The organism is Duganella sp. GW822-FHT06D06 (assembly GCF_058799615.1).
Window position 1 is genome coordinate 198222 of sequence record NZ_JBXALQ010000002.1, and the last position, 461373, is coordinate 659594.

At 63.9% G+C, this 461373-nt stretch carries 402 protein-coding genes, 6 tRNA genes, 1 pseudogene and 1 riboswitch (2 of these 410 running past the window's edge); of the genes and pseudogenes, 135 read left to right on the forward strand and 274 right to left on the reverse strand.

Going from position 1 to position 461373, the window contains the following annotated elements; translation table 11 throughout:
- The 3 genes from AC1RMD_RS04110 to AC1RMD_RS04120 all read right to left on the reverse strand — a co-directional run.
- On the reverse strand, positions 1–272 hold the start of the coding sequence (locus tag AC1RMD_RS04110; protein WP_492923902.1) for a TonB-dependent receptor plug domain-containing protein. 1687 nt of this gene lie to the left of the window's left edge; 272 of the gene's 1959 nt are visible here — the first part of the coding sequence; the start codon lies at positions 270–272; its stop codon lies off the left edge, out of view.
- Positions 265–1563, reverse strand: a complete 1299-nt coding sequence (locus tag AC1RMD_RS04115; protein ID WP_492923904.1) for a diguanylate cyclase domain-containing protein — start codon at positions 1561–1563, stop codon at positions 265–267. Before AC1RMD_RS04115 ends, AC1RMD_RS04110 begins: the two co-directional genes overlap by 8 nt.
- Positions 1564–1782: 219 nt before the next feature.
- Complete coding sequence (locus AC1RMD_RS04120) at positions 1783–2433, reverse strand: PEP-CTERM sorting domain-containing protein (protein ID WP_492923906.1); 651 nt, start codon at positions 2431–2433, stop codon at positions 1783–1785.
- A 195-nt stretch (positions 2434–2628) separates the two neighbouring features.
- On the opposite strand from AC1RMD_RS04120, the gene AC1RMD_RS04125 reads away from it, so the two are divergent.
- From AC1RMD_RS04125 to AC1RMD_RS04140, 4 genes are read left to right on the forward strand one after another with little or no spacing between them, the layout of a single operon-like run.
- Positions 2629–2982: an ArsC family reductase gene (locus AC1RMD_RS04125; RefSeq protein WP_492923908.1), complete on the forward strand. Its 354-nt coding sequence runs from the start codon at positions 2629–2631 to the stop codon at positions 2980–2982.
- 1 nt (position 2983) lies between these two features.
- On the forward strand, positions 2984–4117 hold the full coding sequence (dapE, locus tag AC1RMD_RS04130) for a succinyl-diaminopimelate desuccinylase (RefSeq protein ID WP_492923910.1): 1134 nt from the start codon (positions 2984–2986) through the stop codon (positions 4115–4117).
- A gap of 51 nt (positions 4118–4168) precedes the next feature.
- Positions 4169–5056, forward strand: a complete 888-nt coding sequence (gene prmB / locus AC1RMD_RS04135; protein ID WP_492923912.1) for a 50S ribosomal protein L3 N(5)-glutamine methyltransferase — start codon at positions 4169–4171, stop codon at positions 5054–5056.
- 53 nt (positions 5057–5109) lie between these two features.
- The gene (locus AC1RMD_RS04140; protein ID WP_492923914.1) at positions 5110–7083 is read left to right on the forward strand and encodes an ATP-binding cassette domain-containing protein; all 1974 of its coding nucleotides are present in this window, start codon (positions 5110–5112) and stop codon (positions 7081–7083) included.
- Here the strand turns inward: AC1RMD_RS04140 and AC1RMD_RS04145 are convergent.
- On the reverse strand, positions 7080–7568 hold the full coding sequence (locus AC1RMD_RS04145; RefSeq protein ID WP_492923916.1) for a chemotaxis protein CheW: 489 nt from the start codon (positions 7566–7568) through the stop codon (positions 7080–7082). The two genes, AC1RMD_RS04140 and AC1RMD_RS04145, sit on opposite strands and share 4 nt — an antisense overlap.
- A gap of 126 nt (positions 7569–7694) precedes the next feature.
- Between AC1RMD_RS04145 and AC1RMD_RS04150 the strand changes: the two genes are divergently transcribed.
- Together AC1RMD_RS04150 and arfB are read left to right on the forward strand one after the other, a co-directional pair.
- Positions 7695–8768 carry a CaiB/BaiF CoA transferase family protein gene (locus AC1RMD_RS04150; RefSeq protein WP_492923918.1) on the forward strand — a complete coding sequence of 358 codons (1074 nt, stop codon included), beginning with the start codon at positions 7695–7697 and terminating at the stop codon, positions 8766–8768.
- Positions 8765–9154 carry an alternative ribosome rescue aminoacyl-tRNA hydrolase ArfB gene (gene arfB / locus AC1RMD_RS04155; RefSeq protein ID WP_492923920.1) on the forward strand — a complete coding sequence of 130 codons (390 nt, stop codon included), beginning with the start codon at positions 8765–8767 and terminating at the stop codon, positions 9152–9154. Before AC1RMD_RS04150 ends, arfB begins: the two co-directional genes overlap by 4 nt.
- Here the strand turns inward: arfB and AC1RMD_RS04160 are convergent.
- Positions 9144–9887, reverse strand: a complete 744-nt coding sequence (locus AC1RMD_RS04160; RefSeq protein ID WP_492923922.1) for a sulfite exporter TauE/SafE family protein — start codon at positions 9885–9887, stop codon at positions 9144–9146. The two genes, arfB and AC1RMD_RS04160, sit on opposite strands and share 11 nt — an antisense overlap.
- Positions 9888–9970: 83 nt before the next feature.
- Between AC1RMD_RS04160 and AC1RMD_RS04165 the strand changes: the two genes are divergently transcribed.
- Positions 9971–10912, forward strand: coding sequence for a LysR family transcriptional regulator (locus AC1RMD_RS04165; RefSeq protein WP_492923924.1), 942 nt, complete (start codon positions 9971–9973; stop codon positions 10910–10912).
- Here the strand turns inward: AC1RMD_RS04165 and AC1RMD_RS04170 are convergent.
- From AC1RMD_RS04170 to AC1RMD_RS04180, 3 genes are all read right to left on the reverse strand, one after another.
- Positions 10864–12729 (reverse strand): flagellar assembly protein A, encoded by a 1866-nt coding sequence (locus AC1RMD_RS04170; RefSeq protein WP_492923926.1) that lies wholly within the window; start codon positions 12727–12729, stop codon positions 10864–10866. The genes AC1RMD_RS04165 and AC1RMD_RS04170 overlap by 49 nt on opposite strands.
- Positions 12730–12843: 114 nt before the next feature.
- The gene (locus AC1RMD_RS04175; RefSeq protein WP_492923928.1) at positions 12844–14688 is read right to left on the reverse strand and encodes a flagellar assembly protein A; all 1845 of its coding nucleotides are present in this window, start codon (positions 14686–14688) and stop codon (positions 12844–12846) included.
- Between the two features lie 280 nt (positions 14689–14968).
- On the reverse strand, positions 14969–15250 hold the full coding sequence (locus AC1RMD_RS04180; RefSeq protein ID WP_492923930.1) for a hypothetical protein: 282 nt from the start codon (positions 15248–15250) through the stop codon (positions 14969–14971).
- A 263-nt stretch (positions 15251–15513) separates the two neighbouring features.
- Here AC1RMD_RS04180 and ompR point away from each other — a divergent pair, with 263 nt between their 5' ends.
- From ompR to AC1RMD_RS04195, 3 genes are read left to right on the forward strand one after another with little or no spacing between them, the layout of a single operon-like run.
- Positions 15514–16281: an osmolarity response regulator transcription factor OmpR gene (ompR, locus tag AC1RMD_RS04185; RefSeq protein ID WP_020702208.1), complete on the forward strand. Its 768-nt coding sequence runs from the start codon at positions 15514–15516 to the stop codon at positions 16279–16281.
- A 15-nt stretch (positions 16282–16296) separates the two neighbouring features.
- Complete coding sequence (locus tag AC1RMD_RS04190; RefSeq protein WP_492923932.1) at positions 16297–17664, forward strand: sensor histidine kinase; 1368 nt, start codon at positions 16297–16299, stop codon at positions 17662–17664.
- Entirely contained in the window at positions 17664–18371 is a 708-nt protein-coding gene (locus tag AC1RMD_RS04195) for a hypothetical protein (protein ID WP_492923934.1), read from the forward strand. Before AC1RMD_RS04190 ends, AC1RMD_RS04195 begins: the two co-directional genes overlap by 1 nt.
- Here AC1RMD_RS04195 and AC1RMD_RS04200 read toward each other — a convergent pair.
- Positions 18358–18870 (reverse strand): Imm26 family immunity protein, encoded by a 513-nt coding sequence (locus tag AC1RMD_RS04200; RefSeq protein ID WP_492923936.1) that lies wholly within the window; start codon positions 18868–18870, stop codon positions 18358–18360. The genes AC1RMD_RS04195 and AC1RMD_RS04200 overlap by 14 nt on opposite strands.
- Before the next feature lie 166 nt (positions 18871–19036).
- Positions 19037–19136: riboswitch (TPP riboswitch) on the forward strand.
- Positions 19137–19191: 55 nt separating this feature from the next.
- Between AC1RMD_RS04200 and AC1RMD_RS04205 the strand changes: the two genes are divergently transcribed.
- Complete coding sequence (locus tag AC1RMD_RS04205) at positions 19192–21345, forward strand: TonB-dependent siderophore receptor (protein WP_492923938.1); 2154 nt, start codon at positions 19192–19194, stop codon at positions 21343–21345.
- On the opposite strand, the gene AC1RMD_RS04210 is transcribed toward AC1RMD_RS04205, so the two are convergent.
- The 3 genes from AC1RMD_RS04210 to pnuC are packed head-to-tail and all read right to left on the reverse strand — an operon-like array spanning position 21342 to position 23235.
- Positions 21342–22067, reverse strand: coding sequence for a hypothetical protein (locus AC1RMD_RS04210; RefSeq protein WP_492923940.1), 726 nt, complete (start codon positions 22065–22067; stop codon positions 21342–21344). The genes AC1RMD_RS04205 and AC1RMD_RS04210 overlap by 4 nt on opposite strands.
- Complete coding sequence (locus AC1RMD_RS04215; RefSeq protein ID WP_492923942.1) at positions 22064–22588, reverse strand: AAA family ATPase; 525 nt, start codon at positions 22586–22588, stop codon at positions 22064–22066. The genes AC1RMD_RS04210 and AC1RMD_RS04215 overlap by 4 nt, the downstream gene beginning before the upstream one ends.
- Complete coding sequence (gene pnuC, locus AC1RMD_RS04220; protein ID WP_492923944.1) at positions 22585–23235, reverse strand: nicotinamide riboside transporter PnuC; 651 nt, start codon at positions 23233–23235, stop codon at positions 22585–22587. Before pnuC ends, AC1RMD_RS04215 begins: the two co-directional genes overlap by 4 nt.
- 221 nt (positions 23236–23456) lie before the next feature.
- Between pnuC and AC1RMD_RS04225 the strand changes: the two genes are divergently transcribed.
- Positions 23457–24449, forward strand: a complete 993-nt coding sequence (locus tag AC1RMD_RS04225; RefSeq protein ID WP_492923946.1) for a hypothetical protein — start codon at positions 23457–23459, stop codon at positions 24447–24449.
- Between the two features lie 61 nt (positions 24450–24510).
- On the opposite strand, the gene AC1RMD_RS04230 is transcribed toward AC1RMD_RS04225, so the two are convergent.
- The 7 genes from AC1RMD_RS04230 to AC1RMD_RS04260 form a co-directional block, all read right to left on the reverse strand.
- The gene (locus tag AC1RMD_RS04230; RefSeq protein ID WP_492923948.1) at positions 24511–26646 is read right to left on the reverse strand and encodes a S46 family peptidase; all 2136 of its coding nucleotides are present in this window, start codon (positions 26644–26646) and stop codon (positions 24511–24513) included.
- A gap of 463 nt (positions 26647–27109) precedes the next feature.
- Entirely contained in the window at positions 27110–28855 is a 1746-nt protein-coding gene (locus tag AC1RMD_RS04235; RefSeq protein WP_492923950.1) for a PAS domain S-box protein, read from the reverse strand.
- Positions 28856–28862: 7 nt separating this feature from the next.
- Positions 28863–31445, reverse strand: coding sequence for a chemotaxis protein CheB (locus tag AC1RMD_RS04240; protein ID WP_492923952.1), 2583 nt, complete (start codon positions 31443–31445; stop codon positions 28863–28865).
- Positions 31446–31581: 136 nt separating this feature from the next.
- The gene (locus AC1RMD_RS04245; RefSeq protein WP_492923954.1) at positions 31582–33009 is read right to left on the reverse strand and encodes an efflux transporter outer membrane subunit; all 1428 of its coding nucleotides are present in this window, start codon (positions 33007–33009) and stop codon (positions 31582–31584) included.
- Entirely contained in the window at positions 33006–36275 is a 3270-nt protein-coding gene (locus AC1RMD_RS04250) for an efflux RND transporter permease subunit (protein WP_492923956.1), read from the reverse strand. Before AC1RMD_RS04250 ends, AC1RMD_RS04245 begins: the two co-directional genes overlap by 4 nt.
- Entirely contained in the window at positions 36272–39379 is a 3108-nt protein-coding gene (locus AC1RMD_RS04255) for an efflux RND transporter permease subunit (protein WP_492923958.1), read from the reverse strand. Before AC1RMD_RS04255 ends, AC1RMD_RS04250 begins: the two co-directional genes overlap by 4 nt.
- Positions 39376–40710 carry an efflux RND transporter periplasmic adaptor subunit gene (locus tag AC1RMD_RS04260; RefSeq protein ID WP_492923960.1) on the reverse strand — a complete coding sequence of 445 codons (1335 nt, stop codon included), beginning with the start codon at positions 40708–40710 and terminating at the stop codon, positions 39376–39378. Before AC1RMD_RS04260 ends, AC1RMD_RS04255 begins: the two co-directional genes overlap by 4 nt.
- A 261-nt stretch (positions 40711–40971) precedes the next feature.
- Here AC1RMD_RS04260 and AC1RMD_RS04265 point away from each other — a divergent pair, with 261 nt between their 5' ends.
- From AC1RMD_RS04265 to AC1RMD_RS04275, 3 genes are read left to right on the forward strand one after another with little or no spacing between them, the layout of a single operon-like run.
- The gene (locus AC1RMD_RS04265; protein WP_492923962.1) at positions 40972–41448 is read left to right on the forward strand and encodes a Spy/CpxP family protein refolding chaperone; all 477 of its coding nucleotides are present in this window, start codon (positions 40972–40974) and stop codon (positions 41446–41448) included.
- A 55-nt stretch (positions 41449–41503) separates the two neighbouring features.
- Positions 41504–42226 carry a response regulator gene (locus AC1RMD_RS04270; RefSeq protein WP_492923964.1) on the forward strand — a complete coding sequence of 241 codons (723 nt, stop codon included), beginning with the start codon at positions 41504–41506 and terminating at the stop codon, positions 42224–42226.
- Positions 42226–43497, forward strand: a complete 1272-nt coding sequence (locus tag AC1RMD_RS04275) for a sensor histidine kinase (RefSeq protein ID WP_492923966.1) — start codon at positions 42226–42228, stop codon at positions 43495–43497. The genes AC1RMD_RS04270 and AC1RMD_RS04275 overlap by 1 nt, the downstream gene beginning before the upstream one ends.
- Here AC1RMD_RS04275 and AC1RMD_RS04280 read toward each other — a convergent pair.
- From AC1RMD_RS04280 to AC1RMD_RS04300, 5 genes are all read right to left on the reverse strand, one after another.
- Positions 43466–44002, reverse strand: coding sequence for a GNAT family N-acetyltransferase (locus AC1RMD_RS04280; protein WP_492923968.1), 537 nt, complete (start codon positions 44000–44002; stop codon positions 43466–43468). The genes AC1RMD_RS04275 and AC1RMD_RS04280 overlap by 32 nt on opposite strands.
- 1 nt (position 44003) lies before the next feature.
- Entirely contained in the window at positions 44004–45875 is a 1872-nt protein-coding gene (sppA, locus tag AC1RMD_RS04285; RefSeq protein ID WP_492923970.1) for a signal peptide peptidase SppA, read from the reverse strand.
- A 51-nt stretch (positions 45876–45926) separates the two neighbouring features.
- Positions 45927–47372, reverse strand: a complete 1446-nt coding sequence (locus tag AC1RMD_RS04290; protein ID WP_492923972.1) for a sodium:solute symporter — start codon at positions 47370–47372, stop codon at positions 45927–45929.
- A 73-nt stretch (positions 47373–47445) separates the two neighbouring features.
- A complete protein-coding gene (locus AC1RMD_RS04295) occupies positions 47446–48657 on the reverse strand; it encodes an MFS transporter (protein WP_492923974.1) in 1212 nt (403 codons plus the stop codon).
- Between the two features lie 103 nt (positions 48658–48760).
- On the reverse strand, positions 48761–49102 hold the full coding sequence (locus AC1RMD_RS04300) for a hypothetical protein (protein WP_492923976.1): 342 nt from the start codon (positions 49100–49102) through the stop codon (positions 48761–48763).
- 65 nt (positions 49103–49167) lie between these two features.
- Here AC1RMD_RS04300 and AC1RMD_RS04305 point away from each other — a divergent pair, with 65 nt between their 5' ends.
- Entirely contained in the window at positions 49168–49389 is a 222-nt protein-coding gene (locus AC1RMD_RS04305) for a DUF3820 family protein (protein WP_217944385.1), read from the forward strand.
- Between the two features lie 17 nt (positions 49390–49406).
- Here the strand turns inward: AC1RMD_RS04305 and AC1RMD_RS04310 are convergent, their stop codons facing one another.
- The gene (locus tag AC1RMD_RS04310; RefSeq protein WP_492923978.1) at positions 49407–49793 is read right to left on the reverse strand and encodes a MerR family transcriptional regulator; all 387 of its coding nucleotides are present in this window, start codon (positions 49791–49793) and stop codon (positions 49407–49409) included.
- 105 nt (positions 49794–49898) lie between these two features.
- Here AC1RMD_RS04310 and AC1RMD_RS04315 point away from each other — a divergent pair, with 105 nt between their 5' ends.
- Positions 49899–50708: an SDR family NAD(P)-dependent oxidoreductase gene (locus AC1RMD_RS04315; protein WP_492923980.1), complete on the forward strand. Its 810-nt coding sequence runs from the start codon at positions 49899–49901 to the stop codon at positions 50706–50708.
- Here the strand turns inward: AC1RMD_RS04315 and AC1RMD_RS04320 are convergent.
- The 3 genes from AC1RMD_RS04320 to AC1RMD_RS04330 form a co-directional block, all read right to left on the reverse strand.
- A complete protein-coding gene (locus tag AC1RMD_RS04320; RefSeq protein ID WP_492923982.1) occupies positions 50686–51609 on the reverse strand; it encodes an alpha/beta hydrolase in 924 nt (307 codons plus the stop codon). The two genes, AC1RMD_RS04315 and AC1RMD_RS04320, sit on opposite strands and share 23 nt — an antisense overlap.
- A 33-nt stretch (positions 51610–51642) precedes the next feature.
- A complete protein-coding gene (locus tag AC1RMD_RS04325) occupies positions 51643–52083 on the reverse strand; it encodes a hypothetical protein (protein WP_492923984.1) in 441 nt (146 codons plus the stop codon).
- A gap of 77 nt (positions 52084–52160) precedes the next feature.
- A complete protein-coding gene (locus tag AC1RMD_RS04330; RefSeq protein ID WP_492923986.1) occupies positions 52161–52445 on the reverse strand; it encodes a type II toxin-antitoxin system HicB family antitoxin in 285 nt (94 codons plus the stop codon).
- Between the two features lie 132 nt (positions 52446–52577).
- Between AC1RMD_RS04330 and AC1RMD_RS04335 the strand changes: the two genes are divergently transcribed.
- Positions 52578–53603: a M4 family metallopeptidase gene (locus AC1RMD_RS04335; protein ID WP_492923988.1), complete on the forward strand. Its 1026-nt coding sequence runs from the start codon at positions 52578–52580 to the stop codon at positions 53601–53603.
- Positions 53604–53613: 10 nt separating this feature from the next.
- Positions 53614–53919: a protealysin inhibitor emfourin gene (locus tag AC1RMD_RS04340; protein ID WP_492923990.1), complete on the forward strand. Its 306-nt coding sequence runs from the start codon at positions 53614–53616 to the stop codon at positions 53917–53919.
- Between the two features lie 82 nt (positions 53920–54001).
- Here AC1RMD_RS04340 and AC1RMD_RS04345 read toward each other — a convergent pair whose 3' ends face one another.
- The 6 genes from AC1RMD_RS04345 to AC1RMD_RS04370 all read right to left on the reverse strand — a co-directional run bounded on the left by AC1RMD_RS04345 (position 54002) and on the right by AC1RMD_RS04370 (position 60073).
- The gene (locus tag AC1RMD_RS04345; RefSeq protein WP_492923992.1) at positions 54002–54367 is read right to left on the reverse strand and encodes a glutaredoxin; all 366 of its coding nucleotides are present in this window, start codon (positions 54365–54367) and stop codon (positions 54002–54004) included.
- Between the two features lie 87 nt (positions 54368–54454).
- Positions 54455–55036 carry a BPSL1445 family SYLF domain-containing lipoprotein gene (locus AC1RMD_RS04350; protein ID WP_492923994.1) on the reverse strand — a complete coding sequence of 194 codons (582 nt, stop codon included), beginning with the start codon at positions 55034–55036 and terminating at the stop codon, positions 54455–54457.
- Between the two features lie 101 nt (positions 55037–55137).
- A complete protein-coding gene (locus AC1RMD_RS04355; protein ID WP_492923996.1) occupies positions 55138–55833 on the reverse strand; it encodes a glutathione S-transferase N-terminal domain-containing protein in 696 nt (231 codons plus the stop codon).
- Positions 55834–55911: 78 nt separating this feature from the next.
- Entirely contained in the window at positions 55912–58074 is a 2163-nt protein-coding gene (locus AC1RMD_RS04360; RefSeq protein WP_492923998.1) for a putative bifunctional diguanylate cyclase/phosphodiesterase, read from the reverse strand.
- Positions 58067–59059, reverse strand: a complete 993-nt coding sequence (locus AC1RMD_RS04365) for an EAL and HDOD domain-containing protein (RefSeq protein ID WP_492924000.1) — start codon at positions 59057–59059, stop codon at positions 58067–58069. Before AC1RMD_RS04365 ends, AC1RMD_RS04360 begins: the two co-directional genes overlap by 8 nt.
- A 69-nt stretch (positions 59060–59128) precedes the next feature.
- A complete protein-coding gene (locus tag AC1RMD_RS04370; RefSeq protein WP_492924002.1) occupies positions 59129–60073 on the reverse strand; it encodes a LysR substrate-binding domain-containing protein in 945 nt (314 codons plus the stop codon).
- Between the two features lie 142 nt (positions 60074–60215).
- Between AC1RMD_RS04370 and AC1RMD_RS04375 the strand changes: the two genes are divergently transcribed.
- The 4 genes from AC1RMD_RS04375 to AC1RMD_RS04390 all read left to right on the forward strand — a co-directional run bounded on the left by AC1RMD_RS04375 (position 60216) and on the right by AC1RMD_RS04390 (position 64154).
- Positions 60216–60917 carry a pirin family protein gene (locus AC1RMD_RS04375; protein WP_492924004.1) on the forward strand — a complete coding sequence of 234 codons (702 nt, stop codon included), beginning with the start codon at positions 60216–60218 and terminating at the stop codon, positions 60915–60917.
- Between the two features lie 126 nt (positions 60918–61043).
- Complete coding sequence (gene ribA, locus AC1RMD_RS04380; protein WP_492924006.1) at positions 61044–61697, forward strand: GTP cyclohydrolase II; 654 nt, start codon at positions 61044–61046, stop codon at positions 61695–61697.
- 34 nt (positions 61698–61731) lie between these two features.
- A complete protein-coding gene (locus AC1RMD_RS04385; protein WP_492924008.1) occupies positions 61732–63165 on the forward strand; it encodes a S1 family peptidase in 1434 nt (477 codons plus the stop codon).
- Positions 63162–64154 (forward strand): FHA domain-containing protein, encoded by a 993-nt coding sequence (locus AC1RMD_RS04390; protein WP_492924010.1) that lies wholly within the window; start codon positions 63162–63164, stop codon positions 64152–64154. Before AC1RMD_RS04385 ends, AC1RMD_RS04390 begins: the two co-directional genes overlap by 4 nt.
- A gap of 91 nt (positions 64155–64245) precedes the next feature.
- Here the strand turns inward: AC1RMD_RS04390 and AC1RMD_RS04395 are convergent, their stop codons facing one another.
- Both AC1RMD_RS04395 and AC1RMD_RS04400 read right to left on the reverse strand, forming a co-directional pair.
- Positions 64246–64854, reverse strand: coding sequence for a choice-of-anchor C family protein (locus tag AC1RMD_RS04395; RefSeq protein WP_492924012.1), 609 nt, complete (start codon positions 64852–64854; stop codon positions 64246–64248).
- 124 nt (positions 64855–64978) lie between these two features.
- Positions 64979–65590 (reverse strand): TetR/AcrR family transcriptional regulator, encoded by a 612-nt coding sequence (locus AC1RMD_RS04400; RefSeq protein ID WP_492924014.1) that lies wholly within the window; start codon positions 65588–65590, stop codon positions 64979–64981.
- A gap of 103 nt (positions 65591–65693) precedes the next feature.
- Here AC1RMD_RS04400 and AC1RMD_RS04405 point away from each other — a divergent pair, with 103 nt between their 5' ends.
- Positions 65694–66935: an MFS transporter gene (locus tag AC1RMD_RS04405; RefSeq protein ID WP_492924016.1), complete on the forward strand. Its 1242-nt coding sequence runs from the start codon at positions 65694–65696 to the stop codon at positions 66933–66935.
- Here AC1RMD_RS04405 and AC1RMD_RS04410 read toward each other — a convergent pair whose 3' ends face one another.
- On the reverse strand, positions 66936–67232 hold the full coding sequence (locus tag AC1RMD_RS04410; RefSeq protein ID WP_492924018.1) for a hypothetical protein: 297 nt from the start codon (positions 67230–67232) through the stop codon (positions 66936–66938).
- A gap of 177 nt (positions 67233–67409) precedes the next feature.
- The gene (locus tag AC1RMD_RS04415) at positions 67410–67547 is read right to left on the reverse strand and encodes a hypothetical protein (protein ID WP_492924020.1); all 138 of its coding nucleotides are present in this window, start codon (positions 67545–67547) and stop codon (positions 67410–67412) included.
- A gap of 47 nt (positions 67548–67594) precedes the next feature.
- On the opposite strand from AC1RMD_RS04415, the gene AC1RMD_RS04420 reads away from it, so the two are divergent.
- From AC1RMD_RS04420 to AC1RMD_RS04430, 3 genes are all read left to right on the forward strand, one after another.
- A complete protein-coding gene (locus AC1RMD_RS04420; RefSeq protein ID WP_492924022.1) occupies positions 67595–67861 on the forward strand; it encodes an SDR family oxidoreductase in 267 nt (88 codons plus the stop codon).
- Positions 67862–67969: 108 nt separating this feature from the next.
- Positions 67970–68239 carry a BrnT family toxin gene (locus AC1RMD_RS04425; protein ID WP_492924024.1) on the forward strand — a complete coding sequence of 90 codons (270 nt, stop codon included), beginning with the start codon at positions 67970–67972 and terminating at the stop codon, positions 68237–68239.
- Positions 68169–68672: a DUF433 domain-containing protein gene (locus AC1RMD_RS04430; protein ID WP_492924026.1), complete on the forward strand. Its 504-nt coding sequence runs from the start codon at positions 68169–68171 to the stop codon at positions 68670–68672. The genes AC1RMD_RS04425 and AC1RMD_RS04430 overlap by 71 nt, the downstream gene beginning before the upstream one ends.
- On the opposite strand, the gene ispF is transcribed toward AC1RMD_RS04430, so the two are convergent.
- From ispF to AC1RMD_RS04625, 39 genes are all read right to left on the reverse strand, one after another.
- Positions 68612–69100 (reverse strand): 2-C-methyl-D-erythritol 2,4-cyclodiphosphate synthase, encoded by a 489-nt coding sequence (gene ispF, locus AC1RMD_RS04435; protein ID WP_492924028.1) that lies wholly within the window; start codon positions 69098–69100, stop codon positions 68612–68614. The two genes, AC1RMD_RS04430 and ispF, sit on opposite strands and share 61 nt — an antisense overlap.
- Before the next feature lie 13 nt (positions 69101–69113).
- Positions 69114–69827, reverse strand: a complete 714-nt coding sequence (gene ispD, locus AC1RMD_RS04440; protein WP_492924030.1) for a 2-C-methyl-D-erythritol 4-phosphate cytidylyltransferase — start codon at positions 69825–69827, stop codon at positions 69114–69116.
- 9 nt (positions 69828–69836) lie between these two features.
- Positions 69837–70538, reverse strand: coding sequence for a hypothetical protein (locus AC1RMD_RS04445; protein ID WP_492924032.1), 702 nt, complete (start codon positions 70536–70538; stop codon positions 69837–69839).
- Entirely contained in the window at positions 70535–71089 is a 555-nt protein-coding gene (locus tag AC1RMD_RS04450) for an NUDIX domain-containing protein (RefSeq protein WP_492924034.1), read from the reverse strand. Before AC1RMD_RS04450 ends, AC1RMD_RS04445 begins: the two co-directional genes overlap by 4 nt.
- Before the next feature lie 33 nt (positions 71090–71122).
- Positions 71123–71428, reverse strand: coding sequence for a DUF2818 family protein (locus tag AC1RMD_RS04455; RefSeq protein WP_492924036.1), 306 nt, complete (start codon positions 71426–71428; stop codon positions 71123–71125).
- The gene (gene nuoN / locus AC1RMD_RS04460; RefSeq protein ID WP_492924038.1) at positions 71428–72933 is read right to left on the reverse strand and encodes an NADH-quinone oxidoreductase subunit NuoN; all 1506 of its coding nucleotides are present in this window, start codon (positions 72931–72933) and stop codon (positions 71428–71430) included. Before nuoN ends, AC1RMD_RS04455 begins: the two co-directional genes overlap by 1 nt.
- Before the next feature lie 16 nt (positions 72934–72949).
- The gene (locus AC1RMD_RS04465; RefSeq protein ID WP_492924040.1) at positions 72950–74452 is read right to left on the reverse strand and encodes an NADH-quinone oxidoreductase subunit M; all 1503 of its coding nucleotides are present in this window, start codon (positions 74450–74452) and stop codon (positions 72950–72952) included.
- Positions 74453–74483: 31 nt separating this feature from the next.
- On the reverse strand, positions 74484–76556 hold the full coding sequence (gene nuoL, locus AC1RMD_RS04470; RefSeq protein WP_492924042.1) for an NADH-quinone oxidoreductase subunit L: 2073 nt from the start codon (positions 76554–76556) through the stop codon (positions 74484–74486).
- 48 nt (positions 76557–76604) lie between these two features.
- Entirely contained in the window at positions 76605–76913 is a 309-nt protein-coding gene (gene nuoK / locus AC1RMD_RS04475; RefSeq protein WP_008450334.1) for an NADH-quinone oxidoreductase subunit NuoK, read from the reverse strand.
- Positions 76910–77548 carry an NADH-quinone oxidoreductase subunit J gene (locus tag AC1RMD_RS04480; RefSeq protein WP_492924044.1) on the reverse strand — a complete coding sequence of 213 codons (639 nt, stop codon included), beginning with the start codon at positions 77546–77548 and terminating at the stop codon, positions 76910–76912. Before AC1RMD_RS04480 ends, nuoK begins: the two co-directional genes overlap by 4 nt.
- Before the next feature lie 73 nt (positions 77549–77621).
- Entirely contained in the window at positions 77622–78110 is a 489-nt protein-coding gene (gene nuoI, locus AC1RMD_RS04485) for an NADH-quinone oxidoreductase subunit NuoI (RefSeq protein ID WP_020702142.1), read from the reverse strand.
- Positions 78111–78122: 12 nt separating this feature from the next.
- Positions 78123–79205, reverse strand: coding sequence for an NADH-quinone oxidoreductase subunit NuoH (nuoH, locus tag AC1RMD_RS04490; RefSeq protein WP_492924046.1), 1083 nt, complete (start codon positions 79203–79205; stop codon positions 78123–78125).
- Positions 79205–81526, reverse strand: coding sequence for an NADH-quinone oxidoreductase subunit NuoG (gene nuoG, locus AC1RMD_RS04495; RefSeq protein ID WP_492924048.1), 2322 nt, complete (start codon positions 81524–81526; stop codon positions 79205–79207). Before nuoG ends, nuoH begins: the two co-directional genes overlap by 1 nt.
- A gap of 22 nt (positions 81527–81548) precedes the next feature.
- Entirely contained in the window at positions 81549–82844 is a 1296-nt protein-coding gene (nuoF, locus tag AC1RMD_RS04500; protein ID WP_008450345.1) for an NADH-quinone oxidoreductase subunit NuoF, read from the reverse strand.
- The gene (nuoE, locus tag AC1RMD_RS04505) at positions 82841–83320 is read right to left on the reverse strand and encodes an NADH-quinone oxidoreductase subunit NuoE (protein WP_332852564.1); all 480 of its coding nucleotides are present in this window, start codon (positions 83318–83320) and stop codon (positions 82841–82843) included. Before nuoE ends, nuoF begins: the two co-directional genes overlap by 4 nt.
- Positions 83321–83329: 9 nt before the next feature.
- Complete coding sequence (locus AC1RMD_RS04510; protein ID WP_217944327.1) at positions 83330–84583, reverse strand: NADH-quinone oxidoreductase subunit D; 1254 nt, start codon at positions 84581–84583, stop codon at positions 83330–83332.
- 4 nt (positions 84584–84587) lie between these two features.
- Positions 84588–85178, reverse strand: a complete 591-nt coding sequence (locus tag AC1RMD_RS04515; RefSeq protein WP_492924051.1) for an NADH-quinone oxidoreductase subunit C — start codon at positions 85176–85178, stop codon at positions 84588–84590.
- Between the two features lie 18 nt (positions 85179–85196).
- Positions 85197–85673 (reverse strand): NuoB/complex I 20 kDa subunit family protein, encoded by a 477-nt coding sequence (locus AC1RMD_RS04520; RefSeq protein ID WP_008450353.1) that lies wholly within the window; start codon positions 85671–85673, stop codon positions 85197–85199.
- Positions 85674–85676: 3 nt separating this feature from the next.
- Complete coding sequence (locus tag AC1RMD_RS04525; protein WP_116988038.1) at positions 85677–86036, reverse strand: NADH-quinone oxidoreductase subunit A; 360 nt, start codon at positions 86034–86036, stop codon at positions 85677–85679.
- Positions 86037–86208: 172 nt separating this feature from the next.
- A tRNA-Leu gene (locus AC1RMD_RS04530) sits at positions 86209–86293 on the reverse strand.
- Between the two features lie 204 nt (positions 86294–86497).
- Entirely contained in the window at positions 86498–86905 is a 408-nt protein-coding gene (gene secG / locus AC1RMD_RS04535) for a preprotein translocase subunit SecG (protein WP_492924054.1), read from the reverse strand.
- A gap of 49 nt (positions 86906–86954) precedes the next feature.
- On the reverse strand, positions 86955–87701 hold the full coding sequence (tpiA, locus tag AC1RMD_RS04540; RefSeq protein WP_492924056.1) for a triose-phosphate isomerase: 747 nt from the start codon (positions 87699–87701) through the stop codon (positions 86955–86957).
- Between the two features lie 131 nt (positions 87702–87832).
- Positions 87833–88813 (reverse strand): NAD(P)H-quinone oxidoreductase, encoded by a 981-nt coding sequence (locus AC1RMD_RS04545; protein WP_492924058.1) that lies wholly within the window; start codon positions 88811–88813, stop codon positions 87833–87835.
- Positions 88814–88859: 46 nt separating this feature from the next.
- Entirely contained in the window at positions 88860–89468 is a 609-nt protein-coding gene (locus AC1RMD_RS04550; RefSeq protein WP_492924060.1) for a tetratricopeptide repeat protein, read from the reverse strand.
- 20 nt (positions 89469–89488) lie between these two features.
- Positions 89489–90256, reverse strand: a complete 768-nt coding sequence (locus tag AC1RMD_RS04555; RefSeq protein WP_492924062.1) for a GIN domain-containing protein — start codon at positions 90254–90256, stop codon at positions 89489–89491.
- Positions 90257–90355: 99 nt separating this feature from the next.
- Positions 90356–90556: a hypothetical protein gene (locus tag AC1RMD_RS04560; protein ID WP_492924064.1), complete on the reverse strand. Its 201-nt coding sequence runs from the start codon at positions 90554–90556 to the stop codon at positions 90356–90358.
- Between the two features lie 163 nt (positions 90557–90719).
- A complete protein-coding gene (locus AC1RMD_RS04565; protein ID WP_492924066.1) occupies positions 90720–91832 on the reverse strand; it encodes an acyltransferase family protein in 1113 nt (370 codons plus the stop codon).
- Positions 91833–92051: 219 nt separating this feature from the next.
- The gene (locus AC1RMD_RS04570; protein ID WP_492924068.1) at positions 92052–93527 is read right to left on the reverse strand and encodes an ATP-binding protein; all 1476 of its coding nucleotides are present in this window, start codon (positions 93525–93527) and stop codon (positions 92052–92054) included.
- Positions 93520–94227 carry a response regulator gene (locus AC1RMD_RS04575; protein WP_492924070.1) on the reverse strand — a complete coding sequence of 236 codons (708 nt, stop codon included), beginning with the start codon at positions 94225–94227 and terminating at the stop codon, positions 93520–93522. Before AC1RMD_RS04575 ends, AC1RMD_RS04570 begins: the two co-directional genes overlap by 8 nt.
- A complete protein-coding gene (locus AC1RMD_RS04580) occupies positions 94199–95566 on the reverse strand; it encodes an ABC transporter substrate-binding protein (protein ID WP_492924072.1) in 1368 nt (455 codons plus the stop codon). The genes AC1RMD_RS04575 and AC1RMD_RS04580 overlap by 29 nt, the downstream gene beginning before the upstream one ends.
- Positions 95567–95700: 134 nt before the next feature.
- Positions 95701–98274 carry a family 20 glycosylhydrolase gene (locus AC1RMD_RS04585; RefSeq protein WP_492924074.1) on the reverse strand — a complete coding sequence of 858 codons (2574 nt, stop codon included), beginning with the start codon at positions 98272–98274 and terminating at the stop codon, positions 95701–95703.
- 15 nt (positions 98275–98289) lie between these two features.
- Positions 98290–100935, reverse strand: coding sequence for a TonB-dependent receptor (locus tag AC1RMD_RS04590; protein ID WP_492924076.1), 2646 nt, complete (start codon positions 100933–100935; stop codon positions 98290–98292).
- A 91-nt stretch (positions 100936–101026) separates the two neighbouring features.
- Positions 101027–103657, reverse strand: coding sequence for a TonB-dependent receptor (locus tag AC1RMD_RS04595; protein ID WP_492924078.1), 2631 nt, complete (start codon positions 103655–103657; stop codon positions 101027–101029).
- Positions 103658–104836: an ABC transporter ATP-binding protein gene (locus tag AC1RMD_RS04600; RefSeq protein ID WP_492924080.1), complete on the reverse strand. Its 1179-nt coding sequence runs from the start codon at positions 104834–104836 to the stop codon at positions 103658–103660.
- Between the two features lie 24 nt (positions 104837–104860).
- A complete protein-coding gene (locus AC1RMD_RS04605; protein WP_492924082.1) occupies positions 104861–105727 on the reverse strand; it encodes a carbohydrate ABC transporter permease in 867 nt (288 codons plus the stop codon).
- Between the two features lie 10 nt (positions 105728–105737).
- Entirely contained in the window at positions 105738–106622 is an 885-nt protein-coding gene (locus AC1RMD_RS04610) for a carbohydrate ABC transporter permease (protein WP_492924689.1), read from the reverse strand.
- Between the two features lie 135 nt (positions 106623–106757).
- Positions 106758–108008 (reverse strand): ABC transporter substrate-binding protein, encoded by a 1251-nt coding sequence (locus tag AC1RMD_RS04615; RefSeq protein WP_492924084.1) that lies wholly within the window; start codon positions 108006–108008, stop codon positions 106758–106760.
- 232 nt (positions 108009–108240) lie between these two features.
- Positions 108241–109599, reverse strand: a complete 1359-nt coding sequence (locus AC1RMD_RS04620; RefSeq protein WP_492924086.1) for a glycoside hydrolase 5 family protein — start codon at positions 109597–109599, stop codon at positions 108241–108243.
- 3 nt (positions 109600–109602) lie between these two features.
- A complete protein-coding gene (locus AC1RMD_RS04625) occupies positions 109603–110877 on the reverse strand; it encodes a sugar MFS transporter (RefSeq protein ID WP_492924088.1) in 1275 nt (424 codons plus the stop codon).
- A 314-nt stretch (positions 110878–111191) separates the two neighbouring features.
- On the opposite strand from AC1RMD_RS04625, the gene AC1RMD_RS04630 reads away from it, so the two are divergent.
- The 5 genes from AC1RMD_RS04630 to AC1RMD_RS04650 all read left to right on the forward strand — a co-directional run bounded on the left by AC1RMD_RS04630 (position 111192) and on the right by AC1RMD_RS04650 (position 118237).
- The gene (locus AC1RMD_RS04630) at positions 111192–112214 is read left to right on the forward strand and encodes a LacI family DNA-binding transcriptional regulator (protein WP_492924090.1); all 1023 of its coding nucleotides are present in this window, start codon (positions 111192–111194) and stop codon (positions 112212–112214) included.
- Between the two features lie 145 nt (positions 112215–112359).
- Positions 112360–113568, forward strand: a complete 1209-nt coding sequence (locus tag AC1RMD_RS04635) for an AGE family epimerase/isomerase (protein WP_492924092.1) — start codon at positions 112360–112362, stop codon at positions 113566–113568.
- Between the two features lie 2 nt (positions 113569–113570).
- Positions 113571–114479 carry a carbohydrate kinase family protein gene (locus AC1RMD_RS04640; protein WP_492924094.1) on the forward strand — a complete coding sequence of 303 codons (909 nt, stop codon included), beginning with the start codon at positions 113571–113573 and terminating at the stop codon, positions 114477–114479.
- Positions 114480–114574: 95 nt separating this feature from the next.
- Positions 114575–116686 carry a TonB-dependent siderophore receptor gene (locus AC1RMD_RS04645; RefSeq protein ID WP_492924096.1) on the forward strand — a complete coding sequence of 704 codons (2112 nt, stop codon included), beginning with the start codon at positions 114575–114577 and terminating at the stop codon, positions 116684–116686.
- Between the two features lie 3 nt (positions 116687–116689).
- The gene (locus AC1RMD_RS04650; protein WP_492924098.1) at positions 116690–118237 is read left to right on the forward strand and encodes a histidine-type phosphatase; all 1548 of its coding nucleotides are present in this window, start codon (positions 116690–116692) and stop codon (positions 118235–118237) included.
- Here the strand turns inward: AC1RMD_RS04650 and AC1RMD_RS04655 are convergent, their stop codons facing one another.
- The 5 genes from AC1RMD_RS04655 to bla form a co-directional block, all read right to left on the reverse strand.
- Positions 118238–119005: a LytR/AlgR family response regulator transcription factor gene (locus tag AC1RMD_RS04655; RefSeq protein ID WP_492924100.1), complete on the reverse strand. Its 768-nt coding sequence runs from the start codon at positions 119003–119005 to the stop codon at positions 118238–118240.
- Positions 119002–120036 (reverse strand): sensor histidine kinase, encoded by a 1035-nt coding sequence (locus AC1RMD_RS04660; RefSeq protein ID WP_492924102.1) that lies wholly within the window; start codon positions 120034–120036, stop codon positions 119002–119004. Before AC1RMD_RS04660 ends, AC1RMD_RS04655 begins: the two co-directional genes overlap by 4 nt.
- 41 nt (positions 120037–120077) lie before the next feature.
- On the reverse strand, positions 120078–120572 hold the full coding sequence (locus AC1RMD_RS04665; RefSeq protein ID WP_492924104.1) for a nuclear transport factor 2 family protein: 495 nt from the start codon (positions 120570–120572) through the stop codon (positions 120078–120080).
- 106 nt (positions 120573–120678) lie between these two features.
- On the reverse strand, positions 120679–121374 hold the full coding sequence (locus AC1RMD_RS04670; protein WP_492924106.1) for an alpha/beta hydrolase: 696 nt from the start codon (positions 121372–121374) through the stop codon (positions 120679–120681).
- The gene (gene bla, locus AC1RMD_RS04675; RefSeq protein ID WP_492924108.1) at positions 121371–122219 is read right to left on the reverse strand and encodes a subclass B3 metallo-beta-lactamase; all 849 of its coding nucleotides are present in this window, start codon (positions 122217–122219) and stop codon (positions 121371–121373) included. The genes AC1RMD_RS04670 and bla overlap by 4 nt, the downstream gene beginning before the upstream one ends.
- Positions 122220–122360: 141 nt before the next feature.
- On the opposite strand from bla, the gene AC1RMD_RS04680 reads away from it, so the two are divergent.
- Positions 122361–123764 (forward strand): PQQ-dependent sugar dehydrogenase, encoded by a 1404-nt coding sequence (locus AC1RMD_RS04680; RefSeq protein WP_492924110.1) that lies wholly within the window; start codon positions 122361–122363, stop codon positions 123762–123764.
- On the opposite strand, the gene AC1RMD_RS04685 is transcribed toward AC1RMD_RS04680, so the two are convergent.
- The 3 genes and pseudogenes from AC1RMD_RS04685 to AC1RMD_RS04695 form a co-directional block, all read right to left on the reverse strand.
- On the reverse strand, positions 123749–124192 hold the full coding sequence (locus AC1RMD_RS04685) for a DUF29 domain-containing protein (RefSeq protein ID WP_492924112.1): 444 nt from the start codon (positions 124190–124192) through the stop codon (positions 123749–123751). The genes AC1RMD_RS04680 and AC1RMD_RS04685 overlap by 16 nt on opposite strands.
- Positions 124193–124328: 136 nt before the next feature.
- Positions 124329–124493: pseudogene (locus tag AC1RMD_RS04690) on the reverse strand (DUF29 domain-containing protein); the annotation flags it as partial.
- 6 nt (positions 124494–124499) lie between these two features.
- Positions 124500–124931, reverse strand: a complete 432-nt coding sequence (locus AC1RMD_RS04695; protein ID WP_492924114.1) for a DUF29 domain-containing protein — start codon at positions 124929–124931, stop codon at positions 124500–124502.
- Positions 124932–125089: 158 nt separating this feature from the next.
- On the opposite strand from AC1RMD_RS04695, the gene AC1RMD_RS04700 reads away from it, so the two are divergent.
- Positions 125090–125911 (forward strand): hypothetical protein, encoded by an 822-nt coding sequence (locus tag AC1RMD_RS04700; protein WP_492924116.1) that lies wholly within the window; start codon positions 125090–125092, stop codon positions 125909–125911.
- Positions 125912–125990: 79 nt separating this feature from the next.
- Here the strand turns inward: AC1RMD_RS04700 and pnp are convergent, their stop codons facing one another.
- Positions 125991–128114, reverse strand: coding sequence for a polyribonucleotide nucleotidyltransferase (gene pnp / locus AC1RMD_RS04705; protein ID WP_492924118.1), 2124 nt, complete (start codon positions 128112–128114; stop codon positions 125991–125993).
- Between the two features lie 221 nt (positions 128115–128335).
- Positions 128336–128605: a 30S ribosomal protein S15 gene (gene rpsO / locus AC1RMD_RS04710; protein ID WP_008450438.1), complete on the reverse strand. Its 270-nt coding sequence runs from the start codon at positions 128603–128605 to the stop codon at positions 128336–128338.
- A 168-nt stretch (positions 128606–128773) separates the two neighbouring features.
- Here rpsO and AC1RMD_RS04715 point away from each other — a divergent pair, with 168 nt between their 5' ends.
- Positions 128774–129259, forward strand: coding sequence for a hypothetical protein (locus AC1RMD_RS04715; RefSeq protein WP_492924120.1), 486 nt, complete (start codon positions 128774–128776; stop codon positions 129257–129259).
- 109 nt (positions 129260–129368) lie between these two features.
- Positions 129369–130712, forward strand: coding sequence for an MFS transporter (locus tag AC1RMD_RS04720; RefSeq protein ID WP_492924121.1), 1344 nt, complete (start codon positions 129369–129371; stop codon positions 130710–130712).
- A 2-nt stretch (positions 130713–130714) separates the two neighbouring features.
- Here AC1RMD_RS04720 and AC1RMD_RS04725 read toward each other — a convergent pair whose 3' ends face one another.
- From AC1RMD_RS04725 to AC1RMD_RS04740, 4 genes are all read right to left on the reverse strand, one after another.
- The gene (locus tag AC1RMD_RS04725; protein WP_492924122.1) at positions 130715–131416 is read right to left on the reverse strand and encodes an ArsR/SmtB family transcription factor; all 702 of its coding nucleotides are present in this window, start codon (positions 131414–131416) and stop codon (positions 130715–130717) included.
- Positions 131413–131766 (reverse strand): antibiotic biosynthesis monooxygenase family protein, encoded by a 354-nt coding sequence (locus tag AC1RMD_RS04730; protein ID WP_492924123.1) that lies wholly within the window; start codon positions 131764–131766, stop codon positions 131413–131415. Before AC1RMD_RS04730 ends, AC1RMD_RS04725 begins: the two co-directional genes overlap by 4 nt.
- Positions 131763–132671: an alpha/beta hydrolase gene (locus AC1RMD_RS04735; protein ID WP_492924125.1), complete on the reverse strand. Its 909-nt coding sequence runs from the start codon at positions 132669–132671 to the stop codon at positions 131763–131765. The genes AC1RMD_RS04730 and AC1RMD_RS04735 overlap by 4 nt, the downstream gene beginning before the upstream one ends.
- A gap of 83 nt (positions 132672–132754) precedes the next feature.
- Positions 132755–133180 (reverse strand): nuclear transport factor 2 family protein, encoded by a 426-nt coding sequence (locus tag AC1RMD_RS04740; RefSeq protein WP_492924127.1) that lies wholly within the window; start codon positions 133178–133180, stop codon positions 132755–132757.
- Between the two features lie 283 nt (positions 133181–133463).
- Between AC1RMD_RS04740 and AC1RMD_RS04745 the strand changes: the two genes are divergently transcribed.
- The gene (locus tag AC1RMD_RS04745) at positions 133464–133862 is read left to right on the forward strand and encodes a VOC family protein (RefSeq protein ID WP_492924129.1); all 399 of its coding nucleotides are present in this window, start codon (positions 133464–133466) and stop codon (positions 133860–133862) included.
- Positions 133863–133880: 18 nt separating this feature from the next.
- Here the strand turns inward: AC1RMD_RS04745 and AC1RMD_RS04750 are convergent, their stop codons facing one another.
- The 6 genes from AC1RMD_RS04750 to AC1RMD_RS04775 form a co-directional block, all read right to left on the reverse strand.
- Positions 133881–134528: a GNAT family N-acetyltransferase gene (locus tag AC1RMD_RS04750; RefSeq protein WP_492924131.1), complete on the reverse strand. Its 648-nt coding sequence runs from the start codon at positions 134526–134528 to the stop codon at positions 133881–133883.
- A gap of 22 nt (positions 134529–134550) precedes the next feature.
- Positions 134551–136098, reverse strand: a complete 1548-nt coding sequence (locus AC1RMD_RS04755) for a 2-isopropylmalate synthase (protein ID WP_492924133.1) — start codon at positions 136096–136098, stop codon at positions 134551–134553.
- A gap of 58 nt (positions 136099–136156) precedes the next feature.
- Complete coding sequence (gene pssA, locus AC1RMD_RS04760) at positions 136157–137029, reverse strand: CDP-diacylglycerol--serine O-phosphatidyltransferase (protein WP_492924135.1); 873 nt, start codon at positions 137027–137029, stop codon at positions 136157–136159.
- Positions 137030–137133: 104 nt separating this feature from the next.
- Positions 137134–137901, reverse strand: coding sequence for an SIMPL domain-containing protein (locus AC1RMD_RS04765; protein ID WP_492924137.1), 768 nt, complete (start codon positions 137899–137901; stop codon positions 137134–137136).
- A gap of 69 nt (positions 137902–137970) precedes the next feature.
- Positions 137971–138738, reverse strand: coding sequence for an SIMPL domain-containing protein (locus tag AC1RMD_RS04770; RefSeq protein WP_492924139.1), 768 nt, complete (start codon positions 138736–138738; stop codon positions 137971–137973).
- Between the two features lie 92 nt (positions 138739–138830).
- Positions 138831–139469, reverse strand: a complete 639-nt coding sequence (locus tag AC1RMD_RS04775) for an SGNH/GDSL hydrolase family protein (protein ID WP_492924141.1) — start codon at positions 139467–139469, stop codon at positions 138831–138833.
- Between the two features lie 114 nt (positions 139470–139583).
- Between AC1RMD_RS04775 and AC1RMD_RS04780 the strand changes: the two genes are divergently transcribed.
- On the forward strand, positions 139584–140471 hold the full coding sequence (locus tag AC1RMD_RS04780) for a prolipoprotein diacylglyceryl transferase (RefSeq protein ID WP_492924143.1): 888 nt from the start codon (positions 139584–139586) through the stop codon (positions 140469–140471).
- 37 nt (positions 140472–140508) lie between these two features.
- Here AC1RMD_RS04780 and AC1RMD_RS04785 read toward each other — a convergent pair whose 3' ends face one another.
- The 5 genes from AC1RMD_RS04785 to AC1RMD_RS04805 all read right to left on the reverse strand — a co-directional run bounded on the left by AC1RMD_RS04785 (position 140509) and on the right by AC1RMD_RS04805 (position 146556).
- Entirely contained in the window at positions 140509–140802 is a 294-nt protein-coding gene (locus tag AC1RMD_RS04785) for a type II toxin-antitoxin system RelE/ParE family toxin (RefSeq protein WP_492924145.1), read from the reverse strand.
- 2 nt (positions 140803–140804) lie between these two features.
- On the reverse strand, positions 140805–141089 hold the full coding sequence (locus AC1RMD_RS04790; protein WP_492924147.1) for a ribbon-helix-helix protein, CopG family: 285 nt from the start codon (positions 141087–141089) through the stop codon (positions 140805–140807).
- A 145-nt stretch (positions 141090–141234) separates the two neighbouring features.
- Positions 141235–143322 carry a putative bifunctional diguanylate cyclase/phosphodiesterase gene (locus AC1RMD_RS04795; RefSeq protein ID WP_492924149.1) on the reverse strand — a complete coding sequence of 696 codons (2088 nt, stop codon included), beginning with the start codon at positions 143320–143322 and terminating at the stop codon, positions 141235–141237.
- On the reverse strand, positions 143322–145985 hold the full coding sequence (locus AC1RMD_RS04800) for a response regulator (protein ID WP_492924151.1): 2664 nt from the start codon (positions 145983–145985) through the stop codon (positions 143322–143324). The genes AC1RMD_RS04795 and AC1RMD_RS04800 overlap by 1 nt, the downstream gene beginning before the upstream one ends.
- A 52-nt stretch (positions 145986–146037) precedes the next feature.
- The gene (locus AC1RMD_RS04805; protein WP_492924153.1) at positions 146038–146556 is read right to left on the reverse strand and encodes a YfiR family protein; all 519 of its coding nucleotides are present in this window, start codon (positions 146554–146556) and stop codon (positions 146038–146040) included.
- 249 nt (positions 146557–146805) lie between these two features.
- Between AC1RMD_RS04805 and AC1RMD_RS04810 the strand changes: the two genes are divergently transcribed.
- Complete coding sequence (locus AC1RMD_RS04810) at positions 146806–148884, forward strand: TonB-dependent receptor plug domain-containing protein (RefSeq protein WP_492924155.1); 2079 nt, start codon at positions 146806–146808, stop codon at positions 148882–148884.
- On the forward strand, positions 148881–150164 hold the full coding sequence (locus AC1RMD_RS04815; RefSeq protein ID WP_492924157.1) for an ABC transporter substrate-binding protein: 1284 nt from the start codon (positions 148881–148883) through the stop codon (positions 150162–150164). Before AC1RMD_RS04810 ends, AC1RMD_RS04815 begins: the two co-directional genes overlap by 4 nt.
- A gap of 94 nt (positions 150165–150258) precedes the next feature.
- On the opposite strand, the gene ilvC is transcribed toward AC1RMD_RS04815, so the two are convergent.
- From ilvC to AC1RMD_RS04830, 3 genes are read right to left on the reverse strand one after another with little or no spacing between them, the layout of a single operon-like run.
- Positions 150259–151275, reverse strand: a complete 1017-nt coding sequence (ilvC, locus tag AC1RMD_RS04820; RefSeq protein WP_492924159.1) for a ketol-acid reductoisomerase — start codon at positions 151273–151275, stop codon at positions 150259–150261.
- A gap of 31 nt (positions 151276–151306) precedes the next feature.
- Entirely contained in the window at positions 151307–151798 is a 492-nt protein-coding gene (ilvN, locus tag AC1RMD_RS04825; RefSeq protein ID WP_295994704.1) for an acetolactate synthase small subunit, read from the reverse strand.
- Between the two features lies 1 nt (position 151799).
- A complete protein-coding gene (locus tag AC1RMD_RS04830) occupies positions 151800–153542 on the reverse strand; it encodes an acetolactate synthase 3 catalytic subunit (protein WP_492924161.1) in 1743 nt (580 codons plus the stop codon).
- Between the two features lie 510 nt (positions 153543–154052).
- Between AC1RMD_RS04830 and AC1RMD_RS04835 the strand changes: the two genes are divergently transcribed.
- From AC1RMD_RS04835 to AC1RMD_RS04855, 5 genes are read left to right on the forward strand one after another with little or no spacing between them, the layout of a single operon-like run.
- Complete coding sequence (locus tag AC1RMD_RS04835; protein ID WP_492924163.1) at positions 154053–154622, forward strand: RNA polymerase sigma factor; 570 nt, start codon at positions 154053–154055, stop codon at positions 154620–154622.
- A complete protein-coding gene (locus AC1RMD_RS04840) occupies positions 154619–155020 on the forward strand; it encodes a DUF3619 family protein (RefSeq protein WP_492924165.1) in 402 nt (133 codons plus the stop codon). Before AC1RMD_RS04835 ends, AC1RMD_RS04840 begins: the two co-directional genes overlap by 4 nt.
- A gap of 5 nt (positions 155021–155025) precedes the next feature.
- Positions 155026–155805, forward strand: a complete 780-nt coding sequence (locus AC1RMD_RS04845) for a DUF3106 domain-containing protein (RefSeq protein WP_492924167.1) — start codon at positions 155026–155028, stop codon at positions 155803–155805.
- Positions 155795–156322 (forward strand): RDD family protein, encoded by a 528-nt coding sequence (locus AC1RMD_RS04850; RefSeq protein ID WP_492924169.1) that lies wholly within the window; start codon positions 155795–155797, stop codon positions 156320–156322. The genes AC1RMD_RS04845 and AC1RMD_RS04850 overlap by 11 nt, the downstream gene beginning before the upstream one ends.
- A gap of 50 nt (positions 156323–156372) precedes the next feature.
- Positions 156373–158517, forward strand: a complete 2145-nt coding sequence (locus AC1RMD_RS04855) for a prolyl oligopeptidase family serine peptidase (RefSeq protein WP_492924171.1) — start codon at positions 156373–156375, stop codon at positions 158515–158517.
- On the opposite strand, the gene AC1RMD_RS04860 is transcribed toward AC1RMD_RS04855, so the two are convergent.
- The 14 genes from AC1RMD_RS04860 to AC1RMD_RS04925 form a co-directional block, all read right to left on the reverse strand.
- Positions 158518–159261, reverse strand: a complete 744-nt coding sequence (locus tag AC1RMD_RS04860; protein WP_492924173.1) for an rRNA pseudouridine synthase — start codon at positions 159259–159261, stop codon at positions 158518–158520.
- Positions 159258–160280, reverse strand: a complete 1023-nt coding sequence (gene ltaE / locus AC1RMD_RS04865; RefSeq protein WP_492924175.1) for a low-specificity L-threonine aldolase — start codon at positions 160278–160280, stop codon at positions 159258–159260. Before ltaE ends, AC1RMD_RS04860 begins: the two co-directional genes overlap by 4 nt.
- A gap of 21 nt (positions 160281–160301) precedes the next feature.
- A complete protein-coding gene (locus AC1RMD_RS04870) occupies positions 160302–161207 on the reverse strand; it encodes a class I SAM-dependent methyltransferase (protein ID WP_492924177.1) in 906 nt (301 codons plus the stop codon).
- Positions 161194–161388: a Fe-S cluster assembly protein IscX gene (iscX, locus tag AC1RMD_RS04875; RefSeq protein ID WP_008450499.1), complete on the reverse strand. Its 195-nt coding sequence runs from the start codon at positions 161386–161388 to the stop codon at positions 161194–161196. Before iscX ends, AC1RMD_RS04870 begins: the two co-directional genes overlap by 14 nt.
- 1 nt (position 161389) lies before the next feature.
- Positions 161390–161731 (reverse strand): ISC system 2Fe-2S type ferredoxin, encoded by a 342-nt coding sequence (gene fdx / locus AC1RMD_RS04880; RefSeq protein ID WP_492924180.1) that lies wholly within the window; start codon positions 161729–161731, stop codon positions 161390–161392.
- A gap of 19 nt (positions 161732–161750) precedes the next feature.
- The gene (hscA, locus tag AC1RMD_RS04885; RefSeq protein ID WP_492924182.1) at positions 161751–163631 is read right to left on the reverse strand and encodes a Fe-S protein assembly chaperone HscA; all 1881 of its coding nucleotides are present in this window, start codon (positions 163629–163631) and stop codon (positions 161751–161753) included.
- 111 nt (positions 163632–163742) lie between these two features.
- Positions 163743–164261 carry a Fe-S protein assembly co-chaperone HscB gene (hscB, locus tag AC1RMD_RS04890; RefSeq protein ID WP_492924184.1) on the reverse strand — a complete coding sequence of 173 codons (519 nt, stop codon included), beginning with the start codon at positions 164259–164261 and terminating at the stop codon, positions 163743–163745.
- Between the two features lie 6 nt (positions 164262–164267).
- Positions 164268–164591 carry an iron-sulfur cluster assembly protein IscA gene (gene iscA, locus AC1RMD_RS04895; protein ID WP_017874702.1) on the reverse strand — a complete coding sequence of 108 codons (324 nt, stop codon included), beginning with the start codon at positions 164589–164591 and terminating at the stop codon, positions 164268–164270.
- A gap of 48 nt (positions 164592–164639) precedes the next feature.
- The gene (gene iscU, locus AC1RMD_RS04900) at positions 164640–165029 is read right to left on the reverse strand and encodes a Fe-S cluster assembly scaffold IscU (protein WP_020702063.1); all 390 of its coding nucleotides are present in this window, start codon (positions 165027–165029) and stop codon (positions 164640–164642) included.
- A 33-nt stretch (positions 165030–165062) separates the two neighbouring features.
- On the reverse strand, positions 165063–166319 hold the full coding sequence (locus AC1RMD_RS04905) for an IscS subfamily cysteine desulfurase (RefSeq protein ID WP_492924187.1): 1257 nt from the start codon (positions 166317–166319) through the stop codon (positions 165063–165065).
- 27 nt (positions 166320–166346) lie between these two features.
- Positions 166347–166823, reverse strand: coding sequence for a Fe-S cluster assembly transcriptional regulator IscR (gene iscR / locus AC1RMD_RS04910; RefSeq protein WP_008450513.1), 477 nt, complete (start codon positions 166821–166823; stop codon positions 166347–166349).
- 133 nt (positions 166824–166956) lie between these two features.
- Complete coding sequence (locus AC1RMD_RS04915; protein ID WP_492924189.1) at positions 166957–167733, reverse strand: uracil-DNA glycosylase family protein; 777 nt, start codon at positions 167731–167733, stop codon at positions 166957–166959.
- 94 nt (positions 167734–167827) lie between these two features.
- On the reverse strand, positions 167828–168313 hold the full coding sequence (locus AC1RMD_RS04920) for an alpha/beta hydrolase (RefSeq protein ID WP_492924191.1): 486 nt from the start codon (positions 168311–168313) through the stop codon (positions 167828–167830).
- 324 nt (positions 168314–168637) lie between these two features.
- The gene (locus AC1RMD_RS04925; RefSeq protein WP_492924193.1) at positions 168638–170467 is read right to left on the reverse strand and encodes a sensor domain-containing diguanylate cyclase; all 1830 of its coding nucleotides are present in this window, start codon (positions 170465–170467) and stop codon (positions 168638–168640) included.
- 121 nt (positions 170468–170588) lie between these two features.
- Between AC1RMD_RS04925 and AC1RMD_RS04930 the strand changes: the two genes are divergently transcribed.
- The 9 genes from AC1RMD_RS04930 (at position 170589) to AC1RMD_RS04970 (ending at position 183651) form a co-directional block, all read left to right on the forward strand.
- Positions 170589–171809, forward strand: coding sequence for an efflux RND transporter periplasmic adaptor subunit (locus tag AC1RMD_RS04930; RefSeq protein ID WP_492924195.1), 1221 nt, complete (start codon positions 170589–170591; stop codon positions 171807–171809).
- On the forward strand, positions 171809–172507 hold the full coding sequence (locus AC1RMD_RS04935; RefSeq protein WP_492924197.1) for an ABC transporter ATP-binding protein: 699 nt from the start codon (positions 171809–171811) through the stop codon (positions 172505–172507). The genes AC1RMD_RS04930 and AC1RMD_RS04935 overlap by 1 nt, the downstream gene beginning before the upstream one ends.
- 4 nt (positions 172508–172511) lie before the next feature.
- Positions 172512–173669, forward strand: a complete 1158-nt coding sequence (locus AC1RMD_RS04940; protein WP_492924199.1) for an ABC transporter permease — start codon at positions 172512–172514, stop codon at positions 173667–173669.
- Entirely contained in the window at positions 173666–174832 is a 1167-nt protein-coding gene (locus tag AC1RMD_RS04945) for an ABC transporter permease (RefSeq protein WP_492924201.1), read from the forward strand. The genes AC1RMD_RS04940 and AC1RMD_RS04945 overlap by 4 nt, the downstream gene beginning before the upstream one ends.
- A gap of 118 nt (positions 174833–174950) precedes the next feature.
- Positions 174951–176663: a diguanylate cyclase gene (locus AC1RMD_RS04950; RefSeq protein ID WP_492924203.1), complete on the forward strand. Its 1713-nt coding sequence runs from the start codon at positions 174951–174953 to the stop codon at positions 176661–176663.
- A 135-nt stretch (positions 176664–176798) separates the two neighbouring features.
- Positions 176799–178562 carry an IucA/IucC family protein gene (locus tag AC1RMD_RS04955; RefSeq protein ID WP_492924205.1) on the forward strand — a complete coding sequence of 588 codons (1764 nt, stop codon included), beginning with the start codon at positions 176799–176801 and terminating at the stop codon, positions 178560–178562.
- Positions 178559–179770, forward strand: a complete 1212-nt coding sequence (locus AC1RMD_RS04960) for an MFS transporter (protein WP_492924207.1) — start codon at positions 178559–178561, stop codon at positions 179768–179770. Before AC1RMD_RS04955 ends, AC1RMD_RS04960 begins: the two co-directional genes overlap by 4 nt.
- A complete protein-coding gene (locus AC1RMD_RS04965) occupies positions 179767–181590 on the forward strand; it encodes an IucA/IucC family protein (protein ID WP_492924209.1) in 1824 nt (607 codons plus the stop codon). Before AC1RMD_RS04960 ends, AC1RMD_RS04965 begins: the two co-directional genes overlap by 4 nt.
- 18 nt (positions 181591–181608) lie before the next feature.
- Positions 181609–183651 carry a TonB-dependent receptor gene (locus AC1RMD_RS04970; protein ID WP_492924211.1) on the forward strand — a complete coding sequence of 681 codons (2043 nt, stop codon included), beginning with the start codon at positions 181609–181611 and terminating at the stop codon, positions 183649–183651.
- 12 nt (positions 183652–183663) lie between these two features.
- On the opposite strand, the gene maiA is transcribed toward AC1RMD_RS04970, so the two are convergent.
- The 3 genes from maiA to AC1RMD_RS04985 are packed head-to-tail and all read right to left on the reverse strand — an operon-like array spanning position 183664 to position 185867.
- Positions 183664–184308: a maleylacetoacetate isomerase gene (gene maiA / locus AC1RMD_RS04975; protein WP_492924213.1), complete on the reverse strand. Its 645-nt coding sequence runs from the start codon at positions 184306–184308 to the stop codon at positions 183664–183666.
- Between the two features lie 3 nt (positions 184309–184311).
- Positions 184312–185334: a fumarylacetoacetate hydrolase family protein gene (locus AC1RMD_RS04980; RefSeq protein ID WP_492924215.1), complete on the reverse strand. Its 1023-nt coding sequence runs from the start codon at positions 185332–185334 to the stop codon at positions 184312–184314.
- A complete protein-coding gene (locus AC1RMD_RS04985; protein WP_492924217.1) occupies positions 185331–185867 on the reverse strand; it encodes a VOC family protein in 537 nt (178 codons plus the stop codon). The genes AC1RMD_RS04980 and AC1RMD_RS04985 overlap by 4 nt, the downstream gene beginning before the upstream one ends.
- A gap of 89 nt (positions 185868–185956) precedes the next feature.
- Between AC1RMD_RS04985 and AC1RMD_RS04990 the strand changes: the two genes are divergently transcribed.
- Both AC1RMD_RS04990 and AC1RMD_RS04995 read left to right on the forward strand, forming a co-directional pair.
- A complete protein-coding gene (locus AC1RMD_RS04990) occupies positions 185957–186871 on the forward strand; it encodes a LysR family transcriptional regulator (RefSeq protein ID WP_492924219.1) in 915 nt (304 codons plus the stop codon).
- Positions 186872–186889: 18 nt separating this feature from the next.
- Complete coding sequence (locus AC1RMD_RS04995) at positions 186890–187456, forward strand: gamma-glutamylcyclotransferase (protein ID WP_492924221.1); 567 nt, start codon at positions 186890–186892, stop codon at positions 187454–187456.
- On the opposite strand, the gene AC1RMD_RS05000 is transcribed toward AC1RMD_RS04995, so the two are convergent.
- Positions 187453–188079, reverse strand: a complete 627-nt coding sequence (locus tag AC1RMD_RS05000) for a TetR/AcrR family transcriptional regulator (RefSeq protein ID WP_492924223.1) — start codon at positions 188077–188079, stop codon at positions 187453–187455. The genes AC1RMD_RS04995 and AC1RMD_RS05000 overlap by 4 nt on opposite strands.
- 78 nt (positions 188080–188157) lie before the next feature.
- Here AC1RMD_RS05000 and AC1RMD_RS05005 point away from each other — a divergent pair, with 78 nt between their 5' ends.
- Positions 188158–188841 (forward strand): O-methyltransferase, encoded by a 684-nt coding sequence (locus tag AC1RMD_RS05005; protein WP_492924225.1) that lies wholly within the window; start codon positions 188158–188160, stop codon positions 188839–188841.
- On the opposite strand, the gene AC1RMD_RS05010 is transcribed toward AC1RMD_RS05005, so the two are convergent.
- Positions 188833–189957 carry a PA0069 family radical SAM protein gene (locus tag AC1RMD_RS05010; protein ID WP_492924691.1) on the reverse strand — a complete coding sequence of 375 codons (1125 nt, stop codon included), beginning with the start codon at positions 189955–189957 and terminating at the stop codon, positions 188833–188835. The two genes, AC1RMD_RS05005 and AC1RMD_RS05010, sit on opposite strands and share 9 nt — an antisense overlap.
- A gap of 275 nt (positions 189958–190232) precedes the next feature.
- Between AC1RMD_RS05010 and AC1RMD_RS05015 the strand changes: the two genes are divergently transcribed.
- The 3 genes from AC1RMD_RS05015 to AC1RMD_RS05025 are packed head-to-tail and all read left to right on the forward strand — an operon-like array spanning position 190233 to position 195537.
- Positions 190233–190811: a DUF2760 domain-containing protein gene (locus AC1RMD_RS05015; RefSeq protein ID WP_492924227.1), complete on the forward strand. Its 579-nt coding sequence runs from the start codon at positions 190233–190235 to the stop codon at positions 190809–190811.
- A complete protein-coding gene (locus AC1RMD_RS05020) occupies positions 190808–192652 on the forward strand; it encodes an Hsp70 family protein (protein ID WP_492924229.1) in 1845 nt (614 codons plus the stop codon). The genes AC1RMD_RS05015 and AC1RMD_RS05020 overlap by 4 nt, the downstream gene beginning before the upstream one ends.
- A gap of 2 nt (positions 192653–192654) precedes the next feature.
- A complete protein-coding gene (locus AC1RMD_RS05025) occupies positions 192655–195537 on the forward strand; it encodes an Hsp70 family protein (RefSeq protein ID WP_492924231.1) in 2883 nt (960 codons plus the stop codon).
- On the opposite strand, the gene AC1RMD_RS05030 is transcribed toward AC1RMD_RS05025, so the two are convergent.
- The 9 genes from AC1RMD_RS05030 to AC1RMD_RS05070 form a co-directional block, all read right to left on the reverse strand.
- Positions 195520–196188 carry a tRNA-uridine aminocarboxypropyltransferase gene (locus tag AC1RMD_RS05030; protein WP_492924233.1) on the reverse strand — a complete coding sequence of 223 codons (669 nt, stop codon included), beginning with the start codon at positions 196186–196188 and terminating at the stop codon, positions 195520–195522. The genes AC1RMD_RS05025 and AC1RMD_RS05030 overlap by 18 nt on opposite strands.
- A gap of 33 nt (positions 196189–196221) precedes the next feature.
- On the reverse strand, positions 196222–197937 hold the full coding sequence (locus tag AC1RMD_RS05035) for a methyl-accepting chemotaxis protein (protein WP_492924235.1): 1716 nt from the start codon (positions 197935–197937) through the stop codon (positions 196222–196224).
- 101 nt (positions 197938–198038) lie between these two features.
- On the reverse strand, positions 198039–198905 hold the full coding sequence (gene tssA, locus AC1RMD_RS05040; RefSeq protein ID WP_492924237.1) for a type VI secretion system protein TssA: 867 nt from the start codon (positions 198903–198905) through the stop codon (positions 198039–198041).
- Positions 198906–198919: 14 nt separating this feature from the next.
- Positions 198920–201520: a type VI secretion system ATPase TssH gene (gene tssH, locus AC1RMD_RS05045; protein ID WP_492924239.1), complete on the reverse strand. Its 2601-nt coding sequence runs from the start codon at positions 201518–201520 to the stop codon at positions 198920–198922.
- Between the two features lie 2 nt (positions 201521–201522).
- On the reverse strand, positions 201523–201996 hold the full coding sequence (tssE, locus tag AC1RMD_RS05050) for a type VI secretion system baseplate subunit TssE (RefSeq protein ID WP_492924241.1): 474 nt from the start codon (positions 201994–201996) through the stop codon (positions 201523–201525).
- A gap of 101 nt (positions 201997–202097) precedes the next feature.
- A complete protein-coding gene (locus AC1RMD_RS05055; RefSeq protein WP_492924243.1) occupies positions 202098–202589 on the reverse strand; it encodes an Hcp family type VI secretion system effector in 492 nt (163 codons plus the stop codon).
- A gap of 31 nt (positions 202590–202620) precedes the next feature.
- Complete coding sequence (gene tssC / locus AC1RMD_RS05060; protein WP_492924245.1) at positions 202621–204108, reverse strand: type VI secretion system contractile sheath large subunit; 1488 nt, start codon at positions 204106–204108, stop codon at positions 202621–202623.
- A gap of 1 nt (position 204109) precedes the next feature.
- Positions 204110–204610 (reverse strand): type VI secretion system contractile sheath small subunit, encoded by a 501-nt coding sequence (gene tssB, locus AC1RMD_RS05065; protein WP_492924247.1) that lies wholly within the window; start codon positions 204608–204610, stop codon positions 204110–204112.
- 37 nt (positions 204611–204647) lie between these two features.
- Positions 204648–205256 carry a hypothetical protein gene (locus AC1RMD_RS05070; protein WP_492924249.1) on the reverse strand — a complete coding sequence of 203 codons (609 nt, stop codon included), beginning with the start codon at positions 205254–205256 and terminating at the stop codon, positions 204648–204650.
- 166 nt (positions 205257–205422) lie between these two features.
- Between AC1RMD_RS05070 and tssJ the strand changes: the two genes are divergently transcribed.
- The 3 genes from tssJ to icmH are packed head-to-tail and all read left to right on the forward strand — an operon-like array spanning position 205423 to position 208134.
- On the forward strand, positions 205423–205998 hold the full coding sequence (gene tssJ / locus AC1RMD_RS05075) for a type VI secretion system lipoprotein TssJ (RefSeq protein ID WP_492924251.1): 576 nt from the start codon (positions 205423–205425) through the stop codon (positions 205996–205998).
- 13 nt (positions 205999–206011) lie between these two features.
- Complete coding sequence (gene tssK, locus AC1RMD_RS05080) at positions 206012–207355, forward strand: type VI secretion system baseplate subunit TssK (RefSeq protein WP_492924253.1); 1344 nt, start codon at positions 206012–206014, stop codon at positions 207353–207355.
- Positions 207352–208134 (forward strand): type IVB secretion system protein IcmH/DotU, encoded by a 783-nt coding sequence (gene icmH, locus AC1RMD_RS05085; protein WP_492924255.1) that lies wholly within the window; start codon positions 207352–207354, stop codon positions 208132–208134. The genes tssK and icmH overlap by 4 nt, the downstream gene beginning before the upstream one ends.
- Before the next feature lie 3 nt (positions 208135–208137).
- Here icmH and AC1RMD_RS05090 read toward each other — a convergent pair whose 3' ends face one another.
- The 4 genes from AC1RMD_RS05090 to AC1RMD_RS05105 all read right to left on the reverse strand — a co-directional run bounded on the left by AC1RMD_RS05090 (position 208138) and on the right by AC1RMD_RS05105 (position 214567).
- The gene (locus AC1RMD_RS05090; RefSeq protein WP_492924257.1) at positions 208138–208926 is read right to left on the reverse strand and encodes an OmpA family protein; all 789 of its coding nucleotides are present in this window, start codon (positions 208924–208926) and stop codon (positions 208138–208140) included.
- A 14-nt stretch (positions 208927–208940) separates the two neighbouring features.
- Positions 208941–209909 carry a type VI secretion system-associated protein TagF gene (tagF, locus tag AC1RMD_RS05095; RefSeq protein ID WP_492924259.1) on the reverse strand — a complete coding sequence of 323 codons (969 nt, stop codon included), beginning with the start codon at positions 209907–209909 and terminating at the stop codon, positions 208941–208943.
- On the reverse strand, positions 209906–213613 hold the full coding sequence (gene tssM, locus AC1RMD_RS05100; protein WP_492924693.1) for a type VI secretion system membrane subunit TssM: 3708 nt from the start codon (positions 213611–213613) through the stop codon (positions 209906–209908). The genes tagF and tssM overlap by 4 nt, the downstream gene beginning before the upstream one ends.
- Before the next feature lie 114 nt (positions 213614–213727).
- Positions 213728–214567 (reverse strand): M15 family metallopeptidase, encoded by an 840-nt coding sequence (locus tag AC1RMD_RS05105; protein ID WP_492924261.1) that lies wholly within the window; start codon positions 214565–214567, stop codon positions 213728–213730.
- A gap of 117 nt (positions 214568–214684) precedes the next feature.
- Between AC1RMD_RS05105 and AC1RMD_RS05110 the strand changes: the two genes are divergently transcribed.
- Positions 214685–215476, forward strand: coding sequence for a hypothetical protein (locus AC1RMD_RS05110; protein WP_492924263.1), 792 nt, complete (start codon positions 214685–214687; stop codon positions 215474–215476).
- Here AC1RMD_RS05110 and AC1RMD_RS05115 read toward each other — a convergent pair whose 3' ends face one another.
- Positions 215477–215926 carry an Hsp20/alpha crystallin family protein gene (locus AC1RMD_RS05115; protein ID WP_492924265.1) on the reverse strand — a complete coding sequence of 150 codons (450 nt, stop codon included), beginning with the start codon at positions 215924–215926 and terminating at the stop codon, positions 215477–215479.
- Between the two features lie 66 nt (positions 215927–215992).
- Entirely contained in the window at positions 215993–217183 is a 1191-nt protein-coding gene (locus AC1RMD_RS05120) for a basic secretory protein-like protein (protein WP_492924267.1), read from the reverse strand.
- A gap of 102 nt (positions 217184–217285) precedes the next feature.
- On the opposite strand from AC1RMD_RS05120, the gene AC1RMD_RS05125 reads away from it, so the two are divergent.
- Positions 217286–217477 carry a hypothetical protein gene (locus tag AC1RMD_RS05125; RefSeq protein ID WP_492924269.1) on the forward strand — a complete coding sequence of 64 codons (192 nt, stop codon included), beginning with the start codon at positions 217286–217288 and terminating at the stop codon, positions 217475–217477.
- Between the two features lie 15 nt (positions 217478–217492).
- On the opposite strand, the gene AC1RMD_RS05130 is transcribed toward AC1RMD_RS05125, so the two are convergent.
- Positions 217493–220717, reverse strand: a complete 3225-nt coding sequence (locus AC1RMD_RS05130; RefSeq protein WP_492924271.1) for a M35 family metalloendopeptidase — start codon at positions 220715–220717, stop codon at positions 217493–217495.
- A gap of 200 nt (positions 220718–220917) precedes the next feature.
- Here AC1RMD_RS05130 and AC1RMD_RS05135 point away from each other — a divergent pair, with 200 nt between their 5' ends.
- Positions 220918–221742, forward strand: coding sequence for a delta-class carbonic anhydrase (locus AC1RMD_RS05135; protein ID WP_492924273.1), 825 nt, complete (start codon positions 220918–220920; stop codon positions 221740–221742).
- 303 nt (positions 221743–222045) lie between these two features.
- On the opposite strand, the gene AC1RMD_RS05140 is transcribed toward AC1RMD_RS05135, so the two are convergent.
- Together AC1RMD_RS05140 and AC1RMD_RS05145 are read right to left on the reverse strand one after the other, a co-directional pair.
- Positions 222046–222663: a hypothetical protein gene (locus AC1RMD_RS05140; protein WP_492924275.1), complete on the reverse strand. Its 618-nt coding sequence runs from the start codon at positions 222661–222663 to the stop codon at positions 222046–222048.
- Between the two features lie 242 nt (positions 222664–222905).
- A complete protein-coding gene (locus tag AC1RMD_RS05145; protein ID WP_492924277.1) occupies positions 222906–223706 on the reverse strand; it encodes a hypothetical protein in 801 nt (266 codons plus the stop codon).
- 868 nt (positions 223707–224574) lie between these two features.
- Between AC1RMD_RS05145 and avs1a the strand changes: the two genes are divergently transcribed.
- Genes avs1a through avs1c form a run of 3 tightly spaced genes read left to right on the forward strand, consistent with a single transcriptional unit; the run spans position 224575 to position 231857 of the window.
- A complete protein-coding gene (gene avs1a, locus AC1RMD_RS05150) occupies positions 224575–225780 on the forward strand; it encodes an AVAST type 1 anti-phage system MBL fold metallo-hydrolase Avs1a (RefSeq protein WP_492924279.1) in 1206 nt (401 codons plus the stop codon).
- Between the two features lie 4 nt (positions 225781–225784).
- A complete protein-coding gene (gene avs1b, locus AC1RMD_RS05155; RefSeq protein ID WP_492924281.1) occupies positions 225785–231577 on the forward strand; it encodes an AVAST type 1 anti-phage system protease Avs1b in 5793 nt (1930 codons plus the stop codon).
- A gap of 16 nt (positions 231578–231593) precedes the next feature.
- Positions 231594–231857 (forward strand): AVAST type 1 anti-phage system protein Avs1c, encoded by a 264-nt coding sequence (gene avs1c / locus AC1RMD_RS05160; protein ID WP_492924284.1) that lies wholly within the window; start codon positions 231594–231596, stop codon positions 231855–231857.
- Positions 231858–232494: 637 nt separating this feature from the next.
- Here avs1c and istB read toward each other — a convergent pair.
- The 7 genes from istB to AC1RMD_RS05195 form a co-directional block, all read right to left on the reverse strand.
- A complete protein-coding gene (gene istB, locus AC1RMD_RS05165; protein ID WP_492924286.1) occupies positions 232495–233247 on the reverse strand; it encodes an IS21-like element helper ATPase IstB in 753 nt (250 codons plus the stop codon).
- An 84-nt stretch (positions 233248–233331) separates the two neighbouring features.
- Complete coding sequence (gene istA / locus AC1RMD_RS05170; RefSeq protein ID WP_492924288.1) at positions 233332–234861, reverse strand: IS21 family transposase; 1530 nt, start codon at positions 234859–234861, stop codon at positions 233332–233334.
- A gap of 332 nt (positions 234862–235193) precedes the next feature.
- Positions 235194–235269: transfer RNA gene (locus tag AC1RMD_RS05175), tRNA-Asn, on the reverse strand.
- Positions 235270–235334: 65 nt separating this feature from the next.
- The gene (locus AC1RMD_RS05180; protein ID WP_492924290.1) at positions 235335–237521 is read right to left on the reverse strand and encodes a TonB-dependent receptor; all 2187 of its coding nucleotides are present in this window, start codon (positions 237519–237521) and stop codon (positions 235335–235337) included.
- A 316-nt stretch (positions 237522–237837) separates the two neighbouring features.
- Positions 237838–239853, reverse strand: coding sequence for a methyl-accepting chemotaxis protein (locus AC1RMD_RS05185; protein ID WP_492924292.1), 2016 nt, complete (start codon positions 239851–239853; stop codon positions 237838–237840).
- 128 nt (positions 239854–239981) lie between these two features.
- The gene (locus AC1RMD_RS05190) at positions 239982–240677 is read right to left on the reverse strand and encodes a DUF3334 family protein (protein ID WP_492924294.1); all 696 of its coding nucleotides are present in this window, start codon (positions 240675–240677) and stop codon (positions 239982–239984) included.
- A gap of 3 nt (positions 240678–240680) precedes the next feature.
- Entirely contained in the window at positions 240681–240899 is a 219-nt protein-coding gene (locus AC1RMD_RS05195) for a hypothetical protein (RefSeq protein WP_492924296.1), read from the reverse strand.
- 247 nt (positions 240900–241146) lie between these two features.
- Between AC1RMD_RS05195 and AC1RMD_RS05200 the strand changes: the two genes are divergently transcribed.
- A complete protein-coding gene (locus tag AC1RMD_RS05200; protein WP_492924298.1) occupies positions 241147–241974 on the forward strand; it encodes a substrate-binding periplasmic protein in 828 nt (275 codons plus the stop codon).
- A gap of 10 nt (positions 241975–241984) precedes the next feature.
- On the opposite strand, the gene AC1RMD_RS05205 is transcribed toward AC1RMD_RS05200, so the two are convergent.
- From AC1RMD_RS05205 to AC1RMD_RS05220, 4 genes are all read right to left on the reverse strand, one after another.
- Complete coding sequence (locus AC1RMD_RS05205; RefSeq protein WP_492924300.1) at positions 241985–242278, reverse strand: BrnA antitoxin family protein; 294 nt, start codon at positions 242276–242278, stop codon at positions 241985–241987.
- A 391-nt stretch (positions 242279–242669) separates the two neighbouring features.
- A tRNA-Asn gene (locus tag AC1RMD_RS05210) sits at positions 242670–242745 on the reverse strand.
- Positions 242746–242804: 59 nt separating this feature from the next.
- On the reverse strand, positions 242805–243425 hold the full coding sequence (locus AC1RMD_RS05215) for a choice-of-anchor C family protein (protein WP_492924302.1): 621 nt from the start codon (positions 243423–243425) through the stop codon (positions 242805–242807).
- Positions 243426–243568: 143 nt separating this feature from the next.
- Positions 243569–244903 (reverse strand): ATP-binding protein, encoded by a 1335-nt coding sequence (locus AC1RMD_RS05220; protein WP_492924304.1) that lies wholly within the window; start codon positions 244901–244903, stop codon positions 243569–243571.
- Positions 244904–245106: 203 nt separating this feature from the next.
- On the opposite strand from AC1RMD_RS05220, the gene AC1RMD_RS05225 reads away from it, so the two are divergent.
- The gene (locus AC1RMD_RS05225) at positions 245107–245946 is read left to right on the forward strand and encodes a substrate-binding periplasmic protein (protein WP_492924306.1); all 840 of its coding nucleotides are present in this window, start codon (positions 245107–245109) and stop codon (positions 245944–245946) included.
- A gap of 51 nt (positions 245947–245997) precedes the next feature.
- Here AC1RMD_RS05225 and AC1RMD_RS05230 read toward each other — a convergent pair.
- The 4 genes from AC1RMD_RS05230 to AC1RMD_RS05245 all read right to left on the reverse strand — a co-directional run bounded on the left by AC1RMD_RS05230 (position 245998) and on the right by AC1RMD_RS05245 (position 249006).
- Positions 245998–246073: transfer RNA gene (locus AC1RMD_RS05230), tRNA-Asn, on the reverse strand.
- A 60-nt stretch (positions 246074–246133) separates the two neighbouring features.
- Positions 246134–247504, reverse strand: coding sequence for an HD-GYP domain-containing protein (locus tag AC1RMD_RS05235; RefSeq protein ID WP_492924308.1), 1371 nt, complete (start codon positions 247502–247504; stop codon positions 246134–246136).
- Positions 247505–247675: 171 nt separating this feature from the next.
- Positions 247676–247751: transfer RNA gene (locus tag AC1RMD_RS05240), tRNA-Asn, on the reverse strand.
- Between the two features lie 52 nt (positions 247752–247803).
- Positions 247804–249006, reverse strand: a complete 1203-nt coding sequence (locus tag AC1RMD_RS05245) for an amino acid aminotransferase (RefSeq protein WP_492924310.1) — start codon at positions 249004–249006, stop codon at positions 247804–247806.
- Between the two features lie 113 nt (positions 249007–249119).
- Between AC1RMD_RS05245 and uvrB the strand changes: the two genes are divergently transcribed.
- A complete protein-coding gene (gene uvrB, locus AC1RMD_RS05250) occupies positions 249120–251192 on the forward strand; it encodes an excinuclease ABC subunit UvrB (RefSeq protein ID WP_492924312.1) in 2073 nt (690 codons plus the stop codon).
- Between the two features lie 17 nt (positions 251193–251209).
- Here the strand turns inward: uvrB and AC1RMD_RS05255 are convergent, their stop codons facing one another.
- The 13 genes from AC1RMD_RS05255 to AC1RMD_RS05315 all read right to left on the reverse strand — a co-directional run bounded on the left by AC1RMD_RS05255 (position 251210) and on the right by AC1RMD_RS05315 (position 270995).
- The gene (locus AC1RMD_RS05255) at positions 251210–252160 is read right to left on the reverse strand and encodes an alpha/beta hydrolase (RefSeq protein WP_492924314.1); all 951 of its coding nucleotides are present in this window, start codon (positions 252158–252160) and stop codon (positions 251210–251212) included.
- A 13-nt stretch (positions 252161–252173) separates the two neighbouring features.
- Positions 252174–252809: an SdpI family protein gene (locus AC1RMD_RS05260; protein ID WP_492924316.1), complete on the reverse strand. Its 636-nt coding sequence runs from the start codon at positions 252807–252809 to the stop codon at positions 252174–252176.
- On the reverse strand, positions 252806–253093 hold the full coding sequence (locus tag AC1RMD_RS05265; protein WP_492924318.1) for an autorepressor SdpR family transcription factor: 288 nt from the start codon (positions 253091–253093) through the stop codon (positions 252806–252808). The genes AC1RMD_RS05260 and AC1RMD_RS05265 overlap by 4 nt, the downstream gene beginning before the upstream one ends.
- Positions 253094–253181: 88 nt before the next feature.
- Positions 253182–254261: an ABC transporter ATP-binding protein gene (locus tag AC1RMD_RS05270; RefSeq protein WP_492924320.1), complete on the reverse strand. Its 1080-nt coding sequence runs from the start codon at positions 254259–254261 to the stop codon at positions 253182–253184.
- Between the two features lie 12 nt (positions 254262–254273).
- Positions 254274–258071 (reverse strand): GH36-type glycosyl hydrolase domain-containing protein, encoded by a 3798-nt coding sequence (locus AC1RMD_RS05275; RefSeq protein ID WP_492924322.1) that lies wholly within the window; start codon positions 258069–258071, stop codon positions 254274–254276.
- Between the two features lie 4 nt (positions 258072–258075).
- Positions 258076–259434: a GH1 family beta-glucosidase gene (locus AC1RMD_RS05280; protein WP_492924324.1), complete on the reverse strand. Its 1359-nt coding sequence runs from the start codon at positions 259432–259434 to the stop codon at positions 258076–258078.
- A gap of 24 nt (positions 259435–259458) precedes the next feature.
- A complete protein-coding gene (locus tag AC1RMD_RS05285; RefSeq protein WP_492924326.1) occupies positions 259459–262575 on the reverse strand; it encodes a discoidin domain-containing protein in 3117 nt (1038 codons plus the stop codon).
- Entirely contained in the window at positions 262572–263402 is an 831-nt protein-coding gene (locus AC1RMD_RS05290) for a carbohydrate ABC transporter permease (protein WP_492924328.1), read from the reverse strand. Before AC1RMD_RS05290 ends, AC1RMD_RS05285 begins: the two co-directional genes overlap by 4 nt.
- Positions 263399–264274, reverse strand: coding sequence for a carbohydrate ABC transporter permease (locus AC1RMD_RS05295; RefSeq protein ID WP_492924330.1), 876 nt, complete (start codon positions 264272–264274; stop codon positions 263399–263401). Before AC1RMD_RS05295 ends, AC1RMD_RS05290 begins: the two co-directional genes overlap by 4 nt.
- Positions 264271–265533: a sugar ABC transporter substrate-binding protein gene (locus AC1RMD_RS05300; RefSeq protein ID WP_492924332.1), complete on the reverse strand. Its 1263-nt coding sequence runs from the start codon at positions 265531–265533 to the stop codon at positions 264271–264273. The genes AC1RMD_RS05295 and AC1RMD_RS05300 overlap by 4 nt, the downstream gene beginning before the upstream one ends.
- Positions 265534–265535: 2 nt before the next feature.
- Positions 265536–266972: a glucoamylase family protein gene (locus AC1RMD_RS05305; RefSeq protein ID WP_492924334.1), complete on the reverse strand. Its 1437-nt coding sequence runs from the start codon at positions 266970–266972 to the stop codon at positions 265536–265538.
- A gap of 99 nt (positions 266973–267071) precedes the next feature.
- On the reverse strand, positions 267072–269927 hold the full coding sequence (locus tag AC1RMD_RS05310) for a TonB-dependent receptor (protein ID WP_492924336.1): 2856 nt from the start codon (positions 269925–269927) through the stop codon (positions 267072–267074).
- A gap of 54 nt (positions 269928–269981) precedes the next feature.
- Entirely contained in the window at positions 269982–270995 is a 1014-nt protein-coding gene (locus AC1RMD_RS05315; RefSeq protein WP_492924338.1) for a LacI family DNA-binding transcriptional regulator, read from the reverse strand.
- Positions 270996–271184: 189 nt separating this feature from the next.
- Between AC1RMD_RS05315 and AC1RMD_RS05320 the strand changes: the two genes are divergently transcribed.
- Positions 271185–272669 carry a S41 family peptidase gene (locus tag AC1RMD_RS05320; protein WP_492924340.1) on the forward strand — a complete coding sequence of 495 codons (1485 nt, stop codon included), beginning with the start codon at positions 271185–271187 and terminating at the stop codon, positions 272667–272669.
- Here AC1RMD_RS05320 and AC1RMD_RS05325 read toward each other — a convergent pair.
- The 19 genes from AC1RMD_RS05325 to ndk form a co-directional block, all read right to left on the reverse strand.
- Positions 272666–273262, reverse strand: coding sequence for a MarC family protein (locus AC1RMD_RS05325; RefSeq protein ID WP_492924342.1), 597 nt, complete (start codon positions 273260–273262; stop codon positions 272666–272668). The two genes, AC1RMD_RS05320 and AC1RMD_RS05325, sit on opposite strands and share 4 nt — an antisense overlap.
- A 67-nt stretch (positions 273263–273329) precedes the next feature.
- Entirely contained in the window at positions 273330–273989 is a 660-nt protein-coding gene (locus AC1RMD_RS05330) for a choice-of-anchor E domain-containing protein (RefSeq protein WP_492924344.1), read from the reverse strand.
- A 42-nt stretch (positions 273990–274031) separates the two neighbouring features.
- Positions 274032–274697: a choice-of-anchor E domain-containing protein gene (locus tag AC1RMD_RS05335; RefSeq protein ID WP_492924346.1), complete on the reverse strand. Its 666-nt coding sequence runs from the start codon at positions 274695–274697 to the stop codon at positions 274032–274034.
- Positions 274698–274947: 250 nt separating this feature from the next.
- Complete coding sequence (locus AC1RMD_RS05340) at positions 274948–275493, reverse strand: phosphoribosyltransferase (RefSeq protein WP_217945404.1); 546 nt, start codon at positions 275491–275493, stop codon at positions 274948–274950.
- Between the two features lie 18 nt (positions 275494–275511).
- Positions 275512–276822 carry an adenylosuccinate synthase gene (locus tag AC1RMD_RS05345; protein WP_020701999.1) on the reverse strand — a complete coding sequence of 437 codons (1311 nt, stop codon included), beginning with the start codon at positions 276820–276822 and terminating at the stop codon, positions 275512–275514.
- A 4-nt stretch (positions 276823–276826) separates the two neighbouring features.
- Complete coding sequence (locus AC1RMD_RS05350; protein WP_492924349.1) at positions 276827–277987, reverse strand: ATP phosphoribosyltransferase regulatory subunit; 1161 nt, start codon at positions 277985–277987, stop codon at positions 276827–276829.
- A 162-nt stretch (positions 277988–278149) separates the two neighbouring features.
- Positions 278150–279064 (reverse strand): protease modulator HflC, encoded by a 915-nt coding sequence (gene hflC, locus AC1RMD_RS05355; protein WP_492924351.1) that lies wholly within the window; start codon positions 279062–279064, stop codon positions 278150–278152.
- Entirely contained in the window at positions 279064–280383 is a 1320-nt protein-coding gene (gene hflK / locus AC1RMD_RS05360; protein ID WP_492924353.1) for an FtsH protease activity modulator HflK, read from the reverse strand. The genes hflC and hflK overlap by 1 nt, the downstream gene beginning before the upstream one ends.
- Positions 280383–281567, reverse strand: a complete 1185-nt coding sequence (gene hflX, locus AC1RMD_RS05365; RefSeq protein ID WP_492924355.1) for a GTPase HflX — start codon at positions 281565–281567, stop codon at positions 280383–280385. Before hflX ends, hflK begins: the two co-directional genes overlap by 1 nt.
- A 48-nt stretch (positions 281568–281615) precedes the next feature.
- The gene (hfq, locus tag AC1RMD_RS05370) at positions 281616–281852 is read right to left on the reverse strand and encodes an RNA chaperone Hfq (RefSeq protein ID WP_008450615.1); all 237 of its coding nucleotides are present in this window, start codon (positions 281850–281852) and stop codon (positions 281616–281618) included.
- A gap of 183 nt (positions 281853–282035) precedes the next feature.
- Positions 282036–283382: a ribosome biogenesis GTPase Der gene (gene der / locus AC1RMD_RS05375; RefSeq protein WP_492924358.1), complete on the reverse strand. Its 1347-nt coding sequence runs from the start codon at positions 283380–283382 to the stop codon at positions 282036–282038.
- A gap of 4 nt (positions 283383–283386) precedes the next feature.
- Entirely contained in the window at positions 283387–284523 is a 1137-nt protein-coding gene (gene bamB, locus AC1RMD_RS05380; protein WP_492924360.1) for an outer membrane protein assembly factor BamB, read from the reverse strand.
- Positions 284524–284570: 47 nt separating this feature from the next.
- A complete protein-coding gene (locus AC1RMD_RS05385) occupies positions 284571–285224 on the reverse strand; it encodes a YfgM family protein (protein ID WP_492924362.1) in 654 nt (217 codons plus the stop codon).
- 52 nt (positions 285225–285276) lie between these two features.
- Positions 285277–286620: a histidine--tRNA ligase gene (gene hisS / locus AC1RMD_RS05390; RefSeq protein WP_492924364.1), complete on the reverse strand. Its 1344-nt coding sequence runs from the start codon at positions 286618–286620 to the stop codon at positions 285277–285279.
- Positions 286607–287866, reverse strand: a complete 1260-nt coding sequence (gene ispG, locus AC1RMD_RS05395; protein WP_492924366.1) for a flavodoxin-dependent (E)-4-hydroxy-3-methylbut-2-enyl-diphosphate synthase — start codon at positions 287864–287866, stop codon at positions 286607–286609. The genes hisS and ispG overlap by 14 nt, the downstream gene beginning before the upstream one ends.
- 33 nt (positions 287867–287899) lie before the next feature.
- Positions 287900–288874 (reverse strand): helix-turn-helix domain-containing protein, encoded by a 975-nt coding sequence (locus AC1RMD_RS05400; protein WP_492924368.1) that lies wholly within the window; start codon positions 288872–288874, stop codon positions 287900–287902.
- Between the two features lie 13 nt (positions 288875–288887).
- A complete protein-coding gene (pilW, locus tag AC1RMD_RS05405; protein WP_492924370.1) occupies positions 288888–289709 on the reverse strand; it encodes a type IV pilus biogenesis/stability protein PilW in 822 nt (273 codons plus the stop codon).
- Positions 289709–290881 (reverse strand): dual-specificity RNA methyltransferase RlmN, encoded by a 1173-nt coding sequence (gene rlmN, locus AC1RMD_RS05410; protein ID WP_492924372.1) that lies wholly within the window; start codon positions 290879–290881, stop codon positions 289709–289711. Before rlmN ends, pilW begins: the two co-directional genes overlap by 1 nt.
- A 76-nt stretch (positions 290882–290957) precedes the next feature.
- A complete protein-coding gene (gene ndk, locus AC1RMD_RS05415; protein ID WP_492924374.1) occupies positions 290958–291365 on the reverse strand; it encodes a nucleoside-diphosphate kinase in 408 nt (135 codons plus the stop codon).
- A 270-nt stretch (positions 291366–291635) separates the two neighbouring features.
- On the opposite strand from ndk, the gene AC1RMD_RS05420 reads away from it, so the two are divergent.
- The gene (locus tag AC1RMD_RS05420; protein WP_492924376.1) at positions 291636–292316 is read left to right on the forward strand and encodes a Bax inhibitor-1/YccA family protein; all 681 of its coding nucleotides are present in this window, start codon (positions 291636–291638) and stop codon (positions 292314–292316) included.
- A 45-nt stretch (positions 292317–292361) separates the two neighbouring features.
- Here the strand turns inward: AC1RMD_RS05420 and AC1RMD_RS05425 are convergent, their stop codons facing one another.
- From AC1RMD_RS05425 to AC1RMD_RS05475, 11 genes are all read right to left on the reverse strand, one after another.
- Positions 292362–292688 carry a HigA family addiction module antitoxin gene (locus tag AC1RMD_RS05425; RefSeq protein WP_492924378.1) on the reverse strand — a complete coding sequence of 109 codons (327 nt, stop codon included), beginning with the start codon at positions 292686–292688 and terminating at the stop codon, positions 292362–292364.
- 15 nt (positions 292689–292703) lie between these two features.
- Positions 292704–292982: a type II toxin-antitoxin system RelE/ParE family toxin gene (locus AC1RMD_RS05430; RefSeq protein ID WP_492924380.1), complete on the reverse strand. Its 279-nt coding sequence runs from the start codon at positions 292980–292982 to the stop codon at positions 292704–292706.
- A gap of 50 nt (positions 292983–293032) precedes the next feature.
- The gene (gene pbpC, locus AC1RMD_RS05435) at positions 293033–295147 is read right to left on the reverse strand and encodes a penicillin-binding protein 1C (protein ID WP_492924382.1); all 2115 of its coding nucleotides are present in this window, start codon (positions 295145–295147) and stop codon (positions 293033–293035) included.
- A complete protein-coding gene (locus AC1RMD_RS05440; RefSeq protein ID WP_492924384.1) occupies positions 295144–300873 on the reverse strand; it encodes an alpha-2-macroglobulin family protein in 5730 nt (1909 codons plus the stop codon). Before AC1RMD_RS05440 ends, pbpC begins: the two co-directional genes overlap by 4 nt.
- A gap of 107 nt (positions 300874–300980) precedes the next feature.
- Positions 300981–302318, reverse strand: coding sequence for a 23S rRNA (uracil(1939)-C(5))-methyltransferase RlmD (gene rlmD, locus AC1RMD_RS05445; RefSeq protein WP_492924386.1), 1338 nt, complete (start codon positions 302316–302318; stop codon positions 300981–300983).
- A gap of 74 nt (positions 302319–302392) precedes the next feature.
- The gene (gene rpoS / locus AC1RMD_RS05450; RefSeq protein ID WP_492924388.1) at positions 302393–303400 is read right to left on the reverse strand and encodes an RNA polymerase sigma factor RpoS; all 1008 of its coding nucleotides are present in this window, start codon (positions 303398–303400) and stop codon (positions 302393–302395) included.
- Positions 303401–303407: 7 nt separating this feature from the next.
- Positions 303408–304346 carry a peptidoglycan DD-metalloendopeptidase family protein gene (locus AC1RMD_RS05455; RefSeq protein WP_492924390.1) on the reverse strand — a complete coding sequence of 313 codons (939 nt, stop codon included), beginning with the start codon at positions 304344–304346 and terminating at the stop codon, positions 303408–303410.
- Positions 304347–304375: 29 nt separating this feature from the next.
- A complete protein-coding gene (locus AC1RMD_RS05460; protein ID WP_492924392.1) occupies positions 304376–305251 on the reverse strand; it encodes a protein-L-isoaspartate(D-aspartate) O-methyltransferase in 876 nt (291 codons plus the stop codon).
- Positions 305248–305985 (reverse strand): 5'/3'-nucleotidase SurE, encoded by a 738-nt coding sequence (gene surE / locus AC1RMD_RS05465; protein WP_492924394.1) that lies wholly within the window; start codon positions 305983–305985, stop codon positions 305248–305250. Before surE ends, AC1RMD_RS05460 begins: the two co-directional genes overlap by 4 nt.
- Positions 305986–306054: 69 nt before the next feature.
- On the reverse strand, positions 306055–308019 hold the full coding sequence (locus AC1RMD_RS05470; RefSeq protein ID WP_492924396.1) for a tetratricopeptide repeat protein: 1965 nt from the start codon (positions 308017–308019) through the stop codon (positions 306055–306057).
- A gap of 9 nt (positions 308020–308028) precedes the next feature.
- Positions 308029–308634 (reverse strand): toll/interleukin-1 receptor domain-containing protein, encoded by a 606-nt coding sequence (locus AC1RMD_RS05475; RefSeq protein ID WP_492924398.1) that lies wholly within the window; start codon positions 308632–308634, stop codon positions 308029–308031.
- 178 nt (positions 308635–308812) lie between these two features.
- Here AC1RMD_RS05475 and AC1RMD_RS05480 point away from each other — a divergent pair, with 178 nt between their 5' ends.
- A complete protein-coding gene (locus tag AC1RMD_RS05480) occupies positions 308813–309790 on the forward strand; it encodes an NADPH:quinone oxidoreductase family protein (protein ID WP_492924400.1) in 978 nt (325 codons plus the stop codon).
- 76 nt (positions 309791–309866) lie between these two features.
- Here the strand turns inward: AC1RMD_RS05480 and yoaA are convergent, their stop codons facing one another.
- Positions 309867–311903 (reverse strand): DNA repair helicase YoaA, encoded by a 2037-nt coding sequence (gene yoaA, locus AC1RMD_RS05485; protein ID WP_492924402.1) that lies wholly within the window; start codon positions 311901–311903, stop codon positions 309867–309869.
- Positions 311904–311933: 30 nt separating this feature from the next.
- Positions 311934–312134 carry a YdcH family protein gene (locus AC1RMD_RS05490; RefSeq protein WP_492924404.1) on the reverse strand — a complete coding sequence of 67 codons (201 nt, stop codon included), beginning with the start codon at positions 312132–312134 and terminating at the stop codon, positions 311934–311936.
- Positions 312135–312281: 147 nt separating this feature from the next.
- Here AC1RMD_RS05490 and AC1RMD_RS05495 point away from each other — a divergent pair, with 147 nt between their 5' ends.
- Positions 312282–313085, forward strand: coding sequence for a PP2C family protein-serine/threonine phosphatase (locus AC1RMD_RS05495; RefSeq protein WP_492924406.1), 804 nt, complete (start codon positions 312282–312284; stop codon positions 313083–313085).
- Between the two features lie 25 nt (positions 313086–313110).
- Here the strand turns inward: AC1RMD_RS05495 and AC1RMD_RS05500 are convergent, their stop codons facing one another.
- The 6 genes from AC1RMD_RS05500 to AC1RMD_RS05525 form a co-directional block, all read right to left on the reverse strand.
- Positions 313111–313824 carry a hypothetical protein gene (locus AC1RMD_RS05500; RefSeq protein ID WP_492924408.1) on the reverse strand — a complete coding sequence of 238 codons (714 nt, stop codon included), beginning with the start codon at positions 313822–313824 and terminating at the stop codon, positions 313111–313113.
- 17 nt (positions 313825–313841) lie between these two features.
- A complete protein-coding gene (zapE, locus tag AC1RMD_RS05505) occupies positions 313842–314939 on the reverse strand; it encodes a cell division protein ZapE (RefSeq protein WP_217945379.1) in 1098 nt (365 codons plus the stop codon).
- 78 nt (positions 314940–315017) lie between these two features.
- Positions 315018–316448, reverse strand: a complete 1431-nt coding sequence (lpdA, locus tag AC1RMD_RS05510) for a dihydrolipoyl dehydrogenase (protein ID WP_492924411.1) — start codon at positions 316446–316448, stop codon at positions 315018–315020.
- Positions 316449–316462: 14 nt separating this feature from the next.
- Positions 316463–316774 (reverse strand): PspC domain-containing protein, encoded by a 312-nt coding sequence (locus tag AC1RMD_RS05515; RefSeq protein WP_492924413.1) that lies wholly within the window; start codon positions 316772–316774, stop codon positions 316463–316465.
- Positions 316775–316829: 55 nt separating this feature from the next.
- The gene (odhB, locus tag AC1RMD_RS05520; protein ID WP_492924415.1) at positions 316830–318077 is read right to left on the reverse strand and encodes a 2-oxoglutarate dehydrogenase complex dihydrolipoyllysine-residue succinyltransferase; all 1248 of its coding nucleotides are present in this window, start codon (positions 318075–318077) and stop codon (positions 316830–316832) included.
- 73 nt (positions 318078–318150) lie between these two features.
- Positions 318151–321006: a 2-oxoglutarate dehydrogenase E1 component gene (locus tag AC1RMD_RS05525; RefSeq protein ID WP_492924417.1), complete on the reverse strand. Its 2856-nt coding sequence runs from the start codon at positions 321004–321006 to the stop codon at positions 318151–318153.
- Between the two features lie 329 nt (positions 321007–321335).
- Here AC1RMD_RS05525 and AC1RMD_RS05530 point away from each other — a divergent pair, with 329 nt between their 5' ends.
- Positions 321336–322649 carry a leucine-rich repeat-containing protein kinase family protein gene (locus AC1RMD_RS05530; protein ID WP_492924419.1) on the forward strand — a complete coding sequence of 438 codons (1314 nt, stop codon included), beginning with the start codon at positions 321336–321338 and terminating at the stop codon, positions 322647–322649.
- Here the strand turns inward: AC1RMD_RS05530 and AC1RMD_RS05535 are convergent.
- Positions 322646–323563: a LysR family transcriptional regulator gene (locus AC1RMD_RS05535; RefSeq protein ID WP_492924421.1), complete on the reverse strand. Its 918-nt coding sequence runs from the start codon at positions 323561–323563 to the stop codon at positions 322646–322648. The two genes, AC1RMD_RS05530 and AC1RMD_RS05535, sit on opposite strands and share 4 nt — an antisense overlap.
- A 104-nt stretch (positions 323564–323667) precedes the next feature.
- Between AC1RMD_RS05535 and AC1RMD_RS05540 the strand changes: the two genes are divergently transcribed.
- Positions 323668–324531, forward strand: a complete 864-nt coding sequence (locus AC1RMD_RS05540) for an MBL fold metallo-hydrolase (RefSeq protein ID WP_492924423.1) — start codon at positions 323668–323670, stop codon at positions 324529–324531.
- Positions 324532–324610: 79 nt separating this feature from the next.
- A complete protein-coding gene (locus AC1RMD_RS05545; protein ID WP_492924425.1) occupies positions 324611–324988 on the forward strand; it encodes a BlaI/MecI/CopY family transcriptional regulator in 378 nt (125 codons plus the stop codon).
- A 6-nt stretch (positions 324989–324994) separates the two neighbouring features.
- Here AC1RMD_RS05545 and AC1RMD_RS05550 read toward each other — a convergent pair whose 3' ends face one another.
- Together AC1RMD_RS05550 and AC1RMD_RS05555 are read right to left on the reverse strand one after the other, a co-directional pair.
- On the reverse strand, positions 324995–325411 hold the full coding sequence (locus AC1RMD_RS05550) for a hypothetical protein (RefSeq protein WP_492924427.1): 417 nt from the start codon (positions 325409–325411) through the stop codon (positions 324995–324997).
- Between the two features lie 2 nt (positions 325412–325413).
- The gene (locus AC1RMD_RS05555; RefSeq protein WP_492924429.1) at positions 325414–325731 is read right to left on the reverse strand and encodes a hypothetical protein; all 318 of its coding nucleotides are present in this window, start codon (positions 325729–325731) and stop codon (positions 325414–325416) included.
- Between the two features lie 95 nt (positions 325732–325826).
- Between AC1RMD_RS05555 and AC1RMD_RS05560 the strand changes: the two genes are divergently transcribed.
- Positions 325827–326246 (forward strand): hypothetical protein, encoded by a 420-nt coding sequence (locus AC1RMD_RS05560; RefSeq protein ID WP_492924431.1) that lies wholly within the window; start codon positions 325827–325829, stop codon positions 326244–326246.
- 28 nt (positions 326247–326274) lie between these two features.
- Here the strand turns inward: AC1RMD_RS05560 and AC1RMD_RS05565 are convergent, their stop codons facing one another.
- The 8 genes from AC1RMD_RS05565 to AC1RMD_RS05600 form a co-directional block, all read right to left on the reverse strand.
- Positions 326275–329031 (reverse strand): M16 family metallopeptidase, encoded by a 2757-nt coding sequence (locus AC1RMD_RS05565; RefSeq protein WP_492924433.1) that lies wholly within the window; start codon positions 329029–329031, stop codon positions 326275–326277.
- 153 nt (positions 329032–329184) lie between these two features.
- Positions 329185–330486, reverse strand: a complete 1302-nt coding sequence (gene gltA / locus AC1RMD_RS05570) for a citrate synthase (protein WP_492924435.1) — start codon at positions 330484–330486, stop codon at positions 329185–329187.
- A 62-nt stretch (positions 330487–330548) separates the two neighbouring features.
- A complete protein-coding gene (locus AC1RMD_RS05575) occupies positions 330549–330830 on the reverse strand; it encodes an FAD assembly factor SdhE (RefSeq protein ID WP_217945365.1) in 282 nt (93 codons plus the stop codon).
- A gap of 58 nt (positions 330831–330888) precedes the next feature.
- Positions 330889–331599 (reverse strand): succinate dehydrogenase iron-sulfur subunit, encoded by a 711-nt coding sequence (locus AC1RMD_RS05580; protein ID WP_492924437.1) that lies wholly within the window; start codon positions 331597–331599, stop codon positions 330889–330891.
- A gap of 10 nt (positions 331600–331609) precedes the next feature.
- Entirely contained in the window at positions 331610–333388 is a 1779-nt protein-coding gene (gene sdhA, locus AC1RMD_RS05585; protein WP_492924439.1) for a succinate dehydrogenase flavoprotein subunit, read from the reverse strand.
- A gap of 2 nt (positions 333389–333390) precedes the next feature.
- Positions 333391–333756 (reverse strand): succinate dehydrogenase, hydrophobic membrane anchor protein, encoded by a 366-nt coding sequence (sdhD, locus tag AC1RMD_RS05590; RefSeq protein ID WP_026334262.1) that lies wholly within the window; start codon positions 333754–333756, stop codon positions 333391–333393.
- A gap of 1 nt (position 333757) precedes the next feature.
- Entirely contained in the window at positions 333758–334180 is a 423-nt protein-coding gene (gene sdhC / locus AC1RMD_RS05595) for a succinate dehydrogenase, cytochrome b556 subunit (RefSeq protein ID WP_492924442.1), read from the reverse strand.
- 240 nt (positions 334181–334420) lie between these two features.
- Positions 334421–335230: a GntR family transcriptional regulator gene (locus AC1RMD_RS05600; protein ID WP_492924444.1), complete on the reverse strand. Its 810-nt coding sequence runs from the start codon at positions 335228–335230 to the stop codon at positions 334421–334423.
- A gap of 246 nt (positions 335231–335476) precedes the next feature.
- On the opposite strand from AC1RMD_RS05600, the gene AC1RMD_RS05605 reads away from it, so the two are divergent.
- From AC1RMD_RS05605 to AC1RMD_RS05625, 5 genes are all read left to right on the forward strand, one after another.
- Positions 335477–336469: a malate dehydrogenase gene (locus AC1RMD_RS05605; protein WP_492924446.1), complete on the forward strand. Its 993-nt coding sequence runs from the start codon at positions 335477–335479 to the stop codon at positions 336467–336469.
- Positions 336470–336572: 103 nt separating this feature from the next.
- Positions 336573–337577, forward strand: coding sequence for an HpcH/HpaI aldolase/citrate lyase family protein (locus AC1RMD_RS05610; RefSeq protein ID WP_492924448.1), 1005 nt, complete (start codon positions 336573–336575; stop codon positions 337575–337577).
- The gene (locus AC1RMD_RS05615) at positions 337574–338098 is read left to right on the forward strand and encodes a hypothetical protein (RefSeq protein ID WP_492924450.1); all 525 of its coding nucleotides are present in this window, start codon (positions 337574–337576) and stop codon (positions 338096–338098) included. The genes AC1RMD_RS05610 and AC1RMD_RS05615 overlap by 4 nt, the downstream gene beginning before the upstream one ends.
- A gap of 105 nt (positions 338099–338203) precedes the next feature.
- Positions 338204–340912 (forward strand): aconitate hydratase AcnA, encoded by a 2709-nt coding sequence (gene acnA, locus AC1RMD_RS05620; protein ID WP_492924452.1) that lies wholly within the window; start codon positions 338204–338206, stop codon positions 340910–340912.
- A gap of 153 nt (positions 340913–341065) precedes the next feature.
- Positions 341066–342334: a DUF2863 family protein gene (locus AC1RMD_RS05625; protein WP_492924454.1), complete on the forward strand. Its 1269-nt coding sequence runs from the start codon at positions 341066–341068 to the stop codon at positions 342332–342334.
- A 22-nt stretch (positions 342335–342356) separates the two neighbouring features.
- Here AC1RMD_RS05625 and AC1RMD_RS05630 read toward each other — a convergent pair whose 3' ends face one another.
- The 6 genes from AC1RMD_RS05630 to AC1RMD_RS05655 all read right to left on the reverse strand — a co-directional run bounded on the left by AC1RMD_RS05630 (position 342357) and on the right by AC1RMD_RS05655 (position 347645).
- Complete coding sequence (locus tag AC1RMD_RS05630; protein WP_492924457.1) at positions 342357–342653, reverse strand: hypothetical protein; 297 nt, start codon at positions 342651–342653, stop codon at positions 342357–342359.
- Between the two features lie 28 nt (positions 342654–342681).
- A complete protein-coding gene (locus tag AC1RMD_RS05635) occupies positions 342682–343146 on the reverse strand; it encodes a CYTH domain-containing protein (protein ID WP_492924459.1) in 465 nt (154 codons plus the stop codon).
- Between the two features lies 1 nt (position 343147).
- On the reverse strand, positions 343148–344272 hold the full coding sequence (locus AC1RMD_RS05640) for a M14 family metallopeptidase (protein WP_492924462.1): 1125 nt from the start codon (positions 344270–344272) through the stop codon (positions 343148–343150).
- A gap of 129 nt (positions 344273–344401) precedes the next feature.
- Positions 344402–344836 carry a hypothetical protein gene (locus AC1RMD_RS05645; RefSeq protein WP_492924464.1) on the reverse strand — a complete coding sequence of 145 codons (435 nt, stop codon included), beginning with the start codon at positions 344834–344836 and terminating at the stop codon, positions 344402–344404.
- Positions 344837–344992: 156 nt separating this feature from the next.
- Positions 344993–346060: a patatin-like phospholipase family protein gene (locus tag AC1RMD_RS05650; RefSeq protein WP_492924695.1), complete on the reverse strand. Its 1068-nt coding sequence runs from the start codon at positions 346058–346060 to the stop codon at positions 344993–344995.
- A gap of 118 nt (positions 346061–346178) precedes the next feature.
- Positions 346179–347645, reverse strand: coding sequence for a catalase (locus tag AC1RMD_RS05655; RefSeq protein ID WP_492924467.1), 1467 nt, complete (start codon positions 347643–347645; stop codon positions 346179–346181).
- A gap of 264 nt (positions 347646–347909) precedes the next feature.
- On the opposite strand from AC1RMD_RS05655, the gene AC1RMD_RS05660 reads away from it, so the two are divergent.
- Positions 347910–348515 carry a PEP-CTERM sorting domain-containing protein gene (locus tag AC1RMD_RS05660; RefSeq protein WP_492924469.1) on the forward strand — a complete coding sequence of 202 codons (606 nt, stop codon included), beginning with the start codon at positions 347910–347912 and terminating at the stop codon, positions 348513–348515.
- Between the two features lie 91 nt (positions 348516–348606).
- On the opposite strand, the gene AC1RMD_RS05665 is transcribed toward AC1RMD_RS05660, so the two are convergent.
- From AC1RMD_RS05665 to AC1RMD_RS05675, 3 genes are all read right to left on the reverse strand, one after another.
- A complete protein-coding gene (locus tag AC1RMD_RS05665) occupies positions 348607–349734 on the reverse strand; it encodes a PEP-CTERM sorting domain-containing protein (protein ID WP_492924471.1) in 1128 nt (375 codons plus the stop codon).
- Between the two features lie 192 nt (positions 349735–349926).
- Positions 349927–352497 carry a cyanophycin synthetase gene (gene cphA, locus AC1RMD_RS05670; RefSeq protein ID WP_492924473.1) on the reverse strand — a complete coding sequence of 857 codons (2571 nt, stop codon included), beginning with the start codon at positions 352495–352497 and terminating at the stop codon, positions 349927–349929.
- A 27-nt stretch (positions 352498–352524) separates the two neighbouring features.
- Positions 352525–354690: a cyanophycin synthetase gene (locus AC1RMD_RS05675; protein WP_492924475.1), complete on the reverse strand. Its 2166-nt coding sequence runs from the start codon at positions 354688–354690 to the stop codon at positions 352525–352527.
- A 261-nt stretch (positions 354691–354951) separates the two neighbouring features.
- Here AC1RMD_RS05675 and AC1RMD_RS05680 point away from each other — a divergent pair, with 261 nt between their 5' ends.
- Complete coding sequence (locus AC1RMD_RS05680; RefSeq protein ID WP_492924477.1) at positions 354952–357225, forward strand: cyanophycin metabolism-associated ABC transporter; 2274 nt, start codon at positions 354952–354954, stop codon at positions 357223–357225.
- 12 nt (positions 357226–357237) lie between these two features.
- On the forward strand, positions 357238–357705 hold the full coding sequence (locus tag AC1RMD_RS05685; RefSeq protein ID WP_492924479.1) for a cyanophycin metabolism-associated DUF1854 family protein: 468 nt from the start codon (positions 357238–357240) through the stop codon (positions 357703–357705).
- Positions 357706–357715: 10 nt separating this feature from the next.
- On the opposite strand, the gene AC1RMD_RS05690 is transcribed toward AC1RMD_RS05685, so the two are convergent.
- Entirely contained in the window at positions 357716–358339 is a 624-nt protein-coding gene (locus AC1RMD_RS05690; RefSeq protein ID WP_492924481.1) for a 2OG-Fe(II) oxygenase, read from the reverse strand.
- 250 nt (positions 358340–358589) lie between these two features.
- Between AC1RMD_RS05690 and AC1RMD_RS05695 the strand changes: the two genes are divergently transcribed.
- Positions 358590–359054 (forward strand): hypothetical protein, encoded by a 465-nt coding sequence (locus AC1RMD_RS05695; protein WP_492924483.1) that lies wholly within the window; start codon positions 358590–358592, stop codon positions 359052–359054.
- Here the strand turns inward: AC1RMD_RS05695 and AC1RMD_RS05700 are convergent.
- From AC1RMD_RS05700 to AC1RMD_RS05735, 8 genes are all read right to left on the reverse strand, one after another.
- Entirely contained in the window at positions 359046–360080 is a 1035-nt protein-coding gene (locus AC1RMD_RS05700) for a hypothetical protein (RefSeq protein WP_492924485.1), read from the reverse strand. The two genes, AC1RMD_RS05695 and AC1RMD_RS05700, sit on opposite strands and share 9 nt — an antisense overlap.
- A gap of 39 nt (positions 360081–360119) precedes the next feature.
- Positions 360120–361691, reverse strand: a complete 1572-nt coding sequence (locus tag AC1RMD_RS05705; protein WP_492924487.1) for an oleate hydratase — start codon at positions 361689–361691, stop codon at positions 360120–360122.
- 346 nt (positions 361692–362037) lie between these two features.
- Positions 362038–363327 carry a sugar MFS transporter gene (locus tag AC1RMD_RS05710; protein WP_492924489.1) on the reverse strand — a complete coding sequence of 430 codons (1290 nt, stop codon included), beginning with the start codon at positions 363325–363327 and terminating at the stop codon, positions 362038–362040.
- Positions 363328–363348: 21 nt separating this feature from the next.
- Positions 363349–365877: a glycoside hydrolase family 3 protein gene (locus tag AC1RMD_RS05715; RefSeq protein ID WP_492924491.1), complete on the reverse strand. Its 2529-nt coding sequence runs from the start codon at positions 365875–365877 to the stop codon at positions 363349–363351.
- Positions 365878–365907: 30 nt separating this feature from the next.
- On the reverse strand, positions 365908–367272 hold the full coding sequence (locus AC1RMD_RS05720) for a GH1 family beta-glucosidase (RefSeq protein WP_492924493.1): 1365 nt from the start codon (positions 367270–367272) through the stop codon (positions 365908–365910).
- A gap of 135 nt (positions 367273–367407) precedes the next feature.
- A complete protein-coding gene (locus AC1RMD_RS05725; RefSeq protein WP_492924495.1) occupies positions 367408–368424 on the reverse strand; it encodes a LacI family DNA-binding transcriptional regulator in 1017 nt (338 codons plus the stop codon).
- A 73-nt stretch (positions 368425–368497) separates the two neighbouring features.
- Positions 368498–369769, reverse strand: coding sequence for an ABC transporter substrate-binding protein (locus AC1RMD_RS05730; RefSeq protein WP_492924497.1), 1272 nt, complete (start codon positions 369767–369769; stop codon positions 368498–368500).
- A gap of 239 nt (positions 369770–370008) precedes the next feature.
- Complete coding sequence (locus tag AC1RMD_RS05735) at positions 370009–370380, reverse strand: VOC family protein (RefSeq protein WP_492924499.1); 372 nt, start codon at positions 370378–370380, stop codon at positions 370009–370011.
- Positions 370381–370559: 179 nt separating this feature from the next.
- Between AC1RMD_RS05735 and AC1RMD_RS05740 the strand changes: the two genes are divergently transcribed.
- The 3 genes from AC1RMD_RS05740 to AC1RMD_RS05750 are packed head-to-tail and all read left to right on the forward strand — an operon-like array spanning position 370560 to position 373052.
- Positions 370560–372023 (forward strand): pilus assembly protein TadG-related protein, encoded by a 1464-nt coding sequence (locus tag AC1RMD_RS05740; protein WP_492924501.1) that lies wholly within the window; start codon positions 370560–370562, stop codon positions 372021–372023.
- The gene (locus AC1RMD_RS05745) at positions 372020–372484 is read left to right on the forward strand and encodes a TadE/TadG family type IV pilus assembly protein (RefSeq protein ID WP_492924503.1); all 465 of its coding nucleotides are present in this window, start codon (positions 372020–372022) and stop codon (positions 372482–372484) included. Before AC1RMD_RS05740 ends, AC1RMD_RS05745 begins: the two co-directional genes overlap by 4 nt.
- Entirely contained in the window at positions 372471–373052 is a 582-nt protein-coding gene (locus tag AC1RMD_RS05750; RefSeq protein ID WP_492924505.1) for a TadE/TadG family type IV pilus assembly protein, read from the forward strand. The genes AC1RMD_RS05745 and AC1RMD_RS05750 overlap by 14 nt, the downstream gene beginning before the upstream one ends.
- Before the next feature lie 4 nt (positions 373053–373056).
- Here AC1RMD_RS05750 and AC1RMD_RS05755 read toward each other — a convergent pair whose 3' ends face one another.
- Positions 373057–373380, reverse strand: a complete 324-nt coding sequence (locus AC1RMD_RS05755; RefSeq protein WP_492924507.1) for an energy transducer TonB — start codon at positions 373378–373380, stop codon at positions 373057–373059.
- A 232-nt stretch (positions 373381–373612) separates the two neighbouring features.
- Here AC1RMD_RS05755 and AC1RMD_RS05760 point away from each other — a divergent pair, with 232 nt between their 5' ends.
- A complete protein-coding gene (locus AC1RMD_RS05760; protein WP_492924509.1) occupies positions 373613–374320 on the forward strand; it encodes a substrate-binding periplasmic protein in 708 nt (235 codons plus the stop codon).
- A 211-nt stretch (positions 374321–374531) separates the two neighbouring features.
- Here AC1RMD_RS05760 and AC1RMD_RS05765 read toward each other — a convergent pair whose 3' ends face one another.
- Together AC1RMD_RS05765 and AC1RMD_RS05770 are read right to left on the reverse strand one after the other, a co-directional pair.
- Complete coding sequence (locus AC1RMD_RS05765) at positions 374532–376949, reverse strand: ABC transporter permease (protein WP_492924511.1); 2418 nt, start codon at positions 376947–376949, stop codon at positions 374532–374534.
- Positions 376942–377697, reverse strand: a complete 756-nt coding sequence (locus tag AC1RMD_RS05770) for an ABC transporter ATP-binding protein (protein WP_492924513.1) — start codon at positions 377695–377697, stop codon at positions 376942–376944. The genes AC1RMD_RS05765 and AC1RMD_RS05770 overlap by 8 nt, the downstream gene beginning before the upstream one ends.
- A 168-nt stretch (positions 377698–377865) precedes the next feature.
- Between AC1RMD_RS05770 and AC1RMD_RS05775 the strand changes: the two genes are divergently transcribed.
- From AC1RMD_RS05775 to AC1RMD_RS05790, 4 genes are all read left to right on the forward strand, one after another.
- On the forward strand, positions 377866–378045 hold the full coding sequence (locus tag AC1RMD_RS05775; RefSeq protein ID WP_492924515.1) for a type II toxin-antitoxin system HicA family toxin: 180 nt from the start codon (positions 377866–377868) through the stop codon (positions 378043–378045).
- 37 nt (positions 378046–378082) lie between these two features.
- A complete protein-coding gene (locus AC1RMD_RS05780; protein ID WP_492924517.1) occupies positions 378083–378502 on the forward strand; it encodes a type II toxin-antitoxin system HicB family antitoxin in 420 nt (139 codons plus the stop codon).
- A 215-nt stretch (positions 378503–378717) separates the two neighbouring features.
- On the forward strand, positions 378718–380721 hold the full coding sequence (locus AC1RMD_RS05785) for a glycoside hydrolase family 97 protein (protein ID WP_492924519.1): 2004 nt from the start codon (positions 378718–378720) through the stop codon (positions 380719–380721).
- 114 nt (positions 380722–380835) lie between these two features.
- Positions 380836–383280 carry a GH92 family glycosyl hydrolase gene (locus AC1RMD_RS05790; protein ID WP_492924521.1) on the forward strand — a complete coding sequence of 815 codons (2445 nt, stop codon included), beginning with the start codon at positions 380836–380838 and terminating at the stop codon, positions 383278–383280.
- Positions 383281–383337: 57 nt separating this feature from the next.
- Here AC1RMD_RS05790 and AC1RMD_RS05795 read toward each other — a convergent pair whose 3' ends face one another.
- Both AC1RMD_RS05795 and AC1RMD_RS05800 read right to left on the reverse strand, forming a co-directional pair.
- Complete coding sequence (locus AC1RMD_RS05795) at positions 383338–384855, reverse strand: tryptophan halogenase family protein (protein ID WP_492924523.1); 1518 nt, start codon at positions 384853–384855, stop codon at positions 383338–383340.
- A gap of 109 nt (positions 384856–384964) precedes the next feature.
- The gene (locus AC1RMD_RS05800; protein WP_492924525.1) at positions 384965–388075 is read right to left on the reverse strand and encodes a TonB-dependent receptor; all 3111 of its coding nucleotides are present in this window, start codon (positions 388073–388075) and stop codon (positions 384965–384967) included.
- A gap of 459 nt (positions 388076–388534) precedes the next feature.
- Here AC1RMD_RS05800 and AC1RMD_RS05805 point away from each other — a divergent pair, with 459 nt between their 5' ends.
- From AC1RMD_RS05805 to AC1RMD_RS05820, 4 genes are read left to right on the forward strand one after another with little or no spacing between them, the layout of a single operon-like run.
- Positions 388535–389152, forward strand: a complete 618-nt coding sequence (locus AC1RMD_RS05805; RefSeq protein ID WP_492924697.1) for a LemA family protein — start codon at positions 388535–388537, stop codon at positions 389150–389152.
- Positions 389149–390009, forward strand: a complete 861-nt coding sequence (locus AC1RMD_RS05810; RefSeq protein WP_492924527.1) for a TPM domain-containing protein — start codon at positions 389149–389151, stop codon at positions 390007–390009. The genes AC1RMD_RS05805 and AC1RMD_RS05810 overlap by 4 nt, the downstream gene beginning before the upstream one ends.
- A gap of 2 nt (positions 390010–390011) precedes the next feature.
- Positions 390012–390509, forward strand: a complete 498-nt coding sequence (locus tag AC1RMD_RS05815) for a TPM domain-containing protein (protein WP_492924529.1) — start codon at positions 390012–390014, stop codon at positions 390507–390509.
- 46 nt (positions 390510–390555) lie between these two features.
- Positions 390556–390981 (forward strand): hypothetical protein, encoded by a 426-nt coding sequence (locus tag AC1RMD_RS05820; protein WP_492924531.1) that lies wholly within the window; start codon positions 390556–390558, stop codon positions 390979–390981.
- Positions 390982–391038: 57 nt separating this feature from the next.
- Here AC1RMD_RS05820 and AC1RMD_RS05825 read toward each other — a convergent pair whose 3' ends face one another.
- From AC1RMD_RS05825 to AC1RMD_RS05840, 4 genes are read right to left on the reverse strand one after another with little or no spacing between them, the layout of a single operon-like run.
- Positions 391039–392022, reverse strand: a complete 984-nt coding sequence (locus AC1RMD_RS05825) for an FAD:protein FMN transferase (protein WP_492924533.1) — start codon at positions 392020–392022, stop codon at positions 391039–391041.
- Positions 391994–394210, reverse strand: a complete 2217-nt coding sequence (locus AC1RMD_RS05830; protein WP_492924535.1) for a PepSY domain-containing protein — start codon at positions 394208–394210, stop codon at positions 391994–391996. Before AC1RMD_RS05830 ends, AC1RMD_RS05825 begins: the two co-directional genes overlap by 29 nt.
- 8 nt (positions 394211–394218) lie before the next feature.
- The gene (locus AC1RMD_RS05835; protein ID WP_492924537.1) at positions 394219–394689 is read right to left on the reverse strand and encodes a DUF2271 domain-containing protein; all 471 of its coding nucleotides are present in this window, start codon (positions 394687–394689) and stop codon (positions 394219–394221) included.
- Entirely contained in the window at positions 394686–395051 is a 366-nt protein-coding gene (locus AC1RMD_RS05840) for a PepSY domain-containing protein (RefSeq protein ID WP_492924539.1), read from the reverse strand. Before AC1RMD_RS05840 ends, AC1RMD_RS05835 begins: the two co-directional genes overlap by 4 nt.
- 359 nt (positions 395052–395410) lie before the next feature.
- Between AC1RMD_RS05840 and AC1RMD_RS05845 the strand changes: the two genes are divergently transcribed.
- The 5 genes from AC1RMD_RS05845 (at position 395411) to AC1RMD_RS05865 (ending at position 398393) form a co-directional block, all read left to right on the forward strand.
- The gene (locus AC1RMD_RS05845; protein ID WP_492924541.1) at positions 395411–395749 is read left to right on the forward strand and encodes a metalloregulator ArsR/SmtB family transcription factor; all 339 of its coding nucleotides are present in this window, start codon (positions 395411–395413) and stop codon (positions 395747–395749) included.
- A complete protein-coding gene (locus AC1RMD_RS05850) occupies positions 395743–396177 on the forward strand; it encodes a YeeE/YedE family protein (protein ID WP_492924543.1) in 435 nt (144 codons plus the stop codon). The genes AC1RMD_RS05845 and AC1RMD_RS05850 overlap by 7 nt, the downstream gene beginning before the upstream one ends.
- Before the next feature lies 1 nt (position 396178).
- Positions 396179–396616, forward strand: coding sequence for a DUF6691 family protein (locus tag AC1RMD_RS05855; protein ID WP_492924545.1), 438 nt, complete (start codon positions 396179–396181; stop codon positions 396614–396616).
- Positions 396617–396644: 28 nt separating this feature from the next.
- Positions 396645–397457: a c-type cytochrome gene (locus tag AC1RMD_RS05860; RefSeq protein WP_492924547.1), complete on the forward strand. Its 813-nt coding sequence runs from the start codon at positions 396645–396647 to the stop codon at positions 397455–397457.
- 273 nt (positions 397458–397730) lie between these two features.
- Entirely contained in the window at positions 397731–398393 is a 663-nt protein-coding gene (locus tag AC1RMD_RS05865) for a hypothetical protein (protein WP_492924549.1), read from the forward strand.
- Positions 398394–398467: 74 nt separating this feature from the next.
- Here AC1RMD_RS05865 and AC1RMD_RS05870 read toward each other — a convergent pair.
- Positions 398468–398544, reverse strand: a tRNA-Pro gene (locus tag AC1RMD_RS05870).
- 123 nt (positions 398545–398667) lie between these two features.
- Here AC1RMD_RS05870 and AC1RMD_RS05875 point away from each other — a divergent pair.
- Positions 398668–399504: an SIR2 family NAD-dependent protein deacylase gene (locus AC1RMD_RS05875; RefSeq protein WP_492924551.1), complete on the forward strand. Its 837-nt coding sequence runs from the start codon at positions 398668–398670 to the stop codon at positions 399502–399504.
- Between the two features lie 5 nt (positions 399505–399509).
- Here the strand turns inward: AC1RMD_RS05875 and AC1RMD_RS05880 are convergent, their stop codons facing one another.
- The 5 genes from AC1RMD_RS05880 to AC1RMD_RS05900 all read right to left on the reverse strand — a co-directional run bounded on the left by AC1RMD_RS05880 (position 399510) and on the right by AC1RMD_RS05900 (position 406817).
- On the reverse strand, positions 399510–400217 hold the full coding sequence (locus AC1RMD_RS05880) for a fumarylacetoacetate hydrolase family protein (protein WP_492924553.1): 708 nt from the start codon (positions 400215–400217) through the stop codon (positions 399510–399512).
- A gap of 86 nt (positions 400218–400303) precedes the next feature.
- Positions 400304–400918, reverse strand: a complete 615-nt coding sequence (locus AC1RMD_RS05885) for a TetR/AcrR family transcriptional regulator (RefSeq protein ID WP_492924555.1) — start codon at positions 400916–400918, stop codon at positions 400304–400306.
- A gap of 125 nt (positions 400919–401043) precedes the next feature.
- Positions 401044–402480, reverse strand: a complete 1437-nt coding sequence (gene adeC / locus AC1RMD_RS05890) for an AdeC/AdeK/OprM family multidrug efflux complex outer membrane factor (RefSeq protein ID WP_492924557.1) — start codon at positions 402478–402480, stop codon at positions 401044–401046.
- 2 nt (positions 402481–402482) lie between these two features.
- Entirely contained in the window at positions 402483–405617 is a 3135-nt protein-coding gene (locus tag AC1RMD_RS05895) for an efflux RND transporter permease subunit (RefSeq protein WP_492924559.1), read from the reverse strand.
- Between the two features lie 12 nt (positions 405618–405629).
- Complete coding sequence (locus AC1RMD_RS05900; RefSeq protein WP_492924561.1) at positions 405630–406817, reverse strand: efflux RND transporter periplasmic adaptor subunit; 1188 nt, start codon at positions 406815–406817, stop codon at positions 405630–405632.
- 197 nt (positions 406818–407014) lie between these two features.
- Here AC1RMD_RS05900 and AC1RMD_RS05905 point away from each other — a divergent pair, with 197 nt between their 5' ends.
- From AC1RMD_RS05905 to AC1RMD_RS05915, 3 genes are all read left to right on the forward strand, one after another.
- Positions 407015–409168, forward strand: a complete 2154-nt coding sequence (locus AC1RMD_RS05905) for a diguanylate cyclase domain-containing protein (protein ID WP_492924563.1) — start codon at positions 407015–407017, stop codon at positions 409166–409168.
- 116 nt (positions 409169–409284) lie between these two features.
- Positions 409285–410784, forward strand: coding sequence for an ATPase domain-containing protein (locus AC1RMD_RS05910; RefSeq protein ID WP_492924565.1), 1500 nt, complete (start codon positions 409285–409287; stop codon positions 410782–410784).
- A gap of 5 nt (positions 410785–410789) precedes the next feature.
- Positions 410790–412316 (forward strand): hybrid sensor histidine kinase/response regulator, encoded by a 1527-nt coding sequence (locus tag AC1RMD_RS05915; protein ID WP_492924567.1) that lies wholly within the window; start codon positions 410790–410792, stop codon positions 412314–412316.
- A gap of 13 nt (positions 412317–412329) precedes the next feature.
- Here AC1RMD_RS05915 and AC1RMD_RS05920 read toward each other — a convergent pair whose 3' ends face one another.
- The 10 genes from AC1RMD_RS05920 to AC1RMD_RS05965 form a co-directional block, all read right to left on the reverse strand.
- Positions 412330–413073, reverse strand: coding sequence for a hypothetical protein (locus tag AC1RMD_RS05920; protein WP_492924569.1), 744 nt, complete (start codon positions 413071–413073; stop codon positions 412330–412332).
- A gap of 101 nt (positions 413074–413174) precedes the next feature.
- Positions 413175–415082 (reverse strand): MFS transporter, encoded by a 1908-nt coding sequence (locus AC1RMD_RS05925; RefSeq protein WP_492924571.1) that lies wholly within the window; start codon positions 415080–415082, stop codon positions 413175–413177.
- 92 nt (positions 415083–415174) lie between these two features.
- The gene (locus AC1RMD_RS05930) at positions 415175–415654 is read right to left on the reverse strand and encodes a PIN domain-containing protein (RefSeq protein ID WP_492924573.1); all 480 of its coding nucleotides are present in this window, start codon (positions 415652–415654) and stop codon (positions 415175–415177) included.
- Positions 415651–415878 carry a hypothetical protein gene (locus tag AC1RMD_RS05935; protein ID WP_492924575.1) on the reverse strand — a complete coding sequence of 76 codons (228 nt, stop codon included), beginning with the start codon at positions 415876–415878 and terminating at the stop codon, positions 415651–415653. Before AC1RMD_RS05935 ends, AC1RMD_RS05930 begins: the two co-directional genes overlap by 4 nt.
- A 42-nt stretch (positions 415879–415920) precedes the next feature.
- Positions 415921–417483: a PepSY-associated TM helix domain-containing protein gene (locus AC1RMD_RS05940; RefSeq protein ID WP_492924577.1), complete on the reverse strand. Its 1563-nt coding sequence runs from the start codon at positions 417481–417483 to the stop codon at positions 415921–415923.
- A complete protein-coding gene (locus AC1RMD_RS05945) occupies positions 417480–417749 on the reverse strand; it encodes a hypothetical protein (protein WP_492924579.1) in 270 nt (89 codons plus the stop codon). Before AC1RMD_RS05945 ends, AC1RMD_RS05940 begins: the two co-directional genes overlap by 4 nt.
- The gene (locus tag AC1RMD_RS05950) at positions 417739–418005 is read right to left on the reverse strand and encodes a hypothetical protein (RefSeq protein WP_492924581.1); all 267 of its coding nucleotides are present in this window, start codon (positions 418003–418005) and stop codon (positions 417739–417741) included. Before AC1RMD_RS05950 ends, AC1RMD_RS05945 begins: the two co-directional genes overlap by 11 nt.
- 13 nt (positions 418006–418018) lie before the next feature.
- Positions 418019–420163 carry a TonB-dependent receptor gene (locus AC1RMD_RS05955; protein WP_492924583.1) on the reverse strand — a complete coding sequence of 715 codons (2145 nt, stop codon included), beginning with the start codon at positions 420161–420163 and terminating at the stop codon, positions 418019–418021.
- An 87-nt stretch (positions 420164–420250) separates the two neighbouring features.
- A complete protein-coding gene (locus AC1RMD_RS05960; RefSeq protein WP_492924585.1) occupies positions 420251–421540 on the reverse strand; it encodes a sensor histidine kinase in 1290 nt (429 codons plus the stop codon).
- Between the two features lie 4 nt (positions 421541–421544).
- A complete protein-coding gene (locus AC1RMD_RS05965) occupies positions 421545–422183 on the reverse strand; it encodes a response regulator (protein WP_492924587.1) in 639 nt (212 codons plus the stop codon).
- Between the two features lie 151 nt (positions 422184–422334).
- On the opposite strand from AC1RMD_RS05965, the gene AC1RMD_RS05970 reads away from it, so the two are divergent.
- Positions 422335–422967: an energy transducer TonB gene (locus AC1RMD_RS05970; RefSeq protein ID WP_492924589.1), complete on the forward strand. Its 633-nt coding sequence runs from the start codon at positions 422335–422337 to the stop codon at positions 422965–422967.
- A 124-nt stretch (positions 422968–423091) separates the two neighbouring features.
- The gene (locus tag AC1RMD_RS05975) at positions 423092–423649 is read left to right on the forward strand and encodes an outer membrane beta-barrel protein (protein ID WP_492924591.1); all 558 of its coding nucleotides are present in this window, start codon (positions 423092–423094) and stop codon (positions 423647–423649) included.
- Between the two features lie 7 nt (positions 423650–423656).
- Here AC1RMD_RS05975 and AC1RMD_RS05980 read toward each other — a convergent pair whose 3' ends face one another.
- The 5 genes from AC1RMD_RS05980 to AC1RMD_RS06000 form a co-directional block, all read right to left on the reverse strand.
- Positions 423657–424727, reverse strand: coding sequence for an ABC transporter ATP-binding protein (locus AC1RMD_RS05980; RefSeq protein ID WP_492924593.1), 1071 nt, complete (start codon positions 424725–424727; stop codon positions 423657–423659).
- A 29-nt stretch (positions 424728–424756) separates the two neighbouring features.
- Positions 424757–426532 carry an ABC transporter permease gene (locus AC1RMD_RS05985; RefSeq protein WP_492924595.1) on the reverse strand — a complete coding sequence of 592 codons (1776 nt, stop codon included), beginning with the start codon at positions 426530–426532 and terminating at the stop codon, positions 424757–424759.
- 85 nt (positions 426533–426617) lie between these two features.
- Positions 426618–427706 carry an ABC transporter substrate-binding protein gene (locus AC1RMD_RS05990; RefSeq protein WP_492924597.1) on the reverse strand — a complete coding sequence of 363 codons (1089 nt, stop codon included), beginning with the start codon at positions 427704–427706 and terminating at the stop codon, positions 426618–426620.
- A gap of 32 nt (positions 427707–427738) precedes the next feature.
- The gene (locus tag AC1RMD_RS05995; RefSeq protein WP_492924599.1) at positions 427739–428710 is read right to left on the reverse strand and encodes a tripartite tricarboxylate transporter substrate binding protein; all 972 of its coding nucleotides are present in this window, start codon (positions 428708–428710) and stop codon (positions 427739–427741) included.
- An 87-nt stretch (positions 428711–428797) separates the two neighbouring features.
- Positions 428798–429865, reverse strand: coding sequence for a porin (locus tag AC1RMD_RS06000; protein WP_492924601.1), 1068 nt, complete (start codon positions 429863–429865; stop codon positions 428798–428800).
- Positions 429866–430083: 218 nt separating this feature from the next.
- Here AC1RMD_RS06000 and AC1RMD_RS06005 point away from each other — a divergent pair, with 218 nt between their 5' ends.
- From AC1RMD_RS06005 to AC1RMD_RS06025, 5 genes are all read left to right on the forward strand, one after another.
- A complete protein-coding gene (locus AC1RMD_RS06005) occupies positions 430084–430809 on the forward strand; it encodes a response regulator (protein WP_492924603.1) in 726 nt (241 codons plus the stop codon).
- A 20-nt stretch (positions 430810–430829) separates the two neighbouring features.
- A complete protein-coding gene (locus AC1RMD_RS06010) occupies positions 430830–432314 on the forward strand; it encodes a sensor histidine kinase (protein ID WP_492924605.1) in 1485 nt (494 codons plus the stop codon).
- A 68-nt stretch (positions 432315–432382) separates the two neighbouring features.
- Entirely contained in the window at positions 432383–432793 is a 411-nt protein-coding gene (locus AC1RMD_RS06015) for a nucleotidyltransferase substrate binding protein (protein ID WP_492924607.1), read from the forward strand.
- Positions 432783–433115 carry a nucleotidyltransferase domain-containing protein gene (locus tag AC1RMD_RS06020; RefSeq protein ID WP_492924609.1) on the forward strand — a complete coding sequence of 111 codons (333 nt, stop codon included), beginning with the start codon at positions 432783–432785 and terminating at the stop codon, positions 433113–433115. Before AC1RMD_RS06015 ends, AC1RMD_RS06020 begins: the two co-directional genes overlap by 11 nt.
- Before the next feature lie 4 nt (positions 433116–433119).
- Complete coding sequence (locus AC1RMD_RS06025; protein ID WP_492924611.1) at positions 433120–433461, forward strand: ribonuclease E inhibitor RraB; 342 nt, start codon at positions 433120–433122, stop codon at positions 433459–433461.
- Between the two features lie 24 nt (positions 433462–433485).
- Here the strand turns inward: AC1RMD_RS06025 and AC1RMD_RS06030 are convergent, their stop codons facing one another.
- Both AC1RMD_RS06030 and AC1RMD_RS06035 read right to left on the reverse strand, forming a co-directional pair.
- Positions 433486–433959 (reverse strand): CPBP family glutamic-type intramembrane protease, encoded by a 474-nt coding sequence (locus AC1RMD_RS06030; protein WP_492924613.1) that lies wholly within the window; start codon positions 433957–433959, stop codon positions 433486–433488.
- On the reverse strand, positions 433956–435209 hold the full coding sequence (locus tag AC1RMD_RS06035) for an alpha/beta fold hydrolase (RefSeq protein WP_492924615.1): 1254 nt from the start codon (positions 435207–435209) through the stop codon (positions 433956–433958). The genes AC1RMD_RS06030 and AC1RMD_RS06035 overlap by 4 nt, the downstream gene beginning before the upstream one ends.
- Positions 435210–435301: 92 nt before the next feature.
- On the opposite strand from AC1RMD_RS06035, the gene AC1RMD_RS06040 reads away from it, so the two are divergent.
- Positions 435302–435685, forward strand: coding sequence for a DUF6713 family protein (locus tag AC1RMD_RS06040; protein ID WP_492924617.1), 384 nt, complete (start codon positions 435302–435304; stop codon positions 435683–435685).
- On the opposite strand, the gene AC1RMD_RS06045 is transcribed toward AC1RMD_RS06040, so the two are convergent.
- Entirely contained in the window at positions 435682–437592 is a 1911-nt protein-coding gene (locus AC1RMD_RS06045) for a methyl-accepting chemotaxis protein (RefSeq protein WP_492924619.1), read from the reverse strand. The two genes, AC1RMD_RS06040 and AC1RMD_RS06045, sit on opposite strands and share 4 nt — an antisense overlap.
- Positions 437593–437770: 178 nt before the next feature.
- On the opposite strand from AC1RMD_RS06045, the gene AC1RMD_RS06050 reads away from it, so the two are divergent.
- From AC1RMD_RS06050 to AC1RMD_RS06065, 4 genes are all read left to right on the forward strand, one after another.
- Positions 437771–439195: an ATP-binding protein gene (locus AC1RMD_RS06050; RefSeq protein WP_492924621.1), complete on the forward strand. Its 1425-nt coding sequence runs from the start codon at positions 437771–437773 to the stop codon at positions 439193–439195.
- The gene (locus AC1RMD_RS06055) at positions 439185–439766 is read left to right on the forward strand and encodes a hypothetical protein (protein ID WP_492924623.1); all 582 of its coding nucleotides are present in this window, start codon (positions 439185–439187) and stop codon (positions 439764–439766) included. Before AC1RMD_RS06050 ends, AC1RMD_RS06055 begins: the two co-directional genes overlap by 11 nt.
- Positions 439763–441232: a sigma 54-interacting transcriptional regulator gene (locus AC1RMD_RS06060; RefSeq protein WP_492924625.1), complete on the forward strand. Its 1470-nt coding sequence runs from the start codon at positions 439763–439765 to the stop codon at positions 441230–441232. The genes AC1RMD_RS06055 and AC1RMD_RS06060 overlap by 4 nt, the downstream gene beginning before the upstream one ends.
- Positions 441233–441457: 225 nt before the next feature.
- On the forward strand, positions 441458–441784 hold the full coding sequence (locus tag AC1RMD_RS06065; RefSeq protein ID WP_492924627.1) for a BON domain-containing protein: 327 nt from the start codon (positions 441458–441460) through the stop codon (positions 441782–441784).
- 99 nt (positions 441785–441883) lie between these two features.
- Here the strand turns inward: AC1RMD_RS06065 and AC1RMD_RS06070 are convergent, their stop codons facing one another.
- Together AC1RMD_RS06070 and AC1RMD_RS06075 are read right to left on the reverse strand one after the other, a co-directional pair.
- Entirely contained in the window at positions 441884–443206 is a 1323-nt protein-coding gene (locus tag AC1RMD_RS06070; RefSeq protein ID WP_492924629.1) for a homoserine dehydrogenase, read from the reverse strand.
- A gap of 21 nt (positions 443207–443227) precedes the next feature.
- Positions 443228–444460, reverse strand: coding sequence for a pyridoxal phosphate-dependent aminotransferase (locus AC1RMD_RS06075; protein WP_492924631.1), 1233 nt, complete (start codon positions 444458–444460; stop codon positions 443228–443230).
- Positions 444461–444656: 196 nt separating this feature from the next.
- Here AC1RMD_RS06075 and AC1RMD_RS06080 point away from each other — a divergent pair, with 196 nt between their 5' ends.
- From AC1RMD_RS06080 to AC1RMD_RS06140, 13 genes are all read left to right on the forward strand, one after another.
- Positions 444657–445070 carry an Mth938-like domain-containing protein gene (locus AC1RMD_RS06080; RefSeq protein WP_492924633.1) on the forward strand — a complete coding sequence of 138 codons (414 nt, stop codon included), beginning with the start codon at positions 444657–444659 and terminating at the stop codon, positions 445068–445070.
- Positions 445070–446731 (forward strand): glycosyltransferase family 39 protein, encoded by a 1662-nt coding sequence (locus AC1RMD_RS06085; RefSeq protein ID WP_492924635.1) that lies wholly within the window; start codon positions 445070–445072, stop codon positions 446729–446731. The genes AC1RMD_RS06080 and AC1RMD_RS06085 overlap by 1 nt, the downstream gene beginning before the upstream one ends.
- Positions 446732–446747: 16 nt before the next feature.
- Positions 446748–447119: a DMT family transporter gene (locus tag AC1RMD_RS06090; protein ID WP_492924637.1), complete on the forward strand. Its 372-nt coding sequence runs from the start codon at positions 446748–446750 to the stop codon at positions 447117–447119.
- Between the two features lie 64 nt (positions 447120–447183).
- Positions 447184–448323: a DegT/DnrJ/EryC1/StrS family aminotransferase gene (locus AC1RMD_RS06095; protein WP_492924639.1), complete on the forward strand. Its 1140-nt coding sequence runs from the start codon at positions 447184–447186 to the stop codon at positions 448321–448323.
- Between the two features lie 11 nt (positions 448324–448334).
- Positions 448335–449330: a glycosyltransferase gene (locus AC1RMD_RS06100; RefSeq protein WP_492924641.1), complete on the forward strand. Its 996-nt coding sequence runs from the start codon at positions 448335–448337 to the stop codon at positions 449328–449330.
- Positions 449323–450267 (forward strand): formyltransferase, encoded by a 945-nt coding sequence (locus tag AC1RMD_RS06105; protein ID WP_492924643.1) that lies wholly within the window; start codon positions 449323–449325, stop codon positions 450265–450267. Before AC1RMD_RS06100 ends, AC1RMD_RS06105 begins: the two co-directional genes overlap by 8 nt.
- A 22-nt stretch (positions 450268–450289) precedes the next feature.
- Positions 450290–451342 (forward strand): bifunctional UDP-4-keto-pentose/UDP-xylose synthase, encoded by a 1053-nt coding sequence (locus AC1RMD_RS06110; RefSeq protein WP_492924645.1) that lies wholly within the window; start codon positions 450290–450292, stop codon positions 451340–451342.
- Positions 451343–451378: 36 nt separating this feature from the next.
- Positions 451379–452323 (forward strand): polysaccharide deacetylase family protein, encoded by a 945-nt coding sequence (locus AC1RMD_RS06115; RefSeq protein WP_492924699.1) that lies wholly within the window; start codon positions 451379–451381, stop codon positions 452321–452323.
- A 24-nt stretch (positions 452324–452347) separates the two neighbouring features.
- Positions 452348–452812, forward strand: a complete 465-nt coding sequence (locus AC1RMD_RS06120) for a peroxiredoxin (RefSeq protein WP_492924647.1) — start codon at positions 452348–452350, stop codon at positions 452810–452812.
- A gap of 294 nt (positions 452813–453106) precedes the next feature.
- Positions 453107–454936 (forward strand): PhoH family protein, encoded by a 1830-nt coding sequence (locus tag AC1RMD_RS06125; protein ID WP_492924649.1) that lies wholly within the window; start codon positions 453107–453109, stop codon positions 454934–454936.
- Between the two features lie 231 nt (positions 454937–455167).
- Positions 455168–455452 (forward strand): type II toxin-antitoxin system HicB family antitoxin, encoded by a 285-nt coding sequence (locus AC1RMD_RS06130; RefSeq protein ID WP_492924651.1) that lies wholly within the window; start codon positions 455168–455170, stop codon positions 455450–455452.
- A 126-nt stretch (positions 455453–455578) separates the two neighbouring features.
- Positions 455579–455887, forward strand: coding sequence for a toxin-antitoxin system TumE family protein (locus AC1RMD_RS06135; protein ID WP_492924653.1), 309 nt, complete (start codon positions 455579–455581; stop codon positions 455885–455887).
- Positions 455868–456218: an HVO_A0114 family putative DNA-binding protein gene (locus tag AC1RMD_RS06140; RefSeq protein WP_492924655.1), complete on the forward strand. Its 351-nt coding sequence runs from the start codon at positions 455868–455870 to the stop codon at positions 456216–456218. The genes AC1RMD_RS06135 and AC1RMD_RS06140 overlap by 20 nt, the downstream gene beginning before the upstream one ends.
- A gap of 28 nt (positions 456219–456246) precedes the next feature.
- Here AC1RMD_RS06140 and AC1RMD_RS06145 read toward each other — a convergent pair whose 3' ends face one another.
- Together AC1RMD_RS06145 and AC1RMD_RS06150 are read right to left on the reverse strand one after the other, a co-directional pair.
- Positions 456247–457047, reverse strand: coding sequence for a DUF4349 domain-containing protein (locus tag AC1RMD_RS06145; RefSeq protein ID WP_492924657.1), 801 nt, complete (start codon positions 457045–457047; stop codon positions 456247–456249).
- A protein-coding gene (locus AC1RMD_RS06150) for a DUF3320 domain-containing protein (RefSeq protein ID WP_492924659.1) crosses the window boundary here: on the reverse strand, positions 457040–461373 show its 3' portion. The gene runs 1288 nt beyond the window's last position; 4334 of the gene's 5622 nt are visible here — the last part of the coding sequence; its start codon lies off the right edge, out of view; its stop codon occupies positions 457040–457042. Before AC1RMD_RS06150 ends, AC1RMD_RS06145 begins: the two co-directional genes overlap by 8 nt.

Genomic DNA, 461373 nt, shown 5'->3' on the forward strand with positions numbered 1-461373 from the left:
GTCACATACAGCCCCGGCATGCTGCGCAGGATGTCCGCCATATTGCGCATGCCGTGGCGGGCGATGTCGGTGTCCGTGACCACGTAGGTGACCGACGGCGCCTGCGCGGCGCTCTGCGCAAAACGCGATGAGGTGGATTCCTCGATGTCGCGGGTGACGTCGGTCGGGGTTTGCCGCAGCAGCTCTTCCAGGCTGGCCGGCGCCTGCTGCTGCTGCGCCAGCGCTGCCGGCGCGCCGCAAACGGCAGCCAGCAGCAAACAGGTCTTACGCATCCGCACGTCGCGCTCTCCTGTAGGTGTTTTTGCCGGCCCGCTTGGCTTCATACATGGCCAGGTCGGAGGCGTTGAGCAAGGCGGAGGCGTCGCTGGCGTCCACCGGCGCGAACGCCAGGCCCACGGTGGCGCCGACCGGCATGACTTCGCCGCGTATCGTCATCGTCACATGTACCGCGTCGATCAGGCGCTGCGCCAGCTGCTCGGCCGCCGCCTGGTCCGGCAGCGTCGGCAGGATCAGCGCGAATTCGTCGCCGCCCAGGCGGCACAGCACATCGCGCGAACGCACCACGCTGGCCATGCGGCGCGACACCTCGCACAACACTTCATCGCCGGCATCGTGGCCGTGCCTGTCGTTGACGGTCTTGAAGTTGTCCAGGTCGATGAACATCAGCGCCATCAACTCGCCATGCTCCACGCTCAGCGCCAGGTAGCGCTGCAACTCGCCCTGGAAGAACAGGCGGTTGGGCAGGCCGGTCAGGCTGTCCCTGTGGGCCAGTTGCTGGAACTGCTGGCCGGCCTCCTGCTCCTGCTCCAGTTGGTGATGCAGGTCCGCCTGCCATACCTCGATCCGTTTCAGCATGTCGTTGAAACGCTCGGTCAGGCGGCCCACCTCGTCGGGCCGGTAGACCGTGGCCCGCTTGCCGTAATCGCGTTCGCGGGCGATGTGTTCGGCCAGCCGGGATAATTCCACCAGCGGCGCCAACGCGCGGCGCTGCACCAGCAGCAGCCCGCGCCAGGCGATCAGGATCGCCAGCGCGATCAACGCCGCCGACGCCGCGCTGAGCGTCAACACCGCCATCCGCAGGCCGGCCAGGCTTTCGCGCAGCACCAGCACGCCGACCACCTCGTTCTTCAGGCGAATCGGCGCCCATACTTCCAGTTCCTGCATCGTCACCGAGGCCGCGTCGGCCAGCAGTTCCGGGGCGAGCGGCGGCACAATGCGGGGCGTGGGCGCAGCGGCGCCGGCCTGCCACTGCGCGAACACCGCGCCGGCCGGCGTCTGCACCTGCACCAGCAGCAGATCGCTGCGGCGGGAAAACGCTTCGAGTTCGATCTGCGCGGCGGGACGGTCGGCAAACACCATCATCGGCGAGACGCTGTTGGCCAGCTGCCGCGCGCTCAGCTGCGCCGCATGCACCTGGCGGCCGCGCGCGACGTACCAGGTGGCCGTCGCCAGCAGCGCGAAGGTCAGCAGCATGGTCACGCTGAGCAGCTGCAAATTCATGCGGGTCAGGCGCTGTACCAGCGAATCGGCGGGAGGAGATAAAAAGGCTTCGGACTCGGTCATGGGTGCAGTCGGCAGCATGGGCGGCAAGGGGCGCGGCGGCGCCGCAGGACCCTAATATTGGTATTTCCACACAGAATGTTCTTCAGTGGGATTGTAAGCGCAAAGCGGGAGGATGTGGGGCGAAAGCTGGGGCGTCGTGGCGGCGTTGCCACCATGCGGCGCGGATGGGGCGGGACGGCGCGGGCGCCGCCGCGCCCACGCCGGTGAAATCCGGTCGTATCAAGAGCGGCGGCGTACCGCGATGCCGACGCCGAGCAGGCCAAGCGACAACATCAGCCAGGCCGACGGTTCCGGCACCGGGTTGATCGCATAGGTGATATTGTCGATGCCGACATTGTAGGCGCTGTCGTGCCACTCGATACGGATACCGCTCAGCGAAGTCCAGCTGCCATTGAAACTGCTGGCGGTATTGCCCGGCAGGCCGCCGACATTGCCGTCGTAGCTGTAGAGCAGAGGGCCGCCGATCGCCGAAATCGTCAGGTGGGTGCCGAGCGTGGTGTCGGAATAGGCGCCAAGGTCGAAGTGGCTGAGCGTGACGGCCTGGCCGTTCAGCGGCACCAGGTCGATCCGCGCCGCCGAGTTGCCGTCGCCGCCGACCGCCCAGGCCACGCCGCGCAGGGTGTTGTAGTTGGCGTCCCACCAGCTCAAACTGGTGGCGCTCACGCGCGGGGCCGAGTACAGCACATCGAGCACGCCGGCCACGTCGCCGTAGGACTGGGCGATGTAGCCATAATTGGTGCAGCCGACGATGCCGCCGTTGCCGTCCACCGCATTGTTACAAACGCTGGCCGGTGGATTGAAGTCGATCACGCCTGCCTGCGCCAGTACGGCGGCGCCGCTCAGCGCCAATGCCAACAGAGTTCTTTTCATATTTTTTCTCCCGGGGTGGTTGCGGACAGCTCCGACATTGTTCCAGACGGCCCGGACGATGTCTATTCGATATTTCTTTCCCCCGGCGCCAGGTGGATAGCTTGCAACTAAGGAGCCTAGGTCGCAGATCAACCCGGGCCAGCCATGGTATTCTGTCGCCCTTCGCCTTTAACACTAGCTTTCGCACACTCGCTCATGAAAACGACCCTCTACGGCATCCCGAACTGCGATACCGTCAAAAAAGCCCGCGTCTGGCTGGCCGACCAGCAGCAGGATTTTGTCTTCCACGATTTTAAAAAGCAGGGTTTGAGCCGCGAAATCGTCGCCGGCTGGCTCCAGCACCTGTCACGCGATGTGCTGGTGAATAAAAAAGGCACGACCTGGCGCGCGCTGTCCGACGAGCGCAAAGCCTCCATCATCGATGACGAAAGCGCGATCGCGCTGATGCTGGAAAATCCGTCCGTGATCAAGCGCCCGGTGCTGGACAAGGACGGCGCCTTCGCAGTTTCCTTCTCCGACGCCCAGTACAAACAAATCTTCGACAAATAATATGACTCCATCCAAGACCCTGGCGCTGACCGAAAAGCTGATCGCCCTCTCCTCTGTTACCCCGGACGATAAAGGCTGCCAGCAGCACCTGATCGATTTGCTGTCGCCGCTGGGCTTCGCCTGCGAAGTGATCGAATCGAACGGCGTGACCAATCTGTGGGCCCGCCGCGGCACCACCGCGCCGCTGCTGGTGTTCGCCGGCCATACCGACGTGGTGCCCACCGGCCCGGTCGAGCAATGGCGCTCGGAGCCCTTCAACCCGACCCACCGCGACGGCAAGCTGTATGGCCGCGGCGCGGCCGACATGAAAACCTCGATCGCCGCCTTCGTGGTGGCCTGCGAGGAGTTCGTCGCCGCCCACGCCGACCATAAAGGCTCGATCGCCTTCCTGATCACCAGCGACGAGGAAGGCCCGGCCATCGACGGCACCGTCATCGTCTGCAATATGCTGAAGGAACGCGGCGAGACGCTGGACTACTGCATCGTCGGCGAGCCGACCTCCGACGAAACCCTGGGCGACATCATCAAGAACGGCCGCCGCGGCTCGCTGTCCGGCAAACTGACGATCAAGGGCGTGCAGGGCCATATCGCCTACCCGCAGCTGGCCAAGAACCCGATCCACCTGGCCGCGCCGGCGCTGGCCGAGCTGGTGGCGGAACGTTGGGACGAAGGCAACGAATACTATCTGCCGACCTCCTGGCAGATGTCCAATATTAACGGCGGCACCGGCGCCAACAACGTCATCCCCGGCGAGATGGTCATCGACTTCAACTTCCGCTTCTCGACCGCCAGCACCCACGAAGAGCTGAAGCGCCGCGTGCACGCCATCCTGGACAAGCACAACCTGCACTACGACCTGAAATGGGCGCTGAGCGGCCTGCCCTTCCTGACCCCGCGCGGCACGCTGAGCGATGCGCTGTCGGCCGCGATCAAGTCGGAAACCGGCGTCACCACCGAATTGTCGACCACCGGCGGCACCTCGGATGGACGCTTTATCGCTCAGATCTGCCCTCAGGTGATAGAATTCGGGCCTCCCAACGCAAGTATCCACAAGATCGACGAGCATATCGAGCTGCGTTTTGTCGATCCGCTGAAGAATATCTATCGCCGTACGCTGGAAAACCTGCTGGCCTGATAGCCCGCGGCGCGGCGTGCGCAAACCGATTACTGTTTTACCGAGATAGCCATGAACACGACTCCTTTCACCACGCCGCGCGACCTGTTGCGCTACGCCGTCACCCGCTTCAACACCGCCAAGCTGTTCTTCGGCCACGGCAGCGTCGAGGCCTTCGACGAAGCGGCCTACCTGATCCTGCACACGCTCAAGCTGCCGCTGGACCACCTGGACCCGTTCCTGGACGCCAAGCTGCTGCCGGAGGAAATCGCCGCGGTCATGGCCGTCATCGACCGCCGCACCAACGAGCGCGTGCCGGCCGCCTACATCACCAACGAAGCGTGGCTGGGCACCTACAGCTTCTACGTGGACGAGCGCACCATCGTACCGCGCTCCTTCATCGCGGAACTGATCCCGCAGTACTTCTCGCCGTGGGTCAACGAGCCTGAAAACGTCGCCAACGTGCTGGAACTGTGCACGGGCTCCGGCTGCCTGGCCATCATGCTGGCCGACGCCTTCCCTGACGCGCACGTGGACGCGGTCGACATCTCGGCCGACGCGCTGGAAGTGGCGAAGAAAAACGTCGCCACCTACAAGCTGGAAGACCGCCTGACGCTGATCCAGTCCGACCTGTACGCCAATGTGCCGGACAAGAAGTATGACCTGATCATCACCAACCCGCCGTACGTGAACTCGTCGTCGATGAGCAAGCTGCCGATGGAGTACCGCGCCGAGCCCGAACTGGCGCTCGACGGCGGCAAGGACGGCATGGACCTGGTGCGCAAGATCGTCGCCGGCGCCGCCGAGCGCCTGACCGACGACGGCATCCTGATCGTCGAAATTGGCAACGAACGCGAGTTCGCCGAAGCGGCCTTCGGTGAACTGGGCCTGACCTGGCTCACCACCAGCAACGGTGACGATATGGTATTCCTGCTGACCGCAGACCAGTTGAAGTTGTAATCCCTCTTTAAGAAGAACAAGAACCAATGATTCGCTTTATTCAAGTAAGCCTGATGCGCGGTATAAAACCGCTGCTGGAACAGGTCGATGTCACCCTCAACCCAGGCGACAAGATCGGCCTGATCGGCGCCAATGGCGCCGGCAAATCCAGCCTGTTCGCGATGATGCGCGGCGAGCTGCACCCGGACCAGGGCGAGATCGATTTCCCGGCCAAATGGCGCGTCGCCTACGTGGCGCAGGAAACCCCGCCGCTGGACCGCGCGGCGCTCGACTACGCCATCGACGGCGACGTCACCCTGCGCAAGCTGGAAGCCGAACTGGCGCGCCTGGAAGCGGAGCCTGAATCGTCCGACAACGGCATCGCCATCGGCGAGATCTACAGCGCCCTGGCCGACGCCGACGCCTACACCGTGCAGTCGCGCGGCGAACAGCTGCTGCTGGGCCTTGGCTTCTCGATCGACCAGATGCAGCAACCTGTGGCCAGCTTCTCCGGCGGCTGGCGCATGCGCCTGAACCTGGCGCAGGCGCTGATGTGCCCTTCCGACCTGCTGCTGCTCGATGAACCGACCAACCACTTGGACTTGGACGCGATCATCTGGCTGGAAGACTGGCTCAAACGCTACGCCGGCACGCTGCTGATCATCTCCCACGATCGCGACTTCCTCGACGAAGTGGTGAACGTGGTGGTGCACATCGACGAGCGCAAGCTGAAACGCTACTCGGGCAATTACTCGTCCTTCGAACGTCAGCGCGCGGCGCAGATGATCCTGGCCGCCGGCGCGCTGGAAAAGCAGCAGCGCAAGCGCGCCCACCTGGAATCGTTCGTCAACCGCTTCAAGGCGCAGGCCTCCAAGGCCCGCCAGGCGCAGAGCCGCATGAAGGCGCTGGCCAAGATGGAGGAACTGGCGCCGCTGCGCGCCGCCGCCGAATTCTCGTTCGAATTCCGCGAGCCGCTGAGCGCCCCGAATCCGCTGCTGGTGATGGAAGACGTCGATGCCGGCTACAAGATCGAGAACGACGAAACCGGCGAGATCACCCACAAGACCATCGTCAACAAGATCAAGTTCTCGCTGCAGATCGGCCAGCGTATCGGCCTGCTGGGTGTGAACGGCGCCGGTAAATCAACGCTGATCAAGACCATCGCCGGCGAGCTGTCGCCGCTGACCGGCGACGCCACCATGGGCAAGGGCCTCAACATCGGCTACTTCGCCCAGCACCAGGTGGAGATGCTGCGCCACGACGAATCGCCGCTGTGGCACCTCGCCAAGATCGCGCCGACCGTGCGCGAACAGGAGCTGCGCAACTTCCTGGGCGGCTTCAACTTCCCCGGCACCATGGTCACCAGCTCGATCGCGCCGTTCTCCGGCGGCGAGAAGGCCCGCCTGGCATTGGCCTTGATCGTCTGGCAGCGCCCCAACCTGCTGCTGCTCGATGAACCAACCAATCACCTGGATCTGGAAACCCGCGAAGCGCTGACCGAAGCGCTGGCGCAGTTCGAAGGCACCTTGGTCGTCGTTTCCCACGATCGTCACCTGCTGCGCGCCACCACCGACGAATTCATCATCGTCGCCGACGGCAAGCTGCAGCCGTTCGACGGCGATCTGGACGACTACAAGGATTGGCTGTTCAAGACCAAGCTGGGCAAAGGCACCGACGTGCTGCCGGCCGCGGGCAAGGCCAACAAGACCGACTATCCAGTGACCTCGCCGGTCGCACCGGCGGTCGCCGCCGCGCCGGCCGCGCTCAGCAAGGACCAGAAGCGCCAGCAGGCCGAAGACCGCCAGCGCCTGGCCACGCTGCGCAAGCCGCTGGAGCAGAAGATCAAGCGCCTGGACGACCAGATCGCCAAGCGCTCCGCGCAGAAAGCCGATGTGGATGCAGCCCTGGGCGAATCGTCGATCTACGACGCCGCCAACAAGGCCAAGCTGAAACAGCTGCTGGCCGATCAATCCTTCTTCACCAAGGACCTCGGCCAGCTCGAAGCCGAGTGGCTGGAGTTGCAGGAACAGCTGGAAGCGCTGGCCTAAGCTGCCTGGCGGGCGCCCATTGGGATTTTTTGGATCGACATCAGCTTATCGATGTCGACCACGATCAGCCGGCGCCCGTCCGCTTCACCGATACCGACCAGGTACTCCACCGCACTGGCGCCGGGAATCGGCTGGATCTGCCCCAGCGTCAGCTGGACGATATCCGTCACCCCGTCCACCACCATCCCCATCACGCAGGTCGACAGCTTGAGGATGATCACGTCCGTCAGCGGATCGTGCTCCGGCGGCCGTGGCCCGAAGGCGATGCGCATGTCGACGATCGGCATGATCACGCCGCGCGACACCGCCACCCCGGCCACGATCTCCCCCTCCGAGGAAAAGCGCTCCAGCGCCTTCAAGGGCCGCAGCTCTTGCACCTTGCTGAAGTCCAGCGCGTAGTCCAGGCCACCGAGCCGGAACACCAGATATTGGCCCGGCGCGGCGGTGTTGTCTGCGCTGGTGGCTTGCATTGTCAATGAAGGCATGATGATCCTTTCGTCCGGGACGTGCGGTAACAGGCATGTGCCATCCTACCTTTGCCCCCCGCCGCAGTCGTTGAGCGGCGTCAATATTCACCCGGCTCGCGGTTGCTGGTTTGCTACAATGATTTGATGAATACAGAACTCCCCCTCAGCGGCATCCGCGTACTGGACCTGACCCGCTTGCTGCCCGGCCCCGTCGCCACCATGCACCTGGCGGACATGGGCGCGGAAGTGATCAAGATCGAAGACCCCGGTCCCGGCGACTACGCGCGCGCCATGGGGCCGGTGCGCAATCAAGTGTCGCAGTTCTTCGTCGCCGTCAACCGCGGCAAGCGGATGATGCGGCTGGACCTGAAGGACGCCGCGCACCGCGAGCAGCTGCTGGCGATGGTGGAGACGGCCGACGTGCTGGTCGAAAGCTTCCGTCCCGGCGTGATGGACAAGCTGGGCCTGGGCTGGCACACGCTGCGCCAGCGCAATCCCAAGCTGGTGATGTGCGCGATCTCCGGATACGGCCAGCACGGCCCCTTTGCGCAGCTGGCCGGGCACGACATCAACTACATCGGCTACGCCGGCATGCTGGACCAGAACGCCGGCGCCGACGGCGTGCCCGCGCTGCCCAACCTGCAAGTGGGCGACCTGCTGGGCGGCGCGCAATCGGCGCTGCAAGGCATCCTGGCGGCGCTGGTGGCGGTCAAGATGGGCGGCGCCGGCCGCTTCGTCGACGTCTCGATGACGGCCGCCGTGATGGCGCACAACATCATGCCGCTGGTGGCGGTCAACAACGACTCTCCCGCCGCACCGGGGCGCGACCTGCTGACCGGCGGCGTCCCCTGCTACAACGTCTACCGCACGGCGGACGGCCGCTACATGGCGGTCGGCGCGCTGGAGCTCAAGTTCTGGCAGGGCTGCTGCGACGTGCTGCAACGGCCGGACCTGAAGCCGCGCCACTGGCAGCTGGGCCAGCAGGTCGGCGGCGAGGACGCGATGGCGCTCAAGGCCGAACTGGATGCGCTGTTCGCCACCCGCACGCTGGCGCAGTGGACCGAGGCCTTCGCCGCCGCAGACTGCTGCGTCTCGCCGGTGCTGCGCACCGAGGAAGCCTTGCAGCACCCGCTGTTCCGCGACATCGTCAGCCGCCGCCCGCACGACACGGAGGGCGAGTCGTGGTCGGTGGCGCAGCCTGTGAGGTTCGCGCCGTGATCGATGTGAACGAAGTGGAGTTCAACGCCATCCGCGCCCAGGGGCCGGGCGGACAAAACGTCAACAAGGTTTCCAGCGCGGTGCACCTGCGCTTCGACATCGTCAGCTCGTCGCTGCCGGAGCATATCAAGGAACGCCTGTTGACCATGCGCGACCAGCGCATCACCAAGGACGGCGTGGTGGTGCTGAAGGCGCAGCAGTCGCGCAGCCAGGAAGCCAACAAGGAAGAGGCCTTGCGCCGCTTGCAGGAACTGGTCGACAGCGTGGCCGTGCTGCCCACCGTGCGCCGCCCGACCAGACCCACCCGCAGCTCGCAGCGCAAGCGCCTGGACGGCAAGACCAAGGACGGCGAACGCAAACAACTGCGCGGCAAGGTCAGTTTATAAGCGTTCGCAGGCACTGGTGCGCGCCCAGCGCCAGCAGGCTGGCAAAGAAGCAGCGCCGGAACAGCGCCGGCCGCATGCGCTCACGCAGCCACTGCCCCAGCAGCATGCCGGCGCCGGCCGGCAGCAACGCCAGCAACGAAGTCCCCGCCGCCGACGCCTGCCACTCTCCCCGCGCGGCCAGCATGACCGCCAGCGCCAGCGTGGAGACGGTGAAGGCCAGTCCCATCGCCTGCACCAGGTCATCCTTCTCCAGCGACAGCGCTTGCAGATACGGCGCCGCCGGCATGACGAAGACCCCGGTGACGCCCGCCATTACGCCGGTGACGGCGCCCGCCAGCGGCCCGGCCCAGCGCTCGGCACGCGGCGCCACTTGCCAGCGCCAGCCCGTCAATCCCAGCAGACCGTAAGCCAGCAGCGCGATGCCCAGCACCGCCCCGCTCCACACGGCGGCATCCGGCGCACCGGACAGCAGCGCCGCCAACGCCGTGCCGAGGCACACCGCCAGCAGCATGGCCCGCAATCGCAGCCACAAGGGGTACAGCCCCGGGCCCGCCGCCAGTTGCCAGACATTCGTGATCGACGAAGGCACAATCAACAGTCCCGCAGCCTCCAGCGGCGGCATCTTCAATGTCAACAAGGCCACCGCGACCGTCGGCAGGCCCATGCCGGTGACGCCTTTGACCATGCCGGCAAGCACAAACACCAGCGCGATAAAAATATGAGAAGTATCCATGGTCGCCATTGTGGCGCAGTGGGCGGCGTCTGGAAATCTGGAATATACTCAGCCAGACTTCGTCAAATCCATAGGCAAAGACCGTGCGCTTCGACCTGACCGACCTGAAACTGTTTGTCCACATCGCCGAAAGCGGCAGCATCACCGCCGGCGCGCGGCTGACGCACCTGGCGCTGCCGTCGGCCAGCGCCCGCATCCGCGGCATGGAACAGGCGCTGGATGTGGTCTTGCTGCGGCGCGGACGGCGCGGCGCCGAGCCGACGGAAGCCGGCCGCGCCCTGCTGCACCACGCCCGCGCCATCGCCCGCCAGGTGGACGACATGCAGGCCGACCTGGCCGAATTCGCGTCCGGCCTGAAGGGGCGCATCCGGCTGCTGTGCAACACCTCGGCCATGACCGAGTTCCTGCCGGACGCGCTGTCGGCCTTCCTCGCCGCGCATCCGCAGCTGAGCATCGACCTGGAGGAGCGCCTCAGCCACGGCATCGTGCGCGCCGTCGCCGAGGGCGCGGCGGACATCGGCATCGTCAGCGACGCCGCCGATGTCTCGGCGCTGCAAACGTTCGCCTTCCGCGACGACCGCTTCGTGCTGGCGATGGGACGCGGCCATCCGCTGGCGCGCCAGTACCGCAAGCGGCGCACCATCCGCTACGCCGACGCGCTGGCGCACGACTTCATCGGCCTGGCCGGCGACAGCGCCTTCCAGCAGTACGCCGCCGAGCAGGCGACACGGCTGGGACTACGCATGCAATGCAAGATCAGGCTGCGCAGCTTTGAAGCGGTATGCCGGATGGCGGCCAGCGGCGCCGGGCTGGCGCTGCTGCCGGAAACGGCGGCGCGCCGCCACGCCGCCGCCGACCATCTGCTGGTGTTGAAGCTGTCCGACGCCTGGGCCGAACGCAAGCTGTTGATTTGTGTGCGCGACCTCGCCGCGCTGCCCAGGTACGCGCGCGAGCTGGTCGCGGCGCTGCGGCAGGATCAATCCGTCTCCGGCGCCCAGGCGATCGGCCCGACGGCGCCGGAATAGATGGTGCTCATGCCGGCCGCCGTGGTGCGCACCTTGGCCTTGACCTCCCTGGCCGGCCGGTCATGCGCCGGCGGCCCGTCCGGCACGAAGGTCATGGTCCGCAGCAGCACGTCGCCGGTCAAGGTCTCGACCATGCAGCGCGAGCCGCGCATCACCGCGATCTTCTGGCGCTGCACCTGGTTGACCTCCTCCTGCGCCTGCTCCTGCTGCACCTGCGCCGCCTTCATCGCCAGCGAAATCTTCGCCACCGCCTTCAACGACGGCCCCACCGCCGCCGCCATTTTGTGGAACAGCGGCTCCTGCTCCGGCGTCAGCATCACCTCGCGCTTGCGCACGCGGGTGGCCAGCGTCAGGTAGTTGCGCACCTCGGTCTGGCCGGTGATGGCGTCGATCTCCACCTTGCGCATATTGGCCTCGTGCGCCGCGTGCTGCACCCTGGGCTGCAACTCGGCGATCTTCTTGTCGAACTTGGAGGTGTCCGGCACCAGCGTGTAGAGCAGCATCTCGTTCTGCTTGCGCGGCCCGGCGTTGGCGATCTCGATCTTGCGGGCGGCGATGGCGCAGCCCTCCGCGACCTTGATCACCACTTCCTCGGCCATGATCTCGCAGTTGCTCGCCTCGCCGATCACCACCCGCGTGCCGGAGATGATGCAGCTCTCGGCGCGCGCCAGCGTCACCTCGCCGCGCTTCGTCTGCAGCACCGAGCCGGAGGCCACGCCCTGCACCCGTATGCCGCCGTCGGCGTTGGTGACGGTGCCGCCCATCAGGTTGCGGCTCAGGACGATGTCGCCGCCGCGCGAGGTGATGATGCCGAACACGTCGCCGTGGATGGTGATGCTGCCGCCTTCGACCGAGCGCTGTTCCTGCACGTCGCCGAATTCCTCGTACTCGCCGGTCAGCTGCAAATTGCCGGTGGTGCGCGCGCTGACGCCTTCGCGGCTGATGATCTTGGGCCCGATCGACAAGCGCTTGCTGGACGGGTCGACGCTGAGGAAGCCCTCCACCGCCGACACCAGGAACTCGCCGTCGCGCAGATGCTCGATCACCGTGCCCTCGCCGGCCACGCTGCTCAACTCAATGTCGCGCGGGACCGGCGGCTCCAGCACGATGCCCGACAGTTCAAAGCCCCGTATGCCCGCCGTGCGCGGCACCTTGCGCAGCAGCTTGACGTTGGGTTTGACCTGCGGGAAGCGGTTCTGGAAGGCCTGCAGATCGAGTTTGCCGTCCGATTTTTCACGCGGGGCATTGCTGCGATGGATCTCCTGCGACACCTCCACGATGGTAGCGTCGCGTCCCGCCGTGGCGTTGAGCCGGCGGGCGACGATGATGCGCGCCAGCCGCCCGCTGCCGATGACGTCGCGCACCGCCGGCGCATCGATACCGAAGCGTATGCCCTTGACCCACATGTCGGAAACGAATTCGTCGAAGTTCAGGCGCGCCGGTTGCGGCGGCATGTCCGGCACCTCGAAGTACACCGGCTCGAAATAATATTCGGCCTCGCCGTTGATGATCTTGACGGACTTGTACAACTCCCGGCGCGGCGGATGGAACGGCTCGATGCTGTCGGCAAAGCGTATCAGCGGCTTGCTGGTCACATTGGCCGGCAGCTCCGGGCCGCAGTTGTAGAGCAGCTTGATGAAGACGGCGTAATCGAGCCTGGCGAAATAGGCGCTGCCGAGGAACACCTGGCTGACCGCCGACAGACAGGAAACGGCCGAAGCGTCGGCGGCGAAAAAGACGCCGTCCGCACGCTTGACGATCGCTGCGGGCAGCTCGCTCTCCGCGTTTAAATCCAGCGCCGTCGCGTCATCTGACACAGTAATCCCCAGGAAAATGTACGTCGAAACGCCGCCCGGCCAGACGGCGCTTCTTCACTTTGTAATGTTGAATCTAGATTAGCATGAACCGCAGGCATTGTGCGCGCACCTGGGCTAGCCAGCCTCAGGGCGCTGCCGCGCACTAAGGTGCCAATCCAGCGAGCCGGCGCTGTCGCTGAACAGCACCTCGCCGCCGCTGGGCGTGCCGCGCAGGCGCTGCTTGATCTCCTTGGCGGGCAGCTGCGTCAGCGCCGCGACGTCGGCCTGGAACGGCATGGTGCGCACCAAGGTGTCGCCGCTGACCTTGTGCAGGCCGCAGCGCGCGATGCCCGCCGCTTCGGCCTTCTGCTCGAACACGCGGACCAGCTTATCCTGCAACAGCTTTTGCTGGGTCTGGCCTGCTTGCAGGTCGGTGCGCAGCTTGGCGATCGCCTGCAATTCGGTCGCCACCGCGCCGGCGATCTTGCGCAGGTGCTGGCCCTGGTCGGCCGTCAGCTGCAGTTCCTGCACCCGCAGTTTTTCGGCCAACGCCAGGTAGCGCCGCACGTCCGGCACCGCCGCGATGCACTCGGCCTCCTCCCGCGCAGCCAGGTTGGCCGCCTCGAAGCCCGCCACCCGCAGTTCCAGGTCGGCGATCTCCTGGTCGAACTGGCTGACATCCTTCACCAGCACATAGATGATCATCTCGGTGCGGCGGCGCGGCCCGGCGTTCTCGATTTCGACGTTGCGGCCGGCCACCGCGCAGCCCTCGGCCACTTCGATGCGGATTTCCTCGGCGATGATCTCGCAGTTGGAGGCCTCGCCCAGGGTCACGATGGTGCCGGAGATGACGCAATTCTCGGCCCGGCCGATGTGGATCGCGCCGCTGCGGGTGGAGATCACCGAACCGGAAGCGACCCCGGTGACGGTGATGTTGCCGGCCACGTTGGCGATGCTGCCGCTGACCAGGTTCTGGTCCAGCACCACGGTGCCGCCGCGCGAATGGATGTTGCCGTAGACGTTGCCGTGCACCGTGATGTCGCCGCCGGTGACGTCGCGCTGCTCCTGCACGTCGCCGAATTCCTCGTAGGCGCCGGCCAATTCCAGATTGCCGGTGGTGCGACCGCTGACGCCGTCCTTGCTGACGATCTTATCGGTGATCGAAATGCGGTTGGACTTGGAATCGACATTCAGGAACCCTTCGCGGGTCGACACCAGGTACTCGTCGTCGCCCATCATCACGGCGTCGGTGCCGTCGCCTGCGAAGAAGCGCAGCGTCAGGTCCTTGGGCGTCGCGGCCGGCGTCATGCGGCCGGCCAGGTCGAAGCCCGGCTGCCCCGGCACGGCGGGCAGCTTTTTCAGCAGCCGCACGTTGGCCTTGATCTGCGGGAAGCGGTTCTGGAAACTGCCGAGGTCGATGCGGCCGTCGGCCTTGGTCTTGGGGGCGTCGCTGCGATGCAGGTCGGACGATACTTCGATCACCGTCGCATCCTGGCCCGGCTCCGGCTCCAGCTCGGTGGCGACGGTGATGCGGTCGGACTTGGTGGAGGCGATGGCCGCCGCCACGGCCGCCACGTCGATGCCGAACAGGATGCCCTTGTTCCACATCTCGGCCACGAACTCGTCGACATCCAGCCGCGTCGGCCGCTCGGGGATCACGGTGCCGTCGGGCAGCGTCATCTCGTCGAGGTACAGCGTCTCGAAATAGTATTCGGCGTAGCCGCGCCCCATCTTCGGATTCTTGTACAGCGCCATGCGCTCCGGCTCCATCACGCGCAACTCGGTCGCCAGCCGCACCGGGCCCGGCACGCCGGTTTCGGGGCCGACGCCGTACAGCGCCTTGGTCAGCAAGGGATAATTCAAGCCGACGAGATAACAATGGGAATGGAAGACTTCGTTGATGGCGGCGGTCAGCGTCAGCGGCGACAGCGCCAGGTCGATATAGATGCCGTCCGGGCGCTTCAGCAAGCCGACAGGCAAGCCGGCCCCCGGAGCGTGAGACTCCTGGCCTGGCACGGCAGGGGCAAGCTCTTGAACCACCATTTTCCTCCGAACGGCACGCGGCCGAAGGGCATTGCGTGTAATTAACTAATCTTACACTTGGAATAAGGAAAAGAAAGCGATTTTCGTGGCGCGGACGATACAACTGTGAACTTATTGCTACAGATCAATGTTGGATCAATAACAAAGCCAGGTCCGAAGCAGTGCGAATGCACGGCGAGGGACCGCAACGACGCTGCGGTCTTTTTGAAACGACTTCTTAGTGGCGCGGGGGATTCGCGTAGATATCCTGGCCGGCTTCGTTGATCTGGCGGCGCAGGTCGCGGCGCTCGTCCGGCGTCAAGCGGCCGGCGCGGCGATTCATTTCGGCATTGCGACCGGCTTCCTGCATGGCGCGACGCTGCTCTTCGGCGCGGGCCTCGTAGCTGCGCGGATCGAGCTGGCGCGGCTCGGCCTGGCGTACCGGCTGCGCTTCACGCGCAGGCAGGGTGCGGGGTTCTTCACGGCGCGGAGCGTCGCGCTCCGAACTGTCGTGCGCCATCGCGGCGCCACTCAGCAACAGAACACCCAGGAGGGATCGAACGCAAAAATTTGCGCTTGCTGCCGCGTAGTTTTTTTTGTGATCGATGCCCATGACGTTCCTAAAAAGCTGAATCTATGCCCAGAGTGTATGATGCTTTACCTGAGGGGGTAAGACGAATTGGGTAAAGTTTGTAACACTTTGTAATGGGTTGTCACAGACGTTTTCGCAATGCGAATATGACGTTACCATAGCAACATGAATATGACAAATCTGGCAGGCAAATGACTAGCACAACGACTGAATCCGGCAACACCTCCGCCAACCAGCATGGCCACCAGGCCAAGATCATGGTAGTGGACGACGACGTGCGACTGCGCGACCTGCTGCGCCGCTACCTGACCGAGCAAGGCTTCAACGTCTTCACCGCCGAAAGCGCGACCGCCATGAACAAGCTGTGGCTGCGCGAGCGCTACGACCTGCTGGTGCTGGACCTGATGCTGCCGGGCGAAGACGGCCTGTCGATCTGCCGCCGCCTGCGCGGCGCCGGCGACCAGACGCCGATCATCATGCTGACCGCCAAGGGCGAGGACGTGGACCGCATCGTCGGCCTGGAAATGGGCGCCGACGACTACCTGCCCAAACCGTTCAACCCGCGCGAGCTGGTGGCCCGCATCGGCGCCGTGCTGCGCCGCCGCGGCCCGGACGAAATCCCCGGCGCGCCGTCGGAAACCCCGCAGTCGTTCGAGTTCGGCCAGTTCGTGCTGGACCTGGGCACCCGCACGCTGAAGAAGGCCGGCGAAACCGTGCCGCTGACCACCGGCGAATTCTCGGTACTGAAAGTATTCGCCCGCCACGCGCGCCAGCCGCTGTCGCGCGAAAAGCTGATGGAACTGGCGCGCGGCCGCGAATACGAAGTGTTCGACCGCAGCCTGGACGTGCAGATCTCGCGCCTGCGCAAACTGATCGAGCCCGATCCATCGAGCCCGCTGTACATCCAGACCGTCTGGGGCCTGGGCTATGTGTTTATTCCGGAGGGGCAGCCGCGCTAAGGCGCGGGCGTGCGCATGAAGTTTCCGTCGAAGTTTCCGTTTACGTTTAGGGCCGCCAGCCTGAAAAGCGGCCTGTTCTGGCGCACCTTCTTCCTGCTGGGCGCGCTGACCACCACCAGCATGACCGCCTGGGTCGGCATGATCAGCGCGGTGCAGCACGAGCCGCAGGTGCAGCAGATCTCCTCGCAGGTGATCTCGGTGGTCACCATCACCCATGCCGCCCTCACCCACTCGGCGCCCGAACTGCGGCGCGAGCTGCTGTTCGACCTGGTGTCCAACGAAGGCATCCGCGTGTTCACGCTGGAGGACGACGACAAGGTCGATCCGCCGCCCGACAATGCGCTGATGCCCGACATCCAGAAGCTGGTCAAGGCCAAGCTGGGCGAGGACACCCGCTTCTCGGCGCGCGTCAACGGCGTGGCCGGCTTCTGGGTCAGCTTCAAGATCGACGACGACGCCTACTGGCTGATGCTGGAACGCGAGCGCATCCGCGGCCTGACCGGCATCCAGTGGCTGGGCTGGGCCAGCGTGGTGTCGGTAGTGTCGCTGCTGGGCGCGGCCTTCATCTCCAGCCTGATCAACCTGCCGCTGCGCCGCCTGACGCAGGCCACGCGCGCCTTCGCGCAGGGCAAGCGGCCCGACCCGCTGCCGGAAAAAGGCGCGATGGAGATCATGGAGGCCAACCGCAGCTTCAACCAGATGGTGATCCAGTTGCAGCAGGTGGAATCGGACCGCGCCGTGATCCTGGCCGGCATCTCGCACGACCTGCGCACGCCGCTGGCGCGCATGCAGCTGGAAGTGGAGATGGCCAACCTGTCGAACGAGGCACGCGAGGGCATCCAGTCCGACATCGGCCAGATGGACGACATCATCGGCCAGTTCCTCGACTACGCCAAGCCGACCGAGGTATCGAGCTTCATCAACGTCGACCTCAGCGAACTGCTGCAGGACACCGCGCATGAAGCCGGCCGCCTGCCGGACGTGCGCATCACCACCGACATCGTCGCCAACGCCCACGTGATGGGCAACGCCACCGACATCAAGCGCGTCATCAACAACCTGATCGAGAACGCCCGCCGCTACGGCAAGACGCCCGGCAGCGAACTGTCCGAGATCGACATCAAGTGCAGCACGAAAGGCATGCACACCTCGCGCCGCGTCATCGTCGAAGTGCAGGACCACGGCAGCGGCGTGCCGGACGACCAGATCGAGCAACTGCTCAAGCCCTTCACCCGGCTCGACACCGCGCGCGGCCAGGCCAACGGCGCCGGCCTGGGCCTGGCCATCGTCGACCGCGTGATGCTGCGCCACGGCGCCGAGCTGCACGTGCGCAACCGCGACGGCGGCGGCCTGCTGATCCAGATCGTGATGAAGGCGGCTTGATGCGGGCCATGTATTTTGCCGTGCTGCTGGCGGCGGCGGGACCGGCCGCCGCCATCAAACCGGCCAAGCCGGCCGCGCCGCCGCGCATCGAGCAGCGCGCCGCCAGCGACGAGGAACGCAGCTCCTTCGACGACTACTTCCGCCAGAAGATGCTGGCCGAATCCAGGGGCGCGCGCCCGGTGCCGCCGCTGTTCGCGCCGGAGTTCGAGATCCAGCGCCAGCGCGGCAAGCCGTGGCAGGTGGTGGCGCGCGTCGATTCGGCGCCGCGCCATTCGGCGGTCGACCTGTGCCGGCAAATCAAATCGAGTTTTATCTACGACGCCAAGGCGCCCAAGGATGAGCGCTGGAGCGAGTCGGCCCAGCTGCCGAGCTGGCATGTGTGGCTGGCCCAGCCCAAGACCATCTGCAGCGCCGCCCGGCACACGGTGTTGATGGACCAGGCGCTGCCGCCGGAAGACGTGGTGGCGCTGCTGCGCCAGTATCCTGAACTGCTGGGCCGCGCGCGCCTGCTGTTCGCCGGCAACTCGCAATGCATCCGCCAGCGCGCCCTGCCCTTCACGCTGCGCGCGATCGAGCCGGCGGCGCCGGTGACAGGCGCGCCCGTGATGTTCAGCCTGGTATTTGAAAGCGACCGCGACACCATCGCCCGCGTCGCGGTGCGCAAGCACCGCGGCGAGTTTGCGGCCTGGAACGTCAGCTGCGACTGACGCTGCTGTCGTTGCTGCTGCGGTTGATCGGGTGATCCTGCGGCTCCAGCAGCCTGGTCAGCAACAGTTCGGTCGAGCCATAGCCGTACAGCGAATCCGTCTCCAGGCCCTGCGTATCGTAGGGCACGGACTCTTCGCGCTCCGAACGGCTCGGGTCCGCGTCCGAATATGTCACGCGCCAGGCGCGCTTGAGCGAGTCGGCGCGGCGCAGGAACTGCGGCATCGGCCACAGCGCCGGATTCCAGTCGACGATATCGCCCAGCACGCGCCAGTGGCCGCTGGCCAGCGCCATGTCGCCCACCCGCAGCACCTTGACCGCGTCCTGCGGTTGCAGCGTGTTGAGCTCCTCCAGCGACGGCAAGCGCGGCAGCTTGGGCCCGAACAGATACGCCAGCATGATCTTGCTGCCCGGCGACAAACGCGCCACCAGGCCCCAGCCATAGCCGCCATCCAGCAACGGTATGGCGAACCAGCTTCCTTCTTGATACGACTGCCTCATTCCTGCCCTTTCACTTGCACGATGCAGCAGAGTGTCGCCAAAATGTACTGACATGATGGCGCCTCCGTTAAAAGCTGTGTCTGCTTCGTTGGCGCCTTGTGGCGCAAACCGCAAGTGTAGCGGTGCCGCGCGGATCGCGGCGCACGGCACCGCATGTGCTACACTAGCGCCTCGCTAGGGGTCCTGGAGCTTTTGCTGCCGGGTGAGAGATACCCTTCGTACCTGATCTGGATAATGCCAGCGAAGGAAAGCGCAAAGTAGTTCTCCCCTCCTTTGATGGCTCTCTTCGCGGCTCCCAGCCAAGAACAAAAGAGAGAGCACATGAACACACCAAGATTCGCAGTTTCCGCCATCGCCCTGGCGGTACTCCAGGCATTTCCCGGCGCCGCCGTCGCCGAAACCTCCGCCGCCGAGCAAGCCATGCCCGAAGTGGTGATCACCGGCGCCCGCGCACAGGCCAGCCGCGCCAGTGTGGCCGGTTTCTCCAACGCGACGCTGCTGGAAACCCCGGCCTCGGTCAGCGTGCTGACCTCGCAGCAGATGCTGGACCTGCAAATTCGCTCCACCACCGACGCCGCGCGCTACGACGCCAGCATCGGCGACGCCTACAACGCGGTCGGCTATTCGGAGCAGTTCTCGATCCGCGGCTTCAAGCTGGACAACGCCTCCAGCTACCGCAAGGACGGCATGGCCATCTCGGCCGACACCCAGATTCCGCTGGAAAACAAGGAGCGCCTGGAAGTGTTGAAAGGCCTGTCCGGCCTGCAAGCCGGCGTCTCGGCGCCGGGCGGCATCGTCAACTACGTCACCAAGCGCCCGACCGATACGCCGCTGCGCACCGTGGTGTTGGAAGAACGCGAACGCGGCACGCTGTACGGCGCCGTCGACCTGGGCGGCCGCTTTGAAGACCAGCGCTTCGGCTACCGCTTCAACGCCGCCGCCGAGCGCCTGCGTTCATACATCAAGGGCGCCGACGGCAACCGCAAGTTCATCTCGGCCGCCTTCGACTGGAAGATCTCGCCGCAGGCGCTGCTGCAAGTGGACGCCGACTACCAGAAGAAATCGCAAGTGACCGCGCCCGGCTTCCAGCTGCTGAACAATGAGACGCTGCCGAACATCCCGGCCGACACCATGCTCAACAACCAGCCGTGGAGCCGTCCGGTCGAGACCAGCAGCAGCAATATCGGCGTACGCTTCGAGTACAAGTTCACGCCGGACTGGAGCACCACCGTCAGCGCCAACCAGCACCAGTTCAAGCGCGACGACTACACCGCCTTCCCTTACGGCTGCGGCGCGCAAGGCCTGTACCCCGGCTACTGCGACAACGGCGACTATGACGTCTACGACTACGTCAGCCTGGGCGAAAAGAAATCGCCGCTGACGGTGCAGGCGCTGGTGCAGGGCAAGTTCAGCACCGGCACGATCAAGCACCAATTCACCGGCGGCGCATCGCTGTTCAAGAACAGCGAGAAATGGGGCGACTACCTGTACACCCAGGCCGGCCCGAAAGGCGACGCGTTCAGCAACATCTACCACCCGATCATGGTGGCGCCGAACGGCGGCACCAGCAAACCGGTTTCCGAGCGCCGCAGCGACAACGAACGCGCCTTGTTCGCGCAGGACATCCTGAACATCAACGAGCAGCTCAAGCTGCACGCCGGCGCGCGCTACGTACAGGTCAAGCGCGTTGAATATGTCGGCCCGGACGAAAATGACAAAATGCTGCCGGACGCCCACACCGACGTCGGCTTCTGGCTGCCGAATGTGGCGCTGGTGTACAGCCTGCGTCCGAACGTTTCGGTCTACACCTCGTATGCGCAGGGTCTGGAGCATGGCGGCGTCGCGCCGATCGGCACCAAGAACCCTGGCCGCGCGCTGGCGCCGGGTAAGTCGAAGCAGGTCGAAGTGGGCGTCAAGACTGATATCCGTCCTGACCTGAGCGCCAGCGTCGCGCTGTTCGAGATCCGCAAAGGCCTCGAATATACCGATGTCCAGAACTACTTTGTGCACAACGGCCAGGCGCAGCACCGTGGCCTGGAAATGGCCCTGAACGGCCGCGCCTCGCGTGAATTGACGGTGGGCGTATCGGCCACCACGCTCAACTCGCAGCAGCGCGACACCGGCTCGGTGAAACTCGACGGCAAGCGCGTCACCAACGTCCCGGCATTCAAGTCGACCGTCTACGCCGACTACGCGGTGCCGCAAGTGACCGGCCTGTCGGTCAACGCCAACTGGATCTACTCGGGCAAGAAGGCGTTCGACCAGACGAACCAGGTGTTCGTGCCGAGCTACCATGTGCTGAACCTGGGCGGAGCCTACGCCACCCGCATCGGCGGCGTCCAGACCACGCTGCGCGCCAGCGTCAACAACGCGCTCGACAAGTTCTACTGGCGCGACGTCACGCCGGACCTGGGTGGCTATCTGATGCCAGGCGCCTCGCGCACCTTCCGCGTGTCGGCCCAGTTCGACCTTTAAAAGATCAACTGCACGCGCATCGAAAAACTCTTCGCTGCGCGTGCCGAATTCCTGCCGACCAGGTAAGCGAATTCGTACTTGATCTCCTGCCGGCCGATATCGCGGTGTCCAAACACCGCCGGCCCGGCGCGGTGCGACTGCTGCCGGTATGGCAGCCAGTCGTTCCACTTCCCCACTTCGCCGAAAGCCTGCACGCCAGGCTGTAGCCACGGCTTCCAGTTATGTTTGACCTGCAGCTGGTAGGTCAGCTCCATCGGATGTTCGCCGCCGCCCGGCGCCACGCGATAGTCGCGCTGGAAGAACAGGTTGGCGTTGAACTGCGTGCGGCCGATTTCCGTTTGCAGCACCGGGCCCCATTCAAACGCGTAGCCGCCGGCGTTGTCGCGCGCCTTTTCCACTTTGGTGTGCAGCGCCAGGTCGAAGTCGTATTGGCCCTGCGTCAGCAGGTAGTCGTTCTGCCAGGCCGTCTCCACCCAATGAGCGGCGCCGCCGTTCATCTTGAACCACTTGGCGTAGACCTCGGTGTACCAGCGCGACGTGACGCCGTAGCCGATACCGATTTCCGGCGCCGCCGCGGTGCGGCCCTTGTAGTGGGCGTTCCAGTATTTGTAGTCGAGGGATGCCTGGCCTTCCACATCGTAGGTGGAGACCAGGTAGTAACCGGTATCGGCCAACGCCAGCGGGGACACACACATCAATATCGCCGCCAACCGTTGCTTCATGGTAGATGCCGCTCCACTTGGGATAGTCGTTCGCCGGGATCGCCCGACACCAGCAGATAGGGTATCCCACGCGCCGCCAGCTCGTCCAGCAGCATGCGATTGATGATGACGCTCACTTCCTCGGATTCACGCTGCAAGCCGTCGGCCACCCAGGGAATGTCCGGCGCCATCACCAGCGTGTAAGCGTAGTCCTGCTGATGGCGGGCCGCCAGCGCGGCCAGTTGCTGGTCGAAGCCACCGAAGTAATGGCGGCCATAGACCACCGTCATCAGTGGCGCCGTGTCGCAAAAAAGATACTTGCCGGCGCGCGGCGCGGCGGCGTCCTCGCGGTCGCGCTGCGTCTCGGCGATGTGGAACTGGTCGGCCGCCACCGGTATCCGGGCCTCGGTGTCGACGAACTCGCGCAGGTACTCGGGCACCCACAGCGTTTGATAGTGCTCGGCCAGCGCCGCCGCCAGCGTCGACTTGCCGGACGACGTGGTGCCCAGGACGGCCACCCGCAGCGGCGCCTGCGCGCTCATTCCAGCGCCATGCGGCCGTTGCGGCCATCCGTATGGTCGTTGCTCCAGGCGCGCAGGCCGATCACCGCCATGCCGACGAACACCGCGTACAACACGGCCGTCAGCACCAGGTGCTTGTGCAGGTACAGTGCCACGTACAGCACGTCGACGATGATCCAGACATGCCAGTTCTCGACCTTTTTACGCGACAGCAGCAGCTGCCCCAGCAGGCTGCCGGCCGTGAGGAAGGCATCGGCCTTCGGCACATCGGTATCGGTGTAGCAGGACAGGTAGCCCCACAGGAGCACGAAGCCGGCCAGCCAGCCGGCGCCGGAAATCCAGACGCCGCGCGCATCCAGCCGTGTCACCGGCAGCTCAGCGGCCATGCTGGGCACGCCGCCCAGCCATTGCTTCCAGCCCCAGACCGACACCGCGATGAACACCAGTTGCAGCGCCATGTCGCCGTACAGCCGGGCTTCGTAAAAGACCAAACCATAAATCGCCGACGACAGGATGGCAAACAGCCAGGCCCAGTGCAGCTGGCGGATGTTGAACCAGACCGTCACCACCGACAGCACGAAGCCCAGCAGTTCAAGAGGGGTGGTGCCCAGGCCAAACAGGACTAGAGGCGCGTTGGCCAGGCCAAGCAGGACTACGGGATCGTTCATCGTCTGTGGGTGCGGCGTGGCGGCCGCCAAGGGTGGGTGATATCGCCGCGGCAGTATGCGAGTTTTCTGCTGAATAAGCAAGATTTAGCGGCGGCCTGCGGTTGCGCTCGCCCACTCATTTCAATAGAAAAAATATTACTAATTTTTTATTATTATTGATTTGTCATTGCCTATATGGCACCATAAAATAGCAACATCCCTCAATTTCTCTGGAGTCCAGAATGCGCAAAATCCTGTTTCTCGCCGCAGCATTGGCTGCCGGCGCAGCCCACGCCGACTTTATTCCCGTCGTCAAAACCGGCCAGAACATCGCCTCGGTCAGCCTCAACAACGGCAGCCTGTCCTATTCGGAAAACCGCAACGCCAACGGCCCGCTGGGCGCACTGATCGTCGATGCCCAGTACACCCCGCACCGCATCGAATCCGGCCTGAACGCAGCAGCGGCCAACGCCATCAACGGCGGCGGCGCGCACTTTGCTGGCGGAGCCGTCACCGGCTATCCCACCATCACTCTGCGTCCCGACGCCAGCGGCGTAGTGTTTGTGACGATGAGCGGCCTAAGCTACAGCGTCAAGGCCACCTACAGCGGCACCAAATGGGGCGTGATCAACTACAGCTGCATCAACACCACCACATACAGTGACATCAAGGTCACGGCGCAGTTCGGCACTGCAGATGGCGTGATCCCGACCGACAAGGTCGGCATCACCGGCAACCTGTCGACCTCCACCGACTGCGACTCCAACCTCAGCTGGATACTGCCGGTACTGGGCAACATCCTGATCAACAAGGTCGAAGGCATGGTCGATGCCGGCATCGCCAGCGCCATCCAGGACGGCTTGTCCAGCGTGACGCGGAAATTCTTCTTCCTGCCCGACCAGAACTGGCTGGTCGGCCTGAACCGCCTGATCCCGGCCGACAAAGTAGTCAACTATCCAGGCGGCAGCTTCCCGATCGGCCAGTACCTGCGGAACAACATGCCCTATGTGATCGCCAACAGCCAGATCACGCTGACACTGGGCGGCGGCGCCAATCTGCAGCCGGTGTTCGGCACCAACGAGCCGCCGCTGCAGTTGACCGGGAATGCGATCACGCTGAGCGTCACCTCGCCCGGCGTCACCTTCACCGCCAATCTGGCCGAACAGGTAAACGTCCGCTGGCAATGGAAGTGCAGCGTGGCCAATCCATCGCGCAACTGCGCCGATCCGCGCTAAGCAACAAAAAAAAACGGCGGTCCCGAAAGTCCGCCGTTCTTTTTCATGTCCGTGGCGCCGCTTACCTGGCGCGATACTTGATGGTCATTTCCTTGAGCACGTTGTCGGCGTGATCCACTTCCGACATCACCCACAGCATATAGCGGATATCCATGTGGATGGCGCGGGTGATGGCGGTATCGAAGTACCAGTCCTTGGTGATGGACTCGTAGGTCGAATCGAAATTCAGGCCGATCAACTCGCCGTTCTTGTTCATCACCGCCGAGCCGGAATTGCCGCCGGTGGTGTCGGCGCTGGTCAGGAAGTCGACCGGCACCGTGCCCAGGACAGGATCCTTGAACTGGCCGTAGCGCTTGGCCTTGATCGCATCAAGCAGCTTTTTCGGCGCGTTGAACGGATCCTTGCCGGTGTTCTTCTCGACGATGCCTTCGACCGTGGTGAACGGACCTTTGGTGATGCCGTCCTTAGGCGAGTAAGGCGACACCGTGCCGTAGGTCACGCGCAGCGTCGAATTCGCATCCGGATAGACCGGCTTGCCCTGCGACTTCTTCCACGCGATCACGGCCTGCATGTATTGCGGGATCACGCGTTCCAGGTTGCCGTCCAGTTCCTTGCGGCGCTCCGTCAGCGACTGCGTCACACCATCCAGCTTGACCGCCAGTTGCAGGAAGGCGTCGTCCGACGCGGCCAGCGCGGCGGCGTCCTTGCCCACCCACGCCAGGCGCTTGGCGGTATCGCCCAGCGACGACTTGGCGTACAGGGCAGGCACCGCATCGACGGCCGGCAGCAGCGCATCCATGCCGAGGACGTGCATGGACTTCGGCAGCTTGGCGTAGCGCTGCAAGGCGGCTACCAGGCGCGCCTGGTCAACGCTGCCCACATACGATTGCTCCAGCCGGTTCAGACGGGCCTTGATGAAGGTCAGGTCGCGCTCCTGGAAGCCGGTCTCGCGTTCCGCATCCGGCTTGGCGCCTTCGCGCGCCAGGCGGTACAGGGTGGCGGCGCTCTTCAGCAGGTCGCCGGTGGTGACGACGCTGTAACCGAATTCCTCGTCGCTCAGCGCCAGTTCGGCGGCGATCACCGTATCCAGTTCGGTCAGCAGGGTTTTCGATACGCCCGGCTGCTTGGCGTACCAGGCGCGGAACTCCGCGTCCTGCACGTCTTTGATGGCGGCGATGTCCTTGCGCGCAAAGCCGTCCATCAGGCCCTGGGTTTTCTTCATCACGTTGTTCATGCCCTTGTCGACGCTGGCGTAACGCACGGCGGCGGCGGGATTGCCCTTGGTGGCGGCGGCGATCACGTCCAGGTCCGCCTGGATCTCGGCCACCTTGGCCGGATAGGCGAAGTCGCGCGCGGCGCGGACTTCCGACGGCAGCTTGTAGCGGCTGGTGCGGCCAGGGTAACCGGCCAGCAGCACCGGATCGCCGTTTTTCAGGCCGGCGGCGGAGACCACCAGGAAGTCCTTGGAGTGGTAAGGCACGTTGTCCGGCGATGGATCGGCCGGACGGCCGTCCTTGCCCACGTAGGCGCGCAGGAAGGAGTAGTCGCCGCCCTGGCGTGGCCATTCGTAGTTGTCGATGTCGCCGCCGAAGTTACCGATCATGTCGGCCGGCGCGTACACCAGGCGCACGTCGCGTATCATCATCTGGCGGATGCGGTAGTACTCAAGGCCGCGGTGGAAGGCCGGCACCGAGCAGCGGTAGAACTTGTCGCTCTCGCATTCGGCGATCAGGGCCTTGATCGATTTTTCCACCGCCTCGTGGCGCTGCTTGCCGCTCATGGTGTCGCTGACGCCTTTGAGTACGCGGGCGGTGACGTTTTCGACCTTGTCGGTGACGTAGACCAGCGTGTTCGGGCCACCCGGCAGCTCTTCGGCGCGGGTCTTGGCCAGGTAGCCGTCGACGATGTAGTTGTGTTCAGGGGTGGCGTTGCGCTGGATCGCGTTGTACGCGCAGTGGTGGTTGGTCACAACCAGGCCGGCGTCCGACACGAACGACGCCGAGCAGCCGCCCAGCGAAACGATGGCGCTCATCGGATGCTTGGACAGATCGGACAATTTCTCGGCCGGGATGGTGATGCCGATGCGCTTCAATTCGGATTTCAGCTGCGGCAGCTGGTATGGCTGCCATTGGCCTTCGTCGGCCTGGGCCGCAGCAGCGCCCATCAGGGCCACCGGAAGTACTAGATATTTTAACAAGATATACACCCCAGTTTGAGTTCTGGCGGCAGTATATTCCTTCTGCGGAGCTCGGGCTAGACCTGAGGACGCCAGTCAGTAAAACTCGCCTATTTCGACCAGCTGTCCGCGTAGCGCGGCACTGATCGCGGCGACAAATTCGCGGGAAGGAAGTGCTTGTACCTTTTCGCTAAACGCGGGGAGGTCCTTGCCAAAGGTCAGCAGGAGTCCGCCTCGCCAGAAGCCAAGGCAGGAGATAGACGAACGCGACTCCCGGTCCGGGATAAGCCGCGCTGTTCGACGTGTCACTGCGATTTTCTTGAGGCGCCGAGAGGTCTATCGTATGCCCAGCCCCGTCTATGTGCGACCACTCGCGCAGCACCGCTTCGACTCTGGCCGCCGTGTCGCCCTGGGGACGCCAGTGTGCATCGTCCACCACCACAAAATGTCTATATTCGACGCCCATACGCATAAGCTCCAATCGTCAAGCCGGCAGTTCGAAGTCCATCGTCAGCGTGCAGCCGCTCCCCGGCGCATACTGGCCGATATCGAGCCGCCCGCCCAGCGATTCCACGCGCTGCGCCATGCCCATCAAGCCGAACGACTCGTTCTTGTCGCGGTGCTGCGGCGCGATGCCGACGCCGTTGTCGCTGACGCTGAACACCAGCCGGCCGTCGCGCCGCGCCAGCAGCACCTCGACCCGGCTGGCGCCCGCATGGCGCCGCACATTGCTCAACGCCTCCTGCAAACTGCGGAACAGTACAATTTCCATCTCCGGCGCGATGACGGCGAACACTCCGTCGTCCGGCAGCGTCAGCGAGCAGGCCAGGCCGCTGCGCTTGCGGAACTCGCCCACCTGCCATTCCAGCGCCGCCTGCAAGCCCAGGTCCAGCACCGCCGGCCGCAGCTCGTTCATGATCCCGCGCACGCTGCTGATGGTGGTGTCGACGTTCTCCAGCACCGCATCCACCCGCTGATGCAGGCGCGCATGGCGTTCGCTGGTGCGGACGCTGAGCATGGAGATGTCGATGCGCAGCGCCATCAGGTTTTGTCCCAGCTCGTCGTGGATGTCGCGCGCGATGCGGGTACGTTCGCTTTCCTTGACCGTCTCCATGTGCTCGGCCAGCTTGCGCAACTGCTCGCGCGATTCGTGCAGCGCCGCCTCGGTGCGTTTGCGCTCCACCACCTCCAGCATCAGCTGGCGATTGGCCTCGGTCAGTTCGGCGGTGCGCGAAGCGACCCGCGCATCGAGCTCGCGCGACAGTTTCAACAGCGCCGCTTCGGCCTGCTGGCGCGCAGTGACGTCGGAGAACACGCCGATGAAATGGCTGATCGAGCCGTCGTCTTCGCGCACCACCGTCAGCGACATCGAGGCCACATACGGCGTGCCATCGCGCCGCCGGTTGTACACCTCGCCCTGCCATCTGCCGTAGCTGCGCAGGCAGCGCAGCGCCTCGGCGTGATAGCCGACCGGATGGGCGCCCGGGCGGCCCAGGAAGCGCGGGTTGCGGCCCAGCGCCTCCTCCACCGCATAGCCGGTCAGCGTGCTGAAGGCGGGATTGACGAAGACGATATTCTGCTCGGCGTCGCACACCAGCACCGCCTCGTTGATGCTGTCGAGTACCTGGAAGGCGCGCCGCCGCGCATCCTCGCGCACATCCTCGGTGCCGATGTCGGTCAGGATCATGCGGCAGGAACGGCCCGCCGCATCCATATTGGCTTCGATGCGGACCTGGCGCAGTCCGCGCATGGCGCTGCGGGTGTAGGAATCGAACAGCGGCGCTTCCAGCACACCGCGCCCGCCGCTGTCGAGCAGGTCGAGCAGGAAGCCACGCAACAGCGCCTGCGACTGCGGCGCCACGAACTGTTCGAAGCGCCGGCCCGCCAACTCGGACATCGGGCGCGCCAACAGCACGGCGGCGGCGTGGTTGGCGCGCGTGATGCGGCCGTCGGCATCGAGCGACAGGTAGCCGGCCGGCGCCTGGTCGTACAGCGCGGCGTAGCTTTCGCGCCCCTCCTCGGCCAGGTCGCGCTCGATCTGCAGCTCGGCCAGCGCCAGGTTCTGCATATCCAGCTCGATCTGGCTGACCTGGAGTTCATGCCAGCGCTTGAGTTCATCGCTGCCGGCGCCGTCGGCCGGCGGCTTTACTTTCGGCAGCGCCGCCACCGTCAGTTCGGCGATCTGGCGCAGCTGCACGGGATCGAGTTCAGGACGCTGGCGCTTTTTCATGCTGGGCCTATCCTTTCTGTATCGAGCGTAGCTGAGCCTCCAGCAGTTTCGACTCGGTGATGTTGATGAAGGTGACGACCACGCCATCGATCACATTGTCCACGGTCCGGTAAGGCATGATGCGCACCGTATACCAACCGCCGCTATTGGTCGGCACCTGGCGCTCGCGGAACACCAGTGTGCGCAGCACCTCGCGCGCGTCGGCCTCCAGCTCGGGATACTGCAAATCGTTGACGATGTCGCTCAGCGGCCGGTGCACGTCGCCCGGTATCAGCTTGTAGATCTGCGTGCTCTGGTCCGTGAAGCGGCGGATGCGCAGCTCGCCGTCGAGGAAGATGGTGGCGACGTCGGTGCTGTTGAGCAGATTCTTCATGTCGCCGTTCACCACCGACAGGTCGTCGACCTTCGATTGCAGCTCGGCGTTGACGGTGTACAGCTCCTCGTTCAGCGACTGCATCTCTTCCTTGGAGGTGGTCAGTTCTTCGTTGGTCGATTGCAGCTCCTCGTTGGTGGACTGGAGTTCTTCGTTGGCCGACTTGAGCTCCTCGCGCGAGGCCTGCATCTCGTCGCGCACCGCCTGGATCTCCAGCCGCGCCTGCGCCAGTTGCTGTTCCAGCTCCAGCACATACGGATTGGTGGAGCGCGCGCGGCGCTTTTCCGCCGGCAGCGGCACCGTGGCCAGCGTCAGCATCACGGCGCCGGACAAGGGACCGTTGTCCGGCATGGCCTCGGCGGTCAGGTCCAGCGCCTGCGACGGCTTGCCGGCGTCGTCGCGCTGGATCAGGCCGCGCACGGCGATCACGCCCTCGCCCTGCGCCGCGCGCTTGATCAGGTCCGCCAGCTCGTGCCGCAGCCCCTCGCGCGCCATCGCATGGATGTTCCAGTTGGCCTTGCCGGCGGCCGGTTCCAGGTAGGCGCCGGTGCGGCCGTGGATGTACAGGATATCGCCATGAATATTGAGCAGCACGGCGGCCGGCGTATGCTTCTTGAGCAGTTGCTGCTCGACCTGTGTTTGGAGATTACCGTTCATGGATGGTGGATGAGACTCGCTGGCTGTAGGGACGGACACACTGTTGACGCGCGTCGGAAAATAGTTGGCGACGCGATGGATGGACGCATCCAGGCGGCGGTATATGCGGCCCGCGCTGGACATCGGCGCGAACAGCTCGTTGAAATGGCCGGGCGTATCGGCGCTGCCCAGCATCAGCAGCCCATCGGGCTTGAGCGCATAGTGGAACAACGGAATCAACTGCTCTTGCAGCTTGGCCGTGAAATAGATCAGCAGGTTGCGACAGCACAGTATATCGAGCTTGGTGAACGGCGGGTCGGAAATGACGTTCTGGCGCGCGAAGATGATGGTATTGCGCACATCCTTGCGGATGCGGTAGCCGCCCTTCTCGGCCGGCATGAAGTAGCGTTGCAGCAGGTGAGGCTGGATCTCGGCCTCGATATTGGGCCCGAACACGCCCAGGCGCGCGCGGTCGATGGCGTCGTCATCGAGATCGGTGGCGAAGATCTGCAGCGTGTAGCGCGCCGCCGGCCGCACGCGCTCCAGCACCTCGTTGAAGGCGATCGCCAGCGAGTACGCCTCCTCGCCGGTCGAGCAGGCCGGCACCCAGGCCTTGAAAGCGGCGCCGCCCGGATGGGCCTGCAGCAGCTGCGGCAACGCGGTCGCCATCAGGTAGTCCCACACCTTGGGGTCGCGGAAGAAATTGGTCACGCCGATCAGCAGTTCCTTGAACAGCAGGTCGATTTCGGCCGGATTGTCGCGCAAGAAGCCGACATAGGCGGTCAGCGTCGCGCACTGGCGCAGCTTCATGCGGCGGTCGATGCGGCGCAAGACGGTACTGAGCTTGTAGTCGGAAAAATTGGCGCCGGTCTGCTTGAACAGCAGCTGAAACAGCTGTTGCAGCGCGTCGCGCTGGGCTACCGCCTGCGCCGGCAGGGTGGGCTCCTGGCTGTTCCACCAGCCCACCACGTGGGCCGCCATGTCGCCGGGCAGCGCCACGATGTCGACCACGTCGGCGGCGATGGCGCTGAGCGGCATCGGATCGAAGCGCGCCGACGCCGGCTGCTGCGCCAGCGTCAGGCCGCCGGCCTCGCGCACCGCGGCCAAGCCGCGCGTGCCGTCGGCGCCCATGCCCGATAAAACCATGGCCACCGCGTGCTCGCCGCTGCGCGCGGCCAGCGCGTGGAAGAAGCCATCAATGGGGAAGTGGTGGCCGCGCGGACCGGAAGCGGGCAGCACGGCGAAGTTGGCGCCATCGAATCCGAGGTCGCGGCCGGGCGGGATCACATACACATGGTCGGCTTCGACCGGCATGCCGTCCTCGATCTCATGCACCGGCATGCGCGTAACGCGTTGCAGCAGTTCCGGCAGCATGGCCTTGTGGGTCGGATCGAGGTGCTGCACGACGACATAGGCGAAGCCGCTGGCCGGTGGCACGCTGACCAGGAATTCGCAGATCGGATCGAGGCCGCCGGCAGACGCACCGATACCCACCACCGGCACCAGGCCGTGGGCGGGCTTCGCCTTCGGGACGTCGATGGCGGCGACAGCGGATGCGTGAGCGGTTTGTTTCGTCATCATAGCTAGCCGACCGCCGGAACAACCCTGCCCCGGCGGTCAGGCGTCTCGGAAAAAGTGGTATTTGTTTACATCTTGCCAGATGATTATACAAACACCGCACCCAAACACCAAACTGTGTCGCCCGCGCTACACCGCCCTACTCGCTTGCCGCATGCCAGCCGCCGCCCAGCGACTGGATCAGCGCCACCGCCGTGGTCTGGCGGTCGGCCTGCGACTGCACCAGCGCGCGGCGCGCCGCCAATGCCGTGTTCTGCGCGGTGACCACGTCGGTGTAACCAACCTGGCCGGCGCGGTAGCGGTTGAGCATCTGCGCCTCGACCTGGTCGGCCGCCTCGGAGGCGATCTTGCGCAGGTCCTGCTGCTGGGCCAGCGCGCGGGTCGCGGCCAGCTGGTTCTCGACGTCGGCAAAGGCGCTCAGCACCGTCTGGCGGTACCGGGCGATGGCGGCGTCACGCTGCGCCTCGGCACCGCTGACGCGGGCCTTGGTGGCGCCGGCGTCGAACAAGGTCTGCGCCGCCGACAGGCCCAGCGACCACAAGCTGTTTGAAGCGTTGAACAAGCCGCCGGTGGAGCTGGAGCCGTAGCCGACGGAGCCGGTCAGGTTCAGGCTCGGAAAGTAGGCGCTGCGGGCCACGCCGATCTGCTCATTGGCGGCGGCCACGCGGCGCTCGGCGGCGGCGATGTCCGGGCGGCGCTGCAACAGGGTCGACGGCACGCCGGTCGGCACGTCCGGCACCACCACTTTCCACGGCGCCGGCGGCAGCGCGAAATCGCTGGCGGCCTTGCCCAGCAGGACCGCGATCGCATGCTCCAGCGTGGCGCGCTGGCGGCCCAAGGTGACCTGGTCGATGCGGGCGTTGGCCAGTTGGGTTTGCGCTTGCAGCAGGTCGGACTTGGCGGCAATGCCGGCGTCGAAGCGGTTCTGCGTGATTTGCAGCACGCGCGCGTAGCCTTCGGTGGTGGCGTCCAGCAGCGCCTTCTGGGCGTCGGTCTGGCGCAACGAGAAGTAGTTGGTGGCCAGCTCGCCCTGCGCCGACAGGCGCGCGGCGGCCAGTTCGGCGGCGCTGGCCTGCATGCCGGCCTTGGCGTTGTTGGCGCCGGCGCGCAGCTTGCCCCAGACGTCCGGCTCCCAGCTGCCGCCGATGTTGGCGCGGTACTGGTTGCCGGTTGGTGTGTCGCCACCGCCGCCGGAGCGGTTGGCGCTACCGTTCAGTGTCGCCGACGGGAACAGCGAGGCGCGCTGCTGCTCGACCAGCGCCCGTGCCTGCGCGTAGCTGGCGACGGCGGCGGCGACGTTCTGGTTCGAGACTTCGATGCTGTCGGCCATCTGGTTCAGCAGCGGATCGCCGAACAGCTGCCACCACGGGCCGCGTTCCAGCGTGTCGGCCGGCGCGGCGACGGTCCAGCCGGCGGCGACCTTCTCGGCCTGGCTGGCGGTTTCCTTGTAGGCCGACGGCTGCGGCGTGGACGGCAGTTGATAGGCCGGGCCGACCGCGCAGCCGCTGGCCAACAGCGCCGCCAGCGCGATCAGAGAGTAGCGGAAGGATGGTGCGTATGTGTTCATGGTGTGCTTGGCGCTTCGCTGTGGATGCGGCTTAAATGTTGTTCGGACTTGCCGCGGCGACGCAGTTTGTCCATCAGGATGTAGACCACCGGTGTGGTCAGCAGCGTCAGTACCTGGCTGGCGATCAGGCCGCCGATGATGGCCACGCCCAGCGGCTGGCGCAGCTCGGAGCCTTCGCCGAAGCCGATCGCCAGCGGCAGCGCGCCCAGTGCGGCGGCCAGTGTGGTCATCAGGATCGGACGGAAGCGCAGCAGGCACGCTTCGCGCACCGCCTGCAACGGCGTCAGGCCGCGCGAGCGTTCCGCCTCCAGTGCGAAGTCGATGATCAGGATGGCGTTCTTCTTGACGATACCGATCAGTAGGAAGATGCCGATCAGCGAAATGGTCGAGAACTCCATCTTGAAGATCAGCAGCGCCAGCACCGCGCCCACGCCCGCCGACGGCAGCGTGGTCAGCACGGTGATCGGATGCACCAGGCTTTCATACAGGATGCCCAGCACGATGTAGATCACCACGATGGCGGCCAGGATCAGCAGCGGCAGCGACTTGTTGCTGTCCTGCGCGGCCTTGGCCGAGCCCTGGAAGCTGCCGCGCACATTGTTCGGCATGCCGATTTCCGCTTCGGCCGCCTTGATCTGCTCTGCCGCCTCGGACAGGCTGGTACCCGGTTGCAGGTTGAAGGCGATGGTGGTCGCCAGTTCGCCGTCCTGGTGGTTGATCGAGGTCGGCGCCGAGCTTTCGGCAAAGCTGGCCAGCGCCGACAGCGGCACCATCGTGGTGGCCTTGGTGCTCAGCGCGGAACCTGACGACGCATCCTTGACCGCCGGTGCGGCCACGTTGGCCGGGGTGGCGCTGGTTGTGCTGGTGCTGCCGGCAGCAGTCAGCGCCACCGGTGCGCCGTTGGGATTGCTGGCGCTCGGCGCCGGCAGGCCCTTCGACGGCACATACACATCCTTCAGCGCCTCCGGGCTCTTGGCAAACTCGCGCGGCACTTCCATGATGACGTGATACTGGTTCAGCTCAGAATAGATGGTCGCCACCTGGCGCTGGCCGAAGCTGTTGTACAAGGCGTTGTCCACGTCGCGTGCCGACAGGCCCAGACGCGAGGCGCTGTTCTTGTCGATGGTGACGAAGGTCTCGACGCCGTTGTCCGCCTGGTCGGTGTCGACATCGGTCAGCGCCTTCTGGCCCTTCATCGCATCGGCGAGACGGCTGGCCCACTTCTTCAAATCGGCCTGGTTGTCGCTCTTGAGCGTGTACTGGTAGTTCGAATTGGCCTGGCGCCCACCGGCCCGCAGATCCTGCACCGGGCTCAGGAACAGGCTCACGCCGGTCACCTTGGCCAGTTTGGGACGCAGGCGGGCGATCACCGCCTGGCCGGCCACGCTGCGCTGGTTGGCCGGCTTCAGGTTGATGAACATGAAACCGCCGCCGGCGCGACGGCCGCCGGTGAAGCCGACCACCGTGGCGACATCGGGATCGTCCTTGATGATGTCGACCAGCTGTTTCAGCTTGCCCTGCATGGCCTGGAACGAGATGCTCTGGTCGGCGCGGATGCCGCCGTTGATCTGGCCCGTGTCCTGCTGCGGGAAGCCGCCCTTGGGTATCGCCGCGAACAGGTAGAAGTTCAGGCCGATCACGAACACAAGGCTCAGCATCACCAGCCAGACGCTCGACAGCGCCCAGTCCAGGCTATGCTCGTAGCCCTTGAGGATAAAGTCGAAACCGCGCTCGAAGAAGCGGGCGACGGGGCCCGGCGGCTTGGCGTGGACATGGCCGGGCTTGAGCAGCCAGGCGCACATCATCGGCGTGGTGGTCAGCGAGATCACCAGCGATATCATCACCGCCGCCGACAGCGTGATGGCGAATTCCTTGAACAGCGCGCCGAACTGGCCGCCCATGAACAGCAGCGGAATGAACACGGCGATCAGCGAAAGGCTGATCGACAGCACGGTGAAGCCCACCTCGCGCGCGCCCAGCAGCGCCGCCTCGAAGCGGTCCATGCCGGCCTCGATATGGCGGGTGGTATTTTCCAGCACCACGATGGCGTCGTCGACGACGAAGCCGGTAGCCACCGTCAGCGCCATCAACGACAGGTTGTTCAGGCTGAAGCCCAGCAGATACATGGCGCCGAAGGTGCCCAGCAGCGAGACGATGGTCGCCACCGCCGGCACGATGGTGGCGCGCACGCTGCGCAGGAAGGCGCTGACCACCAGCACCACCAGCAGGATGGAGATGATCAGCGTGATCTCGATCTCCTTCAGCGACGAGCGGATCGAATTCGTGCTGTCGCTGGCGACGTCGATCTTGACGTCCGACGGCAACTGCGCCTGCAACAGCGGCAGCTGCGCGCGCACGCTGTTGACGGTTTCGATGACGTTGGCGCCGGCCTGCGGGCGCAGGATGACGATGATCGCCGGCTTGCCGTTGAACAGGCCGAGGTTGTTGTTGTCCTCCACGCCGTCGATCACCTGCGCCACATCCTGCAGGCGGATCGCCGTGTCGTTGCGCCAGCCGACCACCAGGTTGCGGTAGTCGGCGGCGGAGCGTCCGCCCGTGGCGTTGGCCGATACGGAATAGATCTGCAAGCGGCGGCCGTTGCCCTGCAAGGCGCCGCGTGGGCGGTTGGCGTTGGTGGCCTGGATGGCCGCGCGCACGTCTTCCGCCGACAGGCCGTAGCGGTTCAAGGCATACGGATTCAGTTCGACCCGCACCGCCGGCAGCGAGCTGCCGCCCAGTTCCACGTCGCCCACGCCGGTCACTTGCGACAGGCGTTGCAGCACGGTGTTGGAGACGGCGTCGAAGATCTGGCCCGGCGTGCGGGTGTCCGACGTCAGCGCCAGGATCATCACCGGAATGCCGGAGGTATTGGCCTTGCGGTAGGTCGGATTGCTGCGCAGCGTGGCCGGCAGGTCGACGCGGCTGGCGTTGATCGCCGCCTGCACTTCACGCGCGACCGAGTCGACGTTGCGGTTCAAGTCGAACTGCAAGGTCACGCTGGACGAACCGGTATTCGATTGCGACGTCATCTCGTTGACGCCGGCGATCACGCCCAAATGGCGTTCCAGCGGCGTGGAGACGCTGGTGGCCATGGTCGCAGGGCTGGCGCCCGGCAGGTTGGCGTTGACCGAGATGACCGGGAAATCCACCTGCGGCAGCGGCGCCACCGGCAGCACGAAGAACGCGCCGATGCCGGCCAGCGCCAGGCCACACGTCAACAGGACGGTGGCGATCGGACGCCTGACGAAGGGTGACGACAGATTCACAGCGCACCACCTTCAACCGGCGCCGGCGGGTTGCCCAGCTTGCGGCGGACGCGGCGCGCCAGGCTGTCGAAGCCCAGGTAGATCACCGGCGTGGTGTACAAGGTCAGCATCTGGCTGACGATCAAGCCACCGAAGATGGCCAGGCCCAGCGGACGACGCAGCTCGGAGCCCTCGCCCCAGCCCAGCATCAGCGGCACGGCGGCGAACAGCGCGGCCAGCGTCGTCATCAAGATCGGGCGGAAGCGCAGCAGCGCGGCCTGGTGGATCGCCTCGCGCGGCGGCTTGCCCTGCTCCCGCTCAGCCTCGATGGCGAAGTCGATCATCATGATGGCGTTCTTCTTGACGATACCGATCAGCAGGATGATGCCGATGATGCCGATCACGCCCAGGTCCTGGCCGCTGACCAGCAGCGCCAGCAAGGCGCCGACGCCGGCCGACGGCAGCGTCGACAGAATCGTCAGCGGATGGATATAGCTCTCATACAGCACGCCCAGCACGATGTAGACGCAGATCACGGCGGCCAGGATCAGCCACAGTTGGTTCGACAGCGAGGCCTGGTAGGCGCCGGACGCGCCGAGGAAGGTCAGCGTGACCGAGGCCGGGAACTTGATCTCGGCGGCGGCCTGCTTGATGGAGTCCACCGCCGTGCCCAGCGACACGCCGGGCGCCGTGTCGAAGCCCAGCGTGGTGGCCGGATACTGCGCCACGTGCGTCACCTGCAACGGCGCGGCGCGCTCGCTGATGGTGGCCACCGCCGACAGTGGCGTGGCCTTGCCGGAACCGGTGCGGATCTGCAGGTTGCCCAGGTCGGCCGGAGTGGTGATGTCGTCGCGGCGCGCTTCCAGGATCACGCGGTACTGGTTGGTCTCGGTGAAGATGGTCGAGACGATGCGCTGGCCGAAGGCGCTGTACAAGGCGTCGTCGATGGAGGCGGCGGTGATCGACATGCGCGAGGCGCTGTCCCGGTCCACGCTGACGTAGGCCGCGTTGGCGCTGGCGCCGACGTCCGACACCACGTTGCGCAACTCATGCCTGGTGCGCATCTGCTCCGCCAGCTTGGTGGCCCACTGGTTGACGGTGGCGTTGTCCGCGCCTTCGATCGACACGCGGAACTGGGTCGGGCCGGATTCGGCGTCGATGGTCAAGTCCTGGGTCGGTTGCAGGTACAGCGTCAGGCCGGGGATCTGGGACACGCGCTGGCGCAGGCGGTCCATGGTCTCCTGCTGGCTGCCGACGCGTTCATGCTTCAGGTTGATCAGCATGCTGCCGGTGTGGAGCATCGTATTGTTGGCGGCATCCACGCCAACCACGGAGCTGAGCGTGCCGACATCCGGATCTTCCAGGATCAGGCGCACGGCCTGCTGCTGCAAGTCCGCCATCTTGGCGTAGGAGACGGCCTTGCCGGTCTCCAAGCGCGCTTGCAGCTGGCCGGTGTCCTGGGTCGGGAACAGGCCTTTCGGGATCACCACGTACAGCAGCACCGTCAGCGCCATCGTGCCCAATGCGACCAGCAGCGTCAGGCCGGCGTGCGCCAGCACCCAGGTCAGCGAGCGGTCGTAGTGGTTGATCACCCAGTCGAAGAACTGCTGGAAGCGGCGGGCGAAGCGGCTTGGCTTTTCCTCGGCGTGGCTCTTGAGCCAGCGCGCCGACATCATCGGCACCAGCGTCAGCGACACCACGGCGGAGATCAGGATGGTGATCGCCAGCGAAATCGCGAATTCGCGGAACAGGCGGCCCACCACGTCGCCCATGAACAGCAGCGGAATCAGCACGGCGATCAGCGACACCGTCAGCGAGATGATGGTGAAGCCGATCTGCTTGGCGCCCTTGAGCGCGGCGGCCATCGGCGTTTCGCCCTCTTCGATGTAGCGGGCGATGTTCTCGATCATGACGATCGCATCGTCGACCACGAAGCCGGTGGCGATGGTCAGCGCCATCAGCGACAGGTTGTTCAGGCTATAGCCGAGCAAATACATCACGCCGCAGGTGCCGATCAGCGAAATCGGCACCGACAGGCTGGCGATCACGGTGGCGCGCACGCTGTGCAGGAAGGCGAAGATCACCAGCACCACCAGCACCACGGCCAGCAGCAGTTCCATCTCCACGTGTTCGACCGAGGCGCGGATGCCGGTGGTGCGGTCGCTCAGCACCTCGACCTTCATCGCGCCCGGCAGGCCGGCTTGCAGTTCCGGCAAGCGGGACTTGATCGCATCGACGGTGGCGATGACGTTGGCGCCAGGCTGGCGCTGGACGTTGAGGATGATGGCCTTCTTGTTGCCGGACCATGCGCCCAGTTCGACGTTCTCGGCGCTGTCCTTGACGGTGGCAACATCGGCCAGGCGCACCGGGGCGCCGTTCTTGTAGGCCAGGATCAGGTCCTTGTAATCCTTGGCGGTCACCAGTTGGTCGTTGGCGTTGATGCTGTAGGCGCGGGTCGGGCCGTCGAAGCTGCCCTTGGCGCCGTTGGCGTTGGCGGCGGTGATCGCGGTGCGCAGCGTGTCCAGCCCCAGGCCGTAGGAGGCCAAGGCGTTGGTGTCCGCCTGGATGCGCACGGCGGGACGCTGGCCGCCGCTGAGCGTGACCAGGCCGACGCCGGACACCTGGCTGATCTTCAGCGCCAGGCGGGTGTTGACCACGTTCTGCACTTCGGTCAGCGGCATCGTGTCCGAGGTGATGGCCAGCGTCAGCACCGGCGCGTCGGCCGGGTTGACCTTGGCGTACACCGGCGGCGCCGGCAGGTCGGTCGGCAGCAGCGAGGCGCCGGCGTTGATCGCGGCCTGCACTTCCTGCTCGGCCACGTCCAGCGTCTGGCCCAGGCCGAACTGCAAGGTGATGATGGAGACGCCGGCGGCGCTGGTGGAGCTCATGCGCTGCAGGCCGGCCATCTGGCCGAACTGGCGCTCCAGCGGCGCGGTCACGGTCTGCCCCATCACTTCGGGGCTGCCGCCGGGGTACAGCGTCTGCACCTGGATGGTGGGGAAGTCAACCTGCGGCAGCGCGGACAGCGGCAGGAACTTGAAGCCGACGATGCCGGCCAGGACGATCGCCAGCATCAGCAGCGATGTCGCTACCGGCCGCTGGATGAAGGGTGCTGATGGACTCATTGTTGTGCCGCGCCCTGTTCTTTGCGATGACGGCGCTCGCCCGTATGCGGAGCGGACGCCCCATCGGCCGCCGCGGCGCCATCGCGTTTGCCCTTGCCGGCGCCCGGCAGCGTGACCTTGGCGCCTTCCTTCAGGCGGTCGCCGCCCTCGGTGATGACCTGCTCGCCCACTTGCAGGCCGCTGGCGATCTGCACTTTGTCGACCGTGGCCTGGCCGCGCGTGACCGGACGGACGGTGACGGTCTTGTCTTCCTTGAGCACGTAGACGAAGTCGCCGCTGGCGCCGTGGCGCACCGCCGTCACCGGCACCATCACCGCATCCTTGATGGTGCGCAGTTCCAGCCGCACGTTCACGAACTGGCTCGGGAACAGCGTCGACTTGGCGTTGGCGAAGCGCGCCTTGGCCTTCACGGTGCCGGTCTGCACGTCGACCTGGTTGTCCATGGCCGCGAATTTGCCGTTGTCCAGCGCATTGGTGCGGGTGCGGTCCAGCGCGATGGCCGTCAGCTGTGCGCCGTCGTTCACCTGCTGCATCACGCCGGGCACGCTGTCCTGCGGGATCGAGAACTCCACATCGATAGGCGAGAGCTGGGTAATCACGGCCAGGCCGTTGGCGTCGCCGGAGCTCACCAGGTTGCCGATATCGACCACGCGCAAGCCCACGCGGCCGGTGATCGGCGCGATCACTTTGGTGTAGCCGAGATTGAGCTTGGCCGTGCCTTCCTGCGCGCGGTCGGTCATGACGGTGCCTTCCAGCTGCTTGACCAGCGAAGCCTGCGTGTCCACGTCCTGGCGGGCGATCGAATCCTGGCCCAGCAGCGTGCGATAGCGGTTCAGCGTCAGCTTGGCGTTTTCCAGTTGCGCTTCGTCGCGCTGGCGTTGGCCGGAAGCCTGCAACAGCGCCATTTCGAACTGACGCGGATCGATCTGCGCCAGCACCTGCCCGGCCTTGACCATCTGGCCTTCCTTGAACAGCACCTGCTGCAGGATGCCCGATACCTGCGGACGCACGGTGGTGGTGGCCGCGGCGGTCACCGTACCCAGCGCCTCCAACGTGACCGGAATGTCAGCTTTGTCGGCAGTCGCCACGCCTACCGTGGTGGCCGCTCCACCGCGCCGACCGCCGCCTCCGCCGGGACCACCAGGACCGGGAGGACCGCCGGCGCCTTGCGCACCGGGCGCACCGGTGCTCGGCGCCTGGTGCGTCAGGTACCACGCCAGGCCGCCCAGCCCCGCCATGGCGGCGACGGCGACGACGCTGCCGACGACCTTGGAACGGCGGCTGCGCTGCGGTCGGGCGGCGTTCAAACTCGGCTTGGCTTGCGATTCCATCTTAGTCCTTTTTTATGCGTGCGTGTCCATGGCAAATACACCATGGCGATCAATGCGTGGACTCTAGCACAGGCCCCTGCCGCTGTCTGTCGCAGCTCCCCGGAGGTTACAAACTCGATACAAATCAAGGACTTTGGGCACTTGGCGCGTACATGGCGTTAAGCTAGCTTTACATATCTTTACCGGCGCGACATCGCTGCTTCACGCTGGCGGCGCACACTGGCCTCGTTGTCTCCCACATTCACCAAACGAGGATAAAACATGAGTATCTTTAACCGCCAAACCGTCGCCGCATTCCTGCTGGGTTCCACGCTGGTCGTGGGCGTCGGCGCCTTCGCTGTCGAACGCCACATGAGCATGGGCGGGCCACACGCCGCCATCGACGCCAGCGCCCATATGGAGCGCATGCTCAAGCACCTGTATGTCGAAGTCGACGCCACCGATGCGCAGAAGGCCAAGATCGAGCCGCTGGTGAAAGCCGCCATGGCCGACATCAAGCCACTGCACGAGCAGCTGCCCCAGATCCACAAGCAGCTGATCGAACAGATGTCCGCCACCGCCATCGACCGCTCCGCGCTGGAAACCACCCGCGCGCAGGGCGTGACGCTGGCCGACCAGGCATCGAAGCGCATCGTGCAGCTGCTGGCCGATGTAGGTGATACCCTTACGCCGGCACAGCGCCAGAAGCTGGCCGACCACCTGAGCCGGATGCATGAGCGCCACGGGCGTCACGGCTAAGCCGCCTTGTGAAGCGGGTCGCCTGTCCGTAGAATGGTCTGCGTGAACCTCAACCATGAACCCCATGCCTGACCATATTCTGCTGGTCGAAGACGACCCCCGCCTGGCCGAGATGCTCACCGAGTATCTGAGCCAGGCGGCTTTTCGCGTCACGCACGCGCCCAACGGCCGCGCTGCGCTGGAGCACATCGCGGCCGGCGACGTCGACGCCGTGATCCTGGACCTGATGCTGCCCGATATGGACGGCCTCGATGTCTGCCGCCAGTTGCGCGCCGTGTCCGACATTCCGGTGCTGATGCTGACCGCGCGCGGCGACGCCATCGACCGCATCGTCGGCCTGGAGATCGGCGCCGACGACTACCTGCCCAAACCGTTCGAACCGCGCGAGCTGCTGGCCCGCCTGCGCGCCATCCTGCGCCGCCGCGTCGAGCACCGCCACCAGCCCGACGGCGCGGCCCAGCGCGACGCCGAATTCCTGCGCTTCGGCCGGCTGGAGATCGACCCGGCGGCCCACGCCGCGCGGCTGGACGGCGCATCGTGCGAGCTGACCTCCTACCAGTTCGACCTGCTGCTGGTGCTGGCCCGCCACGCCGGCCGCGTGCTGTCGCGCGACAGCCTGATGGAGCTGCTCAAGGGCGAACCGCTGGAAGCCTTCGACCGTTCGATCGACGTCCACATGTCGCGCATCCGCGCCGCCGTCGAAGACGATCCCAAGAAACCGCGCCGCATCATCACCGTGCGCGGCGCCGGCTACCTGTTCGCCAAGGTGCAGGACTGATGGCCGCCTCACGCTTCAGTTGGGGCCTGCCACGCCTCTACTTCCGTTTTTACGTGGCCCTGCTTTTCAGCCTGCTGCTGTTCGCGCTGGCCGTGGTGCTGGTGTGGCACCGCAGCGGCGGGCCGCTGGAACGCTCCAACGCCACGCTGGCGATGGTGATCCAGAACTCGCTGGCGCCGGCCAATGCGCCGCCGGCCGAACAACAGGCCGCACTGGCGCGCATGGCCGCCGGCCTGAATGCGAACATGACGCTGTACACCCGCAACTGGGAACCGCTGGCGGTGGTCGGCATACTCATTCCCTCGCGACATTGGAGGCAGCACGACATGGGCGGTCCGCCGCCCGAATCCTATGTGCGCCTGCCGGATGGCCGCCGTTTGCTGTCCAGCGAGCCGCTGGGCTTCACGCGGCCCAAGGCCATCCTGCACAACGCCCTGCTGCTACTGGCGCTGGGCATAGGCATCGCCGCCTTCCCGCTGGTACGGCGGCTGACCAAGCGGCTGGAGCGCTTGCAGCAAGGCGTCGAATCACTGGGCGCAGGCGACCTGACGGCGCGCGTGCCTGTCGAAGGCAAGGACGAAATCGCGCGGCTTGCGCAAAGCTTCAACCGCGCCGCCGACCAGATCGAGCAACTGGTGGGCGCGCACAAGACGCTGCTGGCCAACGCCTCGCACGAGCTGCGCACGCCGCTGGCGCGCATCCGCCTGGCGCTGGAACTGATCAAGGACAGCGTCGATCCCAAACGCCGCGCCGGATTGGAACAGGACATCGCCGAGTTGAACGACCTGCTGGACGAGATTCTGCTGGCCAGCCGTCTCGGCGCCGTCTGCGACAACGCGGAACTGGAAGAGCTGGATCTGTTGGCGCTGGCCGCCGAGGAATGCGCGCGCTACGACGACGCGGTGCTCAACGGCGCCTCCGCCATGATGCAGGGCGACCCGCGCCTGCTGCGCCGGCTGCTGCGCAACCTGCTGGAGAACGCGCACCGCCACGGCGTGCCACCGGCGCACGTCAGCATCGCCTGCGACGAGAAGCTGGCCACGCTGGCGGTTTGGGATAGTGGTCCGGGGATACCGGAAGCGGAATTCGAACGGGTGTTTGAACCGTTCTACCGCCGGCGCGGCACGCGCGACAACAGCGGCGCGGGCCTCGGCCTGGCGCTGGTGCGCCAGATCGCTCGCCGTCACGGTGGCGAGGCCCGTTGCGTGCTGATGCCCGATGGCCGCAGCAGTTTCGAGATTATATTGCCGCTAGCGACAGCGCCAACATGATGTCATCGTAATCGGTATCGCCAACGCGGAAGGTGCGCTGGCCGATCCGTTCAAAGCCGCAGCGCTGGTAGAACGCCAGCGCGTCGTGATTCTCCGCATACACGCCCAGCAGCACGCGGCCCGCGCCGCGTGCGTGCGCCTCCGCCACCGCCGCATCCATCAAACGCTTGCCGACGCGCTGGCCGTGAAAGCGGTGCAGCAGGTAGATGCGTTTGATTTCCAGGTCGTCCGCGCGCGGATCGGCCACCGGCAGCTTGGCCGGCGCCAGCACCAGGTAGCCTATCGGCGCCCTGCCCGGTGTGGCTTCCGCCAGCCAGATGCGCATGGCGTCGTCGGCCAGCCAGTCGCGGTAGACAGACGCCGCGTGCTGGCGCTCGCAATGCGCGATGATGTCGCCGCCGTCGAGGATGCCGGCGAACGCTTCGAGGAAGCTGGCCTTGCCCACTGCGGACAAGGCCTCCTCGTCACCGCGCATTGCGGCGCGGATGGCGATCCCGCCGCTCATGTCAAGGCGATTCGCACAGGCAGTGGGTGATCGCGGTGAAAGGCTTGTGCGCCGCCGTGATCTCCGACAGCCACCCCAGGTCGTTGACGATGCCAGCCGCCGCGTGAGGCGGCAAACCGGTGCTGGCGGTCACGCCCAGCTTGACCTGTGCGCCGATGGCCTGCGCCACCGCCTGCGCCGCCGAACCGCCCACCATGTCGATGATGCGGTCAAACTTGCTGGCTTCGCGTTCGATATACACCACGCGGTAGTCGGTCAACTTGGCGCGCTTGGCGGCCGATTTGAGCGCGTCGTTGTAGCTGCCCAGCGTGTCGACCAGGCCGCGCTCCTTGGCTTGCGTACCGGTCCATACACGGCCCTGCGCCACGGCGTCGATCTTCTCCGGCGTGGTCTTGCGGGCCTTGGCGGCGCGGCCGGTGAACTCGGCGTAGATGTGGTTGATGCTGCCCTGGATCACCTGGCCGAAGCGCGGATCCAGCGGACGCAGTGGATTGCCGGCGTCGCCCAGCCAGGTGGTCGGCTGGCCGGCGGTGTGGATGCCCAGCTTGTCGATCACCTTGTCGGCGGTCGGCAGGATGGCGAACACGCCGATCGAACCGGTGATGGTGTTCGGGTCGGCGATCACTTCGTCGGAGGACATCGAGATCCAGTAGCCGCCGGATGCGGCGACGTTACCCATCGAGACCACCACCGGCTTGCCGGCGGCGCGGGTCAGTTCCAGCTCGCGGCGGATCAGCTCCGATGCGAAGGCGCTGCCGCCAGGCGAGTCGACGCGCAGCACCACAGCCTTGATATGGTCGTCCTCGCGCGCGGCGCGTATCAGCTTGGAGGTGGAGTCGCCGCCGATGGCGCCTGGGCCGGTGCTGCCGTCGCTGATTTCGCCCTGCGCCACGATCACGCCGATGGCGTCGCCGGTGAACTTGGTGTGCACGCGGGCCAGGTAGTCTTCGAAGTTAATCTGGCGGAAGGTCTTGCCCTCGGTGTCGAGCGCGCCGCGCTTGATCATCATGTCGCGCACTTCATCCTTGGTCTTCAGGCCGTCGACCCATTTGGCCGACAGGGTCACCTTGGCCAGGTCGCCGTTGACGGCGGCCACTTGCGCCGGCAGGTCGTTGATGGTTTTCATGACCTGGCCTTGCGGCAGCTTGCGCGCCTTCTCGACGTCGCCGGTGTAGGAAGCCCACAGCGCGTTGTTCAGGTACGATTCCGCCTCGACCGCGGCCGGCGACGGGCCGTTGGCGATATAGGGTTCGCCGAAGCTCTTGTAGGTGCCGACGCGCAGCAGGTTGACCGTCACGCCCAGCTTGTCGAGCGCATCGCGGTAGTAGTTGCGATAGCGGCCAAAGCCTTCCAGCAGCACCATGCCCATCGGGTGCAGATACACCTCGCTGGCGTGCGCGGCCAGCAGGTACTGGCGTTGATCGAAGCTGGCGCCCCAGGCCACCACCGGCTTGCCGGAAGCCTTGAAGCGGTCGATGCCGGCCGCCACTTCACGCAGCATGGCCTGGCCGCCGCCTTCCATCTCGTCGGTCAACAGCACGGCGCCGGTGATCTCGGGATCCTTGGCGGCCGCCTCCAGCACGGACAGCACGTCGCGCAGCTGCATCATCTTGTGGGTCTCGCCGCCGCGCACGCTGGTCAGCAGCGCGTCGCGCGCGTTGTTGTTGGACTGTTCGACCAGTTGGCCCTTCAGGTTCAGCACCAGCGTGGTCTTGGGCGACAGCGGCTTGGCGCCGCCGCCGAAGATGGCATACAGCAGCACAATCAGCACCAGCAGGAACAGCAGGTTCAGCAACGCGCGGCGGCCGCTGTCCAGCGCGCGCCAGCAAAAGGCGAAGCCGCTACGAATGTAGGAAAACGGGGATCTGCTCATTTGTACTCCAAGTGATTGCGTAATTTGCAAGAATGATACTGCATGCCATCGTTACTGTCTCGGTTTGGAGATCAGCAGCAGCCCGGCGAACACCAGCAAGCCGTTCATGATAAGCAACTCCAGGCCCAGCCGATAGCTGCCGAACAGAAATTTTTGATTGCAATCAATAACATAGCACAGGGTCGGTCCGGCCAGCGCAACCAAGGGCACCCAGCGGTCGCGCACGCTGCGGCGGGTCAGGATGCCGAAGGCGAACAGGCCTAGCAATGGGCCATAGGTATAGCCGGTCAGCTTCAACACAAGGCCGATCATGCTGGCGTTGTCCACCCATTTGAACAGCAGCACCAGCAGCAGGAACAGCGCGCAGAAGCCCAGGTGGACGCGATGGCGCAGGCGCACCTTGGCCGCGTCCGCCAGGTCGGTGCGGCGCTGCATGCCGAGGATGTCGATGCAGAAGGTCGAGGTCAGCGCGGTCATGGCGCCGTCCGCGCTGGGAAACAGTGCGGACACCAGGCCGATGAAGAAGATCAGCTGCACGGCGGCCGGCATGTGCTGCATCACCACCGCCGGGAACAGCCTGTCGCCGGTCGCCGCCAGGCCCACCGTGGGCGCGTACAGGGTCAGCAGGCCACCGAGGAACATGAACAGCAGCAGTACGCCGGTCAGGATCACGGTCAGCAGCAGCATGTTCTTTTGCGAATCGCGCAGCGTCCGCACCGAGATATTTTTCTGCATGATCTCCTGGTCCATGCCGGTCATCGCCAGCACGATGAAGAAGCCGGCCAGCACCTGCTTCCAGAAATACGCGGGGCTGTCGACCGCGGTGGTGACGACCTTGGTCAAGCCGCGCGCCTCCATCGCCGCCAGGCTGGCGGGCAGGCTCAGGTCCAGCTGGGCCAGCAGCCAGCCGGCGCAGATCACCAGGCCCAGCAGCATGCCGGCGGTTTGCAGCGTGTCGGTCCAGACGATGGTCTTGACGCCGCCTTCGTAGGTGTACAGCAGGATCATGGCCAGGATCGCCAGCGTGGTCAGCCAGAACGGCACGCCCAAACTGTCGAGGATGGTCGCTTGCAGGATGTTGACCACCAGGTAGAGCCGCGCCGACGCGCTCAAGGTGCGCGACAGGATGAAGAAGGCGGCGCCGCTCTGGTAGGAGCGGTGGCCCAGCCGCTGGTCGAGGTAGGTGTAGATCGAGGTCAGCTTGAGGCGGTAGTACAGCGGCAGCAGGATGCAGGCGACGGCGACGTAGCCCAGCACGTAGCCGAAAATCACTTGCAGGTAGCCGAAGCCGTCGCGGCCGACGGCGCCGGGCACGCTGATGAAGGTGACCCCGCTCAGCGTGGTGCCGACCATGCCGAACGCGACCAGCATCCAGTTGCTCTGCTTGTTACCGATGAAGAAGCTGTCGTTGGTGGCGTTGCGGGAGGTGCGCCAGGCCACGGCCAGCAGCAAGGCGAAATAGGCGAACACGAGGCAAAACAGGGAAACAGCAGACATGAGGAGGCGATCCAATGATTCAATTCGCCGCCAATATACACCGGCCGCGCTGGCTGCGCGGCCGGTCCTCTTTTTAGTGGGCTAGCGCAGGCAGCGATTTCTCGCCGCCGACACTGGCTGGCCGTGGATTCAGCCGGTCCAGGCGGCCGCTGAGCACGGTCAGGCCCAACGCGCCCAGTACCACCAAACCACCAACCCAGCCGGTATGCACCAGGCCGAAGTGATCGACGATCAGCCCGCCGCCCCAGGCGCCGCCGGCGATGCCGACGTTGAAGGCGGCGATGTTCAGGCCCGAGGCCACGTCGACGGCGCGCGGCGTGTAGTGTTCGGCCTGCTGCACCACATACACCTGCAAGCCGGCGACATTGCCGAAGGCCACGGCGCCCCACGCCAGCACGGTCGCCAACACCAGCCATTTGTACGGCGCGGCAAAGCTCAGCACGAACAGCACGGCGGCCAGGCCGAGGAAGATGATCTTCAGCGCGCCGATCGGACCACGCTTATCGGCCAGCTTGCCGCCCCAGATATTGCCCACCGCGACAGAGACGCCGTACACCAGCATCACCAGGCCCACGGTGTTGGCGCTGAAACCGGTGACGTCCTGCAGGATGGGCGCCAGGTAGGTAAAGGCGGTGAACGAGCCGCCGTAGCCCAGCGCGGTGATCGCATACACCAGCAGCAGGCGCGGCTCGCCCAGCACCTTGACCTGTTGCAGCAGCGAGGCCGGCTTGCTGTGCTTGATGGTCGAGGGCACGAACAGCAGGCTGCCGACGAAGGCCAGCACGCCCAAGGCGGACACGGCCAGGAACGTCTCGCGCCAGCCGAAGTGCTGGCCGATGAAGGTGCCCAGCGGCACGCCGGTCACCAGCGCCACGGTCAGGCCGGTGAACATGATGGCGATCGCGCTGGCGGCCTTTTCCTTGGGCACCAGCGAGGTGGCGATGGTCGAGCCGATCGAGAAGAACACGCCGTGCGCCAGGCCGGTGAGGATGCGGGCGATCACCAGCGATTCGTAGCCGGGCGCTTTCCACGCCAGCAGATTGCCGAGGGTGAACAGCACCATCAGCGACACCAGCAGCGCCTTGCGCGGCACTTTGCCGGTGAGCGCGGTCAGCACCGGCGCGCCGACGGCGACGCCCAGCGCGTACAGGCTGACCAGCAGGCCGGCCGACGGCAGGTTCACGCCCAGATCGGCGGCGATGGTCGGCAACAGGCCGACGATGACAAATTCGGTGGTCCCGATGGCAAACGCGCTGATGGTCAGCGCCAGCAAGGCAATAGGCATGACATTCACTCCTGAAAAGTTAATGTCATGCAGTATCGGGATTTTCTTTAATGAGAAAAAGACTCAAAAACAGCAAAGATATTTGAGTCCAGGGCAATAATCATTACTCCAGTTTGGTCAACTCGACGCCATCGACAGTCATTTTCATCTTTTTATCGTGCAGATGCGGCGGCTGGGTGACGACGAAGGTGCTGCGGATGATGCCGACGCCGGCGTCAAAACTGTCGCCATTGAAGGCGATGATATCGATGTTGAGATCGATATTCTTGCCCGGCTGGTTGCGCTTGTAGTGCAGCTTGCCGCCCGCTTCGATGTTAAGCTCCATGTCCTTGCCCTTCCAGTCGCCGATGTAGGCGCGCTTGGCGGCCGGGATAGGTTGTGGATCGGCTTGCGCCACCATCGGTGCGGCCAGCGCGCACAGCAGCAAAACGGCTTTGAATGACATCACAGTCCTCTTCGGTCAGAGTTAAGATAGTTAAAATAGCAACCCGATTGTACTGTAGCCCGACCATGAATTCCGAAAAACTTGCCCTGCTGCTGACGCGTGAAATGCCGTACGGTAAATACAAAGGCCGCGTCATCGCCGACCTGCCCGGCCACTACCTGGGCTGGTTCGCGCGCGAAGGCTTCCCCTCCGGCGAACTGGGCGGCCTGATCGCGCTGATGTATGAGCTCGACCACAACGACCTGCGCAGCCTGCTCGATCCGCTGCGCCGGGGCCGGTCGCGCTGAGCGCCCAATCCGTCACGTCACCCCGCCTGCCGCGCTGGTTCCTCGTCGCTGCAGCCGCTTTCCACTTTGTCCAACGCCGCTGACAGCGCAACGCGTAGCACGGATAGCGAGTGCGCCTTGTTCTCCACTTCACGAATTTTTTCCTGGATCAGCAGGCGTTTTGTGCTTGGCGCCAGCGCTTCCTGCTCCCAGGCGCCGATCACATCGGCGATCTCCTTCAGCGTAAAGCCGAGTGCCTTGGCGTGGGTAATGAGCTCGATGCGCCGCAACGCCTGCGCCGAATACTCCTTGTAGTTGTTGCTCAAATGCGGCTGGGCTGCCTCGCTGAGCAAGCCCATGCGTTCATAGAATCGGACCGTGTCGCGCGACACGCCGGCCCGGGATGCAATCTCCCCAATGCGCATTACCAGTTTCCTTCTCGTCGAAACGCCGACAGTTGAAAAGAGTGATTGACCGTGGACCCAAGTCCACGCTTTACAGTCAGCACTCTCTCAACAAATCATTACATCATGCGACCACTCAACTATCGCAACACCACCATCATGGTAACAGGCGCGTCATCCGGAATCGGCTTGGCTTTCGCCAATACGCTGGCGGCACGCGGCGCGAACCTGGTACTTGTCGCGCGGTCGGAGGACAAGCTCCACGCCCTGGCACAAGAGCTGGCGCAGCGCCACGGCATCCGGGCTCACGCTCTGGCGGCCGACCTGACCGAGACCGGCGCCGCCAGCGACGTCCATGCGAAGGCGAGCGGACAGGGGCTTACGCCTGACATCCTGATCAACAATGCCGGCTTTGCGACGCACGGCCTTTTCGACGCGCTGTCGCTGGAACGGCAGCTCGACGAGATTGCGCTCAATTGCCGAGCAGTAGTTGAGCTCAGCCACGCGGCGTTGCCAGCCATGTTGCAACGGGGAGAAGGTGCAATTATCAACGTGGCGTCGACCGCCGCCTTGCAGCCCCTGCCCTACATGGCGATCTATGGCGCCACCAAGGCTTTCGTGCTCTCTTTTTCCGAAGCCTTGTGGCAGGAATATCGCAGCCGCGGCGTGCGCGTGCTGGCCGTGTGCCCGGGAGCCACCGATACTGCTTTCTTTGATGTGGTCGGCGCTGCGGAGGCTGGGGTCGGCACACGCATGGCTGCCGATACGGTCGTCAATGCCAGCTTGCTGGCACTGGATCGCGGCCGCAGCCATGTCGTTCCCGGCGGAGCGAATCGCCTGCTCGGATGCTTGCCCCGGCTGCTGCCGAGGCAAACAATCCTGCAGATCGTCGCGAACATGCTTCGGCCTCGCCCTACAGAATCCCGATATCCTTGAGCCAGTTTTCAACCAGCGACGGCCACGACGCCACCGGATGGTCTTTGTCCCTGAGGCCGAAGGCGTGCCCGCCCTTGGCGAACAGATGGACCTCCGCCGATGCGCCCGCCTTGTCCAGCGCCTGCGCGTAGAGGGTGCTGTTGCAGATCGGGTCGACCGGGTCATCCCATGATTGCAACAGGAACGTGGGTGGCGCCTGCCCGGTGACGCGGATGCTGGGATCGAACTTGCCGCCGGCGCGGCACAGGTGGCCCGGATACAGCGCCACCGCAAAGTCGGGGCGGCTGCTGAGCTTGTCAACCGCATCGACCGGCTTGTACGTCAGCGCGAAAATATTGCTGGTCTGCGCCACCAGATAGCCGCCCGCCGAGAAGCCGATCACCCCGATTTTATTGGGATTGATGTGCAGTTCCCCTGCCTTGGATCGGATCAGCCTGATCGTCCTTTGCGCATCCTGCAGCGCGCGCGGAATCTTGGGCGTCACGTGGCATTGGCACTTTTCATCCCAATGATGGTTACCGTTGGGAACGCGGTATTTGAGCAGCACGCAGGTGATGCCGCGCGAGGTCAGCCAGTCGCAGATTTCAGTGCCCTCCAAATCCATGGCCAGCACCTTGAATCCGCCACCGGGAAATACCACGACCGCCGCCTCGGTGTTCTGGCCCTTGGGCGCGTACACCGTCATGGTCGGCTGGCTGACATCGCGAGTCTGGATCCACCCTCCATGTCCCGTACCGGGGCCAACAGACTCGCCCTTCGGAGCGGCTATCGCATCAGGAACCGCGCCGGGCCAGATCGGCACCTGCACCTGCCCCGACGACGGTTGCCAGGTCTCAGCTTGTGCCGGCACATAGGCTATCAATAGGACCAACACAAACGAGATAATGCTGAATTTTGGCATGCAAGAACTCCGATTTGAACCACTCCGCGACATCTAATGCGCCAGCTGTGCCACCTGGACCGCGCTTTCATCGGCGACCAGCATCTGGGGTGCAAGACCTGTCCGCATGCGCTCCTGGAAGAAATTGGAGCCGATGCCGTCGCTCCATTGGCCGATGGTGTAGGCCTTCAGCACTGTAATCTGGTCCGGGTTCAGGGCGCGCTCAAGCCGGTACTCGGTGCGGCCGATCAGCCGGCCAGTGGCGCTGTCGAGTGTGAAGTCCAGGCTGCCGCCGCTGATGCCGGCGTCTTCCAGCTCGCCAGCATCTTCGCCGTCGAACAGAAAGTCCGAAAAGACTTCCTCGTCGTAACAGAGGCCGTCCAGCGTTTTCAGAATGGCAGGGTCTTCAACGAAGAGCCCTTCCTCGCCGGTCTCCGGATCCATCTGTTTAAAATCGAATACGGCTGCATAGGTTGAAAAGGTAATGGATGGCAAAATATTCTCCTGATGGCTGCCTGGCACATCATGCAAGAATATCATTTTTATAAAACAATGTCCCTCATGGGACTCGCTCACATTGCGGTGCTGATTTTGGAAGCCAACATTTTGTTGTGCGCGAGGATTTTCTGCATAAGACCTGGCGACAACGACACTAGCCGTTCACCCGGAGCGGATGCCGAGGGCAGCGGCACCGGGCGCTGATCTTCAAAGTAGAAGTCCATCGAAGAGATCAACACGTCTTCGGCCATCTCCATAGCATCGGCTTCGTTGTCACCTTGAGTGATCGCCTCCGGAATGTCTCGGAATCGCACAACAATTTTTCCTTCTTCAGACGTAAAAGTAGCGGGAAATTTCATATGACCTCCATTCTTCGACCACTACTTTAAACCCGCTGCGCCTCATGCTGCCGCACCAACGCAATCGTGACATCCCGCCCCAGCAAACAAGTGTATAAAGAAGACACAATTGCAATTCCGAAGGAGATCATCATGGCGACCGAGCCGCACAGCTGCACTTGCTTCATCATCTCGTCCAATATGCTGCGCAAGCTGGCCGATGCCGCCGCCTCGCCGGTGGACCGCTGCCTGCTGCTGGACCAGTGCGAAACCTCGGCCTACCTGCGCGGCCAGCGTGCGGTCGCTCCGGCCCCGTCCGGTGGCGTCACCTCGGTCGGCGAAAAGCGCCGCACCGTCTTCGACGCCAGGCACAAATCCACCCTGCCCGGCAAGCTGGCGCGCAGCGAAGGCGGCGTGGTGGTGGCCGATGCCTCCGTCAACCAGGCTTACGACGGCGCCGGCACCACCTATGATTTCTTTCGCGAAGTCCTCAAGCGCAACTCCATCGATAACAAGGGCTTGCGCATCGATTCCACCGTCCACTATCTGAACAAGTTCAACAACGCCTTCTGGAACGGCCAGCAAATGGTCTACGGCGACGGCGACGGCAAACTGTTCCTCGGCTTCACCGGCGCGCTCGACGTCATCGCCCACGAACTGACCCACGGCGTGACCCAACATGCGGTGCCCGGCGGCCTGGTCTACGAAAACCAGAGCGGCGCACTGAACGAATCGATCTCGGACGTGTTCGGCAGCATCGTCAAGCAATGGAAGCTCAAGCAAACCGTCGAGCAGGCCGACTGGCTGATCGGCGCCGGCATCCTGGCGCCCAGCGTCGGCAAGGCGCTGCGTTCGATGGCCGATCCCGGCAACAAAGAATTAACCTGGCCGGGCGACGAGCAACCGAAAACCATGGCAGGATATGTGGACGGCGGCGATGTGCACAACAATTCGGGCATTCCCAACCATGCGTTTTACGCGGCGGCCATCGCGCTCAAGGGCAACGCGTGGGACAAGGCCGGTCCGGTCTGGTACAAGGCGCTCGGCCTGCTGACGTCGAACGCCACCTTTGCCGACATGGCCAAGGCCACCACGCAGGCGGCCACGCTGCTGTACGGCGCCGATTCGGCCGAGCAGCATGCGGTGCAGGCGGCTTGGAAAGTGGTCGGCGTCGTTTAGGAGAAATCGTATGACACGTTTATCGTTGCGATGCACCGGAGGATTTACCGGCCCGGCCGGCGCGCAGACGCGCACCGTCGATCTGTCGCTGCTGCCGCCGCATCAGGCGCATGAGCTGGAGCACCTGCTGAGCGCCTGCGACTTTTTCGCGCTGCCGGACACGCTGCTCAAGCCCGCGCCAAACTCGGCGGATTTTCTGTACGACCTGCAGGTGGACCAGGGCCCGCAGGCGCACGCCATCCACTACCACCTGGACGCCGTGCCGGCACCGCTCAAGGAACTCACCGACAAGCTCTACGAAGTCGATCCCGACTAGCCGATTTTCAATTCCGGATAGCCGGTGCGCGTATCCAGTTCGCGCGTGAAGCGCTGGCCGGGCAGCAACGCCAGCGTTTGCATCAGGCCACCATGCGCGCGAATTCGCCCTGCTCGACCAGCTTTTGCAGATCGTCGGCGCCGCCGATCAGCATGCCTTTCACAAAAATCATCGGGAAGCTCGGCCAGCCGGTCCACATCTTCAGCGCCGTGCGCGGACGCCATTCGGACAGGTAGTTGCCATAGCTCAGGTATTGGTAGGGAGTGCCGAGGCCGTCGAGGATTTTGCGGGCCTTGCGCGGGAAAGGATTCAAGCCCATGCCGACCACCACCACGGTGTTGACCGCCACGGCGGCCTGCACTTCGGCCACCAGGTCGCGGTGATAGCCGCCGACGCGCTCGCGCACGGCTGGGTGGATATGGGCTTCGTCCAGGATGTTACGGCTCATCGGTATTCCTCATGAATGATTGACGAGCGTAAGAGTAGCCGCAACCGGCGCGGCGGCATAGCCTTTTCCGCGCCGGCGGCTGAAGGATCAGAGCTCCAGCTTGGAGATCTTGGTGCCTTCGAGGTTGAGGTTGGCCATCAGGCCGGCGTTGGTCAGCACCAGCGCCTGTACCGGATTGTTGGCGGTGGTGGTGTCGAGCTCGCCGTTGGCGCCCACTTTCAGCAGCGCCACCGAGCCGTCGACGCCGGCCGTCCAGCCTTTGCTGTTGCGGAATTTCTCCAGCGCTTCCCTGGTCATGAACAGCAGCACCACGGCCTTCGATTGCGCGCCGGCCTGGAAGCCGACCGACACCGACGCCACGCTGTAGTAGTCGACCGACTGGCCGCCGGTGCGCAACACCCCCTTGCCGTATTCGCCGCCCACCACCAGGCCGGCCGCCAGCACGCGCGGGAACACCAGCACGCCGGCCGATTTGCGCACCAGCTCGCGCGAACCCTTCACTTCCGAATACAGGCGCTCCAGCGTCGAGTAGGAACCCTGCTCGATCTCGGTGCGCACGGCAGCCGAATCGGCCTTGCCGGCCGAGGTGGTGGTGGTGCAGCCGCCCAGCGCCAGACCGGCGAACATCAGCGCTGCGGTGCTACGGACCAGGAAAGTACGTTTTTGCATGGAAGTCTCCGAAAAAAATGAATGAGCTGTGGGTTGCCATAATTGCCATGGCCGTCCCTATTCTGTCATCTTCCGGGATTCCGTGCTTTGTCCCATCCGTATCAAACGGGCCGGGCCGGTCCGAACAGGATGGCGCGCTCTTCGGCCGACATAGTGCGCTCCTTGCGGGCATAGACGTTCTCCACGCCGACGTAAGCCTTGACGGTGGCCGGCCGCTCGCGCATCGCTTCGAACCAGCGTTGCAGGTCGGGGAAATCGGCCAGCGTCTGGCCATGCCCCTGGTGCGGCACGATCCACGGATAGCAGGCGATGTCGGCGATCGAGAATTCGCCGGCGATGAAGTCGCGGCCGTGTAGCTGCTTGTCCAGCACGCCGTACAGGCGGCCGGTCTCGCGCGTGTAGCGGTCGATGGCGTACGGCACGGTCTCCGGCGCGTAGATGTTGAAGTGGCCGATCTGCCCCGCCATCGGCCCCAGCCCGGCCACCTGCCAGGTCAGCCATTGCAGCGCCTCCAGCCGCGCGCGCGGATCGCGCGGCAGGCCGAAGCCGCTCTTGTCGGCCAGGTATTGCAGCATGGCGCCGGACTCGAACATGCTCAGCGGCGCGCCGCCGTCGGCCGGCGCGTGGTCCACCAGCGCCGGGATCTTGTTGTTCGGCGAGATGCGCAGGTACTCCGGCGCAAACTGTTCACCCTTGCCGATGTTCACGCGGATCAGCCGGTAGTCAAGACCGGCCTCTTCCAGGTACATGGTCATTTTCAAGCCGTTGGGGGTGGCGGCGTAGTAGAGATCTATCATGGCTCGATTGTGCTCCGGGACGGCGCGCCGGCGGGAGGCCAATCGCGGGATTTTTCAGCAGGCCAATCAGGCCGCGTTTCAGCGCCCGCCGAAGGCCAGGCGTTTGCCTTCGCGCAGCATGCCGGCGAACTCGGCCGCCGGGATCGGCTGGCTGAACAGATAGCCCTGCAGCTGGTCGCAGCCCAGCTCGCGCAGGAAGCTCATCTGCTCGGCCGTCTCCACCCCTTCGGCCACGATCTCCTGGCGCAGCTGCTGCCCCATGGTGACGATGGCGCGCGCGATGGCGCAATCGTTTTCTTCGTACGGCAGGCCGATGACGAAGGAGCGGTCGATCTTCAGGGTGCTGATCGGGAATTTCTTCAGGTAGGCCAGGCTGGAATAGCCGGTGCCGAAGTCGTCCAGCGCCAGCGCCATGCCCATCGCCACCAGCTCGTTCATGATGGCGATCACATTGTCGGTGCCGCGCACCAGCAGGCTCTCGGTGATTTCCAGGTTGATCTGGTCGGGCTGCACGCCGTGCCGCTCCAGCACCGCCGCGATGCGCTTGGGCAGCTGGTTGTCGAACTGGCGCGCCGACAGGTTGACCGCGACCGGCGGCATGATCAGGTTGGCGTCCTTCCACTCGCGCACCTGGCGGCAGGCTTCCTCCAGCACCCAGGTGCCGAGGTCGAGGATCAGTCCGGTCTCTTCGGCCACCGGGATGAACACGCCCGGCGACACCAGCCCGCGCACCGGATGGCGCCAGCGCAGCAGCGCCTCGGCGCCGACGATGCGGCCGCTGCGCAAGCTCACCTTGGGCTGGTAGTACAGCATCAGCTCGTTGTTGCTGAGCGCCTGGCGCAGCTCGCTCTCGATGCGCAGGTGTTCCTTGGCGCGCTGGTTCATCTCTTCGCTGTAGAACAGGAAGGCCGATTCGATATTCTGCGCCGCCTTGTTCATCGCCACGTCGGCGTAGCGGATCAGGGTCTGGACGTCGGTGCCGTCCTCGGTGTAGACGGTGATGCCGATGTGGGCCCCGACCTGCAGGCGGTGGTTCTCGATGATGATGGGCGCGGCCAGCGCGGCCAGCAGCTTTTGCGCGACGATGGCCGCGTGTTCGCGCTTTTCGACGTGCAGCAGCGCCACCGCGAACTTGTGGCCGTCCAGCCGCGCCAGCACGTCGGCCTCGCGCAGCGACAGCCGGAACAGGCGGCCGATCTCGCACAGCAGGCCGTTGCCGATGTCGTGGCCCAAGGTGTCGCTGATGGCGCCGATGCGGGTGATCTCGATCACCAGCAGGGCGCCGTGTTCCTGCGAGCGCTTGGTCTCGGTCAGCGCCTGGCCGACCAGCTGGTTCAGCAGGCACAGGTTGGGCAAGCCGGTCAGCGTGTCGTAGTTGGCCATGCGCTGCATGCGCGCCTCGGCGTCCTTGTGCACGCTGATGTCGGAGAACAGCGAGAAGGTGTGGCTGACCTTGCCCTGCTCGTCGCGCACCACGCTGATGGTCACCGACTGCGGGAACAGCTCGCCGTTCTTGCGCTTGCCGATGATCTCGCCGCGCCACGGGCCCTGGCCCTGCATGGCCGAGCGCACCTTGGCGCGGAACTCGGCGTCGTGCACGCCGGAGCGCAGCAGGTCGGGCGTCTTGCCGATCGATTCTTCCGGCGTGTAGCCGGTGATGCGGGTGAACGAGGAATTGATCGAGACGATGCGTTCGTGGGCGTCGGTGATCAACACGCCCTGGTCGCTGTCCTCGATGATGCGGGCGTGCAGGTTGAGCTTGTCCTCTTCCGACAAGGCTTCGTTGACCTTGCTGAGCTTGATCAGCATGCCGACCGGATCGCCACCCTCGTCGTTGCGCAGCAGGATGTGCAGGTTTACCCAGATCAGCTCGCCGTTCTTCTTGCGCCGGCGCACCTCGGTGTGCGCGCCGCCGGCGGGGTTGCCGTCGGTCTCGAAGAACAGCTCGGCGATATTGCCGTCGTCATCGCCCTCGGCGTACAGGAACAGCACATGCTGGCCCATCGCTTCCGTGGCGGTGTAGCCGAACATCTGCTGGGCGCCGGCGCTCCAGCCGGTCAGGTAGCCGGCCAGGTCCAGTTCCAGTTCCGCGTCCGCCGCGAGCGCCGCCTTGCCGGGCGCGCCCAGGCCGGCTTCGGCCAGCGCGGCATCGAGCCTGGCCAACGTCGCCGCCAGCGCCTCGCCCGATTCGCTGCGCGCCTGCCGGCTCAGCGCAAGGCAACGCTCGATCGCGTCATGCATGGGGAGCACCTGCCTTGCCCGCCGATACACCCTGCATCCACAAGTAGGCGTCGGCCAGGATCTGGTTGAAGCCGGCGTTGTCGATCTGTAGCGCCTGCAAGCCTTGCGTCAGCGCCGCGACATCGTCGTGTTCGGCGGCCTCGACCACGCTGAGCAGCTGGCCCAGCTCGCCTTCGCGCGACAGCAGCGCCAGTTGCACGGCTTCGCTGATGGTCAACGGTTTCAGCACCTCGGCCAGCGGCATGCCGAACAACACGCCCAGCAGCGAGAACATGCCGGCCATGAAGGCCTGTTCCTGGTGCGGCTTGTCGTGGCCGGCGGCCTTGGACAGCAGCTCCATCGCCCGCGCCCGCACCGACACCCGCGCCAGCAGCATGGCCGAGCGCTGGTCGGCCTCGCGCGACGAGAACAGCATCAGGTTGAGCCAGCGCCGCAGCTGCGAGCGGCCGAGGATCAGGATGGCTTGCGAAAAACTGGTGACGCGGCGGCCGGTGCCCATGCCCAGCGAGTTCACCAGCCTCAGCAAATGGTAGGACAGCGTCGGATCCTGGCGCAGCAGCGCTTCGATTTCGTGGGTGTCGGCGTCGGCCGAGACCAGTTGCACCAGCTTCAGCGCCAGCGCGCGCGAGGCGGCCTGGCTGCCGACCGGCTTGGGTGGCGGCGCCAGGAACCAGTCGCCCTCGATCCACGCTACGCCGCTGGGCAACTCGGCGGCCAGCGCGCTATCGCTGTGGTGGACTTTGTCGGCGGGCAGCGCTTTCCAGCCGGCCTCGTCCAGCATTTGATGAACGGCGGCCGCCCCGCCGGCGCCAAGGCGGCAGCGGTAATAGCAGCTCATGCTGCCGGAGGCCAGCTCCTGCAGGACGCTGGCCGGCATCGTATCGACTTGCAAGCCACTGGCATCGAGCAGCAACGCCGACGGCACGCCGTTGCGGTCGGCCAAAGGATGCAAGAATACAGGCGGCATGGCGGTCGTAGCGGTCATTGAAGTTGTCCAGCGAAAGCGGTCGGTGATCCCGCTATGGTACTCCGAAATTATTGGCGTCGGCCAACATTATGCTGGCGAGCCAGGCAATATCAAACGGTGCGGCAAATGCCCGAGCAGCCGCTCGAACAGTCCCGGCTGTTTCATGCGGGCCAGCCACCACTGCAGCGCGGCGCCGTGCTCGCCGCTGCGCCAGGCCAGGTAGAAGGTTTCGGCTGGCTTGGGCTCCTCCACCTCCTTCTCCACCAGCAGGCCGGCGGCGATGGCGGCGCGCGCGCACGGCTCCGGCAGGAAGCCGAAACCCATGCCGGCCAGCTGGTACTGGAACTTGGTCGCCATGTCGGGCACGGTCAGCGTATCCTGGCCCAGCAGCAGGCCGACGGTGCGCGGCGCCATCCGGCGTGCCGAGTCGGCCACGCTGATGGCGCGGTGTTGCTGCAGTTGCACGCGGTCCAGCCTGCCCCGCACCGCCGCCAGCGGATGCGACGGCGCCACCGCGAACACGAAACCGACCTTGCCGATCGGCAGGGAGACGTAGCCGCCGCCGGCCGGGCCGTCGCCCGCCACGCCCACCAGCAGGTCGGCACGGCGGTCCAGCAGCGCTTCCCAGGCGCCGGACAGGGCTTCCTGCACGATGCGCAGCCGGGTCTGCTGGGCGACCTCGTAGAAGGCCTTGATATCGTCGTGGAACATGCAGGCCGAGAACATCGAATCCATGCCGACCGCCAGCTCGGTCTCCCAGCCGGAGGCCACCCGGCGCACGCGGTGCTCCAGGTCTTGCGCGGCTTTCAGCAGGTAGCGTCCTTCCTTCAGCAGCTCGACGCCGGCCGCCGTCAGCACCACGCGCGGGCCGTTGCGCTCGAATACCTGCACGCCGAGGTCGTCCTCCAGCTTGCCGACGGTGTAGGAAATGGTCGAGGGCACGCGGTGCAGCTCCTTGCCGGCGGCGGAGAACGAGCCGCGCCGGTCGATGGCGTCGACGATTTGCAGGGCTTCCAGGCTGAGTCTGAGCATTCGATTTTTTCGATAGTAAAGCGGTAAATTTTCCGTTTTTTTATTCCATAGCACCCGTTTATACTGTGATTCATGGATGCGGCGATAAGAAAACAGCTTTCAAAATTATCGCACATTAACTTATAAGAAACGGAGCCCTACCATGTTGCAAATTCGTAAAAGTGAAGAACGCGGCGTCGCCAACCACGGCTGGCTGCAATCGCGCCACACCTTCTCGTTCGGCAGCTATCACGATCCGAAACACACCGGTTTCGGCCCGCTGCTGGTCATCAACGAAGACCAGGTCCAGGGCGGCCAGGGGTTCGGCACCCACGGCCACCGCGACATGGAAATCATTTCCTACGTGCTCAGCGGTGCGCTGGAGCACAAGGACAGCATGGGCACCGGTTCGGTGCTGCATTACGGCGACGTCCAGCGCATGAGCGCCGGCAACGGCGTGCGTCACAGCGAGTTTAACCACTCGCCGGACGAACCGGCGCATTTCCTGCAAATCTGGATCCAGCCCAACCAGACCGGCATTGCGCCGAGCTACGAGGAAAAGCACTACACGCCGGAGAGCAAGCTGGGCCAGCTGCGCCTGATCGCCTCCAGCGACGGCCGCGACGGCTCGCTGCTGATCCACCAGGATGCGGCGATCTACGCCACCATCATGACGGCCGGCGACCGCCTGAAGCATGAGCTGGCCACAGGGCGCCAGTCCTATGTCCACGTGATCCGTGGCGAGGTGACGGTCAACGGCACGGCGCTCCAAGGCGGCGACGCGCTGAAAATCACCGGGGAAACGCTGGTGACGCTGCAAGACGCCAAAGCGGCGGAAGTGATGGTCTTCGACCTGCCCGCATAATGGGGTAGAGGGCGGCCTTAAAAAACTTTCCGCCAGTTTTGGTATCATGAAGGGCGCGCCGGGTCTGTTCGAACAGCCCGGCGCGTCTTTTTTACCTTGAATATCAATCAATTGAAGAGCATAGCTATGTCGCAGAGCGCAGCAACCCCGGCAACAGACGAACTGGATTACATGACTTCCTGCGCCCTGCCGACCCCTTGGGCCCAGTTCACGCTGCACGCCTTTGTCGAAAAAGCCACCGGCAAGGAACACCTGGCGATGGTGCTGGGCGACATCGGCAACGGCCAGCCGGTGCTGGCGCGCGTGCATTCCGAATGCCTGACCGGCGACGTGCTGTTCTCGCAGCGCTGCGACTGCGGCGCCCAGCTGGAGGGCGCGCTGAAGAAGATCGCCGCCGAAGGCCGCGGCGTGCTGCTGTACCTGCGCCAGGAAGGCCGCGGCATCGGCCTGATCAACAAGATCCGCGCCTACCGCCTGCAGGAAGCCGGCGCCGACACGGTGCAGGCCAACGAACAATTGGGCTTCAAGCCGGACCAGCGCACCTATGGCCTGGTGCAGCCGATGCTGGCCCAGTTCGGCGTCAAAAGCTTACGCCTGATGACCAATAATCCGCGTAAGATCGATGCCATGACCAAACTGGGCATCGAGGTGGCCGAGCGCGTTCCGCTGCTGGTCAACCGCAACGCCTTTAACCAGCACTACCTGAACACCAAGGCAGCCAAGCTGGGCCACATGATGACGCCACTGACCCCGGCGCCGGTGGAGGATGGCGCGCTGTAAGGTTGATTTTTAAAGGTTGAACTTTAAGGACTGCATGAAATTTAACGAGCTTGCCATTGCCATCGCCCTGAGCTGGGCCAGCGCCGCCGCGCTGGCGGCGCCGGGCGCGAACGCGACGGCCTCGCCGCCGCAACTGGCCGCCGCGCAGTCCTCCGCCAAGGCCTCGGCACCCGACGCCGACAACAGCGACGCCGCCCCGCTGCCGCCGCCTTCCAGCGCAGCCCAGCATCTCTACGGTTCCGCCAAAAACGACATCCTGCAAGTGCGCTCGCTGCTCAGGAGCGGCCGCACGCAATCGTCGGTCGGCTCCGGCTTTTTGATCGGCACCAGCAACCTGGTGGTCACCAACTACCACGTGGTCTCGCAGTTCGCGCTCGATCCCGACACCTACGTCGGCGAATGGGTGGACACCAGCGGCCAGCGCGGCAACGTCGAACTGCTGGCGGTGGACGTGCTGCACGACCTGGCCGTGCTGCGCGTGAGCCGCAACGGCACCGGCTTCTTCAGGATCCCCGATCAGCTGGCCAAGCTGACGCAGGGCCAGTACCTGTACTCGCTGGGCAATCCGCTCGACCTGGGCTTCGCCATTTCCGAAGGCGCCTACAACGGCGTGATCGCGCGCAGCTTCTACGACCAACTGATGTTCACCGGCCCGATCAACTCCGGCATGAGCGGCGGCCCCAGCGTGACGGTGGACGGCGCGGTGGCCGGCGTCAACGTCTCCAAGCGCCTCGATGGCGAGCTGGTCAGCTTCCTGGTGCCGGCCCGCTTCGCGCAGGACTTGCTCAAGCGCGTGGAGCAGCAAAAGAAAGCGCCGACCGACTTCACCGCCATCGTCGCCGCCCAGTTGCTGAACCATCAGCGCGCCATGGTCGACCAGTTGCTGGCCAGTCCGCTGAGCCTGAAACCGATGGGGCCGTATCAGGTGCCGGTGCGCGAGTCCGAGCAGATGCGCTGCTGGGGCCGCTCCAACGTCAAGGCCGACAAGCCGTTCACGGTGGACGACGCCAGTTGCGCGATGGAGTCGGCGATCTTCGTCAGCGGCTCGCTGCAAACCGGCCAGCTGAGCATACGCCACCAGTACCTGCGCAGCACCGGCCTGGACAAGCTGCGCTTCGCGCAACTGGCCAGCTCCTCGTTCAAGAACGAGCACTTCGGCACCAACAAAGACACCCGCCTGACCGGCCCGCAATGCACTGAGGACTTCGTCAAGAGCAAGGACCTGCCGCTGCGCGCCGTGCTGTGCGTGCGCGCCTACCGCAAGTTCGCCGGCCTGTACGACTTCGCGCTGCTGACCGCCAGCACCGACCAGGGATTGATGAGCCTGCAAAGCCGGCTCGACGCGCGCGGCGTCTCGTATGAAAACGGCCTGCGCCTGTCGCGCGTGTTCATCGAATCGCTGGGTTTGGCGCCGGTGGCCAAGAAGCCCGCCGTGGCGGCCGTTCCGGCCAACGGGGGCAAGCAATGAAAGCCCCCTACTTCATCGAAATCCTGGCCCGCAACGGCGACGTGCTGCACCGTCATAAAGTAGCCGCGCTGCCGATCCGTCTCGGCCGCAGCTACGACAACGACGTCATCCTCGACGACGCCCACAGCGCCGCCGCCCACGCGGTGGTCGACGCCAACGAAGAAGGCGAGCTGGTGCTGCGCGACCTGGGCAGCCAGAACGGTACCTACCTGAACGGCAAACGCCAGACCAGCGTGGTGCTGCATGGCGACACCATGGTGCGCCTGGGCCACACCCGGCTGCGGGTACGCGCGGCCGATTTCCCGGTCGCCGACGAACTGGCCGACACCACCATGCACGGCTGGGAAGGCACGGCGCCGGCCACCATCGGTCTGGCGCTGATCGCCATTTTCACCTGCGCCGAAACCTGGTTGTCCGACGTCGAACCGTTCGCGTTGATACGCTACCTCCTGGTACTGGCAAGCAGCCTGGCCGCGGGCCTGCTGTGGAGCGGCCTGTGGGCGCTGGCCAACCGCCTGTTCGGCAGCCACGCGCGGCTGGGCCGGCACCTGTTCATCCTCGGCAGCGGTCTGGCCGTGCTGGGTGTCTGGCGGGTTGGCGGCGCCGCGCTGGCGTATGCATGGTCGGCCGAAGCGTTCACCCGCTACGGCAACCTGGTCACGCTGGCGATCGCCTGCGGCATGCTGTTCTTCCACCTGATCACCATCAAGCCCCACCATCCGCGCCGCTTCGCCATCAGTTGCTGGGTGATGCTGGTGGGCGGCGCCGGCCTGATGCTGATGACCAATCTGCAAAGCACGGGTCGCGCCTCGGACGAGCTGTACATGTCGGTGCTGCTGCCGCCGGAAGTCCGCCACAGTCCCGACCGTAGCATCGACCAGTTCATGGCCGACGCCGCCAAGCTGAAAACCGGCGCCGACGCCGCCCGCGCCCGCGCGGTCAAGGACGGCACGCCGGAGACCGACGACGACGACGACGGCGCCGAATAACCCCGGGCTCAGGTCCCCGAATGAAAAAGCCCGCCGGCCTGAACGCGCTTGATTGCGCTCAGTGCCGGCGGGCTTTTTTATGTGCTGTCTGTTACTTGGCTGCTTTGCGGCGGCGGGCGATGGCGCCTACCAGGCCCAGGCCGGCCAGCAGCATGGCGTAGGTTTCCGGCTCAGGTACGGCGGCGGTGACGGACACATTGTCCAGCACCGCGCCCGAGTAGCCGTCACCACCAACGCTGCTGAACACCAGCGCTTGCGAACCGCCGGCGGTGGTGAAGTTGAAGGTGCGGTTGGTGACAGGGCTGCTGCCATCGAACGAGTAGTGGTTGCCACCAACGAACACGTCCAGGCCAGCGCCGTGCGAGTATGGATTGTGGGTCAGGTCGAACGACAGCGTGTAGGTGGTGCCGGCAACGGCGGCAAACGATTGCGACAGTACACCCGGACCTGGCGTGCCCAGCATGTCGATGCTGTTGCCCGAGATCGCGTTGTAGCTGTTGTTGATGATGTCGACCGAGTTACCGCCGACGGTCCAGTTGGCGATCGCGCTCTCGCCTGCACCGACGCGAACGAAGTTGTTCAGATTGACGCCGGTGGCAATCTCAAAGTCGCCGTTCTGGATCAGGTTGGCGGCCGATGCGGCGCCCGAAACGCTTGCTGCGGCGATGGCTGCTGCCAGGATCAGTTTGGACATTTTCATGTTGTGACTTTCAAAAAAAGGGGAACGGCGACTCAATGGCGCTATTCTACCGATAAATTTCAAAGACGCAACTAAAATTTCATTTTGCTATTGAATATGTGTTTTAGGCAATATTTCAGCGGCATCAAGAAGGCCATCCGCGCAGCACCTGGTCCACCACTTCCTGCAACTGCTCGCGGGTGGCGCCGGCCGCCGCCTGCACTGCCATCCCATTGGAAATCGTCATCACGTAGCGCGCCATCTGACCCGAACAGCTGTCGGCCGGCAGGTCGCCGTCGGCCTTGGCACGTTGCAGGCGTTCACGCAATTTAGCCTCCCTGGCGGCGCGGCGCTCGATCAAAGTGTCACGAATCGGCAACGCGTCGTCGCTGCAGGCGAGCGCGCCGTTGATCACCAGGCATCCATGCGGGTTCTCGGATTCGGTCTGGGCGTCGGCGTTACCGCGCAAAAAATACTCGACCACGGCGCGCGCGGTCGGTTGCTCCAGCGCCGCGTTGAACAGCGGGTCGTGGGAAGCGCCGTAGCGCTCCAGCGCCAGGCGGAACAAATTCTCCTTGTTGCCGAACACGGCGTACAGGCTGGGACGGTTCATGCCCATCGCCTCGGTCAGCTCCGGCAGCGAACTGCCTTCGTAACCCTTCTCCCAGAACACCTTCATGGCCTTGTCCAGCGCCGTCTCCGCATCAAAGGTGCGCGGGCGGCCGGACTTGCGAGCTGTAGCGGAAATATCTTTCATACCGACCGGTTAAAAATTGATTGACAAAGTGCTTTGCGGACTTCATTATGAACCGATCAGTAAAAAACTCAAGTATTTTTACAGCTCATAGGGAATTACTCATATGCAAAACCACACCAACGCCCAGGCCGTCCTGCCCGACGCCGCGCCCTCGCCCATTGCCACAGCCACCCGCGCCGCCTGGCTGGCCGTGCTGTCGGTCGCCGTCGGCTCGTTCGCGCTGGTGACCACCGAGTTCCTGCCGGTCGGCCTGCTGCCGTCCATCGCCGCCGAACTGGGCGTGACCGAAGGCATCGCCGGCATGATGGTCACCGTCCCCGGCCTGGTGGCCGCGTTTGCCGCCATCCTGGTCACCATCGGCGTCGGCAAGACCGACCGCCGCTACGTCATCTGGGGTTTGACCGGCACGCTGATCGCCTCCAACCTGATCGTCGCGCTGTCGCATAGCTACCCGCTGGTGCTGGCCGGACGCGCGCTGCTGGGCATAGGCGTCGGCGGCTTCTGGGCCATCGGCGGCGCGCTGGGCAACCGGCTGGTGCCGGAAGCGTCGGCCGCGCGCGCCACCTCGATCATCTTTGCCGGCATCTCGCTGGGCACCGTGGCCGGCGTGCCGGCCGGCGCCATGATCGGCGAGATGATGGGCTGGCGCATGGCCTTCTTCACCGCCGGCGCGGTGTCCCTGCTGGTGCTGGCGGCGCAAATGTGGCTGCTGCCACGGCTGCCGACCACCACCGCCCTGACCTTCGCCCAGTTGCCGGCGCTGCTGCGCGTGCAAAAGGCGCGGCTCGGCATGCTGGCGACGCTGCTGATCTTCATCGGCCAGTTCGCCGCCTACACTTATGTGACGCCGTTCCTGAGCCAGGTCGCCGGCTTGAGCGCCAAGACCATCAGCGTGCTGCTGCTGATTTATGGCGCGGCCGGTTTCGCCGGTAATCTGATTGGCGGCTGGGCGGTGGCCAGGAGCGTGAAGCATTCGCTGATCGCCACCGGCGTGATCATGGGCCTGTCGGCCGCGGCGATGCCGCTGTTCGGCGCCACGGCCGCCGGCGCCACGGTGTTGATCGTGATCTGGGGCCTGGCCTTCGGCATGATGCCGATCTCGGTGCAGACCTGGATGTTCAAGGCGGCGCCGGATGCGATGGAAAGCGGCGGTGCGGTATTCGTCGCCACCGCGCAGATCTCGCTGGCCAGCGGCGCGCTGGTGGGCGGCGTGTCGGTCGACTATCTGGGCGTGTCGAGCGCGATGGTGGTCGGTGGCGTGTTTGCGCTGGCGATGGCCGCCGTCATTGCGGCGTGGGCGCGGGACGACGGCAAGCCGCTAGCCAAGCTGCACGCCGTCCACTGATCAAATCCGGCCGCGTTTGAATTCAGCCAGGAAGGCCTTGGTCTCCCTGGCTGTCAGCACTTTGATCTCATCGCCATGCCAGGCGTACAAATATGGCGTGCCGCCCAGGCGGTCGGTCAGCTTGGCGTCGAGCAGGAAGCAGGTGCCAAGCGGGTAGTCGTCGCTCATGCGGCGCGAACACTGCACATACAGTTCCGGCGAAAACGCCTGTCCCGGCACCGGATGGATCTCCACCCTGCCCGCGCGCTCCACCGAATGCACCGCCACCTGCCGATAAGCGTAGATATCACGCGCCATCGTCCATCCTTCACCGTCAAAAGCGCCATGGTAGCAGATCATTTATCGATACCGGCTAGCTCACCAGCGAAGTAACGAACTCCAGGAAGGCCAGCATTTTCGCCGGTGGATGGTAACGCGACGGGTAGTAGGCATACATCGGGAAGCGCTCGTCCGGCCATGCCGTCAACACCGGCGTCAGCGCACAGGAGCGCAGCAGCGCAGCAGCGGCTCGACCGCCAGGTCGATCACCTGCGCCAGGCCGTGGCCGGCCAGCAGCCCGCTTTCCATGGTGCCGGCGTCGTTCAGCGTCAGCTGGCCGCGCGGGTTGACCACCGCGGTTTTGCCGCCGCGATGGAACGGCCGCGCGCTCGGTGTTTAACTTGCGCTATTGGGGTGCGCTGGCGGCGGCCAAACACGGCGCGCGCCATATCAGGGCGGATGGCTCGATCACCTTCACCACTGGCATCGCGTCGGCGCGTCCGCAGACCGGACGGTCGCTGATGTCCAGCGTGTGCGGCGCGGTGGAGGCGCTGTTGGTGGGGCGCGTGGGGGCGGCGGAAGATGTCGCCGCCTACCTGTTCCTGATGAGCAGCGGCTACGCCACCGGCCAGATCCACGTCGTCGACGGCGGAGCACTATTGATCTAATCGAAGGACGGTTGAGAATGCCAGGTCCAGGATATCGAAACGATGTCCTGGCGACCTGGCATTTTTTTCAGTGCTGCTTGAAGGATGTCCTCAAGCCACTACACTGAAATGACTACGTACACTTGGGACGAAGCCAAGCGCCTAAGCAACCTGCGCAAACACGGCCTTGATTTCGCCGATGCGTATGTCGTGTTTAGCGCGGAATGCTATACGGCGGAAGACACGCGTTTTCACTACGGTGAACAGCGTTATATTACGATTGGACATTTCGCCGGTCGCGAAGTTGCAGTTATCTATACGGAGCACGATGATGAAATCAGACTTATCTCATTTCGGAAAGCAAATCGCCACGAAAGACGCACCCTGTTCGGAAAATGATGGTGACTGGATGAGCGTCATGCCTATTCCCGAGGACGAGATCGAATACGATGAAGATTGCCTTCCTTTGGAATCCGGCGTCTACTCAGAGCCGGTCCATCGGTTTAACGGGAGAGTTATTCCGCCGCGAAAGTCGCCCACCGATCCGTATGACCCTGAGGTACTCGCCTTCATGAGATCGCTAACGCCTTTGGTTCAAATGGAACCGGCAATTCTGGGTGGCATGCCTGTATTCAAGAACACTCTGGTACCCATCAAGCGAATGTTCGACTATTTGTTGGCGGGCAAGCCAATCGAGGATTTTTTAGAGGACTATCGTTCCGTCTCCCGCGCCTCCGCGTTCGGTGTACTGAAGAACGAAGCGACCTTGTTTTACGAAGCAATCAGCAAGGCGATGGACTCCGCCGCGATGCCCTCTTCCCTGCCCAGGTAGCCCAGCTTCTCGTTGGTCTTGGCCTTGATGTTGACCTGGCCGACGGCCACGCCCAGATCCTCCGCGATGTTGGCGCACATGCTGGCGATGTGCGGCGCCATCTTCGGCCGCTGCGCGATGATGGTCGCGTCGATGTTGCCGATGCTGTAGCCGGTGGCCACCACGCGCCGCGCGGCTTCCTTCAGCAAGGTGCGCGAATCGGCGCCCTTGAACTGCGGATCGGTATCCGGAAAATGCTTGCCGATGTCGCCCAGCGCCGCAGCGCCCAGTATCGAATCGGTGATCGCGTGCAGCAGCACGTCGGCGTCCGAGTGCCCCAGCAGGCCCACATGATGCGGGATGTCGACGCCGCCGACAATCAGCTTGCGGCCTTCTACCAGTGCGTGGCAATCGTAGCCCTGGCCGATGCGGAATGGGAGTTTGGTCATTTTCTATCCTGTGTTATTCGCCGGCGGCCAGGTACATTTCCGCGATGCGGATGTCGGCCGGCAGCGTGACTTTCAAATTTCGTGGATGGCCTTCGATCAGCCGCGGCGACAGGCCCAGCATCTCGACGGCGCTGGCGTCGTCGGTGATGGCGTTGGCGTCCGGCGCGCTGCCCAGGGCGCGCAGCAGCAGCGCGTAGCTGAACATCTGCGGTGTCTGCGCCAGCCACAAGCCGTTGCGCGATACCGTGGTCGCGGCCACCGGCGCCACGCCGGTCGCGCGCTTGACCGTGTCCACCACCGGCAGCGCCAGCAGGCCGCCGGCGGCATCGTCGCCCACGCCGTCTATCAGCCTGGCGATCAGGGCCGGCGTCAGGCCGGGACGCGCGGCGTCGTGCACCATGATCATGTCGCCGTCGGCGACCACGCCTTGCAGTTCGCGCAGCGCATTGAGCACCGTGTCCATGCGGGTGGCGCCGCCGCAGCGCAGCACCGTCACGCCGTCCAGGTCCGCCGGCAGCACGCCGTCGATCTGGCCGTCGGCCGCGCTGACCACCACGTAGGTATGCGCCACCAGGTCGCTGGCGCGGAAGGCGTCCACCGCGTGGCGCAGCATCGGCTTGCCGCCCACCGTCAGGTACTGTTTGGGGCCGTCGGCCGCCATGCGCGCGCCAACGCCGGCGGCGGGCAGCAGCGCAAAGTAGCGCGGTGTGTGTTTGGATGCAGTCATAGTGTTCAATTATTTATGGCGACGCAGCAGGATGGCGCCGATCTCGCCGTCGCAGGCCTTGCCCAGGCGGGCGTATTCCTCCGGCGAGTCGATTTCCGCCTGCTTCGCCCTGCCCTTGTCAAATTCATCCCGGATGAAGGGGAACCAGCTGCCGTTGATCTCGTGCTCCAGCGCCGACATCGCGGTGCCGGACGGCGCGTACAGCGGCTTGGCTTCGAAGCGCTTGTTCAAGGCGTCGCGCACCACCTGCTCCACGCGCGCCAGGTTTTCCATATACGCCTGCATATGGCGCTGTTCGTGTTCAAGGATCGCCGTGTAGCCGCAACTGCCCGGTACGAACTCGTTGCCGACATAGATCAGCACCGGCGAATAATTCAGCTTCAATTCCACGCGCGGCGCGATGCACTCGTAGCCGCTGACCGGGTCCTGCAAAACCTGGCCGCCCAGGTCGACCGTGTACTGGCCCTTGGTCACGGTCAGGCCAAGCGTCACCATCTTGTTATCGATGTTGCCGTACTTCGCGGTCAATGCGCGGTATGGCAGCTGGTTGTTGATGGTGTAGCCGTTCTGCCTGGCCGACAGCACCGACACCGTCTTCGCGATCGTATCCTCGCAGCGGATCTGGAACGGCGTGCGCTGCGCGGCGGCGGCGCTTGCCGTGCCGCCGGCCAGCAGGCCGAAACCAATACCGACGAGGATGACGAGCTTCATAGCGTCCAGTCGCCCGCGCGCAGCTTGTCCAGCCAGAAGATGCCGATGACGGTTTTGACGTCGGTGATTTTCCCTTCGCGCACCCATTGCAGCAGCTCGTCGATGGTGGCGGTGAAGGTTTCGAGGAACTCGCCGTCGTCCAGCTTCTGCGGGCCGGCTTTGAGGCCGCGCGCCAGGTACAGGTCGAGGTGCTCGTCCGAATAGGCGATGGCGTTGTGGATCTTGGTGACGAACTGCCACTCGCTGGCGGTGTAGCCAGTTTCTTCTTCCAGTTCGCGGCGGGCAGCGATCAGCGGGTCTTCGTTATGGTCGATTTTCCCGGCCGGGAATTCGATGAACACCTGATGCAGCGGATAGCGGTACTGGCGCTCCATCAGCACCGTGCGGTCGTCCAGCAGCGGCAGGATCACCACGGCGCCAGGGTGCAGCACGTATTCGCGCGCGGTGTGTTTGCCGTCAGGGAGAGCGATGGTGTCGCGTTGGACTTTGAGGAAGTGGCCGTCGTAGACCAGTTCACCGTCGATACGGGTTTCTTTCAGATGCCTGTCCATACCTGCTCCACGTCGTTGAAGAACGATAGTGTATCAGCCGTGACGCTTGCGCAGGTAGCGGACAATGAATCCCGGGAAGCCCAGGACGACGAAGATGCAGGCGGCGATCGCATAGAATTCCCACGTCTGCGGGAAGCGGTTGCCGATCTGCGCTTCAAGGGCGAAGCCTATGGCGCCAACCACAAAGTACAGCACCGCCATTTCCGCCAGCCGCACCAACAGCGGCTTGCGGGGCCACTTGATGGCCACCAGTGCGAATACTTTGTCATTGAAAAATGGCAGGTTGGCGGCCACCAGTGCAGCGGCGATCACCAACCAGCTTGCGACGGAAACATCCATCAGGTGTTCAGCGTCAGAGTGATGGCTTTCAGGCAGGCCGCCAGCAGCGGGCCTGGCAGCAGGCCCAGAGCGATGATGGCGACGCCGTTCAGGCTCAGTGCGAAGCTCATGTCGCCCTTGGCCACGATCGGCGCAGTGTCGGTCGGCTCATCGAACCACATCATCTTGACCACGCGCAGGTAGTAGAACGCGCCGATCAGCGAGAACATCACCGCCAGCACGGTCAGCCAGATCTGGCCGGTGCCCAGCACGGCGGTCAGCACCGAGAACTTGGCGGCAAAGCCCATCATCGGCGGCACGCCGGCCAGCGAGAACAGCAGGATCGACATGACCACCGCGAACCAGCCGTTACGCTTGCTCAGGCCCTTGAAGTCGGCCAGGTTTTCCGCTTCGAAGCCGGCGCGCGACAATAGCATCAACACGCCGAAGCTGCCGATGGTGGTCAGCACGTAGGTGATGGTGTAGTACATCGCGGCGCTGTAGGCAGCGGCGGCGCCGGTGCGGTCGGTGGTGCCGGCCACGCCAGCGAGCAGGCCAAGCAGCACGAAGCCCATTTGCGCGATGGTGGAGTAAGCCAGCATGCGCTTCAAGTTGGTCTGCGCGATCGCGGTCAGGTTACCGATGGCCAGCGACATTACCGCCAGCACCATCAGCATCTGCTGCCAATCGACTGCCATCGGCAGCAGGCCTTCCACCAGCAGGCGGATGCAGATGGCGAAGGTGGCGATCTTCGGTGCGCCGCCCAGCAGCAGGGTCACCGCGGTTGGCGAACCTTCATACACGTCCGGCACCCACATGTGGAACGGTACCGCGCCCAGCTTGAACGCCAGGCCGGCGACCAGGAACACCAGGCCGAACACCAGGATGGTCGGCTTGATGGTGCCGGCGGCGACAGCGGTCGCCACCTTGGCGATGTCCAGCGTGCCGGTCGCGCCGTACAGCATCGAGATACCGTACAACAGGAAACCGGATGCCAGCGCGCCCAGGATGAAGTACTTCATCGCGGCTTCGGTGGCCTTGTGGTTGTCGCGGCGGATCGCCACCAGCGCGTACAGCGACAGCGACATCAGTTCCACGCCCAGGTACACGGACAGGAAGTTGGAGCCGGAGATCATGACCATCTGGCCCAGCGTGGCGAACAGCGCCAGCACGTAGAACTCGCCGCCCAGGTTACCGCTCAACATGCCGCGGTCGTCGGCGTACTGACGCGAGTAGACCAGCGTCAGGCCGACGGCCAGGTAGGTGAACAGCTTGAGCAGGTTCGACATCGGGTCGGACACGAACATGCCGTTGAAGGTGTAGACCGTGGTGCCGGCCGCGAAGTCGTGGTAACTGAACGCGGCGCAGACCAGCAGGGTCAGCAGCGACAGCGCGTAGGTCACCGAGCGCTTACCCTGCGACAGGAACATATCGATCAACAGGATCGCGCAGGTGCCGACCAGCAGTGCGATTTCCGCGGACAACGGCACCATGTCGATAACTGTTTGTGGAAGTGGAGTAGTCATTTATGTGTTTCCGTTTTCAGTAAGGCAGCTTGCTGTGGGCAACGTGCGCCAGCAGGTCTGCAACCGAGGTTTGCATCGTGTCGGTGAATGGCGCTGGGTACAGGCCCATGAACAGCACGGCGACCGCCAGAATGCCCAGCATCAGGAATTCGCGGTTGTTGAGGTCGACCAGTTCAGCCACATGGTGGTTGGCGACCTTGCCGAAGATGACGCGCTTGGCCATCCACAGCGAGTAGGCGGCGCCCAGGATCAGCGCGGTCGCGGCCAGCAGGCCGATCCAGAAGTTGTACTGGGTGGCGCCCAGGATCACCATGAACTCGCCGACGAAACCGGAAGTCGCTGGCAGACCGCAGTTGGCCATCGAGAAGAAGATGAACAGCGCGGCGAACTTCGGCATCTTGTTGACGACACCACCGTAGTCGGCGATCTGGCGCGAGTGCGCCTGGTCGTACAGTACGCCGATGCACAGGAACATCGCGCCGGAGATGAAGCCGTGCGAGATCATTTGCGCGATGGCGCCCTGGATGCCCATGTTATTGAAGATGAAGAAGCCCAGGGTGACGAAGCCCATGTGCGCGATCGACGAGTAGGCGACCAGCTTTTTCATGTCCTTCTGTACCAGCGCGACCAGGCCGATGTAGATCACGGCGATCAGCGACAGGGTGATGACGAACGGCGCCATGTAGTGCGATGCATCGGGAACGATAGGCAGCGAAAAACGCAGGAAACCATATGCGCCCAGCTTCAGCATGATCGCGGCCAGCACGGCGGAACCGCCGGTAGGCGCTTCCACGTGGACGTCCGGCAGCCAGGTGTGGACCGGGAACATCGGCACCTTGACGGCGAAGGCCATGAAGAAGGCGATGAAGATGAAGATCTGCTCTTTCATCGTCAGGGCGATCTTGTGCCACATCAGGATGTCGAAGCTACCGCCGGATACCTTGTACAGGTAGATGATGGCGACCAGCGTCAGCAGCGAGCCGAAGAAGGTGTACAGGAAGAACTTGAACGACGCATACACACGGTTGTCGCCGCCCCAGATACCGATGATGATGTACATCGGGATCAGCGTGGCTTCGAAGAAGAAGTAGAACAGCAGGCCGTCCATGGCGCAGAACACGCCGATCATCAGACCGGACAGGATCAGGAAGGCGCCCATGTATTGCGCGACGCGCTTCTGGATCACCTGCCAGGCCGAGATCACGACGATCACGGTGATGAAGGCGGTCAGCGGCACGAACCACAGCGACAGGCCGTCGATGCCCAGCGAGTAGTAGATGTTGAAGCGCTCGATCCACGGCGACTTCTCGACGAACTGCATGCCGTGGGCCGCGTTGTTGAAGTGGACGATCAGCGGCAGCGTGGCCACGAAGCTGATGATGGAAGCGATCAGCGTACCAACGCGGACCAGGCCGGCATTGGAGTCGCGGCCCAGGGCCAGCACGATCAGGCCGAACAGGATCGGGAGCCAGATCGCCAGGCTCAGGAACGGAGGATAGGATGTAATTGACTGCATCATGGTTATCGTTATCTCTTTGCGTATCAGCTAATTAAGCGTGCCAAAACGGCAGGAAGTAGACCAGGAACCCCAGAATGCCGAGGATCATGACGAACGCATAGTGGTAGATGTAACCAGTCTGCGCCAGGCGGGTCAGCGACGAGAACCAAGCCACTACCTTGGCGCTGCCGTTGACCAGCAAGCCGTCGATCAGGGTCTTGTCGCCGATGTTCCACAGGCCATTGCCCAGCATGCGCGCGCCGCCGGCGAACACCACCTCGTTGAACTTGTCCATGTAGTACTTGTTCTCCAGCAGCGTGTGCAGGAACTTGAACTTGGCGTAGAACCAGGCCGGCACGCGTGGATTGATCATGTAGCAGTAGTACGCCGATGCGACACCGGAGACGGCCAGCCACAGCGGCAACGACGTCAGCGAGTGCATCGCCATCGCCATCGGGCCGTGGAACTCGTGCGCCAGTTCTTCCATCGCAGGATGGTTTTCGCCGAAGGCGATCACGCCTTTGAAGAAGTCGCCGAACAGCATAGGACCGATGGTCAGGTAGCCGATGATGACCGAAGGGATGGCCAGCATCGCCAGCGGGAACCAGACCACGAATGGCGATTCATGCGGCTTCTGACCCGGGGCCAGACCGTGGTGAGCATGGTCGTCTTCCTCGTCGTGACCGTGACCGTCGTCATGGGCAGCTGCCGGAGCATGGTGATGGTCGTCATGCGCATGGGCCTTGCCGAAACGCTCTTCGCCATGGAACACCAGGAAATACATACGGAACGAGTAGAACGCGGTCACGAACACGCCAGCCAGCACGGCGAAGTTGGCGAAGCCTGCGCCCCAGATGTGGCTCTCGGCGACGGCTTCGATGATCGAATCCTTCGAGTAGAAGCCCGAGAAGAACGGGGTGCCGATCAGCGCCAGGGAACCCAGCAAGGAGGTGATCCAGGTGATAGGCATGTACTTGCGCAGGCCGCCCATGTTGCGGATGTCCTGGTCGTGGTGCATGCCGATGATGACCGAACCGGCGCCCAGGAACAGCAGCGCTTTGAAGAATGCGTGGGTCATCAGGTGGAACACGGCCACCGAGTAAGCGGACGAACCCAGCGCCACGGTCATGTAGCCCAGCTGCGACAGGGTCGAGTAAGCGACCACGCGCTTGATGTCGTTCTGGATGATGCCCAGGAAGCCCATGAACAGCGCGGTGATCGAGCCGATGACCAGGATGAACGACAGCGCGGTGTCCGACAGTTCGAACAGCGGCGACATGCGGGTCACCATGAAGATACCGGCGGTAACCATGGTCGCGGCGTGGATCAGTGCCGAGATCGGGGTCGGGCCTTCCATCGAGTCAGGCAGCCAGACGTGCAGCGGGAATTGCGCCGACTTGCCCATCGCGCCGATGAACAGGCAGATACAGGCGACGGTCAGCAGCGCCCAGTCGGTGCCCGGCAGGGTCATCGACATCAGCTGTTCCTTCTTGGCGAAGACTTCCTGGTAGTCCATCGAACCGGCGTAGGCCAGCAGCAGGCCGATACCCAGGATGAAGCCGAAGTCGCCGACGCGGTTGACCAGGAAGGCCTTCATGTTGGCCACGATCGCCGTTGGGCGGGTGTACCAGAAACCGATCAGCAGGTAGGAAACCAGGCCCACCGCTTCCCAACCGAAGAACAGTTGCAGGAAGTTGTTCGCCATGACCAGCATCAGCATCGAGAACGTGAACAGCGAGATGTAGGCGAAGAAGCGGTTGTAGCCTTCGTCTTCCGCCATGTAGCCGATGGTGTAGATGTGCACCATCAACGACACGAAGGTCACCACGCACATCATCATCGCCGACAGCGCGTCGATCTGGAAGCCGACTTCCAGCTTCAGGCCGGCCACGGTCATCCAGTTGTAGACGGTGCCGTTGTAATAGGCGCCGTTGACCACGTCGTTCAGCGTCAGCGCCGACAGGATGAAGGCAACCAGCACGCCCAAAATGGTCGCGGTGTGCGAGGTCTTGCGACCTACGACGTTGCCGAAGAATTTAGTTCCTAACAAGCCCGCAATCGCGGCGCCGGCCAGCGGCGCCAAGGGTACGGCTAGCAGGAGATTAGGGTTAAGTGTAACCGCCATGATGAACCTTAATCGTTATTTTTCGAGGTTTGAACTTTAGCCACGGGATCAACCCTTCAGGCTATCGAGGTCTTCAACGTTGATGGTGTCCAGGTTACGGAACATCACCACCAGGATCGCGAGGCCGATTGCCGATTCGGCAGCCGCCACGGTCAAGATGAAGAACACAAAGATCTGCCCGGCCGCATCGCCCAGGTAGTGCGAGAACGCGATGAAGTTCATGTTCACTGCCAGCAGCATCAATTCGATGGCCATCAGCAGAACGATGATGTTCTTGCGGTTCAGGAAAATACCAACGATCGAGATCGCGAACAGTATCGCGCCAAGAACGAGGTAGTGAGCGAGCGATAACGTCATGGTGCCTCCTTAACTTCTGCCGACCCGGCAGCGTCCTGGCCACGCGTGGTCACCGGCGCGATCTTGACGATCTTCAGGCGATCATTGCGCTTGACGCGTACAGCGTCGGCAGGGTCGAAATGTTTGGTGTCCTTGCGCTTGCGCAGGGTCAGCGCCACGGCGGCGATGATCGCGACCAGCAGGATGACGCCGGCGACTTCAAAGGCGTAGATGTATTTGGTGTAGATCTGGATGCCCAGTTCCTTGGTGCCGCCGATGTTGCCGGCGTTGACCGCCTGCTGGTCGAACGACAGGAAGGAGCGCCACAGCACGGCGGCCATTTCCAGCACGATGATGACGCCGACGAAGGACGCCAGCGGCAGGTAGCCCCAGAAACCTTCGCGCATCTTGTCGGTGTCGATGTCGAGCATCATGACCACGAACAGGAACAGCACCATGACGGCGCCGACATAAACCAGTACCAGCACGATGGCGAGGAACTCAGCCTCCAGCAGCATCCAGATGCCGGCAGCCGAGAAGAACGCCAGCACCAGGAACAGTGCGGCGTGGACCGGATTGCGGGCCGTGATAACGCGCGTCGCAGCCAATATCATGATGGCTGAGAAGGCGTAGAACAAAGCAGTTTTAAATTCCATAACTAACCCAAGAGACGTACATTATTGATCGACACGCTGATGACGCCGACCGAAGCCGGCGAATGTTCAACTATCAGCGGTAAGGAGCGTCCGCTGCGCGGGCTGCGGCGATCTCGTTTTCGTAACGATCGCCAACGGCCAGCAGCATCTCTTTCGTGTAGTACAGATCGCCGCGTTTCTCGCCGTGGTATTCCAGCACGTGCGTTTCAACGATCGAATCAACCGGGCACGACTCTTCGCAGAAACCGCAGAAGATGCACTTGGTCAGATCGATGTCGTAACGCGTGGTGCGGCGCGAACCATCGTCGCGCTGCTCCGATTCGATGGTGATCGCCATCGCCGGGCACACTGCTTCGCACAGTTTGCAGGCGATGCAGCGTTCTTCGCCATTCGGATAGCGGCGCAGGGCATGCAGGCCGCGGAAGCGTGGCGACATCGGCGTCTTCTCTTCCGGGTACTGCACGGTGATCTTGCGCGAGAACATATACTTGCCCGTCAGCGCCATCCCTTTGATCAATTCGGTCAGCATGAAGCTGCCGATAAAGTCTTTTAAACGTTCCATTTTTTCCAGTCCTTACTTCCAGATATTCCAGGATGTCTGCATCCAGCCGGCCACGAACACCAGGTACACCAGCGTCAGAGGGATAAACACTTTCCAGCCCAGACGCATGATCTGGTCATAACGGTAGCGTGGGAAAGTACCGCGCACCCAGATGAAGACGGACACCAGGAAGAACGCCTTGGCGAACAACCAGAAGAAGCCGCCGAAACCGCCCCAGAATTCGAGGAAGGCAAACGGTGCGGACCAGCCGCCCAGGAACATGATCGAACCCAGGGTCGCGATCAAAATCATGTTGGCGTATTCGGCCAGCATGAACATGGCGTAGGCCATGCCCGAGTACTCGACCATGTGGCCGGCAACGATCTCGGACTCGCCCTCGACCACGTCGAACGGGTGACGGTTGCACTCCGCCAGGCCCGAGGTCAGGTAGACCACGAACAGCGGCAGCAGCGGCAGCCAGTTCCACGACAGCAGGTTCAGGCCGTGTTCCGCGAACATGCCCTTCTGCTGGCCGGCGACGATGTCGCCGAAGTTCAGCGAACCGGACACCATCAGCACGACCACCAGCACGAAGCCCATCGGGATTTCATAGGAGATCATCTGGGCCGAGGCGCGCATCGCGCCCATGAACGAGTACTTCGAGTTGGACGCCCAGCCGGCGATGATGATGCCGTAGACTTCCATCGAGGTGATCGCCATCAGCAACAGCAGGCCGGCGTTGACATTGGCCAGCACGGCTTCGGCGCCGAACGGCACCACCGCCCAGGCGGCCAGCGCCGGCATGATGGTCATGATAGGACCGATCACGAACAGGCCGCGGTTGGCCTTGGCCGGGGTGATGATCTCTTTGAACAGCAGCTTGAGCGCATCGGCGATCGGCTGCAGCAGGCCCATCGGACCGACGCGGTTGGGACCGACGCGGATCTGGATCCAGCCGATGAACTTACGTTCCCACAGCGTCAGATAGGCAACCAGGCCCATCAGTGGCAGCAGCACCACGATGACGCGGATCAGCGCCCAGGCCAGCGGCCAGAACTGCCCCAGCGCTTCGGCGCCGGTGGCATTGATGGTATTGACGAATTCAGGCAGAGCCATTATTTACCCTCCCCTGCTTTTTCAACGGTGATGGAGCCGAACATGCCGCCCAGTGCAGCGGTCGACGCGTGAGCGGCGGCGACGCGGACTGCGTAGTCTGGCAGTTTGGCATCAACAGCGGCGACCAGGATCGCGCTGCCGGAACCTTGCGTGACCTTGACCTTGTCGCCGGCGGCGACACCCAGCTGCTGCGCCAGGGCGGTCGACAGGTGCGCTTTAGGCGCAGCCGCGTCGGCCATCTTTTGCAGCGACTCGGCGCGACGCACCACGGCGTCGGCGAAGTAGATAGGCACGTCTGCGATACGTTCCGTACCGGTGGAAACAGCGGAGGCTGCAACGACAGCTTGCTTGCTGACGTTGTTCAGCTTGGCCGACAGGTCGGTCACGCCGGCGCCCAGCACTTCGTCGCGGATCGCTTCGGAAGTGTCGTAGTCGAAACCGGCCAGGCCGAGGATGTTACCCAGCACGCGCAGGACTTTCCACGCAGGGCGGGTTTCCTGCAACGGCTTGACGGTGCCGTTGAAGCTTTGCGCGCGGCCTTCGCAGTTGACGAAGGTGCCCGAGGTTTCGCTGAATGGCGAGACCGGCAGCAGCACGTCGGCGTATTCCATGCCGTGCTTGTAGGCCGACAGGACCACGACCATCTCCGCGTGTTTCAGTGCGGCGGCGGCGGCTTGCGGATTGTGTGCGTCCAGCTCAGGCTCGGCGTTCAGCAGCACGTAGGCTTGCTTCTGCTCGGAGAACGCCGGAGCCTTGGCGCCGTTGGCGTTGACCAGGTAAGCGCCGACGGTGTTGGCGGCTTCGGTCAGGTAGCCCAGCTTGGCGCCGGTCTGTTCGGCGATCCATTGTGCGGCGGCGTGCAGCGCGGCGGCCTGCGGGTGCTGCGTTGCCGCGTTACCCAGGAAGACGGCTTTGTTTTCACCGGAGATCAGCGAGGCGGCGATGGCGTTGGCGACGTCGGAAGCTGGTACGCCTTCGAAGCCGGCAGGAGCCGAAACTTCCTTGGCTTTAGCCACGGCCACGACCACTTGCGACAGTGCCGACAGCCACTCCGACGGAGCCACGATCATCTTGTTCGCGATGTTCATCAGCTGGTCGTCGTCGCTTGCGTGCAGGATGGACAGCTTGGCGCCGCCCTTGACTGCCGTGCGCAGGCGGGTAGCCAGCAGCGGGTGATCCTTGCGCAGGAACGAGCCGATGACGAAGGCGCGGTTCAGCTGGCCGAACTCGGTGATCGACATGCCCAGCCAAGGGGTCACATCGCTCAGCGAGAAGTCGCTGTGACGCAGGCGCGTGTCGACGCTGTCCGAGCCCATGGCGCGGGTCAGCTTTTGCAGCAGGTGCAGCTCTTCCAGCGTCGAATGCGGCGTGGCCAGCGAGGCCAGCGCGTTGACGCCGTGTTCGTGCTTGATGTTCTTCAGGCCGTGCGCGACGTATTCCAGCGCGGTCTGCCAATCGACTTCCTTCCACTCGCCGCCCTGCTTCAGCATCGGCTGGGTCAGACGGTCGGCGGCTTCCAGGCCTTCGTACGAGAAGCGGTCCTTGTCGGAAATCCAGCACTCGTTGACGGCGTCGTTTTCCAGCGGCAGCACGCGCTTGACCTTGCCGCCCTTGACCTGAACGATCAGGTTGGCGCCCAGGCCGTCGTGCGGCGAGACCGATTTGCGACGCGACAGTTCCCACGAACGGGCGCTGTAGCGGAACGGCTTCGACGTCAGCGCGCCGACCGGGCACAGGTCGATCATGTTGCCGGACATTTCGGAGTTGACGGTCTGGCCGACGAAGGCGGTAATTTCCGAGTGTTCGCCGCGGCCGATCATGCCCAGTTCCATCACGCCGGCCACTTCCTGGCCGAAACGTACGCAACGGGTGCACTGGATGCAGCGCGCCATCTCCTGCATGGAGACCAGCGGGCCGGCATCTTTCGGCACGACGACGCGCTTGTCTTCTTCGTAGCGCGATTCGCCTTTGCCGTAGCCGACTGCCAAGTCTTGCAACTGGCACTCGCCGCCCTGATCGCAGATCGGGCAGTCCAGCGGGTGGTTAATCAGCAGGAATTCCATCACGGACTTCTGTGCCTGTACGGCCTTGTCCGAAGCGGAGCGCACAATCATGCCTGCCGAGACCGGCGTTGCGCATGCTGGCAAAGGCTTGGGCGCCTTTTCCACTTCGACGAGGCACATGCGGCAATTCGCAGCGATCGACAATTTCTTGTGATAGCAGAAGTGCGGAATGTAGGTTCCCAATTTGTTGGCGGCGTCCATCACCATGCTACCAGCAGGGACTTCGACTTTTTTGCCGTCTATTTCGATTTCAACCATGGTGATCGTTACCTGACGCAGCTTAGATGTAAGCGGGCACTAAGCAATGCTTGTGCTCGACGTGATATTCAAATTCTTCGCGGAATTGCTTGATGAACGCGCGCATCGGCATCGCCGCGGCATCGCCCAGCGCGCAAATGGTGCGGCCCTGGATGTTGTCGCAGATCGAGTTCAGCACGTCCAGGTCCGAAGGACGTCCCTGGCCGTTTTCGATGCGGTGAATCATGCGGTACATCCAACCCGTGCCTTCACGGCATGGGGTGCACTGGCCGCACGACTCTTCAAAGTAGAAGTAAGCCAGACGCTCCATTGCCTTGACCATGCAACGCGTTTCATCCATGACGATGACGGCGCCCGAACCGAGCATCGAGCCAGCTTTGGCGATCGAGTCGTAGTCCAGGTCGGTGTTCATCATCAGTTCGCCGCGGATCACCGGAGCGGACGAGCCGCCAGGGATCACAGCCTTGATCTTTTTGCCGCCGCGCATGCCGCCTGCCAGTTCCAGCAGTTTGGCGAACGGGGTGCCCAGCGGGACCTCGTAGTTGCCCGGCAGTTCAACGTCACCGGAGATCGAGAAGATCTTTGAGCCGCCGTTGTTCGGACGTCCCATGCCCAGGTACTTTTCAGGACCCATGTTCAGGATGAACGGAACCGCCGCGAACGTCTCGGTGTTGTTGATGGTGGTCGGTTTGCCGTACAGGCCGAACGACGCAGGGAAAGGCGGCTTGAAGCGCGGCTGGCCTTTTTTGCCCTCCAGCGATTCGAGCAGCGCGGTTTCTTCGCCGCAGATGTAGGCGCCATAGCCGTGGTGCGCGTGCAGCTGGAAGCTGAACTCGCTGCCCATGATCTTGTCGCCCAGGAAGCCGGCGGCGCGCGCCTCTTCCAGTGCATCTTCAAACTGGGTGTAGACCTCGAAGATCTCGCCGTGGATGTAGTTGTAGCCCACGGTGATGCCCATGGCGTAGGCGCCAATGGCCATGCCTTCGATCAGCGCATGCGGGTTGTAGCGCATGATGTCGCGGTCCTTGAAAGTGCCCGGCTCGCCCTCATCTGAGTTGCATACCAGGTACTTCTGGCCGGGGAACTGGCGTGGCATGAAGCTCCACTTCAGGCCGGTAGGGAAACCGGCGCCGCCACGGCCGCGCAACGACGACGCTTTCAGGTCGGCGATGATTTGTTCCGGGGTGATCTTCTCTTCGAGGATCTTGCGCAGGGCGCTGTAGCCACCGCGTTTGACGTAATCTTCCAGGTGCCAGTTCTTGCCGTCGAGGCCGGCGAGAATGACTGGGTCGATGTGACGATTGTGGAGTGACGTCATTTCTTCAACTCCTCCACCAGGGTGTCGATCTTGTCGTTGGACATGAAGCTGCACATGCGCTGGTCGTTCACCAGCATCACCGGCGCGTCGCCGCAGGCGCCCATGCACTCGCCTTCCACCAGCGTGAAGGCGCCGTCGTCCGTGGTGCCACGGAAGTCGATGCCCAGCTTTTCCTTCAGGTGGTTGGCCGCGCGCACGCCGCCCGACAGGGCGCATGGCAGGTTGGTGCACACCGAAATCTTGTGCTTGCCGACCGGCTTCAGGTTGTACATATTGTAGAAAGTCGCGACTTCCTGCACGGCGATGGCCGGCATGCGGATGTAGTCGGCCAATTCAGCCATCACGTCCGACGAGATCCAACCCAGTTCGACCTGGGCGTGGGCCAGCGAGGCCATCACGGCCGACTGGCGCTGGTCGGCCGGATACTTGGCCAGCTCGCGGTCGATTTTTTTGTAGCACTGCTCTGATAACAACATACTTTTTCCTTAGCGGTCGATACTGCCGAACACGATATCTTGCGTACCGATGATGGTCACGGCGTCGGCAATCATGTGGCCGCGCGCCATTTCATCGAGCGATTGCAAGTGCGCGTAATCGGGAGCGCGCAGCTTCATGCGGTACGGCTTGTTGGCGCCATCGGAAATCAGATAGATGCCGAACTCGCCCTTCGGATGCTCCACCGCGCTGTACGCTTCGCCCGGCGGCACGTGGAAGCCCTCGGTGAACAGCTTGAAGTGGTGAATCAGCGATTCCATATTGGTCTTCATGTCGACGCGGCCCGGAGGCGCCACCTTGCGGTTGTCGGACATGACCGGACCCGGATTGTTGCGCAACCATTCTACGCACTGCTTGATGATCTTGTTCGACTGGCGCAGTTCTTCCACGCGCACCAGGTAGCGGTCGTAGCAGTCGCCGTTGGTGCCGATCGGCACGTCGAAGTCCATCAGGTCGTACACTTCGTACGGCTGGTGCTTGCGCAGATCCCATTCGATGCCCGAACCGCGCAGCATGGCGCCGGTGAAGCCCATCGCCAGCGCATCTTCCGGCGCCACCACGCCGATGCCGACGGTACGCTGCTTCCAGATACGGTTGTCGGTCAGCAGGGTTTCGTATTCGTCGACATAGGTCGGAAAACGGCCGGTGAACGCCTCGATGAAGTCCAGCAGCGAACCCTGGCGGTGTTCGTTCAGGCCGGCGACGGCCTTGGCCGAACGGATGATCGACGGCTTGTGCTGCGGCATCGCGTCCGGCAGGTCGCGGTACACGCCGCCCGGACGGTAGTAGGCCGCGTGCATGCGCGCGCCCGACACCGCTTCGTAGCAGTCGAACAGGTCTTCGCGGTCGCGGAAGCAGTACAGGAACGGGCCCATGGCGCCGACGTCGAGCGCGTGCGCGCCCAGCCACATCAGGTGGTTCAGGATGCGGGTGATCTCGTCGAACATCACGCGGATGTATTGCGCGCGCAGCGGCACTTCCAGGCCCAGCAGCTTCTCGATCGCCATCACGTAGGCGTGCTCGTTGCACATCATCGAGACGTAGTCGAGGCGGTCCATGTACGGCACGGATTGCAGGTAGGTCTTCTGTTCGGCCAGCTTCTCGGTGCCGCGGTGCAGCAGGCCGATGTGCGGGTCGGCACGCTGGATGACTTCGCCGTCCAGCTCCAGCACCAGGCGCAGCACGCCGTGCGCGGCCGGGTGTTGCGGACCGAAGTTCAGGGTGTAGTTCTTAATTTCAGCCATTGTTTTACTTCCCGTAGTTTTCTTCGCGGATCACGCGAGGCACGTTTTCACGCGGCTCGATGGTGACCGGCTGGTAGATCACGCGCTTCTGCTCGGGGTCGTAACGCATTTCGACATAGCCCGATACCGGGAAGTCCTTGCGGAACGGATGGCCGATGAAACCGTAGTCGGTCAGGATGCGGCGCAGGTCGTTGTGACCCTCGAACAGGATGCCGAACATGTCGAACGCTTCGCGCTCGTACCAGTTGACGGCGCGCCACAGCGGGATCAGCGACGGCAGCAGCGGCATGTCGTCGTCGGCGCAGAATGCGCGCACGCGCACGCGCCAGTTGTGCTTGACGGACAGCAGATGGACGACCACTGCGAATCGCAGGCCGTCCCAGGCGCCTTCACCGTAGTTCAGGTAGTCGACGCCGGCCAGGTCGATCATCTGATCGAAGCCCAGCGACTTGTCGTCGCGCAGCGTTTGCATCACGCCGTAGTAGTCGGCGGCTTTCACGACCAGCGTGATTTCGCCCAACGCCACGGTCGTGGAAACGCGATCGCCCAGGGCAGTGCCGAGGGCGGTTTGCAGTTGTTCTAAATGTGTAGTCATATTCTGAAAGCGACCCCGTTAGCGTGCGATCGTATTGGTGCGCTTGATCTTGTTTTGCAGCTGCATGATACCGTACAGCAGAGCCTCAGCCGTCGGCGGGCAGCCCGGCACATAGACGTCCACCGGTACGATGCGGTCGCAACCGCGCACCACGGAGTAGGAGTAGTGATAGTAGCCGCCGCCGTTGGCGCAGGAACCCATCGAGATGACCCAGCGCGGTTCCGGCATCTGGTCGTAGACCTTGCGCAGCGCGGGCGCCATCTTGTTGCACAGCGTGCCGGCCACGATCATCACGTCGGACTGACGTGGCGATGGACGGAACACCACGCCGAAGCGGTCCATGTCGTAACGGGCTGCGCCCACGTGCATCATTTCGACCGCACAGCATGCCAGACCGAACGTCATCGGGAACATCGAACCCGTACGCGCCCAGTTGATCAGCTTGTCGGCCGAGGTGGTGATGAAACCTTCGTTTAATACGCCTTCAATAGCCATGGCTTATTCCCAATCAAGGGCACCTTTCTTCCAGATATACCAAAAACCGACGACGAATTCAGCGATGAAGCTCATCATCACCAGGAATCCGTTCCAGCCCAGTTCGCGCATGGATACGCCCCACGGGAAGAAGAATGCCGTTTCCAGATCGAACAAAATAAAGAGAATCGCGACGAGGTAGTAACGCACGTCGAATTTCATGCGCGCGTCTTCGAACGCTTCGAAGCCGCATTCATACGGGGAGAGCTTGGCCGCATCTGGCTTGTTAGGCCCAAGGATGTGGCCCAGAACTTGGGGAGCGATGCCTACGCCGAGACCGACGAGGATGAACAACAGGACGGGGAGATAATTTTCGAGGTTCACGATTGATGAGCTTATATTGAACGGTCGGTTAAAAGGACACACTGCAGTGTTCTGCGGTGCTCTTAACGTTCGTCCCAATCGTAAGACTGCTTAGACCAGGATCGAACGACACATCCTCGTAAAAAAGCCAGCTCAGGTACACTTCGGTGCTCCCTTGCTGGCCTTAGATTTCTGGTGCCGACGACGAGACTCGAACTCGTACAGCTTGCGCCACTACCCCCTCAAGATAGCGTGTCTACCAATTTCACCACGTCGGCGTAAGGCCGCTATTCTACTGTGTTTTCACGGGATTGTTAATCCGTATTGCGCCAAAACAAGAAGAAAAACGATAAATCTTTGCTTCTTTTTACTCTGAATTGTTTTTCTAGCTTGCAACGCTAATGTACTGCCAAAACAATGAGCAAACAACTTAAAGAGTTGCTAAGGGAACTGCTGAACTTCACAACTAGTTCATTATTATATTACTTTGGGATCGATGCTGCAGGACCCGTCGCGGCCGGCGCTGCCGCCGGAGCCGCCGCAGGCGCCGCCGCCGGTGCGGTAGGAATGGCTGCCGCGCCGGTCGCCGGTGCCGGAGCAGGCGCCGCCGGCACCGCCTTGTCCATCACGCCGCCGCTGACAGCATTGCCGCGCTGGGTCGAGATGTAGGACAGGGCCAGCGTGGCGCTGAAGAAGATCGCGGCGGCGATGCCGGTCGCCTTGGACATGAAGTTCGACGAACCGGTCGCGCCGAACAGGCTGCCCGAAGCGCCCGAACCGAAGGCCGCGCCCATATCTGCGCCCTTACCATGCTGCAGCAATACCAGGCCAATAATGCTAATTGCGGAAATGACCTGCACTACGATAACCAGATTGAACAAGGAGTTCATGTTATTCCATTCAAAAATAAGAGATTTGTATCGTTTTGTTTCTACAGCTTTAAACGGCTTGGATAATCCCGAGGAAATCCGCCGCCTTTAATGCGGCGCCGCCTATCAGGCCGCCGTCGATGTCCGGCTGGGCCATCAATTCTTTTGCATTGTCCGGCTTCATGCTGCCGCCGTACAGGATCTGCACGCCGGCCGCGACCGGCGCATTCTTCTGCGCCATGCGGGCGCGCAGCAAGGCGTGCGCGTCCTGGGCGATTTCCGGCGTGGCGGTCTTGCCGGTGCCGATAGCCCAGACCGGCTCGTAAGCCAGCACGATCCTGGCCAGGTCGTCGGCGCCGATCGCATCCAGCACCGCCTGCAACTGTCCGCAGATGACCGCTTCGGTCTCCCCTGCCTCACGCTGCTCCAGCGTTTCGCCCACGCAGACTACCGGCGTCAGGCCGGCAGCCAGCGCCGCAACGGCTTTCTGCGCCACCAGTTCGCTGCTTTCCTTGTGGTAGGCGCGGCGTTCGGAGTGGCCGCACAGCACATAGCGGGAGCCGAAATCGACCAGCATGCCGGCCGAGACTTCCCCCGTGTAGGCGCCGCTGGCGTGGACCGACAGATCCTGTCCGCCCCACGCCAGCGGGCTGTTTTGCAGTTCAGCCTGGCACTGGGCCAGGTATGGGGCCGGCACGCACACGGCGCAATCGGCGCCAAAGTCGTTCAGGCCGGCCAGTATTCCGGACAACAGTGCCGTATTGCCGGCACGGTTGCCGTTCATTTTCCAGTTGCCGATGACGAGTTTGCGACGCATAGTAGCCTAAAATTCAATAACCCGCTATTTTAACGCGAGGCTGGAAGCCCGGTCAAACCAGCACTTGGCCATGTCGCCTCAAAAATGGCGAAAATGCTACGCTCCCGCATCCGTCTCATCACGAACTTGATCTAGATTACTTGCAACATGATCTTGCCGACATGATTGCTGGTCTCCATCAGCGCATGCGCGGCGGCGGCCTGCTCCAACGGAAACACTTCGTAGATCACCGGCTTGAGTTTTCTGGCCGCCATCAGCGGCCACACCTGGTCCAGCAGCTGCTTGGCGATCGCGCCCTTGAAGGCGGCCGAACGGGGCCGCAGCGTCGAACCGGTGATGGTCAGCCGGCGCCGCAGCACCTGCCCCAGGTCCACCGTGGCCTTGCCGCCGCCCAGCGTGGCGATCAGCGCGATGCGGCCGTCGTCGGCCAGGCAGGAGATTTCGCGCGGCAGGTAGTCGCCGCCCACCATGTCGAGGATGACGTCGGCGCCACGGTCGTTGGTCAGCGATTTGACGATGACGGCAAAATCCTCGGTCTTGTAGTTGATGCCGCGCTCGGCGCCCAGTTGCATGCAGGCGGCCACCTTGTCGTCGCTGCCGGCGGTGGCGAACACGCGGTGGCCCAGCGCGCTGGCCAGCTGGATCGCCGTCACGCCGATGCCGGAGCTGCCGCCCTGCACCAGCAAGGTCTCGCCAGCGGCCAGGTGGGCACGGTCGAACACATTGCTCCACACGGTGAAGTAGTTCTCGGGAATGGTGGCCGCTTCCAGCATGCTCCAGCCCTTGGGGATGGGCAGCACCTGCTCGAACGGCGCGACCACGTATTCGGCGTAGCCGCCGCCCTGCACCAGCGCACAGACCTGGTCGCCGATATCGAAGGTGGTGTAGTCGAGATCGCCGTCGACGATCTCGCCGGCCACTTCCAGGCCCGGCAGGTCGGAAGCGCCGGCCGGCGGCGCATAGTTGCCCATGCGCTGGAACACGTCGGGGCGGTTGACGCCGGCCGCGTGGACCTTGATCAGCACCTCGCCGCCTTTGACGACCGGCATCGGCCGCTCGCACAGTTTCAGGACATCGGCGGGGCCGGGATGGGTGATTTCAATCGCGCGCATGGCTCGCCCTCTCGTGAAGAAAGGGCGATTGTACGACAGCCGCCGATTAGCCGCCGCCGGTGCGCGATTGCCTGGGCAGCGGCGTGTTCGGCTTCCAGGAGGCCGACAGCGCCTGCCCTTCCTCGATCTGCTCCGGCGTCATGCTCTTGACCACGGCCGAACGCTGCTCGGCCGCGTTCATCGAGCCATTGGCCGCGGCCAGGTTCCACAGCATGTAGGCGATCACGTTATCCTGCGGCATGCCGGCCATGTGATAGCGGTACATCAGCCCCAGCGCCTGCTGCGCGTCCGGATGGCCCTGCTCGGCCGCCTTGCGGAACCAGGTGACCGCCTGCTTGTGGTCCTGGATCACCGCGTTGCCGGTGTAGTACATGGCGCCGACCACGTACTGCGCGTCGGCCTTGCCTTGCTGCGCGGCCTTGCGGTGCCAGTCCAGCGCCTGCTTGTAGTCCTGGGCGACGCCGCGCCCCATGTAATACATCAAGCCCAGCAGGTGCTGGGCGTCCGGGTTGCCGGCCTTGGCCAGCGGCGAGATCTCTTTCAGGGCCGTCGCATAGTTCTTATTGTTGTAGGCGGTAGCGCCTTCGGCGAAGCCGGCCATCGCAGCCTGTTGCAGGCCCAGTGCGAGACCGATCGCTAGTATGAATTTTTTCATGTCGCGTAGGTGTGTGTGTTTTACTTCCAACTTACCTTGCCCAGACCGTCAACGCTCACGTTGCGGTTCAGGGGCTTGCCATAGACAGTGACCGATCCAAGGCCGCTCAAGTTCAATGTCGCATTGGTCTTGGCGTTGACGGTGGCGTTGCCCAGGCCGCTGAGCTCGATGTTGACCGAGTCGGCCTGGAATTTCTGCGCATTCAGGCCGCCCAGTCCACCCAAGGTCGCCTTCAGCTGCTTGCTGTTGCCGCCGAGGGTAATGTAGCCGGCGCCGCGCAGATCCAGTTCCACGCTGTCGTTCTCGCTGACCCACAGATGCATGCTGCCGACGCCGCCCAGGTTGGCCTTCAGGACCTTGTAGTCGCAGACCACTTTCATCGTGCCGGCGCCATCCATTGTCAATTCCAGTTCGTCGCCGCTGAAGCCGTTGATCTCGGTCGAGCCCACGCCCTCGGCCACCACTTCCCGCAACATCGGCAACACCAGCTCGGCACGGGTGGAGGAGCGTCCGATCTTCAGGCCGCGGCCTTCCGTCTCCAGGTGCAGTGTGTCGCCGGCGGCCGAAGCCGTCACCTTTTCCATGGTGCGCTTGTCGGCATAAAGCGTCAACGAAGGCGTGGCGCCCTGGCGCAGCTTGAGGTCGAGTACGCCATCGAGCTTGACGCGCACCACGCGGGCGTCGAGCTGGATCACGCGCTTCTCGGTAGGCTCGTCGGCGGCTTGGGCGCGGCCAAACAGCGCACAGAAAGCGGCAAACAGCAGGCCAAATTGGAAAAGCTTGTTCATCATCGGGTTCCTCTGGTGTTGTTCTTAGGTGCTGCGAACGGCTAATGTAGCAGTGCACCAAGCTTTCTAGCAATCTTTGCAGTACGACCAATTGTCAAATTACGACAGGCTGGCTTTCTCCACCGCGGTCAGGCGCTTGGCCTTGATGACTACAACTTGCATCGGAGCCTGGGCGGCGGCCACCTCGATCGCCGGCTTCAGCGCCACGCTCGCTTGGGCGGCGGCGCCGGCGTAGGCGGAAGCGCCCAGCAGTACGGCGGCGACGACGAAGATGGCTTCCATGTTTTTGGCGATGTTCATTTTTGCTCTCCTTGGTATGGGTTTCGGTATGTGATCACTATAGCCATCACTTGCCTGACGATCATGCGGATTGCGACGAACTGCACAAATGGGGGACTGGGCGACAGAAAACCGGGGACAGGGCTGGAAAGCGCAGCGGCGAGCGCCGCTGCGCGAGGGGCTGCTAGAGCTTGATGTAGATTTTCTTCCGATCCAGGGCGTAGCCGACCAGCCAGCAGCCCAGCATGTATGCCACGGCCCACAGCAGGGTCCCGCTACGGACGCCGGCCCACGGCTGGAACAGGTTCAGGTAGATCCAGTCGAAGACGTTCCGGTCGCCGATCCTGAGCAGGAAAAAGGTGGACGCCACCACTTCGCTGAACAGGTAGATGAACAGCGTATTGCGGCCGAAGACTTCGAAGAAGTAGGTCCAGCCGCGCTTGCCCAGCATGTCGATCACGTACAGCAGCAGCGACAGCGTGAACAGGTCGATGGCGATGGTCATCAGCGTGTAGGAACTGGTCCACAGCTTTTTATTGAGCGGGAATACACTGCTCCAGCACAGCGCCAGTACAGCCAGTACAGCGGCGGACATGGTCAGCTTGGCGATGGTTTCGTAGCTGGCGCCCAGGCGGCGCACCAGGCGTCCGGCGAAGTAGCCGGCCAGCACATTGACGATGGATGGCAGCGTGCTCAATATCCCTTCCGGATCGAAGGCGACACCCTCGCCGTGGTACATATGCGCTTCGCCCAGCACCAGCAGGTCCAGCTTGCGCTGCGCGTTGCCGGCCAGCGTGTAGTCGCCGAACCAGTACATGACGGCCCAGTAGCCCAGCAGCGCCAGCACCGCGAACACGATGGCGCCCTTCTCCTTCCAGTAATGCAGGATCAGCGAGCCGGCGCAGTAGCCCAGCGCGATCCGTTGCAGTACACCGAAGATACGGGTGCCGGACAGCGGCAGTACAGTCAGCGATCCACCCTCGGTACTGAAGAAGGGATACCAGTACATCAGGAAGCCGCACAGGAAGATCAGCGCGGTGCGGGTGAAGATCTTCCTCAGCACCGCCGCCTCGCCCATGCCCTGGTACTTCTCCAGCGTGAAGCTGAGCGCCGTGCCGACCACGAACATAAAGGTCGGGAACACCAGGTCGGTCAGCGTCAGGCCATGCCATTCGGCGTGCAGGAAAGGCGCGTAGGTGGTGGCCGGCGTGCCCGGCATGTTCACCATGATCATCAGCGCGACCGTCAGGCCGCGCAGCACGTCGATGGCTTGCGAGCGTTGATGCTGTGTCTTCATTGATGGTCGACTTTCAGAGTGTATTGGGCTATTGCAAACGTTATCATCATCGCCAGCGTCTGGCGAATGCCGTTAAGAGCTTGATTCCATTGGCTTATTGTCGGCGTTGCTTACAGTTCCTTACGCGTGCGGAAGGGCCCCGTGCGGCGGCGCGTCCGCCGCTGCAACAAAACTTCACAGAGCCTTACAAAATGTATTGCGAAGCTGTTGCTTTGGCGCTCAGGCAGGCAGGCGGATGGTGGCGTTCAAGCCGCCCTCGGGATGGTTTTCCAGCAGCAGCTGGCCGCCATGGGCCTCGATCACGCTGCGCGCGATGCCCAGCCCCAGCCCCATGCCGGTATCGTTCTGCTCGCGGCCGTGGGCCAGCCGCACGTAGGGATCGAACAGGCTGGCGAAGGCATCCTCCGGCACGCCGGGGCCGTGATCGCGCACGGCGATCGCCACCGCGCCCGGCTCGGCGCTGACGCTGATCTCGGCACGGTCGCCGTAGTACAAGGCGTTGTCCAGCAGGTTGCCGATGGCGCGTTTCAAGGCCAGCGGCTTGGCGCGCACGGTGATGCCGCTGTCGCGATAGCCCACCTCGTGCCCCGCCAGCCGCGCGCTGCGCACCAGGCGCCCCAGCAGCGCGTCGAGCTTGACCTCGGCCGGGTTCTCGTGGATGTCGCTGTCCTTCACGCATTGCAGCGCGCCTTTGACCATCATGTCCAGTTCATCGAGGTCTTCCTCGAACTCGTTGCGCAGCGCTTCGTCGTCCAGCAGTTCGGAGCGCAGCTTCAGACGCGTGATCGGCGTGCGCAGGTCGTGCGAGATCGAGATGAACAAGCGCTCGCGGTCCTCGATGTAGCGCTGGATGCGCTCGCGCATGGCGCTGAAGGCGCGCGCGGTGTTGATGAATTCACGGCTGCCCGTTTCCGGCAGCGGTGGCGCGCGGTCGTCCTGCCCTTGGCCGAAGGCGGCGGCGGCGTCGGACAAGGCGGCCAGCGGCCGCGTGATCCAGCGCACCACCAGCAGGCAAAGCAGCAGCACCACCGCCAGCGACAGTCCTTGCAGCGCCAGGCGGTCCCACGCCAGCGGATCGTTACTGCTCAAGAAGTACGGGTTGGGCATCAGCGCCGCCATGTACAGCCAGTTTCCAGGCTCGATCTCGGTCTGGATCACCAGTATCGGCGCGGGGTCCGGCTGGATCAGCAGGATGTGCTGGACCCAGGCGTCCGGCAGGTCGCTCAAACGGACGCCGTCCTCCGACACCACCAGCTGGTCCGGCCAGGCAAAGGCCAGGCGGAACCCAGGCGAATGCGGCAGGTCGCTTTTCAAGGTGGCGCCCACCGTCGCCAACACGCTGCTGGCCAGCGGATGCTCGGCGATCGGCTGGACCGGCACGTAGGCGTGATTGAGGTTGACGAAGAAGCGCGTGCCGCCCATCTCGCGCAGCTGCTGGATCAGCAGCAAACGGTAGTTCGCCGGCAGGCTGCGGAAGAAACGGATCGCACCGGAAGCGCCGTGCGCCATGTATTGCGACGCCGACTGCGCCTCCACCTGCGCCTTGGCGCGCAGCTGGCTGGCCCAGATCACGCTGGCGGCCAGCTGCGTCACCAACAGGCCGGCCGCCATCACCAACATCAAGCGTCCCAGCAGCGACTGCGGCCAGATCCTGCCCAGCCGTTCCAACATCCGATTCGATGCCCGCTTAAGCATGCGAGACGCTGACGTCGGCCGAGAACACGTAGCCGGCGCCGCGCACGGTCTTGATCAGGGCCGGCTGCTTGCCGTCGTCGTTGAGGCGCAGGCGCAGGCGGCTGATCTGTACGTCCAGCGAACGATCCAATGGGCCGGCGTCGCGGCCGCGGGTTTCCTCGCACAGCACGCTGCGGTCCAGGATCACGCCCGGATGCTCGACGAAGTACTTCAGCAGCTGGAAGTCCAATCCTGTCAGCGCGACGACCGCGCCGGCGCTATCGAGCACCTTGCGCTCCATCAGGTCCAGCGTGAAACCGACGAAGCGGTAGTAACGCGCCGACGGCGTCTCCAGCGCGGTGCGGCGCAGGATGGCCTTGATGCGGGCCAGCAGCTCGCGCGGACTGTAAGGCTTGGCGATATAGTCGTCCGCGCCCAGCTCCAGGCCGACGATGCGGTCGGTCTCGTCGGAGCTGGCGGTCAGCATGATGATGGGGACATTCGACCGTTGACGCACCTGCTTGCACAGCGCGAAGCCGTCGGTATCGGGCAGCATCACGTCCAGGATCACCAGCGATAGCTGCTCGGAGTGGGTATGCAGCTCGGCCATGAAGCTCTCGCCGTTGTGCGACAGGATTACCTCGTACTGGTTTTTCTCCAGGTAGGTCTTGAGCAGGACGCGGGTCTTTTGGTCATCGTCTACGATCAGTATCTTGCGCACCGGGTGCTCCTTGGCTTCTGAGGTTAAACAGTCGGAACAACGCGCCCAGGCGGCGTTGCGCCTCGGCAGGCGTGGCCCTGTCGTCTAGAAAATATCGGTGGATTTCGGCGATGATGGCGTCGCGACTGGCTTCGTCGGTGGCCATGCGGTGCACCAGGCTTGGCGCCTGCACTGCGGCGCCCTGCGCGAAGGTGGTCCAGGAGGCGCGCGCACAGCTGTCCATTTTCGACGGGTCGGCGTCGCGCCGCACCGGCACGGCGCCCTTCAAGGCATTGTATTCCGCCTGCACCGTCGGCGACACCAGCAAGCGCGCCATCTTTTCCTGCGACGCCATGTGGCGGTAGTCGCCGGCGAACATGGTCAGCGTATCGACGCTGTACAGGTGGTATTTGGCGGTGCCCGGCGCGGCGCCGCAGGCGTAGTCCTCGTCCAGCGTCATGCCGCGTTCGGCCAGCTCCGGCTTGGCCCAGTCGCCCATGATCATCATCGCGGCTTCGCGGCGGGCGAACTGGCGCACCACTTCCGGCCACGGACGCTCGTCCAGCTGGCCGCTGATCCAACCCTTGACGACGCGCAACCGCTCCAGCGCTTCGGCGGTGCGGCGGTCGGCGGCGGCGGCCGGATTGCGGCGCACGAACAGCTCGCGGTAGAACTCAGGACCGCTTTCGGCCAGCACCAGGTTTTCGAACAGCGCGGCCACCTGCCAGGATTCGCTGCTCTGCGCCAGCGGCACGATGCCGGCGGCCTTGAACTTGAGCGCGACGCTCTGGAATTCTTCCCACGTCTGCGGCGGCGACACCTTCAGTTGAGCGAACAGCGCGCGGTTGTAGTACAGCGTGTTGACGCGGTGGATGCCGAGCGGCGCCGCCACCACGTGCTTGCGATGCTGGATCAGGGTCTGGATGGTGGGGAACAGGAAGCCGTTCCAGTTACCGGCGCTGGCGACGTTGTCGATTTCCAGCAGCAGGCCCAGTTCCGCCCATTCGGCGACGGAGACGCCGATGATCTGCGTGACCTCCGGCGCATCGCCGGCCAGCACGCGGCTCTTCAGCACCTTGCCGGCGCCCAGGCCGGCGCCGCCCGGTATCGCGGCATCCTTCCATTCGAGGCCTTCGTCGGCCATGCGCGTGGCCAGCGCATTGGCGGCCTTGCGCTCGCTGCTGGAAGTCCACCAATGCAGTACCTGTAGCGTATTGAGCGAGGCGACCGGTGCGCCGGCCTGTTGCGCGGCATAAGCCATCGACAGCCCACCCCAATTGAAGGCGCAGGCTGCGGCCAGCAGGCCGAAAGTCCACGCCCGCGCAGGCGGCGCGCCGCGGCCGATCGAACGAAAGCGCAACCAGGCTAACCTCGGCAAGGCTACTTTTTCTATCGACGCAATCACTCGTTATCCCGAACAAAACAGTGCCACGATTATAACGGAGAAGATCGCCGCCGGGATCAATTGGTATGCTTCGCGTGCATGCCCTCCGCTCAATGGTTGTCGATGCGCGACACCGCGCCCATCCTGCCGTTGCGGTCGAACGCTGACACTTTAATCTGGCCCTTGTCGGATATCGGCCCGTTCACTGGTTTGCTATTGGTATTTGGCTCGCTGCCGTCGCTGGTGTAGCGCATGACGATGCCCGGCAGGACATGGTTGACCAGCACCCAGCCGCCGTCCAGCATCAGGCCCGGCGGCGCGATGCGGTAATCGACCTTGGCGTGCTCCAGGTCGAGGCGCGGCAGCACGCGCTGGCTCAGCGTGTTGACGAAACCGGACCACGCAGTACGATGCAATGCGGCGGCTTTGGCGGCATCGGGCTCGGTCGCCCAATCGGGATCCGGTGCCCACGAGCGCTCGGCCATCGCCAGCAGGCGTGGCATCACGAGGTAGTCGAGACGTTCCGGCGTGCGCACGGTTTCGGTGAACAGCGTCGCTTCCAGGCCGCGTATGCGGCGCTTGCCGTAGTCGGTCAGCGAGTCCTTGCCGACCAGCGGCGGGTGGGCGTTCTTCATGTAGTCCAGCGGGATGAAGTCATAGACCGTATCCAGTTCGACGTAATCGCCCCAGTTCACGCCCGGCTCTTCGGGATTGGCGCTGTAGGCCATGTCCATGTACATCTTGGTCACCGGCGCCAGCACGATGTCGTAGCCGGCGTTGGCGAGACGGTAGGCGAAGTCCTCGGCGCCTTCGGTGTTGTTCCAGACGTAGGCGCTGAAACCGCGTTGCGTGAAATGCGGATTCGGTATCAGTTTGTGCTCGCCGCGCAGCTTGGTGCCACGGGCCGCCAACTCCTCCCAACCGGAGGCGTACAGGCCGTGCTTGCGCAGGATAGCGTCGACCCGGTCGTAGAAGTAGTCCCACAGCTCGGCGGTGCTTTCCAGTTTTTTCTTCTGCATGACCGCGCGGCTGGCGGGCGACTGCTCCCATGCGCCGCCCGGCAGTTCGTCGCCGCCGACGTGGATGGTATGCAGCGGCACGCCCGCTTCCTTGTACATCGCGGCGACCTGCGTTATCACGTGGTCGATGAAGGTGAAGCTGGACTCCAGGCCGGGATTGATCACGTGGTCGTTGTACAGCTGCGCCGATTTGTAGACGGATTTGTCGGCAAGATCGTTGAGCAGGTATTTGGCGGCGTCGCGCTTCCCTTCGGCCTTCAGGCGGTGGTAACGGGCCTCCATCGAATGGACGGCGGCGCGGGCGTGGCCCGGCATTTCGATTTCCGGTATCACTTCGATGTGGCGCGCGGCGGCGTAGCGCAGGATCTCGATGTACTCGGCGCGGGTGTAGTAACCGCTGCCGCTGGCGTCCAGCGGATCGGGGCCGGAGCCGTAGGCCGGCTGCATCCGCACGCCGGGCTTGGCGCTGTGGCCGCGCACCGCGCCGATGCTGGTGAGCTCCGGCAGGCCGGCGATCTCCAGCCGCCAGCCTTCGTCTTCGGTCAGGTGGAAGTGGAATTTATTGAGCTTATAGCGGGCCATCAAATCCAGCAGCTTGAAAACGGTCTGCTTGGTGTGGAAGTTGCGGCCCACGTCCAGCTGGAAGCCGCGATACTCGAAACGCGGCGCGTCGGTGATCGTCAGTTCCGGCAGTTCGACGCTGGCGGCGCCCGGCAGCGGCAGCAGGTCGCGCAGCGACTGCAAGCCATAAGCGACGCCGGCGGCACTGTTGCCGACGATGTCGATGCCGTTCTTGATCGTCAGCGTATAGGCTTCCGGCGAGGTGGAGCCGGCCACGGCGCCCACGCTCAGCCGCAGCGTCGGCGCGCCGGCGCCGGCCGCTGGCAAATTGGCGGGGAATAGCGAACGCGCAAACGCGGCCTCCGTCTTCAGCGCGACGGGAGCGACGATCTTCGGCAGCGCGGCCAGTTGCAGCTTGCCGCCGCCCGTTTGCAGATGCTGCGGCGTCGGGAACACCGGCGGCAACGCGGCGGCCGGCATCCAGTCCGCATTGGCGTTGCGGCGATAGATGTCCTGCGCGGTGACCACCGGCTTGGCACCGCTGCTGCCCTTGTCCAGCTGTTCGGGACGCGTGACCGGCAGCAGCTGGTAGTCGGCGATGGCCTGGCCGACGTCCGGCGCGGCGTCGTAGACCAGGTAGGGCCCGGCCGGCGCCTTGGCCAGCTTGATGACCAGGTCGGGATGGTAGTAGGGGATGTTCAGCGTCTGCCCCGCCGGCACGCCGGCAAAGCCGGGCGCGGGACGAATGCGGAACAGATTACCCGCCACCTGTTCAAGCAGCAGATTGCCGTCCAGCGGTCCGGTCGCCACGCCGTCCATGACGTTGAAGTACAGCGTCCAGCCCTGCGCGGGAAGGGGCTGCAGGCTCAGATTGGTCAGAATCAGGCGCGCCTGCGTGCCGCCGCCCGGCGCCGCGGGCGTGAACACATTGCGCACCAGCTCCCAGCGCAAGCGGATCTGCGCGCCGTTGACGTATCCCGCCACCGCGCCCTGCCCGGCCGCCGTCTTTGCCTCCGGCGCGGCCTGCACGACCGTCCCACCCGCCATCGCCACCATCAGCCATGAGGCCAGCGCGATACCACTGTACTTGATCTGCTTACGCATTCGATTCCTTTTCTTTTACCAGGTGGCGCCAAGGCGGATGCCATAGATGCGCGGATCGTTGAAGGACGCCGTCACATAGCCGGGATCGACCACGCTTGCGTAGTTCTTCGCCAGTGTCTGGCCCCAGTTTTTCACATAAGCCTCCGCATACCATTTGCCGCCCGGCGAAACCAGCTTGATCGCCGCGTCGACCGTGGTATAGGCCTTCTGCGCATCGGAGATGTGGGGATTATCCAGATTCCGCAGCGAGAAGTACATCTTGTCCTGCCAGCGCGCCGAAATCCACGGCGTCAGCGTGTAGTCGCCCAGTTCGAAGTCCTGCGAAACGTTCAGGTTCAGCGTATTGGCCGGCGCGTACGGCAGGCGGTTGCCGGCGATATTCAGCGGGAACTTGCCGGCGAACAGAGGATCGGTGCCTTCATACGGCACGCAGGCCGGCGCGCCGTACTTGTCGCGGATGTTGCAGCTGATCGAGCTATCCTCGCTGTAGGTCGGATAGGACTTGATGACCGCCTTCAGGTGCGAGTACGAATAGCCGATGTGCGAACCGGGCCACGGCTTGTACTCGCCCTCGATCTCCAGGCCGGAGATATTCGCCTGCGCCGCGTTCTGCGTGCCGTAAATGACCACGCTGTCGCAGTACGGATTGGTGGCGGTGCACGGCACCTTCGGAATGATCTTGCCGACGGTGACGCCGCCGGTCAGCTGCATGTCCTTGTAGCGGCTGTAGAACGCGGTGACCGAGAAACTCAGCTTGTTGTTCAGCAGGCGGCCCTTGTAGCCCAACTCGAAGTTGGTCAGCGTCTCGGGATTCCACGGCATGTTGGTGTAGTGCGGTCCCGGCGTCAGGCCGGCGCAATTGCCGTTCAAGCCGGTGCGGCAGATATCTTCCTTGTCGCTGAAGCCCCCGGCCTTGTAGCCGGTCGACAGCGAGGTGTAGACCATGTCGCGCGGCGTCAGCTGGCGGCTCAGGCCCAGGCGCCAGGTGAACTTCTTCCATGAAGCCGAATCGTCGCTGATCACCGGATGGATCGAAGAATCGAAACCACCGGCGCCGTAGTAGCCGCCCATGCCCGGCTTCAGGTCGGAGCTGTTGAACGGCACGAAGCCCGGCGTGCCCGGCGTGCCGGGGTTGTGCAGCCCTTTGAAGTAGATCGCCGGATCGTCCGAGAACGCCGTGTCCCAGTACATTCCGCCGACGTCCTTGCGGGTGTCGCGGGTCATGCGGCCGCCCACGGTCAGGTTCCAGGTCGGCGCGAATTCCCAGTCGGCCTGCGCGAAGATGGCCTTGGAATCGGACTGGCGGTCGGCCTGATGGTAGAAGAAGGACTCGGCCGGGAAACCGTAGGTGCCCCACGACGCGCCCAGGTAATCCTGCGCGTAGTCGATGCTGTTCTTCTCGTGCATCCAGAACAGGCCCGCCACATAGCGCAGGCGGTCGTACTTGCCGCGCAGCTGTAGCTCGTGGACGGTGGACACGTACTTGGATGCCGTGGTGTAGGTGGCGTAGTCGTTGAACGGCGACGTGCCCGGACGCTCCGCCAGCTCGCTCTCGATGGGCTGGTAGCCGCTGTCGCTGTCCTGGATCTCGCGCCGTTTCTGGCTCGACCACGAGGCGTTGTACTCGATGGTGGTGGATGGATTCAGATCCCATACCAGGCCGCTGCGCGCGGTGTCGATGGTCATGTCCATCACGCCCGGTACGTTGACCTTCACGTCCCACTGGCCGCCGGTACAGGCGTATGGCGTGCCGGCCGCCTGCCCGCAGTCCTTGATCGGCAGGTCGCCGGCGCCATTGTTCTGGTACTTCTCGTAGGTCAGGCGCCAGTCGAGGTCAGGACGGATCTTCCAGCGCGCCTGCAAGCGCGCCGCGTATTCGTCCTTGTTGGTGTAGAACTTGTCGGCGCCGACCTTCTGGTTGAAGCGCTGGTCGATATCGGGAATGACGTTGCCGGCCGAATCGCGGGCCGGCACGATGCCCAGCGCCGGGAAGTTCGCCGCGTAGAAGTCCTGTTGCTGGTTGATGTAGCCGTCACGCTTGATCTTCATCGCCGTGACGCGCATCGCGAAGTTGTCGTTGACCGGGATGTTCTGCACCGCCGACACCTGGCGTCCACGGTAATTGCTCAAATCCGCTACGGCGGTGCCGTAGCTGCTGCCGAATTCCGGCTTGGCCGGAATGATGTTGATGCTGCCGCCGGTCGAGTTACGGCCGAACAGCGTACCCTGCGGACCGCGCAACACCTCGACCTGGTCGAGGTCGAACATCAGCGCCAGCGCGGCCTGGGGGCGCGGCTGGTACAAGCCCGCCACGTGCAGGCCCACGGCCGGGTTGCCGATCTCGGTGAAGTCGGAGCTGCTCACGCCCCGGATCGCGATCTGCACGCCGCCGCTGCCGTCGTTGGAACTGCCCAGTTGCAGATTGGGGATCTGGCCGCTCAATCCGCGCACATCGGTGATGCCGTCGCGGCTCAACGCTTCCTGCGTCACCGCCGTTACCGCCACCGGCGTCTTGAGCAGCGAGGTGGAATGGCGGGTCGCCGTTACCTTGACCTCCGCCACCTGATCCCTGGTGGCGATGGCCGAAGCGTCGGCCTCCTGTTGCTGCGCGCAGGCCGCGCCGCCCACGCCGGCGCAAATGCTGCCGATGGCGAGACTCATTAGCTTTCTCTTGGTACTATGATGCGACATCATTGCTCTCCCGATCAAACATTATTTTTCTCGCCACCAGCAAGGTGTTACGTCCAGCTTTCTAGAACTTGGCCTTCAAGCCAATGCTGTAACGCGCGCCGTTCTCGTACACGCCCACCGGCAAGCCGTCGGTCGTATTGGTACGAATGACTTCGTTGGTGATGTTCACCGCCGTCAGGTACAGGCTGAACTTCGGCGTGATATCCCAGCTGGCCGACGCATCCCACTGGCCGTAGGCGCTGGTCACATCCTGGCCACCTTCATCCAGCGCACCGTAGGCCTTCGAGCGGTAGTTGTACGACAGCCGCGCGCTGTAGCCGTCCTTCTCGAAGAAGCCGGTGATGTTGGCCTGGTTGCGCGAGTTGCCGACCACGTTCAGCTTCACGCCACCCGCATTGGCGCCGGTCTTGGCGTCGGTGTAGGTGTAGTTGACGATGGCGCCGAAGCCGCTGCTGAACGCTTGCTGCCATTGCAGTTCCAGGCCGTTGACCGTTTCGCCGTTGTTGGCGTTGTATGGACGGGTCACCGGACGCATCACGCCACCCACATTCTCCGTGGCCGTCTGCGTGTAGATGAAGGTGTCGAGCTTCTTCGCAAACACGGTGGCCGACAGCAGCGACGCATCGGCGTAGTACCACTCCGCACCGAGTTCCGCCTGGTTGGCGTGGTAAGGCTTGAGCAGCGGATTGCCGGAGGTGGCGGCGTTGGTGGTGCCGCTGACTTCCGTACTGGCGCTCAAATCGCTGTAGGTGTTACGCGCCATCACGCGCGCCACGGCGCCGCGCACCAGCAGCTCCTTGTTGACGGTGTAGACCGCGTTGAGGTTGGGCAGCACATCGGTGTAGCTGCGGGACACGTTGGCCAGCGTGTAGTTGCCGGAACCCTTCAGGTCCTGGTAAGCCTCGGAGTTCTGGTCGGTCTTGACGATACGGGCGCCGAAGTCGCCGCGCCATTGGCCGACTGCGAAGTCCGCGCGCGCATAGGTCGCATAGATCTTTTCCTTGATCTTGTAGTACTCGCCCTTCGCTTCCGCGTAGACCATGCCCTTGTCGTACATAGGGAAGCCCTTGGAGTAGGCCAGGCCGTCATCCACCCAAGCGTACTGCGTCAGCGAGCCTGGATTGGCGGCCTTCTGGCTCAGCAGAGGCGAGGCGCCGGTCGACAGGTCGGCCAGCGAGAACGACTGCCAGCCAGGATTGCCAGGACCGTTGGTGCCGATGGTGCGGTGGTTCTGCACCGTGGTGTCGCGGAACTTGGCGCCGACCTTGAACGACTTGAAGAAGCCATTGTTCACGTCCAGCGTCAGGTCGCCCTGCGCATAGTTTTCCTTGGTCTCCATGCGGCGGATCCAGTCGCGCGAGCTTTGCAGCGTCAGCTTGCTCGGATCGAGCGGATTCATGTCGTGGTACTTGACCTCATAGGTGTCCGGCGCAAGGTTGAAGGTGGTGCGGGTATTCCCGACGAACCAGAAGTTGCGGTCATGGTCGCTGCCGCCCGAGCCCTTGGTGGTGCCGGCCTGGCCGTGGAATTTCCAGTTGTCGGCGTCGTAGGTACCTTCCAGGTCCAGCACTTCCGACTTGATGTAGGACTGGCGGAAGATAGGCTCGAACGACACGCCGCCCGTCGGGCCGACAGTGCCGCCGACCAGCGCCTTGGTGCCATCGGAGGTGGTGATGAACTTCGGATTGGTGACGGCGATATTACCCTTCGCATCCGCCAGGCCGCCCGCTTCCCACAGGTAGTTCTGGTTGCTGTTGTCCATGCTCATATCCGAGTTCATGTAGTTCAGCGAGATGTCGGTGTTGACGTTCGGGCGGGCCTGCAGGGTGATGTCGCCGGTGGTGCGTTTGCGGTCCTGGCGGAAGATCGCCGAGCCGCCGCCCCAGGACGCATAGGCGCCCGGGGTGACGGCGCCGTTCTGGTCGACGATGTTGTACTTGGTCGAGTCGGTGAAGTTTTCCAGGCCGTCGCGGCGCATGGTGCGCTGCTGGCGGCTGACCGCGACCAGGGCGCCGAAGGTTTTCTGCTCGTTGGTCCAGCTCAGCAAGCCGGAGATCTGCGGATCGGTTTTCTTCGGCAGCTTGCTGTAGGTCTCCTCCACCGACACCTGCGCCACCAGCGGCTTCAGTTGCAGGGGTTTGCGGGTCTTGACGATCACCAGGCCGCCGATGCTGCCCTCGTCCAGGTCGGCCGACGGGCTTTTATATACGTCGATGCTGGCCACCAGCTCGGAAGCCAGGATGTCGTAGTTGAAGCCGCGGCTTTGCGAATCGTTCTTCCACCAGTAGCCGGAAGCGACGGCCTGGCCGTTCAACTGGGTCAGGTTCAGGTTCTTGTCGGTGCCGCGCACGAAGATGTCGCGCCCCTCGCCCCAGGTACGGTCGACGGAGATGCCCGGCACGCGTTGCAGCGAATCGGCCACGTTCTTGTCCGGGAATTTGCCGACTTCCTCGGCGGTGACGGTATCGATGACGTTGCCGGAATCGCGCTTCTCGGCCAGGTTGCGCTTCAGGCGTTCGCGGATGCCGCGCACTTCGACGGTTGCGGCGTCGCCAACTGGCGCAGCGTCGCTGGTTTGAGCCGCTTCGACCGCAACTGGATCCGCCGCATACACCTGGTGCGCAAAGCCGCCGCTCAGCGCCAATGCGATCAAGTGAGGTAGTAGTTTTTTCTTAAGTACCGGCTTGGTCATTCAATTCTCCTTGTTTGAAAAATGTGCACCGCATTGATCTAAGACGCTGCGCATCATGCTGCGCGCGGCCGACACCATATTCCCCGGACGCAGGCGTCGAAGCGCCAGTCCCCCTTCGTCAAACACGTGGAAGGCGGTGCTGTCGGCCGAGAAGACGATGGGCTGTCCGATCTCGACGTGACGTTCGCCGTCTCCGCGTATCACCACGTCTTCTGCACCTTCACGACTGACGTAGATGTAATTGGCTTCGCCCAGGTGTTCGACCACACTGACCTCGCCTTTGAAAACTTCCGAACCGGCGCGCGATTCGTTGATATGTTCGGCGCGCAGGCCGAGCGTGACCTTCATGCCGGTGCGCAGGCCGCTGCCATCGACAGCGGCGCGCACCGCTTCGCCGCTGGGCAGCAGCGCCAGCACGCCGCCGGCGCCCGCTTCGGCGACGGTGCCGACCATCAGGTTCATCTTCGGCGAGCCGATAAAGCCGGCGACGAACAGATTGCACGGCTGCTGGTACAGGTCGAGCGGCGTGCCGGCCTGCTGGATCTGCCCTTCATGCATGACGACGATCTTGTCGCCCAAGGTCATCGCCTCGACCTGGTCGTGGGTGACGTAGACGATCGTGGCGTCCAGCTGGCGGTGCAGCTTGGCGATCTCCAGGCGGGTCTGTACGCGCAACGCGGCGTCCAGGTTGGACAGCGGCTCGTCGAACAGGAACAAACGCGGTTCGCGCACGATGGCGCGGCCGATAGCCACCCGCTGCCGCTGGCCGCCCGACAGTTCGCGCGGCAGGCGCTCCAGCAGGTGTTCGATCTTCAGCGTGGCGGCGGCGCGGGTGATGCGTTCCTTGATCGCCGCCTTGCCCTGCCCCGCCACCTTCAGGCCGAAGGCCATGTTCTGGTACACCGTCATGTGCGGATACAGCGCATAGCTCTGGAACACCATGGCGATGCCGCGTTCGGCCGGCGGCAGGTGGTTGACCACCTCGTCGCCGATCGACATGCTGCCGCCGGTGATGCTCTCCAGGCCGCACAACATCCGCAGCAGCGTCGATTTGCCGCAGCCGGAGGGGCCGACCAGCACCACGAACTCGCCGTGCGCGATATCCAGGTCGATGCCGGCCAGGACATCGGTCTTGCCATCGTAGGATTTACGCAGCTGCTTCAGGCTGACACTTGCCATTACATTCCTCTTTCTGTTGTTGGGTTACTTGACCGCGCCGGCCGTCAGGCCGCGGATCAATTGACGCGAAAAGACCGCGTACAAGATCAGCATCGGGATCACCGCCAGCGACAGCGCGGCCAGCACGGAATTCCAGTCGGTGACGTACTGGCCGATGAACTGCTGCACGCCCAGGGTGACGGTCTTGGTGCGGTCGGACGGCGCCAGGATCAGCGGAAACCACAGGTCGTTCCAGGCCGGGATCATGGTGAACACCGCCACCGTCGCAATCGCCGGCCGTATCAGCGGCAGCACCACCTGGAAGAAGATGCGCACTTCGCCGACGCCGTCGCAGCGGGCCGCGTCCTTCAGCTCCGACGGCACCTGGCGCATGAATTCGGACAGGATCATGATCGCCAGCGGCAGGCCCTGCGCCGTGTACACCAGGATCAGCGCGGCCAGCGTGTTGACCAGGTCCAGCTTGACCATCAACTCCAGTATCGACACCGTGCCGAGGCGGATCGGGATCATGATGCCGAGGGCGAGGAACAGCGTCAGCACACGGTTGCCCATGAAGCTGTACTCCGACAGGGCCCACGCCGCCATGGCGCCGAACAACACGATGCACAACAGCGCCACCAGCGTCACGTACAGGCTGTTGCCGAAGTAGAGCAGGAAATTGGTGCTGGCCAGGACCTTCTGGAAGCCGATGAAGGTCAGCGACTCCATCGTCGGCAGCGCCAGCGGATCGTCGAAGATGGCGGCGCGGCTCTTGACCGAGTTAATCAGGATCAGCGCGATCGGGAACAGCGCCAGCACGGTGTAGGCGATCAGGGTCGCATGCACCATCAGGCGCCCCAGGTCGAAGCGGCTGGCCAGCGGTATGGATGGATTCATGGCGATAGCGGTCATGGCGCGGCCCTCACAGTGCAAAGCGGGTCAGCCTGCGCTGGACACCGACAAAATAAACACCCACGCCGGCCAGGATCACCAGGAACATCAGCGTGGCGACGGCGGAACCCAGGTAGGCGTTGCCGACCTGCGCCTGGTAGCCGAAGAAGGTGCGGTAAAACAGCGTGCCGAGGATATCGGTCGAATAATTCGGCCCGGCCAGCGCGCCCTTGATCGAGTAGATCAGATCGAAGGCGTTGAAGTTGGCGACGAAGGTCAGGATCGTCACCAGTCCCAGTGTCGGATAGATCAGCGGCAGCTTGATCTGCCAGAAGATGCGCAGCGCGCTGGCGCCTTCCACGTGGGCCGCTTCGACGATCTCCTCCGGCACCGCCAGCAGCGCGGCGTAGATCAGCATCATCGGCATGCCGATGTACTGCCACACCGAGATCATCGACAGCGTCGCCAGTGCGGTTTCTTCCTGCCCCATCCACGGCGCGAACCACTCGGCCAGGCCGGCAAAGCCCATCAGCTTCTCGCCCACGCCCCATAGCGGCGACAGGATCAGCTGCCAGATAAAGCCGATGATCACCACCGACAGCAACGTCGGCAAGAAGATCAGCGTGCGGTAGGTACGGGCGCCGCGCAGCCCTTTCAGGCTAAACAACGTCGCCAGCAACAGGCCGACCGGGTTCTGCAGCAGCATGTGGATGCAGAAGAACTTGGCGTTGTTGGCCATCGCATTCCAGAAGCCTGCAGACCAATCCGGATCGAGCAGGATGGTGCGGAAGTTTTCCAGGCCGACGAAAACCGTCGTGCCGTTGTCGTCGGCGCTGAAGAAGCCCTGCGCCAGCGTCTGCACCAGCGGCAGCGCGCTAAACAGGGAGTAGACGATCACCGCCGGCGCCAGGAACATCAACAACTGCCAGGGCCGCACCGTATTAACCACGTGTTTCAAGTAAGCCTCCAGAATTCGGGCAAAAAGGAGCCGGCGCCGCGCCCGGCGCCGGCCAAAGGAATCACACAATCAGGGGGAGGGATTGGTGTGATACTACTTTTGCTGTGGCTTGTACCACTTCGCAAAACCGTTTTGCAGCTTGGCCGCGGCATCCTTGGGGGCCAGCTTGCCGTTCAATACCTGCGCATTCACGTTCCACAATTCGCTTTCCATGCTGGGCTGCCCGCGATTGAGCACCTGCGCGTTGAAGCGTATCGTCGAGGCGCAGGTCCCGCGCCATTCCGCCATCTGCTTGGCCACCGGATCGCGCACCGCGATCAGGTGATTGGACAGCGAGAAGAAGCCGGTCACGCGATTGGTGTAGATGTCGGCGAATTCCTGCGAGCCCACCCAGGCCAGGAACTTGTAGGCGTCCTCTTTGTTCTTGGACTTTTTGTTGACGCCCAGGCCGATGTCCATGTGGTCGGAGATGAAGCACGGGTCGCCCGCCTTGCGCACCGGTGGCGCAAACGCGCCCAGCTCCAGGCCCGGCGTCTGGCCGAAGTACGAGATATCCCAGGAGCCGGTCGGATAGATCGCCGCGCGGCCCAGCGCGAACTGGTTCTGGCTGTCGCCGTAGGTTTGGGCGCTGGCGCCCTTGCTGAGGTAAGTGCCCATCTTCTGCTCGAACTGCAGGGCCTCGACGAACGGTGCGTCGGTCAGCCTGGCTTTGCCGGAGATGAGGGCCTTGCGGCCTTCCTCGCCACGCCAGAAGTTCGGGCCGATATTGGTATAAACCATTTGGCTCGATTCCCACTGGTCGGCGGTGCCCAGCGCCAGCGGCGCGACGCCGCCCTTCTTCAGCGCCTCCAGCACGGCGAAGAATTCGTCGACGGTCTTCGGCGGTTGCAGGTTCAGCTTCTTGAAGATCTTCTTGTTGTATAAGAAGCCGTGGATCACCGAGGCCACCGGCATGCAGAAGGTGTCCTTGCCGTCGTCGGTCTGCCAGGCCACGGTCGACGTGGGCGCGAAGTTCTGCATGCCTGGCTTGCCGTCCAGCTTCTCCAGATGGCCTTTCTTGTAGAGCGACAGCGAGACATCGAACGGACGGCAGGCTATCACGTCGCCGGCGGTGCCGCCGGCCAGGCGCGCGGCCAGGCTGGAGTCGTACTCGGTGGGCGCGGTCGGCGCGAATTTGACTTCGATGCCGGGATTGCTCTTTTCGAAGGCCGGCAGCAGTACTTTTTCCCACAGCGTCTTGTCGTCGACGCGCCAGCTTTCGATCACCAGGGTGCCGGCCTGGGAGGCCTGGGCGGAGAACATGGCGATCAGCAGAGCGTGGCGAACAATACGGCGTACTTGCATGGTTGGATCCTTTTGCATGGCTTTATTTACAACGATGAATTTATTCTAGCATTGGCTTTTCTGTGACAGACAAGTGAGTTGCCTTACAGAACCAATCAGCTAAGCCGTTGAATTCATTGGTATAAATTTTCAGCGAGGGATCACTGCATTACATTTCCTTACTGCCGATGGGGACGCGAAGGGGATATGGCGGGGACAGCGCCCCCGCCCTGCAAGGCTTCGTAAGAAATGCTTACATAACTTTACAAAAAGCCTGGGAGCTTGTTGTTGGAATGCGGCAGATGCCGTGCAAACGGTCGGCATACTCCTTGATGAGCAGCAGGGAACCGACGTCGGAATCGAAGACCGAGTACAGGCCCTGCTCTTCCTGCGGCGGGTCGCCGACGAAGTCGTTCCCCGGCTTCCACCAGTAGTCCGCGTTGGCGGCGCGGCCGGCGCCGCCCCATGCCCAGAAATTGAAGCCGGCGATCGGATCGCCTTTGCTGGCGCGCTGATAGATCACGTCGAAGACTTCGCGGTAGTAGCGGTCGCGGATCTTGGTGGTGGCCTTGATGCTGAACGACGGACCGTCGCGGTCCAGCCCAAACTCTTCCAGCACGATAGGCTTGTTCAGCTTCTTCGCCAGTTCGATGTGGGTGTTCAGGTAGTCGCGGCTCTTGGCGATGGCGCCGTCCCAGCTGCCGGTGGGGTTCTTCGAATCGAACCAGCCCCAGTTCTTGGGCCACAGGTGATAGGTCAGGTAGTCGATATTGCTGGTGCGGTGGGCGTCCAGGTAGAGCTGCGCGTCCTGCGCCGAGCCGACCACGCCTTCGCTGCCGCTGCTGACCATGTGGTTCTTGTCCAGGCTATGGATGTAGCCCGCCGTCTCGTCTATCCATTTGACGTAGACCGCTCTTTCCTTCTGCGTTACCTGGCTGGTGCCCGGACGCGGCTCGTTGGCCAGCTGCCACGCCATGATGCTGGCATCCTCGGAGTATGGCTTGCCGGTGACGGTGTTGACGCGCTTGACGATCCTGGCGATCACGTTGCGGTACTCGGCTTGCGAGGCGGCGCTGCGATAGAAGGCGGCGGTACTGGTCAGGAAGCCGTCGAAGTCCTTGGTGACGTTGGGGTCCAGCGCCGGCGTGCCCTCGAACCAGTTCAGGTACTGCGTCATGCCGCCGGACCATTGCCAGAAGTTGTTCAGGTAGAGCACCACCGTCATATCGCGCTTGGCGACTTCCGCCATCAGGAAGTCCAGGCCGACCAGCAGTTCCTCGTCGTACTGGCCCGGCGCCGCCGTCGTCGCGGGGCTGACCGCGCTCTTGATGTCCGTCTTTTCCGACACGGCCAGCACGCGCAGGTTGTTGATGCCCAGCGCGCGCATATGGTCCAACTCCTTCAGCAGGCGAGCGCGCTCGCCCACGCCGCCGGCCGAGCCGAGATAGCCGCCGTACCAGAAATTGGCGCCGACGATGTAGTAGGCCTGGCCCTTGCGGGCAAAGTGCGTCTTCTTGGCGCTGACGAAATCGCTGCGGGCATCGGCCGCGCCAACCATGCCGCAAGCGCCCAACATCAGAGCGGCGGCGCAGAACTTGAATAGTAGTTTCATGATCTATTTTGTGGAGTACATGCCGGCATACTTCACGCCGAAGTAGAGAATAAAGGTGTAGCAGGCGGCCGGCACGAAGAACGACCATTGCAGGCCGATGGAGTCGGCCAGCAAGCCTTGCGCGAACGGCACGACCGCGCCGCCGACGATGGCCATGCACAGGATGCCGGAGCCCTGGCCGGTCTGCTTGCCCAGCTTGTGCAGCGCCATGCTGAAGATGGTCGGGAACATGATGGAGTTGAACAGGCCAACCGCGATGATGCTCCACATGGCGACCGCGCCGCTGCCGAAGATGGCAGCCAGGATCAGCGCGATGGAGGCCGCCGAGTTGAAGGCCAGCGCCTTGCCCGGGCTGACATAACGCATCACCCCGAAGCCGATGAAGCGGCCGATCATGGCGCCGCCCCAGTAATAGCTGACATAGTGCGCCGCGGCGCCGGCCGGCAGGCTGGCGATATTCGACTCGCCGAGGAAGTTGATCAGGAAGCTACCGATGCTGACTTCTCCGCCCACATACAGAAAGATGCCGATCGCGCCCAGCACCAGGTGGCGATGCGCCAGCACGGATTTCTCAACGGTGGAGATGACGCCGGCCTCCTCTTCCGCGTGGGTCATCTTCGGCAGGCGCACCAGCGCGAACAGGATGGCCAGCGCCAGCAGCGCCGCAGCCAGCGCCAGGTAAGGGCCCTGCACGGCGGCCGCTTCCTCGGCCTTGGTCTTGACCAGGTTGGCCACCACGGGCGCGCCTTCGGACAGGATCAGGATGCCGCCCAGCGTAGGCGCGATGGTGGTGCCCAGCGAATTGAAGGCCTGGGTCAGCGTCAGGCGGCTCGACGCGGTGGCCGGCGCGCCCAGCACCGTCACATATGGATTGGCCGCGACCTGCAGGATCGTGATGCCGCTGGCGAGCACGAAGAACGCCAGCAGGAACAGCGCATAGCCGTTCATCGACGCCGGATAGAACAGCGCGCAACCGCCGGCCGCCAGTACCAGGCCGCTGACCGCGCCGCGCTGGTAGCCGATGCGCTTGATCAGCATCCCGGCCGGCAGCGAGACGATGAAGTAGGCGCCGAAAAAGCAGAACTGCACCAGCATCGCCTGCACATAATTAAGGGTATAAATCGATTTCAGATGCGGAATCAGCACGTCGTTTAGCGACGTTAGCAGTCCCCACATGAAGAACAGCAGCGTGATGATCACCAGCGGGACGGTGTTGCTGGTGCCCTCCTGGTCCGTTTGGCCTTGACGACGCAAAGCTGCCGATGCAACGTGTTCCATAAAACTGTCTCCCGTATGGATGGTTTTTATATTAATGAAAAAGATTCTGCATGGGCGCCCTCCGGTGGTCAAACGACTAGCGCATTTCGGCCGCAGTTTAGCCACCTTCACTAAACACGCTGATATAGGCGCGACGCCGCCGTTGCGGCGCGGCGAAAGGCTAAAACTGGCATGTTTAGTAAATTGCGCTAAACTTTTCGGGAAAATCATCTAGTTGTTTGACCGGGCGTGGACGCTTATGCAAGACTGCGTTCACACAGAATCCTGCCGACGGCCACGCCGCGAGCAGTTTCATAAAGATACTTGGAGGGTAGATGGGCAATGCCACGAATGTCGCCGGAGTGACGATACGGGATATCGCCCGTGTCGCCGGGGTGTCCGCAGGGACCATCTCACGGGCGCTGAAGAATGAACCGGGTTTGACCGAAGCCACCCGCCAGATGGTGCTGGAAGCGGCGCGGGAACTGGGCTACGATTTCTGCAAGCTGCGGCCGAAACGCCTGCGGCGGCTGACCTTTTTGCTGCACCGCCAGCACAACACCGCGTCGAGTAGCCCGTTCTACTCGCCGGTGCTGCATGGCGCCGAAGAAGCTTGCCGCAAGCAGGGCATCGTGCTGTCGTTCATGGCGGTCGGCCCGGCGGACGGTTTGATCGACCAGATCCGCATGCATGCGCCGGACGGCATCGTCTGCGCCGGCTTCTTCGAACCGGAGACCTTGAGCGCCCTGCGCTCGACCGGCAAGCAGCTGGTGCTGATCGATATGCAGCTGCGCGGCTACAGCTCCGTCAACCCGGACAATATGATGGGTGGCTACCTGGCCACCAAGCACCTGATCGACACCGGCCGCACCCGCGTGGGCTTCATCTCCGGCCCGCTGTCGCACTACAGCATCCGCGAGCGCGCCCGCGGCTACCGTCAGGCGCTGTTTGAAGAAGGCATCCTGGCCGATCCGCGCCTGGAAGCGGGATTGCCGGACGGCGTGGACCTGGAAACCGGCGCCTGGGAAGCGATGGAGAAGCTGCTGTCGCTGCCCCATCCGCCGGACGCGGTGTTCTGCTACAACGACAGCGCCGCGCTGGTGGCAATGCGCTGCTGCCTGGCCAAGGGCTTGAAGGTCCCGCACGATATCGCCATCGTCGGCTTCGACGACATCGCGACCGCCGTGCTGGGGCATCGTCCGCTGACGACGCTGCGCATCGACAAGAAGGCATTGGGCGCGCTGGGCGTGGAACTGCTGCTCAGCGGGCAGCAGGATGAGGCGGTAGAAAAGATCGCACCGGTGGAATTGATCGTCCGTGCCAGCACCGTGTTCGACGGGTGGCGCATACAGAAATAATCTTGAAATAATCTTTACAGACCAGGCTTTGCCGCAGGGCGTACGGTTCGCAGGAACCGTATGCGGGGGCTGCTGCGCGCCTGAAAAACATACAGCGCTTGCCGTACAAGGCGGCCTGCTTTTTAACCTACAAACGGACCTGACGATGGTACCAGATTTTCAATCCCGCGCAACGCTGCTGAACCACATACGCCACACCAAGCACTTCTACGACGACCGCTGCATGGACCCAAGCGGCGGCTTCTATCACTTCTACAAGGATGATGGAACGGTCTACGACGCGCACACCCGTCACCTGGTCAGCAGCACGCGTTTCATCTTCACGCATGCGATGGCGTGGCGCCAGTTCGGCGAAGCGGCCGACCAGCAGCGCCTGCGCCATGGCCTGGACTTCCTGCGCAAGGCGCACCGCAACGCCGACACCGGCGGCTATGCGTGGCAGCTGGACTGGAACAACGGCGCCGGCCTCGTCACCGACGGCACCAACCACTGCTACGGACTGGCCTTCGTGCTGCTGGCCTACAGCCACGCGCTGATGGCCGGCGAGACCCAGGCCCGCGAGTGGATCGCCGAGACCTATGCGCTGATGGAACGCCGCTTCTGGCAAGCCCCCCATGGCCTGTACGCCGACGAAGCCAGCTCCGATTGGACTTTCCTGGCGCCCTATCGCGGCCAGAACGCCAATATGCACGCCTGCGAAGCGCTGATCGCCGCCTTCGAGGCGACCGGCGAACGCGCCTACCTGCTGCGCGCCGAAACGCTGGCCCGCAACATCACGCAACGCCAGGCCGCGCTGGCCGACAACCTGATCTGGGAGCACTACCACGCCGACTGGTCGGTGGACACCGAATACAACCGCCACGACAAGAGCAATATCTTCCGTCCGTGGGGTTACCAGCCGGGCCACCTGACCGAGTGGGCCAAGCTGCTGCTGCTGCTGGAGCGCCACGGCGAGCAGCTGGAAGGCGGCAGCAACTGGCTGCTGCCGCGCGCCGTCGAGCTGTTCGACGCGGCGCTGGCCAAGGCCTGGGACCATGAGCACGGCGGCATCTACTACGGCTTTGCGCCGGACGGCAGCATTTGCGACGATCTCAAATACTTCTGGGTGCAGGCCGAAAGCCTGGCCACCGCCGCGCTGCTGGCAGCGCGCACCGGCGAATCGCGCTACTGGACCTGGTACGACAAGATCTGGGCCTACAGCTGGGAGCATTTCGTCGACCACCGGCACGGCGCGTGGTATCGCATCCTGGGCGCGGACAACAGCAAGCTGACCGACGAGAAAAGCCCCGCCGGCAAGGTGGACTATCACACCATGGGCGCCTGCTACGAAGTGCTCAACGTATTGAAGGATTAAGCATGACGGCCTTTCCGGTATTCGTGGCGGCGGGCGAAGCGCTGACCGACATGATCGTGCAGGACCCGCAACAGCAGCAGTGGTTTAGCCAGGTGGGCGGCTCGACCTGGAACGTGGCGCGCACCATGGCCAGGCTGGACGTGCCAACCGCCTTCGCCGGCGCCATCAGCCGCGACGTCTTCGGCGACGCACTGTGGCAGGCCAGCGAGGCCGCGCGGCTGGATCTGCGCTTCCTCCAGCGCAGCGACAAATCGCCGCTGCTGGCGATCGTGCACCGCACCGATCCACCGGCGTACTTCTTCGTCGGCGACGACAGCGCCGATTTGCAGTTCGACGCGGCGGCGCTGCCGGAGGGCTGGCGCGCGCACTGCAAATGGGCGCACTTCGGCGGCATCAGCCTGGCGCGCCAGCCGCTGGCGGACAAGCTGGTGGCGCTGGCCGGACAGCTCAAGCGCGACGGCGTGCGCATCAGCTACGATCCGAACTACCGCTTGTTGATGGACGAGCGTTACGACGCCACGCTGCGCCGCATGACGGAGCTGGCGGACGTCATCAAGGTATCCGAAGAAGATCTGGAAGGCCTGTTCCGCACCAGCGATATCGATGGCGCCTTCACCACGCTGCGCAGCTGGAACCCCGGCGCCACCTGGCTGTACACCAAGGGTGGCGCAGGTGCGTCGCTGCACGCAGGCGACCAGGCGTGGCATCTGCCTGCGCCGCCGATCACGGTGGTCGACACCGTCGGCGCGGGCGACGCCAGCATCGCCGCGCTGGCATGGAGCATGATGCATCGACCGCAAAACCAGCCCTTGCAGCATCTGCAGTTTGCCGTGGCGGCCGGCGCCGCCGCCTGCCTGGCCGCAGGCGCCTCGCCGCCGTCGCTGGCGCAGATCGAGGCGCTGCTGCCGTAAGTAGCCGCAGTAAAAAGCATGAGGGCCGTCATACGGTTGTCATACAACACCGATAAGATTGCGGGCTTTATATCGTCCCTCTTCTTTAGGTTCTCATGCACCCGAATACTACCTTCGCCAAATCCCGTTTGCACCTGGCCCTCGCGGCCGCCGGCCTGTGCGCACTGCACGGCGCGGCCTTCGCCACCGAAGACGGCGGCGAAGGCGCGCTGTCCAAGGTCGTCATCAAGGCGACCGTGGAAAAGAAAAAACTGGCCGACAGCGTCAGCGCCGGTGCACTGGGACGCAAGTCGGAACTGGATACGCCCTTCTCCACCAAGGCCGTCAGCAGCGACGAAATCGAAGACCGCCTGGCTACCAGCATTGCCGAAGTGCTGAAGTACGACGCCTCGGTCACCGCCATCAGCCCACCGATCAGCACCCACCCGGCCACCATCCAGATGCGCGGCCTGCGCCTCGATGACCTGAACGGCTACAAGATCAACGGCCTGGCCAACGTCAACCGCGGCACCGAAATGCCGCTGGAGATGTTCGAGAGCGTGGAAGTGCTGAAAGGCCTGACCGGCTTTATGTACGGCTTCGGTTCGCCGGGCGGCATCGTCAACTACGTCAGCAAGCGCCCCACCACCGACAAGAGCTTCAGCGCCGCGCTGGGCTATCAGGAAGGCGGCGCGATCAAGGAACATATCGACACCGGCGGCCGCCTCGGCGACGAAGGCGGCTTCGGCTACCGTCTGAACCTGCTGCACGAAGACGGCGGCGTAAAAGAAGAAAGCGGCTCCATCAAGCGCAACGCCGCGGGCATCAACCTGGAATGGCGCGTCAACAACGACGTCGCGCTCACCTACGATGCGATCTACCAGCGCCGCAAAAGCGTGGGCGGCACCGACGTGGTGATCTCGCCGTTGTACGTGGTGCCGAAGCCGATCGCCGGCGACAGCAAATTGAACAGCATCGGCGCCGGCAGCGACGTCGAATTCGCGCTGTCCACCGTCGGCATGGAATACCGCCTGAGCCCTGAATGGATGGCCAACCTGTCGTACCGCACCTCGAATTCGACCCGCGTCTACAAAAAGGACCAGTACTACATCACCAGCAACAAGGCCGACTACAAGGACCGCGTCACCTCCGAGCTGCATGGCTACCACTTCGACCAGGCGCAGGCCAGCTTCGAAGGCAAGGTCAACGCCTTCGGCCTGGCGCATGAAATCGTCGCCGGCGTGACCTCGCAAAACCTGTCGTCGACCTCCTCCGTGGTGACGCCGAAGACCTATATGGGCACCGGCAACCTGTACGCACCCAACATCATCAACGTCGGCAGCATCAACTGGAGCGGCGGCACCTACCGCGACGAAGCGACCCGCCAGGAAGCGGCCTTCGCCAGCGACACCGTCAAGCTGACCGACAACTGGTCGGTGCTGGCCGGCGCCCGCTACACCCGCTACAACGACAACGCCTACTCCACCAAGGGCGCTGTCATCGCCAACTATCCTGCTCAGCGCACCACGCCGACCGTGGCGCTGATGTACAAGCCGGCCGCCAACACCACCATCTACGGCAGCTATGTCGAGGCGATGGAGCAGGCTTCCAGCGCGCCTACGTCCACCGTCAACGCCAACCAGACCTTTGCTCCGTTGAAGAGCAAGCAGGCCGAAGTTGGCGTCAAGACGGAGCGCAGCTTCTGGAACGCCAGCGCGGCGCTGTTCCACATCAAGCGCGGCGCGCAATACACCAATGCCGGCAACGTCTTCGTGGCCGACGGCGAATCCAAATACCAGGGTGTGGAATTCAACACCGTGGTGCAGGCGGCCAAGAACCTGTCGATCGAAGGTGGCCTGATGCTGCTCGATGCGACGCTGGAAAACGCCGCCGCAGGCTACAGCGGCAAGCGCGCCGTCGGCGCCCCGCGCCGCCAGGTTTCGGTGCAGGCGACCTGGCGCGAAGTGCTGCCAGGCCTGGCGCTGCACGCCGGTACCCAGTACCTGGGCGAGCTGCCGATGGATGCGGCCAACGTCAACACGCTGCCGGCCTACACGCTGTTCGATGCGGGATTCAACTACCGTCACCGCTACTTCGGCAAGATGGTCAGCGTGCGCGCGAACATCTCGAACATCGCCAACCGCAAATACTGGACCTACTACCAGGAGAACTACCTGAACGTCGGCTCGCCGCGTACCGCCAGCGTGAATGTTCGCGTAGACTTCTAAAGTATGAAACCACCACGCCTTGCGGCAGGCGCCGCGCTGTCCCTGTTGATGTTGAACGCCGTCGGCGAGCAGTACTATCAAACCAAGACGCCGTATCAACCGCAGCAGGCCAGCGCCAGCTATGAAGCCCCGCCGCAAGGCTACCGCGCGGTCTACACCCAGCTGCTGGCGCGGCATGGGTCGCGCGGTTTGAGCAGCATGAAGACCGACCTGGCGCTCTACAAGCTGTGGCAGCTGGCCGGCCAGGAGAAGGCCTTGACGCCGCTGGGCGCCCACCTCGGCGACGACCTGCTGCAAATGATGAAGGCCAACGCATTGCTGGGCTACGGCGTGGCCGGCATCACCAAACCAGGCTACGGCAACGAGACCATGCAGGGTGTGACGGAGCACAAGCAGCTCGCCGAGCGCATGTACCACCGCTTGCCGCAGCTGTTCCGCAACGCCCCCGCAGGTGCAGGGGCGCAGCCTCGCCAGATCCTGCTGCTCACCTCCGGCAAGGATCGCGCCGTGGACAGCGGCGATTACTTCGCCGGATCGCTGGTGGCACAGCAAGCCAATCTGCAAGCGCTGATCGTGCGTCCGCCATCGCTGGCGCCGCGCGCCGAAACGAATCATGCCAGCCGCCCGGCGGGCACCGACCGCTTCCTGCTCTACTTCCACAAACTGAGCGCGAAGCAGGACCTGGTGGCCGACGACAGCGATCCGCTGCACGCCACCTACCAGGCCAGCCAGGAGTATCAGGCCTGGGCCAGAAGCGATGAACTACGCGCGCGCGAAGCCGCCGTACTGGCGCAGCCGCAGGTGGCGGCGGCCGCCAAAGCGGTGCTGGAACGCCTGTTCACACCGGCCTTTATCGAAGGCCTTGACCAGGGCCGCTACAGCGCCGCCAACACCGGCGTCTACAGCTACACCAGCGCCGACAAGCGGTTCACCAACAAGCTGACCGGCGATGGCGACACCAACATCAACTCCGCCGTCGATGCCGCGCAGGCGCTCTACGAAATGTACGCGGCCGCCGCCGATATGAAGGCCGAGCTGAAAGCCGATTTCGCCCGCTACATGCCGGCGCCACAGGCGGCGGTGTTCGCGGCCACCGAGGACGCCATCGCCTTCTACAGCAAGGGTCCCGGCATCAGCGAAAACGGCGGCGTCAATTACCGCATGGCGCAAACGCTGTTGGACGATTTCTTCGGCGAGGTGGATGCCGTCGCCAAGGGAGATCTGTCGCGCGCCGCCAAGCTGCGCTTCGCCCACGCCGAGATCATCATTCCGATGGCAACCATCCTCGGCCTGACCGGCATGTCGGAGCAACTGCCGCGCGCGGCGAGCTACAGCTACAGCAACAGCAGCTGGCGCGGCGATGCGGTCGCGCCGATGGCGGCCAATATCCAGTGGGACGTCTACACCAATGACCAGGGCCGCACGCTGGTCCGCATGCTGTACAACGAGAAGGAAACGGACTTCAAGCGCGGCTGCGACCATGCAAAGATCGCCCCGGCCAGCCACTACTACGACTACGCAAGCCTGCGCGCTTGCTACCTGCCGAATTAATCACGAATTAACCACATGCGTGCCATGGCGCTCAAGTGCCTCCAACAGCGCCGGCATGTAGGTACGGCTTGCGCGTAACAGGCTGCCGTCGCGCAGGCGCAGCAAGGCGTCGCGATTCGTCAATGCTCGCAATTCGACGACCATATCGATGCGCACGATCGCCGAGCGGTGCACACGTTGGAACTGCAAGGGATCGAGCTGCATGGCCAATTGATGCAACGGTTCGCGCACCAGGTGCGTCTTGCCGCCCGCATGCAGCGTCGCATAGTCGCCATCCGCTTCGATGCGCTCGACGTCGCTGGCCCGCACCAGTACCGTGCGCATCCCCACTCGCACCGTGAACGTGCGTGTCCAGGTAGCGGGCGCCAATGCAGGAGTATCGTTCTGCCGACGCCACGGGAAGGCCCGGCGGGCGCGGTCCAAGGCCTCGTCGAAGCGCTCGTCGTCGACTGGCTTGAGCAAATAGTCGAGCGCCGCCAGATCAAAGGCTTGCAGGGCGAAGCTGTCGTGGGCCGTGACCAGGATCGCCATCGGCCTGCTGTCGATGGGCAGTGCGCGCAGTACTTCAAGGCCGCTACGGCCGGGCATCTGGACGTCGACGAACACCAGATCCGGGCGCAGCGCTGCCAGGCCCTGAACGGCGGTGCCGCCATCGCCATATTCGGCGACCAGCTCAAAGCCAGATCTGCGCGCCAGCCGAGTTTTGAGCGCGAGCCGCGCCAGCGGCTCGTCATCAACAATCGCAACGGTGATTGGGCTGGGCTTCATGCTGCGTCCCGCTGCCGCAGCGGAAGCATCAGACGCACGTGGAAGCTGCGCTCATCGCGCCAGCCCGCGTCGAACCGGTGCTCCCCGCCATACAGGTGGCGCAGCCGCTCGGCCACGTTGGCAAGACCGATACCGGTGGCCCCATCCGACACAGGCCGGCGTCCATCGTTGAGCAGATCGACCGCCAGATGGGTACCGGTGTGTTCTACGCGGATGTCGAGCCGGCCCGCCGTAGCCAGCGGTGCGATGCCGTGACGGATCGCATTCTCGACCAGCGGTTGCAGCAACAGGTACGGGACCGCCGCGTCAAGCACGTCGGGGCCGGCCGTCATCGTCACCCGCAGGCGCTCGCCGAGCCGCGCCTGTTCGATGTCGAGGTAGGCCTCGATCAGCGCCAGCTCCTCGGCCAGCGCGTGCTCATGGCGACCGTCGTGCGCGAGGGTGGCGCGCAGAAAGTCGGCCACGCGGCTGATCATGCGAGTGGCCTCGCGATCGGCGCCGGCGGAGACCAGGGCCGATATCGCGTTCAGCGTATTAAAGAGGAAGTGCGGGTTCACTTGCAGGCGCAGGGCGCGCAACTCGGCGTCCCGCGCGTGCGCGAGGGCCTGTGCGAGATGAAGCTTGGTACGCTGCAGCGACAGGTAGTAAACCGCAACAGCATGCACGGCACAGAAAGCGATCAGCGCCAGCCAGCAGCCGTCCAGGCCCCGCACCAGGTCGGTCCAGCGATAGCCGGTCTCCAGCCCTAGCGCGATCGCCAGGCGCTGCCCCGCCAGCGCGTTCGCGATCGACATCGCATAACTTGCCGCCAGCAAGACCACCGCCGTAAGCATCAATGAACTCTCGCGGCGCCACAAGACCCGCTGCAACTGGGCCAATGGCGCGACCCACGCCATGCATGCAACGAAGTACAGGCCGCGAAAGGCGGCGGCGTAACCATGGCCGAGCGCCGGCAGCCCGAGGATCGCCATGCAGGCGGCGACCGGCAGCGCGGCAAGTACAGCGATGAGTTGTGGGGTGGGTTCTTTCACGCAGGGCGTCCGAAAAAGAGGAAACCAGCGATTCTAGCGCGTCAGTCGCCGATCGAGTACAGCATTGAGCTGATCTTCCACCCATCTTCGGTCTGCACCATCTGCCAGCTCTCGCTGCCACGGTTGGTGACCTTTCCGTCGGAGATGAAATCAAAGTTGAAGTACACCGAACCCACGGCGCCATTCGTGTCGATGCGCACATCGTAGAAGCGCTCCTCGACCGGCCCCTTGGACGTCTGGACGAATTCCGCGAATTTTTGCCAGCTCGATCGCATCACCTTGCGCGCGGCCGGGTTCTTCGCCTTGACCACCTTCCAGGTCGGGGTGTCGAATACCGACAGCCAGCTGTCGTGGTCCGGCAGGAACAGGCTGCCCAGGGTTTTGCCGTCGTGGGCGACGATGGCGGACTGGAATTGCTGCACGACCTGGCGAATCGCCGCCACGTCGGCGTCATGCCCGGTGTCGGCGGCGCGTACTGGCGCCAGGCTCAAGGCGGTCATGATGACGGCAAAAGCGAGGGGAGGAAGAAGGCGCATGTGAGCTCCAAAGTGACAAAATAATCACGATAAGCATGCCGTGCGCGCCGGTCGAGCGGAATGCGCCCGACCGTGCATGGATTGCGGTGTAACGGTTCAGCTGAACCTACTTGAGTGTGTCGGCCACCATATCGACGGCGACATCGAAGCTCGCCGGGTCTTCCGCCAGCAATGACCACAAGCGATTATGTTCGGCGCCCTGCACCACGTGCAGCCGGCTCGATTGCGCGCGCGTGGCGGCGGCCACCAGGCGCTCGGGGATCTCGCGCGGGATGGTGGCGTCGTTCTCGGCGGCGATCACCAGCAGCCGGCCTTCGAAGCGCGACAGGATGTCCCAGGCGTCGCTGTCGGCCCAGCTGCGCTCGCGCCGTATCACGGCCGAGAACTCTGGCCCGAACGGCACCTCGTACGCCGACGGCGTGAAGACGCCGGGGACGACCAGCACCAGCGCATCGACACGATGGCTTTGCGTGAAGCGGATGGCGTTGTAGGCGCCCATGCTGGCGCCGAACACCGCCATCGGCTCCGGCAGGCCGCGCGCAGCGGCCACCGCCTGCGCCTGGCGCGTGCGGCTGGCCACCGACGATTGCGCCAGCGTGCCACCGGTGTCGCCATGGCCGATACAATCGAAGCTGGTGCTGCCGACGCCGCGCTGCTGCAAGGCGTTGCGCAGCAGATGATGGCCGCGGCGGGTGCTGGAGCCGGCGCCGTGCAGATACAGCACGCGGTTGACACCGTCGCCGACGTACTGGTCGCCCTTCAGCACATGGTCCTCAAACGCCACATCGAAATCCACGATCATTTGCCTGCCTCCTTGGCCAAACGCAGGCTGAGATTCTCGCGCGATTGTTTGGCGTAGGCTTTGCAGCCATCGCCGCCATCCAGCAAGGGGTGCGGTTTGCCGCTTTTCAGCTTGTCCCAGGTGCCGGAGAATTCCGGGTGCACGGCGATGATGATGTCGCACGATGCCTGCTCCAACGCCGCAAAGCTCTGCTCATATTGCTTCAGTACTTGCGGATGGGCGTTGAACTTGTAACCGTCGTTGGAAACAGGGTTGATGCTGTCGGCGAAAACTATGCTGGCGCAGCGGTCTTGTTCACAGGAGCTCCACGTCCAGCTGGTGCCACCCGACGTGTGGCCCGGCGTATACATCGCGGTCACCGTCAGCGGCCCGACTTTGACGGCTTCGCCATTTCGCACCGCGCGCACCTTGGCCACCTTGGCAAACGGCGTGCTGCCGACGATCTGGGGGTCATCCTTGCCCATGCCGCCGCGCTTCAGGTCCGCTGCCGCCAGGGGGCTGGCCACCACCGTTGCGCCGCTCATGCGCTGAAGTTCGGCGATGCCGCCAGCGTGGTCCATGTGGCCGTGCGAGCTCAGTATCAGCTTGACGTCCTGTATGCGGAAACCCAGCTTGCGGATGCTGGCGGCGATGCGTTGCGGCGAATCGGGATAGGCGCCGTCCAGCAGGATGTGGCCCTGCGGCGACGTCACCAGCACCGAACTGAGGCTGCTCACGCCGACGTAATAGCTGTTGCCGTATATCTGGAATGGTTCGACCGGCTTGTTCCAGTTGTCGTCAGGCGTGTTTGCGGAGGCGAAGGCGGCAAGGCCGCAGAGCACAGCGGCCAGCAAAGGTTTGATCATGAATGGTATGCGACAGAGTTGGTAAAGAAAGAACATTGTACATCCGTACACCCTGTACGTATCGGGCTTGCGGTATCGTCAACATGGTAATAGCTGGTAGACACTGGCACAATACCGTGTCGCCATTCGAAGGAACCGTCCATGAAACATCCCGCACTCCGCGCCGCCCTCATGTCCTGCCTGGCCGCAGCCTCCTTTGCCAGTCAAGCGGCTGAATCCAAGCTTGGCGCCGCCGAAAAGCTTTACCAGGCCAACTGCTCCGCCTGCCACGGCGTCAAGATGGAAGGCGCTGTCGGCCCGTCGCTGGGCGATCACGCGTGGCTGCACGGCGCGCCCACCAAGGCCAACCTCATCAAGATTATCAGCAAGGGCGTGCCGGAGAAGGACATGCCGGCCTGGTCCCCCGCCCTGAGCGCGACACAGATCGCCTTGCTGGCCGACCTGATCGCCGCCAACGCCGCCAAGCCCGCCGTGGCGCAGACGCCCGAGGCCAAGGCGCAGCAGAACGTTCCCGACCTGAGCGGCTTCAAGCTGCCCAAGGGCTTCCGCATCAGCGTCTACGCCAACCAGGTCAGCGCCGCGCGCAGCATGGTGGTGTCGGACAGCGGCATCGTCTACGTCGGCTCGCGCAAGGCCGGCAAGGTGTACGCGCTGGTGCCGCGCGCCGACAAGCAGGCGGCCGACGTGGTGACCATCGCCGAAGGCCTGGAAAACCCGATCGGCGTGACGCTGCTCAACGGCGCGCTGTACGTGGGCGAAATCAGCCGCGTGATCCGCTTCGACAATATCGACAAGCGCTACGCGCAGAAGCCGTCCTACGAAGTGGTCAAGGTCAGCCTGCCGAACGACAAGTGGCATGGCGAGAAGGTCATCAAGGCCGGGCCGGACGGCAAGCTGTACATCCCGGTCGGCGCGCCGTGCAATGTATGCGACGTCGAGGACACCAAGAGCGCGAAAATCTATCGCATGAACGCGGACGGCAGCCAGCTGGAAGAATATGCGCGCGGCGTGCGCAACACGGTGGGCTTCGCCTTCCATCCGACGACCAAACAGCTGTGGTTCACCGACAACGGCCGCGACGAGATGGGCGACAACACGCCATCGTGCGAGCTGAACGTGGCGCCCAAGGCCGGCATCCATTTCGGCTTCCCTTACTGCCACGGCGGTGTGGTGCCGGACCCGGCCTTTGCCAAGGGCCGTAGTTGCGATGAGTTCGATCCGCCGGTCGCCAAGCTGGGGCCGCACGTGGCGCCGCTGGGTTTGAGCTTCTACACCGGCAAGCAGTTCCCTGAGGCGTATCGCAACAACGTCTACGTCGCCGAGCATGGTTCGTGGAACCGCACCACCAAGAGCGGCTACAGCGTGCGTTTGATTACGCTGTACAACAGCAAGGTCGTCACCGACACCGCCTTCATCGACGGCTTCCTGCGCGGCGAGGAAGTGGTGGGCCGGCCGGTGGACGTGGCCACGCTGCCGGACGGCTCGATGATCGTCTCCGACGACTACGGCGGCCGCGTGTACCGCGTCACTTACGACGGCAAGTAGTCTGGAAAGAAGTCCTGAGCCAGCGCCTGCTCCAACGACCAGGGGCTGGTTTCGGGCAGGTCGTAGCAGCAGTTCTCGCCCACTACTTTGATCAAAGCGTCCAGCCATACATCCTGGAGAAATTCAGGGTCCACGATGGCTGTACGCAAGCTGGGCAGACGCGCCAGCATTCGCGCAATTCGGCGGCGCTGCAACACGATCAGCTGGCGCCATAGCTCGCAGCGATTGCCGTCCTGCCTTTGCCAACGCGCTAAATGCGCCAACAACGTCGAACATCGATCGTCCAGCTGGAATTTAAAATATGCGGCCACGCCTTCGATTTCCTCCGCCAAGTGCAGCGCATCTGCCAACGAGAGCTGCCCCGACCGCAGCCAGAAGGCCTGCTCCTTCGCCCATTCCGCCACATCGTCTTCATATGCAGTTGCCATGACTATTTACTCCGGAAAAAACTCCTCGGTCAGAATCTCAGTGATCGTCCACGGCGACTCGCTTGGCAACGCGGGCAAAGAAGTCTCGGCATAGGTGTCGACCAACGCGCGACGATAGACGCCGGCCAGCCAAGGTGAGTACCGACAGCCGGCTTTGCAGCTCTCTCTTTTCGCTCTTGCCCACATCCTCGATCTCCTCGGCGATGTTGTCGATGTCCAGCTGCGACCATTGGCCGCGACGCAGCAAGGCTGCTTGCTGTTCGGCCCAAGCGATAACGTCGTCTTCGTATAGGGAACTCATGATCGATTAGTCAGGCCAAAAAGCATGCGATAAGAATTGCTCAACGCGCCACGGTAGTTCGATGGGAAAGACCTTCAGGTGCGTCTGCGCCTGGGCATTCCGGACAGCGCGGCGATAGGTCGTTTCCAGCCACTGCGGATCATCCAGCAGCGCCTGCAAACTGGGACAATCTTCCAGCGCGTCGTCGATCGCCACGCGCTGGGTGCGTATGGTATGCACCCAGCTGGGGCCACGGTGCGACGTTTGAAATTGCCACTTCAATAGATGCGAGAGCAATACAACCAACCGGCTGCGCAGCTCTTTCTTTTCCCGATGGCCCACATCTTCGATCTCCTCGGCAATGTTTTCGTGATCCAGCAATTCCCAGCGGCCGGCGCGCAGCAAGGCCGCCTGCTGTTCGGACCAGGCAATGATGTCGTCTTCGTATAAGGTGCCCATGATGAAGTTAGACCAGGCCCGGCGCCAAGAGTTCAGACGAGACTATGGCCCCGCCGTCTTCTGTCGAAAGTCTTTACAGCACCGGCGCTCGGCCACGCCATGCCGCCATTGGCGGGCGCTGGGTACGGTTCATGCGTACGCATCAGCAGCCGGCAATCATGCTGGCTCACACCATCGAGGAGAACTTCATGCGTCCAATACTCAAATTATTGTTGCTACTGGCGATAGCCTTGCCGGGAGCAAGTCAAGCCGGGATCATTCCCGTCCTCTCGACCGCACTGGAATTGATACGGGCGATACCTGCGGCGGCGGCGCCGGTCGGCAATGCCGTCGCGTCTATCGGCCTGGTGGGCAATCCCGCTATCGGCGCTCTCTCCAGCGGTTTTAACGGTTCCGGGAGCGCGAGCGCCAATGTCGATATTGATCGTTTCAGAGAAACCAGCGCAAACGCCGACGTCTCGTGGCTATATGAATTTCGAATTGCCCAACCGGGCTTGACGAATATCCGGCTCAACTACAGCTACGGCGGCAGCACTTCGGTATTTACCAACTTCAACGCCAACTCACGCGCCAATGTACGCATCAGCAACCTGACGGCGACGCTGACTGTCGGTGCGCTGGTCCAGTCGCTGAACTGGGGCGATTTGAATATTGGCGGCAACTGCTCATCCAGCGGCCTGTTCGACGATTGCGGCCCGTCGCCGTCCGCGCAGGCGCGCTCTATCGATCAGATGTTCCAATATGCCAGCGGATATCCGGTCGGCACCCTGATCGATATCACGGGCACGCTGCACACCGATAGTTTCGGCCACACCGGCATCGGCTCGGCAGAGAGCGCGGCAGCGGCCTATGCCAACTTCGCGGTGACTGCCGTGCCATTGCCCTCGACCTTGCTGCTAATGTTGTTGGGCCTGTCGCTGGCGCTATGCCGACGCCTGCCTGACTCGCCAACAGCACACCGTTCGAAACACGGCGCCTGAGATAAAAAAACACCCCGCAAGCGCAAAGCCGACGGGGTGTGCAGACCGAAACGCCGGGGATCAGCCCGGCAACGGCAATTTACTGTGCAACGGCGGCAGCGGCTTCTTCAGCAGCGGCTTTCATCGACAGTTTCAGGCGGCCGCGGTCGTCGGTTTCCAGAACCTTGACGCGCACTGCCTGGCCTTCTTTCAGGTAATCGGCAACGGCGTTGACGCGCTCGTTGGCGATTTGCGAGATGTGCAGCAGACCATCTTTGCCTGGCATGACCTGAACGATCGCGCCGAAGTCCAACAGCTTCAATACCACGCCGTCGTAGGTCTTGCCCACTTCGACCGAAGCGGTCAGTTCTTCGATGCGGCGCTTGGCCTCCTGGCCGGCGGCGGCGTCGACCGAAGCGATGGTGACCACGCCTTCGTCGCTGATGTCGATCTGGGTGCCGGTCTCTTCGGTCAGCGCGCGGATGACTGCGCCGCCCTTGCCGATGACGTCACGGATCTTCTCTGGGTTGATCTTGATGGTGATCAGGCGCGGTGCGAAGTCCGACAGCTCGGTCTTCACGGTCGGCATGGCTTTTTGCATTTCGCCCAGGATGTGCTCGCGGCCTTCTTTGGCTTGCGCCAGCGCCACTTGCATGATTTCCTTGGTGATGCCCATGATCTTGATGTCCATCTGCAGCGCGGTGATACCGTTGCGGGTACCGGCTACTTTGAAGTCCATGTCGCCCAGGTGATCTTCATCGCCCAGGATGTCCGACAGCACGGCGAACTTGCCGCCTTCCTTGATCAGGCCCATCGCGATACCGGCGACGTGCTCTTTCATCGGAACGCCGGCATCCATCAGCGCCAGGCAGCCGCCGCAGACCGAAGCCATCGACGACGAACCGTTCGATTCGGTGATTTCCGACACCAGGCGCACGGAGTAGCTGAACTCTTCCGGTGCCGGCAGTGCGGCGATCAGCGCGCGCTTGGCCAGACGGCCGTGGCCGATTTCGCGGCGCTTAGGCGTACCTACGCGGCCGGTTTCGCCGGTGGCGAACGGTGGCATGTTGTAATGCAGCATGAAGGAGTCGGTGAACTCGCCCATCAGCGCGTCGATCTTCTGGCTGTCGCGTGCGGTGCCCAGGGTGGCAACCACCAACGCCTGCGTTTCACCGCGGGTGAACAGCGCCGAACCGTGGGTGCGTGGCAGCACCGAGGTACGGATCGAAATCGGACGAACGGTGCGGGTGTCGCGGCCGTCGATACGTGGCTCGCCGTCCAGGATCTGGGTACGGACGATCTTGGCTTCGATGTCGAACAGGATGTTGTTCACTTCGGCTGCGTCGACTGGCGCGGCGCCGGCGGCGGCGGCTTCAGCGGACAGGTCGGCCAGCACTTCGCTGGTGGCGGCCTTCAGCTTGGCGGTACGCTCTTGCTTGTCTTTGGTCTGGTAGGCTTCGTTGATTTTGCCTGCGGCGAAATGCGCAACGCGGCCGATCAGCGCTTCGTTCTTCGCTGGCGGGACCCATTCGACTTCCGGCTTGCCGCCGTCGCGTACCAGCTCGTGGATCGCGTCGATGACTGCTTTCATTTCGGTATGGCCGAAGACGACCGCGCCGAGCATGATTTCTTCGGACAGTTGCTTGGCTTCCGATTCCACCATCAGCACGGCGGTTTCGGTACCGGCGACAACCAGATCCATCTGCGAAGTCTTCAGCTGTTCAACGGTAGGGTTCAGGATGTACTGGCCGTTGGCGTAGCCGACGCGCGCTGCGCCGACCGGGCCGTTGAACGGTACGCCCGACACGCACAGGGCGGCCGATGCGCCGATCATGGCGGCGATGTCTGGATCGATTTCCGGGTTGACCGACAGCACGTGAATGATCACCTGCACTTCGTTCAGGTAGCCTTCTGGGAACAGAGGACGGATAGGACGGTCGATCAGGCGGGATGTCAGTGTTTCTTTTTCCGAAGGACGACCTTCACGCTTGAAGAAACCGCCCGGGATTTTACCGGCAGCATAGGTTTTCTCAACGTAGTCGACGGTCAGCGGGAAGAAGTCCTGGCCTGGCTTGGCGTCTTTGCGTGCGACGACAGTAGCCAGCACCACGGTATCTTCGATCGATACCAGGACTGCACCGGAGGCCTGGCGAGCGATTTCGCCGGTTTCCAGGGTCACGGTGTGTTGACCGTACTGGAAGGTTTTCGTAACTTTATTAAACATGGGTAATCCCTTTCTATTTGCCGACAGATTTTCAGGGGCTGTCGTTCACCTCACCACAGACGATATAGTTATCGTCTTTACTGCAACTGCTAAAACCCAGGAATTCCATGTCGCACTGCCAAGACGCTATTCCGCTTGGCAATTTTCCCGGCAAAAATGACAAAATGCCCGCGTCAGAAAACTGGCGCAGGCATTTCGATTAAGCCGGATGACGCAAAAAATTACTTACGCAGACCCAGTTTAGCGATCAGATCGCGATAACGGGTAGCATCTTTGCCCTTCAGGTAGGACAGCAGGCTCTTACGACGGTTAACCATCATAATCAGACCACGACGCGAGTGGTGATCCTTGCTGTGTGCCTTGAAGTGGCCGTTCAATTCGTTGATGCGTGCGGTCAGCAGCGCAACTTGAACTTCTGGGGAGCCGGTGTCTTTTTGACCACGGGCGTTGTCCGCGATAATGGCGGCTTTGTTGATGTTTTCTACGGTCATGATATTTACCTTTAACATGCGGTGCGCGGAGTCGTAACCCTGCACATCGTGAACTTCAAAAAAAACTGATCCGAAGACCAGACCCGGAAGTATAGCGGAAAAACTCCCACATGTATCCTGTGTTGGCTACAATTGTTCTAACTTTCCGGTCCTATACAGGGGTGTGCGATGAAAAAACTGATCTTTGTGGCAATCTTGCCTGCCATGCTGAGCGCGTGCGCCAGCCTCAACTCCCCTCCGCTGGCGGCCGGCGAGCCCGCCGACGCCGTCAAGGCCAAGCTGGGCCAGCCCACCGGCACCTATGCCAACGGCCCGGACACCATGCTCGAATACGCCGGCGGCCCGTTCGGCCAGTACACCCACATGGCGCGCATCGGCCCGGACGGCAAGCTGATCTCCTTCGAGCAGGTGCTCAGCAGCGAGAAGTTCGCCACAGTCAAACCGCGCAAGGATAGCAAGCAAACCATCCTCAGCACCTTCGGCAAACCGGCCCAGCAGGTGCACTACGCCAGCGTCGACGGCGATGTGTGGGTTTATCGCTACAAGGAACAGAATGTGTGGGATTCCGTGATGCACGTGGAATTCGACCGCAACGGCATCGTCCAGGCCATGGTCAACGGGCCGGATCCGGAGCGGGAATCGCGTCGCCGCTAAAATGTAGCAAAGATACAAAAGAACCACTGCACTTTACTCGAGATCTCCGCATTTTGTAGCCAAACTACTTTTTCAAGTAGATAATACGCCAACAAAAACGGAGATCCTCATGCATGCAAAAGTGAAACTGGCCGAACCCGGCGCCGCCGCGCCGGCGCCCAAGCCGAAGCTGTCGTTCTGGGCCATCTGGAACATGAGTTTCGGCTTTCTCGGCATCCAGGCCGGCTTCGCCCTCCAGCAAAGCAACGTCCCCCGCATCTTCCAGACCATGGGCGCCGAGCTCGACAAGATCGGCTTCCTGATGACCGCCGCGCCGCTGGCCGGCCTGCTGGTGCAACCCATCATCGGCTACATGAGCGACCGCACCTGGGGCCGCTGGGGCCGTCGCCGCCCCTACTTCTTCATCGGCGCCGTGCTGGCCACGCTGGCGATGCTGGGCTTGCCGAACGCCACCGTGCTGTGGACCGCCGCCGCCATGCTGCTGGTGCTCGACGTCGCGATCAATATTTCGATGGAGCCGTTCCGCGCCTTCGTCGGCGACCTGCTGCCGAAAGAACAGCTGACCACCGGCTATGCGGTGCAGACCTTCTTCATCGGCGTGGGCGCGGTGGGCGCGTCGGCGCTGCCGTGGGTGCTGACGCACTGGTTCGACGTGGCCAACACCGCCGCCGCCGGCAAGACGCCCGATTCGGTGGTCTACGCCTTCTACATCGGCGGCGCGATCTACCTGGCGGCGGTGCTGTGGACCGTGCTGCGCACCCGCGAATATTCGCCGGAGCAGCTGAGCCAATTCCATCCCGAGGCGGAACCGGCGGCAGCGGCGCCGACCGGCCTGCGCGGCTTCGTCAACGACTACCTCAACATGCCGAAAATCATGGTGCAGTTGTCGCTGGTGCAGTTCTTCACCTGGTTCACCTGGTTCTCGATGTGGACCTACGGCACCGCCACGCTGACGCAGCACATCTACCACGCCACCGACACCAGCTCCGCGCTGTACAACGAAGGCGCCAACTGGTGGGGCGTGTGCGGCGCGGTCTACAACGCCGCCTCGATCGCCTTCGCCTTCGTGCTGCCGCTGATCGCCGCGCGCACCAGCCGCAAGACCGCGCACGCGCTGGCACTGGTGGTCGGTGGACTCAGCTTCATCTCGATCTACTTCATCACCTCGCCGATGATGTTGCTGCTGTCGTTTGCCGGCGTCGGGCTGGCGTGGGCCAGCACCTTGTCGATGCCGTATGCCATCCTCGCCGGCAAAATTCCGGCGAAGAAGATGGGCATGTACATGGGCATGTTCAACATGTCGATCGTGATCCCGCAGGTGGTGTCCGGCGTCTGCCTGGGCTATTTCCTGACCCATGTGTTCAACGGCAGCGCCGTGATGATGCTGGTGCTCGGCGGCATCTCGATGTTCATCGCGGCCGCGCTGTCGATGCGTATTGAAGAGGACGAATAGATTTAATCTGTTGCGTTTCTGAGCCAGGCCGCCAGTTCGGCCTTGCCATGGGCCGGGACTGCCAGCGCACGCGTGTCGTCGCTGCGGCGCAGCCAGCCGCGCACGACGAAGTTGTCGAGCAGCGCGACGGCCAGCGGCCCGGCGAAGTGATCGCGCCGCTCGGACCAGTCGACGCAGCCATACAACTGGCGCTGGGCCGACGCGCCTTCCGGCAGCTGGATGCCCAGCTGCCGCAGCCGCGCCTGGCCCGATGGCGTGAGCGGATAGTCGTGGCCATCCCCCTCCCCCGGCTTCACCCAGCCGTTGTCGACGAAGCAGCGGCACAGATCCACACCCAGCACGCCCGCCAGGTGGCCGTAGCAGCTGCGCGCATGACGCAAGCCACGCATGGCCGGCGCCTGCCAGCGCGTGCTCTCGGGCAGCGCGCCATCGGCCACGCGCAGCAGCGCTTCCAGCGCATGAGCGACGTTGCCGTCGGCGAGCATGTAGTAGCGGTGGCGGCCTTGTGCGCGCACGCTCGCCAGCCGCTCTTCCACCAGCAGTTTCAAATGCTGCGACGCGGTCGGTGCGGACACGCCGGCGTGCTGCGCAAGGTCGGTGGCGGTGTAGAAGCGGCCATCGAGCAGTCGCGACAGCATCAGCGCGCGGGTCGGGTCGCCGATTGCGGCGGCGACGCGGGCGAAGCGTGGTTGCGGTGTGTTCATGGCTGGCCTGCCGCAATTGGTGGATGGTGGGGCGGCGCTTCGTCGCGCTCCATCAAGCCGTAGTCGCGGATGACGCTGGCGACGCGCAAGCGATAATTATCGAACACACCGGCACGGCCGGCGCTTTGCGCTTCACGGTGCTGCTCCTGCTCGCGCCAGGCGCGCACCGCATCCTCGTCGCGCCAGAAGGACAGCGACAGCAGCTTGCCGGGAGACTTCAGGCTTTCGAAGCGTTCGATGGAAATGAAGCCGTCCATTTTTTCCAGCAACGGCGCCAGCTGGGCCGCGCGGTCGAGGTATTCCGCGTAGCCTTCAGTGCTGGGGATGACTTCGAATATCACGGCGATCATTTGGCGCTCCTACGCAAAAAGGCGTTGACGGCATTGTAAAGCAGCCCGCGCGACGACTCCAGATGCATCAGGTGCGTAGCGCTTGGGAAGGTCTCGCAGCGCTTGATGCTGCCACCCAGGTCGGCAAGCAAATTGGCGGCGTCGGCGCCGGAACATACGCTGTCCCATTCGCCGCGCACCAGCAGCGTCGGCGCGGTGACGCGCGAGGCATCATACAGCGCCTCGCCGGACCACAGCGCCCGCACGTCGGCCTGAGGTCCCGTTGGCGTCAACACGGCTGGCGGTGTGCGGGTAGCTGCGCCGGGATCGGTCGCCAGGAAGGCGGCGCTCCAGTGCTGGAAGTGGGCTTCATCCAACAGCTGTGGATGGCCGCGCGGGACGTCGTCAACAAAGCGGCGGTACTGCGCCCATGCCGTCAGCGGATAATGGGATGCCGTACCGTCGGCGGCCGGCAAGTAGCCGCTCGCCGACGTGGTGGCGTCGCGCGTCACGATGGGCGCGAACAGCACCAGCGCGGCCAGTGCCTGCGGCTGTCCGCCTGCATAGCGCAACGCCACCGAGCCGCCCCACGAATGCGCCAGCAGCATCACGGGCCGGCCGCCATTGCGCTCGCGAACAGCGCAGACCACACGGTGCAATTGCTCCTGCACGCTGCGCAAGTCGCCAACGGGCATGCTGTCGTGCTGCGCATATCGTTCGGACGCGCCATAGCCGGCAAAGTCGAAGCCCCACACATTGAAACCGGCGGCGTTCAGCGCATCGGCCCAACTGCGGTCGTCCAAGGAATAGAACACCGAGAGATCGGCGCCGAAGGTCGAGCCGTGCACGTAGATTACATCGCCCAGGTCCTCGGCGGCGCGGCGCACTTGCAGCGCCAGCATGGGCGTTTCCATCAGTTTGATCATTGCAGCCTCCTGTCATCGAATCGACAAGATAGCTGTTTGAATCGGCGCATGCTTCGGTGTGGACCGAAGCATGCGCCGCCAGGTCAGGACTTGGGCTTGGCTGCGCCGTTGAAGGTCTTGTTGATGATCTTCCATTCGCCATCCACCTTCAGCAGCGAGATGTAGTCGGTATAGGTCACGGTCGGATAGTCGAGGTAGACCTTGGCCGTTCCCGCCACCCCGGTAACATCGACACTCTCGATGCGGCGCACGCGCTGGGCTTCGTTGGCCGCCGGCTTGCCGGGGAAGAGTTTAGCGAATTCTTCAACCGTCAGCGTTTGCAGCTTGCCGTCGCGGTAGGAGTAGATCTTCGCGTCCGGGTGGAAGGCCTTGCGCATGTAGGCCGCGTCGCCGGTGACGTGGGCCTGGATGTAATTCTCGACCGGCACGCGGGCGCCTGCGGTGTCGGCGTTCTGCGCAAACGCCGCGCCGGCGATAAAGAACAGTGCTGCAAATGACTTCAACTTCATGATGTCTCCTACATATAGGTTGGCGAGAATAAACGGACAATGCGCCATTTGCGACAACTATGTGGAGTTGAACCGTAACGGTCACGAATGGCGTGACGGCAAGAGTATCACGAGCGTCAGCTTTGTCATAAAATTGGCAAGATGGCTGTTTTTGAAACGGTCACTTTCATCCATTGCCAACCTGAAGGAAAATATATTTCGCCAGCATGTCGATCTGGTGTGCCGTCAGCCGTCGTACGGATGAAGCACCGATTGCCCATTCCACCTTAACCAAGGAAGCGCCATGAACAAACAGATCATCCTCAACCTGCCTGTGAAGGACCTGGACAAATCCAAGGCCTTCTTTTCCGCGCTCGGCTTTGACTTCAATCCCCGATTCAGCGGAGAGAACGCGGCATTCATGAACATCGTCGGCGACACCATCCAGGCCATGCTGACGACCGAGCCCTTCTTCAAGTCCCTGATCGACAAGCCCCTCACGAATGCCAGGGAAGCCAATGAACTCGTCATCTGCCTGAGTTGCGAAAGTCGGGAAGAGGTGGACCGTCTGATCGCCAAGGCCCTTGCCGCTGGTGGCCGGATACCGCATCCGCCCGAGGACCATGGCTTTATGTATGACCAGGGATTCGAGGATATCGATGGCCACCTGTGGAACCTGGTCTGGTCGGCGCCAGAAGCCTGATCCTTGCGGCACGCGTCCCTAAACGATAACCGCCGCAGTGACCGGCGAAACCAATGTCCAGCCTATCGCCTGGTAGAGGGCCCGGCCCTGCTCCGTCGCGACCAACACGCCGACGCTGGCCTCCCGAGCGATGGCCGTGTTGACCAGCGTCGCCATGATGACCCGGCCCAGCCCCTTGCGTTGATGCCTGGGCTCGGTCACGATCTGGTCGAAGGTGGCGACGCCATCGCTATCGGCTACCCGCCCCTTCGCTGCCAATTCGCCATCCATATCCCTGAGCTCAGCCTCGGTGACCGCGCCAGATGTGGACAGAGACAAGCGGTAGCCATCGTGCGCGCCCACTGCCGCGTCTTGCAAGGCCACCGCCATCAAATACTCCGGCGCCTGGACTTGCCAATTTTCGTGCAAAAGCGGCATGACCTTTTCCGGATGCGCGCACACTTTGAGCCACGTTCCGGGCGTCTGCAAGCTGCCGATCAAGTCACGCAGCATGCCTTCGTCATCATCGATTACGACATGGCGCTCCAAATGTCCAGGAAGTCCCAGGTCTATCTTGCAGCCGTAGGACTGACTGACGGGCGATGCTTTATTCCTCGTCAGAGTCCAGCCCTTGGCCCACGCAGTCGCGGTTGGAACCACATGAAATTTCTTGAAAGTCTCGCTCAAGTTCGGCCTCCTCCCACGATGTTCAAGGCTGCGGATTGACGCGCTCGATCTTCGAGTGCAGCTTGTTCAGCGCCGACAGATAGGCCTTGGCCGAAGCGACGATGATGTCCGGATCGGCGCCGACGCCGTTGACGATGCGTCCCTCCTTCGACAGGCGCATCGTCACCTCGCCCTGCGACTGGGTGCCGGTGCTGATGGCGTTGACCGAAAACAGCACCAGCTCGGCGCCGCTGCCCACTTCGGATTCGATGGCGTTGACGGTGGCGTCGACCGGTCCATCGCCCTTGCCTTCGGACGCATGCTCCTCGCCGTCGATCGAGAACACCACCTTCGCGCTCGGCGTCTGGCCTGTACCGGACTGCTGCGACAGCGACAGGAAGCGGTAGTACTCGCTCTCATGCGATTGCGCTTCGTCCGACACCAGCGCCAGGATGTCTTCGTCGAAGATCTCGGACTTGCGGTCGGCCAGTTCCTTGAAGCGGACGAAGGCGGCGTTGACCTCCGCTTCCGAATCCAGGTCGATGCCCAGCTCCTGCAGGCGCTGCTTGAAGGCGTTGCGGCCCGACAGCTTGCCCAGCACGATCTTGGTGGCGGCCCAGCCCACGTCTTCGGCGCGCATGATCTCGTAGGTCTCGCGCGATTTCAGCATGCCGTCCTGGTGGATGCCGGAGGCGTGCGCGAAGGCGTTGGCGCCCACCACCGCCTTGTTGGGCTGCACGGCGAAGCCGGTGATCTGCGACACCATCTTGGAGGCGGCGACGATCTGCGTGGTGTCGATGCCGACTTCCAGGTTGTAGTAGGCCTTGCGCGTGCGCAGCGCCATCACCACTTCTTCCAGCGCGGTGTTGCCGGCGCGCTCGCCCAGGCCGTTGATGGTGCATTCGATCTGGCGCGCGCCGCCTATCATCACGCCGGCCAGCGAATTGGCCACGGCCAGTCCCAGGTCGTTATGGCAGTGCACCGACCAGATGGCCTTGTCGGAATTGGGGATGCGCTCGCGCAGGCGGCGGATTGTTTCGCCGAAGATCTCCGGCACCGCGTAACCCACCGTGTCCGGGAAGTTGATGGTGGTCGCGCCCTCCTCGATCACGCCTTCCAGCACGCGGCACAGGAAGTCCTCGTCCGAGCGGCTGCCGTCTTCCGGGCTGAATTCGATATCGTCGGTGAACTGGCGGGCGTAGCGCACCGCGTTGCGCGCTTGCAGCAGCACCTGGTCGGGCAGCATGCGCAGCTTCATTTCCATATGCAGCTTGGAGGTGGCGATGAAGGTGTGGATGCGTTTGCGTTCTGCCGGCGCCAGCGCTTCGGCGGCGCGCGCGATGTCGCGGTCGTTGGCGCGCGACAGCGAACAGATGGTCGATTCGCGCACCACCGAGGCGATCGCCTTGATGGACTCGAAATCGCCTTGCGAGGCGGCCGCGAAGCCGGCTTCGATGACGTCGACGCGCAAGCGCTCGAGCTGCTTGGCGATGCGGACTTTTTCGTCCCTGGTCATCGACGCGCCGGGCGATTGCTCGCCGTCGCGCAAGGTGGTGTCGAAGATGATGAGGCGGTTGGATGAGTTGCTCATGATAGCTCCGTGGCTGATGCTTCGTTGCTTGAATTCTCAGGGCCTACCGCCCTCTGGTTCAGCGGCGTTCGCTGGGGTCGTCGGTGTCTTCGTCGGTCTGGATCAGGCTGACCTTCTTGCCCTTGGCCAGACGCCATGCCGACACCGCATAACCGGACAGGCCGTAGGCGATGAAGATCGGAAACAGCACTTTCGGCGGGTCGATCGACACCAGCGCGAACACCAGCGCGATCAGGAACACCGCGATGAACGGCACCGACTTGCGGAAGTTCACGTCCTTGAAACTGTAGAACGGCACATTGGTCACCATGGTCAGGCCTGCGAACACGGCGATGCCCCACGAGACCCAGCTCAGTTGGAGGCCGGGCACTTCCTGGTCCACCATCAGCAGGATGAAGCCGGCCACCAGCGCGGCGGCCGACGGCGACGGCAGGCCCTGGAAGAAGCGCTTGTCGACCACTTCGATATTGGTGTTGAAGCGGGCCAGGCGCAATGCGGCGCCGGCGCAGTAGACGAAGGCGGCGATCCAGCCCAGCTTGCCCAGGCCGCGCAGCGACCATTCGTAGATCACCAGCGCCGGCGCGGCGCCGAAGGACACCATGTCCGACAGCGAGTCGTACTGGGCGCCGAATTCGCTCTGGGTATTGGTCAGGCGGGCGACGCGGCCGTCCAGGCCGTCGAGCACCATGGCGATGAAGATGGCCCAGGCGGAGTGTTCGAATTTCTGGTTCATCGCCATGACGATGGCGTAGAAACCGCAGAACAGCGCGGCGGTGGTGAAGGCGTTCGGCAGCAGATAGATTCCGCGATGGCGCGGCCGGTCGAGGTCCTCGCCCCTGGCGCGGCGCGCAAAGCGGCTAAAGCGCGACATCTGCGGCGTTTTGCCTTGGGCTGCGCCATTCTTGGCTCGGCGACGGGGAAATTTGGCCATTGGGTTCCGTTTCTGATTAACTGGTCATGTTGCCTCGTCATTATAGAGGAGCCGACCATAAAAAAGGGAGATGGCGGACCGCCCCCCATTCTGCCCAAGTTTGCCTACTTGAAGCGCACTTTGCCCACCAGGCGCATCTGCAGCGTGGTTTCGCCCGCTTCGAAGCTCGGTTCGACCACGGCTTCGGAGGCGGCGTAGGCCGCCGCCGGCGCCGCCATCACGCGCGAACCGGTGACGTTGACGCGGTCGACGAAATTGCCCGAGCCTTCGAAATCCACCGTATCGAGCACCGCGTCGCCGAGCTTGCGGCCCATCGCATGCGCGATCGAGTTGATGCGATCATTCAGGTTGGCGTAGGTGGCGGCGATGCGCTGGTCGTCGAGCTTGCGGGTGGTTTCCGGCGTCAGGCCGAAGTGCAAATTGCTCAGAGCCAGGATGCGCTGCGCGGCGGCGACGGTCTTCGGCAGGCCCGCCAGGTTGATGGTGGTCACCTGCAAGGACTGGCCCACGCGCCAGGCGGTCGGCACGCGCGGCTTGCGCGGCTGGCCGCTGACCGGGGCCGGCTCGTCCGGATAGACCGGGTAGCTGTAGTAGCCCTGGGTTTTCAGGCTGGCCTGCGGATCCTCCTGCTTGACGATCTGCAGGCCCTGCTTCATCTTCTGGTTGACGCGGGAGGCGGCGGCTGCCTTGTCCTTGTCGACTTCCTCGACGGTCAGCGTGATGATGGCCTGGTCGTTGACGTGACGGACTTCGCCGAAGGCTGGCACGACGACCAGAGCGCCGTCGGTCGGCAACGATTCCTGCGGGGCCGCCTGCGCGGACAGCGCGCAGGCGGCGGCAACGGCGGCGGCCAGGTGTTTGATGACAGTCATAACGATCTCCAGAATTGATATAAAGGCAATCGTAACTGTACCTCAACACGCGCCGCCGCGCAGCGGGGATTACTTGAAGCGAACCTTGCCCACCACGTTCATTTGCAGCGTGGTTTCGCCCGGCTCGAAGCTCGGTTCGGCCACATCGGCGGCATCCGACATCTTGGCCGAGCGCATCATCATCGGCGCCGGTGCGCCGCCCATGCGTTCCTGGGCGTAGTTGCCCGAGCCTTCGAAGTCGACCGTGTCGAGCACGGCGTCGCCGACCTTGCGGCCCATCGCGCTGGCGATCGAGTTGATGCGCTCGTTCAGGTTTTTATACGTCGCGGCGATGCGCTGGTCGTCCAGCCGGCGCGTGGTTTCCGGCGTCAGGCCGAACTGCAGGCCGTTCAGGGTCAGGATCTTCTGGGCGGCGGCCACGGTTTTCGGCAGCTTCTCCAGGTTGGTGGTGGTCACCTGCAGATACTGGCCCACGCGCCAGGCGGTCGGCACGCGCGGCTTGGACGACTGGCCGTTCACCGATGGCCGTTCCTCGGGATAGACCGGATAGGTGTAGTAGCCCTGGGTTTTCAGGCTGGCGCCCGGGTCTTCTTTCTTGACGATGTCCAGGCCCTGCTTCATTTTCAGGTTGACGCGCGTAGCGGCGGCGGCCTTGTCCTTGTCCTGCTCTTCGATCGCCAAGGTGGCGACCGCTTGATCGTTGGCGTGCTTGACTTCGCCGAAGGCCGGCACCACGACCAGCGTGCCGGAGGTCGGCAGCGATTCAAGCGGGGCGGCGTGCGCGGCGAGCGCGAAGGAGGCGGCAGCGGCTGCGGCGAGTGTTTTCATGACGGTCATTGCGGGCTCCAAAGTTAAAATTACAACAAGGCGAACTTTACCTGAAATTACCTACAAGATATGTAAGACATAGTGAGTGTTTGTAACATTCGTCAGCGGCCCAGCATCTCCAGCACGCGATGATGCAGCGCCACCGCCAGTTGCCGGTGCTGTGGCTCGTCGAGATGGACGCCATCGACTTCGCTGGGCTGAATGAACTGCGCCGCATCCAGCAAGGAGCAGCCGCGTTCTTCGGCGATGCGCGCGTAGCAGCGCGCGAAGTGGGCCGATTTTTCCTCGGCGCCGTGGAATTTCTCCAGCATGGTTGCGCCCAGCTTGCCGATTCGCGGCGGCGCCAGCAGCAGCACTTGCGGCGCCACCAGCATCGGCTCCGCGCGGCATCCCTGGACGATGTCGACCAGCACCCCGGCGCCCAGCGAAGATTCATAGGCGCCCACGCCGTAGATGGCTTGCAGATCGTTGGTTCCCAGGAACATGATGACCAGGTCGATCGGCGCATGCGAGTGCAGGATGGGCAGCAGCAGGTCCTTGCCGTTGCGGCCGGGGCGGAATGGGTCGTTCCAGACGGTGGTCCGTCCGTTCAGGCACTCTTCGATCACGCGGATGTCGTCGCCCAGCAGTTGCTGAAGGATGCCGGTCCAACGCTTGTCGTGAGCGTGGCGCTGCCTGCTCCCCGGAACTATCCCCCAGGACATCGAGTCCCCGTAACACAACACATGTTTTGCGGCCATCACGTATCAACCTTTCCAGAGCAAGCGAACGTCAGCCAGCATAGCACCCCGCCCGGCCGTTCGCAGCTGTCCCTTGTGCTAAAGTTTGGCCGGAATCCTTTTTTGAAAGCTGACATGTCGTATCCGTATCTGAGTGATGTGATCAAGGCCTGGACCGGCTATGAACTGCCGCTGCCATTGGCGACCTTCGGGCTGTTTGTCGCCCTGGGCGCGCTGGCGGCGGGAGCGCTGCTGCGGGCCGAGCTCAAGCGTCTGTACGAAGCTGGCCGGATCGGGCCGGCGCATATGCGGGGCCGCGAGGCGCCGCCGCAGGACGTGGTCAGCGATCTGACGATGATAGTGCTGGTGGCCGGCATCTTCGGCGCTCGCTTGTTTCACATCCTGGAGCACACCGCCCAGTTCGCGGCCGATCCGATGAGCATGATCTTCACGCGCTCGGGCCTGAGCATATTCGGCGGGCTGATCGTGGGTACGCTGGCCGGCATGGTGTGCGTGCGACGCTGGCGTTTGCCGGTGCGTCCGCTGCTGGACGCGGCGGCGCCGGCGATGATGATCGGCTATGCCATCGGCCGCGTCGGTTGCCAGGTGTCGGGCGACGGCGACTGGGGTATCGTGGCCAATCTGGCGCTCAAGCCGGACTGGCTGCCGACCTGGCTGTGGGCGCAAACCTACGACAACAACATCTACGGCGAGTTGATCGCCCTTCCCGGCGTGTATCCGACGCCGATCTATGAAACCGCGATGGCGTTGTTGTGCTTCGCGCTGCTGTGGACGCTGCGCAAGCATGCGTTCCGCATCGGCTGGTTGTTCTCGGTGTATTTGATGCTGGCCGGCGTGGAGCGCCTGCTGATCGAGCAGATCCGCGTCAATCCCGTGTTCAATGTCGCGGGCCTGCATGCCACGCAGGCGGAGATCATTGCGGTAACGCTGATCGCGCTGGGAGCCATCGGCACATTGATCCTGAGCCTACGTCCATCGGCGCGCGCAATTTCCAGAGGCTGAGAACGGACTGAGAATTATTTATATCGTATAAACCGAATTATCGCGCATAGCCCGCTTCGCGCTGACTGCGGATGCCGAGCACATAGACGGTATCGATCTTGTCTACAAAGCGGTATAGCGCGACATATCCCCGGCCTTTGCGGCCAATAACGAGTTCGCGCTTGCCGCCGGCCGTCGGCCTGCCGATCAGCGGATTGTGAGCCAGGACTCCGATTGCCTGGATAATTTCATTGACACGTGCGGAAGCGTCGGCGGAAGCAGACTGCATCAGATGCTCGATGATACGATCGAAGTCCTCGGCAATTTCAGGCGCCAATTCGATGCGCGTCATTTTCAGCCCCGCCGCTTCTTTGCGACAGGACGTGGCACAGACAACCCAGCACCTCGTTCTTCCAGATAGCGACGCATGTCAGCCCAGGGAAGAGTTTTCCCTGTTTCGAGTATGCTGGCAAAGCGCGCATCCGCCTCCGCATCAAAGGCGGCGCGATGCTCTTCCAGCTCAGCCTTTTCAGCGATGGCTTCCAGGATAAAACTATGGGTCGTCTTGCCGGCACGTTCGGCGGCGCTGGCAATGCGCGCTTTCAACTCTTCCGGCAAGCGTATCGTCGTGGTTGACATGGTGGCTCCTGGCTTCCTTGGGCAAGCATCAATGTAGCACATAAGTGCTACAACATGATGAACCAGACAGATTTGACATCCGCCCCGCCCTAAAGGACGGAAATTAGCCTACAAGCCGGCAAGCGCGCACATCCCTGGCGCCGGGTCACCGGCCCGTCCCGCCAGGATAAGCGCCGATCCACGCCGCCAGATCGCCCGCCGGCATCGGCCGCGCCACCAGGTAGCCCTGCATCGCATCGCAGCCCCGTTCCACCAGCAGGGTGCGCTGCGCGTCCGTCTCCACGCCTTCGGCCACCGTCATCATGCCCAGCGCGCCCGCCAGCGCGATGATGGCTTCAATGATGGCCAGCGCGGCGCGGTCGTCCAGCAGTTCGCGCACAAACGACTGGTCGATCTTCAGCACATCGACGGGGAAGTGGCGCAGGTAATTCAGCGACGAAAAGCCGGTGCCGAAGTCGTCGATGGCCACCGCAAAGCCCTGCGCCTTCAGTTCGGCCAGGGTCAGCGTGGCGCGCGGCACGTCCGTCATCAGCATGGATTCCGTCAATTCCAGCTCCAGCGCATCCGGCGTACAGCCATGCGCGCGCACCAGCTCACCGATGGCGGTGGCAAAGCCCGGCTGCGAGAACTGGCGGGCCGAGACGTTGACGGCGATCCGCAGCGCGGGCAGGCCGGCCTGTTCCCACGCCAGGTGCTGGCGGCACGCTTCGCCCACCACCCAGTCGCCGATGGCGCCGATCAGGCCGGACTCTTCCGCCACCGGGATGAACTGGCCGGGCGGCACCATGGCGCCATCCTTGCGCCAGCGGATCAGCGCTTCCACGCCGTGCAGCGCACCGCCGGCGAGCTTGATTTTCGGCTGATAGTGCAATTCGAACTCACCCGCCTCGAGCGCCGCCCGCAGATCCATTTCCAGCTTCAGGCGCGCCAGGATGCCGGCATTGAGTTCCGGCGCATAGAACTGGAAATTATTGCGGCCCCGCTCCTTGGCCAGGTACATCGCCGCGTCCGCGTTGCGGACCAGCACATCGGCCGTGTCGCCATCTTCCGGGTAGCAGGCGATGCCCATGCTGGACGACACGTGCAAGGCCATGCCCATCACGTGGTAAGTCCGTTCCAGCTGGTCCAGCATCAATTGCGCGCGTGATGCGATGGCCTTGGAATCGCCGCCCGGACACAGCATGACGAATTCGTCGCCCCCCATGCGCGCCACAGTGTCGCCCGCGCGCACCGTGTCCTGCAGCCGCTGCGCCACCTGCTTGAGCAATTCGTCGCCGCTGGCATGGCCCAGCGAGTCATTGATATTCTTGAAGCGGTCGACGTCGACAAACAGCACGGCCAGCGGATAGCCGTCGCGCCGGGCCTGCAGCAGCGCCACCGCCAGCCGGTCGGAAAACAGGCGGCGGTTGGGCAAGCCGGTCAGCTCGTCGTGGAAGGCCAGGTGCGCGATGCGCTGTTCCTGCACCTTGCGTTCCGTGATATCGGCAAAGGCGACGATGTAATGTTCGGGATGGCCATCGGCGTCGCGCGCCAGGCTGACGGAAAACCACGCGGGGAAGGCGCTGCGATCCTTGCGGCTGCAGGATAATTCGCCATGCCATGAACCGCCCGCGCCGAGTTCATCCCACATGGTCTGGTAGCGGATGCGGGTGCCGACGTCGGCAAACAGCAGCGTCGGGTCCTGGCCCAGCACCTCGGCCCTGCGATAGGCCGTGATGGATTCAAAGGCGCGGTTGACGGAGACGATGCGGTTGTGCGCATCGCACACGACAATCGCATCGTTGGACGCTTCGAATACCTTGGCCGACAGGCGCGCGCGCATGGCCGCCACCGCCAGTTCCCGCATCGCCATGTGGGCGCGCAGCAGGAAGCGGGTGCGGTGGGCCATCGTGCCCCAACTGATCGGCTTGGTGATGAAATCGGTCGCGCCGCACTGGTAGGCGCGCTGGATCGACGTGTCGTCATTGATGCCGGTCACCATCGCGATCGGCACGTCGCGCCCGGCCGGCAGGGTGCGCAGGCGGCCGCACAGGTCGACGCCATCGCCGTCCGGCAGCATGACGTCCAGCATGACCAGGTCCGGCACGGTGGACTCGAACAGCGACAGCGCCTGCTGCACGGTGCCCGCTTCCACCACGTCGAACCCGCCTTCTTCCAGCGTGGCGCGCATCAGCAGCCGGGCCGACAATTCATCGTCGACCACCAGGATCAGTTGCCGTTCGCGCGCTTCCATCATTGCTCCCGGTCGCGGATCGCGCTCAGTTCGGCCAGCGTGCGGTCAAAATATTGCGCCAGTTCCGCAATGGCGTCGCCCACTTCCTCCAGCTGGCTGTGGCGGCCCCGCTGCTCCAGCTCCGCGCACAGTTGAGAGAGCTGGCGCGCGCCGACATTGGCGGAACTGTTTTTCAGCGTGTGCGCGGCGCGGTACAGGGCGCCGCCATCGCCTTGCGCCGCCGCCTGCACCAAGTCCTGGTACAGGCCGGGCGATTCTGACAGCCAGGCGTTGAGCACGCGGGGCAGCAGGCCGGGACGCAACTGGCGGATGGTTTCCAGCGCCTGCGGATCGATGCCGGAGCCGCTGTCCGGCGCCGCCAGGCCCGCCACTGGCGGCGCGGCATCGTCGCGCGGGCCGACCTGCACCGCTTGCAGCCAGCGCCGCAGCATGTCGCCCAGCTGGTCTTGCGTAAATGGCTTCGACAGGTATTCATCCATGCCGCTGTCGATGCAGCGCTGGCGGTCGCCCGCCACCGCGTTGGCCGTCAGCGCCACGATGGGGATGTGCCGTTCCGGCCCCTCGGCCGCGCGGATCGCGGCGGTGGCCTGGAAACCGTCCATCACCGGCATCTGGCAATCCATCAGGATCAGGTCGAACTGCTGGCGCTCCAGCAGCGTCACCACGTCCACGCCATTGGCGGCCACTTCGGCCTCGATGCCCAGGTTGCGCAGCATGGCCAGCGCCACTTCCTGGTTGGCCAGGTTGTCTTCGGCCAGCAGTACGCGGCCATGCAATTTCAGCACGCGCTTGCGCGCGGCGCTGGCGGCGCGCTGGCCGGGGCCGCCCTGGGTGGCGCGCAGCGCCTGGCACAGCGCGTTATACAGTTCCGACTGGCGCACCGGCTTGGTCAGCACTTGCGGCGCGGCGCCGCCGCCGACGCCATGCCACCGCATGCCGGCCGAACTGAGCATGATGACGGGAATGGCCGCCAGGTGCGGCTGCTGCTGCATGAATTCGACCAGTCCCGCGCCATCCTCGTCCGGCATCATCATGTCCGTGACCACCAGTTCGAACGGCGCGCCGGCCTTGCCCAGTTCCGCGCGGGCGCCGCGCACGTCGTGCGCCTGCACCACCTGCCCCCCCCACGAGTGCAATTGCTCGGCCAGGATTTCCAGGTTGACGTGATTGTCGTCGACGATCAGCACGCGCATGGGCGCCAGCATCGCGTCGTCGTTGCCGGCGCCGCAGCCCGGCTCGCAGCAGCGCAGGCGGACATCGAAGCAAAATTCGCTGCCCCGGCCCTCTTCGCTGCGCATGGTGATGGTGCTGCCCATCAGGCCCACCAGCCGCTGCGAAATCGCCAGCCCCAGGCCGGTGCCGCCAAAGCGGCGGGTGGTCGAGCTGTCCGCCTGCGTAAACGCTTCGAACAGGCCGGCCTGCTTGGCGGCAGGGATGCCGATCCCGGTATCGGTCACGCTGAAATGGATGGCGGCCGTGTCGCCGCCGGCGTCGCCGACGTCCGCGCGCAGCACCACCTGGCCCCGTTCCGTGAACTTGATGGCATTGCTGATCAGGTTCGTCAATACCTGGCCCAGGCGCTTGGCGTCGCCGCGCAGCATCAGCGTGCGGGTTGGCGCCGCGCAGCTCAATTCCAGGCCCTTGCCGTGCGCCACCGGCGCATAGCGTTCCGCCACGTTTTCCAGCAACAAGGTCAGGTTGAACGCGCATTCATCCAGCTCGAAGCGGCCCGCTTCGATCTTGGAAAAGTCCAGGATATCGTTGAGGATGGCCAGCAAGTCTTCGCCGGAGCGGCGCACGATGCGGACAAAGCGGCGCTGGCCGTCGTCCAGTTCCGTATTGGCCAGCAAATCCGTCATGCCCAGCACGCCGTTCAGCGGCGTGCGGATTTCATGGCTCATCATGGCGAGGAATTCGCTTTTTGCGCGGCTGGCCGCTTCGGCCGCATCGCGCGCCCGCACCAGGTCGCCGGTGCGGCGCGCCACTTCCTGCTCCAGGTGGTCGCGGTGGCTGGCCAGTTCCAGGTCGCGCGCCTGCACCTGTTCCAGCATCTGGTTGAAACGGCGTCCCAGCTGGCCCGCTTCGTCGGCGCCGCCGCTGTCCGGCGCGCGCAGGCGGTAATCGCCATCCTGGCCCACGGCGTTGGCCAGCGCCGCCAGTTTCAGCAGCGGCGCGGACAGCTTGTGGGCCGACAGCCGCGCCACATAGGCCACCAGCAGCAACAGCACCAGCCCGGCGATCCCCGCCACCAGCATGGCTTGATACAGCGCCTGGTCGACATAGCGCAGCGTGGCCTGCAATTCCACGGTGCCCAGATCGGCGCCCTTCTGGCGCACCACGGCGCTGGCGCGCATGGCCGTCGCCGCGCCGCGGTCTTTACCCTGATAAGCGGCGAACATGCGGCCATCCGCATGGCGCACCGTGGCCTGCACCACTTCCGGGACGGACGCCAGCGCCTTCAGCGTCTGTTGGCCGCCGTCGACATCGTCGAAGACGAGGGGCGCGACGCTGCCATAGGCGATCATTTCCGCCAGGCCGTCCAGCGACCGCTGCGCCTGGCCTTGCAGGGTGGCTTGCTGGGTCTTTAAGAACACGCCTTCAAATAGCAGCAGCATCAGTGCGCACACCGCCACCACCATCCAGGTGATTTTCTGCCTCAGCAAAAGCTTGCGCCACATACGTTCAGTCCCCGTGAATCAGACAAATTGCGGCATGTCATTGCCGTACATTGACGGCCAGCTTCAGCAACTGCGAGCTGACCTTGTAATTGCCGCGCCGCAGCATCTCCAGGTTGACCTTGAACTGCACCCGCCCCTGGTACTCGACCAGCCCGATCACGCCGCCCGCATCCGTGAAGTCATCCTGGTCGCCCACCGTCAGCAGATTCGGATGGCTGGCCGCCAATTGCGTCACCAGGTCGCGGCTGTTGTCGTGGATGTACAGCAGATGACAGGCGCCGACATCGCTGCCGCGCACGGTGTGCACCTGGATCGGCCGGTTGGCTATCATACGTCCTTGCACCTGTGCAAATGCCGCTTCGGTCTTCCGGTCCGGCCCCGCCACGCACAGTACCAGCGGCGCATTGGCGGCGTTGGCGGCATTGGCCGCATCGGCGGGCCATTCGGTGAACCTGAGGAAGTTGAACACCAGCGCGGCCTTGATTTGCTCCTTCGGCACCGCCCCCTGCGCGGCGCCCATCAAGGGCCACCACGCCATTGCCACTGCCCATGCCATGAGCGCAGCGCGCCTGGCCTGCCAGCGTCCAATGGGCGAAGCACGGATGGCCAAGCGTATCCTTTGATGGAAAAGTTGTGACAAATTGTGACCTCAGGCAAGTATAAGCGCATATCGTCACTGTAAGCGCGTCGGGTCCGGGCAGGTGTGGCTTGCCATCCAAAATGTTGTTGTGGAAAGGCCCAAGTTGGCGCAGCGAACGGACTTTAGGGCTACCATTAGCCGTTGCCCGGATACGGAGAGCTGACCATGCAATGGAGTCAACGACGGCTTGCACGATGGTGGCCCCTGGCCGTGGGGGCCGCGCTGGCGGCGCCGGCACAGGGACAAGCACAGGTCGCCGGCAAGGACCTGTTCGATGTCAGCGTGGAAGCGCTGCTCGATATGCCGTTCAGCACCGCCAGCCGCCAGGCGCTGGCCGCGCGCGACGCGCCCGCCGTGGTATCGGTGATCACGGCCGAGGATATCCGCCAGTTCGGCTACCGTTCCGTGGCCGATGCGCTGGTGCAGGTGCCCGGCATGTATGCGATTTCCGATGGCGTCGCGCCCAGCGTCGGCGTGCGCGGCATCCATGCCGGCGTGCGGTCCTGGTCGCGGATACTGAAAGTCATGATCGATGGACAGACTATCGCTCACCGCGCCGACGCCAGCAATTTTCTTGGCGCCAGCCTGATCAACATGGCGGCCATCGAGCGCATCGAAGTGGTGCGCGGGCCCGCCTCGGCGCTGTATGGCGCCGATGCCTTCCTGGGGGTGGTCAACATCATCACGCGGCCCGGCGACCAGCGCGCATTTGCCGCCACGGCCACCGTGCTGCGTGGCGCGCAGGATGGCGGCGGCGCGGCGCTGCATGCGTCCGGCCAGGCGGGCGCATGGCAATGGCTGGTGTCGGCCGCGGGCGACTACGCGGACCGCGGCGGCATGGACTTGCCCGGTTCATCGCCGCTGTATGCGCGCGCGACGGCGGCGGCGCGCGGCAACGTCTCGCAGGGCGACATCGAGCGTCCGCGCAACGCGCTGTTGCGCGCGGCCTACGTGACCGACACCAGCGAGACCACGCTGATGGTGCATGGCTACCGTCTCGACGCCTATGGCGAATTCCTGGATTTCGGCATTCTCAGCCACAATAACCGGCTGGCGCTGCACCAGTCCACGGCGCGCCTGCAACATGAGTACCGGGGGTTCGATAACTGGACCTTGCGCGCCAGCGCCGCCCGTGCGCAGGGCGGGCCGGACCAGCGCGAGCGCCTGAGCCTGGGCGCGGCGGCGACCTATCCCGAACGCGGCCTGGGTTTCGACACGCGGGAACTGGGCGCGGAAGCGCAATACCGGTTCGGCGACCAGCACAGCCTGCTGGCCGGGGCGGACCGCGTGCGCGACGATGAACAGCGCATGCAAATCTTTACCGTGGATGCGGCCAGCGGCAAGCGCACGCAGGTGGCGGGCAGCGCTGCGCGCGAGCGCATCACGAACCAGGGCTACTACCTGCAATACACGCTGCGCCCGTGGAGCTGGGCCGGTCTGACGGCCAATGCGCGGCGCGACAGCCACAGCATTTTTGGCGACAGCAATAACTGGCGGCTGGCGCTGGTCGGCAATATCACGCCGTCGCTGGCGTGGAAACTGTTGCATGGCACCTCCTACAAGGCGCCCACGGCGGCGCAACTGTATGCGCAGCCGCTGTATGCGGGCGAAGTGCTGGGCAACCTGGCGCTGCGGCCGGAAACCTCGCGCAGCACCGAAGCGGCGCTGCAATGGCAGGCCGGCCCGGACCTGGCGCTGTCCGTGAATGCCTACCGCCTGACGGTGCGGGCGAAAACCGAATTGCTGCCGGTGGGCGCCAACCTGCAGCCGCAGAACAGCGGCCGCCAACAGGGCAAAGGCGCGGAAGCGGAAGCCACCTGGCAAGTCGGGGCGCAGCGCTGGCGCGCGCAGTGGTCGTGGGCCGATACCGACGACTACTTCCAGCCACGCCTGCAAGCGCTGCAAGTGACGCCGACCGCCAGCTATCCGCGCCTGGTGGCGCGCATCAGCTGGCAATACCTGCATCCGGCGTGGGGCCAGTTCGCGCTGGCGGCGCGCCAAGTGTCGGCGCGCCGTGCCAGCAAGGCCAACAGCCAGGAAAACTTCCTGCGCCCGTATCAACTGCCGTCGTACGCCACGCTGGACGCCAGCTGGAACCATGCGATCGGCCCGCACCTGCTGGCGCTGCGCCTTGCCAACCTGTTCGACCGGCGCTATGCGGAACCGGGCTATGGCGGCGTGGATTTGCCGGCGCCGGGCCGTAGCGTCGCGCTCAGCTATACCTACCGTTGGGGTGCGCTATGAACAGACTTGCGGTGGCAACGATGTCCACATTGGCGGCGCTGGCGCTGGCCGCCTGCGGCGGCGGCAATGTCGACGCCAACCCGGCCGCGCAGACCACGCCGGGCACGCTGAAACTGGGCTTGCTGGTTTCCCGCACGGGGGCATCGGCCAGCCTGGGGCAATCTGTCGAATATGCGGCGCGCCTGGCCGTCAAGGAAATCAATGAGGCGGGCGGCGTCAATGGGCAGCAACTGGAATTGATCTTGCGGGACGATAAGCTCGATGCCGATGCGGGCGTGCTGAGCGCCCGCGAACTGGCGGCGCTGGACCCGCTGGCCATCTTCGGCCCGTTTTCCAGCCGCGTGGCGATCCCGGTCGCGCAGCAGGTGACGATCGCGGCCGGTATCCCGTTTGTCGCCAGCGGCTCGTCGCCGCTGATCACGTCGCTGGACGACAAGGGGACGGTCTACCGCATGGTGGCGTCGGACGCGCTGCAAGGCGCGGCGCTGGCCGATCACATCCTCGAGCAGGGCCTGACCCGGGTTGCGCTGATCCATGTGGATGACGCCTTCGGGCTGGGCGCCAGCGAAGCGGTGCGGCAGCGCCTGGTGGCGCGGGGCTATCCGCCGCTGGCCAATATCACGTATTCCGCCACCAAGACAGTCGGCTTCGACAGCGAACTGGCGGCGCTGACGGCCAATGGCGTGCCGCAAGCCGTGCTGATGGTGGGGTTTGCGCTGGATGGCGCGTCGATTGCGCGGGGCTTGAAAGAAAGGCTGGGCAGCCAGATGCCGCGCCTGTTCGGCAGCGGCAACTTCGGCGCCACCTTCATCAGCAACGCCGGCGACGCGGCGCTGGGGATGCGGTGGGTGTCGCCCACCGCGCCCCGCAGCACGCCCAGCTATGCGGCCTACCGCGACGCGTTCGTGCGCAACGTCGGGCTGGAGCCGGAAGGCACGTCGTTTACCGGCTATGACGCGGTGTACCTGCTGGCGCTGGCCATGGCGCAGGGGGGCGCCAATACGCGGGCGGCCATCCTGGCCAATTTGCAGTCGGTGTCGCGGCCCGACGGCGGCGCGCCGGTCGCGATCGGGCCCGGGCAGTTTGCGCAGGCGCTGGCGGCCGCCAAGGCCGGACGCGATATCGATTACCAGGGCGTGGCGGGGGCGATCGATTTTGACGCCAACGGCGACCCGACCAGCGGCACCTACCTGATTTCCGAAGTGGCGCGCGGGGCGGACGGCGCCATGGCGTTTGTCGAACGCAAGGTGTTTACGTTCGCGCAGGGCGCCGGCCAGTAGGCAAGCAAGGGCGTTACGGCAGCTGCTCCAGCCAGTATCTCAGGAGAAAAAAAGCCGGCAATCAATGCCGGCTTTTTCGTGACGAAGACGAAGCTTAGTTCTTCGACTGGTCGACCATCTTGTTCTTGGCGATCCAAGGCATCATCGCGCGCAGCTTGGCGCCGACTTCTTCGATCGGATGCTCGGCCGTCAGGCGACGACGCGAGATCAGGGTCGGAGCGCCCGCCTTGTTTTCCAGGATGAAGGACTTGGCGTACTCGCCGGTCTGGATGTCTTTCAGGCACTGACGCATCGCATCTTTGGTGGCCGAGGTCACAACCTTGGGACCGGTCACGTACTCGCCGTATTCGGCGTTGTTCGAGATCGAGTAGTTCATGTTGGCGATGCCGCCTTCGTAGATCAGGTCGACGATCAGCTTGAGCTCGTGCAGGCATTCGAAGTACGCCATTTCCGGAGCGTAGCCCGCTTCGGTCAGGGTTTCGAAGCCGGCCTTGATCAGCTCGACCGCGCCGCCGCACAGGACAGCCTGTTCGCCGAACAGGTCGGTTTCGGTCTCTTCGCGGAAGTTGGTTTCGATGATGCCGGCACGGCCGCCGCCGTTGGCCGATGCGTACGACAGGGCGATGTCGCGGGCGATGCCGGACTTGTCCTGGTAGACGGCGATCAGGTGCGGCACGCCGCCACCCTGGGTGTAGGTGGCGCGCACGGTGTGGCCCGGGGCCTTAGGTGCGACCATGATCACGTCCAGGTCGGCGCGTGGCACGACCTGGCCGTAGTGCACGTTGAAGCCGTGGGCGAAGGCCAGCACCGCGCCTTGCTTGGCGTGCGGAGCGATGTTTTCGTTGTAGACCTGGGCGATGTTCTCGTCCGGCAGCAGGATCATGATGACGTCGGCGGCCTTGACCGCGTCGTTCACTTCGGCCACTTTCAGGCCGGCTTTCTCAACCTTGCTCCACGAAGCGCCGCCCTTGCGCAGGCCGACGGTCACGTTGACGCCGGAATCGCTCAGGTTTTGCGCGTGGGCGTGGCCCTGCGAACCGTAGCCGATGATGGCAACGTTTTTGCCCTTGATCAGGGAGATGTCAGCGTCTTTGTCGTAGAAAACTTTCATGGTATTTCCTTAGTAGAATTTTTGAATTTGATTAAACTTTGAGGATGCGTTCGCCGCGTCCAATGCCGGAACCGCCGGTACGTACCGTTTCCAGAATGGAGGCGCGGTCGATCGAATCGATGAACGCGTCGAGCTTGGTCTTGGCGCCGGTCAGTTCAATCGTGTAAGTCTTCTCGGTGACGTCGATGATGCGGCCGCGGAAGATATCCGCCGTGCGCTTCATCTCTTCACGCTCCTTGCCCACCGCGCGCACCTTGATCAACATCAGTTCGCGTTCGATGTGCTGGCCTTCGGTCAGATCGACCACCTTCACCACCTCGATCAGGCGGTTCAGGTGCTTGGTGATCTGTTCGATGATGTCGTCCGAACCACTGGTGACGATGGTCATCCGCGACAAGGTCGCGTCTTCGGTCGGCGCCACGGTCAGCGTTTCAATGTTATAGCCGCGGGCCGAGAACAGGCCCACCACGCGCGACAGCGCGCCGGCTTCGTTTTCCAGCAAGACAGAGATAATGTGTCGCATGTTATAAGTCCTCCGAACCCAACAGCATTTCAGAGAGCCCTTTGCCCGCTTTCACCATCGGCCAGACGTTTTCCGATTGATCGGTAATGAAGTTCATGAAGACCAGCTTGTCTTTCATGGCGAAGGCGTCGCGCATGGCGCCGTCGACGTCGCCCGGCTTCTCGATGCGCATGCCGACGTGGCCGTAGGCTTCCGCCAGCTTCTCGAAGTTCGGCAGCGAATCCATGTAGGACTCGGAATAGCGCGAACCGTAGTCGATCTGCTGCCACTGGCGTACCATGCCCAGGAAGCGGTTGTTCAACATGATGATCTTCGGCGTCAGATGGTATTGCTTGCAGGTCGCGAGCTCCTGGATGCACATCTGGATCGAGCCTTCGCCGGTGACGCAGGCGACGGTGGCGTCCGGGTTGGCCATCTGCACGCCCATGGCGTACGGCAGGCCCACGCCCATCGTGCCCAGGCCGCCCGAGTTGATCCAGCGCTTAGGCTTGTCGAACGGGTAGTACTGCGCGGCCCACATCTGGTGCTGGCCGACGTCGGAGGTGATGAAGGCGTCGCCCTTGGTCACTTCCCACAGCTTCTGCACCACCGATTGCGGCTTGATCACCAGGTCCGAGCTCGGATAGTTCAGGCATTCCTTGCCGCGCCATTCGGCGATCTGCTTCCACCAGTCCTTGAGCGCGGGCGCGTTCGGCTTGGCTTCCGCGGCGTCGAGCTGGGCCAGGAATTCGATCAGCACGTCCTTGACGTTGCCGACGATGGGGATGTCCACTTTCACGCGCTTGGAGATCGACGACGGATCGATGTCCACGTGGATGATCTTGCGCGGATTGGAGGCGAAGTGTTTCGGGTTGCCGATCACGCGGTCGTCGAAGCGGGCGCCGATGGCGATCAGGACGTCGCAGTGCTGCATCGCCATGTTCGCTTCATAGGTGCCGTGCATGCCGGGCATGCCGACGAAGTTCTCGCTCGACGCTTTGTAGGCGCCCAGGCCCATCAGCGTGTTGGTGACCGGGAAGCCCAGCTTGTCGACCAGCTTGTTCAGCTCGGGCGAGGCATTGGCCAGGATCACGCCGCCGCCGGTGTAGATCATCGGACGTTCGGCTTGCAGCAGCAGTTGGACTGCCTTGCGGATCTGGCCGGAGTGGCCCTTGTCGACCGGTTTGTACGAACGCATCTCGACCTCTTTCGGGTACGAATACGTCGTCTTGTGCATCGAGATATCCTTCGGGATGTCGACCAGCACGGGGCCGGGACGGCCGGTGCGGGCGATGAAGAAGGCTTTCTTGACGGTTTCCGCCAAATCCTTGACGTCTTTGACGAGGAAATTGTGTTTTACGACCGGGCGGGTAATGCCGACCGTGTCGCATTCCTGGAAGGCATCCTGGCCGATGGCGTGGCTAGGCACCTGGCCCGAGATCACGACCATGGGGATGGAATCCATGTAAGCGGTGGAAAGGCCTGTCACGGCATTGGTGACCCCCGGACCGGACGTGACCAGCGCGACACCAACTTTATTCGAGCTGCGCGAGTACGCATCGGCGGCATGCACTGCGGCCTGTTCGTGACGCACGAGGACGTGTTGGAATTTGTCTTGCTTGAAGATGGCGTCGTAGATATACAGTACGGCTCCGCCCGGATAGCCAAAGACGTGTTCCACGCCTTCCTCGGCCAGGCAGCGCACCAGTATTTCAGCGCCTGTGAGCGTGTTCGCTCCTTGTGATGCGGTTGCTTCGGTATTCATGAAACATTCCTTTCAAGGTCCATAGGAGATTGATCGGATGCTCTTTCCTAACGAAGTAGGCCCACCTCTACAGCATTGCCCTGCTTCCCTTTTTTTCTGCAGTCACACCTGCCTCTTCCGTCAACCGTAGTGACGTGCAAAGCAGTGCTAGCTGCAAACTCTCGTTTGGCTGGATCTGTCTGTAGCGGTTCTGCGTACCTCTCGCGCTTGTGGCACGGGTTAGAGCAAACTGCTGACATATGAAAGCGCGTCTCGTCGATTGCGGCGTTGTGTGCCTGCTGCGACCAGACCATAGAGCTTCGGGGTGTTCAAAGCGTCCCATACGGTACACCCGACGGCCCCGTTTGGGCAAGTGAAATATCGAAAATATCCGCGCCCGGCGACATTTTGCATCGTTTCGGCCGCAAAAACCATGCAGAAATGGCTAATTTTTGCTAGCATGCGCTCAGTTCACGAGCCGCCCCCTAGCGGCCCAGCGCCGGCTTTCCCGGCAGCATCCACACCCGACGCATGGCCACAGACAAAGAATTATCCGACTTTCTCGAAAACGTCGAGCGGCGTGCCTTTAAACAAGCCGTCTATGCGGTGCGCAAAGACGAGTCCGCATTGGACATCGTGCAGGACGCGATGATCAAGCTCGCCGAGAAATACGGCGACAAGCCGGCCGCCGAGCTGCCGATGCTGTTCCAGCGCATCCTGCAAACCACCATCCTCGATTATTTCCGCAGAGAAAAGGTCCGCAACACCTGGGTCAGCCTGTTCTCGGGCATGGGCTCTTCCAGCGACGACCATGACGATTTCGACATGCTCGAATCGTATGCCGCCGAGGAGGGTTCCGAGGCGTCCGAGTCCAGCGCGGACAAGATCGAGCGCCAGCAGATGCTGGCGCTGATCGATGCCGAAGTACAAAAGCTTCCGGCACGTCAACGAGAAGCCTTCCTTATGCGTTATTGGCAGGACATGGACGTGGCCGAAACAGCCGAAGCGATGGGATGTTCCGAGGGGAGCGTGAAGACACATTGCTCACGCGCAACACATACGCTCGCCGAATCGCTTAAAGCCAAGGGAATAACACTATGAACACCGACGATCTGAATTTCGCTTACAAGGTGCGGCACGCGCTCAATGAGCACCTGGACGATCTGCCCGCATCGACCACCGAACGCCTGGCGCAAGCGCGCAAGCAGGCGCTCGCCCGCAAGAAAGCCCACGTGGAAGCGCCGCTGAAGGTGCGCGTCAGCAAGAATGCGCTGGCCGGCGCCGGCACCGGCTTCTTCTCGTTTACCTGGATGAGCCGCATGGGCGTGGCGCTGCCATTGCTGGTGTTGGTCGGCGGCCTGGCCGGCATCTACCAGTACGAGCAGGAACAGCGCGTGGCCGACCTGGCCGAGCTCGACGCCGCCGTGCTGTCGGACGAACTGCCGCTGTCCGCCTATCTGGACCACGGTTTTAACGCCTACCTGACCCAAAGCGAGTAACCAGCATGGCATTGAGCGGTCGCGCAAAATGGGGCGCTGGAACGGTGGTGGTGGTGTTGGCGATAGCAGCGGCAAGCGCGGCGCTGGTCGGCTGCGAGCGGTCGGACACGCCGGCCCAGCCTGCCGCGTCGGGTTCTTCCGCCGCCGGCGTCAAGCCGGGGGCGGCGGGCAAGCGCGCGTCCGCCAAGTCGCCGGAAAAAACCAAATGGAAGGATTTGACGCCTGAACAACAGCAGGCGCTGGAGCCGCTGGCGCCCGAATGGGACCAGATGGAACCGATCCGCAAGCAAAAATGGCTGGGCATCGTCAAGCGCTACGCCTCGATGAAGCCGGACGAGCAGGCCCGCGTGCAGGAACGCATGCGGGAATGGGTCAAGATGACGCCGGAAGAGCGCCGCCAGGTGCGCCAGAACTACACCCGCGCGCAGAAGATCGATCCGTCGCAGAAATCCACGCAGTGGGAGTCCTACCAGCAGTTGCCTGACGAGCAGAAAAAGGAACTGGCGGCCAAGGCGGCAACGAAGAAGCAAGTCGCCAACCTGCCGACGCCGACCCAGAGCAAGGTGAAAACCGTGGCGCCGATCAAGCCGTCCGTGCCGACCACCGGCGGCCCCGCCGTCGCGCCGCCCTCGCCTGTCGCCGGCGCCGCGCCGGCCGCCGCGCCGGGCACGGATCCAGCCACCGGCGCCGCCATCCCCAACGCATCGAATGTCGCACCGGTCATCGCGCCGGCCGCGCCGGCATCGGTCCCGCCTGCCCAGCCCGCCACCAACAATGTCAAATAAGCTGCTGGTCACCATCCCCACCGTCAAGCGCCGCCTGATTTCTATGGTCTACGAAACCCTGCTGGGTTTCGCGGTGCTGTTCCTGCCCTTCCTGATCTTTGAGGTCGCCGTCCACGGCAGCCACACGCCAACCCTGGAGCATATGCGCCAGGCGCTGGCCTTCCTGGTGCTGGGCGCCTACTTCATCCACCAGTGGAGCCGCGACGGCCAGACGCTGGCGATGAAAACCTGGCGCCTGAAAGTGGTGCGCCCCGGCCACAACCACCTGTCGCTGCAAGCGGCCGCCGTGCGCTACCTGCTGAGCTGGATGTGGGTGCTGCCGGCGCTGCTGCTGTCGCTGGCGCTGGACCTGCATAAATGGCAGGCGCTGGGCGCGGTCGGCGCCGGCATCCTGCTGTGGTCGCTGACGGCCTTCCTCGACCGGGACCGCCAGTTCCTGCACGACAAACTGAGCGGCACCCGCCTGGTCCAGCTGCCGCCGCCGGAAAAGAAAAAGAAGGCCGTGCCGGCCGTGTAATTCTTGCAATCTTCTGTGGCAGAATAGGCCTTTCGCCACAGGGGGTACAAATGAGCAAAGTTGTTTGCACGATGTACGGGGCGGTCCTCGCCCTGTCAGTTTCCGCCGCGTTCGCGGCCGACATTCCCGCCGCGCCGGTGGCGCGGGTTGAACCAGTGAGCGACACCTACTTCGGCGAAGCCGTGGTCGACCGCTATCGCTGGATGGAAAACGACAAAGACCCCGACTGGCTGCCCTACCTCAAACAACAGAACGCCCACGCCCGCGGCCTGCTCGACGCGCTGCCGAAACGCGACGTGCTGCTGAGCCGCATCCAGCAACTGTCCGGCGACGTGGCCACGCCGGCGCGGGTGCAGAAGGCCGGCGCCCGCCTGTTCTACCAGCAGCGCCCTGCCGGCGCCAACAACTTCAAGCTGTTTGTCCGCGAGGTTGGCAAAAACGGCGGCAAGGACCGCGTGCTGGTCGATCCGACCAAGCTCGACACCAAGACCAGCCACGTCTCGCTGGACTGGTGGCAGGCCTCGCCGGACGGCAGCAAGCTGGTCTACGGCCTGTCCAGGGACGGCAGCGAAGACTCGGTGCTGCAGATCATGGACGTGCGCACCGGCGCCATCCTCAAGGAACGCATCGCCGACACGCAGGGCGCCAACCCGAGCTGGCTGGACGACAGCTCCGGCTTCTTCTACAACCAGCTGACCGGCAAGAACAACACGCCGGAGCGCTACCTCGATTCGGTGGCGCGCTTCCACAAGCTGGGCGGCGATCCGGCCAAGGACCCGCTGCTGATGAAGCGCGGCCTCGATCCGGCGATCGCGTATGAAAAAATCCAGGGGCCGTACATCGGCACGTCGCTGCACTCGGCCACCGCGCTGCTGATCCTGTCCGACGTGCGTCCCGAGAAGCGCATCTACGCCGCGCCGCTGCGCGATGTCATCAAGGGCAAGGCCAAATGGCAGCTGGTGGCCGACTTCGCCGACGAAGTGACCGACGTCGACCTGGACGGCGACGACCTGTACCTGCTGTCGACCAAGGACCATCCGCGCGGACGCCTGCTGAAAACCTCGGCCAAGGCGCCGTCGCTGGCCAAGGCAAGCGAAGTGGTGGCCGAATCGAAGCAGGTCCTGCAAGGCATGGCGCGCGCCAGGGACGGCCTGTACCTGCGGGCGATGGACGGCGGCCCAAGCACGCTGCAACGCCTCGGCAACGACGGCAAGCTGACCACCATCGCCCTGCCCTTCGAAGGCACGCTGCGCGGAATCGAGTCCGATCCCAACGCACCGGGCGTGCTGACCGTGCTGACCGGCTGGCTGGAACCGGCCGGCATCTGGAGCGTGGCCGCCGACGGCAAGATGACCGACACCGGCATCACGCCGAAACCGGCCATCGACACCAGCGCCTACACCACCGAACGCCGCTACGCCACCGCCAAGGATGGCACGCAGATTCCGTATAGCCTGATCTACAAAAAAGGCCTGAAGATGGACGGGAAAAATCCGGCCTTCATCTCCGCCTACGGCAGCTACGGCGCGGCCGCGTACACGCCCTCGTTCGCGGGCCGCACGCTGGCACTGGCCGACCAGGGCGCCATCGTCGGCTACGCCAATGTGCGCGGCGGCGGCGAGTTCGGACGCCAGTGGCACCGCGCCGGCCAGCTGGAAAACAAACCCAACACCTGGCGCGACCTGATCGCCGTGTGCGAGGACATGAACGCCAAGGGCTACACCTCGCCGCAGCACCTGGCGATCGGCGGCCGCTCGGCCGGCGGCATCACCATGGGCCGCGCGCTGGAAGAGCGTCCGGACCTGTTCGCGGCGGTGGTATCGGGAGTGGGCTGGCACAATCCGCTGCGCTACGTGGCGGAGCAGAACGGCTACGGCGAGGAGCCTGAGTGGGGTGCGATTGCCGATGCTGCCGGCTTCAAGGCGCTGAAGAGCATCGACAGCTATCAGCAGGTGGTCGATGGCGCCAGGTACCCGGCCATCATGCTGACCACCGGGGTGACCGATCCGCGCGTGGCGCCGTTCCATCCGGCGAAGATGGCGGCGCGCTTGCAGACGGCGACGGCCAGCGGCAAGCCGGTGATACTGCGGGTGGACTTCGACGCCGGCCACGGCATGGGCTCGACCCGCGCGCAGCAGGACGCCGAGTCGGCCGATACCTACGCCTTCATTTTGTCGCAGACCAGCGCGAAGTAATCAGAAACGTTCGTGATCCTGCAGGTAGCGCCACTCGCCTGCCGGCAGGCTCGACATCGCGATGCGTCCGATGCGGATGCGCTTCAGCGACACCACGGTCAGGCCGACCATTTTGCACATATGTTCGATCTGGCCCGGCTTGGGATTCTTCGGCGCGAAGCGCAGGCGGTTCTCGTTCTGCCAGCTGACCTTCATCGGCGGCAGCGGCTTGCCGTTGAACGGCAGGCCGTGGTTCAGCAGCGCCAGGCCGTTTTCCTTGATGGTTCCGGTCACCTCGGCGATGATCTCGTGCTCGATCTTGGCCGCTTCGTCGACCAGCTTGCGGCTGACGCGGAAGTCCTGCGTGAACACCAGCAGGCCGCTGGCATGCGTCTCCAGCGGGGTGGTCAGGGTCAGGTTGACCAGGTGGCGCTTGAGGAAGCGCTGGCCCGGCGCGGAGCGCGTCAGCGAAGCGGGGTTCAGCAGATGCACCGCCGGCGAACCGTCCTTGCCGATGCCGCCGTTGGCGCCCACCGGTTTATGCAGCAGGATCGTCACCGGCAGGATCTCCAGCAGCGTGGCGTCGGGGGCGACGTCGATCTGCTGTTCCATCGTCACGCGGGCGCCCGCCTCTTCCACCACAACGCCATCGACGCTGACGAAACCGCCTTCGATATAGAGTTCGGCTTCGCGGCGCGAGCATGGGCGCATCTCCGACAGGCGCTTGGCCAGGCGGATGCTGTTATCAGTAGTGGTGTCGGTCATCCGAAAAAATCCTCAAAAACGGTAATGGCACGGTCGATGTCCTCGCGCGATGCATCCATGTGCGTGACGATGCGCAGGTGCGGCGACATCGATACGCGTATGCGGGTCAGTTGCAGCACGTCGTTCAAGGCACGGCAGGTATCGGCCGGGATATCGACGTAGAAAATATTGGTTTGCGGCGTGCTGACCTTGATGCCTTTCAGCTTGGCCAGTTCGCTCGCGAAGTAAGTGGCGTTGTCGTGATCTTCGGCCAGCCGCGCGAAGTTGTGCTGCAAGGCGTACATGCCGCCCGCCGCGATCATGCCGGCCTGGCGCATGCCGCCGCCCAGCATCTTGCGCCAGCGCTTGGCCTCGGCGATCAATGGCTTGCTGCCGCACAGGACGGAGCCGATCGGCGCGCCCAGGCCTTTGGACAGGCACACGGAAACGGAATCGAAGCCGGCGACCGCCGCGCGCGGGCTCACGCCCAGCTTGACGGCGGCGTTGCAGACGCGTGCGCCGTCGAGGTGCGTGGCCAGGCCGCGTTCATGCGCCAGCGTGGTGGCCTGCTTCAGGTAGTCGAGGCCCAGCACGCGGCCGCCGATGGTGTTTTCCAACGCCAGCAGCTTGGTGCGGGCGAAGTGGAAATCGTCCGGCTTGATGTAGGCTTCGATGTCGGCCAGCGCGATGCTGCCGTCGGGCTGGTTGATGATGGGCTGCGGCTGGATACTGCCCAGCACCGCCGCGCCGCCGCCTTCGTAGCGGTAGGTATGGGCTTCCTGCCCGACCAGGTATTCGTCGCCACGGCCGCAATGGGCCAGCAACGCCAGCAGATTGCTCTGCGTGCCGGACGGCGCGAACAGCGCGGCCTCGTAGCCGAACAAGTCGGCCGTGTATTCCTGCAGGCGGTTGACGCCTGGATCATCGCCGTAAACATCGTCGCCGACGTCCGCTGCGTTCATCGCGGCGCGCATCGCCGCGCTGGGGCGGGTGATGGTGTCGCTGCGGAGGTCCAACCATTTTTCGTTCAGCTCACTCATCGTTCCATCACCCTGGTTGATTTATTGTTTTGCTACCTGTTCGGTGAAAAAGCGGTTGCCCATTTCTTCCAGCCCCAATGTCTCCAGCACTTCCTGCAAACGCTCCGATGGTCGCTGGCGCGGCAGGTTCTTGTACGTGGCGATGATCAGCTCATTCTTCATCGAGTGTTCCCAGCCTACCAGCTCGGTCACGTTGACGTGGTAGCCGTGCGCCTCCAGTTGCAGGCAACGCAGCACGTTGGTGATCTGGCTGCCGAATTCGCGCGTGTGGATCGGGTGGCGCCAGATCTCGGTCAGCGCGGACTTGACCAGCGACTTGCCCTTGTTCTTCTTCAGCACCGTCGCGACTTCCGCCTGGCAGCAAGGCACCAGCACCATGTACTTGGCCTTCTTCTTCAGCGCGAAGTGGATGGCGTCATCGGTCGCCGTGTTGCAGGCGTGGAGCGCGGTGACGACGTCGATCTGGTCCGGCAGCAGCTTCGATTCGGTGGACTCGGCCACCGACAGCGGCAGGAAGGACATGCCGGGGAACTTGAACTGCTTGGCCAGCTCCTGCGAACGCGCCACCAGCTCTTCGCGGGTTTCGATGCCGTAGATGTGAGAGTTGTCGTTCAGCGCCTTGAAAAACAGGTCGTAGATGATGAAACCGAGGTAGGACTTGCCGGCGCCGTGGTCCACCAGCGACACGCTGTCCTTCCCGGCCAGCACTTCCTTCAGCAGCGGCTCGATGAACTGGTACAGGTGGTAGACCTGCTTCAGCTTGCGGCGGCTGTCCTGGTTCATCTTGCCGTCGCGGGTCAGGATGTGCAGCTCTTGCAGCAGCGCGACGGTCTGGCCTTCGCGGATTTCCGGCATGTTGTCCGCGCCGGTGACGGTGGCGCCGATTTTCGCTGGCGCGGCTTTCGCCGCCGGCTTACTTGGCTTCATCGATCCACGCCTGCTGAACCGCCTCAAGGACTTTTTCACCGCCGCGCGTGTGGTCGTCGTCGAACTCTTCGAGATCGACGATCCAGTTGTGCAGATCAGTAAAGCGGATAGTCAGCGGATCGATGTCCGGGTGCTTATCGTAGAGCGCTTCCGCAATCGCGGTGATGTCGGTCCATTTCATATCAGTGCCCGCCTTCGCTTGCGTGATTGATGGTGTACTTGGGGATTTCGACGACCAGGTCTTCATTCGCCACCACGGCCTGGCACGACAGGCGCGACACGGCTTCCAGTCCCCAGGCCTTGTCCAGCAGGTCTTCCTCGGTTTCGCTGGCTTCGCTCAGCGAGTTGAAGCCTTCGCGCACCAGCACGTGACAGGTGGTGCAGGCGCAGGATTTCTCGCAGGCGTGTTCGATGTGGATGTCATTTTCAAGCATGACATCGCACAGGGTCTTGCCGACTTCGGCTTCGACGACAGCGCCGTCCGGGCACAGTTTTGGGTGGGGCAGGAATACGATTTGTGGCACTTGATACCTCTAGGTTTGTTTAAACTACCTGGTCCAGCGTCTTGCCGGCCAGTGCGCTGCGCACGCTGCGATCCATGCGGCGCGATGCGAATTCTTCGGTGCCGTTGGCCAGCGCTTCGACTGCCGACTTCACCGCCGCGTGATCGACGGCGCCGGTCTGCGACTGGGCTACCACGTCGCGCACCTGGTTCATCAATACGTCGACTGCCGCGCGCTCTTCGTCGCTCAGCAGGGATGCGTCTTCGTTCAGCGCCGATTGCGTGGCCAGCATGATGCGCTCGGCCTCGACCTGCTCTTCGCGCAGCGCGCGGGCGACCATGTCGGTATCGGCCGATTTGTACGAGTCCTGCAGCATGCGCGCGACGTCGTCGTCGCCCAGGCCATAGGCCGGCTTGACGATGATCGACGCTTCCACGCCGGAGCGCAGCTCGCGCGCGGACACCGACAGCAAGCCATCCGCATCCACCTGATACGTGATGCGGATGCGCGCGGCGCCGGCCACCATCGGCGGAATGCCGCGCAGCTCGAAGCGCGCCAACGAACGGCAGTCGGACACCAGCTCACGCTCGCCTTGCAGCACGTGCACCGCCAGCGCGGTCTGGCCGTCCTTGAAGGTGGTGAACTCCTGCGCGCGGGCGCAAGGGATGGTCGAATTGCGCGGAATGATCTTCTCGACCAGGCCGCCCATGGTCTCGATGCCCAGCGACAGCGGGATCACGTCCAGCAGCAGCCAGTCGTCGCCCGGCGCGCGATTGCCGGCCAGCAGATTGGCCTGCACCGCCGCGCCCAGCGCCACGACCTTGTCCGGATCGATGTTCGCATGTGGGATGGTGTGGAAGTATTCGCTGACCGCGCGCTGCACGTGCGGCATGCGCGTGGCGCCGCCGACCATCACCACGCCATCGACGTCGTCCGCATCGACGCTGGCGTCGCGCAGCGCCTTCTTGATGGCCTTCATGGTTTTGTCGATCAGGTGCTTGGTGATCTCCTGGAAGGTCTCGGCGGTGATCTTCAGATGCACTTCTTCGCCGGAGCCGAGGATGGCGTCGACGGTCACATCGTTCTTGGTCGACAGCTGCTCTTTCGCTTCGCGTGCCTTGACCATCAACACGGCCGTGTCTTCGTTCGACAGCGGCGCCAGTTTTTCCTGCTGGTGGATATAGCAGAACAGGCGGTGATCGAAGTCGTCGCCGCCCAGCGCGGAATCGCCGCCGGTGGACAGTACTTCAAACACGCCCTTGCTCAGTTTGAGGATGGAGATATCGAAGGTGCCGCCACCGAGGTCGTAGACCGCGTACAGACCTTCCGAACCGTTATCCAGGCCGTAGGCGATGGCGGCGGCGGTAGGCTCGCTCAGCAGGCGCAGCACGTTGATGCCGGCCAGCTGCGCCGCATCCTTGGTGGCCTGGCGCTGCGCGTCGTCGAAGTAGGCCGGCACCGTGATGACCGCGCCCACCAGATCGTCGCCCAGCGAATCTTCGGCGCGCTGGCGCAGCGTGGCCAGGATCTGCGCCGAGATCTCGACCGGGCTCTTGACGCCGGCGATGGTCTTCAGTTGCACCATGCCAGGGGTGTCCTGGAAATCGTAGGGCATGTTTTCCGCGTAGGCGATATCGGCCAGGCCGCGGCCCATGAAGCGCTTGACGGAAACGATGGTGTTCTTCGGATCGGTGGTCTGCGCGGCCTGCGCCTTGTAGCCGATGTTGGCGTGGCCGTTCGGCAGATAGCGCACCACGGACGGCAGCAGCGGGCGGCCATCCTCATCGCACAGCACTTCTGGAATGCTGTTGCGCACAGTGGCGACCAGCGAATTGGTGGTGCCCAGGTCGATACCGACCGCCAGCCGATGCTGGTGCGGTGCGGTGGACATGCCAGGTTCGGAAATTTGCAGAAGTGCCATTTAATTGTTGCCTTTAACCTGGGGTCAAGTCTGACATTCGGACACGGCCTCTGCCGTAGCTGTGGCTACGGCAGAGGCCGTGTCCGAATGTCAGACTTGACCCCGGAGTTGTTAGTTGTCTTCGAGCGCTGTGAAGCTGTGCTCTATTTCTTCTTTGAATTTTTCTAAAAACATCAACGCGCGCACGCCTTGCGCCGCCGCGTGGAAGTCGCCGGCGTCGATCTGCGTTTCGATCTCCGCCAGGCGCGCCTTGCGTTCGTTGCGCAGCTGCTTGTCCAGCGCTTCCAGCGCGTCGCTGTCCTTGGCGGCGCGGGCGTCGCCCAGCTCTTCGCGCCACTCCATCTGCTGCATCAGGAAGGCCATCGGCATCGCCGTGTTCGACTCGGTCTGCAAATCGACGCCATTGAGCTCGCACAGGTACTGCGCGCGCTTCTGCGGATTTTTCAGGGTCTGATAGGCTTCGTTGGCGCGGGTGGCCCACTGCATCGCGACGCGCTTTTCGGCGTCGGTGGCATTGACGAACTTGTCGGGATGGACGCGGCCCTGCACGTCGCGGTAGGCGCTGTCGAGCGCCTCCGCGTCCACGGCAAACCGCTGCGGCAGATTGAACAGCTCAAAGTGATTTTGCATGGCTTATCAGATGCGGAAGCTTTCGCCGCAACCGCAAGCGTCTTTCTCGTTCGGATTGTGGAACTTGAAGCCTTCGTTCAAGCCTTCGCGCGCGAAATCGAGCTCGGTGCCGTCGATGTACGGCAGGCTTTTCGGGTCGACGAATACCTTGACGCCGTGCGATTCGAAGACGCTGTCCTCTGCCGCTATTTCGTCCACGTATTCCAGCTTGTAGGCCAGGCCCGAGCAGCCGGTGGTGCGCACGCCAAAACGCAAACCAACGCCTTTACCACGGCGCTCGATGTAGCGGCTGATATGCTTGGCTGCTTTTTCGGTCAGGGTGATTGCCATTTAATTCTCCGTACCGGCGACGACTTGCGTCGCCGGTGTAAAACAGACTTAGGCCGCGACTGGGTGCTTGGTCTGGTAGTCCAGTACCGCTGCCTTGATGGCGTCTTCCGCCAGGATCGAGCAGTGGATTTTTACCGGCGGCAGCGCCAGTTCTTCAGCGATCTGGGTGTTCTTGATGGCCAGCGCCTGATCCAGCGTCTTGCCCTTGACCCATTCGGTCACCAGCGAGCTGGAAGCGATGGCCGAACCGCAGCCGTAGGTCTTGAACTTCGCATCTTCGATCAGGCCATCGGCGCCGACCTTGATCTGCAGCTTCATCACGTCGCCGCAAGCCGGCGCACCGACCATGCCGGTGCCAACGCTGTCATCGCCCTTTTCGAACGCGCCCACGTTGCGTGGATTTTCGTAGTGGTCCAACACTTTTTCCGAGTAAGCCATTTGGTGCTCCTGTATTTTCTGTAACTGTAAAAATTAGTGGGCTGCCCATTGGATCGAGCTGATGTCGATGCCTTCTTTGAACATGTCCCACAGTGGCGACAGCTCACGCAGTTTGTGTACCTTGGACTTCATCAGGTTGACGGCGAAGTCGATGTCCTCTTCGGTGGTGAAGCGGCCGATGGTGAAACGGATCGAGCTGTGCGCCAGCTCGTCGCTGCGACCCAGCGCGCGCAGCACATACGATGGCTCCAGCGAAGCCGAGGTGCAGGCCGAACCGGACGACACGGCCAGGTCTTTCACGGCCATGATCAGCGACTCGCCTTCGACGTAGTTGAAGCTGACGTTCAGGTTGTGCGGCACACGGTGTTCCATGTCGCCGTTAATGTAGGTTTCCTCGATCTCTTGCAGGCCCTTGGCCAGGCGGTCGCGCAGGCCCTTGATGCGGGTGATCTCGCTGTCCATTTCCACTTTGGCCAGGCGGAAGGCTTCGCCCATGCCGACGATCTGGTGGGTAGGCAGGGTGCCGGAGCGCAGGCCGCGCTCGTGGCCGCCGCCGTGCATTTGCGCTTCGATGCGCACGCGCGGCTTGCGGCAGACGTACAGCGCGCCCACGCCCTTAGGGCCGTAGGTTTTGTGCGCGGTGAAGGTCATCAGGTCGACCTTGGTCTTTTGCAGGTCGATCACCAGCTTGCCGGTCGCTTGCGCGGCGTCGCAGTGGAAGATGATGCCCTTCGAGCGGCACAGCGCGCCGATTTCGTCGATCGGCTGGATCACGCCGATTTCGTTATTGACCAGCATGACGGAGATCAGGATGGTGTCCGGGCGGATCGCGGCGGTCAGCTGCTCGATGGTGATCAGGCCGTTGTCCTGCGGTTCCAGGTAGGTCGCTTCAAAGCCCTGGCGCTCCAGTTCGCGCACCGTGTCCAGCACTGCCTTGTGCTCGGTCTTGACGGTGATGATGTGCTTGCCCTTGGTCTTGTAGAACTGGGCCGCGCCCTTGATCGCCAGGTTGTTCGATTCGGTGGCGCCGGAGGTCCAGATGATTTCGCGCGGGTCGGCGTTGACCAGGGCGGCGACATGCGCGCGCGCCTCTTCCACTGCCTTTTCCGCGGTCCAGCCGTACATGTGGCTGCGCGATGCCGGATTGCCGAACTGCTCGCGCAGGTAAGGAATCATCATGTCGGCGACGCGTGGATCGATCGGCGTGGTGGCCGAGTAGTCCATGTAGATCGGGAAATGCGGGGCGGTCTGGAACTTCACTGGCGCGACGTTTTTTTCAGGGGCGTTCATCTGGGCTTACTCCGTTATTTATTTCTCTTAACCAAGCGCGGCGTGGTTACGGTGCATCACGACCACGTTTTGTTCAGCATTCTTTTGCTTCTGTTGATCGACCAGATCCTGCAGCGACACGGAATCCAGGTAATCCACCATTTTTTCGTTCAGCGTGGCCCACAGTTCGTGGGTCATGCAGCGCGCGCCGCTGGCGGCGTCCGCGCCGTGGCAATTTTCCTTGCCGCCGCACTGGGTCGCATCGAGCGGCTCATCGACGGCGATGATGATGTCGGCCACGGTGACCTTGTCGGCGCGGCGCGCCAGACTGTAGCCGCCGCCCGGGCCGCGGATCGATTCGACGATCTCATGGCGGCGCAGCTTGCCGAACAACTGTTCCAGGTAGGACAGCGAAATGGCCTGGCGCTGGCTGATGCCGGACAGCGTGACCGGGCCTTTGCCTTGGCGCAAAGCCAGATCGATCATCGCAGTCACAGCAAAACGGCCTTTGGTGGTCAGACGCATCACTACCTCGGTTCAACTGGGTTAAAATATCGACCTTGGCGCCAGTCGCAAAGACTGATTACTTGATCGATTTAGTCAAGTATACCAAACTTTAACAAAGTTTGCCGGGAGGCCCCATCGCCTGTCAGGGTACTTACCCTTTCAACAACTGCATCGGCTGGAACAGCTGGTGCATGTCCCGGTTGCCGATGAAGCTCAGGTTGTAGGGGTGCTCCGCGCTGATTTGCGGGAAATCTTTCATAACCGGCAACTTGCTCAGCAATTCGGCGATCTTTCCCCATAAAACCATGGTTGGCGTCTTCGGCGCCTGCGCGGCCAGGCCGGCCATCACAGTCTGGAAAAACGGCAACCAGGCCTTGGCATCCTTGGCCGGGGCCACATGGCTACGGAACACCAGCGAGGCGTTCAGCAGCAAAAAACCCTGCTGGATCAATTTCTGCTGCATGTCGGCCAGGGTCTGGATGTGGCTGCCTGCACCGCTGCGGGCGCGGGCGGAGACGGCGGCCATCGCGTCGCCGCCAGTGTTGTCCAGCGACAGTTGACCGTCCGCCACCAGCAGCATCTTCATGAAGTTGCGCAGCGAGGTGGCTTTGTTGACCGGCTTGGACAGGCCGCCGCCCTGCTCGGCCGACCACAGGCTGCCGACGGCGCCGTCCATGAAGCAGACGCCGGTGGCGCTCTCGGCGCGCGGATACGGGCCTTCGCCGACTAATATGTAGCGCACTTTGTCCAGCGGCAGCGCGAAGGCGGCGAACAGGCGCTGTTCGGTCGGCAGGTACAGATCGCTGGCCAGCTGCGGCAGGTAGTCGGGCGTGGCGGCCATCATGGCCTCCAGCCCTTGCACCAGCAAGGGACGCCAGGAAGCATCTGCGCGCGTCAGCGCATCGAGGATGGCAGTCGGGATCGTCATGAGGGAATAGCGTTCGGGGAAAGGCGAGATTGTAGCGCCGATCCACAGCGCACACCAAGATCAACGCGCGCCACGGTCCTGCGCCGGGCGCCCGTCATTCCAGCCTGGAGTCTTGCTCGCAATGGTATTTCGGATACGGCGCTGGGGCGAGAAAAGTATCGATGGCGGATGTAATTCTGGTCTTTAGTCGTTCACTGCCGGCATCTTGCATATCGTTGTGGCGGGAGCCTTCGATGCGGACCACACAAGTACCGTAGCGGCTCCGCTCCTCCTCGTTCGGTAGAACACCGGAGTCCGCAGTGGTGTCGCTGGCGCGAATTGTCAGGACGTGAATGCCGGCCGAGCGAGGCAACGCGACCCGCCGACTGTCGAGGCTGATCAGGCCGGAAACGCGGCTCGCGTTGTCAGCGGCGAACTGCGCCGAACTGTCCCCGCCAAGGGAGTGCCCCACGAGCAGCAGATGTTGCCAATCGAACTGCGGGTACCGCACCGCGGTTTCGTCGATCGCGATAGAGATTGCTTGCGAGGCCACCCGCGCCAAGGCTTGCACCTGCTTCGCCACTGGGGTGTTCGGGTCCATTTTTACGCCGCCAGCACTATCTTGTATGGCGACAACCAAGTAACCCATCCCGTTAAGATAGTTGCTAACGAAAGAGTAGTCCGAACCAAGAAGTCCATATCCCGGGCTTAGGATCGCTACTGGACATGGTCTCGCATGAGTACAGGCATGAACGCCAGCGGGAACGTGAATTTCCAGCGGAACGGCAGCCACGGCCATCGGTACGCATAAAAGCAAGGGCAATAGGGCGAACAAACGGTGCATGGGTTCCTTTGCAAGTAGGTGAAGGTAAGGCAGGTCAGGTCGGCAGGCTCATCTGCCAACGTATGCTCCCCTCCGAAGAAATCAGGCATCCAGCTCGGCGCGGTTGCGCCCCAGTTGCTTGGCGCGGTAGAGCGCGGCGTCGGCCGCGCGCAGCAGTTGTTCGGCCGCTTCGCCGGCCTTGGGCGTCCATGCGGCGACGCCGATGCTGACGGTCAGCATGCCGCCCGGCGCCTGCGCGTGCGGCAGGGCCAGCGCCTCCAGCGCCTCGCACACGCGGCGGGCGATGGTCAGCGCGCTGTCGGCGTCGGTGGTCGGGGCGATGAACGCGAACTCCTCGCCGCCGTAGCGCGCCACCATGTCGCCGGTGCGCTGCAACTGGGCCGCGAATTCGGCGGCCACCCGCCGCAGGCAGGCGTCGCCGTCCTGGTGGCCGTAATGGTCGTTGTAGCGCTTGAAGAAATCGATATCCAGCAGCCCCACCGCCAGCGGCCGCCCCAGCCGCGCCGCGCGCGACCACTCGGTCGCCAGCACGGCATCGAAACGGCGGCGGTTGGCGATGCCGGTCAGGCTGTCGGTCAGGCTCAGCTCGGCCAAGCGCGCATTGGCTTCGTTCAACTCCGCGGTGCGCTGCGCCACCCGCTCTTCCAGCAGCCGCTCCGACGACTGCAGGCTGCCGATCAGGCTGGCCTGGGCTTGGTAGGCGGCGCGCTGGGCCTCGGCCTTCTCGCGCCGCATCACATGGACGCGGTCGGCCAGCGCAAAGGCCAGCAACATCATCTCGCAGGCCGAACCGATCTGGCTGCCGTGGTTGGTCAGCAGATTGTGCGGCAACAGGGCCATCGCCGCCAGCGAGCTGCTCATATTGCCGATCAGGAGCACGAAGAACGCGCCGCTGAAGTAGTAGGCGCTGCGCGAGCGCTTGAACGCGCAGACCAGGCTGACGATCATGATCAGCGGCGAGGCCACGCTCCAGATGGTGGTGATCGGCCTGGCGACCTGCGTGTAGAACGCCACCATGGCCAGCGGCGACAGCACGAAGAAGGCCAGCAAGGCGAGCAGCACCTTGTCCAGCCAGGGCACCAGCCTGCGCGTGCCCAGCATGCTGCGCATGAACACCAGCAGCAGCGCGGCCGACAGCGAGAACAGGATGGACGCCGACAGGTTGGGCCACGCCCCTTGCGCCCCCGGCCACAGCCACTCGTGCGCGAGACCGTTCTGCCCCGCCAGGCCCAGCGCGACGCAGCCGACAAAGGCGACATACATCAAGTAAAGCCGGTCGCCCAGCGTGGCGAACAGCACCAGGTTGAACAACATCATGGCCAGCGCCATGCCGAAGTACACGCCTTGCAGCAGGTAGTCCTGGCCTTCGTAGGCCAGGTAAGCCTCGGGCGACCACAGCCGCGCGGGGATCAGCTTGGCGCCGTTGGACGCGATCCGCAGGTAGACCACCTGCTGCGAATGCGGCGCCAGATCCAAGGGGAAGACGAAATAACGGTTATGGTAGGGACGCGTCGCATACGGTTGCGCGCTGCCGGTGCGCAACGCCAGGTAGCGGCCGTCGGCACCGGGGGTGTACAGGGTGATCGAGCTCAGGCGGGCATTGCTGATCTCCAGCATGCGCTGCAACGGCGCGGCGCCGGGATTGCGCAGGTCCAGCCGCAGCCAGTAGGCCGAACCGGTGTAGCCGAAACTGAGCGCCTCGCCGGCCTGGCCGCTGGCCTGGAAGCGCGCGCCGGCGCCCAGCACATCGTCGATGGCGAGTTGCCGCCCGGGATCTTCGAGCACATCCAGGTGCTCGGTCAGCGCCAGCATGCCGCGAGGCAGCGCGCCGGCGTCGACGATCTCGCGGGCCTGCGCAGCGCCATGCAGCCACAAAATCAGCAGTAGTAACAGGGGCCGCAGCAAATTCATAAGCAATTCCAAGTCATGGGCGACATGGTAATGCAATTCAACTTGCGGTGAACGGGTTTTTCTAGCACTATTTGCTAACTTTATTGTCAACATTCAGGCAACATGAACTTGTGAGGATTTCGTGGCGACTCCCGACATTTCCCGGTTGAAAATAGAGCGCGGTGCTCCCGCGCAAGTTCAAGGGCAGCGTTTCAAACGCCGCCGCTGGATCAAGATCGCTGTGGTGGTGATCGTCATCGGCGTCGGCGGCAAGGTCGCCATGGGCCAGTTCGGCGGCAAGACCAGTGTGGAAACGGTGACCGTGGCGCAGACCTATCCGTCGCAAAGCTACACCTTGCTCAACGCCACCGGCTACGTGGTGGCGCAGCGCAAGGCGGCGCTGTCGTCCAAGGCCACCGGCCGGCTGGAGTGGCTGGGCGTGCTCGAAGGCAGCAAGGTCAAGAAAGACGAAGTGATCGCGCGGCTGGAAAACCGCGACGTCAGCGCCTCGCTGGGCTTGGCGCAGGCCAATATCAAGGTGGCGCAGGCCAACCTGGAACAGGGCAAGGCCGAACTGCTGGACGCGCAGGCCAACTTCAAGCGCACCGCCGAGCTGCTCAGCCAGAAATTCATCACCGCCTCCGCCTACGACACCGCGCAGGCGCGGCTGAACAAGGCCAAGGCCAGTATCGCCGGCCACAACGCCGCCATCGCGGCCGCCAGGGCCAACGCGCAGTCGGCGCAAGTGGCGCTGGATCAGACCGTGATCCGCGCCCCGTTCGACGGCGTGATCCTGACCAAGAGCGCCAACGTCGGCGACAACATCACGCCCTTCTCCTCCGCCGCCGATAGCAAGGGCGCGGTGGTCACCATCGCCGACATGGATACGCTGGAGGTGGAGGCCGATGTCTCCGAATCCAACCTCAGCAAGATCCGCGTCGACCAGCCGACCGAAATCCTGCTCGACGCCTTCCCCGAGCTGCACCTGGCCGGCACCGTCTCGCGCATGGTGCCGACCATGGACCGCAGCAAGGCCACCTTGCTGGTCAAGGTGCGCTTCATCGACCGCGATCCGCGCGTGCTGCCGGACATGAGCGCCAAGGTGGCCTTCCTGTCGAAGGCCGTGCCGCCGGCGGACAAGCAGGCCGTCACCGCCGTGCAGGCGACCGCCCTCGCCACGCGCGACGGCAAGACCGTGGTGTTCGTGGTCGAAGGCGACAAGGTCAGGCAGGTCGCCGTCACGCAGGGCCGCAAGATCGGCGAACTGGTTGAGGTCAAAGGCGTCAAGCCCGGCGACAAGCTGGTGATGACGCCGGACGCCAAGCTGCACGACGGCGCCCCGGTCAGCCTGGCGAAGAAATAATGAGCGAACCACTGGTACTGATAGAGCACCTGGTCAAGTCCTACCGCCGCGGCGACCAGGTGGTGGAGGTGCTGCGCGATATCAGCCTGGCGATACCGGCTGGCGATTTCACGGCGCTGATGGGTCCTTCCGGCTCCGGCAAAAGCACGCTGCTCAACCTCATCGCCGGCATCGACAAGCCGGACCGCGGCGTGCTGCGCATAGCCGGCCTCGATATCGCCGGCATGGGCGAGACCGACCTGGCGCGCTGGCGCGCCACCAACGTCGGCTTCATTTTCCAGTTCTACAACCTGATGCCGGTGCTGACCGCGTTCGAGAACGTCGAACTGCCGCTGCTGCTCACGCCCCTGTCGCGGCGCGAACGGCGCGAGCGCGTCGAGCTGACCTTGGAGATGGTCAACCTGGCCGACCGCATGGACCACACGCCGAACGAGCTGTCGGGCGGCCAGCAGCAGCGCGTGGCCATCGCCCGCGCCATCGTCAGCGACCCGACGCTGATCGTGGCCGACGAACCGACCGGCGACCTGGATCGCAATTCCGCCAGCGAGATCCTGGCCCTGCTCCAGCAGCTGAACCAGCAGCTGGGCAAGACCATCATCATGGTCACGCACGACGCCAACGCGGCGGCGCAGGCGCGCACCATGGTCCATCTCGAAAAAGGCGAATTGATCGCCGGCGCATTAGCCGTTCCGGCGTAGCACCATGTACACGCTGCGGCTGATCTTCAAGAACTCCATGCGCCACAAGCTGCGCACCTCGCTGACCATCCTCGGCCTGGTGGTGGCGATCTTTTCCTTCGGCCTGCTGCAGACGGTGGTCGACGCCTGGTACGCCGGCGCCGAGGGCGCATCCAACACCACGCTGATCACCCGCAACAAGACCTCGCTGGTGTTCCCGCTGCCGCTGTCCTACCAGGCGCGCATCCGCGCGGTGCGGGGCGTGTCCGGGGTCGGCTTCGCCAACTGGTTCCAGGGCACCTACAAGGATCCGAAGAACTTCTTCGCGCAGTTCGCCATCTCCGGCGAGAGCTACCTGAACATCTATCCTGACTTCCTGCTGCCTGCGGACGACCGGGTCGCCTTCCTCAAGGACCGCAAGGGCTGCATCGTCGGCCGCAAGCTGGCCGACCAGTACGGCTTCAAGGTCGGCGACATCATTCCGCTCAAGGGCACCATCTACCCCGGCAACTGGGAACTGGTGGTGCGCGGCATCTACGACGGCAAGCAGAGCACCACCAACACCGCCACCCTGTTCTTCCACTGGGACTACGTCAACGAGACCGTGAAGAAGGTGGCGCCGCGCCGCGCCAACCAGATCGGCGTGTACGTGGTGCAGATCGACCAGCCGGAAAACGCCGCCGCCATCTCCGCCGCCGTCGACAAGGAGTTCGCCAACTCGCTGGCGGAGACGCTGACCGAGACCGAGAAGGCCTTCCAATTGAGCTTTGTGTCGATGTCCGAGGCGATCGTGGTGGCGATCCGCGTGGTGTCGTTCGTGGTCATCATCATTATCGCGGCGGTGATGGCCAACACCATGGCGATGAGCGCGCGCGAACGGCTGGGCGAGTACGCCACGTTGAAGGCGCTCGGCTTCGGTCCCGGCTTCCTGACGCTGATGATACTGGGCGAATCGCTGCTGCTGGCGATGTTCGGCGCGGTGATCGGCATCGTCATCCTGTTCCCGTTCGCGACCTTCCTCGGCAAGATGATGGGCACCATGTTCCCGGTGTTTGAAGTGTCGCAGCTGACGGTGATCCAGCAGGTGCTGGCGGCGCTGGCGATCGGCGCCGTCGCCGCCATCGCGCCGACAATACGGGCGGTGCGCATCAACATCGTCGATGGCCTGAGGAGCATAGGTTGAAAATTCCTCTCTCTTATGTCGCCCGCAACCTGTGGGCGCGCCGCCTGACCACCGCGCTGACCGGCGCCGGCCTGGCGCTGGTGGTGTTCGTGTTCGCCACGGTGCTGATGCTGGACGAGGGCCTGCGCAACACCATGGTCACCACCGGCGAATACGACAACGTGATCCTGATCCGCCGCTCGGCCGACACCGAAGTGCAGAGCGGCGTGGACCGCACCCAGGCCAGCGTGGCCTCCAGCCACCCGGCCATCGCGCTCGGCGCCGACGGCCAGCCCTTGCTGTCGAAGGAAACGGTGGTGCTCATTTCGCTCAACAAGCGCGGCTCGGCCAAGCCGTCCAACGTCATCATCCGCGGCATCTCGCAGCGCGGCCTGATGCTGCGGCCGCAAGTGAAGCTGACGGCGGGCCGCATGTTCCGCCCCGGCGCCTCCGAGATCATCGCCGGCGCCAGCATCGCGCGCCGCTTCGAGGGCGCCGGCATCGGCGAGACGCTGCGCTTCGGCCAGCGCGAATGGACCGTGGTCGGCCTGTTCGACGCCGGCAACAGCGGCTTCGATTCCGAGATCTGGGGCGACGCCGACCAGCTGATGCCGGCCTTCCGCCGCAACGCCTATTCGGCGATGGTGCTGCGGCTGGCCGACACCTCGCTGTTCGACCGCTTCAAGAAGGACATCGAAGCCGACCAGCGCCTGACGCTGGACGCCAAGCGCGAACAGAGCTTCTACTCCGACCAGTCGAAGGCGCTGTCGACCTTCATCAGCGTGCTCGGCTTGATCCTGTCGATCATCTTCTCGATCGGCGCGATGATAGGCGCCACCATCACCATGTACGCCTCGGTCGCCAACCGCGTCGGCGAAATCGGCACCTTGCGCGCGCTGGGCTTCCAGCGCCGCAGCATCCTGGCCGCCTTCCTGTCCGAGTCGATGCTGCTGGCGGTGCTGGGCGGCGCGCTGGGCCTGGCCTGCGCTTCGCTGATGCAGTTCCTGTCCTTCTCGACCACCAATTTCCAGTCCTTCTCCGAGCTGGCCTTCGGCTTCCGCCTGACGCCGGCGATCGTGGTCAAAACGCTCATGTTTTCGCTGGCGATGGGCATGGTCGGCGGCTTCCTGCCGGCGCTGCGCGCGTCCCGCATGAAAATCGTCGACGCCCTGCGCGCCGCATGACTAATGGCACCCCACACCGCACCACACCAGCAACAACAGCAAAAGAAAGCATGCTAGACTTGCCTGAATGCAAATTTCGCCGGATACGCCATTTTTGCCTTCGGAGTCAGCGCCGACCATGCCGCACAAGGATCACCCGCCTGCCGCGCACGGAACCTGGCCACGCCACTGCTGGCGCCGGCTACTGCTTTGCTGCGCGCTGCTGATGTCGATGCTGGCGGCGCCCGCATGGGCCGTCGGCGAGCGCAAGGTGCTGGTGCTGTATTCGCTGGGTTCCGATTCCGCGTCGGCCTGGCAACGCCTGATCCAAAAAGGCCTGTCGGCCGAACTGGCGGACAAGAACCTGACCTCCATGCTGGGCATTTTCGAAGAACGCTTCGATGCCGTGCGCGTGGGCGACGAGCAGGCGCAGGCCGGCATGGAGCAATACCTGCGCACCAAGTACGCCCACATCCGGTTCGACGCCATCATCACCGAGAACTATGTGGCGGCGCGCTTCCTCAGCGAACGTCCCAAGCTGTTCCGCGGCGTGCCGCGCCACTACGTCAACCATGGACGCCTGGACTGGACGCCGTCCGACGGCACTGGCTACCAGGTCCATGCGGATTTCGTACGGGCCATCGGCGTCATCCCGCAAGTGGCGCCGGACGTGCGCCACATCGTGGTGATCGGCGACAGCACGGAACGCATGCAGGAATCGGTTACCGGCGTGCGCAAGGCGGCCGCCGCCTATGACAAGCAGATACGCTTCGAATACTGGGATCAACTCAGCCACGGCGAGATCTTCCGCCTGGCCGCGCTGCTGCGGCCCGGCAGCGCCATCTTCCTGCTGCCCACCTACCACGACGTCACCGGCGCGCGGCGCCGGCCGGTGGACATCGCGCGCCAGCTGGCCGCCACCACGCAGGTGCCGGTGTTCACCAACTGGGAGGCCATCGTGGTGCCCGGCGTGGTCGGCGGCTACGTGGTCAGCGCGGAGCGCATAGGCCGCGCCATCGCCGCCATCCTGATGCAGCGGAAAGCCGACATCGCCGGCATACCCGGCTACCTGTTCGACTACGGCGCGGCACAGCGTTTCAACTTGCAGAACATTCCGCCGACGGCGCAATGGCTCAACCGCCCGCGCAGCGTGTTCGAGCAATACCTGTGGCAGATACTGGCCGGCGCCACCTTGATCGTATTGGAAGGGATCTTGATTTCGGCGCTGATCGTCGCGCTGCGCGGGCGCCGCCAGACGCTGTCCGCGCTGCACGATGAACGCAACCTGCTGGAAGCGCGGGTGATGCAACGCACGCTGGAGCTGATGATCGCCAACACCAAGCTGGAACAGTTGGCCACCACCGATCCGTTGACCGGCATCGGCAACCGCCGCCGCATGACGGAGCAGATCAACAAGGAACTGGAACGCAGCCGCCGCTTCAAGCATCCATTGTCGCTGCTGATGGTCGACATCGACCACTTCAAGAACGTCAACGACGTCTACGGCCACGAGGCCGGCGACCGCGCCATCCTGGCGGTCGCCAAGGCGCTGGCGGGCGGCATGCGCAATATCGACATGGCGTCGCGCTTCGGCGGCGAAGAGTTCGTGCTGCTGATGCCGGAAACCCAAATCGACGTCGCCAGCGGCGCCGCCGAACGCTTGCGCAGCGATGTCGCCGAGCTGCGCATCGAGGGCGACAACGGCGAAACGATCGCGCTCACCGTCAGCATCGGCGTGGCGGCGTCGATGCCGGAAGGAGCGCCGGACAGCGCCTCGTCGCTGATCTCGCGCGCCGACAAGGCGCTCTACCAGGCCAAGCACGAAGGGCGCGACCGGGTGGTCAGCGCCTGATCTGGCGGCTTGCGCGGCGTGCCTCGCCCCGCAACTCAAATACGAATCATTATCATTTGTATTGACATTCACCGATGCCGGAGCTAATCTGGTGGCATAGCATTTACGACAAGCTTTCAATTTATAGACGCCGCCATGCCCCACCCCCTTGCATTCCTTCCCCACTATGCGGCCGCCCGCGACCGCACGCTGCGTCAATTCATCGAAGCCTTCTGGAATGAGGGCTGCCTGAACGGCGCCGTCACCCCGCAGCGGGACCGCCTGCGGCTGGAAGGCCGGGACGAGCACGACACGCCGCTGGTCTACCACATCGATATCGCCGGCCACAGCGCATTCGACCGCGTGCGACTGTGCGGCGAGGTGCGCGGCACCGGCGATCCCAACCCGGACATCGCCGCCTTGGTGGCGGCGCTGGTGCGGCACCTGCAACCGCAGGCGGAGGCCTTGCGCCGCTTCGTCGCCGAGCTGCAGCAGACCGCGCTCAAACAGGCCTGGTCGATGACGGCGACACCACAGGCCACGCTGCAATCGCCCTACGCTTTGCAGGAAGCGGAACTGGGCGACGGCCATCCATATCATCCGTGCTTCCGCTCGCGCATCGGCTTCAGCATCGACGAGCACCGGCGCTACGGCCCGGAATTCGCGCAGGCTATCGTGTTGACCTGGCTGGCGATCGACCGCGAAGCCAGCGAAACCCATACGCTGCCGGAGCTCGACTACGACAGCTTCGTCGCGTCGCAACTGGGAACGGACGAGTACCGCCGCCTGCTGGATCAGATCGAAGCACAGGGCCAGGCGCCGGCGCGCTACCGCCTGATGCCGGTGCATCCGTGGCAATGGGAGCACGGCGTCGCCCAGCACTTCGCCGACTGGCTGGCCGACGGCACCTTGCTGCACCTGGGCGCAGGCCGCGCCGAATGGCTGGCGCAGCAATCGATACGCTCGCTCAGCCGCCTGGCGGCCGATGGTTGCGGCAACCTGAAGCTGCCGCTGGCCATCGCCAACAGTTCGGCCGATCGCATCCTTTCCGACCACCACGTGCACAACGCGCCCATCATCTCGCGCTGGCTGGCGACCATCTGCCGCGACGATGCCTTTTTCGCCGACGGCCAGCGATTGGCGGTACTGGCCGAGCCGGCCGGCATCACGATCGCCGCGTCGCGCCAGCGCACCGGCGCCTACGGCATGCTGGGCGCGATCTGGCGCAGCGCGCCGGAGTCGGTGCTGGCCGAGGGCGAGCAGGTACTCCCGATGACGGCCCTGACGACGCTGATCTCCGACCGCGAGCTGACCATCGGCCCGTGGCTGGCGCGGCACGGCGCCGAGCGCTGGGTGGCCGCGCTGCTGGAGGCCAGCGTCCCGCCCCTTCTGCACCTGATGATGGCGCACGGCGTGCTGCTTGAATGCCATGCGCAAAACACCCTGCTGATACTGCGCGACGGTCTGCCGCGCCGCATCGCCATCCGCGACCTGCCCGGCGGCCTGCACTATCTGCAAGGCGCCACCGGCGAAGCCCAACTGGCCGGCCTGCGCAGCGCACCGGCCTACCGCAACGCGCTCAACGCCAGCGCCGGATTTATGTTCGACTCGCCGGCGGAGGCGCGCGACTACCTGCTGGAAGTGCTGTTCTTTATCAATCTGGGAGAACTGGCGTGGCGGCTGGAGTGCCATCACGGCTATGCGGAGGCACTGTTCTGGGCTCAGGCCGCGCGCACCGTTCAAGCGTATCTGTCGCGCTTTCCGGCGCACGCCGCCCGCCATCGCGAGTTCGACCTGCTCGGCGCGCAGCTGCGGATCGAGTGCCTGGCCGCGCGCCGCCTGCTGGGATGGAGCACGCCGCGCCTGCGCACAGTCGGCAATCCGCTGGCGGCGCCGGTCAAGCGTGGCGGCAACGCATGAACCTGGCGCAGGCCTCGTCGCCGCAGGCCGGGTTGACGCGCGCGGTGATGGTCACGGTCGCCGGCCACTTCGGCGCGGCCTTCGCCGCCTTGTGCATGCCGCCGTTCTACGCGCAGATCCTGGAAGCGAGCTTCCCGGCGAACGCGCCGTCGGCGGCGCTGGCCGGCTGGTACTTCACGCTGCCGACACTGGCCGCGGCCATCGCCAATCCGGCCTGGGGACGGCTGGCCGACCGCATCGGCCGCCGCGCCTCGCTGATGCGGGCGCACGCAGGCTTGTGCCTCAGCTTCATCCTCACCGGCCTGGCGCGCACGCCGCTGGAGTTCGCGCTGGGCCTGATGCTGCAAGGGCTGCTCGGCGGGACCTTCTCCGCGTCCAACGCCTACCTGGCCGAACAACTGCCGCCAGCGCGGCTGGCGACACTGCTCGGCGTGATGCAGGCGTCGGCGCGCACCGCCTTGTTCGCCGGCCCCGCACTGATCGGCATGATGAGCGGGCACGCCAACATGCTGCAGCTGTTCCTGTACCTGGCGTTGTTCCCCGGCGCCGCCTGCGTGGTGCTGCACCTGCTGCCGGACGCCGGTGCGCCGCGCCGGCCGGTGCCGGCGCCGGCCGGCGCGAACACCGGCGCACCATCCGGCGCGCCGGCCATCGCCACCGCCGGTTGCGGTGTCAGCGCCGTGAACCTGTACCGGTTGCAGGCGCTGTTCGCCATCGGCACCGTTCTCACCTATCCCTACTTTGTCAGCGACCTCGCGCAGCGGCTGCAGATCGGCGCCGCCACCGCCGGAGTGATGTTCGGCCTGCCGCACGCCCTGTTCCTGTTGTTGGCGTGGCCTTTGGGACGCAAGCTCGGTTACGCCAATGCCCGGGCCGCGCTCGGATGGTACGCCGCGCTGACCAGCGCCGGCCTGCTGCTGCAGGCCTTGGCCGACACGCTGCCGCTGCTGTTGGCCGGCCGCATCCTGATGGGCATAGGCATGACCGGCGCCTACCTTGCCATCAACACGCTGGCCGCTGCCACCTCCACCATCGAGCGCGCCGGCCGCCACTTCGGCAGCCTGGAAGGGGCCAACAAATGGGGCGCAGTCAGCGCCGGCCTGCTGGCCAGCCTGCTGGCGCCGTCGCTCGGCTACGCCGCGCCGCTCTGGCTGGGGACTGCCGTTGTCGCCGCGCTGTTTATTTCAATGAAATGGAAACTGCTATGAACTCACCGCTGTTACCCAAACATCTGCAGCCCACCCCTTCCGAAACCGAGAACTTCGCCGAGCGCCAGCACGGCCGGCTGCTGATCAACTGCTATGCGCGTGAAGTGGCAATCCAGGAACATACGCTGGCCGTTTTGCCGGCCAGCCGCAGCGGGCATCCGGCGATGCCTGCCGATTATCGGGGACAGGTGCTGGAAATCGCCCTGCCCCGCCTGGGCAGCCAGTTGTGCGTCGGCGTGCTGCACGTGTCGGCGACCGCCAATTTCGACTACACCACCAGCATCCACCTGCGCACAGGACAGGAGGCCTGGCGCGAAGCCGGCTGGCGAGAACTGGCGCGCCTCATCATCGAAGACCTGTCCTGCCGCGCCGCGACACCGTTCAACGACGAACTGCTGCAACAGATCGGCGACAGCATCGCCACCATGCAGGACGTGCTGGACCGGCGCCCGGCGCCGGCGCTGCCGTCCGCCGCAGCCGGCGCCACGCCCCTGCAGCTGTATATCGAGAGCGAACAGGGGCTGCTGACCGGCCACCCCTTCCACCCTGCGCCGAAAAGCCGCTCCGACTGGTCGCCCGCCGAGCAGCGCGACTACTCGCCGGAACACCAGGCCAGCATGCGCCTGCACTACTTCCAACTGCCGCAAGATTGGCTGCTCAGCGACGCCGTCGACGCCGATGCGTTGCAAAAACTCGGCGCGCAAGGCCTGCAGCCCGGCGACGGCGGCGCGATCCTGCCGCTGCATCCGTGGCAGGCCGGCTGGATGCGCCTTCAGCCACGCATCGCCAGCGCCTTGCGGAGCGGCGAGATCCTCGACCTTGGCCCCCATGGCCGCCCCTTCCATCCCACGGCGTCGGTGCGCACATTGCTGGCCGAGGACGCAGCCTCTTTCGTCAAACTGTCGCTGAATATGCGCATCACCAACTGCATCCGCAACAACGCCCGCCACGAACTGCAAAGCGCGCTGACCGGCACGCGGCTGTACCGCACCGTGCAGGCCGACATGCAAAGCCGTTTTCCGGGTTTCCGCGTGATGGAGGAGCAGGCCTACGTCACCATCGACCTGCCCGGCGCCGACCCGGAACTGAGCAACGGCTTCGGCGTGCTGCTGCGCGAGGGCGTGGCCGGCCTGCTGCAACAGGGCGTGCAGCCGATCGTGTGCGCCGCCTTGTTCGGCAACGGCGATCATGGACGCAAGCGGGTTTTCGCCCAGATCGAACGCTACGCGCTGCATCGCGGCTATACGCTGGAGCAAGCCGCGCGCCACTGGTTCGCGCGCTACGCCGAAACCGCGGTGCATCCTATCCTGTACCTGCTGTTCGAGCACGGCGTGGCGTTCGAGCCGCATATGCAAAACACGGTGGTCGGACTTGACGGCGAAGGTGCGCCCAGCCATTTTATCTTGCGCGACCTGGAACTTACGCGGCTTGCGCCGCAGGCGCACGCGCTGGCCCGCGCCATGCAGCTGGAACCCGGCACGCTGTCCGCGCTGTGCTGCACCGATGAACGGGCCTGGACCCGCATCGGCTACTGCCTGTTCGTCAACAACCTGTGCGAGGTCATCGCCAGCATCGCCAACGGCAACCACACGCTGTACCTGGGCCTGTGGGGAGTGCTGCGCAACACGCTGCAGGACTATCTGGCGAAATACCCCAATCCGTCCGCCAGCCGCCGCATCCGGGGTCTGCTGGCGGGCGAGCCTCTGCCGGCCAAAGGCAATCTGCTGACGCGCTTCCTGCGCCAGGCCGACCGCCAAGCCAGCTATCTTCCCTTGTATCACCCGCTTGGCGTCGTCAACGGCGCGGCGGCATCTTTATAACGACAGCACTCCAAAACAATGAAAACAGTACTTAAACCCCTACCCCTGCTGCTGGCAGGCTTCGTTTTCTCCGCCCAGGCGGACGACATCCAAACCATGCAGCAGGTGACTGTGACCGGCTCCAGCGACGGCTTGGCCGCGACCGTCGGCGGCGCCAAGACCCCGGGCAGCCTGCTCGACGCACCGCAATCGATCAGCGTGGTCACCGAGGAAAATCTGCGCAATCGCGCCGCGCTGACCAGCAAGGATGCGCTGGACTACGTCAGCAGCGTGGTCGCCGGCCAGGGCGAAGGCCGGCGCGATGAGTTCTACATTCGCGGCTTCTACTCGCTGCGCGACACCAGCCTCGATGGCGTGCGCGACGACACGCTGTATTCGCGCGACCTGGCCACGGTCGAAAAAATCGAAGTGATCAAGGGCGCGGCGGCGGCGCTGTATGGCCGCGGCTCGGCCGGTGGCCTGATCAACCGCGTCAGCAAGCAACCGCGCGCCAAACAGGAAACCGAAGTCTCGGCCACGCTGGGATCGGACAGCGAGCAGCGCGTCAGCGTCGACGCCGGCGGCGCCCTGAGCGGCAGCATCAACGGCCGCCTGATCGCCGTCTACGACACCGGCGACAGCTATCGCGACGTGGTCGAACACACGCGCAAGCTGCTGGCGCCATCGCTGAAGTTTGCGCTGTCGCCAGCCACCTCGCTGTTGCTGCAAGCCGAGGTGCAGCGCGAAGACCGCACGCCGGATCGCGGCGTGCCGTCGCTGGCGGGCCGTCCGGTCGCGGTATCGCCATCGACCTACTACGGCGAAAGCTATGACTACACCAGCACCGACAGCGACATGGCGAAGGCGAAACTGGAGCACCGCTTCAACGGCCGCCTGAAGCTGGAGAACACCTTCCAATACAGCCGCACCGAACTTGAAGGCGTGAACACCCGCAACCGCCGCGTCAACGCCGACAAAACCGTGTCGCGCCAGGTCACCTACTTTCCGCAGACGCAGCGCAACCTGATCAATCAAACCGAGCTGGCGTACATGCTGGACCAGCATGCGCTGCTGATTGGGCTGGAGTTATCGAACCAGCAGCGCGACATGATCACCGCGCAAACCGGCATCGCCTATCCGGTCAGCCTGTACGCGCCGCAGCACGTGCTGCCGGCGCCGAACCTGGGCGCCCTGCCGGTGGCGCTGAACAACGCGTTCACCGCCAAAACGCAGGCGCTGTACTTGCAGGACCAATTCACCATCACGCCGCAGTGGAAGGCCTTGGCAGGAGTGCGCTTCGACCGCTTCCGGCAGGAGCAAACCAATCGCCTGAGCAAAGTGTTCAGCGAACGCACCGACAACGTCGTCTCGCCGCGCGCGGGCCTGGTGTACCAGCCGCTGGACGGACAATCGTGGTATCTGAATTTAAGCCGCTCGTCGCAACCGGGCGGCGGCGACCTGCTTTACAGCGGCAGCACGCCGCTGTCGCAGGTCAAGCCTATGCAGACAGATTTGCAGGAAGTGGGCTACAAGCAGGAATGGCTGGGCGGCCGCTTCTATACCACCGCCGCATTGTTCCGCATCGAGCAGCGCAACCAGTTGACGCTGGATCCGACCGATCCGGCCGGCCTGCGCCAGCTACAAGTCGGCAAGCAGCGCAACCAGGGCGTGGAGCTGGAGCTGCAAGGCGCGCTGTGGCAAGGCGGACGTTTGAACGCGTCCTACACCTACAACGATGCGCGCATCGTGGCGTCCAACGACATCCCGAGAGGTAACCGGGCCGAGATGACGCCGCGCCACCGGGCGTCGCTGTGGGTGGACCAGGAGCTGGGCGGCGCGTGGAACGCCGGCCTGGGCGTGCTGCTCAGCGGCGACCAGTTCGCGCTGTCCGACAATGCCGTGCGCCTGCCCGGCTACGGCCGCGTGGACGCGGCGCTGGGTTATCGCGGCAAGCGGTACGACGTGCGGTTCAAGTTGAACAACGTCGGCAATGCGCGCTTCCATGAATCGGCCATCAACAACGTGCAGATCCAGCCGGGCGCGCCGCGCAATGCGAGCGTGACGCTGACCAGCCGGTTCTGATCCTGCCGGCGCCTATTCGGCGTCCGGCTGCTGCGACGGGTGCGCCTGCTGGAAGGCGGGCAGCTCGGCGCAGGCTTCGAAGATGCGCATGACGGTCGGATACGGCGCCATGTCCACCCCGAAGCGCTGGGCGCCGAACACCTGCGGCACCAGGCAGCAGTCGGCCAGCGTCGGCGTGTCGCCGTGGCAGTAGCGGCCGGTGCGCGCATCGCCGGCCAACAGCCGTTCCAGCGTCGCCATCCCGGTGCGCAGCCAGTGCTGCTGCCATTCCACCTTGGCCTCTTCGGTCACCCTCAACTCACCCTTCAGGTACTTCAACACGCGCAGGTTGCCGAGCGGGTGAGTGTCCGCCGCCACCGTCAACGCCAGTGCGCGCACGCGGGCACGGTCGGCTGCGCCGGCGGGCAGCAACGGCACCTGTGGGCGCGTCTCCTCCAGGTACTCGATGATGGCGAGCGACTGGCCGATCACGCTGCCGTCGTCGTCCAACGTCGGCAGCAGCGACGACGGATTGAGCGCACGGTAGGCATCGGCCAACTGTTCGCCACCGTCGCGCAGCAGGTGCACCGGCACGGCGTCGTAGGCCAGTTCTTTCAGGTTCAGTGCAATGCGCACGCGGTAGGCGGCAGTGCTGCGGAAGTAGGTATAAAGCTTCATGCTTTAGCTGCGCTCTTGGTAGTGCGTGACGGTTTGCTCGATGGCGCCGAAGATGCTGGCGCCCTGCTCGTCCTTCATCTCGATGCGCACGCTGTCGCCGAATTTGAGGAAGGCCGTTTGCGGCTTGCCGCTTTCGATGGTCTCGTACATGCGCACTTCGGCCAGGCAGCAGTAGCCCACGCCGCCGTTGGCGATGCTCGATCCGTGCAGGTTGCCCTGCTTGTTCGACACCGTGCCGGAACCGATGATGGTGCCGGCCGCCAGCTCACGCGTGGCGGCGGCGTGCGCCACCAGTTGCGCGAAGTTGAAGGTCATGTCTTCGCCGGCGTTCGGCTTGCCGAAGGGCTGCTGGTTCAGATCGACCAGCAGCGGCAGGTGCAGCTTGGTGCCGGCCCAATGCGCGCCCAGTTCGTCCGGCGTGACGGCCACCGGCGAGAAGGCGCTGGCGGCTTTCGACTGGAAGAAGCCGAAGCCCTTGGCCAATTCGTTCGGGATCAGGTTGCGCAGCGAGACGTCGTTGACCAGCATGACCAGGCGGATTGCTTTCGCGCAGTCGTCGGTGCTGGCGCCCATGCGCACGTCGCCGGTGACGACGGCCACCTCGGCTTCCAGGTCGATGCCCCACTCTTCCGACAGCGCGAAGATCGGATCGCGCGGGCCGATGAAGCTGTCCGAGCCGCCCTGGTACATCAGCGGATCGGTGTAGAACGAGGCCGGCACTTCGGCGTTGCGCGCCTTGCGCACCAGCTCAACGTGGTTGATGTAGGCCGAGCCGTCGGCCCACTGGTAGGCGCGCGGCAGCGGCGAATGGCAGTACTGCTGGTCGAACGGATGGGTGTCGACGGCGTCGCCGGTGTTCAGCGAGGCGTAGACCTGCTCCAGGCGCGGGGACACCAGCTCCCAGTTGTCCAGCGCGTGCTGCAAGGTGGCGGAGATCTTCGGTACGTGCTGGTAGCGCGACAGGTCGCGGCTGACCACCACCAGGCGGCCATCGCGGCTGCCGTCTTTCAGGGTTGCGAGCTTCATGCTTTCACCTCCGGTGCGTGCATCCAGGCGGCGTGCTTGGGCGCCTTGCGGGTTTGGGACCACTCTTCCAGCATCTCCCATTTGACGGCGTCGAGCTTCTGCATCATCTCCGGCGTGCCGGTGTTGACCGCCAGTTCGAGGCGGTGGCCGTTCGGGTCGAAGAAGTAGATCGATTTGAAAATGGTGTGGTTGATCGGGCCGATCACGTTGATGCCGGCGGCGACCAGGCGCTCTTTGGCGGCCAGCAGTTCGTCCATGGTCTCGACTTCCATCGCCAGGTGCTGCACCCAGGCCGGGGTGTTGTGGTCGCGGTCCATCGGCGCCTGGGTCGGCAGCTCGAAGAAGGCCAGCACGTTGCCGTGGCCGGCGTCCAGGAACACGTGCATGTACGGGTCCGGGGCCTTGGTGGACGGCACTTCGTCCTCGGCGATGGCCAGCACGAAGTCCATGTTCAGGTGTTTGACGTACCACTCGACGGTCTGCTTGGCGTCGATGCAGCGGTAGGCCACGTGGTGTATCTGCTTGATTTTCATATTTGTCTCCAACTGGGTCATTCCGCATTAAAGGCGAATTTCAGATATCATACAAACGATATTTTCCATCCCACTTATCAGATTTCCCGATGAATCCTAGTTTGCGCCAGATGCGCGCCCTGGTGGCGCTCGCCAAGACCGGCAGCTTTACGCTGGCCGCGGAGCATCTCAATGTGACCCAATCGGCGCTCAGCGGCCAGATCAAGGAGCTGGAGCAGATGCTGGGGGTGCGCGTCGTCGAGCGTACCACGCGTAAAGCGCAGCTATCGGAGATCGGCCGCGAGCTGACGCCGCTGTTCGAAAAGATGCTGCAAGACCTGGACCGCGCCATGGCCGACATCGCCAACCGCAAGGCGCTCAAGCAAGGCTCGGTGCGGGTGGCGGCGCCGCAGATGCTGTCCTGCACGCTGATGCCGGAGGTGATCGCGGCCTACAAGGCGCGCTATCCAGACGTGCAGGTGTGGCTGGCCGACAGCCCGGTCGAGATGGTGTCGGCGCGGGTGTTCAGCGGCGAGGCCGACTTCGGCATCGGCCCGGACCGCGATACCACCGCCGAGATCGAAGCGCAGCCACTGTTTGAGATGCCGTTCGTGGTGGTGTATCCGCCCGGCCATCCGCTGGAACAGCGCAAGCGCATCACCTGGGCCGATGTGAACGAATATCCGCTGATCTCGCTGCAAGGCCAGTTCACCGAGCGGCTGTTGCGCGACATGCACGCCTCGTTTCGCGAACAGTCGCTGAGTCCGTACAACGAGGTGACCTTCATGACCACCGCGCTGGCCATGGTGCATGCGCGGCTGGGCATCACGGTGTGCCTGCCGTATGCGGAAAAGATGGTGCAGCTGTACGGCTTGCAGATGCGGCCGCTGGAATCGCCGGCGCTGACGCGGCGCTTCTTCGTCTACACCCGCAACGCGCGGGCGCTGTCCCCGGCGGCCGAGAGCTTCGTCGCTTTCCTGCAGGAATTTGCAGCAGCGCATCAGTGGAATGTGCCGCAGGGCTGAACGTTTTATAATTGACGCATGACAGCAGACACCATCGCCATCAATCAGAAGATGGACCAGTTCGACGGCCACCACAGCGTTTGGCTGTTCGGCTACGGCTCACTGATTTACAAGGCCGACTTCCCCTACCTTGAACGCCGTCCGGCCAGCATCGCCAACTGGACGCGGCGTTTCTGGCAAGGCTCGCACGACCATCGCGGCACGCCGGACGCGCCGGGCCGGGTCGTGACCATCATCGAAGAGCCCGGTGCGGTGTGCCATGGCATGGCCTACCTGGTGACGCCGGAAGTGTTCGCTCACCTGGACCATCGCGAGAAGAACGGCTACCTGCGGCTGGCAATCGCCATCGCGTTTGAAGACGGCGACAGCGTTGAAGGCCTGGTCTACATCGCCACGCCGGACAACACGGCCTTCCTCGGCGCCGCCTCCGAGCAGGAGATCGCGCAGCACATCGCCCGCTCCGCCGGGCCCAGCGGGCCGAACAGCGACTACCTCAACCATCTGGCCAGCGCGTTGCGCGAACTGGGCCGCCATGACCAGCATGTGTTCGAGATCGAACGTCATCTGGCCGCGCTGAAGAACTAGTTCAGGCCGGCGAGATAGGCGCACAGCATGTCGGCCAGCGCTTCCGAATAGGTGTGTATTTCTTGCTCGGTGCGCGGTGTTTCCGAGAACTGTTTGCCGACTGAACTGAAGGTCGTCATGACCAGATCGCCCGCCAAAGTGCGCACACTGTCTGTCGCTGTAGGCAGAACTTCGTGCATGAAGACCTCGATGATGCGGTCGGCCGCCGAGCGCGTCTCATGTGCTTCGGGTGTGTCGCGATAGAACGGGGCGGCATCGTTCAGCGCGGTGCGGATCTCGGCCTCGTCGCATTCCGAGCGCAGGAAGGCGTGAACCAGAATGCGCAGCCGCTCCAGCGGCGGCTTCTGCGTGTCTTGCAGGATGTTGACCAGCATCTCGGTGGTTTCCCGCCACTCATCCGCCTGCAACCTGAACAGGATCGACGCCTTGTTCGGAAAGTACTGGTACACCGATCCCACGCTCACGCCGGCACGCTCCGCCACCCGCGTGGTGGTGAAGCGGCGCACGCCCTCCTTCGCCAAAACCTGAATAGCCGCTTCAAGAATGGCCGATACCAGGTCGGCCGAGCGCGCCTGTTTGGGCTTCCTGCGCGAGGAGATTGGGGCTTTTGCGGGGTCTGTCATAGGGGCGGTTCCGAATGCGAATATGAAACATGAAGGATTCTTCATATTATATCCACTCTTCATTCGAAAGGAATCACCATGACAACCCTGACCAATCATCCCGTGGCGTCGCTGCTCGACCGCCTGTTTGCCGAAGCCGACGCCGTCCAGATCGCCGCGATTCCGGCCGTCGCCGAACTGTCCAAGGACGAGCGCGAACGCCTGATGCGCAGCAAGACCGAATACCTCAACCTCTACCATCGGCTGAAGGATGTGCCGCTGCCGGTGTCGCGCCAGACCGGCGAGTTGCTGTACATGCTGGCGCGCAGCTGCCGTGCCCGCAATATCGTCGAGTTCGGCACGTCGTTCGGCATCTCGACCTTGTACCTGGCGGCAGCCCTGCGCGACAACGGCGGTGGCCATCTGATCACCAGCGAGTTCGAGCCGACCAAGGTGGGGCGGGCGCGCGACCATCTGGCGCAAGGCGGCCTGCTCGACCTGGTGGACATCCGCGCCGGCGATGCGCTGGAAACGCTGGCAAACGATCTGCCGGAGCAGGTCGACCTGCTGCTGCTCGACGGCGCCAAGGCGCTGTATCCCGAGATCCTCGGCCTGGTGCGCAGCCGGCTGCGCCCGGGCGCGCTCGTCATCGCGGACAATGCCGACATGAATCCGGACTACGTGGCGCTGGTGCGCTCGTCTGCGTCCGGGTTCATGTCCCTGCCGTTCGCGGCAGATGTCGAACTCTCCGTCAACATCGGCGTGGCGGCCTCCTCAAAATAAGTCCAGCTGGCCGGCGTCGGCCGCCGCCTTGGCCCGCGCGCCCAGCGGCGGCACCACCAGCGGACGCGTGAACTGCGAGACGTCCATGTTGTGAAAGCGGCTGCCGCGCCCGGTCAGTCCGAGGCGTTCGGTGGCGATCTTGAAGCGCTGGCGTATCAGCTCGGCCCACACGCCCTCGCCTTTCATGCGGGCGCCGAAGTTGCTGTCGTAGTCTTTGCCGCCGCGCATTTCACGCACGCGGTTCATCACGCGCCGGGCCCGCTCCGGGAAATGCGCTTGCAGCCACTGATGGAACAGCGGCGCCACTTCCCATGGCAGCCGCAGCACCGTGTAGTGGGCGCTGACGGCGCCGGCCTCCTTCACCGCCTCCAGGATACGCTCCAGATCGGGCTCGGTGACGAAGGGGATGATGGGCGCCACACTGACCGCGACCGGAATGCCGGCGTCGGTCAGCGTGCGTATCGTGCGCAGGCGGCGCGCCGGTGCTGCCGCGCGCGGCTCCAGCGTGCGCGCGATGGCCGGGTCCAGCGTGGTCAGCGTGATGGCGACGCCGGCCTGCTGCCGGGCCGCCATCGCCGACAGGATGTCGATGTCGCGCTCGATCAGCGAGGACTTGGTGATCAGGCCGACCGGGTGCTGGCATTCCTGCAGCACCTCCAGCACGCGGCGGGTCAGCTTGCGTTCGCGCTCGCAGGGCTGGTAGGCGTCCGTATTGACGCCGAGCGCGATCGAGGCCGGTTCATAGCCGGCCTTGGCCAGCTCGCGCCGCAACACTTCCGGCGCGTTGATCTTGGCGAAGATCTTGCTCTCGAAGTCCATGCCGGGCGACAGGCCGAGATAGCTGTGCGTGGGCCGCGCGAAACAATAAATGCAGCCGTGTTCGCAACCCCGGTAGGGATTGAGCGAGACGCTGAACGGCAAGTCCGGCGAAGCGTTGCGGCTGAGGATGGACTTGCAGAGCTCGTCCGTGACTTGAGTTTTCCAGGGTGCGGCCTCTTCCTCTTCGCGTTCCCAGCCGTCGTCATAGGCCTCGCGGGCGTGGACCTCGAACCGGCCCTGCAGGTTCGACACCGCGCCACGGCCTTTTTGCGCCTTCAGCGACTGCGGAAGCAGCATCACATGCTCTTGATTATTTTCATCGTGGGTTTCATCGTAAGACATGGCGTCACCAAACTACTGTATACATATACAGTATTCTATGCGCTTAAAATGACGATATCAAGCGAAATATCAAAGGTGCATGCTTGCCTTCTTGGGAACCAAGTGGCCAAGCTGGTATCATGCTGGGTTCCGGGGGACGGAATTTCCCCGCGCCACGCGCGCCCCCAACCCACACCTCGCCAGGATGCCGCCGATGCGGCGTCCCGGCTCACCCGATACGAGCAAACAATATGAACAATTCGACTCAACCATTGCCGTCTTTTTTTAGCAGGATTTCCATCGCCATCGGCGCGTTTTTCCGCGCCCTGTCCGACGCCGACTACGCCGCCCGCCTGACCCGCATCGACGACGCGCCGCAGCCGGCCGCCGCGCCCGTGGCTGCGCCAGCACCCGCCCCAACGCCTGCACCTGCGCAGACGCTGCGCGTCGCCACGCCGGACGCCGCCTTGCAGCTTCTGAGTCTGTTCCAGCGCGAAGCGCGCCTGATCGACTTCACCCAGGAAAACCTGAGCGCCTATTCCGACGCCGACATCGGCGCCGCCGCGCGCGTGGTGCATGAAGGCTGCAGCAAAGTGCTGCGCGAGCACTTCACCATCGAAGCGGTGCGCAGCGAGGCAGAAGGCAGCCGCGTGGTGCTGGAAGAAGGCTTCGACGCCAGCGCCGTGCGCCTGACCGGCAACGTGGTCGGCAGCGCGCCGTTCCGCGGCGCCTTGAGCCATCGCGGCTGGCGCGCCACCAACGTGCGCCTGCCGAAACTGGCCGAAGCACACGACGCGGCCATCCTGGCGCCGGCGGAGGTGGAATTATGAGCGACCCACGCTACGCCATCGGCATCGACCTTGGCACCACGCACAGCGCGCTGTCCTATGTGGACCTGGGCGCCAGCGACGGCGAGAAAACCCAGCACGGCGTGCTGGCCATTCCGCAGCTGACCGCACCGGGCACGGTGGAAGAGCTGCCGTTGCTGCCGTCCTTCCTCTATCTGCCGCATGCGGACGAACTGGCGCCGGGCGAATTGAGCCTGCCATGGCAGCAGTCGCCGGAAGAACAAACCGCCGTCGCCGGCGAGATGGCGCGCAGCCGTGGCGCCACCACGCCTATCCGCCTGGTCTCCAGCGCCAAGAGCTGGTTGAGCCATCCGGGTGTCGACCGCCGCTCCGCGCTGCTGCCGAACGACGCGCCGGAAGAAGTGTCGCGCGTCTCGCCGCTGGAAGCCTCGACCCGCTACCTGACGCACCTGCGCAAGGCATGGGAGCAGGCCTACCCTGACGCCCCGTTCGGCGAGCAGGCGGTGACGGTGACGATCCCCGCATCGTTCGACCCGGGCGCGCGCGAACTGACTGCCGATGCGGCACGCGCCGCCGGCTACACCAACCTGACCTTGCTGGAAGAGCCGCAAGCGGCCCTGTACAGCTGGATCCAGGGCAGCGAAGGCCGCTGGCGCAAGGAAGTCAAGCCGGGCGACATCATCCTGGTGGTGGACGTGGGCGGCGGCACCAGCGACTTTTCGCTGATCGCCATACTGGAACGCGACGGCGTACTGGAACCGCACCGCATCGCGGTGGGCGACCACATTCTGCTCGGCGGCGACAATATGGACCTGGCGCTGGCGCACCTGGTGGCGCGCAAGCTGGCCGCCAACGGCACCCAGCTCGACGCCTGGCAAATGCGCGCGCTGACCTACGGCTGCCGCAGCGCCAAGGAAAAACTGCTGGCCGACGCCAGCGTCGATACCTGGCCTATCGTGGTGCCGAGCCGTGGCTCGAAACTGATCGGCGGTTCGATCCGCACCGAACTGACGCGCGACGAAGTGACCACCTTTATTCTCGACGGCTTCTTCCCGCAGGTGGAGGCGTCGGCGCGTCCGGCGGTGCGCACGCGCGCAGGCCTGACGCAGCTTGGCCTGCCGTATGCGCAGGACGCCGGCATCACGCGCCACCTGGCCGCCTTCCTGGCGCGCCAGCTGGGCGCGACCAGCGAACTGGAAGGCTACGTCGGCAAGCAAACCGCCGACGCGACCTTCCTGCATCCGACTGCGGTGCTGTTCAACGGCGGCGTGTTCAAGTCGGAGTTGCTGTCGCAGCGCATCATGGGCGCCATCAACGACTGGCTGTACCTGGAAGGCTCCGAGCCCGCCCGCATGCTGGGCGGCGCGGACCTGGACCTGGCGGTGGCGCGCGGCGCGGCTTACTACAGCTACGTGCGTCGCGGCAGCGGTGTGCGCATCCGCGGCGGTACGGCGCGTTCCTACTACGTGGCGATCGAATCGTCGATGCCGGCTATCCCCGGCATGGAACCGCCGATCCAGGCGCTGTGCGTGGCGCCGTTCGGCATGGAGGAAGGCAACGAGATCGAACTGCCGAACCAGGAGTTCGGCCTGGTGGTCGGTGAACCGGTGCAGTTCCGCTTCTTCGGTTCGTCGGTGCGCCGCCAGGACCAGATCGGCGACCTGCTGGACTTCTGGAGCGCCGATGAGCTGATCGAGTTGAACGAGATTCAGGCGACACTGTCGCCGGAAGGCCGCCAGACCAGCGACGTGGTGCAGGTTCGCTTGCATGCAATGGCGACCGAGTCGGGCACGCTGGAGCTGCAGGCAGTATCCAACGACGGCCAGCGCTGGAAGGTGGAGTTCGACGTACGCGCCGCCTGAGCATGAGTCAATACGTCGTCAGCATCGATCTCGGCACCACCAACACGGTGCTGGCCTATTCGGAACCGGGCAGCGCGCAGATCCGCCTGTTCGAGATCGAGCAGTTGGTGGCGCCCGGCGAAGTCGCCGCCGGTGCGCTGCTGCCTTCGCTGCGCTATCACCCAGCGCAGGGTGAGCTGGCGGACGGCGACCTGCAACTGCCGTGGTCCTCGGCCGATGTCGCGGGCCTGTCGCAGGTAGTGGTCGGGCGCCTGGCGCGCAAGCTGGGCGCGCAGGTGCCGGGTCGCCTGGTCGCCAGCGCCAAGAGCTGGTTGTCCCATCCCCAGGTGGACCGCATGGCACCGATACTGCCGTGGGGCGCGGAGGCCGATGTGGCCAAGGTGTCGCCGGTCGCCGCCAGCGCCTCGTACCTGGCGCATGTGCGGGCGGCGTGGAACGCCCGCTTCCCTGCGCATCCTCTGGAACTCCAACAGCTGGTGCTGACGATACCCGCATCCTTTGACGAAGGCGCGCGCGCGTTGACGCTGGAGGCGGCGCGCATGGCCGGACTGCCCGGCCTGCGCTTGCTGGAAGAACCGCAGGCGGCATTCTACGACTGGCTGTTCCGCCAGCGGGCGACGCTGTCCACGGACCTGGCGGACACGCGTCTGGTGCTGGTGTGCGACGTCGGCGGCGGCACCACCGACTTCAGTCTGATCAAAGTCGAGATGCTCGAAGGCCAACCGCAGATCAGCCGCATCGGCGTGGGCAACCACCTGATACTCGGCGGCGACAATATGGACCTGGCGCTGGCGCATCTGGTCGAGACGCGCATGGCGTCGAATGCCGGCGGTGCGGCGGCGCGTTTGTCCGCCAGCAGCCTGTCGCAGCTGGCGGAGCGCTGCCGGGCGGCGAAGGAGCTGCTGCTGGCGGCCGATGCGCCGGAGAGAACCACCGTCACCCTGCTCGGCTCCGGCTCGCGCCTGATCGGCGGTTCGCGCTCGGCCGACCTGACGCGCGAGGAAGTCGCGGCCTTGGTGGTGGACGGCTTCTTCCCCCTCAATGAAACGCAGGAACCCGCGCGGCGCGGCCGTGGCGCCATCGTCGAATTCGGCCTGCCCTATGCCAGCGACGCGGCGATCACGCGCCACCTCGCCAGCTTCCTGCGCCAGCACGCGGCGGCCGCGCGCGAGGCGCTGGGCTTCGCGGCCGACGACTCCGCCGCCATCCCTATCCCGGACACGCTGCTGCTCAACGGCGGCGTGTTCCGCGCCGACGCGCTGGCCAGCCGCCTTGAAGCCACGTTGGCCAACTGGCGCGGGCAGCCGCTGCAGGTTCTGCACAATGACAATCCGGATGTGGCGGTAGCGCGCGGCGGCGTCGCCTACGCGCTGGGCCAGGCCGGACAAGCGCCGGTGATCGGCGGTGGTTCCCCGCGCAGCTACTTCCTGCTGCTCGACGACGAAGCGCGCCACGACAAGCCGCGCCGCGCGATCTGCATCCTGCCGCGCGGCAGTGTGGAGAACCGCGAGATCCTGCTGGCCGACCGCACCTTCGCGCTGCGCCTCGGCCGGCCGGTGCGCTTCCATCTGGCTTCGTCGATCTCCGAAACCGCGCCGCCGCAAGCCGGCGAGCTGGTCGAGCTGCAAGCCGACGAGTACATCCAGCTGCCGCCGATCGCCACCGTGCTGCGCGACAGCAGCAGCGCCGACGCCCGCAAGGAAATCCCGGTGCAGCTGACCGCCACGTTGAGCGAAGTCGGCACGCTGGACGTGCATTGCGTCGCTATCGAAGGCGCCCAGCGCTGGCTGCTGGAGTTCCAGCTGCGCGGCGAATCCGCCGTCGATGATGGCGCAGCCGATGCAGCAGCGCCGCAGGAAGCGCCGATGCCGGCCGGCTTCGACGCCGCCATCGACAAGATCGACCGCATCTTCGGCAGCCGCGCGCAGCAGGTCGACATCAAGGAAGTCAAGCAGCTGCGCGCGCAACTCGAACACCTGCTGGGCGGCCGCGAAAGTTGGGCCACGCCGCTGCTGCGCCGCCTGTTCGACGCACTGATGCAGCGCGCCAAAGGCCGCCGCCGCTCGTCCGAGCACGAACGCGCGTGGCTGAACCTGAGCGGCTACTGCCTGCGTCCTGGCTTCGGCTACACGCTGGACGAATGGCGCATCGAGCAGCTGTGGGCCATGTTCGACACCGGCATCCAGCACCACAAGGACAGTCAGGTCTGCGCCGAATGGTGGACGCTGTGGCGCCGCGTAGCCGGCGGCCTGAGTGTGGAAGCGCAGCTGCGCGTGCTGGACGATTTCGCCTTCAACGTGCAAGCCGACGCACAGGAACGCGGACGCCGTCCGCAAACGCTGGTCAACGGCAGCGAGGAAGACATGCTGCGCCTGGGCGCATCGCTGGAACGCATCCCTGGCAACTACAAGGCCGAAATCGGCGCCTGGATGCTGGGCCAGCTCGAAGCGGCGACCAGGGCCGCCGTCAAAGCCGCCGCCAACAAAACCCGTAGCGGGGCCGCCGAAGTTGGCAAAGCCGAAGCGGCGCAGGCGCGCTTCCTGTGGGGCTTGAGCCGGGTCGGCGCGCGCCAGCCCTTCCACGGCAGCGCGCACGATGTGGTGGAAACAGCCGTCGTCGAACAATGGCTGACCGCGATCCAGTCGCTGGATTGGAAGAAGGTGGAGCCGGCCGGTTTCGCCGCAGCCCACCTGGCGCGCATGACGGGCGACCGTACCCGCGACATCGGCGAAACGCTGCGGGAGGAAATCCTGCGGCGCCTTGCCGCCGTTGGCGCGCCGGCCAACTGGAGCGCGATGGTGCGCGAGGTGGTGCAGCTCGATCAGGCCGACGAAAAACGCATGCTGGGCGAAGCCCTGCCGCCGGGCTTAAAGCTGATCGCCTGACGGCGGCCGCGCAACGTAGCCAGCTTGCTGGGCGACGAAACCATCGAAGGCGTCGATCAGCGGATTGAATTTGTTTATATCGTTCTCCAGTTGGGCCAGCGCGTAGACCGTGGCCTCCAGCGTGGACAACTGGTCCGGCAGGTGCGCCTTGCGGATCAGGTAGTGCGACGGTGGCGTGTCGCGCAGCGGCAGGCGCGGCAAGGCTTGCAGCACAGGATTCAGGTACAGCATCTTGCGGCTTTTGCGCCAGGTCCCGTCCAGCACCACCAGCCGCAGAAGCTGCGGTTCGCGCAACCAGTCCGCATCGAACGGCTGCGCTGCGGCCAGGCCCAGCGACCTATCGGCCGCCGTATCGGGATACAACAGCACGCTGCGCCGCTCCGGCGACAACAGCGCCTGCAAGCGCTCCGGCGCGAAGGCCTCGCCCACTTCCAGACGGCTGCTGGCCAGGCTCAGATGCAGCAGGCGCGCGCTGCCCTTGGCGTTGTTCACTTCCATCGGGTGCTGAAGGATCAGCACCTCCACCTGATTCGGCAGCGCCGCTACCCAGCGGCAGATGCAGGTCCGCCGCGGACGCAGACAGGCAGCGCACAGCGCGCGCGTGGAACATGGAATGGATGGTGCGGCGGCGCCGTCGGTACTGGTCGTCATAGACCGCCATTGTACCGAAGGCGCGGGGCGCGCTTAGAACTCTTCCCAGTCGCCGTCCTTGGCGGAGGCGACTGCCGCACGCTTGGGCGCCGCGGCCAGCGCCTTGCGGGCCGGAGCCTTCACCGCAGGCGCCGGCGCCGGACGCAGGGGCCGCAGTGCATCGCGCGGCCGCACAGGCGGCAAGGCGCGCGCCTGCGTCGCCATCTGCGACGCATCGAGCTTGAACACGCTGACCACGTCAGCCAGCTTGGCCGATTGCTCCTGCATCGATTCGGCCGCCGCTGCGGCCTCCTCCACCAGCGCCGCGTTCTGCTGCGTTACCTGGTCCATCTGCGTGATCGCGTCGTTCACCTGCGCGATGCCGACGCTCTGCTCTTCGCTGGCGTGGCTGATCTGCGTCATGATCTGCGTGACGCGGCCGATGCTGACAACGATCTCGCTCATGGTCTGGCCGGCCTTGTCGACCAGGTCCGAACCCTGCGCCACCTTCAGCACCGAATCGTCGATCAAGCCCTTGATGTCCTTGGCGGCGGCGGCCGAACGTTGCGCCAGGTTGCGCACTTCAGATGCCACCACGGCGAAGCCGCGCCCCTGCTCGCCGGCGCGCGCCGCTTCCACCGCCGCGTTCAAGGCCAGGATATTGGTCTGGAAGGCGATGCCGTCGATGACCGAGATGATGTCGACGATCTTGCGCGACGAGTCGTTGATCGAGCCCATGGTGCTGACCACTTCACCCACCACGGCGCCGCCACGGCTGGCGATTTCCGATGCGGTGACGGCCAGCTTGTTGGCCTCGCGCGCGTTCTCGGCGTTGAAGCGCACGGTCGATGTCAGCTCCTCCATCGAGGATGCGGTCTCCTGCAAGGAGCTGGCTTGCTGCTCGGTGCGCGACGACAGGTCGTGGTTGCCGGCGGCGATCTCGGTGGAAGCGTGGGCCATCAGGTCGGTGCCATTGCGCACCTGGCCGACGATGTTGACCAGGTTCGTGTTCATGTTTTTGAGAGCGCTCATCAACTGGCCGGTTTCATCGCTGCTGTTGACCTGGATGTCGCTGGTCAGGTCGCCCGACGATACCGTCTCCGCCACCTTCACCGCTTCGTTGATTGGATTGGTGATGGTGCGCGTGATCCACCACGCGGCGAATACGCCCATGACGATCGCGGCCAATCCCAGTAGCACCAGCAAGGTGCGGCCGCTGGTGTACTGCTGCTGGATCTCGACGGCAGCCCGGTCCAGCAATTCCGCCTGCTTGTCGGCGAATTTTTTCAACGCGTCCAGGTAGAGGATACGGCTTTGCGCCATGTCGCCTTCGTAGAGGCTCTTGCCCTTTTCCAGATCGCCGGCATTCTTGGCGGCGAAAACGGCCTTGCGGATCTCGGTGTAGGTCTTGCGCGTATCGAGCACCTTCTTGAACAGGGGCTTGAGTTCCTCGTCTTCGATGCCGGCGCCGATCTGGTCCTGGATCTTGGTCGCGCGGCCGGACGATTCGGCCATCATGCCTTCAAGTTTCTTCTGGTCGGCGGGATCGGCGACCATCCAGGCGCCGGTGGTGCGGGCGGCGTTCACTTCGATGATCTTGCCCCACTCCGCGATCAGCCGCTCGTCGCGGATCTTCTCGTTGATCATGCGGTCGGTCAGCGCACTGGCGCTGCTCAGCCGGAGGATGCCGATGATGGTCATCGCCGTCAGCATCAACAGGATGAGTGAAAAGCCGAAACCGAGGCGAGTGCCGATTTTCAGGTTGTTCATAGCAGTCCTCAAAATGGAGATGGATGGGCCGTTCAATCCACTCTAGCACCATTTAGGGGAAAACTATAGCCTCAAAGGAAATATTTCTTCAGAGATATTATTCACTCGCCGGCGGTTTGGGCGCCCAACAGCTCCTCGACGCTGGAGATGGCGGCAGGGTCCTTGATCACGGCGCGTAGCCAGACGTGCAGCGGCATGTCACCCCAGCTGGCGGCCTTGTCGGCCAGGTAGGCGACGGGGCTGTGCGGTTCGGTGCGACGGAAGAAATCGGCGACTACCCGCAGTTGCGCCAGCGCCTGGCGACGGTCCTGCGGCGTCCCGCTGGCAACCACCGCCACCTGGCTGGCCGGGGCGTCGCCAGTGGCCGCCAATGCCGGCACGCTGCCCACCGGGGCCACGCTTCGGATCACGGCCTGCAGGCAGTCCCTGGCGGCGCTGAAGCCCGGGCCGTCCGCTCCCAGCCGCTGGTCGACGATGCGTTCCAGGCCGGCCAGCATGGCGAGGCAGTATTCGGCGTCCGGCAGCAGCGCCGCGCCTTCCGTCAACGGTATCTCCTTGACCAGCACCGGCGTGCGGGCCAGGAGCCAGAACAGGTTGCCGATGCGCTGTTCGTAGTCGCCGTCCTCGGCGACGGGGTACATGCCGTCCCAATAGTGTTCGCACAATCCGCCCAGCACTGCGTAACCGTCCCCCAGGCCACGCAGCCCGCGCGTTTTGGCGCAGGCCTCGGCCAGCCACACCGCCAGCCGCATGTCCTTGCTGCGGCTGGCGATCATGCCGGCGCTGCGGCTGGCGACCAGCGGCCAATCGGCCTCCTTCAGCGCCGAGACCCATTCGCCCTGGTCCAGCGTGGGGTCGTCGTACACGCGCGCCTGCGCGATCTGGTCCACCTCCGCGCTGAAGGCGACGTCCTCGCCGCAGGGTTGCGCCGCGCTGATGGGCTGTAGCAGTTGAGCGATGCTGAACATATTCCGCCTCCGGGCTATTTGATGGTGTATTTGAACTGGCCCTGCTTGCTGGCGCCGACCTTGATCTTGCCGATGGCGGCGCCCTCCGACATCCGCTGCAGCACCGCCTCGGCGATCTCCGGCAGCAGGCTGCCGTTGAGGATATGGTCGACATTGCGGGCGCCGGAATCGACTTCGGTGCAGCGCGCCAGTACCGCTTCGATCAGCGCCTGGTCGTAGCTGAACTCCGCGCGGTGGTGATCGCGGATGCGCTGGCCGATGCGATCCAGCTTGAGCGCGATGATCTGCACCAGCACCGCGTCGGGGATCGGGTAGTACGGCACCACTTTCAAGCGGCCCAGGAAAGCCGGCTTGAAATGCTTGACCAGGTGGGGCCGCAGCAATTCCTCAAGCGCGGTCTCGGTCGGCGGCGATTCCTGGTTCAGGCAAGCCTGCATGATGGCGGCCGAGCCGGCGTTGGAGGTGGCGATGATGATGGTGTTGCGGAAGTCGATCTCGCGGCCCTCCGCGTCGTCCATCACGCCCTTGTCGAAGACCTGGAAAAACAGCTCGGTCACGTCGGGGTGGGCCTTTTCGATCTCGTCCAGCAGCACCACGCTGTAGGGATTGCGGCGCACCGCTTCGGTCAGCACCCCGCCCTGCCCGTAGCCGACGTAGCCCGGCGGCGCACCTTTCAGGCCGGAGACGCTGTGCGCTTCCTGGTATTCGCTCATGTTGATGGTGAGGAGTTTGCGTTCGCCGCCGTACAGCAGGTCCGCCAGCGCCAGCGCCGTTTCGGTCTTGCCGACGCCGGACGGGCCGACGAACAGGAACACGCCCTTGGGTTTGTTGGGGTCGTCCAGGTTGGCGCGGGCGGTGCGCACGCGCTGGGCCACGGCGGCGATGGCGTGGTCCTGGCCGAGGATGCGCGTCTGCAGTGCGTCCTGGAGTTTGAGCACCGTGCGGATCTCGTCCTTGACCATTTTCCCCAGCGGGATGCCGGTCCAGCCGGAGACGATGGCGGCCACGGTGGCGGCGTCCACGTCGACCGGCACCATCGGCGTTTCACCCTGCAGCGCCGCCAGCTCGGCGCGTAGCGCATGGGTTTCCGCCGCGCCGTTCGCCGCGGCGCGCGCGCGCGCGATGGCGGCGACTATCGATTGCTCGCGTTGCCAGCGCTGGTTGTGCTGCGCGTGTTCCGCTTTGAGCGCGGCATGCGCCTCGTCCAATTGGCGCAAGCGCTGCGCGTGCGCGTGACCGTCGTCCTCGCGCTTCAAGGCGGCGATTTCAACGCACAGCCGCTCCATGCTCCTGGCGGCGTTCTCCAGCAGGGCCGGGGTTCCGCTCTGCGCCAGCGCGACGCGGGCGCAGGCCGTATCGAGCACACTGACCGCCTTGTCCGGCAACTGCCGGCCGCTGATGTAGCGGTGGGACAGCCGCACCGCCTCGGTCACAGCCTCGTCGCGGATGCGGATGCCGAAATGCCGTTCCATCAGCGGCGTCATGGCGCGCAGCATGGCGCTGGCGATTTCCTCGCTCGGCTCATCGACCTTGACGACCTGGAAGCGCCGCGCCAGCGCGGCATCCTTCTCGAAATACTTTTTGTATTCGCTCCAGGTGGTCGCGGCGATGGTGCGCAACTCGCCCCGCGCCAACGCCGGCTTGAGCAGGTTGGCGGCGTCGTTCTGGCCCGCCTGGCCGCCCGCGCCTATCATCGTGTGGGCTTCGTCGATGAACAGGATGATGGCCTGCGGACTTTGCTTGACCTCGTCGATGACGTTCTTCAGCCGGTTTTCAAACTCGCCCTTGACGCTGGCGCCGGCCTGCAACAGGCCCATATCCAGCGTGCGGATCTCTACGCCCTTCAGCACGTCCGGCACGTCGTCGGCGGCGATGCGCAACGCCAGCCCCTCCACCACGGCGGTCTTGCCGACACCTGCCTCGCCGGTGAGGATGGGATTGTTCTGGCGGCGGCGCATCAGGATATCGATCGCCTGCCGTATCTCGGCCTCGCGGCCGATCACGGGATCGAGCTTGCCGCTGCGCGCCAACTGCGTCAGGCTGGTGGTGTACTGATCGAGCGCCGGCGTGCGCGGGCTGCCTTGCGGCGCCAGGTCGGCAAGCGGGGTGGCGGTGGCTGCGTCGGCTGCGGCCGTTTCTTCCTGCGAGCCATGGGTGTATTTCTCCAGCTTGTGCTTGACCTCATCGATGGGAATCTCTCCGAACAGCGGCGAGGCGCGCAAGGCCAGTTGCGACAGTTCCGGCTCCGTCAGCAGCGCGACCAGCAGGTGCGCGCTGCGGATACGGTCCGGCTGCGGCGTGGCCAGCGACGCGATCAGCCATGCGTGCTCCAGCAGCAGCGGCAGCTGGCGCGAGAACACCGGCGTGCGGGTGCTGCCAGTCTTGAACTGGCTGACTTCGTGGTGCAGGTCCGCCTCCAGCGCCTCGGTGCGGACGCCGCACTGGCGGGCGATCAGCGCCACATCGCAGCGCTCCTGCTCCAGCAAGGCCAGCAACAGGTGTTCGACCTCCACTTCATACTGGCCCAGCGCCACGCAGATGCTGGCGGCGCGCGTGGCGGCCAGGCGGGTGGTGTCATTGAGCTTGCCGATCAGGGTTTTCAGGTTGAGATTCATGCTCACGCTCCGCGGGTGCTGCGGTTGATTGAATAATGCAGCGATGAGGGTTGCAGCACGGCGTCGAAATTGACCGCCTCACGCATCGGCAGTCCGGCCAGCGTCGCGCTGATGGCGAAGCTGACGCGGTTGATCGAGCCGCTCTCGCGCTCCAGGCGCGCCTGCACGTTGCTCAGCCGGGGTTCTTGACGCTCGATGGCGGCCTTGAGGCAGGCGCAGATACGGGCCCGGTCTTCGCTGCTGCTCAGGCACATGCCGGCAAAGTCGATCAGTCCGTAGTTGACGATGGAACTGGAACATTCGGGATAGGCTTCCAGCAGGTCTTCGGGCAGCGCGCAGCGGGTGTTGAGCAGATCCTCGAGGTCGCGCGCCACGGTATCCTTCCACTGCTCCAGCGACAGGCCCGCGCCGTTGCGGGCATGGCTGCCCTGCGGGTCCAGCAAACGGTCGAACAGGCCGGGAGTAAAGCCATTCATCGCATGCTTTCAAAAAAAGGCCAGGCCGGGCCGGCCTGGCCAGAAAACGCGCACCACGACGGATCGCCGCACGATCCGCTGCGGGCGCAGGGGAACAAGGTTCAGACGATGCGGTTGCTGGCCAGGTCCCAGCCGCCGGAGGTGTTGCCGCCGGCGCCACCGCTGATTTTCTGTTGGATGTATTTCCACTTGACCTTCGAGAATTTCAGCGCCACGTCTTCGGTCAGAATGTCGCCCTCTTCAACGGCCGGCGAGACGGCGCCGATCAGCACATTCTCGATCTCGATCTCGAAGTATTTCACGCGTTCGCCCTGGGCGTCGGCGCGCATGAACTCGAACCTGGCCTTGGGGATGGTGCGGCCCGCCGAGCAGGTTTGCAGCAGGATGGGCGAGGACAGATCGGCCAATTTGGAGAGCACGATGTCGCGATGCTCGCAGCGCTCCGCCGTGTGGCCGCCGCTGGTGGAAGCGGTGGCCGATTTCGGCTGCTCCACGCCGAAGCTGACCGATTTGCACTCGATCCAGTCCTTGTGCCGGTCGTCGTTGGACTCGCCCTTGATACCATCAATGTACAGATAGACGTCGATTGCCATTGCATGCTCCTGTCTCAGGTTATGGTGAACATCAGTTGTTGGTCGACTGCGGCAACTCCGCGACCAGACGGAGGGAAACGGACAATTCATCCAGCTGGAAATGCGGCCGCAGGAAGGACACTGCGCGGTACACGCCCGGCCGCCCCGCCACCTCATGCACCTGCACCGATGCTTCGCGCAGCGGGAACTGGGCCTTCTGTTCCTGGCTGGCGTTATCGTCCAGCAGGACGTATTTCATCAGCCAGCGGTTGAGGAAGTCCTCGACGTTGGAGGCGGCGGCGAAGCTGCCGATTTTGTCGCGCATCATGGCCTTCATGTAGTGCGCGATGCGCGAGACGGCGAAGATGTATTGCAGCTGGGACGACAGCACGGCGTTGGCGTTGGCCGCTTCCGAGTTGTACTTCCTGGCCTTCTGCGCCGACTGCGCGCCGAAGAAGGCGGCATACGCCGTGTTCTTGCAGTGGACCAGCGAGATGAAACCCAGGTCGCTCAGTTCCTTTTCACGCCGGTCCGTGATGGCCACTTCAGTAGGACACTTGAGCGCGACCTCGCCCTCGTCGGTCTTGAAGGTGTGGGTGGGAAGGTCGTCCACCAGGCCGCCGCCTTCGACGCCGCGGATCGCCGCGCACCAGCCGAAATCGTCAAAGGCCTTGGTCAGCTTGGCGCCGAATGCATAGGCGGCGTTACACCACAGGTATTTCTGATGGTCGGTGCCGTCCACTTCCTCGACGAAGTTGAAGCCTTCGACCGTGGTGCCGTCGACCGGGTTGAATGGCAGACGGCCAAGGAAGCGCGGCAGCGCCAGGCCGACGTAGCGCGAGTCTTCCGATTCACGGAAGGCCTTCCACTTGGCGTATTCCACGGTGTCGAACACCTTGGACAGATCGCGCGGCCTGGCCAGGTCGCCGTAGCTTTCCAGGCCAAACAACTCGGGCGCGGCCGAGGCGATGAACGGCGCGTGCGAGGCGGCGGCGACGTGCGACATCTGCTCGATGAAATACATGTCCTCGGGCTGGCGCGATATCTCGAAGTCCCCCAGCAGCGCCGCATAGGGCGCTCCGCCGAAGGTGCCGAATTCCTCTTCGTAGACCTTCTTGAACATCGAACTCTGGTCGAACTCCAGCGCCGACTGGAAGTCCTTCACCAGCTCCCGCTTGGTGGCGTTGAGCATGCGGATTTTCAGGCCCTGGCCGGTGGCGGAGTTCTTGACCAGGTAATGCAGGCCGGTCCAGCTTTGCTCCAGCTTCTGGAAAGCCGGAGCGTGCATGATGGCGCTCAGCTGGCTGGAGATCAGCCGGTCCAGTTCCGCCACGCGCGCATCCAGCGTGGCCGACAGATTGCTGGACACGACGACCGTTCCATCCAGTACCTGGCTGACCAGTTCCGAGATGATGTCCTTGGCGCGGGCATGCTCCACATTGGACTTGGCGACCTTGCTCTGCTCGACGATCTGGTCCAGCAGGCTGGCGCCTTCCGCCGCGGGCGCGGCTTCCTGCATCGGGTTCATTTGTGCGGACATGTCAGCCTCCCTTGGCGGATTTCAAGCTGGCCAGCTTGTCGGTGTTGGTCAACACCTCGCTCAGGATGTCCTCCAGCTTGTCGTTGCCGGCCAGTTTGTTGCGAAGGTCGGCCAGCTTGCGGCGCGCTTCCAGCAGCTTGTTGAGCGGCTCGACCTGCTGCACCACCGACTCGGGGCGGAAGTCCGACATCGCCTTGAAGCGCAGCTCCACATTAAAACTGGTGTCGTCGCCGCTGAGCTGATTGGGCACCTGGAAGCGCGCCACGGGTTCAACGCCGCTCAGCACTTCGTCGAAATTCCCGCTATCGATGTTGACGAACTTGCGATCCTTCAGGCGCTTCTTCTCGACTTCCGAATTGCCACCGAAGTCGCCCACCACGCCGACCACAAAGGGCAACTCCTTGTTTTCCATCGCGTCGCCGATTTCCACGTCATACGTCATCTGCACCCGTGGCGGACGCACCTTGGTCAGGCGCTTTTGTACACTGTCTCCGTTAGCCATACACACTCCATCGAAAAGGAAAACGCGGGCGACGGACTTACTTCAAGCCGCCGAAAGGATCGCTGCTGTTGCTTGAACTGCTAGCCTTGTGTTGCGGCGTCGCCGGCGCGACGGCGGTCTTCTTGCCGATAGCGGCGGCAGGAACCGCCTTGCGCACGGAGCTGTTCGAGGTAGGCACCAGTACATCCTCACCCAGGCTGCTGCGCAGCAGCTTGGCCAGGTCCTGCGCTTCGGAGCGCAACGATCCGTTGAGATTATTTTGCTGGCTCAGATCCGCCAGCGCCTTGGTGGAAAGACGCAGGCCGCTGACGGCGACGATGCTGTTACCGAGTTTGTCGTTGGGATCGCGCTGCAAGGCTTCCAGCGCATTCATGATCGCTTCGCCATAGCTGGCGCGGTCGAACTTGATCTGCGCCATGTGCAGCCAGGGCGTCTTGTCGGCCGGGTAGCTGGTCGCTGCGCTTTTCAGGATGCTTTGGGCCTTGTCGCTCTGGCCGGACGCCAGGGCGGTATCCGCTTCGGCCAGCGCATGCTCCAGTGTCGACGCTTGCAGCTTGTCGCCGCGGACCGAGTCGCCGTCCGTCGCGCAAGCCGACAGCAACAGCAAACTCGCCATGCAGGGCAACCAGGTTCTTGGAGTGATCATCAATTTCTCCTCTTGCGTATGCGGTCATGAAGGGTCCCATTATTCCCGAATGCTTGTGCCCGCCATTGCGCTTACTCAATCACTGTTTCTTTTCGGCTTAGCTTGCGCAGTCTCAACTTTCAGCGGCGCGCCTTTCGCTCTAATGGCGGAATCGCTTGGAGAAAATATGAACGCCCAGAAGACTATCGTGATCGTAGGGTTGCTGGCATTGCAGGGCTGCGCCGCAGGCTCCATCGCCGGCGCGGCGATGGAGATGGCTGGCATCCGCAAAGCACCCGAGTTGCCGGATGCGCAAAAGCCGCCGCGCAGCGTCGCGATCCGCTTGCACGCGAGCCAGAACCTCAATGCCGGCACAGGTTCCCAGCCGTTGGCGCTGGCGGCGCGCATCTACAAACTGCGGCAGACGGCGGCGTTTCAGCAGATGCCGTTCAACGGTTTCCTCAACACGCAAGGAGAGCGCGAACTGCTCGGCAACGATCTGCTGGAGGTCAAGGAAGTGATGCTGATCCCCGGCCAGCGTTACGAGATCGTCGAGAAGGTCACCCGCGAGGCCTACTACATCGGCGTGGTGGCGCTGTTCCGCTCACCCGCCGAACAACGCTGGCGGCTGGCCTTCGCCGCCGGCGACGCGGAAAAATCCGGCATCACTGTCGGCCTGCATGCCTGCGCGATGAGCGTGGGCGCCGGCGCGGCAGCTTCCAGCGAGGCCGGCAAGCCCTTGGCCTCGGTCCGTTGTCAATAAGATTGGAGACAGCATGAGTATTCCGTCCAAGGTCCTGTGGGGTGATGGCCTGTTCCTGCGGCCGCAGCACTTCCAGCAGCAGGACCAGTATCACGAAGCCCGATTGCAGCAGATCGCCCGCGCGCTGCATCCCTATCTGTGGGGCGTGTGCAAAATCGAGTGGGACCTGGATGCGTTGAAGACCGACCGCCTGCGCCTGCAGTCGCTGGCGGCGATTTTCCACGATGGCGAAATCGTCGATGCCCCGGCCAGCGATCCGCTGCCTGCGGCCATCGATTTGTCCGTGCTGCCGGCGACCTTGCAGGAGCTGACCTTCCACATCGCCCTGCCCACCTTGTCGCCCGGCGGCGGCAACGCCGCCACCGAGGAACAGCAAAACGGCGCGCGCTACCGCCAGACCACCCGCGAAACGGCGGACCTGTACACCCAGGCCGTGGGCACGAATGTCAGCTACCTGAAAAAATCCGCGCGGCTGGTGTCGGACCAGGAACCGCTGGGCGCCTTCGACTGCATTCCGGTGATCCGCTTGCGGCGCGTGGTCACCGGCGGCTTCGAGCCGGATCCGCAGTTCATCCCGCCGGCGGTGTCGATCGCCAGCGCTCCCGGCCTGAAGGCGCTGCTGGACCGGCTGATGGACGCCTTGCAGGCCAAGGTGCAATCGCTGCAGGGCCACATGCGCGAGCCTAGCCGCAATGTGATCGAGTTCCGCTCGGGCGACGTTTCGTCTTTCTGGCTGCTGCACACGGTCAGCACCTCCGCCGCCGCGCTGATGCATTACGTCCGCAATCCCGACCTGCATCCCGAACGGCTGTTCGAGGCGCTGCTTGGGCTGGCCGGCGCCATGATGACCTACTCCAAGCAGTACTCGCTGACGCACCTGCCCGGCTACCGGCACGACGACCCGGCGCAGTGCTTCTCCGGCCTGGATCACATCATCCGCGACTTGCTGGACACGGTCATCTCGACCAAGTACTTCTCGATCGCGCTGTCGGAGGACAAACCCAGCTACCACCTGGGCAAGCTCGATTCCGGCAAGATCGACCAGCGCACCACGCTGTACCTGGCGGTCAGCGCATCGCTGTCGGCGCTGGAGCTGGTGGAGATCGTGCCGCTGCGCGTCAAGGTCGGCGCGCCGGACGATGTGGAAAAATGCGTGCTGTCCGCCATGCCCGGCGTGAAGATCACCCACGCACCGCAAGTGCCGGCGGCGATACCCGTGCAGCCGGACACCTACTACTTCGCGCTGGAGGGCAAAGGCATGCTGTATGAGCAGATGTTGAAGGCGCAGTCGATTTCGATCTACGTCCCGGCAGGCATACGCGACCTGCACCTTGGCCTGATCGCGGTGACAGCATGACGCCCCAGGTCGAACGCCGCGCCATTCCAACCTTGATGGGCGGCCAGCGCCGCCAGCAGCAGCCCGGCTACGGCCATGTGCAAACGCTGGTGGACTTGCTGCAGGAAGGTTTCTACCTGCTGTTCATGCTGAAGAACGGCAGCGTGCCGCCGGGCGAGGCGCACTTCCTCGACACTATCACCGCCTACCTGGCGGAATTCGACCGCGAGGCACGCAAGCTGCGCGCGCAGGGCGAAGACATCGACGCCGCCAAATACGCCTTCTGCGCGGCGCTCGACGAGATCATCTTGTCGTCGTCGTTCCCGATCCGCGCCGCGTGGGAGCGGCGCCCGCTGCAACTGGTGATCTTCGGCGACCAGCTGGCCGGCGAACACTTCTTCGACCGTCTGGAGGCCTTGCGCAGCGGCGGCGGCGCGCGCCTGCCGGCGCTCCAGGTGTTCCATATGTGCCTGCTGATCGGCTTTCGCGGCAAGTACGCGCTGGATTCCGGCGACAAGCTGGCCTACATGACGGCGCGGGTCGGCGACGAGATCGCCCACATCCTGGGCAAGAGCAAGGGCTTCGCGCCGCAGGCCGAACGGCCGGACCAGATCGTCCACAAGCTGCGCAGCAACACGCCGCTGTGGGTCATGTCGGCGGTGTTCGCGCTGATCGGATTGAGCGCCTACCTCGGGCTGTCGTCGTCGCTGGCGCATTCGACGCAGAACACGCTGGCCGGCTACAGCGACCTGGTGAAGCTGGCGCCGCGCCCGGCCTACGTGACCATCACCCTGCCCTGAACTTCACTGGGCAACGCGGAACTCGATGCGGCGATTGCGCGCGCGTCCTTCCGCGTTGTTGTTCTCGGCCACCGGCCGGTCCGGCCCCTGCCCCGACACCATGACCATCTCCGCCGGAATGCCCTTGTCGGCGAGGTAGGTGCGCACGGCTGCGGCGCGCGCCTGGCTGAGCGCGAGGTTGCTCTCCCGCAGGCCGACGTTGTCGGTGTGGCCGATCACCTCCACCTTCTTGCCCTTGACCTTCTGCAGCGCGGCCGCCATCTCGTCCAGGATGCCCTTGCCGGACGCGGTCAGCGTCGCCTTGCCGCTCTCGAATTCGATGATGCGCCTGGCCAGCGTTTCATCGAGCAGGTTCTGCTCCGCCGCGCTGACGCGCAAGCCGTTGTTGACGGTGTAGCTGGGGTTGAGGCTGGTGGCGATGTCGCTGGCGATCTGCTGGCGCTGCGCCTCGTTGGCCACTTCGCCGCGCACGGTGACGTTGGTGCCGTCGATCTTCAACTCGCCCTTGCTGATCAGCTTCAGGTTCGGCTGGATCAGCTTTTGCACGTAGCCGTTCCAGTTGGGCGGCAGCGACACCGGCGCGATCGCGAGCTGGTCGACCACGCGCTCGGCGCCGTACAGATCGCGCAGGCGCTGGAGCATGGCGGCCTTGCTGGCCTCGTCGGGCACGGCGCCGCTGACCAGTATCTGCCCCGGCCGGGGCGTGGCCGGCAGCGGCGCCTGCGCGGCGCAATAGAGTGAGGTGGACAGCAACGCCGGCATCACCGCCGGCCAGAGGATCCGCTGGCGCATCGCATGACTCCTTATCAGGCAAAGGTTTCGTGGAACAGCGCGTGGGCCGAGCGCAGCGACAACTGCCCCTGGTCCAGGTAGGCCGACAGCTTCTGCACATTGGCGTCGCCGGAGATGAGTTCATCGACCCAGCCCGCGTACTCGAAGTTGATCTGCTGCTCGGCCGCATACAGCGGATCGATCACCGCCTGCAGGGCCTCCGGCGCGGCGCCGCTGAAACCGACCACCAGCACCGACTGCTCGCGCTGCTCGCCGAAGAACAGGCTCAGTTCGAAATCTGCCTGCTGCAAGAATGGCGTGATCAGGTCGAGCCAGAACGCCGCCACCAGGTAGCGCTGGCGCGGCGCCGATGGCAAAGGCAGCACCAGGCTTTTGTCCAGTCGTGCGGCGCCGCAGTGGCGCACCGGCTGCAACAGCAGGCCGATCGCCAGTATCATCCGCCGCACCGACGCCCGGCCCAACATCGCCTCCAGCCCGGCGACGCTGTGGCGATCGAGGAAATCGACGAACATCTGCTGAAGCTCGGCGGCGGCAGGATCGATTTCGACGGTGGTGGCGGCCATCGCCTGCAAGCCGGCTTCCGGCTCCGCCGCCTCGAACACGTCGTTGGCCAGGGGCTCCAGCAGCTCCCACAACGGCGCCAGCACCAGCGGACTGCGGGCGACAAAGCTGCGCGGGTCGTCGATCTCGATGGCGCTCATGCTGAGGAAGGGATAACGCCGCTGCGACAGGTCGCTGCTGGCCCGCAGATGACCAGCGATCGCGCGCTTGCTGCGCGTGCCGACGAAGGCGAAATCCAAGGGCGGCATGGCGTCGTAGTTGAGCTTCCAGCGCGGATCGATGCTGAGCAGGTTCATGACCTCGGCCAGCCAGCCGTCCAGCAGATTGGCCAGCGCCAGGTTGTCGGCAGCCTTGATAAAGTCGGCGCGCGCGGGCAGTTTGCCGAAGTAGCCGATGCGCGCGGTTTGCGGCGCCCGCTTCATGGCGCGGCTCCGACTATCGTTTCCGGCAGCTTCATGCCACGGAAGCCCTGCTCCTGCGGCGCCGCGCCGCTGCTGTCAGGACTGCTGATGATTTTCAGTCCCATCGCCACCGTGATCGTGCCGCTGGTCCAGCGCAGTTCGAACACGCCGCCCTCGCGCTTCTGCTTGGCCGCCGCGTCGATCATGCGTTTCAGGCCGAACTGGCCCGGCTCGTTGAACACCTCCACGCTGCGGCCATCGAAGGCCACCGCCGTGATGCGCGCGCCAGGTGCCCCCTGCGGGCCGGGATGAACCATATTGGCCCACTGCGCCGGCGTGTTGCGGTAGCGTAGCTGCTGGCCGTCGATATCGACGGTGTATTCCAGCGTGCCGGGCGCCGGCATCGGCTGGATCTGGAAGATGGTCTGCGCGGCGGCCGACGAGGCGACGCCGCCCGCGCCTATCGGTGCGATCCAGCCGGGGAAGCGCGCCACGGTTTGCGGCGACAGCGTGATGCCCATGTCGGCCCAGGTGCGCGACGCCAGCACGTCGCCGCGCCGCAGCACCAGCGGCCCCATGGCGCCGGTGGCGAACTTGGCGATCAAGCCGTCCGGCCCGAAGAACTGGGCGATTTCGGCATTGCCTGCTTCGATGCGGGCGTTCGGCGAGAACGGATATTTATTGGCCAGCGATTGCTGGAACGGTTCGTAGACCTGCGCCAGCCAGGTCTTGTTGATCTCCGCCTCGGCCGGTCCGACCAGCACGGCGAAGGTCTGCATCAAGGGCCGCACCAGGATGGGACGGATGGCCTGTTTCTGCGCGTCGCTCATCCCGGTCAGCATCTGCTCGTCGACGTAGCGCAGCGCATCGGCCAGTTCGGAGCCGTTGCCTTCCAATGTCTGCTGCATGAACTGGCGCGCGCCGGGACCGGGATCGCCCTGGTTCTTCAGCTGGTTCAGGCGGCTGCGCAATTTGGACAGCGTCTCCATGTAGGAGCGCATCAGCGACGCATCCTTGTCCTTGGCCGCCACCAGTTTGCCGACGCCGGCGAACTCGCGGCCGATAGGCCCCATCGGTTTGTCGCCGCGCGTCGGCTCCAGTTGCAGGTTGACGTTGACCTGCGAAGGTCCGCGCCGCAGCACGCTGTTCTTGACCCAGTTGACGAAGCCGGTTTGCGCTTGCTTCAACTCGGCACTCATGATGGCGGGATTGTCCCAGGACGTTTGCTGATGGATAGTACTCAGCAGCCTGGCGATGGGCGACGACTGCGGATCGCCCAGGCGGTTCATCGCGACGACCGCCGCGTCGAAGCCATTCAGGTTGGCGATGGTGACGCCCTGGACGAACTTCTGCCATTCGCTCGCGTAGTCGGCCTTGTACAAATCGGTCAGGCCCTTCTGGATTTGTTCGGGACTGCCTTCCAGCGTCAGGTCGTCGCGGGCGGCGGTCTTCAGGACCCAGTCGGCGCTTTGCAGTTCGTGCGTGGCGGCTTCGCGGAAGGCGTCCTGCACATACTTCTCCCATGCCTCGCGGGTGTAGGCGCCGGCGATGGCATGGCTGCCGGTGACCAGCGCCTGATCCTGCTCGCCCACCATGCGCGCCACCGTCATCGCCGGGAAGCGCGTGTTGGCGCGGGCGCGGATGTCGGCGTAGACCCGCTCCCTGGCCGGCATGCCGCGCACCACGCGGCGCAGGTTCTCGCGCGCCTGGTCGACCAGCGCCAGCTTCTGCTCGATGCGCGGCCAGGATGGATCGGCGATCTGCGCAAGGTGGAAGGACATCAGCCGCTCGGCGCTGTGTATCATCTGCTCGCGCGGCATGGCGCCACGGTTGTTTTCCAGCCAACCGCGCCAGTAGCGGGTCAGCTGGTCGTTCAGGTGACCGGGTTCGGCGCGCGCGGTATCGGCCAGCATCAGATAACTCTTCAAGGCGTTGTAGGCGTCTTCGACGTTGACGGCGGAGGCCTCCTGGAACTGGCGTCCCGGCGCGGCGGCGGGTGCGGGTGCGGCCGGCGTGCCAGCTGCGGGCGGCGCGCCGGGCGCCTGCAACTGGTCGGCGTGGGCGTTCATCTCCGACAGCAGCGTCTCCAGGTTGGCGACGACCGGCTTGAGCATCACCTCCCGCACGCCGGCGAAGTACTCCTCGCGCAGCTTGCGCTCCAACAGCTCACCCTGATACAAACCCATACGCAGCGACCATGGCCGGTCGGCGCGGTACTTGTCCAGCTGCTCGATGCGATCCTGCAGGATCTCCAGCGCCTCCAACCGCGATTGCAGATCCAGCCGCTTGGCTTGCAGCTTGATCACCTTGTCCAGGTCCGCCTGGACATTGCTGACCAGCTGCCGGTTGCCCAGATACGACCAGCTCCAGCCGCCCAGCGACACCCCCAGCAAAACCGCCGCCGCGAAGAACGCCGCGTAAGTCAGCTTGACCTTATGCTTGCTGGCGTACTGCGACACCAGGTCCTTGTCGGCGAAGATCACATTGCGGAATAAATTCAGCAGGAAGAAGCCCGACTGCCCGCTGGCGGCGACCGGCGGCGCGTCCGGCAGCGACAGCTCGAAGCGCCTGGCCAGCCGCTGCGACTGTTCGCTGACCGCCACGCCCTCCTGCAAGGCGCTGGTGAAGTAATAGCCGCGAAACACGGGCTTGAACTGGAACGGGTTTTCCTCGAACAGCGTGACGAGGAAGCTGCGCAGCGGCGCGCGTATCGTCGCGAACTCCAACGGGAAGGTGAACACGCCGGGCTCCATGCGGTCGCGCCGCTGCTGGCCCATATTGGCCAGGCTCAGTTCCTTCAGGCCGGCGCACAGCTCATCGAAGCTGCGGTCGAAGAAGGTCATCATCTGCTGGCTGCCGGTGTTGCGCTTGTAGGGCATGGTCGCGCCCCACACGCGTTCGCGCTCGCCGCGCTCGGCGCGCGCGAAGAACTCGCCGAAGCCGGCGATCAGGTCGGCCTTGGTGAACACCACGTACACCGGCGCGAACACCTCCAGCCGCTCGATCAGGTCCTGCACCCGCTTGCGCAGGCTGCGCGCCAGCTTGATGCCGACCTCGGGATCGTCGCCGCGCAATTCGGCGATGCTGACCGCGATCAGGATGCCGTTGATGGGCGCGCGGCGGCGGTACTTCTTCAGCAGGTCCAGGAAGCCGAACCATTCGGCGCGGTGCTCGTCCTGCACCGAGTAGCGCCCGGCCGTGTCGAGCAGGATGCCGTCGGTGGTGAAGAACCAGTCGCAGTTGCGGGTGCCGCCCACGCCTTGCACGATCTTGCCGTCGGCGAAGGGGAACTGCAAACCGGAGTTGGTGATGGCCGTGCTCTTGCCGGCCGCCGGATTGCCGATGATCATGTACCACGGCAGCTCGTACAAGGCGCGCGTGCCGGACACGATGCCCATCTTGGAACCGCGGATGGTGTCGATCGCCTTCAACATGTCATCGCGGATCAGCTTGACCTCGGCGCCGGACTGGTCCTGCGGCTGCGCCTCGGCGGCGGCCTGGGCGCCGATGGCCGCGCCCAGCTGTTCGGATTCACGGCTGGCGCGCCGACGCCGCCACAGCCACGCCAGGCCGGCCAGCAACAGCATCAGCGCGCTGGCCGCCAGCGCCCAGATCAGGGCCAGCTCCAGCACTTGCGCGCCGAGGTAGAACAGGGCCGCCATCGCAGTCAGGCCGATGATGGTCAGGTGGCGGGTATCGGTGAGGAAGTACCAGATTCTTCGCATCATGGGTGTAGGCCGGCTTGAACGACAGCGCCTGAGCAGCAAGCGGACCGAACAATGTTGCCACCAACAAAGCTGGGATTACTTGAGGCAGCACAATCATCGCCCCGCGCCGTGCTATTTCCGCACGGTGCCCGCCACCCGCAACTCCGTGTGGCCGAAGTCCATCATGGTCCAGCGGCCGCCCCAGCGCAGGCCGACCGCTTCGGCCGCCTCGCCGTACAGGCGGTAGCCGCGCATGGCCCAAGGGTCTTTCTCGGAGATCAGCAATTTGCCGTTGCGCAGGAAGGCGCAGTCCGCCGCCAGGCCGAACTGGTGATAGCTCTGGAAGGCCTTGGCGTTGGTCACGCTGGGACCGGCGGCGGCCAGCGCGTTCTGCCGCTCCGGGCTGCGGTAGCCCTCCAGGATCGCCATGTCGTAACCGTGGTGCTCTTTCATGATCCTGAACACCAGCAGCAGGCGCTGGGCGAAGTCGGGGTCGAGCAGCTGCCAGTTGCGGTTGGCGCCGTCGAGCAGCGGCCGCACCAGCGTCACCTCCGCCGTCGTGAAGACCAGCGGCGGCAACTGCGCCGGCGCCGCCAGTTGCTCGCCCTTCAGCAGATTGGCGACCTGGTCATTGACGGTATGGCTGTCGCTGTCGTAGCCGCCCAGCATGCTGCGGCCGCTGAGCACCAGCGCCAGCATCGGCGGCACGGTCAGCAGCACCGCGGCCGACAGCACCAACAGATAGCGGCGCTGCAAGAACTTCAGCGCGCTCAGCAAGCCGCCGCCGGCGCTGCGTCGCGCCTGCGCCGCCTGGTGCGCGCCCTGCAGGTAGCCGCCGCGCAGTCCCTGTTCGATGCGCCGGCCGATGGCCGACATCGACTGCGCCACCACGTCGCGCCCGGCGGGAAACAGCGCCAGCCATGCGCCTACGCAAGCCAAGATGAAAAACAGAAAGACTGAAAAGAGAAACATGGTGCGCTCCGTCAAAGCAAGGTCGCCCCGCAGATCGGACACTGAGGGCGAGCACGCTTCATCGTAGGCGCTCCAGCAAGCGGCGTGAAAGAGCAGATCAAATTCGGAGGAAATACCGTGGATACGTCGAAGCAAAAACCCGACCTGATGAGCTCCAACCGCATGGCGGCGGATGGCGGCAAACGCATACTGGCGCATCTGGAACACGGCCCGAAGACAGCCAAGCCGCCACGCACCAGCAGCTGGACCATCGACGGCTGGACCATCGGCCTCGGCCTGCTGGTGCTGACCATATGCGCGGTCGCCTGGCTGGTGCACGACGACACGCTCACCCCTGGCTCATTTGCGCGCAACCGCGGCAGCGTGCGTGCGCATGTCGAGCGGCGGCCAGTTGAAGCGGCAGAGCCGCAAGCCGCAGCCGGCCCGCAGCCCGTGCAGGCGGCGGCAATTGTGAACGAATCGATCGCCCGGCCATCGCCAACGCCGGCGCCGGTGTCTCACCAGCCATCCGCAGCAGCGGCATCGGCAGCGCCGGCCGCGCACGCGCCGGCAAGGTCCGAAGCGCCACGGTCGGCCGGCACAACGCACAGGCAGGCTGGCGCCGCAAACACAGCCGCCACGCCCGCCGCACGCTTGCCGGTGGCGCGTCCCGCCGTCGCCGCGCCAGGCGCGGCTTCCGGCGATACCGATGTCGCCCTGCTCACCGCTTTGGTGGCGCATTCAAACAAGCCGGCGGCGGTGCTGCCGGAGCGCAACCGCGACGTGGTCGAGCGCCAGGAAGGCGACAGCACGGCGCAGCTGCTGGCGCGCTGCAAGCAGCTGGGACTGATCGAAGGCATGCTGTGCCGCTCGCGCATCTGCTCCGGCCGCTGGGATGCGGACCCGGCCTGCAACGCCCCCTCGCATTGATTACTGGATCGACAGCTGCTTGCCGCCGGTGCCGACTTTTTTCGGCAGCGTCAGGTGCAGCACGCCGTTTTCGTAACGGGCCTCGGCCTGGTCGTCATCCACATCCTGCGGCAACGTGAAGCTGCGCTGAATTTGTCCGTAATAACGCTCGCTGCGCAGGACGCCGGTCTTGTTGGCGCCGGCCTGCTGTGCGTCCTTGATCTCGGCGCTCAGCGACACCTGGTTGCCGTTGACGGCCACCTTGATGTCCTCCTTTTGCACGCCCGGGATTTCGGCCTTGACCAGAAACTCCTTGTCGGTCTCGCTCACATCCATCCGCATGCGCGGCGTCACGTCGGTGCCGCGCCACGCCGCCGGCGCAAAGTCGCGAAACATTTCATCCATGTCGCGGAAGGGATCGAAACGGGCAAGGTCGCGGAAAGGATCAAGACGCATCAAACTGTTAGCCATGGCAGCCTCCTTCAAATGGTTGGACTACCATGATAAGAAGCGCCCCATCCCCTCCTTTGACGCACATCAAGGCGCGGCTTTGCCCGCTCCCGCGACAAGCGAGTTGATCATCGCCTCGCTGTAGATTTCGCCCTTGCTGTCGGCGGCGCTGATCATGTCGCGCCACAGCGGCACGATGTCGACATTCAGTTGATTGAAGCGCTCGAAGCCGCAAGCGTAGATGCCGCGAAAGCTGTCGAAGCTGTGTTCCAGCTTCGCGCACTCATCCAGCGTGGCGGCGGTGAACGCCTGGCCCTGCTCGGCGCTCCAGATGCCGCTGCGCAGCAGGCCGTCCAGCGCCATGGCCTCGGCGCCGCCCTCGTGCACCCACGGCGGCGACTTCCCGCTGATGCCGCCACGGCGCACATTGTTCTGCCACAGGTGCGCCATTTCATGCGCCACGACCTTGGCGACCATCTCCCGTTTCTTGGTCGATTCGGCGGTCAGCAGGGCCGTGCCGCCGAGACGGTAGACGATCTGCGCACCGACCACGCCGCCCTTGATCGACAGGCCAGGGGAGGCGGTATCGCTGACGGCCACCAGCAGCAGCAAGGGCTGCCGCAGCTTCTGCCGGTACGCCGCGCTGTAGTAGGTGGACATCCTGGCCGTGGTGTCGAGCAACGTGTCCCTGGCCCAGTCGGACAGGCTGGGGTCGAGCAGCACCTGCGCCTCGCCGGCGGTGACCGGCGACTGCGGGCCGAAGTAGGCATACGGCGTCGCGTTGTTGGCAGGCGCGGCCGGGGTGGCGGGCACCAGCACGGTTTCCTTGCCCAGGCCTTCCAGCTTGAAGTTGGCGGCGATATCGCGCACCACCTTGCCCTGCCGGGCCTCGCCTTGCAGGAAGCCCAGGTAGACGAGGCGCCCGCCGTCGGAGAAGCGGTCCATGGCGACGTATTGCTTCTCCATCAGTTGATCGAAGGTCGAGATTTCCACGCTGAGCTGTCGCAGCGGTTTGCCGTTGGCGGCGGCCAAGGTGTCATGCTCGCCGCCGGTGGTCAGCGTCACGCCGGGCGTCAACACCTTCCACGCGGACTTGCGGAAGTCGGCCACCGGCACGAACCGGAGCGACGTCACCGGTTGCGAAAACCGATAGTCGGCGCGCCAGGTATCGGGCGCAATATGCGTCAGGTGTACCTGCACCGGCAAGGGTACTTCGGCACGCGCGGCCGTCATCATGCTCATCGCCACGCCCATCCCCAGCAACCACTTTCTCGACATCATCATCCCCTGGTCAAATTCAGTGTCCAGAATATAACACGGGAAGCATGCCAATTTGGCTACATCAAGGCCGCCCCGCCCCAGCGTAGCGGTGACGAAGGGATGGAAAATACCACCCACCTGTTCCGGCGCGACGCCGTTGCTCAGGCGACCATGAGGTATAGGGCCGGCATCGCGCAGCAGGTGGTGGCATTCCTTGGCATCGAGGCGAGGAATGCAACATATGACATCCAGCGCGACCGCAAAAAACAACAAAGCCCAAGCGGTGCAGCCTGGGCTTTGTCGCCTGACTGAAGTCCGCCTCCCGGCTTATGCCCCCTGCCCGCAGATTTTCGGCGCCCTCTGCAGGATGATAGTCAGCGGTCGATGAGGATGGGATGAACCCGCGACCACCGTGATCGCCATCCGCTCGCGCCAGGCGGTGCGCGCCAACGCTTCGATCTGGTGCTCATGCGTGCAAAATTCCAGTTCCTTTCCGCAGGTGTCCAGCAGGAAGCCGGCGAAGTCGCCGAAGCAATCGTAGATCAGTCCGCTGACCTTGCCCTGGTAACGGTGCGTGTGCTCGTGGCCGTGGCCGGGTGGGTGCCCGTGCTGGCCGCCGCCCGCCTCGCCGCCGGAGCCGTCCGGCGACGGCTTGATGTGGTCGGGATCGCCGCCCAGTCCGCCGACACGTTCGCCGATCAGCGAAACGTAGCGGCTGAACACCGGATGCCAGCGGTCGCCGGCCGGCACCGACTCCAGTATCCAGCGCAGCACCGACAGCAGCCGCGATTCGGCGCCCACGATCACTTCCTTGGTGCGCACCGGTATCGTCAACTGGTAACTGCCGACGACACGGCGCCAGCGGATCACGTTCACCGCCGGCTCCCGCGTCGCCGCGGCGCGCCCTTCGCCGCGGATGCCGATCACCACCGGCGGCAAGGCGAAGGTGTCGCTGACCTGGCGCACAACCACCGTGTACTGCTCGCCCTTGTGTATGGAGTCGGGCAACTGCACCGACAGCAAGCCGGTCAGGCCGAACGCGGCGCCCGGCGGCAGCGGCACATAGGAAATACCACCGACCCTTAACTGCAGCGTCTGGTCATCCAGCAAGGTGATGCCGTGGTTGACGTAGCGCGCGCCGGCCAGCGCGACGATCTGGCTGGCCGCCACCTCCGGTATGTAGATGCTGGCGATGCTGTCCCGTGGCAGGTTGCCCCATTCGATCAGCAGCTCGTCGGGCTGGCGGTCCGGCAACTGCTCGGCGCCCTTGGCCGGGCGCAGCTCGAAGGTGCCCAGTATCCGCCGCGACGCCGCGTAGCCCGGATTGGGCGATTCGACGATAGACAGATTGCGCTGCGCCAGCTTGTCCGAGGCCGCCGGCGATATGCCGGCCGGCACCGGAGCGGCATCGAAGGCGATTTCCGCCACCAGGCACTGGTGGGCGTTGCGCACCAGCTGCTGGATGCTCTTGCGGCCCGAACCCCACGGCCCGTTGGCGGGCGACGGATGGGTCGGGAACTGCGCCTGGGTCTGGTTGATGTCGAGCCAGCAGCCGAAGTAGGCGAACACCTCGCCGCCGGTGCCGTTCATGCCGCGCACATTGGTGGGATCATGCTGCGCCGTCAACGCGGTGTTGGACGAGTCGACGCGCGCCTCGGCGAAGTACGGTATCGTCAGCAGATCGCCGCCGCCGCTCAAGCCCAGCAAGGGGATCACCTCGCTGCCGCTGGTGGCCCGGCGGTAGGTGGTGGCGGCGTCGAACTCGGTCGAGGTGGTGCTGACCGGGAACAACCGGAAGAAGCCGCGCACATTGCTGATGTTGGTCGAACCGCGATAGTGCACGCGGGCGATGGCGAAGTTGAACATGGCCGTGCCGTTGACCTTTTGCGACAGCTCCAGCGTCGCGTCGGTGGCCAGGTTGTCGAAGCTCTCGCCGGCCGTGCCGGCGTTTAGGTTGGCCAGCACCTGCTTGATGTAGGCATTGGCGTTGCCGCTGATGGTGGCGCCGAAGCGGGCGTCGCCGTCGCGTATCTTGAACACGCGCAAGTCGGTGCTGAGCCAGGACGTCGGGCCGTCCACCTCCCACGGATTGGGGTCGCGTATCAGCAGGATTTGCGCGTTGGCGCTCAGGCCGCCCAGGATGGCCGTCATGTCGACCGCCAGCGTCTGGCCGGCGCTGGCGGGGAAGCCGCTGCTGTTGGCGAAGGTGATCCGGCAGACCCAGGTGAAGCGCTGCGGCGCGACCGGCAGGCTGCTGTCCTCGGCCTCCAGCGACGTCACCGTGACCGACATGCCCGGCACCGCCGGATTGAACGTGATGGCCGGCTTCACCGTCGGCGAATTGCCCAGCGTGCCGGGCGTGATGCCCAGCTTGTCCGGCCAGAAGCCGTCGGCTATCACGTAGAACGCCTTGTCGATCACGGCCGGCGACGGCATCGTGTCGATCTCGTCCTTGCCGAAGGTGCTGCGGTCGGTGATGAAGGTGAAGCTTTTGCCGAAGTCCGACTGGGCCAGGTGCTCGGCGAAATATTCGTGGCTGTCGGCGTTCTTGACGGCCTTGTCGGGATCGCTGGTGGCCAGCGCCAGGCAGGCCGTTTCGCCGTACTGGATGTCGTCGGTGTCGGCCACCGCGTGGCTCCACTCGTGCACCAGCGTGCCGAACTTGCAGTCGGTGCCGATCTGCGCCGCGCTCAGATAGCTGCTGCACAGCCAGACCGTGCGCGAACCCTTGTAGGTAAAGGCGAAGTAGCCCGGCTGGCAGGTGTCGCTGCCGTGCCCTTGGCCGGTGAAATCGTAGGTCACCTGCTCGTTGACCAGCGTGTTGGAGATCTTGTTGTAGTCGTCATTGACCTTGTCGTAGCGGCCCTGGTTGAACGCGCCAAACCAGGTCTGGTACAAGCTGTTGCTGCTGGCCGGCCCGGCGGCAAGCTGGGCCGCGGAGAGCGCCGCGAAATACTGCGCATTGCCGTGGGCGATGAGGGTGTCGGCCTGCTGGGTCGCCGTACCGCCGTTGAAACTGGGCGCCTTGGCATTGTTCTTCGCCAGTTGCGACTCGGCCTTGCGCGCCAGCTGGCCGGAGGTCGATTTGGGCGAGGCGCCGGCCACCACCTCGAACTGCACCTCGGCCGGCGGCGCCGCGTGCGCCTCGTGCGCCTGGCGCTTGCGCGCGCCCGCTTTGACGGTGCCGACCACCATGAAGGCATCGAAAAACACGGCGTTCAGCACCGCCTTGTATTGCCCGGCCTGGTCGATCGCGTACACCTCGGAAATATCGACGCTGAAACTCTGGCGATCGCCCGGACCGATCAGCGTATAAGCGCTGGCCGGCGGATCGCCGCGTTTGACGAAGCGGCCGTCGTAGGGGATGGTCTGGCCGTCGCGCTCGACGACGAAGCAGTCGCCGCTGAGGGTGGGCTCCAGCGGCGTGCCCCAGGTCAGCAATTGATAAGCCTCGGCGCTGGTATTTTCGATGTCGACGGTAATGACGACGGGATCGCCCAGCGCATACACAGGCTGGGCGGTCAGGGTGGCAACAAAAGGTTGGTGTCTCATGTCGGGTCTCCTTTAAGGACTACCGACCGAGCATAAGACCGCCGCTGGCTTCGACATTGATACGGCGCAGGCGGCCCCGCGCATTTAACTTCAGCAGACCCTGTTGGTAGACACAACCCAGCCGCCCGGACGACTGATCGACTGCCCACTTCAAAGCAGTTAGAATCAAGTTCCCATTGGCCTAACCTGAAGAACGCACGATGAAAATACCATACGCCTTGAACCTGTTAGCGCTCACGCTGAGCACGAGCGCCTATGCCCAAGATGCTCACCATGCCGGGAGCGAATCGTTAGCAGCCCAGAACGCGGCCCTGATCAAGGCCACCGAAGGCAAAGGTTACGGCCCCCAGGCGCCGCGCGACCTGAGCGCCAAAGGCGGCAGCAACCTGCGCGTGTTCACCACGGCGCCGGCCGCGTCCAAAATGAATCTCTGCAATATTCATTTCCATAAGAACGCCGAACACAAAGGCAGGCAATTCTCGGTGCCATCCGATGCGGGGTTCAAATATGCCGGCAAATTGACGCCCGCCGAGGCCACCCCGCTGAGCGCCGAGGTCTGTTCCGGCGAGCACGGCGGCCTCCAGGTGGGCGACACCATCGAACTGCACTACGTGCACAGCACGGCACAAGTAACGCCTGGTCCGACGCTGAGCGCTTGCCTCAGCGAAGCCGATGCCAATCCCCAGCTTCGCGTCGAAGCCCAGGTTCTGGTGCTGGTCAATGACGCCAGGGCGGCCGATTTTGCCGGACTTACCGAGCTCGGCGAAGTCAACGGCTACCAGCAGGCCAAGCGCATCCCCAAACGCACGGGCAAACCCATCCAATACGCGGGTTCGACCACCGGCCCGAGCTACAATGAAAAAGGTTCGCCCTTGCAGGTCTCGTGGAGCGTGCGTCCGAAAGTGCTGAAGGTGAATGCCGAATCCGTCGGCGCCTGGTGCACCGCCAATGTCTTCAAGGAAGACCACGCGCACGGCGTGCGCAACCTGGTCACCGACGACAGGCTGCTCTCGCCGATCAGGTAAGCGCGCACTGCACAATCCCGGACCCCACAAAAAAAAGAGCTCCATGCCTGGGCATGGAGCTCCTTTTTCTGGTGCTTCTTGAATTCTGACTCCCCGACCTGGACTCGAACCAGGGACCTGCGGATTAACAGTCCGTCCCGTTTTCGGCTAGAAACCCGCATGAGCACTGAGCCTCAGCGAAAACCATGGGGAATATTTGCTGTTATTCTCTCGCGGTTCATTCCCTTAAGCCAGGGTTTCTTGCGTGGAATATTCCCCATTCTCAGCACGCCAACGACGCGCGCCAATGCTGTGAATTTGCCTTCAAAGCTCCCTAAAGACCCCGCCATTTTCGTCGAACTTGACCAACAGGTCGTGGATCCTTCCAACCTCCTCGACGAGCGGCTGGATCTCGTACCGTTCGCCCAGAACTTGGAATATGCCTTCCCTTAAGTAGTACGCCCTGAAGATATGATGAGGGACCTCCGTCTCTTCGGGTTCGTCCAAGATGAGGCTCGGGAAGATATGCCCTGCGATGCCAGCCTCAAGGTACAAGTCCAGCCGCTCGTCGAAGTGCTCGACCGAATTCCTGAGCCCCCTGTTCCTCAGCGGGCTGTCGTCGCCCACCCCGAACACCTTACGCAGGTACATCCCCCGCTTCACGTGCATGCGCTTTTGGTCAGGAGTAGCCCCTCTGGGCTCCTCACGGGAGGGGAAGAAGTACCTCGAAATCGCGCCTACCTGGTTGACGAGGTTCTGGAGGCAGTCCAGAACCTCGTCCTTCCGCTCCTGCGGGCCAAGCTTCCCCTCGGATATTGCCTTTACGTACCTGGATGCCTTCTCACAGGACTGCAAAGCCGATGCGGTGTTGAACAGCATGGATTGGACGTAGAAAGTATGGCGGGGCGTCCATATGAAGAATTCTTCCTGATTGCCCATCATTGCCTTTCAGCGAAAATCGTTTCCAAAGCCTGCCTTTGGCACCGGAATAATGGCACAGGTTTATTTAGCGAACCCATCTAAACGCTACTCGATCCTAACTCGTCGAACCAGAAGCTTCCCATGAAATCGTAGCTCTCCATCAGCTCAACGGTGCTCGCCCGAGAGAGAGGAAGGATATGGTCGCGCAAACGTTCAAAGTTCAGAGTCATAGTTTTCCTACGTCTACTAACATCTTGATCCAGCTATCCTGTTCGCGGGCCTGGCAACGTATTTTCCGCACCCGTAGCATTCGTCGGCAATTGCACCGCTGGGGCATTCGCGGATACGGCTAGCCTATTGACTGTATCGGCCAGAGTTCGTTGGGAATTCATGTTCTCATATGCACGCACATCCCAGAAGAACAAATGATCGAAAACGCCGTTCCGTACATTCTGCTTTGCTGCATCAATCTTAGCAGCGGTTGCGTTACCGTTCTCAATAACGTCCACAGTCTTGTAGAAGATCTCAATGACCTGAAATTGATTGGTATTAACCCGTGCCGCGCGCATGACATCGGCAATTGTTGCGGTATTTGGTTGAGTTGCCCATCCGTCGAGGAACCGTATCGCAAGATCACGTGCCAAGATGATTTTTGGCGATGCGTTGTAGAAATCAGCACCGATCTCTTTGAAGAATAAGTCATCGCACAGCCCCCTCTTCACGAAGTCGCACATTTTTTCAACGGCCTTCTTGTCTACAACCTTGTCGTCGAAATGAACGTGCTCGACATCATAGGAATCATCAACAACGTCGATTCGTAGCGGGATGCCCAGGTTCTTCAGCGGCACGAGGACTGCTTTTTTCTCAACCGTTGAACGATTATTGAAGTGATTTTCTGCGAGGCGGTATGTGTCGTACCCCTTCAGCATCTCAAGAATCTCTAGCAATAGCTTCCGGGGATACTTACGACCCGCTTCTTGGCGCTTGATGATGACCCATGCCCCACCCCATGTGCCAATGAAGGCGGTCAGGACGCCAACTCCGAAAGTGATCATGTCGTTCATAAGAATCCAAGAAAGTTACACAAATATTCATGTAATGATTGTATTCAATTAATGGATATATTGACATGAAAAATCACGGATAGGTACGGTCTAGCACTTGATGCCAGTCTTCACGTGATTTCTATGAGTGGGAGCGTATGTATGAATATTTCCCGATTGGGAAATATCAGGGTAATGAAACCATACGACAAGGGCCCGTGATTTCTCACGGGCCCTTATGTATTCTGGCTCCCCGACCTGGACTCGAACCAGGGACCTGCGGATTAACAGTCCGCGACGCTTTCGGCTGGAAACCCGCATGAACACTGGTCCTCAGCGAAAACAGTGGGGAATATTTCAATGAATTCTATCACGTTTCAGCCCCAGAGACGCGATGTCCATCGCAGGATATTCCCCACATCGCGTGCTTGCTCAGGACTGGCCGCAGTAGCACAGTCGTTACAAACCGTTCCGGATTGGACCTCGACGCCGAGTTGCTCGTCGATTCCCAGTACTTGAAACGCCTGCGCCAGAGGATGAGAAAGAAGGCGCTCGACGGGGCCGTGAGGTTGTCCAAGCGGTTACAATTGGTGGCGTTTCAATCCGATAGATAGCGCCGATCCTCGGCATCGCTTCCCGGGAAAGCGATGTGGCAGACAAGATGTCTGCCATAACACCCAAAGGCATCTCCATCGCTCTGCTCCGCATATGGAGGCTTTCAAGGTGTAACCAATCTTGACGATGGCCACTCGACCTATTGCCATGCGTGGAATTTCAGACCTTCCTCTTCGAGATCATTGTCAATATGCAAGATTCGACATTCGTGAACTTCTAGTTAATCTCACTCTTACGCTGCCTCTATTCAAATTTCCCCCATCCTTGGACATATATGCCGCAAGTCAAAATGTTTGCTGCTTCTAACGGCGATGCGTTCCTCCTCAAGGACGAAAATCCTGATGGATTCGCCGTTCTGATCGACGGAGGATTCGCATCGACCTTTCAGAATGAGATCCGTTCAGAGCTGGCCGCGATGGGGCGAGAAGGACGTGTACTGGATTTGGTAATCGCAACGCACATAGATGCCGACCACATTTCCGGACTCATTAAATTCTTCTGCGACAACGGTCCCGCAAAAGCACCGAAGATCGTGAAAGTCGAGCGCGTATGGCACAACAGCTTGCGTTCGATTCCGGTCAACTCAAGTCGGGCAAGCAGGGAACTGTCCGATGATGACAACCGGCTGATTGACGACATTTGCAGGCGCGGCTTTTCACTTTCAAACGAGTCGTCGAGGCTCGGCGAAGAAATTAGCGCAAGACAAGGAAGCTCGCTCGCCTCTCTGCTCCTAAAAGGTGGCTACGACTGGAACGGATCGGACGGACGCCGCGCCATTGATACGAGTGTCGGTGAATTCGCCTTGGGACCCGGTGCCCGCATTACAGTCCTAGGCCCCAAACCAGAGCGACTTGGAGACTTGAGGGATCGTTGGATCGCCGAATTGCAGCGCTATGGGCTGGTCGGCAACGTGCTCGAAGGCGAGAGATTCGATGACGCGTTCGAATTCCTAAGCGCAGCCGACAAAGCGTCGATGCAAGCCGCCTTCGCCGAAATTGGGCACTCGCAGAACTCGGAAAAATCCTTGGGGGAAGCCTACCTTCCCGACGACTCGATCAATAACGGGAGCTCAATCGCGGTATCTATCGAAATGCCAGCATCGAATGTGTTGTTCCTGGGGGACTCCTGGGCACAGGATATCGAGGAAGCCATCGAGGAACGTGCTCACGGAGGGCTTCCGCTGGTATTCGACGCAATAAAGGTATCCCATCACGGCAGCATGCGCAATACGACCTGCAAACTACTGAGCCTGGTAGATTCCCCCGTCTATCTAATTTCAACAAACGGGGCGAAGCATGGCCATCCAGATCTTCCGGTCTTACGCGAAATCGTGGACAGGCCAAGCGCCTTCGTTCGGCACCTGCATTTCAGCCATTCGACGCCCCAATCTCGACAACTCTCGAAATACAAATCCAAGTCGGGCGCGGCATTCGTCGTGCATGAGAACAGCAACGACTGGATAGTAATAGGTACTGCGTAAAACTATGATAGACACTCAAATTAACGACGCCACCTGCCAAACAAAATGTGGGGAAACCTATGGAACCGCCTTCCTCATCGCAGACTCCATCCTCCTAACCGCGAGGCACTGCGTTCGGGATGCGATAGATTCCGGCACGGAGATTTCCGTGGCGTTTGCACGTCCCTCCGGGAAGCTAGAGTTGATTGCCAGAGTCTTGGCTGTCAATGAGGACCTTGACGCATGCTTGCTGTCTGTCTCGGAGGAAGCGGGCATACCAGCACTGGATCTGTCCGTTGATTTGCCGCGCGAAGGCAAGCAGTGGCAATCGCACGGCTTTCCCGTGCAAAAGGGATCAATCGGCTACCGCGCCTCGGGCGAAATCGTTCAGGTCCTGGAGGTCCCAATTCTCAAGATGGACTTGGACCTAAGCGTGTCAGCGTCGATCCAGCTATCTTCTTACGAGGGCCTCTCAGGCGCCCCGGTGGTAGCCGACGGAGTATGCACGGGCGTCCTTCGGTTACGAGTGGATGGCGGAGTCGGTGCGATAAGCGTAAAGGCCCTGGCAGCATTCCTTGTCGAAAACGGAATCTCGATGGCAAATTCGGCGCACGCCACTGTGCCTGAGCCAAGCGAGGGCACAATCGCTGCACGCAAGCAGTTCCAGGCTGAGTTTGAGGAACTTGTCCTGAGCTCCGCTGGCCAATACCTCTTTTTAGAGGGCGCTCATGGGATCGGCAAGACCACGTTTTGCCATAGGTTCAAGGCGCGCTCGGACAGATTCCTGACGCTCGGCACTTATAGCTTCGGCGGACAGTCAAGGACGGGCCCCGCGCCAGTTGTCCTTGCCCAACCCGACTATTTCTTCGATTGGCTTTCCACAGCGATTTCCAGCGCCGTTAGCGGACGCCCGTCGAGGGTAGAGGAAAAGAGGTACTCGCACCTGGTAGAAGAGACAGGCAGGTTACTGCAAGCATATTCGGAGCATTGCCAGAAACGGGGCAAGCAGGGCGTAATTTTCATCGACGCCCTGAACGAGGGCCATTTGGCTGACCGGGAGGCACTTGCCAAGCTGATCGGGCTCTTGCCACGGTCGCTGCCAGCCGATTTGGCCATCGTCTTTACGGCCCCGAATCTGAATCAGCTGACCAATGCCCTTGCTGGATACGTCCGGCAGGACAAAGTCATCCAGTTGCCCAGGCTCACCGAGGGCGAATGCGCGAGCTATTGCGCAAAGGGGCTCAGGGAAGAAAGAAGGACGCCGACACTTATCGCGACCATTTGCCAGAAGGCCAAAGGGCACCCGCTTTACCTAAGGTATCTGATCGAGTTCGCGAACGAAAGCGAAGAGCAGGAACTGTCGGACTTCCCCGTCTTGCAGGGGACGATTGAGGAATACTACGAGTCGCTGTGGGGCTCGTTGCTGCCCGATGCGGACGCCCTCAATCTGCTTGGACTCATTTCGCGATTGCGATGGGGCATACCAATTGCCGAGCTCGTTCCAGCGCTGACGCCGTCAGAACACGCCGTTTTCGTGCCGACGATAAGCAGGGTTCGCCACATGCTCGCGGCCGCTGATTCGACGGAGATTTACCACGCCTCGTTTTCGGAATTCATCCGTACGAAGACGTCGGCCCTGGATCGCTCCGCCCATGAAAAGATCGGACGGTACTGCTCACAGAATATGGGAACGAGGTACTGCACGTTGAACGCGGTTTTTCACCTGCTTCGATCCGCTGAAAGCTCGAAGCCAGAGGCCGTCACGCTTTGCTCCCAGAACTGGATCGACAACTGCGTCGAAATCGGAGTTGACCCTGACACTCTGATACTCGACCTGAAGGACTGCTTGGCAGCCGCAATTGCCCTTTCCGATGCAGCGAACGTCTTCAGGCTGCTCCTGTTGCAGCAACGACTGGAATTCCGCTACAACACGCTTTTCGCAAGGAACGCCTTCCTCGTCGCGGACGCGATGATCGCACTAAAGAAGCCACAGGATGCGATCCGGCACGCGATCAGGTTTGACCGGCCGATAATATCCTTGGAAGCAGGCCTGCACGTCTCGTACCGTCTCATCGAAAGCGGATATGAGGATGAGGTATTCGATCTTTTAGGGGCATTGAGCCAAGCGTTACACGAATATCGCTTTGCGAACACCGAAGGAGTTACGCTGGACGAGTTCGTCACTCAAACCCGCCTTGAGCTCCTGATGCCTATCCACGCGAACTGGACCGACGGGGTGAACAGAGGAAAACAGTTTTCCGGGATCCTTCGTCACGCGGCGGAACAAATAGAATCCGTACTTGACGAAAACGAAGATGCGTTGGAATTCTACATATCCACCATCAGGTCAGTTCCGGTCGGCGCATACTTGTACCACGCTGGCGTGTACACATCGGTTGACGCGTTGAGGTCGATTGATCCTGCGCTTATCGCCTCGCCAAAGGAACATGCCACGCTCCTCGCTCTCTCGCTTCTCGATTACCGGGGGTACGTCGAAAAATTCGGAAAACGCGAACGCCATGTGCCGTTAGGCGATCTCTTCAAGGATTTCTCGAAACTGCTTGACGAGACCGAACCGGGCATCGAATTTCACGAGGAAACGCTTGGCGTGCTGATCGAGCTAGGAGCACCGTCCGAGGTTGTGCAACGCCTGTCGAAACGCGTTCGCATCGACCAGATTACCGAGTCCGCGTTCGTGAAAGGCAATGGCGTTGACGTAGATTTCAACGCCCTCCAGCGTACGCTTAACCTATGGACGATAACCGGCTACTTGGATGCTGGCACGGACGTTCCCCTGGTCCGAGCCTTCGGCGCCCATGACTGGATCGACAGCCTGTCGCAGTTGGTCCGCACGGTGGCCTTATGCGGGGGGAAAGCTCGAAGGGCATTTGCCGACGCCAATGAATCGCTTTCCGAGGAGGTTTTGGCAATCCTGAAGTCGCACGTGATCGAGCAATTGGACTTCACGCTCGGACGCCGAATCGCGTGGGAAAACAGCTACGCAATCCCGGAAAGCGTGTTCCCGATAATCTACCAACGAGTGACAGTGCTCCTGCGCGATTGCTTCCCGGCGGAATTGCCGCCATTCCTCTTGGGGTTGGTGCCAAGAATGCCCAAACAACTCGGTCTCTATTCGGAAGGGTTTCGGGAAGCGACTACTGAGGTCTTGAACAGCTCTTACGCGGTGGACGCGAACGCGGCCTTGAGTGACGCTCGGTACGAAGTTATGCGTGGCTTGAGGGACTTCGTGATCGCCGGGGTCGAGAACCGCCACGAGCTCGTGCCTGAGCTGCTGAAGTTGGTCCCGAGGTTTGCCGCCGTGGGGGCTCACGAGGAAGCCGAGGCAATTTACCGCCGCGTCCTCTCGGTTTCCATGGGGCCGACATGGTACAAGGAGGACCAATTTGGTCTGCTCACGTCCGCGTTGCGCCATCTCCCCATGCCGGATGCCTCCACTCTGTCGCTACCGAAGGTGGCAGGATTCCTGGAGCGCGCCTCGGGAGAGCTCACCTTCCAAAGGTTTGCCCGGTACGCCAAATCCGAACTGATCAGCGAACTCTGCCGCCGCGATCTGCACGGTCTAGCGCGTCGGTACTTCCAACGGCAAGTATGCGGCAGTCCGGCCGAACTCCTGCAAGACGTAAGCCTCGGCCGGGCGGACCGAATCAGCGAAAGGATAGGCCCAAGACATCCCGGCGGCGCCCTCGACGAGCAGCATTCCATCCTTTCCATCGTGGAGGATTCGCTTTCTGCCGATTGGCGGCTGCGATTCGCGCTACTTCAGGTCTATCTTTGCGGCGATAAGAGGCACGTAGGGGATTACGCTGCCGCCTTCGCCAACGCGATCAAGCGAGAAGCCGACGGCGCGGAGAGTGCCGAAATGCGTGAACGCTTGGACCTCATCATCGCAACGGAAGTCTCCCATAACGAGCGTCAAGAGTTCCAAGAAAAAGTTGATTCAATTCTGGGCAAAAAGATTCAGAGCAAACCGAAAGGCGAGAAGGTTCAAGGTCCAGACCCGGAGCCAGCACCGGAAACCGGCAGCGAAGAGCGAGAGGCGTTCGTCATGCCAGGAGTATTCGGCCGACGGTCAGCGATGCAGTCTGCTGAGGCTCGGTTGGCAACAGCCGAAGGGCACATCAAAAGGAGGAATTTCGTCGCCGGACGCAAGGAAGCTGTGGCCGCGCTTTCAGAATTGCAGGACGGTGACTGGAACATTTGGGGCAACCTGTCGGCATCGGCTACGCGCGCCGAAGAGCTTCTACATGCGGGAAACGCTGGCGAAGCCGATCTCATCAAGAGCTACGGCGTGTTAATCGAAAACGAACGCTACGCTGACAGATGGCAGATCGCCGATCATCTGCTCAAAAAAATCGGGGGTATCTTGCCTGCCGCGAATGCCGCGTCACTCTGGAATCATGCATTGCAGCACGTCGGCTTAATGGTCGGCGACTCCGAGCATGAAACGCAACTGTTTGAATTCCTGTCTGACGCAAACGAGCAGAACGCGGACAGCGCGCTATTTGAATTGCTCCTGTGGACGCTAGACCATCCCCAGTGGCTTCGCCGGGAACGTGCCGCTGCCGCGACGCTGTGGATCATCGAGACAAAGGATGATTTCTTCGTGCGAGCTGCGAAGGAGGCGTTTTCTATGGCGCCCGGATACCGGGGGGACGTGCTATCAGGGGCAATTGATACGATGTCCAAGCGGAACCCAAAAGAGACCTGGGCGCGGCTGGCAAACGCCATCGAGGTGCTGGACGCGGCTTCCAATTGCAAGCACGTCGGACGGCTTTCCATCCTACTAAAACTCGCCACACGTGCCGCAGGCGACGAGGAAAGCGCGCGACAGGTCGCCGAGCTAATCAAGGGAGCGCTTAGATCGGGTGCAGTTGACCAGGGCGGAACAGGACAGCCACCTCGGATTTCATATTGGGCTGAGTGCTTGAGGACCGAATTGCGCGAACTTGACGACCTCGGTATCCCGACAAGTGAATTGCTTGCCGGGACCGAAGAGCTCCTCGTTAAATTGTGCTCCCCGCTATCGATCCATGATATGTGGGGATTGGAGAATAGCGTATCGCTGTCTTTTCGCGAGCCGAACCAGAGGATATTCAACCGCTGGGCGGGACTTGTGCGCCACGCACTTGCCTGTGCCCTGATGCCGTATGCATCCCTGCGCGACATTGAGCACATTGAAGCCGTATTGCGGATTTACAATCCGAATGTCCCCGAACGGAAGCTGGATGCTGAGTTCACGTCCTTTGGAAAGAGGATTTTAGCCGCAATCAATGGGGATGGGAATCGAAGCGACCTCATTGGCAACGACGAATACTATTACCTGAGCTACTGCGAATTTGTGGCGGACGCGGCCGGTGAAAAATCCGAATTGGTCGAAGTATTCGCTACGATAATTTTGCGCCCATCCGAAAGGAAGCGTGCTTATGCGGCAAGCGTTGGCGCGAGGTTCAACGCGACAGACCTACCCAACCTCAGCGAGCTTGGCGACGTCGTAGGCCCAACCTGCCTAAGGCCAATTCCGATGCAGGCCCTATTCGGCACGTTCTCACCCGGTGTTCCTTCGCCCACTTTCCTGGGCATCGTCGGCGCGGCTGGCGGCGACATCGTCCAAAAGACCTGGCGGCACGGACGTTCGTTTGAGGTCCACAACGGCGGCAGGCCCGAAGGTGAAGGATGCATGCTTGGAGTCCGAAAAGACTCCGTCAAACTTCCGGCGGGAAGCGCTCTGGTTTGGACCGTTATGGTCAGTGGCGAGCCCGCCTTCGTAATCGACAACAATTTGAACAAGCTAAATTAACGATATGATAAAGCCCATGAAAACCCCGCAGACGCGTGCCGAATTCGAGCGGCGGCTGCATCTGCTTCGAGAGCAGCTTCGGCAGGGGAAGATGTTTTTTTCAGCGAACGTCGTCCGTGGCGTCGACGGTCTTCAACGCGTTAGAAAGCTGCCAAACGGACGGATTGACTTCCTTTCCGTCGACGAATCGACCCGCTTGCAAGCGAACATGATGGTTCAATTTCAGGAGGAACTTTCAGACCTGCCGAATCATGACGCCACATCGACGGACGAAGAGTAATCCTGGCCTGTCCATTCCACTACGGGAAACCAAGCGATTGCACTGTGACTGTATTTTCCACTTTTGTCCGTGCGGCATGGGTACGCGATTTTCCGCAAATCCTTGACGAGCTGGCTCCCGTGCATAAGATAGGGGGGTGAAGGCGCGTCAACGCCTCCACCCCTCATCCAAGCCCCGGATTACAGGACGCCACTTCCGTACCGCTGCCGCTGCGGTTAACCGGAGACATATGGAAGGGAGTGATCGCATCTCCCGAGTATGCCGCCAGGAACGCGGACCTCAAGTCGTCGTACGCGTGGGACCGCCTCATCGAGCACTACGCCGACGACCTCCTTACTGACGGCATGTTCAGGCTTGCGAAACGGGGGTTCCGCGCTTTGGCGTACGCATAGTAGGTTAGTTAAGAAAGCGGGATCGCCATGCTATTCCGGATGGCGAATATGGCAAGGGAATTTGCGAGTCTTCCACGAACGCATGGAAGCGGCATGCGTATTCCACGCAAACTGGACACCTGTTCCGCCGCAAACTGGACAGTCGTTCCAGCGAAAACTGGACACCCGTTCCAGACCAAACTGGACACCTGTTCCAGGCCAAACTGGACACCTTGGGCGCAACGGCGCGGGGTTGAGGTGTGGTTTTACTCCTGACGGGGCGAACTTGTCAAATTGGCCCGCTTTTTCCGCAGCGAATCGCCTTTCAAATTGAGCTGGTGGGCGTTGTGGACCAGACGGTCGAGGATGGCGTCGGCCAGGGTGGCGTCGCCGATGGCGGCGTGCCAATGTTCAATCGGAAGCTGGCTGGTGACGATGGTCGAGCGGCTGCCGTGGCGGTCATCAAGTACTTCCAGCAGGTCGCGCCGGTGGGCGTCGTCGAGCACCGCCAGCCCCCAATCATCGATGACGAGCACGTCTATTTTGGCCAGTTGCTTGAGCAGCTTCATGTAGCGCCCGTCGGCGCGTCCGATGCTGAGTTCGTCGAGTAGTCGCGGCAGGCGCACGTAATAAGCGCTGTGGCCCATGCGGCAAGCTTGGTGCGCCAGCGCGCAGGCCAGCCAGGTCTTGCCGACGCCGGTGGGGCCGGTCAGCAGCACGTTCTGTTTTTCCGACAGCCACAGGCCGGCCAGCAGCCGTTGGTACAGCGCCTTGTCGAGCCCGCGCGCGTGGCGATAGTCGGTGTCTTCGGCGGCCGTGTTGGGTTTGAGCTTGGCCCGCTGCAGACGCAACGCCAGCGCCTTACCATCGCGTTCGCTCACTTCGTGCTCGACCAGCAGGCCAAGCCGCTCTTCGAATCCGAGGTGCTCCAGGTCCAGCGCGCTCTGTTGGGCGAAGGCGCGTGCCATTCCGAACAGCTTTAGGCGGGTCAGTTTGTCGTAGGTCGGGTGGTTCAACATCGGTCATCCTTTCGTGGCTGGGGCGCCGCCGGCTGCCGGCGCTCCACATTGTTTGCGTAAATGGTTTATACCGTTTAAATCGTTTTAGTGAATCTGGCTCGATTGGTAATAGGCCGCGCCGCGCAGGTTCTCGTGCTCGGGCAGGTCGAGCGTGCGCTGCGCGTCCTGCTGCTGCAGGTCGAGGCCGTTATTGAGGATGGCCTGCACGCTTTTCCAGCTGACGGCGCTGTGCTTGAGTGCGCGGGCGCAGGCCGCCTCCAGCCGGCCGATGCCGTACTTCTGCCCCAGCGACAGCACGCCCAGGCAACTGCGGAACGCCTGCTGCGGATGCTGCCGCTGGTTCAGCAGCCGTTCCACCAGCACCGCGCAGCGCGGCCCCACGGCTTCGGCGCGCGCCGTCAACGTCTGCGCGTTCCAGCCGGCCACCTCGCGGTGGGCCGGCGGCATGTGTGCGGCCACCGTCGTGTGGCGACCCTTGAAGGCGCACTGGGCGTGGCTGGCGATACGCTGGCCGCGCTGGAACACTTCGACCGTGCTGCGCGTTATGCGCACGTCCACCTGGGCCCGCGCGTGCAGGCACGGAACCGAGTAATAGTGGCCCTCGACCTCGATATGGTAGTCGACGCCGACCCGCGCCACCTTCCATTCTGCGTACTCGTAGTGCTGCTCCGGCAGCGCACGCAGGGCCGGCTGGTCCATCTCGGCGAAGGCGCTAGCGCGACTGCCGGGCAGCTTCTTGAAGGGCCGCTGGTTCAGGTCGGTCAGCAGCGTGCGCAGCGACCGGTTCAGTTCGTTGAGGCTGAAGAAGCGCTGGTGGCGCAGCCGCGCCAGCACCCAACGCGTAACCACCAGCACGCCGTTCTCCACCTTGGCCTTGTCCTTGGGCCGGCGGGCGCGGGCCGGCAGCACGGCCACGCCGTAATGCTCGGCCAGGTCGTGGTAAGTGGGGTTGAGGTCCGGCTCGTAGCGCGAGGCCTTCGATACGCCGCTGCGCAGGTTGTCAGGCACCCACAGCTCGGTGCAGCCGCCGAAGAACGCCAGTGCCCTCACGTGGCTGCCTATCCAGTCCGGCAGTTGCTGGCTCCAGGTGGCCTCGATGTAGGTGTAGTTCGACGCGCCCAGCACGGCCACGAACACCTGGGCGTTGCGGATTTCGCCGGTGCTGCCGTCAGTCACGCCGACGGTCTGGCCGGCGTAGTCGATGAACAGGCGCTCGCCCGGCGTGTGGGTTTGCCGCATCGACGTTGTCAGTTGTTGGCGCCAGCGCCGGTAGTGCTCGCAGAACGCGCTGTACTGGTAGCCGTCCGGTTGCTCGGCCTTGTACTCTTGCCACAGCAGTTCCAGCGTCACGCCCTTGCGGCGCAGCTCGTTGTGCACGGTCGGCCAGACCGGCGCTGGCCGCTGCACGGACGACGGCTCGCAGGGCGGAAACAGCAGCCGCTCCAGCGCGGCGTCGTCGCACTCGGGTGGCAACGGCGAGGACAGGCCGGCCAGCTTGGCGCGGGCCACGTAGTCGGAGACGGTGGAGGGAGAGACGTTGATGATGCGGGCGATTTCCCGCTTGGAGCGGCCGTGCTCGAAATGCAGCCGCAGGACTTCATGGATTTTGCGCATGGATAACCTTTTATTGGCCAAGCAACCCTCCGGATAAAAATCCGGCAGGTTGCCACAGTTATCCCCTTGCCGTTGGCCCTACTCAGGCCGCTTCAAACTGTCCAGTTTGGAGCGGAATCAGTGTCCAGTTTGCGCTGGACCAGGTGTCCAGTTTGGCGTGGAACGCGTGTCCAGTTTGCGCTGGACCAGGCGTCCAGTTTGCCGTGGAATGGGTGTCCAGTTTGGCGCGGAAAACGCAAGCGGCACGGGAGGAATATTCCCCAAGTGGGGAATATCTGGGGAATAAACGAACGAAAGCGGCCCCGCGATTGCTCGCGGGGCCGCTTGTATTCTGGCTCCCCGACCTGGACTCGAACCAGGGACCTGCGGATTAACAGTCCGTCGCTCTACCAACTGAGCTATCAGGGAAAAGAGGCCGCATTATATACGGCCAATTTCTAGCTGTCTAGGCTAGCAGGCAAATTTCCAAAAAATCAGAAGCTACCCTTGAACTGCACGCCGAACTGGCGCGGTTCGTTGACGAAACCGGTCAGGTTGTTGAAGTCGATCGCGCCGATGATGCGCTCGGTGTTGGTGATGTTGCGACCAAACGCCGCCACTTCATACTTGCCGCCCTGCCAGTTGTAACCCACGCGCAGGCCGCCTTCAACCATGGCCTTGCCGGTGAATTCCTTGGCTTCGTACAGGAAGAAGTTGATCTTGCTGCGGTAAGCCCAGTCGGTCAGCACGAACAGGTTGCCGTCGGCCAGCGCCCAGTTGTAGCGCGCGGTGGCGTTCAGGATAACCTTGGGCGCCTGCGGCAGCGGGTTGCCGTTGATGCTGACGCGGCCGGCCGCGTTCAGCGGGTCGGTCACGGTGCACGAACCGCACTTGGCAACCGACAGCGATGCATCTTCGATCTTGGTGAAGTTGTACGAACCGCCGGCGGTGACCTTGAAATCAGGCGTCACGAAGGCTTCGAAGTCCGCTTCCAGGCCGCGACCGACGGTCTTGGCTGCGTTGATCAGCTTGGTCACGTTCGAGGTGCCGCCGACCACGGTCAGCTGCTGGTTCTTCACGTCGTAGTTGTAGATGCTGACCGATGCGCGGGCGCGGCGGTTGAACAGGTCGGCCTTGATACCGGCTTCGTACGACACGATGGTTTCAGCATCGGCCACGGTGATCGGCACCGAGGCCGACGCGGCGGCGATACTCGGCGCGCGGAAGCCGGTCGCTACGCGGGCGTAGGCGTTGACGTCCTTGTTGATCTTGTAGGTCGCGCTCAGGTCCCAGTTGGCTTTGTTCTTGCTCTCGTCCACCGACTTGGGACCGATCTGCGTCACGTTGAACGATTCAACGGTGGCGAAGTCCTTCTTGTCGTGGGTGTAGCGCAGGCCGCCGCGCAGCACCCATTGGTCCGACAGGTCATAGGTCAGCGAGCCGAACACTGCCGCAGCGGTGTTGTTCTGGTGGCTGGCCAGGTGCGAGGTTTGCAGCTGGGTGTTGCTGTCGAAGTTGTCGCTGTAACCGCTGGCGCTTTCCTTGAAGTAGTAGACGCCGGTCTGCCAGTTCAGCGGACCCGGGTTCTTCGACTCGACGCGGAATTCCTGGGTGTACTGCTGCAGGCCGCTCAGGCCCCCGCCGGTCTGCACTTGGAACGGAATGAAGCCAGGGCCGGCCGGGCTGCCGCCGTCGATGTCGCCGCGGCTGTAGTAATTGTCCACGGCTTCGTAGCCGGTGATCGAGAACAGCTTGACCGCGCCCAGGTCCCAGCTCAGGCGGGCATTGGCGCCGTTGGTGCTCAGGCTCTGCGTGTTCTGGCCGTTGGTGGCGATCTTGGTGAAGCTGTAACCGTCGGCGAAGTCGTTGCTGCCCTTCTTGATCAGGTTGGCGCGGAACAGACGGGCGCTGCCGTCGGTGGTGCGCGAGTGCACATTGAACAAGGCGCTGAAGGTGGTGCTCGGGGTGTACAGGAACTGCACGCGCTCGGCGTGTTCGTTGTAGCCTTCCAGCGCATCGTTCTGTTTGGTGAAGGTGTTGTCGACGAAGTTGTCGCGGTGCTGGCGCAAGGTCGAAACGCGCATCGCCCATTCGCTGCTCAGCGGCAGGTTGACGGCGCCTTCGGCGTTGATGGTGTTGTGGGTCGCCCACGACAGGTTGTAATAGCCTTCAATCTTCTTGGTGTTCGGCTTTTCGGATTCAAACTTGACCACGCCGGCCGGGGTGTTGCGGCCGAACAGCGTGCCCTGCGGGCCGCGCAGCACTTCCACGCCAGCCACGTCGAAGATCGGGAAACCTTTCAGGATGCCGTTTTCCTGCACCACGTCGTCATACACCAGCGACACCGGCTGCGAAGCGAAGGTGCTGAAGTCGGTATTGCCGTAGCCGCGGATGTAGAAACGCGGGAAGGTGCGGCCGTTCGACGATTCCACGTTCAGCGACGGCACTTTGCCGGCCAGCAGGCGGATGTCCTGGCCGCCGGACAGCAGCACGTCCAGTTTCTCGTCCTTCAACAGCGTCACCGAGACCGGCACGTCCTTGATGTTTTCGGCACGGCGCTGGGCGGTGACGGTGACGGTTTCCAGTTGCGGCTGGGCGGCGGTTTGCGCCATGGCGGTACCGATAGGCATAACGGCGCTCAGCGCCAGCAGGCGCTTGTGCATCTTCGACAGTTTGATCATTCAATTTCCCGATTTTGAGGTAAGGCAAAGAGTTAAAAACAGTGTCTCCTGTTCTCTCTTTCTTTTTGATACCACCCGGTCATCTATCGTGTCCGTGGCGGCGCAAGCGGAGGTGAGGCCGTTTTTCGATGTCTAGAATGCACCGTCTTGCAGAAAGGCGGTATTTTCTTTCATTGATAGCAGGTATTGCAAGGGCAATATAAGCAAATGGGAATTTACTGTTAGAAATTTGGTGCATCAGGAGGGCGGACTGAATAATAAAAGGCTACTCAGCCCGCCGCACCGGTATGGACGACAGATCGATCAAGCTGCCTATTCAGCCATGCCGGATCGCCAAACGTTGTTGTTGCACAACAGGCCTTGCCGCCGGACGCGGCGCAGCGGCGCCGGCGGCGGATTTCTCGTTCCCGAGCACGAAGTGGCTCATCGCCTGGACCAGGGCCTGGGCCTGCTCCTCCAGGCTGGCGGAGGCCGCCGCCGTCTGTTCGACCAGGGCGGCGTTCTGCTGGGTCATGTCGTCCATCTGCGTCACGGCGTCGTTGACCTGCTCGATGCCGGCGCCCTGCTCGGCCGAGGCGGTCGCGATGTCCGACATGATGATGGTGATGCGCTGCACGCTGGTGACGATCTCGCCCATCGCCTCGCCGGCCTGGTCGGCCAGCCGGTTGCCGACCTCGACCCGCTCGACACTGCGGTTGATCAACTCCTTGATTTCCTTGGCGGCGGCGGCCGAACGTTGCGCCAGGTTGCGCACCTCGGAAGCGACCACCGCGAAGCCGCGGCCCTGCTCGCCCGCGCGCGCCGCCTCCACGGCGGCGTTCAGCGCCAGGATGTTGGTCTGGAAAGCGATGCCGTCGATGACGCTGATGATGTCGACGATCTTGTGCGAACTCTCGTTGATCTCGCCCATGGTTTGCACCACTTGCGACACCACTTCGCCGCCGCGGCTGGCGACATCGGCGGCGCTGATCACCAGCTGGTTGGCCTGGCGGGCGTTGTCGGCGTTCTGCCTGACGGTGGAAGTCAGCTGCTCCATCGATGACGCGGTCTCTTCCAGATTGGAGGCCTGCGATTCCAGCCGTGCCGACACGTCGGCATTGCCGCTGGCGATGTCGCGCGTGGCGGCGCTGATATGGTCGACGCTGCCCCGCACGTCGCCGACGATGCCGCGCAGGCTGTCGTTCATATCCTTGAGCGCACGCAGCACCTGCCCCACTTCGTTGGGCGCGCCGACGTCGAAGTCGCTCACCAGGTTGCCGCGCGCAACGCTTTGGGCGACGGCGATGGCGTTGCTCAATGGCCGCGTCACCGAGCGTGAAATCAGCAGCGCCACATAGCCGGCCAGCGCCACCAGGCCCAGCATGGTGCCCAGCATCATCCAGCGGGTGGTGTAGAAGGCGCGGATCTTTTCGTCCAGCAGGGCGTCGAGCTGCTTGCTGGCGACGGCGTTCAGTGCGAACTGCAGGTCGATGGCCTGGGTCGACAACACCACGTAATTCTCGGCAGAATAGGTCAGCGCCTCCGGCTGCACGATCTCATGGACGGCCAGCTCGGTGATCTTGTTGGCAGCCTGGGCAGCCTCGCGCATGGCTGGCGCCAGCGCGGTTTCGAACTCCGGGTTGTAGCGGGCCGCCTTGCCGAACGCCGTCAGCGTCTGGTCCAGCCGATCCGTCACGCGCGCGACGATGGACGACAGCAGCAACCTGTCGGCCGGGCTGGCTTCCTTCTTCGCCAGCAGGCCGGCGCCCTTGGCGCGGGTCTTGCCCAGCTCCTCGGACAGATAGGGCAGCTGATAGAACATGGCCTGGATCAGCTGATAGGTGTCGCGGTCGGGATCGAGGCTGAGGCCGTAGTAGTCGCCGATCAGGTCGTTCACCTTCAGCAACTTGGGCATCAGCGCGGTATGGGCGGCGTAGCTTTGCGGCACCGTCAGGCTTTTTGAAGAAACCTGGGAGCGCAAGGTCTGCCAGTCGCTGCGCGCCTGCGCCCAGGCGGCATCGAGCGCAGCGTCGTGCAACGTTTTGACCAGGGCATCGGTGGCCGCGTAGGCGCTGTCGGCCTCCTGCTGCTTGGCGGCGCGTTTGTCGTCCGAGGTGACGCCGCCCAGCACCAGCGCCGCCAGGCCGCGATGCTGCTGGGTCAGCTGCACCATGCGCAGGCCGCCCACCACGGCCGGCATGCCGGCGCGCTCGCCCAGATAAGCATCCAGCCCCTTTGCCGCTTCGCGCAGGTACAGCCAGGTGGGGATGCTTGCCAGGATCAGTGCGATCAGGCTCAGGATCAGGAACTTGTGCCCGAGCCGCAGGCCGCCAAGTAGGGTGTGCTTGTCCATATCGCGCCTCCATGAGTGTAGGTCACCGGGCCGCACCCAACCGACAATTACGGCCTCTTGCTTTTGATCATAGTCCTATCACGGGCGGTCGTGGTGGCTTTAATAACACAAGTCACCGATCGCCGCTACTACATGCCCAGCGACCTCAGCAGCTCGTCGTTGGCCTCGTCTTCCGCCGAAGCAGACGGGGCGCTTGATCCGCCGCCCTGGTTGCCGCGCTCCAGATCCATCAGTGCGTCCGTATCGGTGATCTCGCTGGAATCGAAATCGTGCAAACGAATGAACTCGGTACGGTCGATAGCGAGCTCCAGATAAAAGATATTACTCTTTTCCGTATAGAACGTGACGCGCCGCATCTCAGGGCGATCCAACGGTGTGTCCACGCTGAGCATCACCTGCTTGGTCAGCACCAGCATCTTCGGCTGGTTCTGCGTGATATTGGTCTGCAGCTCGCGCCGCACCTTGCCGGTGAAGTCGCCGACGATCTGGTTCATCAGCTCGCCCATGATGTTGGACACCTCGTCCGACGTATGGGAACTGGCCAGCTCGGACTTCGGCATGCCCATGTGCAGCATATAGCGCTCGTAGATTTCCATGGCCGTGTCGGCCGCGAAGTTCAGCACCACCAGCCCGGTGAAGCCGCCGTCGAACAGCACGAAACAGCCGATATCGGGCTTGAGGCCGGTCTTGGTGATCCGCTGCACCATGCCGGAATAATTGACCTTGCTCTGGGTGGCGACGTTCAAGACACGGGTCACCGAGTTGCACAGACTCATCAACAAGTCTTCGGTCCCGTACACAACTTCCTTCTTTTCCTCGCTCATGATCTACCTCTGGTTATTTTTAAAAGATGAAAGCACGGTTTCCTGGTCCAGCGAGAGACGGAACAAGACCACTTCGCTCAGCAAGCGGACGACCTCATCTTTCCATTCCTGGTCCCTGCCGCCGGCCGGCAGGGAGGCCAGGGTGCGGCGCAACAGCGCCACTTCGCGCTCGAGCTCACACACCCGCTGCACCTGATCGACCGCCTCGACTGAGATGACCATCGCTGTTCCTTCCGGCCAGAAATAAGATTCAGAATACCGAGGTGCAAGATTCCCGTCCACCTGAATCGCGCATTTCGGTGAGATTTGCGTGCCAAAATGCAAAAAGCCCAACGCTGGAAATTAACGCCGAGCGCATGCCGCCTCCGCACGCCGACTACCACAGGATGGATGAGTGCACCTATAATCGGCCCAGCAGGGAGACATAACAATGCGAATAATTCTTGCAATACTAGTCAGCTTGGTGTGCATGCGCGTCGACGCCGAAGACTTGCGTGTGCCGAAGTTCAGCCAGCGCGAGCCTTGGGCGGGTTACATCGTCGAGCTCCTGACCGAGGCGCTGGCGAGGACGCGCGGGCCCGAGCCCGACCAATGGCGCTGGGTGGAGACCCGGATGAACCAGGACCGCGCGTTTGCGCTGCTGCGGGCCGGCCAGGACCTGGATATCTACTGGAGCATGACGTCGATGGCGCGCGAGCAAGGCGTGATCGCGGTTCGTATTCCGTTGATGAAAGGCTTGCTCGGCAGCAGGCTGCTGATCATCCGCAAGGATGCGCTCGACAAATTCGACCGCATCAAGACCCTCGACGACCTGAAGACCATCAGCATCGGGCAAGGCCTGGATTGGCCGGACGCGGCCATCAAGACCGCGGCCGGGCTGCGTGTGGTCAGCTCGTCCTCGTATGAAACCCTGTACTTGATGCTGAAGGCCAGGCGCTTTGATGGCATTTCGCTGGGCGCGAACGAGGTCGACGAGGAGCTGGCCAAGCAGCGGGACCCCGAGCTGACCATCGAGAGGAATATCGCGATCGCCTATCCGGCGCCGGTGTTTTTCTTTGTCACGCCGACGAAGAAGGCGCTGGCCGAACGCATCGAAAAGGGCTTGCGGCTGATGCTGGAGGACGGCAGCTTCAACGCGATCTTCGACAAGCGCTGGAGCAAATCGCTGCTCGCCAACAATATGAAGAACCGTCTGGTGTTTCATCTACCCAATCCGCTGCTGTCGCCGCAGACGGCGGCGATGATACGACAACATCCCGAATACTTCCTCTTCCCGCCGTTGCGGCAGGAGAAATAGGGACCCGAAATCAGCCCGTCTTTGACTGTCGAGCCAGCCAGTCTCGCACAGCGTCGTTCACCCGAGTTTGCCATCCTTTTCCACTCGCTTTGAGTGCATCGAGAACGTCTTGATCGAAGCGAATGGTGGTTGGCACCTTGGGCTTGACCTTGACGCTTCCGATCGGACGGCCACGACGGGCCACAATCTGTTGTGGGGTAGTCACTCGTCCTTCGCCGTGCATGGCTTGATCCAGACTTCGCAGCAGTGCCTCTTCAAACTCGACAGTTTCAGAATCAATTGCTCGCCTGGTTTGCTTGTTCATCAAACTTCCCCTTCAACCTTAGCAGGAACTCCGGCCGTAAATTATCGAACTTGGCCTTCGCGTACACAAGCAGAAGCACCAACGCTCCTCTGGCAAGGCGCGTGAAGTAGGTCACGCGCGCGCCACCGCGCTTGCCGACACCCTGCCGCGCCCAACGAGCAACAAGGATAATCTGTTAATACAATTAATTAAAGCAGGCGCATCAACGAAACGCGCTACTCCATCTGAAAAAAAATCAAGATGACTACATGGCATGGCGAATAGTTCGTAAATAATCCCGCGTAGCAAACAGCGCGCTACGCCGTAGTGCTCACCATGCGCAAATAAATGGGGCTCGGAAACGCAAAAAGCCCAACCGGTAAAGGCTGGGCTTTCTGATCCTGCTAAATTCTGGCTCCCCGACCTGGACTCGAACCAGGGACCTGCGGATTAACAGTCCGTCGCTCTACCAACTGAGCTATCAGGGAATTGAGGCCCGAATTATATCCGCTCAAAAAGGATTTGGCGACCCCGCCGTGAATTTTTTTTATGCAGAGCGGCGGCGGCGCGCAATCGCGCCCACCAGGCCCAGGCCGGCCAGCAGCATGGCATAGGTTTCCGGCTCAGGCACAGCAGCGGTGACCGAAACGTTGTCCAGCGCCGCGCCATAGTAGGAGTTGGCTGGGCTGCCGGCGAAGGTCAGCGTGCTCAGGGCCGAGGTGGCGACGAAGCTGAAGCCTTCGGTCTGCCAGCCCATGGCGCTGTGCGAGCTGCCGGCCAGCGCGAACGAGTAGCTGTGCGGATCGGTCACGCCAACGCTGATGGTCTTGTCGCCGCCGCCGTCATGGTTGCCGGCCAGGCTGAAACTGACGTTGTACGTGGCGCCGACCGTGGTGGCGAACGACTGGGAGATCGTGCCGGCGCCGCCGCCGTTCAGGTCCAGGCTGTAGCTGCCGCCGGCAGGCTGCCAGTAGCTGCGGATCAGGTCCACCGTGCCGGCGTTGATGGTCCAGCCATCCAGGCCGGAGCCAAAGGTGACGAAATTGCCGCTGAAAGCGTTCGCGGCGGACTCGAAGCCGCCATTGGCGATCAACTCCGGCGATGCATGCGCCAGCGGAGCCAGCGTGGCCAACGCGGCGATTGCCGCCAGTTTTTTAATTTTCAACATGTTGTCTTCCCCATTTAGTATCACAACGGCAACTAGGATTTCCTAGAATTAACGTCATGGTATACGATAACAAGGAAACATCAACGGTTACATTTTGGAAACATCTTGAAAACAACAGGTCCCGGGTTTGGCCGCTTTCCGGACTATGCGGGCGGCGGACTTGGCGGCGCCACGCGCGGCACCCGCAGCGTAAAACAGGCGCCCCGGCCCGGCTCGCTAACCACCTGCACGCCGCCGCACAGGGCGGTCGTCACCTGGTTGTAGACCACGTGCAGCCCCAAGCCACTACCGCCCTGCCCCAGCCGGGTGGTAAAGAAGGGCTCGAACACGCGCACCAGATTGGCTTGCGGGATGCCGACGCCGTCGTCGGCAACGCTGATTTCCACAAAATCGTCGGCATGCAGGCAGGCCGCGATGCGGATCTGGCCTTGCGCCCGGTCGGGGAAGGCATGCACCAAAGCATTGTTGACCAAATTGAGCATGGCCTGCTCGAGCGCGCCGGGGTAGCTATCCAGGGTGATGTCGCCGTCCACCTCGCACAGTACCTGGTGGCCGCTCTGGCGGATGAGCGCCCCCACGGTCGCCAGGATCTCGCCGAATGTCTTTTTCAGGTCGAATTGACGCCGGCGCTTGCTGGACTGGTCCACCGCAACCTGCTTGAAACTGTCCACCAGCTCTGCCGCCCGTCCCAGGCAGTGCAGCAGGATATCGGCGCCCTGGTCGACGCCGCCAATGAAGTCATGCATATGTTTGCGCGTCACGCCCGCCTCCAGCTCCTTGGCGATCGTGCCGACGTTGCTTTTAAGTGTGCTGGCGACCATCAGGCCGTTGCCGATCGGCGTATTGAGCTCATGCGCGACGCCCGCCACCAGATTCCCCAGGGCCGACATCTTTTCCGCGCGCAGCAATTCGGCTTGCATCGCGCCGATCTTGTTCAGCGCCGTCCTCAACTCGTCGTTGCTGAGCGACAGCGCGTGGTTGGCGTTGAGCAGGTCGGCATTGCTTGAGATCAATTTCTGCTGCTGCTCCATGACCTTGAAATCCGCCTCGATCGCCTTCTTAATCTCCCACAGCAAATCGACGTAACGCTGCTGGTATGAGCGCTTCTTGCTGTCGAGTACGCAGATCGTGCCGAACACTTCGTTGTCGGGCCATAGCAGCGGCACCCCCAGATAGGAAATCATGTTCAGCGCGACATCGGGATTGTCTTGCCAGTGCTCATCCTCCAGCGCGTGCGGCACATGCAGCAGCGCCCGCGTCGCCATCACCGTTTCGCAGTACAGGCCGGTGTGCAGGTTGGCTTTCTCGTAGGCTTCGTAAGGATTGCCCGGCGTGTGGCTGGACACCAACACTTCGATCTGCTCCGCCCCGACGCGCATGATCAAGCCGGCCGGCACATCGAAGATGCCCGCCATCACATTCGTTGTCTGCTGCCACTTCCCCAGGAAATCGTCAGAAACGATACGTTGTTGGAACATGAGGGCAAGCTCCTTGATCAGTCGGCACAAGGGACACAAATTGCATGCTGATTGGCAAATGGTAGGCCCATTTGCAGGAAATCTGTGAAATATTATGCGGCCGCGCTGGTGGCATCAGTTGGATTCGCCTCCCATGAGGAGATGCAAACCCGAAAACAATCTGGCTATAATGAAACAAGCTAACTGGACTGATGGGGGCGCCGATGTGGTTAACCGCCGTAGTTTTTGCCGCGACCGCCGCTGCGAGCCCCGTCGCGGAGCAGGCGCCGGCCAGTCCCAGCCCCACCACCGTCAAGATAGGCCTGCAGAGCGTGATCGCGCCCTTCGTGCTTTCGGGCCGCGCATCCGGTTTGTTTGCCGACGTGCTGCGCGCCGCATTCGCATCGCAGCACGTCACCGTCGAATTCCTTTACCTGCCCAATGTGCGTTTTGAAGAGCAATTTCGCCAAGGCGTGTTCGACGTTACGACGGCATCCGCGCCTCGGCAATCGCAGGATGGTTATCTGAGCCGGTGGCCGGTTACATATTTCCACAACATGGCGATCACCGTGCGCAGCCGGATTCCAACGCTGGCAAGCATGGATGACTTGAAAAAGTATCGGGTGACCGCGTTCCGCAACGCGCAAATGCTACTGGGGCCGGCCTACGCCGCGGCGACGGCGCATCATCCGCATTACAGGGAGGCGGTGACCATGCCCTCAGGCGCCCTGCTGCTGGGCCGCACAGACATCATCATTTCCCAGCCTGACGTGTTCCGCTATTACCTCGGACAGCAATTGCCCCAGCACCGCATTGCCGAAACGGAACTGGCGTACCACGACGTGCTGGGGCCGGGAAAATTCTACTGGATGCGGTTTCGCACGGAGGCGCAGCGGGATGTGTTTGAGCGCGGCATTGCGCAACTTTACGCCAGCGGGGAGATCGACCGCATCCTGGAGCGCTACCAGCGCGATTACGGCGTGACGCGTGACTTCTTCATCGCGCTGGATTGCCATTTCCGGCCGGAGCTGGCGCCACAGAAATGCAGGAAACTCCTCAGGTAATCGCTGCAATGCAAAAAGCCCAACCGGTTAAGGCTGGGCTATTCTGTATTCTGGCTCCCCGACCTGGACTCGAACCAGGGACCTGCGGATTAACAGTCCGTCGCTCTACCAACTGAGCTATCAGGGAAAAGAGGCGACATTATAGCTGCTCACAGCCAATTTGGCTTCCCCTTGGGGAAAATTTTCCTCAGGCGCCCTGGCGCCGTACGCCCGCCTTGCCGGCGCCGGGGTGCAAATGCCTTGGCGGCATGACAACACCAGCCTCGCCGGCCGGTGCGCCAGGCAGGTCATCATCCAGCATGCGCACCAGCGGCGCCATCGCCAGCCGCTCGTCCGGGGTCGTGGTTTGCAGCGCCAGGTCGCGCGCGATGTCGCGCAACCGCCATTGAATTTCCCGGCAAGCCACCTCGCGCTCGAACAGCAACATATGGTCCGTCCCGGCGCCCAGGTCCGGCTCGGGCCGCAAATACACGTCCAGGCCGGTGCTGATGAAGGCGCGGCGGATATTGCGCACCCGCTCCATCGTCTTGTGCAACAGTTGCAGCGTGCAGGCCGACTTCGCCGCCGCCCCCACCGTCAGTCCCTCGCCGATGTCGAGGATGGCCGCAATGCGGGCAAACAAGCGTCCCACGCCCTCCCCGCCCTGCGCCGGAACCGGATCGGTACCCGCTTCCGGGGCGGACATCCGCAACGCGCCCGAGATGGCCGACAGCAACTGGTGCGAGTGCTCGCCCGGGATGATCTTCAGCGCCAGCTCGGCCCGTTCCAGCGGGTGATCTTTCAACAACAGGCCGGCGATCATCTCCGCCACCGCCACCGCCTGGCCGGGCGCGCTGATCTGCTCGCCGCCGATCTGGCGCGGGTAGCCGCTGCCGTCGAAGCGCTCGTGATGCTCGGCCACCGCCCGGCCGACCGCGAACGGATAGCCGCCCAGCTCGTCAATAAGCATCTGGCCGATGCGCGGATGCACGACCACGTGCGACCACTCATGCGGCAACAGCCGCCTGCCGCGCGCCAGGTGGGCGGGGGCGATGTACAGCTCGCCGATATCGTGCAGCATGCCCGACAGGCCGGCCACCATCTGGTCCTGTTCGCTCAGGCTCTGCTTTTGCGCCATGCAGATGGACAGCAGGCTGACCAGCACCGCGTGTTCCAGCGCCTGGGCGCCGCTGCGGTCGGCCACGGTCAGCATCATCTCCAGCGCGCTGCCGAATTCCAGCCGCCCCAGCTGCGCCAGCACCGAGGGGCCGCCCTTGCTGGTGGCCCGCACGATGTGAGCCACCGACGGACTGGTATCGATCAGGCGGCTTGCGATGGCGACGATGGCGCGCGCATCGACGCTGCCGCTCGCCCGCACGCAACTTTCAAACGGTTGCCGCAATTTATGCAGGATCAGCTTTTCCTGGAGCGCGCGGGTAACCCGGGTGCCCTTGGCGACCAGCTTCAAGCCGCGCACGTCGAGAATGTCGACGATCACCTCCACCTCCATGACTTCGGCCACCGACATCACCTTTTCCAGGTAGTGGCGATTGACAGGGGTGGCGTGCAGGGCTGACATGGGGTTCCTTCCGGTAACGGCGCGAGGCCGGGATTTCAACTATCGAAATGATAGTCCTGAAGTTACCGCAAGGCAATATACATTACTACGTAGAAATAAAAACCAGATTCTCCGTCGCGGACGAAAAAAAACCGCATGCGGCGTTTAGGCACACATGCGGCTTTCGAATTCTGGCTCCCCGACCTGGACTCGAACCAGGGACCTGCGGATTAACAGTCCGTCGCTCTACCAACTGAGCTATCAGGGATTAGCACTGCTTTCAGGTTAAGCTTAGTCGCTCAACCCGAAGAAGCAAGATTTTAAAGGACTTTGGCGATCGCGTCAATGACGATGTCAATGTTACGGGAATTGAGCGCGGCCACGCAGATCCGGCCGGTATCGACCGCGTAGATCGACTGCGCGCGCAGCTGCTCGACCTGCGCCTTGCTCAAGCCCGAGTACGAGAACATGCCGACCTGGTCGCTGACGAAGGCGAAATCATGGGCCGGGGCCTTGGCCTTCAGCTTGGCGACGAAGGCTACCCGCATTTCCTTGATGCGCACGCGCATGCCGGCCAGTTCGTCTTCCCACATCTGGCGCAGCTCGGGCGTGGTCAGCACGGTGGCCACCACTTTGCCGCCGTGGACCGGAGGATTCGAATAGTTGGTGCGCACCACGCGCTTGAGCTGCGACATCAGACGGCTCGCCTCTTCGCCGCTGGCGGCGACCACGCTCAGCGCGCCCACCCGCTCGCCGTACAGCGAGAACGACTTCGAGAACGAGTTCGACACCAGCAGCGGACCGCCGGCGGCGGCGAAGCGGCGCACCACGGCGCCGTCTTCGGCGATGCCGGCGCCGAAGCCCTGGTAAGCCATGTCCAGGAACGGCACCAGGCCGCCATTGGTCACTGCCGCGATTACTTCATCCCACTGGGCCGAGCTCAGGTCGGCGCCGGTCGGGTTGTGGCAGCAGGCGTGCAGCAGCACGATGGAGCCGCGCGGCATGGCCTTCAGGTCGGCCAGCATGCCGGCGAAGTTCACGCCGTGGGTGGCCGCATCGTAGTAGGCGTAGTTGTTGACGACGAAGCCGGCGCTTTCGAACAGCGCGCGGTGGTTCTCCCAGCTTGGGTCGCTGATGTAGACCTGCGAATCCGGCGCGAAGCGCTTCAGGAAGTCGGCGCCGATCTTCAGTGCGCCGGTGCCGCCGATCGCTTGCACGGTCACGGCGCGCTTCTCTTGAATCACGGCGCTGTCGGCGCCGAACACCAGCTCCTGCACCGCCTTGTCGTAGGCAGCCAGGCCTTCGATCGGCAGGTAGGTGCGCGGCGCAGGCGTGGCGATCAGGATTTCTTCCGCCTTCTGCACGCACGACAGCAGCGGTACTTTGCCGTTGTCGTCATAATAGACGCCTACGCCCAGATTGATTTTGGCCGGATTCTGGTCGGCGTTGAAGGCTTCGGTAATGCCCAGGATAGGGTCGCGTGGGGCCATGTCGATGGCGCTGAACAAGCTAGGATTCGTCATGATAAGATTGGATTCGATTGGAGGCGATACGCAGCGGTTGAAGGTAGACAGCGTCCAATGAAAAACTGCTTCAGGCCGCTGGCAGGCCATTATTTTAACAAAGGTCGGACAAGATGGCTGATTTACCAGTAGTAGACACCCCAAACGCAACGGTAGTTACCTTCCCGGACTCGCCGTTCAAGCTGCACCAACCCTTCCCGCCGGCCGGCGACCAGCCCACCGCGATCAACCTGCTGTGCGAGGGTATCGACGACGGCCTGTCCTTCCAGACGCTGCTCGGCGTGACCGGTTCCGGCAAGACCTACACGATGGCCAACGTGATCGCCCGCAAGGGCCGTCCCGCCATCGTGTTCGCGCCGAACAAGACGCTGGCCGCGCAGCTGTATTCGGAGTTCCGCGAATTCTTCCCGGAGAACGCGGTCGAGTACTTCGTCTCCTACTACGACTACTACCAGCCGGAGGCCTACGTGCCGCAGCGCGACCTGTTCATTGAAAAGGATTCGTCCATCAATGAGCACATCGAGCAGATGCGCCTGTCGTGCACCAAGTCGCTGATGGAGCGGCGCGACGTCATCATCGTCGCCACCGTGTCGGCGATCTACGGTATCGGTAACCCGACCGAGTACCACCAGATGATCCTGACGCTGCGCGCCAAGGACCGCGTGTCGCAGCGCGACATCATCGCCCGCCTGATCCAGATGCAGTACACCCGCAACGAAGTGGACTTCGGCCGCGGCACCTTCCGCGTGCGCGGCGACACGCTCGACATCTTCCCGGCCGAGAATGCGGAACTGGCGGTGCGCCTGGACCTGTTCGACGACGAGCTGGAATCGATCCAGCTGTTCGATCCGCTGACCGGCCGCGTCAAGCAGAAGATCCCGCGCTTCACCGTCTATCCCGGTTCGCACTACGTCACGCCGCGTTCGACCGTGCTGCGCGCGATCGAGACCATCAAGGTGGAGCTGCGCGAGCGGCTGGAGTTCTACCGCAAGGAGAACAAGCTGATCGAAGAGCAGCGCCTGGAACAGCGCACCCGCTTCGACCTGGAGATGATGAGCGAGATCGGCTTCACCAAGGGCATCGAGAACTACTCGCGCCACCTGAGCGGCGCCCTGCCCGGCGAGCCGCCGCCGACGCTGGTCGACTACCTGCCGAAGGACGCGCTGATGTTCCTCGACGAGTCGCACGTGCTGATCGGCCAGCTGAGCGCCATGTACAACGGCGACCGTTCGCGCAAGGCCAACCTGGTGGACTACGGCTTCCGCCTGCCGTCGGCGATGGACAACCGGCCGCTGAAGTTCGAGGAGTTCGAGCAGAAAATGCGGCAGACGGTGTTCGTCTCCGCCACCCCGGCCGAATACGAACGCACCCACGCCGACCAGGTGGTCGAGCAGGTGGTGCGTCCGACCGGCCTGGTGGACCCGCTGATCATCGTGCGTCCGGCCAGCTCGCAGGTGGACGACCTGATGTCCGAGATCACGCTGCGCGTCGCCAAGAACGAGCGCGTGCTGGTGACCACGCTGACCAAGCGCATGTCGGAACAGCTGACCGAATACCTGAGCGATCACGGCATCAAGGTGCGCTACCTGCACAGCGATATCGAGACGGTGGAACGGGTCGAGCTGCTGCGCGACCTGCGCCTCGGCACCTTCGACGTGCTGGTGGGGATCAACCTGCTGCGCGAAGGCCTGGATTTGCCGGAGGTGTCGCTGGTGGCGATCCTGGACGCCGACAAGGAAGGCTTCCTGCGCTCCGAACGTTCGCTGATCCAGACCATCGGCCGCGCCGCCCGTAACCTGAACGGCGTGGCGCTGCTGTATGCCGACCGCATGACCGATTCGATGGAACGCGCCATCGGCGAGACGGAGCGCCGCCGCGCCAAGCAGATCGCCTTCAACACCGCCAACGGCATCGTGCCGCGCGGCGTGCACAAGGTGATCCGCGACATGATCGACGGCGTCTTCAGCCCACAGGAGGCGCGCGAAGAACTGCAAGTGGCGCAGGAGACGGCCAAGTACGAATCCATGAGCGAGAAGCAGATCAGCAAGGAGATCAAGCGCCTGGAGAAGGCCATGCTCGATCACGCCAAGAACCTGGAGTTCGAAAAGGCCGCGCAGGTGCGCGACCAGCTGCATCAGCTCAAACGGCAGCTGTTCGGCGCGCCGGGGGCGGACAATATCGCCTGAAGGTTGTAGTCCTTTATTTATTTGCCTGCCGACGGCGCCTTGACGAAGCTGCTCAAGGCGTCGATCAGCTGCGGCGCCACCGAAAACTCGGGGCTGCCGTAGGATTTCCTCTGCTTGGCCTCATCGTCGCCGACCAACTTCAGCAGATGGTTCATGCCCTCCACCACCACCAGCCTGGCGCGCGGCGCGGCCGCCGCCAGTACCGTCGCTTCCGACGCCGGCACCTGGATGTCGGACGTGCCTTGCAGGATCAGCACCGGCATCGTCAACGCCGCGATCGCCGTGCGCGGATCGCGCTTCAGCGATGAAATCAGATACGGCTGCACCGACGGGTGGTACAACATCATCAGGCCCGGGGGCACATCGTCCACCGTCTTGCCCTGCTTGAGCGCTACCAATATGCGTTCGTTCTGCGCCTCCAGCGCCGGCGGCAGCTTGGACTTGAGCTGCTCGCGCAGGATGTCGTCGAGCGGATGGCCGGCGCCGGCGATCAGCACGCAGGCATCGGTGGCGGCCTGCCTGCAGGCCTCGGCGGCGATCTGCGCGCCTTCGCTATGCCCCGCCATCACCACGCGCGAGAAGCGCGGATCGGCGCGCAGCTTGCGCAGCCAGGCGGTGGCGTCGTCGATGTAGTCGTCCAGGCGCAGGTCCTGTTCCTTCCACACCGGCAGCGCGCTGGCGCCTATCGCGCGTTTATCGTAGCGCACCGAGGCGATGCCGCGCTGGGCCAGCGCCTCGGCCACCATGCGCAGCGCATCGTTGGGCCCCGGCAGCAGCTTGTTGTTGCCGTCGCGGTCAGTCGGGCCGGAACCGGCGTGCAGCAGCACCACCGGGAACTTGCCGCCGCCGTCGGGCAGCAGCTCCGTTCCATACAAGGTGCCGCCACCCACATCCAGCGACACCGGCCGCTGGGCCGCATGGGCCGACAACGACAACATCAACAAAGACAGCAATAGCTTGAAGCGCATACCAATTCTCCGATCAATGAGGAACACGTTTGTAGAGCAGCAGCGAGTAGCCCACCGCCAGCGGCGCCCAGGCCAGCATCAGCGCCAGCAAGGCCCATATCGGGGCGCCCAGCCAGAGGGCGAACAGTCCCAGCAAGCCGCTGGCCACCATCAGCCGCGCAGCCAGCCGGTGCGTGGCGTACCAGACGCGCTCGCTGGCCAGCGTCCACGGCGTACGGATGCCCATGAAGAAGTTGCGGCGCACCTTGCCCATCGGGTTGCCGGCCAGGACAAGCAGCACGAACATGCCGGCCGGGATGGCCGTCCCCATCGGCACCTGGACATGCAGCGAGGCGGCCAGCACCAGCGCGTAGACATAGGCAAGCAGGCCGACCACGACGCCGCTCACGTAGTAGTAGGTCGGCTCGAAGCCGCCGATCTCGAAGCGGTGCGGCGAGATCGCCGGCATCACCACGCCCAGCCACGCCACCATCGCCATCATGCCGGGACCCAGCAGCCATAAGGCCGCCTTGGGACCATAGCCGTCGGCCACGCCGCCGGCGTTCCAGTGCACCGGCACTTGCGCGGGCAGCTGCGGCCAGAAGTAGACGGTGGCCGCGCTGGCGACAGCGATCAGCAAGGCGCAAAACAGCAGATAACGAGTTTTCACTTCTTCCTCCCTTTGGTTTCAGCGCCGGCCAGGTCCATCATCCATGACAGCACATCCTGGAGCACCGTGGTGTTCAAGCCGTACCAGATGGTCTGCCCTTCGCGGCGGCGCGTAATCAGGTCGGCGTCGGCCAGCACCGCGAAGTGATGCGACATGGTCGGCTTGCTCATGTCGAAATGCGCCGCCAGGTCGCCAGCCGTCATCTCGCCGGAACGCAGCAGGCGCAGTATCTCGCGCCGCGCCGGATCGGCGATGGCCTTGAAGGCGTTGTTGGAAGCATTCATATTAAGGCAGTCATCTAATTAGACAGTCATCTAAATATAGACCGATAAAAACCGGCGGTCAAGCGATATTCGCTGCCGCCTTGCCGGGCTAGATGGCCAGGCCAGCGCCGTCGAACACATGCCAGCGCGCCGGCTCGACACGCACCACCGCCACCTGCCCGTTCCGCCAGCGTACCTCGGGGTCGGTACGGGCGATGAATTGCGTCGTGCCGCCATCCGGCGTCAGGTAGACATAGCTGGCATCGCCCAGCAGCTCCGCCGCCAGTACCGTGACGGCGATGCCCTCGCCGCCCATAGCTTCCAGCGCCATGTGCTCGGCGCGCACGCCCAGCGTGATGCCATCGCCCACAGCCAGGCCGGCGCGCAACGCCACCTGCGCCAACGCACCGCCGGCCAGCCGCACCGACATCGTTGTCGGCGCCAGCTGCTCCACCGTGCCGTCAATGAAATTCATCGCCGGAGAACCGAGGAAACCCGCCACGAAGCGGTTGGCGGGCCGCTGGTACAAATCCAGCGGCGCCCCCACCTGCTCCACCACGCCGCCGCGCAGCACCACGATACGGTCGGCCAGGGTCATCGCCTCCACCTGGTCGTGGGTCACATAGATCATCGTGCTGCGCAAGGTGCGGTGCAGGTTCTTCAACTCGATGCGCATCTGCACCCGCAACGCCGCATCCAGATTCGACAGCGGCTCGTCGAACAGGAACACCTGCGGCTGGCGGACGATGGCGCGGCCTATCGCCACCCGCTGCCGCTGGCCGCCGGACAGCTCCTTGGGCTTGCGCTGCAATAGCGGTTCGATGCGCAGGATGGCGGCCGCCTGCGTCACCTTGCTGCGGATTTCATCTTGCGGCAGGCCAGCCAGCTTCAGCGCGAAGGCCATATTGTCGTACACCGTCATGTGCGGATACAGCGCATAGCTCTGGAACACCATGGCGATGCCGCGCGCGGCGGGCGCCACGTCGGTCATGTTTTTACCGCCGATCAGTACCGCGCCTTCGTCGCTGTTTTCCAGTCCGCAGATGGTGCGCAACAGCGTCGACTTGCCGCAGCCGGATGGGCCGACGAACACCACAAACTCGCCGTCGGCGATGCTCAGGTCGATACCACGCAAGATCTGCTGCTGGCCAAACCCTTTCTTGATGCCTTGTATTTCCAGTCCAGCCATGCCGTTCCCCTGTTAGCCCAACACCAGTTCGACGCGATGCGCCGCACCGTCGCGCCGCATCGGTATGCGCGCCACGCCGTCATGCACCACCAGCGACGCACCATCGAGCGTGGCGCTCAATACCGCACCGGCGCTGCGCTGCGGATTGCGCACAATGATCTCGTAGCTGCCGCCGTCATCCGGCAGTTGGTGCTGGATGGTGAACTCCGGCCATTCGTCCGGAATGCGGGGCGCCATCACGATCGTATTGCCGCCCTCGATACGGAAACCAAGCACCGACTCCAATCCCACCCGGTACATCCAGCCCGACGAGCCGGTGTACCACGTCCAGCCGCCGCGCCCGACGTGCGGCGCTTCGCCGTAGATGTCGGCGGCGATCACATAGGGCTCGACCTGATACACGGCCACCGCCGCCGGGTCCAGCGCGTGGCTGACGGGGCTGAGCATCTCCAGCAGCGCGGCGGCGCGGTCGCGGCGTCCCGCCTCGGCCATCGCCCGCACCGCCCAGCAGGCGGCGTGCGTGTACTGGCCGCCGTTCTCGCGCACGCCGGCCACGTAGCCCTTGATGTAACCGGGATCGTTGGGCGTATTGACGAAAGCTGGCGTCAGCAGGCGTATCAGCTTGTCCGGCACGGACACCAGGCGCTGTTCCATCGCGTCGAGCGCCTGCCTGGCGCGCTCCGGCGGCGCCACTTCCGAGATGATGGCCCAGGCCTGCGCCAGCGCATCGATCTGGCACTCGTCGCTGTCCCTGGAGCCGATCACCGCGCCGTTATCGTAGAAGGCGCGGCGGTACCACTCGCCATCCCAGCCGTCGGCGTTCAGCGCCTGGTCGAGGTGGTCGTGATAGGCGCGGTAGAACATCACGCGCGTGCTGTCGCCGCGTCGCTCGCAGATCGGCAGAAAGTCCTTGATGATGCGCGACAGGAAAAATCCCATCCATACGCTCTCGCCGCGCCCTTCGCGGCCGACGCGGTTCATGCCGTCGTTCCAGTCGCCGGTGCCCATCAGCGGCAGCCCATGCACACCCTGGGTCAGCGAGCGGTCCAGCGCGCGGCAGCAATGCTCGTAGACGTCGCCGCTGAAGCCGGACAGTTCCGGCTTCAGGTAGATCTCGTCCTCGCCCGCCTCCAGCAGAGGCGCGGTGAGGAAGGGTTCGACTTCATCGAGCACGCTCCAGTCGCCGGTGGTGTTGATGTAGAAGGCGGTGACATACGGCAGCCATAACAGGTCGTCCGAGAAGCGCGTGCGCAGGCCCTGTTCCAACGGCGCCGTGTGCCACCAGTGCAGCACGTCGCCTTCCACAAACTGGTGCGCTGCGTGGATGCGGATCTGCTGGCGCGTCAGGTCGGGGCGGGCGTAGATCATCGCGCTGGAGTCCTGTAGCTGGTCGCGGTAACCCAGCGCGCCGCCGGATTGGTAGAAGGCCGAGCGGCCCCAGATACGGCAGCTCAGGTTCTGATAGGCCAGCCAGCCATTCTGCATCAGGTCCACCGCGGGCGCGGGCGTCGTCACCTGCACCGCGCCCACGGTATGACGCCAGAACGCGGTGATCTCGTCGAACGCCGTCTGCACCGCGCCCGGCGCCCTGTAGCGCTGCACCAGGTCCAGCGCCGCCTTGCGCTCCACCGTTTCTCCCAGCAGGAATATGCATTCCAGCGTGGCGCCAGGCGCCAGTTCGTGCACCGCCTGGAGCGCCGCACAGGGATCAAGGCCGGCGCCGGTGACGCCGTCGAGTCGCGGCGCCGCCAGCGCGGCAGGATTTGCCGGGCTGCCGTGGCGGCCGATGAAGGCTGCGCGGTCGGCGCTGTAGTGAACGGTGGCGCCGGCGCCAGCCAATACGGCCGCGAAAGTCACGCCGTCGGCAAACTGGCCGGCCAACGGATTGTGGGCCAGCAGCACGCCGCTGGCGTCATGTTCGGTGACGACGAAGCGGCTGGAGTCGGCCGGCGTGCCGCCCAACACCAGGCGCTGGTATGAGAACAACGATAAACGGCGCGCGGCGGCGCCGCGATTGCTCACGCGGACGCGCACAATCTTGACCGGATCATGGCGCGGCACGAACATCACGGTTTCCTGCTCAAGTTCGTGACTGACATGATTGAACCGTGAATAGCCGAAGCCGTGCGCCACTTCGTAGCCGGCGCCGGCGGGCGCCGGGCCGGGAAGCGGCGACCAGAATGCTCCGCTGTCCTCGTCGCGCAGATACACGGCTTCGCCGTGCGGATCGCGGATAGGGTCGTTGTGCCACGGCGTCAGGCGATGCACGCGGCTGTTGCGGCTCCATGTGTAGCCTGCGCCGCTTTCGCTGACCAGGAAACCGAAATTTTCGTTGGAGATGGCATTACTCCAGGCCAGCGGCGGCCGGTGCAGCCCGCGCTGCGCATTCCAGTCCAGGCGGATCACATACTCATCGCCGGCGTCGGAGAAGCCGCCGTTGCCGTTAAAGAACCGCAGCAGCGAACGGCCCGGCGGTAATGCCGGGCCGTCGGCGCGCGCTTCAGGCGGCGCTGCCGGCGCACAGGCCGCGCCATCGACATCGCCGAGCGCGGGCAAGCCACCACGCACGATCAGCAAGGCATTCAATTCAATGCTCGCCATCTCAGCTGGAGCGATATCGTCGGGCTTGCGCTGGTAGACACCTTCCTGCTGCGGCCAATTGCCGTCGGCCGTCAGCAGCAGCACGTTCAGCGGCAGACCCAACGCGGCCCAGTAGCGGCGCGCGCGCAGCACAAAATCGACACTGGAATCGACGCGGCCCACGCTGCGCAGCAGTATCATCGGGCCCGCCGGCAAGTCGGAACCTTGCGCGACACCTGTCGCCGCGCTGAACACCGCGCTGGCAATGGCCGCCGTGGAAGCCGGCACCCGCACGGCCGACTGGCCGTACAACATGGCGCCCGCCAGGCGATGGCAATACTCGGCCTGCGTATCACTGAGCCCGATCCGCTGCTGCAGTGCCGTGCCGGCGGCGCGCGCGGCGGCGAACAGCGGCTGCCCAGCGCCATCGATGGCGGCTGTCAACGCCAACGCCTGTTCGCGGCCCGGCGCCGCGCCCAGCATGAAGACCAGGCGCACCTGTTCGTCCGGCCCGAGCACCACGCTGCGACGCAGGCTGAAGGCCGGATCGAGCACATTGCCGGCGTTGCCGGACAACTCGCCATCCAATCCCGCTGGCGCGCGCAGGTCGCGGCCGCGACCAATAAAGCGGGTGCGGTCCGTTTCGTATCCTGCCGCAGCGCCACCGGCTGCGGCATGCACCATCCATAAACCTGCCTCCCCCTCGCCACGAGGGCGCCGCCGCGCCAGCAAGGCGCCAGTGGCGTCGTCGTGTTCGGTCTGCACGAACAGCTTGGAGAACGCCGGATGCGCAGCCTCGTCGGACTGGCGGTTCAGCACAACCTCCAGGTAGCTGGTCAGTTCGATGGTGCGTTCGCGGTCCGACAGATTACTCAACAAGACGCTGCGCAGCTCCACATCACGCAGCGGATCGACGGCCACTTCCATCCGCGCCCCGATGCCATGGGCGACGACGTCGATCCAGCAGCTGCCGGCGTCGCCACCGGCGGAGCGCCGCAAGCCGGCGGCGACGCCGGCGCCGGGCTGCGCGCCCAGCGACCATAGCTGGCCACTCCCTGCGTCCCGCAGATAGAAGAAGTAGCCTTCCGCATCCTCGATGCGGTCACCGTTCCAGCGTGACAGCATGGACTCGCCAACGCGACTGAAACCGGTGCCGGCGCCGCTGATCAAGGTGGTAAAGCTGCCGTTGGACAGCAGTTGCGCGTGACGCGACAGTTCAGGAGTGGTCATGACGTTATACCGGTGGGTTCAGGCAGGCGCCATTGCTGGCGACGATATCGGCGTACAGCAGCGCGCTGTCCTTCAAGGTGCGCTGTTGGGTTTCGAAGTTGACGTGGATGATGCCGAAGCGCTTGGAAAAGCCCAGCGACCATTCGAGGTTGTCCAGCAGCGACCACACCATGTAGCCACGCAGGTCCACGCCCAACTCCAGCGCAGCGTGCAGCGCGCCCATGTTCTTGCGCAGGCAACTCATGCGCAAGGGATCGTGCACCCGGCCATCCTCCGCCTGCGGCGGATCGTAGAAGGCGGAACCGTTCTCCATCACATACAGCGGCGTGTCGCCATAGCGCTGCTTGAAGTTGAGCAGCGTATCGGTCAGCCCTTGCGGGAACACCTCCCAGCCGGTTTCCGTATAAGTGGCCTGGGTCTGGCGCACCGGCGCCACGCGCAGCGGCCAATGCGCCGGATCGTTGCGCACCACACTACGCGTGTAGTAGTTGATGCCGACGAAGTCCAGCTTCTGGCCAATCAACTCGAAGTCGGCGGTCGGCCAATCGGGCCAGGCGTCACCGAAGATTTCCTTCAGCTCCGACGGATAACTGCCGAGGAAAATCGGATCCAGGTACTGGCGGTTCATGTAGGCGTCGGCGCGGCGGGTCGCATCGAGATCGGCCTGCGACTCGCTGGCCGGGTACTTGGGTTCGATGTTGACGACAATGCCAATCTGGTACTTGCCCTCTTCGCGGTAGGCCTTGACTGCGCTGCCGTGTGCGCGCATCAGGTTATGGCTGGCCAGCGCCGCTTCGTGCAGGCTGCGATGGCCGGGGGCCAGCGTGCCATGCAGGTAGCCGCCGTCCGTGACTACCCATGGTTCATTGAGCGTGGCCCAGGATTTGACGCGGCCGTCGAAGGCTCGGAACAGCACGCGGGCATAGTCGGTGAACCATTCGGCGATATCGGGATTGAGCCAGCCGCCACGGTCATCCAGCGCTGCCGGCAGGTCCCAGTGATACAACGTCGCCATCGGCTCGATGCCGTTGGCCAGCAGCTCGTCGATCAGGCGGCTGTAGAAATCCAGGCCGGCCTGGTTCACGGCGCCGCGTCCCTGCGGCAGGATGCGGCTCCACGATACGCTGAAACGGTAGGCTTTCAAACCCAGCTTGACCATCAACGCCACGTCTTCCTTGTAGCGATTGTAGTGGTCGCAGGCGATGTCGCCATGGTCGCCGTCGCGCACATTGCCGGGCACCGCGCAGAAACGCTGCCAGATGCTCGGTCCCGCACCGTCGGCCAGCGGCGATCCTTCGATCTGGTAGGCCGACGTGGCGCTGCCCCACAGGAAATTGGCTGGAAATTGAATCGCTTTGTTCATGTAAAAATCCCTTGAGTGCGGAAGTTAAAACGGTGCGGCATCTATCTGCAAAACCGCTGGAAGACTGGTGATGGTGATCTGCTTGCCCTGCAACGCCGCCGGCTGGCCGTTCAGCCGCACCGCGTCCGGCGTAGCTGCCCCCGGCCAGGTATAAATCACGCCGCCGGGCGGCATGCGCGACATGGCTTCGATGCGCAATATGAGGCGGCCGCCCTGCGTCGCCAGCGTGTAGCTGAGCGGGCCATACGGCGTGCGCAGGCCGTGCACGCCGACACCGGCGCCTTGCAACCAGGCCTTGGGTATGCCTTCGCCCAGCAGCAGCGCGTGGTCGGATTCGCGTTCATAAGCGAACGTATCGAGCGCCGCGCGGATGTAGTCGGAGGAGATCCATCCATGCGGCATATCGCCGAGAAAGCGCGGCTGACGCGCATCGCGGCCGACCACTTCGGCCCACTGGTTCCACGCGGCCGGGCGCTGGTCGGCGTAGAAGTAATCCAGCAGTTCGGCGGCGCGTTCGCTCCAACCCAGGCGGATGAAGGCGCTGACGTTGCGCAGTTCGTAGGGCGTGTAGTCTTCCCAGGCTTTGCTGCCGTCGCGGCGGGCGCGGAAAAAGTCCCAGTATTTTTCGTAGGTCGCCTTCAGTAATGCCGACGGCAACTGCTGCTGTTCGCCGCCAGGGGTCAGTGCGATGGTCGACGAGGTGGGGTCGAAGTCGCCCAGTTCCGCCGCGCCGGGCATGTAGTCCACCTTGTGCGCGGCGGTGCTGGCGGCCAGCGAGGCGTACAGATCGTGACTGAACTCGTCGCGCTGGGGCGCCAGGCGCTGCGCGGCGGCGCTGTCGCCCAATACCGCCGCCATGTCGGCCGCGTCCTTGTAGCCGCGCATGGCCCAGAAGTCGTCCCAGTAGGAATGCATGGGTTTCTCGGAATAGCCTTCATGGCTGATCGATGCCGGCATCAAGCCGAAAAGCGGGCGGCGCTCCGGCGCCTGGTTGGCGGCCGTGCGCTCGGACTGGCGCAGCGTTTCCATGTACCGGGCGGCGGCGTCCATGCGCGGCCAGGCGCCGGCCAGCGCGGCCTTGTCCTGCGTGTAGCGATACAGCTCGGCGGCGAGGAAGATCAACTGGCCGTGGCTATCGTTCTCGGGCACCGGATCGGCGCCACGGCGGTCGACGCAGCACGGTACTTTGCCGTTGCCGAACTGGTATGGCGCGTACCAGCGGAGATAGTCGGCGGCGATATCGGGCTGACCGAGGCGCAGCAGTGCTTCGGACATCATGGCGCCATCGCGTATCCAGGAGCGGCGGTAGGAACGCGTGCCTGGCTGTAGCGCCGCGCCCTCGCGGGTCATCAGGATATGGGCCAGCGACGAGCGCAGCGTATCGGCCATGTGTTGGCCGGCCGGCGGCATGCTGAGCGTGACCTGATTCAGTTTGGCCCGCCATTCGCCCGCCACGCTATCCTGTTCCCGCGCAAGCCAGGCGGCGTGCCGGCCGGTTGGCGCAGGCATGGCGGCGCCACCAGCCATCGGCAAAATGGCGCCCAACACGGCGCTGCCATGCGGCGGCAGCGTGATCTCGTAGGTCAGCGCCGCCGATGCCATGCCGGTGTCGTCGTGCGCGGTCGCGCCGGCGCCCGCCGGCAGCAAGCCGGCATCGAACGGTATCAGCGCCACACGGGTCGGGCGTTCCAACGGATAAACCTTGGCGTCGCCGTTGATCGTCAATGCCCTGCCATCCCACGCCAGGTCGTTGATCGCGCTGAAGCCGCCGGGCGTGTTGAGGAACTGGCGCGGCGCATTCACCTGGAATGGCCGTATGGCCAGCACCAGTTTCAATTTCCGGCTCGCGCCAGTCAGGTTTTTCAGCTCGTAGCGGGCCAGCAGCTGCGACGACGCGGGCGTTCCGGCCGCCGCAGCGGTCACGCTCAGCGTCCACGAAGGAAGCCGCCACAGCACCGTCGGCACCGGAAGATAGCCATCGCGCAGGCTTTGACTGACTTCGACGTCGGCCCAGCTGACCAGCGCTCCGCCATCCTCGACGAATGGCTCGACCGAGAAGCCGCCCTGCCGTGCCTCGATGGCGCCGTCCTCGGAAATCAGCGCGCTATGATCGCCACCGCCGTCCACGCCCACCAACGTCCAGTAGGATTGCTGGCCAGAGAAGCCGCGCGGATACAGGCCGCGTCGCTCCCCCTGCGCCAGCGCCGAGATGAAATCGTTGGGCGTGGCGCCGTAGGCCAGGTCCTTCAGTTCCACTTCCGACAGCGCATAGCTGCTTGCCGGGCCGTCGTGCAAGGCAAGGCGCATATAGCGCGCTTCCGATTCCGGCAAGCGCAGCGGATCGGCGCCGCCGTTGCCGCTGACCACCCGGCGCACCGTGCGCCAATTGACGCCGTCGGTGGAGAGTTCGATATCGTAGCGGCGCGCATGGCGGCGCCCCTGCCAGTGCAGCACCAGCCCGCCGAATTCGCGCTCGGCGCCCAGGTCGATCACCAGCTGCTGGCGTTTGCCGGCGGCGCTGATCCACGCGGTCGTCGCCTTGCCATCCAGCGCCAGCGCCGCCCCACCCTGCGCAGACGCGGACGAGGCCTGTGCAGTGGCTTGCGGCCAGGCCTTGGGCGTCGGCGCAAGTTCGCGGATCGCCAGCTGACGAATGTAGACCGAGCCGCTGCCGCCGCCACTGCCGGCACTGACGACAAATTCGATACGGTCGGCATGGGTCAGGTTGCGGTCCTTGGCAGGTCCCCATGCGAACAGCACCTGGCGCTTCTTGATACGCACCAGCTGCCACTGCTTGGGAAACGCGTAGTTCTGCTGCTGGAACCACCAGACGTTGTCGCCGCTGGCGTCGGTCAGCTTGAACTCGAAGTGATTGACCGGCGCATCGGCGCGGATGTAGAACGATATCTCGTAGTTCTCCGGCAGATCCAGTGGCAGGCTGCGGCGGGCAAAGGCATAACCGCCCTTGCCGGAAAAATCGAAGTCCAGCCGCAGGCCGCCGTCGGCCGCGCTGGCCCTGGACAGCACGCCGTCCGAAGCCTGCGCCTGCCACAAGCCGACATTCGAAAAGTCGTCCAGCACGCCGGCCTGCGCCGCCAGCGCCGCCCACAACATGGCCAATAATGTGACGATGCGCTTCATCCCTTGACGCTCCCCACCAGCAGGCCCTGTATGTAGTAGCGCTGCAAACCGAGGAACAACAGCAGCACCGGCAGGATGGTCAGCACCGAACCGGCCATCATCAACTCGTTGTCCTGCACGTGCTCGCGCGACAGCGACGCCAACGCCACCGGCAACGTGTAGAGGTCCTTGTCGGTCAACACAATCAACGGCCACATGAAATCGTTCCACGTGCCGAGGAAGGTAAAGATCCCCAGCGTGACCAGGATAGGCGTCAGCAACGGCAGCACGATGATGCGGAAGATCTGGAACTCGCTGGCGCCGTCCATGCGCGCGGCCTCCAGCAAGGCGTCCGGTATCGTCAGCGCGTACTGCCGCACCAGGAAGATGCCGAAGATGCCAGCCATCGCCGGCACCAGCACGGCGCCGTAGCTGTTCACCAGTCCCATATACTTCAGCAGCAGGAACAGCGGCAGCATCGCCACCTGGCTCGGTATCACCAGCGCGCCGAGCATGACCTTGAAGATGCGGTCGCGCCCCTGGAAGCGCAGCTTGGCGAAGGCATAGCCGGCGCTGACGTTGAACAGCAGCGACAGCAACGTCGCCGCGCACGACAACAGCACGCTATTCAACAGATACTTGCCGATGCCCGCGTGACCGAACAGCTCACGGTAGTTATGCAGCGTGGCGGAGCGCGGCAAGAGCGGCAACGGGAAGCTGCTCGATTCCCCGGGCGCCATCAACGACGTCGACAACATCCACAGCAACGGGAACAAGGTCAACGCGCCCGCCCCCAGCATCAAGGCATTCAACAGCAGCGCGCGCGGTTTGTTATGCAAGGCGCTCATGCGTCCACTCCTTTGGCGACCCGCAGTTGCAGCAGCGTGACGCAGAACATGATCGCGAACAGCACGAACGCCACGGCGGATGCGGCGCCCAGGTTCCACCACTTGAAGCCCTGCTCATACATGAAGTACAACACGCTGACCGTGCTTTGCACCGGGCCGCCCTGCGTCATCACGTACGGTTCGGCGAACAACTGGAAGTAGCCGGACATGCTCAGGATGCTGACCATCAGCAGCGTCGGTCCCAGCATCGGCCAGGTGATGAAACGGAACTGCTGCCACACGCCCGCGCCATCAAGGCCGGCGGCTTCGTACAAATCGTCCGGGATGCTTTGCAGCCCGGCCAGGAAAATGATCATGTTGTAGCCGAAGTTCTTCCACAGCGCGAACAGGATAATCGCCGGCATCGCCCAGTGCGGATCGTTGAGCCAGTCAACCGGCGAAATGCCCAGCAGTTCCAGCCCATGGTTGATCATGCCGTAGCGGGTGTGCAGCAGGTAGCGCCAGATCACCGCCACCGCCACCAGCGACGTCACCACCGGCGCGAAGAAGGCGGTGCGGAACAGGCCCTTGAAGCGCGTCAGGCGCGAATGCAGCAGCAAGGCCGCGCCCAGCGACGCGGCGATCGACAGAGGAACCCCCACCACCACGAAGTACAGCGTATTGCCCAGCGCCTGCCAGAACAGCGGCGTTTGCAGCAGATCGGCGTAGTTGCGCAGGCCGACAAAACGCAGGTTGCGCAGGTCGGCCAACGCGTAGATGTCGAAGTCCGTCAGACTCATGACCAGCGCGGCCAACACCGGCAGGAAGAAGAACACGCTGATGACCAGCAGTGCCGGTCCGGCGAAGCACCAGGCGGCGCGTTGCGAGTTCATTTACCCTCCTTGCGCGCCAATATCCAACGGCGCTTTTCCAGGATATGGTCGGCCTTCGCATCCAGTTCGACGGCTGCTTGTTCGACCGTCAGCTCGCCATGGGTGACGCGCTCGGTGACCAGACGCATCTCGGTGGCGATCTGCTCCCATTCCGGCACCTTGGGCGCCGGCTTGACGCGTTCCAGCTGCTGGCCGAAGGCGTTGGCGTACTTGTCATCCGCCAGCGGCGCGTGCTGCCAGTTGCTGCGGCGCGGCGGCAGGTCGCCGGTCAGCTCGTGGAAGCGCGCCATGCTGTCGGTGCTCGACAGGTATTCGATCAGTTGCCACGCCTCGCGCTGATGCTTGGAGGACGCCGCCAGCACCAGGCTGGAGCCGCCCGCAACCGAAGCGGCGGGGCCGGATGGCCCGGGCAGGATGGCCGTCATCCAGTTGTCCTGCTGGTCGGCCGGCAGGCGGCGTTTGAACTCGCCCATATTCCACGGGCCGGAAATGTAGAAGGACACATAACCCATGCCGAATTCGTGATACACATTGGTGATGCGGTTGAGCGGCGCCAGCTTCTGCGAATACATGTCCGCGTACAGCTGCAGGCTGCGGCGGAAACCGGCGGTGCGAAAGTTACCGTAGCGGCCACCGTCGCGCAGCAGCGGCTCGTCCTGCTGCAATGCCAGCGCCAGCAGCGGTTCGAACTCGTCGCTGGGCAGCAGGATGGCGTAGTTGTCCGGTCCGACGATGCGCTTGATCGCCGTCATCGCCTTCATCCAGTCCGCCCAGTTCTGCGGCGGCTTGGCGTAGCCTGCGCGGGCCAGCATGTCGCGGCGGTAGAACATCACGCGGGTATCGACATACCAGGGCACGCCCCATAGCTTGCCATCGACGATATTGGTGTCCCAGATGCCCGGAAAATAGTCGGCCGGCGCCACCAGCTGCGAAGCCGCCACCACGCCGTCCAGCGCCTGCAAGGCGCCGATGGCCTTGAACTCCGGCACCCAGGTATTCCCGAGCTGGAAAATATCCGGCATGACGTCGCCGGCGAAGGCGGTCAACAGCTTTTCGTGCGCGGCGGTCCACGGCAGCTGCTGCACCTCGACGCGCACACCGGGGTGGGTGCGTTCGAACTCCGGCATCAGCGCGGTGACCACCTCGCCCTCGCGGCCCATGGCCCAAAACTTCAGCACCACGCCCTCCTCCCGGCGCGGCGCGCAGGAGGTCAGCAGGGCGGCACAGGCCAACACCAACAGTGCCGGAGAAAAGCGCATGGTCATTTCGACAGCCAGCCACCGCTGAAGCCGGCGCGCTCAAGCCCGCGACGGATGGCGGAATTGCCGCGCATGACGCGCCAGATCAAATCGCTGCGGTAGTTCTCGGTCATGGCGATGATCGGTCCCTGGTCGATACCGAGATAGTCGTTGTCCACCCAGCCTTTGCCGGCCACCATGCGGCCTTGCTGCAGCGGCAGCTTGTACGCGAAGCTAGGATTGAACGCGTCCAGGAAGCCGTAGCGGTCATAGATAAAGTCGCCGTAGCGCTGCTTCATTTCAAGTACGGCGGGGATCACGATCTCGGGTGCGAACGGCAGCGATGCGGCGACGGCGGTCGGCGCCAGCGTGCAATCGTCATAGGTTTTCAGGCCGCCGATGCCGCGCGCGGCATAGGTGTGGAACGGTATCTGCCGGCCTTCGTATTCCAGCGTCTTGTCGACCGGCCCATCGCTGGCGGTGATGCCCCAGACGTTGGCGCCGTAGCCCTTGCAGCGCAGCGGATTGCTGATCGCATAGTCGCGCTGCGCATAGGTGGCGCGGCGGCTGTTTTCGAAGTAATCGTAGCCGCGTTCGCGCATGTACTCGTCGCGGATGTTGCGGAAGTCGATCCATACGTGGCTGTACTGGTGGATGAACATCGATGGGAAGCCCAGATGTTCCTTGTCGCCCTTGCCCTCCAGGCTCTTGGCGTAGTTGCTGGTCCAGGCCTTCCAGGCGTCCGGCTGCACCGGGTGCGAGGGCGAACCCAATGCCAGCACGTAGACCAGCATCGCCTCGTTGTAGCCCTTCCAGTCGTAGCCGATAAAGCCCGACTCGGGATGCCAGCCCAGCGCGATGGACGGCTTGCGCGCCTGGGCCCAGGTCCAGTCGACGCGTTCGTAGATTTCCGCCGCCAGCTTGCGGATTTCCTTCTCGGCGGCGTCGTCGCCGTCGAAGTAGGATTGGCAGAACAAGGCGCCGGCCAGGAACAGCGCCGTGTCGACGGTCGACAGCTCAACCTTGTCGTTGTGGCGCAGCCCTGTTTTCATGTCGAGGAAGTGATAGAAGAAGCCCTTGTAGCCGCTGGTGCTGGTGCCTTTGGCCGCCCCCTGCGGTGCGGTGCGGAAGAAACGCAAGGTGGCCAGCACGCGGTCGCGCGCCTGCTGGCGCGTGATGTAGCCTCGCTCAACGCCGACCGGATACGCGGTCAACCCGAAACCCACCGCCGCCACGCTGGAAAAAGAAGGCGTCGGATGACGGTCCGGCACCAGTCCGTTGACGGGATTGGCGGTGTCCCAGAAAAAGTCGAAGGTGCGTTGTTCCAGCTGATCGAACAGTGGCGGCAGCTGGTTGTCGCGCGCGGCGGCGGCGCCGGAGAACAGCGCGGCGACGACAAGAGCGAGGCCGGCCAGGGCGTGCGGCGTGCGGCGTAAAGCGAGGGGCATGGCAAGTGACATGGATCGTTTTCTTCCAATGGCGAGCGCACGAGGCGCGTCAGGAAACCGCCGCTCCCCCTGGACAGGGAGCGGCACTACACAACGGTACTACGGCCGGGATCAGAAGGCGTAGCGCGCGCTGAATTTCACGGTGCGCATCGGGCCGCCCACCGAGTTTGGCGTGCCCAGGTTCTTATTGTCGCCACCCAGGCGATTCTGCGGATTGCCGGGCCCACCGCCCCAGCCGTCGTAACCGCCGTAATTGACGCTGTTGAACAGATTGAGCACGTCGGCGCGCAGCGCTACCCTGCCGTAGCGGAAACCGACTTCCTTCGACAGGCCGACATCAACCTGGTGGAAGGCGCTGCCGTTGCCCTTGGCCGACACGCAGTGATCGAAGCCGGTCGAGCAATCGGTGATGCGGTAAGGCAGGCCGGAACCCAGCGTCAGCTTCCCGGATACCATCATCCCCCATGGCAGCAGGCCGTCGCTCACGCCGGCCACCACCAGGCGATGGCGCTCGACATCGGTCGACGGATTCCAGCCAGAGGTATTGCGGCCATAGGTCCAGTTGAAGATGTCGTTGGTCCATTCCTTGTTGGTAGTCTCGCCGCGGCTGTAGGTATAGGTCGCGCCCAGGCTCCAGGTGGAGGCCTTGGTGTATGGCTTGTCCATCTTCAGGTAGGCCGAATCGGTTTTCGCTTCGCTGACAAAGTCCCCCAGGATCAGCGTGCCGAAGCCGGGCACCGAACCCCACAGCGGATCGATCGGGCTTTGCGTGCCCCAGCCTCCCTGCGGATCGCGGTTGCCGCCGAACCAGTTGAACTGGTTGTGGCTGCGCGAATTGGTGTAGCCGGCCTCGCCGTTCCAGATGCCCAGCGCCTGCCGCAGGCCGAAGCTGAACTGGTCGGTGTAGGCCATCTTGTGGTCGCTCTTGATCATCCAAACCTCGCCGCCGGTCTGCGCGTTCTTCTGCGCTTCGTCCAGCGCGTGGTTGGCGATGGTGCGGTCGTACGCCCTGCCCCAGCCGGCGAACAGCACCGAGGCGCGGTCGCCCTTGATGTCGTAGGACAGGCCCAGTCGCGGCGCCCACGCGCTCTTGAACGGCTTGCGGTTGCTGCCGTTGCTGATGTAGTCCTTGATGTTGATGCCGCCCTTGGCCAGCGACTGCGCGTAGGTCTGGCCGGCCGGCGCGCCATTGCGCGGATCCTGCTTGTCGAAGATGGCGACACGGCCGGCCGGCGTGGCATAGCTGTCGTTCAGCATATTGTCTTCGTAGTCGTAGCGCAGGCCGAGATTGAGCAGCAGCTTGTCGCTGGCCTGCCAGTCGTCCTGGAAGTAGACCCCGTACTGATTGTTGGCGAAGTTGACGCCCGTCGCCGGCACCGCCGGCTCGGTGCGGATGATGCTCGCCAGGCCGGTCACGGTATCGATGCGCTCGATCAGCTTGTCGACCGCGAACGCGGTACCCGACAAGTCATAGGTGATGTGCTTGACCTTGACGCCGGCCTTCATCGTGTGGCCAGCCATGCCGGTGTAGGTCAGGTCGTCCTGCAGCAGCGTGCCGCTCTGCTGGCGGAACTGGTTGTTGGGGGAGCCGCCGACGATCAGCACATCGACCACGTTGTTGTCCGTATTGCTGGGCGAGACCTGGTACTTGATGTACGGCTTGTTGGCGTTCGCATGCGGATTCCAGCTGTATTTTTCGTAGCCCAGGCGCGCCTCGTTGAGCCAACGGTCGTTGCTCCATTCGTGTTTAAAATCGAAACGGTCCTCGTTGTTGCTGCGGTTGAGGACATTCTCGGCCACGCTCAACTTGGCGTCTTCCGGTATCAGGTCGCTCTCGCGGCGCACGCGGGCGATCGCCTCGATGCGCTGGTCGCGGTCGACCTGCGCATCCACCTTCAACAGAAACAGGTTCTCCTTGAAAGTCGAAACAGCGGCGCCCTGCTGCGCCAATAGTCCCGGCACGATGCCGGCATTGGGCAACAGGTCGGTGCGTTGCGCCACCACCTGGCGCGGACTGTCGATCTTCTTGCCTTCGTAGGCGAAGAAGAAGTGCGCCACGTCCTGCTTGATCGGGCCGCCCAGCGTCATGCCGTACTGGTCCTGCGACGACGCCGGCCGCGCGATGCCCCCGCGCTCCGCGCTCTTCTGGAACGGATCGAGCGCGGTCAGGTTGGTGCCGGTGTGGTCCCAGAACACGTCGCCATGCAGCTCGTTGCCGCCGGATTTGGTGACGGCGGTGATCGCGGCGCTGGACACCTGGTCGAACTCCGCCTTGTAGTTCTGCGAGATCACCTTGTACTCGGCCACCGCCGATTGCGGGAACGGATTGCCGCGGCTGGAATCGATGCCCGAGACGCCGCCGCGCAGGATGTTGTTCTTCTGGCTGACGCCGTCGATGAAGACGTTGACGTTGTCCTGGTTCTGCGCGCCGCTCTGCACCTTGACGTTGCCGCTGCCGTCGACGTTGAAGCGCACGCCCGGCGCGAGGTCGGCGAAGGACAGGAAATTGCGCGTCACCTGCGGCAGTTTCTCGATCTGCTCGCGCGAGACCGAGGTGCCGATCTCGGAGCCGGCGACGTCGCGCCGCGTGGCCGAGCCGGTGATGAGCACCTGCTGCACCCCACCCTGCAAGGCCAGATTGACCTGGCTGGTCTGGCCGACGCTGACGGTGACCAGCTCCGCCTTCTGCTCGCCGACCTTGATCTGGTAAGTGCCGGGGGCGACGCCGCTCAGCACATAGCTGCCGTCGGCGCGGGTGGTGGTGCGGTAGGCGTAGCCGTTCAGCTGATTGGTTGCCGTGACCGCGGCGCCGGCCGACGGCGCCGCGTTGGCGGCCGTGACCTGGCCCTGGATGGTGGCGCTGCTCAGTTGCGCGCCGGCGTGGGGGACGGCCAGCAAGGCGGCGGCCAGCGAGGCCGCCATGACGGTAAGGCGTAATGCCGGCAAATGCCGTGGGCTTGTTTTCATGTTTGTCTCCTGATTTTTTGTTGTGTACATCTAGGCATGAAGCGGAACTGCGATTTATGTGGGTGTGCCCTCTCCAGTCGAAGCGCGCGCCACCAGCTCGGCGCCCAATGTCTGCGCGGTGGCGGACACGCTACCCGGCTGGCCGATCTTGGCGACCAGGCTTTCCAGCGCCCGCACACCCAGGTCGGCGATCGGGACTCGAACGGTAGTCAGCGCCGGGCTGACATACCGCGCAATCGGAATATCATCGAAGCCGGCCAGCGCCATGTCGCGCGGCAGCTGCAGGCCGCCCTGCTTGAGCGCCAGCAGCGCGCCGATGGCCATCATGTCGTTGGCGGCGAACAGCGCGTCGGGACGCAGCGCCGCGTCCATCTCCAGCAGCACCTGGCCGACCGCCTGGCCGGACTGCTCGGAGAAGTCGCCTTCGTAGACATGTTCGGCGGCGCCCGGCGCCAGTGCGGCCAGCGCGGCGCGGTAGCCGCGCAGGCGCTCCTGCGCCTCGAAGTTGCCGGCGGGGCCGGCCAGGAAGGCGATGCGCCGGTAGCCGCCCGCCACCAGGTGCGCCACCATGGCGTATGCGCCGCTGTAGTTGTCGACCGAGATGGATGGATACTGGGTGCCGCCGGCGGCGGTGTTCATCAGCACGATGGGCAGGTCTTCCGGCAGGTTATCGGACAGGAAGGCGGCATCGACGTGCGGCGACATCACCAACAGGCCGTCGACGCGGCCACGCATGGCGCGGATCGCCAGCGCCGCTTCGTCGGCGTCGCCGTGCAGGCTGGAGACCATCAGGTGCAGGCCGCGGCGGCGCGCGGCGCCGTCTATGCCGCGTATCATCTCCGAGAAGAATTCGCCATACAGGTCGGGCAACAGCACGCCGATGGTGTTGGTGAAGCTGGTGGTCAGGCTGCGCGCGCCCACGTGCGGCATGTAGCGCATGCGCTTGACCACGGCCAGGATGTGCTTGCGGGTGTCGTCGGTGATGCTGGCATGGCCGTTCAGCGCCCTCGAAACGGACGCGACGGATACACCCGCCTCCTGTGCCACATCCTTGATAGTGATCGCCATTTATTGCTTTCAGAAAAATGTAACCGGTTACATTGTGATCGAAAAGAAAACCGGCTACGTTTTATGAAAATGTAACCGGTTACATTCGATATCGATAAGTCTACCCGCGTTTTGTCGAGGCTGTAAAGCGATTTTCAGAACATTGCACAGCGCTGTTATAATTTTCTTTTTTTGCAACAATACCATTTCATGAAGACTCTGCTGACCGCTGCCCTGCTGCTTTCCACCACCGGCGCCAGCGCCTTCGAGCGCCAGGACTGGCTGGACGACTACGCGGCCCTGAAAACGGCGCTGGAACAGCGCTACGCCAACCTGGCGTGGTTTGCTTCCCCACAGGGCGGCGTCGATCTGCCTGCGCTCGACAAGCGCACCCGCCGCCTGCTCGACAGTGCCGACGACGACGCGATGGCCAAGGCTGCGTTATCGGCATTCGTGAGCGGCTTCCACGACGGCCACTTCTCCTCCGCGGGCGCCGTGCTGCAAACGAAGATCGCCCATCCGCTGGCGCTGCCGAAGGTGGACTACTCGCGCCTGAACGCGGTGCAAGCCTGCGCCGCGCTGGGTTACGGGCCGGCCCGCGGCGCTGCGTTCTCGCTGCCGTTCGAAGGCCTGCCGGGAACCTTGCTGGAAGCGGACGGCCTGACGCGCGCCTTCCGCTCCGGCGTGGTCGCGGCGCCGGACGGCACGCGGCTCGGCGTGGTGCGCATCCCGCGCTTCCGGCCACAGGACGCCTCCCCCGCCGCCTGCGAACAGGCCTGGTCGGAGCGCCAGGCCAGGGGGCCGATGAGCGAGGCCGACGTCAAGCCGGTCAAGGACGCCGCCAACGCGGCCTGGCTGCGCATACTGGCGGCGCAACTGGCGCGCTTCCGCGAACAGAAGGTGGCGGCGGTGCTGGTCGATGTCGGCAGCAACCCCGGAGGCAACGACAGCGGCGATTGGGCGGCACGCCTGTTCACCGGTCGCGACGTGCATTCGGCGCGCATGATGATGAGTGCCGCGCCGCTGGCGGCCGCGTATTTCGATGAGCAGCTGGGAGGCCTGCGCAAGGCGCAAAAGGAACGGGATGCCACGCCCGAGGCCCAGGCCGCGCTGGAACAGGCGATCGCCGCGTTCGAAGCGCGCAAGGCCGGCATCGCGGCGCGCGGCTGCGACCTGTCGTGGGTATGGAGCGAACAGCGGCCGTGGCAACCGAACGGCTGCAGCCGCCTGATCGACGCCGGCTACGCCAGCGGCCAGGCCAGCTACCTGCCGCCGAATGCCTACGGCAACCAGAAGATCGCCTCCAGCGTCTACTGGGCGGCCGAGGTGGACGCATTGCGCGGGGCCTGGACCGGTCCGGTGTACGTGTTGAGCGACGGCGGCACGGCGTCGTCGGCGGAGATGTTTTCAGCGCTGATGCAGGATGCGGCGGGCGCGCGCATCGTCGGCCGCGCCAGCGCCGGCGACGGCTGCGGCTTCATGACCGACGCACCGCCGGTGGTGTTGCCGCATTCGCGCCTGCGCTATCGCATGCCCAACTGCGTGCGCCTGCGGGCCGACGGCGGCAACGAGGTGGCCGGCGTCAAGCCGGACCTGCCGATCCTGCCGGCCGATGGCGAGTCCGACCGCGAACGCGCCTGGCGCCTGCTCGATGCGGTGGCGGCCGACCTGCGTGCCCGCAGCGTAAAACCTTAAAGCGACCTGACGAACTCGCGTATGCCGCCGAGCAGCATTTCGACCGACATCGCGGTCAGGATCAGGCCCATCAGCCGCTCGAAGGCGGTCATCACCTGAGGGCCGAGGACTTTTTGCAGCTTCTCGGCGCTGAGGAACACGGCCAGCCAGACCACGCCCACGGCCGCCAACGCCGCCACGTGCACCAGCACCTCGCCGGTGCTCTCGCGCGAGAACAGCAGCACCGTGGCCAGCGCCGACGGCCCTGCCAGCGCAGGTATCGCCAGCGGCACAATGAAGGGCTCGCCGCCTTCGGTGCGACCCAGCACGCCGTCCGGGTGCGGGAAGATCATGCGGATCGAGATCAGCAGCAGGATCACGGCGCCGCCGATGCGCAGCGACACTTCCGACAATTGCAGCGCTGCCAGGAAGTGGCGACCGAAGAACATGAAGACCAGCAGCAGCACGAAGGCGATCGCGCACTCGCGGATAACGATGCGCGAGCGGCGCGCCACCGGCACCGGGTTGAGCACGCTGGCGAACAGCGGCACGTTGCCGAACGGATCGGTCACCAGCAGCAGCAGGATGAAGGTCTGGAAAAAGTTCTGAGTCATGGTATTCCTGGGTCAAATGAAAAACGGGAGCCGAAGCTCCCGTTTGCAGTGTACCACCAGATTCGGCTTAAACCGATTTGCGGCGGCGTGCTACCACACCCATCAGGCCCAGGCCAGCCAGCAGCATGGCGTAGGTTTCTGGTTCTGGTACTGGTGCGGTTGCGTAGGTGTAGGTCACTTGGGCGTAGCCGTCCAGGTTGATACGTGGCTTGTAGGTGGCGTTGCCGCTGCCCGAAGTCACCTGAGTGGACCAGCCGGTCAGCAATGCGTGGAACTCGTCGCCGCCGATGAAGGCGCTCAGATCGGTGTTCGACGACAGCAGAACCACGGAACCGCTCTCGGTCCATGGCGACAGCGTGACCTGGCCGGTCTGACCTGGGTTCAGGTTGAAAGTCTTGGTGACCGAGCCGATCGCCGAAACGGTATTGCCCAGCAAGTCGCCGTCGATCTGGCCGCCAGCCGTCACGATAAAGTCGGTAGCGATGCCGCTGACAGCATTGTTGGTCACTTCGATCGAGCCGCTCAGCGTGTTGAACAGTTCAAACTTGACCGAAGTCAGGGTGCCCAGCGACGAGTTGAACTTGGCGAAATGCAGATCGCCGTCGTTGTCTTCAACGTTGATTGCAGTGTTCGAAGTGATGGTCGGCTGCACAACGGTCGCTGCGCTAGCACCCAGGGCCACGGTCATGGCGGCTGCGGCGAAGAAGGTTTGAGTCAATTTTTTCATAGTCTTTTCGGAATTCGTTGTCGTTAGGTTCGAATGCTAAGCTTAGGCGGCGCGCGATTTACGCTTGGCCGCGAATGCCAAAACACCCATACCCAACAGCAGCATGCCGTAGGTCTCTGGCTCAGGCACTGGAGCAGCGTTGTAGGTGTAAGTCACGTTACCTGCGCCATTCGCCCAGGTCGTGAACGTATTGTCGATGACCTGGCCGGAAACGCCGCCCAAGGCCGAAATCGACAGCATGGCGCCGACGTTGCCGGTGCCGGTGAATTGACCGAAATCAGCAGCGTTCAGCGTAACGCTGCTGCTCAGGTCGGCGGTACCGGTCTGGCCGACGACGTTGGCGGTGTTTTTTACTGCGGTCACCGAAGCACTGAACAGCGTCTTCGAATCGCTACCCAGGTTCAGGCCGGCAGGACCGGTCAGCGACATCGTCGACGTCAGCGTGAAGACGGCGGTCTTGTCTTTCTTCGTGCTGCCATTGGTGACAGTCACCTGGCCATTCAGGTGCGAACCGTAATCGATTTCGATTCCGGTCAGGGTACCCAGCAGGGAGTCGAACTGCTTGATGTTCAACAGGGTGAGGATGTTGGTTTGGGTGCCAGCGGCAACGCTGGTGATGTTGTAGCTGACGGTGTCGGCCATCGCAGGAGCCGCGAACACGCCAGCGACTACGCAAATTGCTGCGGCAGCAAAGTTTTTCAGTTTCATTCAATTTCCTTAAAAATGTGCCGAGTAGCGGCGCTGTGAGGCAACCGCAGAGATACTGCCTGCTGCCACTTGCATAATTAACGCAATCTTAACACAAAATGTCCTAATTGCATTTCTTTTTGCACATCGGACAGATTTAATTTGCAACTTTAGTTGTCATATGGAATACATTCTTTATCCATGACGCGCAAATAAGAAAAGCGGCCAGTGGCCGCTTTTCTGTGGAGCAATAAACGCAATGCACAGGCGTTTAGTTGCCGCTTTCGCCCTTCTTGATCCATGCCGCCAGCTGATGCGGACGGATGCCGTCGTAGTCTTCGAACGGCTGGTGGATCCACGGATTGTGCGGCAGTTCTTCCATCTGGTAGTCCGGCTTGAACACCGAGCTGCCCTTGGTCCAGATCACCGCCGAACGCACTTCGGTCACGCCTTCGAAGTTGTCGGTCAGATGCTTCATCACCTTGACCAGCGTGACGCCCGAATCGGCCAGGTCGTCGACCAGCAGGATGCGGCCGCTCAGCGGACCCTTGGTCATCGTCATGTACTTGGCGATGTCCAGGTCGCCGCGCACGGTGCCGGCTTCTTCGCGGTACGAGCTGGTCGACAGGATCGCCAGCGGCACGTCGAAGATGCGGGAGAACACGTCGCCAGGACGCACGCCGCCGCGCGCCAGGCACAGCACCTGGTCGAACTTCCAGCCCGACTCGTGCACCTTGAGCGCCAGGCGCTCGATCAGGCGGTGGTACTCATCCCAGGAGACCCAGAGGTGTTTGTCGTTCGTTTGTGGGGTCGTCATGTTTGCAAATCCTTCTTATTACTCGAATGGATGACGCAGCACGATCGTTTCCTCACGATCCGGGCCGGTCGATACCATGTCAACCGGCACGCCGACCAACTCTTCGATACGTTTGATGTAAGCGCGGGCGGTGGCAGGCAGCGCCGCCAGCGACTTGGCGCCCACGGTGCTGTCGGTCCAACCCGGCATTTCTTCGTACACCGGCACGCAACGGGCGGCTTCTTCAGCGCCGGACGGGAAGATGTCCACGGCCACGCCGTCGATGGTGTAGCCGGTGCACAGCTTCAGCGTTTCCAGGCCGTCCAGGACGTCCAGCTTGGTCAGGCACATGCCCGTCACGCCGTTGATCTGCACCGAACGGCGCAGCAGCGCCGCGTCGAACCAGCCGCAGCGGCGGGCGCGGCCCGTCACGGTGCCGAATTCGTGGCCCACTTGCGCCAGGTGATGGCCAACGCCTGCATCGGTAGGCAGTTCCGAAGGGAACGGGCCGGAGCCGACGCGGGTGGTGTAGGCCTTGGTGATGCCCATGATGTAGTGCAGCATGTTCGGACCGACGCCGGCGCCGGCGGCGGCATTGCCGGCCACGCAGTTCGACGAGGTGACGAACGGATAGGTGCCGTGGTCGACGTCCAGCAGCGAACCTTGCGCGCCTTCGAACAGCAGGTTGGCGCCGGCCTTGTGCGCGGCGTACAGCGCGCTCGAGACGTCGGTCACCATCGGGCGCAGGCGCGGCACGTAGGCCAGCGCGTCGTCCAGGGTCTTCTGATAGTCGACCTTGGGCGCCTTCAGATAGTGTTCCAGCACGAAGTTGTGGTAGTCCAGGTTCTCGGCCAGCTTTTCGGCGAAACGGCTTTCGTTCAGCAGGTCGGCGACGCGGATCGCGCGGCGCGCAACCTTGTCTTCGTAGGCCGGGCCGATGCCCTTGCCGGTGGTGCCGATCTTGGCTTCGCCACGCTTGGCTTCACGCGCCAGGTCGAGTGCCGAGTGGTAAGGCAGGATCACCGGCGCCGCGTCCGACACCTTCAGGCGCGACGCGACTTCCACGCCGACCTTTTCCAGCTTGTCGATTTCGCGCAGCACGTCCGGCACCGACACCACCACACCGTTGCCGATGTAGCAGGCCACGCCCGGGCGCATGATGCCCGACGGGATCAGTTGCAGCGCGGTCTTGACGCCGCCGATGACCAGCGTGTGGCCGGCATTGTGGCCGCCCTGGAAGCGGACCACACCTTGCGCATGATCGGTCAACCAGTCGACGATCTTGCCTTTACCTTCATCGCCCCATTGGGTACCGATGACGACGACGTTTTTTGCGTTTTTCTTTGACATCACACTAACCTAAGTTTTTAAGAATCCAGTTGCTACCATTATCGTCGAGAACCAGAGCGCGATCGCACTCGAACTCGTCCAGTTCGTTGCTGTGACCCGGCATGCTTTGGATCACGACCTCGCCGGACTTGCGCAGTTCGGCGATTTTTTCCTTCAATTCCGGCGCATTGCCCCACGGCGCGCGGATCGAATGCTTGCGCTCCGCGGTCGGCAGCAGGCGCGCCAGTTCGCGCAGGTCGAGCGAGAAGCCGGTGGCGGGACGCGCCCGGCCGAAGGCCTCGCCTACGTGATCGTAACGGCCGCCGCGCGCCACCGCGTTCGGCAGGCCCGGCACGTACAGCGCGAACATCGCGCCGCTCTCGTACTGATAGCCGCGCAGGTCGGCCAGGTCGATCGCCACGTCGGCGCGATTGATGGCCGAGGCCGCCAACGCGGCCAGTTCGGCCAGCGCCTTGCCGATGCCCGGCAGCTCCGGCAGCACTTCGCGCGCGCGCTTCAATACTTCGACGTCGCCGTACAGATTCGGCAAGGCCAGCAGCGCGTCGCGCACCACCGGCGAATAATCTTGTGTCAATGCCTGCAGGCCCGGCACGTCTTTGGCGCGCAGCAGCAGGTACAGCTGGGCTTCATCCTTCTGCGCGGCGGCGTCGCCTTCGAGGATGGCGCGCAGCACGCCCACATGCGTCAGGTCCAGCCGCACGTCGGTGAAGCCGGCCAGGGCCAGCGACGCCAGCGCCAGTTCCTGGATCTCGGCATCCGCCTCCAGGCCGGCGTGGCCGTAGATCTCGGCGCCGATCTGCAGCGGCTCGCGGGTGGCGTGCAGGCCCGACGGACGGGTATGCAGCACGCTGCCGGCGTAGCACAGGCGGGTGACCGAGTCGCGGTTCAGCAGGTGGGCGTCGATGCGCGCCACCTGGATCGTCATGTCGGCGCGCAGGCCCAGCATGCGGCCCGACAGCTGGTCCACCAGTTTGAAGGTGCGCAGATCGGTATCCTGGCCGGCGCCGGTCAACAGCGACTCCAGGTATTCCAGCAGCGGCGGCATCACCAGTTCATATCCGTACAGACGGAAATTATCCAGCATCAGACGACGCAACTCTTCAATCTTGCGCGCTTCCGACGGCAAAACGTCGGCAATATTCTCAGGCAAAAGCCAATTCGGCATGGGGAGGCAGTTTAAAAATGAACAATGTGGCGCACGCGCCGAGACCCGTGAAGCGGAAGGCCGAACCTGATATTTTACGCGAAAATGCGTTGCGGGAGGGGAAAAAGATACGCCGGGGAGCCATTCGGCACCCCGGCGCAGGTCAGACTTTACTTTCCTGCTTTACTTCTTGGCGGCAGCCGCAGCGGCCGGGCCGGCGGCGCCGGAACCCTTGAAGTACTTGAAGAAGTCCGAGCTCGGATCCAGCACCATCACATCGCTGCGGTTTTTAAACGTGGCGCGGTAGGCTTCCAGGCTGCGGTAGAACTTGTAGAACTCCGGGTTCTTGCCGAACGCGTCGGCGTAGATCGCCGAAGCCTTGGCATCGCCCTCGCCGCGGATCTGCTCGGCGTCGCGGTAGGCTTCGGCGATGATCACGGCGTGCTGGCGGTCGGCGTCGGCGCGGATCTTCTCCGATTCGGCGTTACCGGTCGAACGCAGCTCGTTGGCCACGCGCATGCGCTCGGCCTTCATGCGCTCGTACACCGAGTTGTTGATCTGCTCAACATACTCGACCCGCTTGAGGCGCACGTCGATGATCTCGACGCCGATCTGCGACGATTCCGCCACCACCTTGGCGCGGATCGATTCCATCACCTTGCCGCGCTGGCCGGAGATCACTTCGCCCACGGTGCGCTTGGTGATTTCCTCGTTCAGCGCCGCCTTGACGATCTGCGACATGCGGTCGCGCGCGCGGCCCTCGTCGCCGCCGAAGGTCACGTAGTACAGCTTGGGCTGGCTCTCGGCGCGGCCGATGCGCCACTTGACGAAGCTGTCGACCAGGATGTTCATCTTCTCGGCCGTGATGAAGCGCTCGGCGTCCGGGGTCTCGATGGTCATGATGCGGTTATCGAGGTAGACCACGTTCTGGAACGGCGGCGGCAGCTTGAAGTGCAGGCCCGGTTCGCGGATGACTTCCTTGATCTGGCCCAGCGCGAACACGATGGCGTACTTGCGCTGGTCGACCACGAACATGGTGGACGACAGCAGCAGGAACGCGACGAAGGCCGCAATGAGGGTACTGGCTATGCGGTTCATTAACGACCCTCCCGTTCACGTAAGGCGTCGCGGGCGCGTGAATCGCGCTGGCGACTGACTTCCACCTGCGGCATCACTTCGGCCGGCAACGCGGACGACGACGACGAGGCGGCAGCCTGCGAGGCGGCGCGGGCGGCAGCGGCGGCGCTGTCGGTGGCCGCGGCCTGGGCGATCATCTTATCGAGCGGCAGGTACAGCATATTGCTGCCGGACTTGGCGTCGACCATCACCTTGCTGGTGCTGGTGAAGATCTGCTGCATGGTTTCCAGATACATGCGGTCGCGCGTGACGCCCGGCGCCTTCTGGTACTCGGCCAGCACCTGCTTGAAGCGCGAGGCGTTACCGGTGGCGTTCTCGGTGATCATCGAGCGATAGCCCTCGGCTTCCTGCAGCAGGCGCGAGGCGCTGCCGCGTGCGCGCGGAATCACGTCGTTGGCGTAGGCCTGGCCTTCGTTCTTCTGGCGCTCGCGGTCCTGCCCTGCGCGCACCGCATCGTCGAAGGCGACCTGCACCTGCTCCGGCGGCTGCACCGCCTGCAGCGTCACGTTCGAGATCAGCACGCCGGAAGCGTAGCGGTCGAGGATCTGCTGCATCAGCTGCTGGGTTTCGAGGGCGACCTTGTCGCGGCCCTCGTACAGCACGAAGTCCATCTTGTTCTTGCCGACGATTTCGCGGATCGAGGTCTCGGCCACCTGGCGCACGGTTTCCTCCTCGTCGCGGTTGTTCACCAGCCAGGCCACCGGGTCTTTCAGCTTGAACTGCACGGCGAACTGGATGTCGATGATGTTTTCGTCATCGGTCAGCATCAGCGATTCGCGCGCCTGCTTGTTCTTGAGGTTGCTGCGGTAGCCGATCTCCACCATGCGCATCTGCGAGACCTTGACGGTTTCGTCGCTCTGGAACGGATACGGCCAGCGCCAGTTGAAACCGGAACCGGTCACATGGCTGATCTTGCCGAAGGTGTAGACCACGCCGGCCTGGCCCTCCTGCACGATGAAGGAGCCGCTGGCGAGCCAGATCAGGCCGATCACGGCGCCGATCGCGCCGGCGGTGGCGCGCATGCCGGCCAGGTCGGGACGACCGCCGCCGCCGCTGCCGCCGTTGTTGCCGCCGTTGCCGTCGGGACGATTCTTCTGACCGAAGAAGCTGTTCAGGCGCTGATTAAAATCGCGCCACAGCTGCTCCATGTCAGGCGGCCCTTCGCCGGGCTTCTTGCCTTCATTGGCTTGCGGCTTGCCGTCTTTTTTGCCCGAGCCCCAGTGGGGATCGTTCAGCGACAGCTTCAGGCCGAGACGTTTGATAAGTGACGAGACACGCATTAGTGTGATCCGACATGAGTGAGGGTGGGACTGCTATCCGGCTCGGTTGCTGCTTCGCCTGCTTCTACGCTGTGTTCTTCGCCCGTGTCGTAAGCCTGATTGAGCCGGGCACCCGGCGCGTTCTTGGCCCATTCGACGATGGCGCCGCGCATGAGGTCCAGCCCCAGCCCGGTGCGCGCACTGAGGAAAACGCGGGAAATCTTATCATATTCATCGCGCTCGACCGAAGGCTCCAGCCCGGCGGCGTCGATCTTGTTCCACACCAGGATCTGGGGGATATGATCGGCGCCGATTTCCTTGAGCACCAGGTTGACCTGCTCGATCTGCTCCATGCGCACCGGCGACGAAGCGTCGACGACGTGCAGCAGCAGGTCGGCATGGATGGTCTCCTCCAGCGTGGCGCGGAACGCCGCCACCAGCTGGTGCGGCAGCTCGCGCACGAAACCGACCGTGTCCGAGATCACCACGTTGCCCACTTCCTGCCCCATGTACACACGGCGCGAGGTGGTGTCCAGCGTGGCGAACAATTGATCTGCGACATACACGCCAGCCTTGGTGATGGCGTTGAACAGCGTCGACTTGCCGGCATTGGTATAGCCGACCAGCGACACCGAGAACGTCTGGCTGCGGCCGCGCGAACGGCGCTGGGTTTCATGCTGCTTGCGCAGCTTGTCCAGGCGCGCGCGCAAGGCCTTGACCCGCTCGCCGATCAGACGGCGGTCGGTCTCGAGCTGGGTTTCGCCAGGGCCGCGCAAACCGATACCGCCCTTTTGACGCTCGAGGTGGGTCCAGCCGCGGATCAGGCGGGTGGCCAGATGCTGCAGCTGAGCCAACTCCACCTGCAGCTTGCCCTCGTGGGAGGCGGCGCGCTGGGCGAAGATGTCGAGTATCAGGCTGGTGCGGTCCAGCACCCGGATGTTCAGGCGCTTTTCCAGATTGCGCTGCTGGGCTGGCGACAGGGCGTGGTTGAAGATGACGATTTCGATGCGGTGATCCAGCACGGCCAGACCGATTTCATCGGCCTTGCCGCTGCCGACGAAATAGGCGGCGTCCGGGGAGGAACGCTTGGCCGTGATCGTCGTCACCGGTTCCGCACCTGCCGAGCGAGCCAGCAGGTTCAGTTCCTCGACGCTGGCGGCGAAGTCGCCCTGACCGAAATCGATACCGACTAGAGCTGCGCGCATACGACGGTCAAGGCTGGGCGAGTTGAGAAGAAGCAGTGTTGCAAGCGCTTATTCCGCTTCGGATTCAATGTTGAGGTTGACGGCGCGTGCCGGTACCACGGTGGAGATGGCGTGCTTATAGACCATCTGGGTCACGGTGTTACGCAGCAGTACGACGTACTGGTCGAACGATTCGATATGGCCCTGCAGCTTGATGCCGTTGACCAGGTAGATCGAGACAGGAACATGCTCTTTGCGCAAGGCATTGAGGAATGGGTCTTGTAACAGTTGCCCTTTGTTGCTCATAACAGCTCCATTTTATGTTGTTGTGTTGGAATTGGAGGCGAAACGCTTAATTTCAAGTATGTGGCCCAGCGAAAGTCAAACAATTTTCGCTGAAACACCGTTCGCCACGCCGGGAATGGTGCTTCTAAGCCACTGTAACCTGTTTTTGTCTTTTTTGCAGGGCGCACCTGCAAAAAAAACCGCTTATTTCGACTGAGTTTTTGCGAACGGGTTTTTACCGGTGCGCAGTTCGATGCGCAGCGGCGTGCCCACCAGCTGGAAGGTGTCGCGGAAATGCTTTTCCAGATAGCGCTTGTACGGCTCGCCGACCGCGTCCAGGGCATTGCCGTGGATGACGATCACCGGTGGATTCATGCCGCCCTGGTGCGCATAACGCAGCTTCGGACGGATCGAACCCTTGCGGCGCGGCTCCTGCTTCTCCACGGCCTCGATCAGGGCGCGGGTCAGCTTGGGCGTCGACAGGTTGCACATGGCGGCGGCGTAGGCCGCTTCAACCGACTTCATCAGTGGAGCGATGCCCTGCGACTTCAGCGCCGAGATGAAGTGCATCTTGGCGAAGGACAGGAAGTCCAGCTTGCGGTCGATGTCGATCTTGATCTCGTCGCGCTCGTCGGTGCGCAGGCCGTCCCACTTGTTGACGGCGATCACCAGCGCGCGGCCGGTCTCGAGCACGAAGCCGGCGATGTGGGCGTCCTGCTCGGAGATGTCCTGCTGGGCGTCGAGCATCAGCACGACGACGTTCGCTTCCGAGATCGATTGCAGCGTCTTGACCACCGAGAATTTCTCGATCGCTTCGAACACCTTGCCGCGGCGGCGGATGCCGGCCGTGTCGATCAGCGTGTACTGCTTGCCTTCGCGCTCGAACGGAATCTCGATCGAATCGCGGGTGGTGCCCGGCATGTCGAAGGCGATCACGCGCTCTTCACCCAGCAGGGTGTTGATCAGCGTGGACTTGCCGACGTTGGGACGGCCGACCAGCGCCAGCTTGATGCCGTGCTCGGTCTTTTCCAGTTCCTCGGGATCGTCCGGACGCTGGGCGAAGGCCAGGTCCAGCGCCTCCTCCACCAGGTCGGCGACGCCGTCGCCGTGTGCCGACGAGATCGAGTAAGGCTCGCCCAGTCCCAGTTCGTAGAACTCGGCGACGACCGCGGTGTAGCGCATGCCTTCCGACTTGTTCACGACCAGCATGACCGGACGGCCGCTTTTACGCAGGAAGTCGGTAATGGTTTTGTCATGCGGCGTCAGGCCCTGGCGGCCGTCGACCAGGAACACGACGATGTCGGCTTCGGCCACGGCCTGCTTGGTCTGCAGCGCCATCTGATGCATGATGCCTTCCTTGGCGACCGGCTCGAAGCCGCCCGTGTCGATGACGAGGAAGGGACGTTCGCCGACACGGCCCTCGCCATAGTGACGATCGCGCGTCAACCCAGGCAAGTCCGCCACCAGCGCATCGCGCGAGCGGGTCAGACGATTAAACAAGGTCGATTTCCCTACATTGGGTCGACCCACTAGTGCGATTACCGGCTTCATTTTATTACTCGACCGCGAGAGCGGTCACTGTCCCTGATTGGGTTTGGAAAATCAAATTCGTGCCGGCGATGACAGGGTCCGATTGGATCGGGCTGCCGTCGGTCGCGGCGCGACCTATTAATGCGCCATCTTCCCGTGACAGGAGATGGACATAACCCTGGTAGTCGCCCACGGCAATTGCACGGCCGTAGGAAACTGGCGTCGACAGGCGGCGGTAAGCCAGCTTGTCGTTCTTCCAGGCGTTGCTGCCGTTTTCACGGCTATAGGCTGCAACTTCACCTTTGTCGTCGGAGACGAATACAAAACGCTGGTCCACCGCCACGCCCACGTCGGACGAGGCAGGCTTGCTCCAGTGCGGCGCGCCGGTGACGGCGTCGAAACAGGCCACGCGGCCCTGGTAGGACACGGCGCAAATATCTTTTTCCAGTATCACCGGCATGCCGGCGATATCGGTGACGCGTTCCAGCTCGGTGGCGCCGCGCGGTTCGCCGACCACCACTTCAAAGCGCGGCAGGCCGCCGGCCAGGGCCAGCGCCAGCAGCTTGCCGCCCGGCTGGGCCACGTACACGTTGGGACCGTTGATCACCATGCCCGGCGCATTGCGCAGGGTCAGGGCCGGCGTTACGCGCGGCACGCTCCAGCGCTTGACGCCGGTCTTGGCTTCATAGGCGGTGATCAGGTTGTCGACGCTGCGCACCACGACCACGCCGCCGCCGACCACCGGCGAGGACAATACTTCGCTGCTGGCCTGGCCTTTCCACAGCTGCTTGCCGTTGGCGTCATACGCGAGGATAACACCCTTGACGCCGCCGACCACAATCACCTCGCCGTCGCTGCCGACGCCGGCCGTCAGGTCGGTGCCGGTCTTGATGCGCCATTGCTCCTTGCCGCTGGCCGCGTTCAGGCGCGCCAGCGCGCCGTCGGCGTCGGCCACGTACAGGCTGTCGCCCACCAGCGCCGGGGTGAACACGGCGTTGCCGGCCTTGCCCATCGAGTATTTCCAGACCGTCTTGGGCGTGCTGCCGCCCTTCAGTTCCACCAGCGGCGCCGGCAGGTTCTTGGTATCTTTGGACGAGAACAAGGAACAACCGGCCAACATCGCAAACACGCTTGCAGCAATAACTTTTTCGGTAATACGCATTTTTTAACCTTGATCTGGAGGCGCCGGCCATGGCCGGCGCCGATGAATTACGCTGCGTCCTTGGCGGCAGGCACGGAGCCGCCGATGGCTTCAAACTTCAGCTGGATCAGCTGACGGCCAGGGTTCTTCTTGTCGGTGGCGTCCAGCGCGGCCTGGTAGGCGGCGCGGGCCTCCACCAGCTTGTTCTGCGCGACCAGGACGTCGCCCTTGCGGTCGGCCACGGAGCCGGCGAACTGCTGCGCCACATCGCCGGCCAGCACCTTCAGCGCTTCATCGTAGGCTTTCTCGTCCAGCAGCAGGCCGGCCAGGCGCACCTTGGCCACCGCCTTGAACTCGTCGCCGCCATGTTCGGCCGCCCATTGCAACTGGGCCTTGGCCGATTTCAGGTCGTTCGCTTCGAAGCTGCTCTTGGCCGCCACCAGTGCGCTCATCGAGGCGTAGGCGGTGTTGCCGAATTTGCTTTCCATGTCGCCGGCGGCGCGCAGCACCTTGGCGTTGTCTTTCGCGGTCACCGCCAGTTGCACTTCGTCGTACAGCGCGGCGGCTTGCGCGGCCTGGTTGCGCTGGTAGTAGTTCCAGCCGGTAAAGCCCGAATACGCGGCCAGGCCGGCGATCAGCACCCACGAGGTCAGATTGCCGTACTTGTCCCACCATGCTTTGAGGGTCGCAATTTGTTCTTGTTCTTCGAGATCGTATGCCATGTCAGTTCGTCTGCTAGAGGTTAAGTAAATGCGGGTTTATAAATAGTACGGCTTAGTGATTGCAATGCTCGTCGTGCACGTGGTGGTGATGGTCGCCGCTGTCGGTGATCTGGTCGACCACGAAATCGACGACGTCGTCGAACGGCACCGTCGATTGCTGCTGGGCGCCCTCTTCCGCGCGCATCGCCTTGACGCTGGCGGTGTGGTTGGCCACTTCGTCCTCGCCGATGATGACGGCGAACGAGGCGCCGCTGCCATCGGCTTTTTTCATCTGGGTCTTGAAGCTGCCAGGGCCGTTGGCGGTCGAGCCGTGCATCACCACGTCCAGGCCGGCGTCGCGCAGGCGCTCGCCCAGCACGAAGGCTTGCAGCTGCGCCGCCTCGCCCTGGTGCACCAGGTAGACGTCGCACTGGTCGGGCGCGGCCGGCTCGCCGGCTTCCTTCATCAGTTCCAGCAGGCGCTCGATGCCCATCGCGAAACCGACGGCGGGCGTCGGCTTGCCGCCGAAGGAAGCGATCAGCGGATCGTAGCGGCCGCCGGCGCACACGGTGCCCTGCGAACCCAGTGCGTCCGTCACCCATTCGAACACGGTGCGGTTGTAGTAATCGAGGCCGCGCACCAGGCGCGGGTTGATCACGTACGGGATGTTGTTGTGGTCGAGGATCTTGCGCACGCCGTTGAAGTGCGCCAGCGATTCCTCGCCCAGGTAGTCCAGCAGCTTGGGCGCGGCGGTGACGATTTCCTGCAGCGCCGGATTCTTGGTGTCCAGGATGCGCAGCGGATTGGTGTGCAGGCGGCGCTTGGCTTCGGCGTCCAGCACGTCCTGGTGCTGTTCCAGATACGCGATCAGGTCGACGCGATGGCGCGCGCGCTCTTCGGCGTCGCCGATCGAGTTCAGTTCGAGGCGGATGTTTTCCAGGCCCAGGTCATCCCACAGGCGGCGGCACAGCATGATCATTTCGGCGTCGACGTCCGGGCCGTTGAAGCCGACGGCTTCGCAGCCGAACTGGTAGAACTGGCGATAGCGGCCGCGCTGCGGACGCTCGTGGCGGAACATCGGGCCGGTGTACCACAGGCGCTTCGGGCCTTCGTAGACCAGGTTGTGCTCGATCACCGCGCGCACCGTGCCGGCCGTGCCTTCAGGACGCAGGGTCAGCTTGTCGCCGTTCATCGAGTCCTCGAACGAGTACATTTCCTTTTCCACGATGTCGGTCACGGCGCCGATGGCGCGCGCGAACAGCGCGGTGTTTTCCACGATCGGCGTGCGGATCTGCTGGAAGCCATAGCTTTGCACCACCGATTGCGCGGTGTTCTCGAACAGCTGCCACAGATGCGAATCGGTCGGCAGGATGTCGTTCATGCCTTTAACGGCGACAATTTTCTCAATTTTGGACATAGTTCTTTTTCACGTAATTCAGTACGATTTCCTGGAATTCCTCAACGATGCGCTCGCCGCGCAAGGTGGCGAACTTGGCGCCGTCGACGAACACCGGCGCGGCCGGCGATTCGCCGGTGCCCGGCAGGCTGATGCCGATATTGGCGTGCTTCGATTCGCCGGGGCCGTTGACGATGCAGCCCATCACGGCCACGTTCATCGCCTCCACGCCCGGATAGGTCTTTTTCCACTCCGGCATCTGGTCGCGCAGATAGGTCTGGATGTTGTCGGCCAGTTCCTGGAAGGTGGTCGAGGTGGTGCGGCCGCAACCCGGGCACGCGATCACCATCGGCGTAAATTTGCGCAGGCCCATGGTCTGCAGGATCTCCTGGCCGACCACCACTTCCTTGGTGCGGTCGCCGCCCGGTTCCGGCGTCAGCGAGATGCGGATGGTGTCGCCGATGCCCTCTTGCAGCAGCACCGACAGCGCGGCCGTCGAAGCGACGATGCCCTTGCTGCCCATGCCCGCTTCGGTCAGGCCCAGGTGCAGCGGATAGTCGCAGCGTTTGGCCAGTTCGCGGTACACGGCGATCAAATCCTGCACCCCCGAGACCTTGCACGACAGGATGATCTTGTCGCGGCCCAGGCCCAGTTCCTCGGCGCGCACGGCGTTCTCGATGGCCGAGGTGATCAGCGCCTCGTACATCACCGCCTGCGCGGACCACGGCTCGGCGCGGCCGGCGTTTTCGTCCATGATGCGGGCCAGCAGCGCCTGATCCAGGCTGCCCCAGTTGACGCCGATGCGCACCGGCTTGTCGTAGCGCGCGGCCACTTCGATCATCTGCGCAAACTGCGTGTCGCGCTTGGCGCCCTTGCCGACGTTGCCCGGATTGATGCGGTACTTCGACAGCGCCTGGGCGCAGTCCGGATAATCGTTCAACAGCGTGTGGCCGTTGTAGTGGAAGTCGCCGACCAGCGGCACGTCGACCTCCATCTTGTCCAGCTGTTCGCGGATGTAGGGCACCGCGGCTGCAGCTTCAGGACGGTCGACCGTCAGGCGCACCAGCTCCGAACCGGCGCGCGCCAGTTCCTTGATCTGGATCGCGGTCTCGATCACGTTGGCGGTGTCGGTATTGGTCATCGACTGCACCACCACGGGGGCGTCGCCGCCCACCCAGATCTTGCGCTGGCCGTGCGAAACCAGCACGCTGCGGCTGGCGCGGCGATTCAATGGTCCCGAAGGAATAGCTGTTTGCGTTGAAGACATGATCGTTGTACTCGTGCTTTTGACTTATTTGACTTACTTGATATTGACGCGCGAAATCGTACCGCCGGCGACCGGCGGCAACGCCAGCGGTGCGCCGCCCAGCGTGGCTTCCACGCCGGTCGGCTTGCCGACGATCAGCAGCGCCGGATCCTTGATGTCGAAGGTCTCGGTGCTGCCGGCCTTCACCAGCCGAGAAATCAGCGCCGTCGTTCCTGGGCGGCGGATTTCCACCCACGAATCCTGGTTCACCTTCAGCACCAGCTGGGTGCCGTTGGCGCTCGCCGGAGCGGCCGCTGGCGGCGCCACCTGCGCGGCAGGCGCCGGCGCCGGCGCTGGCACTGCGGCGGCCGGCGTGGTCGTGGCCGGCGTCGCGTCCGGCGCCGCGCCTTGCGGCGGCACCGAAATCAGCGGCACGCTTGGCGACTGCAACGGCGTGGTTTCCTGGCCTGGCTTGGCCAGCGTCGTCTCGATCGGCGCGAGCGCCACGTCGGCCGGCTTGGGCGCCTCGGCGGCGGCGCTGGCCGCGGCATCCTGGTCCGAATGCTGGAACAGCGTGGTCGGAATCAAACCGGCCTGATAGGCGTAGGCGCCGGCGGCGGCCACCACCACCACCACCGCCACGCCCACCAGCCAGGCGGCCGGACCAGGCGAACGGCCCGTCATCGACGGGAAACGCGACTCGGTAAAGGTGGCCGCGATTTCCTTGCGCGGCGGCGCCGCTTCATGGCTGGTCGGCGAGATCACCTCGATCATCGCCACCAGCGGCGTGGCGTCCAGCTTCACGACCTTGGCGTAGGCGCGCACAAAGCCGCGCACCACGGCCATATTGGGCAGCGCGGCGTAGTCGCCGGCTTCCAGCGCCTTGACCTGGCGCGGCGCCAGCTTCAGTTGATCGGCTATCTGTTCGACCGTCAGCCCCATCGCTTCACGCTGGGCTGCCAGTTGTGCTCCGGGCGTGGCCAGGCTGCTGCCCTGGTCCTTTGGCGGTTCTGCCCACTCTGAATTCATTGGTATCCCTGTCTCACTCATCAAACGCCCCACGTTGATAAGCAGCATACTCGGTCGAACCGGGGTGGTGGCGGCGCAATTGCGTCGCCCAGCTGGTTTCCGCCCCCGTGTCGCCCACTCTATGCTGCACCTTAATCCCGAGCCACAGCACATCGGCCGTCAGGCTCTCCATCTTTGCCACCTTGTTCAGACGGGTAATGAAGAAATTGGCGCGCACATAATCGCGCTTTTCAAAATAAACCCGCGCCAGATTGGCGTTGGTGGCCGGCAGGTCGGGCGTCAACTGCAAGGCTTGCAGCAGATAACGCTCCGCGCTGGCGTAATCCTTGATCTTCAATGCGCAGGAACCGGCGTTGTTCGCGGCGTTGGCCGGCGAACGGTAGGCGCGGTTGCCCAGCGCCGCATCGAACAGCGGCAGCGCCTCGGCCACGCGGCCGGCCTGGCACAGGAAAGAGCCGTAATTGTTGGCCAAATCCGGATTCGCCGGCGCCAGCTTGCGGGCGCGGACGAAGTTGTCTTCGGCCAGGCCCTGCTCGCCCATCGCCTGGTAAATCAGGCCGCGCATGCCGTAGCCGTCGGCGTAGGCCGGATCGGCCGTCAACGCCAGCTTCACCTCGTCCAGCGCGAAGGTGTACTGCGCCTGCTCGAAGTAGCCGACCGCCAGCTGCATGCGGATCTCCACCTTGCGCTGCGCGGCGGTCTGGTCCGACACGGTGGTCAGCTCGGCCTGGCCGCTCTTGCCGCGTTCCGGTCCCGGCGATGCACAGCCGGCCAACGCCCCTGCCGCCCACAAGGCGACGAGACTGAGCCGGCTACGCTGCGCCAGGAAGGTCATCAGGAACGGATCTCCACGATCTTGCCGAAGTCAGCGCCGAATTTCTGCTGGTACTCGGCCATCTTCTCCATCCGCTGGGCGACCTTGGTGCGGTCCTGGACTTCGCCGGCCAGCTGGCCGCAGGCGGCGTCGATGTCGTCGCCGCGCGTCTTGCGGATGGTGGTGACGATGCCGCCGTCGACCAGGATCTGGGCGAAGGCCTTGATGCGCGGGTTCTTGGAGCGCAGCAGGCCCGATTCCGGAAAGGGATTGAACGGAATCAGGTTGAATTTGCAGTTGACGCCGAACTCGCGGTCCTGCACCAGGGCCAGCAGTTCGCGGGCGTTGTCGTCGGAGTCGTTGACGCCGTCGAGCATGCAGTACTCGAAGGTGATGAAGTCGCGCGGCGCAAATTCCAGGTAGCGCTTGCAGGCGGCCATCAACTCCTTGAGCGGATATTTCTTGTTCAGCGGGATCAGGCTGTCGCGCAGCTTGTCGTTGGACGCGTGCAGCGAGACGGCCAACGCCACCGGCACTTCCTGCGACAGCTTGTCCATCATCGGCACCACGCCGGAGGTGGACAGCGTGACGCGGCGGCGCGACAGGCCGTAGGCGTTATCGTCCAGCATCAGCTTGAGCGCGGTGGCGGTCGGCTCGAAGTTCAGCAGCGGCTCGCCCATGCCCATCATGACCACGTTGGTGATCTGGCGTTCGCCTTTCGGGCCGGGCTCGATGCCCTTGGTGCGGCGCAGTTCGAATTCCGCCATCCACAGCTGGCCGATGATTTCGCCGACGCTGAGGTTGCGCGAGAAGCCCTGCTTGCCGGTCGAGCAGAAGCGGCAGTTGACGGCGCAGCCGGCCTGGGTCGAGATGCACAGCGTGCCGCGGTTCTCTTCCGGGATGAACACGGTTTCGACCGCGTTGCCGTTGCCGACGTCGACCAGCCACTTGCGGGTGCCGTCGGTGGACGTGTGATCGCTGATGACGGCCGGCGCGGTGACGTGGGCGCGGGTTTTCAGTTTGTCGCGCAGCGACTTGGCCAGATCCGTCATGCTGTCGAAATCCGACGCGCCGAATTGATGGATCCAGCGCTGCAGTTGCTTGGCGCGGAACGGCTTCTCTCCCAACTCGGCGCAATAAGCGATAAGTTGCGCGGGATCGAAGTCCAGCAAGTTGGTTGAAGTAGCGTTCATATTCTGGTTCAAAACAGTTCTAAAAATTCCGTTTCCGCGCGCAGATGCGCGGCGGAAACGGTGGTATTACAAAAAATTACGCGCCGAAGAAGTAGGCGATTTCAACTTGTGCGGCTTCGACAGCGTCGGAACCGTGAACGGCGTTAGCGTCGATCGAGTCGGCGAAGTCGGCGCGGATGGTGCCTTTTTCAGCCTTCTTAGGATCGGTGGCGCCCATCAGTTCGCGGTTTTTCAGGACGGCGTTTTCGCCTTCCAGAGCCTGGATCATGACAGGACCGGAGACCATGAAGTCAACCAGATCCTTGAAGAAGCCGCGCTCTTTGTGCGCAGCGTAGAAGCCTTCAGCCTCTTCACGCGACAGTTGCTTCATTTGAGCAGCAACGATCTTCAGGCCAGCGCCTTCGAAACGGCTGTAGATTTGGCCGATTACGTTTTTTGCAACTGCGTCTGGTTTGATGATCGACAGGGTGCGTTCGATTGCCATTTAAAAAACTCCAATAAAAAGAAAGGTTTAAAACAAAATTGATAGCTCAATCAACCTTTGATTTTACCATAGAACACCCCATATACCGAGAATCGGGCGTAGATAAGCTTGCAAGAGCGGCCATATCCGCCGGTTTGGCGGGCAAATATTAGGACCATGGCCAGATTAAGCCATCTTTAAGCGGGTTTGGCTGCGTATTTTGCGCATTTTTACCCCGGCGTGCTATCCTTTTGGCAAGCGGTATTCGAATCACTATCAAGGAGGTTCCTTATGAACAACATGCAAAACACTTACGACCTGGCGGGAAGCCGCCAGTCGGTGCAGCACAAAGTGCTGCGCAACACCTACTGGCTGCTGGCGCTGTCGATGGTGCCGACCATCTTTGGCGCGGCGCTGGGCGTCTCGCTGCACCTGCCGCTGGGCGGCGGGATGATGACGCTGCTGTTCCTGGCGGTTGCCTTCGGTTTCATCTGGGCAATTGAAAAGAACAAGGATTCCGGCCTGGGCGTCGCCCTGCTGCTGGGTTTCACCTTCTTCATGGGTCTGATGCTGACGCCTTTGCTGTCGCGCATCCTGGGCTTCTCCAACGGCGGCTTCCTGATCATGGCCGCGTTTGGCGGTACGGCGTCGGTGTTCGCGGTGCTGGCGACCGTCGCCACCGTCTCGAAGCGCGACTTTTCGGGCATGGGCACGTGGCTGTTCGCGGGCGTGGTGGTGATTTTGCTGGCCTCGGTCGCCAATATCTTCCTGCACATTCCGGCGCTGGCGATTGTGATCTCGGTGGTAGCGATCGCGATCTTCTCGGCCTACATCCTGTATGACGTACAGCAGATCATCAACGGCGGCGAGACCAACTACATCCGCGCCACGCTGAACATCTACCTGGACGTGTACAACGTCTTCGTCCACCTGCTGTCGCTGCTGGGCATCTTCGGCGGCAACCGCGACTAAGCGCGTCCGCAGCACCCTCGAAAGCCGGCCCAGCGCCGGCTTTTTTTATGGTGCCGCCGGCTCTTCGGCTTGGCGCTGCGACCATGGTGTAATGGCCGCCAACACCTTAGCCATTGCGCGCTCGGCCACCTCCACATCATGTGCGGCCTGAGCCCGCAACCAATAGCCGTTTGAAAGGCCGAAGTAGCGACATAAACGCAGATCTGTATCGGCACTGACGGCCCGCCTGCCGGCCACGATCTCATTGATACGCGTGGGTGGCACACCAATTTCGAGCGCAAGCCGATATCTGGTGATTCCCAGTGGTTCGATAAACTCCCTCAACAAGAGCTCACCCGGCGTAACCGGATCGAGCATTTCCCGTTTCGACATGATGCAACTCCTCGTTCAGTGATAATCGACAATCTCGACCTCCGTCGCCCCACCGGAGGTCCAGACAAAACAAACTCTCATGCGATCATTGATCCGGATACTGTGCTGCCCAGCACGGTCAGCTCGCAAGGCTTCCAAGTGATTTCCCGGCGGTACACGTAAGTCCTCTAATTTTCGGGCGATCTCAAGTTGCCTGAGTTTGCGGCGCGCCACCTCCTCAAAACTGACAAATCGTCTCACCCTTGCGCCTTGGGCAAGCGCCTGCGTGTCCGCACACTTAAAGGAAATGATCATGGTAGCAACGTAGTCGCCTATCGTCTATAGTCGCATGGCGATTATATGGGTCACTCGGTCCGAGGTGTCGTGTTGCCACGCACCTGAAAGCGGGTGGTGGCAACGACCTGGGCTTTGGCGTCGATCAGGGCCAGCTGGTGCGGGCCGGGGATGGGGCGCCAGGCGTAGTCGGCATTGGCCTGGCCGAGGTCGGCGCCGTCCAGGCGCCAGTAGAGGCCCTTCCCTGCCTGGGCCTGGAAGAAGACGCGCTGGACGGCGTCCGGGATGTCGGGGTCGATGGCGATGATGCTGGCTTCGCCCGGATACAGGATCTTGGCCGCGCGCTGCGTGTCCTGCACCAGCGCGATGACCGGGGTTTCGGTGCCGGCGATGAACCACTCGCCGCGCGCCGATTCCAACGCCGGCTGGTAGACGATCTGCTGGCGCAGCACACCCGCCGGCGGCTGCGGCGCGCGGCTGGCCTGGCCACGGTGCAGGTAGTCCATCACGTCGCGCCACACCGGCGCCGCGCCGGTGACGCCGGAAACGTCCCACATCGACTGTCCATCGAAATTGCCGACCCAGACGCCGACCGTGTACTTGTCCGAATAACCCATGCACCAGTTGTCGCGCATGTCCTTGCTGGTGCCGGTCTTGACCGCGCTCCAGAAGGTGGTGGCCAGCTCGTTCTTCAAACCGAAGGTCAGACTGCGCGCGGCGCGGTCGGACAGGATGTCGCCAACGATGAAGGCGGCCCGGGCATCCAGCACCCGGCGCGGCGAAGGCGCGACACCAGCGCGCGGCGCCAGTGTCACCGCGCCATACATGCCGCCATTGGCCAGCGTGCGATAGGCGTTGCTCAGCTCCAGCAGCGTCACCTCGGCGGAACCCAGCGCCAGCGAATAACCATAGAAATCCGGCGCCTCGGTCAGACTGCTCAGGCCCGCGTCATGCAGGCGCTCATGGAAACGCTCCATGCCGGTCATCACCAGCACGCGCACGGCCGGCACGTTGAGCGAACTGGCAAGGCTGGTGCGCACGCTGACGTGGCCTTTGAAATCCTTGTCATAGTTCTGCGGGATGTACAGGCCGGACGGGGTCGAGATATCGATCGCCGTATCGTCCATCACCGAGGCGGCCGTGATCAGTTTGCGCTCCAGCGCCAGCTCGTACAGGAAGGGCTTGAGCGTGGACCCGGCCTGACGCAGCGCCGCCACGCCATCGACCTCGCCACCTCCCGCATTGCCGACGTAGGCCAGGATCTCGCCGCTGGCGTTATCCAGCACCACCAGCGCGCCATCGTTGACGTTGCGCTCCCTCAGCGTCATCAGTTGCTGGCGCAAGGCCGTTTGCGCGTAGCGCTGCAAATCGCCATCGAGCGTGCTGCGCACCGCCTGGCCGCCACTGGTCAACAGCTGCTGCGCCACTTGCGGCGCCGGCGGCTGCTCAGCCGCCAGCAAGGGGCGGCCCATCGCGATCAGGGTCCGCAGCTCGATCTCGTTGCAGGTGGCCGGCGCCTTGAGCTCGCGCGACAGCGCGCACGCGCGCTGCCACACCACCTTGGGCGCGGCACCAGGTCCGCGCAGCAGGCTGGCCAGGATCATCGATTCGGCCAGGTTCAGCCCCGATGGCGCCTTGCCGAACAAGCCGCGCGCCGCCGCGCCCACCCCTTGCAGCTCGCCGCGGAAGGACACCAGGTTCAGATACGCTTCCATGATCTGCGGCTTGGTCCAGGTGGCATCGAGCTGGCGGGCCGCCTTGATCTGGTCCCACTTCTGGCCCCAGCTGCGGCCCTTGGCCGACGCTTGCAGGTGCGGGTCCAGCTGCGCCGCCAGTTGCATGGTGATGGTGGAGGCGCCGCGCGGACGGCTGCGGAACAGATTGTCCCAGGCGGCCTTGCTGGCCGCGCTCCAGTCGACACCCCCGTGTTCGTAGAAACGCTGGTCTTCGGCCTGCAGCACCGCCGCCGGCAGACTGGGCGAGATGTCGGCCAGCGCCACCCACGGCAGGCGGCGCACCTTCATGTCGATACGCAGCGACTGCACCGGTTGGCCGTGACGGTCCAGCAGTTCGGCTTCCGACGAGCGGTAGCCGGCGCGCACCAGCTCCGGCGTCGGTACGCTCAAAGCCTCGGCGCCTTGCGCGGCGCCGGCCAGCGCCAGCAGGGTTGCTGCAATCAGTTTCATTTAACGCTCATCGGTGCATTCGGCGTTTCGCCATACATCTCCGGGCTGTACATCGCTTCGACGCGCGTGGTCGGCAGGTTGAACTGGCCCGGATTATTCAAGCGCACAGTGTACTCCACGCTCCACTTGCCTTTCGGGACAAACTGGTAGAACGCGTGATAGCCCTCGAAGGTGCGCTCCTCGAACACCGGCCACGTCCAGCCGCTGCTCTTGTTGCCGCTGCTGAGCAGCTGCGAATCGCGTCCCAGGCCTGAGCCCAGCACCGTGGCGCTGGCAGGGATCGGATCGTCCACCACCACCCAGGTCATGTCCGACTGCGCTTCCAGGTCCAGATGCACGCGATAGACGTCGCCGCGCGACCAGACGCCGGCCTTCTTCTGCTCCACCGGCGTGATGGTCTTGGCGATCTTGTAGCCACTCGATACCGGCGCCTTCAGCGGCAACGCCGCCAGCGTCTGCACCGTCACCCACGGTTTGCCCGTGCCAGCGTGGGCGAGTTCCAGCCCGCCGCTGCCGCGCGGCCAAGGCAGCATCACGTTGCCGCCCTTGGTCGCGCCGCCGAAGGCGATGCTCTTGCTGGCCTGCCCCAGCGTGGCGCTGCTGGTGCCGGTCACGGCGACGTTCTCGAATTTCTGCGAGAAGCGGTCGATCGCCAGCGTGCCCCAGGCATTGGCCACCGTCGTACCCCAACGCCCCTTCTTCTGGCGTCCCAGCGCACCACGCGCCAGACGGCCGATATCGTCCTTCCAGACCGGGTTGTCCACCATCGCCAGCAGCAACCGGTTGGCGTTGCTGTCGGCGGAGGCCATCAGCCACCACCAGTCGTCGGTGCGTTCGGTCGAGAAGCCCATCGTCGTGCCTTGCAGGTTCAGGCGCGAACGCAGGATCTGGTCCGCCTGCGCCAGCCGCTGCGCGTGCTGCGGCAGCTTGGGCGAACGCTTGAGCACCAGGTACCAGTCGATGACGGCCGACGTCGGCCACAGATTCGGCTCGACCGAGAACGACTCCAGCGCTTCCGGCAGGATGCCGTTGGAACGCGACAGCGCCTCCAGCGCGGCCATCTTGCGGATTGCCAGGTCGGCGGTCGGCAGCGACGAGTAGCGCGTCACCTTGCCCTGCACGAAGGCCATCAGGCCGCTCTCCATGCGGCCCTTGAGTTCATCCGGAATGGCGTAGCCGGCTTCCTGCGAGGCCGACAACACATAGGCCGTCAACGTGTCGGAACCCTGCTGCATGCTGGCGAAGTACTTGACCAGGCCATCGGCGTCCAGGTGCGCAGGCAGCGTATCGACCGCCGACTGCCACATCGCCTTGTCGTGCAGCGCGATGGCGCGCGAGCTGACCTGCTCGAAGCAGCGGTATGGATAAGCGCTCATGTAGTCGCGCACGCCCGGCAGCTCGCCACCTAGCCTGGCGCTGAACTGCGCCTGCACGCCGCCGCGTCCCGGCAGCGCGTCGTCCGGCAAGCGCACCTGCATGGATTGCTTACCGTCCAGTTGCAGCAAGGTCGCCTGCGTGGTGCGCACCGGCACGGCGGCCACCACTTTCTGCTTGACCCTCAAGCGGTCGCGCGTCGCCGCACCACCCTCGCCTTCCGCGACGATGCTGGCGCTCACGTCCCACGCCAGCGCGCTGACGGACAGCGGCACCTGGTAATCCCAGCCGACATCCTGCGCCTGCCCCGCTTCCAGCGAAATCTGCTGCGGCGCCAGCGCCTTGCCGCCCGCATTGGCGGTCAGCGCCACCTTGACGGCGGCGTTGGTGGTGTTACGCAGCGTGAAGCCGGCGCGGAAGCGGTCGCCCTCGCGCACCAGCGCGGGCAGGCCTGACAGCAGGATCAGATCCTGCGAGCTGCGCACCTCGGTGCGGCCGGTGCCGAACAAATCGGCGTCGGCGCTGGCGATGGCGACGATGCGGAAAGCCGTCAAGGAATCGTTGATCGGCACCTGCACCGTGGCTTCGCCGTTGGCGTCCAGCGTGACACGCGCTTTCCAGAACAGCAGCGTATCGAACAGCTCACGTCCCGCGCCCTTGCCGCCGCCACCGCCATGCGGCACGGCCTTGCGGCCGAAGTGGCGCTTGCCGACCACCTGCATCTGCGCGGTAGCCGTCTCCACTTGCAGGCTGCGTTGCTGCATCATCGCTTCCAGCAGATCCCAGCTGGTGTTGGGCATCAGCTCCAGCAGGCCGACATCGACCGCCGCCAGCGCCACCTCGGCGCCGGCGGGCGGCGCCGAGCCGTCCGAGCGCGTGACCTTGACCGCCACGGTGGCCTTGTCGCGGATGTTGTAGACCGGCTTGTCGGCCGTGACCTGCACCTTCAGCTCATTGGCCGACCAGCCCACCCGCAGCGGCGTGATGCCCAGCTTGTAGGCGGGCTTGCCCAGGTCGACCAGCGCGGTCGGCTGCACGCTGGCCACGCGGCCGCGCACCACCAGTGCCGATACGTAGACGTTGGGCGCGTAGCTTTTCTTGACCGGGATGGTGAACACCGGCGAGCTGCCCGACAGCGGACGCACATAGGTATCGATGACGCCTTCGCGCTCCACGGTGATCAGCGCGGTCGCTTCGCGGAACGGCATGCGCACCTGGAAGCTGGCCGTGTCGCCCGGTTCGTAGCGTTTCTTCTCCGGCAGCAGGTCGATGCGGTCGTTGTCGGTGGCGTTGAACCACCAGTCGGCGCCGTCGGCCACCCAGGTTTCGCGGTTGGTCATCGCCACGCGCCGCTGGCCATCCTGCGTTTTGGCGCGCAGGATCAGGTTGCCCGATGCGGGCGCCTTTACCTGGCAGATCAGCAGCCCCTTGCTGTCGGTCTTGCCTTCGCAGGCGGCACCCAGAGCCTTAACTTCGCTGTTGTTCTCGTAGGCATAGAAGCCGCCGATCAGACGGCGGCGGTGCGAGTACGCTTGCCGCTGGAAGTAGTCCACCGACACCGGCGCATCGGCCACCGGCTTGCCTTGCAGGTCCAGCACCACCACCTGGAATTTCAACGCGTCCTTGCTCAGCACCCAGCCATCGGGCTGGATGCCGATCACGTAGCTGGACGGCCACAGGGGGATGCGGGTCGACACCGACAGCGTTTCGCCGTTGGCGTCCTGGTAGGACATTTCGGCCGTCAGGTCGTGCGGCGTGAGCACCTTCGGCAGCTGGTCCAGCGTGACGCGTGCGCCGCCGGCCTTGTCCAGCGTGAGGCTGCGGGTCTTGATGCCGGGCGGGCCGCTGACCGCGCCGCCGTTGGCGCCGGCCTCACCTTCCTCGAACATGCCCTCGTCCTCGTCGAAAGCGCCATTGCTGCGCTCCACGCCGGCCTTGACGTCGCCGGTGCTGAAGGTGAAGTCAGCATAGTCTTCAAAGCTGACCGCCTTGTCCTGCACCACGGTGCGCAGCTGCACCGCCGCGCCGCCCGCGCCGCCGCCGGACAGGTAGCTGAGCTGCACATCCAGATCCATCGCCGACGCCTGGATCGCCGGCGTCTTCGGTCCTTGCAGGATGGCCTTCATGGTCGGCACGCGGAACTGCTCGACGCGGAAGCGCCCGGCCTCGCGGCCGCCCAGCATGACGGAGTACCAGCCTTGCTTGGCGTCGGCCGGTATCGCCCACTGGTTGTCCGCGCTGCCGTTGCCGTTCCAGCTAACCGGCAGTTCATATTTCTGCTCGCTCCCTTCGTGCATGACGAAGATGCTGCCCGGCCGCGCCTTGCGCGACGCATCGCTCCCGCCGACCAGCGCGATGCCCTGTTCGACATGGCGACGCAGGAAGTGTTTCATGTGTACCGTTTCGCCGGCGCGCAGCAGCGTGCGGTCGAATACCGTGGCGGCAATGACGTTGTCGGCGCCGCTGCCTTCGGTCGGCAGGTTGAAGCGCCAGCTCTCGATGCCGCGCGTCCAGCTGGACAGCGTGAAGGTCATGTCGGTGCCGCTGCGGGCGCTGATGAAATAGCCGCTGGCGCGCTCGCACTGGGCGTCCGCCAGCTCCCTGGCGATGCTGGCCACGCCCATGCTGTTGGTGACGCCCTGCCATATCTGCTTGCCGGCGCAATCGCGCACCGTCACCTGCGCTTGCGGCACGGGCTTGCCCTTGTCCAGCGACGTCACCCACACCAGCGACGACTGCGCGCCGCGCTTGAAGTGCGCCACCATATTGGTCACCAGCGCCGCCGTGCTGATATAGGCGGTGGATGGCTTGTCGTTGAGCGCCGCGCCCAGCTTGGGGCTGGCCAGTTCGACCACGTAGAAGCCCGGCTTGCGCAGCGGGATGCCGACCACTTCGAAAGCCTGGCGGCCGCCCGGCTTGGGCATGGTGAAGCGCTCGACCGCGCCGACCGGCGCCTTCCTGCTCTCGCCCAGCAGCGGCTGGTACAAGGCGTCGCCATACAGCTCCTGCGGTTCCCAGCCATAGCCGGACATGCGGCGCAGCCAGGACATGATCTGCCGGTCCTGCTCATCCTGCGCGACGCCGCCATCGTTGACGCGCAGGGCCGCGCCGTCGACCCGCGAGGTGCGTCCGGCCAGGCTGCCTTCGACATTGCGCACGGTGACGGGCAGCAGGCGGTCGCCCTTGGCCTCGATGATGCCGAAGCGCGCCGGGAACTTGACCAGCGGCGGCTGCACGTCCATCTGCACCGCCATCGGGAAGCGCGCCTGATTCAGCAAGGGGCGGTTGGCGTCGTCCTTCAAGCCGGCCGGCAGCGACAGCGTCAGTTTCGACTTCTCCGGGAACGGTCCTTCAATGGTCAGCCAGTTGACATATTCGGCCTTGGCTTCTTCCTTGTTGACGCCGGCCTTGAAGACTTTTCCGCTAGGGCCGGTCAACTTGACGGCCAAGGCATCGGCCATGCGGATCGGCGCTGTGAACTCCAGGCGAGCGGGCAGGAAGGGAATGCAGCCGCCGTCGGCCTTCAGCCTGTCGCAACTGAATTTGGCGGTGAATTCAGGCCGCGTCTTGTACGACCAGGCCTGGTCCTGCGTGGTCGCGATGCCGCTGTCGGCCGCGATGCCCGCGCCCCAGACCAGCGACACTTCCGCATTTGCAGGCAGGCGACGTTTACACTGCAGGACCGCCAGCGGCAGCTTTTCCAGCCGCTTGCTGCGCACCGTCGCGGTCGCGCCCCACACCACGCCGCGCGCCTTGAAGTAGATGGTCAGGTAGCGGTCCATGAAGGACTTGCGCTGTTCCAGTATCTGCTCGCGTTCCGCGCCGGCCAACACGCGCACGCCGATTTTTTCGTTGATGCCTTCGGCGCGGCACCACGCATGGGCGGCGACGGTTGCATCGCTGGCCGGCGCGTCCAGGCCGAGGATGAAGATCTGCTGCTCGTCGATATTCGACGCGCCCTCGCGCGGCATCGACTGCACGATGGCGGGGCCGCCGCTGTTAAAGGCGAAACGACGTTCGCCGGCGAGCGGCTTGCCCGCCAGGTCTTGCGCGTCCGGCTTCAGCGTGAAGCTGCACGCCACGCCGGCCGGCAGGTCGCGGACGAAATCGTAGCTCCAGTTTTTGCCGTCGATCCAGCGGCCCTTGCCCTGCTCCGGACAATCGACGGTGAACGGATCGCCCAGGCGCACGTCGCCCAGCGGGACCATCTGGCCGCTGAAGCGCGCAGTCGCCTGGCGCACGCCTTTAACGACGCCGACGGGAGAAAAGGAGGTAACGGAAGTTTGGGCCAGGACGGCCAGCGGCAGGCCGCACAAGGCGGCCATGCCGATAAAGCGGGACAGGAGGCGCATGCCAACTCCGGTGCTGATATGGAATCAGACCAGTGTTGCAAACGCCCCCGGCAAAGTCAACAACCTTACAAGAAAAACATCGGGCGAACGCATCAAGCCAGAGTGCATCAAGCCAAATTGAATACGCCCATCGATTCCACGTGCGAGGTGTGCGGGAACATATTGATCACGCCGGCCTTGTCGAGCACATAGCCAGCTTGGACCAGGATGCCGGCGTCGCGCGCCAGGGTCGACGGGCTGCACGAGACATAGACGATACGCTTGGGCAGCAGGTCGGCGCGGGTCTGGCTCAGGGCCACCAGCGCTTCGCTCAGCGCCATGGCGCCGTCGCGCGGCGGGTCGATCAGCATGCGGTCGAACTTGCCCAGCTCGATCAGGTGCTCGGCCGTGACCTCGAACAGGTTGCGGGTGTAGAAGGTGGTCTTGGCGGACAGGCCGTTGGCCTTGGCGTTGTCCAGCGCGCGCTCGGTGAGCGAGGTCAGGCCTTCGATGCCGACCACTTCGCGCGCCTGCGTCGCCAGCGGCAGCGTGAAGTTGCCCAGGCCGCAGAACAGGTCGGCCACGCGGTCTTCCGGCTGCACGTCCAGCAGGCGCAGGGCCTTGGCCACCAGCACGCGGTTGATGTAGTGGTTCACCTGCGTGAAATCGACCGGCTTGAACGGCATCTTGATGCCGAACTCCGGCAGCAGGTAGTACAGTTGCTGGTCCAGCGGATAAAAAGGCGCTGCCGTTTCCGGGCCCTTGGTCTGCAGCCAGAACTGGATATGGTGCTGGTCGGCGAAAGCCTTCAGCTTGACATCGTCGCCAGCGCCCAGCGGCGACATGATGCGCAGCACCAGCGCCGTCACGCCTTCGCCGATCGCCAGTTCGATTTGCGGAATCTGGTCGAACAAGGTGAGCGAACCAATCAGCGCGCGCAGCGGCAGCAGCAGGTCCGACACATGCTTGGGCAGGATCAGGCAGCTCTTGATATCGGCCACGAAGATGGTTTTCTTTTCGTTGAAGCCAACCAGCACCGTGTCCTTCTTGGCCACGTGGCGCACCGACAGGCGCGCGCGGTAGCGGTAGCCCCAGGTCGGGCCGTACATCGGACGCATCACCGACAGCGGACGCACCTTGCCGATGTGTTGCAGATTATCTTCCAGCACGCGCTGCTTGATCGCCACCTGCGCGGTCGGCTCCAGATGCTGCATCGAGCAGCCGCCGCACATCTCGAAGTGCACGCACTCCGGCTTCACGCGCATATGGGATTCGTGCAGCAGCTCGTCCATGCGCGCCATTTCCCAGTTTTTCTTCTTCTTGAACGTGGTGAATTTCACCGTCTCGCCAGGCAGGGCGCCTTCGACAAACACCACTTTACCTTGGGAGCCGTCTTCATTTTTCAGATGGCCGACGCCGCGGGCGTCCATGTCGAGCGACTTGATGAAGATTGTATTTTCTTGCATAACGTTCAATGTTGGATAGAGAATGGCTGGCGCCGGCACGCTTGTACCGGGGCCAACATGATAGCAGAAGGGAACTACAGCAGGGAATCGCGCACTACGCCGCGCGCCGCCATGGCGCGTTTCAGCTTGATCAGCGCTTCCTGCTGGATCTGGCGCACGCGCTCGCGGGTGACGCCCATTTCCTCGGCCAGCGTTTCCAAGGTGGCCGGATCGTCGTTGTCGAGGCCGAAGCGGCGCATGATGACGATGCGCTGCTTGTCGGGCAGCTTGGTCAGCCAGTCGCGCACCAGCAAGGTCATTTCGTGGTGCTCGGCGCGGGCGTCCGGGCTGTCGTCGGCGTCGCCGGGCAGCATGTCCATCAGCGACGATTGCGGATCGTTGTCCAGCGGCGCGTCGAGCGAGGTGGCGTGCTCGGACAGTGCCAGGATGTCCTGCACCTCCTCCACCGGGCGGCCGACCAGCTCGGCGATGTCCTCGGCGGTGGCGTCCTTGCCGTTGTGGTGCTGGGCTTCGAGATGGTATTTGCCGCGCAGGATCTGGTTCAGCTCGCGCACCATGTGCACCGGCAGGCGCACCGTGCGGGCCTGGTTCATGATGGCGCGCTCGATGCTCTGGCGTATCCACCAGGTGGCGTAGGTCGAAAAGCGAAAGCCGCGCTCCGGCTCGAACTTGTCGATGGCGCGCATCAGGCCGATGTTGCCCTCCTCGATCATGTCGAGCAGGACCACGCCGCGGTTGATGTAGTGCTTGGCGATCGAAACCACCAGCCGCAGGTTGTGCTCGATCATGGTCTGCCGGGCACTGAAGTCGCCGGCCTTGGCCAGCGTGGCGTAGTGCACTTCCTGCGGCGCCGTCAGCAGCGGACGGGTGCCGATCTGGTTCAGGTAGTGCTGGGTGGTGTCGGTCGACAGTTCGGCCGCCAGCACCTTTTTCAGCTCGTCGACGCTTTCCAGCACCGCGCCCGGTTCGACGGTTTCCGCCTCGCCATCCGCGGATTCGATGGCGACATCATCATTGCTCTCGTCCGGGAATTCTTCCTGGGCCGAGTCGTCGTCCATCGGGTCGTGCGGCGTCTGTGTCATGGTTCAGCTAGCGGTTAGGCAGGAATCTGGACGGGTCCACCGGTTTGCCCTGCTGCCTGATTTCAAAGTGCAGCTTGACGGAATCGGCATCCGAATCCCCCATTTCAGCAATCATTTGTCCCTTGGTCACGCTCTGGCCTTCCTTGACCACAATAGTACGATTGTGGGCGTAGGCCGACAACAAGCTATTACTGTGTTTCACAATAACGAGATTACCATATCCACGGATGCCGCTGCCGGCATACATCACTTTTCCGGCCCCGGCAGCCACGACATGCTGGCCCGCCTTGCCGGCGATATCCACACCTTTGTTCTTGCCTTCGTCGAAGGTGGCGATGACGCGCCCGTCGGACGGCCACATCCAGCTCAATTTTTCGTCGTCGACGCTGGCGCTGGCGACGGCGGCGGCCGGCGGCACGGCGGTGACGGCGGACGATGGCGCCGGGGCCGGCTTGATGCTGCCCTCGGCCTTGCCATTGCCGTTGCTGTCGGCGCGTTGCAATTCGGCCAGCGCGCTGTCCGAATACGGCTTCTTCTCGCCTTTCGGCTCGGTTTTCTTGACCACCGGCGGGGTCGGCGCCGTCTTCTCGACCGGCGGCATGACGATGGCGCCGGTCTGCACGCCGTTGGCCGCGCTATCGGGCGGCTGCACGCGCAGCACCTGGTCGACCTTGATGTCGTTCGGGTTGGCCAGGCTGTTCCAGGTCACCAGGTCGCGGTAGTTCTGGCCGTATTCCAGCGCGATGCGGATCAGCGTATCGCCTTTCTTGACGGTGTACAGGCCGCGCTCGTCGCGGGCGATCTGCGCCGTTTCGCTGGGGGTGGCGGGCTTGACTGGCGGCGGCACGGTGCGGTCGACGACCGGTGCCTGATTCGGGGTGGTGCTGCAGGCGCTCAATAATGCGAGCGCAAAGCTCATGGCGAGCAAGTTACTTTTATTTGTCATTCTCATCTTAGTCTAATGATACGGGCACGTCATATCGTGCCCGGACGCAGCGGCACGAAATGGCAGTCTTCCAGCGTGACGCTGGCCCATTCCGCCTTGCCGATGCGTGTAATTAATTCCAGGTGCTGCGCGCGGACGCCCACCGGCGCCACCAGCCGACCACCTATGGTCAGCTGTTCCAGCAGTGCTTGCGGCACTTCCAGGCCGGCCGCGGCCAGGATGATACCGTCGAACGGGGCCGCTTGCGGCAGGCCTAGCATACCATCTCCGTAGTGCAAACGCAGGTTCGGCACGCGCAGCGGCCGCAGATTGGCCTTGGCCAGCTCGTGCAGCGGCTTGATGCGCTCGATCGAATACACCTGCTGCGCCACGCAGGACAGCACCGCCGCCTGGTAGCCGCAACCGGTGCCGATCTCCAGCACGCGCTGCAAGGCACCGCCGTTGCGCATCACCTCGATCATGCGGGCGACGATGTAGGGCTGGGAGATGGTCTGGTGGTGGCCGATCGGCAGCGAGGCGTCGATGTACGCTTGCGAGGCCAGCGCCTCGTCCATGAACAGATGGCGCGGCACGCTCTCCATCGCCGCCAGCACCACCGCATCCTTGACACCCTGTTTGGCGATGCGCTGCACCATGGCGCGGCGCACCGCGTCCGACACCAGCGGATTGCCGCGCGGCGCCGGCGCCGCCACCGGCTGCGCCCGTTCCATCGCGTAGCTGTGCGACTTGGACGGCGCCGCCACCGGCCGCGGGGTGGCGTAACCGTGCTGCGGCGCCACGTGGCGGGCCGCGTTCTGGGTCGCCGTCTGCGGCGTCGCCACCGGCGCGAACACCGTCGCCTTCTTGGCCCCCTTATCGACTACCGAGGATAGCGGGAGGGGAAAGCTACGGTTCTTGTCGTTCATGCCAGGGCCTTTGCCAATGCATCAAGTTGAGTTTTGTGGGTCAGGTCGATCTGCAGCGGCGTGATCGAGGTCTGACCCCGGGCGCAGGCAAAGAAATCCGTGCCCTCGCCGGCGTCCTTGGTCGCGCCCGGCGGGCCGATCCAGAAAATTTCCCGGCCGCGCGGGTCCTGGGCCCGGATCACCGGCTCGGCCTGGTGACGCCGGCCCAGCCGCGTGGCGACCGGGATCGTCAGCTGATCGTAGGGGCGGTTCGGGATGTTGACGTTCAGCAGATACGGCGCCGGCAACGTTTCATAATAGCGCTGGATGATGTCACACGCATGACGGGCGGCGTCCTCGATATGCTCCCAGCCGTAGGCGCCCTGCGAGAAGGCGATGGCCGGGATGCCGAACAGATAACCCTCGGTGGCGGCGGCGACGGTGCCCGAGTACAGCGTGTCGTCGCCCATGTTCGGGCCGTTGTTGATACCGGACACCACCAGGTCGGGCTTGTAGTCCAGCATGCCGGTCAGCGCCACGTGGACGCAGTCGGTCGGCGTGCCGTTGACAAAATAGAAGCCATTGGCCGCCCGCTGCACCGACAGCGGCCGGTCCAGCGACAGCGAATTGGATGCGCCGGAGCGGTTGCTGTCCGGCGCCACGACCACGATGTCGGCGATGGACGCCAGGGCTTCCGCCAACGCGTTGATGCCCGGCGCCAGGTAGCCGTCGTCATTACTGATCAGGATTCTCATACGGAGATTTTACCTGAAGCAACGGCCCGACTGCGCGTACCTGCGGCCTCCAAACCAGATAAATTTGCACTAGCGCGACGGCGGCCGGGAAGCGGACAAATGGCCGTCCAAAGCCAGCAACTCTTCGGCCGCGCGGGTCCACAGATCGCTGGCGCCGGCCCGGTCGCGCGGCTGCGGCGGGCGCGACAGGGCGGCTTCGTAATCGGCCGCGGCGGCGTCCTGATGCAGTTCCGGCACCAGCACCGGCTCGCCGATCCGGTCGCCGACCGGTCCGCCCAGTTGCACCTGCACGTCCGCCAGCTGGGCGCGCGCCTTGCGGGTGTCCGGGTGATCCGGCCCCAGGCGCCGGATCTGGGCCTGCAGCACGGCCTCGAACAGGCTGCTGGCGGCGTCCAGCTCTTGCATCCGCAGCAAGGTGCAGCCCAGCGCGGTCTTGCTGCGCAGCGTGTCGACATGTTCGGCGCCCAGCAGGCGCTTGCGCGCCGCCAGCACCTGCTCCTGCGCGATGCGGGCGTGTTCGGTGTCGCCGCGCCGGAACAGCATGTCGGCCCGGCTGGCCTTGCAGGCCAGGGTCAGCAGGTGCTCCGAGCCGAGCAGGCGCAGATAGGCGTCCAGCACCGCGTCCAGCATGGCCAGCGCTTCGGGCGCGCGGCCCTGCTCGGCCAGCGTGGCCGCCAGGTTGGCGCGCGCCGCCAGCGTATCGAGGTGCTCCCGCCCCAGCAGGCGCTCGCGCGCTTCGACGATGCATTCCTCCAGGAACTGGGCGTCGTCCAGCAGGCCCTGCATGCGCAGCACGCCGGCCAGATTGCTCTTGCTGGCCAGCGTGTCCGGATGGTCTTCGCCCAGGCCGCGCTGGCGCAGGCTCATGCTTTCCTCGAAACAGGTCAGCGCCTGCCGCGGCCGCCCCTCCCGACGATAGAGTTCGCCCAGTAGATTGAGATCGCGCGCCAGCGGTTGCGACAACGCCCGCACGCCGCCCTCCTCCAGCGCCCGGCGCGCATCGGCTATCGAGGCCAGCAGGTGAATTTCGCGGCTCGATTGCCATGGGAAATAGCCGCCGGCCAGCCAGTCGAGGAAGGCTTCGAAGGTGCGCGTCAGCGAGAAACGGTCGCCGCCCTGGTCCATGCGCACCGCCAGCTGCTCGCCGTAGGCGAAGGTCCGGGTCTGTTGCAGCTGGACTTCGTCGAAATAGCTGTCCAGCGACATCTGCGACATGCCGTAACTAGAACTGAGCAACTGCTCAAAGATGGGCTGGTAACCCAGTATGCGCTGCTGCTGGTCGCCGCGCCGCCATTGCGCGCGCTGCGCGCTGTCGCCCATTTCGATGCGCGATGGCAGAGGATAGACCAATAATGGCCGCTGTTCGTCTTCGTGGCTGCGGCGGTAGGCGGTCGCGCGGGTGACCAGCGCCTGCACGCCCTCCAGGCTTTGGCGGTTGGGCGTGAACACCACCACCAGCTTGCGCGGCAGCAAGGTCGTGCAGATGCCGGCGCTGTCGGTGCGGCCGGTGCGGGAATCGACCAGCACGTAGCGGAAATGCCGCGCCAGATTGTCGGCAAAGCAGCGGAACAAGGCCGGGCAGCTATTGAACAGCTCGTCCCAGTGCATCGCCGCCAGCCGTTCGCCGTAACTGTCGTCGAAGCGGCCGGCGCGCATCAGGTACAGCTGGCTGCTCTGGTCGACCCGGCTGACATATTGTTCCCAGCCGACGGCGGCCAGCACCTCGCGCGCCAGCTCCTCCTCGTCCAGCAGGACCGCGCCCTTGCGTCGGCGCATCAGTTGCTCGCGGCAAGCTTCGAACAGTTCCAGCACCCCCGGCCCCTCGTCGTGGTGGTCGAAATAATGGTGCAGGCCCGGCGCTTCCAGGTCCCAATCGATCATCAATACCGGCGTGGTGGCGTTTTGTTGTCGCGCCAACAACACTGCGATATTGGACAGGGCCATGGTGCGCCCCGTCCCGCCCTTGTAGGAATAGAAAGTGACGACTTCGCCGGTTCCAGTCAACGGCGGCAGCGACAAGGCAGTGATGTCCATGGCAAACCTTTAGCGTGGGAAGTGTGGAGGAGGATGTGCACGCCATTCAGGCGGGATCTCCGGCATGACAAAACGACCACAGTCATGCCCCGGCGGCGTGCATCGTTTTAGGTAGTGGTAATGCTCGGCAATGCGCAAAACTATCCTTTCTATATCCGGCAGGAATTCAGGATTGGTTTTCAAATCGCCGCTGGCCAGCGTGTAACGGGAAAAATCGACATACATGCCCGGCCCGGAAATTTGCGGCGGCAAACCGTCCGGGTGGCGGGTCATGATGACGGGGATGATCAGGTGGCTGGGCAGCGGATACCACTGCTTGCGCTCACTCTCGATTAGTTGCATTGCCGCAAACTCGCGGCGGGTGTAGGCATGGGCTTCGTACTTCGGTGTATAAATAACAATCATGCAAGCGCTCTCACACATGGCGCGCGCGATCTTCTGATCGAGGTCGTCGCCGCCGCCGAGTTGCTCGCTATCAACAAAGAGTTCGTTCTCGTTGTCGAAGTGCGGCTCCAGGTAGCACTTGAGCGCTTCGACCAGGTCGTTCTTGAACTTGCTCATGTACGCGTGCTGGCCGTGTGCATAACTGAAAAAACAGCCGTGACGGATAGTCATGACATCCTCCGTTGCTGCCCTACAGCGGTGCAGCGTTTAACCAACTCTAACAATCGGCCCGGCAGACACTTTGCGCGAACGCAAACGTGCGGCAGGCCGAACTTTGCGCAACCCGGTGGCGGATTCAGGTATCATAAAAAACTAACGACCGTTCTATTTTTAAACCAAGGAGACCACCATGAAAGCTGTCGTATGTCAAAGCTGGGGATTGCCGGACACCCTCACCGTCCAGGAATTGCCCGATCCGCAAGCCGGTCCGGGACAGGTCGTGATCGATGTCAAAGCGGCCGGCGTCAACTTTCCGGACGTACTCATCATCCAGGGCAAGTATCAATTCAAGCCGGAACTGCCCTTCGTTCCAGGCAGCGAAGTGGCGGGCGTGGTGCGCTCGGTTGCTGACGATGTGACAACTTTCAAGCCGGGCGACCAGGTCATCGCCTTCACTCCCACCGGTGGTTTCGGGCAACAATTGCTGGCGTCCGCACAAGCCCTGGCGCCCATGCCGCCAGGCATGGATTTCGAGACGGCGGCGGCCATCACGCTCACCTACGGCACCTCGCATCATGCGGTGGTGGACCGGGCCGCGCTAAAAGCTGGCGAGACCATGCTAGTACTTGGCGCGGCTGGCGGTGTGGGGCTGGCTGCGATCGAGATCGGCAAAGCGCTTGGAGCCCGCATCATTGCTTGCGCTTCGACCGATGAGAAGCTGGAAGTGTGCAAAGCGCATGGCGCGGACGTGCTGATCAACTACAGCAAGGAAGATTTGCGCGAGGCGATCAAGGCGGCGACCGCCGGCAAGGGTCCGGACGTGATTTACGACCCGGTCGGCGGCGAATATGCGGAGCCGGCATTCCGCTCGATCGCGTGGCGCGGGCGTTATCTGGTGGTGGGATTCGCCAACGGCGAGATTCCGAAATTGCCGCTCAATTTGACCTTGCTCAAAGGTGCGTCACTGGTCGGCGTGTTCTGGGGCGAGTTCGTCAAACGCGAGCCCAAGGCCAACCTGGCCGGCATGCGTCAGTTGATGGGATGGTTGCAGGAGGGGAAGATCAAGCCGCATATTTCGGGCCGCTACACGCTGGAGCAGACGGCGCAGGCGCTGAACGATATGGCGGCCAGGAAGGTCACGGGCAAGGTGGTGATCTTGCCGGGTTGATAAGCTTGCCGCGCCGGCGGCGCCAGCGCAACGCTGTCGCCGGCGACGCGGCAGCCGCCTCTATTGATACCGGAAGTTACTGATCGGAATTCTTGTTCTTGAAAAACTCGATCACTTCCGCCTGTTCGCGGGTGCGTTTGAAGGACGGCAAACTCTGCCAGATCCGCTTGCCGTACGGCTTGGAAATCACCCGCGGATCGCACAACATCAGCACGCCGCGATCGCCTTCGTCGCGTATCAAACGACCGGCACCTTGCTTCAGGTTAATAATCGCCTCCGGCAAAGTGTGGTGCATGAAGCCGTTTTTGCCCTGTTTTTCCATCACTTCGATGCGCGCGGCCAGCACCGGATCGTCCGGCGGAGCGAATGGAAGCTTGTCGATAATCACTAAAGACAGCGCATCGCCGCGCACATCGACGCCCTCCCAGAAGCTTTGCGAGCCGATCAACACGCCATTTCCCGCCTTGCGGAACTGATCCAGCAGCTCGGTGCGGCCCTTGTCGCCCTGGACAAACAGCGGATACGGCAGGCCGCGCTGCTCGAATTCGTCGCGCAAGCGCTCGGCGGCGCGCTTGACGGCGCGCAAAGTCGTGCACAAAAGGAAGGTTTTTCCGCCCGCCGCTTCGATAATCGGCAGCGCGTGATCCAGCACGGCATCGGTATAACCCAGGGAATTCGGGTCCGGCAAGCCTTGCGGCACGTACAAAATCCCCTGCTGCTCGTAATTAAACGGGCTCGGCCAGGTCTTCGACGGCTCGCCGTCCAGCCCCATTTGCTCGGAAAAATGACTGAAATCATTCTTCACGGCCAAGGTCGCGGAGGTGAAAATCCAGCTGCGCGGCACGCCTTCGCGCTGGCCGTTGAAGATCGGCGCGATCGACAAAGGCGTCTTATGCAGCTGCAGGGACGAGGCGTAAGCCTCGACCCAGAACACCGCCTCGGCGCCTTTTTCAACCCGCGCCTTGGGGTCGAACTTCCAATCTTTTAATTTTTGCGCCAGTTCCAGGCCGCGCTGGCGGCATTGCTCCAGCGTTTCCGCGCGGGCGGCCTGGGTTTCCAGCACCGCCAGCATGCCGTCCAGCTCATCCTTGAGCGTCTGCAAAGCCGGGAAAAAGTCGCTCGACGGCGCGATTTGCGGCAGCGACAAACGAACGATATCTTGCGGGAAAGTCAGGCGCAGGTCGCGCGCGGCCTTCTCCACCACCGTGACGACCTTGCCCCAGTCGGCGCCGTCGCGGGCGTTGGACAAGCCTTCGGCCAGCACATCGCGGCACAATTCCAGCACTTGCGAGGTGGAAAACGTGTCGCCGAAGAACAAGGTGGCGGTGTCCGGCAGCTGGTGCGCCTCATCGAAGATCACGGTGTTGGCGGAAGGCAGCAACTCGGCGATGCCGGAATCCTTCAGCGCCACGTCGGCGAAGAACAGGTGGTGGTTGACCACCACCACATCGGCCTGCTGGGCCTCCTTGCGCGCCTTCATGACGAAGCAATCCTGGTAATACTGGCACTCGGCGCCCATGCAATTGTCGCGGGTCGAGGTCACCAGGTTCCAGATCAGCGCGTTTTCCGGCACCCGGGCCAGCTCGGCCTTGTCGCCGGAGCTGGTCATCTTCAGGAAGCGCGAGATTTCGCGCAGGTGGCCGACGTCGTCGCGCGAGGTCATGCGGCCGTTCTGCAGCGTGCGTTCCAGGTGGTAATGGCAGACGTAGTTCGAGCGTCCCTTGAGCAGCGCCACCGAGACCGGCGCCTGCAAGGCGGCGCGCACGGTCGGGATGTCGCGCAGGAACAACTGATCCTGCAAGTTCTTGGTACCGGTGGAAACGATGGTCTTGCCGCCCCACAGCAGCGCCGGCACCAGATAGGCGAAGGTCTTGCCCGTGCCGGTGCCGGCCTCGGCGATCAACGTGGTTTGGTTGGCGATGGCGTCAGCCACCGCCTTGGCCATCTCGGTCTGCGAGCGGCGCGGACGGTACTCGCCCACAGCCGGACCCAACGGCCCGCCGGCGCCAAACAGGCGTTCGACCTCGGCGTCATGTTTTCCGGGGGGCTGGTCGGGCGTGGCGCCGACTACGGCGGGGATGGTGTCGGCGGGCGTGGGAAGGTGGTCGGTCAAGGTAAACTTAGTTGTGGCGCTGAGCCGGACTCAGGCCGGAACGTCGGGCACTAATTGCATTTTCAGCAGAGTGATATGGTCTTTCAATTGCAGCTTGCGCTTTTTGAGGCGGCGCAATTGCAGCTGGTCGTGATGGCCGTCCAGCGTGAGCAGGTCGATGACCGCGTCCAAATCGCGGTGTTCGACGTCGAGTTCTATCAGACGACGATGGATATCTTGTACATCAGTCATAATTCTCAGTCTTTACCCACACAAATAGTTTCACTGGAACAACAGGCATGTTGCATACAAGCTGCGACACGGTGCATAGTTTAATCTACGGCGCGCTTGCCGCCAACATAATGATCGCACGGCAGTGTTTAGGATACAGTGTTGCATATGAGCGCATACAAAATAGAAGCAGGTACTGCCCAGCATATCGGAAACCGGCCCCAGCAAAACGACCGGGTGGCCCTGTTCACGGCCGCCCGCGCTCCCGGCTACGTGATGGCGGTGCTAGCCGACGGCAACACCAGCGCCATCGGCTCGGACCAGGTGCTGTTGACCAGCAAGCATTTGTTCGACGACATGCGCGTCGGCGACACGCCCAGCATTCCGCGCCTGCAAGAATTACTGCGCGCCATCGCCGAGGAAGCGCACCAGGTCATCAAGATGAATCCCATCGCCCAGACCGCCGAGCCGCAAAGCGCGCTGGCGCTGATGATACTCACGCCGGCCGGCCAGGCGGTGTGGGCCCATGTCGGCGATGCCCGGGTCTACCGCTTTGAAGGCGAAACCTGCGCCATGCGCAGCAACGACGGCGCCTACATCGAGCATCTGGTCAAACAGGACAATCTGCCGCTGGAAGCCGCCAGGCGCCACCGCAGTTCCAAGCTGCTCAACAACGCGCTGGGCAACAGCTTCAAATCGCCCTACGTCACGGCCGGCTACCACGACGGCTTGCAGGCGGGCGACGCATTCCTGCTGTGCTCGGACGGACTCTGGCTACTCTTCAAGGAAACAGAGCTGGCGGCGGCCGTCGCCCGCAACACCCCGCGCCAGGCGGCCGAACGCCTGATCAGCAAGGCCGGCGAACGGGCCCAGGGCAAGGGCGACAATTGCTCGATGGCCATCATCAAGCTGGTCGAGCCGCCCAAGGAAATTCCCAACTACACCATCGAGAAAATGCGCCGCGCGGTCTGAGGCGCGGCGCCGGTCCGGCTGGCGCTTACTGCTTCCTGGCCGCGGCCGCGGCTGCGGCGGCCTCGGCGGCTGCGGCCTTCTTCTTCTCGGACGCCTCATGCGCGGCGCGCTTGGCCTCGTTTTCGGCCTTCTTCCTGGCCACTTGGGCCTGGCGTTTTTCCGATTCGGCTTGTTTCTGCGCGAACGCGGCGACGTTGGCGGCGCGTTTGCCGGCACCGGCCGCATCCTGCGCTGCCTGAAGCTTGACCTTGGCCGCATGCTCGGCTTCGCGGTCCACCACTTTGCCGGCGTTCGGCGCCGGGCGCGGCGTGTCATTGACGAGCTTGGCTTCCTTCGGCGGCTGGGCGGCGCGCAGCGCCTCCTCTTCCGCATCCTTGCGGGCGCGCTCGGCCAGGTCGGCGTCGCGCTTCTCGACGGAGTCGGCGCGCTTGAAATGCTCGGCCTCCACCTCGGTGGCGCGCAGCTTGAACAACGCGGCGCGGCGTTTTTCCTTGGCCTGGTCCAGGCAGTAATTGACGAAGAACTTGGTGTAGCACACGCTCTCGCTGGCGGCGAATTCGTCGTGGACCACGGCACGCTCCCTGGCCACTTGCGCCAGCGTGGCGTCGGCCTGCTCGACCGAATGCGTCGGCGCGCGCGGCGCGGCGGTCTGGGCTTGCACCGGTGCGGCCAACGCCGCCAGCGCCGCCAGCGCGGCGACCGCAATCATCTCGCCCAGCGGTTTCAAACTTGGTCTCATATTTTTATCCTGTTGCATCACGCCAGCGCGCCGGCCGCGGCGCGCTGCTCTTTATCCATGTACTCGCGCGATTGCATCTCGACGATGCGCGAAACCGTGCGGTGAAATTCGTTGGCCAGCGTGCCGTTGGTGTACAGCTCTTCCGGCTCCACCTCGGCCGACATCAGCAGCTTGACGCCCTGGTCGTAGAACACGTCGATCAGCCAGGTGAAGCGCCGCGCCTCCGACGACATCGCGGCCGACATCATCGGAATCCCGGACAATATCACGGTATGGAAGCGGCTGGCGATTTCCAGGTAATCGTTCTGCGAGCGGGGGCCGCCGCACAGGGTGTTGAAGTCGAACCAGATGATGGTGCCGGCGCGGCGCAGCGCGCGGATTTCGCGCGCCTCGATGCGCACCACCGGATCTTCGTCGGCGGTTTCGGCGATGCGGGCGTAGGCCTCGCGCAGCGCCTCGTCGGTGTGGGCGTTGAGCGGCGTCAGGTAGGAGTCGACCTGCTCCAGCGCGCGGCCGCGGTAGTCGACGCCGGCGTCGATGTTCATCACGTCCAGCTTGTCGTACAGCAGCTGGATGGTCGGCAGGATGCGGTCGCGGTGCAGGCCGTCCGGGTACAGCAGTTTCGGATCGTAGTTGGAGGTCATGATGAAGGACACGCCGTTGTCGAACAGCGCGCTCAACAGGTTGTACATGATCATGGCGTCGGCCACGTCCGAGATGTGGAATTCGTCGAAACAGATCAAACGGTATTTCTTGGCGATGCGCTTGGCCACTTCGTCCAGCGGATTGGCGACGCCGGTCAGCTCGTCGAGCTGGCGGTGCACGCCGCGCATGAACTCGTGGAAGTGCAGGCGCGTCTTGCGCACCAGCGGCACCACCGAATAAAAGCTGTCCATCAGGAAGGACTTGCCGCGCCCCACCCCACCCCACATGTAGACGCCTTTCGGCACGCCGGGACGATTGATCAGCCGCTTGAAGGTGCTGGAACGCTGGCCCTTGTAGGCCACCCATTCGTCATAGCACAGCTGCAGGCGGTCGACCGCGCGCCGCTGGGCGGCGTCGGCCTTGAAATTGCGCTCTTGCAGCGCATGCTGATAAAACTCTTCGACGTTCATGTGTTCGATTCTTTGTGGCGGCGCGCAAATAAAAACGGGCGGACCGCAGTCCGCCCGCAGTCCGCTTAGGGGTGCTGCTTAGAAGTTCAGCGTGCGCTTGTCGATCGCCAGCGCAGCTTCTTTGGTCGCTTCCGACAGCGACGGGTGTGCGTGGCAGATGCGCGCGATGTCTTCAGCCGAAGCCTTGAACTCCATCGCCACCACCGCTTCGGAGATCAGCTCGGAAGCCATCGGTCCGATGATGTGCACGCCGAGGATTTCGTCGGTGGTCGCATCGGCCAGGAACTTGACCATGCCCGAGGTGTCGCCCAGCGCGCGTGCGCGGCCGTTCGCCAGGAATGGGAAGGTGCCGGCCTTGTATGCCACGCCGTCCGCCTTCAGCTGCTGCTCGGTGCGGCCTACCCAGGCGATTTCCGGCGAGGTGTAGATGACCCAAGGGATGGTGTTGAAGTTGGTGTGGCCGTGCTGGCCAGCCATGCGCTCGGCCACGGCAACGCCTTCTTCTTCCGCCTTGTGCGCCAGCATCGGGCCGCGTACCACGTCGCCCACCGCCCATACGCCCGGCAGGTTGGTCTTGCAGTCGTCGTCGACGGCCACGAAGCCGCGCTCGTCGAGCTTCAGGCCGACCTTGTCGGCGGCCAGGCCGTCGGTGTTCGGGGTGCGGCCGATCGAGATGATCAGTTTGTCGAACACGGCGCTCTGCGCTTCGCCCTTGGCGTTTTCGTAGGCCACGGTGACGTTGTTGGCGCCCTTGGTGATGGTGCCGATCTTGCAGCCCAGGTTGATGTTAAGGCCTTGCTTGCCGAACAGCTTGCCGGCTTCCTTGGCGATCTGCTCATCGACCGCGCCCAGGAATACAGGCAGGCCTTCCAGCACGGTCACTTCGGAACCCAGGCGACGCCATACGGAACCCATTTCCAGGCCGATCACGCCGGCGCCGATCACGCCCAGCTTGGCGGGCACGCCTTCGATGGCCAGTGCGCCGGTGTTCGACAGGATCAGTTTTTCATCGAACTCTGCGCCTGGCAGGGCACGCGCGTTGGAGCCGGTGGCGATGATCACTTGCTTGGCGTTGATGGTCTCGTTGGCGGGCGCGGAGATCGTCAGCGGATAGCCGTCGGCGGTGGCGGCGCCGGCGAACGCTGCGCGGCCGTGGAAGAAGGTGACCTTGTTTTTCTTGAACAGGAACAGGATGCCGTCGTTGTTTTGCTTCACAACGGTGTTCTTGCGCTTCAGCATTTGCGGCAGGTTCAGCGACAGGCCGGCGACATCGATGCCGTGTTCCTTGAACGCGTGACCGGCGTGCTCGAAGTGCTCCGACGATTGCAGCAGCGCCTTCGACGGGATGCAGCCAACGTTGGTGCAAGTGCCGCCCGGGGCCGGGCCGCCCTTTTCATTGGCCCATGCGTCGACGCAAGCGACCGAGAAACCCAGTTGCGCTGCGCGGATCGCCGCGATGTAACCGCCAGGACCGGCGCCGATGACTACTACGTCAAATTGTTTACTCATTTTTTATTTTCCAATCAGTTCTCTTCTGGTACGAAAATCCATAGCAGAATGTAGATGGCGAGTCCGAAGCCAAAGGTCAGTACGAACAGGACGAACAACAGGCGCCAGATCCAGGCTTCGACGCCGGTGATCAGGCCCAGCCCGCCGCACACGCCACCGAGCCAGCGGTCGGTTTTCGAGCGGCGCAAACGGGTGATGTCGTTGGAGATGCCGGAAGAGGCTTCCTTGTCCAGCAGGCGGGCTTTGGCAGCGGCGAACTCTTCGTCCGACAGCGCGCCAGCCTGGTGCAATTCGTGCAAACGTTTGATTTCTTCAGATACGCTCATTGATGACCCTCTGAGAATTCCCCCGGCCCGGGCGGGCCTGGGGGATGCGGCGAAATTACAGGTCCAGCAGCAGGCGTGCCGGATCTTCCAGCGCTTCTTTCATGGCGACCAGGCCCAGTACGGCTTCGCGGCCGTCGATGATGCGGTGGTCGTAGGACATCGCCAGGTAGTTCATCGGACGGATCACGATCTGGCCGTTTTCAACCACGGCGCGGTCCTTGGTCGCGTGCACGCCCAGGATGGCCGATTGTGGCGGGTTGATGATCGGGGTCGACAGCATGGAGCCGAAGGTGCCGCCGTTCGAGATCGAGAAGGTGCCGCCGGTCAGGTCGTCCAGGGTCAGCTTGCCTTCCTTGGCCTTGACGCCGAATTCACCGATTTTCTTTTCGATGTCGGCGATCGACATCTGGTCGGCGTTGCGCAGGATAGGCACGACCAGGCCGCGTGGCGAACCGACCGCGATACCGATGTCGAAGTAGCCGTGGTAGACGATGTCGTTGCCGTCGACCGAGGCGTTGATGATCGGGTATTTCTTCAGCGCTGCCACAGCGGCCTTGACGAAGAAGGACATGAAGCCCAGCTTGACGCCGTGCTCTTTCTCGAACTTGTCTTTGTACTTGTTGCGCAGTTCCATGACCGGCGCCATGTTCACTTCGTTGAACGTGGTCAGGATGGCGTTGGTCGATTGCGATTGAATCAGACGCTCGGCGATACGTGCGCGCAGGCGGCTCATCGGCACGCGCTCTTCCGGACGTGCGCCCAGGCTGGCGACGGTAGGAGCGGCGACTTGTTGCAAGGCCGGCTTGGCGGCGGCCGGCGCCAGCGCGGCAACGGCCGGGGTCGCTGGAGCGGAAGCGGCCAGGGCGTCGCCCTTGGTCACGCGGCCGTCTTTGCCCGAACCGGCGACATCGCCAGCGCTCAGGCCTTTTTCCGACAGGATCTTGGCGGCGGCAGGCATGGCCACGTCGCCTTTGGAACCGCCGGTTGCGGCAGCGGCTGCTGGTGCTGCGGCAGGTGCTGCTGCTGGAGCGGCTGCTGCTGGAGCTGCTGCTGCGGCGACGCCGTCGGTGTCGATAACAGCGATCAGTTCGTCGGCAACCACGGTGCTGCCGTCGCCCTTGATGATCTTGATCAGAACGCCGGCGGCTGGCGCAGGCAGTTCCAGGACTACTTTATCGGTTTCGATGTCAATCAGGTTTTCGTCGCGAGCGACTGCGTCGCCGACTTTTTTATGCCAGGTCAGCATGGTTGCTTCTGCTACCGATTCCGACAGCTGGGGGACTTTGACTTCGATTTGTGCCATGTAAAACTCCGTATATTTTATTGTTGCGGCGCCCCGCCGCGTAGCAGCAGGGCGCTCCGTCGAGTAAGTGCGATTATTTGGTCAGGATAAAACCCTTGAGCTTCGAGAACGCCGTCTCCAGCAAGTCTTTTTGCTGGGCGTAGTGCTTGTCGTAGTAACCGACAGCCGGCGATGCCGACGCTGGGCGGCCGGCGTATGCCAGGCGTTGACCTGCGTCCATGCTCTCGAAGATGTTGTGCTGAATCTGGAACCATGGGCCCTGATTCTGCGGCTCGTCCTGCGCCCACACCACTTCCGCCAGGTTCGGGAACTTCTTCAGTTCGGCAGCGAACGATTTGTGCGGGAACGGATACAGCTGTTCAACGCGGATGATGGCGGTATCGGTCTGGCCACGGGTCTTGCGTGCGTTGACCAGGTCGTAGTAGACCTTGCCCGAGCAGGCGACCACGCGCTTGACTTTCTTGGCGTCGATTTTCTCGTCGACTTCGCCGATCACGGTCTGGAACGCGCCTTTGGCCAGTTCGGTCAGCGCCGAACCTGCGTCCTTGTTGCGCAGCAGCGACTTAGGCGTCAGGATCACCAGCGGCTTGCGGAACTGACGCACCATCTGGCGACGCAGCACGTGGAAGATCTGCGCTGCGGTGGTCGGCTGCACCACTTGCATATTGTTGTCGGCGCACAGCTGCAGGAAACGCTCTGGACGCGCGGACGAGTGCTCAGGACCCTGGCCTTCGTAACCGTGCGGCAGCATCATGACCAGGCCCGAAGCGCGGCCCCACTTCACTTCGCCGGAGCTGATGAACTGGTCGATGACCACTTGCGCGCCGTTGACGAAGTCGCCGAACTGGGCTTCCCAGATCGTCAGCGTGTTTGGTTCGGCGGTCGAGTAGCCGTATTCGAAGCCCAGTACCGCCTCTTCGGACAGCACGGAGTCGATCACGGTGAACGGCGCCTGGCCTTCGGCGATGTTCTGCAGCGGCACGTAGGTGCCTGCATCCCAACGCTCGCGGTTCTGGTCGTGCAGCACGGCGTGACGGTGCACGAAGGTGCCGCGGCCGGCGTCCTGGCCGGTCAGGCGCACTGCGTAACCGGAAGCGACCAGCGACGCGTAGGCCAGGTGTTCGCCCATGCCCCAGTCCAGGTTCAGTTCGCCCTTGCCCATGTTGGCGCGGTCGCCCAGAACTTTCTCGACCAGCGAGTGGACTTTGAAGTTTTCCGGCACGGTGGTGATGCGGGTGGCCAGACGCTTCAGTTCGGTCATCGGCACGGCGGTGTCGGCCGAGTCGGTCCATTTGCGGTTCAGGAACGGCAGCCAGTCGACCGCGTACTTGTTCTTGAAGTTGGAGATCACTGGATCGACGGTGTGTTTGCCGGCGTCCATCGCATCGCGGAAGGCCGCTTGCATCTGCTCGCCGCCATCGGCTGCGATCACGGTCTGCGCCACCAGCTTGTCCGCGTACAGCTTGCGGGTGCCTGGGTGCTGGCCGATTTTCTTGTACATCAGCGGCTGGGTCAGCGCTGGCGTATCTTGTTCGTTGTGGCCCAGTTTGCGGTAGCAGATGATGTCGACAACGATATCTTTCTGGAACTGCAGACGGTAATCCATGGCGATCTGCGAAGCCAATACTACGGCTTCAGGATCGTCGGCGTTCACGTGCAGCACCGGTGCTTCGATCATCTTGACGACGTCCGAGCAGTAGATGGTCGAGCGCGCATCGCGCGGGTCGGACGTGGTGAAGCCGATCTGGTTGTTGATGACGATGTGCACCGTGCCGCCCGTGCCGTAGCCGCGGGTCTGCGCCAGGTTCAGGGTTTCCATCACAACGCCCTGGCCGGCGAATGCCGCATCGCCGTGCACCAGGATAGGCAGCACTTGCTTGCCCAGGGTGTCGCCGCGACGGTCCATACGCGCCTTGACCGAACCTTCAACCACAGGGTTGACGATTTCCAGGTGCGACGGGTTGAACGCCAGCGACAGGTGGACCGGACCGCCGCCGGTCGAGATGTCCGACGAGAAGCCCTGGTGGTATTTGACGTCGCCGGCCGGCAGGTCGTCGCCGTGCTTGCCTTCGAATTCTTCGAACAGTTCCTTGGGCGACTTGCCCAGGGTGTTGACCAGCACGTTCAGGCGGCCGCGGTGGGCCATGCCGATAACGATCTCCTGCACGCCTTTTTCGCCGGCGCGCTGAATGATTTCGTCGATCGAGGCGATGAAGGTTTCGCCGCCTTCCAGCGAGAATCGTTTTTGACCCACATACTTGGTGTGCAGGTAGCGCTCCAGGCCTTCGGCCGCGGTCAGGCGTTCCAGGATGTGTTTTTTCTTCTCAGGCGTGAAGCTCGGGGTCGAACGGATCGATTCCAGGCGTTCCTGCAACCAGCGCTTTTCGGCCGGATCGGAGATGTACATGTACTCTGCGCCGATCGAACGGGTGTAGGTGTCGCGCAGGAAGTTCAGCAGGTCGCGCAGGGTCGCGGTCTCAGGGCCGAAGTAGGTGTTGCTGATGTTGAATACGGTGTCCATGTCCGCATCGCTGAAGCCGTAGAAGGTCGGGTCCAGCTCAGGAATCGATGGACGTTCCTGGCGTTGCAGCGGATCCAGGTTGGCCCAGCGGGAACCCAGGTAGCGGTAGGCGGCGATCAGCTGGGTCGCGGCGACGCGCTTGCGGCCCATTTCGGCGTCGGCGGAGGCAACTACGGTGCGGATCGGGCCGGCTTTCGCGCGTTCGGCGAAGGAGGCGATGACCGAAGCGTGGGCGACGTCCGGCTTATTGGAACCGTCGACGGCCGGCACGTGCTGCATGGCGTCGAAGTAGGCGCGCCAGTTGTCTGGCACGGAACCTGGGTTGTTGAGGTACGCCTCGTACAGTTCTTCGACGTACGGTGCGTTCCCACCAAACAGGTAGGAATTGGACGTATATTGTTGCATCATCTTGCTCACCTTTCTTCGCGCTTCGCGAGGAATTAGCGGGTTAATCTAACCTTCCGCGACACGGCCTGACCGGTTAGCGGATTGCACATCAAGTTGTGGGGAAGGGCTATAGTTCTTCAGGTCTTACAAAATCGGTCATTCAGGATAGCACCGGTATTGTATCCCAACAACCAATTGTGCGACAAAAAGCGTAACAAATGTTTCCGTATTAATTTTCACATAAGCCGCATGGCTGCGCGGTTCAGACGCAATGTTTCCATATTTTTAACGGCTTTTGGGGCCGGTCGTGAAGGTTGTAGAATAGCGCTTTTCGATCCCGCCCGCCCTCCATGCACACCTTAGAGCAGTTACGCGCCGGACAACTGGCTGGCGTCCAGCGCCTGCAAATGTCCTGCGGCCTGACCGAGTTCCCCCGCGAGATATTCGACCTGGCCGACACGCTGGAGATCCTGGATTTGTCGGGTAACGCCCTGTCCTCGCTGCCGGACGACCTGCCGCGCCTGCGCAAGCTGCGCGTCGTTTTCTGCTCCGCCAACCAGTTCACGACGCTGCCGGCGGTGCTGGGCGCCTGCCCTGCTTTGACGATGATAGGCTTCAAAAGCAACCAGATCAGCGAAGTTCCGGCCGCCGCGCTGCCGCCGGACCTGCGCTGGCTGATCCTGACCGACAACCGGGTCGGGGAGCTGCCGGCCGCCATCGGCCAGTGCGGCCAGCTGCAAAAGCTGATGCTGGCGGGGAACCGGCTGAGCGCCCTGCCGGCCGAATTGGCCGCCTGCTCGCGGCTGGAACTGCTGCGCATCGCCGCCAACCGGCTGACCGAACTGCCGGCCTGGCTGCTCGACATGCCGCGCCTGTCCTGGCTGGCTTACGCCGGCAATCCCTTCTGCGAGGCGGACGAACTGGCGGCTGAAACCGGCGCCGGCATTGCCGGTATCGCGTGGGATCGCTTGCAATTCCAGCAGAAGCTGGGCGAAGGTGCATCCGGCGTGATCCACCAAGCCGCGCTGCGGCAGGCCGACGGCGAACGGGCCGTGGCCGTCAAGATGTTCAAAGGCGCCGTCACCAGCGACGGTTTGCCGCGTAGCGAGATGACGGCCTGCGTCAGCTCGGGCCAGCATCCCAACCTGATTCCCGTGCTTGGCGAAGTGCACGATCACCCGGAAGGCGCAAAAGGCTGCGTGATGCCGCTGATCGATCCCGGCTTCGGCAACCTGGCCGGTCCGCCCAGCCTGGACAGCTGCACCCGCGACACCTACCCGGACGGCAAGCGTTTCAGCCCGGCGGAGTTGTTCGGCATTGCAGGCGGCATCGCCTCGGCTGCGCGCCACTTGCACGAGCGCGGCATCATGCATGGCGACCTGTACGGCCACAACATCCTGCATTGCGACCAGGGCCGCAGCCTGTTGGGCGACTTCGGCGCGGCCTCGCTGTTCGCGCCGGACGGGCCGCACGCGGCGGGCTTGCAACGACTGGAAGTACGGGCCTTCGGCCATTTGCTCGATGAGTTGATGGCGCGTTGCGAGCTGCCGGCCGCGCAGCAAGCGGCGCTGGCGGCGCTACAAGCGGCTTGCGTTCAAACCGATCCCGCCATCCGGCCGTCGCTGGCGGATGTGGAGCAGCGGATCCTCGCGCTCCGCGTTTAACGGGGCGCCGCGTGGCCCAGCCAGGCCGGATCGCGGGCAAACCAGTCCAGCAGGAAGTCCAACATCGCCCGCAGCGCCGGCGACATGTGCTGGCGCGAGGTGTAGATGCCGTAGATGCCCATTTGTTGCGGCGCGTAGTCCGGCAGCAGCGCCACCAGCCGGCCGTCGGCGATTAGCGGCGCGGCGCTGTACAAGGGTTGCAGCGCGATGCCGGCGCCCTCCCCGGCCGCCTTCAGCAAAATCAAATCCTCATTGGCCGACAGGTTGCCGCTGACCGGCACCGACACCGCCTCGCCATCGCGGTTCGTGAACTGCCACAGGCTCTTGCCGAAATAGGTATAGGTCAGACAGTTGTGCACGGCCAGATCCTCGGCCCGCAGCGGCGTGCCGCGCTCGGCCAGGTAGGTCGGCGCCGCGCACACCACCGAATCGCACCAGCCCAGCTGGCGCGCGATCAGGTTGGGCTCGAGCGCGTTGGTGATGCGCAGCGCCAGGTCGATGCGCTGCTCGACCAGGTTGACGGCGCGGTTATTCATTTGCAGATCGACCGCCGTGCGCGGATAGCGCTTCAGGAACGCCGTGACGGCGATCGCCAGCGCGGCCTGCGCCAGCGATTGCGAACTGGTGATGCGCAGCAGGCCTTGCGGCGTGTCGGCGTCGGCGCCGCTGCCCACTTCCATCGCCTCGGCCAGTTCCAGCATGCGGCGGCAGCGCGCCAGCGTGAGGTCGCCGGCGTCGGTCAGGCTCAGGCGGCGCGTGCTCCGGTGCAGCAGGCGGGCGCCGGCCCACTCCTCCATCTCGGCCAGATAGCGCGTGACCATGGCGCGCGACATGTCCAGCGCCTCGGCCGCCGCGATCATGCTGCCGCGCTCGGCGATGCTGACGAAAACCTGCGCTGCCGTGATCCTGTCCATCGATTCGTCCGATTTATGCAATTAACAGGTGCAGATTACCCTATTTTTCTATCGGATAAAGAAATTTAAGATGGCGTCACTCCAACTTCACACGAAAGACCATCATGATCAAGCAAAGCCTGTTGTCCGCCGCCCTCGCCGCCACCGTTGCCGGCGCCACCGCCGCGCCGCTGACCCTGGAAGTGTTCAATCCGGGCGAAGCCGCGATCTTCCCGGTCGCCTCGGTGATCGTCAGCGGCGCCAGGGATGCGGTGCTGATCGACGCCCAGTTCTCGCGCGGCGAAGCGCTCAAGCTGGTCGAGCAGATCCGCGCCGGCGGCAAGCACCTGACCACGGTCTACGTCAGCCACAGCGACCCGGACTTCTACTTCGGCCTGGACGTGATCCACGCCGCCTTCCCGGACGCGAAAATCGTCGCCACGCCGCAAACCATCGCCGGTATCGAGAAGAAGAAGGATGCCAAGGTGGTGTTCTGGGGTCCTATCCTGAAAGACAACGCGCCGAAGAGCATCATCGTGCCGCAGCCGCTGCAGGGCGACACCATCAAATTGGAAGGCCAGTCGCTGAAAATCGAAGGCCTGAAGGGCGCGACACCGGAACGCAGCTTCGTGTGGATTCCATCGATCAAGGCGGTGGTGGGCGGCGTGGTGCTGTTCAACGAGCTGCACGTGTGGACCGCCGATACGCAAACGGCTGAGTCGCGCAAGCAGTGGCTGGCGACCTTGGACGGCGTCGCGGCGCTGAAGCCGGCCACCATCGTACCCGGCCACTTCAAGCAAGGCGCGGCGCTGACGCCGGACAGCATCGCCTTCACCCGCGACTATCTGGTGCGCTTCGAAGCGGAGACCGCCAAGGCCGCCAACTCGGCCGCGCTGATCGCCCGCATGAAGGAGCTGTATCCGAACGCCGGCCTGAACGGCGCGCTGGACACCAGCGCCAAGGTGGCCAAGGGTGAAATGAAGTGGTGATGTAAAAAGCGCGGTAGAACTAGACAAATGCATCTAGATATTTTATTCTAGATGCATTGCCCCGCATTCCAACATCATCATGACCACAGCGCCACCGAAGCCCACCCCGTCCGAACTGGAAATGCTGCGCCTGTTATGGCAAAGCGGGCCGGCGACCGCCAAGCAGGTGCACCAGGCGGCGATGGAGGCGCGTCCCGAGATGAACTACGCGACGGTGCTGCGGCTGCTGCAAGTGATGCACACCAAAGGCCTGCTGACCCGCGACGAGAGCCAGCGCGCCCACGTCTACGCGCCGGCGCAGGAGCAGGATTCGCTGCAAACCAATCTGCTGAAAGAGCTGATCCAGAAGGCCTTCTCCGGCTCGGGCAAGGCGCTGGTGCTGGCCGCGCTGCGCGGCGGCCATGTCAGCAAGAAGGAACGCGAGGAAATCCAGGCGTTGCTGGATCAGGAGAAATAGGACCTATCACTGTCCAAGATCGCCGGTCCGCCGACCACGCCGTTTGTCTTGGGCTATCACCTGCGGCGTTCGTCGCTCTTTGGAATGCGTCGGTAGACTAAAATTTAGTATCTGCGCTTCAGCGCTACTATCGGAAAGCATAAGTTTGCGGGTGCGCGCCACAACCATTTCGCGCATGAAAACCTTAACCTCGGCAGACGAAGCACCGGATGTTTTCATCAATTTCAACACGCTCTCACATACCAACATATGTGCAAGCAAGACTTCAGCGCGCAACTTCTCGTTGCGCAAGCGCTCAGCGTCGCGCCGTTCATCCAGGAACACGAGAGCAGCAATACAACGATAGAAATAGCGACCAATTGGTCGTAGACCAGCTATCGAGCTGACTACTTTACGGCCGAGAGCTAGCCAGGACGCATCCATGATTAAAGGCTTTTTTGCAGTTCCCTATCGTTTGGACTCGACCGCAGAAACTCCTCTCGAAGCAAACCCACGACTTCTTGGTTCGTCACCTTCCCCAAAAGCTCCCCCGTCGTCGGGACGCCGTCAAGGCAATCGAGTTCAATCCCAAGCCGTATAGCGACTTGCTCCAATAAGCGAATAAAGAGCATGTCGGTTTCAGCGGCATTCAGGCCGGCGATGGGCGGAAGCTTGCCGGCAGAGGCGTCTTCGGGCAACGACTCAGCTGACCTTCTCGCTTTTTCGATCAGTTCTTCCAATTGACCTGTCGACGAGGTATCCATGATGCCGCCTTCCTCAGTGGGATCAAAAATAGTTAGACTCACGGCGCCAAAACAAGTTCAACTACAATGAGAGCCCTTTCATCAGAGCCTTACTCATGATCAGCCGCTTCAACCACTGGCCCGAGCGCCCACACCCCGTCATGGCCGTCATGCTCGCGTTGGCGATTTGCGCGGTGCCCATCCTGCTGCCGCATTTCCGCTTGCAGGATTTGCTGGCCAATCTGTTCGCCTACTTCGCTTGCTGCATCGTGGTCTACCCGGTTGCGGCGCTGCTGCGCCGCCGGGTCACCAAGCTGCCGTCGATCTGGGCGATCGCCATGGTGCTGTTGCTGGGCGTTTGCCTGTATCACACCAACATCATCGCGGATACCGCCAACCTGCCTTGGCCGCTGCGCCAGCAAGTCGTCATCGACAAGTTCCTGTTCAACCTGCCGCAGGCGACGCTGGGCGTGATCGTCTGGTGGCTGCTGGTGGTGCGGCCCGACCGGTGCAATCCGCCGGCCGAATCGGACTGACGATGTGCCGCGGGCCGCACCTGCTACATCACTTCAAAGGCTGACCGTTGGCATCGAGCTTGATGACATCGCCCCAGCCCAGCTCGCGCACGCCCGCTTCGATCTTGCGCACATCGCCCACCACCAGCCACACCACCTGCTCCGGATGGATGTACTTCGGCGCCGCATCGGTCAGCTGCGCCTGGGTCAGCGCACTGATGCGGCCAGCGTAGTTGGTCCAGTAGTCGTCCGGCAGGCCCAGGTTCACACTCTGCAAGGCAGCCCCCTCCAGCGCATCGATGGACTCGAAGCGCGCCGGCAAGCGCGAGGTCATGTTGCGCATGATGCTGAGGTACTCCTCGCCAGCCAGCGGACGTTCGCCCGCCACGCCTTTGATTTCCTTCGCCACTTCCAGCATCGCTTCCTTGGTCTTGTCGGTCTGCACCGGCGCCATCACGGTAAAGGCGCGCTGGCCGCGCACATTGCTCAGGCCCGCCGAGGCGCCGTAGCTCCAGTGTTTGTCCAGGCGCAGATTGCGGTTCAGGCGCGAAGTGCTCATGCCGCCGAAGTTCTGCATCACCGGCTCCATCGCCAGGTCCTCCGGCTGGCCGCGCGACAGCGACAGGTGCGCCGCCACGATCATCGACTGCGGCGCGTCGGGTCGATCGATCAGGTACACGCGCTTGCCTTGCGTGGCCGGCGCCGCCGCTGCCGACTTGGCCGGCGCGCTGCCGGCCGCCCATTTGCCGAACGATGCTTCCAGCAGCGGCATCAGCTTGGCCATGGTGGTGTCGCCGGCGACGACCAGGGTCGCGCTGCCCGGTTTGAACCAGTCGCGATGCCAGTTCACCAGATCGTCGCGGGTCAACGCTTCGACCGTCTTGTCGTCGCCGCTGGCCGGCTTGCCGTAGGCGTTGTCGGCGCCGTACAACAGGCCGGCGATCGCGCGCTGAGCGCTGCCGGCCGGCGAGGATTTCTCCTGCGCGATCTGGGCGATGCGGCGCTGCTTCTGCAGTGTGAACTGGTCGGCCGGGAAACTGGCGTTGAGCACCGCGTCCGCCATCAGGTCCAGCGAGGCGCCGAAGTTGGCGGCGGTCGATTGCAGACGCACCAGCGACTGGTCGGCCTGCGTGCCGGTGCCGAGCTGCGCGCCCTGCGTTTCCAGCGCATTCGACAACTGGAAGGCGTCGCGGCTCCTGGTACCCTTGTCCAGCAGCTCCAGCGCCAGCGAGGCCAGGCCGGACTTGGCGGCGCTGTCGCTGGCCACGCCGGCATCGACCGCCAGCGCGGCGTTGACGATGGGCGCGCCATGGCGTTCGATCAACACCACCTTCAAGCCATTGGCCAGGCGCGCGCGCTGCATCGCCGGGAAGCTGACGGTGGGCGCCTCGCCCAGCGGCGGCAGCACCTTGCGGTCGATGCCGGTCTTGCCCGCAGCCAGTTTGGGGAAAGGCTTGACCACCATCGTGTAGTGGTGTGCGCCGCGCAGCCATTTGTTGGCGGTCGCCTTGACGTCGGCCGGCTGGGCCAAGGCCAGCCCGCGCAGGTCGGCCAGGTAGGCGTCCGGCGAGCCGCCGAACATCATGCTCTCGGCCAGCAGCCCGCTGCGGCCGCCGCCGCCGCCCAGGCGTTCGATCTGCCGCGCAGTGTCGGCGTAGGCCTTGGTGCGCACGCGCGCCAGTTCCTCGGCGGTCGGGCCTTGCGCCAGCAGTTCATCGACCACCGCGTCGATTTCGCGCTCGACCAGGGCGACATCGACGCCCGGCTTCAGCGTGGCGCGGATGCCGAAGGTGCCGGCCAGTTCGTTGCCGTCGGCGCGAGCGCTGACGTTGGTGGCCAGGGCCTTGTCGTACACCAGGCGCTTGGTCAGGCGCGCGCTCTTGGAGCCGGTCAGCACCTCGGCCAGGATGGACAGGCGCAGCGTTTCGGGATCGCCCCACACCGGCGCGTGATAGCTACGCTGGATGCGCACCTGCGCCACCTGGTCTTCCATTTCATCGCGGATGTTGCGGTCCAGCGTGGGTATCCAGCTGTCGGTGCGCACCAGCGGCGGACCGGGCGGAATGCCGTCGAAGTACTTCTTCACCATCGCCAGCGCCTGCTCCGGCTTGATGTCGCCGGCCAGCACCAGCACCGCGTTGTTCGGGCCGTAGTAGGTGCGGTACCACTCCTTGATGTCATCCAGGCTGGCGGCGTTCAGGTCTTCCATGTAGCCGATCACCGGCCACGAATACGGATGCGAGGCCGGATACATGCGCTGCGACTGCTCGATGTGCACGCGGCCATAGGGCTGGTTCTCGCCCTGGCGCTTCTCGTTCTGCACCACGCCGCGCTCGCGCTCGAGCATGTCCTTGCTGATGTAGTTGGCGAGGAAGCCCATGCGGTCGGCTTCCAGGTACAGCGTGCGGTCCAGCGCGGAGACCGGCACGTCTTCGTAGAAGTTGGTGCGGTCGTTGCTGGTGGTGCCGTTGCGGCTGCTGGCGCCGAGGTCGTCCATCGCTTCGCGGAAGCCGTGCGGATAGTTTTCCGAACCGTTGAAGAAGAAATGCTCGAACAGGTGGGCGAAGCCGGTCTTGCCGCGCTTCTCGTTGCGCGAACCGACGTGGTACCAGACGTTGACGCTGACCAGCGGCACGCTGTGGTCTTCGTGGACGATCAGCGTCAGGCCGTTCTGCAGCGTGAACTTCTGATACGGCACCGTGTAGGGCTTGAGGTCGACCACGGCGGACTGGGCGGCGGCGGCCGGTGCGGCGGCGGCCGGGCTGAAGGCGGAAGCGACCAGGGCGGCCACCAGGGTAAGGCGCATTACGCTGTTCATAGGATTTGACAGTGATGGATGGGATGCCAATCCTACAATGTTTCCTCAGCTACTCCAAGCGTAAAAAACCCGCCAGCCTGAACGCGATCAAGATCGCGCTCAGTACTGGCGGGTTGTTTTCCTGCCAAGTCTTAGCGGCGATTAACGCTGGTCCAGCGGCTTGACGTCGCGGGTGGTCGAACCGACGAACAGCTGACGTGGACGGCCGATTTTCTGCTCTGGATCGGCGATCATTTCGTTCCACTGGGCGATCCAGCCGATGGTGCGGGCCATGGCGAAGATACCGGTGAACAGCGACACCGGAATGCCCAGCGCCGATTGCACGATGCCCGAGTAGAAGTCGACGTTCGGGTACAGCTTGCGCGAAACGAAGTATTCGTCGTTCAGTGCAATCTTTTCCAGTTCCATCGCCAGCTTGAACAGCGGGTCGTCTTGCAGGCCCAGCTCTTCCAGCACTTCGTAGCAGGTTTCGCGCATCAGTTTTGCGCGTGGGTCGAAGTTCTTGTACACGCGGTGACCGAAGCCCATCAGCTTGACGCCGGAGTTCTTGTCTTTCACCTGAGCGATGAAGGCAGGAATGTTCTCGACGCTGCCGATTTCCTTCAGCATGTTCAGTGCCGCTTCGTTGGCGCCGCCGTGGGCAGGGCCCCACAGGCAGGCGATACCGGCAGCGATACAGGCGAACGGGTTGGCGCCCGACGAACCGGCCAGACGGACGGTCGAGGTCGATGCGTTCTGCTCGTGGTCCGCGTGCAGGATCAGGATACGGTCCAGCGCGCGCACCAGCACGTCGTTGACTTTGTATTCTTCGCATGGATTGCCGAACATCATGCGCATGAAGTTGGCGCTGTACGACAGGTCGTTGCGTGGGTACACGAACGGCTGGCCGATCGAGTATTTGTACGCCATCGCCACCAGGGTAGGCATCTTAGCGATCAGGCGGATGGCCGATACTTCACGGTGCTTGGCATCGTTGATGTCGAGCGAGTCGTGGTAGAACGAGGCCAGCGCGCCGACGGTGCCGACCAGCACCGACATCGGGTGCGCGTCGCGACGGAAGCCGCGGAAGAAGAATTGCATCTGCTCGTGGACCATGGTGTGCTTGGTCACGGTTTCGACGAATTCGGCTTTCTCGACCTTGTTCGGCAGTTCGCCGTTCAACAGCAGGTAGCACGATTCCAGGAAGTCGGCGTTCACGGCCAGCTGCTCGATCGGGTAGCCGCGGTACAGCAGCTCGCCCTTGTCGCCGTCGATGTAGGTGATCGACGAGTTGCATGCCGCGGTCGACATGAAGCCTGGATCGTAGGTGAACTTGCCGGTGCCGGCGTACAGTTTGCGGATGTCGATCACGTCGGGACCAACGGTGCCCTTGTAGATCGGGAATTCTACCGACGGGCTGCCATCGGAAAACGATAGGGTGGCTTTGTTATCAGAGGTGTTCATGGACTCTTCCTTCTTGGAGAGATGCGGCAAATAAAAAAAACGAAACTTTTCTGGGTGTGTCGTTATGCGCGGCGCAGTCGCTGCAGCAGTGCGTGCACATGCGGCAGGTCGACCTCGCCTTGGGGCTCTTTGCGGGCCAGTACCAGATCCATCAGGTCATTGTCCGACAAATCGAGGAGCCGCGTGAATGCGTCCACTTCTTCGTCGGTCAATTCGGTTTCATGCGCATCGAGAAAACGGGTCAGGATGATGTCGTTTTCCAGCAGGCCCCGGCGGGAACGCCACCGCAGGCGCGCTCGGTTGGCGGGGTCGGCCTGATGCGCTGAGCTGTTCGGTTCAGTCATATGGATGAGCTACTTTATACGAGAACGGGCGACGAGGCCGCCGCCCGTGTGGTGCCGCTTAGACCGCGCGGCGGACCATCAATTCCTTGATCTTGCCGATCGCCTTGTTCGGGTTCAGACCCTTGGGGCAAACATCGACGCAGTTCATGATCGAGTGGCAGCGGAACAGGCGGTACGGATCTTCCAGGTTGTCCAGGCGCGCGCCGGTGGCTTCGTCGCGCGAGTCGGCGATGAAGCGGTAGGCTTGCAGCAGGCCGGCCGGGCCGACGAACTTGTCCGGATTCCACCAGAACGATGGGCACGACGTCGAGCAGCAGGCGCACAGGATGCACTCGTACAGGCCGTCGAGCTCTTCGCGCTCGGTCGGCGATTGCAGGCGTTCTTTTTCAGGGCGGATCGAATCGTTGATCAGGTAAGGCTTGATCGAATCGTACTGCTTGAAGAACTGGGTCATGTCGACGATCAGGTCGCGGATCACCGGCAAGCCTGGCAGCGGGCGCAGCACGATAGGCTCGCTCAGCTCGTTCAGGTTGGTGGTGCAGGCCAGGCCGTTTTTACCGTTGATGTTCATCGCGTCCGAACCGCACACGCCTTCGCGGCACGAGCGGCGCAGGGCCAGCGAGTCGTCGACGTCGGACTTGATGCGCTGCAGTGCGTCGAGCAGCATCTTGTCGGTGTCCTTCAGCTCGACCGTCACGTCCTGCATGTAGGGCTTGGCGTCCTGGTCCGGATCGTAACGATAAATTTTCAGTTTGAGAGTGCGTGCCATGTTCTAGCCCTTAGAAAGTACGTGGTTTCGGTTTGAAGGTATCAACCGTCAATGGCTTGGTAACGACCGCTTTGTATTCCAGTCGGTTGCCTTCCGAATACCACAGGGTGTGCTTCATCCAGTTGTCGTCGTCGCGGTTCGGGAAATCGTTGTGGGCGTGGGCGCCGCGCGATTCCTTGCGGGCCACGGCCGACGTGATCGTCGCTTTCGCGGTTTCGATCAGGTTGTCCAGTTCCAGCGCTTCGACGCGCGCGGTGTTGAACACCATGGATTTGTCCTTGAACGAGACGTGCTTGCGGCGCTCGTCCAGCACCATGATTTCCTTGGCGCCCTGGGTCAGCATTTCGTCGGTACGGAACACGCCGCAGTACTTCTGCATCGTGGCGCGGATGTCGTTGGCGACGCCCTGCACTTTTTCCGAGCCGGTCGAGGTTTCCAGCTTGTTCAGGCGGCCCAGCGCGAAGTCGGCGGCGTCCTTCGGCAGAGGCTTGTTCTCTTTCTGCTTCAGGTTCGAGGCGACCACGTGGTTGCCGGCGGCGCGGCCGAAGACCAGCAGGTCCAGCAGCGAGTTGGTGCCCAGGCGGTTGGCGCCGTGCACCGAAACGCAGGCGCATTCGCCGATCGCGTACAGGCCGTTGACAACCTTCTGCGAGCCGTCGGCGCCGGGCGTGACGACCTGGCCGTGGATGTTGGTTGGAATACCGCCCATCTGGTAGTGGATGGTCGGCACCACCGGGATCGGTTCCTTGGTGGCGTCGACGTTGGCGAACTTGTGGCCGATTTCCAGAATCGACGGCAGACGCTTGGCGATGGTGTCGGCGCCGATGTGGCGCAGGTCCAGCATGACGTGATCCTTGTTCGGACCGCAGCCGCGGCCTTCCTTGATCTCCTGGTCCATCGAGCGCGACACGAAGTCGCGCGGCGCCAGATCCTTCAGCGTCGGCGCGTAGCGCTCCATGAAGCGTTCGCCTTCGGAGTTGATCAGGATACCGCCCTCGCCGCGCACACCCTCGGTGATCAGGACGCCCGCGCCGGCCACGCCGGTCGGGTGGAACTGCCAGAACTCCATGTCCTGCAGCGGCAGGCCGGCACGTGCCGCCATGCCCATGCCGTCGCCGGTGTTGATGAAGGCGTTGGTCGATGCGGCGAAGATGCGGCCGGCGCCGCCGGTGGCGAAGATGGTGGTCTTCGCTTCCAGGATCATCGTTTCGCCGGTTTCCATTTCCAGTGCCACCACGCCAACCACGTCGCCTTCGGCGTCGCGGATGATGTCGATCGCCATCCACTCGACGAAGAAGTGGGTGCGGGCGCGGACGTTGCGCTGGTACAGCGTGTGCAGCAGCGCGTGGCCGGTACGGTCGGCCGCGGCGCAGGCGCGCTGCACGGCTTTCTCGCCGAAGTTGGCGGTGTGGCCGCCGAACGGACGCTGGTAGATGGTGCCGTCAGGGTTGCGGTCGAACGGCATGCCGAAGTGTTCCAGCTCGTAGACGACCTTCGGTGCTTCGCGGCACATGAATTCGATCGCATCCTGGTCGCCCAGGTAGTCGCCGCCCTTGACGGTGTCGAACATGTGCCAGAACCAGTTGTCTTCCGCCATATTGCCCAGCGATGCGCCGATGCCGCCCTGCGCCGCCACGGTGTGCGAACGGGTAGGGAAAACTTTCGACAGCACCGCCACGTTCAGACCGGCTTCAGCCAGTTGCAGGGATGCGCGCATGCCGGAGCCGCCGGCGCCGACGATTACCGCGTCAAAGCGGCGGGTAGGGATTGCAGATTTAATAGCTGCCACGATTACACACTCCAGAGTATCTGTACCGACCAAACGGCACAAGCGACCAACCACAGGATGGTGGCGATTTGCAGGGTCAGGCGAAGGCCGACGGCTTTGACGTAGTCCATCCAGATGTCGCGCACGCCGATCCAGGCGTGGAAGAACAGGCCGAACAGGGTGACGGCGCTGATCAGCTTGAACCACTGCTGGGCGAACAGGCCGGCCCAGCCTTCATACGTGAAGTTCTGGCCGGTCAGGAAGGAAATCAGCAGGATGGCGGTGTACAGCACCATCATGACGGCGGTCACGCGTTGTGCCAGCCAGTCGCGCATGCCGTAGCCGGCGCCGACCACCAGGCGTTTTGGACCAATATTGTTATTTGCCATCTCAGAAAACTCCAAACAATTTGAGGGCGACGATCGCGGTCAGCGTCAGGCTGACAACCAGCACGCCAACGGACGATTTGCGGGCGGAATCCTTGTCCAGGCCGATGTGGGCATCCATCACCAGGTGGCGTACGCCAGCGCAGAAGTGATGCATATAACCCCAGACCAGGGCCAGGATGATCAGTTTGACCAGCGGGTGGGAAACAATCCCCTGGTAGTAGGCGAAGGAGATCTCGGAGCGCAAGCTCTGCTCCAACAGATATAGCACGAAAGGCAGCAGTGCAAACATCATGAAGCCGCTGATGCGGTGCAGGATGGATACAATACTCGCCAAAGGCATGCGGTAGTTGGACAATTCGGTAACATGAATGTTACGGAACTCCGGCCGTTCTTTTTTTGGGGCTTCCCTTACGGCTTCTGACATAACAAGACCTCCTAAGCATAAACAAAAATATCGAGACTGCGATTTTCGCCGATTTTCGCACTCATAACCAATATCTATTGTTACATATAACTAAAATAGTGTTTGGCAACACCATGCGGCGGCTACTTTCCGTAGCTCAACGTATTATCAGCGCAACAATGCGTCCGGGCTGCGACGGCGCCCTGTTTGCGCTGCCTGAAGCGGGTTTGCGATGCTTCAGGGTCTCCTTAAATCCTCAGCTTAACTAAGCTCATTGTGATAGTGATGACGTTCCGTGGAGTACAAGCCGCGGCGCAATTCCACCGCCTTGTCGCCATAGGTGAACGACACACGCTCGGACGCCAGCAAGGGCGTATTGACGGGGAGATGCAGCAATTCGGCATCGTCGGCGCCGGCGCAGACGGCGCGGATCTTTTCCGTCGCGCGTATCATGCGGGTGCCGAATTCGGACTCGAACAGGCCGTACATCGGGCCCTTGTATTCCACCAGGCGCTCGGCGGTCAGGCCCTTGAAGGTCATGCCCGGCAACCACAGCTCCTCGACGATGGTCGGCAGTCCGTCGAACGATTGCACGCGCTTGATGAAGATGACGGCGTCGCCGGACTTCAGGTCCAGCAGGCGCGCCACGTCGGCCGGCGCGCGCATGCGCTTGACTTCGATGAATTTGCTTTCGGGGTAGTGCGGCACGCCCTCGTCGGGCATCAGGCGCAGGAAGCGGAAATGGGCGCGCGCCTCATGGTGGGTGGACACGAAGGTGCCCTTGCCCTGCTTGCGCATGACCAGGTTTTCCGCCGCCAGTTCGTCGATCGCCTTGCGCACCGTGCCCTGGCTGACTTTGAAACGGTTGGCCAGCTCGACCTCGCTGGGGATCAATTCACCCGGCTTCCACTCGCCCGATTGCAGGCTTTGCGTGATGAGCGCCTTGATTTGCTGGTACAGTGGGGAGAAGGTCGGCGCCGGCGCGGCCGCGGAGCCCGCAGACGATCCGGCAGCCCCGCCGGTGCTGACGGTAGTGGAATTGCTGTTCGGATTGGGCGGGACTGAATTCATAGACCAAGATTTCACCACAAATGCCCGGTGCCGTCCAGCAAAAACACGCAATAACTTATCTGTCTTATATAAGACATAAGATAGGATTGACAGATGCCACACACACGCCTACACTCCCCGGCGAGACGCATTAGCTAACGCCTCGGCAACCATTCTAAGCGCTCAATTTGCAGTATGATTACGATTTCCCGGACCGGCACCGGTCCAGCTTCGAGAACGTTTTAATTCCCACTTTGGAGATTCATCATGGCTAAAACCCCAATGCGTGTTGCTGTCACCGGCGCCGCCGGTCAAATCGGTTACGCTCTGCTGTTCCGCATCGCCAACGGCGACATGCTGGGCAAGGACCAACCAGTCATTCTGCAATTGCTGGAAATCGCCGACGAGAAAGCCCAGAAAGCACTCAAAGGCGTCATGATGGAAATCGACGACTGCGCCTTCCCGCTGCTGACCGAGATGACCGCCCACTCCGACCCGATGACCGCCTTCAAGGATATCGACGTCGCCGTGCTGGTTGGCGCCCGTCCACGCGGCCCAGGCATGGAACGCAAAGACCTGCTGGAAGCGAATGCCCAGATCTTCACCGTGCAAGGCAAGGCGCTCGACGCCGTCGCATCGCGCAACGTCAAAGTACTGGTGGTCGGCAACCCAGCCAACACCAACGCCTACATCGCCATGAAATCGGCGCCTTCGCTGCCGGCCAAGAACTTCACCGCCATGCTGCGTCTGGACCACAACCGCGCGCTGTCGCAAGTGGCAGCCAAGACCGGCACCGCCGTCAAGGACATCGAGCAGCTGTGCGTATGGGGCAACCACTCGCCTACCATGTACGCCGACTACCGTTTCGCCACCGTCAACGGCAAGGCTGTCAAAGACCTGATCAACGACCAGGAATGGAACGCCAACACCTTCCTGCCGACCGTCGGCAAGCGCGGCGCGGCGATCATCGAAGCGCGCGGCCTGTCGTCGGCTGCTTCGGCCGCCAACGCAGCGATCGACCACGTGCATGACTGGGTTCTGGGCACCGCCGGCAAGTGGACCACCATGGGCGTTCCTTCGGATGGTTCGTATGGCATCCCTGAAGGCACCATGTTCGGCTTCCCGGTGACCACCGAAAACGGCGAATACAAAATCGTCCAGGGCCTGGAAATCGACGCGTTCTCGCAAGAGCGCATCAACCTGACGCTGAAAGAACTGACCGAAGAGCGTGAAGGCGTCAAGCACCTGCTGCCAGCCTAAGTTCCGACACCACCCGCAAGTGGAACCGGTTAAACCACCGATCCGCCGCACCCGCCGCGCTGCCGAGAGCAGCGCGGTGTCTGTATCTACTCAAGATTCCCGCATGCACCCATCCGAGGTTTTATTCCAGGGCAATCGCCAGCCGCTGCTGCTGCCGGCCTGCGACCATTACGCCGGCTCCGAAAAGCTGATGCGCAAATCGATCGCCCTGCAACAAGAGCTTGGCCCCCTGTTCGACATCACCCTCGATTGCGAAGACGGCGCCAGCGCCGGCAACGAGGAAGCCCACGCCCGCCTGGTGGCGCAGCTGCTGCTGTCGGACGATAACAAGTTCAACCGCATCGGCGCCCGCGTGCACGATGTCGCCAGCCCGTTCTTCGCGCAGGACGTGGAGATCATCTGCGCCGCCGCCCAGCGCCTGGCCTATATCGTGCTGCCCAAGGTGCACGGCGCCAAGGAAGTCGCCGCCGCCATCAAGTTGATCAACACCCACGCCGCCAAGGCCGGCCGCAAGGACCTGCCGGTGCACGTGCTGATCGAAACCCACGGCGCGCTGCGCGAAGCCTACGAGATCGCCGCCCTGCCCCAGGTGCAGTGCCTGTCGTTCGGCATCATGGATTTCGTCTCCTCGCACTACGGCGCGATACCCGCCAACGCGATGCGCACGCCGGGCCAGTTCACCCATCCGCTGGTGGTGCGCGCCAAGCTCGACATCGCCGCCGCCTGCCACGCGCACGGCAAGGTGCCGTCGCATAACGTCACCACCGAGATCAAGGACACGGCGGTCGCCGCCAATGATGCCCAGCGCGCCGCCGCCGAATTCGGCTACACGCGCATGTGGAGCATCCACCCGAACCAGATCAAACCGATTATCAAGACCTTCACGCCGCGCCTGTCCGAGGTCAGCGAGGCGGCCGCCATCCTGCTGGAAGCAGAGGCGAAGCAATGGGGGCCAATTTCCCAAAACGGGCGCTTGCATGACCGTGCGAGCTACAGATACTATTGGACCGTTTTACAGCGCGCCAAGCTGGCCGGGCTGAGCTTGCCCGAGTCCGCCACCACGCTGATCAACGGCAGCCCCACCGACCCCACACTGGAAACACCATGACGTCCATCTCCAAACTACTCCTGGCTTGCAGCTTCGCGCTGGCCTCCATGACCCTGGCCGCCGGCGCGCAAGCGCAGAGCTCCGAGCCGGCCAAGAAAACCGTCAAGAAGGCCGGCAAATCCAAGGGTTCGACTGCCAAGCCGAGCGCCAAGCCGGCCGAAACCAAGACGCCGGACGAAGACGCCGACGAACCGGCCGTGGCCGATTCGGCCGTGACCGAGTTCGATTGCGAGCTGGGCAACAAGATCACCATCTACGAAAACGCCAGCGACGAAGCGCACATCGCGCTGCGCTGGAAGAAGCGCCTGCATCGCCTGACGCGCGTGGGCACCACCACCGGTGCGCACCGCTTCGAAAACCGTTTGTACGGCTTGATCTGGATCGGTATTCCGGCCAAGGGCATGCTGCTGGACTCCAAGCAGAACCGCCAGTTGGCCAATGAATGCCGCAACGCCGAGCAACTCAAGCCGGTCGCGCCCACCGCGGCCGAGCCGACCAGCACCAAGATCACGATCCAGTAATACAGTTTTCAAACACAGTTTCAAGTTCCAAAGGGGCGCGCCGCCACGGGCGCCAGCAGCACGGTTTTAACTTCAATAATAGACGATACCCACGAAGGAGAGGTCATGTCCCGCAACACTCTGAACACGCTTAAGGATTTCAACATTTCCGGCAAAAAGGGCAAGTTCTACTCCCTGCCAGCCCTGGAAAAGAGCCTGGGCGCCAAAATCTCCCGCCTGCCGGTATCGATCCGTGTTGTGCTGGAATCCGTGCTGCGTAACTGCGACGGCAAAAAAGTCACCGAAGAACACGTCAAGCAGCTGGCCAACTGGGGCGCGACCGCCGACCGTACCGACGAGATTCCATTCGTGGTCGCCCGCGTGGTGCTGCAGGACTTCACCGGCGTGCCGCTGCTGGCCGACCTGGCCGCGATGCGCAACGTCGCCTACAAGATGGGCATCAACGCCAAGAAGATCGAACCGCTGGTCCCGGTGGACCTGGTGGTCGACCACTCGGTCACCATCGACCACTTCCGTGAAAAAGGCGCGCTGGACCTGAACATGAAACTGGAATTCTCGCGCAACAACGAGCGCTACCAGTTCATGAAGTGGGGCATGCAAGCCTTCGACACCTTCGGCGTCGTGCCTCCCGGCTTCGGCATCGTCCACCAGGTCAACCTGGAATACCTGGCGCGCGGCGTCCACAAGACCGCTGACGGCGTGTACTACCCGGACACCCTGGTCGGCACCGACTCGCACACCACCATGATCAACGGCATCGGCGTGGTCGGCTGGGGCGTGGGCGGCATCGAGGCGGAAGCCGGCATGCTGGGCCAGCCGGTCTACTTCCTGACCCCGGACGTGATCGGCGTGAACCTGACCGGCATCCTGCGCGAAGGCTGCACCGCGACCGATCTGGTACTGACCATCACCGAACTGCTGCGCAAGGAAAAAGTCGTCGGCAAGTTCGTCGAGTTCTTCGGCGAAGGCACCGAGACGCTGTCGCTGACCGACCGCGCCACCATCGCCAACATGGCGCCTGAATACGGCGCGACCATGGGCTTCTTCCCGGTTGACGACGCCACCATCGAATACTTCGAAGGCACCGGCCGCACCAAGGACGAAATCGCCGCGTTCGCCGCCTACTTCAAGGCCCAGGGCCTGTACGGCGTGCCCAAGGCCGGCGACATCGACTACACCCGCGTGGTGGAACTGAACCTGACCTCGGTGACGCCGTCGCTGGCCGGTCCTAAGCGTCCACAGGATCGTATCGAAATCGGCAACGTCAAGAACAACTTCACCGAACTGTTCTCGAAGCCGACCACCGACAACGGCTTCAACAAAAAAGCCGAAGACCTGAACAAGACCTACACCACCAGCAACGGCGTGAACGTGAAAAACGGCGACGTGCTGATCGCTGCGATCACCTCGTGCACCAACACCTCGAACCCGAGCGTGCTGCTGGCCGCCGGCCTGCTGGCCAAGAAAGCCGTCGAAGCCGGCCTGACCGTCGCTCCGCACATCAAGACCTCGCTGGCGCCTGGCTCGCGCGTCGTGACCGAGTACCTGACCGCCGCCGGCCTGCTGCCATACATGGAGCAACTGGGCTTCGGCGTGACCGCCTACGGTTGCACCACCTGCATCGGCAACGCCGGCGACCTGACCCCGGAACTGAACGCCGCCATCAGCAACAACGATATCGTCGCTTCCGCCGTGCTGTCCGGTAACCGCAACTTCGAAGCGCGGATCCACCCGAACATCCGTTCGAACTTCCTGGCATCGCCACCGCTGGTGGTGGCCTACGCCATCGCCGGCAACATGACCGTCGACCTGATGACCCAGCCGGTTGGCAAGGGCAAGGACGGCAAGGACGTGTACCTGGGCGACATCTGGCCGACCTCGAAAGAGATCGCCAAGCTGATGAAGTTCGCGATGAACTCGAAAGTGTTCAAGTCGAACTACGCCGACGTCAAGGGCAACCCGGGCAAGCTGTGGGAACACGTGTCTTCGACCGAAGGCAATGTCTACAACTGGCCGGCATCGACCTACATCGCCGAGCCACCGTTCTTCGACAACTTCGAGATGGTCCCGAAAGCGGCCGCCACCGGCATCACCGGCGCGCGCGCGCTGGGCGTGTTCGGCGATTCGATCACCACCGACCACATCTCCCCTGCCGGCTCGATCAAGGAAGACGGCCCGGCGGGCAAATGGCTGCTGGCCAACGGCGTGATGAAGGCGGACTTCAACTCCTACGGCTCGCGTCGCGGCAACCACGAGATCATGATGCGCGGCACCTTCGCCAACGTGCGCATCAAGAACCGCATGATTCCTGCCAAGGCGGACGGTTCGGCGGTGGAAGGCGGCATCACCATTCACCAGCCGACCGGCGAACAGTTGTCGATCTACGACGCGGCGATGAAGTATGTTGCCGAAGGCACGCCGACCATGGTGTTCGGCGGCGAAGAGTACGGCACCGGCTCGTCGCGCGACTGGGCGGCCAAGGGCACCCAGCTGCTGGGCGTGAAGGCCGTGATCGTGCGTTCGTTCGAACGCATCCACCGCTCGAACCTGGTCGGCATGGGCGTGCTGCCGCTGCAATTCATCGGCAACGACAGCGTTGAATCGCTGGGCATCACCGGCAAGGAAGTCTACGACCTGAAGGGTCTGGAAGGCGAGATCAAGCCACAGCAACTGGCTACCCTGGTCATCCATCGCGAAGGCAAGCCGGCACAGGAAGTCAAAGTGCTGCTGCGTATCGACACCCCGATCGAAGTCGACTACTACAAGCATGGCGGTATCCTGCCATTCGTGCTGCGCCAGCTGCTGGCCGCATAAATAGTTAGTTGCTCTACAGAGAACGCCGGGCTAGTTCGCTAGTCCGGCGTTTTTTTATGCGCGCTTGCTGAATCAACTACAATACGGTTCATAAGGGTTATCATCTGCATGACTGATCCGCTTTATCCACTTTTATGAGACTCTTATTGCGCTATGCGTCGTCCAAACAAAGATTCATCCCATAAGTTGTCTGCCGAGAGCCAGCGCCTCGTCACCTATGCCCTCGCGGTCGGGCAGGCGGCCAGCCGTATCGAAGAGCGGGCCTGGGAACACAGCCTCGATACGCAGCTCCACAAACTCCTCAAGACCGGCCACCAGGAAACCATCGATTCGACCTTGAACAGCCTGTTCAAGGAAGACCTGAACGCGTACGACGTGTTGATGGATGGCGTGGAAGCGGTCAGCGAATCGAGCAGCATCACCATCGAAACCGACGGCGTCGCCAAGCAGTACGACGTGCTGCTGGTGGCCGCGCCCATCCTGGCGTGGACCCGCTTCGCCATCGCCTCGGGCGCGATCCCGGCCGACATCCTGAGCACGCTGTCGGCGCACTTCTCGGCCCATCTGCTGGCCGACGGCACGCACATGGCGATGTCGCCGACGCTGTTCTCGATCGACCAGCTGCCGCGCAGCCACGTCGAGACCTACGCCAAGGTGCACAAGCTGGCGCAGGCCGCACTCAAGGGTACTGTGCTGAAGCCCGACACCAAGGTGCCGGAGACGGCGCCGTTCCTGGCCGACACCCGCTACCTGCTGGTGGCCGTGGTGACACCGGCGGGCGGCCCGCTGTTCCGCTGGCAGATGCCGGCCAACCAGGCCAACTTCGTCAGCGAGCGCACCACCGCGCTGGAGCAGTGGCGCGCGCAGGTCACGCCGACCATCAACCGTTTGCTGCCGGGTTGCGGCGTCGAGCTGCTGCTGCCGGAGGCCTACTACATGGCCTGCCGCGAGGCGGACAAGCTGATCCGCCCGGTGTCGATCCGCGCCGCCGTGCATTACCTGACGCATACGCTGGCGGTCGAGCCGTCCGAACTGCGCGCGGTGATCGCCGGCTTCGGCGAGGAAAACGCCGACGGCCAGATCGACGAATACCGCGTGGCGTTCACCCAGCGTTCGTCGCCGGACGTGATCTACGGCGTGGTGTGGCCGCTGTACGGGCAGGAAGATGAGGAAGGCACGCCGCCGGAAGGTCCGCTGCAAGGCGGTCCGGGCGGTATCGTGCAGCAGCCGGTGACGCCGGTGGAGGAAATCATCAACAACCTGAACGAGGCCGGCATCACGCAGATCAAGAAGCACAGCGAGCGTTTCGTGGCCGAGTTCTGCGACGACTGCGGCGCGCCGCTGTTTGCCGACCCGGTCGGCGAACTGGCGCACGCGGAAATGCCCGAGGATACGCCTAGCGGCACCGAGCACTTCCACTAAAAATAAAGCCCCTCGCGGGGCTTTATTTTTTTGGTGCCGGCAGTGGTTGCGGCAAGTAGATGATAATGGGCTGGGGCTGCTGTGCGGCCATCTGCATGGCCGCCGATTGCGCCTGCGGCTTCAAAATCTGACCGAGCGTGATGCCGAGTCCGCCAAAACCGATAAACAAACCGATCAGGCTGGCAACCATCCACTTATGTGTATCCGCCGACATCTTGTGCATTTCGGCACGCAAGGCCTCAATGTCCGCCTTCGTCGCTAGCGTCGGCAGGATGGCATCGTAGTGCGCTTCAAGCGCGGCAAATCGCTCGTTGTCCATCTAACCAACTTAGTACAAATCCAGAGCGCTACCAAGCCGAAAACGGATGCTTTATCAGGCTCGAGTTGAGGTAGCGCAGGTCATCGGTCACTTCCTCGCCGATCCAGTCCGGCTTGTCGAAGACCTGGTCTTCCGAGCGCAATTCGATCTCTGCCACGACCAATCCGGCGTTCGCGCCGAGGAACTCGTCGACCTCCCACACGTTGCCCGCGTAGCTGATGCAGCGACGGTATTTTTCGATCAGCGGCTGTTCGCACAAACGGTCCAGCAGCTCGGCGGCATCGGCCATCGGGATCGGATACTCCCACTCGCCGCGCGTGGCGCCGACGTTGCGGCCCTTGATCGTCATCACCGCCCGATCGCCCTCGATCCGCACCCGCACCACGCGCTCCTTGTGCGACGACAGATAGCCCTGGCGAAAAAACACCGGCTCGCCAAGGCTCTTCCACGCATCGCCGCGCAACAGGAACTTGCGCTCGATTTCAACCCCCATCTCAGGCGTCCAGCGACAGCAGGATAGGCTGCAGGATCGACGCGCCCAGCGCCGCGCTGCGGGCGCCGTTCCAGCCCACGTGCGGATCCGGCAGGTCGGCGTTGTCCTTGAACGGCATCTCCAGGGTCAGCGCCAGGCAGCCGAAGTGGTGGCCGACGTACTTGGACGCCAGGGTCAGCATGTCTTCCTTGTACTTGCTGGCGGCGTAGCCGTATTTGTCCTGAAAGTCCGGGCTGGCGTTCTTGTAGCGGTCGATGAAGTCCTGCTGCTTGACGCGGCGCTCTTCGCTGAAGTTCTCCAGCATCTCGTTGCCGGCCACGAAGTTGTACGGCAGCGCTTCGTCGCCGTGGATGTCGAAGAACATGTCGATGCCGGTTTCGTGCATCTTCTGCTTCACGTACAGCACTTCCGGGCTGCGCTCGACCGATGGGGTCATCCACTCGCGATTGAGGTTGGCGCCCGAGGCGTTGGTGCGCAGGTTGCCGCGCACCGAGCCGTCCGGATTCATGTTCGGCACGATGTAGAACACGCAGCGCTGCAGCAGCTTGCGGGCGATCGGATTGGCGTCGTCCAGCAGCGAATCGATCAGGCCTTCGACGAACCATTCGGCCATCGATTCGCCCGGGTGCTGGCGCGCGATGACCCAGATTTTCTTCTCCGCTTCCGGCTTGCCGATGACCACCAGGTTCATGTCGCGGCCGTCGATGGTGTTGCCCAGGTCGTGCACGCGGGCCAGCGGATGCTCGGCCACTTCGCCCAGCAGGCGCAGGTGGCGCTCGAACGAATACGGCTCGAAGTAGGCGTAGTACACGCTGTCGGTTTCCGGCGTGTGCTTGATGGTCATGACCTCGCCGTCGAAGGCGGTCGGCACGCGGAACCAGTTTTCGGAGTCGTAGCTGGCGACGGCCTGGTAGTCCTCGTAGCCCTTGGCGTAGGTGGCCTGGCCGGCGTTCAGGAAGCGCATGCGCACCTGCTGGTCGCGCGCGCCCTGCAGGCGGAAGTGGAACCACTGGTGGATGTCGGCGTGCGAGTCCTTGCGCAGATTCAGTTCGATCTCCGCCGCGCTGTCCGCGCGCAGCACTTCGATGGCGCCGGAGTCGAAGTTTTGGCTGATTTTGATGGTCATGTTGATCCAATATAAAGTGAATGCCGATGACGCTATTTTACCAGCGCAACTCCGCCGCCGGCGGTTCGTGGCGGCGGGCAGGCACGGCGGCCGAGCACCGCCAGACCTGCACATTGGATCGATGTCGGATTAGCGCCAGACCGCCGTACCAAACTTGCTCTGGGCGTCGCTCGGCTTCAGGTCGGACAGCGAGCAGTGGTTGGCGTTGTCCGAGAGAGCGGACTGGATCAGGCGCCCGGTCTTCAGGTTGGCGGCGCTGGGGATCACGCAATAGGCATTGAAACGCGCAGGCAAGCCTTTGAGCACGGTCTTTACATCCGGCGCGTTAGGCTTGCAGTTCACGCTGGCGTCCTCCATTTTGCCGCCGCCGTTCACGCTCTCGCCCGAGAAATCGCACGGCGCGCCGGCCGAAGCGCCCGGTACGCCGACGGAGCCGGCCAGCGTCACGCCGCGAATGACGGCGCCTGTCGTCACAGGTTTTTTGCCGTCGGCACGGGCGGCCGGCAAGGCAAGCAGGAACACGGCGGCAAGCGCGCCCGCGACTACGGTCTCAATCTTTTTCATGGCAAAACTCCTTCGGTCGGTGTGGATAGAAAGACGCGCGGATGCGGCGCCTGGGCTTCTATTCACAAGTTCCGTGCCAGGACCACATGGCGTATTTGCGTGGTGTTGGCTTCCCAAACCGTGTCAAGCGAAGGGCGTTGACACGTCAATGACATGTCAAGACGGCAGCTCGTGGATCGCGATCCCTTCGATCGGATCGATCTCGCGGTCCCACGGCCGCAGCGCGATCATGCGCTGGGTGTCTTCATAGCCGGCCTGCCAGCGGGCGCGGATGCCGGCGGCGCTGAAGTCGATGTCCTTGGTGTGGTCCTCGTTGCCGACCCGCGGCGATTTGAGCGACACCACGTGCATGGTGGTGCCGCACCCCCACGCCGCCAGCTGGCGCACCTCCTCCGACATCGCCGCTTCGTCCGACAGGTGCAACGTCAACTGGCGGATCACGTGGCGCAGCCGGTGCAGCTTGCGCTGCTGCTCGATATTGCTGGCGCGGCTGGCGTACTGGATCTCCTTGTACTTGTCCAGCACCTGCAACATGCTTTGCGGCTCGCTGCCGTCCGGGTTCCACACCTGCACCGAGAAGATCACCGAGCTGCGGCGCGGCTCGTCGTCCAGCACCGCCTCGATCGGCGTGTTGGAATAGATGCCGCCGTCCCAGTATGGCTGGCCGTCGATGCGCACGGCGGGAAAGGCCGGCGGCAGCGCGCCGGACGCCATCACATGCGAGGCGCTCAGCGTGTCCTTGCGGGTATCGAAATAGCGCATGCCGCCGGAGCGCGCATTGACCGCGCCTACCGTGAAGCGGGTATCGCCATCGTTGAGGAGCTCGAAATCGACCAGCGTATCGAGCGTGGTGCGCAGCGGCGCGGTTTGATAGTAGGAGGCGTGTTCGACGCCGACCTTGGCGTCGGGATTCCACCACGAGCACGGATTGGGTTCGAAGAAGGCCGGTATGCCCTGCCCCATCGTCACCGCGTTGGCCAGCGCGCGCGGCATGACGGAAAAGCCCAGCGCGTTCTGCTCCATGCGCTGCCAGAACTGGCGCAGCCGGTCCATGCGGTAGCGCGGCTGGTTGCCGGCGATGATGGCGCCGTTGATGGCGCCGATCGACGTGCCGATCACCCAGTCCGGCTCGACGCCGGCTTCGTGCATCGCCTGGTAGACGCCCACCTGGTAGGCGCCCAGCGCGCCGCCGCCCTGTAGCGCCAATACGACTTGCCCCGGCATCGAAGGCGACGAGAGGCGGGCGGGTTTGCGATTCAAGTGTGACCTCCGGAGGGATGCGGACTACGCTGCACTGCACCATGCGATTGTAGTGCAATTCGGCGCCGCCCGCAGACTTCCTTTATGCCACCACCACACCCTTGGCCGCCAGCGCGGCGCGCACGCCGGCGCCGTAGGCCGGGTCGGCCTGGTCGAATTGGGCCAGCTGGCGGGCGATGATCTCGGCGCCCACCTGGCTCAGGGGACCGGCGATGTTGTCGAACAGGTTGTGCCGCTCCTGCGCCGGCATCAGGCGGAACAGGTTGCCGGCCTGGGTGGTGTCGTCTTCCTGGCCGCGGCCGTCGTAGCGGGCCGCGCCGCCTTGCAGCGCCAGCGCCGGTTCGCCGTGGCCCAGGCCGTGCGGCTGGCTGCCGCCCGCTTCGGTGGCCGCGTAGTTCTGCTCGGCGCCGCCGTTGGCGACCGCCATCGCGCCGTCGCGCTGCTGGTGGTGGACGGGGCAGCGCGGCGCGTTCACCGGCAGGTGCTGGTGGTTGGTGCCGACCCGGTACAGCTGGGCGTCGTGGTAGGCGAACAGGCGCGCCTGCAGCATCTTGTCCGGCGAGTAGCCCAGGCCGGGCACCACGTTAGCCGGCGACAGCGCGGCCTGCTCCACTTCCGCGTGGTAGTTCAGCGGGTTGCGGTTCAACTCGAACACGCCGACCGGGATCAGCGGGAAGTCCTTGTGCGGCCAGACCTTGGTCAGGTCGAACGGGTTCCAGCCGGTGCGCGCTTCCCATGCGGCCAGTTCGACCTCGGTGGCCACCTGCAGCTTGACGTCCCACTGCGGGAAGTCGCCGGCGGCGATGGCGCCGAACAGGTCGCGCTGCGCGTAGTCGGGGTCGGTGCCGGCGATGCGGGTGGCTTCGGCGGCGGGCAGGTTCTTGATGCCCTGCCTGGTCTTCAAATGCCATTTGCAGTAGACGCGTTCGCCGGCGGCGTTGATCAGGCTGAAGGTGTGGCTGCCGAAACCGTCCATGTGGCGGTAGCCGTCCGGCGTGCCGCGGTCGGAGAACAGCATGGTGACCTGGTGCAGGCTTTCCGGCGTCCTGCTCCAGAAGTCGAACATCATGGTCGGCGATTTCAGGTTGGTCTGCGGGTCGCGCTTCTGGGTGTGGATGAAGTCGGGGAACTTGATGCCGTCCTTGATGAAGAACATCGGCGTGTTGTTGCCGACCAGGTCCCAGTTGCCTTCCTCGGTGTAGAAGCGCATGGCGAAGCCGCGCGGATCGCGTTCGGTGTCGGCGCTGCCCTTCTCGCCGCCGACCGTGGAGAAGCGCACGAAGGTGTCGGTCTGCTTGCCGATCTCGGAGAACAGCCTGGCCTTGGTGTAGCGGGTGATGTCGTGGGTGACCGTGAAGCGACCGTAGGCGCCCGAACCCTTGGCGTGCACCACGCGCTCGGGAATGCGCTCGCGGTTGAAGTGCTGGAGTTTTTCGATCAGGTGGAAGTCTTGCAGCAGCAGCGGGCCGCGCGGGCCGGCGCTGGCGGAATTCTGGTTGTCGGCGACCGGGATGCCGGAGGCGGTGGTAAGACGTGGTGGCTGGCTCATTGCGGGGCTCCTGTTGGGGTGGACAATGCAATGATTCTAACCAGATCGATCGATAAATAAAAACTATATATATCTATAGGATTGATAGTATTTGCAAATTACAAGCCTTATATTTTCCTGCGCGGTCAGTTTCACATGGGAAATTTGCGTGCGGCGCAACAACAATTGTCATTGAATATTTCTATTGGCCATCTATCTACTCATTTTGATATTTTAATTCTGCTATCTTATGCTCTCCCATCACCCAAAAAAAAGAGAAAAATCATGTCCATTTCCCGTTGTTTGACCGCCCTAGTCGCCTCCTTGTCCATCAGCCTGCTGGCGATGGGCGCTGCACGGGCGGAAAGCCCGGTGTTTACCTCGTCGGCTTACGCCAATATCGCCAATCCAACGGTCAACGGTTGGTGCTCCGACTGCAGCGCCGGCCAGCACATGATCGACCAGTTCTCGCTGGCGTCCGCGGCGACGTTGTCCAGCACTGATTTCGCGATCGCCAGCGACTTCGGCTCCAACTGGAATATCGAGGTCACGATCTTCGACAGCAGCATGAACCTGCTGTACTCGCATATCAACGCAGCAGGCTCCTATGGCGTGACCTATATGGGCAACGACGTCAACCAGATCCACGCCGCCATTACCGGCGTCTCTCTGAGCGCGGGCAACTACTTCATCGGCTGGTACGATCCCGCCGACATGGCTGTACTCGGCTACGCTGGCGGCACTACGCTGACCACCACCAACGGCGGCTATACCGGCACCGTGGCCGCGTTCCAGATCAACGCCGTTCCCGAGCCTGAGACCTATGCCATGCTGCTGGCCGGCCTGCTGATCGTGGGCGCCATGCGCCGCCGCGCCGCCAAACAAGCCTGAGCGGCAGGCACAAAAAAAACCATCGACACCGTACGCGTTTTCAAGCGCGCCCAGGCTGATGGTTTTTTTTCGGCGATACGCCGGATGCGGATTACGCAGAAGCGGCGTTACCGGCCTTGCGTCGCGCGACAACACCGAGCAGTGCCAGACCGGCCAGCAGCATGGCGAAGGCTTCCGGTTCCGGTACCGGGCTCAACAAGATGGTATAGCTGTTGCCACCGAGATCCCAACCCCGCGACAGAATCTGGCTACCAGCGTTCAGCGCCACGCCGTTGCCAGCGCTGATGCCGGCACCCGGCGCCACATTGCCCAGCAGCGTGTCCATGCTGTAGCCAAGGCCCTGGATGACTGCGAAAGTACTCGCACTGTAGTCGCTTTCAAGTGTGACGCCCTTGGCATTCAGATCGTCGATGCTCATCGTACTGAATCTCGTCAACTGATTATTGCTAAAAGTAAAACCATTCTGCCAGTCCGTCAGGGGGAAGCCCATGGGGTCCGAGAGTTTCGTGCGTCGATAGCCGATGATCGTGCCACTATTGCCGAAATGCAGGTCTCCGACATAGGTCTCCTCGATCCAGCCCTGCGGCGTCACGACGGTATGCACGCCCAATGCGTCGCTCAAGTCGGTCATCACCCCATTGCTGTACAAGTAAGGGTGGCGGCTGTCGGTGCCGGTGTCGGAAAAGCCGATGATGTCGCCCTTGGCATTGATGCCCGTTACCGTGCTCTTGGCGCCGCCCAACGTGCCCAGGTCGCGCATGCCGCCGGCCTGGGTGTAGACGAAGGCGCGCTCGACGTTGCTGCTGTTGGTCGAGGTACCGGCCACCACGCCGCTGTCGTTGATGCCCACCGCCGTGCTGGTCTTGCCGCCCAGCGTGCCCAGGTCGGACATCGCGCCGTTGTTGTACAGGAATGCGTGGGCTGCGCCGTTGACGCCCGTGCCGACTTCGCCGACCACCTGGCCCAGGTTGTTCAGCGCGGTGGCGCTGGAGTACTTGCTGCCCAGCGTGCCGAGCGTGGTGACCTGGCCACCTTTGTACAGCGTGGCGACCGGCTTCGACGCCGCGTACACATTGGCGAGCACGTGGCCGGCATTGTTCAGCGCAACACCGCTGGTCTTGCTGTCACCGATGATGACCGACTTATACTGGGGTGCCGCGGCGTACGCTTGGGTGGAAAAAGTGGCCGCAACGGCGACCAGTAGCAATAACTTGCGCATGAGTGTCCTCTGGATAAGTAAGAAAATTGAAATTGCCAAATGAATCACATTGATTATATTTGAATATTATCTTTTATGGTTTTAATAATTACAAAAATTCCTACAGAATTATCTGGAAGGAGCGCGATTCACCGTGGGATGCGCAAAAAAAAGCCGACCCGCAGGTCGGCTTTTGTTCACGCGGCGCGGGCGCTACGCCTCGCTGATGCGCTTGGCGATGTGGGCCAGCGCGTCCTCCACCTGGTCGACCAGGATCAGGCACAGATCGCCCTCGTTCAGACGGCCCAGGGCGGTGTCGATGGCGAGGAACTCGCCGTAGATTTCCTGGATGTGGCTGGTGCGCGGCGCGCCGTTCAGGCCCGAACGCAACAGGCCCACCACTTCGCCGTCGACGCGGCCGCGCTGGCAGGCGTCTTCGTACAGGATCACGTCGTCGAAGGCGCGGCCGAGGATCTCGGTCTGCTGCGTGATGTCCTGGTCGCGGCGGTCGCCGGCGCCGCTGATGACCACCGAGCGGCGCTTGGCCGGCATGGTTTCCACCGCCTGCACCAGCGCCAGGATGGCGTCCGGATTGTGGCCGTAGTCGGCGATCAGCGTCGCGCCCTTGTAGTCGAACACGTTGAAGCGGCCGGGCGCGTTGTCGGAATCGTTGGCGAAGGTCTTCAGGCCGAGGCGGATCGCGTCCCAGCCGATGCCCACGCCCCACGCGGCGGCCACCGCGGCCATCACGTTCTCGACCTGGAAGCCGATGGCGCCGTTGCGGGTGATCGGCACTTCGGCCAGCGCGATGCGCTGCAGCTGCTTGCCTTCGGCGGCGACCAGCTGGCCGTCTTCCACGTAGACGGTGCGGCAGCCCTGCGCCAGGTGGGTGGCGATCACCGGATGGCCGCGCTCGGCGCCGAAGAAGATCACCTTGCCGCGGCAGTTGGCCGCCATGGCGGCGACGATAGGGTCGATCGCGTTGAGCACCGCGAAGCCGCTCTCGGAGACGTTCTGCACGATCACGCGCTTCAACACGGCCAGGTCTTCCACCGTGGTGATGTAGTTCAGCCCGAGGTGGTCGCCGCTGCCGATGTTGGTGACCACGGCCACCTGGCAACGGTCGAAGGCCAGGCCTTCGCGCAGCACGCCGCCGCGCGCGGTTTCAAACACCGCCGCGTCGACGTCCGGGTGCAGCAGCACGTTGCGGGCGCTGCGCGGGCCGCTGCAGTCGCCGCTGTCGGTCTGGCGGCCTTCGATGTAGACGCCGTCGGTGTTGGTCATGCCGGTGCGCAGGCCGCCGGCGGTCAGCAGGTGGGCGATCAGGCGCACGGTGGTGGTCTTGCCGTTGGTGCCGGTGACGGCGACCACCGGAATGCGGCCGTTCTCGCCCGGCGCGAACATGGTGTTGACGATCGCTTCGCCCACCGCGCGGCCCTTGCCGAACGACGGCGCGATATGCATGCGCAGGCCGGGGGCGGCGTTGACTTCGACCACACCGCCGCGCTGGTTCTCGATCGGTTGCAGCACGCCGTCGCAGACCACGTCGACGCCGCAGATATCGAGGCCGATCATCTGCGCCGCCTCCACCGCGCGCGCCGCCACTTCAGGGTGCACGTCGTCGGTGACGTCGGTGGCGGTGCCGCCGGTCGACAGGTTGGCGTTGTTGCGCAGGATCACGCGCTGGCCCTTGGCCGGGATCGAATCGGCGTCCAGGTCCTGCAGCGCCAGGCGCGCCAGCGCGATGTCGTCGAAGCGGATCTTGGTCAGCGAGGTCGAATGGCCGCTGCCGCGGCGCGGATCGGCGTTGACGATGCTGACCAGTTCACGCACGGTGTGCACGCCGTCGCCCACCACCTGCGGCGGATCGCGGCGGGCGGCGGCCACCAGCTTGTTGCCGATGACCAGCAGGCGATAGTCGTGGCCCGGCAGGTAGCGCTCGACCATGATGTCGTCGCGGAATTCCCTGGCGGTGTGGAAGGCCTTCTCCAGGTGCTCCTTCGACATCACGTTGACCGTGACGCCCTTGCCCTGGTTGCCGTCCTTGGGCTTGACCACCACCGGCAGGCCGATTTCCAGCGCGGCGGCCCAGGCGTCTTCCGCGTCTTCCACCGAGCGGCCGATGGGCACCGGCACGCCGGCCGCGTGCAGCAACTTCTTGGTCAGTTCCTTGTCCTGCGCGATCGATTCGCCGATGGCGCTGGTGCTGTCCATTTCGGCGGCCTGGATGCGGCGCTGGCGCGAGCCCCAGCCGAACATCACCATGCTGCCTTCGGTCAGGCGGCGGATCGGGATGTCGCGCGCGACGGCGGCGCTGACGATGGCGCCGGTGCTCGGGCCCAGGCGCACGTCTTCATCCAGGTCGCGCAGTTCGTTGAGCGCGCCGGTCAGGTCGAACGGGGTGTCGGCCAGGGCCGCGTTGATCAGGTTGTGCGCCAAGGTCAGCGCCAGGCGGCCGACCGCTTCCTCGCTGTACTCGACCACGGTCTGGTAAATACCGTCTTCCAGCGTGGCCGTGGTGCGGCTGAAGGTGACCGGGCAGCCGGCCTGCGCTTGCAGGCTCAGCGCCGCCACTTCCAGCACGCGCGCCAGCGGCACGGCGTCGGTGTGGCCGGTGGTGTGCAGCGCGCCGATGGCGGGAAAGCGCGCGTGCAGGCGCTGCTCGAAGCCGGGCAGCGTGGCGATCGACTGCTCCTCGGGCGGGCACGATACGATCACTTCCACCGCCGTGTGGTGGCTCCAAAGATTCGGGCCGCGAAGGGCGCGGGTGCGGATGACTTCCATAAATCTGCTTGTTCTTTCCGTGATGTATCAGTGATGAGTTCGCTTTGGGTTCGCCTCGAACGTGCGCAGGCCGGCGCCGATCAGCTCCGGCGACAGGCCCAGCGCCCAGCCGGCGGCGATCGCGGCCAGCACGGCTTCCGGCGGCACCAGCGGCGACAGCGGCAGGCTGGCGGCGTCCTCGTGACCTTGCGCCAAGACGATGCGATCGGCGCGTTGGAACACCACGCGCTTGCCGTCCTGGCGGTGTTCGGCGATGGCGGCCAGCTGCTGGTCGACGCCGTAGAAGATCACTTCGCCGTCGCACAGCTCGGCCATGTCGACCACCTGCGGGTCGGCGGCGTTGAGCACCGCCACGCCGCTCGGCAGGATGACGTCGACCTGGGTGCGCAGCACGCCGTACAGCTTGTCGAGGTTCGGGATATGGAACTCGGCCACGTCCTCGAAATCGCTGACGTCGGTGACCACGCCGACCGCGCACTTGTCGTAGGCCAGGCCTTCGCTCAGGATCATGCGGGCGCTGGCTTCGAACACGCCGGCTTCGACGTTTTTGTTCAGCAGCAGCCGTTCGCCGGTTTCCCAGTCGCTGAAGCCGTCGCGCGGCAGCAGGCGGCCGTTGACGAACAGGCCGTCGGCGCAGGCCAGGCCGACCTTCTTGCCGCTGATTTGCAGCAGCCAGGCGATCAGGCGCGCGGCCATGGTGGTGCCGTGCTTGCCGGTGATGCCGACGATCGGCATGCGGCCGCTCTGCTCGGGCGCGAACAGGTGGTCGACGATGGCGACACCGACGTTGCGCGGCTCGCCGCTGGCCGGCTTCAGGTGGGCCAGCAGGCCGGGGCTGGCGTTGACTTCGATGATGGCGCCGCCCTGCTCTTCCAGCGGACGCGAGATGTCGGCCGCCACCACGTCGATGCCGGCGATGTCCAGGCCGACCACGCGCGCGGCCAGCGTGGCCATCGCGGCCACCTGCGGGTGCACCTGGTCGGTGACGTCGAAGGCGACGTTGCCGTTCGGCTGGATCAGCACTTTCTGGCCATCCTGCGGCACCGAATAGGCGGTCATGCCCTGGCGCTCCAGCTCCAGGATGATCTCGGCGCCGTGCTCCGGCGCCAGCGCGTTCAGCGGCGCATCTTCGGTGGTGCCGCGGCGCGGATCGGTGTTGATCTGGTCGTCGACCAGTTCGACGATGTTGGACTTGCCGTCGCCGGTGACCCACAGCGATTCGCCGGCGGCGGCGGCGATCAGGCGCTTGCCCACCACCAGCAGCCGGTGTTCGTTGCCGGCGATGAAGCGCTCGACGATCACGCTCTTGCTGTCGCCCTTGCGCGCGGCCAGCGCGTAGGCGGCGGTGACGTCGGCTTCGGTCATCAGGTTGAGCGAGACGCCGCGGCCGTGGTTGCCGTCGTAGGGCTTGACCACCACCGGCACGCCGATGTCCTGCGCCGCTTCCCAGGCCGCTTCGGCGCTGGTGACCAGCTCGCCTTCGGGCACGGGCACGCCGCACGAGGCCAGCAGCGACTTGGTCAAGTCCTTGTCGCTGGCGATGCCTTCGGCGATGGCGCTGGTTTCTTCGGTTTCGGCGGTCCAGATGCGGCGCTGCATGGCGCCGTGGCCCAGCTGCACCAGGTTGCCGTCGGTCAGGCGGATCGAAGGGATCTTGCGCACGGTGGCGGCATCGACGATGTTGGCGGTGCTCGGGCCCAGGCAGACCGACTCGACCAGGTCGGTCAGGTCGATGACGGTGGCGGCCAGGTCGTAGGGTTGGTTCTCGATCATCGCCATCAGCAGCTCGCGGCCGGCGGCCAGCGCGGCGCGTCCGACCTGCTCCTGGCGGGTGCGGAAGGCCATCTTGTACAGGCCGGTGCCGTCGCCGATCTGGCGCGTCTTGCCGAAGCCGGTCTTCATGCCGGCCAGGTTTTGCAGTTCCAGCACCACGTGTTCGAGGATGTGGCCGGCATAGGTGCCGTCGCGCAGGCGCTCGAGGAAGCCGCCGTGCTCGCCCACGCCGCAGCGGTGGACGATCAGCCCCGGCAGGATCGCGGTCAGGCGCTCGTACAAACCAGGCAACAAATTCGAGGGAAACTTCTCCAGTTCGCCAATATCCAGCCACGCCTCGATCACCGGGCGATAGGTCCAGATGTTGGGTCCGCGCAAATGGGTTACGCGGAGAACTTCTATGTCTTTCTTCTTGGTCATGTTTCTATTCTTGTATCTTTGTTATCAGCCGTGGCCAGCCCGCGCCGTATTTTAACCTCTGTACCACCGCCGGCGGCCAAATTGCATTTGGTCCAACCTGCGCGTGCGTTATACTTGCCGCCAACAAAACACTGGTTATTCTTGATTTCTGTCAAGGATGTAAGCAATGACAGAATACCGTAAATAAAGCACTTATATCAGTCGCAACTTCGACTAGTTCCACCTTTGTTCCACCTTTTCGCCACCGGAGTACGCTGCACGATGACAACAGAACAACTTTCCTCCAACTCCAGCCAGAGCGAGCTTCCTGAACGCTGGCGTTCCGAGATACAGGCACAACTTTCCCAAGAGGAAAACGTTGTAAGTGCCCTGGAGGTTGACCTGGATGAACAACTTCGTTTCGCCAAGGGGATAATTGTCGTCACCGAACGTGGCGTGCTGGCGCGCGCGCCGGGCCGCGGCGACTGGCAACGTTGGCCTTTCGCCAAGGATTTGGCGCTGAAACACCACGACCACGCCGGCGTCGGCCACCTGGAGCTGATCGACGACGGCGGCCGCCTGGGCGCCTGGCGCTTCACCCTGGGCCAGAACCTGCATGCGATCCGCCTGGTCGAGCAGTTCGCCGCGCACCGCGACAGCCATGCGCTGGGCGTGCCGGTGGCGCGCGAGGAAAAGAATGTCTGCCCGAGCTGCAAGGCGCCGCTGGAGCCGGAGCAGGAAGAGTGCCCGATCTGCACCAAGGTGGTCTACACGCCGCCGTCGACCTGGACCCTGTTCCGCCTGTGGCGCTTCGCCAAGCCGTACAAGCTGCCGCTGGGCTTCGGCTTCGCGCTGATGCTGCTGTCGACCGGTGCCCACATGATTCCCCCTTACCTGACCATCCCGTTGATGGACAAGGTGCTGATCCCTTACCAGAACGGGCAGCCGGTCGATGCCTCGCTGGTGGCGCTGTACATGTCCGGCCTGGTGGCGTCGGCGGTGCTGGCGTGGATACTCGGTTGGGGCAAGACCTATGTGCTGGCGCTGGTGTCGGAGCGCATCGGCGCCGACCTGCGCACCGAGACCTACGACCACTTGCTGCGGCTGTCGCTGGAATACTTCGGCGGCAAGCGCACCGGCGATTTGATGTCGCGCATCGGCAGCGAGAGCGACCGCATCTGCGTGTTCCTGTCGCTGCACTTGCTGGACTTCGCGTCGGACTGCCTGATGATCATCATGACCGGCGTGATCCTGTTCTCGATCGATCCGTGGCTGGCCTTGTTTACGCTGCTGCCGCTGCCGTTCATCGCGTGGCTGATCCACGTGGTGCGCGACCGCCTGCGCACCGGCTTCGAAAAGATCGACCGCGTGTGGGGCGAAGTGACCAACGTGCTGGCCGACACCATCCCCGGCATCCGCGTGGTGAAGGCGTTCGCGCAGGAGTCGCGCGAAGCGTCGCGCTTCCGCACCGCCAACAAGCACAATCTGGCGGTCAACGACAAACTCAATAAAATCTGGTCGCTATTCTCGCCGACCGTGTCCTTCCTGACGGAGCTGGGCCTGCTGGTGATCTGGGTGTTCGGCATCTACCAGGTGTCCAAGGGCCATATCACGGTCGGTGTGCTGTCGGCCTTCATCGCCTATTCGAGCCGCTTCTACGGCCGCCTCGATTCGATGAGCCGCATCGTCTCGGTGACGCAGAAATCGGCGTCGGCCGCCAAGCGCATCTTCGACATCCTCGACCATGTGTCGTCGGTGCCGGAGCCGGTCAATCCGGTCAAGCTGGCCAAGGTCGATGGCAACATCACCCTGCGCGAAGTGGGCTTCCGCTACGGTAACCGCGCCGTCAACCGCGGCATTTCGCTCGACATCAAGGCCGGCGAGATGATCGGCCTGGTGGGCCATTCGGGCTCCGGCAAGTCGACGCTGGTCAACCTGATCTGCCGTTTCTACGACGTGTCGGAAGGCGCGATCATGCTCGACGGCGTCGACATCCGCTCGTTCGCGGTGTCGGACTACCGCCGCAACATCGGCCTGGTGCTGCAGGAGCCGTTCCTGTTCTTCGGCACCATCGCCGAGAACCTGGCCTACGGCAAGCCGGAAGCGACGCGCGCCGAGATCATCGCCGCCGCGCGCGCCGCCCATGCGCACGAGTTCATCCTGCGCCTGCCGCAGGGTTACGATTCGATGGTGGGCGAGCGCGGACAGGGCCTGTCCGGCGGCGAGCGCCAGCGCATCTCGATCGCGCGCGCGCTGCTGATCGATCCGAAGATTTTGATCCTCGACGAGGCCACTTCCTCGGTCGATTCCGAGACCGAAAAAGAAATCCAGCGCGCGCTGGAGAACCTGGTGCAAGGCCGCACCACGATCGCCATCGCGCACCGCCTGTCGACCTTGCAGAAGGCCGACCGCCTGGTGGTGCTGGACCGCGGCGTGGTGGTGGAAGAAGGCCCGCACGACGACCTGATGGCGCGAGAAGGCGCCTACTTCCGCCTGTATCAGGCGCAGGCCCGCAACGTCGACACGGATCTCGACGACAGCGCCAGCAAAGAATAAGAGAACCAGCATATGACGACGAATTTCAATTTGACCCGCAATCCCTTCGGCCGCCTGGTGTTGACCACGGCCGAGGGCGAAGTGCACGAGAGCGTGGCGCCGGTGCGCGCCTTCCCGGTGCAGGCGCCGGACGACGGCATCGCGCTGGTGAGCACCGATGGTAAGGAGGTGGGCTGGATCGACCGCATCGAGGACTTGCCGGCGGCCGTGGGCCAGCTGGTGCGCGAGGAGCTGGAGGGGCGCGAGTTCATGCCGGAGATTTCGCGCATCAACAGCGTGACCAGCTTCGCCACGCCGTGCACCTGGTCGGTGGCGACCGATCGCGGCGACACCGAGTTCGTGCTGCGCGGCGAGGAAGACATCCGCCGCCTGACGGTGGACACGCTGCTGATCTCCGACATCCACGGCATCCACTACCTGATCCGCGATGTGCGCGATCTGGATAAGCACAGCAAGAAAATCCTCGACCGCTTCCTGTAAGCGCGTTCTGTCAGTGCGGCCGGCGGCGGAACCAGCCGGCCAGCGACAATCGGTCGTGCGTGGCCGGCAGCACTTCATGCGGCATGTCGGCCGACATGAACAGCACCAGCCGGCTGCCCATCGGCGCGATGTCGCAGCTGGGCGCGTCCTGCGGATGGACGCGCAGGGCGCCGCCCTGCTCCACTTGCCAATCCGGGTTCAGATAGATCACCACCGAGACGGTGCGCAGGTCGTCGTCGCGAAAGCGGTCCAGGTGCTTGTGGTAGGCGGCGCCGGGGGCGTAGTGCGCGAAGTGGCTTTCGTAGCTGTCCAGGCCGAGGAAGAATTCCCGGTTCAACACCAGCCGCAGGGATTCCATCGCCTGCAGGTAGCTGTCGCAGGCGGCGGACTGGCCGGCCTCCAGCCACAGGATGCGGTCGCCGCGGATCTCGCTGCGCACCGCCTGCGCGGCGCCGCGGCCGACCGCGGCCAGCGCCAGCGCGCCAGCGGCCGCACCGGCGCGGCATTCGGCGGCCAGGGCCAGCGTCAAAGCATGGGATAAAAACAGGTTCTGCTGCGACCAGCCATGCGAGGCCAGTCCATCGAGTGTCAGTTGATGCAGGCCATCGGCGCTGGCGGAGAGTTCATTGGGCATAGGACTCCTGGTGAGCGGCCATAGTAACACCCATACACTGACCAGTTTGGTGCACTGCTGATTTGGCACAAGGCGATCCCGGAAAGCAGTCGCAAGATGGATACGCGCGCCCGTCAGTCCGGGCCCGAAAGGCCTACAATGAAGCTCCCGGATCCCAAATCCTTTGTGCCTCCACGCACGATACCCAAGCCCAAACGCAGGAAGCGCAAACCCAAGCCGGAGCAGCCTCAGCCGAAGAAAGGGGAATGACATGGAACTGGACAAGGAGCAACTACAGATTGAGTTGCGCTACGCACAGCGCTTCTGCCAACGCAGCGTGCGCTTCTATCGGCGCATTCAAACCACATTCACATTTATCAGTTTGTTGGCCGGCAGCAGCGCCATTGCCGCCATCGCGGCACAAATGCCGATCGCGGCCACATGGATGCTGGCAGCGTTCTCCATTTTCGGGATCCTCAATTTCGCGATACGACCGGCCGAAAGGATTGCGGCGTTCCATGCTGACGTGCGCAAATATGCGGCGCTGATCACCAAGTCCGATCTACTGGACGCCGCCGCCATCCAGCATCTGTTGCATGAAGCCAGACAAACCGACGCCGAGGAAATCGAACCGTTGCGCGCGGTAGCGTACAACGATGTCATGCTCGAAATCGACGAACCGGACTCGCTGATTGAACTGAGTCCGATGCAAAAGCTGATGGGTGTTCTAGCCTGATTCCGCCAGCCGGCCGCGCACCGCATCGATGAAGGCGTCGGGCTGGTCGAGGCCGATGCAGATGCGGGTGACGGACTGCGGGCGGCCGAAGGCGTTCAGCAATGTGCTGCCCGCTTTCAGGCGCAGCTCCACGTTCAGGCTGCCGAACTGGCGGTAGCGCAGCAGGCCGCGCTGGCGGCGGATGTCGTCGCCGCAGCGTGCCACCGATTCGATCAGGTGATACGGTAGCGCGCGGTCGGCCGCGAACACGCCGTAGCGTATCAGGATCGCCTGCTCGTCCAGCGACACCGGCCGCCACTGGCTGGCGCGGTACTCGGCCACCAGGTACAGCACCGACCACACGCTGAGCACATCGACCACCCACGCGAACACCGGCGCCACCGCCACCAGGTGCAGCATCAAGTGCGACAGCGGCATCTCGAACAGCATCACCATGATCAGGCCGAACTGGTTGGAGACGTTGCCGTCGTTCTTGTCGTAGCTGAAGTGCTGCTGGCCGGCGAAGCGCAGCTGCTCGCCGCGCCGCATGAACAAGCCGTAGTACCAGATCCGCGCCTCGAACAGCGCCAACGGCGCGAAGCCGGTGGCGCCGAAGCGGCCGTGGATGGCGGTCGCCAAGGCCTCGTCGGCATTGCCGCTCAGGCGCATCAAGGCCTTGATCCTGCGCACCATGTACACCAGCAGGAACAACTCCAGCACGCCCTGCGCCACCGCCAGCAGCGGCCAAAGCCGTTCGATGCCGCGCCACAGGTCCTTGCTGCCGTTGGGGATGATCAGGCTGCCGAAGGCGAAGCCCGCCATCGCGAACACCCCCCACTTGAGCAGGAAGGCCTTCAACGACGGGCGGAACATGAAGTAGTACAGCAGCGGGAAGCTCACCAGCAGGTCGCCCAGCAAAGGCCAGTCGGCCATGTTGCGGCCGTAGTCGTTGGCGATGAAAGGCACGCGGAAGTAGAAGTAGTGCGCCGACATGGCCAACAGGACGATCAGCGCAAACCAGTGTTTTCTTCCGATGCAGGCAATCATGGACACTCCCCGTGTGGTGGACACGGAGAGTATAACCGTCTATCTAAAAGCTTTCACGAGGGCGTCCAGTTTCACCTTCAGCGACTGGTCGTGGTGGCTGACGGGCGGCACTTCGCGCTTGATGTCGAGCAGCTGGTACACCGCCATCTGCGCCGCCCGCACCGAGTATTCGACGGTGAACACCACGTCGTCGGCCACCTCGACGAACTGGCTGACGAAGGCCAGGTTGCGCGAGTTGGCCGGCACCGGCAGCGGACGATCGCTCTTGAAGCGCGGCATGAACATGCTGGTGATGTAGGGCATGCGGCATGGGATGCAGTTCGCCTTGGCCATGATCTCCATGTCGAAGTTCAGGTGGCCGCACAGTTCGCGCAGGATCTCTTCGCCGCTGCAATCGGCCATCGGCTTGGCGACGAAATTGCCGATGCGGTCCGGGTGCAGCGAATAACCCCAGAACACCTGCACGCCCTCCGGCTGGCCGGCGAAGTGCGGCTGGTGGGCCAGCACGATCGACAGCAGCCAGTTGGAATCCTTGAACGTCACCAGTCCGCCGGTGCCGGCCACGTTGCCGCTGAACCGCTCCATCTTGTCGAAGAAGGCCGGGGCTTTCAGCGTGACGGTGAACGACTCCCACCACGATTCCGGAATGCTGGAATTAAAGGCGGCAGGATTGCCGAACTGCGGACGGTCCACCGCCAGTTTTTCCCACAAGGTCCAGCCCTGGCTGTCGCGCTTGTCCAGCTTGGGCGGGGCGTTGCGCATGCTGCCGAAGCTGGAGGCGTCGGTCATCGAGCCGTTCTGGAAGAACACCAGGTCGTGCGGGGCGACGGCGATGGTCACGGCCTCGCCGTTGCGGGTGCATTTCAATTCCGTCACGGTCAGCGTGCCGCCCTCCTCCAGCAGCACGATGTCGTCGACCTTGCAATTGCGGACGATCTGCACGCCCTGCTGTTGCAGCCAGTGCTGCAAAGGACGCACCAGCGAATCGTACTGGTTGTAGACGGTGCGCTTGACGCCGGCCAGCGTTTCGATGCGCGAGAACTCCATCATGAAGCGATGCAGGTAGCGCTTGAACTCCACCGCGCTATGCCACGGCTGGAAGGCGAAGGTGGTGGCCCACATGTACCAGAATTTGGTGTCGAAGAATTCCGGCGACAGCCAGTCGGTGATGGCGCTGTTGCCCAGTTTTTCCTCGTCGGCTTCGGCCAGCGCCAGCAGCTCGGTGCGGTCCTGCATGCCGAAGCCCATCGACGTGACGTTGACGCGGAAGCGGTTGCGGTCGACCAGGCGGGCCTGCGAATGCGATTTGTGCATCTCGTTGAAGGCCACGGTTTCGTCGTAGACGCTCTGGCCTTCGTGCTCCAGCGAGGGGATGCTCTTGAACAGCTCCCAGGTGCATTCGTAGTTGTCGGTGGTGAGCATGCGGCCGCCGCGCAGCGTGTAGCCGGTGTCCGGGTTGCCGCCGCCATCGAGGCTGCCGCCGGCCAGCGGCATCGCTTCGAAGATGGTGATGTTTTTGCCTTCGACGCCACCGTCGCGGATCATGAAGGCGGCTGCGGACAGCGAGCCGATGCCGCCGCCGACCAGATATGCTTTGATGTTATTGCTCATGGCACTGCCCTTTTCGTGTAAGTAAGTTGCCATGATAGTGGGGGTTGTGTTATCAAAAAAGCCGCACGTTACGCCAAAGCACTACTTCCATGCGCCAGATCAAAAATTGAAAAATATATAGACCGGTCTGGCGGGCTTGGCGAACAGGGTGGAGGGGAAGACATCCGCGCTCCTTCTAGCAAACCTGCTGCTCTCCTTACTGAAATCTACTGAATTCTGCTTCGGATTACTGAGTGGCGCGCCAGGAGCCCGAGGAAGCCCAACTCAGTAGAATTCAGTAAAAAATTCAGCAGGTTTGCTAGAAGGAGCGCGCGGGTACACCCATGGTGGGTATGCCCGCAGCAAATTACTTCTCCGAATACATGCCGGCGTATTTCAGGCCGAAGTACAGGATGAAGGTGTAGCAGGCCGCAGGGACCAGGAAGGACATCTGCAGGCTGACGGTGTCGGCCAGCAGGCCTTGCGCGAACGGCACCAGCGCGCCGCCGACGATGGCCATGCACAGCACGCCCGAACCCTGGCCGGTCAGTGGACCGAGCTTGTTCAGCGCCATCGAGAAGATGGTCGGGAACATGATGGAGTTGAACAGGCCGACCGCCAGCATCGCCCACATCGCCAGCTGGCCGCCGGAGAAGATCGCGATCAGCACCAGCGCGATCACCGCCGCCGAGTTGAAGGCCAGCGCCTTGCCCGGGCTGACGTAGCGCATCACGGCGAAGCCGATGAAGCGGCCCACCATCGCGCCGCCCCAGTAGTAGCTGACGAACGGCGCCGCGTCGGCGGTCGACAGGCCGGCCACTTTCGCATCGCCGATGAAGTTGATCAGGAAGCTGCCGATACTGACTTCGCCGCCCACGTACAGGAAGATCGCCAGCGCGCCCAGCACCAGATGGCGGTGTTGCAGCACCGCCGACCAGCCGGCGCCCGCGCCATCCGCCGGTTCGGCGTCGACGATCTTCGGCAGACGGGCCAGCGCGAACAGTACCGCCAGCGCCAGCAAGGCCGCCGCCAGCACCAGATAAGGGCCCTGCACGCTGGCCGCCTGGGTCGTATGGTAGGCCGCCAGTTGCTCGGTGGTCAGCTTGGCCATGTCTGCCGAGCTCATCACGCCGCCGGCCAGGATCAGCATGCCGCCCAGCGTAGGCGCCACGGTGGTGCCCAGCGAGTTGAAGGCCTGGGTCAGCGTCAGGCGGCTCGATGCCGTCTGCGGATCGCCCAGCACCGTCACGTAGGGATTGGCCGCCACCTGCAGGATGGTGATGCCGCCCGCCAGCACGAAGAAGGCGATCAGGAACAGCGTGTAGCCGCTGGTCGCCGCCGGGTAGAACAAGGCGCAGCCGGCGGCCGCGATGGTCAGGCCGGCGACGGCGCCGTTCTGGTAGCCGATCTTCCGGATCAGCATGCCGGCCGGCAGCGAGACGATGAAGTAGGCGCCGAAGAAGCAGAACTGCACCAGCATCGCCTGCACATAGGTCAGCGTGTAGACCGCCTTCAGGTGCGGGATCAGCACGTCGTTCAGGGAGGTCAGCAGACCCCACATGAAGAACAGCAGGGTGACGATGATCAGCGGACCGGTATTGCCGCCGGTCTGGGTCTGGCCGCCCGACATCGGGACGGCTGGGGAATATTGTTCCATGCTTTGATAGTCTCCTGATTTTTATTTAAAGTCGCCGCACGCCAGCGCATCCTTGTCGCCGGCGGCGCCGCCAACGATCTGGATGTTGGCGAAGCTCGCGGCGAACGGCGCATCGGCCGCCACGCTGAACGGCGTGCTCAGTGCCGCCAGCGACAGTCCCCTGGCGCTGAAGCAGGCCAACGGGATTTTAACCGTCTGCTTGCCCTTGCCCGCCAGGCGCCGGAACACGGCGCTGGCGTCCAGCTCCACCGTTTCGATGCCGACGCTGACCTTGCCCTGCGGCGCAGCCGACACGATAGCATCAAATTGCAGCGCGCCGTTGGTCGCCGCGAAGGCCGGCAGCTTCTGCGCCTTGGCCGCCTGCGCTTCCAGCTTGGCCGCGCCGGTCCAGGTGAGGCGCTTGGCGTCCTGCTGGGTGTTGATCTGCGCGGTTTCGACGGTGACGGTCGGCAGCTTGAAGACCGCGTTCAGGTCCGCGCCCAGGGCCACGCGCTGGGCGCCGCTGTGGACATACAGCGCGTAGGTCGAACGGTCGGCCGGCGCGTACACCGGCACCGAGGTGGTCTTGCCGCAGCCGCCGGCCGGATAGCCGGCGTCCAGCAACGGCAAGGCGCCCTTGCTGGCGTAGGTAAGACCGTAGCCATACTTGAACAGCGGATCGTAGGCCGCGTCGCCGACGTTCAGCGGCGACTGGCAGGCCGACTTCGGCCACGAGAACGACAGCTTGCCATGGAAGTCCACATTGACCTTGCCGTCGGCCTTGCGGAACAGCACATCGGACACGCCCTTGCCTTCGGTGCCAGGCAGCCAGGCCGAGACGAAGCTGTCCGACAGGTTGAGCAGGTCGTTGACGAACAGCGGACGGCCGGTCACCAGCACCGTCACCACCGGCTTGCCCTTGCCCGCCACCGCCTGCAACACCGCCAGGTCTTCGGGATGGCGGCCGGACAGGCGCAGCGTGCCCGATGGGCCGATGTCGCCGTCGCCTTCCGCATACGGCGTCTCGCCGACGACGGCGATGACGGCGTCGAACTTGCCGACATCGACGCCGGCGGCGTTCTCGCTGAAGGTGACGTTGTCCGCGCCGGCGGCGTCGCGGATGCCGGCCAGGATGGTGTCGCCGACCGGGTAGTCGCTATTCTTGTTGTCGGTGCCCTGCCAGGTCAGCGACCAGCCGCCAGACTGGTTGACCATGCTGTCGGCGCTCTTGCCGACCACCAGGATCTTCCTGCCGCGCGCCAGCGGCAGCACGCCGCCGTTGTTCTTCAACAGCACCAGCGACTCGCGCACCGCCCGGCGCGCCAGCGCGCGCTCCTGCAGCAGCTCCTGCTTGCCGGCGTAGATGTTCTGCGACGGCTTCTTGCCGTCGAACAGGCCGGCGCGCAGCTTCACGCGCAGGATGCGGGTGACGGCGTCGTCGATGCGCGCCATCGGGATCTCGCCCTTCTCCACCTGCGCGATGGTGTTGCCGATGAAGGCCTTCCAGTGTTCCGGCACCATCACCATGTCGACGCCGGCGTTGATCGAGGCGGCGCAGCTGTCGTTGGCGCAGCCCGGCACTTCGGCGATGGCGTTCCAGTCGCTGACCACCAGGCCGTCGAAGCCCATCTTGGTTTTCAGCGCGTCGGTCAGCAGCTCTTTACTGCCGTGCATCTTGCCGTGGTCGACGCCGCCCTTGACGTCGTTCCAGCTGTTGAAGGACGCCATCACCGTCTGCACGCCCGCCTGCAGCGCCGGGTAGTAGCCCTGGGCGTGGAGGTTGATCATGTCGGCCATCGTCGCCTGGTTCTCGCCGCGGTCCTTGCCCTCGGCCGTGCCGCCGTCGCCGATGAAGTGCTTGGCGGTGGCGACCACGGTGTTATCCGATTTCAGGTCGCCCTGCAGGCCCTTGACGTAGGCGCCGGCGTAGTCCTTGACGATGGCCGGATCTTCGGAGAAGGATTCGTAGGTGCGGCCCCAGCGGTCGTCGCGCACCACGGCCAGCGTCGGCGCGAACACCCAGTCGATGCCGGTGGCGCGCACCGCCTTGGCCACCGACCTGGCCATCTGGCCGACCAGTTTGGCGTCGCGCGCGGCGCCCAGGCCGATGTTGTGCGGGAACAGCGTGGCGCCGTACATATTGCTGTTGCCGTGCATGGCGTCGATGCCCCAGATGACGGGAATCTGCACCTTCATGTCGGTGCCCATCGAGGCGTCGTAGTAGGCGTCGGCCAGCTTGACCCAGTCGGCCGCGCTGGCGTGCTTGTTCCCGTCCGGCCAGCTGCCGCCGCCGTTGAGCACCGAGCCGATGTAGTACTTGCGGATGTCGTCCGGCGTGCTGAATTTGATCTCCGGCTGCGTCATCTGGCCGATCTTCTGCGCCAGCGTCATGCCGGCGACGATCTTGGCGATGCGCGCTTCCATGGCCGGGTCCTGCTTGACGGCGCTGGTGATGTGCGGCCAGTCGGCCAGCGGCTTGGCGGCCGGCGCGGCGGCAGTTGCCATGGCGCCGCCCAGCGCCAGCGTGGCGGCCAGCACGGCGCGGCGCAGGATGTGGTTATTGGTTTTCATTCGGTGCTTGTCTCCGTTGTTGATGGTGTTTTATGCGTCGCGCAGGAAGGCGCTGTACCACTGGCCGCTCTGCTTGAGGATGCGGCCTTGTGTCGGGTAGTCGATGTAGGTCAGGCCGAAGCGGCGCAGATAGCCCTCCGCCCATTCGAAGTTGTCCAGCAGGCTCCAGGCGAAATAGCCCTTGATGTTGCCGCCGGCGGCGATGGCGTCGCGCACGGCGGCCAGGTGGCGGATCAGGTAGTCGCGCCGCGCCGTGTCGTTGACGGCGCCGTCGGCGTCCAGCTGATCGTCGTAGGACGAGCCGTTTTCGGTCACGTACAGAGCGCCGGTCGGATAATCGCGCGCCACCCGCTCCAGCAGCTCGACCAGGCCTTGCGGCGACACTTCCCAACCGAAGTCGGTGCGCTGGCGATCCTGCGGATAGACGATGGCGGTGCGCAGCGGATACTGCTCCGGCGCATCCCTGACCACCTCGGGGAAGTAGTAGTTCACGCCGAGGAAGTCCATCGGAGCGGCGATGGCCTCCATATCGCCCGGCAGCACCCGCGGCGCGTCCCGGCCCACCAGTTGCAGCGCCAGCTCGGGATAGCCGCGTCCATACAGCGCATCGAGGAACCAGCGGTTGCGCAGCACGTCGTGGCGCAGCACGGCCTCGCGGTCGGCGGCGCTGTCGCTGGCGGCCTTGACCGGGTGCAGGCTCAGGGCGATGCCGACCTTGGCGCCCGGCACGTTGGCGCGTATCAGCGGCACCGCCAGGCCGTGCGACACCAGCACGTTGTGGCACACCTGCAGCGCCAGCGGCAGGCTCTTGTTGCCCGGCGCGTGCATGCCGTCCCAGTTGCCGTGCATGGCCGTGCACCACGGCTCGTTGTGCGTGATCCAGTGCTTGACGCGGTCGCCCAGGTGCTTGCTGACCACATCGGCGTAGCGCAGGAAGGCGTCGACGGTGGCGCGGTTGGCCCAGCCGCCCTGGTCCTCCAGGTACTGCGGCAAGTCCCAGTGGTACAGCGTGCACCACGGTTGCAGGCCGCGCGCCAGCATGCCGTCCACCAGCGTCGAGTAGAACGCCAGTCCCTTGGCGTTCGGTTCGGCGTCGACACCGTTGAAGATGCGCGGCCAGGCGATCGAGAAGCGGTAGGAGTTCAGGCCCATGGACTGGGCCAGGTCCAGGTCCTCCTGCCAGCGGTGATAGTGGTCGCAGGCCACGGCGCCGCTGGAGCCGTCGCGCACCTTGCCCGGCGTGGCGCTGAAGGTGTCCCAGATCGACGGCACGCGCCCGTCGGTCGCGGCCGCGCCCTCGATTTGATAGGCCGATGTCGACACGCCCCACAGGAAGTCGCTGGCAAAGTCGGAACGCTGGATCGCCGTAGGCAGGTCGGTAAGAGTCTTGGTCATGGTTTTAGTTTTTGTGCGCGAAAGGGGTAGGCGGTGCTCGGCAATCGGGTTGTGACCATCCAGCGCCTCCGTGTGTGGAATCGTTTCCAATATACTACAAAAAAAGAGCGTGCGACCGGCGCACACCCTCATTCTTTACGACTGTTCAGCGGGCGGCGCCAGCGACGCGCGCTGCGTCACGTGCACGCTGTAGGCCCGCTCGACCGGCCGCTGCAACTGGTAGCAGCGGTTGAGCAGGAAGTTCAGGCCGTTCAAGGTCATCTCGCTCCACGGGATATGCACGCTGCTCAGGCGCGGCGCGGTGAATTCCGCGCTGTGCGTGTCGTCGTATCCCAGCACCGAGACCTGCTCCGGCACCGCCACCCCCGCCTGCTGGAAGCAGGACAAGGCCCCCACCGCCATTTCATCGTTGGCGCAAAACACCGCCGTGCAGGCATAGCCCGACGCCAGCAACTGCTCGGTGCAGGCCCAGCCGCCCTCCGGCGAGAACTGCCCGTCCTCCATCCACACCGACGCCGGGTCTATGCCCGCCGCCGCCAGCTCCGCCATGAAACCGGCGATGCGCTGCTGGTTGTCCGGCGCGCTGGCGCGGCCGGCGATCACCGCGATGCGGCGGTGGCCCAGCTCCAGCAAGGTGCGCGCCGCCAGCCGGCCGCCGGCCTCGTGGTCGACCGTGAAGCACTGCTCGGCGATGCTGGCGAAGGCGTGGTTGATCACCGCCACCCGCGACTGGAACGGCCCCAGCGCCACGAAATCCTGGTCCTCCAGCGCATTGCTCATCACGATCAAGCCGTCGCTGCCGCGCTCGATCAGGAAGTTGACGCCCTCGATCGCCTGCTGCCGGGCGTCGCCCTCGCCGACGCCGAAGGCCACCACCATGTTCAGCCCGCTGGCCCGCAGCGCCGTGTAGATCGACTGCAGGATCGGCGTGTAGAACGTCCCGCTCAAATACGGGATGTACACCCCGATCATCTGCGAGCTGCCCGACAGCAGCGAGCGCGCCGCGTGCGACGGCCGGAACTCCAGCTGCTCGATCGCCTTGCGCACCTTTTCCAAGGTCGCCTGCGACACCGAACCCTTGCCGCTGATCACGCGCGACGCTGTGCCCAGCCCTACTCCCGCCAGGCGGGCTACGTCTTTGATGGTTGCCACAGCTTCCCTTATCCGTTCAGTCGGCGGCAAGCATACCCCATCGCGCCCGGCGGTGACAAGCGCGCCGGCGCGCTCAATCGCGCAGCGCGGCGGCAATGCTCTTCTGCGCCTTCTCCACCGGCATGCGGGTGTTCCAGAACGCCGTCAGCACATCCTGCAAGGCGCCGTTCTGGTCCGGCGTCAGATAGACCTCGATCATGCCCAGCGGCCGTGTCTTGTCCTTCATGATCGCCATGCCGGCCTGGGCGCAGGCGTCCATCGACGTCACGTCGATATCGCTGCGCACCGGCAGCGAGCCTTTCAGTTTGCTGAACGCCAGCTGCGCGGCCGGCGCCAGCATGCTGGTGGCCAGCAGCTTCTGCGCCTTGACGGCGTCGGCGTTGGTGGTTTTCGGGAACACGAAGGCGTCGCCCGAGATCAGGTAGGGCACGGCCGGCCCCAGGCCGGCGATGCAGCCGTAGTCCTTGCCGGCGCTTTGCTTGGCGGCGGCGAACTCGCCCTTGGCCCAGTCGCCCATGATCTGCACCCCGGCCTTGCCGCTGATCAGCATGGCGGTGGCGTCGTTCCAGTTGCGGTTCGGCGAGCCGGGGTCGACATAGCCCTGCAGCCGCTTGAAGGCCACCAGCACCTTCCTGAACGCTTCCGAATTGAGCGCCTTGGGATCGCGCTCGCGCAGCACCTGCAGGTACAGCTCGCGGCCGCCGACGTTGGCCAGCATGGCCTGGAACACGATGTTTTCCTGCCACGGCTGGCCGCCGTGCGCCAGGCCGACCAGGCCGGCCGCCTTCAGCTGGTCGAGCGCGGCGAACAGCTCGTCGGGCGTGGCCGGCTCCTTGACGATGCCGGCCTTCCTGAACGCCGCCTTCGAATACCAGATCCAGGTCGACATGTGGATGTCGACCGGCAGCGCGTAGTAATGGCCCTTGACGCGGACCACGTCGAGCAGCGGCGCCGGCATCAGCTGGTCCCAGTGGTCGCGCGCGGCGATGTCGTCGACGTTGTTGAGCGAGCCCTGGTCGATCAGGTCGCGGAACTGCTTGGTGGTGTTGAACTGGGCGGCGGTGGGCGGATTGCCGCCGACGATGCGGTTGATCGCCACCGCCTTGGCCTGGTCGGCGCCGGCCACGGCCGTGTCGACCCAGACGCCGCCGGCGGCGCGGTAGGCATCGGCGAACTTGCGCACGGCGGCCGACTCGCTGCTGGAAGTCCACCAGTGCATCACTTCGGCGCGCGGCGCGGCGGCCGGCGCGGCCGCGTGGCTGGCGCCGCCGGCGGCCAAGACCACGGCCCCCGCCAGCGCGGCCAGCAGCGACGCGGCCGGGCCGCCCCTACGGTGATAGCTCATCCTGTCTCCTTGTCCGCCGATGTGCCCCGGCGCTGTGTTGGTCTGGTATGCGATCTTAGCCGTTGCCGCCGTGCCGGGCAAAAAAACCGGCGCCCCGGCAACTGCGCGACCGAAGAGACACGGTACATGGAACCAGCTTTGGAAACGTTACCATACGATGCCGACGAATATATCACCCCTTGTTTTGGGGTGTCAACCGACAATTGCGGCGGCCGGCGCCACGCCGGCCGCCGCCGTGCTTACACGTTTTCCGGCACGAACACGCGCAGCCGGTGGCCGTCGCGGTCGACGGCGACGAAGGTGTAGCCGAAGTCCAGCGCCACCGGGCGCTGGGCGATGGTGACGCCGCGCGCCGACCAGTCGGCGTGCATGTCGTTGACCACGGTGCGGTCGCCGACGCTGATGCACAGCTCGCCGCCGCCGCCGGACGCCAGCGTCTTCGGCTCGACATGGTCGCGCGACCACAGGCCCAGCTTCAGGCCGGACTCCAGCACGAACAGCGCGAAGGTCGGCGCGACGTCGACCGGCTGCTGGCCCAGCAGGTCGGCGTAATAAGTGGCGCTGGCGACGGGATCGGCGACGTACAGCAGAACATAGTTGGGGCTGATCATGGTGATACTCCTGGTGGTTGATAAGGGTAGTCGCGGCGCGCTGTCCCGGCGCCGCATGAACAGAATGTTAACGGCAGGCTGTGACAGTTTCTGTCAGGAGCATCGCGCTTGTCGTCGATCAAACTCAAATATTTCCGGCTGGATAGACTGGAGCGGTATCGACACCCAGGAGGCCGCGCATGCAGACCCACCGCCGCTGGCCGCGCCGGCAGCGCGGCGCCCTCGCCCTGATGCTGGGCGTGGCCATGACCGGCCTGCTGCTGCTGGTCGGCCTGGCGCTCGACCTCGGCCAGCTGTACACCCGCAAGGCCGAGCTGCAACTGCTGGCCGACGCCACCGCGCTGGCCGCCGCGCGCGAACTGAACGGCACCGCCGCCGGCGTCGCCAGCGCGCTGACCAAGGCCGCCAACGCCGCCGCCGTCGCGCAATACCAGTTCGGCCAGCTGCCGGTGGCCTGGTCGAGCGCCGCCCTGCGCTTCAGCGCCTCGCCGGACGCGGCCGGCCCGTGGCTGGACGCCGGCGCCGCCCAGGCCGCGCCGGACGGCCTGCTGTACGCGCGCAGCGACAGCGGCCTGCTCGCCGCCGCCCACGGCCAGCTGCAAACCGTGTTCATGCGGCTGCTGTCGGGCAGCCTGAACACGGTCAGCACCTCGGCGCGCGCGCTGGCCGGCCGCCTGACCATCGCCGCCACGCCGCTGGCGGTGTGCGCGCTGTCGAACACGGCCGCCGCCGCCCGCCTCAACCCCGGCGCGACCCCGCTCAACGAGCTGGTCGAATACGGCTTCCGGCGCGGCGTCGGCTACGACCTGATGCAACTGAACCCGAACGGCCTGGCGCCGGAACATTTCGCCATCGACCCGCTGTCGCCGCCCGGCGCCGCCGGCAGCGCCGCCAACACCGCCGACAGCGTGCTCACCCCCTATGTGTGCGCCGGCACGCTGCAGATCCCGCGCCTGCAGGGCGGCGCCATCACCGTCAGCCGCGGCTTCCCGCTGGCCAGCCAGTTCGCGCAGCTCAATTCGCGCTTCGACCAGTACGCCGGCGGCGCCTGCTCGCCCAACGGCGCCCCGCCCGACGCCAACATCAAATCCTATGTCTACACCACGATCCCCTGGATGAGCACGGCGCGCAACGGCCAGGGCGCCAAGCAGTTCGCCGACGCCGCCAGCAACAAGCTGTGGACCGTGGCCGATCCGCTGCCCTCGCCGGCCGGCACGCTGAGCGCCGACTACGGCCCGCTGTGGTCCTACGCCAAGGCGGTGCAATATTCCGCCTACGTGGCCGGCGCGGCCGAGCCGGCCGGCGGCTACGCCACCTTCGGCACCGGCCACTGGGCCACGCTGTACGCGCCCGGCGCGCCGGCCGCCAGCGGCTACCCGGCCAGCACGCCCTACCAGGCGGTGGTGGGCGCCAACTTCCAGGCGCCGTCCACCGCCAACCTGCCCGGCCTGCGCCAGCGCCGCGTGCTCAACGTGGCGCTGCTGGCCTGCCCGGTGGCGGCCGGCGCCAGCGCCAGCGCCACCGTGCTGGCGGTGGGGCGCTTCTTCATGACGGCGCCGGCGAGCGCCACCACCCTCCACGCCGAGTTCGCCGGCGCGGTGCCGGACCAGGCGCTGGGCGGCGCCGTCGAGCTGCTGCCATGAGCCGGCCCGCCCCGCCCCGCCGCCGGCGCGGCATCGCCGCCGTGGAGATGGCGCTGATCCTGCCGATCTTCATACTGCTGCTGGCGCTGCCGCTGTTTCTCGGGCGCGCGCTGTACCACTACCAGATCATGCAGCGCGCCGCCCACGACGCCGCGCGCTACCTGTCCTCGTGCGCGACGGTCGACTTCAAGTCGCCGGCCCGCACGGCCGCCGTGGCGGCCGTCGCCAGCGCCATCGTCGCCGCCGAACTCGACGGCAGCAACCCCGGCTCCTACCCGCCGGTCGTCAGCGTCAACTGCGACGGCGGCCAGTGTTCCGGCTTCTTCATGCCCACCACCATCACCGTCCAGGTCGCCGCCCTGCTGGAGGACGACGTGCTCCCCGACTATTCCTACGAGCTGCTGGGGGCCAGCGGCATGGGGCTGAGCGTCACCGTGGCCATGCACTATGTCGGCAACTAAGCCCCGCCGGCGCGGCGTCATCACGGTCGAATTCGGCCTGCTGTCGCTGTTGTTTTTCACGCTGCTGTTCGCCGTCATGGAAGTGGCGCGCGCGATGTACCTGTTGACTACCCTGCAGGAGGCGACGCGGCGCGCCGCCGCGCTGGCCGCCGTGAGCGACTTCAGCGACCCGGCCGCGATGGACCGGGTGCGCCAGACGGCGCTGCTGCGCGACGGTCCCGGCATGCTGACGCTGGGCCAGCCGGTCACCGACGCCCACCTGCGCATCGACTACCTGTCGCTGGCGCGCGGCGCCAACGGCGACCTGACGCTCACCGCCATCCCGAGCGGCAACCTGCCGGCCTGCGTGGCGCGCGCCCGCCTCAACTGCATCGCCGATCCGAACGGCGCCGGCTGCATCCGCTTCGTGCGCGTCCGGCTGTGCGCGCCGAGCAGCAACGGCTGCGAGGCGGTGGGCTACCAGAGCATCATGCCCTTGTTCAGCCTGCCGGCGACGCTGCCGACCGCCACCGCGATCGCCAGGGCCGAGTCGCTGGGCTTGCAGGCCGGCAGCCCGCTGTGTCCGTAGCGGCTTATTCCAGCTTCCACACGTACTCGAGGGTTTGCCATTGATCCCCGCCCGGCGACACGAATTTGCACTTGGTGATGCTGGTCGAGGCCGCCTTGTCGAGGTTCTTGAAGCCGCTCGACTTGCTCACCTTGGATTCCTGCACCTTGCCATCGGCCGACAGCTTCAGGCTCAGCACCACCGTGCCCTTCTCTTCGTTCATCAGCGAAGCCTTGGGGTACTCGATCACGCAGGGAACCTTGGGGTCGAGCGTCGCCATCTTGTCGGCGGCAAGCGCCGGCAGCGTGACCGACAACAGACTGAGCGCAGCAATGGCATAACGTTTCATGGGTGTTCCTTATGGTGAGTGACGGGATAAACCCTGGTGGGCGCCAGCGACGGGATCGCCGCCGCGCCCACTTCGATCCTACGCTCGAGCACGCCAGGCTGTCGATGGCGGGCGGCGAGAGTGTTGCTTTTCCGCAAAACCCGGAACCGCACGATACTATTGGCATAGCGGGCCGCCAGCGTATATGCTGATGACTTGGCTTCATGACGATCCACGCAGAAAGCACACGCAAATGAAGCGCCGCTCCGTGATACGGCTTGCACTGCTGCCCTGGCTGCCCGCCATGGCGGCGCCGGCTAAGCCCGTGGTCAACGTCTCCACCCTGGTCGGCGACGATCCGGCCACGGACATCGCCGAACTGGTGCTGCGCGAAGCGTACAGCCGGCTGGGCTACCAGCTCCAGCTGCACCGCCTGCCGGGCGAACGCACGCTGATCTACGCCAACGAAGGCCGCATGGACGGCGAGCTGTATCGCAAGCTGGGCATGGATCGCGACTACGCCAACCTGGTCATCGTGCCGGTGCCGCTGCTGACCTACGAGATCGTGGTCTTCACGCACGGCACCAGTTTCGTCCTCAATGGCTGGGACAGCCTCAAGCCCTACACCATCGGCCATGTGCGCGGCATCAAGATCGTGCAGGAAAACACCATCGGCATGAAGACCGAGGCGGTGCCGACCATGGCCCAGGCCTTCCAGAAAATGATGGTGGGGCGCACCGACCTGGTGGTCGGCAACCGCCTGTCCGGCATGGCGGTGATCAAGCAACTGAAGCTGGACGAGGTGGTGGTGATGGCGCCGCCGCTGGCCGCCTTCCCGGTCTACCACTACCTGCACAAGAAGCACCAGGCGCTGGTGCCGCAGCTGGCCGCCGTGCTGCGCCAGATGCGCGCCGACAAGGTTATCGAAAACATACAGCAGCGTGTCGCGGCCGGGTCCTAGTGTCCTGAGTTGTAAATTCGTTGATGATAAATACGGCGATAATCGCCGTATTTATTCAACGAATTTGCAACTCGGGACACCAGGGCTCACATGCCGTGCATGCGATTGAACAGCCCGACCAGGTCCAGATACTGCGCGCCGACATACAGGCCGATGCCGGCGGCGACGAGCAGCGCCGCCACCACGGTGGATTTTTTCATCACATTTCCTTTCAGAGACTGGCCAGCGATTGTTGAATGCTGAGCCGCGACGCCGCCCAGGCCGGCAAGCCGCTCGCCAGCAAGGCGCCCAGCAGCAGCAGCGCCGTCCAGCCCAGCGCGCCGGCGCCCGACACGGTCAACGGAAACGCCAGCCCGAACAGCAGCTGGCCCAGATAGGCGCCGATCGCCGCCGACAGCGGCAGCGACAGCGCCAAGGCCAGCGGCACGCTCATCACAGCGACCAGCACGCCCTCGCACAACACATTGCGCAGCACCACGGCCGAACTGGCGCCGATGCTGCGCATGATGCCGAACTCGCGCCCGCGCTCGGCCACGTTGCCGCCCATCGCCGAGCCCAGCCCGAACAGGCCGACCGCCGCCATCAACAGCGCGACGAACAGCATGGCCGCGATCAGCAGGTCGAAGTGGCCGTCGACCTCCTGGCGCAGCATGGTCTCGGTCACATTCATGCGGACCTCGATGCCGGCGGCGGCCAGCGTGCGGCCGATCTGGCGCGCGGCCGCGTCCATGCCCGCCGCGTCGTGCGCGCGCAGCACGACCCGATAGCTGGCGGCCTGCCCGGCGCGGCCCGCCATCCGCGCATAGGTCGGCGCCGACACGTACACCGTGGCCGCCGTCATGTCCTGGCGCGCGATGCCGGCCACCCGCAAGGTCAGCGTGCGGCCATGGCTGGCGATGCCGACGCTGCCGCCGACCCGCGCCTGCGGAAAGAACTCCAGCGCGGCGCTGTTCAACACCACCTGGTCCGGCTGGCCGGCGCTGAGCCACTGGCCGGCCAGCATCTCCAGCCTGAGCGTGGCGTTCTGCTCTGGCACCGCCTGCACCGCCAGCGTGCCGTGCGCGCCGTCCGGGTAAACCCGTTCGATCTCCAGGCCGTCGGCGCGCTGGCGCGCCACGCTGCTGCGCTCCCACGCCTCGACCAGCGCCACCTGCGGCAGCGCCGCCAGCAGCTGGCTGACCTGCGCGATCGGCGCCGGACCGGCCAGTATCGTTTCGATGTCGTAGTGGCGCTCCGCCGCCGCGTCGACCAGGTGGCGCTCGGATGCGGCCCGTATATTCAGGCTGCTCATGGTCATGGCGCCGGCCAGCGCCAGCAACCCCAAAGTCAACAGCAGGCGGCCGCGCCGGCGCAGGCTGTTGCGCAGCGCCAGCAGCAGGCTGCGGTCGACCAGCGGCAGGCGCTCCAGCCACGCCGCCGGCGCGCTGTAGCGCTGGCCATGGCTGCCGCTGTCGCTGATGGCCGCCTGCACCGTCGCCGCGCTGGCCTGGGCGATCGGCACCGCGGCGACCGCCAACGGCAGCAACACGCCGGCCGCGATCAGCAGCAGATAGCACCAGTGCGGAACAGCGCCGCTGTGCATGGTGAAGTTGAGGATCTGATTCAGCACCACGCGCGAGAACGCGCGCCCCGCCGCCAGCCCGGCCGACATGCCGAGCGCGGTGGCGGCGCCGGCCAACGCCAGCACCAGCGTCAGATACAGGCCGGCGATCTGCGAGCGCCGCGCGCCGATGGTCTTCATCACGCCGATCTGGCGCCGCTGCTGTTGCAGCATGCCGCCCACCACCGTCGCCGCCAGCACCGCAGACAGCAGCAGCGCCACGCCGCTGAACACCAGCAGCATCGCCAGGATGGAGCTCATCACCTTCTGGTGCGGATGCTCGCCCGGCGGCGGAATGCGGATGCGCTCCACCGCATGGCCGTTCTGCCGCAGCCAGACGGCCAGCCGCGCCACCGTCGCTTCGATGGCGTCCACATTCATGGGCTGCTCGCTGACGGTCAGCTTCAGCTGGCGCAGGCTGGCGTCCAGTCCCAGCGCGGCCACGGTGGCCGGGGTGGCATAGGCGTACACCGTTTGCCCACGGCTGGCCGGCGGCAGGGCCGGATCGTGCACGGTGCCGGAGATCAGCAGCGATTGCGGCGCGCCACGGCCTGTGCCGACGGCGATGCGCTGGCCGATGGCCGCGCCGATCAGGCGCAGCGCCTCGCGCTCCAGCAGCAGCGATCCGTCCGGCGGCGGCCACGCGCCCTGCTCGCGATACACGGTGTTGATGCGCAGCTGCTTGAAATCGTCCACCACGAAGATGGTCAGCGGCAAGGTCGGAGTCCCGCCGGCCCCCTCGCCCGCCAGCGCTGCGCCGACCGTGCCGCTGGCCTGCGCCTGCGCGATGCCGGGGAAGGCGCGGATCGCCGCCAGCAGCGGCGCGTCGATGCGCTCCAACTGCAGCGTGGCCGAGGGCGGGTTGGTGTCGAGGTAGTTGCGGGTGGTCTCGCGGGTGAGGATGGTATAGCTGCTCAACATGGTGGCCAGCCCGCACACGCCGGCCGCCAGCGCCAGCACCATCAAGGCCACGCGGCCCGGCGTGAGCGCGACGTCGCGCAACAGCTTGCGCCAGCGCGGGCTAAGCATGGCGCATCCGGTTGGCGGCGTGGCCGATGCCGGCAGCGCCGTCGCGCGGCGCGCCGATGCTGCCGATACGGCCGTCGGCCAGCGTGACGACCCGCGTGAAGTATTCGCTGAAGTCGCGTTCGTGGGTCACCATCAGCACCGTCTTGCCCTGCTCGACCAGGCCGGCGAACAGCCGCATGATCTGGCGCGTGGTGTCGCTATCGAGATTGCCGGTCGGTTCGTCGGCCACCAGGATGGGCGCGTCGTTGGCCAGCGCGCGCGCGATCGCGGCGCGCTGCTGCTGGCCGCCGGACAGCGCCGACGGCAGCTTGTCGGCCTGCGCGCCGATATCCAACTGCTCCAGCAACGCCAGCGCCCGCGCGCGCCGTTGGCGCGCCGGATAGGTGGCGCAAAAGTCCATCGGCAGCATCACGTTCTCGGCCACGGTCAGCGTCGGCAACAGCTGGAAGAACTGGAACACGATGCCGAGATGGCGGCCGCGCCAGCGCGCCAACTCCGACTGGCGCATGCCGTGCACGGCGGCGCCGTCGATCCAGACTTCGCCGGAGGACGGCGTATCGATGCCGCAGGCCAGGTTCAGCAAGGTCGACTTGCCGCTGCCGGACTTGCCGACCACGGCGACGAACTCGCCGGCCCGCACCTCCAGGTTGATGCCGTCGAGCGCCATCAGGCTGCCGGCGCTGCTGTCGTAACGCTTGCTCAAATCGCGCAAGACCATCAAGGGTCGCGCCGCTGCGGATGCTGTCATGGTTGGTTCCCGTCGGTTGATTGTCACAGCAGCCATTAAACCGGCGGGCGATTGCCGTTTTATCTCCGTTGCGTGAAGTTTTGTAAAGTAGCCAACTTTGATCTACATCCGCAAAACACAACAAATATGTTGTATATTAAATCTATCCGACACCTGACAGAGGGTACTATGAAGTACAGCGAGTTCCGACGGTGGCTGGAGCGACAAGGCGCGATTTTCACGCCGGCCAAGGGGAGCCACCACAGGGTGACTCTCAACGGGAAAACGACCATATTCCCTGATCATGGATCGAAAGAAATCGGAACCGGACTCGTAGAAAAAATTAAAAAAGACCTTGGATTGAAATGATAGGACCAGCGAAACCTGATCCTGACTGGAGAATGATATGTTGAACTACGCCGTAACCCTCACGCGCGACTCCAACGGCACTTACTTGGTAGGTTTTCCGGATTTCCCGGAAGCAAACTCTGTCGGCGACGATATCACCAGTGCACTAAGCAATGCGGGTGATGCATTGGAATCCGTGCTGTCGCTCTACTTCGATGAACGCCGCCCTGTACCGCTGCCATCAGCGAACGTCACAGGTGACGCTACTGTGGGCCTGTCAGCACTGGGAACGGCAAAAGTCCTGCTATGGAACGAAATGCACGCACAAAATATGCGCAAGGCAGATCTGGCGCGCAGGCTCGACGTGCACATGCCGCAAGTCGATCGATTGTTTGACCTGGCCCACTCTTCGAAAATTGAATTTGTTGAACAGGCTGCCAAGGCTCTGGGCAAAACATTGAATGTTTCACTCATTTAGCTACCTGTTGACGAAGACGGACCCACGCAGCGGCATGGTTTAGTAATCCTTACTAAACTATGCCGCGCCAGCACGCTTTCCGCGAATTACCTCATCCCCCCGTGTGAAAATCCAGCCATTAAAACCAGCAAGCTCCGTCTGTTTCATAAACGCGCTGCGACCAACCCACGGCCCACAACCCCATCATGAAACCTGTCTATTTACTGCTACTAGCCTTGGCAGCCCCTCTCGCCCACGCGCGCGACACCAGCGTCAGTTCGCCCGATGGCGCGCTGGTGGTCAGCGTCAGCGACGACCGCGCCAATCCGACCTACCGCGTCACCTATCGCGGTGTGCCGGTCATCACGCCCTCCCATCTCGGCATGGTGTTCAAGCGCGGCGCCTCGTTTGGCGAGGGCTATCACATCGCCGCCACCGCCAGCGACAAGGCCGACACCACCTGGACCCAGCCCTGGGGCGAGCGCAAACTGGTGCGCGACAATCACAACGAGCTGCGCGTCGACTTCGCGCGCACGCTCGACGCGCGCAGCAAGTTCACGGTACGCTTCCGGGTGTTCAACGACGGCATCGGCTTCCGCTACGAAGTGCCCGAGCAGGCCGGCATGCCGGGCGAGATCGAGATCGTCGACGAAACCACCGAGTTCCAGATTCCCGAAGCCGACAAGACGCGCGCCTGGTGGATCCCCGCGCGCGCCTGGCGCGGCCTGGAGTACCTGTACCGCTCCACCCTGCTGAAGGACGCGCCGCACGTGGAAACGCCATTCACGCTGCGCCTGCCGTCCGGCGTGCACCTGTCGATCCACGAGGCGGCGCTGACCGACTACGCATCGATGACGCTGAACCAGCAACACGACGGCGTCTTCAAGGCCGACCTCACGCCGTGGTACGACGGCAGCCGCGTCAAGACCCGCGGCGCCTTCAAGACGCCGTGGCGCACCGTGCAGGTATCGCCCGACGCCAAAGGCCTGTTGAACTCGGACCTGATCCTCAACCTCAACGAACCAAACAAACTGGGCGACGTCTCCTGGGTCAAGCCGGGCAAATATGTCGGCATCTGGTGGGCCATGCACCTGTGGCAGAAGACCTGGGCCTCGGGCCCCAAGCACGGCGCCACGACCGCCGAAACCAAGCGCTATATGGACTTCGCCGCCAAGTACGGCTTCTCCGGCGTGCTGGTGGAAGGCTGGAACGTGGGCTGGGACGGCGAATGGCAGGACAACGGCGACAGCTTCAGCTTCACCGAACCCTACCCCGATTTCGACATGCGCCAGATCGCCGCCTACGGCAAGAAACTGGGCGTGGGCCTGATCGGCCACCACGAAACCTCGGGCGCGGTAGCGCACTACGCCGGCCAGATGGACGGCGCGCTCGACTACTACCGCGACCACAACGTCACGCAGGTAAAAACCGGCTACGTCACCGACAACGCCCGCATCAAGCGCGTCGACGCCGAAGGCGTCACCCGCTACGAATGGCACGACGGCCAGTACATGGCCGGCGAATACCTGCACTCCGTGGTGGCGGCGGCCAAGCGCCACATCAGCATCGACACCCACGAGCCGATCAAGGACACCGGCCTGCGCCGCACCTACCCGAACTGGCTCACGCGCGAAGGCGCGCGCGGCCAGGAGTACAACGCCTGGGGTTTTCCGCCCAATCCGCCCGAGCACACGGCGCTGCTGCCCTTTACCCGCATGCTGTCCGGCCCGTTCGACTACACGCCCGGCATCTTCAACCTCAAGCCGAACGGCGAGCAATCGGAGAACCGCGTGCGCTCCACGCTGGCCAAGGAACTGTCGCTGTACGTGGTGCTGTATAGCCCGATCCAGATGGCGGCCGACCTGCCCGAAAACTACGAAGCGCGCCGCGACGCCTTCCAGTTCATCGTCGACGTTCCGGCCGACTGGGAAGAAAGCCGCGCCCTCGCCGGCGAAGTGGGTCAGTTCGTGGCCATCGCCCGCCAGCAGCGCGGAGGCCGCGACTGGTTCCTCGGCGCCTTGACCAACGAAACGGCGCGCACGCTCGATCTCAAGCTCGATTTCCTGGCGCCGGGCCAGCGCTACCAGGCCGAGATCTACCGCGACGGTCCGGGCGCGCACTGGGAAACCAAGCCCTACGCCATCGTCATCGAGAAGAAGGCCGCGCAGCGCGACCAGACGATGTCGCTTTGGCTGGCGGCCGGCGGCGGCGCCGCGATCCGCTTCAAGGCGATCGACTAGGGCGATGTTTACTAAAACCGCACTAAACTCCGCGGTCCGCGCCGCCCTGGCCTCGCCGCCGCAGGTTTCAAATGCTATAAACAGCAAAACAACAATACCAACTGGAGACGCTCAATGACGCAACACCGCACCACCAGCCAGCTCGCGCTCAGCATCGCGCTGGCCCTGACCAGCCTCTGGGCCGACGCCGCACCCGCGCCCGCACCGGAATCGGGCTTCCCGGTCAATACCTTCATCGGCACCCAGGACGACGGCAATACCTTCCCCGGCGCCTCCGCCCCGTTCGGCATGCTGCAACTGAGCCCGATCGGCGAGCACTATGCCGGCTGGCGCTACCTGGACCCGAAAATCCGCGGCTTCGGCCACTTCTTCCTGTCCGGCGCCGGCTGCTGGGAACAGGGCGGCCAGTTGTCGGTGCTGCCGGTGACCGGCGACATCGGCCCCGGCGCCAGGTTCGACACCACCAAGCCGGCCAGCTTCGACCAGAAGAAGTACGCGTCCAGCTACACCCATGACGGCGAAATCGGCGCGGCCGGCTACTTCAAGATCAAGCTCACCGACTACGGCGGCATCGTCGCCGAAACCACGGCACTGACGCGCGCCGGCGCCGAGCGCTACACCTTCGCCGATACCGCCACCCAAGGCCATGTGCTGGTCAACGTCGGCCAGGCCAACGAACGCCATTCTGTGGTCGGCAGCACCTTGCAGGTGGTCGGCGACCGCGCCATCGAAGGCAAGATCGTCACCAAGAGTTTTTGCGGCGGCGCCCAATACGCGACCTGGTTCCGCATGGAGTTCGACCGTCCCTTCAGCACGCACGGCGTGTGGAGCGACGCCGGGGGCACGTCCGGCACGCGCGGCGTGAGTCAGCAAGGCGACAGCCGTCCGCACGGCGCATGGTTCAGCTTCGACCTGAAAGACGGCAAGGCCGTCACCGCCATCAGCGCCATCTCCCACGTCGATGCCGAAGGCGCGCGCCGCAACCTGCACGCCGACGCCTACGCCGGCACGCAGCCGCGCAGCTTCGACACGATGCGCGAAGCCTCGCAGCTGGCCTGGCAGAAGGAGCTGAACACGGTGCGCATCGGCGGCGCCGACAAGGACCAGCGCACGGTGTTCTACACCGCCCTCTATCACGCGCTGCTGCAGCCCTTGACGGGCAACGACGCCGACGGCCGCTATCGCGGCTACGACGACGCCCTGCACAACGCCGGCGGCTCCACCTACTACGAATTCTTCTCGCTGTGGGACACCTACCGCGCCCACAACCAGCTGCTGGCATTGCTGCGTCCTGAGCGCGCGCGCGACATCGCCGATTCGGTGCTGAAGACCCGCGAACAAGGCGGCTGGTTGCCGCGCTGGGGCTACGCCAACTTCGAATCGAACGTGATGACGGGCGACCCGGTGACGCCTTTCCTGGTCGACCTGTGGCGCTTCGGCGCGCTGAAAGGCCAGGAGCAGCGCGCCTACACGGCGCTGCGTGAAAACGCCTTCGGCGCGCCGCCGTTCGGCAGCCGCAGCGAAGGACGCGCCGGCAATCCAAGCTACCTGGCCAACGGTTACGTGCAGTACGACCGCGCCTTCCGCGCCAAGGGCATGGATGTCGACCCGCACCACGGCGGCTCCGCCACGCTGGAATATGCGCAGGCCGATGGCGCGCTGGCCTACATGGCCGAGGCGCTGGGCAAGCATGACGACGCCGCGCTGCTGCGCAAGCGTGCCGGCAACTGGCACAAGGTATGGGACGCAGCGGCGGACGACAAGGAGCTCGGCTTCAAAGGCTTCCCGCGCGCGCGCATGACCGACGGCAAATGGTTCGCCGAACTCGACGGCAGCTACAGCCCGCGCGCCGAACATGGCTTCCACGAAGGCACGGCATGGCAATATCAATGGCTGGTGCAGCAGGACGTGGGCGGCATGGTGGCGGCCATGGGCGGACGCGCGCAAACCGCTCGCCGGCTCGACGCCTTCTTCGCCTACGACGCCCTGCGCAAGAATCCCTACGAGGCGGTGCGCAAGGATTGGGTGATGGGGCCGTACAACTACTACAGCCAGTACCGCTACAACCCGAACAACGAGCCTGACCTGCACGCGCCGTGGATGTACACGCTGGTCGGCCAGCCGTGGAAGACCAGCACCGTGTTGCGCGCAGCCGAAACGCTGTTCACCAACGCGCCGAACGGCGTCACCGGCAACGACGACCTGGGCACCATGTCGGCGTGGTATGTGTTCAGCGTGCTGGGCGTGTATCCATCGATGCCGGGCAGCGGACACTTCCTGCTGCATGCGCCGAAATTCGCCAGCGCCGAGATCGATGTCGGCAATGGCAAGACCCTGCGCATCAACAGCAACGCCAGCAGCGGCAAGGCCCAGGCGCCGATGGCGATCGAGCAGGTGCGCTGGAACGGCCAACCGCGCCAGCAGGTCTGGCTGGACTGGGAGCAGCTCAACGCCGGTGGCCAGCTCCAGATGAAGCTGGGCAGCGATGCCGCCGCCCGAACCTGGGGCACGCAGCCGGACGCCCTGCCCGCCGATCTGCGCGAGCCGCAACGGCAGTAATGCAATAAAAACCGGGGGCGGCAACGCGCCGCCCCCGGCAACAACATCCGGGCCGGCTTACTGCGCGGCCGCCTTCCAATACCGGTTGATCCACTCCCCGTGCGTCGGCATCGCCGCCACAGCCTGCGCCAATGTCGCGCGCATACCCTCGACGTACTGCACCAACTTCTCTTCCGGCATATCGTCCACGATCGGATGGTAGCTTTGCGGCATGATGCGCTGGCCCAGCATCACCTGCACCCAACTCGGCAGCGCGAAGAAATCCTCGCCGTTGCGGAAGTAGCGCCCGTCGCTGCGGAACAGGTCCATCGCCTCCTTCAAACTGTCCGGAACGGACATGGTGCGGCAGTAGTTCCAGAACGGCGTGTCGTTGCGCTCGGTCGCGTGGTAGTGCAGGATCAGGAAATCGCGGACCCGCTCGTATTCAAACGCGGATTCGCGGTTGAAGCGCTCGGCCAGCAAGGGATTGAAATCGCGGCCTGGGAACAGCGCCAGCAAGCGGCTGATGCCCGACTGGACCATATAGATGCTGGTCGACTCCAGCGGCTCCAGGAAACCGCTGGCCAATCCCAGCGCCACCACATTCTTGTTCCAGAACTTCTTGCGCATGCCCGGCGTGAAGCGCAGCGGACGGGGCTCGGCCAGCGCCTTGCCGTCCAGGTTGGCCAACAAGGTCGCGGCGGCCTCGTCGTCGCCGAGATGGCGGCTCGAATACACATAGCCATTGCCGGTGCGGTGCTGCAGCGGTATGCGCCACTGCCAGCCCGCCTCGCGCGCGGTGGCGCGGGTGTACGGCGTGATCGGATCGATGCGCTCGCTGGGCACCGCCATCGCGCGGTCGCACGGCAGCCAATGCGTCCAGTCCACATAGCCGGTCTTGAGCGTCTGCTCGATCAGCAGCCCGCGGAAACCGGAACAATCGATGAACAATTCGCCGTCGACGACTTCGCCATTTTCCATCGTCACCGATTCGACGTAACCGTCATCGGCGCGCTGGTTCACGCCGACGATCTTGCCTTCGATGCGCTGCACGCCGCGCTGCTCCGACAGCTCGCGCAGGAAGCGCGCATACATGCCGGCGTCGAAGTGATAGGCGTAGGCGATGTCGGACAGCGGCGAATTGGGCGGCGCATCCCGGTCGCCGGGCACGAACTTGCCCTGCGGCGCCATCACGGTCTGCAGCGAGTAATCGCCGATCGCCGCCGCGCGGCCGGACTGGAACAGCTTGAGCCAGAACTGGTGGAACGGCAGCGGCCCCAGCGAACGGCCGACGACGCCGAAGCCGTGGATGTAGCTGTCGCCGATGCGCGACCAATCCTTGAATTCGATGCCGAGCTTGACCGTGCCCTGGGTCCGTTTGACGAACTCGGTCTCGTCGATGCCCAGCATCTGGCTGTTGAACATGCGGATGTGCGGAACGCTGGCCTCGCCGACGCCGACGATGCCGATTTCCTCGGACTCGATCAGGCGTACCGAAGCCTGCTTGCCCAGGTAGGTGGCCAGCGCCGCGGCCGCCATCCAGCCGGCGCTGCCGCCGCCGACCACCACCACGCGTTTGATACGATTGTTTGTCATTTTTCTCTATCCCTTGCACAAGCAAAAAAGTCGGCGCTTGCCAAAACAGGCAAGCGCCGACGGGAAGCTCCCCTCACGCCAGCGGGCACGAGGGGGCGGGAGGAAGGTATCAGAACTTGTAGTTCAGGCCAAAGTAGGCGATGCGACCGGTGTAACCGTTGGAGTAGAAACGATCCTTGGTGTCGCTGCCCAGGTGGGAACTGGTCTCTTCCTTGGTCAGGTTCAGCACCGAAGCGGTCAGGCTCAGCTCCTTGGTCAGGTTGTAGGCCACGTTCACGTCGACCTGGCTGTAAGGATCCGAATACACGTTCAAGCCGTTGACCAGACCGTTGACCACTTCGCCGCGACGGTTGTACGAAGCGCGCACCAGGTACTTGTCGGTTTCGTAGTACACGGTGACGTTGGCCTGGTTCTTGGCGCTGCCGACCAGCGGCGACTTGCCGATCTCGGTGCCGTCGCCCAGGGTGATGGCCGCCTGGTTGGTCTTGTTGTACGTGTAGTTGACCTGGAAGCCGAGGCCGGAATCGAAGGTGTGCTGCACGTAGGTCTCGATACCCTGCGACACGCCGTTGCGACCGCCGGCCGTGGTCGAGTAGTTCTGCACCGTCACGCTCTGGCCGCCGACGTTCATGGTCACGTCCCGTACCACCGGCACCGAGAAGTTGCTGACGTTCTTGCGGAACAGGTCGGCGCCGAGCACGGAGCCGCGGTGGAAATACCACTCCAGGCCCACGTCGAACTGGGTGGCCTTGTACGGATCGAGCTGCTTGTTGCTGCCTTCGCCGAACCAGCCCTGCTTGTCGCCGCCACCGATCAGACGGCGGTCGTTGACGTATTCCTGGCTGTAGTACTGCAAGCCGCCCGGCGAAGCGATGTCGCCATAGCTCGGCCGCGACACCACCTTGGACGCGGCCACGCGCAGCAGCAAGTCCTTGCGCACGTCATAGGCCAGGTTCAAGCTAGGCAGCACGTCGGTGTAGCTGCGGTCGAGCGAACTGAGCACGAACGACGAGTTGCGCGCGGTGCTGTCCGGCAGCCGGGTGAAGCCGCTGGTGCAGCCGGAGCCGGCAGGTGCGCCCACGGCCGGAGCGCCGCCTGCCTGGCAAGGCGCCGGGCTGCCATTGGCGCCGTTGAAGAAGTAGTCGTTGTAGTTGTCGACGCGGTCGGTCGAATCGGCATGCTGCTTGGTGCGCACCACGCGCAGGCCGACGTTGCCACGCAGACGGTCGGTCTTGATGTTGGCCTGCAAGTACGTCGAGGAGATCTTCTCGTTGACGTTGTAGACGAAGTTGTCTTCGTTGCGGGTCTGCATAGCGCCGTAGGTCTGGTTCAGGTAGCCGATGTAGGCCGGATAGTTAATCGCCGGGAAAGCGCTGGCGCTGATGCCGCCCGCCAGGTTGTCCAGCGATTGGCTGTACAGGAACTGCGGCTGGAACTTGTTGGCGGTGGCATCGCAACCGGCCTGGTAACGCTTGTCGTAGTTGGTCGGATCGGCGCCCTTGCACACCCAGTAGTTGTTGCCGGTGCTGCGGTGGGTGCCGCCGTCACGGTACTTGCCGCCGAATTGCAGCGAGTCCAGCCAGTTGGTGTCGGCGTGCCAGGTGAAATCGGCCTGGGCGTATTTCTGCTCGGTGCTGTTGCGGGTCCACGACGAGCTGGTCGAACCGAGGTCGATTTCGCCTATGCCCTTCTGCAGATTGGCCATCAGTTCCGGCGAGAAGGTCATGGTCGGCTTGCCGGCCGTGCTCCAGGCGCTGGCGTAGTTGCCGAGGGTCCAGCTGCCGTCGGCGTTTTGCAGGCGCGGCTTGATCGGCATGCCGAATTGCAGCTCAGGACCGCCGCTGGCCCAGGTACGGCCGCCCTTGAAGGTGGCGTCCAGCGAGTCGCCGTGCCAATCGACTTCGATATCGGCGGTTTGCGACAGCGCTTTTTCGCGGTTGTAGCTGCCGGTGATCTGCGGCGTCGGGATGGTGCAATCGTCCGGACCGAAGCCGCCGGTGTTGGTCAGGCCGCCGGCCTTGGCCTGGTCGCCGCTGCAATAGTACTTCTTGCCGGCATGCGCGCTGTATTGCGCGCCGGTGACGATGGTGCCGCTGCGGTCGAAGGTCAGGCCGTCGAGCATGCGGCCGCCCGGCCAGTTGCCGTCGCCGTCGTAGCGGGCCAGGTTCCACTCAGGGATCTTCAGCGTGTTGGTCTGCGAGTTTTGCGACAGGTCGAAGCGGAAGTAGTTACCGGTCACGGTCAGGTTGCGGACCGGCTTGGCTTGCAGGGTCAACTGGCCGCCCTGACGCTCGCGGTCCTCGGTCTTGACGTCGAAGTTGACCGAGGTCGGCATCATGAAATTGGTGTATTTCTTGCCGCTCTGGTCCTTGAAGCCGGACTGGCCCCACCAGTAGCTGTTCATATTCGACGGCTTGCCGTTGACGTCGGTGGCCGGATGGGCGTCGTAGTCGTCGCCATACCATTGCCAGTTTTCGGTGCTGGCGCCCATGGTGCGGGTGGTGCGTTTCTGTTGGGTATAGCCGACCAGCACGCCGAAGCGGTTGCTCTCGTCGTGCCAGGCGTACTGGCCGGAGAACTGGCCGTCGGTCTTCTTGCTGGTGTCGGCCCAGGTGCCTTCGGCGGAAACGAAACCGGTGCCCGACTTCACGTCCAGCGGACGGCGGGTGCGCAGGATCACGGTGCCGCCGATGCCGCCTTCGTCGATGCGCGCTTCCGGCGACTTGAACAGTTCAGCGCTGGACAGCATGTTCGCCGGCATCAGCATGTAGTTGAAGGAACGGGTCGGATCGCCGTTGGACTCGGCCGTGGCGATGTAGTTGCCGTTCAACTGGGTCAGCGTCAATTCCGACGACAGGCCGCGGACGCTGACGTTCTTGCCCTCGCCGCCGCTGCGGTCGATGATCACGCCGGGCACGCGCTGCAGCGCATCGGCGACGTTCTTGTCGGGGAACTTGCCGATATCTTCGGCGGTGACCACATCGACGATGGCGTTGGCGTTGCGCTTCTGGTCGAGGCTCTTCTCGATCGCGTAGCGGTAGCCGGTGACGACCACGGAATCGATCGGCTTGCCGTCGGCGGTTTTCTCGGCCGGTTTGTCGGCGGACGCGGTTTGCGCGTGGGCGCTGGAAAGGGTCATCAAGCCGAGGCTCAAGGCCGTGGCGATCGGCGTCTTGGTCCAGCGGCGCTGCCGTGCAGCGTGAGGGGTTTTTAACGTCATGTGCTGTCTCCTGGTCGTGTGCCCAACGAGGGGCTGTATTTATTATTTGGCGGTAGCTGTGGCAGCGGGCTTCCGCATTGCAACGCGAACCCTGAAGATTTCCTAAACGGCTGGAAAGCCGCTTGCATATCGATGGGGACCGCATTCCAACCAGAAAGATTTATACAGAAGAAGCGAAGGTGGCTCTACAAACTTTCAAAGTTTGCATGAAGTTTAGCGTTGTTTAGGAAACAAGCGAGGTGGGAGGGCAACAACCGGCCGCCGGACGGGGCCGGCGGCCGGATCGGGCCGCCCGGCCGCGCATGTAATTCACCGCCGCAAGGGATATGGTCTGCTTTGATCTGCATCATAGAAAATCAATGGTCAGACGACTAGTCTAGATCGAACCAAGACGCCAGCTTGTACGGGGGCCAGCTCAACACTGTGGATATTTGGAGAGATAAAGTGCGTAAACTGTGGATGATGCTGGCGATTGTGGCCCTGCTTGGCATGTCGGGCTGTGGCTACAACGCATTGCAAAGCAATGACGAGCAAATCAAGGCCAGTTGGTCGGAGGTGGTCAACCAATACCAGCGGCGGGCCGACCTGATTCCCAATCTGGTCAATACCGTCAAGGGCTATGCCGCGCACGAACAGGAGGTGCTGACGCAAGTGACACAGGCGCGGGCAGCGGCGACCTCCGTGCAAGTCACGCCGGAAGTGTTGAACGATCCGGCCGCCTTCGCAAAATTCCAGGCGACGCAGGGCGCGTTGTCCGGCGCGTTGACGCGACTGCTTGCGGTCAGTGAAAACTATCCGCAGTTGAAAGCCGATGCCAATTTCCGCGATTTGCAGGCGCAACTGGAAGGCACAGAAAACCGCATCACCGTGGCACGCAATCGCTACATTCAGTCGGTACAGGAATACAACGTCACCGTACGGTCGTTCCCATCCAATCTGACCGCGATGGCCCTCGGCTATAAAACGAAAGCCAATTTTTCGGTCGAGAATGAAAAGGAAATCAGCAGGCCGCCGGCGGTCGACTTCAACTCCGCGCCCATCAAGCCTCAAGCCGACGCCCCGGGGAAGACAAAATGATGGCGATGGCCGCCGCCAAGCGCGCGGCACGGGCGCCATTGTTAGCCTTCGCGCTCTGGGCGCCGTTCGGCGTCGGCGCTCAAATCGCCGTTCCGCCATTGACAGGGCATGTTACCGATCAGACCGCGACGCTGACAGCCGGGCAGACAGACAGCCTGGAGCAAGCACTGCAATCGTTTGAAGCAAAGAAAGGCAGCCAGCTCGCCGTGCTTATCGTCCCCACCACGGCGCCGGAGACGATAGAGCAATACGCCTTGCGCGTCGCCGAGCAATGGAAGCTGGGACGCAAGAACATCGATGACGGCGCCATCCTGGTGGTGGCCAAGAACGATCGCGTGCTCCGCATCGAAGTCGGCTACGGTCTGGAGGGCCCGCTCAATGACGCAAGCAGCAAGCGCATTATCAGCGAGATCATTACCCCCTACTTCAAGCAAGGCGATTTCTATGGCGGCATTGCCGCCGGCACCGGGCAGATGATGCGCCTGGTCGACGGCGAGCAATTGCCGGCGCCTGAATCCAGGCTAGACCGTGCCGCCGGCGCACAGCGCTACTTGCCGGTCGCCTTCATCCTGGTGTTCGCCATCGGCGGCGTGTTGCGCGCCATACTGGGCCGACTTCCGGGCGCCGTGGTCACGGGCGGCGCGGTGGCCGGCGTCGTCTGGCTGCTGGCGGGAACGGTGTACATTGCGCTCGGCGCGGGCGTACTGGCCCTGCTGTTCACTTTGCTTGGCGGCGGCATGCTCGCGCGTGGTCTGGGTGGAGTCGCGGGCGGCTTCGGTCGTGGCGGCTCAGGCGGAGGCGGCTTCAGCGGAGGCGGCGGCAGCTTTGGTGGCGGCGGCGCCTCGGGGAGATGGTAGCAATGAACATTCAACGCCTGGTGCGGCATCTGTTGACCACACGCTGGACCATCAAGCGCACATTTCCACCGGCGGCGCTGGGTGCGATTGAAAATGCCATCGCCGCCAGCGAGCGTAGCCATGCCGGCGAAATTCGTTTTGTGGTGGAAACCGCGTTGGACGGCGCACCGCTGTTTAGCGATCAATCGGCCAGGGCACGTGCCATCGATGTATTTTCACAATACCGGATATGGGACACGGAACAGAACAACGGCGTGTTGATCTACCTGCTGCTGGCCGATCGCAGCGTCGAGATCGTCGCCGACCGCGGCATTCACGGCAAAGCGGGTGCGCACGAATGGCAAAGGATTTGCCATCAGATGGAAACCGCCTTCAGGCAAGGTGATTATGAGGCCGGGGTGCTCGCCGGCATCGAGGCGGTGACGCGCCATTTAAAGGAGCACTATCCGGCCGATGGCAAGGCAAAAAACGAATTGCCAAACCAGGTGCTGGTGCTTTAACCCTTGAACCAAACAACGAGAACGAAAATCTGAACAGGGAACAATCATGAAAACCGCCATCGCACTTACCTTCCTCGCCGCCATGCTGAGCGTATCCCACGCCAGCGCCGCAGACCCTCATCATCCAGATCCTGCACAGCAGGAAAAAAAGGCGCCGGACGCCACATCGGCCGGCATGATGGACAATATGCAGAAGATGCAGCGCCAGATGGAGAAAATTCACGCGACAAGCGACCCCAAGGAACGACAAAAGCTGATGCAGGAGCACATGCAGGCCATGCAGGACACGATGAAGTCAATGCGCGCCGCCGATGCTACGCCGGCGGGCGATAAGCATCAAGGCAAGGCAGGTGGCGGCATGATGATGATGCGCCACGAAATGATGGAAAAGCGCATGGATATGATGCAGATGATGATGGAGCAGATGATGCAACATCAAAGCGCGAAGGAATCGGCGCCGGCTTCCAGGTGACCGCGTCCGCATCAGCGGCGTGATGCTTCATTTCAATTGGAGGACGGGCGCCGGGATCTACACCTCGTTCGCTCCGCCGCCCCCGTCTATCCACACCTCGCGGAGCCCGCCGCCATCACGCACGGTGAACAGCGCCGCCATGCCCAGCTCGCGGACCAATCTCCCGCCCGCATGCGGCCCCAGCACCATCAACGCGGTCGCCCAGGCGTCGGCCAACATGCATGTCGGCGCCAGCACCGTAACGCCGGCCAGGTCGCTTTCCACCGGTTGTTGCGTGACCGTGTCCATCGTGTGCGAGTAACGCCTGCCGCCTACATCAACCCAGCGCCGATAGTCGCCGGAAGTCGCGATCGCCGTGTCCGCCAGCTCCATTGCGCCCGCCGGCTCGCGCACGCCGTATGCAGGCTTTTCTATCGCAACCGTCCAGGCCAGACCGCCAGGTTTGCAGCCACGCGCCCGCATTTCGCCGTCGATACCGACCAGGTAATTGGCGACGCCCCATCGATCAAGACACTGCGCAAGCCGGTCGACGCCGTAACCTTTCGCAATGCCCGACAAGTCCAGGCACACGGGCGTTCGTTTGCGTAGCCGAAGTTCCGCGCGGTCGATCTCCAGGCCGGCGGCGCCGGCGCGCGCGCCGCCCGGTGCGCGCGGCGGCGCGACCAGCGGCCGCCGCGCGGGACCAAAGCCCCACGCCTCGACCAACGCTCCCAGGCCGATGTCGAAGGCGCCCATCGACGCCACGCCCACTCGCAAGCCAGTTTCGAGCACTTCGGCCAGCTGGTCCGGTATGCCGATCCAGACATTTTCGGGTGCGGCGTTGACGCGGCAGAGATCAGAGGCGGGGTTCCAGCTCGACATTTGCCGGTCGACCTCGTCCACTGCGGCGAACAGGCCGGCGCCGATCGCCGTGGCGTCCATCGCCGCCGGGGCGTAGAACACGGCGGTATAGCGCGAGCCCATCGTCGCGCCGTTCAGGCTGTAGCGCTGCGGGGCCGGCGCCGCCGGCGATTCAAAAGACGTCTTCACGATATCTTCCATTGTTCTTGAGGAACTGGACATCCAGCCTGAGCGGGGCAAGCACCTCGTTCAGGGCGAGCCGAACGTTTTCGGCCATCGCGCGACTGCCGCACACCAGCACCTGGCCGCCGTCCGCGATCAGGCCGCGCAGCTGGTCGGCATCCTCGATCAGCCGGTTCTGCACGCGCACGCCATCTTGCACGCGCGAGAATGCGGTATGCAGCTGCGTGAGGCGGCGATCCGCGAGATAGTTGCGCAGTTCCGGTTCATACAGGAAGTCCGACTCCGGATCGCGGCCGCCCCAGTACAGGTACATCGGGTGCTTGCCGCTGTTGTTGCGGATGAAGCCGGCGAGCGGCCCGATCCCGGTGCCGGCGCCGACCAGGATCACCGGCGCCTTGCCGGAGGCCGGCCGGAATTGCGGATTGGGCAGAATGAACGCTTCGACGCAGTCCCCCGCCCGCAAGCCATGCAAATAGCCCGAACACAGGCCGCCGGGCTGGCGTCGCACGCAGATCTCGAGTATCCCGTCGCGCGCGCCGCTGGCCAATGAGTAGAACCGCGGCACGGGACTGCCCGGCGCGATCACGCCGACCAGGTCGCCGGCTTCAAAATGGGGCAGCCGTCCTCGCCGCAGCAGCCGCTTCGACAGCGCGCGGGCTTGCTGGACCGGGGTCGCGGCAAAGCGCAGCACCGCCGTCGGTTCCTGTTCCTGCAATCCATAGTCGATGCGTTCCTCGAGGCGGAGCGAAAACGTGCGCGGATGACGGGGTGCGTAGTCGAGCTTGAGCTCGAGACCCAACATGGCGCCGACGCTGGCGCCCCAACGCATGAATTCCTGGGGCGACTGGCGATCGACCGTGGCCAGCTCCAGCGAGCGCTGCCATCCATGCCCGCTCATGGCGGTATCGACATCCCTGGCGAACTGGCAGAATTTCGGAAACTGCCGATCGCCGAAGCCGAGGACGCAGAATTTCAGCGCCGGATTGGCCGGCGACCGTTCGAGCCGTTCAAGGAAGCGATTGGCCGTGGCCGGCGCGTCGCCGTCGCCATAGGTCGCCGTCAACAGCATCAGGTGGCGCGCCGAGCGATAGCGCGCCGACAGCTGGTTCATCGGCGCGGTATGGACTTGCCGGCCTTGGGCGCGCAAGGCGTCGTGCAAGGCCTGGGCGAAGCCCCAGGTGCTGTTGTTCTCGCTGCCGACCAGGATCACCGTGTCCGCCGACTGCGCGTTGCTGTTGGCGCGGATGCGTGGCCTGGCGCGGCGGCGCCGCCACCACACCATGGTGCCGGTGACAGCCAGCCAGGGCCCCGCCAGCGCGCACACGCCAAGCAGCAGGCCAAGCCACCACAGGCCTTCGCCGGTATGCAGCCGGTACACCAGCTCAAACCCTTCGCGCACGGCGCTGTGGGGGCGGTAGGTAAGCAGGGTACCGGTGGACTGGTCGACATAGCCGTCGCCCTGCATCGTTCTCAGGGTGTACACCGCGCTGGGGTCGCCGGGGATAGGAAAGACCAGTTCCCGCAAGTCGGCCAGGTCGGCCCGCTTGAGCGCGGCCAGCTCCGAAGCCGGCACCGACGCTCCGCCGGACGTGTTGGCCGGGAAATCGGGTTCGCTCTGCATCCCGTCCGAGACCAGGCCGAAGGTGGCCGCCGACATATACATGCCGGTGAGCGCAGACAGCAACAGACCCGCCATCGCGATCCGGGCCAGCTCGGCATGCCAGCGCTGACTCCAGCTGCCTTGCAGCGGCGCCGCGATCCGGCGCCAGCCACCGGTGCGCTTGATCAGCAATAGTATGCCGGAAACGCACAGCCCCAGCATGCTCAGCGCCGTCAGGCCGGCCGCGATGCGGCCGGGCGTGTCGAGCAGCAGGGAGCGGTGCAGCTGCTTGACCCAACGAAAGAGCGCCGACGGCACGTAGGCGCTTGCCGCGCCGCTCACCGGATCGACGCGCACCACGCTGGCGCCGGCGTCGGTGCTGTAGTAGACGATCAATGATCCGGAAGGCGTGCGCTGGATCTGTTCGACGCCCGGGTAGAGGCGCGCGACGCGGCCGGCCATCTCGGCCACGCTGACGCCGCCCGGCACGGTCGTGCCCAGCCGGTCCAGCGCCGGATCGAGCGACAACAACGCGCCGGTCAACCCCAGCAATATAACCAGAACGCCGCAGAACAGGCCCAGCACGGAGTGGAGCTGACGCGACATGCAGTCCCCTACATGTCGTAGCTGAAGGCTTTGACGTAGCCGCGCCCCTGGGCCGGCTTGCCGGCCCCCGCCTTGGTCAGCGGCACGCGCACATCGGCCGGATGATCGCGGCCATCTTCGACCGCGCTGTCGACGCGGATTTCGTAGCCGGCGTCTATCAGGGTATCGGCCAGTTCCACCGTGACCTTCAACGATTTGCCGCTGCCGACGCTGGCGCCGCTGACGCCGTCGAAGGCACGCGCGTCGAGCCCGCTGCCGCGCGCCCAGGCACTCAGGTGCTTGTAGTATTTCGACTTCTTCCCGGCGACCCACAAGGTCTTCTTATAATTGCCGGCGGCGTCGGTGACATAGAACGCGAGATAGGCGCCATTGCCGCCATAATTCTGCAGTTGCGTGGTGAGCACCACGGGACGCGCCTGCACCATCGCGGGGAGCGCCAAGGTGCCGGCCAGGCAGGCGCTGGTGAGAATTTTTTTCATTGCTTGTTTCCTTGAGTAAGCGGGCCGCGCGCCCTGTTTGGTTCGGCGGCGGAGCGCGCCGCGGGCAGGTAGTCGGAGGCATCGCCGTGCTCGCCGAAGTCGATCTCGAGGCTGCGGATGCGCAACGTCGCCGGGCTGTACTTGGCCTTCACCTTATTGCCCAGCCGGTCGGTGCCGCGCACCTCGTAGCAACCGTCGTCGACCTTGATGCGCTGGACAGTCCAACCGCGCAGCTCGACCTGATGGCGCAACACTTCACGTGGTTTCCAATCGGCGATGCGATCGCTGCAATCGGTGTCGGCGAGCGCCGTGCAACTGGCGCAGAGGGCAGCGAGTGCGGCGAGCATACGAAACGGTGTCATCGCTGGTTCCTTGGTTGTGATCGAGCTTAGACGTAAGGCGACTGGGTCGATTGTAGGACCGTGATTCGTAAAATTGATTGATGCAAATCAAAATTCCCGGAGTGTTTTGCTGCTATGCGGGAGCGGACACCCTGCATCGCCGCGGGTATGCCCGGGCCCGAGTCCTCCACCCGCAGGTAGCTTTTCCCTTCAGTTTGACCGCAGCTGACCGCAATACATAGGTCACTGTCCAGGTAGCGGGATCGAAGAACGGGCGTGTCGTGGCTTGCACGATGGTCTCCCTGGCTGCAACAAATTATACGTATTTATATTATATCGAGTGATATAATATATTTTATTGAAATCTGAGGCGCCCCACCATGAACCACCAGCATCCAACAATCGACCCCGGCGTCATGCAGGCCGCAGCGGCAAACGCCTGCGCGCTGCTCAAGGTGCTTGCCAATCCGGTCCGCCTGCTACTGATGTGCCAGATATCGCAAGGCGAGTTGTCCGTTGGCGAACTGGAGCAGCTGCTCGGCATCCGGCAGCCCACGCTCTCGCAGCAACTGACGGTGCTCCGTGAAAACGGTCTGGTAGGCACGCGCCGCGATGGCAAGAACATCTTTTATTCGGTGACGAACAAAGAGGCGCTTGCCGTCATGGCCGTGCTGTATCAACAATTCTGTGCCACCACCTCAACGGAGACGACATGCTGATCGACCTCGTCAACTTCACCCCCGCCATGTCCCTGGCGGGCGGCCTCATCATCGGCGCGGCGGCCGCCGTGCTGATACTGTTCAATGGCCGCATCGCCGGCATCAGCGGCATCCTCGGGGGCCTGTTCAGCCTTCCGCGCAAGGACATGGCCTGGCGCCTGACCTTCCTGACCGGCCTGGTCGCCGGCCCGGTTATCGCGGCGCTGATCGGCGAGCCGGCCATTGCCGACATACAGGCGGGTTGGAGCGAAATTCTGTTCGCCGGCTTCCTGGTCGGCATCGGCACCCGCTATGCCAGCGGCTGCACCAGCGGCCATGGCGTGTGCGGCATCTCGCGCGGGTCGATCCGTTCCCTGGTCGCCACCCTGACGTTCATGGCGGCGGGGTTCCTGACGGTCTTCGTGCAACGACATCTGATTGGAGGCTGACATGACGGCAATAACTGCACTGTTCGCGGGACTGCTGTTCAGCGCGGGATTGATGGTCTCCGGCATGGCCAATCCCGCCAAGGTACAGAATTTTCTCGACCTGGCGGGGCACTGGGACCCATCCCTGGCCCTGGTGATGGCCGGCGCCATCGCGATCGGTTCGCTCGCATTCCTGATCGCCCAACGCCGCAAGCGCTCCTTCCTGGGCTTACCCATCCAGCTGCCGGCCAGCGCCGACGTCACGCTGCGGCTGGTACTGGGTAGCGCCGCCTTCGGCATCGGCTGGGGCCTGGCGGGCTTCTGTCCGGGGCCGGCGCTGGTCGCGCTGGGTGCCGGATATCCGAAGGCAATCGGCTTCGTGGCCGCCATGGTGGCGGGAATGGCCCTCTTCGAAGTATTTGAGCGGGTGAGGTTGCGCGCAACGCCAGGCCCGCAGTGATGTGATGAGCAAACTTAGGAGCAGCCCCATGAACACTATCAAATTACGTGCTTTGACACTGGCCTTGCTTACGGCGGTCAGCGCGCCGGTGCTATGCCAAACGACCGCCATGTCAGTGCCCGACGAGGCGTCGATTCCCAACGGCCCAATGGGGGAAGCCATCAAACGTGGCAAGACCTTGCTGACGGATACCCATAAACAATTGCCGCGTAATGTCGGCAATGGCCTGAACTGCACGAGTTGCCACCTCAATGGCGGGACCACCGCTTTTGCATCACCGTGGGTCGGCCTGACCGGCGCGTTTCCGGAGTACCGGTCACGCGGGGGCAAGGTCATTTCGCTCCAGGAACGCATCAACGATTGCTTTCAACGCTCGATGAATGGCAAGCCACTTGCGTTCGACTCGGCCGACATGAACGCCATCATGACCTACATGAAGTGGTTATCCACGGGAGTGCCAACCGGCACCAGTGTACCCGGCCGGGGTTTCGAAAAAATTGACACCGCGCTCGTTCCAGACCGCGAGCACGGCAAGGTTGTCTACGCGGCGCAATGCGCCTCCTGCCACGGCACAGACGGACAGGGCACGAAGAATCCGCAAGGGGGCTATGTTTTCCCGCCGGTCTGGGGTAAAGACTCATTCAACGTGGGCGCGGGGATGGCGCGCACGTTTACCGCCGCCGCGTTCGTGAAACACAATATGCCGCTCGGCCAAGGCGGCACACTGTCTGCCCAGGAAGCCGTCGATGTCGCCGCCTACTTCACGCAGCAACCCAGGCCAGATTTCGCGGCCAGGGCGAAGGATTGGCCCAAAGGGGATAGACCAAAAGACGCGCGCTAGTTGCTGTTGAAGGAAAGCGTCCACTCAGCGCCGTCTTGAGTGCTGTGGACTTCGGACTTCGGGGTCAGTTCCGGCGACGTGCCATTTGACTGGTTGCTGGAACTGCCCCGCCGTCCCGCGCATCACGTGGAGCAGGCCGAGGCGCCTCGATCGGTGCTGCTCACCTAGTTCACTTCCACTCCCCTTTAGTTCCGGACTTTCGATTGAGCGCGCATAAGTGCTCGACTTCTGCGAGGCCTATATTCGTTCTTCAAAAACGAAAAGGGGATCGCCATGCCTCAACAAGCTTACTTCCAATCAAGACGTCGAGCCCTAAAGGTCGCTGGGAGCGCCCTTGTTGCCGGCGTCGTCAACGTGCTCGTTGGCGCCAGGCCCGCCCTGGCCGCCTATATCGGCCAGCCATCCTGGCGCTTCTGCAACAAATGCCATGCCATGTTCTACAACGGATATGCAAAGAAGGGCCGCTGTCCGGCCGGCGGATCCCACGTCGCACAAGGGCACACTTTTGTCTTGCCGCACGACGTACATGCCACACCACACGCACAAGACCAGTGGCGCTTCTGCAATAAATGCTCAAACATGTTCTTCAACGGATATGACGATAAGGGTCGCTGTGCCGCGGGCGGAGCGCACAGCGCGCAAGGCTACAACTTCGTCCTGCCGCACGATGTGCCACCCACAGCGGAAGCGCAGGGAGACTGGCGCTTCTGCAACAAATGCAAGGCGATGTTCTATGACGGCTATCCCGACAAAGGGAAATGTGCAGCCGGCGGAAAACACGTCGCGCAAGGCTATATGTTTGTCTTGCCGCACCCGGTTTACAGCTGCGCGCACTGCACCGACGGCAGCTGCCAGTGCGGCTACCTCGGACCGGGCGGACTGTGCGCAGGGCACGGTCAGGAAGATCCCGAAATCGGCTGCAGCCAGTCGCATTGAGTGCAGCGTTGACGTAAGCCCCTGCAAAAACAACAAAGGCCAGTCCGAAGACTGGCCTAAGCTGCTGATTCTATTGGTCGGGGCGAGAAGATTCGAACTTCCGACCCCTTGCACCCCATGCAAGTACGCTACCAGGCTGCGCTACGCCCCGACGAATTTGGAATTATAGCAGCGGCTTTAAGTATTTGTCATGTTTGCTTTCGCTGCACTGCAACATCCCTACTGCCCTGAGCAGGAGTAAGATGTGAACTTCTGCTCGCCATCGAAAGCCTGCATGTCTTCCCCTGCCGAACTCGCCGCCCTCAGCCAAGCCGCCGACCTCGTCAAACAGGCCGACGCCCTGATCATCGCCGCCGGCGCCGGCATGGGCGTCGATTCCGGCCTGCCCGACTTTCGCGGCAACGAAGGCTTCTGGCAGGTCTACCCTGCCCTCGGCCGCGCGCGCATGGAATTTTCCAGCATCGCCACGCCCTACACCTTCCGCTCCGATCCAACGCTGGCATGGGGCTTCTACGGCCATCGCTTGCAGCTGTACCGCAACACCGCGCCGCACGCCGGCTTCGCCCTGCTCAAGGCCTGGGGCGAAGGCATGCAGGCCGGCTATGGCGTCTTCACCAGCAATGTGGACGGCCACTTCCAACGCGCCGGCTACGAACCGCACCCCATCCACGAATACCACGGCTCGATCCACCACCTGCAATGCATGGAACCCTGCGGCCCGGATATCTGGAGCGCCGACAGCTTCATGCCCGAAGTCGATACCGACGCTTGCCGCCTGCTCAATGCTGCGCCGCTCTGCCCGCACTGCGGCGGCATGGCGCGGCCCAATATCCTGATGTTCGGCGATTGGGGATGGAACGAACGCCGCACGGTGATGCAGGAGGCGCGCCTGCAATCCCTGCTGCAAACGGCGCAGCGACCGCTGGTGATCGAGTTGGGCGCGGGCGCAGTGATCCCGTCGGTGCGCCACTTTACCCAGCGCGTGCTCAAGAATCACAACGGCCGCATGATACGGATTAATCCACGCGAACCGGATGTCGCCAACCCGCTCGATGTGGGCCTGGCAATGGGCGCCCTCGCCGCCTTGACAGCGATCGACGCATTGCTATAAACGATTTACACCAACTTGACGGCGATGCCGGACAGGCCATCCACCTTGCCCACCAGCGTCTGCCCGCGCACCACGGCGCCCACACCTTCAGGCGTGCCGCTGAAAATCAGGTCGCCCGGCGCCAGCGCGAACAGGGTGGACAAATTGGCGATGGTCTCGCTGATCGACCAGATCAGATGATCGATGGTGGCCGACTGTTTGGTCACGCCGTCCACGTCCAGCTGGATCGCGGCGCGGTTGATATCGCCCGCTTCGGCCGCACGCTGGATCAAACCCACCGGTGCCGAGTAGTCGAAGGCCTTGCCGATTTCCCACGGACGGCCGGCGTCGCGCATTTTGAATTGCAGGTCGCGGCGCGTCATGTCCAGACCCACCGCGTAGCCGAAGATATGCCCGGCCGCATCTTCCACCGCGATATTGCTGCCGCCCTTGCCGATGGCGACCACCAGTTCGCACTCGTAATGCAGGTTGCTGGTCGCTTGCGGATAAGGCAGGTCCAGCACCGCGCCCGGCGCCACGGGGATCACGGCTTGCGCGTCGTTAGGTTTGCAGAAGAAGAATGGCGGTTCGCGCTCCGGGTCGAAGCCCATCTCGCGCGCATGCGCGGCGTAGTTGCGTCCGACGCAGTAGACGCGGCGGACTGGGAACAGATCGGCGGTGCCGGCGACCGGCAGGCCGACGATGTCATGGGCGGGAATTACGTAGGATGTCATGATGCTCCGATAGGCTGGAATGGGAGAGCGATCATGGTACAACAGCCTCCGCCCGCGCGCAGCGGACGGAAACAATACGAGACAAATCAGGTCATCAGCAGCGCGCGCATGGCGACGCGGAAGGCGTCCACCAGGCTGGCGCGGTTCATATTGGGCCGGTACAGCGCGCGTATCGTCAGTCCGTGGAAGTAGGAGATCAGCGTGTCGAGACGGCCATCGAGCAGCACGTCGTCCACCGGCAGCTTGCGCTGTTCGCGGCCGCGCTTGACCAGTGCGCGCAACTGCGCGCGCGAGACTTCTTCGTTTTCACGCATCTTGGCGGCGATGACCGGATTGCGCGAGGCTTCGGCAAACATCTCCAGCGGCACGCTCCACGGCTGCGGGTCGAGCGACTCGTCGATGTGGATGGGCGCATCCTCCAGTATCGCTTCCAACGGATCTTCGCGCGTCGCCAGATCGCGCAGCAGGCCCGATACATGCTCGGCCTCGCGCGCGACAAAGGCCAGGATGATGGCGTCCTTGCCGTCGAAGTAGTTGTAGATATGGCCGGCGCTCATGCCTGCCTGCTTGGAGATCTCGGACATGCTCGCGCCATGGAAGCCGCTGCGCGCAAAGCAGACGGCGGCCGCTTCCAGCACCTGGTTGCGCCGGTTCTGCGCGCGTTCCGGGTCGGTGCGTCGTTTTACGATGGGTGCGGTCATGGAGTCTTCCTTGGGTAACGAGCTTGCCTGAGGCGGTACTGTGGCGAAACGGACCATTTTTGTCAATTTATCAGCAGTCGAAGGCGGCAGGCGCGCAACACTCTGCGCCTGCCGCTCCGGCCACCTTAGCCGCGCGGCTGCGCGACTTCCGGCTGCCAGCCGCCGCCCAGCACCTTGTACAGGGTGACGGCGTTGCTCGATTTGCCCAGCCGCGCCGAGATCAGGCCCTGCTGCGCCGCGTACAGCGCGCGCTGCGACACCAACGCGTTCAGGTACGAGTCCGCGCCCTTGCGGTAGCGCGCCTCGTGGATGCGGAAGCTCTTGTCGGCCGCATCGACCAGCGCCTGCTGCGAGGCGATGCGCTCGTCCAGCGTGCCGCGCTGGGCCAGCGCATCGGCCACTTCGCGGAACGCCACCTGGATCGCCTTCTCGTACTGCGCCACCGAGATGTCGCGATTGGCCTTGGCGATATTCAGGTTGGCGCGATTGACGCCGCCGTCGAAGATCGGCAAATTGATCTGCGGGACGAAGCTCCACGTCGACGATCCCGCCTTGAACAGGCCGGACAAGGTGCTGCTAGCGCTGCCGCCCGACGCCGTCAGCGAGATGCTGGGGAAGAAGGCGGCGCGCGCCACGCCGATGTTGGCGTTGGCGGCGCGCAGCGCGCGCTCCGCTTCCTGCACATCGGGACGGGCCTGCAGCAGGTCCGACGGCAGGCCGGCCGGAATCGCCGCCAGCTGCGTTACCGCATCCAGTTCGCCGGCAGGCAGCAGGTCCGCAGGCACGCCGCTGCCGACCAGCAGCGTCAGCGCGTTCTGGTCCAGCGCCACTTGCGCCGTGTAGACCGCCATGTCGCTGCGCGCCGATTCCACGCTGGTCTGCGCTTCATACATATCGACGCCGGAGGTGACGCCGGAATTGAAGCGCTTCTTGCTCAGGTCATAGGAGGTCTGCTGGCTGCGCAGCGTTTCCGCCGCCAGCTTCAGGCGTTGCTGGTCGGCGATCAGCGTCAGGTAGGCGTTGGCCACTTCGGCCACCAGCGTGATCTGCTGCGCGCGGCGCGCTTCCTCGGTGCCGAGGTAGGTCTGCAAGCCGGCGTCCGACAGATTGCGCACCTTGCCGAAGAAGTCCAGCTCATACGACGCCATCGCCAAACCGCCGTTGTACTGGCGGTTGATGGCCGCCTCGCCGGTGCCGGTCATGGTCGAAGGCGTGCGCGATGCGTTCTGGCTAACGTTGGCCGACAGCTTGGGCAGCAAGGCCGCGCTGTCGATGTTGTACTGCGCCTTGGCCTTCTCGATGTTGAGCACCGATACGCGCAGGTCGCGGTTGTTGGCCAGCGCCAGCGCGATCACCTTGCGCAGACGCTCGTCGGCAAAGTATTCGCGCCACTGGATTTCGGATACCGGCTTGGCATCGGCCGCCGCTGCCGGCACGCCTTTATAGGCGTCGCCGGCCGGCCAGGCCTGCGCCACCGGTTGCGCCGGACGTTCATACACCGGCGCCAGGCTGCAACCGGCCAACATCGCCAGCGCCGCCATTGTGAGTAAAGATTTTTTCATGATTAGTGCGCCTCCACAGCGGCAACAGGAGCGGCGGCCTTCTTGCTGAAGAAACCCCGCACCAGTACAAAGAACACCGGCACAAAGAAGATGCCCAGGAAGGTTGCGGACAACATCCCGCCCAACACGCCGACGCCGATGGCGTTCTGGCTGCCGGAGCCGGCGCCGCTGCTGATCGCCAGCGGCAGCACGCCGAGGCCGAAGGCGATGGATGTCATCAGAATCGGACGCAGTCGCAGACGCACGGCCTGCAAGGTCGCCTGTTTCAGTTCCACGCCCTGCTCCTGCAGCTCCTTCGCAAACTCCACGATCAGGATCGCGTTCTTCGCCGCCAGGCCCACCACGGTCAGCAAGCCGACCTGGAAGTACACGTCGTTCGACAGCTTGAACACATACGTCGCCAGCACCGTACCGATCACACCCAGCGGCACCACCAGCAGCACCGAGAACGGAATCGACCAGCTTTCATACAGCGCGGCCAGGCACAGGAACACGATCAGGATCGAGATCGCGTACAGCTGCGTGGTTTGCGAACCGGAATCGCGTTCTTCCGTCGACAGGCCGGTCCACTCGAAGCCGATACCCGGCGGCAGCTTGGCCGCCATCTTTTCGATCTCCGCCATCGCGGCGCCCGAGCTCTGGCCCGGCGCCTGCATGCCGAGGATCTCGGTCGACGGCAGGCCGTTGTAACGCTCCAGGCGCGGCGACGCATAGATCCACTTGCCGGTCGAGAAGGCCGAGAAAGGCACCATCTCGCCGTCGGCGTTACGGACAAACCATTTGCCCAGGTCTTCCGGCGACATGCGCGAATCCGGCTGGCCCTGCATGTACACCTTCTTCACGCGGCCACGGTCGACGAAGTCGTTGACGTAGGCGCTACCCCAGGCGGTGCTCAGCACCTTGTTCACATCGGCGATGGACAAGCCCAGCGCGGTCGCCTTCTGCTGGTCGACCGTGATCTTGTACTGCGGCGTATCTTCCTGTCCGTTCGGACGCACCGCCATCAGCACCGGGCTCTTGGACGCCATGCCCAGCATCTGGTTACGCGCCGCCATCAACGCTTCGTGGCCGACGCCGCCCTGGTCCTGCAGCTGCAAATCGAAGCCGCTGGCGTTACCCAGTTCCAGCACCGCAGGCGGCGCGAAGGCGAACACCATCGCATCCTTGATCTGCGAGAAGCTGCCCATGGCGCGGCCGACGATGGCGTTCACGCGCTGGCCGGCGCCCTTGCGCTCCGACCAGTCCTTCATGCGCACGAAGGCGATACCGGTGTTCTGGCCGTTGCCGCTGAAGCTGAAGCCAGCCACCGCGAACACCGACGCCACCGAATCCTTCTCTTCGTTCAGGAAGTGCTGCTCGACTTTTTCGATCACCTTCAGCGTGCGCTGCTGGGTCGCGCCGGTCGGCAGCTGGATTTGCGAGAACAGCACGCCCTGGTCTTCTTCCGGCAGGAAGGAGGTCGGCAAGCGCACGAACACGAAGGCCAGCACCGCCAGCAGCAGCGCGTACATGATCAGCGAACGTCCGCTGCGGTTCAGCAGCGCGCCTACCCAGCCCTGGTACTTCAAGCTGCTGCGGTCGAAGCTGCGGTTGAACCAGCCGAAGAAACCGGTGTCGATCGCCGTATGGCCCTTGGCCACAGGCTTGAGCAAGGTCGCGCAGAGCGCCGGCGTGAAGATCATCGCCACCAGCACCGACAGCACCATCGCCGAAACGATCGTCACCGAGAACTGGCGGTAGATCACGCCGGTGGAGCCGCTGAAGAAAGCCATCGGCACGAACACCGCCGACAGCACCATCGCGATACCGACCAGCGCGCCGCTGATCTGACCCATCGATTTGCGCGTCGCTTCGATCGGGGACAAGCCCTCTTCCGTCATCACGCGCTCGACGTTCTCCACCACCACGATGGCGTCATCGACCAGCAGGCCGATCGCCAGCACCACCGCGAACATGGTCAGCGTGTTGATCGAATAGCCCAGCGCCGACAGGATCGCGAAGGTCCCCAGCAGCACCACCGGCACCGCCATCGTCGGGATCAGCGTGGCGCGGAAGTTTTGCAGGAACAGATACATCACCAGGAACACCAGGATCACCGCTTCCACCAGCGTCTTGACCACTTCCTCGATCGACAGCTTGACGAACGGCGTGGTGTCGAAGGCGATCACCGCCTTCATCCCGGCCGGGAACTGCTTCTCCAGCGCTGCGACCCGCGCCTTGACGGCGTTGGCGGTATCGAGCGCGTTGGCGCCGGTGGCCAGCTTGATGGCGACGCCGGTGGCGGCCTTGCCGTTGTAGCGGGCCAGCACATTGTAGTTCTCGCTGCCCAGCTCCATGCGAGCCACGTCGCGCAGGTGCACGGTGGCGCCGCTGGCGGCGGTCTTGAGCAGGATCGCGCCGAACTGTTCGGCGGTCTGCAGGCGGCTCTGCGCCGATACGGTGGCGTTGAGCTGCTGGCCCGGCATGGCGGGCGCGCCGCCCAGCTCACCGGCCGAGACTTCGGTGTTCTGCGCGGTGATGGCGGCGGTTACGTCGGCCGGCGTCAGTTGGTAGCTTTGCAGCTTGGCCGGGTCGAGCCAGATGCGCATCGCGTACTGGGCGCCGAACAGCGTCACGTCGCCCACGCCTTCCACGCGGCTGAGCGGATCGATGACGTTGGCGGCCACGTAGTCGCCCAGGTCGGCCTGCTTCATGCTGCCGTCTTCGGACACGAAGCCCAGCACCATCATGAAGTTCTTGGTGGCCTTGGCCACCACCAGGCCTTGCTGCGTGACGATGGCCGGCAGCAGCGGCGTCGCCAGTTGCAGCTTGTTCTGCACCTGCACCTGGGCGATGTCCGGGTTGGTGCCGCTCTTGAAGGTCAGCGTGATGCCGATGCCGCCGGTGCCGTCGCTCGACGAGGACATGTAGCGCAAGCCGTCGATGCCCTTCATCTTCTGTTCGATGACCTGGGTGACGGCGTCTTCCACCGTCTTGGCGGAGGCGCCCGGATAGGAGCCGCTGATCGAAATCGACGGCGGCGCGATGCTTGGATACTGCGCGACCGGCAGACCGAGAATCGCGATCACGCCCGAAAGCATGATGACGATGGCGACGACCCACGCGAAGATCGGGCGGTCAATAAAGAAACGTGACATGGCGATGCTCCTTTACTGGGCGCTCTTGGCGTTAGGCGGCATGGCGCCGCCGGCTGCCACGGCGGCGGCAGCGGAGGCGGGTTTAGCGGCGTTGGCCGCCGCACCCGGCTTCACCTTCTGCACGCCTTCGACGATCAGCAGGTCGCCGGCGTTCAGACCGGACTTGACCAGCCACTTGTCGCCCATGGTGCCGCCGGTGACCAGCACGCGCTGTTCAACCTTGCCTTCCTTGTTCAGCACCAGCGCGGTCGCCTGGCCCTTGGCGTTGCGGGTCACGCCCTGCTGCGGCACGGCGATGGCCTGCTCGTTGACGCCCGATTCCACCACCGCGCGCACGAACATGCCGGGCAGCAGATCGTGCTTCGGATTCGGGAACAGCGCGCGCAAGGTGACGTTGCCGGTGCCCGGATCGACCGTCACGTCGGAGAACTGCAGCTTGCCGCTTTCGGCGTACTTGCTGCCGTCCGACAGCAGCAGCGTGACCCTGGCCTGGCCGCCGGCCTGTTTCAAGCCGCCGTTTTCCAGCTCCCGCTTCAGGCGCAGCAGGTCTTCGCTCGATTGCGTGACGTCGACATAGATCGGGTCCAACTGCTGCACGGTGGTCAGCGCGCCGGTCTGGTTGGCGGTCACCAACGCGCCCGGCGTAACGGCCGAGCGGCTGATACGGCCGCTGATCGGCGCATCGACGTGGGTGTATTTGAGGTTGATGGCCGCCTGCTCCAGCGCGGCGGCGGCCGATTCCACGTCGGCCTTGGCCTGCTCGTTGGCGGCGACGGCGTCGTCGTAGTCCTGGCGGCTCACGCCTTCGATCGCCACCAGCTCCTTGTAGCGCGCCACTTTCGGGCCGCTGGTCATCAGGTTGGCCCTGGCCTTGGCCAGCGCCGCCTTGGCCGAGTTGTAGGCCGCCTGGTAGCTGGCCGCGTCGATCTGGTACAGCGCCACGCCGGCCTTGACGTCGGCGCCTTCGACAAACAGGCGTTTTTGTATCAGTCCGCTGACCTGCGGGCGCACTTCGGCCACCTGGAAGGCGGCGGTGCGGCCCGGCAGTTCGGTCGTGATGTGCAGCGCTTCCGGCGCCACTTTAAAAACGCCCACTTCCGCCACCTGCATATGAGGTGCTTCGGTCGTGGTTTTGGAGCAGCCGGCAGCCAGCGCGGCGACGGCGATCAGGGCTGCGGTCCTGCGGAAAAGAGCTTCCATGATGGGACTTTCTGTATAAAAAATGTGCATAAGTGCGTAGAATGAACGATCATTCTAATTAAGTCAAGCAAGTTTGTTGTCCAGAACAACGCAAAGCGTGGCTTCATATGGGGAATTTTCGGGGCGGCCAAGGCATGCGCCGCACCCGGTGCTACAATGAATTTAATTTCTTTCAGTCATCTTTTTTGGCCCGCGCCATGACATCGCAGCCCACCCCACGCACGGCCCGGCCGCGCCTCACCACGCTGGTGACAGCGGGCGTGGCCGCGACGGTGCTGATGTCGGTGCTGTCGCTGCTGGTGCTGGTCGATCACTACGCCATCGACTACGCCGAGCGCGAAGCCGGCCTGCGTTTGCAGCAGCTGTCGTGGCAGATGCGCGATTCGCTCAACCGCGTGGTGCAGAAGGCCACCGGCGACGTCCTGCTGCTGACCGAGCTGCCGCAGATCCGCGACGCCAAGTCCCCCGCCGAGATCCGCCAGGTGCTCGAAAGCCTGCAAAAAACCTTCCCCGACTACGCCTGGATCGGCCTGGCCAATCCCGACGGCAGCGTCTACGCCGCCACCCAGGGGCTGCTCGAAGGCCAGGATGTCAGCGGCCGCGCCTGGTTCAAGGGCGGCCGCGACAAGCTCTACGCCGGCGACTTCCACCCCGCCACCCTGCTCGGCAAAAAGCTGCAGTACAGCGCCGACCCGTGGCGCTTCGTCGATACGGCCGGCCCGGTGCGGCGCTCGGACGGCAGCTACCGCGGCGTGCTGTGCGTGCACATGAGCTGGAACTGGGCGCGGCGCCTGGCGCAGACCATCCTGACCCCGGCCGACCAGCAGTATTCGGCCGACATCTTCGTGGTGCGCGGCGACGGCACCGTCATGCTCGGCCCCAAGGGCAGCGAGGAAATGACCATCGGCAGCACCAGCCTGGCGCTGTCGCAAACGGGCGCGCCGGGATCGCTGAAGGAAACCTGGCCCGATGGCCGCAGCTACCTGACCGGCTTTTCGCGCACCGGCGATCTGAACAATCCGGCCACGCTGACCTGGTCGGTGCTGGTGCGCCAGCCGGTGGACGTGGCGCTGGCCGGCGCCCGCGCGCTGGAACACCAGATCCTGCTGCTGGGCGCCATCCTCGGCGTGGCCATGGCGCTGGCGGCATCGGCGGCGGCGCGGCGGCTCACGCGTCCGCTCAATGCGCTCAGCAAGAACATCGAACAACGCTCGGCCGCGCCGGCCGATACGCCGCCCGGCGCGCTGCCGGCCATCCCGCTGGTCGACAGCTTCCACGAGGCGCAGGTGCTGTCGCAGGCATTGGCCGACCTGGTGCGCAACGAGCAGGACCACCTGGGCACGCTGCGCGGCATGAACGAGAAGCTGGAATCGACCGTCGGCGAGCGCACCCGCGAGATCGCCCGCAAGGCGCTGCTGCTGGAGCGCGCGCTGGCGCAGGAGCAAAGCACGCAGCTGCTGTTGCAGGAGCGCGCCGCCGAACTGCGCGCCATCCTCGACAACGCCCACGACGCCTTCATCGCCCTCGATCCGGGCGGCGTGGTGCTGGACTGGAACCGCCAGGCCGAACAGCTGTTCGGCTGGAGTCGCGCCGAGGTGATCGGCCAGCCGCTGGCGGCGATGGTGCTGCCGCCGCTGCTGCGCCGCGCCTACGAACGCGACATGCGACAGCTGGCCGAATGCGGCGCCGACACCGTGCTCAACCGTCGCATCGAGCTGACCCTGTGCAACCGCGCCGGCCAGGAGCTGCCGGTGGAAGTGTCGCTGGCCTACGTGCCGCGCAGCAGCGGCCACCTGTTCATCGCCTTCCTGCACGACATCAGCGAGCGCAAGTCGCTGTTCGAATCGATGGAGGCGATGGCGCTGCGCGACACGCTGACCGGCCTGCCCAACCGGCGCGCGCTGATGGCCGCGCTGACCGAGGCGATCCAGCGCGCCAGCCGCCTGCGCCACAGCTGCGCCGTGTTCTTCCTCGACCTCGACCGCTTCAAGCAGATCAACGACCGCTACGGCCACGAGGAAGGCGACGAACTGCTGCGCCAGTTCGCCGCGCGGGTGCAGCACATCGTGCGCAAGACCGATACCGTGGGCCGGCTGGCGGGCGACGAGTTCATCGTCATCCTGGAGAACCTGCACAGCGACAGCGCCGCGCAGGAGACCGCCGACAAACTGCGGCCGGCGCTGCAACAGCCGTTCCGCCTGAAGACCGCCACCGTCTCGCTCAGCGCCAGCATCGGCATCGCCATCCACCATCCGGACGACCCGCAGGATATCGAGATGCTGCTGGGCCGCGCGGACCGCGCGATGTATCTCGACAAGCAGCACAGCGCGCAGCTGCGCCAGCGAGGCTAAGGCCGGGTTGGCCGCACGTGTGCTATCGAAAATCCCGCTTCCGCCATTTCAGGTAGTATCAGCCGAACATCAGCCGCGCCCCTGCCAGCGCGGCGCCAACTTTTCGGACTGCGCCCATGCAAGCACAGAACAGCATTACTCATCTGTTTCTCTCGACCGGCGTGCCGGGCCTGGATGAAGTGCTGGCCGGCGGCCTGACGCGCGACCGGCTGTACCTGGTCGAAGGCGAACCGGGCACGGGCAAGACCACGCTGGCGCTGCAGTTTCTCAACGAGGGCGTGCGCCAGGGCGAGCCGGTGCTCTACATCACGCTGGCCGAAACCGCCGTCGAACTGCTGAGCGTGGCGCAGTCGCACGGCTGGACCATGGACGGCATCCACATCGAAGAGATCCTGCCCAACGAGGACGTGCTCGATCCCGCGCAGCAGTACACCATCTTCCATCCGTCCGAGATCGAACTGGGCACCACCATCCAGCGCATCGTCACCGCCATCGAGCGCCATCAGCCGCGCCGCGTGGTGCTCGATTCGCTGTCGGAGCTGCAGCTGCTGGCGGAAAGCCCGCTGCGCTACCGGCGCCAGGTGCTCGCGCTCAAGCAGTACCTGGGCAGCCGCAGCTGCACCACCATCTTCCTCGACGACCGCACCGCCCTCAGCACCGACCTGCAGGTGCGCAGCGTGGCGCACGCGGTGCTGACCCTGGAGCTGGCCGACCAGGCCTACGGCGCCGAGCGGCGCCGCCTGCGCGTGGTCAAGTACCGCGGCATCGCCTTCCGCGGCGGCGCCCACGACTACAAGATCATCAGCGGCGGCCTGCACGTGTTCCCGCGTCTGGAGGCGGCCGCCAGCCGCGTGGTCAGCGAGCGGCGCCAGCTGTCGAGCGGCCTGCCGGCGCTGGACCAGCTGATCGGCGGCGGCCTCGAAGAAGGCATGAGCACGCTGATCTCCGGTCCGCCGGGTACCGGCAAGTCGACGCTGGCGGCGCAGTTCGTGCACGCCGCCACCCAGCGCGGCGAGCCGTGCGCGATGTTCCTGTTCGAAGAGGCGCGCAACAACATGCTCAACCGCGCGGCCGGCGTCGGCATGCCGCTGGCCGACGCCATCGACCGCAAGCTGCTGACGATCCAGCAGATCGATCCGGCCGAGCTGGCCCCCGGCCAGTTCTCGCACGCGGTGATGCAGGCGGTCGAGCGCGGCGTGCGGGTGGTCGTCATCGACAGCCTGAACGGCTACCTGAACGCGGTGCCGGACGAGCGCTTCCTCACCGTCTACCTGCACGAGCTGCTCACCTACCTGGGCCAGCGCGGCGTGGTCAGCATCGTGGTCGGCGTCCAGCAAGGCATGCTGGGCAGCGGCATGACCACCGCGATCGACGCCAGCTACATCGCCGACAACGTCATCATGCTGCGCTACTTCGAGGCCGAGGGCGAGGTGCGCCAGGCGATCTCGGTGTTCAAGAAGCGCGGCAGCGCGCACGAGCGCACCATCCGCCGCTTCCAGATCGCCAGGGACGGCATCCACGTCGGCCCGGTGCTGAACGACTTCCACGGCATCCTCACCGGCGTGCCCACCTACAACGGAACGCTGGCGGTGCGCGGCGATCTTCCGGCCGTCTGACGCCGATGGAAACGCGCATCCTGATCTACGCGCCGACCGGCCAGGACGCCCCGCTGGCGGCCAAGGTGCTGGCGATGGCGGCCATCGACAGCCACGTCTGCCGCACGCTGGCGGAGCTGGCGACGCAGCTGGAACGGGGCGCGGGCGCGGTGTTGACGGTGGAGGAAGCGCTGGCGCCGGGCGGCTACAAGCTGCTGCAGGAGCACGTGGCGCGCCAGCCCGACTGGTCCGACCTGCCGATCATCCTGCTGACCCATCGCGGCGCCGATTCGCCGATGGTGCGCCAGGCCGTGGCCGGGCTGGGCAACCTGAACCTGATGGAGCGGCCGGTGCGCACGCTGACCCTGATCACCGCGCTGCACGCCACGCTGCGCGCGCGCCACAAGCAGTACCAGGTGCGCGAGGCGGCGCGCCGCAAGGATGAGTTTCTCGCCAGCCTGGGGCACGAGCTGCGCAACCCGCTGGCGCCGATCCGCACCTCGGTCTCGCTGCTCACGCATATGTACCCGGACACGCCGCCGGTGGCGCGCATCCGCGACATGGTGGAACGCCAGGTGCGGCTGCTGACGCGGCTGGTGGACGACCTGCTGGACGTGGCCCGCATCACCAGCGGCAAGATCACGCTGCAACGCCAGCAGGTCAGCCTGGCCGCCGTGATGAACCACGTCGGCGAGCTGTGCCTGCAAGCGGCGGACGCCAAGCGCATCGCCGTCGCCTGGCTGCTGCCGGCCAAGGACCTGCTGCTGAACGCCGACTATGCGCGGGTGGTGCAGATCGTCGCCAACATCCTGTCGAACGCGGTCAAGTTCACGCCGCAGGGCGGCCAGGTGACGGTCAGCGCCAGCTGCCATGGCGACGAGCTGCTGGTGACGGTGCGCGACAACGGCATCGGCCTGGACGCCGAATCGATCGCGCGCATCTTCCGCATGTTCGAGCAGAGCAAGACCGTGGCCGGCCAGTTCTCCAGCGGCCTGGGCATAGGCTTGAGCCTGGCCCGCCGCTTCGCCGAGATGCACGGCGGCTCGGTGGAGGCCAGCAGCGCCGGGCCCGGCCAGGGCAGCGAATTCGCGATCCGCCTGCCGGTGCTGGGCGGCGCCGCGCACGACCCCGCCCTGCCGGCGGCGGCCGGCGACATCGACGGCCGCAAACTACAGGTGCTGGTGGTGGACGACAACCAGGACGCCGCCGATTCGCTGGCGGCGCTGCTGGAGATCGACGGCTTCGACGCGCATGCGGTGTACGACGGCGCCAGCGCCATCGCCGCCAGCGCCGAGCATCCGCCGGACCTGATCATCCTCGACCTCGGCATGCCCGGCATGGACGGCTACGAAACGGCGCGGGCGATCCGCCAGCGTCCCGGCGCCGACGGCATCCTGATGATCGCGCTGACCGGCTGGGGCCAGGGCGACGCCCGCCGCCGTTCGGGCGAAGCGGGCTTCGATCATCACCTGGTCAAGCCGGTGGAGCTGGAGCAGATCGTACGCCTGGCCGGCGCGCGCCAGAACCGCGAGCAGGTGCAGGCGGCGCGCTGACCTGTGCGCCAACCTACAGCGGCTTGATGTTGACGGTCGCGCCTTGCAGGTAGAAGGCGTTGCTGCCTTCGAAGCCGGAATCGGCGCCCAGCATGATCCAGATGCGGCCATCCTTGTCGGCGGTCACCTCGATCGCTTCGTTCGACTTGCGCGTGGTGCTGGCCCACTTACCGCCGGAGCAGCTCAACCCTTCGACGCCCTGCGTACCGAGCACCTTGCCCTGCGGGCCGGAGGCGGCCTGGTTGCCGCGATCCAGGTTCACGCGATAGTTGCCGTTCGGCCGCGGCAGGGTCTTGATGTAATCGTAGCTGGCCGCCGCCACCATCCACACGCTCTCGCCGCGCGAGCCGCCGACGCCCATGCAGCCGGTGGCCGCGTCGGTCGCATAGCGCATCTCGAAGGTGACGAGATACTTCGCGTGCTTCACGAAGCCGTCCAGCTGGCGCCTGGCGTAGGTCAGCACGTCGTCGCTGTTGTTATGCGAAGCCAGGTAGTAGCCCTTGCCGCTCAGGGGCGCCGGCAAGTCCTTCCAGCCCGACGCCACTTCGGTCGGCCGGTCCTTGTCGTAGTAGTCGGCGACGTCGGAGGTCCAGCCGTCGATGCCGTTGTTGAAGTCGATCGTCACCGTCGATGCCGTCGGCGTCCCGTAGTCCGGGAAGAAGACCGGGGTGGGAATGAAGTCGCCACCGCCGCAGCCGGCCAGTGTGACGGCGCCGGCGACAGCCAGCGCGGCGAACAGTTTTGCTTGTGCGTGCATAGTTTCCCCTGGAGTGTGCAATGTCTTGGCAAGACAGCGACTTATTCTAAAGAAAACTTATATTTTTTTATAACTATTTTGTAAGCACCCGTAAGCAAAGCCTATTTCCAGTCGCCACGCAGCGCCAGCACGCGTTCCTGCAAGCCTTCCGGCGTCACGTCCTGCGGCGCCACCGGCACGCCGACCGCCAGCGCCAGCCGCGAACGCAGGCCGGTGCGGAAGGCGCGCTCGAACACATTGGCGCCGCCGCGGCTCAGCAGGTGGCCCCACAAGCCGCGCAGCGCCATCGGGATCACCGGCACCTTGGTGCGCTCGACGATCTTGGACACGCCGCCCTTGAATTCATTGATCTCGCCGGTGCTGGTCAGGCGGCCCTCCGGGAAGATGCACACCAGGTCGCCCTCGTGCAGCGCCTGGGCGATGTCGACATAGGCCTTCTCCATCAGCCACGGGTCTTCCTTGGCCGGCGCGATCGGGATCGCGCGCGCGGTGCGGAAGATCCAGCCCAGCAGCGGCAGCTTGAAGATGCGGTGGTCCATCACGAAGCGGATCGGCCGCGGGCTGGCCGCGCCGATGACGATGGCGTCGACATAGCTGACGTGGTTACACACCAGCACCGCCGCGCCTTCGGCCGGAATCCGTTCGGCGTCGATCAGGCGCACCCGGTGCACGGTGTGGATCAGCATCCAGGCCAGGAAGCGCATCAGGAACTCCGGCACCAGCGAGAAGATGTAGACCGCCACCACCGCGTTGAGCAGCGCCGTCACCAGGAACAGCTGCGGGATGGTGTAGCCCTGCCCCAGCAGCACGATGGCCAGGCCGGCCGCCGCCACCATGAACAGCGCGTTGAGGATGTTCATGCCGGCGATGGTGCGCGACATGTGCTCGGGATCGCAGCGGGTCTGGATCAGCGCGAACAGCGGCACGATGAAGAAGCCGCCGAACATGCCGATCAACAGCACGTCGCACAGGATGCGCCACATGCCGTGTTGCACCATCAAAGCGAAGGCGTCCAGGTGCGGACCGGCGGCCAGCGCGGCGGCGCCGGCGCTGAAGGCCTGGCTGGAGAAATACAGGTCGGCGCCGAACAGCGACAGGCCGATCGAGCCGAACGGCACCAGGCCGATCTCCACCTTGCGGCCGGACAGGCGCTCGCACAGCAGCGAGCCGCTGCCCACGCCCAGCGAGAACACCGTCAGCAGCAGCACGAACACGCTGTGGTCGCCGTGCAGGTAGTCCTTGGCGTACACCGGGAACTGCGCCAGCACCAGCGCGCCGTAGAACCAGAACCACGAGTTGCCCAGCATGGACAGGAACACCACGCGGTTCTTGCGCGAGAAATTGATGTTGCGGAACGATTCGCCGATGAAGTTCCAGCTCACCTTCAGCGCCGGCGCCGGCGCCGGCGCCAGCGGGATGCGGTAGCTGGCGATCAGGCCGAGCAGCGCCACGGCGATGGTGGCGACGGCTTCGAAGGCGATGCCGTTGGGCTTTTGCACCACCAGCACCGCGCCCAGGATTTCGCCCAGCAGAATGCCGACGAAAGTGCCCATCTCGGTCACGCCGTTGCCGCCGATGAGTTCATCGGGCTTGAGCTGCTGCGGCAGGTAGGCGTATTTGACCGGGCCGAACAGGGTCGAGTGGATGCCCATGCCGACCACCGCGGCGACCAGCAGCCACAGGGTGTGCGTCATCCAGCCGAGGCCGGCGATGCACATGATGGCCACTTCCAGCCATTTGACGAAGCGGGTCAGGCCGGACTTTTCGAACTTGTCGGCCAACTGGCCGGCGGTGGCCGAGAACAGCACGTAGGGCAGGATGAACAGGCCGGGGATCAGGTTGGTGATCAGCGATGGCGACAGCGTGGTCCAGCTCATCGCATCGAAGGTCAGCATCACCACCAGCGCGGTCTTGAACAGATTGTCGTTGAACGCGCCGAGGAACTGGGTCCAGAAAAACGGCGCGAAGCGGCGTTGCGTCAACAGGGAAAACTGATTGGGCTGGCTCATGTCTGCGGCATCCGTTCTGATAGGTGTTACGGAAAGGTTGAACGGATTATAACCCCATGCCGCGCCGTCCAAACATGCCAACAAGCAACAAGCTAGCGCCAGATCAATCCAGCCACGCACAGAGGGGAGTGGCGCTGGAGACCGTGCAGGAAAGTCGAGGTCGACAGGATCAGGACGTTGTCAGGAATACGCACCAGGAAATTGCTCTTGCGAACATCCGAGTCTTCAAACAGCAGCAGACCGGCATCGATGCCGTCCGCCAGCTCGCGGGCCAAAATTTCGGCCGCCGCCATCTCGCCGCGATTGCGCGTGCGCAGCGCCGGGTTCAACGCCAGCAAGGCGGAAAACTCGGCATACTCCTCGGTGTCGCCAATTTCCACGACGTCGCGATTGAGATCCAGCCACGCAAGCAGCTCCTGCGCGCCCGGTTTGCCGGCGTTGCGCGTGACCTCGAACCGCACCATGTCCGGAATAACGACACGCACTCCCAACAAGGTCAGCGTGTCGAGCGCATCGGCCACCGCCAGCGTAATGAGCGGCCCGGCGTCCGTCACGATCAAGGTGATGTTCATCCGAACACCCGTCCGAACAAATTGCGCTGCGCCTCGTTGAAATGCGAACGGGTATCGACGCGCGGCAAAGGCAAACCGTGGCGGGTCAGCTCGTGCAATATCTCGCCGAACCAAAGCCCGCTGGACAGCTCCAGTTCGCGGCGACTGATTCGGCCTTCCGAATAGGCCGCCAGCAACTGCTCTAGTTGCGGGCGGGCAGTATCAGCAACGACTGCGCTTTCCATGATGAATCTCGCATTGAAGTCACGGTTTGACTATACACCGATTCAGGCGGCTTGCTTGACCGCGGCCGCGCTGGCGGGCGGCGCGCGCAGCGACCAGACGCTGTATGGATCGCCGTGCCGGCCGCGCTTCAGCACCGCGCGCGCCATCCGCCAGTACAGCGCGGCGAACAGCAGCGCCACCACGGCGACGCCCACCGCCACGCCGTCGCCACGCAGCAGCGAGGCCAGCGGATTGACGCCGCTGCCGTACCAGTGCGCCAGCGGCACCGCCGCCGCCAGGCCGGCGCACAGCATCAGCAACTCGTGCGCGGCGCGCGCCGGCGGCCGCACGAAAGCCCAGGCCACGCACAGCAGGAACACGCCGTAATAGCCGCGCTCTTCCCACAAGGGCAGCTCGCCCGGCGCCAGCTTATTCATCAGGAACACCGTCGACACGCCCGCCACGCAACCCAGGCATACGCCCAGCGTGGCCTGCGCCATCAGCCGTCCGCTGCGCGGCTGCGCCAGCGTGCTGCGCTTGCGGCGCGCTTCGATCCACAACAGGTTGCCGCTGTAGAACAGGAAAGCGCCCGCCATGCCCAGCACGAAGTAGGTCCACTGCACCGCCGCATGGCCGTAGTTGGCGAAGTGCAGCGCCTGCAAGCCGCGCATGAAGCGCGTGCCGGGACTGGCGTGCTCCGGCGTGATCACGCGTTCCACCTTGCCGCTGCTGGCGTTCAGCACCACCGCCGCGTTGCCGGCGACGGTGTGCTGCGCGATCCGGCCGTAAGCCTGCAACTGCGCATTGGCGCCGCCGGCCTGGTGGTAGACCAGGGTCGCGATCTCCATGCCCGGCGCGGCGCGCTGCACCGCCGCCATCAACTGCGTAGCGGGCAGCAGCGGCGCGCTCGCGCCAGCGACGCTCGGCGGCGCGGCGGCCGAGATGTCCGGACCGATCACCTCGATCAGCTTGCCGTCGAAGATCAGGTACTGGAACGGCGCCAGCAGGAGCACGCCCAGCGCCAGCACCGCGCTGCTCCACGCGTACATCAGGTGGAACGGCAGCGACAGGATGCCGATGGCGTTGTGCGCGTCCTGCCACATGCGCTTGATGTTCTTGCCGATGCGCAGCGCGAACAAGTCCTTGACGAACGACGGCGCGTAGATGATCACGCCGCTGGCCAGCGCCAGCCCATACAGCACGCACACCACGCCCAGCACATAAATTCCCCAGCTGCGCGGCAGGCCCGCCGTGTAGTGCAGCCGGTAGATGAAGTCCACCAGCTGCGACGCCTGCTTGACCTCCTCCAGCTTGCCCGCCGCGTCCAGGCGGAAGCTGTGCTCATCCCACTCCAGCGTGGTCTGCGGCTCCTCCACCGACGGCAGGCGCACATAGAAGTCCTCGCGGGCCTGCGGATGCGCCGCCAGCACGGCGTCGATAAGCGGCTGCGTCTGCGACAGCGGCGTCTGCGGAACGGACTGCGAGGCCGGCGTCTCCCAGCCATGCAGCGCGTCGTGGAAAATGGTGATGGCGCCGGCGTAGAAGGCGATGAACAGGCCGAAGCCCGCCACCAGCCCCACCCAGGTATGCACCGACTTATAGGTGCGCAAAGTGGACGCCTTCATGCGGCCACCCTGACCAGGCCACTGGCCTTCAGAAAATGCAGCAGCGCGTAGCCGGCCAGCGTAACGCCGCCCATCCACAACCAGGCGCGCAGGCCGGTGCGGAACATGAAGGCGCCGGTCATCACGCCGACCCACACCAGGAAGAACAACAGCAGCAAGGGCAACGTGCTACGGGCCTGGTCGCCGCTGAGCAGCGCGACCAAGCCCACCATCAAGGCCGCCAGCGGCAGGCCGAGGATGGCGGCGGCGGTCGATTTACCGAGCATGGCGCGCTCCCAGCCAGGCGTCCAGGTAAGGCAGCACCACCAGCGCCGCCATGAAGCCGGACATCGCGATGAACAAACCGCACCAGCCGCCGTATGACGCCATCGCCGAGGCGATGGCGCCGGCGCTGATCGGCGCCGCCAGCCAGTTGAGCAGCCTGGCGTGCTTCGACGCCGCGCGCCACAGCTTCTGGTGCGGCGAGGCCAGGTACAAACACAGCGCCGCCAACGCGGCAATGCCGATGCAGATCCAGTTCATGGCTAGTCTCTCCTCAGATATTGCCTTGGGCGCCGAAGCCGAACTGGCGCGCGTTACCCAGCGTGACGTTGTAGCGCCCCGTCACCGACTCCAGGTGGTTGTTGGTGATGTAGCTGCGGTTGGTCAGGTTGCTGCCATAGGCGAACAGCGTCACGCCGTTGGCCAGCGTGTAGGATGCCTTGCCGCCCAGCGTGGTGTGGCCGTCGTTGCGGTCGACGTTCTCCGGACTGGTGTAGGTGCCGCCGGTGTGCACCAGGTTCGCGTTCAGCATCCACCGGCCCGGTTTCCAGCTGAAGCCGACCGCCTGCGTCTGGCGCGGCGAGCGGGAGAATTCCTTGCCGCTGTAGTCGGCCCGCGGCCCGACGAAATTGACGAAGCGCGAGCGCGCCAGGCCCAATGCGCCGAACAGCTCCAGCTCCCTGGAGACCTTGCCGCGCACTTCCGCCTCCAGCCCTTTCAGGCGCGAGCTGCCGGCGTTGATGAAGTAGGTGTCGAGCGAGTTGCGGCCGACATCGACCTGCTGGTCCGACCAGTCGACGCGGTAGGCGTTCAGCGCCACCATCAAGCCGTTGTCCAGCGCGCCCTTGAGCGAGGCTTCGTAGTTCTTGGTGAACTCGGGGCCGTAGGCATGCGAACCGCGCTGGTAGCTGTAATCGACGCCGCCGGTGCGGTAGCCGCGCTGCGCCGTCAGGCCCGCCACCCACTCCGGCGCCAGCGCGTAGCGCAGGCCCAGCTTCGGCAGCCACACCGAATTGTCGGTGTTCAGATTCTGCACGCCGTCCTGGCTGAACATGCCGGCGCCGATCAACTGGCCGATGATCATGCCCGCCAGAGGCGACGTGCCGGCGGTATGGCCGGTCAGCACGCGGGCCTGGCGCTCACTGTCGAACCGCACGCCGGCCGTCAGCGTCAGTTTGTCGATCGCGTAGTCCATTTCGGTATAGACGGCGCGGGTCTTGGTGCTGCGCCCTTCCAGGTTGCCGCGGTTGATGAACTCGGCGCCGTAGGCCGTGTCGCAGGCCGCCTGCGAGGGACACTGGCCGGTCAGTCCCAGCACATACGACACCGGCACGGTGAACAGGTCGTCGGCGCCGTAATGCTGGCTCGAATAATAGACGCCGGCCACGCCCTTCAGCGGATGGCCCAGCAGCGTGGCGTCGAAGTTGGCGCGCGCCTCCTGGCTCCACTGGCGGTCGATGTTCTCGCCGACGCGGAAGCCCTGCTTCAATTCCGTCTTGTCGTAGTCCTGCACGCGCTCGTAGCGGTTGTGCGCATAGGTCGACAGCAGCGTGACATTGGCGCCGCCGACGCCGAAGGTTTGTTCCAACGCGGCCGAGCGGGTGTGGTTGCGGTTCTTATTCAGCTCGTTGGACAGGCTCTGGCGCGCCGTCGCCGGCCGCGCCACCGCCTCCACCGCGCTGGAACCCGTCACCTGCACGTCGTCCACCAGCGTCACCAGCGCCTGATAACGCTCGCCCCACGGCGTCACGCGCAGCTTGGCGCGCAGCGCGTGGCCGTCGTCGCGGTTATCGCGCTTGCCGTCGCGGGTCGGATTGAAAACGTCGCCGTCGCGGCGGCGCTGCTCCAGCGTGACGCGGCCGGCCAGCACCTGCTCGACGATGGCGCCGCCGCCGGCCAGCGCCACGCGGGTGGCGTTCTGGTTACCGGCGCTGACGCGGTAGCTGAAATCGCGCGCGTCCTGCGGATCGCGGGTCTTCATCACCACCGCGCCGGCCAACGAATTGCGGCCCTGGTTGGTCGACTGCGGACCACGCAACACTTCCACCCGGTCGGCGTCCCACACGCTCAGGTTCTCGATCGACTGGCCGAATCCGTCCTGCGACACGCCGTCCACCACCATCGTGATGGTGCGGCCGCCACCACCGGTGGTCGGGCCGGTGGAGTTAATGCCGCGTATCGACAGCCCCGACGCGGTGCCGACGTTGGCCATCTGCGCGGCGACGTCTTCCAGGGTGTTGATGCCGGATTCGGCGATCTGCCGGCGGTTGCGCGAACCCACGCTGGCGCTGCTATCGAGCTCCGTGCGTTGCAGCTTGTCGCCGGTAATTACCACCTGCTCGAGCACCGGCTCGTCCGCCGCCGCCTGCCACGCCGCCGTTGCTCCGGCCAATGCCAACACCACCACTTTGATACGCATTGCTCTTCCCCTGTCGCTTATGCAAATGAGACTTATTCTCAAAGGCAACATAGTAAATGAGAATCGTTTACATTAAAAGGGAAATTTTTATATAAATGGCATGAAAATGGCGATGCGCGTGCCGGCGCCGATGGCGGTGCTGATGTCGATGCGGCCGTCGAAGGCGGCCACCCGCTCGCGCATGCCGACGATGCCGATGCCGGGCGAGGCCAGCGCCGCGTCGTAGCCGCTGCCGTTGTCGGCGATCTCCATGCGCAGCCCTGTCCCGTCCAGCGACAGCGCCACCGTCACCTGCGTGGCGCGCGCATGCTTGGCGATATTGGACAAGGCTTCCTGCATGATGCGGTAGGCCGAGATACCGATGCCGCCTTCCAGCCGCGCGAACTGGCCGTCCGCGCGGAAGCTGTAGCGGCAGCCGGCGTGCGCGCGGTCATAGTGGCGCACCATCTCCTCCACCGCGCCGTCCAGGCCCAGCATGTCCAGCACTTCGGGCCGCAGGCGCCGCACCAGCGTGCGGCCGCTGTTGTAGAGACCCAGCGCCAGCGTGATGATGGACTGCGCGCGCTCGCGCACCTCGCCCGGCCCGCTGACATCGACGATGCGCTGCGCCTCCAGCCGCGCGGCGATCAGCGTGGCGTTGAGTTCATCGTGGATCTCCAGCGCGATGCTCTTGCGCTCATCCTCGACGGCGGTGTCGACCTTGCGGATCAGGCGGCGTTTTTCGGCGTCGGCCGCGCGCAGCGCCTGCATCGAGGCCTGCAACGATGCGTTCAAGCCGCTCGCCAACTGCCACGCCAGCAGCGCGCAGGCCATCAGCCCAAGGCTGGCCACCAGCAGCTCGACATAGAAGCGGCGCGTCTGCTTCACCAGCAGCGCCGACGGCGACATCGTCACCCGCACATAGCCCATCGTCTCGACCGCGACGCTGCTGGCGCCGGCCGGCTTGTCCTTCAGGTAGGGCTTGCCGTCGGCGGCCAGCATGGTCACGAACATCAGCCGCTTGAGCACCGGCGCCTCGTAGTAGCGGGCGTCCGGCTGGCCCGGCGCCGGCGCCGAGGCCTGCACCAGCGCATGCCGCTGCGCGTCCAGCACTTCGATGCGGTAGATGCTGGCGTCCGAGCGCAGCAGGCCGTTGATGGTCAGCCGCAGGTCATCGTAGCGGCGCGACAGCAGGCTGAATTCGCTGCTCTCGGCCAGCACCTTGGCCACCAGCGGGCCGCGTTCGGCCATCTCCTCGCGCACTTCGGACAAGCGCGAATGGTAGGCGTACCAGACGAAGGTGCTGAACATATAGGCCAGCGGCAGCACGGTGACGCACAGCAGCCGCGCGCGCACGCTCCAGTGGCGCCAGAAATCGAACCGCATCGCGAAGCGCATCTGCCTACGGCTCGATCAGGCCGTACTTGACCGCCAGCCGCGTGATGTAGGCCGGCCGGTGCACGCCCAGCTTTTCCTTCACCGCCTGGCTGATGTTGCTGATGGTCTTGGTGGAGACGTCGAGCTTCTCGGCGATCTCCGCGTTGGTCAAGCCTTCGGCCATCAGCGTGAAGATCTCCAGCGCGCGCTCGTCCAGCTGCGACTGCGGCGAGGCGTCGCCGCGCACCGACAGGTTGGCCAGCCGCTCGGCGATCTGCGGCAGGAAGTACAGCTCGCCGTCATGCGCGCGCCGCACGGCCGCCGCCAGGTCGGCCGGATCGCAGTCCTTGGTCATGAAGGCGCGGCCGCCGAGACGGTAGGTTTCCTTGATCAGGCTGTCCTGGTCGAACTGGCTGAGGAAGACGATGGCGGCGTCCGGCGCCTGCGCCAGGATCTGCTTGGCCACATCCAGGCCGGTCAGCTGCTCGCCGAAGCGGATATCCAGCACCGCCACATCCGGCTTGAGCTGCCGGTACTGCTCCAGCGCCTCTTCCGGCGTGCGCGCCTGCCCCACCACGTGCAGCCCCTGCCCTTCGAGCGACATCGCGAAGCCCGTCATTACGATCGGATGATCGTCCGCCAGCATGACCCGTATCTTCTTCACTACTATCTCCTGGAATATTTGCTACCCGATGGTGGAAGCATACCACACCATACCGACGCAAAATATTCTATGAATACCCTTCTATTTTGCTATTGCATGGAATAGTATACTTCCAACACATAGCAATCCCCACCACCACCAAGGAGCAACCATGCATCAGAAAAAGAATCTCACCGGTCTCACCGTCGTGGCCGTATTGCATGTCGCGTTGCTGGCGGCCTTGCTGCACGGCTCCAAGCTGACGGTGTTCAAGGTCAAGGAATCGGTGATCGACCTGACGCCGACCGCGCCGCTGCCGCCGCCACCGAAAGTGCTGCCGCCCGACGTGCCGCTGCCCAAGCTGGCCCCGCCGGATATCTTCGTGCCGCAGCTGGAAACGCCGGTGCTGCCGTCCAACCCGCCGCCGGTGACGGCGCGGCCGCTGACGGAGCAGCCGCCGGCCCAGCCGGCCCAGCCGGGGATCGCCGAGCCGGGCGCGAAGACGGTGGTGAGAGCGGCGCCGCTGCTGGTGGCGGCGGTGGTGGACGCCAAGGCCTGCGCCAAGCCGGACTATCCCAAGTCCGCGCTGCGCAACGGCGATACCGGCATCGTCACGCTGGCACTGCTGATCGGCAGCGACGGCAGGGTGGCCGATTCGAAGGTGGAGAAATCCAGCGGCTTCCGGGAACTGGACCGCGCGGCCCAGACCGGCCTGGGCCTGTGCAAATTCAAGCCCGGCACGGTGGACGGCGTGCCGCAGCCATCCTGGACCAAAATGCAGTATGTGTGGAGCCTGGATGAGTAAGCCAGTTTAAGACGACTTGCCCGATTTAGTACCAAACAGTACAATGTTGCTCCCGCGAAATGGGACACCCGGCCGAGGCCAGGTGTCCCATTTCGTGTTTTTAGCCACTTCAGGAACAAAAACAATGAAACAAATCACCGTATTTGCAATGATCGCCGCCCTGGCAGCTCCACTGGCAGTCCAGGCTGAAGACTTCTACATGGGCGCCAACCTCGGCCGTGCCGAACAAAAAGCCGATCTGCAAGCGCTGAGTATCAAATCCAGCACCACCGCCTACAAATTCGTCGGCGGCTACAACATCAACAAGACCTTCGGCGCCGAACTCGGCTACGCAAACCTGCGTGAAGTCGCCGTGTCCGGCAACGGCGCAACCGCCAAGTCCGAGCCTACCGTCGTCTACCTGGCAGCCACCGCCACCCAGCAGCTGAGCCAGCAGTTCTTCATGTACGGCAAAGTGGGCGTCGCCGCCAGCAAGGAAAAAATCACCGCCATCCTGGGTGACGCCACCGAGCTGACCACCCAGAACCGCAAAAACCTGTACCTGAGCGTTGGCGCTTCGTATGCGCTGAACAAGCAGGTCAGCCTGGTCGCTGAGTACGAAAACTTCGGCAAGGTCGCCAAAGAAGGCAAGTACAACGTCAAGGCCGACATGTTCTCGGCTGGCGTGCGCTACAACTTCTAAGCCGACGTCAGAACACCCAGAGTTTATCGGCCGGCAGCTGCAGCCAGTACTTGCCCGCTTCCAGCTTGTACTTGGAATAGGCGCGCAAGCTCATCTCCGGTCCGCTCTCGCTCTTGAACAGGCACTCGAAGCGGTCGCCCAGGTACATGCAGGTCAGCAGCGGCAGCTCGATCGCATTCGCCACCGGGGTCGCGCTGACCTTCACCTCCTCGACCCGGATGATGGTCGATGGCTCGCCGCCGCCGGCGCCGCGCGCGGTGCCTTGCAACGGCGTGCCGCCGACATCGAGCATCACGCGGGCGCCGTCGCGCTGCACCACCTTGGCCGGCAGGCGGTTGTTACTGCCCATGAATTCGGCGGTGAACAGGGTGTCCGGCGTTTCGTACATGCTTTGCGGCGAGCCTTGCTGCTCGATCTTGCCGTTGTTGAGCAACAGGATGCGGTCCGAGATCGCCATCGCCTCGGCCTGGTCGTGGGTGACCATCAGCGCCGACAGGCCGAGTCGCACGATCAGCTCGCGCAGGAAGGCGCGCGCTTCTTCGCGCAGCTTGGCGTCCAGGTTGGACAGCGGTTCGTCCAGCAGGATCACCGGCGGGTTGTACACCAGCGCGCGCGCGATCGCCACGCGCTGCTGCTGGCCGCCCGACAGCTGGTGCGGAAAGCGCTCGGCCAGATGGCCCAGGCCCAGGTTCTTCAACACGTCGCTGACCTTGTCCTTGATCTCGCTGCTGCCCATCTTGCGCAGTTTGAGGCCGTAGGCGACGTTGTCGAACACCGTCTTGTGCGGCCACAGCGCGTAGGACTGGAACACCAGGCCCAGGTTGCGGTGCTCGGCCGCCATTTCAAAGTTCTTCGCGCCATCGAACACATTGCGCTCGCCGATGGCGATGGTGCCCTGCTTCGGGCTTTCCAGTCCCGCCACCGCGCGCAGCAGCGTGGTCTTGCCGCTGCCCGAAGGGCCCAGCAGCGCCACCACTTCGCCTTTTTGCAGGTGCATGGACACGCCCTTCAGAATCGGGTTGGTGTGGGCGCCGGTGCCGTAGTCCAGGTGCAGGTCGTTGACGGTCAATTCGTTCATGATGAGGTCTCGTTTCATTTTATTTTGACTTAATTATGCAGCTTCACGCCAAAGCGCAGGGCCACGCCCAGGCCGATGGCCACCAGCGTGATGTTAATGAACGACAGCGCCGCCACCAGGTCGGTGGAGCCGCCGGCCCACAGCGACACCAGCATCGCGCCGATCACCTCGGTGCCTGGCGACAGCAGGTAGACGCCGGTGGAGTACTCGCGCTCGAAGATCAGGAACACCATCAGCCACGCGCCCAGCAGGCCGTATTTGACCAGCGGGATGGTGACGTCGCGCGTCACCTGGCCGCGCGATGCGCCGACCGCGCGCGCCGCCTCTTCCAGCTCCGGGCCCACTTGCAGCAGCGCGGTGGAAATCAGGCGCATGCCGTAGGCCAGCCACACCACCGAATACGCCAGCCACAGGGCGAAGATGGTCGAGCGCACCGATCGCAGCAGCGGTATCGCGTGCTCGCTCAGCCACAACGCCACGCCGTTGTCCATGCCCTTCAACATCCCATCGAGCCAGCTAGGCACGAACAGGAACACCCACAGGAAGGACAGGCCGGCCAGCAGGCCGGGCACGGCGCGCGGCACCAGCACGCTGTAGTCGAGGAAGCGGGTGATGCCGTCCGGCTTGCGGTGCATGGCCAGCGCGATGGCGCAGTAGCAGATCACCGCCAGCGCGCCGCCGACCACGCCGATCAGGATGGTGTTGAGGATGCCGCGCATCAGCGCCGGCTGCTCCATGATCTCGCGGAAGTGCTGCAAGGTCAGCACGTCGCGCAGGTTGACGCCCTCGCCCCAGTACTGCACGAACGAGCGCAGCACGATGCCCGACATCGGCATGATGATGGTGAACATCAGCCAGGCGAAGATCAGCGCGAAGGCCAGCCATTTCCAGCGGCCGAGCGGCATCGACTTCGAACGCGCGCCCTTGCCCTTGATCGAGACGAACTTGTTGGCCGACTTGAGCAGCCAGCGCTGTATCATCACCAGCGGCATCGTCACCATCACCAGGCAGACGGCGACGGCGGCCATCAGGTGGTAGGACGGCGTGCCCAGTTTGTTGGTCAGCTTGTACAGATAGGTCGCCAGCACCAGGTGGCCTTCGGGATCGCCCAGCACCAGCACCAGGCCGAACACCTCGAAGCCGAGGAAGAACACCAGCACGGCGGCATAGGCCAGCGCCGGCGTGATCATCGGCAGCGAGACGTTGAGCATCACCTGCAGCGGCGAGGCGCCGGCCACGCGGGCCGCCTCCTCCACATCGGAGCCCAGGCTTTTCAGCGCGGACGAGGCGTACAGGTAGACGTGCGGCACGTGGGTCAGGCCGGCGATCACCACGATGCTGGTGAAGGAGTAGATATTCCACGGGATGAAGCCGAGCAGGTCCTTGGCCCACAGCGAGTAGAAGCCCACCGGCCCCATCGACACCACGTAGCCGAAGCCCATCACCATCGGCGATACGAAGATCGGCACCAGCAGCATCGGCGCGATGAAGCCGCGGCCTGGAAGATCGGTGCGTATCATCAGGAAGGCCAGCATGCCGCCCAGCGGCACGGCGATGGCGGTCAGGCCGGCGGCCAGCAGGAAGGCGTTCTTGAACGCCATCGAGAAATCGGGATCGTCGAAGATGAAGCGGTAGGCGTCCAGGCCCAGCTCCTTGACGGGCATGAAGAACGGCGCGTTCAGAAAGCTCTGGTAGAAGATCAGCAGCAGCGGCAGGAAGATGGCGATGGCCGCCAGCGTCACCACGACGCCGCGCGTCCAGTTGATGCTGCGCCGGCCGGAGCCCGGGAGAGTGAGAGTTTGCATAGTGATTCCGATGAGGCGGATGGGATGTTGCGGCCCGCGCGCGGCGCAGCGAATGCGCGCGGCGCGCGGGCTGGCCTGTCAGCGTTTACTTCTTGCCTGCGGTTTCTTTCCACTGCTTGAGGAAAGCCATGCGCTTGGCCGGCCCCAGGAATTGCAGCACGATAGGATGGACCGGCACCGGCTTGACGTTGTCCTTGCCGATGATCTTGATCAGGTCCGCCGAGGTGGTCTCGCCGGTGACGTCGGCGCGGATCGCGAACAGTTTGGAGTCGTTGGCGATGATGGTCTGGCCGCGGTGCGACAGCATGTAGTCCAGCCACAGCTTGGCGGCGTTGACGTTCTTGGCGGCCTTGTTGATGAACAGTACGCGCGACAGTATCAGCGTGTAATCCTTGGGCAGCACCACGCCGATCGACGGATCGGTCTTGGCCCGCACCAGCGCGTAGGAACCCAGCACGTTGTAGCCGATCAGGTTCTCGCCCGACGAGATACGCTCCATCATGGTGCCGGTCGACGACTGCACCCGCACCTTGGCTTCGCCGAAGGCGTTTTCCAGCTCCAGGAACTTCGGATTCTCGCGCGCGTCCTGGGTCATGAACATGAAGCCGACGCCGGATTTTTCGATGTCGTAGGTGGTGACCTTGTCCTTGAACTTGGGCTGCACGATCAGCTTGGCGAAATCGGCGTGCGTCTGCGGCACTTCCTTGGCGTCCACCAGGCGCTTGTTGTAGACGATGGCGGCCGGCTCGAAGGTGGTGCCGTAGGCCTGGTCGTCCCAGACCGCCCAGGCGGGGATCTTGGCCGTTTCGACCGATTTGTATTTGAGCGCGTAGCCATCGGAGGCCAGGCGCATTTGCAGGTCCATCGCGGACGACCACATGGCGTCGGCGGTGTTGCCGCCGGCCGCCACTTCGGAGATGAAGCGGTTGTACACCTCGGTCGAATTCATGTCGTTGTACTCGACCGTGATGCCGGGGAACTGCGCGTTGAAATCCTTGATCAGCGGCTGGGTGGCCTTGCTGTCGGTGGCGCCGTAGATCACCAACTTGCCCTCTTTCTTGGCGGCGTCGATGATCTTCTGGTAGTCGGCGGGATAGCCGGCCGGCACCTGTGCGAAGGCCGAGGTGGCGAACAGGGTGGCGCAGGCCGCGGCCAAAGTAATTTTCAACATCATGATTGTCTCCGTCGTTTTATGTGTGGTGGTAATCAGCGCACCAGACCGAGTTCGGCGGCGCGCCTGCCGTAATCGTCTACGGCCTTTTTTACGTATGCTGCCAGCGCGTCGCCGGTCAACCCAAACGGGAACAGACCCGACGCCGCGCGCATTTGCGCGAACTGCGGACTGGCCAGCACGCGGTCGAAGTTGGCGACCCATTGCCGGTAATCCGCATCCGACACCTGTGGCCCCATCCAGACGCCCCGGATGATCGGCCACACCACGTCGATGCCCTGCTCGCGCGCCGTCGGCACATTCGCCAACACGCCCGGCAGGCGGTGCTCGGCCAGGATCGCCAGCACCCTGGTATTGCCGCCGGCCGCATACAGCGTCGCCTCGCTGGCGTCGCCGGATACCGCCTGCACCAGGTTGGCGTGCATCGCGGCGAAGGCTTCGCCGCCGCCCTCCAGCGCCACGAAACGCAGCACCTTCGGATCGATGCCGGCGGTCTTGACCACCATCGCCATCTTCAGCCAGTCCTGGCTGCCGATGGTGCCGGAGACGCCGATCAGCACCTTCCCGGGATGATCTTTCAGCGCCGCCACCAGCTGGCCCAGGGTCTTGTAGGGCGAATCGGCGCGCACCGCGATCATGCCGTAGTCGGCGCCCAGCGCCGCCACCCAGCGTACATCGGAAGACTTGGCCTTGCCGAACTTGCCCTGCGCCAGATTGAGCAGCGAGCCGCCCGAAAAAGCTACCAGCGTGTTCGGCTCCGAGCGCCGCTGCGACACCAGCGAATGCCAGGCCACCGCGCCGATCCCGCCCGGCAGATAGCTGATGTGCATATCCGACGGCGGCGGCTTCGGCGTGCCGCCCAAGCCCTGCAAACCCTTTTGCGCCAGCTTGCAAGTGAGGTCCATCGCACCGCCCGGCTTGGACGGCACGATGCACTCCAGGCTTGCAGCTTGCGCCGCCGCGCACAGTGCGAGCGCGGCAATCAAAGCCAGCAAAACTTTAGTCATCTTGGTAGGTATCTTAGAACGGCGAAGCTTTCAAAGCGCTTTCAGAGCGCGGCATTTTTCACAAAATACCGCGCTCCATTCATCGGCTTAGAAGCGGTGTTGCATGCCGACGACCAGGCCGTGCTGGCTGGTGCCGAAGCCGGCGTCGTCGCGCGACAGGCCGGTCAGCTGGCCGTTCTTGGACTTGACGTAGGCAGCCGACACATGCACGTCGGTGCGCTTGGACAGGGCGTAACGGTAGCGCGCCACGTACATGGTTGGATCGGCGTCCTTGCCGGCGGCGACGTTCTTGACGTTGACGTGATAGATCGCGCCGGTCAGCGTGGTGACGGCGTTGGCCTTGTAGGCGACGCCGGCCCAGGTGGTGGTGGCGTCGACGTCGGCGGTGAGCGCCTTGCCGGCGACCAGCTTGTAGTCGCGGATCACGCCCCACAGCTTGACCGGGCCGGTTTCGTAGTTCACGCCCAGGTGCCAGACGGTGGCCTTGTCGCGGGCGCCGGTGGCTGGAACAGTGTTGCCGTTGTTGCGCTCCCAGGTGGCCATCACGTTCGCCGCGCCAAGCTTGTAGGCGCCGGTGAAGCCGACCTTGGCGCTGTCCTTTGCACCGGTGGCCTGCTCGCCGGCGGCGTAGTTGGCGCCGAACTTGAAGTTGCCGGTGGTGCCGGAGTACTTGATGATGTTGTCGTAGGCGGTGGTGAAGCCGTATTTGCTAGGACCGGTGGCCGGGCCCGAGGTCGCCCACGAGTAGTAAGGGGCGAAGCCCATCGGATCGTAGGCGATCACGGTGTCATACACGCTGCTGAACGAGCGGCCGACCACCACGCGGCCGAAAGCGCCTTCCAGGCCGACATAAGCCTGGCGCTTGAACAGAACACCATCCTGTGCGCCGGTGTCCATCAGGATGCCGCCTTCGAGATTGAAGACCGCTTTCAGTCCGCCGCCCAGGTCTTCGGTGCCACGCAGGCCCCAACGCGAAGTGTTCATGCCGCCCGAGATAACGCTGGTCTGGCTGCCGCCGGTGGCCGACTTGTTGTTGGCGCTTTCGACGCCAACGTCCAGCAAACCGTAGACCTGCACGTTCGATTGGGCGTGAGCGGCGCCGCCAGCGGCTGCCGCGAGTGCCATGATAGCGAGGGTCAACGAGGATTTTTTCATGTAGGTCTCCAGAGGATATAGTTATTTGTGGCGCCTGATTTTTGCAATCAGGCTGTCACTATAGGAGTCGCTTCCTTTCAATTGCCTTTCATTGCTACTTCAGCACAGATACCTGTCGTCCATGCACCACAAATCAGGTAAGGGCTTCCCTTTTGAGGCGGCTGAGACCATGATTCTGGCCTTACACTGAACTTATTTCATATGGTTGGCAAGAAATTATGCGTATTCTGTTAGTTGAAGACCACACCGAGCTGTCACATTGGCTGTCCAAGGCACTGCGCGACGCCAACCTGACGGTGGAATGTGCCGACAACGGCGCCGATGCCGACGCCCTGCTGCACACCCAGGACTACGCGCTGCTGATCCTCGACCTGACCCTGCCGCGCATGGACGGCCTGGAAGTGCTCAAGCGCCTGCGCGCGCGCGGCGGAGCGCGCGGCCAGACTCCCGTGTTGATACTGACCGCGCGCGGCGGCCTGGAAGACCGCGTGCAGGGCCTGAACCTGGGCGCCGACGACTACCTGGCCAAGCCCTTCGAACTTGCCGAACTGGAAGCGCGCGTGAAGGCGCTGCTGCGCCGCAGCGTCGGCAACGAGGCGCTGGTGCACAGCTGCGGCGCGCTCAGTTTCGACACCGTCACCCGGATGTTCAGCTACGCCGGCGCCCCGCTGGCGCTGACGCCGCGCGAACACGCGGTGCTGGAGACGCTGATCACGCGCTCCGGCCGCGCCGTCTCCAAGGAAAAGCTGTTCGACGAAGTATTCGCGCTGGCCGACGACGCCAACCTCGATGCGATCGAGCTGTATATCCACCGCGTGCGCAAGAAACTCGACATCGCCGCGCCGGATGCCGCCGTCATCACCACGCTGCGCGGCATCGGCTACCTGCTGCAACCGCGGCCTGCCCCTGCCGCCGCGCCGGCTGGCGGCGCCAAGGGCGGCTGACATTGGCCGGGACAGGCCGCATGCCGCTGCTTGATCAGCTGGCGCGCCGCTTCGGTTCGGGCGCACCGCTGGGCAGCCTGCGCGGCCAGTTGCTGCGCTGGCTGCTGGGCCCCTTGCTGGTGCTGGTGGCGCTGAACACCCTGTCGGTCTACCACAACGCGCTGGACGCGGCCGACGTGGCCTACGACCGTTCGCTGCTGGCCTCCACGCGCGCGCTGGCGGAACGCGTCTCCATCGTCGACGGCAAGGTGGTGGCGGACGTGCCCTACGTGGCGCTGGACAGCTTCGAGACAGATACGCTGGGCCGCATCTACTACAAGGTCACCGGCATCACCGGCGAGACCGTGTCCGGCTACGCCGACCTGCCGGCCGTTCCGGCCAACGTGCCGCGTTCGGAGGCCTATCCGGCGCTGGTGCGCTTCTACCACGCCAACTACAACGGCCAGCCGGTGCGCATCGCCGCGCTGCTGCAGCCGGTGTATGACGATTCGATGCGCGGCATCGCGCTGATCCAGGTCGGCGAAACGCTGGAAGCGCGGCGCGGCCTGTCCAACCAGATCCTGCTCGACACGCTGGTGTGGCAGGCCTTGCTGCTGCTGGCGGTGGCGCTACTGGTGTGGATCGCGGTGCGGCTGGTGCTGCAACCGCTGATGCGGCTGAAGATCGCGGTGGAGACGCGCAGCCTCAATGATTCGTCCGATGTCGATCCGACGCTGGTGCACAAGGAAGTGCGACCGCTGGTGGCGGCGATGAACAGCTCGCGCTCGCGCCTGCAGATCCTGATCAGCAGCCAGCGCCGTTTCATCGCCGACGCTTCGCACCAGCTGCGCACGCCGTTGACGGTGTTGAAGACCCAGGCCGAACTGGCGCTGCGCGAATGCGACCGTCCCGGCGTCGACCCGCAGGCCACGCGGGCGGCATTGCGCGAGATCGTCCACAGCATCGCCGCCACCACCGATTCGACCGTCAACCTGGCCAACCGCCTGCTGACATTGGCGCGCATCGAGCATGGCGGCGACGCCGACGGCGCGGCGGCCCAGTCGGAGCCTGCCTCGCTGCGCGACATCGCGCGCCAGGTCGGGCTGGAGATGGCGATGGCGGCGGTGGCCAAGCAGATCGACCTGGCGCTGGAGGCTGACAGCGAGTGCGTGGTCCAGGGCCAGGCCTTGCTGCTGCACGAGATGATCGCCAACCTGGTGGACAACGCCTTGCGCTACACGCCGCAGGGCGGCACGGTGACGTTGCGGGTGCGGCCGGGCACGGACATGGGCGGCGTGGTGCTGGAAGTGGAGGACAGCGGCCACGGCATCGCCGCCGCCGAGCGCGAACGGGTATTCGCTCCCTTCTACCGCGCCGCCGCGACGCTGGAGCGCAATCCCGGCGGCGCCGGCCTGGGCCTGGCCATCGTGCGCGACATCGCCACCCTGCACGGCGCCAGCATCACACTGGACGACGCCAGCGCCGGCCAGGGCCTGAAAGTCACGGTAGCCTTCCCCCGCAGCTGACCCGCTCTGCCCCGGCCCACCGCCGCTACGGTAAAATACGCATTACAACGTAGTGTGCGGGGCAAATCATGAGCGAGCAGGACATCCGCTGGCTGCAACGCCTGTCGAATTACCGGCGCGCGTTGGCGCAGCTAAAAAAATTCATCGACCACGGCGACCTGAACGAGCTTGAACAACAAGGCTTGATCAAGGCGTTTGAGTTCACTCACGAACTCGCGTGGAACGTCATGAAGGACTATTTTCACTATCAGGGCAACAGCAACATCAGCGGCTCCCGTGACGCCACGCGTGAGGCGTTTCAATATAACCTGCTGAGCGACGGCGAAACCTGGATGGGAATGATTAAAAGCCGCAACCAATCGGCGCATACCTATAACAAGGAAACCGCCGATGAAATCGCCGGCCTGATATTGAAGCATTACTTCACGCTGTTCACGGAGTTCGAACGGAAAATGACGGAGCTCGCCGATGTCGATTGAACTGGAACCGCTCGTGTTTGGGTTGAAGGCCAGTGTTGTGCACAACATGGGCGCTGTTTTTTCTGCACACCCCGAAGTCGAGCAGGCGATTCTGTATGGCTCGCGCGCCAAAGGCAATTTCAAGCGCGGCTCGGACATCGATCTGTGCTTGACCGGCGCGGGCCTGAACATGCCGCTGCTGCTCAAGATAGAGAATCAGCTGGACGATCTGCTGCTGCCCTACAAAATAGATTTGTCGATCCGCGATCGGATCGACAACCCGGAACTACTGGCCCATATTGCAAGAGTGGGCGTGTCGTTCTATCACCGCAATAAGGAATAAGTACATGATCACCAAAGAAGACATGGTCGAGCTGTTTGTCGACATGAAGCAGAACGCACCGTGGGATATTTCGAAGCCGCTGTTGTGGGGCTATTTTTTCGCCGACGCGACCAAGAGCAAACTGGAAGACGTCTCGACGCTGCTGAAGGCCCAGGGCTATCAGATCGTCGGCATCTACGACTCCAAGCCGGAAGCGAGCGTCCCTGCGCTGTGGTGGCTGCATGTTGAAAAAATCGAGCACCACACCGCCGATACGCTGCACGTCCGCAACCAGGAGTTTTACAAGTTCGCCGAAGAGCACCAGCTCGAATCCTACGACGGCATGGACGTCGGCCCCGCCGCCTGATCCCCGCCACCGTAGAGAAGTCCGCTACAAGTTCGGAAAGTAAGAAGCTGCCACCAGTACGAGGGTGTTATGCGTCAAGTGGGCTATGGCCGTCGTCCAGTAACCGACGGCCAATCCGCATCTGCGGTAGCGCAGGTAAATAAACGTGAATATCGCCCCGGCGAACAGCGCTACCAAGCCGTGCGCGACACCACCGTTCAAGTAATGTCCGGCGGCCCATAGCGCAGAACCAGTCGCTATGCAAAAACCGGGGCTTACCGAAAATCGCCTGAGCACTTCCTGCGGAAGCAACTGCCCCACGAAGGTTTCAAACAGCGGCGCCCACACCAGTGCCGCCATGATTTGCATGCCAAGGCTGGCATTGAGAGCGCCGGCTCCAGCGTTGGCACCCCATAAGGCCAAGGGAACGACAAGCTTGAGGATCATGAGGACCAGCATAGCGCAAACAAACGAGACGCCGCCCCACATTACGCCACCGCCGATCCTACTCAGATTCATTGAGCCAATGCCTGCTCGGCCTTTGCCAGATTGCCACGGTAGCCGGCCATGGACCGCGCATCCTTATTGGCGGCCGCACCCAGCGTGATCGCCTGCTGGAACTGCGCCTTGGCCTGCAAGGGCTGCTTCAGTTCGAGCAGCAGTTCGCCGTAGCTGTCATGCGCATTGGCCGACGCCGGGAAGGTGTCGGCGTTGAACTTCATGACCAGCGCCGCGAGCTGCGGCTGCTTGCGCTTGCCCAGCATCATGTAACCCACGCCGTTGATTTCGTTCTCGCCGAAACGGCTTTCCTTCAGCGCGCTGTCGACCAGCTGTCCGGCTTCGCTGGCGCGCTGCGCTTGCAGCAGGACGAGCGCGCGATCCAGGGCGCGCAACAGGTTTTCCTGCGCCAGCTTGTGGGCGCGGCGCTGCTCCTGCGCGGTGGCGCCGGCCATCACCTGCTGGATGGCGCCGGCCACCAGCGCCGGCTCCTCCAGATGGATGTTATGCCCGCTGTTGGCCGTGACGACATGGCTGCCGGTCGAAAACTGCAGGAACAGTTGCTCGTGCAGCGAGCGCCATACCGCCACCGCCGGCACCGTATGCATGAAGAACTCCGGCTGCTCGCGCACCATGGTCGAGGTCAGGACCACGGCCGGCACGTCCGGCAGGCGCGGCGCCGGCAGCAGGCTGGCGGCGGCGAAGGCATCATCGACCAGCTTGCTTTCCGCCTTCAACGGCGCGGGCGTCAGCGTATCGAGGTACTTGTGGTCTTGCGCGACCTTGGCGGCGTCGAGCTTTTTGAGCTCGGTGTCGAAGCGCTCCATGCTGGGGTCGACAAACACCATGCCGGCGACCTGCTCCGGATGGCGCTGGGCGAACAGGCGGATCAGATAGCCGCCGTAGGAATGGCCGACCAGGATGTACGGCGGCGACAGGTGCGCGGCCTCGATCAACTGCTCCAGCTCCGCGCTGCTGCGTTGCGGCGTGCGCGCTTCGGGGCGCGCATCGGATTTGCCGATCCCGGCGCGCGAATAGACGAACACCTTGGCCGACTTGGCGATTTCCGGCGCCACTTTTCGCCACACCGACAGGTCGCTGGCGAAGCCCGATTCGAAGATGACGGTGTAGGGACCGCTGCCCGCGCTGGCCGCGTCCACGTGATAGGAACCGACTTTGACGCCATCCTGGCTGAGGGCCACGCCGGGCGCCATCACGCAAGCGGACACCAACGCCACCAGGGCAAATTTTCCGGAAAACAGTTGTTTCAAGCGACGCTCCTTGTACGTGGGGTTGCAAACTTGGTTAATATACAAGTCTACCGTACATTGATGCATAATCGAAACATTTTAAGGAACGTTCCATGCAACTCAGCCAGCGCATGCAAGCCGTCTTTATGATGAACGCCGCCGTGCTCGTCACCCATCAGATTGACGCCGCCTACTGGCACGAGTGGGAACTGTTCCATCTCCCCGGCGGCAACCAGCTCAACCTGCTGCTGAACTTGCCGATCATCGCGCTGGTGCTGTTTGCGCAAGGCCACGTCCGGGCCAATTCCGGCCTCGCGCCACGTTGCTACCAGTTGATGATCTTCCTGGGTTTTCTCACGGTCGCGATACACTCGGCGTTTTTCGCCTTCGGCGACCAGGCGTTCATGCAGCCGATGTCGATCGCCCTGCTGGCCGCGACCTGTGGCCTGTCCATCGTCCAGCTGCTGTTGCTGCGCGGCGCCGGCGCCAAAGCCTAGCGCAGCGCCAGGCGGCTGGCGCCGGCGCGCGGCTCCTCTTCCAGCTTGAACACGCTGACCACTTCCGCCAGATGCGCGGCCTGCTCCTGCAACGATCCCGCAGCGGCGGCCGCCTGCTCCACCAGCGCCGCATTCTGCTGCGTGGTGCTGTCGATCTCCGTCACCGCCAGGTTGACCTGGGCGATGCCTTCGCTCTGCTCATGACTGGCGGCGACGATCTCGCCCATGATGCTGGTCACCTGCTCCACTGACGACACGATCTTGCTCATGGTGACGCCGGCTTCATCGACCAGCACGCTGCCGGCATCGACCTTCGCCACCGAATCGCCGATCAACTCCTTGATCTCCTTGGCCGCGCTGGCCGAGCGCTGCGCCAGGTTGCGCACCTCGGACGCCACCACCGCGAAGCCACGCCCCTGCTCGCCGGCGCGGGCCGCCTCCACCGCCGCGTTCAAGGCCAGGATGTTGGTCTGGAACGCGATCCCATCAATGACGCCGATGATGTCGACAATCTTGCGCGAGCTGTCCTTGATCGACACCATGGTCTGCACCACGCGGCCCACCACCTCGCCGCCCTCGGTCGCATAGCCGGAGGCCGACTGCACCAGCTGGTTGGCCTGCTTGGCGCTGTCGGCGTTCTGGGTCACGGTGGCGGTCAACTGCTCCATCGCCGATGCGGTCTCCTCCAGGCTGGACGCCTGCGCCTCGGTGCGCGACGACAGGTCCAGGTTGCCGCTGGCGATCTCGCTGGACGCCGTGGCGATGGTCTCGGTACTGTCGCGCACTTTGCGGATGGTGGCGTTCAACGACGACACAAAGCGATTGAAGCCATCGGCCAACGCGCCGACCTCATCCTCGCTCTCGACCGTCATGCGGCGGCTCAGGTCGCCGTTGCCGTCGGCGATCTCGCCCAGCATATGCGCGGCGCGCGCCACCGGCGCGGCGATCGCCCGGCTGACCAGGAACACCACCAACATGCCGATGCCGCCGCCCACCAGGCCGCCCACCAGCGCCGCCACCGTCACCGAACGCGTGACCGCGCCCAGCACTTCGGCTTCCGGCACTTCGGCGATCACATACATGTTCAACTCCGGCACAAACGACGACGCCACCAGGCGCTTGCCGCCCGGCGCCGAATAGGTATCGCTAGCGTAGTGCTGGCCGCCCAGCAGCTTGCCGCTCAGCTCGGCGCTGAAGCCCGGCAGGTCTTTCATGAAATGCTGACCGTCCGCCAGCGCGGTATCGCGGTGCACGATCAGCATGCCGTTCGGCCGCACCAGATACACGAAGCCGGAAGCGCCGACCTTGTAGCTGCGGATGTTTTCCGCCAGCTTGTTGACCGACAGCCCCAGACTGGCCACGCCGATCTTGCCGTCGCCGGTGTCGAAGCGCGTGTTGATGAACACATTGTAGGTGGTGGCGCCGGGTTCCTTGTCCAGGTTCAGCGAATACGGCTTGCCGCTGGCGAGGAAGCTGTAGAACCACTGGTCGGCTGCGGCGCCCTTGTCCAGCGTGCGGCTATAGCCCTTTTCGTCGAAATACTTGCCGGTGCTGCCGGACACCCACGACACCGCCGCCGCCTTCGCGGCCTTGCGGATACTGGCCGAATAAGCGATCCAGGCTGGCAGGCCGCTGTCCGGCAAGCCCGCTTTTTCCCATTCCAGCAGGAAGGTGTTGGCGCTGACCGACAGCGTGGCCGCCAGCGGCTCGCCGATCTGGCGCAGGATGTCGTTGCGGATCTCGCCCACCTCGGCCGGCAGCTCCTGGTTCACCACGCGTTCGCGGATGCTGTTGCCCGTCATGACCACGCTGAGCGTGGCCGAGACCACCAGGAACAGCAACAGGCAGGCCGCCATGCTGAGCATCAGTTTTTGCTGAATGGACAAACGGCGCAGTAGACTAGCCATGACACTCCCCAAAGGTTAAATCGGCACGAACATATTTGCAAATCAGCGTAATCGAATAGTGTTGCCATGCGCAACCTAAAATTCCGCGTCCGTGCCGAACAACAACGCAGCCAATCGAACAGGCCGTAGGGCCGCTTTGGTCATATCATTCAGCCAATATAGAGACTATTTAACGACGATGCTTACGAAACTTTCGTTTCGCCAGCTGCTGCTGGGCGTCTTCCTGTTGATTGCCGTGCTGCTGAGCGCCGCTTCGCTGCACGCGTTGTGGACCCTCGACCGGCTCGCCGCCCACAGCCGCGACAGCGGACGCCACGCCCTGGCACTGACCGAAAACACCCAACAACTGGCCGAGCGCAGCGTGGCGATGGCGCGCAGCGCGCGCCAGTTCCTGGTGCTGGACGATCCCGCCTTCCGCAAGCGCTACGCCGACGCCTGGCGCGAGGCGCGCACGGCGCTGGACGCGGTGGCCACGGCCCTGCCCTACACGCCGCCCGGCACCTTCGAGCGCTGGCGCCACGCCGGCGAGCAGGCCTGGGACCTGCTGCAAGCGCCGGCGCGGCCGCGTTCCAGCGCGCGCCAGCAGGCGCTGGAAAAAGTGCTGGCGCCGCTGCCATCGGTGAACGCCGAGCTGGCCGACGAAGTCAAACAGGAAGTCGAACGCCGCAACGGCGAGCTGCTCAGCGAGCTGGACCAGCGGCGCGGCGTGCTGAAGGGGCAAGTGATGGCGTCCATCGTGCTGGCGGCGCTGCTGGCGGGCGGCTTCGGCCTGTGGCTGTCGCGCCCGCTCGCGCAGATCGAATCGGCCATCGACCGGCTGGGCGAGAACCGCTACGACCAGCCGATCGTGGTGCGCGGCCCCAGCGACTTGCAGCACGTGGGCCAGCAGCTGAACTGGCTGCGTCAGCGGCTGTCGGACCTGGAGGCGGACAAGGCGCGTTTCCTGCGCCACATCTCGCACGAACTGAAGACGCCGCTGGCGGCGCTGCGCGAAGGCGTGGCGCTGCTGGAGGACGGCGTGGCCGGCGCGCTGTCGCCCAACCAGCGCGAGATCGCCGGCATCCTCAACCAGAACACGGCGGCGCTGCAATCGCAGATCGAGGCGCTGCTGCGCTACAACGCCGCCACTTTCGACGCCCATCACCTGCAACGCGAACCGACCGACATGGCGGCGCTGCTGGCGCAGTCGATCGCCGGCCAGCGCCTGCAATGGCAGGCGGCCGGGCTGAGCGTCGTCATCGAAGGCCAGGCCGCGTCCATCGCGATCGACGCCGACAAGCTGGCGGTGGTGGCCGGCAACCTGTTGTCGAACGCGCTGCGTTTCAGCCCGCCCGGCGGACAGATCGTGTTCCGCCTGGCCCAGTCGGACGGCAAGCTGCTGCTCGATTGCATCGACCAGGGACCGGGCGTGGCGCCGGCCGACGCGGCGCGCATCTTCGAACCGTTTTACCAGGGCGCGCGCCAGCCGGCCGGCGCGCGCCGGGGCAATGGCATCGGCCTGTCCATCGTCTACGAATACATCGCCGCCCATGGCGGCGCCTTGCAACTGTTGCCCTCCGCACAGGGCGCGCACTTCCGAATCGAACTGGCCTATGAAATATGATGTCGCTCCCCCCTTGCTGTTGCTGGTGCTCAGCCTGTCGCTGGCCGCCTGCACGCTGACCTCGCCCCGACCGAACTTGCCGACGCCGGCCGACGTGACGCTGCCGCCGCCACCGGCCATCGTCGAACTGCCGCCGCCGCCACCGCCGGATGAAGTCGGTCCGCTGCTCGGCTATCACCAACAGCTGCGCAAGATGACGCAGGGCGACCTGCTGAAGGAGTTGAGCGGCCTGGGCCTGCAACAGCGCAGTCCGCGTGTGGCGATCCAGATGGGCATGGTGCTGATGCTGACGCGCGGCGGCGGCGACTTGGCGCGCGCGCAGGCGCTGCTCGACAGCGTGGCCACCGCCGCAGATACGGAATCGCAGCCGTTCAAGGCCCTGGCGCAGCTATTGTCCAGCAATTGCGCGGAAACGCGCCGCCTGGCCGAACACGCCGACAAGCTGGCCGTGCAGCAAAAGGACAGCCTGCGCCGCATCGACCAGCTCAACGAGATGCTGGAAGGCTTGAAGACCATCGAACGCACCTTGCCGGCCCGTCCGGCGCCGGGTCCGCAGGCGGTGATCAAATGAACGCGCCGGCCGAGGACCTGAAACCCCAACGCGAACCCGGCGCGCAGACCCGCGCCGGCGACAACGGCGCCCCGCGCAGCGCCGCCGCCGGCCAGGGCGCCCATCTGCTGCTGGTGGACGACGATGCCGACCTGCTGCGCCTGCTGTCCATGCGGCTGAGCGCCAACGGCTACCGCGTGACGGCCGTGGGCAGCGCCGAGGCGGCGCTGGCGCGCCTGGCGATCGAGCTGCCGCGCCTGGTCATCAGCGACATCCGCCTGCCGGACCGCGACGGCATGTCGCTGTTCCAGGAAATCCGCAGCGCCTGGCCGGCCCTGCCGGTGATCCTGCTGACCGCGCACGGCACCATCCCCGACGCGGTGGAGGCCACCACGCTGGGCGCCTACGCCTACCTGACCAAGCCGTTCGACGCCAAGACGCTGCTGGAGCGCATCGTCCAGGCGCTGAGCCTGTCCGCGCCCGAGGCCGGCCCCGCCAGCGGCGACCACGCCTGGCGCGCCGGCCTGATCAGCCGCAGCCAGTGCATGGACGAGCTGCTGGCCGAAGCCCGGCTGGTGGCCGCCTCCGACGCCAGCATCCTGATCCGCGGCGAAAGCGGCACCGGCAAGGAGTTGCTGGCCAACGCCATCCACCGCGCCAGCCGGCGCAGCAAGGCGCCCTTCATCGCCGTCAACTGCGGCGCGATTCCCGAGGCCTTGCTGGAGTCCGAGCTGTTCGGCCACGTCAAGGGCGCCTACACCGGCGCCGTGGCCAGCCGCGAAGGCCTGGTGCAGGCGGCCGACGGCGGCACCTTGTTCCTCGACGAAATCGGCGACATGCCGCTGCTGCTGCAGGTGAAGCTGTTGCGCGTGCTGCAGGAGCGCGTGGTGCGCCAGCTGGGTTCGGACCTGGCGCGGCCGGTGGATGTGCGCATCCTGTCGGCCACCCACCGCGACCTCGACGTGGCGATGCAGGAAGGCCAGTTCCGCGAGGACCTGTATTACCGCCTGAACGTCATCACGCTGACCTTGCCGCCGCTGTCGCAGCGGCGCGAGGACATCGTGCCGATGGCGACCCAGTTCCTGCAATCGCTGGCCGCCAAGTACGGCAAGACGGTGCGCGGCTACGCCCCCGGCGCGCTGGAGGCGCTGACCACGGCCGCCTGGCCGGGCAATGTGCGCCAGCTGTACAACGTGGTCGAGCACGTGTGCGCGCTGGCGACCGCGCCGCTGGTGCCCTTGTCGCTGGTGCAGCGGGCGCTGCGGGTGCCGTCGCTGGAAGTGCTGAGCTACACCGAAGCCAAGCAGCGCTTCGAGCGCAACTACCTGGTGCAGCTGCTGAAACTCACCGATGGCAACGTGGCCGACGCCGCCCGCCTCGCCGAGCGCAACCGCACGGAGTTCTATCGCCTGCTGCAAAAGTACGATCTGGACGCCAGCCTGTTCCGTGGCGACGGCGCCGCTGTCGCCGCAGAGCGACAGGAATAAACGCTTACGTATCAATCACTTAGGAAATGGCGGCGGAAGACTGTCGCCATCTCCCGACAAAATCGGCGCAAGATGGCCGGAAATACCACGGCCGATCCGGGCCCGACAGATAAATCGCATTTAAGCGTTTGATTTTAAACAGTTTATTAGAGCTGGCACGGGGTTTGCAAAGGAGAGCATAACGTCACTGACGTTTCACCCTCAAACTGAAAAAGGAAGCAAATCATGATGACTACCAAACTGATCTCCCGCCTGCTGGTTGCCGCCACCCTGACCGCCGCTGCCGCCACCGGCACCGCATTCGCCCAGACCGAGGCCGCGATGGCTGGCGCCGCCAAGACCGGCACCGCCACCAACGACGACGCCATCACCAGCAAGATCAAGGCTTCCCTGGCAGATCAAAAACAAATCGGCGTGACCACCACCGACGGCGTGGTTGTGCTGAGCGGCTCGGTAGCGAGCACCGATATCGGCACCAAGGCCATCCAGGTCGCATCGGCCGTGCCGGGCGTGAAAGAAGTGAAAAGCGAACTGACCGTCGCTTCGAAGTAAGCCGTAGCAAAAAAAAGCGGAAAAAAGCGGGGTCAGTTCCGGCATCGTGCCACGCGTGGCACGATGCCGGAACTGACCCCGCTTTTTCGTCTTACAGAATCAGCTCAGGTTTTCCAGGCGGATCTTGGTGACGTTGCCGCACACGGTGGCCAGGCCTTCGATCTTGGCGATGGCCGCCAGCACGTTCTTCTCCTGCGTCTGGTGCGTCAGGAAGATGATGTCGGTGCGGGTTTCGCCGTCCGCCGGTTCCTTCTGCATCATGGCGTCGATCGAGATGGTGGCGTCGGCCAGGATGCGGGTCAGGTCGGCCAGCACGCCCGGCTGGTCGCTGACGTTCATCCGCAGGTAGTAGCTGGTGGTGATTTCCGACATCGGCAGGATCTCGATGTCGGTCATCGCGTTCGGCTGGAAGGCCAGGTGCGGCACGCGGTGCTCGGCGTCGGCCGTGGCCAGGCGGGTGATGTCGACCAGGTCGGCGATCACGGCCGACGCGGTCGGCTCGGAACCGGCGCCCTTGCCGTAGTACAGCGTGGCGCCGACGGCGTCACCATGCACCAGCACGGCATTCATCGCGCCTTCGACATTGGCGATCAAACGTTTCGACGGAATCAGCGTCGGGTGCACGCGCAGTTCCACGCCTTCCACGCCGTTGACCTTGGCGCGCTTGGCGATGCCCAGCAGCTTGATGCGGTAGCCCAGCTGCTCGGCGTAGCGGATGTCGATGGCGTTGAGCTTGGAGATGCCTTCGACGTGCGCCTTGTCGAACTGCACCGGAATGCCGAAGGCGATCGCCGACATGATGGTGGCCTTGTGCGCCGCGTCCACGCCTTCGATGTCGAAGGTCGGGTCGGCCTCGGCGTAGCCCAGCTCCTGCGCCTGCTTGAGCACGGTGCCGAAGTCCAGGCCCTTGTCGCGCATCTCGGACAGGATGAAGTTGGTGGTGCCGTTGATGATGCCGGCCAACCATTCGATGCGGTTGGCGGTCAAGCCTTCGCGCAGCGCCTTGATGATGGGGATGCCGCCGGCCACGGCCGCCTCGAACGCCACCATCACACCCTTCGCTTGCGCGGCGGCGAAGATCTCGTTGCCGTGCACGGCCAGCAGCGCCTTGTTGGCGGTGACCACGTGCTTGCCGTTGGCGATCGCCTGCAGCACCAGCGCCTTGGCTTCGTCGTAGCCGCCGATCAGCTCGACGACGATGTCGATCTCCGGATCGTTGACGATGTCGAACGGGCTGGACACCACTTTGACCTTGCCGCCGGTGCGCAGCTTGGCGCGCTCCAGGTTGCGGGCCGAGACGGCGACGATTTCGATGCCGCGGCCGGCGCGGCGGCGGATTTCTTCCTGATTGCGCAACAACACGTCGAACGTGCCGCCGCCGACATTGCCGACACCGAGCAAACCTACTTTGATGGGTTTCATATAAATCGTTTCTATTGTTTGTTAGAAGCTGGCGCCGTGACGTTTCCGGTAGCCTTCCATGAACTTGGCGATACGGCCGAAGGCTTCGATCATATCGTCCGAATTCGGCAGGAACACGACGCGGAAGTGATCCGGCGCGATCCAGTTGAAGCCGCTGCCCTGGACGATCAGCACTTTGGTTTCGGCCAGCAGCTCGTAGGCGAATTGCTGGTCGTCCGCGATCGGGTAGATCTTCGGATCGAGGCGTGGGAACATGTACAGCGCAGCTTTCGGCTTGACGCAAGTTACGCCTGGAATATCGGTGAGCAGCTTGTAGGCCAGGTCGCGCTGCTTGAGCAGGCGCCCGCCCGGCCCCACCAGGTCCTGGATCGACTGGTAGCCGCCGAGCGCGGTCTGGATCGCAAACTGGCCCGGCGCGTTGGCGCACAGGCGCATCGAGGCCAGCATGTTCAGGCCCTCGATGTAGTCTTTCGCATGGTCTTTCTGTCCCGACACCACCATCCAGCCGGCGCGGTAGCCGCAGGCGCGGTAGTTCTTCGACAGGCCGTTGAAGGTGACGAACAGCACGTCGTCGGCCAGCGAGGCGATCGAGACGTGCTCGGCGCCGTCGTACAGCACCTTGTCGTAGATTTCGTCGGCGTAGATGATCAACTGGTGCTGGCGCGCCAGTTCGATGATCTGCAACAGCAGCTCGACCGGATACAGCGCGCCGGTCGGATTGTTGGGGTTGATGACGACGATGGCGCGCGTGTTGGACGTGATCTTGCGGCGCATGTCTTCGATGTCCGGATACCAGTCCTGCATCTCGTCGCAGATATAGTGCACCGGCGTGCCGCCCGACAGCGACACCGCCGCCGTCCACAGCGGATAGTCGGGCGCCGGCACCAGCACTTCGTCGCCGGTGTTGAGCAGCGCGTTCATCGACATGACGATCAACTCGGACGCGCCGTTGCCCAGGTAGACATCCTCGATGTTCACACCGGCAACATTTTTGCCCTGGGTGTAGTGCACCACGGCCTTGCGCGGCGCAAACATGCCCTTGGAATCGGTGTAGCCCGCAGCATTGTGCAGGTTGATTTTCATGTCCTGGACGATTTCATCCGGCGGATCGAAACCGAATACGGCGAGGTTGCCGATATTCAACTTCGTGATCTTATGGCCTTCTTCCTCCATCTGCCGGGCTTTTTCCGGCACCGGGCCGCGGATCTCGTAGCAGACTTCCGCTAATTTGTTCGATTTTTGAATCGGTCGCAAAATAAAATCCTGTCTTGGTGAGGCAAACCGCTCAGGACTGCCAAAACGCCCCGGCGGCCCGTGCTGCGATGCTAAAAGATCCATTCTGCCGAAAGCATCCCATTTAATCAACCTGTAAGGGGCGGAAAGCGCAGGATCGCCCCGGAAAAACGCTACAATGGCGCTTCTTTTTCCGACTAGCCCCACGATTTCTGTCATGAAGCTCCACGCCAGCGATACTCAAAAATACCAGACTGTCACCGGTTACGATGAAACCGGCGTCGAAATCAACGCCCAGCGCTACCACTATAGCCTGATTGTACTGCCGGAAATCCCGCCGCGCGCGTGGGACGCCCCCACCTTCGAATCTATTACCGCAGAGCATTTCGACCGCATCGGCGCCGACAGCCCGGACGTGGTCATCCTCGGCACCGGCGCCAGGCAGCGCTTCATCCACCCACGCCTGACCGCCGCGCTGACCATGCGCCGCATCGGCGTCGAGTGCATGGACAGCCAGGCCGCCTGCCGCACCTACAACATCCTGATGGGCGAAGGCCGCAAGGTCACGCTGGCCCTCATCATTGACAACTCGATTGACAACTCGAACGACCACGAGGGCAACCCCGCCTGATGAACGACCTGTACAACTCCAAGAAAATCGTCTGGTCGCTGCTGGCCGCGTTCATCATCGTCTGGCTGTATGTGCTGGGTGTGCGCACCCTGGTGCCGCCCGACGAGGGCCGCTACGCCGAAATGGCGCGCGAAATGTTCAGCACCGGCGACTGGATCACCACCCGCCTGAACGGCATCAAGTACTTTGAAAAGCCGCCGCTGCAAACCTGGATGAACGCGGCCTCGTTCGCCGCGTTCGGCCTGGGCGAATGGCAGGCCCGCCTGTGGACCGGCCTGTGCGGCCTGGGCGGCGTGATCCTGACCGGCTACGCCGGCAACCGCGTGTTCGGCGCCCGCGCCGGCTTCTACGCCGCGCTGGCGCTCGGCTCCAGCCTGTTCTGGGTGGCCTCCGGCCAGATCGATTCGCTGGACATGAGCCTGTCGGGCATGATGACCGTGGTGCTGTGCGCGGTCCTGATCGCCCAGCGCGACGGCGCCGGCGAAAGCCAACGGCGCAACTGGATGCTGGCCTGCTGGGCCGGCATGGCGCTGGCGGTGCTGGCCAAGGGCCTGATCGGCCTGGTGCTGCCGGGCGCGGTGCTGGTGTTGTACTCGGCGCTGTCGGGCGATATCGCCATCTGGAAGCGCCTGCACCTGGGCAAGGGCCTGCTGCTGTTCTTCGCCGTCGCCACGCCCTGGTTCGTGCTGGTGGCGCTGCGCAATCCCGAGCAGCCCCACTTCTTCTTCGTGCACGAGCACTGGGAACGCTTCTTCCTCAAGACCCACCACCGCGAAGGCGCGTGGTACTACTTCTTCGCGATGCTGATCCCCGGCATCGTGCCGTGGCTGGGCCTGCTGCCGCAGGCGCTGTGGGGCGCCGTGCGGCGCGAACCCAACGGCGTGTTCCAGCCCAAGCTGCTGCTGTTGATCTGGGCCGTGTTCATTTTCTTCTTCTTCAGCTATTCCAGCTCCAAGCTGCCCGGCTACATCCTGCCGATCTTCCCGGCGCTGGCCCTGCTGATCGCGGTCGACCTGGAAAACGCCTCGCGCCGCAGCCGCATGATCGCCGCCGGCCTGCTGGTGCTGATCGGCGTGGCCGGCGTGGCCGCGGTGCCGCAGATGGTCACCATGGCGGTGCGCCATCCCGAGGAAACCGCGCTGCTGGAAGCCTACCAGCCGTGGGTGCTGATGGCCGGCATCGTCGCCGCCGCCGGCGGTGCGCTGGCGCTGCTGCATGCGCGCCACCTGCGGCGCGACCTGACCGTGCTCACCATGGCCGTGGCCGGTTTCGTCGCCACCCAGCTGATCCTGACCGGCTTCGAGCCGTATGGCAAAATGCGCTCTGGCAAAGCGGTGGCGCTGAAGATGCTGCCGGAGCTCAAGCCCGACACCAGGATCTATTCGGTCAGCACCTACGAACAGTCGATGACCTTCTACCTGCAACGCACGGTGGTGCTGGTCGACTACTGGGACGAGTTCACCTTCGGCCTGCGCCAGCAGCCGGAGCTGGGGATCCCGACGGTCGCCGAGTTCGTGCTGCGCTGGAACGAGCACATCCAGCAAGGCGTCAAGGTGCTGGCCATCCTCAGCCCGGAGAAATATGCAGAGCTGAAGGCCGACGGCCTGGCCATGCGCGTGGTGGCGGAAGATACGCGCCGCGTGGTCGTGGCCAACCTGTAACTTATCAAAAGAACACATGAATATCGCAACTTTCGGTTTTATCGTCGCTGGCGTGCTGTTGAACGCCCTCGCCCAGCTGCTGCTCAAGGCCGGCGCCAACAACGTCGGCGCGATCCACCTGACGCTGGACAACCTGTTCTCGGTCGGCCTCAAGGTGGCGACGCAGCTGCCCATCATCGGCGGCCTGACCTGCTATGTGCTGTCGGTGGTGGTGTGGATCATCGCGCTGTCGCGGGTGGACGTGACGATCGCCTACCCGATGCTGTCGCTGGGCTACGTGGTCGCCGCGGTCGGCGCCTGGTATCTGTTCGGCGAAGCGCTGACGGTGCAGCGCCTGGTCGCCATCGGCATCATCCTGGTGGGCGTCGCCTTGCTGGCGCGGACCTGACGAACAATTTAGAATGCGGCCATCAGCCAACATCAATAACGAGAGCATAACGAGAGCGACACCCATGACCTCCGCCTTACCTTTCTTGCCTTTTTCAAAACCTACGATCGATGAGGCCACCATCGCCGCCGTCAGCGACGTGCTGCGCTCCGGCTGGATCACCAGCGGCCCCAAAGTGGCAGCCTTCGAAGCCCAGATGTCCGAATACTTTGGCGGCCGCCCGGTGCGCACCTTCAATTCCGGCACCTGCACGATGGAGATCGCGCTGCGCATCGCCGGCATCGGCGCCGGCGACGAAGTCATCACCACCTCGATCTCGTGGGTCGCCACCGCCAACGTCATCATCGAAGTGGGCGCCACGCCGGTGTTCGCCGACATCGACCCGGTCACCCGCAATCTTGACCTGGACCAGGTCGTAGCGGCGATCACCCCGCGTACCAAGGCCATCATCCCGGTCTACCTGTCCGGCCTGCCCGTCGACATGGACCGTCTGTACGCCATCGCCAAAAAACACAATCTGCGCGTGATCGAAGACGCGGCCCAGGCTTTCGGCTCGGAATGGAACGGCAAGCGCATCGGCTCGTTCGGCGACTTCGTCTCGTTCAGCTTCCAGGCCAACAAGAACATCACCACCGGCGAAGGCGGCGCGCTGGTGCTCAACAACCTGGAGGAAGCCAGGCTGGCCGAGAAATACCGCCTGCAGGGCGTGACCCGCAGCGGCGTCGACGGCATCGATGTCGATGTCCTCGGCGGCAAGTACAACATGAGCGACATCATGGCCGCCATCGGCCTGGGCCAGTTCGCCAATATCGACAACATCACCGCCCACCGCCGCAACCTGGCGCGCCACTACTACCAGGCTTTCGGCGCGGATTTCGAAGCGCTGTCCGGCGCCCAGCTGCCGGTCCAGGCCTTCGAGACCAGCAATTACCACCTGTTCCAGATCGTGCTGCCGGACAACGGCCCGACCACCCGCGCCGACTTCATGCGCGCGATGCAGGAGCGGTTCAACATCGGCACCGGCTACCACTACGCGCCGATCCACCTGTTCACCATGTACCGCGAGCGCGGTTTCAAGGAGGGCATGTTCCCCGTGTCGGAAAAAATCGGCCGCCTGACCGTGACCCTGCCGATGTTCTATGCCATGACCACCGCCGATGTCGACCGTGCCGTCGCCGCCGTGAAAGCGATTTTAATCAAATGAGCGTGTCGTTGATGAAGCCAGAAATTACCATCGTCATACCGATCTACAACGAGCAGGCCGGCCTGCAAGCCTTGTTCGACCGCCTGTATCCGGCGCTCGACCAGCTCGGCACGACCTACGAGATCGTGTTCGTCAACGATGGCAGCCGCGACAACTCGGTCTCTATCCTGGCCGAGCAGTTCCGCCTGCGTCCCGACGTCACCCGCGTGGTGCTGTTCAACGGTAACTACGGCCAGCACATGGCGATCCTGGCGGGCTTCGAAGCCTCGCGCGGCGACATCATGATCACGCTGGACGCCGACCTGCAGAACCCGCCCGAGGAAATCGGCAACCTGGTGGCCAAGGTCCGCGAGGGCTACGACTACGTCGGCTCGATCCGCCGCAAGCGCCAGGATTCGGCCTGGCGCACCTACGCCTCCAAGGCCATGAACCACCTGCGCGAAAAGATCACCAACATCAAGATCACCGACCAGGGCAATATGCTGCGCGCCTACGGCCGCAATGTGATCGACCTGGTCAACCAGTGCGGCGAGGTCAACACCTTCGTGCCGGCGCTGGCCTACCGCTTCTCCCGCAAGCCGACCGAGATCATCGTCGAGCACGAGGAACGCGCGGCCGGCGAATCGAAGTACTCGTTGTACAGCCTGATCCGCCTGAATTTCGACCTGGTCACCGGCTTCTCGCTGGTGCCGCTGCAATTCTTCTCGATGTTCGGCATCCTGCTGTCGCTGGCCTCGGGCCTGCTGGTGTTCGTGCTGCTGGTGCGCCGCCTGTTCCTGGGCGCGGAGGCGGAAGGCCTGTTCACACTGTTCGCGATCGCCTTCTTCTTCATGGGCACCATCCTGTTCGGCATCGGCCTGCTGGGCGAATACGTCGGCCGCATCTTCCAGCAAGTGCGCGCGCGCCCGCGCTACGTGGTGCAAACGATACTGGAACAAAAACCCGGCCAGTCGCTCGACGCGCCGGCCGGCGTGGAAAAACGTACCGTAGGCCGAGGCCATGACTGATTTCAACAAACGGCAACGCGCCGTCGTCTTCGGCTACCACAACGTCGGCGTACGCTGCCTGAAGGTGCTGCTGGCCGGCGGCGTCGATGTCGCGCTGGTGGTCACGCACGAGGACAGCGCCAACGAAAACATCTGGTTCGAATCGGTGATTTCGCTGTGCCAGGCCGAGGGCATCCCCTACATCACGCCGGCCGACGCCAAATCGCCGGCGCTGCTGGAACAGGTCAAGGCGCTTCAGCCGGACCTGATGTTCAGCTTCTACTACCGCAACATGCTGCCGGCCGAGCTGCTGGCGGTGGCGCCCGCGTTCAATATGCACGGCTCGCTGCTGCCGGAGTTCCGCGGCCGCGCGCCGGTCAACTGGGCGGTGCTGCATGGCGCCACCGTCACCGGCGCCACCCTGCACGAGATGACCGTCAAGCCGGACGCCGGCGCCATCGTGGCGCAGATGGAAGTGCCGGTGCTGCCGGACGACACCGCCTTCGAGGTGTTCGGCAAGGTCACCGTGGCGGCCGAGCAGGCGCTGTGGCGCGTGCTGCCGTCGCTGCTGGACGGCACGGCGCCGCGTCTCAGGAACGACCTGAGCAAAGGCGGCTATTTCGGCGGCCGCAAGCCCGAGGACGGCCGCATCAACTGGCTGCTGCCGGCGCAGGATGTGTACAACCTGCACCGCGCCGTGGCCCCGCCCTACCCCGGCGCCTTCACCGAAATCGGCGGTGTACGATACGTGCTGCAGCGGGCCCGCTTGTCTGGCAATTTCGGCAATGTTGTTTCGCTAAGTTTGCCACCGGGCTTGACAGTAGTGGATAATTGCATCTTTGGCGTGTGCGGCGATGGCCGTATGCTGACGATTTCCGCCTTGACGGCCGACGGCGAACCCGTAACGGCCGAGCAGTTGCAATCCCGCCTGGCGGAGCTATCCGCTGGCGGACAATGAACATTACCTGGGTAACTATCACATGAAAAAAGTCCTCATCCTCGGCGTCAACGGCTTCATCGGCCATCACCTGTCGAAGCGCATCCTGGAAACGACCGACTGGCATGTCTACGGCATGGACATGAGCACCGATCGCATCACCGACGTGCTGGAGAACGAGGCCTACAAGTCGCGCATGCACTTCTTCGAAGGCGACATCACCATCAACAAGGAATGGGTCGAGTACCACGTCAAGAAATGCGACGTGATCCTGCCGCTGGTCGCCATCGCCACGCCGTCGACCTATGTGAAGGCGCCGCTGCGCGTGTTCGAACTGGACTTCGAGGCCAACCTGCCTATCGTGCGCTCGGCCGCCAAGTACGGCAAGCACCTGGTGTTCCCGTCGACCTCGGAAGTGTACGGCATGTGCCACGACGCCGAGTTCGATCCTGAGAACTCCGAGCTGGTCTGCGGCCCGATCAACAAGCCGCGCTGGATCTACTCCAACGCCAAGCAGCTGATGGACCGCGTGATCTGGGGCTACGGCATGGAAGGCCTGAACTTCACGCTGTTCCGTCCGTTCAACTGGATCGGCGCCGGCCTCGATTCGATCCACACGCCGAAAGAAGGCTCGTCGCGCGTGGTGACGCAGTTCTTCGGCCACATCGTGCGCGGCGAGAACATCTCGCTGGTCGACGGCGGCGCGCAGAAACGCGCGTTCACCGACATCGACGACGGCATCGACGCGCTGATGAAGATCATCGAGAACAAGGATGGCGCGGCCAGCGGCAAGATCTACAACATCGGCAACCCGGTCAACAACTACTCGATCCGCGAACTGGCCGCCATGATGCTGGCGCTGGCGCCGCAGTACCCGGAGTACGCCGAAGGCGCCGCCAAGGTCAAGATCGTCGAGACCACGTCGGGCGCCTACTACGGCACCGGCTACCAGGACGTGCAAAACCGCGTACCGAAGATCACCAACACCTGCGAAGAGCTGAACTGGCAACCGACCACCTCCATGGCTGACGCGCTGAAGAAAATCTTCGACGCCTACCGCGGCCAGGTGGCCGAAGCACAAAAACTGATGGACTAAGATTTGACCGAGACTTTGCAAACGCAAGCGCCGCTGATGGTGTTGAAGATCGACGTCGACACCTACCGCGGCACCCGTGAAGGCACCATGCACCTGGTGACCATGCTGAAGGCGCACAACGCCCAGGCCACTTTCCTGTTTTCGCTGGGACCGGATCACACCGGCTGGGCGCTGCGCCGCGCGCTGCGTCCGGGGTTCTTCAGCAAAGTCTCGCGGACTTCCGTGGTCGAGCACTACGGCCTCAAGACGCTGATGTACGGCACCCTGTTGCCGGGCCCGGACATCGGCAAGGAATGCGCCGAACAGATGCGCTCCGTGCGCGACGCCGGCTTCGAATGCGGCATCCACACCTGGGACCACGTGCTGTGGCAGGACAACGTCGCCAAGCGCGACGGCGCCTGGTCCACCAACATGATGCGCAAGGCCGCCGCCCGCTTTACCCAGGTGTTCGGCAGCGCGCCGCGCACCCACGGCGCGGCCGGCTGGCAGATGAACAACGCCGCCTTCGCCGAGCACGACACCGCCGGCTACGCCTACGCCTCCGACGGCCGCTGCGTGTTGAACGAGAACGGCACCTTGGCCAATCCGGCCGACGGCCCGCACCGTTTGTCCGACGGCGACACAGTGCTGTCCCACATCCAGCTGCCGACCACCTTGCCGACCCTGGACGAGCTGCTGGGCCGCGAGATCGACGGCGTCACCATCGGCACCGGCAACATCGCCGCCTTTCTGCTCAAGCTGACCGCCGGCGCCGCCCGCGACCACGTATATACTTTGCATTCTGAACTTGAAGGACAAAAACTCGCCCCCATATTCGAGCAGTTGTTGGCCGGTTGGAAGGCGCAAGGTTACCAACTGGCGTCGATGGCCGATTACCATCAGAAGGTCCAGCATCAGACCATGCCGGTTTGCCCGATCACCTGGGGCGAGCTGCCGGGTCGTTCCGGACAGCTGATCGTACAGGGCGCTGCCCGTTCTTAATGCCTACCGTTCAGGAGAGTGCCTGTGGCTGATAGCCCAACCGTTGTAACCGATTTCTCCGCCGCCATGACCAGCGGCCAGACCTTCCAGCTGTCGGGCCGTCCGGCGCGCCATACCGTGCTGTTCTTCTACCCCAAGGACAACACCCCGGGCTGCACCACCGAAAACATGGCTTTCCGCGACCTGCACGCGCAATTCCAGGCCGCCGGCGCCGAAATCTACGGCATCAGCCGCGACTCGCTGCGCTCGCACGAAAGCTTCAAGACCAAGCTGGGCCTGCCCTTCGAGCTGATTTCCGACCCCGACGAAGCGGTTTGCCTGCAGTTTGGCGTCATGAAGATGAAGCAAATGTACGGCAAGACGGTGCGCGGCATCGAACGCAGTACGTTTGTGATTGACGCTAATGGTCAATTGGTGAAAGAATGGAGAGGCGTGAAGGTAGCGGGTCACGTCGATGAAGTGCTGGAATTTGTAGCGCGTCAGGCTTAAGTACAGGATGCGCGTTGCAGCTTCCGGAGTTGCTCAACCGAACCAAGCCTATCCAGTCATTTTGAGTCATCACTGTAATTCACACCCCCACCCTACATGGTGGCCAGCCGGCCGCCACGCGGTACTTTCTCCGGGCATGATGAGCGCCCGTCGGCAGTCTTTAAACCCTGTTTTCACCCAGCATCCACCCCATACGGTCCCAATGTTTCCCATGTTGGGAGCATGCGTTCGCACTCGCACTGCGAGCGCTCACCATGGGCGGATTCCTCCAGATATTTTTCAAATGAGATCCTGATGCCACTGCCAAAATTACCTAGTAAGCCAGCGACTTTACTTCTGGCGAAAGATTACCCAAAAGCGACAGGGCCGCGTCCAGTTTCCGCTATCGCAGCGGTGGCTGAAGTCGCGCCCGCGCCGAAGAAAGCGGCGCCTGTCAAAGCAGTGCCTGTAGCAAAAGCCAAAGTAGAAACCCCCAAAACCAGCGCCAAGTCCAAAGCCGTCGCAGCCGTACTGAAGGCCGCGCCTGCCGTACTGAAGAACGCCGCCGCCGGCATCGCGCCTGCGGCTGCACCAGCCAAGCCGGCCGCCAAGGCCAAGCCTGCGCCTGCCGCACGCGGCAAGATCACGCCGATCACCGCCGAGGCGCCGCACCCGGCCAAGCACAAGCCGCATGAAGTGGCGATCAAGTCGTCGACCAGCCGTCACGCCGACCAGACCGGCACCACCAAGCTGTTCGTGCTCGACACCAACGTGCTGATGCACGATCCATCGTCGCTGTTCCGCTTTGAAGAGCACGACGTCTACCTGCCGATGATGACGCTGGAAGAGCTGGACAACCACAAGAAGGGCATGACCGAGGTGGCGCGCAACGCCCGCCAGGTGTCGCGCACTTTGGACGCGCTGGTCTCCAACACCGACGACGACGCCATCGAGAACGGCATCCCGCTGTCCAAGCTGGGCAACAAGGACGCCAAGGGCCGCCTGTTCTTCCAGACCCGCCTGCAAACGGCCGACCTGCCGGTCGGGCTGCCGGTCGGTAAGGCCGACAACCAGATCCTGTCCGTGGTCCGCTCGCTGGAAGCGGAACAGGAAGGCCGCCCTGTGGTGCTGGTGTCGAAAGACATCAACATGCGCATCAAGGCGCGCGCGCTGGGCCTGCCGGCCGAGGACTACTTCAACGACCACGTGCTGGAAGACACCGACCTGCTGTACTCGGGCATCGTCCAGCTGCCGGACGATTTCTGGACCAAGCACGGCAAGGACCTGGAATCCTGGCAGGAAAACAAAAACGGCCAGAGCGCGACGTTCTACCGCGTCACCGGTCCGTTCGTGCCGTCGCTGCTGGTCAACCAGTTCATCTTCCTGGAGCCCAAGAATGGCGAAACGCCGTTCTACGGCCAGGTCAAGCAGATCAACGGCAAGACCGCCGTGCTGCAGACCTTGCGCGACTTCAGCCACAACAAGAACAATGTGTGGGGTGTCACCGCCCGCAACCGCGAGCAGAACTTCGCCTTGAACTTGCTGATGAATCCGGAATGCGACTTCGTCACCCTGCTGGGCCAGGCCGGTACCGGCAAGACCCTGCTGGCGCTGGCCGCAGGTTTGGCGCAAGTGCTGGAAACCAAGCTCTACAACGAGATCATCGTCACCCGCGTGACGGTGCCGGTCGGTGAAGACATCGGTTTCCTGCCGGGCACCGAGGAAGAGAAGATGTCGCCATGGATGGGCGCCTTCGACGACAACCTGGAAGTGCTCAACAAGTCCGATTCGGACGGTGGCGAATGGGGTCGCGCGGCGACGCAGGACCTGATCCGCTCGCGCATCAAGATCAAGTCGCTCAACTTCATGCGCGGCCGCACCTTCGTCAACAAGTTCCTGATCATCGACGAAGCACAGAACTTGACGCCCAAGCAGGTCAAGACCTTGGTCACGCGTGCCGGTCCGGGCACCAAGATTCTTTGCCTGGGCAATATCGCGCAGATCGACACGCCTTACCTGACCGAAGGCTCGAGCGGCCTGACGTATGTGGTGGACCGCTTCAAGGGATGGTCGCACAGCGGCCACGTGACCCTGGCGCGCGGCGAACGCTCGCGCCTGGCCGACCACGCCAGCGAGGTCTTGTAACTGTAGTAGAATAAACTCGTACCTGTTAGCCCCGCCCGCAGCGATGCCGGCGGGGCTTCTTTTTTCCTTCAAGCAATGTGGAGGTGAATTTTGATGTCAATCTATAATGCATTGCACAATAAAGGCGGCGCCAGCCACGAAAGTGCTTGAAACCGGCAGCAACCTGTATGACACTAGACACTGCAAGTCGTTGATTTCGCCGGACTTTCGGACCACAGCCGAGGTAAGAGCATGGACATCCCTATCCTGATCCGAAAAAAAGGCAACACCAAGTACGGTGTCACCGTGCCGGACATCCCTGGCTGCGTCACCAGCGGCGATACGGTGGACAAGGCGATGAGCAACGCCACCAAGGCCATCTACGGCCACGTCGGCCAGCTGGTCGAGCAAGGCAAGGCCTTCGAAATCAAACCCTCCGAAGTGGAATTCCTCTCCCGCGAGCCGGACTATGCCGGCGGCATCTGGGCGCTGGTCAGCCTGGACCTGGCCAAGCTGAACGATCCGCCCGAGGATTGAGGCGCCCTCCCCCAAAAATATCGTTCCCATGGACATGCGGTCGGAATGGCTGATCAATGTTCATACGGATTGTCTACATTGCGCTACTGTTTAGCTCAATTGACAATCCCAATTTGCGGGGGCACCATGGGCGGGAAGAAGGCAACCCTGATTCTAAAAAAACGCGTCCACCTGTCGCCATTCGCATTCGCAGAACTGGTCATTTGGAGCTTGCCTGGTTCAGGGCAAACAAGTGTTTCGCACTCCTATAAATACCGACTGGCATATGTGGTGTATGGCAAATGCGTGGTTCGCTTTGACAACGAAGTAGCCAAAGGCGACCACCGCCATTTCGGCCCCACAGAAACGCCATACAAATTCACTACGCTAAGGCAGTTGAAAAAAGATTTTTACCTGGATATTGCGAGGTGGAACCATGAAAACGGTTATCTTTGAAGTCAGATCGTTGGAAGACTGCCTCGATGATTTTTCTCAGGCATGGGACGCGGGTGTACCGCAAACGTCGGCCAGAATGGCGTTTGTCACGCAGGAATTGATGGATGAAGTCCTGACGCCAAATCGTCGGAGTATCGTCCGGATACTTTGTGGCGCGGGTGGAGTGACCGCCACCGAAACGGCGAGGCGCATGGGGCGTGATGCGGATGAAGTAGAAGCCGATATCCGTGCGCTGGTACTCGCCGGTGTTCTTGAACCCTGCGGGGACGAGCGCGTGATCTTTCCCTACGACGAAGTATTGCTCCCCCCTACGGCCACCATAAAAACTTAGTCAATTCATCATCCGTTTCCGGATTGAACTAGCTGCTCGCCGTCTTCCCGCGACGGCGCCACAGTTTGCGGGCCAACCACCAGATCAACGCCAGTATCAACGACCACGGCAGCAGGTATGCCAGGCCCGTCAGCGTGCTGGCGATGCCACTGGACAGATTGCCATTGAAGTCGGACAGCGCGCGCTGGATCGGGCTCCAGAACGAGGAGCGGCTGCCCGACTGGATATGGATGTTGAGCAGGTCGAGATTGATGCGCTCCATCAGATGGTTGTTCTCGCCGCTGGCCTGCTCCAGTTCAGCCTGCACGCTGGCCTGCTCCCTGGAGAGTTTAATCAGCGCATCGGCATCGATGCGAGGCTTGCGCTCCAAGTCGGTCAAGCGCTGCTGATAGGCGCGCAACATCTCAAGACGCTTCGCGCTGTCCGACACCGGCCGCGCCAAGTCCTCCACGCTGGTTTCCTGCCGCGCCAGCTCGCCGCCGGCGGCGGCCAGCGCCAGCAGCTTGTTAATCCCCGCTGGCTTGGCGCGCACGCGCAGGGAGGCTTCGTTGCGCCGTCCGCCTTCCAGGCTGGAGCTGAGCAGCATGCAGCTGTTTTCCCGATCCGCCTGGCAGGCCGCCGTCAACCTCTCCAGCAGAGGCTTGATCTGGTTTTCGCTGGTATCGATGGTCAGCGCATGCTGGTAGGCCAGGAACTTGTCGCGTCCCTGCGCAGTGCTTACCGCAAGTGGCGCGGAACCATCCATCGCTTGCGGACGGCCGCACGCAGCCAGCGTCATCACGACAATCAAACACAGCAACTTGACCATGGCGTACATAGGATCACGCATGGTGCGCGTCGCCTGGCACCAAATTATCTCCTCGCCGCATCAGCACAGCGCTCCCAACCATTCCCTCGATACGCGTTTGTATCAGTTCGCGCAACTGGCTACTGGTCGCTCTAAATCCAAGCGATCGGGAAACTGACAATACGATTTCCTCCGGACTTGCCCCAAAGTTTTTTGCGACCACGCTACGAATCGCCATATCGATCTCCTTAGGCGGCAACATCTCCGGCTTACGCAACGCGTCCGATATCACCGAGCTCCGATCACGCACAATAATCGGCGCACTGCTCATCGATAAAAATCGATCTTCAATCACAAACCCCTGGTCCTGGAGCGCAAGCTCAAGTCCCCGTTCCACCGCGGCCTGGATACGGCCACCTGCGCGCTTCAGGCCCCAGGTGGCGCGCAAACGAACGACGATTTCATCTGCGTGCACCGGGCTCTCCACAGCGACGACTGATTTTATAAGCTCGGCAAGTACATCAATCGGCGTTTCATGAAGTTCGTGGCCGCCAGCCGGTCGGGCAAGACTCGCTTCGATATAGGCAGTACGCTCTTTCTCCATTTCATCGACGGCGATTAAACCAATTTCAGCCGTGTCGCCGCGCTCAATACTCACAATCGCCACCGGCACGGCATGGCGACTTTTCGAGGCGGGCTCCAACCGTGCATCCAGCTCCAACCGCGCGGCGTCTATGGCGCTCAGTACACGCCGAAGTTCCTCCTTCGGCCGGTTGAACCAGTCAGTGCTCCATATCCGGTGAATCATCCAGCCGTGGTCCTCAAGGACAGCCTGCCGTAACCTGTCCCGATCCCGCGCAGAACGGGAGCTGTGATAAGTCGCACCATCGCACTCGACACCTAAAATGTACCGGCCAGGGCGGCCGGCGTCTGCGATTGCCAAGTCAATGAAGAAGCCAGCGATACCGACTTGCGGATGAACCTGGCAGCCATGCGCTTGCAGCGCTTTGGCAACCTGAATTTCAAACGGACTCTCATAGCGCCTATCGGTGGTTTGAGCCATAGCGAGCCGGCCAGTGCGGGCGTAATGCAGAAATAATTTGAATGCGTGAACGCCCTTGCCTTTTCCCCGCTCCAAATCAATGTCTTCATCCGTAATGGAGGAGAACACTTCGCACCGCCTCTTCGCCCGGCTAATCAGCACGTTCAGGCGCCGCTCGCCGCCGTCCGCGCTCAACGGTCCAAAACGCATCGCCAGATAGCCTTGTGCGTTGCGGGCATAGCCAACAGAAATAAAAATCACATCCCGTTCATCGCCCTGGACGTTTTCCAGATTCTTGACAAAGAAAGGTTCGTTAGGATGAAGGTTAAAGAAGGTCTCGGTTTCCAAGTTTTGTCGGCGTAGCAATTCCAGCTGATCTTGTATCGCTTTACGCTGCTTCACAGAAAATGTGGCGACGCCCAAGGAGAGCTCCGGGTTCAGGCGGGCATGCTGGATGATGGCATGTGCTACAGCCTTCGCCTCCACCTCATTGGTGCCACTGTTACCAGAGTCAAAAATGCCATCGGCAATGTAGGTGAACTGTAGCCCCATACCGGCCTCTTTGGTGTAAGGGCTGGGGACGATAAAAAGTTTGTTCTCATAGAACTGGCTATTCGACACTGCAATCAATGATTGATGCCGGCTACGGTAGTGCCAACGCAACATCCGTTGCGGCAGCCCTCGAGCAGAAAACAGGCCGAGGATACTTTCTATATCCGATACCTGGGCTTCATCGTTTTCTTCGTCATCCTGCGAACCGCCTGTCATTTTCGAGAAAAACTTAGTCGGAGGAAGCTGCTTCTCATCGCCGACCACAACGACCTGGCGACAACGCGCAATCGCTCCCAAAGCATCAACAGGCTGGATTTGACTCGCCTCATCCATAACCAGTAAATCAAACTGAAGCTGACCGGGCGGCAGGAACTGGGCAACCGATAAAGGACTCATCATCAGTACCGGTTTGAGTGCCTGTATCGCAGGTGCGGCCTTAAGCATTAACTGCCGGATCGGCATGTGACCTCGGCGTCTAGCCATCTCTCCCCGCAAAACGCCCAACGGTCCGGCGCCGCCTCCGCCCTGTGGAATCCGTCGATAGTGTGCCTGTACCACCGCCAGACTGGAGGCGGATATCCGCTCGCGATCCAATGCAGCAAACTCACTCACCAGCCGCGAGTGGATTTGTCCATCAAAGCGCGCAAGGGCCGGATCGGTCGCCGCCTGATCCCGGAACAGCGCCTCGTAATATGCCATATCAAAGGTTTTGCGCGTGGCGTTCGCAGCGATAGTGCCGTTTTCCAGGCCTGCAACCATTTCCCCCAAGCCTGCCGCAACAGCTTGATCGGCCCTATCGCGATAGGCGACCCATTTAGATAACTGCTCCGACGATACCATCCACGCGGTCAAGCACCCATCCAGCCTGATCACGGACACATCACTCGTAAGCTTCGCACCGAACAATGTCCAAGCATCGCTACGCAGGTCGCGCAACAGCTGCTCAACGTCGTCGGCAAGCGCCAAGAAGTCCTTCTCGATTTTCACGGCGTTCAAGAGTGGCAAGCCGCGCGCCTCATGCAGTGCCACGACATTGAGTATGTCAGCGTTCGCATCTATCCATAGCGACGCGCTGTTCAGCGAAGCCCAATCCGACTCTATAGCAGCCCATGCGGAGTCGAAGGCACTCAAGCCAAGCGGCTGGCCATCGTCGAGTATTTTCTTTTCGGCCTGCGCAGCGAACAGCCTATCCAAAACCGAGATGATTTCCGACACGGCTAGCGGCATCCGCACGAATACTTCCGAGCACTTATGAAACATCGAAACCAGGTGCTCGACGTGCGCCAGCATCGCCTCCAACGAAACGTCTTCAACGGAGACCGCATCGGGAAATAAGCGGCTTCGCTCCGGCCCGATTGAGTTCCAGATGTCTTGAAGCAAGCCGTGTGCTTCGCGGAGCAACCGTTGAACATGTTCAGCACGCACGCCCATGGCCGCTCTATCGGGCAATCTCTGGGCGATCAGTCTTGGCTCGGCCCCTAATCCTCGCAGGCTACGCATCCATTCCACCAGCGCAGACATTGGTGCAAGCGCCGAACGTCCCCCCCGCCAATCGGCGCCAAAGGCAGCGCGCCCAATGTCGTCATTGTTTTTGATGGTCGCGCGCGCCTTCTGCCCCTTCGCCAAGGTATCCAGCAGGGAGAGTTGCCTGGTTAGCGCCGTATCCGGATTTTTCAAGATGGATTTCACTCGAGCGCGCGCCTTCCGCCAATCGCCGCTCAGAAACCTGAACCAGCTGCTGCCATGGGCAGCCAAGATCTGGCGCGCATCGGAGAGGTCCATATCCAATGCCGCATCAACAATATAGCTTTCAATCTCTGGATTCACAGCCTGCCATACCGAAACAGCTTCGACCAAGTCGGCAGCCTGTTCGACGCCCTGCTCCCATATGTTCGCAGCAAAGATTTCTGGACTAACGTTTGGCGCGGCAGCAACCCGCTCCGCTGTCAAGACCCGATTGGAAATGAAGGTGATCGTACCTGGGCTTTCGCTACTTCCAAGGCCACGCGTCAGTCGCCCCGCCTCGTCAACAAGTGTCGGCAAAATAGCCAGCAATTGTTCGGCAGCAGCAAACACCGAGAGCTTGAAGTTGACTGGGAGTTGGCCTAAATCCCTGCCCAATCCATCGACATCCGCAGTCCACGCTGACGGGTTCAGCATGCCATGCAATCCCGACGTCAGAGCGTGCCATTGCAAGCCGGCCGCAATCAAGCGTTTTATCTTTTCGCGTTCAACGATCCAGCACTGCGCAGACAAGGCAGAGGCGCTCAACGTGGGAGACTCGGCAACACGGCGCGCACGCTCGATCACCGCGCTCATCGCCAACAAATTATCCGGCACCTCCTGCTCTAATGACTGACAAAGAGACGAGCGGGCAGCGCATGCGGCATTAAGATTAGTTTTTAGCTCGGCGATTCGACGTACCAAGCGCTCCACATCGGTAGGGAGAACGACCGTCAAGCCAACTCCAGACCAGGGATGTGCGGACGGCGTTCCAATTTCAATGATCCTTTGCGCTAACTCGGCGATCAGCCCCTCGCGAAACTTACGTTCATCGGGGCTCCAGTTCTCGGGCGAAGCCAGGTGCAGATCAACTGGCAGAAAATCCTCCTGACGCAATCGCGTCAGTTCGCCGATAACCTGATATGGCGTCAGTTGCGCATTGGAATGCGCCTTGTGCAGCCTGGCCGCGTGGGAATTGAGCGCGTTCCGGGCTTCTGCCAGCCGCGAATTGAGCGTCGATTCGAAATCGCCTCTTGGCGCACCAAGATTGG

Bases quoted from the DNA above. Each gene is read 5' to 3' on its own strand.
- AC1RMD_RS04115 (WP_492923904.1), bottom strand. From the start codon at position 1,563: ATGACCGAGTCCGAAGCCTTTTTATCTCCTCCCGCCGATTCGCTGGTA.
- AC1RMD_RS04120 (WP_492923906.1), bottom strand. From the start codon at position 2,433: ATGAAAAGAACTCTGTTGGCATTGGCGCTGAGCGGCGCCGCCGTACTG.
- AC1RMD_RS04125 (WP_492923908.1), top strand. From the start codon at position 2,629: ATGAAAACGACCCTCTACGGCATCCCGAACTGCGATACCGTCAAAAAA.
- dapE (WP_492923910.1), top strand. From the start codon at position 2,984: ATGACTCCATCCAAGACCCTGGCGCTGACCGAAAAGCTGATCGCCCTC.
- prmB (WP_492923912.1), top strand. From the start codon at position 4,169: ATGAACACGACTCCTTTCACCACGCCGCGCGACCTGTTGCGCTACGCC.
- AC1RMD_RS04140 (WP_492923914.1), top strand. From the start codon at position 5,110: ATGCGCGGTATAAAACCGCTGCTGGAACAGGTCGATGTCACCCTCAAC.
- AC1RMD_RS04145 (WP_492923916.1), bottom strand. From the start codon at position 7,568: ATGCCTTCATTGACAATGCAAGCCACCAGCGCAGACAACACCGCCGCG.
- AC1RMD_RS04150 (WP_492923918.1), top strand. From the start codon at position 7,695: ATGAATACAGAACTCCCCCTCAGCGGCATCCGCGTACTGGACCTGACC.
- AC1RMD_RS04160 (WP_492923922.1), bottom strand. From the start codon at position 9,887: ATGGATACTTCTCATATTTTTATCGCGCTGGTGTTTGTGCTTGCCGGC.
- AC1RMD_RS04180 (WP_492923930.1), bottom strand. From the start codon at position 15,250: ATGGCGCACGACAGTTCGGAGCGCGACGCTCCGCGCCGTGAAGAACCC.
- ompR (WP_020702208.1), top strand. From the start codon at position 15,514: ATGACTAGCACAACGACTGAATCCGGCAACACCTCCGCCAACCAGCAT.
- AC1RMD_RS04190 (WP_492923932.1), top strand. From the start codon at position 16,297: ATGAAGTTTCCGTCGAAGTTTCCGTTTACGTTTAGGGCCGCCAGCCTG.
- AC1RMD_RS04195 (WP_492923934.1), top strand. From the start codon at position 17,664: ATGCGGGCCATGTATTTTGCCGTGCTGCTGGCGGCGGCGGGACCGGCC.
- AC1RMD_RS04200 (WP_492923936.1), bottom strand. From the start codon at position 18,870: ATGAGGCAGTCGTATCAAGAAGGAAGCTGGTTCGCCATACCGTTGCTG.
- AC1RMD_RS04205 (WP_492923938.1), top strand. From the start codon at position 19,192: ATGAACACACCAAGATTCGCAGTTTCCGCCATCGCCCTGGCGGTACTC.
- AC1RMD_RS04210 (WP_492923940.1), bottom strand. From the start codon at position 22,067: ATGAAGCAACGGTTGGCGGCGATATTGATGTGTGTGTCCCCGCTGGCG.
- AC1RMD_RS04215 (WP_492923942.1), bottom strand. From the start codon at position 22,588: ATGAGCGCGCAGGCGCCGCTGCGGGTGGCCGTCCTGGGCACCACGTCG.
- pnuC (WP_492923944.1), bottom strand. From the start codon at position 23,235: ATGAACGATCCCGTAGTCCTGCTTGGCCTGGCCAACGCGCCTCTAGTC.
- AC1RMD_RS04225 (WP_492923946.1), top strand. From the start codon at position 23,457: ATGCGCAAAATCCTGTTTCTCGCCGCAGCATTGGCTGCCGGCGCAGCC.
- AC1RMD_RS04235 (WP_492923950.1), bottom strand. From the start codon at position 28,855: ATGAAAAAGCGCCAGCGTCCTGAACTCGATCCCGTGCAGCTGCGCCAG.
- AC1RMD_RS04240 (WP_492923952.1), bottom strand. From the start codon at position 31,445: ATGATGACGAAACAAACCGCTCACGCATCCGCTGTCGCCGCCATCGAC.
- AC1RMD_RS04245 (WP_492923954.1), bottom strand. From the start codon at position 33,009: ATGAACACATACGCACCATCCTTCCGCTACTCTCTGATCGCGCTGGCG.
- AC1RMD_RS04255 (WP_492923958.1), bottom strand. From the start codon at position 39,379: ATGAGTCCATCAGCACCCTTCATCCAGCGGCCGGTAGCGACATCGCTG.
- AC1RMD_RS04260 (WP_492923960.1), bottom strand. From the start codon at position 40,710: ATGGAATCGCAAGCCAAGCCGAGTTTGAACGCCGCCCGACCGCAGCGC.
- AC1RMD_RS04265 (WP_492923962.1), top strand. From the start codon at position 40,972: ATGAGTATCTTTAACCGCCAAACCGTCGCCGCATTCCTGCTGGGTTCC.
- AC1RMD_RS04270 (WP_492923964.1), top strand. From the start codon at position 41,504: ATGAACCCCATGCCTGACCATATTCTGCTGGTCGAAGACGACCCCCGC.
- AC1RMD_RS04275 (WP_492923966.1), top strand. From the start codon at position 42,226: ATGGCCGCCTCACGCTTCAGTTGGGGCCTGCCACGCCTCTACTTCCGT.
- AC1RMD_RS04280 (WP_492923968.1), bottom strand. From the start codon at position 44,002: ATGAGCGGCGGGATCGCCATCCGCGCCGCAATGCGCGGTGACGAGGAG.
- sppA (WP_492923970.1), bottom strand. From the start codon at position 45,875: ATGAGCAGATCCCCGTTTTCCTACATTCGTAGCGGCTTCGCCTTTTGC.
- AC1RMD_RS04290 (WP_492923972.1), bottom strand. From the start codon at position 47,372: ATGTCTGCTGTTTCCCTGTTTTGCCTCGTGTTCGCCTATTTCGCCTTG.
- AC1RMD_RS04295 (WP_492923974.1), bottom strand. From the start codon at position 48,657: ATGCCTATTGCCTTGCTGGCGCTGACCATCAGCGCGTTTGCCATCGGG.
- AC1RMD_RS04300 (WP_492923976.1), bottom strand. From the start codon at position 49,102: ATGTCATTCAAAGCCGTTTTGCTGCTGTGCGCGCTGGCCGCACCGATG.
- AC1RMD_RS04305 (WP_217944385.1), top strand. From the start codon at position 49,168: ATGAATTCCGAAAAACTTGCCCTGCTGCTGACGCGTGAAATGCCGTAC.
- AC1RMD_RS04310 (WP_492923978.1), bottom strand. From the start codon at position 49,793: ATGCGCATTGGGGAGATTGCATCCCGGGCCGGCGTGTCGCGCGACACG.
- AC1RMD_RS04315 (WP_492923980.1), top strand. From the start codon at position 49,899: ATGCGACCACTCAACTATCGCAACACCACCATCATGGTAACAGGCGCG.
- AC1RMD_RS04320 (WP_492923982.1), bottom strand. From the start codon at position 51,609: ATGCCAAAATTCAGCATTATCTCGTTTGTGTTGGTCCTATTGATAGCC.
- AC1RMD_RS04330 (WP_492923986.1), bottom strand. From the start codon at position 52,445: ATGAAATTTCCCGCTACTTTTACGTCTGAAGAAGGAAAAATTGTTGTG.
- AC1RMD_RS04335 (WP_492923988.1), top strand. From the start codon at position 52,578: ATGGCGACCGAGCCGCACAGCTGCACTTGCTTCATCATCTCGTCCAAT.
- AC1RMD_RS04340 (WP_492923990.1), top strand. From the start codon at position 53,614: ATGACACGTTTATCGTTGCGATGCACCGGAGGATTTACCGGCCCGGCC.
- AC1RMD_RS04345 (WP_492923992.1), bottom strand. From the start codon at position 54,367: ATGAGCCGTAACATCCTGGACGAAGCCCATATCCACCCAGCCGTGCGC.
- AC1RMD_RS04350 (WP_492923994.1), bottom strand. From the start codon at position 55,036: ATGCAAAAACGTACTTTCCTGGTCCGTAGCACCGCAGCGCTGATGTTC.
- AC1RMD_RS04355 (WP_492923996.1), bottom strand. From the start codon at position 55,833: ATGATAGATCTCTACTACGCCGCCACCCCCAACGGCTTGAAAATGACC.
- AC1RMD_RS04360 (WP_492923998.1), bottom strand. From the start codon at position 58,074: ATGCATGACGCGATCGAGCGTTGCCTTGCGCTGAGCCGGCAGGCGCGC.
- AC1RMD_RS04365 (WP_492924000.1), bottom strand. From the start codon at position 59,059: ATGACCGCTACGACCGCCATGCCGCCTGTATTCTTGCATCCTTTGGCC.
- AC1RMD_RS04370 (WP_492924002.1), bottom strand. From the start codon at position 60,073: ATGCTCAGACTCAGCCTGGAAGCCCTGCAAATCGTCGACGCCATCGAC.
- AC1RMD_RS04375 (WP_492924004.1), top strand. From the start codon at position 60,216: ATGTTGCAAATTCGTAAAAGTGAAGAACGCGGCGTCGCCAACCACGGC.
- ribA (WP_492924006.1), top strand. From the start codon at position 61,044: ATGTCGCAGAGCGCAGCAACCCCGGCAACAGACGAACTGGATTACATG.
- AC1RMD_RS04385 (WP_492924008.1), top strand. From the start codon at position 61,732: ATGAAATTTAACGAGCTTGCCATTGCCATCGCCCTGAGCTGGGCCAGC.
- AC1RMD_RS04390 (WP_492924010.1), top strand. From the start codon at position 63,162: ATGAAAGCCCCCTACTTCATCGAAATCCTGGCCCGCAACGGCGACGTG.
- AC1RMD_RS04395 (WP_492924012.1), bottom strand. From the start codon at position 64,854: ATGAAAATGTCCAAACTGATCCTGGCAGCAGCCATCGCCGCAGCAAGC.
- AC1RMD_RS04400 (WP_492924014.1), bottom strand. From the start codon at position 65,590: ATGAAAGATATTTCCGCTACAGCTCGCAAGTCCGGCCGCCCGCGCACC.
- AC1RMD_RS04405 (WP_492924016.1), top strand. From the start codon at position 65,694: ATGCAAAACCACACCAACGCCCAGGCCGTCCTGCCCGACGCCGCGCCC.
- AC1RMD_RS04410 (WP_492924018.1), bottom strand. From the start codon at position 67,232: ATGGCGCGTGATATCTACGCTTATCGGCAGGTGGCGGTGCATTCGGTG.
- AC1RMD_RS04425 (WP_492924024.1), top strand. From the start codon at position 67,970: ATGACTACGTACACTTGGGACGAAGCCAAGCGCCTAAGCAACCTGCGC.
- AC1RMD_RS04430 (WP_492924026.1), top strand. From the start codon at position 68,169: ATGATGAAATCAGACTTATCTCATTTCGGAAAGCAAATCGCCACGAAA.
- ispF (WP_492924028.1), bottom strand. From the start codon at position 69,100: ATGACCAAACTCCCATTCCGCATCGGCCAGGGCTACGATTGCCACGCA.
- ispD (WP_492924030.1), bottom strand. From the start codon at position 69,827: ATGACTGCATCCAAACACACACCGCGCTACTTTGCGCTGCTGCCCGCC.
- AC1RMD_RS04445 (WP_492924032.1), bottom strand. From the start codon at position 70,538: ATGAAGCTCGTCATCCTCGTCGGTATTGGTTTCGGCCTGCTGGCCGGC.
- AC1RMD_RS04450 (WP_492924034.1), bottom strand. From the start codon at position 71,089: ATGGACAGGCATCTGAAAGAAACCCGTATCGACGGTGAACTGGTCTAC.
- AC1RMD_RS04455 (WP_492924036.1), bottom strand. From the start codon at position 71,428: ATGGATGTTTCCGTCGCAAGCTGGTTGGTGATCGCCGCTGCACTGGTG.
- nuoN (WP_492924038.1), bottom strand. From the start codon at position 72,933: ATGACTACTCCACTTCCACAAACAGTTATCGACATGGTGCCGTTGTCC.
- AC1RMD_RS04465 (WP_492924040.1), bottom strand. From the start codon at position 74,452: ATGATGCAGTCAATTACATCCTATCCTCCGTTCCTGAGCCTGGCGATC.
- nuoL (WP_492924042.1), bottom strand. From the start codon at position 76,556: ATGGCGGTTACACTTAACCCTAATCTCCTGCTAGCCGTACCCTTGGCG.
- nuoK (WP_008450334.1), bottom strand. From the start codon at position 76,913: ATGACGTTATCGCTCGCTCACTACCTCGTTCTTGGCGCGATACTGTTC.
- AC1RMD_RS04480 (WP_492924044.1), bottom strand. From the start codon at position 77,548: ATGGAATTTAAAACTGCTTTGTTCTACGCCTTCTCAGCCATCATGATA.
- nuoI (WP_020702142.1), bottom strand. From the start codon at position 78,110: ATGGAACGTTTAAAAGACTTTATCGGCAGCTTCATGCTGACCGAATTG.
- nuoH (WP_492924046.1), bottom strand. From the start codon at position 79,205: ATGGCTCTGCCTGAATTCGTCAATACCATCAATGCCACCGGCGCCGAA.
- nuoG (WP_492924048.1), bottom strand. From the start codon at position 81,526: ATGGTTGAAATCGAAATAGACGGCAAAAAAGTCGAAGTCCCTGCTGGT.
- nuoF (WP_008450345.1), bottom strand. From the start codon at position 82,844: ATGACGTCACTCCACAATCGTCACATCGACCCAGTCATTCTCGCCGGC.
- nuoE (WP_332852564.1), bottom strand. From the start codon at position 83,320: ATGTTGTTATCAGAGCAGTGCTACAAAAAAATCGACCGCGAGCTGGCC.
- AC1RMD_RS04510 (WP_217944327.1), bottom strand. From the start codon at position 84,583: ATGGCTGAAATTAAGAACTACACCCTGAACTTCGGTCCGCAACACCCG.
- AC1RMD_RS04515 (WP_492924051.1), bottom strand. From the start codon at position 85,178: ATGACTACACATTTAGAACAACTGCAAACCGCCCTCGGCACTGCCCTG.
- AC1RMD_RS04520 (WP_008450353.1), bottom strand. From the start codon at position 85,673: ATGGCTATTGAAGGCGTATTAAACGAAGGTTTCATCACCACCTCGGCC.
- secG (WP_492924054.1), bottom strand. From the start codon at position 86,905: ATGAACTCCTTGTTCAATCTGGTTATCGTAGTGCAGGTCATTTCCGCA.
- tpiA (WP_492924056.1), bottom strand. From the start codon at position 87,701: ATGCGTCGCAAACTCGTCATCGGCAACTGGAAAATGAACGGCAACCGT.
- AC1RMD_RS04545 (WP_492924058.1), bottom strand. From the start codon at position 88,813: ATGCGCGCGATTGAAATCACCCATCCCGGCCCCGCCGATGTCCTGAAA.
- AC1RMD_RS04550 (WP_492924060.1), bottom strand. From the start codon at position 89,468: ATGAAAAAATTCATACTAGCGATCGGTCTCGCACTGGGCCTGCAACAG.
- AC1RMD_RS04555 (WP_492924062.1), bottom strand. From the start codon at position 90,256: ATGAACAAGCTTTTCCAATTTGGCCTGCTGTTTGCCGCTTTCTGTGCG.
- AC1RMD_RS04560 (WP_492924064.1), bottom strand. From the start codon at position 90,556: ATGAACATCGCCAAAAACATGGAAGCCATCTTCGTCGTCGCCGCCGTA.
- AC1RMD_RS04565 (WP_492924066.1), bottom strand. From the start codon at position 91,832: ATGAAGACACAGCATCAACGCTCGCAAGCCATCGACGTGCTGCGCGGC.
- AC1RMD_RS04570 (WP_492924068.1), bottom strand. From the start codon at position 93,527: ATGCTTAAGCGGGCATCGAATCGGATGTTGGAACGGCTGGGCAGGATC.
- AC1RMD_RS04585 (WP_492924074.1), bottom strand. From the start codon at position 98,274: ATGCGTAAGCAGATCAAGTACAGTGGTATCGCGCTGGCCTCATGGCTG.
- AC1RMD_RS04590 (WP_492924076.1), bottom strand. From the start codon at position 100,935: ATGAGTCTCGCCATCGGCAGCATTTGCGCCGGCGTGGGCGGCGCGGCC.
- AC1RMD_RS04595 (WP_492924078.1), bottom strand. From the start codon at position 103,657: ATGACCAAGCCGGTACTTAAGAAAAAACTACTACCTCACTTGATCGCA.
- AC1RMD_RS04600 (WP_492924080.1), bottom strand. From the start codon at position 104,836: ATGGCAAGTGTCAGCCTGAAGCAGCTGCGTAAATCCTACGATGGCAAG.
- AC1RMD_RS04605 (WP_492924082.1), bottom strand. From the start codon at position 105,727: ATGACCGCTATCGCCATGAATCCATCCATACCGCTGGCCAGCCGCTTC.
- AC1RMD_RS04610 (WP_492924689.1), bottom strand. From the start codon at position 106,622: ATGTTCCTGGCGCCGGCGGTGATCGTCTACTCCCTGTTTAGCGCGCTG.
- AC1RMD_RS04615 (WP_492924084.1), bottom strand. From the start codon at position 108,008: ATGCAAGTACGCCGTATTGTTCGCCACGCTCTGCTGATCGCCATGTTC.
- AC1RMD_RS04620 (WP_492924086.1), bottom strand. From the start codon at position 109,599: ATGAAACTACTATTCAAGTTCTGCGCCGCCGCTCTGATGTTGGGCGCT.
- AC1RMD_RS04625 (WP_492924088.1), bottom strand. From the start codon at position 110,877: ATGGAACACGTTGCATCGGCAGCTTTGCGTCGTCAAGGCCAAACGGAC.
- AC1RMD_RS04630 (WP_492924090.1), top strand. From the start codon at position 111,192: ATGGGCAATGCCACGAATGTCGCCGGAGTGACGATACGGGATATCGCC.
- AC1RMD_RS04635 (WP_492924092.1), top strand. From the start codon at position 112,360: ATGGTACCAGATTTTCAATCCCGCGCAACGCTGCTGAACCACATACGC.
- AC1RMD_RS04640 (WP_492924094.1), top strand. From the start codon at position 113,571: ATGACGGCCTTTCCGGTATTCGTGGCGGCGGGCGAAGCGCTGACCGAC.
- AC1RMD_RS04645 (WP_492924096.1), top strand. From the start codon at position 114,575: ATGCACCCGAATACTACCTTCGCCAAATCCCGTTTGCACCTGGCCCTC.
- AC1RMD_RS04650 (WP_492924098.1), top strand. From the start codon at position 116,690: ATGAAACCACCACGCCTTGCGGCAGGCGCCGCGCTGTCCCTGTTGATG.
- AC1RMD_RS04655 (WP_492924100.1), bottom strand. From the start codon at position 119,005: ATGAAGCCCAGCCCAATCACCGTTGCGATTGTTGATGACGAGCCGCTG.
- AC1RMD_RS04665 (WP_492924104.1), bottom strand. From the start codon at position 120,572: ATGCGCCTTCTTCCTCCCCTCGCTTTTGCCGTCATCATGACCGCCTTG.
- AC1RMD_RS04670 (WP_492924106.1), bottom strand. From the start codon at position 121,374: ATGATCGTGGATTTCGATGTGGCGTTTGAGGACCATGTGCTGAAGGGC.
- bla (WP_492924108.1), bottom strand. From the start codon at position 122,219: ATGATCAAACCTTTGCTGGCCGCTGTGCTCTGCGGCCTTGCCGCCTTC.
- AC1RMD_RS04680 (WP_492924110.1), top strand. From the start codon at position 122,361: ATGAAACATCCCGCACTCCGCGCCGCCCTCATGTCCTGCCTGGCCGCA.
- AC1RMD_RS04685 (WP_492924112.1), bottom strand. From the start codon at position 124,192: ATGGCAACTGCATATGAAGACGATGTGGCGGAATGGGCGAAGGAGCAG.
- AC1RMD_RS04695 (WP_492924114.1), bottom strand. From the start codon at position 124,931: ATGGGCACCTTATACGAAGACGACATCATTGCCTGGTCCGAACAGCAG.
- AC1RMD_RS04700 (WP_492924116.1), top strand. From the start codon at position 125,090: ATGCTGGCTCACACCATCGAGGAGAACTTCATGCGTCCAATACTCAAA.
- pnp (WP_492924118.1), bottom strand. From the start codon at position 128,114: ATGTTTAATAAAGTTACGAAAACCTTCCAGTACGGTCAACACACCGTG.
- rpsO (WP_008450438.1), bottom strand. From the start codon at position 128,605: ATGACCGTAGAAAACATCAACAAAGCCGCCATTATCGCGGACAACGCC.
- AC1RMD_RS04715 (WP_492924120.1), top strand. From the start codon at position 128,774: ATGAAAAAACTGATCTTTGTGGCAATCTTGCCTGCCATGCTGAGCGCG.
- AC1RMD_RS04720 (WP_492924121.1), top strand. From the start codon at position 129,369: ATGCATGCAAAAGTGAAACTGGCCGAACCCGGCGCCGCCGCGCCGGCG.
- AC1RMD_RS04725 (WP_492924122.1), bottom strand. From the start codon at position 131,416: ATGAACACACCGCAACCACGCTTCGCCCGCGTCGCCGCCGCAATCGGC.
- AC1RMD_RS04730 (WP_492924123.1), bottom strand. From the start codon at position 131,766: ATGATCGCCGTGATATTCGAAGTCATCCCCAGCACTGAAGGCTACGCG.
- AC1RMD_RS04735 (WP_492924125.1), bottom strand. From the start codon at position 132,671: ATGATCAAACTGATGGAAACGCCCATGCTGGCGCTGCAAGTGCGCCGC.
- AC1RMD_RS04740 (WP_492924127.1), bottom strand. From the start codon at position 133,180: ATGAAGTTGAAGTCATTTGCAGCACTGTTCTTTATCGCCGGCGCGGCG.
- AC1RMD_RS04745 (WP_492924129.1), top strand. From the start codon at position 133,464: ATGAACAAACAGATCATCCTCAACCTGCCTGTGAAGGACCTGGACAAA.
- AC1RMD_RS04755 (WP_492924133.1), bottom strand. From the start codon at position 136,098: ATGAGCAACTCATCCAACCGCCTCATCATCTTCGACACCACCTTGCGC.
- pssA (WP_492924135.1), bottom strand. From the start codon at position 137,029: ATGGCCAAATTTCCCCGTCGCCGAGCCAAGAATGGCGCAGCCCAAGGC.
- AC1RMD_RS04765 (WP_492924137.1), bottom strand. From the start codon at position 137,901: ATGACTGTCATCAAACACCTGGCCGCCGCCGTTGCCGCCGCCTGCGCG.
- AC1RMD_RS04770 (WP_492924139.1), bottom strand. From the start codon at position 138,738: ATGACCGTCATGAAAACACTCGCCGCAGCCGCTGCCGCCTCCTTCGCG.
- AC1RMD_RS04775 (WP_492924141.1), bottom strand. From the start codon at position 139,469: ATGGCCGCAAAACATGTGTTGTGTTACGGGGACTCGATGTCCTGGGGG.
- AC1RMD_RS04780 (WP_492924143.1), top strand. From the start codon at position 139,584: ATGTCGTATCCGTATCTGAGTGATGTGATCAAGGCCTGGACCGGCTAT.
- AC1RMD_RS04785 (WP_492924145.1), bottom strand. From the start codon at position 140,802: ATGACGCGCATCGAATTGGCGCCTGAAATTGCCGAGGACTTCGATCGT.
- AC1RMD_RS04790 (WP_492924147.1), bottom strand. From the start codon at position 141,089: ATGTCAACCACGACGATACGCTTGCCGGAAGAGTTGAAAGCGCGCATT.
- AC1RMD_RS04795 (WP_492924149.1), bottom strand. From the start codon at position 143,322: ATGGAAGCGCGCGAACGGCAACTGATCCTGGTGGTCGACGATGAATTG.
- AC1RMD_RS04805 (WP_492924153.1), bottom strand. From the start codon at position 146,556: ATGGCATGGGCAGTGGCAATGGCGTGGTGGCCCTTGATGGGCGCCGCG.
- AC1RMD_RS04810 (WP_492924155.1), top strand. From the start codon at position 146,806: ATGCAATGGAGTCAACGACGGCTTGCACGATGGTGGCCCCTGGCCGTG.
- AC1RMD_RS04815 (WP_492924157.1), top strand. From the start codon at position 148,881: ATGAACAGACTTGCGGTGGCAACGATGTCCACATTGGCGGCGCTGGCG.
- ilvC (WP_492924159.1), bottom strand. From the start codon at position 151,275: ATGAAAGTTTTCTACGACAAAGACGCTGACATCTCCCTGATCAAGGGC.
- ilvN (WP_295994704.1), bottom strand. From the start codon at position 151,798: ATGCGACACATTATCTCTGTCTTGCTGGAAAACGAAGCCGGCGCGCTG.
- AC1RMD_RS04830 (WP_492924161.1), bottom strand. From the start codon at position 153,542: ATGAATACCGAAGCAACCGCATCACAAGGAGCGAACACGCTCACAGGC.
- AC1RMD_RS04835 (WP_492924163.1), top strand. From the start codon at position 154,053: ATGGCCACAGACAAAGAATTATCCGACTTTCTCGAAAACGTCGAGCGG.
- AC1RMD_RS04840 (WP_492924165.1), top strand. From the start codon at position 154,619: ATGAACACCGACGATCTGAATTTCGCTTACAAGGTGCGGCACGCGCTC.
- AC1RMD_RS04845 (WP_492924167.1), top strand. From the start codon at position 155,026: ATGGCATTGAGCGGTCGCGCAAAATGGGGCGCTGGAACGGTGGTGGTG.
- AC1RMD_RS04850 (WP_492924169.1), top strand. From the start codon at position 155,795: ATGTCAAATAAGCTGCTGGTCACCATCCCCACCGTCAAGCGCCGCCTG.
- AC1RMD_RS04855 (WP_492924171.1), top strand. From the start codon at position 156,373: ATGAGCAAAGTTGTTTGCACGATGTACGGGGCGGTCCTCGCCCTGTCA.
- AC1RMD_RS04860 (WP_492924173.1), bottom strand. From the start codon at position 159,261: ATGACCGACACCACTACTGATAACAGCATCCGCCTGGCCAAGCGCCTG.
- ltaE (WP_492924175.1), bottom strand. From the start codon at position 160,280: ATGAGTGAGCTGAACGAAAAATGGTTGGACCTCCGCAGCGACACCATC.
- AC1RMD_RS04870 (WP_492924177.1), bottom strand. From the start codon at position 161,207: ATGAAGCCAAGTAAGCCGGCGGCGAAAGCCGCGCCAGCGAAAATCGGC.
- iscX (WP_008450499.1), bottom strand. From the start codon at position 161,388: ATGAAATGGACCGACATCACCGCGATTGCGGAAGCGCTCTACGATAAG.
- hscA (WP_492924182.1), bottom strand. From the start codon at position 163,631: ATGGCACTTCTGCAAATTTCCGAACCTGGCATGTCCACCGCACCGCAC.
- hscB (WP_492924184.1), bottom strand. From the start codon at position 164,261: ATGCAAAATCACTTTGAGCTGTTCAATCTGCCGCAGCGGTTTGCCGTG.
- iscA (WP_017874702.1), bottom strand. From the start codon at position 164,591: ATGGCAATCACCCTGACCGAAAAAGCAGCCAAGCATATCAGCCGCTAC.
- iscU (WP_020702063.1), bottom strand. From the start codon at position 165,029: ATGGCTTACTCGGAAAAAGTGTTGGACCACTACGAAAATCCACGCAAC.
- AC1RMD_RS04905 (WP_492924187.1), bottom strand. From the start codon at position 166,319: ATGAACGCCCCTGAAAAAAACGTCGCGCCAGTGAAGTTCCAGACCGCC.
- iscR (WP_008450513.1), bottom strand. From the start codon at position 166,823: ATGCGTCTGACCACCAAAGGCCGTTTTGCTGTGACTGCGATGATCGAT.
- AC1RMD_RS04915 (WP_492924189.1), bottom strand. From the start codon at position 167,733: ATGACGATCCCGACTGCCATCCTCGATGCGCTGACGCGCGCAGATGCT.
- AC1RMD_RS04920 (WP_492924191.1), bottom strand. From the start codon at position 168,313: ATGGACCCGAACACCCCAGTGGCGAAGCAGGTGCAAGCCTTGGCGCGG.
- AC1RMD_RS04925 (WP_492924193.1), bottom strand. From the start codon at position 170,467: ATGAATTTGCTGCGGCCCCTGTTACTACTGCTGATTTTGTGGCTGCAT.
- AC1RMD_RS04935 (WP_492924197.1), top strand. From the start codon at position 171,809: ATGAGCGAACCACTGGTACTGATAGAGCACCTGGTCAAGTCCTACCGC.
- AC1RMD_RS04940 (WP_492924199.1), top strand. From the start codon at position 172,512: ATGTACACGCTGCGGCTGATCTTCAAGAACTCCATGCGCCACAAGCTG.
- AC1RMD_RS04950 (WP_492924203.1), top strand. From the start codon at position 174,951: ATGCCGCACAAGGATCACCCGCCTGCCGCGCACGGAACCTGGCCACGC.
- AC1RMD_RS04955 (WP_492924205.1), top strand. From the start codon at position 176,799: ATGCCCCACCCCCTTGCATTCCTTCCCCACTATGCGGCCGCCCGCGAC.
- AC1RMD_RS04960 (WP_492924207.1), top strand. From the start codon at position 178,559: ATGAACCTGGCGCAGGCCTCGTCGCCGCAGGCCGGGTTGACGCGCGCG.
- AC1RMD_RS04965 (WP_492924209.1), top strand. From the start codon at position 179,767: ATGAACTCACCGCTGTTACCCAAACATCTGCAGCCCACCCCTTCCGAA.
- AC1RMD_RS04970 (WP_492924211.1), top strand. From the start codon at position 181,609: ATGAAAACAGTACTTAAACCCCTACCCCTGCTGCTGGCAGGCTTCGTT.
- maiA (WP_492924213.1), bottom strand. From the start codon at position 184,308: ATGAAGCTTTATACCTACTTCCGCAGCACTGCCGCCTACCGCGTGCGC.
- AC1RMD_RS04980 (WP_492924215.1), bottom strand. From the start codon at position 185,334: ATGAAGCTCGCAACCCTGAAAGACGGCAGCCGCGATGGCCGCCTGGTG.
- AC1RMD_RS04985 (WP_492924217.1), bottom strand. From the start codon at position 185,867: ATGAAAATCAAGCAGATACACCACGTGGCCTACCGCTGCATCGACGCC.
- AC1RMD_RS04990 (WP_492924219.1), top strand. From the start codon at position 185,957: ATGAATCCTAGTTTGCGCCAGATGCGCGCCCTGGTGGCGCTCGCCAAG.
- AC1RMD_RS04995 (WP_492924221.1), top strand. From the start codon at position 186,890: ATGACAGCAGACACCATCGCCATCAATCAGAAGATGGACCAGTTCGAC.
- AC1RMD_RS05000 (WP_492924223.1), bottom strand. From the start codon at position 188,079: ATGACAGACCCCGCAAAAGCCCCAATCTCCTCGCGCAGGAAGCCCAAA.
- AC1RMD_RS05005 (WP_492924225.1), top strand. From the start codon at position 188,158: ATGACAACCCTGACCAATCATCCCGTGGCGTCGCTGCTCGACCGCCTG.
- AC1RMD_RS05010 (WP_492924691.1), bottom strand. From the start codon at position 189,957: ATGCTGCTTCCGCAGTCGCTGAAGGCGCAAAAAGGCCGTGGCGCGGTG.
- AC1RMD_RS05015 (WP_492924227.1), top strand. From the start codon at position 190,233: ATGAACAATTCGACTCAACCATTGCCGTCTTTTTTTAGCAGGATTTCC.
- AC1RMD_RS05020 (WP_492924229.1), top strand. From the start codon at position 190,808: ATGAGCGACCCACGCTACGCCATCGGCATCGACCTTGGCACCACGCAC.
- AC1RMD_RS05025 (WP_492924231.1), top strand. From the start codon at position 192,655: ATGAGTCAATACGTCGTCAGCATCGATCTCGGCACCACCAACACGGTG.
- AC1RMD_RS05030 (WP_492924233.1), bottom strand. From the start codon at position 196,188: ATGACGACCAGTACCGACGGCGCCGCCGCACCATCCATTCCATGTTCC.
- AC1RMD_RS05035 (WP_492924235.1), bottom strand. From the start codon at position 197,937: ATGAACAACCTGAAAATCGGCACTCGCCTCGGTTTCGGCTTTTCACTC.
- tssA (WP_492924237.1), bottom strand. From the start codon at position 198,905: ATGTTCAGCATCGCTCAACTGCTACAGCCCATCAGCGCGGCGCAACCC.
- tssH (WP_492924239.1), bottom strand. From the start codon at position 201,520: ATGAATCTCAACCTGAAAACCCTGATCGGCAAGCTCAATGACACCACC.
- tssE (WP_492924241.1), bottom strand. From the start codon at position 201,996: ATGAATGGCTTTACTCCCGGCCTGTTCGACCGTTTGCTGGACCCGCAG.
- AC1RMD_RS05055 (WP_492924243.1), bottom strand. From the start codon at position 202,589: ATGGCAATCGACGTCTATCTGTACATTGATGGTATCAAGGGCGAGTCC.
- tssC (WP_492924245.1), bottom strand. From the start codon at position 204,108: ATGTCCGCACAAATGAACCCGATGCAGGAAGCCGCGCCCGCGGCGGAA.
- tssB (WP_492924247.1), bottom strand. From the start codon at position 204,610: ATGGCTAACGGAGACAGTGTACAAAAGCGCCTGACCAAGGTGCGTCCG.
- AC1RMD_RS05070 (WP_492924249.1), bottom strand. From the start codon at position 205,256: ATGATCACTCCAAGAACCTGGTTGCCCTGCATGGCGAGTTTGCTGTTG.
- tssJ (WP_492924251.1), top strand. From the start codon at position 205,423: ATGAACGCCCAGAAGACTATCGTGATCGTAGGGTTGCTGGCATTGCAG.
- tssK (WP_492924253.1), top strand. From the start codon at position 206,012: ATGAGTATTCCGTCCAAGGTCCTGTGGGGTGATGGCCTGTTCCTGCGG.
- icmH (WP_492924255.1), top strand. From the start codon at position 207,352: ATGACGCCCCAGGTCGAACGCCGCGCCATTCCAACCTTGATGGGCGGC.
- AC1RMD_RS05090 (WP_492924257.1), bottom strand. From the start codon at position 208,926: ATGCGCCAGCGGATCCTCTGGCCGGCGGTGATGCCGGCGTTGCTGTCC.
- tagF (WP_492924259.1), bottom strand. From the start codon at position 209,909: ATGAAGCGGGCGCCGCAAACCGCGCGCATCGGCTACTTCGGCAAACTG.
- tssM (WP_492924693.1), bottom strand. From the start codon at position 213,613: ATGCGAAGAATCTGGTACTTCCTCACCGATACCCGCCACCTGACCATC.
- AC1RMD_RS05105 (WP_492924261.1), bottom strand. From the start codon at position 214,567: ATGTTTCTCTTTTCAGTCTTTCTGTTTTTCATCTTGGCTTGCGTAGGC.
- AC1RMD_RS05115 (WP_492924265.1), bottom strand. From the start codon at position 215,926: ATGGCTAACAGTTTGATGCGTCTTGATCCTTTCCGCGACCTTGCCCGT.
- AC1RMD_RS05120 (WP_492924267.1), bottom strand. From the start codon at position 217,183: ATGTCGAGAAAGTGGTTGCTGGGGATGGGCGTGGCGATGAGCATGATG.
- AC1RMD_RS05125 (WP_492924269.1), top strand. From the start codon at position 217,286: ATGGAAAATACCACCCACCTGTTCCGGCGCGACGCCGTTGCTCAGGCG.
- AC1RMD_RS05130 (WP_492924271.1), bottom strand. From the start codon at position 220,717: ATGAGACACCAACCTTTTGTTGCCACCCTGACCGCCCAGCCTGTGTAT.
- AC1RMD_RS05135 (WP_492924273.1), top strand. From the start codon at position 220,918: ATGAAAATACCATACGCCTTGAACCTGTTAGCGCTCACGCTGAGCACG.
- AC1RMD_RS05140 (WP_492924275.1), bottom strand. From the start codon at position 222,663: ATGATGGGCAATCAGGAAGAATTCTTCATATGGACGCCCCGCCATACT.
- AC1RMD_RS05145 (WP_492924277.1), bottom strand. From the start codon at position 223,706: ATGAACGACATGATCACTTTCGGAGTTGGCGTCCTGACCGCCTTCATT.
- avs1a (WP_492924279.1), top strand. From the start codon at position 224,575: ATGCCGCAAGTCAAAATGTTTGCTGCTTCTAACGGCGATGCGTTCCTC.
- avs1b (WP_492924281.1), top strand. From the start codon at position 225,785: ATGATAGACACTCAAATTAACGACGCCACCTGCCAAACAAAATGTGGG.
- avs1c (WP_492924284.1), top strand. From the start codon at position 231,594: ATGAAAACCCCGCAGACGCGTGCCGAATTCGAGCGGCGGCTGCATCTG.
- istB (WP_492924286.1), bottom strand. From the start codon at position 233,247: ATGTTGAACCACCCGACCTACGACAAACTGACCCGCCTAAAGCTGTTC.
- istA (WP_492924288.1), bottom strand. From the start codon at position 234,861: ATGCGCAAAATCCATGAAGTCCTGCGGCTGCATTTCGAGCACGGCCGC.
- AC1RMD_RS05180 (WP_492924290.1), bottom strand. From the start codon at position 237,521: ATGATCAAACTGTCGAAGATGCACAAGCGCCTGCTGGCGCTGAGCGCC.
- AC1RMD_RS05185 (WP_492924292.1), bottom strand. From the start codon at position 239,853: ATGGACAAGCACACCCTACTTGGCGGCCTGCGGCTCGGGCACAAGTTC.
- AC1RMD_RS05190 (WP_492924294.1), bottom strand. From the start codon at position 240,677: ATGAGCGAGGAAAAGAAGGAAGTTGTGTACGGGACCGAAGACTTGTTG.
- AC1RMD_RS05195 (WP_492924296.1), bottom strand. From the start codon at position 240,899: ATGGTCATCTCAGTCGAGGCGGTCGATCAGGTGCAGCGGGTGTGTGAG.
- AC1RMD_RS05200 (WP_492924298.1), top strand. From the start codon at position 241,147: ATGCGCGTCGACGCCGAAGACTTGCGTGTGCCGAAGTTCAGCCAGCGC.
- AC1RMD_RS05205 (WP_492924300.1), bottom strand. From the start codon at position 242,278: ATGAACAAGCAAACCAGGCGAGCAATTGATTCTGAAACTGTCGAGTTT.
- AC1RMD_RS05215 (WP_492924302.1), bottom strand. From the start codon at position 243,425: ATGTTGAAAATTAAAAAACTGGCGGCAATCGCCGCGTTGGCCACGCTG.
- AC1RMD_RS05220 (WP_492924304.1), bottom strand. From the start codon at position 244,903: ATGTTCCAACAACGTATCGTTTCTGACGATTTCCTGGGGAAGTGGCAG.
- AC1RMD_RS05225 (WP_492924306.1), top strand. From the start codon at position 245,107: ATGTGGTTAACCGCCGTAGTTTTTGCCGCGACCGCCGCTGCGAGCCCC.
- AC1RMD_RS05235 (WP_492924308.1), bottom strand. From the start codon at position 247,504: ATGTCAGCCCTGCACGCCACCCCTGTCAATCGCCACTACCTGGAAAAG.
- AC1RMD_RS05245 (WP_492924310.1), bottom strand. From the start codon at position 249,006: ATGACGAATCCTAGCTTGTTCAGCGCCATCGACATGGCCCCACGCGAC.
- uvrB (WP_492924312.1), top strand. From the start codon at position 249,120: ATGGCTGATTTACCAGTAGTAGACACCCCAAACGCAACGGTAGTTACC.
- AC1RMD_RS05255 (WP_492924314.1), bottom strand. From the start codon at position 252,160: ATGCGCTTCAAGCTATTGCTGTCTTTGTTGATGTTGTCGTTGTCGGCC.
- AC1RMD_RS05265 (WP_492924318.1), bottom strand. From the start codon at position 253,093: ATGAATGCTTCCAACAACGCCTTCAAGGCCATCGCCGATCCGGCGCGG.
- AC1RMD_RS05270 (WP_492924320.1), bottom strand. From the start codon at position 254,261: ATGGCTGGACTGGAAATACAAGGCATCAAGAAAGGGTTTGGCCAGCAG.
- AC1RMD_RS05275 (WP_492924322.1), bottom strand. From the start codon at position 258,071: ATGACCACTCCTGAACTGTCGCGTCACGCGCAACTGCTGTCCAACGGC.
- AC1RMD_RS05280 (WP_492924324.1), bottom strand. From the start codon at position 259,434: ATGAACAAAGCGATTCAATTTCCAGCCAATTTCCTGTGGGGCAGCGCC.
- AC1RMD_RS05285 (WP_492924326.1), bottom strand. From the start codon at position 262,575: ATGAAGCGCATCGTCACATTATTGGCCATGTTGTGGGCGGCGCTGGCG.
- AC1RMD_RS05290 (WP_492924328.1), bottom strand. From the start codon at position 263,402: ATGAGCGCCTTGCATAACAAACCGCGCGCGCTGCTGTTGAATGCCTTG.
- AC1RMD_RS05295 (WP_492924330.1), bottom strand. From the start codon at position 264,274: ATGAACTCGCAACGCGCCGCCTGGTGCTTCGCCGGACCGGCACTGCTG.
- AC1RMD_RS05300 (WP_492924332.1), bottom strand. From the start codon at position 265,533: ATGCGCTTTTCTCCGGCACTGTTGGTGTTGGCCTGTGCCGCCCTGCTG.
- AC1RMD_RS05305 (WP_492924334.1), bottom strand. From the start codon at position 266,972: ATGTCACTTGCCATGCCCCTCGCTTTACGCCGCACGCCGCACGCCCTG.
- AC1RMD_RS05310 (WP_492924336.1), bottom strand. From the start codon at position 269,927: ATGAAAACAAGCCCACGGCATTTGCCGGCATTACGCCTTACCGTCATG.
- AC1RMD_RS05315 (WP_492924338.1), bottom strand. From the start codon at position 270,995: ATGGCGATCACTATCAAGGATGTGGCACAGGAGGCGGGTGTATCCGTC.
- AC1RMD_RS05320 (WP_492924340.1), top strand. From the start codon at position 271,185: ATGAAGACTCTGCTGACCGCTGCCCTGCTGCTTTCCACCACCGGCGCC.
- AC1RMD_RS05325 (WP_492924342.1), bottom strand. From the start codon at position 273,262: ATGACTCAGAACTTTTTCCAGACCTTCATCCTGCTGCTGCTGGTGACC.
- AC1RMD_RS05330 (WP_492924344.1), bottom strand. From the start codon at position 273,989: ATGAAAAAATTGACTCAAACCTTCTTCGCCGCAGCCGCCATGACCGTG.
- AC1RMD_RS05335 (WP_492924346.1), bottom strand. From the start codon at position 274,697: ATGAAACTGAAAAACTTTGCTGCCGCAGCAATTTGCGTAGTCGCTGGC.
- AC1RMD_RS05340 (WP_217945404.1), bottom strand. From the start codon at position 275,493: ATGACGACCCCACAAACGAACGACAAACACCTCTGGGTCTCCTGGGAT.
- AC1RMD_RS05345 (WP_020701999.1), bottom strand. From the start codon at position 276,822: ATGTCAAAGAAAAACGCAAAAAACGTCGTCGTCATCGGTACCCAATGG.
- AC1RMD_RS05350 (WP_492924349.1), bottom strand. From the start codon at position 277,987: ATGCCGAATTGGCTTTTGCCTGAGAATATTGCCGACGTTTTGCCGTCG.
- hflC (WP_492924351.1), bottom strand. From the start codon at position 279,064: ATGAACCGCATAGCCAGTACCCTCATTGCGGCCTTCGTCGCGTTCCTG.
- hflK (WP_492924353.1), bottom strand. From the start codon at position 280,383: ATGCGTGTCTCGTCACTTATCAAACGTCTCGGCCTGAAGCTGTCGCTG.
- hflX (WP_492924355.1), bottom strand. From the start codon at position 281,567: ATGCGCGCAGCTCTAGTCGGTATCGATTTCGGTCAGGGCGACTTCGCC.
- hfq (WP_008450615.1), bottom strand. From the start codon at position 281,852: ATGAGCAACAAAGGGCAACTGTTACAAGACCCATTCCTCAATGCCTTG.
- der (WP_492924358.1), bottom strand. From the start codon at position 283,382: ATGAAGCCGGTAATCGCACTAGTGGGTCGACCCAATGTAGGGAAATCG.
- bamB (WP_492924360.1), bottom strand. From the start codon at position 284,523: ATGCGTATTACCGAAAAAGTTATTGCTGCAAGCGTGTTTGCGATGTTG.
- AC1RMD_RS05385 (WP_492924362.1), bottom strand. From the start codon at position 285,224: ATGGCATACGATCTCGAAGAACAAGAACAAATTGCGACCCTCAAAGCA.
- hisS (WP_492924364.1), bottom strand. From the start codon at position 286,620: ATGTCCAAAATTGAGAAAATTGTCGCCGTTAAAGGCATGAACGACATC.
- ispG (WP_492924366.1), bottom strand. From the start codon at position 287,866: ATGTCTTCAACGCAAACAGCTATTCCTTCGGGACCATTGAATCGCCGC.
- AC1RMD_RS05400 (WP_492924368.1), bottom strand. From the start codon at position 288,874: ATGAATTCAGAGTGGGCAGAACCGCCAAAGGACCAGGGCAGCAGCCTG.
- pilW (WP_492924370.1), bottom strand. From the start codon at position 289,709: ATGACCTTCCTGGCGCAGCGTAGCCGGCTCAGTCTCGTCGCCTTGTGG.
- rlmN (WP_492924372.1), bottom strand. From the start codon at position 290,881: ATGAACGCTACTTCAACCAACTTGCTGGACTTCGATCCCGCGCAACTT.
- ndk (WP_492924374.1), bottom strand. From the start codon at position 291,365: ATGGCAATCGAACGCACCCTGTCGATCATCAAACCAGACGCAGTTGCA.
- AC1RMD_RS05420 (WP_492924376.1), top strand. From the start codon at position 291,636: ATGAACAACATGCAAAACACTTACGACCTGGCGGGAAGCCGCCAGTCG.
- AC1RMD_RS05425 (WP_492924378.1), bottom strand. From the start codon at position 292,688: ATGTCGAAACGGGAAATGCTCGATCCGGTTACGCCGGGTGAGCTCTTG.
- AC1RMD_RS05430 (WP_492924380.1), bottom strand. From the start codon at position 292,982: ATGATCATTTCCTTTAAGTGTGCGGACACGCAGGCGCTTGCCCAAGGC.
- pbpC (WP_492924382.1), bottom strand. From the start codon at position 295,147: ATGAAACTGATTGCAGCAACCCTGCTGGCGCTGGCCGGCGCCGCGCAA.
- AC1RMD_RS05440 (WP_492924384.1), bottom strand. From the start codon at position 300,873: ATGCGCCTCCTGTCCCGCTTTATCGGCATGGCCGCCTTGTGCGGCCTG.
- rlmD (WP_492924386.1), bottom strand. From the start codon at position 302,318: ATGCAAGAAAATACAATCTTCATCAAGTCGCTCGACATGGACGCCCGC.
- rpoS (WP_492924388.1), bottom strand. From the start codon at position 303,400: ATGACACAGACGCCGCACGACCCGATGGACGACGACTCGGCCCAGGAA.
- AC1RMD_RS05455 (WP_492924390.1), bottom strand. From the start codon at position 304,346: ATGACAAATAAAAGTAACTTGCTCGCCATGAGCTTTGCGCTCGCATTA.
- AC1RMD_RS05460 (WP_492924392.1), bottom strand. From the start codon at position 305,251: ATGAACGACAAGAACCGTAGCTTTCCCCTCCCGCTATCCTCGGTAGTC.
- surE (WP_492924394.1), bottom strand. From the start codon at position 305,985: ATGAGAATCCTGATCAGTAATGACGACGGCTACCTGGCGCCGGGCATC.
- AC1RMD_RS05470 (WP_492924396.1), bottom strand. From the start codon at position 308,019: ATGGACATCACTGCCTTGTCGCTGCCGCCGTTGACTGGAACCGGCGAA.
- AC1RMD_RS05475 (WP_492924398.1), bottom strand. From the start codon at position 308,634: ATGACTATCCGTCACGGCTGTTTTTTCAGTTATGCACACGGCCAGCAC.
- AC1RMD_RS05480 (WP_492924400.1), top strand. From the start codon at position 308,813: ATGAAAGCTGTCGTATGTCAAAGCTGGGGATTGCCGGACACCCTCACC.
- AC1RMD_RS05490 (WP_492924404.1), bottom strand. From the start codon at position 312,134: ATGACTGATGTACAAGATATCCATCGTCGTCTGATAGAACTCGACGTC.
- AC1RMD_RS05495 (WP_492924406.1), top strand. From the start codon at position 312,282: ATGAGCGCATACAAAATAGAAGCAGGTACTGCCCAGCATATCGGAAAC.
- AC1RMD_RS05500 (WP_492924408.1), bottom strand. From the start codon at position 313,824: ATGAGACCAAGTTTGAAACCGCTGGGCGAGATGATTGCGGTCGCCGCG.
- zapE (WP_217945379.1), bottom strand. From the start codon at position 314,939: ATGAACGTCGAAGAGTTTTATCAGCATGCGCTGCAAGAGCGCAATTTC.
- lpdA (WP_492924411.1), bottom strand. From the start codon at position 316,448: ATGAGTAAACAATTTGACGTAGTAGTCATCGGCGCCGGTCCTGGCGGT.
- AC1RMD_RS05515 (WP_492924413.1), bottom strand. From the start codon at position 316,774: ATGAGCGTATCTGAAGAAATCAAACGTTTGCACGAATTGCACCAGGCT.
- odhB (WP_492924415.1), bottom strand. From the start codon at position 318,077: ATGGCACAAATCGAAGTCAAAGTCCCCCAGCTGTCGGAATCGGTAGCA.
- AC1RMD_RS05525 (WP_492924417.1), bottom strand. From the start codon at position 321,006: ATGATGCAACAATATACGTCCAATTCCTACCTGTTTGGTGGGAACGCA.
- AC1RMD_RS05530 (WP_492924419.1), top strand. From the start codon at position 321,336: ATGCACACCTTAGAGCAGTTACGCGCCGGACAACTGGCTGGCGTCCAG.
- AC1RMD_RS05535 (WP_492924421.1), bottom strand. From the start codon at position 323,563: ATGGACAGGATCACGGCAGCGCAGGTTTTCGTCAGCATCGCCGAGCGC.
- AC1RMD_RS05540 (WP_492924423.1), top strand. From the start codon at position 323,668: ATGATCAAGCAAAGCCTGTTGTCCGCCGCCCTCGCCGCCACCGTTGCC.
- AC1RMD_RS05545 (WP_492924425.1), top strand. From the start codon at position 324,611: ATGACCACAGCGCCACCGAAGCCCACCCCGTCCGAACTGGAAATGCTG.
- AC1RMD_RS05550 (WP_492924427.1), bottom strand. From the start codon at position 325,411: ATGGATGCGTCCTGGCTAGCTCTCGGCCGTAAAGTAGTCAGCTCGATA.
- AC1RMD_RS05555 (WP_492924429.1), bottom strand. From the start codon at position 325,731: ATGGATACCTCGTCGACAGGTCAATTGGAAGAACTGATCGAAAAAGCG.
- AC1RMD_RS05560 (WP_492924431.1), top strand. From the start codon at position 325,827: ATGATCAGCCGCTTCAACCACTGGCCCGAGCGCCCACACCCCGTCATG.
- AC1RMD_RS05565 (WP_492924433.1), bottom strand. From the start codon at position 329,031: ATGCGCCTTACCCTGGTGGCCGCCCTGGTCGCTTCCGCCTTCAGCCCG.
- gltA (WP_492924435.1), bottom strand. From the start codon at position 330,486: ATGAACACCTCTGATAACAAAGCCACCCTATCGTTTTCCGATGGCAGC.
- AC1RMD_RS05575 (WP_217945365.1), bottom strand. From the start codon at position 330,830: ATGACTGAACCGAACAGCTCAGCGCATCAGGCCGACCCCGCCAACCGA.
- AC1RMD_RS05580 (WP_492924437.1), bottom strand. From the start codon at position 331,599: ATGGCACGCACTCTCAAACTGAAAATTTATCGTTACGATCCGGACCAG.
- sdhD (WP_026334262.1), bottom strand. From the start codon at position 333,756: ATGGCAAATAACAATATTGGTCCAAAACGCCTGGTGGTCGGCGCCGGC.
- sdhC (WP_492924442.1), bottom strand. From the start codon at position 334,180: ATGTCAGAAGCCGTAAGGGAAGCCCCAAAAAAAGAACGGCCGGAGTTC.
- AC1RMD_RS05600 (WP_492924444.1), bottom strand. From the start codon at position 335,230: ATGAATTCAGTCCCGCCCAATCCGAACAGCAATTCCACTACCGTCAGC.
- AC1RMD_RS05605 (WP_492924446.1), top strand. From the start codon at position 335,477: ATGGCTAAAACCCCAATGCGTGTTGCTGTCACCGGCGCCGCCGGTCAA.
- AC1RMD_RS05610 (WP_492924448.1), top strand. From the start codon at position 336,573: ATGCACCCATCCGAGGTTTTATTCCAGGGCAATCGCCAGCCGCTGCTG.
- AC1RMD_RS05615 (WP_492924450.1), top strand. From the start codon at position 337,574: ATGACGTCCATCTCCAAACTACTCCTGGCTTGCAGCTTCGCGCTGGCC.
- acnA (WP_492924452.1), top strand. From the start codon at position 338,204: ATGTCCCGCAACACTCTGAACACGCTTAAGGATTTCAACATTTCCGGC.
- AC1RMD_RS05625 (WP_492924454.1), top strand. From the start codon at position 341,066: ATGCGTCGTCCAAACAAAGATTCATCCCATAAGTTGTCTGCCGAGAGC.
- AC1RMD_RS05630 (WP_492924457.1), bottom strand. From the start codon at position 342,653: ATGGACAACGAGCGATTTGCCGCGCTTGAAGCGCACTACGATGCCATC.
- AC1RMD_RS05635 (WP_492924459.1), bottom strand. From the start codon at position 343,146: ATGGGGGTTGAAATCGAGCGCAAGTTCCTGTTGCGCGGCGATGCGTGG.
- AC1RMD_RS05640 (WP_492924462.1), bottom strand. From the start codon at position 344,272: ATGACCATCAAAATCAGCCAAAACTTCGACTCCGGCGCCATCGAAGTG.
- AC1RMD_RS05645 (WP_492924464.1), bottom strand. From the start codon at position 344,836: ATGAAAAAGATTGAGACCGTAGTCGCGGGCGCGCTTGCCGCCGTGTTC.
- AC1RMD_RS05650 (WP_492924695.1), bottom strand. From the start codon at position 346,060: ATGCCGGGGCAAGTCGTATTGGCGCTACAGGGCGGCGGCGCGCTGGGC.
- AC1RMD_RS05655 (WP_492924467.1), bottom strand. From the start codon at position 347,645: ATGAGCCAGCCACCACGTCTTACCACCGCCTCCGGCATCCCGGTCGCC.
- AC1RMD_RS05660 (WP_492924469.1), top strand. From the start codon at position 347,910: ATGTCCATTTCCCGTTGTTTGACCGCCCTAGTCGCCTCCTTGTCCATC.
- AC1RMD_RS05665 (WP_492924471.1), bottom strand. From the start codon at position 349,734: ATGCGCAAGTTATTGCTACTGGTCGCCGTTGCGGCCACTTTTTCCACC.
- cphA (WP_492924473.1), bottom strand. From the start codon at position 352,497: ATGGAAGTCATCCGCACCCGCGCCCTTCGCGGCCCGAATCTTTGGAGC.
- AC1RMD_RS05675 (WP_492924475.1), bottom strand. From the start codon at position 354,690: ATGACCAAGAAGAAAGACATAGAAGTTCTCCGCGTAACCCATTTGCGC.
- AC1RMD_RS05680 (WP_492924477.1), top strand. From the start codon at position 354,952: ATGACAACAGAACAACTTTCCTCCAACTCCAGCCAGAGCGAGCTTCCT.
- AC1RMD_RS05685 (WP_492924479.1), top strand. From the start codon at position 357,238: ATGACGACGAATTTCAATTTGACCCGCAATCCCTTCGGCCGCCTGGTG.
- AC1RMD_RS05690 (WP_492924481.1), bottom strand. From the start codon at position 358,339: ATGCCCAATGAACTCTCCGCCAGCGCCGATGGCCTGCATCAACTGACA.
- AC1RMD_RS05695 (WP_492924483.1), top strand. From the start codon at position 358,590: ATGGAACTGGACAAGGAGCAACTACAGATTGAGTTGCGCTACGCACAG.
- AC1RMD_RS05700 (WP_492924485.1), bottom strand. From the start codon at position 360,080: ATGATTGCCTGCATCGGAAGAAAACACTGGTTTGCGCTGATCGTCCTG.
- AC1RMD_RS05705 (WP_492924487.1), bottom strand. From the start codon at position 361,691: ATGAGCAATAACATCAAAGCATATCTGGTCGGCGGCGGCATCGGCTCG.
- AC1RMD_RS05710 (WP_492924489.1), bottom strand. From the start codon at position 363,327: ATGGAACAATATTCCCCAGCCGTCCCGATGTCGGGCGGCCAGACCCAG.
- AC1RMD_RS05715 (WP_492924491.1), bottom strand. From the start codon at position 365,877: ATGAAAACCAATAACCACATCCTGCGCCGCGCCGTGCTGGCCGCCACG.
- AC1RMD_RS05720 (WP_492924493.1), bottom strand. From the start codon at position 367,272: ATGACCAAGACTCTTACCGACCTGCCTACGGCGATCCAGCGTTCCGAC.
- AC1RMD_RS05730 (WP_492924497.1), bottom strand. From the start codon at position 369,769: ATGAGCTATCACCGTAGGGGCGGCCCGGCCGCGTCGCTGCTGGCCGCG.
- AC1RMD_RS05735 (WP_492924499.1), bottom strand. From the start codon at position 370,380: ATGATCAGCCCCAACTATGTTCTGCTGTACGTCGCCGATCCCGTCGCC.
- AC1RMD_RS05740 (WP_492924501.1), top strand. From the start codon at position 370,560: ATGCAGACCCACCGCCGCTGGCCGCGCCGGCAGCGCGGCGCCCTCGCC.
- AC1RMD_RS05745 (WP_492924503.1), top strand. From the start codon at position 372,020: ATGAGCCGGCCCGCCCCGCCCCGCCGCCGGCGCGGCATCGCCGCCGTG.
- AC1RMD_RS05750 (WP_492924505.1), top strand. From the start codon at position 372,471: ATGTCGGCAACTAAGCCCCGCCGGCGCGGCGTCATCACGGTCGAATTC.
- AC1RMD_RS05755 (WP_492924507.1), bottom strand. From the start codon at position 373,380: ATGAAACGTTATGCCATTGCTGCGCTCAGTCTGTTGTCGGTCACGCTG.
- AC1RMD_RS05760 (WP_492924509.1), top strand. From the start codon at position 373,613: ATGAAGCGCCGCTCCGTGATACGGCTTGCACTGCTGCCCTGGCTGCCC.
- AC1RMD_RS05765 (WP_492924511.1), bottom strand. From the start codon at position 376,949: ATGCTTAGCCCGCGCTGGCGCAAGCTGTTGCGCGACGTCGCGCTCACG.
- AC1RMD_RS05770 (WP_492924513.1), bottom strand. From the start codon at position 377,697: ATGACAGCATCCGCAGCGGCGCGACCCTTGATGGTCTTGCGCGATTTG.
- AC1RMD_RS05775 (WP_492924515.1), top strand. From the start codon at position 377,866: ATGAAGTACAGCGAGTTCCGACGGTGGCTGGAGCGACAAGGCGCGATT.
- AC1RMD_RS05780 (WP_492924517.1), top strand. From the start codon at position 378,083: ATGTTGAACTACGCCGTAACCCTCACGCGCGACTCCAACGGCACTTAC.
- AC1RMD_RS05790 (WP_492924521.1), top strand. From the start codon at position 380,836: ATGACGCAACACCGCACCACCAGCCAGCTCGCGCTCAGCATCGCGCTG.
- AC1RMD_RS05795 (WP_492924523.1), bottom strand. From the start codon at position 384,855: ATGACAAACAATCGTATCAAACGCGTGGTGGTGGTCGGCGGCGGCAGC.
- AC1RMD_RS05800 (WP_492924525.1), bottom strand. From the start codon at position 388,075: ATGACGTTAAAAACCCCTCACGCTGCACGGCAGCGCCGCTGGACCAAG.
- AC1RMD_RS05805 (WP_492924697.1), top strand. From the start codon at position 388,535: ATGATGCTGGCGATTGTGGCCCTGCTTGGCATGTCGGGCTGTGGCTAC.
- AC1RMD_RS05810 (WP_492924527.1), top strand. From the start codon at position 389,149: ATGATGGCGATGGCCGCCGCCAAGCGCGCGGCACGGGCGCCATTGTTA.
- AC1RMD_RS05815 (WP_492924529.1), top strand. From the start codon at position 390,012: ATGAACATTCAACGCCTGGTGCGGCATCTGTTGACCACACGCTGGACC.
- AC1RMD_RS05820 (WP_492924531.1), top strand. From the start codon at position 390,556: ATGAAAACCGCCATCGCACTTACCTTCCTCGCCGCCATGCTGAGCGTA.
- AC1RMD_RS05825 (WP_492924533.1), bottom strand. From the start codon at position 392,022: ATGGAAGATATCGTGAAGACGTCTTTTGAATCGCCGGCGGCGCCGGCC.
- AC1RMD_RS05830 (WP_492924535.1), bottom strand. From the start codon at position 394,210: ATGTCGCGTCAGCTCCACTCCGTGCTGGGCCTGTTCTGCGGCGTTCTG.
- AC1RMD_RS05835 (WP_492924537.1), bottom strand. From the start codon at position 394,689: ATGAAAAAAATTCTCACCAGCGCCTGCCTGGCCGGCACCTTGGCGCTC.
- AC1RMD_RS05840 (WP_492924539.1), bottom strand. From the start codon at position 395,051: ATGACACCGTTTCGTATGCTCGCCGCACTCGCTGCCCTCTGCGCCAGT.
- AC1RMD_RS05845 (WP_492924541.1), top strand. From the start codon at position 395,411: ATGAACCACCAGCATCCAACAATCGACCCCGGCGTCATGCAGGCCGCA.
- AC1RMD_RS05850 (WP_492924543.1), top strand. From the start codon at position 395,743: ATGCTGATCGACCTCGTCAACTTCACCCCCGCCATGTCCCTGGCGGGC.
- AC1RMD_RS05855 (WP_492924545.1), top strand. From the start codon at position 396,179: ATGACGGCAATAACTGCACTGTTCGCGGGACTGCTGTTCAGCGCGGGA.
- AC1RMD_RS05860 (WP_492924547.1), top strand. From the start codon at position 396,645: ATGAACACTATCAAATTACGTGCTTTGACACTGGCCTTGCTTACGGCG.
- AC1RMD_RS05865 (WP_492924549.1), top strand. From the start codon at position 397,731: ATGCCTCAACAAGCTTACTTCCAATCAAGACGTCGAGCCCTAAAGGTC.
- AC1RMD_RS05875 (WP_492924551.1), top strand. From the start codon at position 398,668: ATGTCTTCCCCTGCCGAACTCGCCGCCCTCAGCCAAGCCGCCGACCTC.
- AC1RMD_RS05880 (WP_492924553.1), bottom strand. From the start codon at position 400,217: ATGACATCCTACGTAATTCCCGCCCATGACATCGTCGGCCTGCCGGTC.
- AC1RMD_RS05885 (WP_492924555.1), bottom strand. From the start codon at position 400,918: ATGACCGCACCCATCGTAAAACGACGCACCGACCCGGAACGCGCGCAG.
- adeC (WP_492924557.1), bottom strand. From the start codon at position 402,480: ATGAAAAAATCTTTACTCACAATGGCGGCGCTGGCGATGTTGGCCGGT.
- AC1RMD_RS05895 (WP_492924559.1), bottom strand. From the start codon at position 405,617: ATGTCACGTTTCTTTATTGACCGCCCGATCTTCGCGTGGGTCGTCGCC.
- AC1RMD_RS05900 (WP_492924561.1), bottom strand. From the start codon at position 406,817: ATGGAAGCTCTTTTCCGCAGGACCGCAGCCCTGATCGCCGTCGCCGCG.
- AC1RMD_RS05905 (WP_492924563.1), top strand. From the start codon at position 407,015: ATGACATCGCAGCCCACCCCACGCACGGCCCGGCCGCGCCTCACCACG.
- AC1RMD_RS05910 (WP_492924565.1), top strand. From the start codon at position 409,285: ATGCAAGCACAGAACAGCATTACTCATCTGTTTCTCTCGACCGGCGTG.
- AC1RMD_RS05915 (WP_492924567.1), top strand. From the start codon at position 410,790: ATGGAAACGCGCATCCTGATCTACGCGCCGACCGGCCAGGACGCCCCG.
- AC1RMD_RS05920 (WP_492924569.1), bottom strand. From the start codon at position 413,073: ATGCACGCACAAGCAAAACTGTTCGCCGCGCTGGCTGTCGCCGGCGCC.
- AC1RMD_RS05925 (WP_492924571.1), bottom strand. From the start codon at position 415,082: ATGAGCCAGCCCAATCAGTTTTCCCTGTTGACGCAACGCCGCTTCGCG.
- AC1RMD_RS05930 (WP_492924573.1), bottom strand. From the start codon at position 415,654: ATGAACATCACCTTGATCGTGACGGACGCCGGGCCGCTCATTACGCTG.
- AC1RMD_RS05935 (WP_492924575.1), bottom strand. From the start codon at position 415,878: ATGGAAAGCGCAGTCGTTGCTGATACTGCCCGCCCGCAACTAGAGCAG.
- AC1RMD_RS05940 (WP_492924577.1), bottom strand. From the start codon at position 417,483: ATGAAGGCGTCCACTTTGCGCACCTATAAGTCGGTGCATACCTGGGTG.
- AC1RMD_RS05945 (WP_492924579.1), bottom strand. From the start codon at position 417,749: ATGCTCGGTAAATCGACCGCCGCCGCCATCCTCGGCCTGCCGCTGGCG.
- AC1RMD_RS05950 (WP_492924581.1), bottom strand. From the start codon at position 418,005: ATGAACTGGATCTGCATCGGCATTGCCGCGTTGGCGGCGCTGTGTTTG.
- AC1RMD_RS05955 (WP_492924583.1), bottom strand. From the start codon at position 420,163: ATGCGTATCAAAGTGGTGGTGTTGGCATTGGCCGGAGCAACGGCGGCG.
- AC1RMD_RS05960 (WP_492924585.1), bottom strand. From the start codon at position 421,540: ATGCGCTTCGCGATGCGGTTCGATTTCTGGCGCCACTGGAGCGTGCGC.
- AC1RMD_RS05970 (WP_492924589.1), top strand. From the start codon at position 422,335: ATGCATCAGAAAAAGAATCTCACCGGTCTCACCGTCGTGGCCGTATTG.
- AC1RMD_RS05975 (WP_492924591.1), top strand. From the start codon at position 423,092: ATGAAACAAATCACCGTATTTGCAATGATCGCCGCCCTGGCAGCTCCA.
- AC1RMD_RS05980 (WP_492924593.1), bottom strand. From the start codon at position 424,727: ATGAACGAATTGACCGTCAACGACCTGCACCTGGACTACGGCACCGGC.
- AC1RMD_RS05985 (WP_492924595.1), bottom strand. From the start codon at position 426,532: ATGCAAACTCTCACTCTCCCGGGCTCCGGCCGGCGCAGCATCAACTGG.
- AC1RMD_RS05990 (WP_492924597.1), bottom strand. From the start codon at position 427,706: ATGATGTTGAAAATTACTTTGGCCGCGGCCTGCGCCACCCTGTTCGCC.
- AC1RMD_RS05995 (WP_492924599.1), bottom strand. From the start codon at position 428,710: ATGACTAAAGTTTTGCTGGCTTTGATTGCCGCGCTCGCACTGTGCGCG.
- AC1RMD_RS06000 (WP_492924601.1), bottom strand. From the start codon at position 429,865: ATGAAAAAATCCTCGTTGACCCTCGCTATCATGGCACTCGCGGCAGCC.
- AC1RMD_RS06005 (WP_492924603.1), top strand. From the start codon at position 430,084: ATGCGTATTCTGTTAGTTGAAGACCACACCGAGCTGTCACATTGGCTG.
- AC1RMD_RS06010 (WP_492924605.1), top strand. From the start codon at position 430,830: ATGCCGCTGCTTGATCAGCTGGCGCGCCGCTTCGGTTCGGGCGCACCG.
- AC1RMD_RS06015 (WP_492924607.1), top strand. From the start codon at position 432,383: ATGAGCGAGCAGGACATCCGCTGGCTGCAACGCCTGTCGAATTACCGG.
- AC1RMD_RS06020 (WP_492924609.1), top strand. From the start codon at position 432,783: ATGTCGATTGAACTGGAACCGCTCGTGTTTGGGTTGAAGGCCAGTGTT.
- AC1RMD_RS06025 (WP_492924611.1), top strand. From the start codon at position 433,120: ATGATCACCAAAGAAGACATGGTCGAGCTGTTTGTCGACATGAAGCAG.
- AC1RMD_RS06030 (WP_492924613.1), bottom strand. From the start codon at position 433,959: ATGAATCTGAGTAGGATCGGCGGTGGCGTAATGTGGGGCGGCGTCTCG.
- AC1RMD_RS06040 (WP_492924617.1), top strand. From the start codon at position 435,302: ATGCAACTCAGCCAGCGCATGCAAGCCGTCTTTATGATGAACGCCGCC.
- AC1RMD_RS06045 (WP_492924619.1), bottom strand. From the start codon at position 437,592: ATGGCTAGTCTACTGCGCCGTTTGTCCATTCAGCAAAAACTGATGCTC.
- AC1RMD_RS06050 (WP_492924621.1), top strand. From the start codon at position 437,771: ATGCTTACGAAACTTTCGTTTCGCCAGCTGCTGCTGGGCGTCTTCCTG.
- AC1RMD_RS06055 (WP_492924623.1), top strand. From the start codon at position 439,185: ATGAAATATGATGTCGCTCCCCCCTTGCTGTTGCTGGTGCTCAGCCTG.
- AC1RMD_RS06060 (WP_492924625.1), top strand. From the start codon at position 439,763: ATGAACGCGCCGGCCGAGGACCTGAAACCCCAACGCGAACCCGGCGCG.
- AC1RMD_RS06065 (WP_492924627.1), top strand. From the start codon at position 441,458: ATGATGACTACCAAACTGATCTCCCGCCTGCTGGTTGCCGCCACCCTG.
- AC1RMD_RS06070 (WP_492924629.1), bottom strand. From the start codon at position 443,206: ATGAAACCCATCAAAGTAGGTTTGCTCGGTGTCGGCAATGTCGGCGGC.
- AC1RMD_RS06080 (WP_492924633.1), top strand. From the start codon at position 444,657: ATGAAGCTCCACGCCAGCGATACTCAAAAATACCAGACTGTCACCGGT.
- AC1RMD_RS06085 (WP_492924635.1), top strand. From the start codon at position 445,070: ATGAACGACCTGTACAACTCCAAGAAAATCGTCTGGTCGCTGCTGGCC.
- AC1RMD_RS06090 (WP_492924637.1), top strand. From the start codon at position 446,748: ATGAATATCGCAACTTTCGGTTTTATCGTCGCTGGCGTGCTGTTGAAC.
- AC1RMD_RS06095 (WP_492924639.1), top strand. From the start codon at position 447,184: ATGACCTCCGCCTTACCTTTCTTGCCTTTTTCAAAACCTACGATCGAT.
- AC1RMD_RS06100 (WP_492924641.1), top strand. From the start codon at position 448,335: ATGAAGCCAGAAATTACCATCGTCATACCGATCTACAACGAGCAGGCC.
- AC1RMD_RS06105 (WP_492924643.1), top strand. From the start codon at position 449,323: ATGACTGATTTCAACAAACGGCAACGCGCCGTCGTCTTCGGCTACCAC.
- AC1RMD_RS06110 (WP_492924645.1), top strand. From the start codon at position 450,290: ATGAAAAAAGTCCTCATCCTCGGCGTCAACGGCTTCATCGGCCATCAC.
- AC1RMD_RS06115 (WP_492924699.1), top strand. From the start codon at position 451,379: ATGGTGTTGAAGATCGACGTCGACACCTACCGCGGCACCCGTGAAGGC.
- AC1RMD_RS06125 (WP_492924649.1), top strand. From the start codon at position 453,107: ATGCCACTGCCAAAATTACCTAGTAAGCCAGCGACTTTACTTCTGGCG.
- AC1RMD_RS06130 (WP_492924651.1), top strand. From the start codon at position 455,168: ATGGACATCCCTATCCTGATCCGAAAAAAAGGCAACACCAAGTACGGT.
- AC1RMD_RS06135 (WP_492924653.1), top strand. From the start codon at position 455,579: ATGGGCGGGAAGAAGGCAACCCTGATTCTAAAAAAACGCGTCCACCTG.
- AC1RMD_RS06140 (WP_492924655.1), top strand. From the start codon at position 455,868: ATGAAAACGGTTATCTTTGAAGTCAGATCGTTGGAAGACTGCCTCGAT.
- AC1RMD_RS06145 (WP_492924657.1), bottom strand. From the start codon at position 457,047: ATGCGTGATCCTATGTACGCCATGGTCAAGTTGCTGTGTTTGATTGTC.